This is a genomic window from Paenibacillus sp. FSL L8-0502 (genome assembly GCF_038593055.1).
GTDB classification, from domain to species: Bacteria; Bacillota; Bacilli; order Paenibacillales; family Paenibacillaceae; genus Paenibacillus; species Paenibacillus polymyxa_D.
Window position 1 is genome coordinate 2,768,358 of record NZ_CP151958.1, and the last position, 461,373, is coordinate 3,229,730.

The 461,373-nt window shown below is 44.6% G+C and carries 311 protein-coding genes, 20 pseudogenes and 3 riboswitches (2 of these 334 running past the window's edge); of the genes and pseudogenes, 145 read left to right on the plus strand and 186 right to left on the minus strand.

Translation table 11 applies throughout. The annotated features are described in order from the left end of the window. On the plus strand, positions 1-10,797 hold the 3' portion of the coding sequence (locus NSQ57_RS12105; RefSeq protein WP_342426091.1) for a non-ribosomal peptide synthase/polyketide synthase. It extends 10,224 nt beyond the left edge of the window; only the last 10,797 of its 21,021 coding nucleotides appear in the window; its start codon lies off the left edge, out of view; the stop codon is at positions 10,795-10,797. Between the two features lie 276 nt (positions 10,798-11,073). On the opposite strand, the gene NSQ57_RS12110 is transcribed toward NSQ57_RS12105, so the two are convergent. Beyond that, positions 11,074-12,459 carry an MFS transporter gene (locus NSQ57_RS12110; protein ID WP_029518470.1) on the minus strand — a complete coding sequence of 462 codons (1,386 nt, stop codon included), beginning with the start codon at positions 12,457-12,459 and terminating at the stop codon, positions 11,074-11,076. A gap of 110 nt (positions 12,460-12,569) precedes the next feature. On the opposite strand from NSQ57_RS12110, the gene NSQ57_RS12115 reads away from it, so the two are divergent. Further along, on the plus strand, positions 12,570-13,457 hold the full coding sequence (locus NSQ57_RS12115; RefSeq protein WP_039275192.1) for a LysR family transcriptional regulator: 888 nt from the start codon (positions 12,570-12,572) through the stop codon (positions 13,455-13,457). Positions 13,458-13,627: 170 nt separating this feature from the next. Here the strand turns inward: NSQ57_RS12115 and NSQ57_RS12120 are convergent, their stop codons facing one another. Further along, on the minus strand, positions 13,628-14,470 hold the full coding sequence (locus NSQ57_RS12120; RefSeq protein ID WP_342426092.1) for an AraC family transcriptional regulator: 843 nt from the start codon (positions 14,468-14,470) through the stop codon (positions 13,628-13,630). A 149-nt stretch (positions 14,471-14,619) separates the two neighbouring features. On the opposite strand from NSQ57_RS12120, the gene NSQ57_RS12125 reads away from it, so the two are divergent. Continuing rightward, a complete protein-coding gene (locus NSQ57_RS12125; RefSeq protein ID WP_029518467.1) occupies positions 14,620-16,680 on the plus strand; it encodes a beta-galactosidase in 2,061 nt (686 codons plus the stop codon). 198 nt (positions 16,681-16,878) lie between these two features. Then, positions 16,879-17,458, plus strand: a pseudogene (locus tag NSQ57_RS12130) (glycoside hydrolase family 2); the annotation flags it as partial. Positions 17,459-17,580: 122 nt separating this feature from the next. On the opposite strand, the gene NSQ57_RS12135 reads toward NSQ57_RS12130, so the two are convergent. Continuing rightward, on the minus strand, positions 17,581-17,922 hold the full coding sequence (locus NSQ57_RS12135; protein ID WP_029518466.1) for a helix-turn-helix domain-containing protein: 342 nt from the start codon (positions 17,920-17,922) through the stop codon (positions 17,581-17,583). Positions 17,923-18,028: 106 nt separating this feature from the next. Here NSQ57_RS12135 and NSQ57_RS12140 point away from each other — a divergent pair, with 106 nt between their 5' ends. From NSQ57_RS12140 to NSQ57_RS12150, 3 genes are all read left to right on the plus strand, one after another. Continuing rightward, positions 18,029-18,943, plus strand: coding sequence for an arginase family protein (locus NSQ57_RS12140; RefSeq protein ID WP_029518465.1), 915 nt, complete (start codon positions 18,029-18,031; stop codon positions 18,941-18,943). A gap of 913 nt (positions 18,944-19,856) precedes the next feature. Beyond that, entirely contained in the window at positions 19,857-22,250 is a 2,394-nt protein-coding gene (locus tag NSQ57_RS12145; protein ID WP_342426093.1) for a cellulase family glycosylhydrolase, read from the plus strand. A gap of 244 nt (positions 22,251-22,494) precedes the next feature. Beyond that, positions 22,495-22,599 (plus strand): DUF6254 family protein, encoded by a 105-nt coding sequence (locus tag NSQ57_RS12150; protein WP_023988604.1) that lies wholly within the window; start codon positions 22,495-22,497, stop codon positions 22,597-22,599. A gap of 459 nt (positions 22,600-23,058) precedes the next feature. On the opposite strand, the gene dapA is transcribed toward NSQ57_RS12150, so the two are convergent. After that, the gene (gene dapA / locus NSQ57_RS12155) at positions 23,059-23,940 is read right to left on the minus strand and encodes a 4-hydroxy-tetrahydrodipicolinate synthase (protein WP_069011338.1); all 882 of its coding nucleotides are present in this window, start codon (positions 23,938-23,940) and stop codon (positions 23,059-23,061) included. 111 nt (positions 23,941-24,051) lie between these two features. On the opposite strand from dapA, the gene NSQ57_RS12160 reads away from it, so the two are divergent. The 7 genes from NSQ57_RS12160 (at position 24,052) to NSQ57_RS12190 (ending at position 75,657) form a co-directional block, all read left to right on the plus strand. Further along, the gene (locus tag NSQ57_RS12160) at positions 24,052-24,924 is read left to right on the plus strand and encodes a LysR family transcriptional regulator (protein ID WP_029518462.1); all 873 of its coding nucleotides are present in this window, start codon (positions 24,052-24,054) and stop codon (positions 24,922-24,924) included. Positions 24,925-25,304: 380 nt separating this feature from the next. Further along, the gene (locus NSQ57_RS12165) at positions 25,305-26,327 is read left to right on the plus strand and encodes an NADH:flavin oxidoreductase/NADH oxidase (protein WP_342426094.1); all 1,023 of its coding nucleotides are present in this window, start codon (positions 25,305-25,307) and stop codon (positions 26,325-26,327) included. A 574-nt stretch (positions 26,328-26,901) separates the two neighbouring features. Beyond that, positions 26,902-27,312, plus strand: coding sequence for a MarR family transcriptional regulator (locus NSQ57_RS12170; protein ID WP_069011340.1), 411 nt, complete (start codon positions 26,902-26,904; stop codon positions 27,310-27,312). A 73-nt stretch (positions 27,313-27,385) separates the two neighbouring features. After that, on the plus strand, positions 27,386-29,149 hold the full coding sequence (locus tag NSQ57_RS12175; protein WP_342426095.1) for an ABC transporter ATP-binding protein: 1,764 nt from the start codon (positions 27,386-27,388) through the stop codon (positions 29,147-29,149). After that, complete coding sequence (locus tag NSQ57_RS12180) at positions 29,142-30,992, plus strand: ABC transporter ATP-binding protein (RefSeq protein ID WP_342426096.1); 1,851 nt, start codon at positions 29,142-29,144, stop codon at positions 30,990-30,992. The genes NSQ57_RS12175 and NSQ57_RS12180 overlap by 8 nt, the downstream gene beginning before the upstream one ends. Positions 30,993-31,113: 121 nt before the next feature. Beyond that, positions 31,114-31,422: a hypothetical protein gene (locus NSQ57_RS12185; protein ID WP_342426097.1), complete on the plus strand. Its 309-nt coding sequence runs from the start codon at positions 31,114-31,116 to the stop codon at positions 31,420-31,422. A gap of 2,025 nt (positions 31,423-33,447) precedes the next feature. Further along, entirely contained in the window at positions 33,448-75,657 is a 42,210-nt protein-coding gene (locus NSQ57_RS12190) for a non-ribosomal peptide synthase/polyketide synthase (RefSeq protein WP_342426098.1), read from the plus strand. A gap of 820 nt (positions 75,658-76,477) precedes the next feature. On the opposite strand, the gene NSQ57_RS12195 is transcribed toward NSQ57_RS12190, so the two are convergent. Continuing rightward, the gene (locus NSQ57_RS12195; RefSeq protein ID WP_340885403.1) at positions 76,478-77,140 is read right to left on the minus strand and encodes a YitT family protein; all 663 of its coding nucleotides are present in this window, start codon (positions 77,138-77,140) and stop codon (positions 76,478-76,480) included. A gap of 114 nt (positions 77,141-77,254) precedes the next feature. Here NSQ57_RS12195 and NSQ57_RS12200 point away from each other — a divergent pair, with 114 nt between their 5' ends. From NSQ57_RS12200 to NSQ57_RS12215, 4 genes are all read left to right on the plus strand, one after another. Beyond that, complete coding sequence (locus tag NSQ57_RS12200; protein WP_029515334.1) at positions 77,255-77,707, plus strand: MarR family transcriptional regulator; 453 nt, start codon at positions 77,255-77,257, stop codon at positions 77,705-77,707. Positions 77,708-77,733: 26 nt separating this feature from the next. Beyond that, complete coding sequence (locus NSQ57_RS12205; RefSeq protein WP_341070826.1) at positions 77,734-78,252, plus strand: GNAT family N-acetyltransferase; 519 nt, start codon at positions 77,734-77,736, stop codon at positions 78,250-78,252. 85 nt (positions 78,253-78,337) lie between these two features. Beyond that, positions 78,338-78,434, plus strand: a riboswitch (guanidine-I (ykkC/yxkD leader). Between the two features lie 95 nt (positions 78,435-78,529). Beyond that, entirely contained in the window at positions 78,530-78,871 is a 342-nt protein-coding gene (locus NSQ57_RS12210) for an SMR family transporter (RefSeq protein WP_069011472.1), read from the plus strand. Positions 78,872-78,874: 3 nt separating this feature from the next. Continuing rightward, entirely contained in the window at positions 78,875-79,189 is a 315-nt protein-coding gene (locus NSQ57_RS12215; RefSeq protein WP_023988641.1) for a multidrug efflux SMR transporter, read from the plus strand. Positions 79,190-79,335: 146 nt separating this feature from the next. Here the strand turns inward: NSQ57_RS12215 and NSQ57_RS12220 are convergent, their stop codons facing one another. Then, on the minus strand, positions 79,336-80,109 hold the full coding sequence (locus tag NSQ57_RS12220) for a helix-turn-helix domain-containing protein (protein ID WP_342426099.1): 774 nt from the start codon (positions 80,107-80,109) through the stop codon (positions 79,336-79,338). Between the two features lie 210 nt (positions 80,110-80,319). On the opposite strand from NSQ57_RS12220, the gene NSQ57_RS12225 reads away from it, so the two are divergent. Beyond that, positions 80,320-80,538, plus strand: a complete 219-nt coding sequence (locus tag NSQ57_RS12225) for a hypothetical protein (RefSeq protein ID WP_165150632.1) — start codon at positions 80,320-80,322, stop codon at positions 80,536-80,538. A gap of 324 nt (positions 80,539-80,862) precedes the next feature. Here the strand turns inward: NSQ57_RS12225 and NSQ57_RS12230 are convergent, their stop codons facing one another. Continuing rightward, positions 80,863-83,709, minus strand: coding sequence for an alpha-amylase family glycosyl hydrolase (locus tag NSQ57_RS12230; RefSeq protein WP_340955377.1), 2,847 nt, complete (start codon positions 83,707-83,709; stop codon positions 80,863-80,865). A gap of 537 nt (positions 83,710-84,246) precedes the next feature. Here NSQ57_RS12230 and NSQ57_RS12235 point away from each other — a divergent pair. From NSQ57_RS12235 to NSQ57_RS12290, 12 genes and pseudogenes are all read left to right on the plus strand, one after another. Then, a complete protein-coding gene (locus tag NSQ57_RS12235) occupies positions 84,247-86,340 on the plus strand; it encodes a starch-binding protein (protein ID WP_318628322.1) in 2,094 nt (697 codons plus the stop codon). Positions 86,341-86,561: 221 nt separating this feature from the next. Further along, positions 86,562-86,672, plus strand: a pseudogene (locus NSQ57_RS12240) (hypothetical protein); the annotation flags it as partial. Positions 86,673-86,993: 321 nt separating this feature from the next. Beyond that, positions 86,994-89,690: a sensor histidine kinase KdpD gene (locus NSQ57_RS12245; RefSeq protein WP_209950305.1), complete on the plus strand. Its 2,697-nt coding sequence runs from the start codon at positions 86,994-86,996 to the stop codon at positions 89,688-89,690. Beyond that, positions 89,683-90,390, plus strand: coding sequence for a response regulator transcription factor (locus NSQ57_RS12250; RefSeq protein ID WP_029515325.1), 708 nt, complete (start codon positions 89,683-89,685; stop codon positions 90,388-90,390). The genes NSQ57_RS12245 and NSQ57_RS12250 overlap by 8 nt, the downstream gene beginning before the upstream one ends. A 259-nt stretch (positions 90,391-90,649) precedes the next feature. Then, complete coding sequence (locus NSQ57_RS12255) at positions 90,650-91,000, plus strand: hypothetical protein (RefSeq protein ID WP_341039344.1); 351 nt, start codon at positions 90,650-90,652, stop codon at positions 90,998-91,000. 547 nt (positions 91,001-91,547) lie between these two features. Next, on the plus strand, positions 91,548-93,254 hold the full coding sequence (locus NSQ57_RS12260) for a histidine kinase (RefSeq protein WP_069011467.1): 1,707 nt from the start codon (positions 91,548-91,550) through the stop codon (positions 93,252-93,254). A gap of 2 nt (positions 93,255-93,256) precedes the next feature. Then, positions 93,257-94,663 (plus strand): response regulator, encoded by a 1,407-nt coding sequence (locus tag NSQ57_RS12265; protein ID WP_342426100.1) that lies wholly within the window; start codon positions 93,257-93,259, stop codon positions 94,661-94,663. Between the two features lie 47 nt (positions 94,664-94,710). Continuing rightward, positions 94,711-96,369: an extracellular solute-binding protein gene (locus NSQ57_RS12270; RefSeq protein WP_342426101.1), complete on the plus strand. Its 1,659-nt coding sequence runs from the start codon at positions 94,711-94,713 to the stop codon at positions 96,367-96,369. Positions 96,370-96,692: 323 nt separating this feature from the next. Next, positions 96,693-98,429: a sugar ABC transporter substrate-binding protein gene (locus NSQ57_RS12275; RefSeq protein ID WP_342426102.1), complete on the plus strand. Its 1,737-nt coding sequence runs from the start codon at positions 96,693-96,695 to the stop codon at positions 98,427-98,429. A gap of 62 nt (positions 98,430-98,491) precedes the next feature. Next, positions 98,492-99,406: an ABC transporter permease subunit gene (locus tag NSQ57_RS12280; protein WP_029515318.1), complete on the plus strand. Its 915-nt coding sequence runs from the start codon at positions 98,492-98,494 to the stop codon at positions 99,404-99,406. A gap of 13 nt (positions 99,407-99,419) precedes the next feature. After that, positions 99,420-100,313, plus strand: coding sequence for a carbohydrate ABC transporter permease (locus tag NSQ57_RS12285; RefSeq protein WP_039274896.1), 894 nt, complete (start codon positions 99,420-99,422; stop codon positions 100,311-100,313). Positions 100,314-100,377: 64 nt separating this feature from the next. Continuing rightward, a complete protein-coding gene (locus tag NSQ57_RS12290) occupies positions 100,378-102,015 on the plus strand; it encodes an alpha-glucosidase (RefSeq protein WP_165150637.1) in 1,638 nt (545 codons plus the stop codon). A gap of 7 nt (positions 102,016-102,022) precedes the next feature. Here the strand turns inward: NSQ57_RS12290 and NSQ57_RS12295 are convergent, their stop codons facing one another. The 6 genes from NSQ57_RS12295 to NSQ57_RS12320 all read right to left on the minus strand — a co-directional run bounded on the left by NSQ57_RS12295 (position 102,023) and on the right by NSQ57_RS12320 (position 108,006). After that, positions 102,023-103,114, minus strand: coding sequence for a GerAB/ArcD/ProY family transporter (locus tag NSQ57_RS12295; protein ID WP_165150639.1), 1,092 nt, complete (start codon positions 103,112-103,114; stop codon positions 102,023-102,025). A gap of 28 nt (positions 103,115-103,142) precedes the next feature. Further along, positions 103,143-104,345: a Ger(x)C family spore germination protein gene (locus NSQ57_RS12300; RefSeq protein WP_165150641.1), complete on the minus strand. Its 1,203-nt coding sequence runs from the start codon at positions 104,343-104,345 to the stop codon at positions 103,143-103,145. A gap of 9 nt (positions 104,346-104,354) precedes the next feature. Next, positions 104,355-105,971: a spore germination protein gene (locus tag NSQ57_RS12305; RefSeq protein ID WP_029515313.1), complete on the minus strand. Its 1,617-nt coding sequence runs from the start codon at positions 105,969-105,971 to the stop codon at positions 104,355-104,357. 183 nt (positions 105,972-106,154) lie between these two features. Continuing rightward, complete coding sequence (locus tag NSQ57_RS12310) at positions 106,155-106,844, minus strand: metal-dependent hydrolase (RefSeq protein ID WP_069011459.1); 690 nt, start codon at positions 106,842-106,844, stop codon at positions 106,155-106,157. Between the two features lie 105 nt (positions 106,845-106,949). Beyond that, the gene (locus NSQ57_RS12315; RefSeq protein ID WP_029515311.1) at positions 106,950-107,585 is read right to left on the minus strand and encodes an FMN-dependent NADH-azoreductase; all 636 of its coding nucleotides are present in this window, start codon (positions 107,583-107,585) and stop codon (positions 106,950-106,952) included. A 37-nt stretch (positions 107,586-107,622) separates the two neighbouring features. Then, positions 107,623-108,006: a tautomerase family protein gene (locus NSQ57_RS12320; RefSeq protein ID WP_029515310.1), complete on the minus strand. Its 384-nt coding sequence runs from the start codon at positions 108,004-108,006 to the stop codon at positions 107,623-107,625. Between the two features lie 124 nt (positions 108,007-108,130). Here NSQ57_RS12320 and NSQ57_RS12325 point away from each other — a divergent pair, with 124 nt between their 5' ends. Next, positions 108,131-110,662, plus strand: coding sequence for an NB-ARC domain-containing protein (locus NSQ57_RS12325; RefSeq protein WP_340932217.1), 2,532 nt, complete (start codon positions 108,131-108,133; stop codon positions 110,660-110,662). A gap of 476 nt (positions 110,663-111,138) precedes the next feature. Then, positions 111,139-111,788: pseudogene (locus tag NSQ57_RS12330) on the plus strand (NAD(P)H-dependent oxidoreductase). 1,219 nt (positions 111,789-113,007) lie between these two features. Here the strand turns inward: NSQ57_RS12330 and NSQ57_RS12335 are convergent. Continuing rightward, positions 113,008-113,859, minus strand: a complete 852-nt coding sequence (locus NSQ57_RS12335; RefSeq protein ID WP_318628310.1) for an aldo/keto reductase — start codon at positions 113,857-113,859, stop codon at positions 113,008-113,010. A 175-nt stretch (positions 113,860-114,034) separates the two neighbouring features. Between NSQ57_RS12335 and NSQ57_RS12340 the strand changes: the two genes are divergently transcribed. The 20 genes and pseudogenes from NSQ57_RS12340 (at position 114,035) to NSQ57_RS12435 (ending at position 134,369) form a co-directional block, all read left to right on the plus strand. Next, the gene (locus NSQ57_RS12340) at positions 114,035-114,529 is read left to right on the plus strand and encodes a MerR family transcriptional regulator (RefSeq protein ID WP_029515307.1); all 495 of its coding nucleotides are present in this window, start codon (positions 114,035-114,037) and stop codon (positions 114,527-114,529) included. A 623-nt stretch (positions 114,530-115,152) separates the two neighbouring features. Beyond that, on the plus strand, positions 115,153-116,034 hold the full coding sequence (locus tag NSQ57_RS12345) for a DNA-binding protein (protein ID WP_209950304.1): 882 nt from the start codon (positions 115,153-115,155) through the stop codon (positions 116,032-116,034). A gap of 914 nt (positions 116,035-116,948) precedes the next feature. Further along, complete coding sequence (locus NSQ57_RS12350) at positions 116,949-117,467, plus strand: sigma-70 family RNA polymerase sigma factor (protein WP_029515305.1); 519 nt, start codon at positions 116,949-116,951, stop codon at positions 117,465-117,467. A gap of 28 nt (positions 117,468-117,495) precedes the next feature. Further along, positions 117,496-118,602 carry a hypothetical protein gene (locus tag NSQ57_RS12355; RefSeq protein WP_341039353.1) on the plus strand — a complete coding sequence of 369 codons (1,107 nt, stop codon included), beginning with the start codon at positions 117,496-117,498 and terminating at the stop codon, positions 118,600-118,602. Next, positions 118,599-119,582, plus strand: a complete 984-nt coding sequence (locus tag NSQ57_RS12360; RefSeq protein WP_318628308.1) for an ABC transporter ATP-binding protein — start codon at positions 118,599-118,601, stop codon at positions 119,580-119,582. The genes NSQ57_RS12355 and NSQ57_RS12360 overlap by 4 nt, the downstream gene beginning before the upstream one ends. Further along, on the plus strand, positions 119,579-120,460 hold the full coding sequence (locus NSQ57_RS12365) for an ABC transporter permease subunit (protein ID WP_069011453.1): 882 nt from the start codon (positions 119,579-119,581) through the stop codon (positions 120,458-120,460). The genes NSQ57_RS12360 and NSQ57_RS12365 overlap by 4 nt, the downstream gene beginning before the upstream one ends. Before the next feature lie 951 nt (positions 120,461-121,411). Next, the gene (locus tag NSQ57_RS12370) at positions 121,412-122,998 is read left to right on the plus strand and encodes an MFS transporter (protein WP_342426103.1); all 1,587 of its coding nucleotides are present in this window, start codon (positions 121,412-121,414) and stop codon (positions 122,996-122,998) included. Further along, positions 122,980-123,420, plus strand: coding sequence for a hemerythrin domain-containing protein (locus tag NSQ57_RS12375; RefSeq protein WP_069011451.1), 441 nt, complete (start codon positions 122,980-122,982; stop codon positions 123,418-123,420). The genes NSQ57_RS12370 and NSQ57_RS12375 overlap by 19 nt, the downstream gene beginning before the upstream one ends. Next, entirely contained in the window at positions 123,410-123,736 is a 327-nt protein-coding gene (locus NSQ57_RS12380) for a hypothetical protein (protein ID WP_069011450.1), read from the plus strand. The genes NSQ57_RS12375 and NSQ57_RS12380 overlap by 11 nt, the downstream gene beginning before the upstream one ends. 52 nt (positions 123,737-123,788) lie before the next feature. Then, complete coding sequence (locus NSQ57_RS12385) at positions 123,789-124,070, plus strand: hypothetical protein (protein WP_029515295.1); 282 nt, start codon at positions 123,789-123,791, stop codon at positions 124,068-124,070. Next, entirely contained in the window at positions 124,063-127,749 is a 3,687-nt protein-coding gene (locus tag NSQ57_RS12390; RefSeq protein WP_342426104.1) for a nitrate reductase subunit alpha, read from the plus strand. The genes NSQ57_RS12385 and NSQ57_RS12390 overlap by 8 nt, the downstream gene beginning before the upstream one ends. Further along, entirely contained in the window at positions 127,739-129,253 is a 1,515-nt protein-coding gene (narH, locus tag NSQ57_RS12395) for a nitrate reductase subunit beta (protein WP_069011448.1), read from the plus strand. The genes NSQ57_RS12390 and narH overlap by 11 nt, the downstream gene beginning before the upstream one ends. Then, entirely contained in the window at positions 129,240-129,908 is a 669-nt protein-coding gene (gene narJ, locus NSQ57_RS12400) for a nitrate reductase molybdenum cofactor assembly chaperone (protein ID WP_340955397.1), read from the plus strand. The genes narH and narJ overlap by 14 nt, the downstream gene beginning before the upstream one ends. A gap of 2 nt (positions 129,909-129,910) precedes the next feature. Next, the gene (gene narI / locus NSQ57_RS12405; protein WP_069011446.1) at positions 129,911-130,609 is read left to right on the plus strand and encodes a respiratory nitrate reductase subunit gamma; all 699 of its coding nucleotides are present in this window, start codon (positions 129,911-129,913) and stop codon (positions 130,607-130,609) included. 75 nt (positions 130,610-130,684) lie between these two features. Beyond that, positions 130,685-130,813 (plus strand): annotated as a pseudogene (locus tag NSQ57_RS12410) (tyrosine recombinase XerS); the annotation flags it as partial. A 258-nt stretch (positions 130,814-131,071) separates the two neighbouring features. Continuing rightward, on the plus strand, positions 131,072-131,266 hold the full coding sequence (locus tag NSQ57_RS12415; RefSeq protein ID WP_341039356.1) for a terminase small subunit: 195 nt from the start codon (positions 131,072-131,074) through the stop codon (positions 131,264-131,266). Between the two features lie 93 nt (positions 131,267-131,359). Then, a complete protein-coding gene (locus NSQ57_RS12420; RefSeq protein WP_341040408.1) occupies positions 131,360-131,500 on the plus strand; it encodes a terminase small subunit in 141 nt (46 codons plus the stop codon). 541 nt (positions 131,501-132,041) lie between these two features. Beyond that, positions 132,042-133,496, plus strand: a complete 1,455-nt coding sequence (locus NSQ57_RS12425; RefSeq protein WP_209950298.1) for a sucrose-specific PTS transporter subunit IIBC — start codon at positions 132,042-132,044, stop codon at positions 133,494-133,496. Between the two features lie 42 nt (positions 133,497-133,538). Further along, entirely contained in the window at positions 133,539-134,135 is a 597-nt protein-coding gene (locus NSQ57_RS12430; RefSeq protein WP_340955401.1) for a hypothetical protein, read from the plus strand. A 9-nt stretch (positions 134,136-134,144) separates the two neighbouring features. Then, positions 134,145-134,369, plus strand: a complete 225-nt coding sequence (locus tag NSQ57_RS12435; protein ID WP_069011442.1) for a PTS glucose transporter subunit IIA — start codon at positions 134,145-134,147, stop codon at positions 134,367-134,369. A gap of 168 nt (positions 134,370-134,537) precedes the next feature. Here NSQ57_RS12435 and NSQ57_RS12440 read toward each other — a convergent pair whose 3' ends face one another. Then, positions 134,538-136,733 (minus strand): alpha-galactosidase, encoded by a 2,196-nt coding sequence (locus tag NSQ57_RS12440; RefSeq protein ID WP_342424877.1) that lies wholly within the window; start codon positions 136,731-136,733, stop codon positions 134,538-134,540. Positions 136,734-136,880: 147 nt separating this feature from the next. Here NSQ57_RS12440 and NSQ57_RS12445 point away from each other — a divergent pair, with 147 nt between their 5' ends. From NSQ57_RS12445 to NSQ57_RS12585, 29 genes and pseudogenes are all read left to right on the plus strand, one after another. After that, entirely contained in the window at positions 136,881-137,774 is an 894-nt protein-coding gene (locus NSQ57_RS12445; protein ID WP_340955403.1) for an AraC family transcriptional regulator, read from the plus strand. 322 nt (positions 137,775-138,096) lie between these two features. Continuing rightward, positions 138,097-139,065 carry a LacI family DNA-binding transcriptional regulator gene (locus NSQ57_RS12450; RefSeq protein ID WP_342424878.1) on the plus strand — a complete coding sequence of 323 codons (969 nt, stop codon included), beginning with the start codon at positions 138,097-138,099 and terminating at the stop codon, positions 139,063-139,065. Positions 139,066-139,373: 308 nt separating this feature from the next. After that, entirely contained in the window at positions 139,374-140,327 is a 954-nt protein-coding gene (locus NSQ57_RS12455) for an ABC transporter permease subunit (protein ID WP_342424879.1), read from the plus strand. 12 nt (positions 140,328-140,339) lie between these two features. Next, positions 140,340-141,236: a carbohydrate ABC transporter permease gene (locus NSQ57_RS12460; protein ID WP_029515275.1), complete on the plus strand. Its 897-nt coding sequence runs from the start codon at positions 140,340-140,342 to the stop codon at positions 141,234-141,236. A gap of 124 nt (positions 141,237-141,360) precedes the next feature. Continuing rightward, positions 141,361-142,986 (plus strand): ABC transporter substrate-binding protein, encoded by a 1,626-nt coding sequence (locus NSQ57_RS12465; RefSeq protein WP_342424880.1) that lies wholly within the window; start codon positions 141,361-141,363, stop codon positions 142,984-142,986. A 25-nt stretch (positions 142,987-143,011) separates the two neighbouring features. Further along, on the plus strand, positions 143,012-145,480 hold the full coding sequence (locus tag NSQ57_RS12470) for a PfkB family carbohydrate kinase (protein ID WP_342424881.1): 2,469 nt from the start codon (positions 143,012-143,014) through the stop codon (positions 145,478-145,480). Beyond that, positions 145,477-147,750, plus strand: coding sequence for a GH32 C-terminal domain-containing protein (locus tag NSQ57_RS12475; protein WP_241113510.1), 2,274 nt, complete (start codon positions 145,477-145,479; stop codon positions 147,748-147,750). Before NSQ57_RS12470 ends, NSQ57_RS12475 begins: the two co-directional genes overlap by 4 nt. Positions 147,751-147,939: 189 nt before the next feature. Further along, the gene (locus NSQ57_RS12480) at positions 147,940-151,941 is read left to right on the plus strand and encodes a GH32 C-terminal domain-containing protein (protein ID WP_342424882.1); all 4,002 of its coding nucleotides are present in this window, start codon (positions 147,940-147,942) and stop codon (positions 151,939-151,941) included. Between the two features lie 318 nt (positions 151,942-152,259). Beyond that, on the plus strand, positions 152,260-153,891 hold the full coding sequence (locus NSQ57_RS12485) for a tyrosine-type recombinase/integrase (protein WP_342424883.1): 1,632 nt from the start codon (positions 152,260-152,262) through the stop codon (positions 153,889-153,891). After that, positions 153,888-155,237 carry a hypothetical protein gene (locus NSQ57_RS12490; RefSeq protein WP_342424884.1) on the plus strand — a complete coding sequence of 450 codons (1,350 nt, stop codon included), beginning with the start codon at positions 153,888-153,890 and terminating at the stop codon, positions 155,235-155,237. Before NSQ57_RS12485 ends, NSQ57_RS12490 begins: the two co-directional genes overlap by 4 nt. A 21-nt stretch (positions 155,238-155,258) precedes the next feature. Continuing rightward, positions 155,259-155,936: a hypothetical protein gene (locus NSQ57_RS12495; RefSeq protein ID WP_342424885.1), complete on the plus strand. Its 678-nt coding sequence runs from the start codon at positions 155,259-155,261 to the stop codon at positions 155,934-155,936. A gap of 25 nt (positions 155,937-155,961) precedes the next feature. Beyond that, a complete protein-coding gene (locus NSQ57_RS12500) occupies positions 155,962-157,635 on the plus strand; it encodes a hypothetical protein (protein ID WP_342424886.1) in 1,674 nt (557 codons plus the stop codon). A gap of 39 nt (positions 157,636-157,674) precedes the next feature. After that, positions 157,675-158,247, plus strand: coding sequence for a hydrolase (locus NSQ57_RS12505; protein WP_025723565.1), 573 nt, complete (start codon positions 157,675-157,677; stop codon positions 158,245-158,247). Between the two features lie 105 nt (positions 158,248-158,352). Further along, a pseudogene (locus NSQ57_RS12510) lies at positions 158,353-159,789 on the plus strand (MFS transporter). A 491-nt stretch (positions 159,790-160,280) separates the two neighbouring features. Further along, a pseudogene (locus tag NSQ57_RS12515) lies at positions 160,281-161,189 on the plus strand (aminotransferase class III-fold pyridoxal phosphate-dependent enzyme); the annotation flags it as partial. Next, entirely contained in the window at positions 161,182-169,821 is an 8,640-nt protein-coding gene (locus NSQ57_RS12520; RefSeq protein ID WP_342424887.1) for an amino acid adenylation domain-containing protein, read from the plus strand. The pseudogene NSQ57_RS12515 and the gene NSQ57_RS12520, both read left to right, overlap by 8 nt. A gap of 42 nt (positions 169,822-169,863) precedes the next feature. Then, the gene (locus tag NSQ57_RS12525; protein WP_342424888.1) at positions 169,864-187,182 is read left to right on the plus strand and encodes a non-ribosomal peptide synthase/polyketide synthase; all 17,319 of its coding nucleotides are present in this window, start codon (positions 169,864-169,866) and stop codon (positions 187,180-187,182) included. A gap of 29 nt (positions 187,183-187,211) precedes the next feature. Continuing rightward, positions 187,212-197,321 (plus strand): amino acid adenylation domain-containing protein, encoded by a 10,110-nt coding sequence (locus tag NSQ57_RS12530; RefSeq protein WP_342424889.1) that lies wholly within the window; start codon positions 187,212-187,214, stop codon positions 197,319-197,321. 23 nt (positions 197,322-197,344) lie between these two features. Next, on the plus strand, positions 197,345-198,067 hold the full coding sequence (locus NSQ57_RS12535; RefSeq protein WP_025721395.1) for a thioesterase domain-containing protein: 723 nt from the start codon (positions 197,345-197,347) through the stop codon (positions 198,065-198,067). Between the two features lie 304 nt (positions 198,068-198,371). Then, a complete protein-coding gene (locus NSQ57_RS12540) occupies positions 198,372-199,124 on the plus strand; it encodes a carbohydrate-binding protein (RefSeq protein ID WP_029515254.1) in 753 nt (250 codons plus the stop codon). A 118-nt stretch (positions 199,125-199,242) separates the two neighbouring features. After that, a pseudogene (locus tag NSQ57_RS12545) lies at positions 199,243-200,006 on the plus strand (IS5 family transposase). 127 nt (positions 200,007-200,133) lie between these two features. Further along, a pseudogene (locus NSQ57_RS12550) lies at positions 200,134-200,520 on the plus strand (SDR family NAD(P)-dependent oxidoreductase); the annotation flags it as partial. 288 nt (positions 200,521-200,808) lie between these two features. Further along, positions 200,809-202,277 (plus strand): annotated as a pseudogene (locus tag NSQ57_RS12555) (IS5 family transposase). A 222-nt stretch (positions 202,278-202,499) separates the two neighbouring features. Beyond that, the gene (locus NSQ57_RS12560) at positions 202,500-202,706 is read left to right on the plus strand and encodes a hypothetical protein (protein WP_080771912.1); all 207 of its coding nucleotides are present in this window, start codon (positions 202,500-202,502) and stop codon (positions 202,704-202,706) included. Positions 202,707-202,720: 14 nt separating this feature from the next. Next, the gene (locus NSQ57_RS12565; protein WP_301336225.1) at positions 202,721-202,843 is read left to right on the plus strand and encodes a hypothetical protein; all 123 of its coding nucleotides are present in this window, start codon (positions 202,721-202,723) and stop codon (positions 202,841-202,843) included. A 269-nt stretch (positions 202,844-203,112) separates the two neighbouring features. Next, a complete protein-coding gene (locus tag NSQ57_RS12570; protein WP_342424890.1) occupies positions 203,113-203,337 on the plus strand; it encodes an alpha/beta fold hydrolase in 225 nt (74 codons plus the stop codon). A 275-nt stretch (positions 203,338-203,612) separates the two neighbouring features. After that, positions 203,613-204,727: pseudogene (locus NSQ57_RS12575) on the plus strand (YbfB/YjiJ family MFS transporter). A 73-nt stretch (positions 204,728-204,800) separates the two neighbouring features. Beyond that, positions 204,801-205,589: a glutamate racemase gene (gene murI / locus NSQ57_RS12580; RefSeq protein ID WP_340932240.1), complete on the plus strand. Its 789-nt coding sequence runs from the start codon at positions 204,801-204,803 to the stop codon at positions 205,587-205,589. A gap of 269 nt (positions 205,590-205,858) precedes the next feature. After that, a pseudogene (locus tag NSQ57_RS12585) lies at positions 205,859-205,939 on the plus strand (tautomerase family protein); the annotation flags it as partial. 38 nt (positions 205,940-205,977) lie between these two features. Here NSQ57_RS12585 and NSQ57_RS12590 read toward each other — a convergent pair. Further along, positions 205,978-206,529, minus strand: a complete 552-nt coding sequence (locus NSQ57_RS12590; RefSeq protein ID WP_058830782.1) for a GNAT family acetyltransferase — start codon at positions 206,527-206,529, stop codon at positions 205,978-205,980. Positions 206,530-206,952: 423 nt separating this feature from the next. On the opposite strand from NSQ57_RS12590, the gene NSQ57_RS12595 reads away from it, so the two are divergent. The 3 genes from NSQ57_RS12595 (at position 206,953) to NSQ57_RS12605 (ending at position 209,978) form a co-directional block, all read left to right on the plus strand. After that, complete coding sequence (locus NSQ57_RS12595) at positions 206,953-207,735, plus strand: MBL fold metallo-hydrolase (RefSeq protein WP_342424891.1); 783 nt, start codon at positions 206,953-206,955, stop codon at positions 207,733-207,735. Between the two features lie 666 nt (positions 207,736-208,401). Beyond that, on the plus strand, positions 208,402-209,148 hold the full coding sequence (locus NSQ57_RS12600; RefSeq protein ID WP_342424892.1) for a DeoR/GlpR family DNA-binding transcription regulator: 747 nt from the start codon (positions 208,402-208,404) through the stop codon (positions 209,146-209,148). Between the two features lie 26 nt (positions 209,149-209,174). Next, positions 209,175-209,978 carry a Cof-type HAD-IIB family hydrolase gene (locus NSQ57_RS12605; protein WP_318628277.1) on the plus strand — a complete coding sequence of 268 codons (804 nt, stop codon included), beginning with the start codon at positions 209,175-209,177 and terminating at the stop codon, positions 209,976-209,978. A gap of 1,109 nt (positions 209,979-211,087) precedes the next feature. Here NSQ57_RS12605 and NSQ57_RS12610 read toward each other — a convergent pair. Both NSQ57_RS12610 and NSQ57_RS12615 read right to left on the minus strand, forming a co-directional pair. Continuing rightward, a pseudogene (locus NSQ57_RS12610) lies at positions 211,088-212,306 on the minus strand (MFS transporter). 201 nt (positions 212,307-212,507) lie between these two features. After that, on the minus strand, positions 212,508-213,305 hold the full coding sequence (locus NSQ57_RS12615) for a dihydrodipicolinate synthase family protein (protein WP_342424893.1): 798 nt from the start codon (positions 213,303-213,305) through the stop codon (positions 212,508-212,510). Between the two features lie 658 nt (positions 213,306-213,963). Here NSQ57_RS12615 and xerS (NSQ57_RS12620) point away from each other — a divergent pair. Further along, a complete protein-coding gene (gene xerS, locus NSQ57_RS12620; protein ID WP_340955434.1) occupies positions 213,964-215,034 on the plus strand; it encodes a tyrosine recombinase XerS in 1,071 nt (356 codons plus the stop codon). Between the two features lie 783 nt (positions 215,035-215,817). Here xerS (NSQ57_RS12620) and NSQ57_RS12625 read toward each other — a convergent pair. The 11 genes and pseudogenes from NSQ57_RS12625 to NSQ57_RS12675 form a co-directional block, all read right to left on the minus strand. Beyond that, positions 215,818-215,955: pseudogene (locus NSQ57_RS12625) on the minus strand (LLM class flavin-dependent oxidoreductase); the annotation flags it as partial. 488 nt (positions 215,956-216,443) lie between these two features. Then, positions 216,444-217,061 carry a hypothetical protein gene (locus tag NSQ57_RS12630; protein ID WP_342424894.1) on the minus strand — a complete coding sequence of 206 codons (618 nt, stop codon included), beginning with the start codon at positions 217,059-217,061 and terminating at the stop codon, positions 216,444-216,446. Further along, on the minus strand, positions 217,013-217,984 hold the full coding sequence (locus tag NSQ57_RS12635; protein ID WP_340955438.1) for a 3-oxoacyl-[acyl-carrier-protein] synthase III C-terminal domain-containing protein: 972 nt from the start codon (positions 217,982-217,984) through the stop codon (positions 217,013-217,015). The genes NSQ57_RS12630 and NSQ57_RS12635 overlap by 49 nt, the downstream gene beginning before the upstream one ends. Then, on the minus strand, positions 217,977-218,927 hold the full coding sequence (locus tag NSQ57_RS12640) for a methyltransferase domain-containing protein (protein WP_340955440.1): 951 nt from the start codon (positions 218,925-218,927) through the stop codon (positions 217,977-217,979). The genes NSQ57_RS12635 and NSQ57_RS12640 overlap by 8 nt, the downstream gene beginning before the upstream one ends. Before the next feature lie 35 nt (positions 218,928-218,962). Next, positions 218,963-219,775: an ABC-2 family transporter protein gene (locus NSQ57_RS12645; protein ID WP_231109362.1), complete on the minus strand. Its 813-nt coding sequence runs from the start codon at positions 219,773-219,775 to the stop codon at positions 218,963-218,965. A gap of 3 nt (positions 219,776-219,778) precedes the next feature. Continuing rightward, positions 219,779-220,588: an ABC-2 family transporter protein gene (locus tag NSQ57_RS12650; protein WP_340955442.1), complete on the minus strand. Its 810-nt coding sequence runs from the start codon at positions 220,586-220,588 to the stop codon at positions 219,779-219,781. Continuing rightward, positions 220,585-221,574 carry an ATP-binding cassette domain-containing protein gene (locus tag NSQ57_RS12655; protein ID WP_340955444.1) on the minus strand — a complete coding sequence of 330 codons (990 nt, stop codon included), beginning with the start codon at positions 221,572-221,574 and terminating at the stop codon, positions 220,585-220,587. The genes NSQ57_RS12650 and NSQ57_RS12655 overlap by 4 nt, the downstream gene beginning before the upstream one ends. A gap of 50 nt (positions 221,575-221,624) precedes the next feature. Beyond that, positions 221,625-222,794 (minus strand): radical SAM protein, encoded by a 1,170-nt coding sequence (locus NSQ57_RS12660; RefSeq protein ID WP_341039377.1) that lies wholly within the window; start codon positions 222,792-222,794, stop codon positions 221,625-221,627. Then, positions 222,766-223,875 carry a hypothetical protein gene (locus NSQ57_RS12665; RefSeq protein ID WP_340955447.1) on the minus strand — a complete coding sequence of 370 codons (1,110 nt, stop codon included), beginning with the start codon at positions 223,873-223,875 and terminating at the stop codon, positions 222,766-222,768. Before NSQ57_RS12665 ends, NSQ57_RS12660 begins: the two co-directional genes overlap by 29 nt. Next, complete coding sequence (locus NSQ57_RS12670; RefSeq protein WP_340955449.1) at positions 223,868-225,184, minus strand: hypothetical protein; 1,317 nt, start codon at positions 225,182-225,184, stop codon at positions 223,868-223,870. Before NSQ57_RS12670 ends, NSQ57_RS12665 begins: the two co-directional genes overlap by 8 nt. A 1-nt stretch (position 225,185) precedes the next feature. Then, positions 225,186-225,434 (minus strand): phosphopantetheine-binding protein, encoded by a 249-nt coding sequence (locus tag NSQ57_RS12675; protein ID WP_061828348.1) that lies wholly within the window; start codon positions 225,432-225,434, stop codon positions 225,186-225,188. A gap of 114 nt (positions 225,435-225,548) precedes the next feature. Between NSQ57_RS12675 and NSQ57_RS12680 the strand changes: the two genes are divergently transcribed. Beyond that, positions 225,549-226,394: a PIG-L family deacetylase gene (locus NSQ57_RS12680; protein ID WP_341039378.1), complete on the plus strand. Its 846-nt coding sequence runs from the start codon at positions 225,549-225,551 to the stop codon at positions 226,392-226,394. Here the strand turns inward: NSQ57_RS12680 and NSQ57_RS12685 are convergent. From NSQ57_RS12685 to NSQ57_RS12710, 6 genes and pseudogenes are all read right to left on the minus strand, one after another. Next, on the minus strand, positions 226,369-226,635 hold the full coding sequence (locus tag NSQ57_RS12685) for a phosphopantetheine-binding protein (protein WP_322172237.1): 267 nt from the start codon (positions 226,633-226,635) through the stop codon (positions 226,369-226,371). The two genes, NSQ57_RS12680 and NSQ57_RS12685, sit on opposite strands and share 26 nt — an antisense overlap. Before the next feature lie 2 nt (positions 226,636-226,637). Beyond that, positions 226,638-227,681, minus strand: a complete 1,044-nt coding sequence (locus NSQ57_RS12690) for a hypothetical protein (RefSeq protein ID WP_342424895.1) — start codon at positions 227,679-227,681, stop codon at positions 226,638-226,640. A 312-nt stretch (positions 227,682-227,993) separates the two neighbouring features. Beyond that, positions 227,994-228,263 carry a GH32 C-terminal domain-containing protein gene (locus tag NSQ57_RS12695; RefSeq protein ID WP_340955456.1) on the minus strand — a complete coding sequence of 90 codons (270 nt, stop codon included), beginning with the start codon at positions 228,261-228,263 and terminating at the stop codon, positions 227,994-227,996. Between the two features lie 52 nt (positions 228,264-228,315). Next, positions 228,316-229,383, minus strand: a complete 1,068-nt coding sequence (locus NSQ57_RS12700) for a glycoside hydrolase family 32 protein (RefSeq protein ID WP_342424896.1) — start codon at positions 229,381-229,383, stop codon at positions 228,316-228,318. Positions 229,384-230,325: 942 nt separating this feature from the next. Further along, positions 230,326-231,540: pseudogene (locus tag NSQ57_RS12705) on the minus strand (IS3 family transposase). A gap of 136 nt (positions 231,541-231,676) precedes the next feature. Then, positions 231,677-232,141 (minus strand): IS110 family transposase, encoded by a 465-nt coding sequence (locus NSQ57_RS12710; RefSeq protein ID WP_340955459.1) that lies wholly within the window; start codon positions 232,139-232,141, stop codon positions 231,677-231,679. Between the two features lie 487 nt (positions 232,142-232,628). Between NSQ57_RS12710 and NSQ57_RS12715 the strand changes: the two genes are divergently transcribed. Next, a complete protein-coding gene (locus tag NSQ57_RS12715) occupies positions 232,629-232,766 on the plus strand; it encodes a hypothetical protein (protein WP_250261288.1) in 138 nt (45 codons plus the stop codon). Between the two features lie 42 nt (positions 232,767-232,808). Then, complete coding sequence (locus NSQ57_RS12720) at positions 232,809-233,807, plus strand: methyltransferase domain-containing protein (RefSeq protein ID WP_254349570.1); 999 nt, start codon at positions 232,809-232,811, stop codon at positions 233,805-233,807. Between the two features lie 763 nt (positions 233,808-234,570). Here the strand turns inward: NSQ57_RS12720 and NSQ57_RS12725 are convergent. The 3 genes from NSQ57_RS12725 to NSQ57_RS12735 form a co-directional block, all read right to left on the minus strand. Beyond that, positions 234,571-234,699 (minus strand): DUF4188 domain-containing protein, encoded by a 129-nt coding sequence (locus tag NSQ57_RS12725; protein ID WP_342426128.1) that lies wholly within the window; start codon positions 234,697-234,699, stop codon positions 234,571-234,573. A gap of 8 nt (positions 234,700-234,707) precedes the next feature. Further along, the gene (locus NSQ57_RS12730) at positions 234,708-235,025 is read right to left on the minus strand and encodes a hypothetical protein (RefSeq protein WP_342424897.1); all 318 of its coding nucleotides are present in this window, start codon (positions 235,023-235,025) and stop codon (positions 234,708-234,710) included. Between the two features lie 755 nt (positions 235,026-235,780). Continuing rightward, positions 235,781-235,981, minus strand: a complete 201-nt coding sequence (locus tag NSQ57_RS12735; RefSeq protein ID WP_340955467.1) for a CAP domain-containing protein — start codon at positions 235,979-235,981, stop codon at positions 235,781-235,783. A gap of 887 nt (positions 235,982-236,868) precedes the next feature. On the opposite strand from NSQ57_RS12735, the gene NSQ57_RS12740 reads away from it, so the two are divergent. Next, the gene (locus NSQ57_RS12740; protein ID WP_342424898.1) at positions 236,869-239,031 is read left to right on the plus strand and encodes an amidase; all 2,163 of its coding nucleotides are present in this window, start codon (positions 236,869-236,871) and stop codon (positions 239,029-239,031) included. A 412-nt stretch (positions 239,032-239,443) separates the two neighbouring features. Here the strand turns inward: NSQ57_RS12740 and ppsA are convergent, their stop codons facing one another. From ppsA to NSQ57_RS12760, 4 genes are all read right to left on the minus strand, one after another. Beyond that, positions 239,444-242,062: a phosphoenolpyruvate synthase gene (ppsA, locus tag NSQ57_RS12745; protein WP_341039384.1), complete on the minus strand. Its 2,619-nt coding sequence runs from the start codon at positions 242,060-242,062 to the stop codon at positions 239,444-239,446. A 416-nt stretch (positions 242,063-242,478) separates the two neighbouring features. Beyond that, positions 242,479-242,850: a hypothetical protein gene (locus NSQ57_RS12750; protein WP_029515195.1), complete on the minus strand. Its 372-nt coding sequence runs from the start codon at positions 242,848-242,850 to the stop codon at positions 242,479-242,481. A gap of 63 nt (positions 242,851-242,913) precedes the next feature. Then, positions 242,914-243,123 carry a hypothetical protein gene (locus NSQ57_RS12755; protein WP_029515189.1) on the minus strand — a complete coding sequence of 70 codons (210 nt, stop codon included), beginning with the start codon at positions 243,121-243,123 and terminating at the stop codon, positions 242,914-242,916. A 50-nt stretch (positions 243,124-243,173) separates the two neighbouring features. Continuing rightward, on the minus strand, positions 243,174-243,827 hold the full coding sequence (locus NSQ57_RS12760; RefSeq protein ID WP_029515188.1) for a GntR family transcriptional regulator: 654 nt from the start codon (positions 243,825-243,827) through the stop codon (positions 243,174-243,176). Between the two features lie 159 nt (positions 243,828-243,986). Here NSQ57_RS12760 and uxuA point away from each other — a divergent pair, with 159 nt between their 5' ends. Next, complete coding sequence (uxuA, locus tag NSQ57_RS12765; RefSeq protein WP_209947500.1) at positions 243,987-245,063, plus strand: mannonate dehydratase; 1,077 nt, start codon at positions 243,987-243,989, stop codon at positions 245,061-245,063. Then, the gene (locus NSQ57_RS12770; RefSeq protein ID WP_342424899.1) at positions 245,064-246,671 is read left to right on the plus strand and encodes a mannitol dehydrogenase family protein; all 1,608 of its coding nucleotides are present in this window, start codon (positions 245,064-245,066) and stop codon (positions 246,669-246,671) included. A gap of 7 nt (positions 246,672-246,678) precedes the next feature. Here NSQ57_RS12770 and NSQ57_RS12775 read toward each other — a convergent pair whose 3' ends face one another. The 11 genes from NSQ57_RS12775 to NSQ57_RS12825 form a co-directional block, all read right to left on the minus strand. Further along, a complete protein-coding gene (locus NSQ57_RS12775; RefSeq protein ID WP_029515184.1) occupies positions 246,679-247,530 on the minus strand; it encodes an NADP-dependent oxidoreductase in 852 nt (283 codons plus the stop codon). Positions 247,531-247,657: 127 nt separating this feature from the next. Continuing rightward, entirely contained in the window at positions 247,658-247,954 is a 297-nt protein-coding gene (locus tag NSQ57_RS12780) for a hypothetical protein (protein WP_312887657.1), read from the minus strand. A 55-nt stretch (positions 247,955-248,009) separates the two neighbouring features. Beyond that, on the minus strand, positions 248,010-248,762 hold the full coding sequence (locus NSQ57_RS12785; RefSeq protein ID WP_342424900.1) for an SDR family NAD(P)-dependent oxidoreductase: 753 nt from the start codon (positions 248,760-248,762) through the stop codon (positions 248,010-248,012). Between the two features lie 309 nt (positions 248,763-249,071). Next, positions 249,072-249,644 carry a TetR/AcrR family transcriptional regulator gene (locus NSQ57_RS12790; protein WP_029515180.1) on the minus strand — a complete coding sequence of 191 codons (573 nt, stop codon included), beginning with the start codon at positions 249,642-249,644 and terminating at the stop codon, positions 249,072-249,074. A 101-nt stretch (positions 249,645-249,745) separates the two neighbouring features. After that, a complete protein-coding gene (locus NSQ57_RS12795) occupies positions 249,746-250,783 on the minus strand; it encodes an aldo/keto reductase (RefSeq protein ID WP_342424901.1) in 1,038 nt (345 codons plus the stop codon). A 306-nt stretch (positions 250,784-251,089) separates the two neighbouring features. Then, positions 251,090-252,196 (minus strand): Gfo/Idh/MocA family oxidoreductase, encoded by a 1,107-nt coding sequence (locus tag NSQ57_RS12800; RefSeq protein ID WP_342424903.1) that lies wholly within the window; start codon positions 252,194-252,196, stop codon positions 251,090-251,092. Between the two features lie 75 nt (positions 252,197-252,271). Then, positions 252,272-253,000, minus strand: a complete 729-nt coding sequence (locus NSQ57_RS12805) for a ThuA domain-containing protein (RefSeq protein ID WP_029515175.1) — start codon at positions 252,998-253,000, stop codon at positions 252,272-252,274. 36 nt (positions 253,001-253,036) lie between these two features. Further along, positions 253,037-254,209, minus strand: a complete 1,173-nt coding sequence (locus NSQ57_RS12810; RefSeq protein WP_039273095.1) for a Gfo/Idh/MocA family oxidoreductase — start codon at positions 254,207-254,209, stop codon at positions 253,037-253,039. 52 nt (positions 254,210-254,261) lie between these two features. Then, complete coding sequence (locus NSQ57_RS12815) at positions 254,262-255,317, minus strand: LacI family DNA-binding transcriptional regulator (RefSeq protein WP_176715732.1); 1,056 nt, start codon at positions 255,315-255,317, stop codon at positions 254,262-254,264. 172 nt (positions 255,318-255,489) lie between these two features. Further along, positions 255,490-256,347, minus strand: coding sequence for a GRP family sugar transporter (locus NSQ57_RS12820; protein ID WP_069011836.1), 858 nt, complete (start codon positions 256,345-256,347; stop codon positions 255,490-255,492). 136 nt (positions 256,348-256,483) lie between these two features. Beyond that, positions 256,484-257,323 (minus strand): AraC family transcriptional regulator, encoded by an 840-nt coding sequence (locus NSQ57_RS12825; RefSeq protein ID WP_342424904.1) that lies wholly within the window; start codon positions 257,321-257,323, stop codon positions 256,484-256,486. Positions 257,324-257,566: 243 nt separating this feature from the next. Between NSQ57_RS12825 and NSQ57_RS12830 the strand changes: the two genes are divergently transcribed. Further along, complete coding sequence (locus tag NSQ57_RS12830) at positions 257,567-259,801, plus strand: alpha-galactosidase (protein WP_342424905.1); 2,235 nt, start codon at positions 257,567-257,569, stop codon at positions 259,799-259,801. 144 nt (positions 259,802-259,945) lie between these two features. On the opposite strand, the gene NSQ57_RS12835 is transcribed toward NSQ57_RS12830, so the two are convergent. Then, positions 259,946-260,932, minus strand: coding sequence for a Gfo/Idh/MocA family oxidoreductase (locus tag NSQ57_RS12835; RefSeq protein ID WP_340955493.1), 987 nt, complete (start codon positions 260,930-260,932; stop codon positions 259,946-259,948). Between the two features lies 1 nt (position 260,933). Further along, positions 260,934-261,953, minus strand: coding sequence for a Gfo/Idh/MocA family oxidoreductase (locus tag NSQ57_RS12840; protein ID WP_341039387.1), 1,020 nt, complete (start codon positions 261,951-261,953; stop codon positions 260,934-260,936). A 181-nt stretch (positions 261,954-262,134) separates the two neighbouring features. On the opposite strand from NSQ57_RS12840, the gene NSQ57_RS12845 reads away from it, so the two are divergent. Further along, positions 262,135-263,001 carry a MurR/RpiR family transcriptional regulator gene (locus NSQ57_RS12845; RefSeq protein ID WP_029515164.1) on the plus strand — a complete coding sequence of 289 codons (867 nt, stop codon included), beginning with the start codon at positions 262,135-262,137 and terminating at the stop codon, positions 262,999-263,001. 110 nt (positions 263,002-263,111) lie between these two features. Here NSQ57_RS12845 and NSQ57_RS12850 read toward each other — a convergent pair whose 3' ends face one another. Continuing rightward, positions 263,112-263,417 carry a helix-turn-helix domain-containing protein gene (locus tag NSQ57_RS12850; RefSeq protein WP_165146488.1) on the minus strand — a complete coding sequence of 102 codons (306 nt, stop codon included), beginning with the start codon at positions 263,415-263,417 and terminating at the stop codon, positions 263,112-263,114. A 111-nt stretch (positions 263,418-263,528) separates the two neighbouring features. On the opposite strand from NSQ57_RS12850, the gene NSQ57_RS12855 reads away from it, so the two are divergent. Further along, positions 263,529-264,692, plus strand: coding sequence for an MFS transporter (locus NSQ57_RS12855; RefSeq protein ID WP_341039388.1), 1,164 nt, complete (start codon positions 263,529-263,531; stop codon positions 264,690-264,692). 124 nt (positions 264,693-264,816) lie between these two features. Here the strand turns inward: NSQ57_RS12855 and NSQ57_RS12860 are convergent, their stop codons facing one another. After that, positions 264,817-265,944: an FAD-binding oxidoreductase gene (locus NSQ57_RS12860; protein ID WP_342424906.1), complete on the minus strand. Its 1,128-nt coding sequence runs from the start codon at positions 265,942-265,944 to the stop codon at positions 264,817-264,819. 150 nt (positions 265,945-266,094) lie between these two features. On the opposite strand from NSQ57_RS12860, the gene NSQ57_RS12865 reads away from it, so the two are divergent. The 5 genes from NSQ57_RS12865 to NSQ57_RS12885 are packed head-to-tail and all read left to right on the plus strand — an operon-like array spanning position 266,095 to position 270,371. Beyond that, positions 266,095-266,802 (plus strand): lantibiotic protection ABC transporter ATP-binding protein, encoded by a 708-nt coding sequence (locus tag NSQ57_RS12865; RefSeq protein WP_069011825.1) that lies wholly within the window; start codon positions 266,095-266,097, stop codon positions 266,800-266,802. 1 nt (position 266,803) lies between these two features. Further along, positions 266,804-267,535 (plus strand): lantibiotic immunity ABC transporter MutE/EpiE family permease subunit, encoded by a 732-nt coding sequence (locus NSQ57_RS12870; RefSeq protein ID WP_341039390.1) that lies wholly within the window; start codon positions 266,804-266,806, stop codon positions 267,533-267,535. Position 267,536: 1 nt separating this feature from the next. Further along, positions 267,537-268,295: a lantibiotic immunity ABC transporter MutG family permease subunit gene (locus NSQ57_RS12875; RefSeq protein ID WP_165146500.1), complete on the plus strand. Its 759-nt coding sequence runs from the start codon at positions 267,537-267,539 to the stop codon at positions 268,293-268,295. 37 nt (positions 268,296-268,332) lie between these two features. Beyond that, positions 268,333-268,992: a response regulator transcription factor gene (locus NSQ57_RS12880; RefSeq protein ID WP_029515155.1), complete on the plus strand. Its 660-nt coding sequence runs from the start codon at positions 268,333-268,335 to the stop codon at positions 268,990-268,992. Continuing rightward, positions 268,983-270,371, plus strand: coding sequence for a HAMP domain-containing sensor histidine kinase (locus NSQ57_RS12885; protein WP_341039391.1), 1,389 nt, complete (start codon positions 268,983-268,985; stop codon positions 270,369-270,371). Before NSQ57_RS12880 ends, NSQ57_RS12885 begins: the two co-directional genes overlap by 10 nt. A 299-nt stretch (positions 270,372-270,670) precedes the next feature. On the opposite strand, the gene NSQ57_RS12890 is transcribed toward NSQ57_RS12885, so the two are convergent. Beyond that, the gene (locus NSQ57_RS12890) at positions 270,671-272,722 is read right to left on the minus strand and encodes a fibronectin type III domain-containing protein (protein WP_341039392.1); all 2,052 of its coding nucleotides are present in this window, start codon (positions 272,720-272,722) and stop codon (positions 270,671-270,673) included. A 378-nt stretch (positions 272,723-273,100) separates the two neighbouring features. On the opposite strand from NSQ57_RS12890, the gene NSQ57_RS12895 reads away from it, so the two are divergent. Next, a complete protein-coding gene (locus NSQ57_RS12895; protein WP_029515152.1) occupies positions 273,101-273,430 on the plus strand; it encodes a DUF3817 domain-containing protein in 330 nt (109 codons plus the stop codon). Between the two features lie 206 nt (positions 273,431-273,636). Here the strand turns inward: NSQ57_RS12895 and NSQ57_RS12900 are convergent, their stop codons facing one another. Both NSQ57_RS12900 and NSQ57_RS12905 read right to left on the minus strand, forming a co-directional pair. Continuing rightward, the gene (locus NSQ57_RS12900) at positions 273,637-273,888 is read right to left on the minus strand and encodes a YolD-like family protein (RefSeq protein WP_340955501.1); all 252 of its coding nucleotides are present in this window, start codon (positions 273,886-273,888) and stop codon (positions 273,637-273,639) included. A 200-nt stretch (positions 273,889-274,088) separates the two neighbouring features. Then, positions 274,089-274,658, minus strand: a complete 570-nt coding sequence (locus NSQ57_RS12905) for a TetR/AcrR family transcriptional regulator (protein ID WP_029515149.1) — start codon at positions 274,656-274,658, stop codon at positions 274,089-274,091. A gap of 137 nt (positions 274,659-274,795) precedes the next feature. Between NSQ57_RS12905 and NSQ57_RS12910 the strand changes: the two genes are divergently transcribed. From NSQ57_RS12910 to NSQ57_RS12940, 7 genes are all read left to right on the plus strand, one after another. Continuing rightward, positions 274,796-276,259, plus strand: a complete 1,464-nt coding sequence (locus tag NSQ57_RS12910; protein WP_069011926.1) for a DHA2 family efflux MFS transporter permease subunit — start codon at positions 274,796-274,798, stop codon at positions 276,257-276,259. Positions 276,260-276,466: 207 nt separating this feature from the next. Next, a complete protein-coding gene (gene nikA / locus NSQ57_RS12915) occupies positions 276,467-278,002 on the plus strand; it encodes a nickel ABC transporter substrate-binding protein (protein ID WP_081317590.1) in 1,536 nt (511 codons plus the stop codon). 1 nt (position 278,003) lies between these two features. Continuing rightward, on the plus strand, positions 278,004-278,948 hold the full coding sequence (gene nikB, locus NSQ57_RS12920) for a nickel ABC transporter permease (RefSeq protein WP_340955502.1): 945 nt from the start codon (positions 278,004-278,006) through the stop codon (positions 278,946-278,948). Further along, a complete protein-coding gene (gene nikC / locus NSQ57_RS12925) occupies positions 278,945-279,799 on the plus strand; it encodes a nickel transporter permease (RefSeq protein ID WP_340955504.1) in 855 nt (284 codons plus the stop codon). The genes nikB and nikC overlap by 4 nt, the downstream gene beginning before the upstream one ends. A gap of 8 nt (positions 279,800-279,807) precedes the next feature. Then, positions 279,808-280,644 carry an ABC transporter ATP-binding protein gene (locus NSQ57_RS12930; RefSeq protein ID WP_069011813.1) on the plus strand — a complete coding sequence of 279 codons (837 nt, stop codon included), beginning with the start codon at positions 279,808-279,810 and terminating at the stop codon, positions 280,642-280,644. Continuing rightward, complete coding sequence (locus tag NSQ57_RS12935) at positions 280,637-281,479, plus strand: dipeptide/oligopeptide/nickel ABC transporter ATP-binding protein (RefSeq protein WP_069011811.1); 843 nt, start codon at positions 280,637-280,639, stop codon at positions 281,477-281,479. The genes NSQ57_RS12930 and NSQ57_RS12935 overlap by 8 nt, the downstream gene beginning before the upstream one ends. Beyond that, positions 281,446-282,756, plus strand: a complete 1,311-nt coding sequence (locus tag NSQ57_RS12940; protein ID WP_165146524.1) for an MATE family efflux transporter — start codon at positions 281,446-281,448, stop codon at positions 282,754-282,756. Before NSQ57_RS12935 ends, NSQ57_RS12940 begins: the two co-directional genes overlap by 34 nt. Positions 282,757-282,877: 121 nt before the next feature. On the opposite strand, the gene katA is transcribed toward NSQ57_RS12940, so the two are convergent. From katA to NSQ57_RS12965, 5 genes are all read right to left on the minus strand, one after another. After that, a complete protein-coding gene (gene katA, locus NSQ57_RS12945) occupies positions 282,878-284,335 on the minus strand; it encodes a catalase KatA (RefSeq protein ID WP_029515135.1) in 1,458 nt (485 codons plus the stop codon). A 290-nt stretch (positions 284,336-284,625) separates the two neighbouring features. Continuing rightward, positions 284,626-285,228: an adenylyl-sulfate kinase gene (cysC, locus tag NSQ57_RS12950; RefSeq protein ID WP_029515137.1), complete on the minus strand. Its 603-nt coding sequence runs from the start codon at positions 285,226-285,228 to the stop codon at positions 284,626-284,628. A 59-nt stretch (positions 285,229-285,287) separates the two neighbouring features. Further along, positions 285,288-286,187 carry a TIGR02452 family protein gene (locus NSQ57_RS12955; protein ID WP_342424907.1) on the minus strand — a complete coding sequence of 300 codons (900 nt, stop codon included), beginning with the start codon at positions 286,185-286,187 and terminating at the stop codon, positions 285,288-285,290. Beyond that, positions 286,184-286,675 (minus strand): NADAR family protein, encoded by a 492-nt coding sequence (locus NSQ57_RS12960; RefSeq protein ID WP_029515139.1) that lies wholly within the window; start codon positions 286,673-286,675, stop codon positions 286,184-286,186. The genes NSQ57_RS12955 and NSQ57_RS12960 overlap by 4 nt, the downstream gene beginning before the upstream one ends. 28 nt (positions 286,676-286,703) lie before the next feature. Further along, positions 286,704-287,609 (minus strand): NUDIX domain-containing protein, encoded by a 906-nt coding sequence (locus tag NSQ57_RS12965; protein ID WP_340932297.1) that lies wholly within the window; start codon positions 287,607-287,609, stop codon positions 286,704-286,706. A 292-nt stretch (positions 287,610-287,901) separates the two neighbouring features. Here NSQ57_RS12965 and NSQ57_RS12970 point away from each other — a divergent pair, with 292 nt between their 5' ends. Continuing rightward, on the plus strand, positions 287,902-288,204 hold the full coding sequence (locus NSQ57_RS12970) for a hypothetical protein (RefSeq protein WP_069011801.1): 303 nt from the start codon (positions 287,902-287,904) through the stop codon (positions 288,202-288,204). 110 nt (positions 288,205-288,314) lie between these two features. On the opposite strand, the gene NSQ57_RS12975 is transcribed toward NSQ57_RS12970, so the two are convergent. From NSQ57_RS12975 to NSQ57_RS12985, 3 genes are read right to left on the minus strand one after another with little or no spacing between them, the layout of a single operon-like run. Then, positions 288,315-289,196 carry a hypothetical protein gene (locus NSQ57_RS12975; protein WP_029517521.1) on the minus strand — a complete coding sequence of 294 codons (882 nt, stop codon included), beginning with the start codon at positions 289,194-289,196 and terminating at the stop codon, positions 288,315-288,317. Next, positions 289,193-297,772 (minus strand): amino acid adenylation domain-containing protein, encoded by an 8,580-nt coding sequence (locus tag NSQ57_RS12980; protein WP_342426129.1) that lies wholly within the window; start codon positions 297,770-297,772, stop codon positions 289,193-289,195. The genes NSQ57_RS12975 and NSQ57_RS12980 overlap by 4 nt, the downstream gene beginning before the upstream one ends. A 7-nt stretch (positions 297,773-297,779) precedes the next feature. Then, positions 297,780-301,208, minus strand: a complete 3,429-nt coding sequence (locus tag NSQ57_RS12985) for an amino acid adenylation domain-containing protein (protein WP_342424908.1) — start codon at positions 301,206-301,208, stop codon at positions 297,780-297,782. Between the two features lie 307 nt (positions 301,209-301,515). Between NSQ57_RS12985 and glsA the strand changes: the two genes are divergently transcribed. Beyond that, a complete protein-coding gene (gene glsA / locus NSQ57_RS12990; protein WP_029517518.1) occupies positions 301,516-302,454 on the plus strand; it encodes a glutaminase A in 939 nt (312 codons plus the stop codon). Positions 302,455-302,532: 78 nt separating this feature from the next. Here glsA and NSQ57_RS12995 read toward each other — a convergent pair whose 3' ends face one another. Both NSQ57_RS12995 and NSQ57_RS13000 read right to left on the minus strand, forming a co-directional pair. Further along, positions 302,533-303,399, minus strand: coding sequence for a VOC family protein (locus NSQ57_RS12995; RefSeq protein WP_318627327.1), 867 nt, complete (start codon positions 303,397-303,399; stop codon positions 302,533-302,535). Between the two features lie 49 nt (positions 303,400-303,448). After that, positions 303,449-303,862: a DoxX family protein gene (locus NSQ57_RS13000; RefSeq protein ID WP_342424909.1), complete on the minus strand. Its 414-nt coding sequence runs from the start codon at positions 303,860-303,862 to the stop codon at positions 303,449-303,451. Positions 303,863-304,131: 269 nt separating this feature from the next. On the opposite strand from NSQ57_RS13000, the gene NSQ57_RS13005 reads away from it, so the two are divergent. After that, positions 304,132-304,671, plus strand: coding sequence for a cupin domain-containing protein (locus tag NSQ57_RS13005; RefSeq protein WP_029517515.1), 540 nt, complete (start codon positions 304,132-304,134; stop codon positions 304,669-304,671). A gap of 125 nt (positions 304,672-304,796) precedes the next feature. Here NSQ57_RS13005 and NSQ57_RS13010 read toward each other — a convergent pair whose 3' ends face one another. From NSQ57_RS13010 to NSQ57_RS13050, 9 genes are all read right to left on the minus strand, one after another. Further along, positions 304,797-305,801 carry a copper amine oxidase N-terminal domain-containing protein gene (locus NSQ57_RS13010; protein ID WP_342424910.1) on the minus strand — a complete coding sequence of 335 codons (1,005 nt, stop codon included), beginning with the start codon at positions 305,799-305,801 and terminating at the stop codon, positions 304,797-304,799. Between the two features lie 41 nt (positions 305,802-305,842). Further along, on the minus strand, positions 305,843-306,964 hold the full coding sequence (locus NSQ57_RS13015; protein ID WP_029517513.1) for a phosphodiester glycosidase family protein: 1,122 nt from the start codon (positions 306,962-306,964) through the stop codon (positions 305,843-305,845). 220 nt (positions 306,965-307,184) lie between these two features. Continuing rightward, a complete protein-coding gene (locus tag NSQ57_RS13020) occupies positions 307,185-308,651 on the minus strand; it encodes a potassium/proton antiporter (protein WP_342424911.1) in 1,467 nt (488 codons plus the stop codon). 199 nt (positions 308,652-308,850) lie between these two features. Continuing rightward, positions 308,851-310,239 (minus strand): class II fumarate hydratase, encoded by a 1,389-nt coding sequence (gene fumC, locus NSQ57_RS13025; RefSeq protein WP_318627324.1) that lies wholly within the window; start codon positions 310,237-310,239, stop codon positions 308,851-308,853. A gap of 164 nt (positions 310,240-310,403) precedes the next feature. Then, positions 310,404-311,948 carry a 2-isopropylmalate synthase gene (locus NSQ57_RS13030; RefSeq protein ID WP_029517510.1) on the minus strand — a complete coding sequence of 515 codons (1,545 nt, stop codon included), beginning with the start codon at positions 311,946-311,948 and terminating at the stop codon, positions 310,404-310,406. Positions 311,949-312,044: 96 nt separating this feature from the next. Further along, positions 312,045-312,746 carry a FadR/GntR family transcriptional regulator gene (locus tag NSQ57_RS13035; RefSeq protein WP_029517509.1) on the minus strand — a complete coding sequence of 234 codons (702 nt, stop codon included), beginning with the start codon at positions 312,744-312,746 and terminating at the stop codon, positions 312,045-312,047. Positions 312,747-312,901: 155 nt separating this feature from the next. Continuing rightward, on the minus strand, positions 312,902-313,921 hold the full coding sequence (locus tag NSQ57_RS13040; protein WP_341039401.1) for an aldose 1-epimerase: 1,020 nt from the start codon (positions 313,919-313,921) through the stop codon (positions 312,902-312,904). 138 nt (positions 313,922-314,059) lie between these two features. Then, positions 314,060-314,863, minus strand: a complete 804-nt coding sequence (locus tag NSQ57_RS13045) for an MBL fold metallo-hydrolase (RefSeq protein ID WP_341039402.1) — start codon at positions 314,861-314,863, stop codon at positions 314,060-314,062. Positions 314,864-314,989: 126 nt separating this feature from the next. Beyond that, on the minus strand, positions 314,990-315,286 hold the full coding sequence (locus tag NSQ57_RS13050; protein ID WP_023988878.1) for a hypothetical protein: 297 nt from the start codon (positions 315,284-315,286) through the stop codon (positions 314,990-314,992). Between the two features lie 162 nt (positions 315,287-315,448). Between NSQ57_RS13050 and NSQ57_RS13055 the strand changes: the two genes are divergently transcribed. Then, a complete protein-coding gene (locus NSQ57_RS13055; protein ID WP_341039403.1) occupies positions 315,449-316,681 on the plus strand; it encodes an aminopeptidase in 1,233 nt (410 codons plus the stop codon). 72 nt (positions 316,682-316,753) lie between these two features. Here NSQ57_RS13055 and NSQ57_RS13060 read toward each other — a convergent pair whose 3' ends face one another. The 11 genes from NSQ57_RS13060 to NSQ57_RS13110 all read right to left on the minus strand — a co-directional run bounded on the left by NSQ57_RS13060 (position 316,754) and on the right by NSQ57_RS13110 (position 327,119). Beyond that, positions 316,754-317,245, minus strand: a complete 492-nt coding sequence (locus NSQ57_RS13060; RefSeq protein WP_341039404.1) for a hypothetical protein — start codon at positions 317,243-317,245, stop codon at positions 316,754-316,756. A gap of 154 nt (positions 317,246-317,399) precedes the next feature. After that, complete coding sequence (locus NSQ57_RS13065) at positions 317,400-318,518, minus strand: glycerol dehydrogenase (protein ID WP_341039405.1); 1,119 nt, start codon at positions 318,516-318,518, stop codon at positions 317,400-317,402. 36 nt (positions 318,519-318,554) lie between these two features. Next, on the minus strand, positions 318,555-319,562 hold the full coding sequence (gene bioB, locus NSQ57_RS13070; RefSeq protein ID WP_029517504.1) for a biotin synthase BioB: 1,008 nt from the start codon (positions 319,560-319,562) through the stop codon (positions 318,555-318,557). Between the two features lie 205 nt (positions 319,563-319,767). Further along, the gene (locus NSQ57_RS13075; RefSeq protein WP_193373352.1) at positions 319,768-321,069 is read right to left on the minus strand and encodes a hemolysin family protein; all 1,302 of its coding nucleotides are present in this window, start codon (positions 321,067-321,069) and stop codon (positions 319,768-319,770) included. 388 nt (positions 321,070-321,457) lie between these two features. Next, a complete protein-coding gene (gerQ, locus tag NSQ57_RS13080; RefSeq protein WP_103049198.1) occupies positions 321,458-321,913 on the minus strand; it encodes a spore coat protein GerQ in 456 nt (151 codons plus the stop codon). A 52-nt stretch (positions 321,914-321,965) separates the two neighbouring features. Next, the gene (locus tag NSQ57_RS13085; protein WP_029517501.1) at positions 321,966-322,388 is read right to left on the minus strand and encodes a cell wall hydrolase; all 423 of its coding nucleotides are present in this window, start codon (positions 322,386-322,388) and stop codon (positions 321,966-321,968) included. A 121-nt stretch (positions 322,389-322,509) separates the two neighbouring features. Then, positions 322,510-323,259: a glucose 1-dehydrogenase gene (locus tag NSQ57_RS13090; protein ID WP_340932305.1), complete on the minus strand. Its 750-nt coding sequence runs from the start codon at positions 323,257-323,259 to the stop codon at positions 322,510-322,512. Positions 323,260-323,394: 135 nt separating this feature from the next. Beyond that, positions 323,395-323,790, minus strand: a complete 396-nt coding sequence (locus NSQ57_RS13095; protein WP_013371386.1) for a DUF2500 domain-containing protein — start codon at positions 323,788-323,790, stop codon at positions 323,395-323,397. A 188-nt stretch (positions 323,791-323,978) separates the two neighbouring features. Further along, a complete protein-coding gene (locus tag NSQ57_RS13100; RefSeq protein ID WP_029517499.1) occupies positions 323,979-324,161 on the minus strand; it encodes a hypothetical protein in 183 nt (60 codons plus the stop codon). A gap of 153 nt (positions 324,162-324,314) precedes the next feature. Beyond that, positions 324,315-325,565 (minus strand): YCF48-related protein, encoded by a 1,251-nt coding sequence (locus NSQ57_RS13105; RefSeq protein WP_340932307.1) that lies wholly within the window; start codon positions 325,563-325,565, stop codon positions 324,315-324,317. A gap of 162 nt (positions 325,566-325,727) precedes the next feature. Continuing rightward, on the minus strand, positions 325,728-327,119 hold the full coding sequence (locus NSQ57_RS13110; RefSeq protein ID WP_069011782.1) for an amino acid permease: 1,392 nt from the start codon (positions 327,117-327,119) through the stop codon (positions 325,728-325,730). Positions 327,120-327,351: 232 nt separating this feature from the next. On the opposite strand from NSQ57_RS13110, the gene NSQ57_RS13115 reads away from it, so the two are divergent. After that, positions 327,352-328,281, plus strand: coding sequence for an L-lactate dehydrogenase (locus tag NSQ57_RS13115; RefSeq protein ID WP_341070894.1), 930 nt, complete (start codon positions 327,352-327,354; stop codon positions 328,279-328,281). A gap of 119 nt (positions 328,282-328,400) precedes the next feature. Here the strand turns inward: NSQ57_RS13115 and NSQ57_RS13120 are convergent, their stop codons facing one another. Next, positions 328,401-329,504 carry a DUF3900 domain-containing protein gene (locus NSQ57_RS13120; protein WP_069011777.1) on the minus strand — a complete coding sequence of 368 codons (1,104 nt, stop codon included), beginning with the start codon at positions 329,502-329,504 and terminating at the stop codon, positions 328,401-328,403. A 389-nt stretch (positions 329,505-329,893) separates the two neighbouring features. On the opposite strand from NSQ57_RS13120, the gene NSQ57_RS13125 reads away from it, so the two are divergent. Continuing rightward, on the plus strand, positions 329,894-331,111 hold the full coding sequence (locus NSQ57_RS13125; protein ID WP_342424912.1) for an MFS transporter: 1,218 nt from the start codon (positions 329,894-329,896) through the stop codon (positions 331,109-331,111). An 83-nt stretch (positions 331,112-331,194) separates the two neighbouring features. Here the strand turns inward: NSQ57_RS13125 and NSQ57_RS13130 are convergent. After that, positions 331,195-331,413: pseudogene (locus NSQ57_RS13130) on the minus strand (ABC transporter ATP-binding protein); the annotation flags it as partial. 613 nt (positions 331,414-332,026) lie between these two features. Between NSQ57_RS13130 and NSQ57_RS13135 the strand changes: the two are divergent. Continuing rightward, positions 332,027-333,988: a DNA mismatch repair protein MutS gene (locus tag NSQ57_RS13135; RefSeq protein WP_209947454.1), complete on the plus strand. Its 1,962-nt coding sequence runs from the start codon at positions 332,027-332,029 to the stop codon at positions 333,986-333,988. Between the two features lie 999 nt (positions 333,989-334,987). Here the strand turns inward: NSQ57_RS13135 and NSQ57_RS13140 are convergent. Together NSQ57_RS13140 and NSQ57_RS13145 are read right to left on the minus strand one after the other, a co-directional pair. Then, positions 334,988-335,944 carry a tyrosine-type recombinase/integrase gene (locus NSQ57_RS13140; protein ID WP_029517491.1) on the minus strand — a complete coding sequence of 319 codons (957 nt, stop codon included), beginning with the start codon at positions 335,942-335,944 and terminating at the stop codon, positions 334,988-334,990. A gap of 300 nt (positions 335,945-336,244) precedes the next feature. Beyond that, a pseudogene (locus NSQ57_RS13145) lies at positions 336,245-336,376 on the minus strand (type I methionyl aminopeptidase); the annotation flags it as partial. A 289-nt stretch (positions 336,377-336,665) separates the two neighbouring features. Here NSQ57_RS13145 and NSQ57_RS13150 point away from each other — a divergent pair. Further along, positions 336,666-336,833 (plus strand): hypothetical protein, encoded by a 168-nt coding sequence (locus NSQ57_RS13150; protein WP_007432475.1) that lies wholly within the window; start codon positions 336,666-336,668, stop codon positions 336,831-336,833. Between the two features lie 116 nt (positions 336,834-336,949). Here NSQ57_RS13150 and NSQ57_RS13155 read toward each other — a convergent pair whose 3' ends face one another. The 11 genes from NSQ57_RS13155 to NSQ57_RS13205 form a co-directional block, all read right to left on the minus strand. Beyond that, the gene (locus NSQ57_RS13155) at positions 336,950-337,996 is read right to left on the minus strand and encodes an iron ABC transporter permease (protein WP_069011774.1); all 1,047 of its coding nucleotides are present in this window, start codon (positions 337,994-337,996) and stop codon (positions 336,950-336,952) included. A gap of 1 nt (position 337,997) precedes the next feature. After that, positions 337,998-339,062: an iron ABC transporter permease gene (locus NSQ57_RS13160; RefSeq protein ID WP_069011772.1), complete on the minus strand. Its 1,065-nt coding sequence runs from the start codon at positions 339,060-339,062 to the stop codon at positions 337,998-338,000. A 224-nt stretch (positions 339,063-339,286) separates the two neighbouring features. Beyond that, positions 339,287-340,267 carry an ABC transporter substrate-binding protein gene (locus NSQ57_RS13165; protein ID WP_069011770.1) on the minus strand — a complete coding sequence of 327 codons (981 nt, stop codon included), beginning with the start codon at positions 340,265-340,267 and terminating at the stop codon, positions 339,287-339,289. A gap of 37 nt (positions 340,268-340,304) precedes the next feature. Next, positions 340,305-342,020 carry an ABC transporter ATP-binding protein gene (locus tag NSQ57_RS13170; RefSeq protein ID WP_069011768.1) on the minus strand — a complete coding sequence of 572 codons (1,716 nt, stop codon included), beginning with the start codon at positions 342,018-342,020 and terminating at the stop codon, positions 340,305-340,307. A gap of 37 nt (positions 342,021-342,057) precedes the next feature. Continuing rightward, entirely contained in the window at positions 342,058-343,065 is a 1,008-nt protein-coding gene (locus NSQ57_RS13175) for an ABC transporter substrate-binding protein (protein ID WP_342424913.1), read from the minus strand. Positions 343,066-343,285: 220 nt separating this feature from the next. Further along, positions 343,286-344,206: a ribose ABC transporter substrate-binding protein RbsB gene (gene rbsB / locus NSQ57_RS13180; RefSeq protein WP_025720638.1), complete on the minus strand. Its 921-nt coding sequence runs from the start codon at positions 344,204-344,206 to the stop codon at positions 343,286-343,288. A gap of 34 nt (positions 344,207-344,240) precedes the next feature. Then, positions 344,241-345,209 (minus strand): ribose ABC transporter permease, encoded by a 969-nt coding sequence (gene rbsC, locus NSQ57_RS13185; protein WP_318627311.1) that lies wholly within the window; start codon positions 345,207-345,209, stop codon positions 344,241-344,243. Position 345,210: 1 nt separating this feature from the next. Next, positions 345,211-346,692, minus strand: a complete 1,482-nt coding sequence (locus NSQ57_RS13190; RefSeq protein ID WP_340885597.1) for a sugar ABC transporter ATP-binding protein — start codon at positions 346,690-346,692, stop codon at positions 345,211-345,213. A 30-nt stretch (positions 346,693-346,722) separates the two neighbouring features. Then, complete coding sequence (gene rbsD / locus NSQ57_RS13195) at positions 346,723-347,157, minus strand: D-ribose pyranase (protein WP_340955546.1); 435 nt, start codon at positions 347,155-347,157, stop codon at positions 346,723-346,725. A 1-nt stretch (position 347,158) separates the two neighbouring features. Further along, complete coding sequence (gene rbsK / locus NSQ57_RS13200) at positions 347,159-348,037, minus strand: ribokinase (protein WP_342424915.1); 879 nt, start codon at positions 348,035-348,037, stop codon at positions 347,159-347,161. Continuing rightward, on the minus strand, positions 348,030-349,058 hold the full coding sequence (locus NSQ57_RS13205; protein ID WP_342424916.1) for a LacI family DNA-binding transcriptional regulator: 1,029 nt from the start codon (positions 349,056-349,058) through the stop codon (positions 348,030-348,032). Before NSQ57_RS13205 ends, rbsK begins: the two co-directional genes overlap by 8 nt. 212 nt (positions 349,059-349,270) lie before the next feature. Here NSQ57_RS13205 and NSQ57_RS13210 point away from each other — a divergent pair, with 212 nt between their 5' ends. Continuing rightward, complete coding sequence (locus NSQ57_RS13210) at positions 349,271-349,999, plus strand: DsbA family oxidoreductase (RefSeq protein ID WP_029517481.1); 729 nt, start codon at positions 349,271-349,273, stop codon at positions 349,997-349,999. A gap of 94 nt (positions 350,000-350,093) precedes the next feature. Here the strand turns inward: NSQ57_RS13210 and NSQ57_RS13215 are convergent, their stop codons facing one another. Both NSQ57_RS13215 and NSQ57_RS13220 read right to left on the minus strand, forming a co-directional pair. After that, positions 350,094-350,882, minus strand: a complete 789-nt coding sequence (locus NSQ57_RS13215; RefSeq protein ID WP_029517480.1) for an SDR family oxidoreductase — start codon at positions 350,880-350,882, stop codon at positions 350,094-350,096. A gap of 203 nt (positions 350,883-351,085) precedes the next feature. Next, positions 351,086-352,087, minus strand: coding sequence for a copper amine oxidase N-terminal domain-containing protein (locus tag NSQ57_RS13220; RefSeq protein WP_029517479.1), 1,002 nt, complete (start codon positions 352,085-352,087; stop codon positions 351,086-351,088). A gap of 251 nt (positions 352,088-352,338) precedes the next feature. Between NSQ57_RS13220 and NSQ57_RS13225 the strand changes: the two genes are divergently transcribed. Beyond that, the gene (locus tag NSQ57_RS13225) at positions 352,339-353,256 is read left to right on the plus strand and encodes an AEC family transporter (RefSeq protein ID WP_342424917.1); all 918 of its coding nucleotides are present in this window, start codon (positions 352,339-352,341) and stop codon (positions 353,254-353,256) included. Positions 353,257-353,595: 339 nt separating this feature from the next. Here NSQ57_RS13225 and NSQ57_RS13230 read toward each other — a convergent pair whose 3' ends face one another. The 3 genes and pseudogenes from NSQ57_RS13230 to NSQ57_RS13240 form a co-directional block, all read right to left on the minus strand. Next, a complete protein-coding gene (locus tag NSQ57_RS13230) occupies positions 353,596-356,667 on the minus strand; it encodes a X2-like carbohydrate binding domain-containing protein (RefSeq protein ID WP_340885609.1) in 3,072 nt (1,023 codons plus the stop codon). 448 nt (positions 356,668-357,115) lie between these two features. Further along, positions 357,116-358,277, minus strand: a pseudogene (locus NSQ57_RS13235) (amidohydrolase). A 169-nt stretch (positions 358,278-358,446) separates the two neighbouring features. Further along, positions 358,447-358,956, minus strand: a complete 510-nt coding sequence (locus NSQ57_RS13240; RefSeq protein ID WP_029517475.1) for a GNAT family N-acetyltransferase — start codon at positions 358,954-358,956, stop codon at positions 358,447-358,449. Positions 358,957-359,072: 116 nt separating this feature from the next. Between NSQ57_RS13240 and xerS (NSQ57_RS13245) the strand changes: the two genes are divergently transcribed. Beyond that, positions 359,073-360,173: a tyrosine recombinase XerS gene (gene xerS / locus NSQ57_RS13245; protein ID WP_029517474.1), complete on the plus strand. Its 1,101-nt coding sequence runs from the start codon at positions 359,073-359,075 to the stop codon at positions 360,171-360,173. Between the two features lie 4 nt (positions 360,174-360,177). Here xerS (NSQ57_RS13245) and mobB read toward each other — a convergent pair whose 3' ends face one another. From mobB to NSQ57_RS13260, 3 genes are all read right to left on the minus strand, one after another. Then, positions 360,178-360,726 carry a molybdopterin-guanine dinucleotide biosynthesis protein B gene (gene mobB / locus NSQ57_RS13250; RefSeq protein ID WP_029517473.1) on the minus strand — a complete coding sequence of 183 codons (549 nt, stop codon included), beginning with the start codon at positions 360,724-360,726 and terminating at the stop codon, positions 360,178-360,180. Then, complete coding sequence (gene glp, locus NSQ57_RS13255; protein WP_029517472.1) at positions 360,723-362,000, minus strand: gephyrin-like molybdotransferase Glp; 1,278 nt, start codon at positions 361,998-362,000, stop codon at positions 360,723-360,725. Before glp ends, mobB begins: the two co-directional genes overlap by 4 nt. Positions 362,001-362,195: 195 nt before the next feature. Next, positions 362,196-362,435 carry a helix-turn-helix transcriptional regulator gene (locus tag NSQ57_RS13260; protein WP_029517471.1) on the minus strand — a complete coding sequence of 80 codons (240 nt, stop codon included), beginning with the start codon at positions 362,433-362,435 and terminating at the stop codon, positions 362,196-362,198. Positions 362,436-362,523: 88 nt separating this feature from the next. Between NSQ57_RS13260 and NSQ57_RS13265 the strand changes: the two genes are divergently transcribed. Then, complete coding sequence (locus NSQ57_RS13265; protein ID WP_016820733.1) at positions 362,524-362,739, plus strand: helix-turn-helix transcriptional regulator; 216 nt, start codon at positions 362,524-362,526, stop codon at positions 362,737-362,739. Between the two features lie 269 nt (positions 362,740-363,008). Here NSQ57_RS13265 and NSQ57_RS13270 read toward each other — a convergent pair whose 3' ends face one another. From NSQ57_RS13270 to NSQ57_RS13285, 4 genes are read right to left on the minus strand one after another with little or no spacing between them, the layout of a single operon-like run. Beyond that, entirely contained in the window at positions 363,009-363,743 is a 735-nt protein-coding gene (locus tag NSQ57_RS13270) for a hypothetical protein (RefSeq protein WP_069011746.1), read from the minus strand. 5 nt (positions 363,744-363,748) lie between these two features. Further along, positions 363,749-363,880 (minus strand): hypothetical protein, encoded by a 132-nt coding sequence (locus NSQ57_RS13275; RefSeq protein ID WP_256026089.1) that lies wholly within the window; start codon positions 363,878-363,880, stop codon positions 363,749-363,751. Then, complete coding sequence (locus NSQ57_RS13280) at positions 363,853-364,401, minus strand: accessory gene regulator B family protein (RefSeq protein WP_069011745.1); 549 nt, start codon at positions 364,399-364,401, stop codon at positions 363,853-363,855. Before NSQ57_RS13280 ends, NSQ57_RS13275 begins: the two co-directional genes overlap by 28 nt. Further along, on the minus strand, positions 364,352-365,065 hold the full coding sequence (locus tag NSQ57_RS13285) for a hypothetical protein (RefSeq protein ID WP_029517468.1): 714 nt from the start codon (positions 365,063-365,065) through the stop codon (positions 364,352-364,354). Before NSQ57_RS13285 ends, NSQ57_RS13280 begins: the two co-directional genes overlap by 50 nt. A 266-nt stretch (positions 365,066-365,331) precedes the next feature. Between NSQ57_RS13285 and NSQ57_RS13290 the strand changes: the two genes are divergently transcribed. Continuing rightward, positions 365,332-365,559 (plus strand): helix-turn-helix transcriptional regulator, encoded by a 228-nt coding sequence (locus NSQ57_RS13290; protein WP_029517467.1) that lies wholly within the window; start codon positions 365,332-365,334, stop codon positions 365,557-365,559. A 139-nt stretch (positions 365,560-365,698) separates the two neighbouring features. Here NSQ57_RS13290 and NSQ57_RS13295 read toward each other — a convergent pair whose 3' ends face one another. From NSQ57_RS13295 to NSQ57_RS13315, 5 genes are all read right to left on the minus strand, one after another. Continuing rightward, on the minus strand, positions 365,699-366,454 hold the full coding sequence (locus NSQ57_RS13295; RefSeq protein WP_029517466.1) for a DUF4247 domain-containing protein: 756 nt from the start codon (positions 366,452-366,454) through the stop codon (positions 365,699-365,701). 13 nt (positions 366,455-366,467) lie between these two features. Then, entirely contained in the window at positions 366,468-366,974 is a 507-nt protein-coding gene (locus NSQ57_RS13300) for a DUF4178 domain-containing protein (RefSeq protein WP_029517465.1), read from the minus strand. Positions 366,975-366,998: 24 nt separating this feature from the next. Beyond that, positions 366,999-367,406 (minus strand): DUF350 domain-containing protein, encoded by a 408-nt coding sequence (locus tag NSQ57_RS13305; protein WP_013310484.1) that lies wholly within the window; start codon positions 367,404-367,406, stop codon positions 366,999-367,001. 131 nt (positions 367,407-367,537) lie between these two features. Beyond that, positions 367,538-368,206 (minus strand): PspA/IM30 family protein, encoded by a 669-nt coding sequence (locus tag NSQ57_RS13310; RefSeq protein ID WP_010348252.1) that lies wholly within the window; start codon positions 368,204-368,206, stop codon positions 367,538-367,540. Between the two features lie 88 nt (positions 368,207-368,294). Further along, positions 368,295-369,317 (minus strand): NADH:flavin oxidoreductase/NADH oxidase, encoded by a 1,023-nt coding sequence (locus NSQ57_RS13315; protein WP_029517464.1) that lies wholly within the window; start codon positions 369,315-369,317, stop codon positions 368,295-368,297. 305 nt (positions 369,318-369,622) lie between these two features. Here NSQ57_RS13315 and NSQ57_RS13320 point away from each other — a divergent pair, with 305 nt between their 5' ends. Next, positions 369,623-370,429: a polysaccharide deacetylase family protein gene (locus NSQ57_RS13320; RefSeq protein WP_069011741.1), complete on the plus strand. Its 807-nt coding sequence runs from the start codon at positions 369,623-369,625 to the stop codon at positions 370,427-370,429. A gap of 193 nt (positions 370,430-370,622) precedes the next feature. Here the strand turns inward: NSQ57_RS13320 and NSQ57_RS13325 are convergent, their stop codons facing one another. The 3 genes from NSQ57_RS13325 to NSQ57_RS13335 form a co-directional block, all read right to left on the minus strand. Then, positions 370,623-371,291, minus strand: a complete 669-nt coding sequence (locus NSQ57_RS13325; RefSeq protein WP_029517462.1) for a 3D domain-containing protein — start codon at positions 371,289-371,291, stop codon at positions 370,623-370,625. A 6-nt stretch (positions 371,292-371,297) separates the two neighbouring features. Then, positions 371,298-371,466: riboswitch (cyclic di-AMP (ydaO/yuaA leader) on the minus strand. Positions 371,467-371,696: 230 nt separating this feature from the next. After that, a complete protein-coding gene (locus tag NSQ57_RS13330; protein ID WP_029517461.1) occupies positions 371,697-372,419 on the minus strand; it encodes an amino acid ABC transporter ATP-binding protein in 723 nt (240 codons plus the stop codon). Next, complete coding sequence (locus tag NSQ57_RS13335) at positions 372,406-373,869, minus strand: ABC transporter substrate-binding protein/permease (protein WP_029517460.1); 1,464 nt, start codon at positions 373,867-373,869, stop codon at positions 372,406-372,408. The genes NSQ57_RS13330 and NSQ57_RS13335 overlap by 14 nt, the downstream gene beginning before the upstream one ends. Before the next feature lie 148 nt (positions 373,870-374,017). On the opposite strand from NSQ57_RS13335, the gene NSQ57_RS13340 reads away from it, so the two are divergent. Continuing rightward, positions 374,018-375,196, plus strand: a complete 1,179-nt coding sequence (locus tag NSQ57_RS13340) for a M20 family metallopeptidase (protein WP_342424918.1) — start codon at positions 374,018-374,020, stop codon at positions 375,194-375,196. A 42-nt stretch (positions 375,197-375,238) separates the two neighbouring features. Further along, positions 375,239-376,309 carry a hypothetical protein gene (locus tag NSQ57_RS13345; RefSeq protein WP_029517458.1) on the plus strand — a complete coding sequence of 357 codons (1,071 nt, stop codon included), beginning with the start codon at positions 375,239-375,241 and terminating at the stop codon, positions 376,307-376,309. A gap of 87 nt (positions 376,310-376,396) precedes the next feature. Here NSQ57_RS13345 and glgA read toward each other — a convergent pair whose 3' ends face one another. Then, positions 376,397-377,839 carry a glycogen synthase GlgA gene (glgA, locus tag NSQ57_RS13350; protein WP_029517457.1) on the minus strand — a complete coding sequence of 481 codons (1,443 nt, stop codon included), beginning with the start codon at positions 377,837-377,839 and terminating at the stop codon, positions 376,397-376,399. Between the two features lie 21 nt (positions 377,840-377,860). After that, positions 377,861-379,783: a 1,4-alpha-glucan branching protein GlgB gene (glgB, locus tag NSQ57_RS13355; RefSeq protein ID WP_029517456.1), complete on the minus strand. Its 1,923-nt coding sequence runs from the start codon at positions 379,781-379,783 to the stop codon at positions 377,861-377,863. Positions 379,784-380,018: 235 nt separating this feature from the next. Here glgB and NSQ57_RS13360 point away from each other — a divergent pair, with 235 nt between their 5' ends. After that, a complete protein-coding gene (locus NSQ57_RS13360; RefSeq protein WP_029517455.1) occupies positions 380,019-381,245 on the plus strand; it encodes a glucose-1-phosphate adenylyltransferase in 1,227 nt (408 codons plus the stop codon). A gap of 86 nt (positions 381,246-381,331) precedes the next feature. On the opposite strand, the gene NSQ57_RS13365 is transcribed toward NSQ57_RS13360, so the two are convergent. The 5 genes from NSQ57_RS13365 to NSQ57_RS13385 all read right to left on the minus strand — a co-directional run bounded on the left by NSQ57_RS13365 (position 381,332) and on the right by NSQ57_RS13385 (position 386,749). Then, the gene (locus NSQ57_RS13365; protein ID WP_029517454.1) at positions 381,332-382,756 is read right to left on the minus strand and encodes a HAMP domain-containing sensor histidine kinase; all 1,425 of its coding nucleotides are present in this window, start codon (positions 382,754-382,756) and stop codon (positions 381,332-381,334) included. Next, positions 382,753-383,451, minus strand: a complete 699-nt coding sequence (locus NSQ57_RS13370) for a response regulator transcription factor (protein WP_007432526.1) — start codon at positions 383,449-383,451, stop codon at positions 382,753-382,755. Before NSQ57_RS13370 ends, NSQ57_RS13365 begins: the two co-directional genes overlap by 4 nt. A 1-nt stretch (position 383,452) precedes the next feature. Next, positions 383,453-384,787 (minus strand): hypothetical protein, encoded by a 1,335-nt coding sequence (locus NSQ57_RS13375; protein WP_322252736.1) that lies wholly within the window; start codon positions 384,785-384,787, stop codon positions 383,453-383,455. Then, complete coding sequence (locus NSQ57_RS13380; protein WP_342424919.1) at positions 384,784-385,509, minus strand: ATP-binding cassette domain-containing protein; 726 nt, start codon at positions 385,507-385,509, stop codon at positions 384,784-384,786. The genes NSQ57_RS13375 and NSQ57_RS13380 overlap by 4 nt, the downstream gene beginning before the upstream one ends. A gap of 82 nt (positions 385,510-385,591) precedes the next feature. Further along, complete coding sequence (locus NSQ57_RS13385) at positions 385,592-386,749, minus strand: MFS transporter (protein ID WP_069011733.1); 1,158 nt, start codon at positions 386,747-386,749, stop codon at positions 385,592-385,594. 440 nt (positions 386,750-387,189) lie between these two features. Between NSQ57_RS13385 and NSQ57_RS13390 the strand changes: the two genes are divergently transcribed. Both NSQ57_RS13390 and NSQ57_RS13395 read left to right on the plus strand, forming a co-directional pair. Next, positions 387,190-388,107 carry a hypothetical protein gene (locus NSQ57_RS13390; protein ID WP_023988964.1) on the plus strand — a complete coding sequence of 306 codons (918 nt, stop codon included), beginning with the start codon at positions 387,190-387,192 and terminating at the stop codon, positions 388,105-388,107. A gap of 66 nt (positions 388,108-388,173) precedes the next feature. Then, positions 388,174-388,938, plus strand: coding sequence for an HAD family hydrolase (locus tag NSQ57_RS13395; protein ID WP_069011731.1), 765 nt, complete (start codon positions 388,174-388,176; stop codon positions 388,936-388,938). A gap of 30 nt (positions 388,939-388,968) precedes the next feature. Here NSQ57_RS13395 and NSQ57_RS13400 read toward each other — a convergent pair whose 3' ends face one another. The 8 genes from NSQ57_RS13400 to pdhA all read right to left on the minus strand — a co-directional run bounded on the left by NSQ57_RS13400 (position 388,969) and on the right by pdhA (position 400,320). Next, the gene (locus NSQ57_RS13400; RefSeq protein WP_342424920.1) at positions 388,969-391,293 is read right to left on the minus strand and encodes a DNA topoisomerase 3; all 2,325 of its coding nucleotides are present in this window, start codon (positions 391,291-391,293) and stop codon (positions 388,969-388,971) included. 526 nt (positions 391,294-391,819) lie between these two features. Then, the gene (locus NSQ57_RS13405) at positions 391,820-393,307 is read right to left on the minus strand and encodes a glutamate synthase subunit beta (RefSeq protein ID WP_342424921.1); all 1,488 of its coding nucleotides are present in this window, start codon (positions 393,305-393,307) and stop codon (positions 391,820-391,822) included. A gap of 238 nt (positions 393,308-393,545) precedes the next feature. Continuing rightward, a complete protein-coding gene (locus tag NSQ57_RS13410; RefSeq protein ID WP_069011722.1) occupies positions 393,546-394,034 on the minus strand; it encodes a dihydrofolate reductase in 489 nt (162 codons plus the stop codon). 17 nt (positions 394,035-394,051) lie between these two features. Then, positions 394,052-394,846 carry a thymidylate synthase gene (thyA, locus tag NSQ57_RS13415; protein WP_069011721.1) on the minus strand — a complete coding sequence of 265 codons (795 nt, stop codon included), beginning with the start codon at positions 394,844-394,846 and terminating at the stop codon, positions 394,052-394,054. A 252-nt stretch (positions 394,847-395,098) separates the two neighbouring features. Beyond that, positions 395,099-396,520: a dihydrolipoyl dehydrogenase gene (lpdA, locus tag NSQ57_RS13420; protein ID WP_039271311.1), complete on the minus strand. Its 1,422-nt coding sequence runs from the start codon at positions 396,518-396,520 to the stop codon at positions 395,099-395,101. A 3-nt stretch (positions 396,521-396,523) separates the two neighbouring features. Beyond that, positions 396,524-398,137: a 2-oxo acid dehydrogenase subunit E2 gene (locus tag NSQ57_RS13425; protein WP_342424922.1), complete on the minus strand. Its 1,614-nt coding sequence runs from the start codon at positions 398,135-398,137 to the stop codon at positions 396,524-396,526. Between the two features lie 34 nt (positions 398,138-398,171). After that, positions 398,172-399,152: an alpha-ketoacid dehydrogenase subunit beta gene (locus NSQ57_RS13430; RefSeq protein ID WP_039271308.1), complete on the minus strand. Its 981-nt coding sequence runs from the start codon at positions 399,150-399,152 to the stop codon at positions 398,172-398,174. Between the two features lie 100 nt (positions 399,153-399,252). Beyond that, a complete protein-coding gene (pdhA, locus tag NSQ57_RS13435; RefSeq protein ID WP_029517443.1) occupies positions 399,253-400,320 on the minus strand; it encodes a pyruvate dehydrogenase (acetyl-transferring) E1 component subunit alpha in 1,068 nt (355 codons plus the stop codon). 255 nt (positions 400,321-400,575) lie between these two features. Here pdhA and NSQ57_RS13440 point away from each other — a divergent pair, with 255 nt between their 5' ends. Then, entirely contained in the window at positions 400,576-401,310 is a 735-nt protein-coding gene (locus tag NSQ57_RS13440) for an alpha/beta hydrolase-fold protein (RefSeq protein WP_069011718.1), read from the plus strand. Positions 401,311-401,454: 144 nt separating this feature from the next. Here the strand turns inward: NSQ57_RS13440 and NSQ57_RS13445 are convergent, their stop codons facing one another. Then, positions 401,455-401,919, minus strand: coding sequence for a low molecular weight protein-tyrosine-phosphatase (locus tag NSQ57_RS13445; protein ID WP_029517442.1), 465 nt, complete (start codon positions 401,917-401,919; stop codon positions 401,455-401,457). Between the two features lie 148 nt (positions 401,920-402,067). Here NSQ57_RS13445 and NSQ57_RS13450 point away from each other — a divergent pair, with 148 nt between their 5' ends. Then, positions 402,068-402,709, plus strand: a complete 642-nt coding sequence (locus NSQ57_RS13450; RefSeq protein ID WP_342424923.1) for a thiamine diphosphokinase — start codon at positions 402,068-402,070, stop codon at positions 402,707-402,709. A gap of 279 nt (positions 402,710-402,988) precedes the next feature. Further along, a complete protein-coding gene (locus NSQ57_RS13455; protein ID WP_039271305.1) occupies positions 402,989-403,486 on the plus strand; it encodes a C40 family peptidase in 498 nt (165 codons plus the stop codon). A 66-nt stretch (positions 403,487-403,552) separates the two neighbouring features. On the opposite strand, the gene NSQ57_RS13460 is transcribed toward NSQ57_RS13455, so the two are convergent. The 26 genes from NSQ57_RS13460 to metH all read right to left on the minus strand — a co-directional run bounded on the left by NSQ57_RS13460 (position 403,553) and on the right by metH (position 431,192). Continuing rightward, a complete protein-coding gene (locus NSQ57_RS13460; protein ID WP_342424924.1) occupies positions 403,553-404,245 on the minus strand; it encodes a response regulator transcription factor in 693 nt (230 codons plus the stop codon). A gap of 142 nt (positions 404,246-404,387) precedes the next feature. After that, positions 404,388-405,449: a ThiF family adenylyltransferase gene (locus tag NSQ57_RS13465; protein ID WP_165146617.1), complete on the minus strand. Its 1,062-nt coding sequence runs from the start codon at positions 405,447-405,449 to the stop codon at positions 404,388-404,390. Further along, complete coding sequence (locus NSQ57_RS13470) at positions 405,446-406,213, minus strand: thiazole synthase (RefSeq protein ID WP_342424925.1); 768 nt, start codon at positions 406,211-406,213, stop codon at positions 405,446-405,448. Before NSQ57_RS13470 ends, NSQ57_RS13465 begins: the two co-directional genes overlap by 4 nt. A gap of 2 nt (positions 406,214-406,215) precedes the next feature. After that, complete coding sequence (gene thiS, locus NSQ57_RS13475; RefSeq protein WP_029517436.1) at positions 406,216-406,419, minus strand: sulfur carrier protein ThiS; 204 nt, start codon at positions 406,417-406,419, stop codon at positions 406,216-406,218. Next, positions 406,416-407,564, minus strand: a complete 1,149-nt coding sequence (gene thiO / locus NSQ57_RS13480; RefSeq protein WP_342424926.1) for a glycine oxidase ThiO — start codon at positions 407,562-407,564, stop codon at positions 406,416-406,418. The genes thiS and thiO overlap by 4 nt, the downstream gene beginning before the upstream one ends. Positions 407,565-407,628: 64 nt before the next feature. Next, on the minus strand, positions 407,629-408,222 hold the full coding sequence (locus NSQ57_RS13485; RefSeq protein WP_029517434.1) for a thiamine phosphate synthase: 594 nt from the start codon (positions 408,220-408,222) through the stop codon (positions 407,629-407,631). A 265-nt stretch (positions 408,223-408,487) separates the two neighbouring features. Then, positions 408,488-408,596, minus strand: a riboswitch (TPP riboswitch). Between the two features lie 94 nt (positions 408,597-408,690). Next, positions 408,691-410,244 (minus strand): ABC-F family ATP-binding cassette domain-containing protein, encoded by a 1,554-nt coding sequence (locus NSQ57_RS13490; RefSeq protein WP_029517433.1) that lies wholly within the window; start codon positions 410,242-410,244, stop codon positions 408,691-408,693. Positions 410,245-410,428: 184 nt separating this feature from the next. Next, on the minus strand, positions 410,429-411,418 hold the full coding sequence (locus NSQ57_RS13495) for a hypothetical protein (RefSeq protein ID WP_342424927.1): 990 nt from the start codon (positions 411,416-411,418) through the stop codon (positions 410,429-410,431). Next, complete coding sequence (locus NSQ57_RS13500; protein WP_342424928.1) at positions 411,405-411,959, minus strand: hypothetical protein; 555 nt, start codon at positions 411,957-411,959, stop codon at positions 411,405-411,407. Before NSQ57_RS13500 ends, NSQ57_RS13495 begins: the two co-directional genes overlap by 14 nt. Position 411,960: 1 nt before the next feature. Continuing rightward, positions 411,961-412,356, minus strand: coding sequence for a hypothetical protein (locus tag NSQ57_RS13505; RefSeq protein WP_029517431.1), 396 nt, complete (start codon positions 412,354-412,356; stop codon positions 411,961-411,963). 40 nt (positions 412,357-412,396) lie between these two features. After that, positions 412,397-412,876: a hypothetical protein gene (locus tag NSQ57_RS13510; RefSeq protein WP_023988985.1), complete on the minus strand. Its 480-nt coding sequence runs from the start codon at positions 412,874-412,876 to the stop codon at positions 412,397-412,399. Positions 412,877-412,927: 51 nt separating this feature from the next. Further along, positions 412,928-415,012: a hypothetical protein gene (locus NSQ57_RS13515; protein ID WP_342424929.1), complete on the minus strand. Its 2,085-nt coding sequence runs from the start codon at positions 415,010-415,012 to the stop codon at positions 412,928-412,930. Then, positions 415,002-416,837, minus strand: coding sequence for an ATPase, T2SS/T4P/T4SS family (locus NSQ57_RS13520; RefSeq protein WP_342424930.1), 1,836 nt, complete (start codon positions 416,835-416,837; stop codon positions 415,002-415,004). Before NSQ57_RS13520 ends, NSQ57_RS13515 begins: the two co-directional genes overlap by 11 nt. Then, complete coding sequence (locus tag NSQ57_RS13525; protein WP_342424931.1) at positions 416,838-417,695, minus strand: hypothetical protein; 858 nt, start codon at positions 417,693-417,695, stop codon at positions 416,838-416,840. Further along, on the minus strand, positions 417,692-418,405 hold the full coding sequence (locus NSQ57_RS13530) for a hypothetical protein (RefSeq protein WP_029517426.1): 714 nt from the start codon (positions 418,403-418,405) through the stop codon (positions 417,692-417,694). The genes NSQ57_RS13525 and NSQ57_RS13530 overlap by 4 nt, the downstream gene beginning before the upstream one ends. Positions 418,406-418,427: 22 nt before the next feature. Further along, positions 418,428-419,414 carry an SAF domain-containing protein gene (locus NSQ57_RS13535; protein ID WP_342424932.1) on the minus strand — a complete coding sequence of 329 codons (987 nt, stop codon included), beginning with the start codon at positions 419,412-419,414 and terminating at the stop codon, positions 418,428-418,430. Between the two features lie 40 nt (positions 419,415-419,454). After that, on the minus strand, positions 419,455-420,948 hold the full coding sequence (locus tag NSQ57_RS13540; protein WP_342426130.1) for a serine/threonine-protein kinase: 1,494 nt from the start codon (positions 420,946-420,948) through the stop codon (positions 419,455-419,457). 179 nt (positions 420,949-421,127) lie between these two features. Continuing rightward, positions 421,128-422,186, minus strand: a complete 1,059-nt coding sequence (locus NSQ57_RS13545; protein WP_039271278.1) for an SAM-dependent methyltransferase — start codon at positions 422,184-422,186, stop codon at positions 421,128-421,130. Positions 422,187-422,208: 22 nt separating this feature from the next. After that, positions 422,209-422,982, minus strand: a complete 774-nt coding sequence (locus tag NSQ57_RS13550) for an ATP-binding cassette domain-containing protein (RefSeq protein ID WP_342424933.1) — start codon at positions 422,980-422,982, stop codon at positions 422,209-422,211. After that, complete coding sequence (locus NSQ57_RS13555) at positions 422,979-423,293, minus strand: thioredoxin family protein (RefSeq protein WP_029517421.1); 315 nt, start codon at positions 423,291-423,293, stop codon at positions 422,979-422,981. Before NSQ57_RS13555 ends, NSQ57_RS13550 begins: the two co-directional genes overlap by 4 nt. Beyond that, complete coding sequence (locus tag NSQ57_RS13560; protein ID WP_250239101.1) at positions 423,290-423,628, minus strand: cyclic-phosphate processing receiver domain-containing protein; 339 nt, start codon at positions 423,626-423,628, stop codon at positions 423,290-423,292. The genes NSQ57_RS13555 and NSQ57_RS13560 overlap by 4 nt, the downstream gene beginning before the upstream one ends. Before the next feature lie 71 nt (positions 423,629-423,699). Then, positions 423,700-424,548, minus strand: coding sequence for a deoxyribonuclease IV (locus tag NSQ57_RS13565; RefSeq protein ID WP_185156338.1), 849 nt, complete (start codon positions 424,546-424,548; stop codon positions 423,700-423,702). Beyond that, complete coding sequence (locus NSQ57_RS13570; protein WP_025724124.1) at positions 424,538-425,356, minus strand: DNA-formamidopyrimidine glycosylase family protein; 819 nt, start codon at positions 425,354-425,356, stop codon at positions 424,538-424,540. Before NSQ57_RS13570 ends, NSQ57_RS13565 begins: the two co-directional genes overlap by 11 nt. Before the next feature lie 73 nt (positions 425,357-425,429). Continuing rightward, complete coding sequence (locus NSQ57_RS13575; RefSeq protein ID WP_080658623.1) at positions 425,430-426,278, minus strand: TIGR01457 family HAD-type hydrolase; 849 nt, start codon at positions 426,276-426,278, stop codon at positions 425,430-425,432. 464 nt (positions 426,279-426,742) lie between these two features. After that, the gene (gene rnz, locus NSQ57_RS13580) at positions 426,743-427,672 is read right to left on the minus strand and encodes a ribonuclease Z (RefSeq protein ID WP_029517417.1); all 930 of its coding nucleotides are present in this window, start codon (positions 427,670-427,672) and stop codon (positions 426,743-426,745) included. Positions 427,673-427,751: 79 nt separating this feature from the next. Next, positions 427,752-431,192 carry a methionine synthase gene (gene metH, locus NSQ57_RS13585; RefSeq protein WP_342424934.1) on the minus strand — a complete coding sequence of 1,147 codons (3,441 nt, stop codon included), beginning with the start codon at positions 431,190-431,192 and terminating at the stop codon, positions 427,752-427,754. Between the two features lie 281 nt (positions 431,193-431,473). Between metH and NSQ57_RS13590 the strand changes: the two genes are divergently transcribed. Beyond that, positions 431,474-432,016, plus strand: coding sequence for a cupin domain-containing protein (locus NSQ57_RS13590; protein ID WP_341070920.1), 543 nt, complete (start codon positions 431,474-431,476; stop codon positions 432,014-432,016). A 99-nt stretch (positions 432,017-432,115) separates the two neighbouring features. On the opposite strand, the gene NSQ57_RS13595 is transcribed toward NSQ57_RS13590, so the two are convergent. From NSQ57_RS13595 to NSQ57_RS13610, 4 genes are all read right to left on the minus strand, one after another. Then, positions 432,116-432,910, minus strand: a complete 795-nt coding sequence (locus tag NSQ57_RS13595) for an HAD family hydrolase (protein WP_029517414.1) — start codon at positions 432,908-432,910, stop codon at positions 432,116-432,118. 155 nt (positions 432,911-433,065) lie between these two features. Continuing rightward, positions 433,066-433,575: a hypothetical protein gene (locus tag NSQ57_RS13600; protein ID WP_025724118.1), complete on the minus strand. Its 510-nt coding sequence runs from the start codon at positions 433,573-433,575 to the stop codon at positions 433,066-433,068. Positions 433,576-433,695: 120 nt separating this feature from the next. Next, a complete protein-coding gene (locus NSQ57_RS13605; protein ID WP_029517413.1) occupies positions 433,696-433,902 on the minus strand; it encodes a DUF896 domain-containing protein in 207 nt (68 codons plus the stop codon). Positions 433,903-434,010: 108 nt separating this feature from the next. After that, positions 434,011-434,379 (minus strand): LysM peptidoglycan-binding domain-containing protein, encoded by a 369-nt coding sequence (locus NSQ57_RS13610; RefSeq protein WP_039271343.1) that lies wholly within the window; start codon positions 434,377-434,379, stop codon positions 434,011-434,013. A gap of 186 nt (positions 434,380-434,565) precedes the next feature. On the opposite strand from NSQ57_RS13610, the gene lexA reads away from it, so the two are divergent. The 5 genes from lexA (at position 434,566) to NSQ57_RS13635 (ending at position 437,128) form a co-directional block, all read left to right on the plus strand. Then, the gene (lexA, locus tag NSQ57_RS13615) at positions 434,566-435,192 is read left to right on the plus strand and encodes a transcriptional repressor LexA (protein ID WP_013310545.1); all 627 of its coding nucleotides are present in this window, start codon (positions 434,566-434,568) and stop codon (positions 435,190-435,192) included. Between the two features lie 283 nt (positions 435,193-435,475). Beyond that, complete coding sequence (locus NSQ57_RS13620) at positions 435,476-435,778, plus strand: hypothetical protein (protein ID WP_029517411.1); 303 nt, start codon at positions 435,476-435,478, stop codon at positions 435,776-435,778. Positions 435,779-436,013: 235 nt separating this feature from the next. Further along, on the plus strand, positions 436,014-436,178 hold the full coding sequence (locus tag NSQ57_RS13625; protein WP_013310546.1) for a hypothetical protein: 165 nt from the start codon (positions 436,014-436,016) through the stop codon (positions 436,176-436,178). Positions 436,179-436,218: 40 nt separating this feature from the next. Continuing rightward, positions 436,219-436,359: a hypothetical protein gene (locus NSQ57_RS13630; protein ID WP_165146693.1), complete on the plus strand. Its 141-nt coding sequence runs from the start codon at positions 436,219-436,221 to the stop codon at positions 436,357-436,359. Between the two features lie 229 nt (positions 436,360-436,588). Continuing rightward, positions 436,589-437,128: a GNAT family N-acetyltransferase gene (locus tag NSQ57_RS13635; RefSeq protein WP_342424935.1), complete on the plus strand. Its 540-nt coding sequence runs from the start codon at positions 436,589-436,591 to the stop codon at positions 437,126-437,128. A 219-nt stretch (positions 437,129-437,347) separates the two neighbouring features. On the opposite strand, the pseudogene tet reads toward NSQ57_RS13635, so the two are convergent. Further along, a pseudogene (tet, locus tag NSQ57_RS13640) lies at positions 437,348-438,725 on the minus strand (Tet(L)/Tet(K)/Tet(45) family tetracycline efflux MFS transporter). A 605-nt stretch (positions 438,726-439,330) separates the two neighbouring features. On the opposite strand from tet, the gene NSQ57_RS13645 reads away from it, so the two are divergent. Further along, positions 439,331-439,651, plus strand: coding sequence for a hypothetical protein (locus NSQ57_RS13645; RefSeq protein ID WP_029517409.1), 321 nt, complete (start codon positions 439,331-439,333; stop codon positions 439,649-439,651). A 985-nt stretch (positions 439,652-440,636) separates the two neighbouring features. On the opposite strand, the gene NSQ57_RS13650 is transcribed toward NSQ57_RS13645, so the two are convergent. The 5 genes and pseudogenes from NSQ57_RS13650 to NSQ57_RS13670 all read right to left on the minus strand — a co-directional run. Beyond that, positions 440,637-440,744 carry a sporulation protein YjcZ gene (locus NSQ57_RS13650; protein ID WP_080658622.1) on the minus strand — a complete coding sequence of 36 codons (108 nt, stop codon included), beginning with the start codon at positions 440,742-440,744 and terminating at the stop codon, positions 440,637-440,639. 677 nt (positions 440,745-441,421) lie between these two features. Then, complete coding sequence (locus NSQ57_RS13655) at positions 441,422-441,811, minus strand: hypothetical protein (RefSeq protein ID WP_039271255.1); 390 nt, start codon at positions 441,809-441,811, stop codon at positions 441,422-441,424. 20 nt (positions 441,812-441,831) lie between these two features. Next, complete coding sequence (locus tag NSQ57_RS13660; protein WP_342424936.1) at positions 441,832-442,968, minus strand: hypothetical protein; 1,137 nt, start codon at positions 442,966-442,968, stop codon at positions 441,832-441,834. Positions 442,969-443,220: 252 nt separating this feature from the next. Continuing rightward, the gene (locus NSQ57_RS13665) at positions 443,221-444,024 is read right to left on the minus strand and encodes a discoidin domain-containing protein (RefSeq protein ID WP_039271252.1); all 804 of its coding nucleotides are present in this window, start codon (positions 444,022-444,024) and stop codon (positions 443,221-443,223) included. Positions 444,025-444,194: 170 nt separating this feature from the next. Then, positions 444,195-444,329 (minus strand): annotated as a pseudogene (locus NSQ57_RS13670) (sporulation protein); the annotation flags it as partial. 36 nt (positions 444,330-444,365) lie between these two features. Between NSQ57_RS13670 and NSQ57_RS13675 the strand changes: the two are divergent. Continuing rightward, positions 444,366-444,671 (plus strand): hypothetical protein, encoded by a 306-nt coding sequence (locus NSQ57_RS13675; protein WP_342424937.1) that lies wholly within the window; start codon positions 444,366-444,368, stop codon positions 444,669-444,671. 817 nt (positions 444,672-445,488) lie between these two features. Here the strand turns inward: NSQ57_RS13675 and NSQ57_RS13680 are convergent. The 4 genes and pseudogenes from NSQ57_RS13680 to NSQ57_RS13695 form a co-directional block, all read right to left on the minus strand. Further along, positions 445,489-445,812 carry a hypothetical protein gene (locus NSQ57_RS13680; protein ID WP_342424938.1) on the minus strand — a complete coding sequence of 108 codons (324 nt, stop codon included), beginning with the start codon at positions 445,810-445,812 and terminating at the stop codon, positions 445,489-445,491. Between the two features lie 232 nt (positions 445,813-446,044). Further along, positions 446,045-446,239, minus strand: coding sequence for a copper amine oxidase N-terminal domain-containing protein (locus NSQ57_RS13685; protein WP_238437740.1), 195 nt, complete (start codon positions 446,237-446,239; stop codon positions 446,045-446,047). 98 nt (positions 446,240-446,337) lie between these two features. Next, positions 446,338-446,997: pseudogene (locus tag NSQ57_RS13690) on the minus strand (glycoside hydrolase family 25 protein); the annotation flags it as partial. Next, on the minus strand, positions 446,975-447,367 hold the full coding sequence (locus tag NSQ57_RS13695; protein WP_238794834.1) for a phage holin family protein: 393 nt from the start codon (positions 447,365-447,367) through the stop codon (positions 446,975-446,977). The pseudogene NSQ57_RS13690 and the gene NSQ57_RS13695, both read right to left, overlap by 23 nt. Positions 447,368-447,990: 623 nt before the next feature. Here NSQ57_RS13695 and abc-f point away from each other — a divergent pair. From abc-f to NSQ57_RS13720, 5 genes are all read left to right on the plus strand, one after another. Beyond that, on the plus strand, positions 447,991-449,478 hold the full coding sequence (gene abc-f, locus NSQ57_RS13700; protein ID WP_318627228.1) for an ABC-F type ribosomal protection protein: 1,488 nt from the start codon (positions 447,991-447,993) through the stop codon (positions 449,476-449,478). A 386-nt stretch (positions 449,479-449,864) separates the two neighbouring features. Continuing rightward, positions 449,865-450,101, plus strand: a complete 237-nt coding sequence (locus NSQ57_RS13705) for a hypothetical protein (RefSeq protein ID WP_342424939.1) — start codon at positions 449,865-449,867, stop codon at positions 450,099-450,101. A gap of 310 nt (positions 450,102-450,411) precedes the next feature. Next, positions 450,412-452,028: a spore germination protein gene (locus NSQ57_RS13710; RefSeq protein ID WP_342424940.1), complete on the plus strand. Its 1,617-nt coding sequence runs from the start codon at positions 450,412-450,414 to the stop codon at positions 452,026-452,028. Between the two features lie 12 nt (positions 452,029-452,040). Beyond that, entirely contained in the window at positions 452,041-453,267 is a 1,227-nt protein-coding gene (locus tag NSQ57_RS13715; protein WP_318627226.1) for a Ger(x)C family spore germination protein, read from the plus strand. A gap of 29 nt (positions 453,268-453,296) precedes the next feature. After that, the gene (locus NSQ57_RS13720; RefSeq protein WP_029517853.1) at positions 453,297-454,394 is read left to right on the plus strand and encodes an endospore germination permease; all 1,098 of its coding nucleotides are present in this window, start codon (positions 453,297-453,299) and stop codon (positions 454,392-454,394) included. Between the two features lie 896 nt (positions 454,395-455,290). Here NSQ57_RS13720 and NSQ57_RS13725 read toward each other — a convergent pair. Next, positions 455,291-456,034: a collagen-like protein gene (locus NSQ57_RS13725; RefSeq protein ID WP_340955641.1), complete on the minus strand. Its 744-nt coding sequence runs from the start codon at positions 456,032-456,034 to the stop codon at positions 455,291-455,293. A 239-nt stretch (positions 456,035-456,273) separates the two neighbouring features. Here NSQ57_RS13725 and NSQ57_RS13730 point away from each other — a divergent pair, with 239 nt between their 5' ends. Together NSQ57_RS13730 and NSQ57_RS13735 are read left to right on the plus strand one after the other, a co-directional pair. After that, complete coding sequence (locus tag NSQ57_RS13730) at positions 456,274-456,708, plus strand: hypothetical protein (RefSeq protein ID WP_029517855.1); 435 nt, start codon at positions 456,274-456,276, stop codon at positions 456,706-456,708. 113 nt (positions 456,709-456,821) lie between these two features. Then, a complete protein-coding gene (locus NSQ57_RS13735; RefSeq protein WP_069010594.1) occupies positions 456,822-457,043 on the plus strand; it encodes a DUF6199 family natural product biosynthesis protein in 222 nt (73 codons plus the stop codon). Between the two features lie 368 nt (positions 457,044-457,411). Here the strand turns inward: NSQ57_RS13735 and NSQ57_RS13740 are convergent. The 4 genes from NSQ57_RS13740 to NSQ57_RS13755 all read right to left on the minus strand — a co-directional run. Then, a protein-coding gene (locus NSQ57_RS13740; protein ID WP_342424941.1) for an IS3 family transposase occupies positions 457,412-458,490 on the minus strand; the annotation gives its coding sequence in 2 pieces (ribosomal slippage) (positions 457,412-458,289 and positions 458,289-458,490; 1,080 coding nt in all). A gap of 415 nt (positions 458,491-458,905) precedes the next feature. After that, positions 458,906-459,304 (minus strand): YmaF family protein, encoded by a 399-nt coding sequence (locus tag NSQ57_RS13745; protein WP_318627220.1) that lies wholly within the window; start codon positions 459,302-459,304, stop codon positions 458,906-458,908. A 1,287-nt stretch (positions 459,305-460,591) separates the two neighbouring features. Beyond that, entirely contained in the window at positions 460,592-461,005 is a 414-nt protein-coding gene (locus NSQ57_RS13750) for a nuclear transport factor 2 family protein (protein ID WP_069010597.1), read from the minus strand. Positions 461,006-461,310: 305 nt separating this feature from the next. After that, positions 461,311-461,373 carry the 3' portion of a hypothetical protein gene (locus NSQ57_RS13755; RefSeq protein WP_340932382.1) on the minus strand. It continues 198 nt past the right edge of the window, so only the last 63 of its 261 coding nucleotides appear in the window; its start codon lies beyond the right edge, outside the window; its stop codon occupies positions 461,311-461,313.

A 461,373-nucleotide genomic window follows, 5' to 3' on the forward strand; every position in this document is an offset into this window, starting at 1 on the left:
GAGAACTATCCGGTGGATGAACAAATTGAGCAATTAGGTGAAAGGGAGGAAGCTGATTTTAAAATAACCGGAGCAGGAGCGGTTGAACAGACGAATTACGATTTTAACATCGTGGTGTTGCCGGGAGAGACGCTACGAGTTCATTTTGGTTACAATGCCCAAGTATATGACTGTGAAAGAGTAGAACAGATTCAGGGGCATTTACTGCAATTGCTGGAACAAATCAAGATAAATCCCGCTAGCCGAATTTGTGAACTGGATATATTAACCGCGCAGGAACGCGAGCAAATGCTGGGTGCTTGGTGTGACACGACAGTAGCATATCCACGTGAGCAGACGATTCACGGGTTATTTGAGGAGCAGGTCTTGCAGACACCGGAGCAGGTAGCGGTATATTTTGAAGGAACGCAAGTGACCTACCGTGAATTAAATGAGCGAGCGAACCGTCTGGCGCGTACTTTGCGCAGTAACGGTGTCCTGGCAGACGGCCTGGTCGGCCTGATGACAGAGCGATCGATTGACATAATTGTCGGCATCTTAGGTATTTTGAAGGCAGGGGGCGCCTACATTCCGATCGATCCGACTTATCCAGAGAACCGCATCCGTTATATGCTGGACGATTCAGGTACGGAACTGCTGTTAACGCAGCAGCATTTGGTTGAAAAAGTGGAATTTAGGGGCAAGGTGCTGCTGTTGGATGCAGAAATGGACAAAGGCAGTGCGGATGCAAGTATGGCTAAGGCAAGAGGAAAAGCTATATCCGCATATCACAGGGATGGTTCAAATTTGGAAGTTACATCCGGTCCTCATAACCTAGCATATGTAATCTATACGTCTGGAACGACAGGCCAGCCTAAGGGAGTAATGCTTGAACATCGTGGACTCTGCAATCTGCATCCGTATTTCAAGAAGACATTGCGGATCAGCAGTTCCGACCGTGTTGTATCGTTCGCCAGCTTTTCCTTTGATGCGGCATGCTGGGAAATGCTTCAGGCACTCTTCAACGGGGCCACTTTATGTATTCCGACATCAGAAACCATTCTCAGCTATGACAAGTTTGAGCAGTATATGGTGGATCATCACATTACAATTGCAACGCTGCCCCCAACTTATGCTATATACTTGAGCCCAGAGCGAATGCCGAAATTACGCATCCTGTTCACGGCCGGATCGGCGACTAGCACTGAACTGGTCAGCAAATGGAGAGACGGTGTGACCTATATTAACGCCTATGGTCCAACGGAAAATTCCATAGCAACGTCTGTCTGGCCTGTACCTGGAGGTCCCGAAGCAGGGGTGTCCATCTCAATCGGACGTCCTGTACCGAATCACCGCGTGTACATGGTCGATGCACATGGACAGCTTTCACCGTCTGGGGTCCCCGGTGAACTGTGCGTATCTGGCCCAGGACTGGCACGCGGTTACTTGAACCGTCCGGAATTAACGACAGACCATTTTGTGACCAATCCGTTTGCAGATGGGGAAGCGGGCTATGAACGCATGTATCGGACAGGCGACCTGGCGAGATGGATGCCGGACGGCAACATTGAGTACCTGGGACGGATCGACCAGCAGGTCAAAATTCGTGGTTACCGGATTGAGCTGGGCGAAGTTGAGGCGGCTATGCTGAAGGCAGATCGCATGCAAGAGGTCATCGTACTGGCACATGCAAATAGCCAAAACCAACACGAACTCGTTGCTTATTATGTAGCGGAACGGGAAGTGACGGGGAGCGAGCTTCGCAAGATGTTAAATGAAGAACTCCCGAATTATATGGTCCCTTCACATTTCATTCAATTGCAGAACGTACCTCTTACACCAAACGGTAAAATTGATCGTAAGGCGCTGCCGATGCCAGAAGGTCGTTTGACTGACCATGTTGCACCGCGAACATGGATGGAAATAAAATTGGCAGACATCTGGCAGGATGTACTGGGACTACCACAAGTAGGCATCGACGAAAATTTCTTTGAAATTGGCGGTCATTCGCTGCGGGCAACGACACTGACTTCTAGAGTTCGCAAAGATTTAAACAAACCGATGGATCTGCAAAACATATTTGAGGCACCGACGATCGAGCAATTGGCGGCCTTGCTTGAAGAACAGGTTCAAATCACATATGCATCCATACCGGTGGCGGAAGAACGTGACACTTACCCGCTTTCTTTCGCACAGACACGGATGTATGTGCTTCACCAGCTGGATCCGGATGGAATAAGCTATAACACCACATCAGCACTGAGAATAATCGGTCCGATAGATATGAAGCAGGTGGAAGAGGCATTCCATCAATTAATTTCACGTCACGTGGCCCTCCGGACAAGCTTTGAACTGGTAAATGGTGTGCCGATGCAGCGGGTTCACGAAACGATTCACTTTGAGTTGGAATATGCCACAATATCAGAACTGCGGACAGAATCCAATGAACTTATGCTTGAGAATTTAGCAGAAGAACATGCCCGTTCCTTTGTTCGTCCATTTGACTTGAAGATCGCTCCGTTACTACGTGTAAAGCTGGTCAAATTGGGATTGGACGAAGAAGGACAGGAGCCGCAGCACTTATTGATGCTTGATATGCACCATATCGTTTCAGACGGGGTATCCATTGAAATATTGGCTGGTGATTTTGCCCGCTTATATAGCGGTGAAGTATTATCTCCGCTGCGTATTCAATATACAGACTATGCTGTGTGGCAGCATAGCAAAACTCAGCAGGAGCGAATAAAGAGTCAGGGAGAGTACTGGCTGAATAGATTTAGTGGCGATTTGCCTCAACTGGATTTGCCAACTGATTTTGAGCGTCCGGCAATACGATGTACGGAAGGTGACGCTGTTGAATTTGAAATGGGACAGGAATTGACTCAGTGTTTAAAAGAACTGGCGGTGCATACGGATTCTACGCTGTACATGGTACTTATGGCTGCATACACAGCATTGCTGCATTATTACACAGGGCAGGAAGACATCATTGTGGGTACTCCGATTGCAGGTAGACCACATGCTGACCTGGAGCCTATACTCGGTATGTTTGTCGGCACGCTCGCATTACGTAATCATCCTCACGCTGAACAAACGTTTTATAACTGTATTGAGGACGCCAAGACGTGTGCACTGCAAGCATATGCGCATCAGGATTATCCGTTTGAGGAGCTGGTGGAAAAGCTCGACCTGAAACGAGATATGAGCCGTAATCCGTTGTTCGACACGATGTTTGTATTGCAGAATGTGGAGAAAAAGGAAGTGAAGTTGGACAAGTTGTTCTTCCGCTCTTTTGGGATAGAGCAGGTTTCTGCGAAATTCGACCTGACGCTTGAAGTCAGTGAGGAGGAAGCATCTATCCAGCTCCAATTTCTGTATGCTACATCTTTGTTTAAACGGGAAACGGTAGAAAGCATGGCAAGGCATTTTGTACAGTTGGTCAAAACCGTTGTAGCCGATCCGAATACAAAACTGGGCGAAATGACGCTGATTTCGGAAGAAGACAAAGGGATTCTAAAAAAACATAGGGACACCCTAAAGACTTCTCGCTACTGGAGTACTCTGCTCGAAGGTTATGAAGAAGCACCTCAATTGCCATATGCCAATCTGATGGGGCGCAGTCCATATCAGACAGAGCATCTGGAGATTAATTTGGATGTTGAACGAACGGTGGCACTGCAGCGAATTGCACTGAATGAGCAGGTGACGACAAATACGCTGCTGCAGACAGCCTGGGGAATTTTATTACAAAAGTATAACGGTACAGATGATGTGGCGTTCGCTTGCTCCATATCAAGTCCTTTGACAGATATGTTGGAACCGAGGCATTCAATTGGACTGGGTAACCACACCTTGCCCGTTCGCATTCGAACTGAAGCAGGGGCGAACTTTAGCGGGTTGATGAGAAAAGTGCAGCAACAAACCGATGAATCTGCGGTATATGGACATTTGCCAATGTCCGAAATAGTTACAACGAAAGTGAAACAGCTGGCACTTTTTAGTCACAGAATGGTTTTTGAAACTACTTTGGAAGAGGCCAATACTGAGCAAGAAAGCTACGATTTAAGCATCATAGTACTTCAGGGAGATACGCTACGAATTGATTTTTCCTACAATGCCCAGGTATTTGATCATCAGAGTGTGTCGCAGATTCAAGGGCATTTACTGCAGGTGCTGGATCAAATTATAGCGAATCCGGATAGTTTAATTGAGACAATGGATCTGTTGACTAAGCAGGAGCGGGAGCACATCATCCAGGTGTGGGGAAATACCACGGCAGAGTACCAGCGTGAACAAACAATTCACGGACTGTTCGAGGAACAGGTTTTGCAGACTTCGGATCAGACAGCGGTATATTTTGAAGGTCAACAATTGACCTACCATGAATTGAACGAGCGCGCAAACCGTCTGGCCCGTACTTTACGCAGCTATGGTGTGAAAGCCGATAGTCTGGTTAGTCTGATGACAGAGCGTTCCGTAGATATGATTGTGGGCATATTGGGAATTTTGAAGGCGGGGGGAGCATATATCCCGATAGATCCAACCTATCCCGAGGAACGCATCCGCTACATGCTGGACGACTCAGGTACGGAACTGTTGTTAACGCAACAGCACCTGACGGAAAAGGCACAGTTTGGAGGCAAGGTGTTGGTGCTTGACGCTGAACAGGACGGAGTTGCTTCCGATAAAAGAAAAGCGGATATACGCGGGGAAATGCTGTCCGTATATCATCAGAACGGTTCGAATCTGGAGGCTGTATCGGGTCCAAACGATCTAGCATATGTCATCTATACGTCCGGGACGACGGGTCAGCCTAAGGGAGTAATGCTTGAGCATCATGGTCTTAGCAATCTTAAAACCTACTTCGAGCAAAAGTTGAGTATTGGCTTGTCCGATCGGGTGGTCATGTTTGCCAGTTATTCGTTTGATACATCATGCTCGGAAATAATCCAGTCCTTACTATGTGGAGCGACATTGTATATACCTTCCTCCGAGACTATTTTGAATTATGAACGTTTCGAGCAGTACATGGCCGCCTGCAGAATTACAATTGCAACGCTGCCGCCAAACTACGCTGTATACCTGAACCCGGATTGCATGCCTGATTTGCGTGTTCTGCTTACAGCAGGATCAGCCTCTACCGCAGAACTGGTGTCCAAATGGAAGGATCGGGTGGATTATTACAATGCGTATGGTCCTACCGAGAATTCCGTCGCAACGTCTCTTTGGCCAGTATCGGAAGAAAATTCCCAGTTAGGTGGAATCATATCCATCGGTCGGCCAGTATCTAATCACCGCGTGTATATGGTAGACACACACGGAAATCTTTCACCTGCAGGAGTCCCTGGTGAGCTGTGTGTATCCGGCCCGGGGCTGGCACGCGGCTATCTGCACCGTCCAGAGCTGACAAAAGAAAAATTCGTAGCCAATCTGTTTGCAGCAGAGGAAGTTGGCTATGAGCGAATGTACCGTACAGGTGACTTGGCACGATGGTTGCCAGATGGGAACATTGAATATTTGGGTAGGATTGACCATCAGGTCAAAATCCGCGGGTATCGGATTGAACTCGGTGAGATTGAAGCGCAAATTATCAAGGTGGACGGTGTTAAAGAATCTATTGTCATGGCTCGTGCAGATCAGCAGGGAGACTATCATTTGGCCGCTTACTACGTAGCTGAAAAAGAAATCAGCGGCAGTATGATGTTGAATTTGCTGAATGAGAAATTGCCGAACTATATGGTACCGTCGTATTTTATACAACTGCAGAACATGCCGCTGACACCGAACGGAAAAATTGATCGCAAGGCACTATCGGCATTCGAGGAACACGCTGATTTGACTGCAGAATATGCAGCGCCGCGCACAGCCATGGAGGTGAAGTTAGCACAAATCTGGAGAGAGATACTCGACATTCCGTCCGTTGGAATTCATCATAATTTCTTTGCCATTGGCGGACATTCACTTCGTGCGACTGCATTGGCCGCAAAAATTCACAAAGAACTGAATATTGAGTTACCATTGCGTTATGTATTTGACTTTCCAACAATTGAGCAAATGGCGCAGGCTGTTCATGAATTGTCTCCAAATCCATTCGCAGCGATTCCAGTTGCCGAATTGAGAGACAGTTATCCGGCATCTATAACTCAAAATAGACTATACGTTTTGAGCAGCATGAATAACTACAATATGTCTGCCATGCTTTTGATGGAAGGAGAACTGAATTTTTTAAGATTAGAAAGAGCGCTTAAGCAATTAATTCAGCGTCATGATACATTGCGAACCTCTTTTGAATTCGTAGATGATAAATTGGTACAACGGATTCACGACCATGTCGATTTCAATTTGGAGGTTATGCAGGGACATGGTGAGAACGAAGCAAGAGCAATGATGAGACAATTTATCAGACCTTTTGATCTTGGGAAGGCACCGTTACTTCGAGCTGCTCTGTTGCAAGAATCTCCACAGCGCCATTGGTTTATGTTTGACATGCATCATGTGATTTCAGATGGTGTATCCATGAGTTTATTGCTGAACGAGCTGCCCGCACTGTATGAAGAAAAAACGTTGCCGGCCTTGCGAATTCAATACAAGGATTATGCGGTATGGCAGCAAGGAGACATTGGTAGCTCATGGATGGAAAAACAAGAAGAATACTGGCTCAAGCAAATGAGCGGCGACATTCCAATTTTGGGTATCCCAGTCGACTTTGAAAGACCTGCAACACGTAGCACTTCGGGCAGCACCGTTTCCTTTGCAATTTCACCTCAGAACGTGGACAGTTTGAAACAAATCAGTTTGCAGGCGGGAGCTACCTTATTTATGGTATTACTTGCGGCCTACAAGACCCTATTGTTCAAGTACAGCGGTCAGGAGGATATCGTTGTTGGAACACCTATTGCAGGTAGACAGCATCACGATTTGCAGCCTGTCGTCGGCATGTTTGTCAACACGCTTGCATTGCGGAGCTTTCCTGAAGGGGACAAGTCATTTTACGAATATGTTCAGGAAGTAAAGGACCAGGTGCTTGATGCCTTTGAGCATCAGGATTATCCGTTTGAATTGCTGGTGGAGAAGCTAAATGTACAAAGGGACCTGAGCCGAAATCCGTTATTCGACACTCTTTTTGAGCTAGATAACATGGACTCTGGTACGACGGAATTCCAAGACTTGCAGGTTACTCTGTGCCCAGGCGAACAGAATATGGCAAAATTCGATTTGACACTTACGGCCATGGAAAGCTCTGAAGGTTTGGTTTTCAGCTTCACATATGCCGACAGCCTGTACAAGAGAAGCACGATTAAACGAATGGCCGATCACTTCATCCAGTTGATTAAAGCTGTTGTAGATGAACCACAGACAAAGCTATCTGAAATTGAGATCATTACGCCACAGGAAATCGAAATGATATTGGATGTTTGGGGAAATACCGCGGTGAATTACCCATGTGAAAAAACCATTCATCAATTATTCGAAGAACAGGTAGAGAAGACTCCAGATCAAGTAGCTGTAGTTTTTGGTGGTAGCCAGATCACATATAACGAATTAAATGTGCGTGCAAACCAGTTGGCTCGCGTGCTAAGAGCAGAAGGAGTTCAGGCGGATCAATTGGTCGGAATGATTATGGAGCGCTCTATCGAAATGATTGTAGGGATTTTTGGTATTTTAAAAGCTGGTGGGGGATATGTACCTATCGACCCTGAGTTTCCGCAGGAACGTATGCTCTATATGTTACAAGACAGCCATATTAAGCTTATGGTTGCCATGCCAGAAATGGCCGCGAAGGTACCGTCGGATGTGCTGGTCATTTCACCTGATAGTCACAGGCTATCCGCAGAAGACTGTTCCAACTTGGCTGAAGTTTGTGACCCTGGCCATTTGGCTTATGTGATGTATACCTCAGGTACGACGGGCAAACCCAAAGGAGTGATGATTCAACACTCTAATGTCGTTAATATGACAACCGCATTTAGAGAACAAGTATATAAGAAATACAAATCGCCAATGCGGATGGCATGGCTATCGCCGTATGTATTTGATGCATCAGTGAAACAAATTTTCCCATGCCTGCTTCTCGGGCATGCGCTTCACGTGGTGCCGAGAGAGATTAGCACCAATGGTCATCGTTTGGCTGACTATTTCAGATCCCAACGGATTGATTTTACTGATGGTACACCGGCACACATGCATATGTTGACGGAAATGCAAGACTCCGTTGCAGACCTGAATGTACAGCATTTTATTTTTGGAGCAGAGGCGCTGCCCGGTCATCTCGTTAAAACATTTTTGAGCACCCGACCCGGATATCGTCCGCAAATAACTAATGTTTATGGTCCTACCGAATGCTGTGTAGACACAACTGCATACGACATTAACGGGGAAACGATGACAGCTTGGACACATACGGTGCCGATTGGCAAGCCAATGGCTAACCAGCACGTATATATTATGGATATGAATCGAAAGTTGGTTCCGATAGGAATTGCAGGCGAGATCTACATCGGTGGTGATGGAGTAGGGCGAGGTTATATGGGAAATCGTGAGCTGACTGATGAGAAATTTATAGCAGACCCCTTCAAACCAGGAAAACGTATGTACCGCACAGGAGATTTGGCGCGATGGATGGCAGACGGAAATATTGAATATTTAGGCAGGACGGATCATCAGGTAAAAATTCGGGGTTACCGAATTGAACTTGGAGAAGTGGAAGCGCAAATAATGAACCTGCCTGCGATCCGTAAAGCGGTGGTTATTGCTCGTGAGAATGAATCAGGACAAAAAGATTTATGTGCTTATTTTGTGGCTGATAGCGATCTGACCATTCAGGAACTTAAAACAGCGTTGGTTCCAAATCTTCCGATGTACATGCTGCCAAGCTATTTTGTTCAATTGGAGAAGATGCCGTTGACGACTAACGGAAAAATTGATCGTAAATCGCTTCCTGCGCCGGACGGAGACATTCAAACAGGTGTTGAATATGCAGCCCCGCGAAACGGCATGGAACAGCATATGGTAGATATTTGGAAGCGAAATCTGGGTGTCAGTATTGTTGGCATTGATGATAACTATTTTGATTTAGGCGGACACTCCCTGAAAGCCATTCAATTGGTTTCACAGGCTCAGGCTGTTGGCATTGAAATAGGGATTAATCAGGTGTTTCAATATCAGACTATTCGCCAAATATCAGAGTATTTGCGAGCAGACACTTCGATGTCGGGTATGTTAACACGTGATATTGCCGAGGCAATCGACATCATCGAAGAGGCTTATGACGTACATGCTCATTTCCAATCAACAGCTGTTGAAGGGCGAGATCAATTAACTTTGCACATAGATCCTTTCGATTCTATACAAGCAGAGGCCCTGAAGAAAGTCATTTTGGCACGCCTTCATCCTAACCTTCATCCACATCATTTGCTTCCTTTTGAAGCAGCTGCTCAAGTACCTGACTGTGAAAAGCTATACACAGATACGATGGTAGACGATGAAGCTGTGAAGCGGCATGCTGAGGAGTGGCTGGAACATCTGCTGCGGATGAATGACCAATGGAACAGCACGATGCTGGCAGGAGAGCCTTTACAACGCTATGCGCTTGCTCCCGCTCAGCATTATCATTTGGAGCATCCGCAATCCTCAGGAGGTGTCATTCCTTTTGATAGTTACCTGCTGGATGTAGAACGGTTATCTGCAATCATGCAACGCCTGATAGAGCGGCATGAACTCTTTAGAAGTGTGTTGGTCCAAACGGATGTCGGATGGGAATGGGAAATGTTGTCCATGAAGGAGCGCATGGACATTCCAATGATAGATTTATCGAACTACGGTGCAGAGATGCAAAATCGTATACTCTCACATATACTGCCTGCATTCTTTATGAACCCTTATGAAACAACCGGAAACTTGTTATATCGTATTGCGCTTGTTCGCCTCAATTTACGGGATCATTTGCTGTTGCTCCCTTGCTCACATCTCATCTATGATGGCATGAGCGGTGAGGTCGTTAAGAGTGAGTTGTACCGTGCATATGATGACATGAGCAATGTAAAAGGGCAACTAGCAGGAAGCTACCGTGATTATGTGAGTCAGGTTCGCAAAGGACCTCAGGGCATGGGCGATCAAGAGATTGTCGACAAATTTCGCTTGTCCGCATTTGCTGCTGCTTCGGATGCTGTAGTTCTCGCAATTGATGAGCGCAACCATACAACGGGTACAGATGTGACAGTAGAACTTGCAAATTGGAATGACTCCAACGCGGTCGGACACATGTGGGACTTGGCTATATGCCTGGCTAACCGCTTTTTCCGCAGATATTTGCAAGTGGACGAGATGCCTATTCTTCTCACTAATTATGGCCGGGCATACGAGGACAAGCAGTATTTTGATATTATAGGTGAATTTATAGACCAAATCCCTGTACTGCTTACAGATGCGGATGAACATGGGCATGAGATCAGAAATAGTATGCAGTTGGCCGTATCGCATAATTTGAATTTTCTAAATCTCATATACAATGATGAAATGGCATCGTTGTATCCGCAGTCTAACCAGTATCTGAAGCATAGCCTGAATAAGCTACCTATTGTGTTCAATTACCTTGGAGAAGCGTCGGATAAATATCAGCTGTTTAAAAATATCGAGCCAGAAGAGAGGGACATCTATCGGGATTCAATCATTTTCTTTACTGTTCAGCATGTGGAGAACGTATTGCAAATCTCGTTAGAACTTCCTTTTGAAGAAAATCCAGAAACCGTTAAAGCGATGCTGGAAACAGAGCTAGCGAACTTACTAGTAACAGACAGAGATGGGATAATGTCCACCTAATCTTCACATTACATTAATAACAGGCTCCGAGTTCAAAATAGGGAAACTGCCCCAAAGCTTTCAAATGGCTTTGGGGTAATCTGAACAAAACACAAAAGTCGCAAGTCTCCATTAACCTCGGAGATTTACGGCTTTTGTGTTTTGTATGTAGCGAAGTTTTATGTAGCAATGTCGCTGAATTAAAACTTGTTGTAGTAGATCTTTACGCCAGATAAATGACATTTGGTTCATGATGACCCGTGCCACGCATTGGTTTGAGATATGAACTTGGTGAACCTATGACTCATGCAATTGCGCTGACTTCTGGTGCCGCCGACTTATGAATACCAAAGACAATGCAATTACCGTGAGGATAATCCCAAGCATTTGAAATCCCTTGAAGCTAAATGTACCTCCCATTACGATACCTATCAATAATGAAGAGATAATGGTTCCCAGATATCTTGATGTGCTAAATAATCCGGATGCTACACCGATTATTTCTTTTGGAGAACTTTGAAACAGGGCTGCTTGCATACCTACATTGTTCAAACCGTTGCTAATACCGAATGCAGCTAAAGCCAAACACACGCTGATAACCGGTGAATTTGGATTCAATGTCACGAGCCACACTGACCCCAATGTCATCAGAATTGCGGACACCAGCAATGCCGGTCTGGGTCCTGATTTATCGATCCATTGTCCTGCAATGGGAGAAGTAATTAGCGAGCACAAGCCTAAGCTTAGCATGAGAATGCCTGTTTGGAACTCGCTGACATGACGTACCATTTGCAAGTAGGACGGAAGCCCGAAAAAGAGCGAGTAATATAGTACGTTAACGAGCATGAATTCGACATTAATCCAAATCATCGCAGGGTAACTGGCGAATGTGCGTAAAGGAATAAAGGGTGATGTCGCTTTTAACTCATGTCGTACGAATGCCCCCAGCGCAACGAAGCCTATCAGCCCGACAATGACATTTCCTAATGAGATATGCCCAGATGATTTTGCCGAGAGTAACCCAACTAGCAGGGCAACCAGACCCAATGTGAAGAGCAGAATCCCTGTTGCATCAATCAAATCAAACCATTTACGAAAAGACATGTTGCGTGCTACGGATGTTGGCAGTTCGTCCTTAGGAATATTCCTCCAAGCCAATACAAAGCTGGCCACCACAAACGGAATATTGATGAAAAAGATAGCAGGCCAATTCCACCAATGAATCAAGACCCCGCCAATAAAGGGGCCAATTGCTGCTGCTCCAGATAGGAATATGGACAAAACAGACAACGCAGTTGCTTGTTTCTCTGTAATATGAATTCGAACAATAGCCATTCCAACTCCAACCATCATGCTTGTTCCGATGGATTGCACAATGCGGAACATGATGAGCCACCCGAAATTTAGTGATAATGGAGCTAATAATGATGCAATGAAGGCTACAACAAGCCCGGTAAGGAATATCTTCCTACGACCAAATAAATCGCTGGCCTTACCCATGACAGGTTGAGCGATGCTACTTGCAATGTAGAAAGAGAAAATAATCCAGGAAACACCTGTAAAGTCAAGATGGAACACATTTTGTAGACTTGGAATAGCAACTGAAACCATCGAAGAATTTAATGGGTTCAATAGTATCCCTAGACCAACTGAAATCATTAACCACCAGCTGCGAACGCTCATTTCTGGTCCCCCCATAGCGAATTAATGTCATCGTACTTGAAATCGATTATTTATTCCAACGCATTTGATGTTATAATCTCATTGACTTGAGGGAATGAATGGAGGGCATAATGGAACTTCTTCAACTGCAATATTTTCTGACGGTAGCTCGTTTGGAACATGTGACCGAAGCTGCACGAAGTCTGCACGTTACTCAATCGTCGCTGAGCAAAACGATTCAGCGTCTGGAGGAAGATCTGGGGGTTCCTCTATTCGATCGAACAGGGAGGAAACTGCGATTGAATGAGTTCGGAAGCAGATTCCTTCACCGTGCAGAGAGGGCTTTATTTGAATTGGAGCAGGGGAAGCAGGAGCTTAGCGATTTATCTAGCCCGGAATATGGCACTCTCGAATTGGCGGTGACCACCGCAAGCACATTACCCAATATCCTGCGAGAGTTTCGGAAAAAGCGACCTTATATTCATTTTCATGTGCAAATGCTGACCACACAGGAAATGGTAACGCTTCTTCATAGAGGCGAGGTCGATTTTTGCTTGTCCTCACCTCCAATAGAGGGGGATAACATCGAATGCCAGATCGTGTTTATCGACCCAATCCTTGTAGCTGTTCCAAAGGGGCATCGGCTGGCAGATCGAAGCAGTGTAACATTGACAGATCTAAGGGATGAATGGTTTGTTGGTGTGAAGAGAGGCTACGGTACTCGCGATTTAGTGGACTCAGTATGCAAATCGGAAGGATTTGTACCTAAATATGTGTATGAGGGGGATGAACCTGCAAGGCTCAGTACGCTTGTGGAAGCTGAAATTGGCATAGCCTTCATACCAAGCACGGCAAGGAATTCACGGGAACATCTTAGATATCTCCAAGTAGAAAATCACGAATTGGTACGGGAGATCGCTTTATTATGGCACAGAAGTCGGTATATTTCGCGGGCTGCTCTGGAATTCCGTGAGGTAGTTGTAGAATATTTCGGAGCGATATCCAAACAGACAATTTAATCCCATAATATAAGCGAAATAAAAACATTAACAGAAGCGGTAGCGTAGGACATGTTAACCAAACGTCCTAAGCGGCCGCTTATTCTTTTATTCAACTGTAAAATTTGTAATTTCAATTTGTATGCTACCATACACACACGCCCAGCTATTGAAGAAGTTTTGGGATTGTACTAACCCATCCTTCTTAGCTGACGAAACTGCTCCGGTGTGATACCTGTTTGCTCCCGAAACCTCTTGATAAAATAGCTGCTTTGATGAAAACCAGATTCCAGTGCAATCTGCTTTACAGTGAGTGCCGTGGATACAAGGAGCTGTTTAGCCAGCGTTATTCGGCATTGAAGCAAATATTGAGCTGGGGTGCTGCCCATGATCTGATGGAAGAGCCGGCTAAAATGAAAGGAGCTATAACCTGACGTCGCAGCCATTGTCTTCAAATCGAGCAAGTTCTGACAATGCATACGAATATATTCCGCCGTATGACGAATCCTCTCGTGGACGGTACCGCCGGGAGAGGTGCCGAAAATTTGGTTGGAATGGTGGACGATCTCCAGAAGAATTTCATAAAGCAGGGAAGAGATCCGTACATCATAGTCGTGACGGTAAGCTTGAGCAAGTTGCAACATTTCTTCCATCAGCGGTTTTAAACGTTCTTGCCGGTGGAGTGAAAACAGATACGGTTCGTGCATACTTCGACCTTGTAATAGCGAATCTACATCCTGCCCGTCAAAATGAATCCATCGGACATCCCAGGGATCCTCGGGTTTAGTTCGATATTGCTGTGTCGTATGCTTGCCGAAAAGAAAGCCCATGCCAGGAGTAAGCTCGATTTCCTTCCCATCATGCACAATAGCGCCTTTGCCTGCAAAAATGATATGTAAATTGTATTCTATCAGTAATCCTGCATTCCTTCGCTCCCCATGATTGGGGAAATTCTTGTAATGCCCTAACGATTCGGGAAACAGTATACCTTTATTTAGAATGGGTGAAGGAAGATAACAATCTATTTTAATCATGTATCCATCTCCTTGAGTAAGTTAGCAAAAAAGTAATTCATTTAGCAAAATCGAGTTATTCTAATCCTTTTATTCCTATATTACAATAGATACAATTATAAGAGAATCACATTTTTGTACTATCACTTCTACTGAAGGAGAATTGGAGCATGCCGAAATCCTTATCTTTAGATCGCTTTCATTTGGGAGCTTGTTATTATCCTGAACACTGGGACGAATCGTTGTGGTCGGACGATCTCATAAGAATGAAGGAACTGGGCTTCAGCGTCATTCGGATTGGGGAATTTGCTTGGTCGATCTTCGAGCCGGAGGAAGGAAAGTTCGACTTCACGCTGTTTGACCGTTTCTTGGAGCAGGCAGACGCGATCGGGATTCAAGTGATCATGGGCACACCAACAGCTACGCCTCCGGCATGGCTTACTTATAAGTATCCAGAGGTGCTGAATGTGTCTATGGAGGGGGTCACGTTCCAACATGGTCAGCGTCGGCATTATAACTACAGTAGTCCCATTTATTTGGAGCTTTGCGCACGTATTACAAGAGAGATGGCACAACATTACAAAGATCATCCGGCCATCATGGGTTGGCAAATTGATAATGAGCTGAACTGCGAGATAAATGTTTTTTATGCCGAGGCAGATCATCAGGCCTTCCGATGCTGGCTAGAGGAAAAATACGGTACGTTGGAGCAACTCAATAAGACCTGGGGTACTGTATTCTGGAATCAAACTTATGACAGCTGGAAGCAGGTTCATCTAACTCGTCCAACCGTATCCGGGTCAACGAACCCTCATCAGTCTTTGGACGAGAAACGGTTTATATCCGATAACACCATTTCGTTTGCCAAACTACAAGTGGACATCCTTCGGTCAGTGGCGCCTAATCAGTGGGTGACAACCAACGGTGTATTCGGGCATTTGGATAGTCATAGGATGACGGATCAATTACTTGATTTTTTCTCGTACGATTCTTACCCTCAATTCAGTACCATTTATCCGGACCAAGGGGAGATGCCATTGCTGGATCGCAAGTGGGGGCTTTCTTTAAGTAACGTCAGAGGGATGTCACCAAATTTCTGCGTGATGGAGCAGCAATCCGGTCCGGGAGGATGGGTGAACAGGATGGAGATGCCATCCCCGCGTCCGGGGCAGATGCGATTGTGGACCTACCAAAGCATTGCTCACGGGGCAGACATGATTTTGTATTTCCGCTGGAGAACGGCAACGTTTGGTACAGAAATGTACTGGCATGGAATTAATGATTATCACAATCAGCCGAATCGTCGGGTCGCAGAAGCAGGCCGCGTCGGAAAGGAGCTGCAAAAGGTTGGAGGACGGATTCTTGGCAAACGCTACGTGGCAGAAGTTGCTCTACTTCGCGATTATGATAACGAGTGGGATGGCGAGTTGGATAAATGGTATGGTCCCTTGACAAAGCAAAGTGAGCTCGGCTGGTACAAGGCACTGCAGTATGGACATATACCTTCGGATATGGTTACAATCCGTCCGGGTATGGAATCAGAGCAGCTGCGGGAACTGGGAAATTACAAGGTGTTGGTATACACGCATCCGGCGATCCTAAGAGACAGTACAGCAGCTATGTTGCAGAAGTATGTAGAGGATGGGGGCATCCTGATCTTCGGTTGCCGCACCGGTTATAAGAACGAGTTTGGTCACTGCCGTATGCAGCTACTCCCAGGGCCTGCAGCCGAAATGAGTGGCGTTCATGTAGAGGACTTTACGATGGTAAATGGGACGGCATCACCTGTATCGGTGCGGTTTAAGGAACAAGCCCTTGATTTTTGGGCTCCAGACTTCAACGACATTTTGAATGTTCATGCTGATACGGTAGAAGTACTTGCAGAGTACGCATCAAGCTACTATGAAGGAAAACCGGCCTTGACCGTCAATCGTGTTGGCGAGGGACTGGTCTACTATTGGGGCGCAGCTTTTGACTTACCGATAGCGGCTGAGCTTCTAAGACAGCTGCCGGTGGCATCTCCGCTTGCGGGGTGGTGCCAAGCTCCTTCGACGGTAGAAGTTGCTATTCGTGCGGATGTACAAGAAGAGCTGGTATTTCTATTGAATTACAGCGGAGAAACGGCTCAGGTTAAACTGAGTGTGGAGACGGAAGATCTCCTTTCCGGTAGCAAGCTTACTGGTACCGTACCATTGGAACCGTATGGAGTATGGGTATTAAAGAAAGTTTAAAATAAAAAGAGCATCAGCCGCTGATCTTAATCCGAAGATCAGTGGCTTTTTATTGTATTAAGCAAGGGAATAACATGTTGTTTTTGTGTACAAGGTTCGGCTCAATAATCGCTGTCTTTCCTATGGGTTCTTGAACCAGAGAAATCGAACATGATCGGTATTTAATACAAAATTAATAATTTAATACAATATTATTGACGCTTTTTATATTGGTGTGATGTGAAAGGCATGCTCGTCTGGTCGGAAATGGCGTCGACCTTTGAGTTCAATGATCAGGCGGTTAGCCGCTTTACGAAGGAATGGCTGGAAATCGTACCGCAGCAGTACAATCATCCAAGTATCATAACTGGGCCCGTTCAATGAATCGTGTGGCATATCGACCATTGAACATGATGTAAGGCAGCAGTAGTTCACGCAAACCATTTATCATCTGACGAAGACTATTGATCCGTATCGTCCGGTGGTTACCAATGACGGATGGGAGCATAGGGTCTCGGATATTTTTAACTCTTCATGATTATGTGGAAACGGGCGAAGAGTTTTTGGGGCGATATCAGGAAAAGGAAAGCATCGTAAACAACAGCATTTCCTTTATTCAGTCGAAGCTTCTATCGAACGTTTCCGTGCAATCACCGGAGCAATTAAAGCGACCCCCTATCTCTCGGGCTATTGCTATACACAGGTGACCGATGTACAGCAGGAAGTCAACGGGTTGTTGACGGAAGACCGAAAACCGAAGGTTCCGCTTGAAGTGATTCGGGAGATAAATCTGGCTTGAAGCGATAATTAAGATAATAGTATTTGCAGAACGGCTGTATGCTGTCTCTTCCGTTGGAGAATAAGGAATGCGGCATCTTCAGCATACTTTTCGCATATAGGCTTTTTAGTAGAAAACTGGATTTAACTATTTTGATTTTTTGTTCCCCACTCACATAACCCTTCCAAAACAGGTAATAGCGTTTCTGCTTTATCTGTGAGACTGTACTCGACTTTAGGAGGAATTTGAGGATATTCTTTTCGATTTACCAGACCATCCGCTTCCAATTCTTTTAGTTGTGAACTCAATGTTTTATAAGTAATAGCCCCTATCTGTCTTTTCAGATCATTAAAGCGAACGGTCCGGTTTTCGGCTAGGAGATAAATAATAACCATTTTCCATTTACCACCAATCAATGAAACTGTATAACCAAAAGGTGTATCTTGAATATTTTTAACTTTACCTTTAAATTCAGCCATACTCATGGTTACAATATCCTTTCGGGTAGTACCTATCAAAATAGTGCGTACTACGTTTTTATTTGTGTTCAGTTTATACTAACCTTACTTTTGAAGTAAAGGAGAGAATAACATGACTAAAAAAACAATACGCCTGTTAATGCCACAATGGCAAGGGGGAAACAATCCTAATTACTCTTTTGGAGCCGAACTGCTTGCTTGGCTAGCTCCGGATAATGATCAACCCCTTATTCATGTTCCAGTTCAAGCTTATGATGGAACTCCACTTGAAAACGAAAACGGTATGAATGGGAGAACACAGCTACTTGAACAATTAGAGGCTGCTCAGCATATCATTGATGCTCATAAGCCAGATCGCATTGTAATGTTTGGTGGTGACTGCTTAGTGGAACAAGCTCCATTTGCCTATTTAAACGAACGATATGGTGGGGAATTAGGTTTAATTTGGATCGATGCTCACAGTGATTTAGTTAGATATGTAGGCTATGATAACGGACATACATTACCGCTCGGAAATCTGTTGGGAGAAGGAGATGAGGAATTCGCAAAGCATGTGAAAATCCCTCTAAAACCAGAAAATGTTTTTATCGCAGGATTAGCAACTCCTACAGAGCAAGAAATAGAAGTGATTTCAGAAGCGTTTCAAAGACTAGGTATAGCACCAACAGAACCAGATACAGAAGTGATTCAAAGACTAGGGATTAGAACTGCAGAAGCCCAAGAGTTAACAAACAGTACTGAATCTATAAAAGAGTGGATTAAAGAAAGTGGCATTAAGCATCTGGCTATTCACCTTGATTTAGATGTGCTTGACCCAAAAACATTTCGTTCTTTAATATTCGCCAACCCTGAAGCACCTTATAATTATTCTCCTGCGGGAACAATGCAAATGCCCCAACTACTTAATCTGATTAGAGAACTATCTGAAGAAACAGATGTAGTTGGCTTAGGTATAACGGAGCATATGCCGTGGGATTCTATTAATTTAAAAAATCTGCTTGGAGAGATACCTATATTAAATAACTAAGTTCATACACGGATTATAAGAGAACAATGATCTGCTTACAGTTTGTCTGGTTCTACTCCGCTTGTACTTTTCGGAAGCTGCACATTAGGCGAATATCCCCTATAATGGATCTTAAAACTAATTACAGAAGCGTCTTATTATGTAAAAGTACGTTGAAATCGGTTACCCAATATATGAAGAAATGCCTGTTTATCCAGGATTGCCAGAAGTGAGGTTAGAGCCTAGAGAGCGTTTGGACAAAGGGGATGACTGGAATGGAGTGTGTTAAGTATAGGCTATTTTGTTCACTATGGCTTGGTTAACATCATCAGCACTGCAAGGAGAGACAACAATATATACGCATAAGAAGTCGCCATTTTGGCGGCTTTTTTGTTTTGGATAAAATTTATAGTAAGCCTTCAAAGGTGCCTATAATCTTTATAATGATGGTTTGACACTGAATTAGTGGGAAATGTGGGAAGGCGGTTCACTTGCTTCATTTGCTGAATAATTGATCATTAGCTCATAGTCTCTTTAAAAAACGTTTCTTTTAGGGAGTTACAATAACAGCTATTAAATAATTTGCATGATTCAGGCGCATTGTTATGAGTTTTTCAAATAGATTTTAAAACTTTTTATTAATCAAGGAATAGTGCTGGAGGACAAAAATATATATGCTTTAGGTCGCTTTGATGAATTTTATCTCTGGAGGACGATATAGAAAATCAATCGAAGCGAAATAAGTGATGTAACTCTAAATGAAAGCGGTTAAAGGAGGAGCCTTTATTAAGCCTTTGGGATGAAGATTTGAATAGAAAACTATGAAGGGAGGGTCGACCTAGAAAAGACAATTTAGGTAAATTAGTGAACTTCAAGATGAATAATACAGGACTAATCAAGCAGTTGTTTATTTATATGAATTGGAGGTTTTGAGATGAAAAAAACCATAACATGTTTGATTTTGTTTGGTCTGCTTATTAGTCTGTTGCCGATCAAAAATGTGAGCGCTTCCGAAAACCTTGTTCTGACCAAATCGGCAACTGCAAGCTCCGTCGAAGATTCGACTAAGGCGGCTGATTTTGCGATTGACGGGAATTCACTAACTAGATGGTCTTCACAATATTCAGATCCACAGTGGATAAGTGTAGATCTCGGCAATACTACCGAAATCAATGGGGTTACGCTTAACTGGGAAGCCGCTTATGCGAAGTCCTTCCAAGTTCAAACATCAACGGATAATGATCATTGGACTACCGTCTATTCCACTACGACTGGAGAGGGAGGAATCGAGAAGATATCTTTCGAAGCAACAAACGCAAGGTATGTAAGAATGAACGGCATCGAAAGGGCTACTAGCTACGGATATTCTCTCTGGGAATTCGAAGTGCATTCAGCCGACGAACCGGAGGATAACACACCTCCAACAGCGCCCTCCGGTCTGACTAGTTCCTCTATATCTGATACGACGGTAAGCTTAGAGTGGACGGAATCTACAGACAATGTAGGGGTTGCCGAATACGACATCTACAACGGATCAAACCTCATAGGCTCCAGTGCGTCTACGTCCTTTATCGTTACCGGCTTAACAGCTAACATGGCGTACAGCTTTTATGTGAAAGCCAGAGATGCTGCTGGGAACGCGTCGGCTGCAAGCAATGTGATTGATGTGAACACTAGCGCATCCGACACAAGTATTGTTTCAGGTGAAATTTATAAACTAACAGCACAACATAGCGGAAAAAACCTAGAGGTAGCAGGAAACTCCACTGCCGATGGAGCCAAGGTGCAGCAGTGGACGGACAGCGGCAGACCCCAGCAGAAATGGAAAGTGATCGACGTTGGCGATGGATACTATAAACTGATTGTGCAATCCAGCGGTAAAGCATTAACAGTAGCTGGAGGTTCTCTCGAAGATGGTGCTAATGTGCAGCAATGGACAGACAACGACTTATCTAATCAAAAGTGGAAGATTATTAGCGTCGGCGGCGGATATTATAAGTTGCTCGTTAAATCTAGCGGTAAAGCGCTGGATGTAATCGGGGGTTATACTAATGATGGGGCAAATGTACAGCAATGGGTGGATAACGGAAATGATCAGCAGAAATGGAAGTTTACGCTTGTCGAATCAACCGCTGATACTACAGCACCAACGGCACCAGCGAACCTGAAAAGCTTTTCCAAAACAAACACTTCTGTAAGTCTTGTATGGGATGCTTCAACAGACGATGTAGGTGTTACCAGCTACGATGTGTATAATGGAACAATCTTGGTCGATTCAACCGACACGACAAGTTATACGGTGACAGGACTTACCGCCGATACAACGTATAGCTTCACCGTAAAAGCCAGGGATGCAACAGGGAATGTTTCAACAGCAAGCAATATCATAAATGTGACGACAAATGCTACCTCTGAGAATACAGGCTTTTATATTAACGGAACAACGCTGTACGATGCCAACGGAAATCCGTTCGTAATGAGAGGAATCAATCACGCTTATACATGGTATAAGGGTCAAGAGTCAGCAGCGATCCCTGCCATTGCGAGAACGGGAGCGAACACCATCAGAATCGTACTGTCGGATGGTCAGCAATGGACAAAAGACAATCTGTCTGAGCTACAGAATTTAATCACTTTATCAGAGCAAAACAAATTGGTTGTTGTCCTTGAAGTACATGATGGTACAGGGTCTGATAGCGCTACTGTATTGAATAATATTGCGAATTACTGGATTGAAATGAAAGGTGCACTCATTGGAAAAGAAAGCACCGTTATCCTCAATATTGCGAACGAATGGTATGGAACATGGGATGGCGGAGGCTGGGCGCAAGGCTACAAGTCTGTTATACCCAAGCTTAGAAATGCTGGCATCAAAAACACAATCATGGTTGACGGTGCAGGATGGGGACAGTATCCGCAATCTATTTTTGACTACGGAACAGAAGTCTTTAATGCAGATCCGCTTAAAAATACGATGTTTTCTATTCATTTGTACGAATATGCCGGTGGAAATGCTGCTACAGTAAAAAGCAACATGGATAATGTACTGAATAAAAATCTGGCTCTCGTGATTGGCGAATTCGGCATCAAGCATACGAGCGGTGATGTTGATGAGGCTACCATTATGAGTTACGCTGAGCAAAAGGGAGTAGGTTATCTAGCATGGTCTTGGAAAGGAAACAGCGCGGGTCTCGATTATTTGGATATGGCTACTGACTGGGAAGGAACAAGTTTTACGGAACAAGGTCGTATTATTATTGAAGGTCCCAATGGTATTAGGGCGACATCGAAATTAAGCACAGTTTATAGCGGTTCAGCCGACAAATAGCCTTCTTCCGCTCCTTCCAATCTTGCGGGCGCAGTTATATGTACTAAATCCTCTTATCGCAAGGTAAAGGCCGATTCCACATGCAGCTACATTTCTCGCTTCGAAGAAGGCTAGTTGGCTTATCCAGATTACACCCTGAGTTATTCCAAAAACCAACGAATTTAGTTTTATGAATGAACAGAGCTGAGAAATGACAACTTAAGAAAGTAGTATACATCACAATTTCCAAAGGAGGATATCTGCTATGGCTCACCAGAAGAAAAGGAAAGAAGCAGCCTGGAAGTCACGAAAGCAAGAACAGCATCCCCATGGTAAAGTCAAATCGCTCAAGGAGTTGTCCAGCGAATAGGATTGAGGAGTATACTGCGTAAAAGAGAAGAGCTGTCGATGAAATTCATCGGCAGCTTCTTTTTGCAATAATTTCGCTTACACAAAGAATTCCCTTAATGCTGCAACTCGATTTACTAGCAACCATCCAGCTATTGCTTGTAAGCTTTTCAGATTGAGGGACTTGCAAAAAATGTATCTTGATGACAGACAGTTAGGGTTGGGTGGGGATCAAGCAACGCAATGATCTTTCGGACATTTTAAGCTCGATAGAAGACATGTCTTCATACATCAAATTGCTATGTGCTACATTCATCTTCACCAATTTTAGACCAGTAACTTATAGTGTTCTAGTATAGAAGGTATCTTCTTAAATTCGTTTTTCAGAAGGGTGCCTGTTCCGGCTAAAAATTGAAGCATCTCCTGACTAGGAGATGCTTCTTCTACGTTATGATTGGGTAGTCTGAGATAAGCTGATTTATCAGGATACGATTGAATTCAGGAGACCTTGCTTCACCTGATCCGACAGTGGCATAAGTGGCAGGCGCAATTGCTCGGCAGCAATAATCTCTTGCTGGGTAAGCCACCACTTGATCGCGGCCGGGGCTGGCTCTGCAAATACATGCTGGATCAGCGGTTCCAGTAGCTTAAAACTGTCTCGCGACCCGTTCATGTCGCCAGCTGCAAAACGTTGGTACGTATCCACATACTTCTGGATATTGAGATGAGCGGATGCAAGCATACCGCCGGCAGCTCCCTGACATAGCATGGCATGGAAATAGGCATCCTCTCCGCAGAGGACAGGCTTGGTCTCGTACTGGGTCAATTTTAAGAGCAGATCAAGACCGCCCGTGCTGTCCTTGAGCCCAATTACGCCATCCAGGTCCAGCACCTTGCGTATGGTATCTATTGTCATGCGACTGCCCGTGCGAACCGGAATCTCATATACAAGCACAGGCAGGCCTACACGAGATACGACACGGAAATGCTCCAAGATCCCTTCCTGCGTCGGTCGGTTGTAATACGGAGTGACCACCATGGCTGCATCCGCTCCTAATTCAGCCGCCATTTCCGTCCGATGCACCGTTGAATAGGTATCGTTCGTTCCAGTGCCAATGACGATCGGAATGGTTTTGTTCATGCTCTTCAGAACATCCTGCGTCACCTGTACCATTTGCTTCACTTCATCCCAGGATACGGTTGGCGACTCTCCTGTCGTACCGTTAACAACCAGACCCTGAATGTCATGGCCTGCAAGATAGGTAACATACTTCCGGTACGAATCGATATCCAACTTATAGTCACGCGTAAAAGGTGTAATCAGCGGTATGAAAATCCCATGAATATGTTGTTCGTTCATCATCATCAGTTATCCCTTCCCGTTGAATTAAATCTAATGTAACATAGGAGACAGCATCGGAGTTATCTATAATAAGCGATGATTCTAATCAAAATTTTCGATGGGGTGGCCAAAATGGATTTCATTTATCTTCAGACATTTCGGGAAGTTGCTATTCGTGAAAGCTTTACGAGAGCAGCAGAAGTGCTCGGTTACGCACAATCCAGCGTCACGACCCAGATTCAGAAGCTGGAGAAAACGTATCAAGTCAAATTGTTCGAACGCTACAGCAACAACAAGATTCGTCTTACCTCTGCCGGGGAAGAACTGTTCAAGCTTGCTGGACAAATGCTGGAGCTTTTCGAGCAATCGAAAGAAAAATTGGCCAAGCAGGGCGGGGGCTCTATGACGATCGGTACTATGGATTCCATCGCTTCGTATTTTCTGCCGCCGTTTATGCAGGCGACTCGCAAAGAATACCCTGATCTGAACATACGATTGCATACGGATCGCGAAGAGATGATTTTGCACCAGGTCAGGGAAGGGGAGGCCGATGTTGGACTGATCCTCGCGGACGATTCAAGCAATCCGGCCTTGCAGTGGATTACGATTCGAGAAGAACCGCTTGTGCTGATTGTCCATCCGAACCATCCGCTTATCGCTAAAGAGCGAATCGGCCTGGATGATCTGGTGGATGCGGAGTGGATTATGCCCGAGCATACGTGCAACTACAGACAACTGCTGGAGAGAGTGCTTCGAGCAAATGGAATCACCTATCGCGTAAGCCTAGAGCTGGGTAATCCGGAAGCGATCAAACGGAGCATCAAGACTGGAGAGGGTATATCCATTCTACCTCTAATGGCTGCGCTGGAGGAGATTGAACGGGAAGAGCTGAAGGTGTTACCCTTTGAGCATGCCGAGTTCAAGCTGGAAATTCAGCTTGTTCTTCATCCCAAGAAGTGGGTGTCCAACGCATTGAGCTTTTTTATGGAGAGCATGAGAATGTAGATTTTCCTCCACATCAAAAATTAATATACAGTATGAGCGCTTCCTAGTGGAAACCAGAAGCGCTCACAGTTTATTCAAATCATCCACGTATTTTTTTGAAAAATAAGCAATCAAAATGTGCATTAATTAATTTGAAAAGCGGGATCACTATGAAGAATAGCGTATGGCTCCGATGACTACGTGGTCAGGCAATGCCGCTTTTACGATATAGACGAAGAAGTAGCTTACTATAACAAACGAGTAAATGACGTAATCTTACTTTGAAGAGTCTGAAATCATGCTTAGAGTTGACAAATGAAACAAACATGTTAGTATATATGCGTGTGCATGCATTTTGTTGTTGTATTTCCTAATATAACTCAGAGAGGAGTCTTTCTCACATGAAAGATTTATTTAGTCCCTATACAATTAAAGGTTTGGAATTGAAAAATCGCGTAGTTATGCCTCCAATGTGCCAATACTCGGTTGACAAAAAGGACGGGGTTGCCACAGATTGGCATTATATGCACTACGTTAGCCGTGCAGTAGGCGGAGCTGGTTTTATCATAATTGAAATGACAGATGTAGAGCCGGATGGTCGTATCTCCGATTTTGATCTTGGTTTATGGTCAGATGAGCAGATTCCTGCTCTCAAACGGATTGTAGATGCTTGTCATAGCTACGGTGCCAAAGTGGGAATCCAGATCGCGCATGCCGGACGCAAGGCGGAAGATGCTGAAGTTCCTGTAGCACCATCTGCTATTGCATTTGATGAAAATTCAAAACAACCTCGCGCGCTTACAACAGAAGAGGTTAAAGGCCTGGTTGAGAAATTTCGTGCTGCTGTAGCTCGCGCTGTCAAGGCTGGATTCGACAGCATTGAAATTCATGGTGCACATGGCTATTTGATTCATCAATTTCATTCGCCGCTTACGAACAAACGGGAAGATGAATATGGTAAAGAACTTACCCTTTTTGGTCGGGAAATCATCCAGGCAGCGAAGGGTGAAATGCCAGAAGATATGCCGCTCTTGATGCGTATTTCTGCCAAAGAATACGTAGAAGGTGGATATGGTATTAAGGAAAGCATTGCTTTTGCCAAGGAATATCAAAAGGCAGGAGTAGATATGTTTGATATTTCATCTGGTGGTGAGGGACCTATAGCTGCATGGGGCAGACCAGGAACTCACGCAGCGTATCAAGTCCCCTTAGCAAAAGAGATCAAAGAAGCTTTGGATATTCCGGTGATGGCCGTTGGAAGACTAGAAGATCCAATATTGGCGAATGCAGTTATCGGAAATGAAGAGGCCGATCTGGTTGCTGTGGGTAGAGGGATGTTGAGAAATCCTTATTGGTCACTGGAAGCCGCATCAAAATTGAAAAAAGAAACTGCAATCCCTACACAGTATACTACAGGGTTCTAAGACTGAGCTCTTGCTAATCATAATTGGCCTGTCAAAGTTAAAATGGTGGTGAACCGCTAGCTATATTTGACCAGGAAAAGATTTTAAGACCGAATGCAACGATAAAAGACTTTGAAATGGAAATGGTCGATTAAGCGAAAAAAGTACGTCCTTTAGACCTTTTGTAAAGTACTCTATCAAGGTACTCTACAGAAGGTCTAATTCAATGAACTATGCGACCACAGAGAGCATGTCAGAGGAAGATACATAAGATGAGATTCGGTTTTAGCTCTTAGGTGTTGTGATATGTGGCACTATAAGATGGTTATTCATACCATGGACGTTACAATGCAATGTAGCTTCCAATGTTAGAAGTGAAGGTTGGTAAAAGCCTTGCAAACCACTCCTCGAGTTTTTGGCATTTCCATTGAACTTTTTGTGTGGAAAATTTGGTGAAAATACAAGCTGGTTACGGAGGATTTTTTGTATTCCATATTTTCTCTAATTGACTTTGTAACCCAACATTATTATTATCTTATACTATAAGATTAATTATCTCATACTATAAGGTATTAGCGAGAAGGTGTTGTGACCATTGGATTATAAAGCATTAGCGACAGAACTATTCGAGTATATCGTCAAATCGCGGAAACCAGCATTAGAGGAACGAGGGCACTTCTCACGTGGCGAAATGGGGATTCTCATTTGTCTGAATTTCAATAAGGACGGGGTTACCTCTGGCCACTTGAGCGAATACTTGTCCGTCAGTACGGGACGAGTAGCAACGGCACTGAAGAGCCTTGAGAAGAAAGGACTAGTTGTACGGCGTACTGATGTCAATGACAAACGTAAGGTGATTGTATTCATTACGGATTCAGGTAAGCAATTTATGATTGATAGGCATAAGGAAGGAATCACATGGACCGAGAATGTTCTTCGAAAGTTAGACGAACAGGATGCCAAAGAACTGATCCGGCTCATTAAGCTTATTGTCTCTAGAAGCTGAATTTCTATGCAGACGCAGGAGCACCATACTTCACCAGACATCAAAGACTATCAGATAAAAGGAGAGCAACAGAATGCTAAAGATATTCAAATATCTCAAAAAAAATGAATGGATGCTCGTGCTTTGCAGCCTAGCTTTCATCGTTGTGCAGGTATGGCTTGATCTGAAGCTACCTGATTATATGGCGGAAATTACGACCAAGCTGCAAACGGAAGGAACGTCTGTGTCCGAACTGCTGATCCCGGGCAGTTACATGTTGTTTTGTGCCGTCGGCAGTATGATTGCATCTATTATTGTGGGCTATTTCGCGGCAAAGGTGGCTGCTGGGCTGGCTATGCGTCTGCGTGCGATGGTCTTTGATAAGACCTTATCCTTTTCGATGGAAGAGATGAACAGCTTTTCGACGGCAAGCCTCATTACCCGCTCCACGAACGATGTTACGCAGATTCAAACGGTGGTTGCGTTGGGGCTACAGGTGATCATCAAGGCACCGATTCTGGCCGTATGGGCCATTGTGAAGATTGCGGATAAAAACTGGCAGTGGACCGCCTCCACAGGAGCGGCCGTAGCTGCTCTGATTCTAATGCTAAGTGTCATTGTTGTTTTCGCTCTTCCGAGTTTCCAGAGAATCCAGCGTCTCACCGATAATCTGAACAGGGTAACACGTGAGCATCTGATCGGACTTCGGGTAGTACGCGCTTATAATGCAGATCAGTATCAGCAGGAGAAGTTCGAGCAGGCTAACGTTGAGTTGACGAATACAAACCTGTTTGCGAACCGATTAATGACGATGATTGGCCCAGGTATGACCTTTATTATGTCAGGTCTGAGTGTCTCTATCTATTGTATCGGCGCTTACCTGATTAACGGTGCGGCCGTACCAGACCGCATCATGTTGTTCTCCAATATGGTCGTATTCTCCTCTTATGCAATGCAGGTGGTCATGGCCTTTATGATGGTAAGTATGATTTTCTTCCTGATGCCTCGAGCTTCGATTTCTGCCAAACGGATCATGGAGGTTTTGAATACCGAATCCAGTATCGTTAACGGGCATGAGACGACTGGAGAAGAAAGCGTTATGGGGCAAGTGGAATTCCGTAATGTCAGCTTCAAATATCCGGACGCGGAGGAAGCCGTGCTTCGCAACATTAGCTTTACGGCGAAACGAGGCGAGACGGTTGCCTTTATTGGCGCTACAGGCAGCGGAAAAACCAGCGTGATCAATCTGATTCCCCGTTTCTATGATGTGACCGAGGGAGAGGTACTCGTGGATGGTGTGAATGTCAGGAACTATAATCAGCAGGCACTCCATAACAAAATCGGGTATGTCCCCCAGAGAGCTGTACTGTTCAACGGTACGGTGGTATCCAACGTTTCGTATGGCGATAACGGAAGAGCAGGAGCTTCGGAGAAACTCGTCAAAGAAGCCGTTGGTATTGCTCAGGGAACGGAGTTTGTCGAAAAAATGGATGGTCAATATCAGGGTAGAATTTCGCAAGGTGGAGCGAACGTGTCCGGTGGTCAAAAGCAGCGGCTGTCCATTGCGCGTGCCATCTACCGTCAGCCGGAAATTTATATTTTCGATGATTCCTTCTCAGCATTAGACTACAGAACAGACCGGATTCTGCGCTCCGCTCTCAAAAAGGAAACCGGCCACGCTACGACACTTATCGTTGGTCAGCGCATAGGTACTATCAAAGACGCTGATCGGATTATCGTGCTGGACCAAGGAGAGATTGTAGGGAGCGGCACGCATGAAGAGCTGATGACGAACTGCAGCACCTATCAGGAGATCGCATATTCGCAGCTTTCGAAGGAGGAACTCATACATGGATAAGAATGAACACACCGTCGACAGCCAGCAAATGAAAATGAATCAGCGAGGTCCCATGGGTAAAGGACCCGCGGGGGGCAGTGGTGCTGGTGAAAAAGCGAATAATTTTAAAAAGACCATCAGCCAGCTTGTATCCTACAGCAAGGCCTATGTGCCTATGATTATACTCGCTATGGTACTGGCCCTGGTTGGCTCCACCCTTAACGTGATTGGCCCGGATAAGCTCAGTGATATTGCCAACCTGATTCAGGAAGGAATCGTAACCGGGGTTGATGTAAGTGCTGTTCAGAAGATTGTTCTTGTACTGGCGCTTTTATATGGATTTGGTCTTATCTTTAACTATTTTCAGGGCTTTATTACAGCAACCGTCTCACAGCGTCTTACAAAGAAGATGCGGACAGAGCTATCTCGAAAAATTGATCATATGCCTTTGAAGTATTTTGACACTACGAGTTACGGTAATGTGCTTAGCCGCGTAACCAACGATGTCGATACCATTGGACAAACGTTAAACAACAGTCTCGGCACGCTTGTCAGTGCGCTGGCTACTTTCGTGGGCGCCTTGATTATGATGCTTTATACGAACTGGATCATGACCGTTACCGGAATTGTAGCTACGCTGATCGGCTTTAGCCTGATGAGCGTGATTATGAAGCATTCACAGAAATACTTTGTAGCACAGCAAGCGGAGCTTGGCCAGATCAACGGTCATATCGAAGAAACCTATGCTGGTCATAACGTAGTCAAGGTCTATAACGGGGAACAAGCAGCCAAGGAAGTGTTTCATGGCATTAACAGCCGCTTATATACAAATGCATGGAAGTCCCAGTTCATGTCTGGTCTGATGATGCCAGTCATGATGTTCATTGGAAATTTTGGTTATGTCGCGGTCTGTGTTGTGGGAGCTTTGCTGGTCAACCAACAGACTATAACCATCGGAACTATTGTCGCCTTCATGGTGTATATTCGTCTATTTACACAGCCCTTGTCACAGTTGGCGCAGGCAGCAACCAATTTGCAATCGGCTGTTGCTGCCAGTGAACGTGTATTCGAATTTTTGGGTGAAGAAGAATTGGCGGATGAAAGTGACAAGACTATGAAGCTGGATAACGCCAAAGGGGATGTTGAATTCAAACATGTTCGTTTCGGTTATAATGCAGACCGTATGATTATCAAAGACTTCTCTATGAAAGCTGAAGCTGGTCAGAAAGTCGCCATTGTCGGTCCGACAGGCGCTGGTAAGACCACGCTCGTGAATTTACTCATGCGGTTTTATGAGCTGAACGATGGAGAAATCTACATTGACGGAACCCCGATCAGCCAATTAACGCGTGAGAATATTCATGAATTATTCTGTATGGTGCTTCAGGATACCTGGCTGTTCGAAGGAACGATTCGTGACAATATCGTCTTTTCCAAAGATCATGTTACTGATGAGCAGGTAGAAGCTGCATGTAGAGCGGTGGGACTGCACAGTTTCATTAAAACACTGCCGCAGGGATATGATACAGTTCTGGATGACAAAGCCAATCTCTCTGCGGGTCAAAAGCAATTAATTACCATTGCAAGGGCGATGATTGAAGATTCACCTATGCTCATTCTGGATGAGGCCACAAGCTCGGTCGATACGCGTACGGAATTGCTGATTCAACAAGCGATGGACCAGCTGACTGTGGGGAAAACCTCCTTTGTGATTGCTCACCGACTTTCGACGATCAAAAATGCGGATCTGATTCTGGTAATGAGAGACGGTGACATTATCGAAATGGGTAACCATGAGGAATTGCTAGCTAAAGGCGGCTTCTATGCCGATCTATACAACAGTCAGTTTGAACATGCATCCTAAAAAGTAACTGCTTGAAAGTATAATAAATATCCATGTAGTTCCAATTTAATTAACATCATCATGTGGACATTATAAGGTATGAGAGCCAGAATTTCTTAATCATAATTGTGGAGGCAGATCAATGAACCAGCGTTTTCGAATCACCCGTTCCATGCAGGAAAATCCTGTGGAGCAATCCATTTCCCTGGAGGAGTGCAAAGATTACTTTGCATCCCAGCCAGACTTTTCGTATTCACGGGAGCTTATCATACAAGGTACTGAGAGCACCATGTCGATCGAGGGAGATTTTTTCATGTGGAAGTTTGCTGACGTAGAAATACCTTTTCGTCATTACATGGGGGATGTGTACGTGGCTATTTCCAATGAGGCTGTCGTGCCTAAGATGATTGAAATTGCAACAGATTTACAAGCAGATGTAGTGGATGGGTGAAGAACGATTCTTATTGCAGCAAAGTAGGCGTAGAAGCCAAGCTCTGATTATCCGGTTCAGTTCTCGCACCAGTTTGAATCGGTTAATGTGGACAGCCGCGGGAATCCCTTGTCATCTAAAAGACGTGATATACGATTGCTTGTCTGGATATCTGGTGAGTGGTTGCAAAGGATTTGTTCCATGTCTGATCACAGGGCAGAAGCTCAATCGGTTGTGATGAGCTCGGCAACAAAAACGATTCGATTCGTACACAGTATACATCACACAACAAATGTTTCTGGTACGTTCGCTGTGGCAGTATTCACTTCATTCTTAAGGGTCAAGTCGCCAAAACATAAAAATAGCAAGTCTCTTGCAACATGGAGGCTTGCTATTTTTATGTTTTCGGTTCATTGAATTTTGCGAAAAAAATAGTTCCATAGTTATGATTTTTCTAAAAATTTATACTTTTAAAGGAAGATCAAAACGTTTCTATTAAATAAAAAGCAAAGTTTCTAGCTAAAATTAGAGAAAAATTTAATCTGAACTGAAATTTCAGAAGAAAATTAAAGAAAATTTTGCATGTGAATTAGTTCAAAAGAGCTATGAAAAGTCACTATCTATTTAAAAAATGAAGAGTTATTAATTTTGAATCACTTCAGCTTGATGTGAATAAATTCCATTATATAGGTGATTAAAGAATATTGCTGAAAAAGTTGAAATTTGTCGGATGATGTCAGAATTGATTTGTTACATTTGTGTTAATGATGTGTAACGTAAAATTTGTTTTGATACAAGGGTTTTGGACTTTTTTGCAAGTCTACGTCATTTTGATTTTATCAATTTATAAAATCAAAAATTTTGTCTTAAATCACGTTAACGGGTCATGATCGGTATTCAATTTAATAAAAAAGTGAAATTCTTGTATTTGAAGATATAAAAATAATAGAATAATATGGGTTATTTATGGATTTCATGCAATCTATCAATTTGGAACTTTTGTCCCATGCTAATCGGTTTTAAAGTTTGTATATTTAAAATAGCTAGAAAGTATTGGGAGGAAAAAAGGGATATAAGGATTTATTGTGAAATTTTGGGCAATAAGAGGATTTGAGAAATTTATATGGCGACTCCGATCATGTCTTAGTTTTTAAAAATCGTGATCTATCTGACTGAGAAGATCCAGTTATTTTCGCCCGATATGAGGACTTTGCTTAATGGCTTGCAGAACATAGAAGTTGTTCAACAGAAGCTCCATGGACATCAAGCAGGACAACATGCCCTCACTGCTTCCCGAAATGGCTTCATAAGTACATAAGCTGTTCTCTTTTTTAGACAATGTATGGGGGCACTGATTGTAATTGAAACAGCATGGCAGTTGTATAGGCCAAACTGTAAGATTCCCTGTCCATAGCATCATATCCAGTAAATCCGTCCCACATCTCCCGTATTGCAAAAGACAACTTCATTATTTTTAAGGTATGTGAAACGTATCCTTAGCAGCATGGGAACCCCGTTGGCCCGTCCGATGACCATCATTTTTCATCCATGTACAAAATCAGGAAGTCATAAGCGCAGTCGTGAATCACGCTCCTAACCACGCTGCAGCAGCTCATGTATCTCACAGCATCGATACCCTCCAGCCAAGATTCGACAGCACACATCATGATACACTACGTTGTTAATATTGTGGCAACCATTCTACAACCCACCACCAAGATGTACTCTCAGCATAATTCAAAAATATTCTCATTCCATGCACATTTTCATACATCCAGAGTCAGAGTTATTTGCTATGTCCGCACAACTAAAAAAGCTTGCACTGCGAAAGTGTGAGCGATGAAAAAGAAGATGCGCTTGTTTCGATTCAAATTCAGCTCTTTGAAGGCACCCATATCTCAATGGTATATCAGGAGTGATCGCTTTTGCCGACTACCATTGGCAATTTAATGCCGGAGAAAAGACACGCATGACTAGTTCCTTGACAAGGGCGGTCATTTATGAGGAGTTACTTTACCCCTATCTATTTCGCGAGGAGAGATACGTATGACTCAGCACAATGTTCAACTGTTTGCATTAAGCCAACCACAGCAACGTATTTGGTACACGGAGCTTGTGTATCCCAATCGCAACACGTCCACGATTATTACCACTGTTAAAATCAAGGGAACGGTTCGAATAGATGCATTGCAGCAGGCAATGAACCGGGTGATTGCACAAAACGATTCTTTTCGTATCAAAATCACGGCTCGGGATGGCATCCCCTATCAATATGTGGAACCGTTTGCTGCTCAAAGCATAGAAACGCTTCAGGTTACCCCGGAGGAAGCTGAGCTATGGGTCAGCCATCACAACGCACAGCCGTTCCCCTTACTGGATTCGCAGCTGTATCGGTTTACTATTTTGCAGCTGGGGGCAGAAGACACCTGGTTTAGTTTCAAGATGCATCATATTATTTCGGATGGCGTTACCATGGAGCAGGCCATTAATGAAATTACGGGGAATTATATGAATATTGTGCATGGTACAGGTTCAGATGCGCCGGCCCCAGCGAACTCATATCTCGATTTTATTCAGACGGAGCAAAGCTATGAGCAATCGGACCGCTATCAAAAGGATAAGATGTACTGGACGGAGAAATTTGCCAATTTGCCGGAGGTTACAGGTTTAAAATCGTACAATCCGCTCACAGTAAGCACGGCTGCACGCCGGGAGACCTATACACTGGAGCACGAATTATATCGTGGTGTCACGGCTTTTTGCGAGGCGCATAACATCAGTATTTTTACATTTTTCCTGGCTGCTCTGTATATTTATTTACATAAAACGACAGGTGAACAAGATTTAACGGTTGGTACATTGTATGCTAACCGTACGTTGAAGAAGGAAAAAAATACAATGGGCATGTTCGTCAGCACTGTGGCTACACGTTTGCAAGTTGAGCCGGAATCCGAGCTGCTTACTTTCCTACAGGGTGTTGGCAAGGAGCAGTCGTCCATTTTGCGGCATCAGCGTTATCCGTATAACAAAATCATACAGGATTTGCGTGAACAACAAAGCGGCACGGATATTGGCCGCCTGTTTGGCGTCACCATTCAGTACCGTACGCTGAGCTTCTCTCGTTTTGATGAAGCTGTTCAGCAGGTGCATACCGATTTCTGCGGAGATACAGTGAGTGACTTTGATATTGCCATGATTGATATGCTGGATGAGGATAAACTTGTATTGCAACTAGATTATCGGACCGAGCTGTTCAGCGAGCAGGAAATCGCTCGAATTATTCGTCAATTCTTGAGTGTGGTAGAGCATATGGTGAAAGGGCCACAGCAGCGGATTCAGGAGTTGTCACTGATGAGTGACAAAGAGCGGGCACAAATTATGAATGTATTTAATGCGACCACAGTTCCCTTTCCAGACGATGTGGGGATTCATGAGTTATTCGAGAAACAGGCAGAATGCACACCAGATCAGACAGCGGTTATGTTTGGAAGTCAGAGTCTGACTTATCGGGAACTGAATGAACGGTCGAACTCATTGGCACGAATGCTTCAAGCACAGGGAGTAGGACCTGACAAGCTGGTCGGCCTGATGATGCAGCGCTCCGTGGAAATGATCGTAGGCCTGCTGGCTGTTCTAAAAGCAGGCGGTGCTTATGTGCCGATCGATCCTGAATTTCCGTCATCTCGTATTCAATACATGCTGGAAGACAGCAAGGCTGCAGTGCTTCTGACCAGTCGTGATCTGTTGGAAGAACATCATTGCAATGCCAATGCAATATTTCTTGAGGATGCAGCATTGTATCAGGGAGAAAGCAACAACCTGGAGACGATTGCTCGCCCAGAGCATTTGGCTTACGTCATCTATACCTCTGGATCGACCGGAAATCCAAAAGGAGTTATGCTCCAGCATCGTTCGGTACTGAACTTTATTACCGGGATGCATGAAATCATTGACTTTGAAGCTGGCAAAACCATTTTGTCACTCACGACCATTTCATTCGATATTTTCGTCTTGGAAACCATCTTGCCACTGTTGGCTGGAATGACGGTTGTGCTTGGCGACCATCAGCATCAGGTGGACCCTCAGGCGCTGGGTGAGTTGATTGCTCATCATTCTATAGACATGTTGCAAATGACACCATCCCGGCTACAGATGCTGCTGGATCATGAAGCTGGTTCCCACGCGCTGCGAGGCGTGAAGGAAATCATGGTGGGAGGTGAAGCCCTTCCGTCCAAGCTGCTCGCAGCACTGCAAGAAATAAATGGTCCCCGTATTTATAACATGTACGGACCTACAGAAACGACGGTTTGGTCGACCGTACAGGAACTGACTCATGCTCAAGAAATTAATATAGGACGTCCGATCGCGAATACCCAAATCTATATCATGAATGCGAGCGGGGAATTGCAGCCAGTCGGTATGCCGGGCGAGTTATGTATTGCGGGGGAAGGATTGGCCCGTGGGTATTGGAATCTCGAAGATCTGACGGCAGAGAAATTTGTGGAAAATCCGTTTGCCGGAGGCAAAGAGGGCTATGAACGGATGTACCGTACAGGCGATTTGGCGAGATGGACACTGGATGGCAATATTGAATATTTGGGACGAATGGATCACCAGGTTAAAATCCGTGGCTACCGGATCGAACTGGGCGAGATCGAATCGCAGCTATTGCAGGTGGAGTCGGTACGAGAAGCGGCTGTCGTGGCCCGTGCGGACGAAACAACGGGTCAAAAACAAATGGTGGCGTACTATGTGGCCAGTCAAGAAATGGAAGCCAGTGAACTGAGAAGTGAGCTGGGGCGGGAGCTACCAAGCTATATGGTGCCGTCGTATTTCATTCAGTTAGAGCAGATGCCGTTGACACCGAACGGTAAAATCGACCGCAAGTCCCTGCCAGCACCGGAAGGCAGTCAGCAAAGCGGAGCGGAATATGAAGCGCCCCATACCGCGCCGGAACGGGCACTCGTGGCGATCTGGCAGTCTGCCTTGGGCGTGCCAACTGTAGGTATTTTGGACAATTTCTTTGATCTGGGCGGCGATTCCATCAAGGCGATTCAAATCGTATCCCGTGCGTTCCAGGCAGGCTACAAGCTGGATATGAAGGATCTGCTTCGCTGTCCAACCATCGCAGCATTGGCACCGTTTATGGTAAGTCGTATGGCAGATCAGGGAGAAGTGAGCGGGGAAACGGCATTGCTTCCGATCCATCATTGGTTCTTTGAACAGGAGCATGTAGACGCGCATCACTTTAATCAGGCGGTTATGCTGCACCGGGAGCAGGGCTTTGACGAAGCTGCTTTGCATCAGGCGCTAATCCAGTTGACCGAGCATCACGATGCACTACGGATGGTATTCAGGAAGACCGAGCAAGGCTACCAAGCGTGGAACCGCGGAATACAGGAAGGCGAGCTGTATCTTCTGGACGTGCTAGACTTTAGGGCTTTGACGGATGAAGCCATTCTGAGCGCGACGATTGAGGCGAAAGCAACTGAAATTCAAAACAAAATGAATCTATCCGAAGGACCGCTGGTAAAGCTGGGTCTGTTCCGTTGCAACGATGGAGACCATTTGCTGGTGGCGATCCACCATTTGGTGGTCGACAGCGTATCATGGCGTATTTTGCTGGAGGATCTGGCATCCGGCTATGAGCAGGCTTTACGGGGCGAGTCTGTCCGCTTGCCGAATAAGACGGATTCTTTCCGCCTGTGGGCAGATCAGCTGTCAGCTTATGCGAACAGCGCCGCGTTGGAGAAGGAACGTGCGTATTGGGGGCAGGTGGAGGAAGCAGGGAAGAGTCTGGCATCCTTGCCTATGGATTACACTCATAAATCTCAGGCCAAGCCACAGCTTCGCGATGATCGGACGCTGACCGTAGCGTGGACGGTAGAAGAAACAGAACAATTCTTGAAACAAGCTCATCGGGCCTACAATACGGAAGCAAACGATCTGCTGCTGACAGCTCTGGGCACTGCAATTCAGGAGTGGGCGGGCATCCGTCAGGTGCTTGTAAATCTGGAGGGTCATGGACGGGAAGCCATTTTGCCGGATATGGATATTACGCGCACAGTCGGTTGGTTTACCAGTCAATTCCCGGTTGTACTCAATATGGGCGAGGATCGGAATGTAGGACGGCGTGTCAAGAACGTCAAAGAAGGGCTGCGCCGTTTGCCGCATAAAGGGATTGGATACGGGATTTTGAGATATCTTGCTAGCGGTGAAGGAGAAGCAGCTTTTGTTGCCGAGCCAGAAATCAGCTTTAACTATCTCGGACAATTCGATCAGGATTTAAAGAATAATGCCTTCCGCATGTCTCCTTATTCCATCGGAGCTTCCATGAGTGACACGTTGACCAAGCGGTATGCTCTGGATATCAACGGCATGATCACGGACGGTGCACTGGAACTGACGATCAGCTACAGCAACAAAATGTTTATGAAAAAATCAATCAAAAAGCTGGCTGATCTGTTGCAGGAGGGCTTACGTGAGATATTGGCTCACTGTGTGGGTAAAGAGTTGCCGGAGCTGACACCAAGCGACTTGTCCTTCCAAGGACTGACGGCTGGAGAGCTGGATCATATTGTAGAGCAGACGGCTAATGCGGGAGAACTGGAAAACATTTATTCGCTCACACCCATGCAAAAAGGCATTCTGTTCCACGGCTTAATGGAGCCGCAATCTGGGGCGTACTTTGAGCAGGCGACATTTGATCTGCAAGGCAGCTTTCAAGTGGAGGCTTTTGCCGAAAGCCTAAATCAGCTGGTGGATCGCCATCAAATATTCAGAACGAATTTTTATAGCGGATGGAATGAGCAGCCTTTACAGGTGGTGTACCGTCACAAGCACGCCGGGTTCCGTTTTGAAGATGTACGTTCGATGGAACAAGGTGAGCAGGACGCATATATTGCTGATTTTGCTGAGCGCGACAAAGCCGAAGGCTTTCATTTCAGCTCAGGCGAGCTGATGCGGGTGTCTATTTTACGTACAGGCGAGGAGTCGTATCGTTTTGTGTGGAGCTTCCATCATATTTTGATGGACGGTTGGTGCTTGTTCCTTGTTGTAGGGGAAGCATTTAATAAGTACTTTGCCATACTCGAAGACCGCAAGCCGGAGCTCGCCCCGGTAACACCATACAGCGAATACATTGAATGGCTGGATCGGCAGGACAACGTGGAGGCTGAACGGTTCTGGAGTGATTATTTTGCTGGCTTTGAGCAGCAGACCGTATTACCGCAGGTAAAACAGCTGGACGGTCACGCCAAGGGATATGAAGGGGATAAGCTTTCGTTTACACTGGGCCACGAAGTGACGGAACGGATGAACAAGCTGGTTAAGCAGAAGCAAGTAACGGTCAATACCCTTCTGCAAGCAGCGTGGGGCGTTGTGCTGCAACGGTATAACAACAGTCGGGATGTTGTATTTGGCAGTGTCGTATCCGGCAGATCAGCGGATATTCCGGGCATCGATAAAATGATTGGTTTGTTCATTAATACGATTCCTGTACGAGTTCACAGTGAGAAAGATATGACGTTTGCTGCGTTAATGAAGCAGATACAGGAGCAGGCACTGGCTTCCCGTGCCTATGAAACCTATCCGCTGTATGAAATTCAGGCCCTGACTGAGCAGAAACAGGACCTGGTGAACCATATTATGGTGTTTGAAAACTATCCGGTGGAACAGCGTATGGAGCACATGGGGAGCCGTGACACGAACGGTTTTACGATTGTTAATGCTTCAATGTCAGAGCAAACGAACTATGATTTTAACATTACGGTTGTGCCAGGCGATGAAATAGACATTCATTTGGAATTCAACGCGCTGGTGTTTGAACGTGCAGCTGTCGAGCAAATCCGCGAGCATTTGCTGCATATGATTGAAGAAGCGATTAACAGACCAGATGCGCTGGTAGATGAGTTAGAGCTGGTGACTGCTGCGGAAAAAGCAAAAATCATCGATGGTTTTGGATCCGTGGGCGTATCTGCATGGAGTGACGAAAAAGAATCTGAATTGTTGTTCCATGCCTATGTGGAAGAACAAGCGCAGCTTGTGCCGGATCATGTGGCAGTGATATACGAGGAGCGGCAGCTTACGTACCGCGAGCTGAACGAGCGTGGGAATCAACTTGCTCGTAGATTGCGGAATGAAGGCATTGGGCGTGAATCCATTGTTGGTATTTTGAGCGAGCGATCGGTGGACATGATGGTCGGCGTACTGGCGGTGTGGAAGGCCGGCGGTGCATACGTGCCGTTAGATGCAGATTATCCGTCCGAACGGATCCGCTTTATGCTCGAGGACAGCGGTGCGACAGTGCTGCTAACGCAAACAGGTTTGCAGGAGCGCGCGCAGGCATGGCTGGAGGAAAGCCGACAGGCCTTGGTCGGAGGGCAATCTGAGGGAGAGTTGGAGACAGCGGCTGGCGCTGAAACGATGGAAAGAGACAGCCTGAATGAAGAATTAAGCTTGAAACCAAATTCGGAGTCTGACAGCGAATCAGCATCCGAATCCGCAGTGGACTTGCGTCTGCATGCCGTGCTAGCGCTGGACGATGAGTCGCTGTACACCGGAGATGCCACGGATGTGGAACCTATCAACGAGCCGCAGGATCTGGCATATGTGATCTACACGTCCGGTACAACGGGACGTCCGAAGGGTGTCATGATCGAGCATCACAGTTTGGTAAACACAGCCGCGGCATACCGCCGGGATTACCGTCTAAATCAGTTCCCGGTACGCCTGTTACAACTGGCAAGTTTCTCCTTCGACGTATTCGTCGGCGATATCGCGCGGGCACTTTATAACGGTGGCACGATGGTTATCTGTCCAAAAGACGACCGGATTGATCCGAGCCGTCTGTACGGCTGGATTCACGATTACCAAATTACGGTGTTCGAATCCACACCGGCTTTAATCGTACCGTTTATGCAGCATGTGCATGAACAGGGCCTTGACATGAGCAGTCTGGAACTGCTGATCACCAGCTCGGATAGCTGCAGCGTGACGGATTATCGGGTGCTGCAAGAACGGTTTGGCGCAGATATTCGCATTATGAACAGCTATGGCGTCACGGAAGCGGCGATTGACTCCAGCTTCTACGACGAAGAACTGTCAAAGCTGCCAAGTAGCGGCAGTGTGCCGATTGGTCAGGCATGGCTGAACGCACGCTTCTACATCGTGGACAGCCAGCTGAATCCGGTGCCGATCGGTGTGCTGGGTGAGCTGTGCATTGGCGGTGCTGGCGTGGCACGAGGCTACCTGAACCGTGCAGACCTGACGGCCGAGAAGTTCGTAGCGAATCCGTATGTAGCCGGTGAACGATTGTACCGCACAGGTGACCTGGCGCGGTGGATGCCAGACGGCAATGTGGACTTTATCGGCCGGATGGACTATCAGGTCAAAATCCGGGGCTACCGGATTGAGCTGGGCGAGATTGAAACGGCAATCCAGCGGGTGCCGGGTGTGCGTCAAGCGGTAGTCATCGACCGGACGGATGAGCGTGGACACAAGTACTTGTGCGGATACATCACAGGAGAAACCGAGCTGCGGATCGAGGAAGTACAGGCCGAGCTAGAAGCAGGACTGCCAGCACATATGGTACCTGCACGTTTGATGCGTCTGGAGACCTTGCCACTGACCCACAATGGAAAAATCGACCGTAAGGCCTTGCCGGAGCCCGAAGGAAGCATCCATACCGGCGCAGCCTATGTGGCTCCACGTACTGCGGTAGAACAGGTATTAGCTTCAGTGTGGGCGGGAGTGCTTGGTGTCGAAACGGTAGGCACGCAGGATAACTTCTTTGAACTGGGTGGCGATTCGATCAAAGCACTGCAAGTATCGTCCCGCTTGCTGCAAGCAGGCTATCGACTGGAGATGAAAGACCTGTTCAGCAATCCGACAGTAGCGGCACTCAGTCCGTTGCTTCGTACAGATGGCAAGATGGCCAGTCAGGAAGAGGTCGTAGGCCAGGTGGAACTGACACCTATTCAGCGGTGGTTTTTCGAGCAGCAGCCTGCTGATCTGCACCACAGCAATCAGGCGATGATGCTGTACCGAGCTGGGCGCTTTGACGTCGACGCGCTACGCCGTACAATGGACCGTATTGTCCAGCATCATGACGCATTGCGCACGGTATTCCGTGAGAGGGAGCAGGGCTATGCCGCTTGGAACCGCAGTGTAGAGGAAGGCGAGCTATACACACTGGACATCGTAGATTTTAGAGGAATGGAGAACGAATCTGCCGCTGTCGAAGCCAAGGCGAGTGAAGTTCAAGCAGGCATTCATTTGAGCGAGGGTCCGCTTGTGAAGCTCGGTCTGTTCCATTGCGCTGAGGGCGACCATTTATTAATGGTCATTCATCATTTGGTTGTGGACGGCGTATCGTGGCGTATTTTGCTGGAGGACTTGGCATCCGGTTATGAGCAGGCTGTTGCAGGTAAAACAGGCACAGCTATTCGACTGCCGCATAAAACAGATTCGTTCCAGGTATGGGCCAAACAACTGTCAGCCTATGCGAATCGGGCGACGATGGAGCGTGAGCTAGCCTACTGGCAGCATATCGAACAAGCAGAAGCGAGTCTGGCGAAGCCTTTGCCAAAGGATTTTGCGAATGACAATGCATTGCTTGGAGACAGTGAGGTTGTGACGGTCCGCTGGACGAAGCAGGAAACCGAGCAGTTGCTCAAACAAGCTCATCGCGCATACAACACGGAAATGAATGACCTGCTGCTGGCTGCGCTCGGAAAAGCCGTATATGACTGGTCTGGTTCTGAACGGGTGCTGGTCAACCTGGAGGGCCATGGACGGGAAGCTATTGTACCGGATGTGGATATTACGCGGACAGTCGGTTGGTTTACGAGCCAGTTCCCGGTTGTACTGGATGGAAGTCTGGGACAAGGGAGGAATACGGCTCGTCTGGTCAAACGGGTCAAGGAAGGGCTGCGTCATATTCCGCAGAAAGGCATCGGCTATGGTATTTTACGATACCTGTCGGATACGAATGTTCTGGAGAAAGCAGGCGTGCAGTTAAAGGCTCAGCCTGAGATCAGTTTTAACTATTTGGGCCAATTCGATCAGGATTATAAAGGCAATGATCTGGAGCCTTCCTCCTATTCCATCGGTGTGCCTGTCAGCACGAATGCGGCTATGGATTTTGCACTGGATATCAATGGAGTCATCGAGGATGGAGAACTGATTTTCACGATTCGCTACGGTACAACGCAATTCCGCCAAGAAACGATTGCACGACTTGGAGAGCTGCTGGCATCCGGCTTGCGTGAGGTGATTCATCATTGTGTCGCTCAAGAAAGAACGGTGCTGACCCCAAGTGATGTCCTGTTAAACCATGTAACACTGGATGAGCTGGAGCAATTGGTGAAGGATACGCAAGATATGGGTGAGCTGGAAAATGTGTATGCTTTGACGCCGATGCAAAAGGGCATGCTCTTCTTCAGTCTGATGGATGAAAATTCGGCAGCTTATTTTGAACAGGCCACCTTTGAGTTGAACGGTCGTTTTGATGTGGTTGCTTTTGGTAAAAGCTTTGATCTGCTCGTGCAGCGTCATGAGGCATTGCGGACGAACTTTATCAGTTCATGGAAGGATGAGCCTGTACAGGTCGTCTTCCGCAACCGTAGCGGACAAATATATTATGAAGACTTGCGCGGACTAGAAAAAGAGGAACGAGAAGCTCGTGTTGAAGCTTTTGCCATCGAGGACAAAGCGAAAGGATTCAATCTCGCAGAGGATGCACTCATTCGTGTCTCCATTTTGCAAACGGGGGATGAAACGTATCACTTTGTTTGGAGCTTCCATCACATTTTGATGGATGGCTGGTGTTTGTCCTTTATGACACAGGAGGTATTTGGTAGCTATCTGGCACTGCGCGCGGGTCATGAGCCAGCACTAGAGCCTGTCACGCCGTTCAGTCGATTTATTGAATGGCTGGAACGTCAAGACCGTGAGGCAGCCTTGCAATACTGGCGTGGGTATCTGGCGGACTATGAGCAGCAAATTACGCTTCCCCAGCAAAAAACACAGCCGAAATCGATGCACACCGGGGAATATGTCGCTGAAGATCTGGATTGCGAATTCCAGCCAGAGTTGGTTGCGCAGATCGAACGGATGGCAAAACAAAATCAGGTGACGATCAATACGCTAATTCAAACCGTATGGGGCGTTCTGTTGCAAAAATATAACAACAGTACGGATGTCGTGTTCGGCAGCGTTGTGTCCGGTCGCCCGGGAGATATTCCAGGCGTGGAGCACATGATCGGGCTATTTATCAATACAATTCCAGTGCGTGTGCAGTCTGAACAAGGTGAAACCTTTGTCGAGCTGATGAAACGAACACAGCGGCAGGCGCTGGCTTCCAATGCCTACGATGCGTTCCCGCTGTATGAAATTCAAGCACTGACCGAACAGAAGCAGGATTTAATCAATCATATTATGATTTTTGAAAATTATCCGGTGGAGCAGCAGGTAGAGCAGTTGGGCAGTGATGGACAGGATAAATTTACGATTTCAAACGTGGTGTCTACAGAGGAAACCAACTACGATCTGAACGTCGTCGTGATGCCGGGTGAAGGCATCAAGATTCGTTTTATGTATAACACGCTCAGCTTTGATCAAGCAGGCATCGAGCGTTTGTATGGACATTTTGCACGTTTGCTGGAGCAAATTTCGCTCAACCCGCATGTTCGGGTGGAAGAGCTGGAACTACTCACAGCAGCAGAAAAACAACAGATTACAGCGGCCTTTAATGATACCGCTTGTGCATTTCCGTCCCATCAGACGATCCATCAGCTGTTCGAGGAGCAGGTGGAGTGTACGCCGGATCAGGTAGCATTGGTGTTTGGACATCAGCGTCTGACGTATCGGGAGCTGAATGAACGTGCCAATTCATTGGCACGAATGCTTCGAGCACAGGGAGTAGGAACAGACAAGCTGGTCGGTCTGATGGTGCAGCGTTCCGTGGAAATGATCGTAGGTCTGCTGGCTGTGCTAAAAGCAGGCGGTGCTTATGTGCCGATTGATCCCGAATTTCCATCCTCTCGTATTGCATACATGCTGGAAGACAGCGAGGCTGCAGTGCTTCTAACCCGTCGTGATCTGGCAGAAGAGCACCATTGCCATGCCAATACCCTGTTTCTTGAGGATGCCGCATTGTATCAGGGAGAGAGCAGCAACCTGGAGACGATTGCCCGCCCAGAGCATTTGGCTTATGTCATCTATACGTCGGGTTCGACTGGAAATCCGAAAGGAGTTATGCTCCAGCATCGCTCGGTCCTCAACTTTATTACTGGGATGCGCGAAGTCATTGATTTTGAAGCGAGCCAAACCATGTTGTCACTGACGACCATTTCATTCGATATTTTCGTATTGGAAACCATTCTCCCCCTGTTGGGTGGAATGACGGTTGTGCTTGGCGACAGCCAGCATCAGGTGAATCCTCAGGCACTTGGTGAGTTGATTACTCAACATTCGATTGAGATGTTGCAAATGACCCCATCTCGGCTGCAGATGCTGTTGGGTCATGAAGCAGGTTCCCGCGCGCTGCAAAGCGTGAAGGCAATTATGGTTGGGGGCGAAGCACTTCCATCCAAGCTGCTCGCAGCATTGCAAGAAATAAACGGTCCCCGTATTTATAACATGTACGGACCTACAGAAACGACGGTGTGGTCGGCCGTGCAGGAACTGACCCATGCTCAAGAGATTAATATCGGACGTCCTATCGCGAATACCCAAATCTATATCATGAATGCGAGTGGAGAATTGCAGCCCGTCGGTGTGCCGGGCGAGTTATGTATTGCCGGGGAAGGATTGGCCCGTGGGTATTGGAAACGTGAAGAACTGACGGCCGAGAAATTTGTGATTAATCCGTTTGCTGGGGGTAAGGCAGGCCATGAGCGGATGTACCATACAGGCGATTTGGCGAGATGGACGCCGGACGGCAACATTGAATATTTGGGGCGGATGGACCATCAGGTGAAAATTCGGGGCTACCGAATCGAACTGGGCGAGATCGAATCGCAGCTGTTGCAGGTGGAGTCGGTACAAGAAGCGGTCATCATGGCTCGTGGGGACGAAACGGGTCAAACACAGCTCGTGGCGTACTATGTGGCGAGTCAAGAACTGGGAGCCGGTGAGCTGAGACATGAGCTGGGACAAGAACTGCCAAGCTATATGATGCCGTCGTATTTCATCTGGTTGGAGCAGATGCCGCTGACACCGAACGGTAAAATCGACCGCAAGTCCCTGCCAGCACCGGAAGGCAATCTGCACAGCGGTGCGGATTATGTAGCGCCACGCACTGCACCGGAACGAGCGCTTGTAGCGGTCTGGCAGTCCGTCCTGGGTGTGCCAACCGTCGGTATGTTGGACAATTTCTTTGATCTGGGTGGCGATTCGATCAAGGCGATTCAAATCGTATCGCGTGCATTCCAGGCCGGCTACAAGCTGGACATGAAGGATTTGTTCCGCTATCCCATCGTCGCAACCCTGGCATCGCATATGCATGAGGCCAGTCGTATGGCAGATCAGGGAGAAGTAAGCGGAGAAACGGCGTTGCTTCCGATCCAGCACGAGTTCTTTGCGCAGGAGCAAGTAGACGTGCATCACTTTAATCAGGCGGTTATGCTGCACCGGGAGCAGGGGTTTGACGAGTCGGCTCTGCGTCAGGCGCTTGGCAAGCTGACAAAGCATCATGATGCTTTGCGAATGGTGTTCAGCAAGACCGCGCAAGGCTATAAAGCATGGAACCGTGGAATACAGGAAGGCGAGCTGTATCAGCTGGACGTGCTGGACTTTAGGGATATAACGGATGAAGCCATGCTCAGCGTGGCAATGGAGGCGAAAGCTACCGAAATTCAAAGGAGTATCCAACTGCATGAAGGGCCGCTGTTTAAAGCAGGTTTGTTCCACTGTGTAGATGGCGATCATTTGCTGATGGTGATTCACCATTTGGTGGTGGACGGGGTATCCTGGCGTATTTTGTTTGAGGATTTGGCTACTGCCTATGAACAGGCCGTTCATCAGAAAGTGCTTCAGCTGCCGGACAAAACGGATTCCTTCCGTTCCTGGTCACAAAAACTTTCCAAGTATGCGAATAGCACAGCCATGGACAGTGAACACGCCTACTGGGAGCAATGGAACGCAGTCGCTTTGTCTGACCAAGTACGATTGCCTGAGGATCAAGCGCAGGCTGACTCATTTACTTTGGCTGACACCGATACAGTGGTCTTCCAGCTTACGGAAGAAGAGACAGAGAGACTATTGAAGCAAGCGCACCGCGCGTACAACACGGAAGTGAACGATCTGTTGCTGACGGCTTTGGGCATGATGCTGTACACATGGACCGGCCATGAACGCAGTCTGATTCATTTAGAGGGACACGGACGTGAGAACATTTTGCCGGATACGGACATTTCTCGTACCATAGGCTGGTTTACGAGTCCATATCCGATATGGCTGGACATCGGTCGTGATCAGGCTTTGTCGGAACGCATCAAACAGGTCAAAGAGAGTCTGCGTGATATTCCGAATCAAGGAATGGGCTACGGAATCTGGAGATATTTGAGTGAATCTGGCCAAGCCATGGGTCAGCAAGCAGATGCACTGAATCTCGCTCAACATCAAGCTTTTGCCGAGCCGCAAGTGAGCTTCAAATACCTCGGACAGCTGGATCAAGACTTGCAAAACAGCGATATTCGTATGTCTCCTTACTCGATGGGATCGGTCGTTAGTGACCGGACGAAGATGAAATTTGCGCTCGATGTGAGCGGAATCGTAACGAACGGCATCCTGGAACTGGACATTCGGTATAACGGCAAAGCCTTCCGTAAAGATACGGTCCAAATGTTAGCCAACCTGTTGAAATCCAATCTGCTTGAAGTTATCGAGCATTGTGTTACACGAGATCGGATCGAATTAACTCCAAGTGATGTACTGTTCAAAGGTCTGACCCTGGAGCAATTAGATACGATTAAGGAGCAGACCAAGACGGTTGGGGAATTGGAAAATGTGTACCCGCTAACGCCAATGCAAAAGGGTATGCTGTTCCACAGTTTGATGAATGCAGAAACAGGCGTGTATTTTGAGCAGGCGACCTTTGATCTTGAGGGCTACTTTGCACCGTCTATATTCGAGGAAAGCTTGAAGCTGCTGGTTAGTCGATATGCTATATTACGGACGAATTTCTATAGTGGCTGGCATGGTCAACCCTTGCAAATCGTCTATCGCCATAAAAGTCCGAGCTTCTTTTATGAGGACGTTAGAGGGCGTGAACAGGCTGTAGCTGAATTTGTGGCCCAGGACAAAGCTCGAGGCTTTGATTTAAGCAAGGATGCGCTTATGCGAGTATCCGTCTTCCGCACGGGTGAAAGCTCATACCGTTTTGTATGGAGCTTCCATCATATTGTGATGGACGGCTGGTGCCTGTCGCTGATGACAGACGAAGTGTTTGGTGCCTATGCTGCCTTGCTGGAGAACAAGCAGCCAGAGCTCGCACCTGTCAAGCCGTATAGTGACTATATCGAATGGTTGCAAGATCAGGATGCACAGGAAGCGACCCGTTATTGGAGTGACTATTTGGCGGGTTTTGAGCAGCAAACCTTGTTGCCTGGTGAGAATGCGCAAGCTTCTGTAGCCGCACGGGATGAAGAACCAGACGGAAGTGGTGGAAGTTCAAATTCTGGCTATGTTTCGGAAAAGCTGCCATTTATGTTGGGTAAAGAACGGAGTGCCGCATTAAACCAAATGGCCAAGCAACAACATGTCACGATTAACACCTTGCTGCAAAGTGTGTGGGGCGTTATTTTACAGCAATACAATAATAATCAGGATGTTGTGTTTGGTGGTGTGGTATCCGGTCGTCCGGCAGACATTCCAGGTGTGGAGAACATGATTGGATTGTTTATCAATACCATACCGGTTCGGATTCAAAGTGAACGGAATGCTACATTTGCTGAAGTATTGCAGCGCACACAGGAACAGGCTTTGGCCTCCAGTGTCTATGATACGTTTCCGCTCTACGATATTCAGGCACGGACTGAACAAAAACAAGACCTGATTCATCACATCATGGTCTTTGAAAACTACCCGATTGGGCAGCAGATGAAGCAGATGGGCGGTTCCGGCGAGACAAAGGCACAAACAGGCTTCTCGATTGCCAATGTGGCACTTGCCGAGCAAACCAACTACGATTTTAACCTGATTGTCGTGCCTGACGAGGATATCTCTATCCTGCTTGAATACAATGCTCTGGTGTATAACCGGTCTGCAATGGAGCGTATCCAGGGCCATATCGACCATGTCATCAGGCAAATTGTGGACAATCCGAATATCCGTGTGAATGAGCTGGAATTGGTAACACCAGAAGAACAGGCACAGATCGTTCAGGTTTGGGGGGATACGGCGGTAGCCTATCCACAGGATCAGACGCTAAGTGCACTGTTCGAGCAGCAGGCCACGAACACGCCGGATCAGGTGGCAGTGCTGTGTGGAGCGGAATCGTTGACCTACGCTGAGTTGAATGAGCGAGCGAACCGTTTGGCTCGGACGCTGCGTGCGGAAGGTGTTGAACCGGATCAACCAGTCGGTATTCTGGTCCGCCGTTCGCTGGAGATGATCGTAGGCATCTACGCGATCCTCAAGGCAGGCGGAGCCTATGTGCCAATCGATCCGGAATATCCGGCCGACCGCATCCGCTTTATGCTGGAGGACTCGGGCGCGAAGCTGGTGCTGACGCAAGCGCATCTGGCGGAGCAAGCATCGCTGAGTTTCAACGGCCAGGTGCTGGTACTGGACCGCGAGAACATCTATCACGAAGATGGCTCGAATCTGGAGCCTCTGGCGGGGCCGCATCATGTAGCCTATGTCATCTATACCTCCGGCTCCACAGGAAAACCGAAGGGCGTGATGGTGGAGCATCATTCCGTGCTGAACCGGATTTTGTGGATGCATGATCGTTACGGCTTGAGTGCGGAGGATACGATCCTGCAAAAGACCGCCTTCACGTTCGACGTGTCGGTGTGGGAGCTGTTCTGGTGGTCAATGGTCGGCTCGAAGGTAAGCCTGTTGTCCGTGGGCGGGGAAAAGAACCCGGAAGAGATCGTGGACACGATTGCCCGCGATGGCGTAACCACGATGCACTTTGTACCCGCTATGCTGCATGCGTTTCTGGAGTACGTGGAGCAGCAGCCTCGGGAAGTGATGCAAGCGAAGCTGGGCACGCTGCGCCATGTCTTTGCCAGTGGTGAAGCCTTGCCGCCACAGCATGTGGCCCGGTTCCAGCGGCTTGTGTCGAGCCTGGCTGGAGCGAAGCTGATCAACCTGTATGGACCAACCGAAGCGACGGTGGACGTATCGTACTTCGATTGCGAGCCGGATGGGGAATATGCGGTTATCCCGATCGGGAAACCGATTCAAAACATTCGTCTGTACATCGTGAAGGAAGGCACGGAGCAATTGCAGCCGATTGGGGTTGCAGGTGAGCTGTGTATCGGCGGTGTCGGCGTAGCCCGAGGTTATCTGAACCGTCCGGAGCTGACGGCCGAGAAATTTGTGAAAGACCCGTTTGCCGGCGGGGAAGCCGGGTATGAACGGATGTACCGCACAGGCGATTTGGCGAGATGGATGCCGGACGGCAACATCGAATATCTGGGCCGGATCGACCATCAAGTCAAAATCCGGGGCTACCGGATTGAGCTGGGCGAGGTCGAATCGCAGCTGCTCCAAGTGGAATCGGTACGCGAAGCCGTCGTCATGGCTCGTGCGGATGAAACGGGACAAAAACAAATGGTGGCCTACTATGTTGCGGGGCAAGAGCTAGGAGCCAGTGAGCTGAGAAGTGAGCTGGGCCGGGAGCTGCCAAGCTACATGGTGCCATCGTACTTTGTACAGCTGGAGCAAATGCCGCTGAGTCCCAACGGCAAAATCGACCGCAAGGCCTTGCCGGCACCGGAAGGCAGCCTGCAAACTGGAGCCGATTATGCAGAGCCGCGTACCACACCAGAACGCGCTTTGGTAGCGGTCTGGCAGTCGGTACTGGGACTACAGACGGTCGGTATTTTGGACAATTTCTTTGATCTAGGCGGCGATTCGATCAAGGCCATTCAAATCGCATCTCGTGCGTTCCAGGCCGGCTATAAGCTGGACATGAAGGATTTGTTCCAGTATCCAACGGTTGCAACACTGGCACCGCATATGCATGAGGTCAGCCGTATGGCAGATCAAGGAGAAGTGAGCGGGGAAACCGCGTTGCTTCCGATCCAGCATTGGTTCTTTGCGCAGGAGCGCGAGCGTCCGCAGCATTTTAATCAAGCGGTCATGCTCTATCGTGCCGAGGGCTTTGATGAGACGGCGATTCGCCAAGTCATGGATCACATCGTGAAGCATCATGATGCGCTGCGTACGGTATTCCGTCAGACTTCATCCGGTTACGAGGCTTGGACACGCGGTGTAGATGAAGGCGCGTTGTATACGCTGGAAACCGCAGACTACCGTGAACAAGTAGTCTATGCGGAAGCGCTGGAAGCGAAGGTAAATGAAATTCAAAGCAGCATTCACCTGTCCGAAGGACCGCTGGTGAAGCTGGGAGTGTTCCACACAGCCGAGGGCGATCATTTGCTCATAGCTATTCACCACTTGGTGGTGGACGGAGTGTCGTGGCGGATTCTGTTCGAAGATTTCTCGACAGGCTACGAGCAGGCGAGCAAGGGTGAGCCTGTACGATTGCCCTATAAAACGGATTCTTTCCAAGCATGGGCACGGGAGTTGTCGTCTTACGCCAACCGTCCTGAGGCTGCCTCGGATGAAGTTTATTGGAAGCAGGTGGAACAGGCCAAAGCGGAAGCCGCACCGCTGCCGAAGGATTTTGCCTACAAGGACTCCTTGAATGCAGACAGCGAAGTGCTGACGGTAGAGTGGACCGAAGCTGAAACCCAGCAGCTGTTGAAGCAGGCTTATCGCGCTTATAACACCGAGGTCAATGATTTGCTGCTGACCGCGCTGGGACTCGCAGTGCACAACTGGACAGGTGCAGGACAGGTGCTGGTAAATCTGGAGGGCCATGGCCGGGAAGCAATCCTGCCAGAGCTGGATATGACACGTACCGTAGGCTGGTTTACGAGCTTGTATCCAGTGCTGCTGGAGACCGACAAGGAAATGACACTGGCTCAGCGGATTAAAGAAACGAAGGAAGGCCTGCGCCGGATTCCGCATAAAGGGCTAACCTATGGCACTTGGCGCTACCTGTCCCCTGCGTCCGGATCAGGTGAAGCGCATGCGATTGCAGCAGAACCGGAAATCAGCTTTAACTATTTGGGTCAGGTCGATCAGGATCTACAAAACAGTGGAATCACATTGTCATCCTATAGTGCAGGGGAGACAGAGAATGCACATTCACCGCTGCAATATACGCTGGATTTAAACGCGATGATCTCGGAAGGCACGCTGCGCTTGACGATTGCTTACAGCCGCAAGCAGTATCGCAAAGAAACGCTGGAACGTGTGGCAGGACTGCTGCAATCCGCTTTGCAAGAGGTGATTACGCATTGCGTCGCTCAAAAGCAGCCTCAGCTGACTCCAAGTGATGTGTCCTTTAAAGGTTTGACGACTGGAGAGCTGGAACAGATCGCGGAACAGGCAACACGTATCGGTGAGCTGGAAAATGTATACGCACTGACGCCGATGCAAAAGGGGATGCTCTTTTATAATCTGATGGATTCGCAATCAGGAGCTTATTTTGAACAGGCCTCCTTTGATCTGCGAGGACATTTTAATATCGCTGCATTTGCGGCCAGTTTGGATGTTTTAATGCAGCGGCATACGGTACTGCGCACGAACTTCTACAGCGGCTGGCAGGATGAACCGCTTCAGGTTGTGTACCGCAATAAGCGCAGTGAACTGTATGTGGAAGATTTGCGGGATATGAAGGACGAGCAGCAAAACGAATACATGCTCGAATTTACGCGTAAAGACAAGCAAAGAGGCTTTGACCTAGCACAAGACGCCTTGATGCGTGTCACTGTGTTGCGCACAGGTGAGGAGACGTACCGTTTTGTATGGAGTTTCCATCATATCGTGATGGATGGCTGGTGCTTGTCGCTGGTGACAAACGAAGTGTTTGCGAGCTATTTTGCGATCCTGGCCCATAAACAACCGGAACTGGCCCCTGTAACGCCGTACAGTCAATATATCGAATGGCTGGAGCAGCAGGATCGTCAGGCCGCATCAAGCTACTGGAGCAAGGTTCTGGAAGGATATGAGGAGCAGTCTCGTTTGCCACAGGCTAAAATTCAGGGCAAAACGGGGTATCAGTCGGAGCGTTTAGATTTTGATTTGGGCGCGGATCTCACAGCTGGTATTCAGCGCATAGCCAAGCGTTATCAGGTGACGATCAATACGTTGATGCAGACCGTTTGGGGCCTTTTGCTGCAAAAATATAATGGTACCGATGATGTCGTGTTTGGCAGCGTGGTATCTGGACGTCCGGCAGACATTCCGAATGTGGAGCACATCATTGGTCTGTTTATCAATACCATTCCGGTGCGTATCCGTAGTCAAGTGGGTAGTCTATTCTCCGATGTGATGAAGCAAACCCAAGAGCAATCGATTGCTTCCCATGCCTATGATACGTATCCGTTGTATGAAATTCAGGGACTGTCGGAGCTTAAGCAGGATTTGATCAACCATATTCTTATTTTTGAGAACTATCCGGTCGAGGAACAAATCGAGCAATTAGGTAGCGGTGAGGCGTCCAGCTTCACGATCACCGGAGCCGAGTCCGTCGAGCAGACCAACTATGACTTTAACCTGGTGGTGCTGCCGGGGAACACCATTCACATGAGCTTTGGCTATAATGCTCTGGCCTTTGAACGGGAAAGTGTAGAACAAATTCGAGGTCATCTGGTGCAATTGCTGGAGCAGGTGACTGCGAATCCGAACATCCGTGTACATGAGCTGGATATGTTAAACGAGCAGGAGCGCGAGCAAATCGTTAAGGTTTGGGGGAATACAGCAGCAACCTATGCAAGCGAGCAAACGATCCATGGCTTGTTCGAGACGCAAACGGCGCAGACACCGGAGCAGACAGCCTTGTTCTTTGAAGGAGAAGCGCTGACTTATCGCGAGTTGAATGAACGCGCCAATCGCCTGGCTCGTACCTTGCGCAGTCAAGGCGTGACGAAAGATCGTTTGGTGGGTCTGATGACCGAGCGGTCGGTGGATATGATCGTGGGCATCTTCGGGATTTTAAAAGCCGGAGGCGCATATGTCCCCATCGATCCAACCTACCCGGAAGAGCGTATCCGCTATATGCTGGACGACTCGGGTGCGAAGCTACTGTTGACACAAAGTCATCTGGTGGACAAAGCAGTTATCGATGGCCAAGTGCTGGTGCTGGATGGAACGCAAACGGTGTATCACGAGGATGGTTCCAACCTGGAGCCGTGGTCCGGTCCAAATGATTTGGCGTATGTGATTTATACATCGGGTACAACAGGGCAGCCGAAGGGCGTTATGCTGGAGCATCACGGGCTGTGCAATCTGAAAACGTATTTTGATCAGACGCTTCGAATCCGCACGTCGGATCATGCGTTGCTGTTCGCTAGCTATTCGTTTGATGCGGCTTGCTGGGAAATCTTCCAAGCGCTGTTCTGCGGAGCCACGTTATATGTGCCAACGACAGAGACGATTTTGAACTACGAGCGGTTTGAGCAATATATGGCGAATCACCGGATTACGGTGGCCGCTTTGCCGCCGACCTATGCGGTGTATCTGGAGCCAGAGCGGATGCCACACCTGCGTATTCTGTTCACTGCGGGTTCAGCATCTTCCACCGAACTGGTATACAAGTGGAAGGATCAAGTGGCTTACTACAACGGCTACGGTCCAACTGAAAACTCAGTTGCAACGTCCATCTGGCCGGTGTCCGAGGATGAGAGAGCTGGACAACTCATTTCCATTGGACGTCCTGTGCCGAATCATCGGGTATACATGGTGGATGGGCATGGACATTTGGCTCCGGTCGGCGTAGCGGGTGAGCTGTGCGTGTCTGGTCCAGGTCTGGCCCGTGGTTATCTGGATCGTCCAGAGCTGACGGGGGAGAAATTTGTAGCGAACCCGTTTGCGGTTGGTGAAGCAGGCTATGAACGAATGTACCGTACGGGGGACTTGGCGAGATGGATGCCAGACGGCAACATCGAATATTTGGGCCGGATTGACCATCAGGTGAAAATCCGGGGCTACCGGATCGAGCTGGGTGAGGTCGAGGCACAAATCTTGAAAGTGGAAGACGTGCAAGAGGTCATCGTACTGGCCCAAGCGGACGAACAGGGGCAAAACCAACTGGTGGCGTACTATGTCGCTGAAAGAGACGTAAGCGCTGGGGAGCTGCGTAGCTTACTGGGTGAGGATCTGCCTAACTATATGGTGCCTTCGTATTTCATCCAGCTGGAGCAGATGCCACTGACACCGAACGGTAAAATCGACCGCAAGGCACTGCCAGCACCGGAGGGCAGCTTGCAAAGCGGAGCGGATTATGTAGAGCCGCGCACAGCACTGGAGCAGACGTTAGTGTCCATTTGGCAGTCTGTATTAGGAGCAAAGAGAGTCGGCATTTTGGATAATTTCTTTGATCTGGGCGGCGATTCGATCAAAGCGATCCAGGTATCGTCCCGCTTGCTGCAAGCGGGCTACAAGCTGGAGATGAAGGATTTGTTCCAATATCCGTCCATTTCACTGCTGAGCAGTCATGTACACAAAGTTAGCCGCACAGCCGATCAGCGGGTGGTCTCGGGAGCAGTTAAATTGACCCCAATACAGCAATGGTTCTTTGGACAATCCTCAGCAGAGCCACATTATTTCAACCAATCGGTGATGCTGTATAGAGCACAAGGATTCGATGAAGCCGCATTGCATCAAACGGTGACCCAGGTGACGGAGCATCATGATGCGCTGCGTATGGTCTTCCGTCAGACCGAACAGGGCTATGAAGCGTGGAATCGCGGTGTGAACGAAGGCGAGCTGTACAGTCTGGACGTTGTTGATTTGACAGGCGTCGAGGACACGGCAGAGGTGGCGATGGCGATTGAAACGAAAGCCAATGCCATCCAAAGCTCTATTCGTCTAGATGAAGGACCGCTGGTGAAGCTGGGACTTTTCCGCTGCATGGATGGAGATCATTTACTGATTGCGATCCACCATTTGGTCGTAGACGGGATTTCATGGCGGATTGTGTTTGAGGATTTTGCCACGGGGTATGAGCAGGCCGTGCGGGGAGAAGCGATTCGCTTGCCATATAAAACGGACTCTTTCTCTGCTTGGGCAGAGCAGTTGTCTCAATATGCGAACAGTCCGGCGATCGACAACGAACGCGAATATTGGCAGCATCTTGCCCAAATGGAAGTTGCATCGTTGCCTAAGGATCAAGAGAGAGCGGAGGGACAACATTCTCTAATCAGAGACACTGCGACGGTGAGCGTAGCTTGGAGCGAACAGGAAACCCGGCTACTGCTTCAGGAATCGCATCGTGCGTACAACACCGAGGTCAATGATCTGCTGTTAACTGCACTCGGCACCGCGTTATATAACTGGAGCGGTCAGGAGCGCGTACTGGTCAATCTGGAGGGCCATGGCCGGGAAGCCATTGTTCCAGATATCGACATCACACGTACCGTGGGCTGGTTTACGAGCCAATATCCGGTGCTGCTTGATGTGGATGGGAAGGCAGAAGTAGGGCAGCGAATCAAGCGGGTGAAGGAAGACCTGCGCCATGTACCGCATAAGGGCATTGGCTACGGCATTTTGAAATATATGTCTCAGCATGATGTCCATCCTTCCTTGACCTTGCAGCCTGAAATTAGCTTTAACTATTTGGGACAGTTTGATCAGGACTTGGAAAATGGGGATATCAGGCTGTCTTCGCATCCAGGTGGAGAGCCGATGAGTGACCATACTGTACTGGAGCATCCTTTGAATGTGAACGGCATGATTACAGCGGGCGCGCTGACACTGGAGATTCGCTATGACAGTAAGGTATATCATCAGCAAAATGTAGAAAACTTTGCGCAGTTGCTGCAGGAAAGCTTGCAGGAAGTGATCGCGCATTGTGCCTCCCAAGAGCGGAGCGAACTAACCCCAAGCGATGTCTTGTTCAAAGGCTTGTCGTTGGAACAACTGGAGCAATTGACGGAGCAAACGGCTTCTGTGGGCGAACTGGAAAATGTGTATGCTCTTTCGCCAATGCAGAAGGGGATGCTGTTCCATAGCTTGATGGAGCCAGACTCAGCTGCATACTTCCAGCAAGCATCGTTTGATCAAAAAGGCAGCTTTGATGTTGCTATTTTCCGTAAGAGCCTGGATCTGCTGACACAGCGTCATGAAGCACTGCGGACGAATTTCCATCGGTTTGAGACAGGGCACAGTCAGGAGCCATTGCAGATCGTGTTCCGTCACAAAGATAGCGACCTTTCCTTCCAGGATATACGCGAAATGCCGAAAGCGGAGCAACAGGCCTATATCCAGGCGTTTAAGCAGGAAGACCAAGCTAGAGGTTTTAATCTGGGTACGGATGCGCTCATGCGCGTACAGGTATTGCAAACCGATGAAGAAACGTATCACTTGGTCTGGAGCTTCCATCACATTGTCATGGATGGCTGGTGCTTATCGCTTGTTACAGGCGAAGTGTTTGGTACGTACTTTGCGCTGCTGGAGCAGAAGCAGCCGGAGCTTGCTCCTGTTACATCATATGGTCAATATATTGAATGGCTGGAGCGTCAGGATGAACGTGCGGCAAAAGAGTATTGGAGCAGCTATTTGGCGGGCTTTGAACAGCAGACGTTGTTACCTGGATCGGATACCGCATCAAAAGACCACGTGGCGGACAGCAGGGATCATACTGTATCCACTACAGCAAGTGAAACCAGCGAATATATTTCTGGAAAAATAACGGTAGATCTGGATTCAACACGGAGCGAAGCCATGTATCGGATTGCAAAGCAGCAGCAGGTCACGATTAATACACTGATGCAGAGCGTGTGGGGCCTTATTTTGCAGAAATATAACAACAATGAGGATGTTGTATTCGGCAGTGTCGTATCTGGACGTCCGACGGATATTGCGGGTGTAGAGCATATGATCGGTCTGTTCATTAATACGATCCCGGTTCGGATTCAAAGTAAACGGAATGCCACGTTTGTGGACATCATGCGGAAAACGCAGGAGCAAGCGTTGGCTTCGGGGGTATATGACAGCTTCCCGCTATATGAAATTCAGGCGCTGACCGAGCAGAAGCAAAATCTGATTAACCACATTATGGTATTTGAGAACTATCCGGTTGAGGAGCAAGTCGAGCAGTTGGGTGAAGTTCGTCCATCCGCTTTTGAAATTACGAATGTAGAGGTTGTTGAGCAAACGAATTATGATCTGGACTTGATTGTGATGCCAGATGAGCTTTTCCGCATCATGTTCAGATATAACGCCAATGTATACGATCGGTCTACGATCGAGCGGATGCGGGGACATGTACTGCATGTCATCGAGCAAATTATCGATAATCCACATATCCGTGTGAATGAGCTGGAATTGGTGACACCAGAAGAACAGGCACAGATCATTCAGGTGTGGGGAGATACGGCGGCAGATTATCCGCAAGATCAGACGTTAAGTTCACTGTTCGAGCAGCAGGTAGCGAGCACACCGGAGCAAGTGGCAGTGCTGTGTGGAGCGGAATCGTTGACCTACGCGGAGCTGAATGAGCGCGCGAACCGTTTGGCTCGGACGTTGCGTGCGGAAGGTGTTGAACCGGATCAGCCGGTAGGCATACTGGTTCAGCGCTCGCTAGAGATGATCGTAGGCATCTACGCGATCCTCAAGGCAGGCGGAGCCTACGTGCCAATTGATCCAGAATATCCGGCTGATCGTATCCGCTTTATGCTGGAGGACTCGGGCGCGAAGCTGGTGCTGACGCAATCGCATCTGGCGGAGCAAGCATCGCTGAGTTTCGACGGCCAGGTGCTGGTGCTGGATCGTCAGGAGCAGGCTGGCCAAGACATTTACCACGAAGACGGCTCGAATCTGGAGCCACTGGCCGGACCGCACCATGTCGCCTATGTCATTTATACCTCTGGCTCCACGGGAAAACCGAAGGGCGTGATGGTGGAGCACCATTCTGTGCTGAATCGGATTTTGTGGATGCATGATCGGTACGGCTTGAGTGCGGAAGATACGATCCTGCAAAAGACCGCCTTTACGTTCGACGTGTCGGTGTGGGAGCTGTTCTGGTGGTCGCTGGTCGGCTCGAAGGTGAGCTTGCTGTCGGTAGGCGGGGAAAAGAACCCGGAAGACATCGTGGACACGATTGCCCGCGATGGAGTGAGCACGATGCACTTTGTACCTGCCATGCTGCATGCGTTCCTGGAGTATGTGGAGCAGCAGCCACGGGAAGTAATGCAAGCGAAACTGGCAACGCTGCGCCATGTCTTTGCCAGTGGTGAAGCCTTGCCGCCACAGCATGTGGCTCGCTTCCAACGGCTCGTGTCGAGCCTGACCGGAGCGAAGCTGATCAACCTGTACGGTCCAACCGAAGCGACGGTGGACGTATCGTACTTTGATTGCGAGCCGACGGAAGAATATGCAGTCATTCCGATCGGAAAACCGATTCAAAACATTCGCCTGTACATCGTGAAGGAAGGCACGGAGCAATTGCAGCCGATTGGGGTTGCAGGGGAGTTGTGCATCGGTGGTGTCGGTGTGGCACGTGGGTATCTGAACCGTCCGGAGCTGACGGCCGAGAAATTCGTAGCCGACCCGTTTGCCGGCGGGGAAGCAGGCTATGAACGGATGTACCGCACTGGCGATTTGGCAAGATGGATGCCGGACGGAAACATTGAATATCTGGGCCGGATCGACCATCAGGTGAAGATCCGCGGTTACCGGATTGAGCTGGGCGAGGTCGAAACGCAGCTGCTCCAAGTAGCGTCCGTGCGAGAAGCGGTTGTCATGGCGCGTGCAGACGAAACGGGACAAAAACACATGGTGGCGTACTATGTCGCGGGGCAAGAGCTAGGAGCCAGCGAGCTGAGAAGTGAGCTGGGCCGAGAGCTGCCAAGCTATATGGTGCCGTCCTACTTTGTACAACTGGAGCAAATGCCGCTGAGTCCCAATGGCAAAATTGACCGTAAGGCCCTGCCAGCACCGGAAGGCAGCCTGCAAAGCGGAGCCGATTATGTCGCACCGCGGACGTGGGTGGAAGTGAAGCTGGCGCAAATTTGGCAGGATGTGCTGGGCCTGGCGCAGGTCGGCGTGAAGGAAAACTTCTTTGAGATTGGTGGACACTCGCTGCGGGCGACGACACTGGCCTCGAAGATTCACAAGGAGTTGAACAAGCCGCTTCCCCTTCGCAGCATTTTTGAAGCACCCACGATTGAACAACTGGCAGCCGTTCTGGAAGGTCTGGATCAAGTGGTGTACGCATCCATTCCGGTAACAGAAGAACGTAGCTTCTACCCGTTATCTTCAGCACAAAAACGACTGTATGTACTGCATCAGTTTGATCCAAGTGATGTGAACTACAACATGCCGTCGGTGCTGCAAGTGAGCGGTCCGCTGGATGTGAAACGAGTAGAGGACGTGTTCCGTCAACTGATTGCCCGCCATGCGACCTTGCGTACCCGCTTTGAGCTGGTAGACAATGAGCCGATGCAATGGATTGAAGACAGCGTGCCATTCGAGGTGGAATATACGAAGGTACAGGTAGAGAGTACGACTACGGCTACGGATCAGGGCACAGCTACAGGATTGGATACAACTACAGCTACGTACACGAGGATTAGCGAGGAAGCACAAGAACGGGTACGGCAGTTTATCCGTCCGTTTGATCTAAAAGCTGCACCGCTGCTGCGGGTAGGCTTGGTGGATCTGGGTGTCCAAGGAGTAGAGCAAGAATCCCAGCATTTACTCATGCTCGACATGCACCATATCGTTTCGGATGGCGTGTCGATGGAGGTACTGACCGATGAGTTTGTTCGCTTGTATGGCGGTGAAGAACTGTCGCCATTGCGGATTCAGTACAAAGACTATGCCGTATGGCAGCAAAGCGAAACCCATCAGGAGTGGATGCAGCGTCAGGAAGCATACTGGCTGGGCACCTTCCGGGGCGGAGTGCCTGTACTGGATCTGTCAACCGACTTTGCCCGTCCGGCGGTGCAGAGTACGGCAGGGGATACGATCGAGTTCGTACTGGAGCGTGAAGTGAGCGAACGCCTAAAAGAACTGGCTTCGCAAACAGGTTCAACCCTGTATATGGTGCTACTGGCGGCGTACACTACGCTCTTGCACAAATACACGGGCCAAGAGGACATTGTCGTCGGCACGCCGATTGCAGGACGACCGCATGCGGAGCTCAGTAATCTGGTGGGTGTCTTCATTAACACGCTGGCGATTCGCAATTATCCGTCCAGCGACAAAACGTTCCTGGATTATCTGCAAGAGGTGAAGGAGCATGCGCTCAGTGCTTATGAGCATCAGGACTATCCTTTTGAAGAACTGGTTGAACAGCTGAATTTGACGAGAGATACGAGCCGAAATGCGCTGTTTGACACGATGTTTGAGTTGAAAACCTTGGAGCAGCAGGCGTTGCAGTTGGAAGGTCTGACCTTGAGCTCCTATCCACTGGAAAATCATACGGCCAAGTTTGATCTGACTTTAGATGCAGTGGAGCAGCCAGAAGGCATTCTGTGCAGTCTGGAATACAGCACGGCGTTGTACAAGCCTGAGACCATTGCGCGATTGGCACAGCATTTTGCGGAAATCGTTCGAGCTATTGCATATCATCCACAACAGCCCCTGGCAACTTTGAATATGGTAACCGTTGAGGAAAAGGAGCAACTCATCTACGGTTTTGGAGAAGTGGGAGTAATGGATGGTGCTGCAGTTGAAGTAGGAGCCCTGTTCCATACCTATGTGGAAGAACAGGCACAGCTTGTACCAGATCATGTGGCGGTGGTATACGAGGAGGAGCAGCTCACTTACCGGAAACTGAACGAGCGCGCGAACCAATTGGCGCGGAGATTGCGGAATGAAGGCGTTGGACGCGAGTCGATTGTCGGCATTTTGAGTGAACGCTCGGTAGACATGCTGGTCGGCGTACTGGCGGTGTGGAAAGCTGGAGGCGCATATGTGCCGCTGGATGCAGACTATCCGTCCGAACGCATTCGTTTCATGCTGGAGGACAGTGGTGCGACGGTATTGTTGACCCAAATCGGCTTACAGGAGCAAGCACAGATATGGCTTGGGGAAAGCCGACAGGCCTTGGCCGGAGGGCAGACTGAGGGTGAGTTGGAAACAGCGGCTGGTGCTGAAACGATGGAAAGAGACAGCCTAAATGAAAACTTAGGCTTGAAATCAGATTCGAAGTCTGACAGCGAAGCAGCATCCGAACCGGCAACAGTGCTGCGTCTGCATACCGTACTGGCATTGGACGATGAGTCACTGTACACCGGAGATACGACAGACGTCGATCACATCAACGAACCGCACGATTTGGCGTATGTGATCTATACATCCGGGACAACCGGACGGCCGAAGGGCGTCATGATCGAGCATCGCAGCCTGGTGAATACGGCTGCGGCGTATCGCCGGGATTATCGCCTGAACCAATTCCCAGTCCGACTGCTGCAACTGGCGAGCTTCTCCTTCGACGTGTTCGTCGGGGACATTGCACGGACGCTCTATAACGGCGGCACGATGGTCATTTGTCCGAAAGACGACCGGATTGATTTTAGCCGTTTGTATGGCTGGATTCGCGATGTCCAGATAACCGTGTTCGAATCGACTCCAGCCCTGATCGTACCGTTTATGCAGCATGTGCATGAACAGGGGCTGGACATGAACAGTCTGGAACTACTAATCACCAGTTCGGACAGCTGCAGTGTGACGGACTACCGGGTGCTGCAAGAACGGTTTGGTGCGGATATCCGCATTATGAACAGCTACGGCGTCACCGAAGCGGCGATTGACTCCAGCTTCTACGACGAAGAGCTGTCGAAGCTGCCAAGCAGCGGCCATGTGCCGATTGGTCAGGCGTGGCTGAACGCACGTTTCTACATTGTGGACAGCCAGCTGAATCCGGTGCCGATCGGCGTACTGGGTGAGCTGTGCATTGGCGGAGCCGGGGTGGCACGAGGCTACCTGAATCGTGCAGACCTGACAGCCGAGAAATTCGTAGCGAATCCGTATGTACCAGGTGAACGGTTGTACCGTACAGGCGATTTGGCGCGATGGATGCCGGACGGCAATGTAGACTTTATCGGCCGGATGGATGATCAAGTCAAAATCCGGGGCTTCCGGATTGAACTGGGCGAGGTGGAAGCGCAGCTGCTGACCGTGGACGGCATTCAGAAAGCCATCGTCACCGCCTGGGAAAACGAAGACGGAGACAAGGATCTGTGTGCGTATGTCGTAGCCTCGGAGGCGCTGAATTTGCCGGATCTGCGCAGCACACTCCAGCCCAAACTGCCGGGCTATATGATCCCGACCTATGTCGTACAACTGGATCGTTTCCCGCTGACACCGAACGGAAAAATTGACCGCAAAGCGTTGCCTGCGCCAGAAGCGCGCCTCGAAGGAGGCACGGCGTACGTGGCACCGCGCACACCGCTGGAAGAGCAGTTGGTACGTATTTGGCAAAGTGTTCTGAATCATCCGCAGATCGGTATTAAGGACCATTTCTTTGAAGTCGGAGGACATTCTTTGCGCGCGACAACACTGATGGCGAAAATCCATCAGGAGCTGAATTACAAGCTGGCGCTGCGAGATATTTTCCAATATCCGACGATTGAGCAACTGGTGCAGGTGATGGGTGAAGATCAGACCCAGCAAACGTATGTATCTATTCCTCTGGCGGAGGAGCGTGAATATTATCCTGTTTCCTCGGCGCAAAAACGGATGTACGTGCTGAGTCACCTGGAAGGTGGAGAGGTTAGCTACAACATGCCAGGAGCGTTGATTATCGAAGGTTCCTTGGATAAAATGCGACTGGAACAAGCCTTCCGCCAGCTGATTGCCCGTCATGAAGCCCTGCGAACCCGATTCGAGATGGTGGATGGTGAGGTGATTCAACGGATTGAATCGGGCGTCGCATTCAGCGTGGAGCATGTGCAGGCAAGCGAAGAAGAGACCCAGCAGTATGCCCAAGACTTTGTACGCGCATTTGATCTCGCACAAGCACCGTTGCTGCGGGTTCAGCTGGTGGAAACCGGACCGGAGCGTCACGTCATGCTCTATGACATGCACCATATTATTTCGGATGGCGTCACGGAAGGAATTATCGTGCAGGAGTTCTCTCAATTGTATGAAGGCAAGAAACTGCCGCCACTGAGCATCCAGTACAAGGACTATGCGGTTTGGCAGCATGCAGATATGCAAAGTGAGCGGCTTCGTGAGCAGGAAAGCTACTGGCTGAACACGATGGCTGGTGACATTCCGGTGCTGGATATGCCTACGGATTTTGCAAGACCAGTCGTACAGCGTCTGGAAGGAGCGCGATTGGAATTTGCGATCAGCCTGGAGGACAGCGAACAGTTGAAACAGCTGTCCGCGCAAACCGGCTCCACCTTGTACATGGTATTGCTGGCCGCGTATAGCACGCTTTTGCATAAATATTCGGGACAGGAAGACATTATCGTCGGCACGCCGATTGCCGGAAGACCGCATGCGGAGCTGGAGGGCTTGGTAGGCGTATTCCTCAACACGCTGGCGATCCGCAATTATCCGGCTGGTGACAAAACGTTCCTAGATTACTTGCAAGAGGTCAAAGAGCATGCGCTCAGTGCTTACGAACATCAGGAATATCCTTTTGAAGAGCTGGTTGAAAAGCTGAATTTAACGCGGGATACGAGCCGGAATGCGCTGTTTGACACGATGTTTGAGTTGAAAACATTTGAGCAGCAGGAGTTCGAGCTGGAAGGTCTGACCTTTAAAACGTATCCGACAGACAATCATACGGCCAAATTTGATCTGACCTTGGATGCCGTGGAGCAGCCGGAAGGCATTCTGTGCAGTCTGGAATACAGCACGGCGCTGTACAAGCCTGAGACCATCGCGCGATTGGCACAGCATTTTACCGAACTTGTACGTGCGATTACTCTTCATCCGCAGCAGCCACTGGCAGCTTTGGATATGGTAACTGTCGAGGAGAAGGCACAAATCATCTACGGTTTTGGAGATGTGGGAGTATCGGATGTTACTGCTGAAGCAGGAGGCTTATTCCATACTTATGTGGAAGAACAGACCCAGCTTATACCAGATCATGTGGCGGTGGTGTACGAGGAACAACAACTGACGTACCGCACACTGAACGAGCGTGCGAACCAATTAGCCCGTAGACTGCGAAATGAAGGCATTGGACGCGAGTCGATTGTTGGCATTTTGAGTGAACGTTCGGTCGACATGCTGGTTGGCGTACTGGCGGTGTGGAAGGCAGGAGGCGCCTATGTGCCGCTGGATGCAGATTATCCGTCCGAACGTATTCGTTTCATGCTGGAGGACAGTGGTGCGACGGTACTGTTGACCCAAATCGGCTTGCAGGAGCGTGCACAGGCATGGCTCGAGGAAAGCCAACCTACATCCGAACCCGCAACAGGGCTGCGTCTGCACACCGTACTGGCACTGGACGATGAGTCGCTGTACACCGGAGATACCACAGACGTCAATCACATCAACGAACCGCAGGATCTGGCGTATGTGATCTACACCTCAGGGACAACGGGACGTCCGAAGGGCGTCATGATCGAGCATCGCAGCTTGGTGAATACCGCCGCGGCGTATCGTCGGGATTATCGCCTGAACCAGTTCCCGGTACGTTTGCTGCAGCTGGCGAGCTTCTCCTTCGACGTGTTCGTCGGTGATATCGCGCGGACGCTTTATAACGGCGGCACGATGGTTATCTGTCCGAAAGACGACCGCATTGATCCGAGCCGTCTGTATGGCTGGATTCACGACTATCAGATTACGGTGTTCGAATCCACACCAGCCTTGATCGTACCGTTTATGCAGCATGTATATGAGCAGGGACTGGACATGAGCAGTTTGGAATTGCTGATTACCAGCTCGGATAGCTGCAGCGTGACGGATTATCGGGTGTTGCAAGAACGATTTGGCGCAGATATTCGCATTATGAACAGCTATGGTGTTACGGAAGCGGCGATCGACTCCAGCTTCTACGACGAAGAACTGTCGAAGCTGCCAAGCAGCGGTAATGTGCCGATTGGACAGGCATGGCTGAACGCACGCTTCTACATCGTGGACAGCCAGCTGAATCCGGTGCCGATCGGCGTACTGGGTGAGCTGTGCATTGGCGGAGCTGGGGTAGCACGAGGCTACCTGAACCGTGCGGACCTGACGGCCGAGAAATTCGTAGCCAATCCGTTCGTGCCAGGTGAACGATTATACCGCACAGGTGACTTGGCGCGATGGATGCCGGACGGCAATGTGGACTTTATCGGCCGGATGGACTATCAAGTGAAAATCCGGGGCTATCGGATCGAGCTGGGCGAGATCGAAACGGCGATCCAGCGGGTGCCGGGTGTACGTCAAGCGGTAGTCATCGACCGGACGGATGAGCGTGGACACAAGTACTTGTGCGGATACATCACAGGAGAAGCTGAGCTGCGGATCGAGGAGGTACAGGCCGAACTGGAAGCCGGACTGCCAGCGCACATGGTGCCTGCACGTTTGATGCGACTGGAGACGATCCCGCTGACCAGCAACGGTAAAATCGACCGTAAGGCCTTGCCGGAACCGGAAGGAAGCATCCATACGGGTGCAGCCTATGTGGCACCGCGTACCACGGTGGAGCAAGTACTGGCTGCGGTATGGGCCGGGGTGCTCGGCGTGGAAGCGGTAGGTGCGCAGGATAACTTCTTTGAGCTGGGTGGCGATTCGATTAAGGCCTTGCAAGTATCCTCCCGATTGCTGCAAGCAGGTTATCGACTGGAGATGAAAGACCTGTTCAGTCATCCAACCGTGTCTGCCTTGGCACTGAAAGTTCAATCGGTGACCCGATTGGCGGATCAAAGCGAAGTGGTGGGCGCTGTGAAGCTGACACCTGTTCAACACTGGTTCTTTGAGCAAAACCTGACGGATGCTCATCATCATAACCAGTCCATCATGCTGCATAGCAAGGATGGTTTTGATGAACCGGCCCTGCGCACGGCGATGGATCAAATCGTTAGCCATCACGACACACTGCGGATCGTTTTCCGTCCTACGGAGCACGGATATGAAGCCTGGAATCGCGCAATTGGGGAGGGCGAGCTGTATACGCTGGAACGTATAGACCTCAGCCATGAGACTGAGGTGTCAGCGGCGATCGAGGCTAAAGTGAATGAAATTCAGGCGGGTATTCAGTTAAGCGAAGGACCGCTGGTGAAACTGGGGCTGTTCCATTGCCCAGATGGTGATCATTTGCTGATGGCGATTCATCACTTGGTGGTGGATACCGTATCTTGGCGCATTTTGTTCGAGGATATTACAACCGCCTACGAGCAGGCATTGAACGGACAAACGGCTCGCCTTCCGCACAAAACGGATTCGTTCCGCACCTGGGCGGATGGGCAGTCTCAATATGCGAATAGTCCGGCTATGGCAGCAGAACTTGGATTCTGGAAGGAAATGGAACATGGCGTATATCAGCCGCTTCCAAAAGACGAGCCCCCTTCTCATTCCTTGAATAGGGACAGCGAGAACATGACAGTTACGTGGACAGCTCAGGAAACGGAGCAGTTGTTAAAACAGGCGCATCGTGCCTACAACACGGAGATGAATGATTTGCTGCTTACCGCATTGGGACTGACGATTCATCGCTGGGCGGGCCTGGAACGAGTGCTCGTGAGCCTGGAAGGCCATGGGCGGGAATCCATTCTGCCAGAACTGGATATTACGCGCACCGTGGGCTGGTTTACGACCCAATTCCCGGTGGTGCTGGATATGAGCGTGGGGCAAGACCTTTCACAGCGCATCAAACAGGTGAAAGAAGGACTCCGCCGCATTCCGCAAAAGGGCATTGGCTACGGGATGTTGAGATACCTGTCCGCAGCATGTGAGCCAGAGCGTTTTGTGACCGAACCTGAAATCAGCTTTAACTATTTGGGACAATTTGATCAAGATATGCAAAGTCAGTCCTTTGGCGTATCTCCTTACTCTAGCGGTGCAGAGCTTAGCGCCCATGCAGCCAGAACGCACACGCTGGATATGAACGGACTGATTTCGGAAGGTAAGCTGCAATTGACAATCAGCTACAGCAAGCAGGAATATCGTCGTGAAACGATGGAGCAGTTAGCTGAACAGTTCAGAACCAGCTTGCAGGAAATCATTACGCATTGCACAGGCCGCAAACAGCAAGAACTGACGCCAAGCGATGTCATGCTTAAACATGTAACGATGGCCGAGCTGGATCAATTGGTAGAACGGACTCGTGACATCGGGGAACTGGAAAATGTCTATGCGTTGACGCCGATGCAAAAAGGCATGTTGTTCCATAGTCTGATGGATGCAGCATCCGGGGCTTATTTTGAACAAACGACCTTTGATTTGCACGGACGTTTCCAAGCGGATATTTTCCAGGATAGCTTGAATCATTTGGCGCAGCGGCATGAGATCTTTAGAGCTAATTTCATCAGCGGTTGGCAGGATGAGCCTGTGCAGGTGATTTTCCGCCGCAAGGAGGTTGGTTTCAGATGTGAAGATTTGCGTCATCTGAATGAGCAGGAACGTGACGCGTATGTGCAGGAATTTATTCGCAAGGACAAGGCAGCCGGATTCGATTTGTCCCGGGATGCGTTGATGCGCGTGGCGATTTTACGAACAGGTGATGAGGATTATTATTTTGTGTGGAGCTCTCATCACATCTTGATGGATGGCTGGTGTGTGGCGTTAGTCACGGATGAGGTGTTTGAGGCTTATTTTGCAGCCGTGGAGCATAGACAGCCGAAGCTTGCCCCCGTGACTCCATACAGTCAGTATATTGAGTGGCTTGAAGCACAGGATGAAGAAGCAGCAGCTTCCTACTGGAAGGATTATTTGCTCGGCTATGATCAGCAAACTTCGATTCCGACCGGAAAAGTAGGCGTGAAAGCGGACGATGCCCAATTTGAGCATATCCTGTGTGATCTGGGCAAGGATTTGACTGGACGTATGGAAATGGTGGCCAAGCAGCACCACGTGACCCCGAATACATTGCTGCAAACAGCTTGGGGCTTGCTGCTCCAAAAGTACAACGGTAGTGATGACGCTGTTTTTGGTGGTGTAGTGTCGGGTCGTCCAGCGGATATTTCGGGGATCGAAAACATGGTGGGCTTGTTCATTAACACCATTCCAATACGTATCCGCAGTGGGGCTGAGGACACCTTTGCCGACCTGATCAGAACGAATCAGAAACAGGCGCTGACTTCTCAAGATTATGAAACGTATCCGCTGTATGAAATTCAAGCCTTGACCGAGCAAAAGCAAGACCTGATCAACCACATTATCGTGTTTGAAAACTATCCGGTGGAGGAGCAGGTCGAGCAACTTGGCGAAGGGGCAGCGTCGGACTTTGAAATTCGCAATGCCGGCATGATTGAACAAACCAACTATGATTTCAATCTGGTTGTCATGCCGCAGGAAGCGATGAAAATCCGATTTGAATACAATGCGAAGTTATATGATCGTGAAGCCGTGAAGCGGACTCAGGGCCATCTGATACAGCTATTGGAGCAGGTGGTAGCGAAGCCGGACACTCGGGTGCAGGAGCTGGATATGGTAAGTACGCAGGAGCGCGAGCAAATTCTCCGCGTATGGGGCAATACAGCCGCCGAGTATCCGAGCGAGCAAACGATCCATGGCCTGTTCGAGACACAAACGGCACACACACCGGAACAGCCAGCATTGTTCTTTGAAGGAGAACAGCTGACCTATCGCGAGCTGAATGAACGTGCGAATCGTCTGGCGCGCACCTTGCGTAGTCAAGGTGTGACGAAGGATCGTTTGGTGGGACTGATGACCGAGCGTTCGGTAGACTTGATCGTGGGGATCTTAGGCATTTTGAAAGCTGGGGGCGCATATGTCCCCATCGATCCGACGTATCCGGAGGAGCGTATCCGCTACATGCTGGACGACTCGGGAGTAGAGCTGTTGTTAACGCAAAGCCATCTGGTGGACAAAGTAGCTTTTGATGGTCAGGTACTGGTGCTGAATGGAGCACAAAGTGTGTATCACGAGGATGGTTCCAACCTGGAGCCGTTGTCCGGTCCGAACGATCTAACGTATGTCATTTATACGTCAGGTACGACGGGGCAGCCGAAGGGTGTCATGGTAGAGCATCGTAATGTCGTACGTTTGGTGAAAAATACAAACTACGCGCAGTTGGATGCTGACACGCGCATTTTGCAGACAGGGGCTATTGTTTTCGACGCATCCACCTTCGAAATTTGGGGCGCTCTATTAAACGGTGGACAGCTGGTGCTAGTGAGTCAGGATATCATTTTGGACGTGCTCAAGCTTAAGGAAGCAGTGCGCAGTCACGGTATTACCACGATGTTTCTGACCACACCGCTCTTTAACCAGTTGTCTCAGCAGGATTTGGCGCTGTTCGAGGGGATACGGGAACTGCTGGTCGGCGGTGATGTGATGTCCGTACCACATATGAACCGGGTGCTGGAGGCCCATCCGTCCCTTCGAATCAGTAACATCTATGGCCCGACTGAAAATACGACTTTTTCCACAGTGCATGCGATCACCGGTGTGCAATCGGAATCGGTGCCAATTGGTAGACCGATCCATAATTCAACAGCGTACGTCGTGGACCGTTCGATGCGGCTTCAACCCGTCGGGGTATGGGGTGAACTGCTGGTAGGCGGTGACGGGGTGGCACGTGGATACCGCAACCGTCCGGACCTGACATCCGAAAAGTTCATTGATAGCCCGTTCCGCAGCGGAGAACGCTGCTATCGCACAGGTGACACGGTACGCTTAAATGTGGACGGTACGCTTGAATATAAGGGGCGGATCGATGCGCAGGTGAAAATTCGGGGCTACCGGATCGAACTGGGCGAGGTAGAAACGCAGCTGTTGAAGCTGGAGGCAGTGCGAGAAGCTGTGGTCATCGCACGGGAAGATGAGCAAGGGCAGAAGCAGCTCTGCGCTTATGTGGTCGCCGATGAGGAAGTTGTCGCAAGTGAGCTACGCAGCGATTTGAGCCAGAAGCTGCCGGGTTACATGATCCCTTCCTATCTGGTACAGCTGGAACAAATGCCGCTGACACCGAACGGTAAAATCGACCGCAAGGCTCTACCAGCACCAGAAGACAGCCTGCAAAGCGTAGCCGACTATGTCGCACCGCGGACGTGGGTGGAAGTGAAGTTGGCGCAAATCTGGCAGGATGTGCTGGGCCTGGCGCAGGTCGGCGTGAAGGAAAACTTCTTCGAGATTGGTGGACATTCACTGCGGGCGACGACGCTCGCCTCGAGGATTCACAAGGAGCTGAACAAGCCGCTTCCATTGCGCAGTATTTTTGAAGCACCAACGATTGAGCAATTGGCAGTCGTACTGGAATATCTGGATCAAGTAACATATGCGTCCATTCCAGTAACGGAAGAACGCAACTTCTACCCGTTATCGTCGGCGCAAAAACGACTGTATGTGCTGCATCAGTTCGACCCGTATGATGTGAACTACAACATGCCGTCGGTGCTGCAAGTGAGCGGACCCCTGGATGTGAAGCGGGTAGAAAACGCGTTCCATCAATTAATCGCCCGTCATGCGACCTTGCGTACCCGCTTTGCACTAGTGGACAGTGAGCCAATGCAATGGATTGAGGACACTGTGCCGTTTGAATTGGAATATACAAAGGTACAGGCAGAAGCTGCGACTATGGGTACAGACCAGGACACAACCACGGATGCGGACACGATGGTCAGCCAGGAAGTACAAGAACGGGTGCGGCAGTTTGTACGACCGTTCGATCTGCAAGCTGCTCCGCTGCTGCGAGTAGGCTTGGTAGATTTGGGCGTACAAGGAACCGAGCAGGAACCGCAGCATTTACTCATGCTCGATATGCACCACATCGTTTCGGATGGCGTGTCCATGGGTGTACTGACCGATGAATTTGTCCGCTTGTACGACGGTGAAGAGCTATTACCATTGCGGATACAATACAAGGATTATGCGGTATGGCAGCAAAGCGAAGCCCATCAAGAGTGGATGCAACGTCAGGAAGCGTACTGGCTGGGCACCTTCCAGGGTGAGCTGCCAGTGCTGGATGTACCTACGGACTTTGCCCGTCCGGCGGTGCGAAGTACGGCAGGCGATACGGTGGTGTTCGGATTGGAACGTGAAGTCAGCGAACGGCTGAAAGAACTGGCGGCGTACACAGGCTCCACGCTGTATATGGTGCTGCTGGCAGCGTACACTGCACTCCTACACCAATACAGCGGGCAAGAAGATATCGTAGTCGGCACACCAATTGCCGGACGACCGCATGCCGATCTGGAGCCGATGATTGGGATGTTCGTCGGAACGCTGGCATTGCGGAACTATCCGACGTCAGAGCAAAGCTTCCGAAGCTATGTGGAGGATGTGAAGACGCGTGCCCTGCAAGCTTACGAGCACCAGGACTATCCGTTTGAGGAGCTAGTGGAAAAGCTGAACGTGAAGCGGGATATGAGCCGCCATCCGCTGTTCGATACGATGTTTACGCTGCAAACGACTGAGGAAGGCGAACTGCAACTGGCAAACCTGAGCTTCCGTCCATACGGCCTGGAACAAACGCCAGTCAAGTTTGATTTGATGATGGAAGCTAGAGAGGAAGAGGCAGGCATCCAGTTTGGATTGCAGTATGCAACTGCGTTGTACGAGCGCGAAACGGTAGAACGGATGACGCGTCACTTTGTTCGCTTGGTCGAAGCCGTGGCGGCGAATCCGGATGCGAAGCTGGGAGAGCTGGAGTTGATTACGGCGGAAGAAACCGAGCAGATTCTGAAGGTGTTCAATGATCCGAATGCACATAGCGTGCGTTGTGCTGAACACAGACAGGTGCAAGGCCATTCGCTCAGCGAACGCTTTGAAGAGCAAGCTGAGCGCAACCCTGAGCGGATAGCCGTTGTGTCTGGGGCCACCGCGCTGACCTACACTGAGCTAAATGAGCGTGCGAACCAATTGGCTCGTGTGTTACGAGCGGAAGGGGTCGAAGCAGATCAACCGGTGGGCGTATTGCTGGAACGTTCTGCGGATATTCTGGTGAGCATTCTGGGGGTACTGAAGGCCGGAGGCGCGTATGTGCCGATGGATACGATGTATCCACAGGAGCGCATCGACTACATGCTCCAAAACAGTGGGGCCAAGGTCGTGATTACAAGTAGAGTTGCCAACCTGTCGCTCAGCTTGCCATCCACAGTTCGAGCTGTAGTCTTGGATGACGAGGACGCTCAAGCTCAACTGGGAGCACAGGATGCGAGCAACCTGATCCCTATCGCCGGCCCGCATAACCTGGCCTATATGATTTATACGTCAGGCACCACCGGTCAGCCGAAAGGGGTCATGATTGAGCAGAGCAGTGTTAGCAATCTGGTAGATGCTTTATGGAAACGAGTATACAGTCGTTACGAACAGCCGCTTCATGTCGCATGGCTGTCAGCATTTGTATTTGACGCTTCGGTGAAGCAAATCTTTGCCAGCTTGCTGTTAGGCCACACCCTGCATGTGGTGTCCCGTGACGTCAGTCTGAGCGGAGAGCATTTGATCGCCTACTACCGCACACACCGGATTGATTTGTCGGACGGCACACCTGCGCATCTGCATATTTTGAATGAAAGTGTCAGTGTGACGGAAGCACCGGAAGTGAAGCATTACCTGATCGGTGGCGAAGCATTATCCGTGCAGCTGGTACATGTGTTCCTACACAAATGGACCGGGTATCGTCCGGTGATTACGAACGTGTACGGTCCGACCGAAACGACGGTAGATGCGACCGCTTATACGATTGAAGATATGGAGTCCCTGAACGCACTGCTGGAAAAAGGGGAGCATACGGTATCTATCGGAACGCCGATCGCGAACCAGTCGGTGTACATCCTGAACAGCCAGCAACAACTGGTACCGATCGGTATCGCAGGTGAACTCTATATCGGGGGTGCAGGTGTCGGACGAGGATACCTGAATCTGCCAGAGCTGACGGCAGAGAAGTTTGTCCTGAATCCGTTCGCTGTTGCGGCAGCAACCGATCAAGCGGACAGCACTTACGCACACCGAATGTACCGAACGGGCGACCTGGCCCGGTGGTTGCCAGACGGCAGCATTGAGTATTTGGGCCGGATTGACCACCAAGTGAAAATCCGGGGGTACCGGATCGAGCTGGGTGAGGTGGAAGCGCAGCTGCTGACCGTGGACGGCATTCAGAAAGCCATCGTCACAGCATGGGAAAACGAAGATGGACACAAGGATCTGTGTGCCTATATCATAGCTTCAGCGTCCCTGAGTTTGCCGGAGCTACGGAATGCGCTGCAGCCGAAGCTGCCCGATTACATGATCCCGACGTATGTGGTACAACTGGATCGTTTCCCGCTGACACCGAACGGGAAAATCGACCGCAAGGCGCTGCCGGCGCCGGAAGCACGCCTCGAAGGAGGCCTGGAGTACGTTGCACCGCGGACGCCGCTGGAAGCCAAGCTAGCCCAAATCTGGCAGGATGTTTTGAAGCTGTCCAGCGTAGGAGTCACCGACTCATTCTTTGACGTGGGTGGGCACTCCCTGCGGGCAACGACGCTGGTGGCCAAAATCCATCAGGAACTGGACAGCCGGATTACGCTGCGTGAGGTGTTCCAACACTTTACGATTGAGCAGCAAGCCCAGCTCATAGCTACGCACGGCACAGACACCTATACGGTGATCCCTGCGGCGGCGCAACAGGCATACTACCCGGTTTCCTCGGCTCAAAAACGACTGTACATTTTGAGCCATCTGGAAGGTGGGGATCTCAGCTACAATATGCCGGGTGTATTAACCGTGGAGGGACCGCTTCAGGCCGATCGGCTGGAGGATGCGTTCCGTCAGTTAATAGCCCGCCATGAAACGTTGCGGACTTCCTTTGAAATGGTGGAAGGCGAGGTCGTTCAGCGGGTGTATGATCAAGTGGAGTTTGCAGTAGAGCACTTGCAGGTTAGGGAGTCTGAAGCCGAAGCCTATATCGAGTCCTTTGTACGCAGCTTTGATCTTCGCCAGGCACCACTGCTGCGTGTCCGTCTTATTCAAACCGGACCAGAGCGTCACCTCCTGATGTACGACATGCATCATATTATTTCAGACGGTGTATCGTCGAACAATATCGTGCAGGAGCTGGTACAACTGTACGAAGGGCAGGAATTGGAGCCGCTGCAAATTCAGTACAAGGACTACGCCGTGTGGCAGCAGCAGGAGATGCAGCGTGAGTCATACCAACGCCGGGAACACTTCTGGCTGGAGCATTTAGCCGGAGAATTGCCGGTACTGGATTTGCCAATTGCTTATCCTAGACCTGCTGTTCGCAGCTTCGAGGGTGCGATGTATGAATTTACAGTGGACGCGAATGTATCCGAGCAACTGCACCGAATTGCGACACAAACCGGAAGTACACTGTACATGGTGCTGTTGAGCGCCTACACCGTTCTGCTGTCCAAATACAGCGGTCAGGACGATTTGATCATCGGTACGCCGGTAGCAGGCCGCTTGTTGCCTGAACTGGAGCCACTGATCGGAATGTTCGTCAACACGCTAGCCATCCGGCATCAGCCGAGGGGCAACCAAACGTTCCACAGCTACTTGCAGGAAGCCAGAGATCGTACGCTGCAAGCCTTCGAGCATCAGGATTATCCACTGGAAGAGTTGGTGGAAAAGCTGGATGTAACACGGGATGCAAGCCGTAACCCGTTATTCGACACCATGTTTGTACTGGAAAACACAGAGTCGCCGGAAGCGCAGCTTGAAACGTTGTCCTTCAGCCCGTATGTTCGGGAGCATCGTATTTCCAAATTCGATTTGACTTTGTCTATGAGTGATGAAGATGGGGAGATGAAGGGTTCGTTTGAATATTGCACGAAGCTATTTGGGGCTGACGCTATTGAGAGATTAACCAGAGATTTGATAGCGATCCTGTCCCAGATTGGAATCGATCCAGATTTGCTGTTAAGCGATATTCAGGTGAACTCGGACGAGCAGCCGGAAGGCTTCTCACCGGATTCCATCGACTTTGTTTTCTAAAATGCAATGATTTCACTTTGCGTGTGCAGAGGGTGGCGGCTTGTCCGACTGCCCTTGCCTGCAAAGTATTCTTTTTCCGACACAATGATCATCTACTAACATTAAAAAAATAGCAAAAACAATTCCATTTGAAAATTTAAGTATTATAAAACAATTCGTCGAGTTTAGGTTGATTATGCACATTATATATTAGGGGAAGAGTATAAGATGGATTAGCTCCATTTTATGCTCCGAATTGTTTAGATTATTTAAAAGGTACCACTTTGAATAAGCTCAATGAACTCTAACAAAAGAAGACCCGCGTTTCAATAACGCGGGTCTTCTTTTGTTAGAAATTGCTGGTTTGATTCATATGCAGTTTAAAGACCAATTTGATTAAACCATCATTTTAATTACGATAATTCCAATCAATGCAAGAATTAAGCCGAATATCTCTTGACGACTCATTTTTTCTTTTAGATAGAATTGAGACACGTTCTAAAAGTGTCCCTTCATTTTTTTGATTTTTTGTTTTGCTCATTAAAAGTTACATCTGTTGAAGAAGGAACTTGTCTAATCTTAATTACAAAGGCTATAAAACAAGATGGCCAGTATGCCCCATTGCCAGTCTTGATACTGTCCTACTTGCAGATCTCGCTTGTATCTAACGACGCTAAGAGAGGATAATGATGCAGAATCCGACTAGCTGCACTAAAACGGCGTCTCTTCCCAAAACAAAGCAGCTAGGCAGGATAACAAGCACAGGTGTTAGTCCCGAAAAAATGCTATGACTGAAGCTCGACCAAGAGAAACTTAAGATCGAAACAAAGAGATATGAGCATCAAGCTTCAGTCTCAACTTGGATATTACATCTTTTATCTTTCTCATGATTTGGTGATGTAGCAGAGTGTGTTAATATGCGGTCAAGTATTTTTTTAGTAAATGGCATAAAGTAATTGAGTATTAGCCCCCCTAAACAAACGGTTAACAAGGTTCCAATGCCAATGGGTCCGTTTAAAAGGACTGCTATGATCAAGAATATAAGGTAGATGAATGTTCTCGAAAAAAATAGATTTGTTTTAGTTAATTCCTTTATGATTAATGTTAATCGATCAACTGGAATGGGTGCAAAATTTGTCTGTAAATATGTTGCAGTTCCTAATCCTACAACAACTAAACCAATTCCAAAACAAACAACTTTGCTGTACCATAGTTCAGGTGTTATCAAATTGTGCAGTAAAAAAAGCCACATATCAATACCAATACCCGTTATAAATGCTGTTAACAACCCCAAAACTTCTGGTGTTTGTCTTTTTAAAAGCGAATTACAACCTATCAATATTATAGCTATTATGATTTCCCAACTTCCCACAGTAAGCCCCACATTTATAGACAGTCCTACTAAAAGTGCATCAAAAGGTGAAGCCCCAAGGTCTGATTGTATAGTGAACGAAATTCCAAGGGATAATATAAAAATTCCTAATACGAAAAAAATATATTTCAATTTACTCGACCTCTTTAATATATTTTTTTGTTGCAAATGCAATAAAAATAAGGTAAATTCAATATATATCATTTTTATTGCATTTGCAACAAAACAGGGGTAAAGGAGTCCATTATGAAGGAAGTACTTCGTGAAATTGGAATGATCGCAAGAGCATTAGATTCTATAAGCAATATCGAATTTAAAGAATATGACCTTACAAAAGGACAATATTTATACCTTGTACGAATATGTGAAAACCCAGGAATCATTCAAGAAAAGTTAGCCGAGATGATAAAAGTAGATCGAACAACCGCATCTCGTGCTATAAAAAAACTTGTTATTAACGGATTTATTGAAAAGGAAGAGGATCAGCATAACAAAAAAATTAATAAACTCTTTCCAACAGAAAAAGGGAATAAAGTCTATCCTTTTATAAAAAGAGAACATGATTATTCGGATAATGTTGCATTAGCGGGATTTTCGGAAAGTGAAGTAAACACCATTTTTAATCTTCTTCAAAGAGTAAGAAAAAATATAGGTGATGAATGGGAATTTGTAAAAAAGGGGAACAAGAGAAATTACTGATTTATATGAAAGGGCGATAATTTAAAGTGACTGTAAAAATAATAAAGTGCAGCCGTGAAGATCTACAAATACTCCAAGAAATAAGTATTGAAACATTCAACGATACTTTTAAGGATCAGAATTCACCTGAAAATATGAATGCCTATCTGGAAAAAGCATTTAATTTTAAACAGTTGGAGGAGGAATTGTCCAACGACTCTTCAGAATTCTTTTTCATCTATTTCAATGAAGAACTTGCTGGATATTTAAAGGTAAATATGAACAATGCCCAATCCGAAAAAATGGGTAATGAGTCGCTCGAAATTGAGAGGGTTTATATAAAAAACAGTTCTCAAAAACATGGGCTTGGTAAATATCTGCTAAATAAAGCTATGGAAATTGCAATGGAACATAATAAAAAGAAAATCTGGCTTGGTGTATGGGAAAAAAATGAAAACGCCATTGCTTTTTATAAGAAAATGGGGTTTGTTCAAACTGGCGCACACTCTTTTTATATGGGTGATGAAGAACAAATTGATTTCATAATGACCAAAACAATGATATAAGTTTAGGGAGATATACGAATTTTTATTGATTTTATATTGTGTTTTATTCACTAATATGTATAATGTTAACTATAAAATTGAATTCAAAAATGTTTTCTAGGGTTCCGCGATAATATCGGCTGGTCCGAGAGAAAACTCACAGTCGTCGTACTGTGCCACGGAGGGATAAAAGCCTGGGAGAAAAACTGCTGTATGCAGTATTCTCTCAGGCTTTTTTTTATTGCTGCTATAAATTCATACTACATTTGCAGCATTATCTAAAAGGAGGAAGCACAGAATGAACAAGACATGGTTATCTGTTGTAGTTGCGGCATTATTCGAAGTTGGATGGGTCATCGGCCTGAAACATGCCAGCGGCTGGTTAGAGTGGGGGGGCACTTTAGTTGCCATTTTAGTAAGTTTCATACTCATGATTATGACTTCCCGTACGCTTCCGGTAGGTACGGTGTATGCAGTATTTGTCGGATTGGGAACGGCCGGCACTGTATTAGCAGAAATTTTGTTGTTTGGTGCTGAGGTAAAGGGATCTAAATTGTTGCTAATCGGGGTGCTTCTGCTCGGAGTTGTAGGACTCAAAATACAGAGTAAAGAGAAGAAACAAGGAAAAGAGGTGCACTGACGTATGAACTGGGTATTTCTTATTTTGGCAGGCGTATTTGAGATGATGGGAGTTCTCATGATTAATAAGCTCCATAAAGACCGGAATTTCCTGTCTGCTTTTTACTTGCTTGCAGGCTTTGGATTGAGCTTTTTGTTTCTATCCCTGGCCATGGAAACACTACCAATGGGAACGGCCTACGCTGTCTGGACCGGTATTGGAGCTTCTGGCGGAGCCATATTGGGCATGATCTTCTACAGTGAACCGCGTAATACCGCGAGGATTCTGTTCATCGCGATGGTACTCGGTTCAGCAGTTGGCCTAAAGCTGGTAAGCTGAATAATGATGGAATTAGAAAAACTGCTGCTCATCTTAGAACAGCAGCGAACTATCTGAATGCTTATGGTAGCTAGAAAAGACCAGCGTGCAGACAAAGTATCGATAAGAAATTTTGTCTGCATGTTTTTTTGCATACTCTTAGCCTTCTATCTCTGATCTTCAGGATCGCCGCGTTGTGTTTTCAGTTTTAGAAAATGAAGAGTCATTTGAAGCTTCAGGCGAATATCACCATCGCTTAGATCAACCTCGAAAAGCTCACGTATCCTGTTGATTCGATAGAACAAAGTATTTCTATGAATAAAAAGTGTTTTAGCAGCAAGATTTGGAGTGTCCACATATTGAAGATAGGCTTCAAGGGTGGGCAGTAAACTTGTTTTGTGGCCATTGTCATAAGCAATTAACTTTTGGATAACTGGATGGCAGAAGTCAGCGAGATCGTTCTGTTCCGATATGATCTTTCCAATATGCTCGCAGAGATAGTCCTCATACATATACACTGGCTTGTTTGAATTAAGTTGGAAATCAATCTCGACGGCGGTTAGGCATTGCTTATAATATTTTCGCAAAAAAGTTAAATGACTAAAGCAGTTACTCAGCGAAGCAGTTAGACCGTTTACTTGGAGAAATTCTAGAAATCGTTTGTCTTCAGCAATGATTTTACAGGATGAATCAACGAGGGAAATGAGAAATACAATGCGTCCCTGATATACGATCCAGCGGCTATCCGGTAGCAATTGGATCATATGCTGTGCAACTAACTGAACTTTCCCGTACACCAAAGCTGTTATCCAACAGTCGTTGGTCTCGGGATCGCGTGAATAATAAGGAATAAGAGCCATACGGGTGAGTTCGTACAGATTGGATTTCTTCATGCTCTCAATGAGTGGTTGGAGCGAGAAGGTGCTTATAGCGCCCTTCATAGAACGAAGCCGGAAACCCTGGCTTTTGCATTAAGTGATTCCCCGACCGGTCTTGCCAGCTGGATCGTAGAAAAATTTCGAGGTTAGAGTGACTGTGACGGAGATATGAAGAGGTCTTTTTCACTTGATCATATCCTCACCAACATATCGATTTACTGGTTTACCAATTCGCTTGCTTCTTCCATACGAATATATACTGAAGGTACTCAAATGCCACTGCATTTCACCGAAGGTCAGCGCGTTACTGTTCCAACAGGGGTTTCCTTATTTCCCAAGGAGCTGCCCACGCCTCCCCGAAGCTGGGTAGAACGCGTCTATAATATTACGTACTGGGAGAAAGCGAATAAAGGCGGTCATTTCGCCGCTATGGAAAATCCTAAATTGTTTGCCGACCATCTAAATCATTTTTTTCATACATTAAGCGTCTGATAGCCTCTATCCTTCGGGGAGCAATGCAGGGGGGATAAACAACAACGGAATGGACAAGAGAGCAGGGTACGTGCTCACGCTTTATCAGTTCTAGGGGCGGGATAACCGCTAATACTTGATGGTTGTTGGTCATTAAATATACGGAAGAATTTACGCACATAGAAGCTGTCGTTGGGGCATCTTGGTTCACTCCCATCCGTTAAAAATTTAGTTCAGAGCAATATCCTGACTCTCTCTCTTAGATATACTTTTTAATTGGAAGCAACCTTAGCACAGTGCAATACCGAACTGAGGTTGCTTCAGTTATCTAAGACATACTACCGTTTACTTCAGATAGGTTCCCGTTTCTCCAATTCCACCTCTACCATTCAATACATATACCCTTGCATTTCCTTTGCCGGAGCATGTCAGGGTAATCTTGCCATCAGTAACGGTTTTGGAATCACCGGTCACCGCATCCACATAGGTTCCGTTCGGAATTCCGGTAAACGTGGCGTTTCCTGAAATCGTGACCAATGCAAAGCTGTCAATGCCTTTGGCACTGTCGGTATATCTTCTCTTAAACGCCAGATTGCCCGACACATTCTCTGTGGAATACTGGCCTTTTTGCAAGGCGGGAACAGCTCTTCTGATTAAATTAAGCTGTCTGATATGTTTCGCCAGAGGATGGTTGAGCGATTCCGCAAGCGTGCCAGTAGCATTTGTGTATTTGCCGTAATCTTGTACCGTAACATTGCCTTCCACGTGATCGCCGAAATATGCTCGTCCCGTTTTGCTTAGCGGTGCGTTTGGACCTGTATCAATAGTTGCCCCTTTTTGAAACTCGATTTCGGAGCCGTAGAAGATAGCGGGTATTCCGCGGAAGGTGAACATCAGATCGAGATTCTCAGCCCAAGTGTCCTGTGTGCCCGCGAATCTTTGATTTTCCGGAGCCTGGTCAGGAGCATAGTCATGCGAGTCGACATAGGTTACATTCCACGTAGCATCATTATAGTATTGGTCGCCACTTCTCATATTGAATGCTTCATGCGCGGTCTTGAATGCCCAATGCATTGGAAAATCAATCACATCCATGCCCGATTTCATCGAATAGTCAGGCGTATGATAGGTATTTCCGTTTAAGAGAGCATTGTTCGAGGTTGGCTGTCCTGCTGTAGTAGAGTTGTCCGTCCACTCTTGTTCAACTGACGCTTTATTGGAGGCGTAGTCATTCTTTCCATCGCCCGGATACGATTTCGAGCTTTTCCAAGTATAGAATGGCGTCGAGATCGCCGGAATTCCACTGTTCCAAACATCTCTGTAACGTGTGGCTACTTCTCCAAAAATATAGAAATCCGAGCCGCCTCTTGTTTTCCAGGCAGGAATATAGTATTTATTGAAAATATACCGGCTCACATGCTTCACCGTATCGACACGGAAAGCGTCAACACCCATGTCAATATAGTGATTGTAGGTATCAATTAAATATTTGTTAACTGCAGGGTTTTCCGTGTTCAAATCCACGCAATCTCCCGCTATCTGACCAGTCTGAACCGTATAGGATTCCCAGGAAAGACTTTTCTCTGTATGGTAAATGTTATTGTTCGTTCCCTCGTTCTTCATTAAGGCGAGCCTTGCCTGATACTGCTGATCGGGTGTCATAGTATCATAGTTTGGTGGCAGCTTATCCGTAGTTTTCACCAAGTTGTTAGCAGTATCCGGTTTAGCCGGATCTTTCTTGAACATGGGGTACAGATTCTCTTCACCGAAATTACCCGTATGATTGACGACGATGTCCTGAATAACCTTCAGCCCTTTGGCATGGGCTGCATTGATCAAATCCTGATAAGAAGCTCCCGCCGATTCATACCGTGGGTCTACTTTGGCAAAATTTAAAGCATGGTAACCATGGTAATCATAACCGCTGGCATTTTGCACAACAGGTGTAATCCAGATGGCGCTGAATCCGAGGGCTTTGATATAATCGAGCTTTTGAATCAGCCCCTTAAAGTCTCCTCTCCAAGCCGGGTCCGAATCTGGATTGCGCGCCTTTCCATCATCCCATGCGTGCACGTTGTTGCTCGGATCACCGTCATAGAACCGAGAAGTAATCACGAAATAGATGGTGTCTTCCCGAAAATCCTTCTTATTTCCAATATTATAAACAAAGCTCTGCTTGGTTTGATTACCAGCGCCGTCTATAACGAGAAATTTTAATGTCGTAGTCTTGGAGATAAGAATAGACGGTCCAGTCAATCCGGTCAGTGCGTTGCCGAGAATATAGACTTTTGAGCTTGTGGTTGGTTCTGTACCATCCTCCGTATAGTATGCCTTGGTCGTTGCCGCCTTGTTATCTTTCAGGTTAAAGGATACAGTCACCGAGGAATCAGAATGCCCGGCAGGCAAATTCGCTGTGATTGTCGGAGCTTGCAGATCTGCATTCAGGTCAATTACATAATCAAAAGAGGATGCATTTCCAGTTTGACCGATTGAGTTGATACCGAAGGCCTTAATGGTCAAAGAGGAAGCAACTTGGATTGGAGAGGTATACAAGGTCGAGGATGTCGTAGGTGTCGAACCATCTATCGTATAGTAAATCTTATCATCACTGCTGGTGCTGGAAAGCGTCACCGTTTGGGACGAATCATATGTTTTGGGTACAGGAGAGGCGGAAATCGCCGGAATTTTAGGCATTTCCGGGCTGACATCATACCATGTGTTATCTGTGTAATACCAGCCCTCTTTCACACTGCGGGACAAGTCGGCCGTTTGTTTGCCGCTACTGTCATTGAAAATGAGGCTTGAGCCTGTGGCATCGGCAATGGTGTAGCTGTACCAGTCATTTCCATCCGACTTCATCAGGATTCCCGGCCACGCCCCGCTTATCGGAACGCTTGCCGGATTCAGGTTCCAGTAATGGATTCGAATCGCTGAATTCCAGCTTGAAGGTTTCTTAAAGTGAACCGTTAACCCAGTTTGAGTTGATTTAGTTGTTGTGGTAGGTGTATACGTTGCGGTAACGGTAGACGTGATCGAAGCGGTTGTCGATGGAAGAGCAGTCGCTGTGGAATTCGTGTAGGTGGCTGTATAATCGTTGTTACTCGAAGCTACGCCGGGTAAGCCGAAGAAGTTGAAGCAAAGCGATAAAATAATCAACCAAGAAATAAAACTCCCAGTTTTTTTTCTTAGCAAGTTAACAACCTCCTGATAATATTTAGTGGAATGGATTTTGCAACCGGTTGCATTAAAAGTAAAAAAAAGAAAGGCATTTATTTGGATAAAATAGATTCATTGATCGCCTCCTCCATGGTATGTAGGGAAATAAATCATTGTACGCGCTTACAAAAGAAAATATGAAAAAAACATCCACAGGGCACTATGCCAATGATTTTTCCTTTTATGATTATATCAACCATACTTTTACTAGTCAATGCAATTGCAGGGACATTATTCAAATCTAAGAAAACCAGTTCGTAATTGAAGTCAACGTCCAAAAAGTCTTGAAGGCACAGTGAATAATAATGAGGGGGAAAAAAGGCCGTTGGAAATTTATCTTTAATATAAGCATTGACAAATTGTAAAATAAATGAAATCATGTCGTTGAGCTCAATTATGTGCAAACGATTGCCCTTTTTGGAAGCGTATACATGTTGTTTTGCCCTCTTTTATTTACTCCTAATCTCTCAAGAGAGGTTGGTTGTAAAATAAAATTTAAAAGGAGAGTTTAGTATGAGGAGGAAGACAAGCCCCATCTTGAGGCGTACCTGGAGTATCGTTCTCTTTGTCGTATTGTTGTTGCAAACGAATGGCTTTACTCCCGAAGCACAGGCGAATGCCGATGTTCGGCAGTTAGGAGGTTCGGATGCGAAGCTATCGGCTGTCGCAAACTACGAACTCCCGGAAAGAACGAAGGATGGTCTTATTTTTCATGCGTGGAACTGGTCTTTTGACAACATCACCAGAAACCTTCCGGAACTGGCTCAGGCGGGATTTAAAGCGGTGCAAACTTCGCCAATCCAAGCCAGCAAGGAAGGGTTGACAGAAGGCAGCAAGTGGTGGATTTTGTACCAGCCCATCAACTTTAAAATCGGCAACTCTCAATTGGGAAGCAGGGATGATTTCAGACAGCTTTGCCAGGAAGCGGATAAATACGGCATAAGTATCATTGTTGATGTTGTCGCCAATCATACGGGGAATGCGGGCGGTGGAAATCAGCAGTATCAGCCGGCGCATAATGTTGATTCGGCAATCAAGAATAACAGCTATTTCTGGCATGAGGCCAGAGGTGTGGAAAACTGGAATGACCGTTGGCAAGTCACACAGTGGGGAATTGGTCTGCCCGACCTCAACACGTCTAATCAGGAATTGCAAGATATCATTATCGGCTTCCTGAATGACGCCATTTCCTTGGGCGCCGACGGCTTCAGATTCGACGCCGCCAAGCATATTGAGTTGCCCAACGATCCGGGGGGCTCCAACTTCTGGCCCCGGGTACTGGGTTCGTTAAACAATAAAGATAGACTGTTTAATTACGGAGAAGTGCTTCAAGGTGGAGCTGACAACTTTGCCGGCTATGCCAATTACCTCAGCTTGGCCGCCTCCAGCTATGGGGACAGTGTCAGAAGCGCCGTTGGTTATCACGGTGGCATCAATGTTGATGCGGCCAAATCTTTTAACGCTAATAATGTAAGCCCCTCCAAATTAGTTACCTGGGTCGAATCGCATGACACTTATGCCAACGACAACAGCGAATCGACGGGGTTGAACGATTGGCAAATCAAAATGGGCTGGGCAATCATCGCCTCCCGGGCGGAGACGACCTCTCTGTTCTTCAACAGACCGACAGGAGGTGGGAAATTTGCGAATCGGCTCGGCGATGCGGGGAATACGCTCTGGAAGGACCCGGACGTCGTTGCCATTAACAAGTTCCACAATGCCATGGTAGGTCAAGACGAATACATTAGGACGCAAGGGAATCAAATTATGCAGGTTGAACGCGGAACCAAAGGCATGACGATTGTGAATCTTGGAGGCAATGCTCAAATCAACTCCCCTACCAGACTGGAGGACGGCGTTTACCAGAACAAGGCCAATGGTGGTGGATCGTTTACGGTGTCGAACGGCAGAATTACCGGCCATCTGGACGGAGGCAGGATCGCCGTACTGTATAGCGCAGCGCAACAAACTCCGTCAGTATCCGTCGATCCTGGGGAAGGAGCCTTTTTCACAGATTCTGTTAACGTGAGAATGAACTATTCCAATGCAGACTCGGCAACCTACACTTTGAACGGGGGGCCGGTGACTCCGTTCAGTTCGGGAGATATGGTCAGCATTGGCGCTGGAACTCCAATCGGATCGACGTTTGTTCTGAAAATAGTCGCCGCGAATTTGTCTGGTCAAACAGAGAAGATGTTCAGGTATACGAAGGAGGAACCGAGCTCGGGCATGACCGTTCATTTCTACAAGCCTTCCGGCTGGGGAGTACCGAACATCTACTACTACGATGATTCCATGACTCCGCTCAGGGAAGGCTCTGCTTGGCCGGGCGTGGCCATGCAGGATGAAGGCAATGGCTGGTTCGTGTATAGGGCCCCGGACTGGACGCAGGCGAAGGTCATATTCAACTCAAGTGGAAATCAGATACCCGGATCGCAAATGCCTGGATATGCCGTAAGTGGCGAGAGATGGATCAAGGAAGGACGGATTACTCCGCAAAATCCCAATGGGACAAAACCGACGGTTCCGATCGATAAACCGGAAGGAACATTCCAAGGGGATAGTCAGGAGATGCTCAATTACACCGATGTCGACAGTGGTACTTAGAGACTGAACGGCGGTTTTTTACTACCGACCACAAACTAACGATAGGCACGGGTGATCTGCCCGGTGCCCGCTATACGCTGGAAGTGACAGCAAGCAACGCTATAGGGAAAACGAACAATAGCTATACTTTCCCCAAAGCACAAAGCACAGGCGAAGAGATGTTGACTTCCAAGAAAGAAAATACAGCTTGGTCGGGAGGTCCAGGGGAGCCGCTTGTATGAATGGCTTTTGGGAAACCTATCTCATTGCATGAATTCTTTTACCCGCTAATGCAAGGTTACGGCTCGGTCGTTTTGCAATGCAATATTGAGCTTGGCGGTTCAGATCAGCATTTGTCGAGGGACAAGAACATAGTCCTATTGAAAGTCGCTATTTTGGCGGCTTTTTTTGTTGTATAGGCTTTTCAAAAAAACTGAAACTTATTTAAGTTCGCACTTAGCCAGCTTGAGAAAGTTTTTTATATTATTTTGCTGCTATCCTTCCACTGAGAAAGCTAGTATAGAATCAGGATTTTGAGGCTTCTTTAAGGATGTTATTACATAAGAACGGATCTTAATACAATCTTAATGCTGTAGGCGAATTCGTAATACGGTACTGATTTTGCCCATGATATACTAAGGATTGAGAGATATATAATAGAGGGTGGGCACAGGATGGCAGCAAAACAGAACGATGCCGAGTCCATATTTGATCAAATTACTGACTTGCCGGTAAGGAAAAGAAGAGGAAGATTGAAGGTTTATGTTGGATATGCACCAGGTGTTGGGAAGACCTGTGCGATGCTTAGCGACGCCCACGAAGAGCAAAAAGAGGGTATAGATATCGTAGTTGGATATATTGAACATTATGCCCGGCCATACACTGCGGCGCTGTTGGAAGGACTTGAACTTCTTCCTTACATCAAAATTTCAAATAAAGAATCCTCAACTAAGGAATTTGATCTGGACCAAGCGCTCCAGAGAAGCCCTGACCTTATATTATTGGACGATTTGGCCCATACCAACGCGGCAGGATGCCGACATAAAAAAAGATATCAAGATGTGGAGGAGCTTCTTCGCGAAGGAATTCATGTATATACGACGATGAATGTTCAACAGCTCGAAAGCCTAACGGATATTGTTTACTCCATTACTGGCATTTCCGTTGACGAACGCATACCGGACAGTGTATTTGACAGTGCTGATCAGGTGGAATTAGTCGATATTGAACCGGATGATTTAATAGGACGTTTGAATAGGGGAAAGATTTATCCTGAGGAGGAGAATACACAGGCTCATTTATTTACCAAGGAGAAGCTGACGGCTCTACGTGAAATTGCTTTGCGTAATACAGCAAGTCAGTTAAACCGAATTGCGGAGCAAATCAGTGAGCAGGCGATAACAAATGAATCTGATACGAAAGAACATATTCTGGTCTGCCTGTCTTCGGCTGCTTCCAATAAGAAAGTGATCCGAACAGCAGCAAGAATGGCGGCAGCTTTTCATGGTCATTTCACCGCGTTGTTTGTGGAAACACCAGAAGCGAGAGAATTGACATCAAAAAATAAAGCGGAGTTAAGGGAAAACCTTAGGCTGGCTGAGCAAATGGGTGCACAAATCGCAACGATGTATGGAGACGATATTCCAGGACAGATTTCCGAATATGTCAAAACAAGCCATGTATCGAAAATTGTCCTAGGACGCTCCCCTTACAAGAGAAGAGGGCTTGCAAAATCCAATGTAATGGATAAACTAACGGCCTTGCTTCCTAATATTGAAATCTATATTATCCCCTATACTCAGTCCTCCTTATATAAAAGATTGCCTTTTTACGAAAAATACCCAATGCTGTCGTTGGCAGATACTATCAAGACCATTGTTATCTTGACTGTGTGCACAATTATTGGCTTGTGGTTTAAGTATTTGGAATTCCGAGAAGCTAACATTATCACCGTGTACATTCTAGGGGTTTTGTTAAATGCAATTGTGACCAAGGGCAGAATGTATAGCGCCATTTCTTCGGTTATGAGTGTACTTGTGTTTAATTATTTCTTTACCGAGCCTTATTATTCTTTACAGGCTTATGATTCAGGCTATCCGGTCACCTTTCTGGTCATGCTGGCTGCTTCTTTCATGACGAGTACACTAACTATGCGAGTTAGAGAGCAGGCTCGGCAGTCCGCGCAAAAAGCTTACCGTACCGAGGTGCTTCTGGAAACAAGCCGGAAATTGCAACAGGCCAAAGACTCTCCGGCTATTATTAATGAAATGGCGCATCAAATGGTGAAGTTGTTGGACAGAATGGTCATTTTCTATTCAGTTGACCAAGGGGAACTGTCGGCGCCGCAGTTTTTTCCAAAGAAAGAATCTGCAGTTGATCCAGGGGTCTACACAGGAGGCAACGAACGTGCAGTTGCAGAGTGGGTGTATAAAAACAACAAGCGTGCAGGAGCTACGACGGATACTTTTTTTGGCGCTAAGTGTCTATATCATGCGGTGCGTGGAGGAGATCAGGTTCTTGCGGTGGCAGCTATTGTAATGGATGAGGAAGAACCTTTAGAAGTTTTTGAAAATAGCCTAATGCTTGCCATGCTGGGAGAATGCGCGCTGGCGCTGGAGAAAGAAAAACTGAACGAAAGACAACAAGAGATCTCCATGCAAATCCAGCAGGAGCAACTCCGTGCCAGTCTGCTTCGGTCCATTTCTCATGATTTACGCACTCCTCTTACCAGCATCTCAGGCAATGCGGGGATTCTTCTTGGAAACTCAGAGGTACTAAACGAGGAACAAAAAAAAGGTCTATATACGGATATATATGACGATTCCATGTGGCTGATCAATTTAGTAGAAAATTTGCTGTCCATTAGTCGAATCGAAGGTGGTACTCTAAATCTTAATTTTCAGGCAGAATTAATGGAGGAAGTCATTTCGGAGGCTCTGCTTCATGTGAATCGCAACAGTGTGAAGCATGTCATTCAGACGGAATTGGATGATGAATTGATGATGGCTCGAATGGACTCCCGACTTATTGTTCAGGTATTGATCAATATGATTGATAATGCAATCAAGTATACCCAAGATGGCTCTCACATCACGATTTCCGCAAGACACGAAAGACATATAGTCGTTGTAGAAATCTCAGATGATGGCCCCGGTATTTCTTCAGAAGAAGTCAAGGTCAGACTGTTTGAGATGTTTTATACGGCAGACAACATTCATGGGGACGGACGCCGTGGATTAGGGCTGGGGCTTTCTCTGTGCAAATCAATTGTGAATGCTCATGGAGGTACTATTGGTGTTAAGGACAATGTCCCTAAAGGGACGATTTTTTATTTTACCCTGCAAGCTGAGGAAGTGAATGTTCATGAATAAACCTTTTATCCTTGTTGTGGAGGACGATAAACCCATCCGCAAGCTGATTACGACAACCCTGGAGACACAGGGTTATAAATACCATACGGCTGAAACAGGGGAAGCATCGATTTTAGAAGCAGTATCCAAGCAGCCGGACCTAATGATTCTGGATTTGGGGCTGCCGGATATGGACGGTGTAGATATCATAAAAAAGCTTCGTGCATGGTCGAATATGCCTATTATCGTGGTCAGCGCACGCAGCGAAGATCGGGATAAAATAGATGCGCTGGATGCTGGAGCGGACGATTATCTAACAAAGCCCTTCAGTGTAGAAGAACTGCTGGCCAGACTTCGAGTCAGTTTACGAAGAATTCGAAATGACAGTGATAAGCTCCTGAAGGATGCTTCCAGCTTTATTAATGGAAATTTGAGAATTGATTATGCAGCAGGATGCGTATGGATTGGTGAAGAAGAAATTCACCTGACCCCAAGCGAATATAAACTGCTTTGCCTGCTGGCAAAACATGTAGGCAAAGTACTGACCCATAATTTTATTCTGCATGAAATCTGGGGCAGCCACAGCTATGACATTCCTGCCCTGCGTGTGTTTATGGCAACGCTGAGAAAAAAAATAGAAAAAACATCATCACAAACTAAGTTTATTCAAACACATATCGGAGTTGGTTATCGTATGCTTCAGGTTGGAGATGATGGCTAGGTAATCATATTATAATGATGTAATTAGAGATCATGCTCTTTTGGAGCATGGTCTCTTTATTTTTCATCTGTCATCTAAATCTTAAGGTGATCTTTATACCTATATGAAAACCCTAATCCTAAACTAATGGTGAAAATGTTACGCTGAATTCGGAAGTAGAGAGGATAAGGAGGTTTGGCATGTGAGATGGGCACTCCCATGTTCGTCTGTTTCATCGGCTAAGCTGTCAACTGAGTGGAAAGGGAAAGAGGTATGGGGAATGAATGAAATTTTAACAATTGCGGGTCTGATCTCAATTGTGCTGGCGGTGCTGTATTTCGTTAAAAAAATATATGATTTTATCGATTTGCAGAAGTTGACACGGAAGGATATCTATGAGAACTATGATATCTATGAGAACTATGATATCTATAAAGCAGCTCAGAAGTTTGCTCTCGGTACACCCGTCGATGAGATCAGAGAAATCCTGACAAACAGCTATGAGTTAGACGATAACCAGGTTGAAGAGACAATGCTTTTGGCTCTTCCTCATCGGCACGATACCGATGGTGGTTATCTTGCCTTTATCAAGGCTGTAAATCGGGTGCTGGAACAAGAGGTTTACAGTTAAACGTTAGTAAGAAGGAAAAATATGAATCGTTAGGCCGAGTTACTGGTGTTTGCTCCCAATTTGGCCAGAGAACAATTTCTACAAGTGCTGAGTGAAGGAGAGAAATTATTTGTTGCTTTGGCATCCAATCCTGATCAACAACAACATTTGTAAGAATTAGGAGTAGAAAATGTTATTGAAAGCTTAGAAGGCTTATTCCACTTGTTGAAGACGGAGTGAGTCTTTTTTACATGCTAAAAATTCAACTACAATAAGCAATTAAAAACGGCAAGTCGATGTATGCAAAGAGGAAGAGAGAATAAGTTCTATGAATTCCATGAAAGCGTTTGACATATTTGAATATCAATCTATAATTATGAACAGAATTGGACCTCACCGAGATGGAGGTATCCTGATTTTTTCAATCTGAATCGGATTAAGATGTCGCCAATTTTCAAATAGGTCGCTGCCTATGAGGAAGACGATAATTGATAGAGCTGTTATTCATAAACAGCAAGCTCATAACCTGGGGCTTGCTCTTTCATTTACCTAAGGAGAATGGGTCGGAATGACACTTAAAAAAAGAATCTTTTTATTGTTTTTTCTCAGCGCATTTATTCCCTTTATCAGTATATTTGCAATTTCTTACTATACCATTGATTCCATTTTTGCGAATAAAATCAATGATGGAATTAGGAGCAATCTACAGCAGGTAACTTCATCACTGGAAAATTCAATTACCAACCTGAATCATGTTACTCAGCAATTATCCTATAGTGGTACATTAGGCAAAAAACTGGATGAAGTCTTGAAGCCTTCCTCCAATATATTTGAATTGATTGAGGCTAGAGATGAATTAAAGAATGAGTTAAATGTCGTAACGTTTACTAATCCGAATATAGGTCTGACCTTATACTATTTCCAGAAAGAAGGCACTACACAGTTCGCTAACTTTCCCATCAAAGATCGTTTTTCTCCCGAGTCTTTGCCTGTGCTTTCCAAATCATATGGCATTGCGTACTATGGTCCCCATATGAGTATGAACCGATTTGATGATCAGCTTGTTTTATCTGCTATGCGAAAGGTACAGCTGCCTCAAAGGGACGATGTATATATTTACATCGAATCCGGCTTTCGTCTTACACAGGATATACTGGGTTACAATCAATACAAAGGAGCTTTATCGCATTTAATCCTGAATGGTGAGGGCAACATTGTTTACAGTGAAATTCCAGAAGCGATGAAGGTCGGAGAGAATTTTTCCAGCATATCGAAAGGTACTGCAAAAGATGGAATATCCCGTGATTACCATTGGTTTAAGGAGGACTCCACTCAGAACTGGAGCGTCATATCGGTAATTTCGCAGGCTAAGTATCAACAGGAGAAAAACCAGTGGTTGCTTCAAATATTACTGGTCGCTTTATTCTTTCTCGGCTTTACCGTATTTCTGGCTTGGCTTCTGTGGAAGATGGTTTACAAACCATTAGGTCTGTTCCATTCGGAAATTAACGGAATGTCTCAGAATCCACAAAAGGCAGGCAGCCAGACCCGCACTCAGATTCCCGAGTTTGATTTTCTATTGGGGGAATTCTCAAATATGCAGCATCAAATCGGCGACCTGTTCAAGGAAGTGCAGCAGAAAGAGAAGATTCGTGCAGATTTGGAAGTGGAAAAATTGTTATATCAGATCAATCCTCACTTTCTGATGAATACGCTGGATACTGTGCACTGGCTGGCCGTCATGAACGGACAAGGGGAGATTGACAAGTTGGTGCAATCCTTAAACAAGCTGTTGTATTACAATTTGGGTAAATTAGGGCAAGTATCCACGATGGAAGAGGAAATTGATGCGCTAAGACAGTACCTAATCCTGCAGCAAATTCGATATGACTTTGAATTTGACGTACGTATTTCAGCGGATGATCAAGTGCTTCAAATACCTGTGCCTCGTTTTATTTTGCAACCGTTGGTTGAAAATTCACTTTATCATGGACTGAGTGACGAAGGTTTTATTCAAATTGAAGTTACACTTGCCAAAACGCTGAATATTTTAATACAGGATAATGGAGCAGGCATGACCGAGGAAGCGATTCAAAGACTTCTGAATAATCGTATAACTGAACATAAAAAAGTAGGGATGGGCATTGGACTCAATTATGTCCACCGCATGTTGAGGGCACAGTACGGAGATCAAGCACAACTGGTGATCGAAAGTGAATTGGGTACAGGGACAAGTATACTGCTCATACTTCCTATCAAAGGAGAAGATGTCTGAGGATGATTAAGGTATTGATAGTGGATGACGATAAATTAGTACGAAAAGGAATAAGCTCTGCGATGCCGTGGAACGAGTTCAATATGGAGGTTGTAGGAGAAGCAAGTAACGGGTTGAAAGCACTGGATTTTCTGAAAGCCCAACCGGTCGATCTGATGTTGACCGATCTCGCGATGCCGGTGATGTCAGGTATTGAACTGATGCGAGCTGCAAGGCAGCTCTATCCAGAACTACATATTGTCGTATTAACACTGCATCAAGATTTCGATTATATCCAGGAAGCGCTCAGACTTGGAGCCATCGACTATATAGCCAAAGTTCAGCTCGAGAAGGAGCAATTCGAACACGTGCTGCATCGAATACATGCTCGGATTGACGAGCTGGCGAATACAAGACGAAAGCTGCCTCTGCTAAGTGAGACCAATGTCCATTATCGCCATGTGTATGCACTTGTTTCACTGGATCGCAAGTCAGGACAGAGCTGGCCGATTGAACTGACATCCAATGTAGACGAGATCCGATGGGAGGTTGAACGGAACTGTTGGATGTGGACGGCACCCATGGACGTAGAGGATCAGCTGTTCCATAAACTGAAGGAATCCCTGGATCAAGTTCCCCAAGGCGCCTTGCTGGTTATATCCGATGTACAAGACCGAACATGGTCGCAAATCCAAAACTGGATTATGAATTATACAGAAACGTCCTTATTCTATGCATACAACCCTTATGATCCTGTCATTGCCGTTTCGGTGGATGTGGAGGACTCTTTTCCAATAGAACCGAAGGATGAAGACATGGATCGTATTAAGCAAAGTTGGTTCCTATCACCATGGACCCACAACGATAGTTACTACAACCAACTGATTGAACAGCTCAAATCACTAAGACTGCATAAAGGCCAGCTGATGGGATTGCTATACTCTATAGTTATGGAATGGAATCATCTTTTTGCCCAGACTACGCTGGGTAGAATCTCAATGATCCATTCTTTTCAATCCTGGTACGAGGTAGAAGAGTGGATCAAGCAGACCTCTGAGGGCATTCGTAAGTCAGATGAACAGACTTCGTATTCACAGGAAATTGTAGACGCCGTGAAAAAAGCGATTATGATCATGCACAATGATTTGGACCAAGCTTTTACAGCTTCAGGTCTGTCCCAGCAACTGAACATCAGCCGAAGCTATTTCAGTCAATGCTTCAAGGATCTGATGGGGAAAACCTTTAATGAGTACTCCCGATTTATACGAATAGAGAAGTCTAAAGAGTATTTATTGAATACAAACAACACGATTTTCTGGATTGCGGAGCGAGTGGGTTATACGGATGAAAAATATTTCAGCCGAATTTTTCGCGAATTGACAGGTCTGCTACCAAGCGAATATCGACACCTCGGCAGAGGGGATAAATAGCGTACTCTCCCAGATGACCAATAAACCGGGCGAAAGAGGGGAAAGCGATGATTAAGAAGATGGCTGCATGTGTTCTTGTCGTCAGCTTAATTGCAGTGACCGTATATTTCAGCAAACCATACTTCCGGGAATCGCCAATGGGACCAACGAAAACAATCTCGGACACTGCCGCTGCCGATCCATTTGGGAAATATGAACATCCCGTTTCCATCCGACTGGGATATGCGGTAGACCCAACAGGCGCGGATCTCTCTGGAGGAGAAACACTTGAGAAGAATATATGGAAAACGGTGATTAAACAAAACCTTAACATTGATGTCCAGGTATTATGGCAGGTATCGAAGGAAAATCTGAGTCAGAAAATCGACCTGGCTATCGCCAGCAATGATCTGCCGGATGCCATGATTGTAAATCAGCTGCAGCTGAACGAGATGATCAAGGCTGGTGAAATTGAAGATCTAACCGAGGCATACAATAGCAGCGCATCACCGGAAATAAAAAAAATTATTGATAGCACAAACGGATTGGCTATGGAACAAGTGACCTTCGCTGGCAAGATAATGGCTGTTCCTTCTGTGACAGCGGAAGACTTCAGCATGCTCTGGATTCGACAGGATTGGCTGGACCGTCTTGGACTGAAACCGCCGAAAACGGTAGATGATCTGGAAGCTATCGCCAAGGCCTTTGTGGAGAATGACCCAGATGGAAACAGTAAGCGGGATACGATTGGCCTTGCTTCAAGCACTGGACTGTATAACGATTTCAACAACAGTGCTTTTTCTTTTGATCTAACGCCAATCTTCGCAGCATATGGATCTTTTCCGGGATATTGGCTGAGCAAAGATGGAAAACCTGTATACGGTTCGGTTCTACCGGAAACGAAGGACGCCTTGGTCAAACTGCGTGAAATGTACGCCAAAGGCCTTCTCGATCCAGAACTGGGTCTCCGCAAAGAAGCGGAAGAAACAGTTATTAACGGTCAGGCGGGGATGTTCTTTCAAGGTTTCTATGCTGGGTACTGGCCCCTTCCGAGCGCTTGGCAGAACGAGCCGGAGGCGAACTGGCAAGCATACGCACTCCCACTGGATGCAAACGGTGCATACCATGTAAAGGTGGATAATCCGTCAAGTTCATTCTTGGTGGTACGAAAAGGATATGCTCATCCCGAAGCGATCATAAAAATTAACAATCTGTACCTTCGTGATGAGTTCAAGTACGGTACGCGTTTTATGCTGGGCCGCAATTTCTTAGCTCCGGCAGATGAAGCACGATTTGAATCAAAGGCTGCGCAGGATATTCTGATGGGAACCAAAACACCCGCCGATTTCAAGGACAAGTCTGAATACAAATTGCTGGAAAATTTGGTTTCGACAATAAAACAAACCAAATTGAAGCCTTATGATCAATATGGTATTTCCTATTGGAATGAACACAGCAACAGCTTTATGCGGGGTTATTCGCTTCTAGTAGGCGGAAGAAATTTTTTCGATCCAAACATCCATAAAGTTCGAAGCCTTACCTATATACGAACTCCAACGATGGAGAAGACTTGGGGTGAACTATCAAAACTGGAACATGATACATTTTTAAAAATTATTTTAGGCGCTGAACCGACCGATTCATTTGATCAATTTGTCGAGGAATGGAAGAAACAAGGGGGCGATCAAGTGACTGTGGAGGTGACTGCACTCCATAACCATCGCTGAAGACCATCATGAATGTGATACGATAAATTCTATAAGCACGTTTATAATTCCATTAATCAAGCCGACGATTCCTGTTTCAGGAGCTGCCGGTTTTTTTTGTTCTTCACTTTGATTAGTAAGTAAGGATAGACAAATGTATGTCGGTAGGTAGGATAAATGCTTACAAGCCAACATTGGCTTTTTGATCCCAAATGAAACCGCATACATTCCTCTATCCAAACAGACGTTCAATCCCTATCTCGATTTGTCTTCTCCGAGCTTTATAATGAAAGCGCAAACAACAATGATAGAGAAATATTCAGAACGAAGGGGAATCGAATGTGATGAGAACTAAATGGTTCATAAAAAGCAAATTGTTGACGAGACGTCTGGCTGCGCTGTCGATGTCTGCCCTGGTGATTTCAACCCTTGCAGCCTGTGGGGGCTCCTCCAACCCTCCCACTGCGGAGGAAGCGGGCAAGTATGAGGCAACACCGGGAGACCCATTCAGTGCCTATAAAGACGAAATAACCGTAACGATGGGTCGTGTAACTACAGCCAACCCGAAACTGCCGGCTGGAGATACGTATGAGAACAACGCGTATACTCGGCTAGTTAAAGAAACGTTTAACGCTAAGATTAAAGACCAATTTGAAGCCAACGGAGAAGATTACAGCCGTCAGGTTTCTCTCGCCATCGCCTCTGGGGAACTGCCTGACATGATGCGTGTTGATTCCAAGGATGAACTCAAAGAACTGGTTGATAATGATCTGATTGAAGATATGACGGAAATTTACAAACAATATGCCACAGATAACATCAAGAACATTTACGACTCTTATGAGGACCGTGCATTAGACAGTGCAACGATAGATGGACGTTTAATGGGACTTCCGGCTACTTCCCTAGATTCCGCGCCAACCATGGTCTGGGTTCGTCAGGATTGGCTGGATCTACTGGGAATCCAACTTGACGCAGACGGAGACGGGGCCATCAAGCTGGATGATGTGGAGAAAACGGCTGAGGAATTCCTGAAAAGAGATCCTGGCCAATCCGGGAAACCGGTAGGTATTCCCTTTGTGAACACCCTGAATACAAGTGACTATAATGCTTCTGCCTATACCATGCTGGGAGTTGCCTCCACCAAGGGTGCATTCCCTCAATACTGGATGAAGGGGAAGGACGGCAGCATTATTTATGGCTCGACAACAAAGGAAACCAAGCAGATGTTAGGCGTCATGGCAGATTGGTTCAAGAGAGGCCTCATCGACCCGCAATTTGGAACACGCACATTTGATGATATTACGGCACTGTACACCAACGGCCAAAGCGGTATTGCTTTTGGACCATGGCATATTCCTGACTGGGGTCTGAGTAGCGTGAAGCAGATGGATAAGAATGCGAAATTCACGGCTTACACTTTGGAGGATGCAGACGGAAAGGTAAACGTGGCACACGCCAATCCAGCTAATCAGTTTATCGTTGTGAGAAAAGGATATGAACACCCGGAACTCGCCGTTAAAATAGTAAACCTTTTCTACGATAAATTGGCAAATGATAAAAATGTGGAAACATCTATGCCAGAAGCCGCCAAGTATCAAGAGAACGGCGTAGACGGTTCTACCAGACCTTTTAATATTGAAGTCAACTCGGCTACCTCGCTGCTGGATGATTACTCTGACATTGTTCGCGGAATTAAAGGGGAGATTAGTTTGGAACAGGTCCGGACAACAGAATCAAAGAACAATATTAAAAGTATTCAAACCTACTTGAGCGATATGGATACGGATAACGTAACATCCTGGGCGAAATATCACTCGCGTATCAACGGAGTGGGACTCATCGACAAACTGACACGGGAAAACAAATTCGTTTGGATGACACCCGCCTTCTCTGGCACTACACCAAGCATGAAACAGACATGGGCTAATCTGACCAAGATGGAGCAGGAATCTTTCATCAAAATCGTGACTGGTGCAGAATCTCTGGATTACTTCGATACTTTCGTTAGCAATTGGAAGAAACAAGGTGGTGACCAGGTAATTCAGGAAATTGAAGACGAAGCTGCATCCGAAAAATAAACAATCATGAACTGCTAGAAGGGCTGCGATAAGCAGCCTTTCTTCAGGAAAGGGGTCCATCCATGAAACAGGGAAATGATAGAGCAAAAGGTCGGTTGGGCACGGGTGCCATGTATCATTTGATGATGCTTCCGGGGATTTTATTTTTACTGGTATTCAGCTATGTTCCGATGGTCGGTGTCATTACGGCGTTTCAGGATTATATACCAGCCAAGGGGATGTTTGGCTCCAAATTTGTAGGGCTGAAGCATTTTATTTATATGTTTAAGCTGCCGGACATCGCACAGGTTTTTAGTAATACGTTGGTGATTGCCATTGCCAAGATTCTATTGGGAACAATGATGGCTATCATTTTTTCCATCTTGTTAAATGAGATCCGCATCAAATTCGTTAAAAAATCCGTACAGACAATTGTTTATTTGCCACACTTTTTATCCTGGGTAGTTCTAGCATCCGTGGTTGTTAACATGTTCAGTTTGGATGGAATAGTGAATCAAATTTTGGCTTTTTTCGGTCTGGAGAATATTAATTTTCTCGGCAGCAACACCTGGTTCCAGCCGCTGATTATTGGGACAGACGTGTGGAAGGAGTTCGGTTACAGTTCCATCGTCTATTTGGCTGCAATTACTTCGATTGATCCGGGTCTGTATGAAGCGGCAGGAATGGATGGAGCCAGCTGGTGGAGAAAAGTATGGCATATTACATTGCCAGGTATGCTGCCTATTATCCTGCTCATGGGAGTGATGAGTCTGACCAATATTTTGAGTGCCGGCTTCGATCAAATTTATAATCTGTATAATCCGGTTGTCTATGAATCGGGGGATATTCTGGATACTTATGTATATCGGATTGGACTCGTTGGGCGACAGTATAGCTTCGGTACGGCTGTTGGTCTGTTTAAGTCAGTGATCGGTATTGTTTTGCTATTATCCGCCAACCATTTGGCCAAGAAATACACCGACCGAAAAATATTCTAAGGAGGCAAAGCCTATGCCGTATTCTGTAAGCCTAAAAGATCGAATTGGCCGGTTTGTCATCAATACCATCGTCATATTGCTGGCATTGATCTGCCTTCTTCCTTTATGGAATATCGTTGCGATTTCATTCAGCAGCAGCGAGGCCGTGTCAGCTAATGCTGTAGGTCTCGTACCGGTCAATTTTACAACAGCAGCGTATACGAAAATTATTGATGATGCTCAGTTCTGGCGTTCCTTTGGCATATCTGTTCTACGTGTTGTGCTTACACTTATTCTCAACATGATTCTTATTATTTTAATGGCATACCCGCTCTCCAAGTCGAAAAGGGAATTTAGAGGCAGAAACATTTATATGAATGTCATGATTTTTGCCATGCTGTTCAGCGGCGGGATGATCCCGAGTTATCTACTGATCAAAAACCTCGATATGCTTAATACAATTTGGTCGCTTGTTCTGCCGGGTGCGGTCCCTATATTCAGTGTCATCCTTGTCATGAACTTCTTCTCTGCTGTACCTAAGGCGCTAGAAGAAGCAGCATTCATCGATGGGGCGAATCCGCTCCAGGTCCTGTTTAAAGTGTATGTTCCCGTGTCCATCCCTGCGCTGGCGACGGTAGCACTATTCAGTATCGTGGGAACGTGGAATGATTTCTTCAGCGGTTTGATCTATATGACCCAAGTTAGCAATTATCCGCTAATGACTTATATTCAGTCCCTTAATGTGAACATTGCGGAACTTCTTCAATCCGGCACCAACTCAGCACAACTCAGCAACTTGACTGAAATTTCAAACAAAAATTTAAATGCGGCCAAAATCGTAGTCGCTGTCATCCCGCTGCTGCTGATTTATCCGCTGCTTCAAAAATATTTTGTGACTGGAATTGTTGTAGGATCGGTAAAAGAGTAATTATATGCTGTGACTTGCTTAAGATAAAAATACTATTTGTGTATTGGAAGGGTTGTAATGAACAATGGAAAATAAAAATTGGTGGAAAGAAATCGTTGTATACCAGATATATCCACGGAGTTTTCAAGATAGTAATGGTGATGGAATCGGCGATTTGAAAGGAATTGTTTCCCGTCTAGACTATTTGCAGCAACTCGGTGTCGGTGCAATTTGGCTATCACCAGTTTGTAAATCCCCTCAGGATGATTTTGGTTATGATATTTTGGACTATCGGGATATTGATCCGATGTTCGGGTCTTTGGATGATATGGGGATGTTAATTCATGAGGCTGGGAAACGTGACATTCGAATCATAATGGATTTGGTGTTAAACCATACTTCCGATGAGCATCCATGGTTTCAAGAAGCAAAAAAAAGTAAAGAAAATCCGTACCATGACTACTATGTCTGGAGAGATGGCGTTGAAGGAATGCCACCAAACGATTTGGGTTCCATCTTTGGTGGTTCAGCATGGGAATGGGTACCCGAGATAGGACAATATTATTTACATCTTTTTTCTGTAAAACAGCCGGATCTCAACTGGGAAAACCCAAAAGTCCGACAAGAGATTTACGAAATGATCAATTGGTGGATAAGCAAGGGTGTAGGCGGTTTTCGACTTGACGTAATTGACTTAATCGGAAAAGAGCCAGATTTGAAAATTACCAGCAACGGGCCGAATCTGCATAAGTATATCAGGGAACTCAGCAAGGAGACGTTTCAAAAAGCTGGAGACCTGCTGACGGTTGGAGAAACATGGGGCGCTACGCCAGAGATCGCCAAATTGTATAGCAACCCGGACGGCAGTGAGTTCTCAATGGTATTTCAATTTGAACATATTAGTTTGGACGAACAAGCGGGGAAAGGGAAGTGGGATCTTAAGCCTCTAGATTTTCTAGAATTAAAAAAAGTGTTGTCTAAATGGCAGACAGAGCTGAAGGGGGATGCCTGGAACAGTTTGTTTTGGAATAATCACGACTTACCCCGAATCGTTTCTCGTTGGGGAGATGACGGAGAATACAGGATAGAATCGGCTAAAATGTTGGCAACCCTTCTTCATGGCATGCGAGGCACACCATACATTTATCAGGGGGAAGAATTAGGAATGACGAATGTTCAATATCCAATTGAAGACTATCGGGATATTGAGTTACTAAATTTCTACAAAGATAGAATTGAGAAAGGATACCCTGAAGATAAAGTTATGGAGTCAGTCTTTGCAAAGGGGCGTGATAACGCTCGAACACCAATGCAGTGGGACGCTTCCGACAACGCTGGTTTTACATTAGGGAACCCTTGGATTAAAATAAACCCGAATTATAAGGATATCCATGCACAAGAAAGTTTAAATAACCCTGAATCCATATTCCATTATTATCGGAAACTAATCCGATTAAGGAAAGATCATGAAGTGATCATATATGGGGATTATGAGCTGATGTATCCCGAGAATAAAGATTTGTTCGCTTACACTCGAACGCTGAAAGGAGCCAAACTACTTGTAGTATGTAATTTTCAAAAATACACAACCCATCTCCCACTTCAGAAAGAGCTGGCAGAGACTAAGCAGTTGCTAATATCCAATTATCCAAATAACATGTCTGAAATAGAAATGCGTCCTTATGAAGCGAGGATGTACCTTATCGATACACTCCATAAATGAAAAGGTCTCAGCTTTTTAGATTTCTTTTTTTGATGACAATAACCACAAATAGTAACAAAGGGAGGAGAATTTGAAAAATAGGAAACCAGGAATTAAGAACAAATTTCCGACCGATTACCATGTGATGAGTATAGTTAGGCGACAAAAAAGAAAGCCCATAAATAAGTGCAGCAAGGGGAAGAATCCATTTTTTAAATCCGACTCCAGTTATTTTTTCAAGTCCTATCACTGCACCGTTAAAAAATAAAGACATTTTGATGATCAAGCCAAGAAAAAGAAGCAAGGTGAAAAGGGCATCCATTCGTTCGAACAGATCTGCTAATTCAATCAACTGAACGGTTTCCAAAAGTGGAAGTGTGCTATTAGCGGCGATCTTAGGTCCGAGAACAAAAATATCCAATTGATTAATAAATGTTAGAGCAAGTGCGGTCACTATATAGGCAAAGAAAACGGGTTTTGTGAGATTCCGGCCTTTATGTACGAGCGGATAAAATACAAGAAATAACACAGTTTGTCCGAATGGAAAGGAGATAAGCTCAGGAATAGCGGCTTTAAATATGGGTTTCCATCCTTCCTCTAAAACTGGAAGGGAATTTTCCAAGTGAAAGAGACCAGTTGCCGGAATTAATATACTAATTATGGCGTATCCAAGTACAAAAAAAGGGAAAAGGAACAAGCAAAATAAGAAAAATGCTTTGTAGCCGTAACGAACCGTGTTGGATACAACCACGATTGTGATCAAGATGATGATCCACAAAGGGGTTTGGCGGAGCAATGTCATTACTGTCACCTCGCCTAAATCGCGTATGTTCCGAGAAGCTTCATATGTAAAATACAGCACAAAAAGTAAATTGATGAGTGTGCCCACATATTTCCCAGTGTAACGGCGAAACAACATGAACAAATCTAATTCAGGATCTTGATGGTGAATAACAAGATGGAGCTTTAGCAGAAGTAGTCCTGCTAAAGCTCCTATCAACATGACTAACCAAGCATCTTGATTTGCTTCAGCCCCCATTAAAAACAAAGTTGTACTTCCAACTTCAAATAAAGACATACAAATGATCAACTCGGATAGTCGGATTGTATTTTGACGCATGGCTTCAATTCACCTCTCCCTGTTTATCTTATTTCAACAGTTCGTTAAAAGATTTTTCGAATAATCCTGGACGTGCAAGCTTCATTTTTACATCTATTTTTATATCCATGTTTGCTAACTCTCCAGGCCACGTCTCTTTTATTTTTTTCCAGTCTTTTGGATACTTGTGATGGATTTTATTTCCAATACCGATAAGGTCGATATTCTTTTGCTGTAAGGCTTTCCAGCCTTCCTGAATTTGCAATTTGATCGTTTCTGCTGCTTGCATCTGCAATTGATGTGTACTTTGCATATTTTTCATTTCTCTTTGGGAAGAGGCTGACAGAAGATCACCGGTAGCTTTAACGTCAACGTTTAGGTAATAATGATTTAAATTCTTGATTGGCGTAACCTTAATCTTGGCTTTCCGGATGAGGAAAGCGGACGTAACATTCCCATCTACATAGTTTACAGTAGTGTTTTTAATCTGGTTGTTTAACCATGAAACCCCCATACTTTCCTTTTCATTTAGAAAGCCGACTCTCTTGTCTTTCTGAAAAATGCTTAAACCCGATAACTTGAGTTTATTTTTGGCGGAGGTTTCCTTGAAAACATCAACAGAGTCTAGTTTCTCCGGCTCTGAACCCTCAAGAGATATTTCTGGAACTCCGGCTGCGCCACTATCGGAGCTAATTTTCGAAATAAATTCATACATGGATATTGCGGGGTAGATTGATCCTAATTTGCTATCTCTTTCTATAATCTTTTCTAAAGCTTGACCAGGAATTTTCTCTGGTGGTACAAGCTTTTTTAAAAAATCACGAGCCTCTCCGTTGGCAATGAATACTTTTACAGTTTCTCGTGAATCAAGGTTGCGGAGGTAAATATCAATAATCTCTTCAATGCCTTGTTCTGCTGCTTTTTTTCCAATAACGAGTATATTATTTTGGGCAAAATATAGTTTACGCGGGTATTCCAGGCTACTCTTCGTAACGGTTTCTCTCAATGTTTTTCCATGTGTAGAAAAGGTATGTACAGCGCTTTGCGATGCCCCGGTGGAAGAACCACCTGATCCAGTCGTCATAGCTGATGGAATTATGATTTGATAGGTATTGATCCAGTCGCCCTTATGGCCATCAATTCCAGTTGCTGTTGTGATGGCTAATTCGTTCAATTCTGTACGATCTACGCACCCTGTAAGTAATAACCCTGCAATAAACAGAACATAACTAACTCTTAATTGCCGCACCATTGATCTCTCCTATTTTTGGGTATCAGACTTGTCATTATTTTTGATTTCATCCGAACTAGCAGGGTATTGGTGAGCTGCCTGTCTTGTCTGGTTATGGCCTGATTTTTCGCTAGGTCTGGTTTTCATAGCCCACCACGGAGCTCTGATGATAAGGTCCTTCATATTAGATTTAAAGGTGGGGCTGTAGGGCACAAAATAATCAACTCCGAATGATTTGAGAGATACAAGATGAACAAGAAGGGGGATAATTCCTATCAGAATACCGAATAAGCCCAGAGCCCCCGCCAGTAGCATAAGTGCAAAACGCAACAACCTGACTGCTGAAGCCATACCAAAATACGGGATGACAAAGTTCGATATAGCAGTGAAGGCAACAACGATAACCATTGCACCTGAGACCAGTCCGGCTTGCACCGCTGCCTGCCCGATAACCAGAGCTCCTACAATGGAAACGGCTGGTCCGATGACCCGTGGCATTCGCACACCTGCTTCACGAATCACTTCAAACATCAATTCCATCATTAATGCTTCAATTAATGCAGGAAAAGGAGTTCCTTCCCGTTGAGCCATCAGCGTAATTAACAGCGTGGTGGGGATCATTTCCTGTTGGAAAGTCGTCAAGGCTATAAATAGAGAGGGAAGCAACAATGAGACTAGAAAAGATACCACACGAAGAGCCCTTAAAAAAGTTGAAATGTCATATCTCTGGTAGTAGTCTTCGGCCGTTTGAAAGAAATTGAAGAAAGTTACAGGTGCAATCAGAGCGAATGGCGTCCCATCAACCAGAACAGCTACTTGTCCGTCTAAAAGGCTACCTGCGACAGTATCCGGACGCTCTGAGTTTAGCATGGTGGGAAAGAGACTAAGTGGTTCATCCTGTATGAATTCTTCGATATAGCCACTTTCAAGTATGCTGTCTGTATCAATGGATTGAAGCCGTTTTGTAATTTCCCGTATTACTTCTGGATTAGCGACATTTTCAATGTAAGCTAATATGACTTTAGTTTGTGTATATCGTCCAATAACGTGACTTTCAAATTTAAGGTCAGGTGTCCGCAATTTTCTTCTGATCAGTGTAATGTTAGTTGAGACATCCTCTGTAAATCCTTCTTTAGGACCCCGTACTACGGTCTGAGTACTGGGTTCCTGAATAGCCCGTCTTACTCCGCCTGCGATGGAAACTGCCAAAGCATAGTTGTTTCCGTTGATGACAATGACAGCATTCCCGGAGAGAATGGCTTGATATACCTCATTTTGCGAATGTATCATTTGAATATTTCCTGCTGGAATTGTCTTCTTTAATAGAGAGACCGTGCTATTTTCACCAAGCTTAGAGGAAGATTCAGAGAGTTTTTCTGTAATTAAACCTTCCATTAAATCGGAAAGTAAGTTTTGATCAATTAATCCCTCGATATAACATACTGCGAGATGACCGGCATGGGCAGGATTTTCGGAAAAATTACGAATGATAAAATCAGGACCTTGTCCGAGTTTCGATTTGAGTAAAGACAGAGTTTGGGGCAATGACGGATTAATGGGGTCAGTTGTTTGCTGATTGGACTTTTCACTATCTTGTCTACGCCTTCTTTCAGGTCTCAGAACGTTTCTAAACCAACCTAACAACACAAGTTAACCCCCTTGCTTTATTGATAAAGCATATTTTATCCTCTAAGACCTAAAATATACTTCTTAAGAGCAGTTGATTCCAAAGTTAACCATTAAAATCTAAAAAATCAAAAGCGAGCGCCGTCCAACAGAGGAGAGCGCCCGCTTTTGATTTTTTGGAAATAACTAAATTCAACTAGCAGGTCAGGGAATCAACTCGAGCCCTTCTCCCGGTTCCAACACTTTCCCTACCCCTTCCTTTAGAAGCGAGGCGAAGTAGTGAGGGTCTTGTTTGATATGAGGGAACGTATTGAAATGGATCGGCACAACTTGTTTCGCTTGAAGCCATTCAGTTGCCAGCGCAGCATCTTCTGGACCCATAGTATGGTTGTCTCCGATCGGCAGAAATGCCAAATCGATATTGCTGAGTTCTCCAATCACCTTCATATCGTAGAACAAACCTGTGTCTCCTGCGTGGTAAATCGTTCTGCCCTCTGCTGTGAACAGAATCCCTGTAGGCATTCCCGTATAGATGATTGTTTTAGTCTCCAGATTAACGAGGCTTGAGCTATGAAAAGCCTGGGTTAATTTCACTTTTCCAAATTCGAATTGATAAGCTCCCCCAATGCTCATGGCGTGGGTTCGTACACCTTGCCAACTGAGAACATCCGCTAGCTCTGCCGATGCGATTACCAGCGCGTCATTTCGTTTTGCAATTTCCACAGTATCTCCAACATGATCCCCGTGGCCATGGGTCAGAAGGATTACATCAGCCTGCACGTCGGCTGCTTCCAGATCGGTGTTGGAGTTGCCTGTAATAAAAGGATCAATAAGAATAATTGTGCCATGGGTTTCGATTTTTACAACGGAATGTCCATGATAAGATACTTTCATTTTTCTTCCCCCTTGGTCAAATCGGCGGTGCCGGGTTTATTAATGTGATGTAACAAACCATTGCCACGATATTGACTAATCTCCAATCGCTATCGAAACATACTCTTAGAAATTCTTCGCAGCATTGCGCGCTTTTTCAATTGCTTCGGCTTTGATTTGGGGAGCGCGGTCTCCCGCCGTGGACAGACCTTCCACAAATAGGCTATCAAAGTCTGTTACGCCGACAAAATTCAAAACCGTCTTCAAATGACGGCTTCCATTCTCGCGTTCCGCCACAGGACCTTCCGAATAGATGCCGCCGCTAGCTTGAATGTGGAATGCTTTTTTGTTATGCAGCAGTCCAACGGGGCCATTCTCCGTGTATTTGAATGTTTTGGCTCTGACGCAAAAGGAATCAATGTATGCCTTCAATACCGGAGGGTAAGAAAAGTTCCACATGGGTGTAACGAACACGTACTTGTCCGCAGTGACAAACTCTTCGAGCAAATGATTCAGTTGGGTTATTTTTTCTTGATGCGCGGCAGTCAATTGATCAAACGATGCTCCCGTTTGAAGCTTGCCCCATGCCTCCAATACATCTGCATCGATATGCGGAATGTCTCGTTGATACAGATCTACGTGCACAATCTTATCTTCTGGGTGACTTTCTTGATAGGCTTGTACAAATTGCTCGCCAACGGAAAGGCTGTAAGATGCTTCAGGATTACCAGGATGCGCAGTGATATAAAGAATAGTCGACATAATTATATTTTCTCTCCTTCTTATATAAAATTACGATTTAAACAATAAAAGGGGCGATGCCGTTGCCATAAGACCAGTTGTCTTTCGTGACTTCAATTAAATTGATAAAAACATCCTCGGTTCTAATGTTGCACTGCTCATGCAGTTGTTCAGCTAATGCCGCATAGAACTCTTTTTTTACTTCAGACGATCTGCCGACATTCAAAATGATTTGAACGATGAGAAATCCATCGCTTCTTTCAATGTCCAGACAGTTTGGATCAAAGTTGAAGTTCTCTCGGTTGTGTTCCTCGATAATCAAAAAACGATCATTTTCAGGCACTTGCAGCTTGTCCACGATCGTTTGCGAGACGGCCTCTTTAATACGGGCTTTAGCTTCGCTCGAACGTCCTTCCAACGTGACGATACGCGTTAAAGGCATGTAGATTACCTCCTCTTTTTGTTGATATGCTTTATTCTATCTGTTAAAATCCAGAACACGAATGTACATGAGTTCGTGTTAGTTCGTGTCAGAGATGCTCAAACTATTGAAGCCAGGTGATAAGATGGAAGACGAAAAATCTTTGAAAGATTGGCCCCATGATTGGATTAAAAAAATTCGTTCCAGGCCCGCTAGACATAACCTTTCCAAACGAACACGGCAAGTTGACTTGGCAAGGCAAGTTGGCGTCGATCCACGAACCGTTCAACAGTGGGAGAACGGAGATCGTCTTCCCAGCGTTGGCAGCCTCAAACGTTTGATTCAAGTCTTTTTGGAGGAAGGACTCTTCCTGGAGGGAGCCCAGCGGAAAGAGGCTGAGGAGCTTTGGCTTGCAGTAAAACGCTTTTCGGAAGTGCGCTCTGCAACAAAACGGGAGTTTCCGGATTTTGATGTCACTTGGTTTGAAACCGTTGCTTCGTTCGAAGGTTCCGCGCAGGAAGGTCGGGTTGCCACGCAAGCCGTTTCACTTGCAAGGCAAAGTCAGTTACCGAAGCCTCCTTCTCTCTTTATAGGAAGAAACCAATCCATGGCTGACCTGAAAGAACAGCTGAAGTTCCATTCCCTTGTGTCAATCGTAGGACCCGGAGGGATAGGGAAAACATCACTTGCTGTTCGAGTCGCTTCAACGCTTGCTGAAACGTATCCGGACGGTATTTGGATGTTCGAATTCGGCGCCGTAAAGGATCATCATTTTTTGGGCCAGTATCTGTTATCCACTATGGGACTGCAAAATCAAGGGAATCGAACTGATCTCCAAACCATATTAGATGTAATCTCCGAGAAAAGAATGATGTTTATTTTCGACAACTGCGAACACATCATTGATGCATGCGCGGCTTTAGCTGAATCACTCCTGATGGCTGCGCCAACACTAAGCATCATGGTCACGAGCCGAGAAGCCTTGAACATTTCGGGGGAATACGTCTATCGGATTCCCCCGTTATCCTTTCCAGGTGAGGAGTATTCGCTGGAGGTGCTTTCCGAAGAAGAAATCAAGGAATTTGAAGCCGTGCAACTGTTTATGGAACGTGCGCTTTTGGTTGCTCCTAAGCTTCAACCCACGCTGGCAAACTTGCAGCTTGTAGGTGCCATATGCAAAAAATTAGAAGGGATTCCGTTAGCCATTGAGCTTGCGGCTTCCAGAATGAGTATGTTGACATTAGAACAGATGGAAGAACGTCTGGCGAGTCTGCTGACATTATTGACTGCTGGAAAACGAAATGCTGTGCCTCGGCAAAAAACGCTGAAATCTACAATCGATTGGAGCTACGATCTACTAACCGGCAAGGAGCAACTGCTTCTGAGAAGGCTCAGTGTATTTTCGGGAGGGTTTACGTTGGAGGCAGTGGAGCGGATCTGTAGCTGCGAACCCGCATTGCCCACCCGTGATGATAAACTTGCTCGGGAAGATATGCTTGATCTGTTATCCGGACTGGTCAACAAGTCACTCGTCTCAATCGAAACCAGTGATGACTACCGCTATATCCGTTATTTCATGCTGGAAGCCATTAAGGAATATGCTGGCGAGAAGATGCGGGAAGAAACTGACGGCCGTAACAGACATGTTCTTCTTGAACGTCATGCTCAATATTACAGCCAAATTTTGAATCGTGCCGAGGCCAAGTTCAGGACTCGCGAGCGTGATGCCTGCCTTGATGAAGTGAGACGAGAATATGCAAACCTGCGCTCAGCCATGCAATGGTGTTATCAGAATGATGCACATACCAACTCAATTGGATTTCATATGGTTTCAAACCTTTACTGGTTCTGGCTTCATGAAGGCAGATTAAAGGAGGGGATTTTTTGGCTTAATCGTTTTCTGGAAAGTACCGTTCATAAAGAACTGCCTGGTGGAGATTTTGCCAAAGCATTGCATGGGCGGGGCGTCATTCAATTGGTTCAAGGAAACGTTGAAGAAGCCATGGTTTCAGCTGCACGCAGCGCTGAGCTCGCCCGTGATCTGAACCATTCTGCACAATTAGCCTCTTCTCTTCGTCTCATGGCATTTATTTATATCAACCAGCTACTTTTGAAAGATGTCGAGCCTCTCGTTAAGGAGAGCGTTGATATTGCCAGGAAAACGAAGGACATGTGGAATTTGGCGGCTTCGTTGCATGCTTACGGAAAGCTAAAGCTGGAACAAAAGGAGTATCATGAAGCATCCATGCTTCTAAAAGAGAGCGTGTACTTCTTCGAATCGGTTCAGGATAAATGGGAAGTATCCGGTCCGTACGAAAGCCTCGGTTATGCTGCCTTGAAACTTGGGCAGACCGATCAATCCATTGAATGCTTCAAAAAAAGCATTGCGATCAGCCAAATTTACAAAGGGACATGGATTCTCTCTCGCGGAATAGAAGGGTTGGCTATAGCTTTATGGGCAAAGAAGGCTTATCCAGAAGCGGTCATCCTTCTGAGTGCTGCTGAGAAATGTCGCGAAAGCTTCGGAGCTGCTGCCGTTCCGAATTTTCCCGTGGAGCATAATGCAGTGCTTCTTGATCTTCAACATGTTTTAATTGAACAGGAAATACGCGATATTTGGAACAAAGGAAAGAGTCTAACGAAAGACCAGATTCTCGCATATTCTTTAGAAACTTAGGTGTGATAGCCTCCCTGAAAATCTGATCGTCCAAACGATGGACAGCCTCATTGACAACACGAACAAGGTGATAGTACAAAGAAACCGTTCCTTTCGTAAATGGTGGGTCGCACTTCCATTTACCAAGACGGTTTCTTTTTGTTTTACATCTTTGAGAAAAGCGGTCTTCCTGTGGGGTATGCAGTTTATGAACGACCAATAAAAGTCAAAAAATTGGTGTCTGCATTTCAAGATCCCTCTTGACACTCATTTTTTTCTGTAACTATAATGATTACATTAAAAAGGGAGTTAGTAATGATAATATTCAGCGGATTTTCAATAGGACTCGAAAAAGTTCCACTGCTGAATGTTTACCAGACAGTGGAAGTCATGGAGTAGGGGAAGCTCTTTCATATCCACGAACAGCATAGCTAGAATTGCTATTAATAGCATTGTATCCTCAATTATTTTAATCATAACATAGGAGTGGATTTATCATGGCAACTGTATTGTACGTAACCGCGCATCCTTTAAAAGACGGTACATACAGCTTATCAGTCGGCAAACAGTTTATCGAAACCTATCAGGAGGCCAATCCAGGAGATGAGGTCATTCATTTGGACCTGTATCGCATGGATCTTCCGCAAATCGACGCCGATCTTCTAAGACGCTGGGGGCAGCCACCAAGTGGTCTTTCTTTCGATGAACTGAGCGAGGGATCGAAGGTCAAAGCGGTGCGAATGCGCGAGATTGCGGACCAATTCATGACTGCGGATAAAATCGTCATTGTCAATCCGGTATGGAATTATTCTTTCCCGTCGGTTCTGAAAGCGTACATTGACGCGGTTATAGTTCCGGGAAAAACTATTAAGCGAGCCGATAATGGGCTGCGGGGTTTGTCCGGTTTGATTGGGACGCAGCAGGACAAAAAAGTGATGCACATTCAGGCTTCCGGCACGGTCTCTCCCATGGGAAGTTCAAAGATGTAGAGCACAGCCATAGTTATGTAAAAGCTATCATGAATTTACTGGGCATTGACGATGTGCAGGCTATCTTTGTTGAAGGTATCAGTGAGCAGCCGGACCAAGCGCAGAGCATAAAGGAATCAGCAATCCGGCAAGCCATATTGGCAGCCAAAGCGTTTTGATGTGACAGCCTAAAGAAAAAGCGGAAAAATTCCAGGATTTTTTTCTGGTTTTTCTTTCTCTTTTTTGACCATGATGGGGGAATGTATTGTTGTTACACCTGATGTACGTTACCCAAATAAGTTGCATTATTACAATCCTTGATACTTAAGGCAATTCCTTTGTTTTGGCGGCCACAATGCGGTCATCATTATGGAGCCGCTATGAGCCATAAGTGGAAATATAACGGTTAAACCCCAGGGACCTTATCCATCTGGAAGAAGCCCTGAGGTTTTTTGTTATTGAGCAGGGAGGTCTTGCCTGTAGTAATACGAAGCGGTCTCAAAATCTTTTTGGTGATAATAAGCTTCAGCTATAAGGATATACAATTCACTCATTTTTTTGTGCGCTTGCTTTTGTTATTGAGTTGGGCTTTTAAATCAGCTTCTTCCTCTGTGATTTCTATACTCTTTATTATGTTTAGAAACTCATTTAACAAATTGCTTTCAAGATATTGTTCCGCCCTTACCAATTGAGCAGGAATGGAGGGAGGAAGAGAAACGGTTTCCGGGGCCTCTTAAAAGTAATAGAGCAATTTAATCGCTCCGCAAGCTTGCTAATGATCTCAAAAGAGGGCATCGCATTTCCTTTCTCAATTTGACTAATCAATATCAGATGATGAATTGACCCGCAGCTGGTTAGCAGCAGGGATAAGCAAGGATTATGACCGGACTCGACCGTAAAATTCGCGAGGAAGGGGCGGAAGATCTAAGTACTGATACTGTAATGAGGGTGACTGTGAAGGCGCCTGTCTCCTTCCAACAATTTGCACAGAGACACGCAGAAATCTGGATGCGGGAATTAGACAGTACTATGACATTTTAGCCAAACTCAAACAGCGTGCACCAAGCTTGGAAAATTCCCTTGGAATCCTCGGCACTTCGCGTAGATATTTGTGTGTCCCAGCTTCCAACTGACAAAACCGAAAATATCTAGTCACGAACACAAGTTGAGAATTGCGCTAACAGAGACACTCGTTGAATAAATCAGTCTAAATCTTCTATAGAATTATTGCTCTAATAGGGGGGATTATGATTAAGCGAAAGGTGGCATCTTATAAAGCTGAAAAGCAAATCCAAGGGTCAATTCAAGTAAAGAAAGGACAGGGTTCACTTCAAACCGCCCTGCCCTTTCTTTATAGATGAGGATAAACGAGTGATAAGTTTATGGTTCGATCAAGGTTTACAGATCGATTCTCCAGTTGCCCATCATCTTGGCGACTTCCGGGTCGCGATACGATAAGAAAAGACTTTCCCGCGTATCGAGGGCCGAGATTTGTTCGGTATCATCCGCGCTCAACTCAAAATCGAAAATGTCAAAGTTTTCGACGATCCGCTCTTTTCTCACCGATTTTGGAATTACAACGACTTCACGCTGAACAAGCCAGCGCAATACGACCTGAGCGACGGACTTGTTGTATTTTTCTGCGATCGAGAGCAACACTTCGTTTTTGAACATGTTGTTAAGTCCCTCAGCGAATGGGGCCCACGACTGGTGTTGAACTCCGTGCTCTTTCATAAAAGCTGCGCTCTCTGTTTGCTGGTAGAACGGGTGCGTTTCGATCTGGTTGACGGCGGGTACGATTTCGTTATGAACGATGAGGTCCATCAGGCGGTCGGGTAGGAAGTTGCTGACACCGATCGCCCTAATCTTGCCTTCGCGGTACAGGTCTTCCATCGCACGCCATGCACCGTAGTAATCGCCAAATGGCTGGTGAATAAGGTACAGATCGAGATAGTCGAGTTGAAGCTTCTTCAAGGATTTGGCAAATGCGTGCTTGGTACTCTCGTAGCCGGCATCCTGAACCCAGAGCTTGGTCGTGATGAACAGCTGCTCACGCGGTACGCCGCTGCGGTTAATCGCACGACCGACCGCTTCCTCATTCAAATAACCGGAGGCGGTGTCGATCAGGCGGTAACCAGCCATCAGCGCTTCATATACAGCGTTCTCGCATTCTTCAGCATCTGGAACTTGGTAGACACCAAAGCCGATGATCGGCATTTTCACACCATTGTTTAATGTTACGGTTTGCATTGTATTTCCTCCCATTGTCCAAATGTAAAACGCAAACGGCCGCAAAACTCGGAAATCGGGCACCTCAGTGGGCTTCCGCTTACGGTCGACTTGCATTACAATAAGCCTAACGCCTTCGTGTTACACGAAGTCAAGCCATCTTCAAAAATTTTTATTTTTCCAAGGAGGATTCCACATGCATACAGTCAAAGAAGCTGCCCAGATAACGGGACTCACCGAGCACGCTGTACGCTTTTACACGGATAAAGGCCTGGTACCAAGCGTACAGCGCAATCAAAACAACATTCGGATGTTCGACGAAGAATCGATCAACTGGTTGCATGGCGTCAAATGTCTCAAGCAATCCGGGATGCCGATTGAAGTCATTAAAATGTACGTCGATTTCTGTCTCGAAGGGGATTCGACCATTCCGCAACGCTACACACTCATGATGGAGCATAAGGAAGCGGCGCTCATTAAGCTCGAAGAAGCCAAACAGCACGTTGCCCATTTGGAACAAAAAACGGCTCTATATCAGGCCATTCTGGAGCACCGCTCTCCAGACACGACCAATCCTGGCAACTGGGATAAAATTCAGCATATGCATAGTGACGTTTTTTACTCGCCCTCTGTTCGGAAGGCTAGAGATCTACGTGAGACACAACCACTCGAAGAAAATCCTCTGTTTTAAATTCCTGGTTGGCTTAGGATGAACAAGATTCAGAACAGTCTAGATTGGACTAACGAGAGACGATAACTTAATCATAACGAGAAGGCAGCAGGCCAAATGGACCCATTGCCTTTGTTCAAATCCTCTGTTTTTACACTAAATAACAGCACTGAACGCATCGTAAAAGATCATAAAATGGTAGCGTTGTTTCAAACATGAGTCGAACCGTCTGGGTAACTTAGTTCTCGGACTGATCTTCCCAATGTATGTATTTACCTTTTTGCGGGATCAGTCGATCAGCTAACGCACTTTCGGGAAAGCTTTCTATGCATCGTATGTACACATGATTAAAAGGAGGGCAGCACCCCACGCCAGCGGTAGAATTGACTACTACAGAGATTAGAATGTAAAGAAACGTAAGTCTGAAATAACAAGGGGCAGACTGAAAGATTTAATGGAACTGCGTCCAAGACTTAAACAGGCACAGTATGCAAAAATACTTGGGCTAAGCCGATTCAGTGTCTCACATCATATGAGAAAATTCAGAGAAGATTCAACTTGTGAATAGCTCACTTAACTACGTAATTGACCATTGCCCAATTATAATATACTATTGGTTAAAAATGTAATCAGGAGGCAGCTATATGTTTAACTCGGCAGTTTTAGAATCAATAAGTGACATAAACCTTTTGTATGAAATGCTGCAAGCAGAGTTTTCACTAGATGGTTGGGATGCTATGGTACATATTGCGGATAAACTCCACCACTCAATCAACGCATTCTATGAGGAAGACCAACTTAGACAAGCAAAAGGGCAGCCGAGGATTGATACTAAAAGACTTAAACGAAGTGTTGCTTTTTATTTTGGATATTCTATGGTGGCGAAAGGTATCGCATTGCAAAAGATGGGCGATTACTCAGCAGCAAGGGATTGTATTGAAAAGTACTCTGAATTGGGATGGATATCTGGATTGGACGATGAGGGGAAGGAGGATGTAACACATTTCAGGATGATTGCAAATGCCAATACATATGTTTTGAATTTGCTGGAAGGTAATATGGAGACGCTTCCTGAATATGTGCAATTTATACACAATGCCGAGGAAGAAGAGTTGTTGCCGGGGATTATTACGATACTGGAGTCAGCTTTAAAACATAACTGTAACGTTGATTGGGCATTAAAAGAATTTGAACCTAATTTGGACGCTCTGGATGGAGAGTACGAAACGGAAGCCAATATTCGTTATTATATAGATCATTTATATCTTATGTCTCTTTACCACTTTACTAATGGTAATATTTACAATGCATTAAATATATCCCTCAAGGGATTGCGAATGTCTGATAAACTTAAGGATGATACTGGATATAAAAAAATCAATGCATTATTTGTTTCATTTAGTGTTCATGCAACTAAAGAACAGCTGAATGAATATAATGTATTGAACAAAACTATCCTAGAAAGGGTGTTAAAAGATGAAAAAGGCATTAGGTATGATGGCAGTAGTATTGTTTCTGTTAGGTAACGTAATCATCCCTACTGGTGCAGCAACGATCCAACCTAACAATCACGGCATGAATAGCTTCCAACAACTTAACAATCATGGCATGAATAGCTAGGTTCGTATATTTGAAACCCCTTCTACAAAGAAGGGGTTTTAATTTGGCAGAATAGTTCCAAAGAATCATAACAATCTTCTAGAAATCTACTGATTTTTCTGAAGGATTTCCCCTCAATTCACAGAACACTATCATTGAGGAGAGACGTGGCGAGGCAGAGGGTGCTTCGTGCCCTCATAAAGCCATTTCAGCAGCACAAAGACTTAATGTCTCGGCCGTCAATTCAAATATATCAGTTACATTGGGCGCTTTACATTGCAATAAAAACGATGGAGGGCGCTCAACGTGATAACACTGACTAGTAATCGTTACTGATAATATTCCCTCCATTCCTATTCCAGTCATAGGTTCAATATCAATTAACCCCATGCATACTAAATAATGAAAAGTTAAGTGTCGTTCAGTATTTAGTTCTAGCGGACCTGACAAAAGGCATTGTCAAACAGTTTCCTGGGAAATTTTAAGCGATCGTTATAGACGCTCCAAAGCAGATTAGCTTTTTATAATCACCCGAAAAGGTGGCTATGGAAAGCTTTTTTACCGGTTTAATGAATCATTAATACAATGATGGATGTAGTCGGTACGACGTACATACACAAATTTCGTTAGAGCGACTAGCATAGGTTTTGCTGAAATACAATAGTTCTTTGTACAATAAAGTTGTTTTCTAATGTCTAACAATTTCTTAATCCTGATGTCATCGGACTGTCCAATTAAGTGCAGCCTAAAAAAATTCGAAGAAAATCTCCCGAGCATGATACAAAAAAGGAAGAAGGTTCGTCTTCCTAATAGCTGCAGCTTAAAAGGAGGCAATTACAAAATGAGTATTCCGGAATCCTCACCATTCCGCAACATATTTTATGAGCATTATCCAACCGTACGCAGAAAACTGGCTGCGCTTGTGCGAGATGAAGCAGCAGCCGACGATCTGGCGCAAGAAGTATTTCTGCGGCTGTACAGAAATCCGCCGGACAACCCGGCAACCCTGGGGGCATGGCTACACCGGGTACTGACAAGAATCGGATACGATTATTTAGAGAAGAGAGCAAGAGAGAGAAAGCTGCAGAATAAGCAGGAGATAATGTATGAAGGGGAAGTCGCTTCTGAATCCGGCGAAGAGGCGCTGATGCGTCGATTGGATCAGGAAGAGGTTCAGGCTTGGCTGGACAGACTGCCCGAACGAGACCGCCAAGCGCTGCTTCTGCGCTACTCCGGCTACAGCTATGCGGAGATCGCGGAAGAGCTTAATGTCAGGTCGCCGCTAATAGGCAGTCTGCTCCAAAGAGCGACACGCAAGCTGCAGGCCACATCCAGCAAGGCTATAGCAAGGCAGGACTAATCAAATATTCGGAAAGGATTGAAATGATATGACAACTAAATTGCAGCATTCAGAAGCTGACAAAAGTACACATGAAGCCTGGGAGAGGTTGCTACAGAAGCTGGCCATGGAGCCGGTAAACGCCAAGTGGGAGACCAGGGACGCAAATGACAAAGAGGACGTTCTGAGGCTTGCCGATGCCCTTAGGCCGCCAGCGGACTCAGTTGCAATTCAGGATTCGGAATCCAGTTTGAAAGTTGATGCTCCGGCTCCGGTTGCTTCTTTCCGCCGGCGAGCAGGCAAGGGCCGAAAGTGGGCCGCAGCGGTGGCGACAGCCGTTATCTTTGGCGTCGTACTTACAACCCCTGTGGGAAATAACGCGCTGGCGGCATTTTTAAATCAATTCCGGGTGCAGGATATCGCTACAGTTGACGAAAGCACGCTCGAAGGTATGTTTAATCAGCTGGTTCCGGGAAAATCGGCCGACATAGAAAACACCTTTGGCCAGTTTACATCGGAAAGCGGAAACGTACAGGGGGATTTTACGCGTGAACAAGCCGTCTCTAAGCTCGGATATCAGCTTCTTCCAGTAAATGTGGCCGGAACGAAGGAAAGTGTGTACGTTACTCCTTCGCAAAAAATTACAATGATGCTGAATGTGGATGAGCTCAATAAAGCTATGCAGCGTGTAGGGGCAACGAAGCTGCTGCCGGAGTCGATGGACGGTAAAGAAATAGCGTTTAGTACACATGAAAGCGTAAATTACGATTTGGGTACCGATCAGGACCACTGGGCAACTCTGACACAGATGCAGGCTCCAGAAATTACGGTAGATCCGTCCGTTGATACAGAAAAAGCGGTGGATGCCGTTCTTCAGCTTCCGATTCTGCCTTCCGATCTGAAAGAGAAGGTAAAGCGCAGCCGCATTCTGGCAGGTTCCATTCCTATGCCATATGTGGTTAATAAAAGTGCTGAAACTTCTGAGATTACCGTTGGAGGAACCAAGGTTCTGGTTACAAACATGAAGTACAGCTCAATGACGAATCGTACCGCTATCTGGATCAAAGACGGACAGTTCTTTTCCTTTGAAGGTGGGAGCGCCTATGAGTCAGAGTTTGATTTCATGAACAAGCTTAAGGAGCTGGTTGAGGCATGAGTAAGCCGACAATCGACGCTAAAGGATTAACCAAGGAATACAGCAACGGGCGCGGCTGCCGCAACGTGACCATCACCGTAGGGAAAGGGGAAGCCTTTGGCTTCCTCGGCCCCAATGGAGCCGGGAAAAGCACATTTGTGAAAATGCTGGTCGGGCTCATCCATCCGACGGCCGGAGGAGCAACCCTGATGGGTGCACCCATCGGAACGCTCGAAGCGAAACGGCAAATCGGGTATCTTCCCGAGCTGTACCGGTATCAGGAATGGCTTACAGGTGATGAGGTCGTCCGGTTGCATGGGCGATTATGCGGTTTGGACAAGCAGGTGATCGACAAGAGAGTTCCTGAGCTATTGCACATGGTAGGTGTGGGTCAGCGGGGGAAGGACCGTGTTAAGCATTATTCCAAAGGCATGCAGCAGCGGCTTGGACTGGCTTGCGCGCTGGTGAATGATCCGGCCGTGATTTTTCTTGACGAGCCTTCTTCCGCCATGGACCCGGTTGGACGAATGCATGTACGTAATATACTTGAGGAACTGAAGCAGCAGGGGAAAACGATTTTCTTAAACTCCCATCTGCTTGAGGATGTGGAAGTATTATGCGACAGAATGGCACTCTTGAATAACGGACAGGTTCTCCGCCATGGGCGGGTAGCCGAAATGCTCCAGAAGCGAGTCTGCTGGCGTTTTAAAGTCGGCGGATTTTCGCCTTTTTTGCTGTCCTGGCTTATGGATACGACAGAGCTCAGCTTTCGAGTAATAACAGATGGAAAAGCCGAAGGCGGATTTACAGGAGAGAGGGGCATAGATGATACCGTCTGGCTTGAAGCGGAACTGGAGAGCGAAGAACAGGCAGGCTGGATCAATACGTTGCTGATCGGACAGGGGATGACGTTATATGAAGTCACCAAAGTTCGAGAACGGCTTGAAGAGTGGTTCATGAAGGCTGTTGCAGGGCTGAATCATAGGGGGGAACTGGAATGAGGATTATTTGGACCATGACCTGGAAGGAGCTACTGCGCAAACGGGTCCTCCTGCTGACACTTTTATTAACTGTTGTATTCCTGCTGGGATTTTGGTTTATTGCCGGCGCCATCGCAGGAGATTCTACCTCTAGGGTGATCACAGGCGGTACGAATAATGAAACTATGATCCAGGAATTTACGCTCGGGATGTTCATTTTGATGCTCGGTTTTTTCTTCGCAAGTTTTGTACTCGCCTTTTTAGCGATTTTCAGCTCATTTTCCACGATTGCGGGTGAGGCGGAGCAGGGGGTCATGCAGGCGATGCTGCCACGGCCGATTCCGAGGTGGAAATGGTATACGGGCCGCTGGCTGGGCTATGTTTCGCTTGGTGTAATCTATGCCTTGGTATTGTACAGCCTGATTTTGTGGATCACCGATGTGCATGCTTCGATCCCGCGTGATCCGGTAGTGCTGGTGCAGTCTTTTTTGCTATTTGCTTCAGTCGTTCCCTTGCTTGTAACCGTGTCCATGTTCGGATCCGGCTATTTGTCATCGGTTGCGAATGGTGTCGTCATGACGATGCTTTATGGGGCTGGTTGGCTCGGTGGCATGGTTGGAAAAATCATCGGCTCTGTGGGTCTGGAGTCAGGTCCCATGCAGACCCTGAACAATATAACGGGTGTCCTGTCCCTGATCATGCCTGCCGATGGACTGCAGCGTAAAATGCAGGCAGTGTTGTTCAGCTTTGAGAATATTAATGGACTCATCCCGGTAAGCACAAGTGGACCGTTTGGTATCGGCGAGATTCCTTCAACAGCCTTTTTGATATACGCAGCATTTTACACGGCTGTGCTCTTTGGACTCGGGCTGCGCCGCTTTGTCCGCAAGGATTTATAGGTTCTACTTTGAAGTTTCAGACTTCAGCAGCCATTCAAAAAAATTGTTTTAAAAGACCTTCTGAGAATAAAAAAGGTGGTCTAAAAAGACCGCCAAATTGCTTGCTTTATTCCAATAAATGAATCTATGAGTCTGTTTATCTATTTCGATCGTTCATTAGTTTCAGCCTCGTCTTTACGCCATAATCACGCTTAAAGCGATCAAAAAGGGCGCTAAGGTCTCCAAGTCTAAAGAAGGTGATAACGACATTATTGCAACCATATCTACACAGCGATAATAATATTTTAATTGGGGCAGAACAAGATGGACTGCTGCTAGTTACTATTCTGACAATATGCATCTTAATTACAGTTTGATGTTACCCGTTAGAGAGCATCGGGTACAAGCTCAAACTTTAATCATTTGATGTTGACCTCTATGGATAATATTTCTATTTTCAAAAGACGTTTTAGGATAACCTAGAGCGTTTTTTTATTTTGAAAATCACCTGGGTATATGCCCATTTCTGCAAACGATGCTTATCTTTCCAGCGTAACAATCAATAGAAACCTACTATTTTGATTAACCATGTCAAGTTGGAGTTTTTCATCCTGTACAATAGAAAAAGACAGTGGTTTAGAATTTCTATTTGGCCAAAAGTATTCAAATATGACAGGCGAAGAACTGGTCATGGACGTGGAAAAACTATTAATCGCTTGAGCTTCATAAAATACAAATGCAATTGCTCTACATAAAAAGTTGACCTGATTTTTGCCCGCCAGCTACAGCATCTTCCGAAAATATTTTTCCACATCGTAGCCGATCATGGCAAGCATCCTTCCATCACAGGTTGCAAGTGAGCCGTCATTTGTTATCTCCCCAAATCAAATGTTTGAAAGGCCAGAAGTTTGTCAAAAATGGATATTATATCCTATAGTTGCAATTCGAATAATCTCCAAAGGGGAGCTATACATGGTAAAAAAAATTCAGTTGCCATTGCAAACCCTTAGTCTGGTTGTCTCCTTTATGGCCTGGGTCTTGATCTCTTCCCTGATTTCTTACATAAGTCAGGATATTCCGCTGACGCCTGGGCAAAGAGCGTGGTCTACCGCGATCCCGGTAATCTTGGGCTCTTTGCTGCGAATTCCGGCGGGGATTCTGACCAACCGCTTCGGGGCAAGGCTGATGAATACAGTCAGTTTCTTGATTTTGCTTGTTCCTGTCTACTATTTGAGCCAGGCCAATACTTTTCTGGATTTGGCGGTTGGGGGCTTCTTTCTTGGGATAGGCGGGGCTACGTTCTCGATCGGTGTGACTTCACTGCCTCAATATTATCCCAAAGAAAAGCAGGGCACCATCAATGGGATATACGGGATCGGGAACCTGGGTACGGCCATCTCTACCTTTGGCGCACCGTGGGTGGCTGATGCGATCGGCTGGTCAAGAGCCCTTCAGCTTTTTTTGATTTTGCTTGCCCTTTTCGCTCTGCTGAATCTGTTTTTAGGGGATAAGCGCGAAGAGCGTGTACGAAGCTCCTGGAAGAATCAACTCAAGCAGGTTTATCGCAACGAAAAGCTGTGGTTTTTCAGCATATTTTACTTCATTACCTTCGGCTCCTTCGTAGCTTTTACAATCTATCTCCCCAGTTTTCTGGTCAGCTATTTTGAATTAAGCAAGGTGGATGCCGGACTCAGGACGGCGGGTTTTATCGCCTTGGCTACCTTTCTCCGTCCAGTAGGCGGGATACTGTCCGACAAGTCCAATCCTTTTGTAGTTCTTATGTTCGTGTTTGCCGGCCTAACCTTGTCAGGAGTTTTACTCTCTTTCGGATTGACCATGCCTCTTTTTACGTTGGGTTGTTTGATGGTAGCCGTGTGCGCCGGTATCGGGAACGGCGCGGTGTTCAAACTGGTCCCGCTTTACTTTTCCAAACAGGGGGGCATCGCCAGCGGGATCGTCTCTGCAGCGGGCGGTCTGGGCGTTTTTTTTCCTCCACTGCTGCTTACCCTGCTGTTTGGGTGGACGGGCCACTACGCAATCGGCTTTATGGCCTTGTCCGAAGCCTCGCTGGCCAGCCTGATACTTGTTCTGTGGGTATTTTTCAGCAACAAGCTGGAGTTTGCGTCGGATATTATCAAGTCCACAGCCGATGCCGTGATGGTCACTGATGCCAAGGGCGTGATCCATACCGTAAACGCTGCCTTCACCGAGGTCACCGGATATCCCAAAGAAGCGGTGATCGGAAAAACTCCCAATATACTCAGCTCCGGCTTCCATGATCGCTCTTTCTATAATGCCTTTTGGGACACTTTACTGACCACCGGAAAATGGCAGGGAAAGATCGTCAACCGCAAGGCAAATGGGGAGGTTTTTCGGGAGTGGCTCTCCGTAACGGCGATCACGAACGAGCAAAATGCCACCCATTATGTGGCTATATTCAGCGACCTTTCGCATTCTGACTCCGTAATCGGGGAAGGTGAAGGCGACAGGCTGGAAAATCAATTCTCAAAAAAAGCAACAGGAAAGGAGGCGGGGGCTTCATGTCAGGACCCGCATTGAGACATGTGGACAGTCATTCGATGATTCATGAGGCGGCCTTAGGCGAAGCAAGAGAGCTTACCGAGCTGTTGAATCGAAGTATAAAAAAAGGTGAATTGGACAAAGCGGAGGAAATTGCCTACATCACGGTGGAGCATTGGGAGGGGCGTACGCTTCAGCACGCGGCCAGCGAAGAGGAAGGATTATATGTAGAAGCTGTGGGCATCAAGCCGGAGTTGAAGAACGTCATTATTTCTCTGACTCGCGATCATCAAATAATGCGAGAAATTGTCGCTGAGATTAAGGAACTGCTGGTGCAGGGCAAGGTGGGAGGCGAGCTTCTTGCCCGTTTTCAGGCTTTGATTGTCGTTGATGAACTGCATAACCGGGATGAAATGAACATGCTGGAAAAAGAAGTGGAGGGGCTGCTTCATGATAAATGAGACCTATACACTGGCGGCGATGCTTCCCGACAAACCGCTTCAATCCGTGGAGCCGAGGCTGTATCGGCTACTGGTACAAGAGCTCGAGAGGCTCCACCTTCATCCTTATGATGTGAAGGCGGGTGGCCGGGCTGATGCTCAAGGTATCACCGTCTACCTCCGATTTGGAGAGGAATTGGGACAGGTCACCAGCAGGAAATTTTTATGGGCATTGGTGGAAGGTGGCGACGAGGAGGTCTTGGCCTTTTTTAAACAGTCGGCGGAAAAGATTAAGAAATCGATGATTGCCGATTATTTTAAAATGATGAAATTCTGACAAGGGTCGGCAGATGAGTGTAGAAAAGTAGCTACGAAAGAAGGCGAACCAGATGAATCAGGTGGAAACGGAACAGTTTGTCCGGGATGATCGGAATGATTTGCTTGCCTTGCTTGAGATGAGATTCGGCGGAGTGCCGCAGCCTGTGCAAGAACAAATCTGCCGGCTGCAGGATCTGAACGAGCTTCAGCGCCTGATTATCGCGGCTTGCAACGCAGCGGATTGGGAAGTGTTTATGGAAGAGCTTCAGTTGGGACAAGACAGCTTTAAACTGACGGGGGAAAGGTTTAACCCGGTAAACCAGCAGGGAAAGGAGCATCTGTGCAATGGCTGAACATAAAAACAAGCTGCTTGAAGCGTTGAAATACTTAAAACGCGGAGAGGCCATTAACGAGGGATGGACCGAGGAGAGCCCCAGATCCCGGGATTGGGAGAGCCTATACCGCGGCCGCTGGCAGCATGACAAGGTCGTCCGGTCGACACATGGTGTCAACTGTACCGGTTCCTGCAGTTGGAATGTTTACGTCAAGGACGGCATTATCACCTGGGAAACACAAAAAACGGACTATCCGACCACGGGGGTCGACAGCCCCGAGTATGAACCTCGGGGCTGTCCGCGCGGGGCTAGCTTTTCCTGGTATACCTATAGCCCGATCCGGGTGAAGTATCCCTATATCCGCGGCGATTTGTACGACATGTGGCGTGAGGAGTTGGCAGTTGTGGAGGACCCGGTCAGGGCCTGGAAAAACATCGTCAGTGATCCCAAAAAGCGTGACAGATATGTCAAGGCCAGAGGGAAAGGCGGCTTCGTCCGGGCGGATTGGGATGATGCCTGTCAGATGATCGCCAGTTCTATTATCCATACCATTCAACAATACGGTCCGGATCGTGTCGTCGGCTTTAGCCCGATCCCGGCCATGTCCATGGTGAGTTATTCGGCAGGGACACGCTTCCTATCGCTGATTGGCGGGACCATCCTCAGTTTTTATGATTGGTATGCAGACCTTCCCCCTGCCTCGCCGCAGGTTTGGGGAGAACAAACAGATGTGCCGGAAAGCGGCGACTGGTATAACTCCAAGTATTTTATTATCTGGGGGACCAACATTCCGCAAACCCGGTCTCCTGATGCGCATTTCATGGTGGAAGCCCGTTATAACGGCACCAAGGTGGTCGGAGTCAGCCCCGATTATGCCGAATATGAAAAGTTTGCGGACATTTGGCTGCCGGCTAAAGCCGGAACCGATGCCGCGCTTGCCATGGCTATGACCCACGTCATTCTTAAAGAATTCTACGTGGATCAGCAAGTCCCTTATTTTACGGATTACGTTAAAAAATTTACAGACCTGCCTTTCCTCGTGATACTAGAGAAACATGGCGATGCGCTTCGCTCGGGCCGCTTTCTCCGGGCCTCCGACTTGGGCGATGCCCAGGAGTTGGCTGAATGGAAAACGGTAGTCTGGGACGCCGCATCTGGAGCGCCGATGGTTCCGAGCGGCAGTCAGGGCTTCCGTTGGGATCAGGACAACAGGTGGAACCTGGATCTCGAAAATCCCGACGGGACAGTAGTGGATCCTCTGCTGTCATTTATTGATGCGGCGGATGAAGTGGCTCTCGTTGACTTTCCTTATTTCGTGGAATCGGAGGGAGGGACAGTTCGGCGTGGAGTTCCTGTAAAGCATTTGCCGAGTGTGGAAGGCAGGACGCTCAAAGTCGTGACGGTTTATGACCTTATGATGGCTCATGTGGGTGTACCCAGACAGCAACTGCAAGGCGATTATCCGGTCGATTATAACGATCCGAAGCCTTACACTCCGGCTTGGCAGGAGGCGATTACTGGCGTCAAGAAATCTCATTGCATTCAGGTAGCGAGGGAGTTTGCCGAAAATGCGGCCAAGACAGGTGGAAAATCGATGATCGCCATGGGCGGAGGAACGAATCATTGGTATCACAGCGACCAAATCTACCGTTCCATTCTGAATTTGGTTCTGCTCACGGGCTCCCAGGGAGTAAATGGCGGCGGATGGGCCCATTACGTAGGTCAGGAAAAGGTGAGGCCAGTGGAGGGGTGGCAGCAGATCGCATTTGCAGGAGATTGGATCAAGCCTCCCCGCTTACAAAACGGAACCTCCTTCTTCTACTTCGCGACGGAGCAGTTCCGCTATGAGGCCAAGGTCAATGAGGAGCAGAAACCATCCTGGGGCGGGCGGTTTAACCATATGCATCCTGCGGATGTCAATGCTCTGGCCGTAAGGCTCGGGTGGCTGCCTTCATTCCCGCAATTCAACCAGAACTCCATCGATGTGGCCAGACAGGTTCGAGAAAAAGGGTTTTCGGACGATCAGGAGGCCGTACAGGAAATTGCGAGAATGGTTAAAGAGGGAGAGCTAGATTTTGCGGTGGAGCACCCCAATGATCCGAACAATTTCCCGCGTGTCTTTTTCAACTGGCGGTCCAATCTGCTTGGCGATAGCGGTAAAGGGCATGAATACTTTGCCAAGCATTTGATCGGGACGGACAATCAGGTGTTGACGGACCCGAGCCATTCGTGGCGGCCGGAGACGGTGAAGACGGATGATGTTCCGCCGGAAGGCAAAACCGATTTGTTCATCAGCATGGATTTTAGAATGACGAGTTCAGGGCTGTTTTCGGATATCGTGCTGCCAGCAGCGACCTGGTACGAAAAATACGATTTAAGCACGACCGATATGCATCCGTTTGTCCATCCGTTTAATCCAGCTATTGAACCACCTTGGCAAAGCAAAAGCGATTGGGACGCTTTTCGGGAAATCGCCAAAACGTTCTCCCAATTGGCAGAGAAACATTTGCCAGCCTGCGAGGATGTTCTCATGACTCCGCTCGGACATGACAGTCCAGATGAAATCGCCCAAGTTCACGGAAAAATCCGCGATTGGCGCAAGGGAGAGACGGAGGCAGTGCCCGGCAAAACGATGCCCCATTTTTTATTGGTGAAGCGTGACTATCCGAACGTGTATGGAAAAATGATTACCATCGGACCGAACATTAAAAAGGGCTATGGAACAAAGGGGATTAAAATTCCCGGCGACAAGGTGTACGGCCAGCTCATGGAGCGGCTGGGGGCATCGAAACATGAGGGGATTGGCAAAGGACAGCCGGATCTATTCCGGGATAAACAGGTAATCGAAGCGATTCTGCTGATGTCTGGCGCCACGAACGGAGAACGGGCCGTGGAAGGCTGGCGTTCGTTAGAGACCAAAACCGGCAAAAAGCTGGAGGACATCTCAAAACCTCGGGAAGAAGAGGCTTTCACACTTCTGGATATTACTGCTCAGCCCCGGCATACGATCTCAACTCCGGTCTGGAGTGGCTTGGAGAAGGACAATCGGAGATACTCGCCCTTTACCTTAAATACGGAGTACAGCATTCCATGGCGCACTTTAACAGGCAGACAAAGCTTTTATCTGGACCATGAGATGATTTTGGATTTCGGTGAAGGGCTGCCGCTTTATTTGCCGCCGCTGGAGCACGTTCCTTTTTTTAAGGGTGAGAAAGAAGTGCCAGCGAATGGAAAAACGATGACGATCCGTTATTTGACCCCGCACCAAAAATGGGGAATTCATACGATGTTCATCGACACCAATCAAATGTCGACGCTGTTCCGCGGATGGCAGGTCGTCTGGCTGAACGAAAAAGACGGGGCTTCGATCGGGATCAAGGATAACGATTGGATTGAGGTATATAACCGGAATGGAGTCATCGCAGCAAGAGCGGTGCTGACTTACCGGATTCCAGAGGGGATCGCTTATATGTATCATGCCCAGGATCGCACGCTTGGCGTGCCGGGTACCTCTATCACCAAGCAGCGCGGCGGTACCCATAACAGTGTGACTCGAATTACGATGAAGCCGACACATATGATCGGAGGCTATGCCCAACTGAGCTACGGGTTTAATTACTACGGGCCGACAGGAAGTCAGAGAGATACGATGACAATCATCCGACCGTTGAAGGAGGTTGACTGGCTTGAGGATTAAAGCGCAAGTCGCCATGGTCATGAACTTGGACAAATGCATCGGCTGCCATACCTGTTCGGTGACCTGCAAGAACACGTGGACCAATCGGCCCGGAACGGAATACATGTGGTACAACAATGTGGAAACCCGGCCGGGTCCCGGTTACCCTCGGGCATGGGAAGACCTGAGGAAATTTAAAGGCGGGTGGGTTCTGCGCAACGGAAAGCTGGCACTCCGGGCGGGGGGGCCAATCACCAAGCTGGCGAATATTTTTTACAATCCGAATATGGCCAGCCTGGACAACTTCTATGAGCCGTGGACCTATGATTACGATAACTTGATTCATAGCCCCAAGCGGAAGCATCTTCCGGTCGCCCGGCCTGTATCACTGATTACCGGCGAATATATGGACAAGCCGGAATGGGGCCCGAACTGGGATGACGACCTGGCTGGCGGAAGCGAGATCGTACCGCTGGACCCAAATGTCAAGCAGCTTCAGGAACAGATCGCCATGGAGTATGAGAAGACGTTCATGATGTACCTGCCCCGCATTTGCGAGCACTGTCTGAACCCTTCCTGCGTGGCTTCCTGTCCATCCGGAGCTTTGTACAAGCGGGAGGAGGACGGTATTGTACTTGTGGATCAAGACGCCTGCCGGGGGTGGAGATTTTGTACCAACGGCTGCCCCTACCACAAGGTATACTACAACTGGAATACGCACAAGGCGGAAAAATGCAATTTCTGCTACCCGCGGACAGAAGCGGGCATGGCCACGATTTGCTCGGAAACCTGTGTGGGCCGGATTCGCTATATCGGTGTCGTCTTCTATGACGCAGATCGAGCCAAGGCGGCAGCTTCCGTGGAGAATCCGCAGGATTTGTATGAATCCCAGCTTTCGGTGTTCCTTGACCCCTTCGAGCCGGAAGTGATCAAGGAGGCGAGAAGAAGCGGGATCAACGATTCCTGGATCGATGCGGCACAACGCTCGCCGATCTACAAGCTTGCCATGAAGTGGAAGGTTGCTCTGCCACTTCATCCGGAATACCGCACGCTCCCTATGGTGTGGTATGTTCCACCGCTTAGCCCGATTATGAACCATATTGAAGAAGACGAGCTTCAGACCGATCACTATATTCCCGCCGTCGATCAAATGCGGATTCCAATGGAGTATCTGGCATCTCTGCTTACGGCAGGGGATACCTCCGTCATCCGTAGAGTGTTGCTTAAAATGACCGCCATGCGTGTACATAGGCGGCAGCAAGCTGTTGGCGGCATGGATGATCTCAGACACAGCCAGCTTTTGGGAGAGGCGGGAATTACAGTGGAGGAAATTGAAGAGATGACCCGATTGTTCGCTGTTGCCAAATATAACGAAAGGTTTGTGATCCCAACCGCTCGGAGGGAAATGGATGGCGCGAAAGAGCTTCATTACAAGCAGGGGGCCTGCAGCATTGAATCCATTACCCCGTCAAGCGCGGTCACGTCACATCTTTTCGCAAGGGAGGACATGGATGATGGAACATAAGCCCGTTTTGCTGGCGGCCTGCGCCAGATTGCTAGGATATCCCGGTGAGGATTTTCAGGAAATGAAGGAGGAACTGCTTGCAGCTGTCCAAGAGGAAATGAAAGATAATGAGCTGGCGAGCAGGTTTGGCCAGGCGGCCGAGGCTATCTTCTCGGTTCCTCCCAAGGAGCTTCAGGAAATTTATGTTTGGACGTTCGATTGGAAGGAAAAGACCGGACTCTATCTGACCGCTCATGAATTGGGTGACAGTCGGGAACGTGGGGCAGCTCTGATTTTGCTTCAGCATATTGTCCGGGATGCGGGCTTTATGATGCCGAGCGGGGAGCTGTGCGACTTCATTCCGCTGTTGTACGAGCTACTGGCCGTAAGGTCCGACAATGTTCATGTACGCGCGCTTGAACTCCGGCTGGCCGCAGCCACAGAGCGGATTCGGAAGCATCTGTCTGAAGACAGTCCCTATTCCAGGTTGTTGAACTTTCTGATGACCGATGTTTTCGAGGTCCCTACGGAAGAAGAAATTCGCATGCTGGAGAGCAAGCGGGAGAGCGCCGATCTGGATGAACTGCCTTATCCTATCCTGTTTGGCATGGACGGTACGGCTCGTAGCGATTCGGGCTTACCTGTCTACAAAACGTGCGATGGAATGGAGGTATAATGATGACTGGTATCTTTTGGTGGGTCGTGTTTCCCTATCTCACCTTGACGGTGATGATCTTTGGCTTGCTCTATCGGTTTGCTTTTCGTCAGGTCAGCTGGACGGCGCCTTCCACGGAGATTTTTGAAAAAAGATGGCTCAGAATCGGTTCGACTGTGTTCCATTACGGGATCATTTTCGCGTTTGTTGGCCATATCATGGGTGTGTTGATCCCGCGCAGTGTTTATCATTTCTTCGGCATATCCGATGAGACCTATCATATATTTGCGATCGCGGGGGGCGGCTTTGCCGGTCTGATGGTCGTCATCGGTCTGGTTCTTCTGCTTATGCGCAAAATCCTTAACCGTCGGGTAAGGGCCCATGCGGGTTTTGGTGATTATTTTGCAGTGATTTTAGTCCTGATCATCGCAGCCATCGGAACCTATATGACCATCGTGTATAATACGACTGTGGTGGCCTATGAATACCGTACGACCATCGGGCCTTGGTTTCGCAGCCTGTTCACCTTTAATCCGCAATACGGGTTGATGCACATGGTTCCCTTCGTGTTTCAGCTTCACATCATCCTGGCGTTTCTTCTGTTCGCTTCCATTCCGTTTACCCATCTGGTCCATATGTTTTCTTTTCCCGCACGTTATCCGGCAAGATCTCCGCAGCAGTACCGTTCCAGAAACAGTTACCGGAAACGGGAGAGAACCTGATTTTTATTTTGATATGGACGAAAATTTCTGATGACAATAATAGCTGTTCATGAAGAGCATCTCTGCTTAACCAATGAGAAACTGATTGAAAAATATGCTTCAGCTTTTGGAAAACCAGCTTTATCCGTGCATTCTCTGAGACATTCATTTGCAACCCGTTATCACCTAGAGAACAATAATGTGCCCAGATTGAAAAACAACCTTTATTGTTGGTGGGCGATCAAATTAAGATTGAAGCTCTTGGAGGACAGAACATAGGATGTAGAAAGTCGCCCTTAATGGCGGCTTTTTTCTATAGTAATGGATTCAGAATGATGGTTTGCGTCCAAGGAGAATTCTTTTATGGAATACATAGATAAAAATGTATAATAATATATAATTCACCACTTGCAAGAGGTGATTTCAGTTTCATCATTGATCAAACGACCAAAGTGATGAACTTATAGGTGGGGAGGTTTATCAGTGCTTCTGAACTATTGCCATGACTATATTATGTTTTTTGATTGGTTAGTTTCAGAAAACTTTACTAAGGAATCTATGATTGATGAGGTAGGATTCAATGCTCAGCGCGTACTGATGGAGTACATGAAGATAGCTTTTGCAGACATTACAGATTACGTGGAGTTTGGTCAAAAGGAAGAAACGTTCTTGGATTAGAAGGAGAACCGGTTCTTGATTCAGAGACTGGAGAAACGAAGGAGTACAGATATAATTATGTCTCTTTAAGAACAGTGATGAAATTGATGGACTCTGGTTTCAGAAGTCGAGCAGGGTAAGGATGAAGTAAGTGTAGAGCTACACGATAAAACTAAGGCGTTGGACGTACTGAGTAAATATATGGATTTGTTACCAGATAAACATAAACGGATGGTTGAAGACGAAAAAACTTAAGATGCAGCGTGAGAAACTTGAGCTTGAAAGGGCAAAGGTCACGGGAGAAAGATGATCTAATTGACGATTGGCAGGCAAGCACTCTTATGGATTTAATCCTCGTGTTTCAGTCTGTTCAGGTCAGGGTGTAGGGAAAACCGGGCTGGAAGCAGCAACGACCCTTTATTTTCTGCGGTGGATTTTTGTGTTAATGAAGGGGCAATTTTTTACCCTGCCATCGCATTAACTTACCATTGAGGATGACATGGATAGTGTTTTATTATCAAATAAGCAGCCCCCTTACAAAATTTAATATAAAACAAACATTTTGAATTGAGCAATTTTTTTCCTATGGCAAGGGTTGTATGTCTATCCAATCCTACGGGTGGTCAAAAGGGGCTTATTGAAGGGAGCGAGAAGTGGTGAAGTAGGGCAATAACCTTCTTCGGAGAAAGTAATAGGAGGGCAGTTGTTTTCGAACAAAAATTACCGGCCAATGTCGGTAACGAGCATTTTTTTAATTAAATTGGAACCGGTTTCATAATATTAGGAGGAGAGAAATATGGATTACAAGCAAGTTGCAGCTGACATCCTGGATGCCTTGGGAGGTAAGGAAAACATAACGGCAGCTGCTCATTGTGCGACGCGATTGCGGCTCGTTCTTGAAGATGAATCTTTGCTTGATCAAAAAGCGCTTGATCAAATGGACGTTGTTAAAGGGACTTTTTCTATAGCAGGGCAATATCAAATTATCCTTGGAGCCGGGATTGTAAATAACGTGTATGGCGAGTTCGCCAAACTTACGGGTCTCGGAGAAATGTCCACCGGCGATGTAAAGACGGCAGGAGCAGCTAAAATGAATCCGCTTCAACGACTTGTGAAAGCACTTTCCGACATTTTTGTTCCGATCATTCCGGCGATTGTTGCCGGGGGTCTATTAATGGGGATCAACAATGTTCTGACTGCCAGCAATCTGTTTGGTCCCAGGTCTCTGGTCGAAATGTACCCTGGTATTGCCGATTGGGCAAGCATTATTAATTTATTCGCCAACGCTCCTTTTGTTTTCCTTCCCATCCTGATCGGCTTCTCGGCCACTCGCAAGTTTGGTGGAAATCCTTATTTGGGTGCGGCGCTGGCCATGATTATGGTTCATCCCGATCTGCTTAATGGTTACAGCTACGGCCAGGCACTTGTAGATGGGACAGTACCCACCTGGCAACTGTTCGGTTTCTCAATCGAAAAGGTTGGCTATCAGGGAACGGTTCTGCCAGTACTGGCCGTATCCTATATTTTATCGGTAATCGAGAAAAATTTGCGAAAGGTAATTCCATCTTATCTTGATAATCTGTTGACTCCCTTGCTGTCTGTCCTCGTTACCGGCCTCTTGACCTTTGCTGTTGTTGGACCGGTCCTTCGCGCCGCGGGCAACGGACTGACAGATGGTCTCTTCTGGCTCTATGATACGACGGGTTTCATTGGAGGAGGTATTTTCGGTTTTTTCTATTCTTCGATTGCCATAACGGGAATGCATCACAGTTTCCTCGCTGTGGATACCCAACTATTGTCGGACGTTGCTAAGACGGGCGGATCCTTCTTGCTTCCGATTGCCTCGATGGCGAATATCGCTCAGGGCGCGGCTACGCTGGCCGTCTTTCTCATCACACGCAACAGCAAGACGAAGAGTATCGCCTCAGCTGCCGGCATATCCGCGCTGCTCGGTATTACCGAACCTGCAATGTTCGGAATCAACCTGAAGCTTCGCTACCCGTTCATTGCTGCGATGATCGGTTCCGGCCTGGCTTCCGCCTATATTGCTTACGCACATGTGCTGTCCATTTCAATGGGACCGGCGGCGCTACCCGGTATTATCGCAATCCGTCCACAGTCCATCGCTGATTTCTGTATCGGCATGGGCATCAGCTTTCTGGTTACGTTTCTCATCACCCTGCTCTGGGGCAAGCGGAAAAATGCGTCAGCCTCAGGGGAGACTTCAAGCGAAGCAGCGGATCGACCGTAAGTTTAAGCATGCTTGGAACTATTTTGCAGTAAGGAGGTTGCTGTGGAGTGGATAAAAGAAGAGAGATACAGAAGATTAGAAGATACCAATACGGAGGAAATCTCCGGTCTGGCCGCCAGAGTGGCAAGGTGCCCCTGGCGCCAGGGGTATCATATCCAGCCTGAGACAGGGTTGCTGAACGACCCGAATGGATTTGCTTTTTTTCATGAAGAGTATCATTTGTTCTATCAATGTTTTCCTCTCGGTACTGTGCATGGTCTCAAATATTGGTATCATACCAGCTCTCGGGATCTCGTTCACTGGACGAACCGGGGAGTGGCGTTAAAACCGGACCGGGATTTTGACAGTCATGGAGTATACTCGGGCAGTGCAATCGAACACAATGGGCGATTGTACCTCAGGTACACCGGCAATACACATGATAAGAGTTGGGAGCGAGTGCCTTATCAGTGTATGGCTCAAATGGAGAGAGATGGACGTATACACAAGTTCTCCTCCCCGGTTATAAGCGGACCTCCGTCCGGGTATACCGATCATTGTCGCGACCCCAAAGTATGGAAACAGAAAGATTGCTTTTATGCCGTTTGGAGCGCAACGTTCCAATCTTACCGGCTGAGCCATGCTCTATCGCTCCATTGATCTTTACAAATGGGAAGAGGGTTTACTCTACGAGTTCAGACCGGTGACAAAATCAAGAAAGGACAGCTACTGGAATTTGATATTTCCGAAATCGAGCAGGCGGGCTTTCCGGTGATCACACCAGTGTTGGTCCCGGACGACCAGGAAATGGTGAAACCGGTGGAGACGATGGAAGGCGCTGGGGTGGTAGACGGTGTCCCCACTGCTTCGTGTTCACTTAAAATGATGGTGTAGCTTGGATTTATCGGAGAACCGGCAAGCTGTTACAGCACATTTGCCAGTTGATTTTTGCTTCTCAAAATAATATAACCACGGCGAAGGGGCATAGCGAGCAGGGCCTGAAATCTCATGATTTCAGGCCCTGCTTTCTGTTGGACTTCTAATTTTTTTGCTTTGATACATTCATTGCTCGTCGATCTTACTAAACCGCCAGAACAGGCTGATAAAATCCCCTTTTATTCTTGGAAGTGTCAAACCGGCGTACATCAGCTCGTCACCTCCGTATATCTTTCCAGTTTCGTGATGGCGGTACAGGTAACGCGAATTCAATCCTTTGCATTTCAGAATAGGCACCCTTTCACCCGGCTGGCTCAGCACTCGGAAGAAAGCAAGTACAGCTTCGCTCTGGTCATCAGAAACAAAGCCCCAGGCCACCTCGTTGCCCTCGAACGGACTTAAAATGCGATAAAATTCTCCGAATTGGATAAGGGGGCGAATTGCTTTATATAGCGCAACTTGGGACTTGATCGCTATCTTTTCCTGCGGCGACATCTTGGTAAGATCGAGTTCGTAGCCAAGGTTTCCCGACATCGCGACATGTCCTCGGGTGTCAAGAGGAGTAACCCGGTTGACTTGATGATTCGGTACACCCGAAACATGAGCGCCCATAGACACAGCCGGATAGACCATACTGTTGCCGTACTGGATTTTTAGCCGACTGATCGCATCGGTATTGTCGCTTGTCCACGTTTGCGGCATGTAATAGAGCATGCCGGGATCATAGCGCCCTCCTCCGCTGGAACAGCTCTCGAACAGTACATCCGGAAAGACGGAAGTGAGCTCGTCCAATACCCTGTACAGACCGAGGATATACCGGTGTCCCGTTTCGCGCTGGCGCTCCGCCGGAAGCAGGGCAGAGCCGATCTCCGTCAAATGGCGGTTCATGTCCCATTTGACATAAGTAATCGGTGCGGAAGACAGAACATCGGACAGCGCTCCAACAATATAGTCGCATACATCCCGCCGCGACAGATCGAGAACAAGCTGATTTCGCCCCACCGTGTGGGGACGATCTGTCACATGAAGACACCAGTCGGGATGGCGCCGGTAGAGTTCGCTGTCCGGTGAGACCATCTCCGGTTCGAACCACAGACCGAACTGCATGCCCATTCCGGTTATCCGCCGGGCCAGATTGTCCAGCCCCTCCGGAAGCTTGCGACGGTCAACGGTCCAGTCGCCCAGGGAACTCAAATCATTGTCCCGCTTGCCGAACCAACCGTCGTCCAGGACAAAGAGCTCCATACCAAGTTCTTTCCCTTCGCGGGCGATCGCTTCGATCTTGTCGGCGTTAAAGTCAAAGTAGGTGGCCTCCCAGTTATTAATTAGAATCGGCCGTTCGGCGTCACGAAATTTGCCGCGACTGAGCCGCGTGCGGTAGAGCCTATTAAAGACGCGGGACATCCCGCCCAAGCCTTGTGCAGAGTATACCATGACGGTCTCGGGCGTTTGAAAGCTTTCTCCGGGAGCCAACTGCCAGGAGAAGCCAAACGGATTGATGCCGATCGACAACCGAGTCGTCCGGTACTGCTGAACCTCGGCCTGGGCTATGAAGTTTCCGCTGTAAACGAGATTGAGCGCGTATACCTCGCCATTGTCTTCATCAGCGCCAGGACGAAGCAGGGCCAGAAACGGATTCTGCTGGGGACTGCTGGCACCTCGCCGGCTTTCCGCATTCTGGATGCCGGGCATAAGGGGTCTCCGCGCAATATTTCGCTCATTGGTATGCGTACCGTAGAAGGTCAACATGTCATACTCGTCATCTCTGAAATCGATACTGGCGCTGAGCGCGCGAAGAAGGACCAGATTGTCGGAGCCGGTATGGTCGAAACGAACCGACCGAGCGATGGCGTCGTATTTGTTAAAGACAGTATAAATTAAGGTAGCACGCAGACCGGTCAGTGCATCTTCAAGCACAAGCTCCAGCGTATCCGCTTCGTCCTCCCTCTCGATGTAAGTGGCAGGAAGACCTGGAAGCTTTGGCTTGCCGGCGAATATCCGATGAGTCTGGTAACGGAAATCACAGATTTCAGATCCATTAGACTGGCCGACCTGATAGGCGGGTATGCCAAAATCGCCGTTCCCGTAACCCGGATACTCCTGCGGAAGGTTGTCCAAGGAGAACCTTCGGTCAGCAGGGTCAGGATTCGGCGAAAAGCCCCGATCGATAAAATCAAAAGGTACAGAATCCTGGTAGATGGCGATTCGTCGTCCCCAGTATAAATGCCCAAGGTAGCCGTCGCGAACAATCTGAATGCAGTAGCTGGAACCGGGGGTTTGCAGGTGAAATACCATGCGTTTCTCATCGTAATGAATGCCCATAAGTGAAATCGTGCTCCTTTTAGTGTTATAATTTAGTAAGCGTATGAAATAACTGATTATAGAAAATTCGTCTTCATCATTAGCGTAAAGGTGCAGAAGAACCGAAACAAGAGTAACTTTATAAATTGAGGAGGGTGAAATATTGCTGTGAATCATGGGGAGGGAAACGGGAAAGAGAAGCAGTCCTCGATATCTTTTCACTTTATAACACCTATGCCCTATATCTTGTTAAAAGGTGCTGGATATGAGCTGATTACTTCGCATGATTATATCTGGGATGGACGGAACCGTACCGGAGACCATTGTGTGCTTCAATATACATTGAATGGTCGCGGTGAGATTGAAACGGGGGGGAGGAGACATTCCCTCGAGCCGGGGGATGCTTTTCTGGCTGATGTTCCGGGCGACCATATCTACCGTCTCCCCTCTGATTCTCCCAGATGGGAAGTGCTTTACTTCGAACTGTCACACTTGGCGCTGCATCTCCTCAAGGAATGGCTGGACATAAACGGCTACATTTTCAAGATTGAGCCGGGGACCGATTTGGAGCATCTCCTGTGGGCCACTTATCGGGAAGCTATTGAGAACAGCTACCGCGATATGTATCAGTGCTCACGGGCTGCTTATTCACTGGCCATGTCACTGGCGAGTCATCTTGTCACTCTTGCCAGCAGCGTCCCATTGCCTCCGATTGTAGAACGCTGTAAGACCTTCATTGACAGTAATCTGCATCGAAGCATTGGCCTTCAGGACATGGCGGAGGTCTCCGGATGTTCTAAATTTCATCTCACCCGTGAGTTTGAGCACAAGCTTGGCCTCTCTCCCGGCCGCTATTTAACTCGTATGAGGTTGGAAAGAGCGGCTGCGCTTCTGCTGGAGCCCGCAAATCTGACATTGGAGCAGGTGGCGGAACAGTCCGGTTTCTCGAATGCGAATTATTTCGGCAAAGTGTTCCGAAAGTATACAGGAATGGCCCCAGGCGAATTCCGCATGGAGGGCGATTTGTATCAAATTCGGCGGTTGATCCGGAGCGATCAATGAAAATAGGGTCTTGAAGATAGTAACAGGCTGCCGAAAATTTCGGCAGCCTTGTTTTAAAGCGGCTTAAAAGAAAAAAGAAGGGTCACGCAAACACTACGTTAATGATTAGGGGGTCGATTGACTCAATAGTATCGATGACAAAAAGATCCCCGTCCCGCCGGAATGGAGTTGGTACTCCTCAGCGGTTCGATTGAATCAGGTGGCACGAAACTCAAATGCGGGGTAGCAATGAAGAAAGTTAGAAAAAAAGCGCTTCAAAGATTATTGAAACGTTTCCAACTTCGTGCTATTATAATTCCCATAAGAGATATGGGGGGGTTAAATGCCAAGTATTAGAGATGTAGCTAAGATAGCTGGTGTTGCTGTGGGAACGGTGTCCCGCGTTATTAATAACTCGGGCTCTGTAAAACCAGATACACGAAGGAAAGTGGAGAAAGCTATACAAGAACTGAATTATTTTCCTAATGAAGTCGCTCGAAATTTTAAAATGAGGAAATCCAAGATGGTAGCCTTGCTGCTTCCAAGTATCTGGCATCCTTTTTTTTCTGAACTGGCTTATTACATTGAGGATGAGTTAGATCGGGAAGGCTTTAAGCTCATGTTATGTAATAGCGGCGGCAAGCCAGAAAAGGAACTGTATTACCTGGATATGCTACGTCAAAACAAAGTGGCTGGTATTGTCGGCATTACTTACAATGATATAGAAAATAGCGTAAGCAATGACATTCCAATTCTAAGTATTGACAGACATTTCAACAAAAAAATCACTTGTGTGACCTCAGATAATTATGAGGGAGGCCGTCTAGCTTTGAGGGAACTTGTTAAGGCAGGGGTCCAAAAACCGGCCTTTATAGGAAGTGTAACTTCAATTTTTAGTGAAACCATGAATCGAAGAAAAGGTTTCATTGATGAGGCGAAAAAATTGGGTGTAGACCATGTTGTATACGAGAAACCAGATCCTATTGTGGACGACGAAGCCTATTTTGGCGAATTTCTATCTAAGCATCGGGATGTGGATGGCATTTTCGCTATTACCGATATGTTTGCCGCCAAATATATAGAAAGAGCAGGTAGGCAGGGTATTCGAGTTCCAGAAGATGTAAAGGTCATCGGTTATGACGGCATTCAGGATCATCGTTATTTTCATCCGATATTGTCTACAATTAGGCAGCCAGTGGAGGAGATGGCACGTCTGACAATCAGACTACTGTATCAAAAGATCGATGGTATAACTTTAGATCAGCAAGTGTATCGTCTCCCCGTTATCTTCAGGCAAGGCGAAACGACATGAGTTTTATTGTATAAATATTAGCTCATTCAGTTGGATCTCAGTCTGGATCTGCAAACTCGCCTTTTTTTTATAATAAATTGGAAACGTTTCATTTGACAATCAGACTACTCTGTTAAAAGATCCAAGGAATAAGTTTGGATCAGCAAATGTATCGTCTCCTGCTATCTTAGGCAAGGTTGTTTTTGACTTTGGAAAAACTTTAGCTCATTCGGTGGATTTATGGTATGGATCACCGGCTGACGTTTTTCTTTTAATAAATTGGAAACGTTTCAAAAATGAAAATATTCTTTTACAAGAAAGGGAGTGTAATGGTGAATTCAAGAACTAGTGAGTTGGATCATTCTACGATCAAGCCAAATCGCAAAATATGGAACCAGATCAAACGTGACTATGAACTATATCTGTTTTTGCTGCCAATCATTATTATTTATCTCGTATTTAAGTACTATCCAATGTATGGAATACAAATTGCTTTTAAGGATTTTTCACCAAGTCGGGGGATTTGGGGAAGCGAGTGGGTAGGCTTTAAGCACTTTATTGATTTTTTCGATTCCTATAACTTCTGGACGATCATGACCAATACGCTTACACTCAGTGCTCTATCGCTTGTGTTTAGCTTCCCAGCTCCGATTATTATAGCAATTATGCTCAATCAGATGCTGGCCAAGAGATACAAGAAAATTGTACAGACTGTAATTTATGCACCACACTTTATTTCTACCGTAGTGCTCGTCGGTATGCTTAATGTTTTTCTGTCTCCAAACAGCGGAATTGTGAATCACATCATCACCTGGTTTGGAGGGGACCCCATTATGTTTTTGGCCGACGAAGGTTGGTTCCGTCCTTTGTATATTTTATCAGGGGTTTGGCAAGAGACAGGTTTTGCTACCATCATTTACCTTGCTGCGCTGGCAGGGGTCAATCCAGAATTGCATGAAGCCGCGATCATGGATGGAGCAAGCAAATGGAAGCGCGTAATGCATGTGGATATTCCAAGCATTTTGCCGACGATCGTCATCTTATTGATTCTCGCACTCGGTAACATTATGGGTATCGGTTTTGAAAAGGCTTTCCTTATGCAGAACGATTTGAATTATGCCACCTCCAATATTATTCCGACCTATGTTTATGAAATCGGGATTCAAAAAGCACAATACAGCTTTTCTACAGCAGTTGGCCTGTTTAATTCAGTTGTAAATATTATCCTGATAGTCACCGTCAACCGGATCGCAAAAAAATTGACAGAAACCAGCCTGTGGTAGGGGGAGTTCATTTTGAATCAATTATTAAAGAGAAAAAGCAAGGGAGACATGTGGTTTGACATCGTCAACTACGTCATGCTGACCATAGTTATGTTGCTTGTATTATTCCCGCTGTATTTTGTATTGATTGCTTCACTCAGTGACCCCAATCTCATCTACTCAGGTGAAGTATGGTTCTTTCCAAAGGGTTTTACGCTGGATGGATACGGGCGAATATTCAGCGATTCATCTATATGGATTGGATATGCCAATTCGATCTTATATGCGAGTCTAGGAACATTAATCGGAGTTGCCGTGACCGTATGTGCAGCTTACCCGTTAGCTCGTAAAGGACTGGCAGGAAAGTCGGTAATAATGTGGTTTTTACTGATTTCCATGTTTTTTAGTGGGGGGTTGATCCCGACCTATTTGCTGATTAAAGATCTTCACATGCTGAATACGATCTGGGCACTTGTTATTCCTGGAGCGGGAGGTGTGTTCAATGTCATTATCGTAAGGACTTTTTTTCAGTCGACCATCCCGGATGAAATGTGGGAGGCCGCTTCCATTGATGGTTGTTCCAATACCAGATTTTTTTGGAGCATCGTATTACCTTTGTCTAAGTCCGTTATAGCCGTAATGGTACTGTATCATGTTGTCGGGTTCTGGAATGGTTTCTTTGACGCTTTGATTTACTTGAACGATGAAAGCAAGTATCCATTACAACTGGTCCTTCGCAACATTCTTGTCCAGAATCAGGCCAACTCGAGCATGATGATAGACGTGGAATCCTATGCAGCGAAGATGCGCGTTACAGAGCTTATCAAATATGGTGTCATCATGGTATCCAGCCTACCGTTGCTGATTTTGTATCCTTTCCTGCAAAAATACTTTGTTAAAGGCGTGATGATCGGCTCGATCAAAGGCTAACATTGTCATGGTGCCTGAAAGGGGGAATGTGCAACAGAATACCTAAATTCAGCATTCAGACAAGTAAATAACAAGGACAAGGGAAGTTCTCAGCTTGTGGACTGACATAAGGAGGTTATGTACGATGAAATTATTCAAAAGGGCTGGAATTCTAATGCTGGCTGGAGTGTTTGCTCTTAGCGGATGTTCGGGAGGCGGAGGCGAGTCAAAAAATCAGACGGTGAATCCAGATCAGGATGCAAATTTTAATAAAACCGGTCTTCCGATTGTTAAAGAAGCGGTGACATTAAAGATGGTATCCCCAAAAGCTGCTTTAGCGCCAGATTACTCGAAAATGGAAATATTTAAGCGGCTGGAAAAACAAACAAACGTAAAAATTGATTGGGAAAATATTCCAGACACTGACTTTGCAGAGAAGAAAAGTTTGTTGTTGGCCAGCGGAGATTTGCCAGATGCCTTTTACGGAGCCGGATTCACAGATTACGATCTAATCAATTACGGTAAAGACGGAACCATTATTCCGCTGGAGAATTTAATTGATAAATATGCGCCTAATTTGAAGACGCTTCTCGATCGACGGCCTGATATTAAACTAGCCATCACAGCGCCAGACGGTCACATCTATGGGCTGCCGTCGTGGGAAGAGAATAAGCTCGATACCAACCCCTTCTTTCACGTCATCAATAAAAATTGGCTCGATAAACTGGGCTTAAAATTACCTCAAACGCTGGACGAATACACGCAGGCTTTGATTGCCTTTAAAACGAAGGATCCGAACGGCAATGGCAAGGCTGATGAAATCCCATTAAGCTTTATGCACATGCAGTGGTGTAGTGACATTGCTGGCATATTCGGAGCTTTCGGTCTTCCGGATAATTTGGAACATCGGATCGTCCGCGAAGGTAAAGTGATCTTTACCGCTACGCAACCTCAATATAAGGAAGCATTAAAATATATTCATGATAACTGGTATAAGCAGGGGCTGATTGACCCTGAATCGTTCACCCAGGATGCCGCTCAGTATTTAGCAAAAGGCAAAACACCAGATGAAACGCTCGGCTCCTACGTTTGGTGGGAAGTCGAAGAAGTTGTCGGACCGGAGCGTAGTAAGGATTATGCTCTGCTGCCCCCGCTTAAAGGCCCAAATGGAGATCAAATGATTGGTCGCAACAACGGCGGCGGTCCGGGACGAGGTAGCTTCGTGATTACAAAGGAGAACCGTTATCCGGCAATGACGATGCGTTGGATCGATCAACAGTATGACCCTTACATGGCGGCTCAAATTCACTGGGGTCCGTTGGATGTCGTATTCAAGAAGGACGAAAAAGGAAAATTGGTGAACCTGCCGCTTCCCAAGGGAGTCTCCGCAGGTGAATTCCGTCAAAAAGTGGCTCCAGGCACAGGAAATCCGGGCGTCATTACTTTCGATGACTTCGGAAAAGTTGTTGATATGGAACCCCGAGCTCAGAAGCGTGCTGAGTATTTGGAGAAATATTACACTCCATATATGAAAAAGGAAAACTATGCGAGCATCTTCTTTGAACCGGATGAACTAGATAAAATCAATCGGATTGAGCCAGAACTTATTAAATATGTAAATACCCAAAGAGGCAAGTTCATCGTCGATGGCGAGGTAGATGAAAAGTGGGACAGCTATGTGAAGACACTCGAGAAGATGGGGCTGAACGAATTAATGGAGATCTATCAAAAAGGGTTGGATCGATATAATGCAAATTTAAAAAATAAATAATCAAACGATAGGTGGGGAGAAAACTGTGCTTGATGTAATAACCATTGGGGAAGTATTGATAGACTTTACGCCATCAGGTCGTACCACGGGAGGCAACGAGCAGTTTGAATGCAATCCTGGAGGGGCTCCGGCTAACGTAGCAGCTGCTCTATCCCGTTTAGGAGCTAGAGCGACATTGATTAGCAAAGTTGGGGATGATCAATTCGGTTCCTTGCTGCACGATACCTTGATGAACGGCGGCATCGACGTGTCTGCGCTTACGTTTACAGATGAAGCCAATACAACGCTGGCATTTGTTCATCTGGATGACAACGGAGACCGATCGTTCAGCTTCTACCGGAAACCAGGAGCGGATACATACTTGCGCACGCAGGATGTCCCGTTCGATAGGATTGAAAACTGCCATGCACTGCACTTTGGTTCTTTGTCGATGACCCATGAGCCGGCCCGTACGGCAACAAGAGCGGCAGTTGTGAAGGCTAAAGAGGCAGGAGTCCTGCTTTCATTCGATCCGAATATCCGGTTTGCTTTATGGGAGAGTAAAGAGGAAGCGAAACAGAATATCCTTTGGGGCATGAAGTATGCAGATATCCTGAAAATATCGGAAGATGAGCTCCACTTTATAATGGGTACAACTGATGTGGAAAAAGGCTCGCTAGAGCTGCAACAGCAATTCGGCATCGCCGGGATCTTCGTAACTTTAGCGGAAAAAGGCTGCTATTACCGATTAGCTGATCATGACGGATATGTGCCGGGTTTTCAAGTAGAGGCCACTGATACGACAGGAGCCGGCGACGCTTTTCTGGGCTGCTTGTTATATAAGATACTGAAAGCCGGTGTTTATTTGAATCAGCTGACCAAACAGCAAATCATCGGTATGCTAACTTTTGCTAATGCCGGCGGTGCATTAGTAACCACACGGAAAGGGGCTCTTCAATCTATGCCGACGACAGATGAAATTACCCAGATAATCGAGACAAATAAACAGCACGATGATGATAGATTTAGGCCGGGTTTTCATTTTTCACCTCACTCCCATTGGTTGAATGATCCCAACGGATTAGTCTATTACGAGGGAGTCTATCATCTGTTTTATCAGCACCATCCTTATAGTAACCAATGGGGACCAATGCACTGGGGTCATGCTGTAAGCCAAGACCTGGTTCATTGGGAGCATATGCCTATCGCTCTGTTCCCGGATGAGCATGGCGCTATTTTCTCCGGTTGCTGTGTGGTTGACTGGAATAATAGCAGCGGACTGTTCGATGGTTCCCATGGATTGATCGCACTCTTCACTCATGCAGACAGCTGTCCGGAGACCGAACAACCTCGCCAGCGGCAAAGCCTGGCTTACAGCAGCGATAAAGGCCGAACTTGGCACAAATATGAGGAGAACCCAATACTCGACGAGCATGATCTGGTCGACTTCCGGGACCCCAAGGTGTTCTGGCATTCGCCAAGTGCATCCTGGATTATGGCTCTTGTCGCGGGAGACCACGTTCGGTTTTATCGTTCCGACAATTTGCGTGAATGGTCGTTGTCAGGCGAATTCGGAAAGAGTGAAGGCTCGCATGACGGAGTTTGGGAATGCCCTGATCTCTTTGAATTGCCGGTTGATGACAGCGGACATTCCAAATGGGTACTTATCATAAGCATCGGAGATAATCCCAACTGTCCAGAAGGCTCACGCACGCAATACTTTATCGGAGAGTTCGACGGAAATACGTTCATCAATGACCATCCGGCCGATCATATCCTGTGGCTGGATTATGGCCGGGACAATTATGCGGGGGTCACCTGGTCGGATATAGCTGAGCAGGACGGACGGCGTGTGATCATCGGATGGATGAGCAACTGGAAATATGCTAACCAAACGCCTACCGGGGCCTGGAGAGGCACAATGACTCTGCCTCGCGTCTTGTCATTGACCAGTCGAGACGAGGGCGTAGTTCTGACCCAAATGCCTGTTCGGGAAATAGAGCAGCTGCGGAAAGGAACGCTCTGCTGGAATGAGGTTAAGGTTACGCCAGAGGTGCCGTTTACGCAAAAAACGAATGATGTTCTGCTTGAAATTGAAGCGGATATCGACATTCGTTCCGAAGACGAGGTTCATATTAAAATGAAGTCCTCTGGGCAAAGTGAGACTATTATCGGTTATGACCCTGTGCGCCAATGGCTATTCATCGACCGCTCGAAATCGGGCCTGAGTGATTTCCACCCGTCGTTTGCGTGCAAGCACGGTGCTAGAATGGTTTCGGAGAATGGGAAGATCAAGCTGCATATCTGGCTGGATCGCAACGCGGTTGAAGTGTACGCGAATGAGGGCTTGGTTGCACTGACGGATCAAATATTCCCTGATGCTCCGATGGATCGTATTGAGATAAGTGCGAAATCAGGGGAAGTTGTAGTGAACTCGTTTTATATGCATGCTCTTAACTCCATTCATATTCCTAATAGTCCAACGGAGCAGATATCCAGGAGGGTTGAAGTATGAGCCATGCAACCGATAATCGGGGATTGATTATGTATTGGGCCTTCAATGAAGGAACCGGTACAAGCGCTCTGGAGAGCGTATCCCAAGTCCAGGATAATATCCAGTACGTGTTTAACCAAGCGGAGTTTACTCAACCTTGCCCTCCACGGTGGAGACAGGGGGTAATTGGAAATGGGCTTCTGTTCGATGGTTATTCGACTTACATTGCGCATTCGTTCGATGAGGGAAATCAGAACACCGAGCCAGAGTATCGATCAGCGTTAAGCATAGGAGTATGGGTAGCCCCACGCTCCTATGAATGGGGGGATGATGGCAAATTGTCCGCCATCGTGAACCGCTACAACCTGGATCGCAAGCAGGGTTATCTGCTCGGCATGTTCCGTCACGGTTCCTGGTCCTTCCAAGTCGGGCTGGAAGGAGGAGACTGGAAGGAACTTTGGTCGCCGGACGGCCATGAACTGCCCAAGAATGAATGGTCATACGTGAATGCTGTGTTCGATGGGAACCAAGGGGAAATCAAGCTGTATTTAAACGGCAGTGAAATCGCTTCAGCTGCCGTGCCTCGTGGTTCCCGCCTGGCTGAGGCGGCGGACACGGATCTTCTTATCGGCAAGAATAACCATAGCAGCCTGCTGGCGGAAGTGTTCAGCCTGCACATGTTTAGCGGTATCATTGATGAACTCAAGATTTATAATCGGGCGCTGAGCGCGGAAGAAGTGGCCGCTTCTTATCGGCATGTGCTGGATACCTTTCATGAAGGTATCCGGCCACAATTAAACTATGACGAGATCAAGCTGGACCGAACGCCACTGCTACTTGATCGGCACAGACCGCAATATCATGTTAGCCCGCCGGCCCATTGGATGAACGAACCTCATGCACCGATCTATTTTGACGGGCAATATCATTTGTTCTATCAGCATAACCCGCAGGGGCCGTTCTTTCATCAGATCCATTGGGGACATTGGGTAAGTCAGGATTTGGTGCATTGGCGTGATCTACCCGTGGCCCTGGCGCCCGAAAAGGATCAGCTCGCACCGGACGGGATCTGGTCGGGAAGCGCAACCTATGATGCTGACGGACTTCCTGTCTTGTTCTTTACGGCAGGTAATGACAGCGCTTCTCCGAATCAGAGCGTAGCGCTTGCCCGAAGCACTTATACCCTTGACGGAAACCCGGATCTGGTTCAGTGGGTCAAACATCCAGAGCCGTTGATCGTGCAGAAGAAGGGAATGGGCGCATTTGGGGATTTCCGAGATCCATTCGTATGGAAGGACGATGACGGCTGGTATGCTCTGGTCGGGTCCGGAATTGAAGGTGGAGCAGCACTGGCATTTGCGTCACAGGATATGCTGAATTGGACGTATAAAGGGCCGTTTTTTAAAGCGGATATTCAGAAGTTTCCTTACCTTGGACCCATCTGGGAGCTCCCTGTGCTTCTTCCCCTTGGCAGTGACAAGCAGGGAGTGAACAAACATCTGCTGCTTGTCAGCCCTGTGGGGAAGGGAGCGGATGTCGAGGTGTTCTATTGGATCGGACAACTTGACAAGCAAAATCTTTCGTTCATCCCCGATCAAGAAGAGCCTCAATTGATTGATGTCGGGGATTTCCATTTTACCGGACCGAGCGGAATGGTTGATCCGAAGACCGGCAGAAATATCGTCTTTACGATAGCCCAAGGCGACCGGACCTCCGAGATGGAATATAAGTCGGGTTGGGCTCATAACGGAGGCTTGCCGTTAAGCGTGTATTTGAGGGATGACGGACGTCTGGGAATAGAGCCGATTCAGGAGCTTCAATCGCTGCGTGGCCCTAAGCGGCTATCGCTTCGGGACCAGTCATTGGCTGAAACTAATGTGCAGCTTAGGAATGTTCATGGTGACATGCTTGAGATTCAATTGGAATTGGAGCCCGGCAGCGCCAAAAAATTCGGAATCAAGGTCCGTTGTACGCCGGACGGAGAGGAAGAAACTCTGCTGTATTATGATTGGAATCAAGCGTTGCTCATGGTCGACCGCTCGAAAACGACCCTGCATCCTGGAGAAAAGTGCGGAGGGATTCAAGGCGGTAAGTTGGAGCTGCTTGGGGAGAATCTGAAGCTTCACATTTATTTGGACCGCTCCATGGTCGAAGCTTATGCAAGCGGATTGAAAAGCCTGACAACCCGGGTATATCCGAGCCGTATGGATGCTTTGGGACTCGAGATTTGGGGAGATGGAGAACCGTTTGTTAAATCCTTGGATATATGGGATATGCAGTCCGTTTGGTAAGACGGTTGTTTAGGCGCTCCTTACGAATGGGGTATGCACAAATGATCAAGAAACTTTGCATTCCTCCGTTTGGAAACGTTTCATTCATATTCTCCCTTCTTCATGACTATTCATCTTTGTACAAGGAGAGCATTTCGAAATGAGGTATCGATGTTCGCAAGTATAACAAGTTTCGAAGGAGGCTCGAGAATGAGGAAAGTCAAAAGAGGAAAATGTTGGATATCGGGAATGGTTATATGGGCTATGGTGCTCCAGCTTGTTGTTCCGGGAATCTCTGTCGCGTCCGAAAATAGAACTGTTGCTGGAGAAACGCTCATTCCTAAGAATGATGTGAAATCATCGGTTACGGATGCGATTTATCAAATCAAGAATATTCCTAAGAATGACATGGGATTGTCAGTTACAGATTCAGTCTATCAAATCCGGAATCCTGGATTTGAAACAGGAGATTTGACGGGATGGACCGTTATCAAAGGCGATGCGTTCGGTCCGAATAGCGTAACCGACGAAACGACTTGGTGGGCAGAAAAAATACCGTATAACCAGGAAGGAGCTTATCATTTAAACGGCTGGAAGTATGACGAATCTGCGACAGGTGTACTTCGTTCCAGCACTTTCGAGCTGGGCGGAAGCGGCTGGATCAGCTTCAAGCTTGGCGGTGCAAAGAACCCAGACAAGGTATTTATAAATATTGTGGAAGTCGATACGGGACAAGTTATTGCCCGATACGGAAATAGCGCATTCGCCGACGTTGGCTTCCCGGATCCTGCGCAGGGCATGCGGCTTGCCAATATGGTGCAATACAAGGCGGATCTTTCCACACAATTGGGCAAGAAACTGTATGTGGAAGTCGTCGATAATGCAACCTCGGATTGGGGAGTCATTTTTGCGGACGCATTCTCCATGTACCATGAGTCGGAGCCAGCTGAAGGAATTGTTGCGACGGATATCAAGCCGGATTTCAAGCGCTATGAAATCGATAATCCAAGCTTTGAAACCGGAAATCTCGATGGCTGGACGGTTGAGGAAGATGCTTTTGAAGTGACTGATGAAGCTCATGCGAGCAAAGAAGGGAACTTTTATGCCAAATCCTCCCTGCAAGGAAAGGGCTCCATCACTTCTAATACTTTCACGCTTCAGGGAACCGGAACAATTAATTTTACTGTTTTGGATATCCTCAAACCGGAAAATGCATATGTTGCACTTTTCGATGCGAACAGCAACACATTGCTTATGAAAACCGGGAATGTCAGCGCGAACGAGAAAATCTCATGGAAAGTGCAAGAACACTACAACAAGAAGCTCTATGTAAAGGTTGTCGATCATTCCAATGAAGCCAGCATTGCCGTTGATAGTTTCCAAGCAAGTGGTAGGGGGACTATTTTCTACTTAAACCTTGATGAAGGCGCAGGAAAGAAAGCGTTGGAGAAAGTACACAATCTTAGGCACGATGTGAACTATGTATTTAACAACGCCAGGTATATGGCATCGAAGGATCCGAGATGGACTCCGCGTGGAATAAAAGGCGGCGCCTTATTGTTCGATGGATCCTCGAATTATATTGAGGTCAATGCAAACGTTACTGTGCCTGTAAGCGACGCGTTAACCATCGAAGCTTGGGTTGCACCGCGTAGCTATGAGTGGGGAGACGGAAACAAGCTGTCTGCGATCGTAAACCAATCCGACCAGGATAAAGCGGAAGGCTTTTCTCTTGGTATGTATCGGCACGGTACATGGTCGATGCAAGTAGGCATCGGCGGTCAGTGGATTCAGGTATGGGTAAAGGATCACCCGTTGGAAAAATACAAGTGGAATTATGTGGCCGCTACTTTCAGTAAAGAAGATGGAAAAATTAAGTTATATCTAAACGGTGAGGAAGTGGCTTCCCAAGCAACCCCCGTCAACGTTCCGATCACACCATCTACCGAAAGCCTGATCATCGGGAAAAATAATAAACCTGTAGAGTTAGCAGGGGTGTTCTCCTTCAATATGTTCAGCGGACTCCTAGATGAAGTGAAGCTGCATAATAAAGCCCTTACGAACCAGGAGATACTTGCTGGATATGAGAGCGTGAAGGCGCTTCATGGAGGTTCAATTCCGAAAATTCCGAATGCGGACATTGATGAGGATCCAAGTGTGTTTGACGGAGATCAGCACCGACCCCAGTACCACGCGATGCCTCCGCAAAACTGGATGAATGAAGCACATGCACCGATTTACTATAACGGCAAATACCATTTATTTTATCAACATAACCCGCAAGGTCCATTCTGGCATCAAATCCACTGGGGGCATTGGGTGAGTGACGATATGGTGAACTGGGAAAATGTAAGACCTGCTCTTGCGCCCGAAGCGGGCACCCTAGATCCGGACGGCACGTGGTCAGGCAGTGCAGCGTATGATCGAAACGGCAATCCTGTTCTGTTCTATACCGCTGGCAACGACTCCTTGTCGCCGAACCAAAGAACAGGGTTGGCAACTCCGGCGGATTTGTCCGATCCCTATTTGGAAAAATGGGAGAAATATCCTAAACCGGTAACGGAGCAGAACGGAAAAGGCATCCACAACGAGTTCCGCGATCCGTTTGTATGGTACGACAAAGAGGTGGACAAGTGGTATCAGTTAGTGACATCTGGTCTTCCAGACTTCAGCAGCGGCACAGCTTTGGTGTATGTATCCGATGATATGTACAATTGGAAATATAAGGGGCCGTTATACGTTAGTGACAGAAGCCGTTATCCGGAGTTGGGTACGGTATGGGAGCTACCAGTGTTATTGCCGTTAGGCACGGATAGTACGGGCAAGCAAAAATATATTTTCATGATTAATCCCCATGAAAAGCCGGAGCATGTTCCTCCAGCGAACGATGTGCAAAGAGATGTTGAGGTCTTTTACTGGATCGGGACCTGGGACCGGGATAACTTTAAATTTATTCCTGATCAGGAGGCACCCTCCAAAATGGATGTAGGTGACGGCTATTTAACCGCAGAGAGCGGTCTGGTCACACCCGACGGAAGAACGGTCGTATTCTCTATGGTGCAAAATGTAAGAACACCGCAAGCCGAATATCAATCTGGATGGGCTCATAATTTATCTTTGCCGGTTTCCCTAAGCCTCGATAAGTATGATAAATTGCATATCGAACCGATTAAAGAACTGCAGAGCCTTCGAGGGGAAAAATGGGTTGATTTTTCGGACAAAAATTTGGAAAGCGCCAATCAATTGATTAAGAATGTCAAAGGCGACATGCTAGAGATTGTGATGGAGATTGATCCGCGTGAAGCCCAGAAATTTGGTCTCAAGGTGCGACGCTCGGAAAAAGGCCAAGAAGAGACGCTCATTTACTACGACAAGAAGAACGGGACGTTTAATGTGGATCGAACCAAGAGCAGCATTGATCCGGATGTGCGTGTAGACGGCATTCAAGGAGGATATGTAGATCTTGAAGGAGAGAACTTGAAACTCCATATCTTTCTTGATCGCTCGGTCATTGAAGCCTTTGCAAATTACAAGAAGAAGCTGACAACTCGTGTCTATGTAGGCAGATACGACTCCTTAGGCTTACAGATCTGGGCCGATGGCGATATCAATATCAAATCCATGCAAGTATGGGATATGAATGCCTTAACGGGTAAACCGGCTGCTCCGGTCTATGCACCCGATAAGTGGGATAATTCTGTGTATAAGGATATTACAGAGCTGCCTAACCATGATTTTGCTACGGGCGACTTAACAGGATGGATGACGGAAGGAGACGCCTTCCAGAATGTCCATGTGACCAATACCCAGTTCTTCTGGGACAACATTTTCTTCAACCCGTCGCATAAAATTCCGGGCAGCTACCATTTGTGGGGCTTCAACGAGCAAGCCGGCGGCGACAGCTTAACAGGAGCGCTAAGATCTCAAAATTTCGTCCTTGGTGGGAACGGTAAGATCAACTTCCTTATCAGCGGAGGCCGGGATATAGATCGTCTGTATGTTGCGCTGGTTCGGGCGTCGGACGACAAAGAGTTATTTAAAGAGACAGCGACCAATTATGAGGAATATCAACGTAAGATTTGGGATGCGACGGATTATATCGGGGAGGAGCTTTATATAAAGGTGGTTGACCACTCCAAAGGCGGGTTTGGACATATTAACGTCGATGATTTTAATGTACCTGTTCAGGTAAAGAAGAAAACTAACAACTGACTCTTGTTAATACAGAATACCCGTGAGTCCTGTAGTCACTCCAAGCAAATCGAATAGTCAAATAGCTTATCATTCGAAATGGCATCGGTATTGTATCTGATTCTGGAATTGAGCTTTTGATAAATGGGAAGTAAATAATGTAAATCTCGAAACCCCTTATCTTATCTATGGATAGGGGGTGAATTATTGTTGTCAGAATGCAACGTATTGTGTAGAATTAAAGAAAATTATGGAAACATAATTGAGGTGGGGGTGGTCCCTCTATACTCAACTTATACAGAGGAATGAATAAAAATGCTTGGGAGAGGGGGGGAGTGTGTGTATAAAGAGCTTCTGAGCATAGCACAGCTAATGGGGGAAACAATGCGATTGGTTGGGTATGCCCGATACTACAAATCCCTTAACATTGATGGTTTACATTACATACATCAAGTAGAAGGTACCCAAGTGATCGCTATTGTTAAACCAAATCATAGTACTCATCATGAAGCTACAACATTTTTAATGAATCTATTATTAACGGAAAAGCTAAAAATGAATACGGTTACAGGGCATGCCCAGAATCTGAAAAAGTTCTTGGATTACATGATGTTCTGGAGGCTAGAGGAAGATTTTGAACATATCCATAATATCGAAGTAAAAGCAGGTGGACCGTATCCTATTGAAGTAATATTACTGGGATTTGCGGATTACCTTCGATGTATTCCAAAAGGTTACAAGCCATTTGAAGATTTAAAGGTGGCGACTCACGGGATTCATTGGTCTATGTTAAAGAATATCCCCCTTAACAAACATGCAATGGCAGAAGGGAAGCTATCAACCGTAATTCGAAGCAGTCATAACGATTTAAAGAAAACCAACTGGTGTGAGTACCCGTCTGGTGCACTTGCTCCGATCATCTATACTGCATGTGCATATCTGAAGTTCTTGCGTGATAGAACAACAAGATTTAAATACCTGCCATTAGAGCAGGTTCCGAGAAAAGAAATAAGAGATAATCATTCATTAATAGCGGGTACTGCGGGTAGTAGGGTGCGGATAGTGTTTGATGTGGAAAATATTGCTCGAGATTCCGGTACTGCAGGACCTGGAGGAGGGAAGAGCAGGCAAGCCTCTCCCATTAACCACGACAAGGTCTTTAGTGAGACCGAAGCAGACATGTTCTTTGAATTGATCGATCCGTATGAAAATGCTTTGGATCTTCTTCTCTTTGCGATATTGCGTTACTTTGGATTACGCCCTAGTGAAGCAGCTGAGATTCGAATTGAGCCGTCAACAATTCCTTCCAACTTAAACGTGTATCATACAGCAAGAGAGGAATTAACCGAGTCTCTTTCCGGGAACTTGCAGTTTGTAAAAGAACGCGGGTTGCGGGGGAATTGGGTCATTGATACGGGATGGAAAACGAAGGCTTCCTGCAGGGACGTGGCGTTGATAACTCACAAAACAATTGATCCATTTAGCAGGAAAAATATCCGATTTCCAACACAAGAGGAGTTCACTGATCTTCTGTATTGGGCACTTCTTCAGCGGCGGGAACTTTTGTCTTATTACACAAGTGAAGATCATGGCTATCTATTTGTATCAGAGTCAAACAATTCAAAAGGGAAGCCATTAAGTAAGAAAGGCGTTTACAGTAAGTATAATAATTTGGCTGATGACTTATTTCAACGAACTGGGGGAAGCGTAGACCTACGTTCCTACTATCCACACACCTTCCGACACTTATTCGCGACATCACTTCTCCTAAGATATCGCAGACCAATCGAAGAGATCAGCAAGTGGTTGGGGCATTCTTCTGTCGTGATTACGCGCGATACATATATTCATTGGATACCTGAGTCAAATAATGACACAGAAAAAGGTAAAGTAGATCATTTAGGGAGGGTATTTATGCGACAGGCGGAGATCTCAGAGGGAATCCACGCGCATGAGGAGGACTCGGAATGACACTAGAATGGACTCCATTATCGGAATTTGGCAAATTTTTAAAAAACACGCTGCGTTTGAATCATGTGAATCAAGTATTTTCTTCTATAAAAAATCCCGTCCTTCAATTATTTACTACATTTCCGGCCCCGGATAACTGGTTAGCTGTACCGCCTGAAGAGAGACCAACCTTTCGACATCGCGACAGTCGAGACCTATGGTATGTCATTTTCTGGGCTTGGCATACAGGTTTTTGCAAGGGAAATGATGTAGTAGCACAATATCGTCGAAACGACTTGGTTTGTTACCTGTCAACCAGAGGTCGTGTTAATCTGTCGGATTTCCCCGTCAAAATGGGCCTCCTCAAAAATTCAGAAGCAGAAAACATCCGCAAAAAAGACTCAAACCGTATAGGTTTGTTCAACAAACTATTTATACACCTTCTAGGTGTTATGAAACCGCTGGGCGATTTCACGGAAGAAGATATAGCGTTAGCGGATGTAATGCGTCCGAACGACAAACGTTATAACGCCAAGTGTTTAAAGGACATTCTTTTTGAGCTTGGATATTCGGATGAACCAGGAAGACGTAGGCAAAGAATACTGTTTGACGATTGCTGTGAGCATCCAAAGTGGGGGGATATCGCACGTGAGTTTCGCGAGCATTTAAAACGAAGTAATTCGCTAGACTATTATATTCGTAAAGCGGGCAGTGCTTTGCATAAATTTTTCAAATGGCTTGACCAGCACGGGGAGTCGGATGCTTCATCTCTCGAGTATGAAGATTTTCTCGATTTGTTTGATTACATTTCAAAGAATAACGATGGAGAGGAGTTTTCAGCTAAGTATACCGGGAACAATCTTCTACACATAAAGTTATTCTTTGATTGGGGGAAAGGTTCTCATACATTTTTTCCAACATACGTTGACTGGCCCAGTGATTTATATTCTGGAATTCATCGTGAGGCCCAAGAAGAAACATATTCCGGTGATGGCCTCGCTTTTGATGACCCAAACTTCCCGATGCTCATGAAGGAAGCAATTGAAAATTATCATCCCGAAGATGATGTTGAAGTTTTATGTCGCGCTTTTTGGTTAATTATTGCCTCATCACCGGTGCGTAAAACGTATCTGCTCAATCTTCAGGCTGAAGAATGTATGCTGCCATTGCCTAATGCTCCATCAGCGGTAGGATTATACAGCCCATATTCAGGTATTGAGAAAGCTAAACATCGTAACGGCCAATTTCCTATAATTGATTCTGCAGGTCTTAGAGCGGTCGAATTTTTACAGAAAAGATCGAGCGATAAAGCCTTCCGACCGATACGGAACGAAAGAGCGGATGCATCGTATGTGCATCTTTTTTAATTGGAGAAATATCCCTGGATTTTGAATGAAAGACAAATATATAGGTTTTTTGACAAGATAGCAGAATTTATTGGACATGGAGATAAAAAAGGGAAGGCTCATGGTTACAGACACTATCTCATAACTCACATTGCAATCGAAACCGGGAACAGTGAGTTAGCACGACTTGCTGCAGGTCATGAAAATCAAACCATGCTGAATCGATACTTACGAAGTAATCTCTCCCGTCAAGCATTGTTATTTGCTACTATTAAGAAATATCAGGATGGTGAGATTGCGGGACGGTTTATTTGGCGAATCTTCGAAGCACTTGCCAGCGAACAAACTGAGCCTGACGAATTGATAAAAGCTTTGGGATCTGAAGAGCTATCTTTAGATGAATTCTTTGCAAAATTCGGGCTTCCAGCTCCTACAGGTGTAGGAAGATGTTTAATACAGGGGGCTTGCCTTTTTGAGGCAAAGTGTTTTTCCTGTCATCATTTCGCCATACGAAAAAGTGAAGCAGCACAGGCATTTCATACTTTGGCCAGATTAACCAAGGACATGTGGAACATGATGCGAGGCAGTCGGGATTTTACAACCAAAAACGCCAAGGCGGCCGGATTAGCTACGCAAATAGCGTTGCTTGGGGACATGATTCGGCATTTCGGCTATAGTGACGAACAGATTCAAATAGAGGTTATCAGTCGACTAGTCTGAGCTTAGATTGGAAAGAGGTGAAATCGTGTCGCAAATATTAGCTTGGCAATCCCTGAGATTTGGGCCCATTACTGTAAGGCGAAAGGGACAATTCGAGAGTAGAGAGCATCTGACAAGATCGGAGTATGAACAATACAGATCGGCAGAGACTTGGGGACGGGTTGAACCTATTTTATCAAGCTCCTTAACGGATTTGGTACAACCCACAATATTTTTCAAGTTACCCGGCACCCAAAGAGATTACGTATTACTGCTTGCCTTTTTACAACGGATCAGTTTGCCTTTAGAGATCGTATTTCCAACCAAGACCGAATTCAATAAATTTCCTTTTCCCGAGTTACCGAATTTTGAGTACTTTGATGCGCTTTACGATAAATACTATCCGGTATTGTATCCGATGGATAGCGAAAAACAACTACAAAAGGCAAAGAAAAGGATTCCTTTGCTTCGAACTGTAGTTTGCTTATGGTTCGCAGGTTACGCCCTTAAGGAAGGGTTAGAGGGTAATCATATTATTACTTCCTCTGTATTAGCAAAAGCAAGTAAGATCGCTAAATATCATAGAAGTAGTTTAACCCTCCTAGGTAAGATGTTAGCTAAAGAAACAGATTCCTTGATTGAAAATAAACCGGTCATACCTTGCGATGAAGCGGAAAGAAGTGTCTGGATAGCCGCGGGAATATATCCAACCCAAACGCCGTTTGAGGAGAGTCTCTATACCTTTGCATTTTCTTACTTGAGGCAACGTGTGAATGATTCAATAACTGATGATTATTACGACGATGAAGGAAATTTACTTTTCAGATACGGTAAAAAAACTATCAGCATAAATTATTGGAAAGCGATAGTCAAGTACATCCGGTATTTTGCAATCAAATGTCGATCAAAAGGTCTTACTGACATAAGCGAGAATTCAATATCAGAAGTATACACAGAGATTTTTGGCCAGATGAAGGGACAAGAAGATAAGACGTTTTTCCGAGTGGCGCTTCGACATTGGCTTAGGTGGCTTATAAGAACTACAAATGCTTCATACAACATAGAACGGATTATGCCAAGACCTAGACGTGTTATGTCAAAAGATCATGGACGAGTATTTAGTATGTCCAAAGCTTATATTCTTGTGCAGACCTTAATGAACGATCAAACTCCTTTAATTAACGAGAACATTCTGATGGACTTTCGTCATAGGCGGGCTTGCCTGTTGATGTTATCAACTGCAGCAAGGCCTCATGAAATAGTTAATTTGCTTCAGAATGCTTTATTTATAGATTCGCAGGATAATTCCTGGATTCGTTTTCACAAAACCAAGACCATTCGCAATCAACCCGATCGAAACGGCTATGAATGGGTTCATCACGCTCTAGTGAAGAGCGATGCTGCAAGATGGTTTAACGAATTGATTCATTTTGCCCCATCAGAACCTATATTTTTTCCAAGAGAGTGGGGTGGGGATGGCCTTACGGAACTTCGTTTACTGGCTTCAAAACATAATGATGGCCCTATACGAACTAGCGGACTGTATAATTTTTTAACTCGCATTCAATCGAAGTTATGGCCTGAACTTAGGAAGCCATATTTCACACCCCATAATCTAAGAGCGCTCCATCTTACTTATCGGCGTATCTTAGGAGACAATGATGCGCTACTAGAGAGGCAGGCCGGACATAGTCAAATGACCAAATGTTTAATATTTTAAACTTCAGGTCAAATCCAAAGGGTGAGGAGAACATATAGAATGGAAAAATTATTGGATCCGCAAAAAACAGCGTTAGTTGTCATTGATTTGCAAAAATGGCTTGGTAATCAATACGCCCCTTATTCCGCCGAGCAGGTAGTATCTAACGCTGCCGCCTTGGCAGATGCTTTCCGTGAGCAAGGCTCAATGGTTGCCCTGGTCCGGGTATCTAGCAAAGATCTGAAGGATATCCCGAGACCGAAGTTGGATTCGCCTGCACCACCACTGAATCTGCCTGAAGGATGGGATCAAATCGTCCCGGAAATGCGGGTCGCCGAAACAGACCACATCATTACTAAAAAGCAATGGGGAGCTTTTTACGGAACGGAGCTCGACCTGCAGTTGCGTCGCCGGGGAATCGACACCATCGTCTTATGCGGCATCGCTACCGGGCTTGGCGTGGATACGACCGCGCGGGAAGCGTTTATGAATGGGTATCAGCTGATTTTGGCGATCGATGCCATGACCGGGTTTTCTCAAGCCGAGCACGATCACGTGAAAAATTTTATTTTTCCACGCATCGGGCGTGTTCGGACAACACAGGAAATCATTTCTGCCTTTGCTGAAGTTTGAACCCAAAGGAGATGTGCCCTTGGATTTATCAGGTTCCAGGGGTCGTTTTTTTATTTCAGGAGGTTGGTCTCTATGACCCAAAAGAGAAGTCCCAAGTCCGATAGGATGTACCCCTGGTATGTCTTATCTGTAACCAGTCTCGGAGCGTTCCTGGTTCTGGTCAATATCGGAACGCTTAATGTCGCATTGCCGGAATTAAGCCAGCAATTTCATGCGAATGCGGCAGCTTCCAGCTGGATTTTACTTTCCTATATGCTGGTAAACACTATCCTGATTTTAATCTTCGGACAAATTTCGGATATTTTCGGAAGAAGCCGAATGTATTTAATAGGAATGGCCATCTTTACCGTATCCAGTTTACTACTCGGTTATGCTTTTAATGTAGAGGTACTAATCCTTCTTCGGATCGTACAGGCTGCCGGAGGAGCGCTCGTAGTGACGAACACAACACCGCTGATTACCGATGCGTTTCCCCAATCGCAGCTGGGCACCGGTCTCGGTCTGAATTTATTGTCCGCTTCCGTCGCGCAGGTGCTTGGCCCGGTCGTCGGCGGCGTGGTCACGACCGCCTGAGGCTGGAGGTGGGTGTTCTGGTCTAATGTTCCCTTCGGGATCATTGCTCTCATCTGGGGGCTCTGGATTCTAAGGGTGAAGCCCCTAGCGCAGCTCCATAAAAAAGTGGACGGATATGGAGGCATCATGATCTTTGTCGCTTTAGCGGGTCTAATCATTGCTTTATCCAAGGGGGGAGAACTGGGCTGGGGAGACAAGCAGGTGATCGGAGGTTTTGCGATATTCGCCATATTTACTACTATATTTTTATGGCATGAGCATCGTTCAGCATCACCTCTACTAGATTTAAGCCTTTTTGAAAGCTGGACGTTCAGTATGGGGAACATCGCTACATTCTTTAATTCTTTTGCCCGTACGGCGGTTGCTCTGCTCTTCGCTCTCTATTACCAATTTGCCTTCCACCAAAACGCGCTTAATGCCGGTCTAAGGATCCTTCCAATTACGATAGGGATGTTGGTCATTTCTCCGATTGCTGGCATGTTGACTAAGAAGGCGGCCATTCGAGTTCTGGCCTCACTTGGAATTCTTATTTCTATAGCAGGACTACTACTACTCCTATTCGTGGTCGGTGGAAATTTCTCTTACGGGGTCACCGCTTGCGGCATGTTGTTAATCGGGGTCGGGACCGGTTTATTCCTTACCCCCAATACGACGGAGGTCATGTCAAGCGTTCCGGAGCAAAGCCGCGGGGTGGCGAATGGACTGCGGTCCATGCTATATAACTTGGGTCAAGTGCTGAGTACGGCTCTTTCTTTAACCATCGTCGGCGCAGCGCTGCCAGCCCACCTGAAGAACGTGCTGTATTCCGGAAAGAACAATGTGATTTCTGCCGTTGATTTTGCTTTCGTCATTCACGGTTACCGCTGGGTCATCATCGCACTAATAGGGACTTCTCTACTCGCTCTTGCTGCCTCGTGGTTCCGTCCGCAACAGAAAAAAGCTTACGAAAGCTCTTCAGCGGCCTCTTGACTTTGACGCATTGATGCCGCGTCAATCCGTCCGATCCTCATCGATCGGTCCTGCGGCTGCCGCCATAACCCCAGCGCGTCCGGTAAGCCCAAACTTCTGGAGCTAGCGATATATATCCGGCGGGTAGTGGAGCGTTGACGATAATATTGCTTACCAACCTGTAACTAAAGAAGTTTTTATTAGAAGGATACCTTTTTACTTCTACAAACCCGATACACGCTCAAAAAATGTAGGTGGCTTCCTTGCTATAATACGTTGCTCTCATTTTAAGATTTCCAGCCTAATAAAAATTTCAAGTAAAGTAGAACTTATGACCTATTGGAATTATTTTCATATTACTGTATTATCATTGAGTGTAAACATGATCGATCAGGACTTTTTAAAAGAACACATAAAGGATAAATACGGATACGAAAGACTCATCACTTATTTCTCAAGACATGAAGTAATTGGGGAAGAAATTTTTCCGTATCTTGGTACTGCCATTCACTAAACGGACTGGTTTATTTGCGTTTATGGGAGGATTTCACGGAATGTCGCTGGGGAGTCTGGCTGTTACCAGCAACATTCAGAAAAGATCTTCCTCCGGCATAGCATTATCCGATGTTACCTTTTTCCCATACTCCGAGAGTCCAATTGACTCATTCGATACTATTGAATACATGGAAGCCGTTCTAAACGACGGTCACTCGGGAATCGAAAAACCGGCGGCTATTATATTTGAAACCATTCAGGCGGAAGGCGGCGTAAATATAGCTTCACCCGAATGGATGCTCAGGCTGAGGGAACTTAGCGACAGACACGGTATTCTACTGATTTGCGATGACATTCAGGTTGGCTGCGGACGCACCGGACCGTTCTTTTCATTTGAACGTGCCGGGATGATCCCTGATATTGTACTGCTTTCCAAGTCAATCAGCGGGTATGGCCTTCCCATGTCTATTCTGCTGATGAAACCGGAACTTGATGTCTGGAAGCCTGGTGAGCATAACGGTACGTTCCGGGGAAACCAGCTTGCTTTCATTGGAGCTACAGCTGCGTTGGAATATTGGGAAATGAATAATTTGGAACAGTCTGTGAAATATAAGGAAGCATTTGTAAGAGAATATTTAACCAAGCAGATTTTGTCATTACATAAGGGCCTGACCATTCGGGGTGCAGGTTTGATTTGGGGTATTGATTTTTCCAATGTGGAGGATGAGCGAATCACGCAAAAAGTAGTAGAGGAATGTTACCAAAACGGTTTAATCATCGAAAGCGCAGGAAGAAAAGACAGTGTTATAAAACTTATGCCTCCGTTAACCATCGAGCTTGAACTTTTGCAGCAGGGTTGTTCAATTATCAGACAAGCTATTCAAGAGAATATAAATAAAGTATTGGAGGTCGAAAGTTATGGATAAAATCGCCATTATAGGAATAGGATGCCGTTTGCCAGGAGGAATAAGGGGGCCTGAGGAGTTCTGGGAAGCATTGACTGCGGGAAAAGATATGACTTCCGATTTACCCGAAGGCCGCTGGGATTTAGAAAAGTTTTATGATCCTGACAAATCAAAGCCAGGCAAGCATTACACCTGTCATGGTGGATTTTTAGATAAAATAGATGAGTTTGACCCTTTGTTTTTTGGTATTTCTCCAAGGGAAGCGGCCTTTCTTGATCCACAGCAAAGACTGATGCTGGAGACATCATGGGAAGCAATGGAAGATGGAGGCTTGGATCCGGCCAAGCTAGCAGGAACCAATACCGGTGTCTTTGTAGCGGGCTTCACCCTTGACTATCAAGCAATACAATTTAAAAACGAATCGGTTGAAAGTTTAGATACACATTCGGCAACGGGTATGATGATGACAATGTTGTCCAACAGGATTTCATATATATATGATTTCAGAGGTCCAAGTTTGTCTGTAGATACAGCGTGTTCGGGCTCTTTGGTTGCAACACACCTTGCATGCGGGAGTTTATTGAATAATGAATGTAATCTCGCAATAGCAGGCGGAGTAAGTGTTATAGCTACACCTGAGTATACCATAGCGGAAAGTAAGGGTGGTTTTTTATCTCCCGATGGACGGTGCAAAACTTTCGATTCCAGTGCAAACGGTTATGCAAGAGGAGAAGGAGCCGGCGTTGTGGTTTTAAAACGCCTGTCAGATGCTATCGAAGACGGAGATAGGATTTATGCCGTAATAAGTGGATCGGGTGTAAACCAGGACGGCCACACAGACGGGATTACTGTTCCAAACGGGCAGGCTCAGGAAAACTTAATGAAGGAGGTATACAAAAAGGCAGGAATATCACCTTCAGATATAACATATATTGAAGCTCACGGCACCGGCACTCCGGTTGGAGACCCTATTGAGGCTAATGCAATAGCACGAGTGGTTTCAACAGACAGGCCAAAAGATAAAAAGTGTATTGTTGGATCTGTTAAGACAAACATTGCCCACCTTGAGGCCGCTGCAGGAGTTGCCGCACTGATAAAAGCTTCACTAATCATAAAGCATAAGCAAATACCTCCACATCTGCACTTTAAGAATCCAAACCCTAAAATTCCCTTTGACGATTTATGTATACGAATTCCTCAGACCCTGGAGCCTTTGCCGCAACCCGCATTGGTTGGCATAAATTCATTCGGTTTTGGAGGAACAAATGCCCATATCCTCTTGGAGGAAGCTACAGATCTCCAAAAACAGGGTACTCCTGAAGTTAATGTAAATACCGGATGGCCATATATGATTCCCATATCTGCGCGCTCAGAAAAGGCGCTAAAAAACTATGCGCAAAAGTATGTTGATTTTATTAATGGAAGTGGAGAAAGTATTTCTTTATATGATATTGGAAGCATGATGAGCAAAAAGCGCACCCATCATGACTATAGACTAGCAGTTTCGGCATCTTCAAAGGAAGAACTTGCAGGAAACCTGGAAGCGTATATTAAAGGACAAGCACGCCAGGGGATGTCTGCGGGAAATGTTGAGGCAGGAAAGTACAATAAAGCTGTTTTTGTATATACAGGTATGGGGCCCATATGGTGGGCTATGGGCAGACAGCTCCTTGAAAAAGAGCCTGTGTTTAGAAATATGATAGAAAAATGCGATAAACTTACACGTCAGTATGCTGGATGGTCTCTACTGGAGGAACTTCTCGCCGATGAGGAGAATTCACGTCTGGACCAGCCCCAGTTTGCTCAACCTGCCAATTTTGCTGTTCAGGTGGGTTTGACTGAAGTATGGAAATCCTTGGGTATTATACCCCATGCGGTGGTAGGACACAGTGTTGGAGAAGTGGCTTCTACATATGTTGCAGGAATTTACAGCCTTGAAGATGCCATGTTGGTAAGTATTCACAGAAGCCGTGCACAGCAAAAAGCAGTAAACAAGGGCACAATGCTGGCGGTAGGTTTACCAGAAAAAGAAGTTGTGGTCCTGCTGGATGAGAACATAAAAGGTGTTTCAATGGCAGCAATCAATAGCCCAAATTCGGTAACTTTGTCAGGTGATCCTGATGCCCTTGAGCAGATCCAAAAACAGTTGCAGGATAAGGGGGTTTTTGCGCGGCTTTTAAAGGTCAATGTAGCGTATCACAGTTACCAAATGGAACCATATGAGCAGGAGCTATTGGAGGCATTAAAAGGAATAAAGTCCCAGCCTGCCGGGATACCGATATATTCCACGGTTACAGGGAAAATGCTGACGGGTACAGAGTGTGATGGACATTACTGGTATAAAAATGTAAGAGAGCCGGTACGTTTTGAAGCAGCAATGTATGAAATGATTTCGTTGAATTATAACTTATTTATTGAGGTGGGCCCTCACCCTGTTTTAGCAGCTTCTATTTCTAATTGTCTGTCAGCTAAAAACGTTGAAGGTAAGAAGTTGTTCTCTATAAAAAGAAATGAAAACGAACAGGTTTCAATACTGGAGAACTTAGGGAATCTATATGCACTGGGATACCCTATAGATTGGAACAAGATTTACCGGTACCAAGGTGAGTTTGTAAGTCTCCCTCTTTATCCATGGCAATGGGATAAATACTGGATGGAAACGCAGGAATCAAGTGAATTTAGGCAGGGAAAAAATAAGCACAAGTTTTTAGGACGCCGTTTGAAAACTTCCAGCCCTATATGGGAGATTGAACTTAATACTACCTATATGACGTATCTTTCTGATCATAAAATACAAGGTATAGAAGTTTTCCCCGGAGCAGGGTATGTAGAGCTGGGAATGGCTTGTGCCAGAAGCTATTTTGGAGAGGGTTTTTATACAGTTGAAGATATAAAGTTTGAAAATGCTTTATTTTTAAATCAAGGAGTATCACCTGTGGTGCAGGTGGTTTTGGATCCAAAAACCGCAAAATTCGAGATTTCAAGCAGGATACCGGGACAAGATAAGACTTGGACATGCAATGCATCCGGCACAATAAGAAAACGGCAAAACATAAAGATCACTGCTAAAGATGAGTTGATTCAAATACTTGGCAATTGTACCAAAGAATACGGAAAAGAAGTATGTTATAAAACCTTCTATCAAATGGGTTTCCATTATGGTCCTTATTTCCAAGGTATAGACAAGATATGGAAAGGTGATAACGAAGCTCTTGGCAGGATCGAGATCCCTAAAATACTGGAGATTGATAGCTCTATCTACGGTCTTCACCCGGCGGTATTGGACGCCTGTTTCCAGGTTACCATTGCGGCAGTTGCACCACTTAATGAAGATGAAAATAACGAAGGCCAATCATTCCTACCTGTAGGAATAGACAGGGTGCAGCTTTATGGAAGGCCGGAGCCTGTCATGCTTTGTCATACGCAGATGGTAGATAGGAAAGATAATAATTTGAACGCCAACATCCGTCTATATAGTGAGGACGGAAATCTAATCGCCGAAATACTGGGCATAAGAACTAAGGAACTTGGAAATAGTGGAGGGTCTGATGCTGGAAGAGTTAAGGATTATCTTTATGAGATAAACTGGGAGCTTCTAAAAAGTGAAGAAGTTGATACCCGCACAGCTGCTGCTAACTCTGGAGCATGGCTTATTTTTGTGGATCATAAAGCAGCAGGAAAAGAACTGGCAAATCTCCTTGAAAATAGGGGAGAAGAATGCTTTATGGTATATCCTGGTGAGAATTTTGGTTGGCAGTATGAAGAGCGTGAGATATATATAAACCCTCGAAGCATTGAGGATCTTAGAGCGTTGTTTGATGAATTCTCAAAAATTAAAACGAAGCTAACAGGTATTGTATATATGTGGAGCCTCAATATCCTTGAGATCCAGGAAGTTAGCAATACAGCTATAGAAAAAGCTTGTTTTGAAAACCTGTTTGTATTAAAACACCTGGTACAAGCAACCACAAATCTGGGATTAAATTTTAAGCTGTGGGTTATTACAAGAGGAGCCCAAATGATCAACAGGGCTACTCCAAATTCTGCATTCTTACAGTCGTTGGTATGGGGCCTTGGCACCGTCATAGGTTACCATGAGTTGCCTTCAAATTGGGGAGGCCTTGTAGACCTTGACATAGAGGCCAATGCGGGTGAAATGGAAATGCTGTTAAAAGAAGTCTTAGGTAATGGAGAGAACCAAATTGCTTTCCGTAATGGGAATAGACTTGCAGCAAGAATCGATAAACTGCGGATTGATATGCAGCATCAAGTACCCGTACATCTTCGCCCCGATGGAAGTTATGTTATTACAGGTGCTTTTGGTGGCATAGGTATGATTACAGCCCAGTGGATGGTTGCCAAGGGAGCAAGACATCTGGTACTGCTTGGACGCGGAGAATTTCCAAAACGTTCTGAATGGAACAATGTAGAGCCAGGCAGCAGCCTTGCAGAGAGGATTGAGTTTGTTCGTAAGCTGGAGTCCCAGGGGGCAACAGTATATATTGGATCAGTGGATGTAACTGATGAGGAAAAGCTTGCTGGATTTTTTAAAGATTTTGATAAGGAAGAAAGGCCTCCTATTCGAGGTGTTGTACATTCTGCTGGTATTACGGATGATCAATTTCTTGAGGTTAGTAAAGATGAGACTTTTTATAGGGTCCTTTCGCCTAAGGTAAATGGTGCATGGAACCTTCACCGTATGACAGAGGGACGGCCTATTGACTTCTTTATTTTATTTTCTTCAGTTGCTTCTGTATTTGGTTCACCAGGCCAGGGAGCATATGCAACTGGGAATGCCTTTTTGGACTCACTTGCACATTACCGTTTATCGAGAGGACTTCCTGCACTGAGTATCAATTGGGGACCATGGTCAGAGGTTGGAATGGCTGCAAGGTTTATGGAACGTGATCCGGAGTATTATATACAAAAATCCATAGAATCTGTAACGGTAGAAAAGGGAATTAGGGCTATGGAGCACCTTGTTGGAGAAGCTGTTGCACAGTCTGTGGTTCTACCTATACTCTCGTGGCAAACGTTTGGGGAAAAATGGTTCTCGCCCATGAGTTCTCCACATGTGCTTAAAACTCTTTTGCAAGATGAGTCAGGACAACAAGAGAATATAAATAAATCAAAGGTGGATGTTGATATCCTGGAGGATATTATTTCATCTCCAATACAGAGCAGGCAGAATATCGTTGAAATGCATATTAAAACAATAGTAGCGAAGGTTTTGCGTTATAATCCTGAGGATCTAAGTACCAAACAACCACTAACTGTTTTTGGGATGGATTCATTAATGGCCACCGAAATAAAAAACAGGATGGAGGTTGCCTTTAAAACACCTGTTTCCATAGTAGAACTTCTTAAGGGTTCCAGCATATACGATCTTTCCGAGCAAATGATATCAAAGCTATACGAATCGGGAAAGATTTCAGAACAGGGTTCCCTAAATATGGGTAAGGCTGAGCTTGAAAGAATACCTAAAGTTTCTGAAAAAGAGTACTATGAAACCTCATCTGCACAAAAGATGATGTATATCATTAATAATCTTGAGGGTAACAACATTGGGTATAACATACCTGTGGGAATTTTATTTGAAGGTGGGATTGAAAGGGTTGCCCTTGGGGAAGCATTAAAAACATTGATACAAAGGCATGAAGCATTTAGGACATCCTTTGAGATGATTGATGGGGAGCTTGTGCAAAGGATACAAGATGAAGTTGATTTTACTATAGAATATTTTGAGTCTGAGGAAGACGGAGTAGAGAAAATAATCGATGAATTTGTAAGACCGTTCGATTTAAGCAAAGCACCCTTAATAAGAGTAGGTCTTATAGAAATCCATGCTAGCAGGCAAATACTTTTGCTTGATGTACATCATATAGTCTCGGATGGAACTTCAATAATCAGGACTTTTGATGAAATAGTTTCTATATTAAGTGGTGAAAGCCTTCCGGCAATGGAGGTGCAATATAAGGATTTTGCCCAGTGGCAGAATGGCTTGTTTAGCACTGAGGTTTACAAAAAGCAGGAAGAATACTGGCTTAATAGGTTCAAGGGTGAAATTCCTATCCTTGATATGCCTACAGATTATCCTAGGCCTGTCCTTCAAAGCTTTGAAGGAAATAGGTTGCTATTTGATTTAGACAGTCATTTGATGGATAAATTAAATGTACTTTCCTCCCAAACAGGAGCCACCGTGTATATGATACTTCTTGCGGCATTAAATACACTAATGTATAAATACTCAGGACAGGAAGACATAATTATTGGTACTCCTATAGCGGCAAGAACTCATTTTGATACTGAAAGAATACTGGGGATGTTTATAAATACCCTGGCATTAAGGAATTTCCCAGAGGGAAATAAGGCCTTTACTGAGTTCTTGGAAGAAGTAAAAGAAAGCTCCTTAGAAGCATATGAAAATCAGGAATACAGGTTTGATCAGTTTGTGACAAAACTTAACGTAAAGAGAGATTCAAGCAGAAATCCTTTATTTACTGTTATGTTTAATATTGTTCCTTCTGATGAGCATATTATGGAACATCGTGGTGAATTAAAGTATTCCAAATATCCGGTTGAAAGTAAAACATCAAAATTTGACCTAACATTCCAGTTGATACCAGATGGTCATAATATAATATTATGGATGGAATATGCTACACGTCTGTTTAAGAAGGAGACGGTAGAAAGGCTTGTTCAGCATTACTTTAATATCCTTGAAGAGATAACCTCAAACCCTGAAAAAAAACTATCAGAAATCAATATGTTATCCCAAGAAGAAAAGGAGCGAATAATATACGGCTTTAACGATACGAAGGTTGAATTTGAACATCACCTGACGGTACACCACCTGTTTGAGCAGCAGACGAAAGTACGTCCAGACAATATAGCAGTAGCGTATGAAGGCCGTAGATTTACATATGGCCAGATTAACCAAAGGGCAAACAGGATAGCAAGGTACATGCTAAAGGCTGGCACTGGTAGAGAAGAAGCCGTAGTTGTCATGCTGGAGAGGGGACCCTTATTTGTAGAATCGGTACTTGGTATATGGAAAGCAGGGGGGGCTTACATACCTGTAAATCCAAAATACCCTACACAAAGGGTGCTTGATATATTTAAGGAATCTAAAGCTGCCTATGTGTTGACCTTATCAGATTATGTGACCCAGCAGCTTAGTGAGAACTATAAAGGCCGAATTATATACCTTGACCAGTGTGAAAAAGAGATTGAGGCTGAAAGTGGCGAAAACCTAGATCTAGATATAGACAAAAATAGTTTGGCCTATGTTATATATACATCTGGTTCAACTGGTGTACCAAAGGGAGCTATGATAGAGCATCTTGGCATGATAAACCACATCCATGCGGAAATAAAGGAACTTTGTATAACTAACAACAGCATAATATCCCAGAACTCGCCTCAATACTTTGATGTATCTGTATGGCAGTTCTTTGCAGCCCTAACCATAGGAGCTCAAATTATCATCTATCCAGATGAAATAGTAAAGGATGTTGCAAGGTTTACGAATCGGATCATAGAAGATGGCATAACGGTCCTTGAGGTGGTACCTTCATACCTTGCTTTAATGCTTGAGTATGTGGAAAGTACAGGGAATAAACCGGAAAAACTTCATTACTTGCTGATAACGGGAGAAACCGTAAAATCCGGCATAGTAAGGAAATGGTTTGACCTATGTCCAAATACTAAAGTAGTTAATGCCTACGGACCTGCAGAGGCAGCGGACGATATTACTCTATATACTATGGAAGCTGCTCATGAAGGAGAGAACATTCCTGTAGGCAAGCCTATACAAAATATGAATCTATATATAACAGATAAAAACATGAACCTGTGCCCTATCGGAGTAAAAGGAGAGATCTGCGTCTCTGGAACAGGTGTAGGAAGGGGTTATTTAAATGACCCTGAAAAAACAGCCCATGTATTCCTTGAAGATCCTTTCAGAGAAGAAAAGGGGATAAGGCTGTACAAAACAGGAGACCTGGGAAGATGGCTGCCTGACGGGAATATCGAATTCCTGGGCAGAATAGACCATCAGGTTAAGATCCGCGGATACCGAATAGAGCTTGGAGAAATAGAAGCTCAGCTTCTAAAACATTCTTCAATAAAAGAAGTTGTGGCAGCAACAAGGGAAGACCCCCAAGGGAACAAGTACATCTGTGCATATATAGTTGGAGAAAGTGAATTGACAATACCGGAATTAAGGGAGTATCTCTCCAAAGATCTGCCAGACTACATGATCCCTTCATATTTTGTACAGTTGGAAAAACTGCCTTTATCAGCGAATGGCAAGGTAGATAGAAATGCCCTGCCTGCCCCTGATGGAAATATTAATACAGGGGTAGACTATGCTGCACCATTCGGTGAAATTGAGGAGAAGCTTGTACTGATATGGAGCCAAATCCTTGGAGTCCAGAAGATTGGAGTAAATGATAACTTCTTTGAATTAGGAGGAGACTCATTAAAGGCAACCAATCTTGTATCAAGGGTTCATAAAGAATTTGACATAGAATTTGCATTAAAAGAAGTGTTTATGGGTCCTACAATTTCGGCAATAGCAAAAAGTATTAAAAATAGACTTAACGATACAGTGGAAATCGAAGAAATTTTAAGCATGATTGAAAATCTATAAATAGGAATTAAAAGAGATGAAATAGAGAAGAGGGACGAAGTTATGGATAATTTGATGAAAAGAATAGAATCTCTTTCTCCAGAAAAAAGAAAGCTATTTGAGACGATGCTAAAAGAAAAAGGAAAAGATGTTTCAAAATATACGCCAAATGCCTTTTCTGGAATACCTTCTGCCAGAGAGCAGGAATTTTACCCTATGTCATCTGCCCAGAAAAGGCTGTATATACTAAACGAGCTTGAAGGAGCAGGTACTGCATATAACATGCCAGGCGTCGTACTGCTGGAAGGAAACATTGATGCAGTACGCTTCGAACAGGCATTCAAGGAGCTAGTAAAAAGACATGAGGCTCTGCGCACATCATTTCATATGGTTGAGGGTGAACCAGTACAAAAGGTTCATGATTACGTGGATTTCAGTATTACGTACCTGGAACTGGATGAAGAAAAAGCAGCAGAAATAGTCAAAGAATTCATAACGCCCTTTGATCTTAGCCAAGTTCCATTACTGAGAGTAGGACTTGTAAAAACGAACGAAGACAGGCGTGTTATGATGTTTGACATGCACCACATAGTATCAGATGGTATATCAGTCAATATACTTATGAGTGAGTTTTTGGATTTGTACCAAGGGAAGACCCTTTTGCCACTACGGATACAGTACAAGGATTTTTCTGTATGGCAGAAGGAGATGTTTGCCGGAGACTCAATAAAGAAGCAGGAAGAATACTGGCTCCAGACATTTAAGGGTGATATACCGGTACTGGATATGCCTACTGACTATCCAAGACCGGCGGTACAAAGTTTTGAAGGAGATGCTGTAAGCTTTGAAATAAACCCTGAACTTTCAGTCAAACTAAATAAGCTTGCAACAGATAATGGAGCTACCTTATACATGGTACTGATGGCTGCATATAACGTACTCCTGTCCAGATACACTGGACAGGAAGACATCATAGTTGGAAGTCCTGTAGCCGGAAGGCCCCATGCTGACCTGCAGGGTATCATTGGTATGTTTATAAATACCTTGGCCATAAGGAACTATCCTGAGGGAGAAAAGACCTTCGTCCAATTCTTGCAGGAAGTAAGGGAAAATGCGTTTTTGGCTTTTGAAAATCAGAACTACCAGTTTGAAGAACTTGTAGAAAAACTTAATCTCATGAGGGACATGAGCAGGAATCCTCTTTTTGACACTATGTTTGCACTGCGCACTTCAAACAAGACAGAATTTGCAGCATCGGGTATAAACTTCAAACAATACAACAACTGGCTGGAAGGCAGAAAGGCAAAATTTGACCTTATGCTTGAAGTGGTAGAGGGTCAAGAAGGTATAACATTTAACCTTGAATATTGTACCAGGCTGTTTAAGAAGGAGACAATAAAAAGGTTTGGAACCCATTACATTTCCGTTCTTGAAGAGATAACGGCATGCCCTGAAAAAAGGTTGTGGGAAATTGATGTACTGTTACAGGAAGAAAAACAGCAAATCCTATATACCTTTAACGCTACAGAGGCACAGTATCCTAAAAACAAGACTATCCATCAGCTTTTTGAAGAGCAGGCAGAGAAGAACCCTGATCATGTAGCTGTGGTATTTGAGGGTAAAAAGCTTACATATAGTGAACTCAATAAAAAATCAAATGGGTTGGCCCATGTATTAAGGGCTAAAGGAGTCAAACCGGACAGTATCGTAGGTATTCTGGCAGAACGCTCACTTGAGATGATAGTAGCAATCCTAGGGGTATTAAAAGCAGGAGGGGCATATCTTCCCATAGATCCAGATTATCCTGAGGAAAGAATAAGTCATATGCTGGAAGACAGCCGGGCAGTGATCCTGTTGACCCAATCACATTTTATAGACAAATATACATCAATAGGTACAGTAATAAATTTAGAAGATGAGCAGGAATATTCAGATGAACAATATAACTTATCGGAGGTAAATAAACCTTCCGATCTAGCTTACTTAATATATACCTCAGGCTCTACAGGTAAACCCAAAGGGGCAATGATAGAGCATAGAAACATAGTAAGGCTGTTATTTAACAGTAAAATGCAGTTTGATTTTAACGAAAATGATGTATGGACTATGTTTCATTCTATGAGTTTCGATTTTTCCGTATGGGAGATGTACGGGGCGTTGTTATATGGGGGCAGATTGGTGGTAGTTCCTAAAATGACAGCACGCAGCAATGTAGAGTATCTGAGACTTCTAAGGAATGAGAAGGTGACCGTATTAAATCAGACACCTTCAGCCTTCTATAATATAGCCAATGAAGAAGTATCATATGAAGAAAAAGAACTTAAGATAAGATATGTCATATTCGGAGGGGAAGCATTAAAGCCTGCATTGTTGAAGGAATGGAGAAAGAAGTACCCGCAGACTAGACTCATCAATATGTATGGAATAACCGAGACAACAGTGCATGTCACATATAAAGAGATAGAAGAGGAAGAAATTAGATCTAATGTGAGCAGCATAGGAAGGCCTATACCAACCCTTACAACATATGTAATGGATAAGAACATGAAAGTTGTTCCCATTGGAGTAGCCGGAGAGCTTTGTGTAGGAGGAGACGGAGTTTGCAGAGGATATCTTGGAAGACCGGAGCTTACAAAGGAAAAGTTCGTTCAAAATCCGTACAAGCCGGAAGAGAGGTTATATAGATCTGGAGACCTGGTCCGGTTATTATCTGATGGAGAAATGGAATACCTGGGTAGAATAGACCACCAGGTAAAGATAAGAGGCTTTAGGATAGAGCTTGGTGAAATAGAAGCACAACTGCTAAAGCATCCTTCAATTGAGGAATCTTTGGTGATTGCAAAGGAAGACCATCAGGGCAGTAAATACCTGTGTGCATATATAGCGGGAGAAAATGAGCTGACAATATCAGAACTAAGGGAGCATCTCTTAAAAGAACTGCCCGAATACATGGTACCATCATACTTTGTGCAGCTTGAAAAAATGCCATTGACAGCTAATGGCAAGATAGACAGGAAGGCATTGCCTGAACCCGAAGGTAATATAAATACGGGAATAGAGTATGAAGCGCCTATAGGCGAATTTGAAGAGAAGCTTGCACTGATTTGGCAAGACATCCTTGGAATTAAGAAGATAGGAAGAAATGACAACTTCTTTATGTTAGGTGGACACTCTTTAAAGGCTACAAGCCTTGTAGCGAGAATTCACAAAGAGTTCAATATAGACATGCCTCTTAAGGAAATATTTAAGGCTCCAATTATAGCGGAAATAGCAAGGTATATGAAGGAAGCAAAGGAGAGTATATATCAATCCATCCAAACTGCTAAAGAGATGGAATACTACCCTATGTCATCAGCCCAAAGAAGGCTGTATATATTAAATCAGTTTGAAGGAGCAGGGACAGCATACAATATGCCAGGCAGCTTGCTGGTTGAAGGCAGTATTGATCTGGAGCTTTTTCAGAAGACCTTCCAACAGCTTATAAATAGGCATGAGACCCTTCGAACATCTTTCCATTTCATAGAGGGTGAACCCGTCCAGAAGATCAATGATCCTGTGGGTTTTAGTGTAGTGTATCTAGAATCTGACGAAGAAAAAGTGGGGGAAATCGTAAAAGAATTTATAAAGCCGTTTGATCTTGGAATTGCTCCGCTGCTAAGAGTAGGCCTTGTGAAAACGGGAAAAGACAAGCATGTCATGATGTTTGACATGCACCATATCATATCTGACGGTACGTCCATGGATATACTGGTACATGAGTTCATGGATATGTATGGAGGAAATAACCCTTCTTCCCTCCGTATACAGTACAAGGACTATTCTGTTTGGCAGAAGGAACTATTTGCTGGGGACAAAATAAAGAAGCAGGAGGAATACTGGCTCCAGGAATTTAATGGAGAAATTCCTGTGCTGAATATGCCAGTAGATTACCAAAGGCCTGCGGTTCAAAGCTTTGACGGAGGTTTTATCCGTTTTGAAGCAGGCAGTGAGCTTACGGGAAAACTTATTAAGCTTGCAAGGGATAATGGGGCTACTCTTTACATGACATTGCTTGCTTCATACAACATACTGCTGTCTAAGTATACGGGGCAGGAAGATATTATAGTGGGAAGCCCTATAGCTGGAAGACCTCATACAGATTTACAAGACATAATAGGTATGTTTGTAAATACTTTAGCCATGAGGAACTATCCCCAGGGAGAAAAGACCTTTGCTGAGTTTCTAAAGGAAGTAAGGGAAAACTCTATAAGGGCTTATGAAAATCAGGACTACCAGTTTGAAGAACTGGTGGAAAAGCTTAATGTAAAGAGGGATATGAGCAGGAATCCTCTTTTTGATACTATGTTTGTATTGCAAAATACCGGCTCATCAGAATTGAAGATAGATAGGCTTAAGTTTATACCCTATACAAATGAATTTAGAATATCCAAATTTGACTTGACATTAAATGCTCGGGAAACCCAGGAAGGTATTGCATTTGATTTGGAATATGCCACAAGGCTGTTCAAGAAAGAGACTGTAGAAAGGTTTGCAGCCCATTACCTTAATGTTCTGGAAGAGATAACGGTTTATCCTGGAAAAAGGTTGTCAGAAATTGATATGCTTTCACAGGAAGAAAAGCAGAAAATACTATATGACTTTAACGATACAAAGGTCCGGTATCCTAAGGATAAGACTATACATCAACTGTTTGAAGAGCAGGTAGAAAAGACACCCAATAATATTGCTGTAGTGTTTGAAGATAAACAGCTGACTTATAAGGAAGTAAACGAAAAGGCAAACCAACTGGCCAGAAAATTAAGAGAAAAGGGAATAAAACCTGATAGTGTAGTGGGAATTATGGTAGAACGTTCCCCGGAAATGATCATAGGGATCATGGCTGTCCTAAAAGCTGGGGGGGCTTATTTACCCATAGCTCCTGAATACCCTGAAGACAGGATCCAGTTTATGCTTGATGACAGTGGCAGCCGAATTATTCTGATACAGGATAAATTTATAAATGCTAAAGGTAGTTACAGAAATGCTGAATTTATTAGCATAGAAAATCAGGAACTATTTACTGGGGATGTATCAAATCCAAAGTTAATTAGTAAACCTGAAAACTTGGCTTATGTAATATATACATCCGGTTCTACCGGCAAACCCAAAGGGGTAATGATAGAGAACTACTCCGTAATCAACCGGATCAACTGGATGCAGAAGCAATACCCGATAGCTGAAGGTGATGTGATCCTGCAGAAAACTCCCTATACCTTTGACGTATCGGTATGGGAATTATTGTGGTGGAGCTTTACTGGGGCCAAAGTCTGCCTGCTGATACCGGGAGGAGAAAAAAATCCGGAAGAAATCGTGAAGGCAATCGAAAAAAATAAAGTTACCACAATGCACTTTGTACCATCCATGTTGAGTGTATTTTTAGAGTATGTAGAGGAAAAGGGGATAATAGAGGAAATAGCAAGCTTAAAGCAGGTATTTGCCAGTGGAGAAGCACTGAACCTGAAGCAAGTAGAAAAGTTCAACAAGCTGCTGTACAAAGAAAAAGGAACAAGCCTGCATAACCTGTACGGACCAACAGAAGCAACAGTAGATGTATCCTACTTTGGCTGCTCTACGGAAGAAGAATTGGAGCTTGTACCTATAGGAAAGCCCATAGATAACATTAAGTTGTATGTTGTCAGTAAGGAAAAGGGCCTGCAGCCGATAGGAGTAGCGGGAGAACTATGCATAGCAGGGGATGGACTGGCAAGAGGGTACTTGAACAGACCGGAACTTACAGAAGAAAAATTCGCAGCAAACCCATTCGCACCGGGTGAAAGGATGTACAGGACAGGTGACCTGGCAAGGTGGCTGCCTGACGGCAACCTAGAATATCTGGGCAGGATCGACCATCAGGTAAAGATAAGAGGCTACAGGATAGAACTGGGTGAAATAGAGAACCGGTTATTAAAGCATGAAGCAATAAAAGAAGCGGTGGTATTGGACAAAGAAGGAGCTGAAGGAAATAAGTATCTTTGTGGATACGTCGTACCGGATCAAGAAATAACCGTACAGGGGATGAGGGAACACTTGTCAAAAGAGCTCCCGGACTACATGATCCCTTCCTACTTTGTGCGGATGGAAAAGCTGCCATTGACCCCTAATGGAAAAATAGACAGGAAAGCATTGCCTGTGCTCGATAGCAATGTTAATACCGGCGTAGAATACGTAGTACCTTCGGGAGAAATAGAGGAGAAACTTGCGCTGTTGTGGCGGGATATCCTTGGAATAGAGAAGGTAGGAAGAAATGATAACTTTTTTATGCTTGGGGGACACTCGTTAAAGGCAACAAGCCTTGTAGCAAGAATTCACAAAGAGTTCAATATAGACATACCTCTTAAGGAAATATTCAAGACACCAACCATCTTAGAAATTGCCAGATATATTAAAGACTCAAAGGAGAGCCTATATCAGTCAATCCAACCGGCAGGAGAAATGGAATACTACCCTATGTCATCTGCACAAAGAAGGCTGTATATACTAAACCAGCTTGAAGGGGCAGGGACAGCATACAACATGCCTGGTATTATGCTGCTGGAAGGAAGCATTGATACAGCGCGTTTCCAGGAAGTCTTCAGGCAGTTGGTAAAAAGGCATGAGACTCTTAGAACATCGTTCCACATGATCGATGGTAACCCGGTCCAGAAGGTTCATGACCATGTGGAATTCAGCGTGATGTACTTTGAAACTAACGAAGAAAAAGCCGCAGAGTATGCTGGGGAATTTGCCAGACCTTTTGATCTTGGCAAGGCTCCTCTGCTAAGGGTAGAGCTTGTAAAAACGGGAGAAGACAGGCATCTTATGATGTTTGATATGCATCACATTATATCCGATGGTGTCTCCATGGACATACTGATTCGTGAGTTTATGGATCTTTATGAAGGAAACAACCCTCCAGCACTTCGGATACAGTACAAGGACTACGCTGTATGGCAGAATAAACTGTTTGATGAGGGCGGAATTAGCAGCCAGGAGGAATACTGGCTCCAAGCATTCCAGGGAGAAATACCTGTACTGAATATGCCGCTAGACTATCCAAGGCCTGTAATACAAAGCTTTGAAGGGGATTTTTTTAGCTTTGAAGCAGGCAGTGAGCTTACGAATAAATTAAACAAGCTTGCAAGGGATAATGGGGCTACGCTTTACATGACACTGCTCGCGGCATACAACATATTGCTGTCTAAGCACACCGGACAGGAAGACATAATCGTTGGAAGCCCTATAGCCGGAAGGCCACATTCAGACCTGCAGGATATCCTTGGTATGTTTGTAAATACCTTGGCTATGAGAAATTACCCCAAGGGAGATAGTACCTTTGTAGAATTCTTGAATGAAGTAAGAGAAAACGCTCTAAGGGCTTATGACAATCAGGATTACCAATTTGAAGAACTGGTTGAGAAGCTTAACTTGAAGAGGGACATGAGCAGAAACCCACTGTTTGATACTATGTTTACCATGCAAAATGCCTCTAAGGTAGAATTTGCAGTACCTGGTATAAGCTTCAGACCTTTTAATAACGGGCTAGAGTATAGAATATCAAAATTTGACCTATCCATTGATGCAATAGAGCGTGAAGATGGTATGGCTTTTAGCTTTGAATATTGTACTCGGCTTTTCAAAAAAGAGACTTTAAAAAGGTTGGCGGCTCATTACCTTAACGTGTTGGAAGAGATAACCGCAAATCCGTTTAAAAGGTTGTCGGAAATAAATATGTTGTCCCAGGAGGAAAAACAGCAAATAATCTATGGCTTCAATGATACAAAAGTAGAATATCCTAAGGATAAGACCATACAAGAGCTATTTGAAGAACAAGTGGAAAAGACGCCTGATAACATAGCAGTAGTATTTGAAGATAAATACTTGACTTACGGAGAACTTAATGAAAAGGCCAATCAACTGGCTTGGATCTTAAGGGACAAGGGATTAAAACCTGACAGTGTAGTAGCTATAATGGTAGACCGGTCCATAGAAATGATAATAGGTGTAATTGCTGTATTTAAAGCAGGAGGCGCGTATTTACCCATAGACACCGAATATCCTGAAGAACGAATCAGATATATGATCGATGACAGCTTGGCTGGAATTATTCTTACGCAAGAACATCATAAAGAAAAAATTAAATTTGATCTTGATATTATAAGCTTTGATGACTGTGTGAATTACAACGGGAGAACAGAAAATCTTCCTGTCATTAATAAATCTTGTAATTTAGCATATGTCATTTATACATCAGGAACCACAGGAAAGCCAAAGGGGATCATGATAGAGCATAGAAGTCTTGTCAACATATCTTACGCATGGAAAAAGGAATATAGGCTTGCGGATATGGATGTAAAGCTGTTGCAAATCGCAAGTTTTTCTTTTGATGTATTTGTGGGAGATGTTTCGAGAACGCTGCTCAACGGAGGCCAAATGGTTATTTGTTCATCCGAGGAGAGATACGATCCTGCACGATTATATTCACTTATTAAAACCCATAAAATAACCATCTTTGAATCCACACCGGCACTGATTATTCCTCTTATGGATTATATCCATGATAATGCTTTGATTATTGATAGCCTCAAGTTGCTTATACTTGGATCAGATACTCTCTCTGTGGAAGATTATGAAAGATTACAATCCTGGTATGGAGAGAAACTGCGGGTTGTTAATAGCTATGGGGTTACTGAGTCCACCATAGATTCCAGTTATTACGAAAAGAGACTGGGAAGCTATTTGGAATCCGGGAGTGTACCTATCGGAAAGCCAATGCAAAATATAAAATACTACGTTGTTGACAAACACTTGAGACCTCAGCCTACAGGGGTTTTGGGTGAGTTGTGCATAGGGGGAGAAGGGCTTGCAAGGGGATATCTAAACCGGCCCGAACTGACAGCTGAAAAATTTGTACCTAACCCGTTTATACCAGGGGAAAGGATGTATCGTACAGGGGATCTGGCCAGATGGCTGTCTGATGGGAATATGGAATTTTTAGGAAGAGTAGATCATCAGGTAAAGATAAGGGGATTTAGAATAGAGCTGGGGGAAATAGAAGCACAACTGCTAAAGCACGTTTCAATAAAGGAAGCAGTGGTTATTGCAAGGGAAGATCAGAAGGGAAACAAGTATCTGTGTGCCTATGTGGCAGGGGAAAATGAATTAACAATAGCAGAACTAAGGGGACATCTCTTAAAGGACCTTCCAGACTATATGATACCATCCTATTTTATGCAGTTAAAAAAGCTGCCGCTGACTCCCAATGGCAAAATAGATAGGAAGGCATTGCCCGAACCTGACGGCAATATCGATGCTGGAATAGAGTATGTCGCACCCTTGGGTGAAGTGGAGGAGAAACTTGCGGGGTTGTGGCAGGATATCCTTAGTATAGAGAAAGTGGGAAGAAACGACAATTTCTTTGAGCTGGGGGGACATTCCTTAAGGGCAGCAAATCTTATTGCCAGGATTCACAAAGAGTTCAATGTAAACATACCGCTTAAAGAAATATTTAAGAGCCCAAATATGTCTGAAGTTGCCGAGTGCATCAAGATTGCAAAGGAGAGTGTATTTCATTCTATTGGGCCGGCTGGGGAGATGGAGTACTATCCAATTTCATCCGCCCAGAAAAGGCTGTATATTCTAAACCAGCTTGACGCAGTTGGGATGGCATACAACATGCCTGGTATTATGCTAATTGAAGGCAAACTCGATAAACTGCGCTTTGAACAGGCTTTTAGGGAGCTTGTTGACAGACATGAGTCTTTCCGTACCTCATTCCATATGATAGATGGTAAACCGGTACAAAAGGTCCATAGCAATGTGGATTTTAGTGTTATGTATATGGAAACCGATGAGGAAAGAGCTGCGAAAATAGCCAGTGAATTTATTAGGACCTTTGACCTTGATGAGGCTCCTTTACTTAGGGTTGGGCTTATAAAAGTTGGAGAAGACAGATATATTATGATGTTTGATAAGCACCATATTATATCTGACGGGGTGTCTGACGACATACTGGTAAGAGAATTTATGAGCCTGTATGAAGGTAAGGAACTTCCGGAACTTAAGATTCAGTACAAGGATTTTTCCGTATGGCAGAACAGGCTGTTTGCTGATGGGACAATTAGTAAGCAGGAAGAATACTGGCTCCAAGTATTCAAAGGAGAAATTCCTTTGCTTAATATGCCGCTAGACTACCCTAGGCCAGCTATACAGAGTTTTGAGGGAGATGTGATCAGTTTCAAAGCAGGCAAGGAGCTTGCTGTTAAACTGAACAAACTTGCAGTGAATAATGGTGCCACGCTCTACATGGTACTTTTAGCTTCATACAATGTCCTTTTATCCAAGTACACCGGACAGGAAGATATTATAGTTGGAAGTCCCGTTGCAGGAAGGCCGCATACTGATCTTCAGGACGTTATTGGTATGTTTGTAAACACGCTAGCCATGAGGAATCACCCTCAAGGTGGAAAGACTTTTGTGGACTTCCTTAATGAAGTAAGAGAAAACTCCTTAAGGGCTTACGAAAACCAAGATTACCAATTTGAAGAACTGGTAGATAAGCTTAACCTGGAAAGGGATCTGGGCAGAAATCCACTTTTCGATACTATGTTAGTACTGCAAAATATCGAGGCATCAGAAGTGAAGATGGATGGGCTAAGGTTTATGCCCTATGACAGTGAAGTAAGAATATCCAAGTTTGACTTGACTTTAAACGCTGAGGAAACAGAGGACGGTATTGCATTTGAATTGGAGTATGCTACCAGGTTGTTTAAGAAAGAGTCAGTTATAAGGCTTATTGCCCATTACCTTAATGTATTGGAAGAGGCAGCAGCCTTTCCTGAAAAAAGGCTATTAGAAATTGATATGCTGTCACAAGACGAAAAACATCAAATATTATATGAATTTAATAATACAAAAGCAGGATACCCTCGGGAAAAGACCATCCATCAGATTTTTGAAGAGCAGGTAGAAAAGACACCCAATAATATTGCTGTAGTGTTTGAAGATAAACAGCTGACTTATAAGGAAGTAAACGAAAAGGCAAACCAACTGGCCAGAAAATTAAGAGAAAAGGGAATAAAACCTGATAGTGTAGTGGGAATTATGGTAGAACGTTCCCCGGAAATGATCATAGGGATCATGGCTGTCCTAAAAGCTGGGGGGGCTTATTTACCCATAGCTCCTGAATACCCTGAAGACAGGATCCAGTTTATGCTTGATGACAGTGGCAGCCAAATTATTCTGATACAGGATAAATTTATAAATGCTAAAGGTAGTTACAGAAATGCTGAATTTATTAGCATAGAAAATCAGGAACTATTTACTGGGGATGTATCAAATCCAAAGTTAATTAGTAAACCTGAAAACTTGGCTTATGTAATATATACATCCGGTTCTACCGGCAAACCCAAAGGGGTAATGATAGAGAACTACTCCGTAATCAACCGGATCAACTGGATGCAGAAGCAATACCCGATAGCTGAAGGTGATGTGATCCTGCAAAAAACTCCCTATACCTTTGACGTATCGGTATGGGAATTATTGTGGTGGAGCTTTACTGGGGCCAAAGTCTGCCTGCTGATACCGGGAGGAGAAAAAAATCCGGAAGAAATCGTGAAGGCAATCGAAAAAAATAAAGTTACCACAATGCACTTTGTACCATCCATGTTGAGTGTATTTTTAGAGTATGTAGAGGAAAAGGGGATAATAGAGGAAATAGCAAGCTTAAAGCAGGTATTTGCCAGTGGAGAAGCACTGAACCTGAAGCAAGTAGAAAAGTTCAACAAGCTGCTGTACAAAGAAAAAGGAACAAGCCTGCATAACCTGTACGGACCAACAGAAGCAACAGTAGATGTATCCTACTTTGGCTGCTCTACGGAAGAAGAATTGGAGCTTGTACCTATAGGAAAGCCCATAGATAACATTAAGTTATATGTTGTGAGTAAGGAAAAGGGCCTGCAGCCGATAGGAGTAGCGGGAGAACTATGTATAGCAGGGGATGGACTGGCAAGAGGGTACTTGAACAGACCGGAACTTACAGAAGAAAAATTCGCAGCAAACCCATTCGCACCGGGTGAAAGGATGTACAGGACAGGTGACCTGGCAAGGTGGCTGCCTGACGGCAACCTAGAATACCTGGGCAGGATCGACCATCAGGTAAAGATAAGAGGCTACAGGATAGAACTGGGTGAAATAGAGAACCGGTTATTAAAGCATGAAACAATAAAAGAAGCAGTGGTATTGGACAAAGAAGGAGCTGACGGAAATAAGTATCTTTGTGCGTACGTCGTACCGGATCAAGAAATAACCGTACAGGGGATGAGGGAACACTTGTCAAAAGAGCTCCCGGACTACATGATCCCTTCTTACTTTATGCAGATGGAAAAGCTGCCATTGACCCCTAATGGAAAAATAGACAGGAAAGCATTGCCCGAGCCTGACGGAAGTATGAGTACGGGAACAGAATATGTAGCGCCGCGGAATGAAGTGGAAGAGAAACTGGTTGAAATATGGCAGGAAGTGCTTGGAGCAAAACAGGTAGGAATAAGGGACAACTTCTTTAAAATAGGCGGAGATTCTATACGTGCAATATCATTAGTCAGCACAATATGCAAAAAGTTGGATATAAACATCCAAATCAGGGATATATACATGAATCCTGATATTGAGAGATTGTCTGCATTCTTAAAAGTAAAAGATACGGAAGCTTTTAACAGTAAGATGGGTAAAGCAAGGGAAGAACTGGAGTTATTTAAACAGCGAATATTGATGAATGAAACTCTCTCAGAAAAGTTACCTTCGGACATGGAAGATATATATCCGATGAGTCACATAGAGCTGGGTATGATTTATCATTCCAAAAAAGACTATGAAAATGCAGTTTATCATGACCAATTTGCATTTCATCTGAATGACAAAGACTTTGATTTCCCAGCATTTAAAGAAGCGATGCTTCTAATGACGTCAAAACATGATATTTTAAGGACGGTTTTTAATTTAGAGGATTTTGAAACTCCTGTGCAAATTGTTTACAAGGGCAGTAGTCTTGATATTGAGCAGATAGATATCATGAATTTTAGCAGGACAGGGCAGGTTGAGTATATAAACAAATATTTGGAAAATGACAGAGCGAATCCGTTTGATATATCAAAGCCCCTTTGGAGGATAAGAATATTCAAACTTGACGCAAACCATATTTGTCTGGTTCTGATATTCCACCATGCTATCCTGGATGGCTGGAGTGTTGCTTCATTGATTACGGAAGTTTCAAACCTATACTCTAAGCTTAAGCAAGAAAAAGATTATATACCAACACGGCTTAAATGCAGCTATAAAGATTATATAGCAGACCAAATGACAATTAAGGACAACCAGGAAGTAATTAATTATTGGAGAGAGGAATTAAGTGAATATAAAAGGTTGAATATGCCTGCAAATATTCATGGAAAAACAAAAAAATCTTATAAAGTAGACCATGTAACACGCCATTTAAGTCAGGAATTTTTAGGTGATTTAAGAAGTACTGCCAGAAGATATGATGTAAGCTTAAAGACACTTTGCTTTGCTGCATACACTTATATGCTCAATATGCTTTCATACGAGGATGACTTTGTCGTAGGTTTGGTAGAAAATAACAGACCTGTATGCGAAGATGGAGATAAGATGCTGGGGTGCTTCTTAAATACGGTTCCCGTCAAAATGTGTTTTGATAAAATCGATATATGGGAGGAATTGATAAAAGTTGCAGAAAAGAAATTAATAAACTTAAAGCTTTATGGAAGACTGCCTTTATTTGAGATCATAAATATCCTGGGCGGAAAAGAAAACAAAGAGGAAAATCCTTTATTTGATACCATATTCAATTATGTGGATTTTCATATATATAACGAGATAATAAACAAAGAAATCGGTGATGTTAAAGATAGAATTTCAGTTGATGAATATGAAGCAACCAATACAAGTCTTGACTTTACAGTAAGTAATACATTCGATGATCTTAATATAAGCTTGATCTACTCGGACAAAGTATTGGAAAGAAAACAGGCAGAAGAGTGTATAGACTATTTTATTAATATTTTAAATATGTTTATCCATAACCCCAAAGGGTCAGTTGACAAGCTTATTATATTAAGTCATGAAGAAAGAAAGCAGTTGCTGATAGACTTTAATGATACTAAGAAAGACTATCCGCAGGACAAAACCATACATGAGCTGTTTGCTGAGCAGGTGGAAAGGACACCTGACAACATAGCTGTGGTATATGAAGACAAGCACTTGACTTACAGGGAATTGAACGGAAAGGCAAATCATTTGGCCAGAGTATTGAGGAACAAAGGGGTAAAGCCTGACCGTATTGTAGGAATTATGGCCGAACGTTCATTTGAGATGATTGTGGGGATATTTGCCATATTGAAAGCTGGAGGGGCGTATCTGCCGATAGATCCTAATTATCCTGATACAAGGATAAAGTATTTGTTGGACGATAGTGGTTCCCAGATCCTTTTGACCTCCAGGACCTTTATGGAAAATAAGCAGATTGATGCGGATATTATATATCTGGAGGAAGAATATTTAAATGAAGAGAACTCAAAGCTTGAAAATGTAAACAAACCCTCGGACCTTGCGTACGTCATTTATACATCAGGTTCGACAGGGAAGCCCAAAGGTGGAATGATTGAGCATACTAGCGTTGTAAACATAATTACAGCCCTCCAGGCCATGTATCCGCTTAAAGCGGAAGACGCTTTTCTATTTAAAACAACTTATACCTTTGACGTATCCGTAGCTGAGATATTTGGCTGGTTCCTCAACGGAGGAAAGCTTGTAATATCACGCCAAGGTGTGGAAAAGGAAGCTATGGAGTTAGTAGAGGTAATAAACAAGCATAAGATAACCCATGTAAACTTTGTACCATCAATGCTGAATATAATGGTACAAACTTTAAAAGATAATGGTATAAAACTGCCATCAACTCTCAGGTATATTTTTGCTGCTGGAGAAGCGCTGCCCAAAAAGCTTGTCCATGAGCTTTTCGATGTCTCAGAGAACACATCTCTGGAAAATATCTATGGGCCTACAGAGTCCACGATATATGCAGCGGGTTACAGTATAACAAAGAAAATAGCAGAAGAACTTATAACAGTACCTATAGGGAAAGCTTTACAGAATGTATACCTTTATATACTGGACAAGCACAACCAATTAACTCCTGTAGGAGTGGCCGGTGAACTTGTGATAGGTGGAAGCGGTCTTGCAAGGGGCTATTTGAATAGACCTGAACTGACAGCAGAAAAATTTGTACCTAACCCGTTTATTCCCGGCGAAAAAGTGTACCGCACAGGGGACTTAGTAAGGCGGCTTCCTGATGGGAACATCGAATTCATGGGCAGGATCGACCACCAGGTAAAGATAAGAGGCTTTAGAATAGAGCTTGGAGAAATTGAAGCACATCTGGTGAAGCACACTGCTATTAAGGAAGCAGTGGTTATTGCAAAGGAAGAGCAGCAAGGGAAGAAGTACCTGTGTGCATATATTGTAGGGGAAAATGAATTGACCATTTCCGAGCTAAGGGAGCATCTCTTAAACGAACTACCTGACTACATGGTACCAGCATATTTCATGCAGCTGGAACAGCTGCCATTTAATGCCAACGGTAAAATTGATCGGAAAGCATTGCCTGAACCACAGGGGAATATTAATACCGGAGTAGAGCATGTAGTTCCTAGAAACGAAAGAGAAGAAATACTGGCCAAAGTATGGGAAGACGTACTAAAAACTGAAAACATCGGGGTAAAAGATAATTTCTTCAGCCTTGGAGGAGACTCAATAAAAGCCATACAGGTAATGTCGCGTCTTAACGTCCATGGGCTAAAGCTCGAAATGCGGGACTTATTCAAACATCCTGTAATTGAGGAACTCGTCGAATATATACAATCTACAAGCCGAAGAATTCATCAAGGCCCGGTAGAAGGCATAGTACCGATAACACCTATACAAAGATGGTTGTATAAACAAGACAGCAAGGATATCCATCATTTTAATCAGGAAATAATGATATATGGGCGTAACGGATTTGAAGAAGCTATTATTCGAAAAGTATTGTCAAAGCTTGTAGAGCACCACGATATTTTTAGAATAGTGGTAAAAATAGAGGATCAAAATATACTCCAATACAACAAAAACCTTGAAGGTGAACATTTTTCATTGGAAATTGTAGACCTTAGGGACAGCTATAATTACCGGGAAAAAATAGAGCTGGAAGCGTCGAGGATTCAGAGGAGCATGGACTTGTATAACGGTCCTTTAGTTAAGGTTGGTCTGTTTAAGACTAAAGAAGGGGACCACCTGCTAATAGCTATTCACCACCTTGTAGTTGATGGGGTATCGTGGAGAATCATACTGGAAGATTTGGACATAGGATACAGACAGGCGCTAAACAATGATGAAATAAAATTCAGCAACAAGACCGACTCTTTCAAAGATTGGGCACAGAGGCTTGATGAGTATGCCAATAGCCCTGAACTATTAAAAGAAATAAATTACTGGACCAATTTGGAAAAAACTGAAACAATACCGCTTCCAAAAGACCGAGAGATTGAAGAAAGAAGGTATATGAATAACAATAGCGTCAAGATCGAGCTGAGTATTGAAGAGACTGAGAAGATGCTAAAGCGGGTAAACCATGCTTATAACACAGAAGTAAACGACATATTGCTTACCGCCTTGGGATTAGCAGTGAGGGAATGGACCGGAAATGATAAGGTTCTGATCAGTCTGGAGGGGCACGGCAGGGAGGAAATCATTAAAGACATTGACATAAGCAGGACCGTGGGATGGTTCACCACCCAGTATCCCGTGGTGTTAGATGTCAGCGGACAACTCGATATTTCCCGCATGATCAAATCGGTAAAAGAAAACATCAGGCAGATACCTAACAAAGGGATAGGTTACGGCATACTAAAATATCTTACCTTGCCGGAAAACAAAGCCGATTTAAATTTTAATCTAAACCCTGAAATAAGCTTCAATTACCTCGGTCAATTCAACCAGGATAATGTAGACAATTTATTTGGAGTGTCTGATATTCCTGCCGGAGAGTCTACAGGACCAAACTATAAAAGTGAGTATTGTATTGATATTAACGGCGGAACTGTAGAAGGCGGGAAGCTGGAATTAAACTTTAGCTACAACCAGGGCGAGTATGAGAAGAGTACTATTGAAGGGGTAGCGGTGAGTTTTAAAAAGCATTTAGTAAACATAATAACCCATTGTGCAGAAATGGACTATTCAGAAGCTACACTCAGTGATTTTACAGTAGACGATCTGAATATGGATGAGTTTGAAGACGTATTGAATAACTTCGAATAAAAAGAGTTTGTATTTAAGGAGGAGTACTTATGAGTGATTTGAAGAAACAAAACATAAAAGATATGTACCGGCTCACTCCTATGCAGCAAGGGATATTGTACCACTATATGATGGATAAAAATTCAGACGCCTACTTTGAGCAGATATCACTTTCTATAAAAGGCATCCTGGACATTGATTGTGTTGAAAAGAGCGTTAATATCATTATTGAAAAGTATGACGCTTTGAGAACAATTTTTTTGTATGAAAATGTAGCCAAGCCCTTACAAGTAGTCATGAAGGAAAGAAAGCTGTCTGTCAGCTATGAGGATATTACCTCCCTTGCCGAAGAACTAAGGGATAGGTATATAGAAGAATACAGGGTTAAAGACAGAAAAAAGGGCTTTGACTTATCAAGGGATATTTTAACAAGATTAAGTGTAATTAAAACAGGCTACCAATCTTATAACATGGTATGGAGCTTTCATCACATCATTATTGATGGGTGGAGTCTCGCAAATATATTTAGAGAATTTATGGAAAACTATGAAGCCCTGATGAATAGCCGGGAGCCGGAGTCAGGAAAGGTATATCCTTACAGCCGCTATATCAAATGGTTGGAAGGCAGAAATCAGAACGAGGCCGCAGATTACTGGGAAACCTATCTTAAAGGTTACGAGCATCAGACAGTCCTTCCCCAAAACGGCAGGTCTGCAAGTGATGATTTCAGGATTGAAGAAACGGAGTTTAAAATATCTGAACAAATAACTAGCGATCTTGAGAAGTTTGCAGCCAAAAACAATACAACCATGAGTACCATTATAAAGACCATATGGGGGATATTATTACAGCGGTATAACAATACCGATGATGTGGTGTTTGGTGAGGTGGTATCGGGAAGGCCTCATGAAATACAGGGAATTGAGAGCATGGTGGGTTTATTTATAAATACCGTTGCAGTAAGGGTGAGTTGTGATGAGGATAAAACTTTTACCGAACTGATCAAAGAGATGCAGCAATCGGTGCTTGAATCTGACCGGTACAGTTTCTATCCTCTGGCGGATGTGCAGTCAAAAACATGCTTGAAAGATGCCTTGATACATCATGTTATGGCTTTTGAAAATTACCCTATGGATGAAGCGGTTAATGCTTCATCCAGTAATGGCATTTTAAATGTAGTTGGAATGGAAATATTCGAGCAGACGAATTATGATTTTGGGATACTCGTTGATGGCGGTAAGGAATTATCTATTAAATTCAGTTACAACTCACTGGTATATGATGGTAATTTCATAGAAAAAATCAAGGGACATTTTCAGTCGGTAATAGAAATTGTAACCGATAGTCCCGATATGCATATTAGGAATATTGATATACTCACCGAAGTGGAAAAGAAAGAAATAGTACACTGCTTCAATAATACAACGGAGGAATACCACAGGGAAAAGACCATTCACCAACTATTTGAGGAACAAGCGGTGAAGACACCTGACAATGCGGCAGTGGTGTTTGAGGGTAAGCAGCTAACCTATAGGGAACTCAATGAGAAGTCAAATCAGCTTGCAAGAGTGTTGAGGGATAAGGGAGTTAAACCAGACAGCATAGTGGGTATTATGGTAGAACGCTCACTGGAGATGGTCATAGGTATATTTGGCATACTTAAAGCCGGAGGGGCATATATGCCTATAGATCCTGACTACCCTAAGGCAAGAATCGAATATTTACTCGAGGACAGCGAGATAGGGGGGCTGATTTCCCAAAAGCAATTCCTGGAGAAAGTGGAGTTTTACGGGAAGTATATAGACATAGAAGATGAAAGCCTTTATGCCGGAAACCCTATGAACCTGGAAGTGGTATGTTCACCGCAAAATTTGGCATATATCATTTATACATCTGGGTCTACAGGAAAACCTAAAGGGGTTATGGTAGAACATAAAGGGGTAGCAAATCTGGAGGCGTTTTTCAAGACCCGCTTAAATGTAAGTGAAAGCGATAGGATTATTCAATTTGCATCAATTTCATTCGACGCTGCAGTTTGGGAAATATTTATGGGACTATTGGCAGGAGCAACACTATATATATCTTCAAGCGATATTATCAATGACTATCGAAGATTTGAAGAATACCTAAATGAAAATGAGATAACTATTGCTACTTTACCACCTCCGTATCTGGCAAATCTGGACCCGGAAAAAGTAACTTCCTTAAAGAAGGTAATTGCAGCAGGTTCGGCTTCCACTCCCGAACTTTTAAAGAAATGGAGCAACAGGATTTCATATATAAATGCTTATGGACCTACTGAGACAACCGTATGTGCAACGGTATGGAAAGCAGATGATTGTGAGACGGCCGATAAGTCGGTACCTATTGGTAAACCTATTACCAATACCCGGGTGTTTATAGTTGATGAAAACAATAATCTTAAGCCCATAGGTGTTGAGGGTGAACTCTGTGTTTCCGGGGCAGGATTGGCGAGAGGATACTTGAAAAAACCGGAACTTACCAGGGAAAAGTTTGTACCGAACCCATTTATGCCTGGAGAACTGATGTATAAAACAGGAGATCTTGCAAAGTGGCTTCCTGACGGGAATATTGCATTTGCCGGCAGAAAAGACCACCAGGTTAAAATAAGAGGGTATAGAATCGAGCTTGAGGAAATAGAAGCAGCCCTTTTGAAGCATGCTGATATAAATGAGGCGGTGGTCATTGACCGGGAGGATTCAAGTGTAGGCAGGTATCTTTGCGCTTATATAGTGTCTGACCGAGAAGTGACAGTGACCGAAATAAGGGAGCTTATATCTAAAGAGCTGCCCGATTATATGATTCCATCCTATTTTATGAGGATAGCAAAAGTACCGTTAACCATAAATGGAAAATTGGACAGAAAGGCGCTGCCGCTGCCTGATGGAAGAATAAATACAGGAACAGAGTATGCAGCGCCTTCAGGTGAAGTGGAGGAAAGGCTTGCGCTGCTGTGGCAGGACATCCTTGGAATAGAGAAGGTAGGAAGAAATGATAACTTCTTTATGCTCGGAGGACACTCGTTAAAGGCAACAAGCCTTGTAGCAAGAATTCACAAAGAGTTCAATGTAGACATACCTCTTAAGGAAATATTCAAGACACCAACCATCTTAGAAATTGCCAGCTACATTGAAGACTCAAAGGAGAGCCTATATCAGTCCATTCAAGGTGCTGGGGATATGGAATATTATCCCATGTCATCCGCCCAGAAAAGACTATATATATTAAACCAGCTTGAAGGAGCTGGAATCGCCTACAATATACCTGGCATAATATTGCTGGAAGGTACTGTTGATAAAGCACGTTTTGAGCAGGCTTTTCATAGTCTGATAGAAAGGCATGAGAGCTTTCGAACCTCCTTCCATATGATCGAGGAAGAGCTGTCTCAGAAAGTCCATGACAAGGCGGACCTAAGTATCATGTACCTGGAAACCAGTGAAGAGAAGGTTCCCGAAATAGTGGAGAAATTCATAAGGCCCTTTGACCTTGGAAAGGCTCCACTATTAAGAGTTGGACTTGTAAAGATTGGAGAAGCCAGACATATTATGGTGTTTGACATGCATCATATCATATCGGATGGAGTGTCCAACGACATACTGGTAAGAGAGTTTATAAGCTTATATGAAGGGAAAATACTTCCTCCACTGCGTATACAGTACAAGGACTACTCAGTTTGGCAGAGGGAATTGTTTGCAGGAGCTGCCATAAGTAAGCAGGAGGAATTCTGGCTCCAGACCTTTCAGGGAGAGATCCCTGTGCTGGATTTATCCACCGACTACCCAAGACCCGCAGTACAAAGCTTTGAAGGAGACTACATCAGCTTTGAAGCTGATAGCGAGCTTGCGGTTAGACTTAACAAGCTTGGATCAGACAATGGAGCTACATTATATATGACGCTTCTTGCTGCATACAATGTGCTGTTATCTAGATACACTGGACAGGAAGATATTATTGTGGGAAGTCCTATAGCTGGAAGGCCTCATGCTGACCTTCAAGACATCATAGGTATGTTTGTAAACACTCTGGCCATGAGAAATCACCCGCAAGGAGAAAAGACTTTTATTGAATTCTTGAAAGAAGTTAAAGAAAATGCTTTGAAAGCATACGACAATCAGGACTATCAGTTTGAAGAATTAGTGGATAAGCTGGACATAAGGAGGGATATGAGCAGGAATCCCCTCTTTGATACCATGTTTGCCATATACAATGTTGGAAAAGCAGAGCTCATAACGTCTGATCTAAGCTTCAAGCCGTACAACAAAGGGATAGAAGGCAGAATATCAAAATTTGACATCACCTTAAATGCATTTGAGACTGAGGATGGTATAGCCTTTGAACTCGAATACTGTACAAGACTGTTTAAGAAAGAAACTGTTGAAAGACTTGGGGCTCATTACATCAATTTGCTGGAAGAAATTGCAGCATACCCCGAAAAAAGGCTTTATGAAATCGAAATGTTATCACAGGAAGAAAAACAGCAAGTATTATACAGCTTTAACGATACTGCTCTCGAATATCCCCTGGATAAAACCATACACCAAATGTTTGAGGAGCAAGTGAAAAAGACTCCTGATCATATTGCAGTGGTTTTTGAAGGTAAACAATTAACCTACCGAGAACTGAATCAAAAGGCAAACCAATTGGCCAGGGCATTAAGAGAAAAGGGAGTAAAGCCTGATGATATTGTAGGCATAATGGTGGACCGCTCGCCTGAAATGGTTATAGGTATAATGTCAGTAATCAAGGCTGGGGGGGCGTACCTTCCTGTAGATCCTAATTATCCATTGGAAAGAAAAAGGTATATGATGGAGGACAGCAAGGCCAAAATTTTACTCACCCAAAATCATCTTATGGATCGTGATGATTTCGATGGTGAGATTATTGATTTATCTGATTATGATTATAATTTTATAAACGATGTGAATATAAAATGTATAAATAAGCCTGGTGATACAGCGTACATCATCTATACCTCTGGCTCAACGGGAAACCCTAAAGGTGTTTGCATTGATAATAAGAGTGTATTAAACCTGGTAGAGGGTCTGTTCCAGAGAATATATAGCAAATATGAATCACCGTTGAATGTTTGCCTCATTGCCCCTTATGTTTTTGATGCTTCGGTGCAGCAGATTTTCGCAGCACTGCTAATGGGGCATGCATTGTACATTGTACCGGAGGAAGCAAGGAAAGACGGTAAAAAGCTGCTGGACTTCTATAGTGAAAATAGGATTGATATTTCGGATGGAACGCCCATACACGTAAATATGATGTTAAATTCTCCTCCTATAGATAATAACCTAAAAGTGAGACATTTTATTATAGGCGGAGATGTTCTTCCATTTGATGCAGTAAAAGACTTCCTAAGCAGATTTGAGGATGTGCAACCTTGCATCACAAATGTTTATGGTCCTACCGAATGCTGTGTGGATTCTACGGAATATTTGATTACTGCGGTGGGGCTTAGTAGATTGGATAATATCCCCATAGGCCGTCCTTTGCCAAACACCAGAGCATTCATACTTGGTAAGAAATTAGAAGTAAATCCTATAGGTATCGCTGGGGAATTATATATATCTGGGGATGGTCTTGCCAAAGGCTATTTAAACAAGACGGGGCTTACTGCAGAAAGATTTGTATCTAACCCGTTTATAAAGGGAGAAAGAATGTATCGTACTGGGGACTTGGCAAGATGGCTGCCTGACGGGAATATAGAATTTTTAGGCAGGATGGACCACCAGGTAAAGATAAGGGGATTTAGAATAGAACTTGGAGAAATAGAGGGTCAGCTATTAAGACATGCTTCAATAAAAGAAGCTGTGGTTATTGTAAAGGAAGACCAACAGAAGAACAAGGATCTGTGTGCATATTTCGTTGGGGAAAATGAACTGACAATAACTGAACTAAGGGAATGCCTTTCAAAAGAATTGCCCGAGTATATGATCCCGGCATACTTCATGCAGCTGGATGAAATGCCTTTGACAGCCAATGGTAAGATAGACCGGAAGAACATGCCCCACCCTGCTGCTCATTTAAATACTGGAGTAGAGTATGAAGCACCTTCAGGTGAAGTGGAAGAGAAGCTTGTACAATTGTGGCAGGATATCCTGGGGGTTGAGAAAATAGGGAGAAATGATAATTTCTTTGTGCTTGGGGGGCACTCATTAAAAGCAATAAACTTTGCAGCCAAAATTCACAAAGAGTTCAATGTAAATATATCTCTTAAGGAGATATTCAAGCTGCCGACAATTGCAGAAATTACCAAGTACATCCAGGAAGCCCAAGAGAGTATTTATCAATCTATCCAGCCCACTGGAGAAATGGAATACTATCCTATGTCGTCTTCCCAAAGAAGGCTGTATATATTAAATCAGCTTGAAGGAGCAAGGGTGGCATACAATATGCCAGAGTTTATGTTGTTAGAAGGCAGTATTGATATAGAACGTTTTGAGAAAGCCTTAGATCAGCTGGTAAAAAGGCATGAGGCTTTCCGGACCTCCTTCCATATGGTAGATGGTGAACCGGTGCAGAAGGTCCATGATGAGGTGGAATTTAGTATCATGTACATGGAAACCGGCGAAGAAAAAGCCTCAGAAGCAGCAAATGAATTCATAAGGCCATTTGACCTTGGCAAGGCTCCTTTACTAAGAGCAGGGCTCGTAAAAATTAGAGAAGACAGGCATGTCATGATGCTTGATAAACACCATATCATATCTGACGGGGTGTCGGATGAAATACTGGTAAGAGAATTCATAAGCTTGTATGAAGGAATGAATCTTCCAGCACTTCAGATTCAGTACAAGGACTATTCCGTATGGCAGAATAAATTGTTTGCTGACGGCACAATCAGTAAACAAGAAGAATACTGGCTCCAGGCATTTAGGGGAGAAATACCAGTACTTGATATGCCGGTAGACTACCCAAGGCCGGCTATACAGAGTTTTGAAGGCGATATGGTCAGTTTTGAAACAGGCCGGGAACTTGCACATAAACTGAACAAGCTTGCCGTGGATCATGGAGCAACACTGTATATGGTGCTTCTAGCTTCATACAATGTGCTTCTTTTCAAATACACCGGACAGGAAGATGTCGTAATTGGAAGCCCTATAGCAGGAAGGCCACATACAGATTTGCAGGACATCATAGGCATGTTTGTCAATACCCTAGCTATGAGGAATTACCCTCAAGGTAAAAAGAATTTCAGCGAGTTTTTGATGGTAGTAAAAGAAAACGCTCTAAGGGCTTATGAAAACCAGGATTACCCATTTGAGGAACTTGTGGAGAAGCTTAGCATTAAGCGGGATTTGAGCAGAAATCCGCTGTTTGATACTATGTTTGTCTTGCAAAATAAAGAGGCATCAGAATTTAAGATGAATGGGCTAAGGTTCATGCCCTATGATAATGAGTTCAGGGCGTCCAAATTTGATTTGACCCTAAACGCCCAAGAGACCCAGAATAATATTGTATTTGGGTTAAAGTATGCTACTCGTCTGTTTAAGAAAGAGACAATAGAAAAACTTGGGGTCCATTTCATCAATGTACTGGAAGAGATCACAGCTTACCCCGAAAAGATGCTGTCCGAAATAAATATACTATCTCAGGATGAAAAACAGCAAATACTAAATAGTTTTAATGATACAAAGGCAGAATACCCTAGGGATAAGACTCTACATGAGCTGTTCCAAGACCAAGTGGAAAGGACACCTGATAATGTAGCTGTAGTGTTTGAGGACAAGCAATTAACCTACAGGCAGCTCAATGAAAAGGCAAATCAGCTTGCCAGAGCACTAAGAAGTAATGGTGTAAAGCAAAACAGCATAGTTGGAATAATGGTAGAAAGATCCGTAGATATGCAGGTTGGAATACTGGGAATTTTAAAAGCAGGAGGTGTCTATTTACCAATTTCAACCAAACTTCCTGAACTAAGAATAAAAAAATTACTGGAAGATAGTAATGCAACTATGCTGTTGACGCAATCACATTTAGCGGATAAAGCAGAGTTTTACGGTAATATATTACTGCTTGATTCCCCTGAAATATACATTGGAAGTGCTGAAAACCTTGATAAAATAAATAAACCAGAGGACTTAGCTTATATCATTTATACATCGGGATCTACTGGAGTTCCGAAGGGTTCAATGATAGAGCATCGAAGTGTAGTTAACTTGGTTTATGGACTAAGAAAGCTTGTCTATGAAAATTATGATAATTATTTAAATGTTGCCCTTGTGTCCCCTTACTTTTTTGACGCATCTGTAAAACAAATATTTGCGGCTTCTCTCCTTGGCCATACGCTGTTTATAGTTCCTGAGGATACAAGGCTAGATGGTGAGGGCCTTCTAAAGTACTATAACAGGAATTCAATTGCTGTTTCAGACGGAACACCAGCACATATAAAGCTTTTAACAAATACTGCCAGGCCTGGCGAAAGTCTTTCAGTTATGCAGTTTATTATCGGAGGGGAAGAACTTTCATGTAAAGGTATACAAGGTTTCTATGATCGGTTTAAAGATAATAACCCTACTATAACAAACGTTTATGGTCCAACAGAATGCTGCGTAGATTCAACTTATTACCATTTAAGCCGTGAGAAGGTGAGAAATCTAACAAGTATACCTATAGGTATGCCATTGCAGAATTATAAGATATATATACTTAATGAAGACATGAATATCTTACCGGTTAATACAACTGGTGAAATATATATATCTGGAGATGGGCTGGCAAAAGGCTATTTGAACAAACTTGAATTGACTACGGAAAAATTTGTAGCTAATCCTTTCAGCTCTGGAGAAAGAATGTATCGTACCGGTGATCTTGGAAGGTGGCTTCCTGACGGAAACATCGAATTTATAGGCAGAGTAGACCATCAGGTAAAGATTAGGGGCTTTAGGATAGAGCTTGGGGAAATAGAAGTGCAGCTATTAAAGCATCCTTCAATAAAAGAAGCTGCGGTAATTGCAAAGACAGACCAGGAGGGCAACAAGTATTTGTGTGCTTATATAGCAGGGGAAAGTGAATCTACAATATCAGATTTAAGGGCGCTTCTCTTAAAAGAACTTCCCGATTACATGATACCACAATACTTTGTTCAGCTGGAAAAGCTGCCTTTGACAGCCAATGGCAAAATAGATCGGAATAATTTACCCCAAAATGACGGTACTTTAGCTACATCAGTAGAGTATGTAGAGCCTTGCGGTGAAGTTGAGGAGAAGCTTGCACTGCTGTGGCATGATGCCCTTGGAGTACAAAAAATTGGTGTGAATGATAACTTCTTTGAACTGGGAGGATACTCACTGAAGGCAATATCCCTTATAAGCAGAATTTATGAACAGTTAAATGTTGAGGTACCACTAAAAGACTTTTATATGGCCCCAACCATAAAGGAAATTGCCCGTTTTATACACAATACGTACGCCAATGATTATATTACACCAAGTCCGGCAATTCATTTTAATTCAGCAATGGAGAGTCTTATGTTTGCATTCCCTCCAGGAGGAGGAAATGGAATAGCTTATGGTAGTTTATCAAAACAAATGAATGCTTATTCCATATATTCCTTTGACTTTATAGAAAATGAGAGCAGGATGGAGGAGTATGTGAAGGCAATTACTTCTGTCAAACCCGAGGGCCCATATATTCTATTTGGTTACTCGGCAGGAGGTAATCTGGCATTTGAAGTTGCTAAAGTATTAATTGAAACTGGACATCATGTATCCGATATAATCTTTCTGGATTCGGCTAAATCATTTGTCCTTATTGAGGAAGAAAGCGAAGATGCTAAGAAACTTGCTGAGCAACAGGATAAAGAATTTATAGAAGAAAATGAGAAACTTATAAAAGGCATGTTTGGAGATAACCAGGCAGTTATTGAAAAGGCCATTGAAAGAATGAGAAATTATCATAAATACACTAGAAGTGTTATAAACTCGGGACAGATAAACTCCAATATCCATCTTATTATATCACAGCAGCAAGACAATGAAGGTGAAGCTGATTTATGTGAAGGATGGAGAGAGGCAACAACGGGAGAGTTCAAAGTATATAACGGATTTGGCAGTCATTTTGATATGTTAAGTACAGGATATATAGATAAAAATGCGGCTATTATTAAAGAAATATTGGAAGAGATCAACCAATAGTTCAGATATAAGGGGTAGATATAATGGATAAGATTAAATTGTTTTGTCTGCCGTATGCAGGAGGTTCTGCAGCAGTATATAAATATTGGGAACAATACTTGCATGATAGGATTGAGCTTTTCCCGATTGAGCTTGCGGGAAGAGGCAGCAGGATTGGTGAACCGTTTTACGGAAGTGTTGAGGAAGCGCTTGAAGATATACACCGTATTATCATAAGCAACCTTGAAGAACAACCTTATGCGTTGTTTGGCCACAGTATGGGCAGTGTACTTGTATATGAACTTGCCTATAGAATAAAGGAGCTCGGACATCCATATCCTGTCCATATGTTTATTTCCGGCAGATATCCTCCGGGTTTTGTAAGTAAGAAGAAGGTACTCTATGATTTGCCGGATAAGGAGTTTGTGGATGAGGTATTTAAGCTGGGAGGCACGCCCAAAGAGGTTCTGAAAAGCAATGAATTAATGGAGTTGTTTTTACCGATACTCAGAGCGGATTTTAGAATTACTGACACATACAGGCACATTGAAAAAAACGCTAAGCTTGACTGCGATATAAGTGTATTGTGGGGAAAAAGAGAAAAGGGAGCCACTATTTTTGACGTTGCAAAATGGCATGATTATACGTCCAAAAGTTGTAAAATTCATATGTTTGACGGGGATCATTTTTTTATACACGATTACAAAAAGGATGTAGCAGCAATAATAAATAGTAGTCTCATCGACTTTGCAGACAATGGTATGTGAAGACTGAAGTTTATTTAAAATTTAATATGAAATCAAGAGGCTAAGTTTTTAGGTTGACTTTAATGACCTGTAGACTTAGCCTCTTTCCAGTCTAATCAAAAATTTCAAGAAAGTAGAACCTACGTCCTATTGGAATTATTTCCATGTTTCTGTATTACCAGAATTGTAATCATTTGTTTAAGCGCTTTAATTATGGAATGAACTTGAAGTATTTGTGAAAACAAAGGGGGGAAATAGTGCTGATAAATGTTGAAAATGAGCAACACAGGAAAATATCAGAAGAAAAATACAAGGAGGTTTGAAAATGACTAGCAAAAAGTTTTCTTTTAAAGCCACATCACTTTTGGTAGTTTTAGCAGTATTCTTATCCACCTTTTGCGCAGTCTTGCCGGTGAGCGCAGCCGCTAGGGGAGCATGGGCACCAAATACTGCCTATGCAGTAAATGATACAGTAACATATAGTGGAAGTACTTATACCTGTCGTCAGGCACATACTTCCCTCGTAGGTTGGGAACCACCTATTGTTCCTGCTTTATGGGAGAAAGGCGGCAGCGGAACTACGCCACCTACAACACCGCCAACAACGCCACCAACAGGTCCTTCAGTAACAAAGCCTTCCGAAGTTCCAAGCCACATATGGACATACACAATGAATGCGGGCGATAAATTCGGTAAAGGCGGAGATTTTGCTTTATTGCTGAGTGCTGTGATCAAAAAGGAAAGCAGCTTTGGAGCAGGCTTACCAGGCAGTCCATCAGCCGGCGACGGATTAATGCAGGTAGAACCAAACACACGTAATGCTTATTTATCTCAATTCAGTTCAAAATTTGTCCCTGCTTATAATCACGGCAGTGAACAAGATCAGGTATACTTGGGCGCCCTGATTTTAAATGAAAAGATTATTAAATTCGGCAATATATATAACGGCTTATTACACTATAACGGAGGAGATTACTGGTATCCGGGAGCTACAGATTCTTATGGCCGTCCTATTCTGGCCAATCAATATGCAGATGCAGTTTACTCTACTTATAAGGGCTATGGCGGTAAGAACTAAGGTGGATTTTAAAAAAAGATAAGCAAAATCGGGCTGAAAAATGCGTTTTTTCAGCCCGATTTTTTTAGGGCCTGTACGCAAACTGTACAACTCGTAGAAATCTAGTAAAATAAGGCACATGAGACGAAGATACGAGTTAACGGATGAAGAATGGAATATAGTTGACCCCCTGTTGCCCCCAGCCCGAAAAAAACAGGGAGGACGTCCGCCCAAGGATCGGCGCCAGATGCTCAATGCCGTGCTTTGGGTTGCTCGAACGGGCGCGCCATGGCGGGATTTACCGAGTTACTATGGCCCTTGGTTTTCAGCCTACAGCTTTTTCTGGCGGCTACAAAAAGCGAATATTTGGGGTGAAATACTGAAGCATGTCGCCATCGAGCCGGATTGGGAGCAGGTCATGGTCGATGCCACCATCGTCCGCGTCCATCAACATGGAGCGGGCGCAAAAGGGGGCAGGACCGGCAAGCAATCGGACGTTCGCGCGGAGGATTAACTACCAAAATTCATGCGATGGTGGATGCGCTCGGCTATCCGCTGCGTTTCGAATTGACGCCAGGACAAGACCACGATTCTGTCACCGGCTATCGCCTTCTTCATGAACTGGACTTCTGCCCGGGCGAAGTGTTGGCTGATCGCGCCTACGATACCAATGCCATTCTGGAGCTTTTGCAAAGCCGAGCGATCACTCCGGTTATCCCAAGCAAACGCAATCGGCGGGTAAAGCGCCCGTTAGATTCTGAAACGTATAAAGAGCGACACTTAATTGAATGCTTTTTCAACAAAGTAAAAAACTATCGACGCTTGGCCACTCGCTATGAAAAAACAGCGAACATGTTCATGGCTTTTTTGACGCTGCTTTCAATTCGTTTATGGCTCAAATAGGTTTGCGTACAGGCCCTAGAGAATTGTACAATTAAATTTTTGAATAAGAACAAAGAGAAGGTTCTAAAACAGGCATTCTCTCTAAAAAATATGTACAATATACTATTTGTGAAAAGTTATGTAGATACTCGAGCATTTGAAGTCCAAAGAAGAAGCGGTTATTATCAACACGACTTCGTCACTTGGATTCGTGCCACTGGCGGGTGCTGCTGTTTATAGTGCGACGAAAGCAGCGCTCCATTCCTATACGCTATCCCAACGGTACATGCTTAAAGACACATCGGTGAAAATCCTGGAAATTGCGCCGCCAGGGGTTCAAACGTATTTCAATAACGATCCGAGCTCTATGCTACTAGCATCATTCATTGATGAAACGATGAAGGTACTTGGTACGGATGCGGACGAGGTTCTAGTGGAAGAAGCGAAAGTATTTCGAAACAACCCGGGCCCGAACGAAGGTATTTTTGTGAACCAGTTAAACAATATGATGTTTGAGCCGCCAAAGGGTCATTAATCCGTTTAATACTTAGCGTATATTTTCGTTAATTATCTCAACTCGCTTTTAGAAAATCCTTGATTATCAAGGGCGTGTACATCGAAGACATGTAAACAACGTATTCGCCTTGACAATGAGCCTCGCGGCATCGGAGTCTAAACACGTGCGCCGATGCCCATAGGACACGGTTTACCTAGGGCTTGCTGAACGAATCAAAACTCCAACAGGCACAAGGGTTTAGGGCCTCTTATGTCGAAGGAAAACGGGGCAGCCCCGTGAAAAACCGTGCACTTGGAGGCGTCAGGATTGTATCAGCGAACCGAGAACCAGATGAACCTGCCCGTCGACTTTTTTCTGCCGTTCGGCGGAAAGCTCGCAGAAGATAACCGCTGGGTGCTGCTGGCCCAGATGATTCCGTGGTGGATGCTCGAAGAGAAGTATGCGAAAAACTTCAAGAAAAGCCTCAAGGGCCAAAAAGCCGTTTCGATCCGTATCGCGCTCGGCGCACTCATCATCCAGGAGCGGCTTGGCACCGATGATCGGGAGACACTTCGTCAGATTCTGGAGAACCCGTATCTGCAGTACTTCCTCGGTCTGCCGGAATATCGGTACCGCCGTCCGTTTCATCATTCTCTCATGACGCATTTCCGCAAGCGATTGGGTGGCGAAATTCTGGATGAAGTGAATGAATGGATCGCTCTGGAAGAAGCGCGCAAGTGTCGGATGATTCATCGGACGACGATGAACCTGGCAGCGGAACTGACGCAGCGTCCGGTAAGCCTTCAGAAACGCAGCCACAGCAGATGGAACTGACGAACGAGGGCGAACTGCTGCTGGACGCTACCTGCGCGCCGGCGGATATCGCCTACCCGACGGATTTGTCGTTACTGAATCAGGCCAGAGAAAAGCTGGAGAAGATCATCGACATCCTGCACGAACCGGAACGTGGAAAGACCCGCAAGCCCAGAACATACCGAGAGCGTGCCCGCAAAGCCTATCTGGCGGTTGCCAAGCAGCGGCGCGTGAAGCCGCGCGCGATGCGAAAAGCGATCGGCAAGCAGCTCAGGTTCGTTTCCCGTGATCTGCGCATGATCGCCGAACTCGCCGATATGACGAGCGGCCTGCCGCGGCGTTTGTACAAGGAACTGCTAGCCATTCAAGAGCTTTATCGTCAGCAGCAAACGATGTATGACAAGCGGACACACAGCATATCGGATCGGATTGTCAGTATCGCACAGCCACATGTCAGACCGATCGTGCGCGGCAAAGCCAGGGCAAACGTCGAGTTCGGAGAGAAGCTGGCGATTAGCGTGGTGAACGGCTACGCTTTCCGCGAGCATCTGTCGTGGGATAGCTACAACGAAGGGCAGACATTGCAGGACGCCGTAGAGCGTTACCGCGCCAGATTTGGTTATTATCCCAAAGCGGTGCTGGCCGACCAGATCTATCGAACCCGCGACAACTTGCGCTTCTGCAAAGAGGGAATTCGCTTAAGCGGACCGCAGTTGGGTCGTCCGTCAGCCGATCAGCAGGAGAAAAAGAAAATCGCCAAGACGGATGCAGCCGCACGCAATGCGGTGGAAGGCAAGTTCGGCGAAGGCAAGCGCAGTTATGGGTTTGGCCGTATTCGAGCACACCTTCAGACGACGAGCGAGACCGTGATCGGGCTGCAACTGCTGGTGATGAACCTCGAAAAGAGACTTCGGGTTCTCTTTTTGTCTATTTTGCAATGGCTGTGGTTGAGACTCGCGGTCCGCTTGCTCGTTCCACTGTAAAATGTGACCCGTTCAGCAAGCCCTACCTAGCAAGGTTATCCGATGCCTCTCATTGTAAAGGCACCACTACGCTGAATACGTTGTTTACAGAGTTAAGATATCCCGTAAACAAAGTAACATTATCGGTGAAATTCGTTACTTTGTTTACTATTAATAGCATGGTTTAAGCTAGTCAAGATAAAGTTAAAATGTTGGCGGATCGCCAATAGGACTAATGACAAATTGAAGGTGAAATTGCATATCGACAGCGGACACGATGCCGGGGCGATGTGGTTTGCGTACTCGACCGTCTATTCTTCACCGGACGGAAGCGGCTGGTATTCGCTCGTTATCATTGAAAAAAATGGTTTTTTTCCAATGCGCCACACGGAGCAAAAGCCAGTGCAACGATCTACAGTGTCATTGAAACAGCGAAGAAAAACGGGCTAAATCCTTTCAAGTATTTGACGGACCTGCTCGAACAGCTTCCGCAGCTTGCGAATCCGAAAGATCCGGTTGAGCTAGACGAATTGTTGCCATGGTCGCCTTCGCTCCCACTGACGTGCCGCCTATTTCAATCAAACTAAGACTAACAGGCCCTCATCTTGGGAACAAGGTGGGGGCTATTTTGCGCTTACACAACTGCTGGTGATGAACCTGAAAAGAGACTTCGGGGTCTCTTTTTGCCTCTTTTGCAATGGTTTTTGTCAAGGCTCGCCGTTCATTTGCTCGTAACATCGTAAAACATGATCCGCTAAGAAAGCCCTAATTATCAAGATTCAATGTGATGTCTGAAAAGAAAATTGAATTTACCTAAGAATGGATATAAAAAAAGAATTACCAAAATAATGTAAAAATGTACCCGGAGTTTCAACAGTATCTCCGTGAATATCAGCCGCCCTTGCTAGCAGTCTGGGGTGAAAATGATGTTTCCTTTATTCCGGCTGGTGCTGAGGCTTTTAAGAAAGATTTACCTAAAGCCGAGATTCATTTATTAGATACTGGGCACTTTGCATTGGAAACACATGCATATGAAATTGGAGAACTAATGTTGGATTTTTTAGGAAACAATAGAATTTGACGATTCAAAAGTTGGTAAATCACGGATGGTGTCTACCGTCATTTCTTTGTTATATTAATTGATTTTTTTAATGTTAACCAGGATTTATGTTCATATTAATTGATGTATTGAGAGGTAAATTGAATTTAGAAGGGTGACAGGTCAGTCTCATGGAGAATTCAGGAGCTAAAAATGCGAAATTGTTTAATTCCACAAAGACCATGATCGGTGGTTTAGTTATGCTCATTATTGCAATGGGAATCGGACGTTTTTCATATACTTCCATACTTCCATTGATGCAATCACAAGCTCATCTATCCGCTACGGAATCCGGATATTTGGCAGGGAGTAATAACTTGGGTTACCTTATCGCTGCTTTTGGTGCAGGTTTCATAACCTGGGGATCCCGAAGAGCCTATCATCTTCGGATGCAATTGGTACTCTGCATCATTTTAACGGGACTTATGGGAATCACTTCATCATTTTATGGTGGATGATTTTGCGCTTTCTTGCTGGAATTAGCGGCGGCCTTATTTTCGTTCTATCATCAAGTTTAGTGTTGGATACGTTGTTTTCAGATAAGCGTGAAAAATGGGTAGGTATATTTTACGGAGGAGTTGGCGTTGGTATTGTTTTAGTTGGTTTACTTACGCCTTTTCTTAGCATTTTCACTTGGAGGGGGCCTTGGATCGGCCTTTTGATCATTAGTATCATCCTTATCGTACCCGTTTGGTCATTTATCCACGATAAAGAGCCGAAACTTATAACTCAAAATGCTGAATCCCTGAGTTCATCAGCGGAAACTCCATCTATCTTCGGCTGGCTTCTTGTTGCTTATGGACTTGAGGGGTTAGGTTATGTAGTAAGCGCGACGTTTCTTGTAGCAATGGTTAAGCAAATGCCTCATATGTCAAGTTTTGCTGACTTTAGCTGGATTATCGTTGGGATAGCGGCGGTACCATCAACAGTGATCTGGTCCTGGTGGGCGAGTAAAGTCGGTTACATCAAACCATTGATTATTGCGCTTATCCTGCAGGCTGTTGGGGTCATACTGCCGGTATGGCTTCCCAATATATTCGGCGTGACGTTAGGATCTGTCCTTTTTGGAGGCACTTTTATGGGCATTTCCATGCTTGCTCTCGCCGCGGCTCGTATGTCTAGACCATCCAGTGGTAGTAGAGCAATTGCTTTGATGACAGGATTTTATGGCATAGGTCAAATACTCGGTCCAATCGGAGCCGGAATCGTGTTGGAAATGGCGCATAGCTACAACCTATCACTACTTCTTGCCGCTTTGGTGCTTGTTGTTGCTGCTATAATATCGCTATCCGGTGCAGTCATTTCAAGTCAAAAAGGAGCGGTAGGAAATTTAAACCATGCTCACATTCATCCTGGTCAAGAGCTTAGTTAGATCCTGGGCAGTTTGCTTTGGAATCAGATACAAATGGAATTGGTGAATTGATTCCTTATTGGAGGAATAAAAAATGCAAATAGGTTTTTTTGATTCTGGTATTGGAGGCATTACTGTATTGCATGATACATTAAAAGTTTTACCTAATGAAGATTATATGTATTACGCAGATACATTAAATGTTCCATATGGGCACAAAACGAAAGATGAAGTTAAAAAGTATGTTTTAAACGCTATAGAATTTATTAGCCAGCAAAAAGTAAAAGCGATAGTGATTGCTTGTAATACTGCCACAAGCACAGCAATCGAAGAAATAAGGAGAAAATACAGTATTCCAATCATTGGTATGGAGCCTGCCGTAAAACCAGCTGTTAAATCAAAAAAAAATATAGATAAACGAGTTTTAGTAACTGCTACTGCTTTGACTCTAAGGGAAGAAAGACTTCAAAATCTTATTACTAAATTAGATAACGAACATACTGTTGATTTATTACCTCTTCCGAGGTTAGTCCAGTTTGCAGAAAGTTTTGAGTTTAACGAGCAAATAGTGCTGCCTTATCTTCAAGAACAATTATCTATATATGATTTAAGTAAGTATGAAACTATTGTTTTAGGATGTACTCACTTTTCTTACTTTAAAGATATATTTAGAAAATTATTTTCATCGGATGTTAATATAATTGACGGAAATAATGGTACTGCAAAAAATCTAAAAAAAGTACTGGAAGAAATGAATTCTTTAGATGAAGGCAATGGCAATATTTCATTCTATTGTTCAGGGGTCAAAGTCGAGGATAAGGCTAAATTAAAAGAGTTTAATAAACTGTTCAAAAGATTGGAGGCTATTAACAAATATAATTAAAAAGTCTGCCAGCCTTTCGGAGTAAACTTCTCTGAGCAATCAGAAGATTCGGAAGAAGCAGTTTACCGGATCACAGATTATCTGAATAAATACCGCATCAAACTTAGAACTGCTCAAAATCCATCTCATATGAAGTTTTCAGAATCATTTGAAGAGCAGCTACTGGTACTGTTGGAGGAGCGTGTACCCTTAGTCCGAAAATTTTCTTTTATTAGAATGGTTGATAATAAATAGGGGAAAATAATTTTTATTAAAGGAAGGAAGTTAAAATGCCATTACTTCGTTTTGATCTTATTAAAGGACGAGATAAAGCAAGCCTGAAAAAACTTTTGGATGTTGCCCACCAAGTATAGGCTTATGGATGGTCCAAAATTACAATTACATGCAATCACTCTGATGTGAAACAACCCAATTCATAGTAAGTATTATTGTTGAAATCAAAGCTTTTAATCACGTCAAGACCAAGCTTTTTGGTATGGGCAGCGTAAGATCTATGATTGATGTGGTTTATAAAAGTTATCAATATCGGATATTTTTTACTCATTTGCATTCTGGAAAAATCAAAAACCTTTCGGAGTACTACCGTCCCCCTGTAATCCATATCAATGCAAATTGGCCCATACTGATAAGTGTTTTCAGTAGAAAGCGTAATCCCCTTATATTCTGTATCTTTCAAATCGCCAATCATAAATTGAAAAAGAGGCCACTTAGCCCAATACTTCCATGAGGCAGCCATCACATAAGCAATAATCTTCTGGCCATGACACGCAATTGTAATTCCATTTTCTTTTTCAATTAATTCCTTAAATTGTTCTTCTGTAAATAAGGTTGTTACGAAGCCATCGGGTTTGTCTTTTTCACTAATGGTTGTAATGTGATATTTTTTTTGTAATTCCACTATAGCAGATATATCATCAACAGTAGCGTTTCTATAAATCATTGTTTTCCTCCTATATGAAATGAGCTTAAAAAAACTTTACTTCAGCATTCGGCATATTGCAACCATTTTAAGTTGTAGGTTTTTGCGAGAGGAAGGCTACACTATGATCAGGAGAGCGTTAACAGGGGGAGAGCGACTGGAATTTCTATTATCCTACCTGTCTTACAAGGGAACATTGGAAAAGTTTTTTAACAATTTTCCCAGGAGGGAGAGGATTTTCAGATCGACCCACTGCAGATTAGTGTAGCCCCTGACGAATAAGCAAATGGAGTTAGTTATTAGATCGCGGCGGGTAAAAGAAAATAAAGATTTAGACTGAAAAATAAAGTATTAGACTGACGATGCTTCATTAAGCTAACGGGCAAAATTTCAATGCTAAGTGTATAATTTAGAAGACGTAAAGAATCTAATTTGGAGGCTTCTATGATTAGAGATCTTTGGTTTACAGTGCAACGGATTGATGATAATACATACGCAATTAGTGAATACGGACGTTGGGAGAAAGTACATTCATTTTTATTATTGGGAAATCAAAAAGGGGTATTAATTGATACAGGGCTTGGGATTGATAGTATCAAAAGAATAATAGAGCAGTTGACATCTTTACCTCTAAAAGTTATTACGACACATGTCCACACTGACCACATAGGTAACCATGGCGAATTTGAACGGATCTTTGTCCATAAAGAAGATGAAGACTGGCTAATTAACGGGATTCAAGGCTTAACAATAGAGCAAATCAGGAAGAATATTAGAAGAGATATAACCTTGCCTACTCCAGAAAGGTTTAATCCGGATACATACCAACCCTTTAAAGGAAAGCCGACAGGTTTGTTAAAGGATGGTGATATATTCGATCTAGGGGACAGAAGATTAATTATATATCACACTCCAGGACATTTTCCTGGCCATATTTCAGTTTTCGATGAAACAAAAGGGTATTTATTTACTGACGATCTGCTCTATGATGAAGCGCCAATATATGCCTTTTATCCTTCAACGAACCCTGTTGATTTAGTGAATTCATTAGAAAAGATTGCAAGAATACCCAACGTCAAAATGGTATACGGTTCTCACAATACATCAGGACTTAATCCAATAATTTTAGTTGAAGTAAAAATTGCAGTTAAATTTCTGAGGGAACATGATCTCGTCAAATTTGGAACTGGGATTCATAAATTTAACGGATTTAGTGTTCAGTTCTAATAATCTTGTCAAACTAACGGGAAACGTTAGCTCAATAAAAATTAGCGACAGTCTAGGACTTTATTTCGTGTTATTAGGTCAATCAGAGATTTCTGGTTGGCCTTTTTTCTTAGGCACCATATGATGGCGGTAGCCGAGAGAACGTTGACTTTATTGGGGCGGGCCCGTCGTGAAAACAGTTCTCTCACTGCCCTCAATGACCATGTTTGAGCTGGTTGAGACAGGGATCTCGTATCACAAGCGAAGCTATGGGGGAACCATCGTGGGAGTGGCCGCAACTTTAATATTAGGGAGTGTGTTATGGAGCCGGTTGTAGGATTAGATGTGGATTAGTTTCCTATTTTAATACGCAAGGAGTGCAAGCATTTTATAATCAATCCACTTCAAACTAAACGTGCGAGAAACACGCAACTACGAAAAGTAAAAACCGACACTGCAGATGTCAAAAGATTGAATTTATCAATAAATAGGCAAAATGAATAAAGTCCCTGGACTCTTAATGCGATGTGCATGCGGATCGGGGACTTATCATGTGAAATACTCAATATAAGCGGTTTGCTTAATTTTTAAAAAAAACACTTAAAAACACTTAACAAAAAGCGTTAAATTGCTTATGATGAATATAGGGAAAGGGGGAGGGATTATATTCACCAAGAGGAACGACTTTTGAAAATTTTGGAGTATCTCCAAAGCCGTAACCAATTATCAAATTCGGAAATTTGCGATTTATTGAACATCTCGAGAGATACGGCAAGAAGGGATATTATTAAGCTTGTTCATGAAGGGGGGGTTATCAGAACCCATGGAGGTATTGCCTTACCCTTATTAAAAGAAGAAATAAGAGTCTACAAGGAACGTGTAACCTCAGCAACAAAGCAAAAGATGCTTATTGCAAAAGCAGCTTCTGAGCATATCGCTGACGGAGATGTATGCTTCATGGATGTATCGACTACCATTCAACTGCTCTGTGGGCAATTGGACAAGAATCTGACGGTTTACACACACTCGTTGGATAATGCAGAAGCTTTATCAGCAAAAAGTGAAATTAACATAAATTTGCTCGGGGGCAAATTTAATCATGAAAACCGTTTTTTTTATGACTACGACACGGCTATGCAGTTGAACGATGTTTTTTTTGACAAAGCTTTTTTAGGAGCTGCCGCCATTATGGAAGACGGAGTGTATTTTGCGAACCGTGATGATGCTTTAGTTAAAAAGCTGGTATCGAGGCGTGCCAGAGAAGTATTTTTACTTGCCGATTTCAAAAAATTTAATTTAACAAGCCCGTTTAAAGGTCTGAATTTTTCCGAAATTGATATTCTAATTACAAATCAGGATGCCCCGAAGCATTCATTGCTGATGTTGCAGGATAGCGGAGTAGAAGTTATCAAGGTGCTTGAGGAAGAAAAGTGATAAAAAATCGCAAGGGAGCATGGGCCATGATACAAGCAATCTTTAGCGATATTGACGGGACGTTGTTAAATTCAAAACATCAAATTACATTCGACACCAAAAATACAATCCAAAAGGTTGTGGGAGGAAATATCCCTTTTGTACTCGTTTCAGCGAGAATGCCAAGCAGCATTTTTCCTCTTCAGCAAGAGCTCAATATTAACGCTCCCGTCATTTGTTATAGCGGTGGTCTAATATTGGGCTGTAATAGGGAAATCCTCCATAGCATCTGTTTATCGAAAAAGAGCATTAAACAAATATACGATATTGTATCGGATCATTATCCTTCTATTAGTTTTAACTTATATGGCTATGACCAGTGGATCGTTGATAACACTCAAAATCCTTGGGTAATTCAGGAAGCGGGAATTATTAATGGCTCTCCCATACAGAGGGTGCTTTCCTCATATATAGAAGAAGATCACGATACTCACAAAATTTTATGCATGGGACCTCCCGAAGACGTTGAGCGGCTTGTACAACAAATCAAAAATGAAGTTACTGGTATCAGTGTCTATAAATCCAAGGGAACCTATCTGGAAATTATGGATGAGATGGTGTCCAAATCGTATGCCATTCAGGAACTCGAGGGGATATTTAATATTACTTATCGTGAATCGATGGCCATTGGAGACAACTATAATGACATGGATATGATTTTGTACGCAGGCCTAGGAATTGCAATGGGGAATGCGCCAGAGGAAGTTAAGAAAATTGCCGACTGGGTCACATTGAGTAATGATGAAGACGGTTTGAAAATAGGCTTGGAGAAATACATTTTGTCCGTTTGAAATGATCCAGTGACATTGTATATCCAAACACCAAAAAACTGTAGGCATTAGAAATAGAACAGAGGGGGACACATAACCCTGAGGATACTGAGTTTGTATCTTCTCGGTCTGCGAGTGACGAGAACGGTAGAAAAGAAAAGCAGAGTGAGACGACAAAAAGAGATCAACGTGTTTCGACCGTTGATCTCTTTTTGTTGTGCTCACTCAGCACGACAGATTACAAAAGAGATGAGGAAAGTTAGGTTGGGAGTTTGATCGTCTGGATTTGTAGTGAAGAGCTTATTTACCTGTAATGCAGAAGAGCAGAGGATTAGCGATGCACGTTCTTATTATGCGCATCAAAAATCAAGTTTAATGAATATATAAGTATACTAAATATCACATTCACATAGGAAATCATACGAAAAGGTCCCTAAATATCCATTTTTCATCAGTAAGATCAGAAAATAATTTGGCAAAGTTCATTTACTTCTAAATGGAGTTGAGTTGCATTTTGTATTAGGTGTGTTTTTAAATAATGTTCTCCAGCTAATTGACAATTTATCATTTGTCGGGTGACAAGAACATTGTTACATTCCCGATAGGATTTCATCGACGGCGACAGAGGCCCTTTTATTAAACTAAAGGGCAGGATAGTCAATTTTTTCACAAATACTTTACATTTGAAAGAAATTTGCGAAATTCGTAGATAAGAGGTTATGAGAAAGTAATGTAAAATAGATATTAATTGTAATTTGCAAGAAATATGTCGTACCGTTCGGCACAATAGCATGCAGCGCTTCCATGAGCTTGAGTGAGGAAACTAAATCATTTCCAGGGAGCTTAATGATTAAGTGGATCAATTCGAAAGATCCCAGGAAATAAAGAAATGATCTCGCCAAATTTGGAACTGGGATTCATAAATTCAACGGATTAGCATTCAGTTCTAATAATCTTGTCCAACTCACGGGAAACGTTAGTTCAATAAAATAGCGACAGTCGGTAAGAAGTTCTCTTGTTTTCAACTATCCATTCCCCTTTATATTAATACCAATTACAAAAAAGTCCCAAAAACAAATGTTTTTGAGACTGGGTTAAAAACCAAGGTTTCTTGTTTACTAACTGGTATCCTATGCTACATATTCATTTTTTCCTGCGCCTATACCCGTGATAAAGATAATAACAGAAGTTAAAACTAACATCAGTAAGGAAGTATTCCAATTATGTGTCACATCATGCAACCATCCAAATAAGACAGGGCCGATAGCAGACAAAAGATAACCTAATGATTGAGCCATACCGGATAATTCTGCTGCCTCATTCGTATCTTGAGTACGTAAACTAAAAAACATCATAGCTAAACTAAAGGCAAATCCCACTCCAATTCCAACCATAATTATCCATATTGGAATAAGGATCGTGCTTCCGTGTAAGATACCGAATACCCCTCCAATAAGCAAGATGACTGAAACCAGTACTAATGGATGCTGCTTCTTTAAACGTCCAGCTAAAATAGAGACAATAAACGTAGTAGGAAGCATAGCAAATTGCATTAAAGACAACATCCAGCCAGCTTCATGAGTGTTCAGCCCTTTTTGTTCAAGAATTTCAGGAAGCCACGTTATCATGGTATAAAAGATTAAGGATTGAAAACCCATAAATAACGTGACATTCCATGCTAGTTTAGAATGCCATAAGTTTATAGATTTAACTTTCTTTTTAGTTTGTACAAATCTAATAGATTTATGTTGATTTTGTATTAGTGGTAACCAAAAGAAAAGTGTAAGAAGAGATAAGATTCCCCAGCATCCGAGACCTCCTGACCATCCTAACCCTGATAATGAGGAGATGGAAATACTTATACCGGATCCAATAGCTCCACATAAATTCATAGAGACTATATAAATCCCTGTTATCATTCCTACATTTTGTGCAAAGTTATGTTTAATAAGACTGGGGAGTAATACATTACCAATGGCAATACATGAACCAATTAAGATTGTTCCTATAAATAAGGTTATTACACCACCAAAAGAACGTATTCCAAATCCAATGGTTAATAAGATTAAAGAAATAAATAGGATAAACTCCGTACTAAAACGTTGAGCTAACTTAGGGGCAAAAGGGGATAAGAATGCAAAAGTAAAAAGGTACTGTAGTTATTGTCCCTGCTAGTATATTAGATATGCCTAAACTGTCACGTATAGAATTTATTAGTGGACCCACTGATGTTAGTGGGGCTCTGAGATTGGCTCCCATTAGGATGATACCTATAATAAGTAATCCTATTCTAGGCTTTAGATCCGGTTTCGGTTGTCCTAGTTGATTGGTTTTTTGTGAAATACCCATGATCGCTATAGATCCTCCGTATTTAATACTAAAGCTTTTCTAAATTAGGTAATCAATTCATTTATTGTTTGGATTGCCACACTTCCATATTGTTCCACAATAGTAACCGTAAAGCAGAGAACATAATAAAATGTTGTTTTCTACTTGACGGTTACTTTTAAACATTTTAATTAAATTAAGCGAATTTTTGGACTTCTCCCGTTAGTTAATAGGAGAACGACAAGCCCCTACTTTTATACCTAAAGAATTATAGTGATTTTTTATGTTTATGATGGCTTGACCACTTGTAACTTTATTAATTAATTGTTTTATCTTCCAAAGGTCTACTGGTTTATTCATTAATAAGTCATTAAAAATTTGTTTGATTTCTTGTGGGTAAACATTTCCTACCATACTAGAAAGTCCATTACATCCATTAATTATCTTTTCTGTAAGATTTACATCTCCACCAGCGAACATGATGAAATCATCTGGTAAGTCAGTATTATGGTGACGTTTGGCATCACTCTCTTCTTTAAGTCCTACAAGGTTAGAGTACTTCTGGTTAATAACAGTCTTTAATGATTCAGCACTTAGCTCAAATCCTGTTCGGAAAGGATTATTATAAAGGACAACGTTTTTGGTGGTATGTTGTAGCAGCTCATTGATATAAGAAATAGCTTGTTGTTGTGTCGGCTGAATGTAAGGTGGAAACTGAATTAGAATAGAATCAAAAACAGATTCCTCAAGCTTTTTAACCAGTTTTATTGCATTTCTTGTTGTTGTAGCTGATACGCCAAACATCAGTTCAACATTTTCAAATTTTTGTTGATTAAAATAATCAATAATATGGATACGCTCTTCAATGCTCATTGAATTTTGTTCGCCTGTCGTAGCAGACACAAGTAGTGAATCTATCCCGTTATCTGTTAAATGTTTAACAATAGGATTGAATCCTTCTAAATATAAGCTCTCATCATCACGAAAGGGAGTTGGAATAGCAACATTAAAATTTTTCATCAGTTATATCCTCCAGTGTATATACATTACAAGAACTAATTTGTACATAACGTCAAATACTAAATCCTTTCAGATAATTTTTAAAAGGTATATTTGAATGACTAAATTGTTCTATGTTCATGTTGTTTAAAGTTTGGTTACATTCTTCAGGTCAAAAGTATTAACTAATCTTTTCTAGTTATTCTTTATTTGTGTATCTGGTTTGACTATGTGACGAGGTGTATTACCCACCGGTTTCTCTAAAAACCAAGTGCCCATTGAAGTAAGAACCGGTACATTTTGAAACGTGTAAATAATAGCATCCTCTGTTTGCTAAGTGTTGCAATGCTCATGAGCAGAGCAAGGAGGAGCTAAGAATAGGTCGCCTTTTTTCAATTCAATCTTTTCTCCATCCACGATACTATAACCCTCGCCCTGAAATACTAGATTGAGAGCTACATTAGTATGACGATGAGCTTTATTATGCTGATGCTCACAGAAACGATTGTTTCATAAGCATCATTAAGCAAGGACAAATGAAAAAGATAAATTTATTCGAGGTTACAAGAAGATTGCTGAAGGGGCAATACTGAGTTAAAGTTAATATAATTACGTAAAATAATAATTTGACGAATAAATAATAATAAGATATGATGGAACCATGGAGGTTCGTACATAAATGGATAAACTGATGAAAAGTCACTACATGCAACGAATTGATGAAAAATTGTCCGATTTACCTTGGTATGTTACAGAGTTTATAGATAGCAAAAAACGCAAGTTATCTCCAACAACACTTCTTAATTATTGCCATGATTACATTATTTTTTTCGATTGGCTTATTGCCGAGAATCTAACTTCATCAAGTCGGAAAGAAATAAACTTAGAAACATTGGAGTTATTAACAATACGTGAAGTGGAGAATTTCTTGTCATTCCTGGATTATCAACTTGGAAACAAGAAACTTACGATAAATCGCAAATTATCCTCGCTAAAATCGTTGTTTGATTATCTTCAGAATAAGGCTGAAACAAGTGACTTGAAGCCATATATTCAACGAAATGTAATGGCCAAAATGGATTTGAATGCTATCAAAGAAAGCCAAGAAACCATTGCAAACCGTATTGAAGGAAAAATCCTAAGAAAAGATGATTTCGAATTATTTAGGAAATTTGTAGCTTATGATTTTGGTGAAAAATATAAAGACAACAAGCGTATTTTTACGTTTCATCAGTTTAATCGTGAGCGTGATACGGCGATCGTTTCGCTGATATTAGGTTCAGGGCTTAGATTGTCTGAGGTTGCAGGGATTAATATGGATGACTTAGATATGAATAAAGCTTTAGTTCGAGTGATACGTAAAGGTGATAAAGAACAATACGTTTACTTTAGCAAGCAGGCTTTAATGGATCTAGAAAGTTACCTGGAGATCAGAGAAGCAAGATATTTACCAGATAAACAAGAAAATTATTTATTCATTGCAGCTCCTGTAGGCCGTAAAGGAAAAAGCCGGCGTCTGACACAACGATCAATTGAAAAGCTGATTGAAAAATATGCAACTGCCTTTGGGAAGCCCTCTCTAACAGTACATTCGCTTAGGCATTCATTTGCAACGCGATATCATCTTGAAAATAACGATGTCCCAAGATTAAAGAATCAATTAGGGCATTCATCCATTCAAACAACAATGGTATACACACACTTAACAGATGAAGAGATGCGTAATGCTGTGAATAATATGGACCGATAAACCCGCGTTGCTACGCGGTTCTCCTTATACATATTCACAAAACCCGTATTTTGACTAAATATCTAGCGACGCATTCACTCATAACGAGCATTGCGATTTTCAAGATTATTTGATAAATTATACATCTCTAATTTATTTCATGATAAATAAAACTTTATAAAAGCCCCACTTCATTGATTCAACATTTTCATCATTAATTATATAAGGTAAATCTAGATCAAATGCTTTTAGATACAATACGCTCATCTCCCTCTATTCTTCCCATGGACGTGGTTGTTGATGAATTGCCTTTTTTCCATAGACTCATAGCATTCGCTTTCTCCCAATCAAGGGCTTCCTGCCTGTTACGCATTTTTGTAAATATTTTACAAAAAAAAGGTCACCCGCTGGGAGTCCTCTTAGATGATGCTTGCCGTCAACGTCGTTTTCAATCCAAATCCGCAGTAAAGGACCTCGAAATTTTTCAGTTTCTGAGGTCCTTTTTTACTAACTCTCAATATTCAAAATCTGACTTTAAAATTCACCGAACCCCTTGATCGGTAAAAAGCACTTTCAACTCCCTGTAACTTCATCCCACAATAAAAGTCGTCCTATCCTCCTAAAATAACACTTGTTACAACCCCAGTATTTTGCCGTTCAGCATTTCTCGACACTGAATTGAAATAAAAGCCGCTAATCCAGTGACGATGATAAAACCCCATTTAATTTTTAGACTGATTTAACGAATTTGATCAGTCATTACTTTTAAGAGTAGTTACAGCTCCTAATTGCTTAACGTGTAGCCAGGTTCTCTTGACCAGTAAACACTATATCTGCCGTCTTTGCCGCTAATCTCTTTCCAGAGTCAGAAGAACCGGCCTGAAATACGACCGAATGACCTTGTTTAGAGCCGGCAATGTTAAGTGGTCCTGCTGACGAATAAGTATTATGTTCATGTCGGCAGATTACCTTTACTCTTGAAGTGATTGGCCAAAATGACTAATCTTCGACCGTCAGGTATAACAATATGAAACTCAGCAGGTAGTTCCACTATCAATATTTCGCTTTCTTAATTCCTAACCGCTCGTTTTTAGCTTTTATCGAGTCGTTTAATCCATAAGAAATGTGAAAACTGTCCTGCATTATGTTGCCTATTGAGGTTCTCACTAAATCACTTTTCGTTTAGATACACATCTAATCGGCAATCGGACTATGTTCTTGTCCATTCCGGCAATCGGTAAAAGTTCTTGTCCTTGGCTCGGGACACGAACTTTTACCGATAAAATAAAAAAGCCGCTAAAATAGCGACTTCAATGACACAATGTTCTTGTCCCTCGACAAGAAGCAATATCCCGAGGTCACGATGGAGCGCATGGAAAAAACCAATCCTTCTCCTAAATGGCCTTGGTAAGATGGTGGGTACGAGGAAATTATGTTCGTCGTAACTTCAGTTGGCTTGCACCGAAGACTCCAGCATCGAACGTGACGACTTCCATCTCCAGATCGCTTGTAAACTCTGATTGGTGCAGTCCAAGCTTTAGGATCGGTTCAACTGCGCTTTTTGCTCCTGCTTTAACGTTGGTGCTTGGAAGCTTACGGCAGCTTTCAACTCGATAATCACCGGCCATAGTCGATACACCGATCAGTGCGGTCATACTCAAGCAACTCCCTTGTTTGTCCATATGATCCGGAATGAATGAGTCGGCAATGACGCAAAGAGCATGATTTTTTGTAACGCTATTGAACATCCAGTCTAATAATGTTAATGCATTAGATAGAGAAAGGCTACCCGACTGCCCGACGGAAATGGGCATAACCTCATTTAGCCCTAATTCTTGTCTCAGTTTAGCACAGCCATTAACACCAGTTTCAAAGTCCGTCTGATGACAGTAACAGAGCAAGTCAATTCCTGCGGTCCAATTCCTATTCGTTTCAATTAGATCGGTTATCCGTCCCCATGGCTTTTCTAATCCCAAAGTTGCCTCAGCATGATGAAATGTCAAATACATAGCTCGTTCACCTTCTTGGAATACCGATGAATCGCACAACCGTAATAGCCTCCAAAGCCAACGGAAATCGTCATATACAAGTCCCCTTCTTTCAAGAAACCTGAACGGATAGCGTGATCGATATTATTTAGGATATCGGTGTTATGAATATGTCCGTCCTTGGAGAGGGTTAGATTGTAGAAGCGTTCCAGGGACACCCTCAGCACTTGAGCCAGCATACTCCATACGTGTAGCCCCAGATTGGTGCAAAAGATCACGGCGATCTGAGCAATGTGAATACCGGACTCGCTTAATGCTGCTCTTACTGCCTGTCTGACCCCTAAATAAAACGTTGAGTAATATAATTGAATACGATCTGGAGACAGATCGTATACGAGACCGTCGACTCTCATAACCGAAGCAAGTGTCTGCTGTCCTTGACGCTGCCCCTTCATATATAAAGCAGCACTCGCGCCGTCACCGAACACCATGAACGGATCGCTCCGTTCATAAGAATTCATAGCTCTGTCGGCAGTGATGAACAAGATTCCTGCACCTTGCTGACGCGGGGCCATGAAGTAGTTCGACGCCAGGCTCAACGATAAGTGCATCGTGGAACAAGAATATTCCTCCAAAGGGATAAATGGGACTGTCTCAAGGGCGAATTCATCTGCTAGGCGATCAAAAAGATTCCGTTCACCGTTTTCATTATTCGTTACACTAGCAAACATGACAGCCGCGATCTGTACATTCATTTGCAGAGCCCGGCGCAGAATTGGCCTACACACGGTAGCAATCATCTGTTCCAATTCAAGTTCCTCTTCTATGGGCACCAGCTCAAAGCCTTTGTTCAAGTATTCCGAATCGCTCATTCGAAATTCAACGCCGTCAGCCTTCACCTGCTGAATCGCTTTCGTGACATGGATACGGGACTTCGGGAGATAGACGGAATAATCGACGATCGTCACGTGGTTCTCATACATTGTGATGAGCCCGCTTTCGGAAATGCATGATCTTGTACTGGCGTTCCCCGCTTTTCATTTCATCGTACAAGGACGTGCCTGGCACACCAATTGTTTTCCAAATCGCAGTATCCATCTGATCTTCAGTTCCAAAAGCGGCTATGCGATTCTTTAGAACTTGATCACTTGAAAGCAAAACTTCCCCCGTGATATCGCGTGATATAAGCAGCTCGAAGCCCAGTTCAAGCAAATACCGTTCACCATCGTCAAACTTCCAGGTTGGCAAATCGTCCGCATAAACGAAAGTCCCGCCCGGTTTCAGCACCCGGAAGACCTCGTCATAAAAAGACTTAATCGATGGATATAGATCAGACGCTTCCATGTTGAGGACAAAATCACAGCATGACGAACCGATAGGAAGCCTCTCAGCATCCCCAACACAAAAATAGGCATTTGGGAAACGATTGGTCAATTGGCAAAATGCAATATTGGCTTCGGTCAGATCTAAGCCAACAACGCTTCTCACACCGTAACTTCGACAGAGCTCTCTTACGCCTCCCCCCCTGCCACAGGCTACCTCCAAAATGTTCTTATCCTCGAGATATAAACCATCCAAGCACTCCTGCAGAAGCCGGATGGAGTTTCGATTGACACTTGCTGGGGCCTGGTTGAACTCGGAGGCGAACCCCCAATTGATAAATGTCGAGAAACGGGAAAAGCCACTCTCGTCCAAGGACCGATTATAGTTAGTGAACATCTTCATGATATCCTTTTTGAGGACTGCAGTTTCCCCGCTTTCCTGCCCTTGCAGATCAGCCAGCATAAACGGAACACCACCATCACCGAAGAAGTAACTGACCGCGCACTCCCCGCACACCAACATCTGATCCGATGTGTTTAGCTTTGACTTGCAAATAGGACATACTAAGGCAATGCCGGTTGCCGGCCAACGAAGCATATGCATGTCATTCCTCCCTCCCTCAATTAAGTTGTCAGCCTTTAGCCACTTGCACTGTTATAATTACGTATTGCCCGACTCCAAACGAAGCGAACGATTACAAGGAGCACAATTGGTACGATAGCGCCCCATACCGCCAAAGCAGGTGTCAGCTGATTCATCACCATCATAGGCGCAAAATTCGTAATGACGAGAAAAGGCAATAAATACACGCCGATTCGTTGGATGAAACGTGAATAGATCGGCATTGGCATATTATTGGCGTCCCAAATGGAATAGAAAATTCCCGCCAGCCCTCCCGTATTAACAAGCCAGAAGGATAACAAGGCTGGGATGAACATGAGACAGTAAGTAATGATCAACGCTGTCCCCAAGTAAAACAAAAATGAGAATAAACTCCATGCCGTTACCGGGATATTTAATGCATTCCAACTGATCACAACCATCGTTCCACCCGCGATGAAATTCGGAATTGGCATCCCAAGATCGATGTATCGAAGCGAAACCAAAAACTGTAGTGAAATTGGCTTAACCATGAGTAGATCCAACGTCCCGCTGCGTATATACTCGGATACCCTGACGAAATTAGGGAAAAAGAGCCCGGAATAAAGACCGGTCATAATCGTGTATGTGCCGACAAACATCAAGATACCATCAGGCGTGATCGATCCGATATGCAAGTCCGTCTCATAGACTACTACGACGTAAAGTAGCTTGGCAAACAAGTATGCGATTTCCACAGCAATCCCGAGTATGAAGTTCGTCCTGTATTCCATTTGAGCAATAAAGCAGTTCTTAATGAACAAAAAGTAAATCATTAGGTAGTTGCGAAGCGTTCCCAGCCATCCTCTCACCGGTCAGCCCCCCAATCCGAGATACTTCTTCATTCCGGCGCGCCATACGATCCGTGAAAAGGCAAGCAGCGCGATCATCCAGAAGAACTGCATCCCGATTCCTTGTACTGCCTCGTCCATTGACAATCTGCCATTAATAACATTCGCAGGAAAATGGATCGTATACTTGAATGGCAAGTAGTCTAAAATCTTATTTATGGTCTTACCAAACACCTCAATCGGAAAAACACCACCACTTAAAATGATGACAAATAAGCCGGTCATTTCAAAAAAATAGGAGATTTCAGACAATATAAATGCAACAGCCGCGAGCGTATAAGAGATAAGAAAGTTTAACAACAAAGACATGACCATTGCCACCATAAAGAGTAGAATATGTGCCAAGGGAATCCGTATACCATAAGTTCCGGTCAAGTAAACGAGTGTAAACAGCAAGATACATAGCATGGCTGAAAAAAAGAAAATCTTTTGCCCCAGCATAGTAAATAGCTTCAGAGCGAAAAAACTGACCGGTTGAACCAAATATTTATTCAACCCACCATCCTTGATCTCGGTGGCCACGTTTTGACCTATATCCGTTGTCACAATTTTCGTCACGATGGCTGCCGTTATCGTGTATAAAATCATTTGGCCGTAGGTATATCCGAAAAATTCCGACGATTCCGATCTTCCATAGACCGCTGACCAAATATAATATTGGATCAGAATCGGAAAGAATGCACTGATCAAGGAAAAGAGAAAGTCAAATCGATATTCGAGTGAAGACTGAACGCCTAACTGGAACACGCGTCCGTATTTGGGAAAGGCACTCATCCGGATACCCGATCATCCCGCTGATACAAGGATACAACGACTTCCTCGATAGGAATATCTTCGATCGTAATATCTTCAATCGGGTAGTGTTCAAGCAAATCCCTGGAAGCCATGCTAATGCGCTCCTTACTTATCTCCAGCGTGGCATGAAATCCGTCCGATTGACGCACCTTCCCGTACAACTGCAGCTGTCCAGTCGCTACGTGTTGCTTAAATTTTAACTGTATGATTTTCGTGTCGTTCAAAACATCGTCGATTCGCTTCAGATCCCCGTCGAAGACGAGCCTGCCATCATTAATAATGATCGTCCGCTTGCACAGATCCTCGATGTCCTTCATGTAATGACTTGTCAAAATAATCGTTGTCCTATGCTGTTCATTGTAATACTTCAAAAACTCCCGCACCTTTTTCTGTGTAACAATATCGAGCCCGATCGTCGGCTCATCCAGGAAAAGCAGGTTCGGTTTATGAATAAGCGCTGCAAGGAGCTCCATCTTCATACGCTCACCTAGCGATAAACGCCTTACCTGAACATTCATAATGTGCTTGACGTCCAACAGTTCGATGAGTTCGTTCAGTGTTTGTTTGTAATGCCGATCGTCAACCTGATAGATATATTTGTTTAGCAAAATGGATTCCGCCGCAGGCAAGTCAACCCATAGTTGGCTCTTCTGCCCCATTACAATAGCGAACTGCTTCTTGAATTCCTTATTTCGCTCATAAGGCTTGAAGCCCAGTACAGTAAGTTCGCCGCTAGTTGGATGTAAGATGCCAGAGAGCATCTTTAGCGTCGTCGTTTTGCCTGCCCCATTAGGCCCAAGGAAAGCAACCATTTCCCCCTCTTCGATCGAAAAGGAGATATTTTTCACCGCTTCCTTCGTCAAACTTTTCCGATAAAAGAGGTTTTTAATGGAATGAAGCATTCCGACCTCTTTGGTGTAATAGGTGAAGTTTTTAGCTAACTGCACCACATGGATCGCTGTCAATTGCGCTCCTCCTTAACAATTAAATCGAACTAGAAGGTGGACGATAACGTTTACCGGCCATAATGATAAAGTAACCCGCATCGGGAACAGACCGGCATCAGTCCGCAAGCTAATACCTCTCGGTGTTTGGCAAAATTTTCTCCCTTCCAAACCTCCTTCACATCCACATCACTAATGTTGCCGACCGCCATCTCAGGAAAGAACTTGCACGGAGTGACGTTTCCGCTCGGCAATACGTCCATTCGGGTGGAGATCGCCAAGCATTCCTTCCGATTCATCCCGGTTCTCTGCACGCCAGTGACAAAATCCTCTATCTCGTCTTGCTCCAATGCGGGCATAAATCGAACCCGGCTTCCCCATGTTTGCTCGGAGATGCGGAGAACCTCCTCCTTGAGTGCCCCCACCTTCTCGCCGGAGATATGATAAGTGAATGAATTCCAACTGCAGCTACCCTGACGGATTGGATCAAGCCAGTCAAACTCTTTGATGAAGAAATTGTCCATTTCCTGAGCAGACTCAGGTGCGATATACCACGGATATACAAAGTAGACCGAATCCACGCCCATCTCCTCGAAAAACTTCATAAAATCAAACATTTTGGGAATCATGAGATCATTCATCGTCAAGCTGACGGATACTCTGCCCTTGAAAATGCCCTGCCGTTGCAACTCCAGCAGACGCTCTATGGCACTAACCACCTTTTTGTAAGTCCCTCTGCCCCTAATCGCGTCGTTCTCAGCCTCGAATCCCTCCAGACTGGCTAGTACAACAAGTCCCTCACCGATCTTAAGCAGTGAATCTAACTTTTCCTCCAGAAGAATCGCGTTTGTACAAATCGTCGTCGTCCGCTGATCGCGTTCCAGCAGATTCGCAATCTGATCGAACTTGCTATGGTACAGCGGTTCTCCGCCCCAAAGATAGACTTTCGACTTCTTCTCATGGGTAAAGGCAAGGAGCTTATCGACCAACGCGACATCGATTTCTTTACCTTGCTCTTCCTTGGACATGTCCCAGTGAAAGCCGTCCGAGTTCCACTCGTAGCAATGCTTGCAACGCAAGTTGCACCCGTTGTTCAGCTTGATCCCGATATCTTCCGGGATCTCCATCGCATAGCGACTATCGGTCGCTCGAAGCCGACTGACCCGGGACATATTCATAATTGTACGCTTCAGATCGTTAAACACACGCTCATCAAACTTTCGACTCGTTTTGGGTTGCATAATTTACACCTCCATAAGTTTTGCAACGCTCGCGGGCATGTAGTAGGTTACAATGAGCACGTTCCAATATCTCGATGTTGAATCCCTGCGTCTTCCAATCCGTAAAGGACACGCCAAATCCTTGCTTAATCCAATATTCAGCATTGGCGGTTTCGTGTCTTCCAAAGGGCTCAAGAAAAACCATAGGCGTCGCAGCGGCGAACGATTCCATCAAGGAATAGCCCCCCGGCTTACTGACAATGGCTGTGCAACGGCGAATTCGTTCAAATAGCAGGGGAACAGTTCCGCTGTCTAAGTAAATGGGAGTCTCTCCATGTTGGATCTGAGCAAATGGAGGAAAACCGAACTCCCCTCGTCTATTCCTCAGCCACGGACTCCACGAGGGGTCGTTCCGATAATAGCAAATGCGTGGATCAGGCTGGATATCCTCGTCAAAATAAGCCAGAACATCCAGCTCCATACCGCCTTCAAGCAGGTCTCTAACAGCCTGCGGGTAGGTCCCAATCCCCCAGCCGCCACCATGGACCACCATTCTCTCTTCTCGCTGGCGAAACGGGATCGGTGCTTCGTCCGTCATCGGAAGTTGTAATTCAAAACGTTTCTTGGTCGGTTCGTAAAACCAAATGTGGTTGTACCGCTCGCTTCGAGATCCATAGACCAAATAAGATGGCGAAAGCGTAGCATCGAGATGAAGCATGTCGACCTCGAGCCGAGTTCCAACAAACCGTTCATATTGTTCCAAAATCGGGATCCAGAACCCAGTCAACGCAATGAACGACGTCCGGCGCTCACGGGACCATTCTTCCAGCAGCAGCTGTACCTTGGTGGGATCCAGGCAATCTGAAATATCGCGAGCCAACTCCACACTCTTCCGAGCGATAGCGAAATTATCATGAAAGGCTTTACGATAAGCCGGCACTTTGTTCTTTAAGCCGTCGACATACACATTTTCGAGCACACAGACTTCGTTTGAAATGCCGGAACGCTCCAGGTAAATGCCTAGCTGTACGGCGGGCATGTACACACCTAGTGAGTTACCGGATCCAAGTATAGTGACACAAGGCTTCAAATGACTATCCATACCACTTGCCTCCCTGGACTTCAAAACGTTCCTTTAGCTTGTCGATTAAACTTTTCTGCTCCTGCACATCTCGCGCGATTACAAACAGATAAAGCCTGCCCTTGATGAAACTGCCTTCGCTTAATGTCTGTGGGTAATCTGATTCCCCATAGCCAGCAAACATGCACGCCGGGGAAAGCGGAATGATGCCCTCACCGGTATGATTAGGGTATAAAACGCCGTCATCATCCAGCTGTCGCAGCCACTGCCCGTAATCAAACCGATGGCGACTGCCTACCGTTCGAAACGTAAATGTCCCGTGCTTCCCATTTTCCAGCCGTTCGCCCAGTCGATGACTGACCAGTCCCATCGATTGACGGGCGTTGATTTCTACAATCGGCACGATTGTCCCGTCCTTTAGTATCATGGAGTCAACACAAACATGGCCGAAGTACCTGTCCTTGTATAGTGAGGAAGCAAGCTTCTCAATGACATCGAAATAACCGTTCCGTATTAGCGAATGACTGTTCTCCTCCTGCATCGCTTGTGACCCCACATAAGCAAACTGTCGATTGATGATTTGCTGCAAGCCGACGATCTGGTACGACCCGCTCTCATCAATTGAAAATTGGCAGGAAAAATCATATTTCACGTCAAGGAACGGCTCGACAAGAAACGCCGTTGAGGAACCGGCTTGCTCTTGTTTGCGCAAATAGCTTACTACACGTTCCAAGGATGATAGGTTTTTAAACAGCATATTGCCTTTTCCAGCTACGCCAAAGGGGTCTTTTAACAGGACCCCATTCGACAACCCCATAAGCTCTAGCCCTACTGCAGCCAATTCATCCGCGCTGAACACTGGCTGGCTATAGGAGCTGCCCAGAAGTCTCTTAGCAAGATCGGCGGAATACAACTTAGAATTTACCCGTTTAACGTCTTGAAGGGTGGGCAGCTTGTTGGAATAGTTGTACCTGTCGAGAAGCTCGTGAACGTAAGGTACGACTGAAAAGGGAGTCATTTCACTAAACTGCTTCAGCCGCTCGTCGGTCTCTGAAACTTCGTACAAAGCGCGAAATAGATTTGGTACATGGCTTGGGACATTCGCACTAAGCTGTGTAAAATGAAAGCCGATGTGCGCCAAATAATCCATGTGCGCCTCATCCATCTCAAAGCGGGTCAACAGTGTGTCCTCCGGGCCACATAAGGAAGCCAGCAATTCATCCATAGCCATTACGACCCGCGACCGTGAAGGATCAGGAATAAAAGGCAACCTGCTACTCCCTTCTTCACGCCAATAGGTTTCCGAATCAAAGGTGCTGGCAAGCAACATACTACCCGACCTCTTGATTCATGCCTTTTAGGAATGCCATGAAGGCACCGATTGAGCGCAGACAAGCCAAGTCCAGGTCCTCGTAAACGATCTCCACCCCAAAAGCATCTTCAACTCCGAGAATAAACGTTATCATCTGTAGGGAATCTAACTCGACGTCGTTAATCAGATCGCTCTCCATTGTGAGAGTTTCACGAAGCGAGTCATCCTCGAGCACAGTTGCAATGATATTTTTTAATGTTTCAAACATAAACGTCATCCTTTCAACTTGTAGTTTCGATTTTTTATTTAATTCCAAAAAAAATAAATGAAAGGTATAATAGTAATATATTACTTATCACTGTTAAAGGGAGGGTTTGAAGCCTTGAATCACCACTGTCTGTTTGTCTCCGCCCATCTGGACGATGCTATTATTTCTTGCGGCGATTATATCGATTTGCTTGTTCGTGCTGGCTATCATGTGACCATAGCAACTGTTTTCACTGGTACTGGCACAGATCTATCCCTACTTGCTCGCATCCTGCACAAAAAGTTCGGACTAAGCTCCGACGTGATGAAGGTACGGCGAGAAGAGGACATTAGTGCATGTGATCTTCTCGATGTGGACACGATTCATCTGAACATGCAGGAATGTATCTATCGTAAAGATCGCAGCGGTGCCCCCTCATATGAAAAGCTGGACGATCTGTTCCGTAGTGACTACGAGACCGAGCTGGACGTGATTTCTGAGGCAACAAAAGTGCTTTTGACACGACTCTGTCTTACAGACTACGATCATATTTATATTCCGCTTGCAATCGGAAGACATGTGGATCACGGTATCGTGCGGGTTGCGGCCGAACAGGCTGTACGAAGTATTAGTGATCTGGAAGTCTCTGCCCGTTTGATTTACTACGAAGATCTACCGTATTTAAACTATGGTCAAGATATAAAATGGGAAATTGACCTAGCTCGGAATCTACATCCAGTCTACATTTCACTTCCCAAGTGCAGTTTGAAACAGAAGACTGCGGCCATCCTGGAATACCGCTCCCAGATCCGTCTATTATGGCACTCCCGATGGGAGATGCTTAGACAAGTGATTCAACATGCGCATTCGTGCCGTTCGCCAGAGCATCAGCCTGATCCAAACTCATATTGCTTCAGACTGCATGTTGTGAGTGTGCATGATCAAGTGCCGCTTGCTATAAGCGTTCCTGGTAACTTTTAATAAGATCAGCCAAGTCGCCAAGGGTTAGATGACTGCCTGCCATGTTACCTACCAGTTCGTCCGGGAGCTCTAGACCGAATTCGGTTTCGAGCTCCACGACGAATGTAATCATCTGCATAGAATTCATTTGGATCCATATCTCTTCAAGTAACGCATTAGCGTTTATACGTTGTTTATCGTAGTCCGGAATCTTTTGATGAATAAGGTTTTGGATGCGTTCCAAACAGGTTTGTTTTCTCAACGTTAGACCTCCTCCTCTACGCCCATTGGAGTTATGTTTGACACAAGGCTCAAGTTGTAGATCATAAGTTCGATAGTCTCGCGCTCACAGGCTTGAATACGCCTAATTAACACTTCCACTTTTTTGAGGTTATCTTCGTTTTTCGTCAGTGAATATTTGATAATCAAATTTCGCGCTAATAGAGCATCGTCGGCAATCGTCTGATAGCGAACCTTGAGCTGTTTACTTTCCCCTAGAACACCAGTTTGATTCATGAAGTCAATTCGTTCCAACATCAAGATCTTGTGATCATAGATCATTTGAAACGGGCGATTATCTTCCTCAATTTGTCCACTGCGTATGCGGGTTATATCCAAAATCAGCTCGTCATAAACACGAATTCCCCATACACATGGATTTGTTATATAACCCAACTCTCTGTATTTGTCGGCGGGATTTTCTCCATTTAAATAGTCCTTAAGGTGCTCAATAACATAGTTTAGATTAAAGTCATAAGCTGCTCGCTCGTTGAATTGTAACAGAGAGAGACCACCCTTCCACGCATACAACCAATCTCCATCATCATCGATTCCCTCGTAGGCACGTCTCATTTGCTCAAATGTTATTTCGTTAAATGAGTATTTCCCCCCCATGAATGTAAAATCGGCGATATGAAATATATCCCTCTCCTCGTCATAACCAAAAATAAATGAGTCATGTGAGAAGAAAGATTCAATATCCAAAAACTGCGCTTGATCAAGAAGCAAATAAATATAATTATTCATGTCTATACAATCCATCAGAAAAGTGCATATATCCTTGTTGAAATTTCGGACCAACTGACGACTTAAATGTTGGCGAAGCAGCCAAGGACAAAATTCAAAGGTAGGAGTACGGTAGAAGTCCACGTAGGAACTTCCCTCATTTAAGGTGAGCTGCAGCGGAATGAAATGTGTCATAATCCACGGCTTTGCTTGCGGGTAATTGGCTAGGACGGCAAACGTATTTGCCTGCCACTGCCACGAGGTGATTGCCGGATACTGCATCGGTAATATCTTGGATCGCAATTAGACACCCCCTTGGGAGAGAATTTGATTTAGTGTCAATTAGCTAAGAACTACAGACTGACAGCACAGATAGAGTCAAACTTCCTGGACCACCGCAACGCTGTAGTCCTTATTCGTTTTCAGGAGTGATTCTTCGTTAATTAGTTTGGGGCACCAAGTTCAGATCCGGGTGCCCAAAACCGGACTGTAACCATTTCTTCGAATCAAGCCATTGCTAAAGTCAAAACCGTCTCATTTTCCCAGATGCTTACCAGATCATTGATTTGAAGCGACCTTTAGTTCTTTCCGCCAAGGGCATAGAGTTCTAGTCCTCTACTTTCCAAGTCCGGGAAAATCATGTCTGAAACGATTTGTTTTTCCTTTATTGCCGAAGACCTCGACACTAGACCAATCAACGTAAATGCTCAAGGTTATCCGTTCATGCTCTGGCTTCATGGGGGCTTGGTGCTTTGCAGCAAAATCAGGATGGAAATCAATTGCGCTTGACTTCGTCCTATCGACAAACAGCTCCTCATTCAAGACATCATATCCGATGGTTGTCTCCTGAGTAGAAGAGGAACGCACCTTGAACCCGAATTCCACGGCAGTACCGATCTCAAATTCCGCAATAATTTCGGCCTTTGCAGTAGAAATATCAGATAAGACGGTTGCTACCTGGCTTAATCGTTAAGTCTTGCAGAGACATAATCGGTCTTCTGAGTTGACTTAACTCTCTTATAGGTACTTGGATTAAGCGAATTCCTTCCGGATATGTCTTAAGCTGAATCTCTCGGGGGATTGACATGTGGCCACGCCATTCCTTTGAAGGAAGGTTAGAGGCATAACGCCAGTTGTTCATCCAGCCGACCCAGATCTTTCGTCCGTCTTCTTTCGGAATACCATCCCATGTCACGGCCGCGTAAAAGTCAGACCCGTAATCTATCCATTTGATCGTATCGAATGATTCCAACGTTTCATCCCTTGTAAATACCTTACCGTCAAAGTTGCCTATAAAATACATCATGCCAGAACCGCCTGCTGGTGGTTCTGAATCGTTTGGATTCACACCATTTCTATCCCCGACACTTAGCATCAGAACCCACTTAGTGATATTGGGATCCTCATCCACTTGGATTTTAAATACCTCAGGACATTCAAATATCCCTCGATGGATACCCGGAATATCGGAACCGAAATCGCTTGCAAAAGAACATTCCTTCAGATTCGAAGACGTGTAAAAGTCGACGCGGTCTCTTACGGCAAGAACCATAACCCACATTGACGATTCTTCATACCAAAACACCTTCGGATCACGAAAGTCTAGCGTTTTCGTTGGGAACAAAACAGGGTTACCTTCATATTTTATCCAAGTTCGACCTTTATCCCTGCTGTAAGCGATGCTCTGCACCTGTGGTTTGCCGGGCTTAGCCACGTTGCCCTCATTCGTATAAATTGCAACTAATCCTGATCCTTCTTCGCTGAAGAAACCGCTTGTGTTGTTCTTATCAACCACTGTACTTCCCGAAAAGATCGCTCCGCCTTCCCCCGGCGGGATGGCTGGTGGAAGTTCCCCCCAATGCACCAAATCCTCACTTACCGCATGCCCCCAATGCATGCTGCCGAAGTCAGGCTGTGTATCATGTGGGGTATGTTGAATGAAATTGGGGCCTATATGTCTACCAGTAATACAGATTTCCTGATCCTTTTCTGCTGCTAATATCATCTGATAAGTGCATTTTGTTAATGTTGCTCACGCTCCTTTGGGTTTAAATAAGATCCATATTAGAATTGATTCAACTCGTTCGGGACATATTACGTCCACCTTTCTATAGAAGCAACCAAGAAAAACTACAAGAGCACTCAAAACAACATGCCCATATTTAACAAAATAAACCACATGTGTACAAATGTCAAACTTTTTTTCACATTCGCATTATTTTTTAAATTAAAATAAACTTTTTAGTTTACATATGCACATTTTAATAGTGTTTCATCTGAAAACGGCTGTTTTTATTTGAGTTCTCCTTATCGCATTTAATTACTCAGTAAATAAAATGTAAACCATTGAATACCCAAATGATGTTATGATTTTCAATAAACTATCCAATTTATCAAATAAAATTTAGACATTTGGATTTTTTGACTAATTCTCTGAATAATTTTTCGTTTTTGAAATGAATAAATAGGAAAAGCAGTTCCTTTTAGCTTTCTAAAGCTTTATTATCTCTTTGACATTCTCCTGGAGAACACAGGTTGTATCTCTAGATCGCTTACCACCACGTGCGAGGTCTACTAAACAATATGATCCATCATGGTGGACACTTCGCTGATTTTGGAGTTCATCGCGTCTACGGTAAGGTGATATCGTCGAAGAGGTGGCTCACTACAGTCTTAATACAAAAGGCACCAAAAACCAAATTACGGTTTCAGGTGCCTTTTGGCTTTATGCGTTTGTGCTTTGTAATGCTTTTATAGCCAGTCCCAACCCTCCGCAATGATTTAGAGGTCATTTTTTTCATTGTTAAAACTCATGATTTTTTTATCTATCAAATCCATCCATATGTATTTAGTCAAGTTACATTTACTATATATAGAATTAACATATCTTTATTGGTGATGAACTGTGACCCCATTTGTGGATCCTTTTGAAAAGGGTCCCTATTCATCAATCATCAGGAGTCATCTTTTTTAATGTCCATTGGAACCGTTCGGTATTGTAATAGGTGATGTATTCGTTGACACGAACTCGCAGCTCTTGTAGGGATAAGCAATCCTTGAACTCTAATTCATCCTTCATATGCCCGAAGAACGTCTCCATCGAAGCATTATTCCAACAGTTTCCTTTTCGTGACATCGATTGTTTAAACCCAGCTTTAGCGATAATGGAACGAACTTCAGGATGTGTGTAATGGAATCCCTGATCAGAGTGAAAGATAGCCTTCGGATGTACTTCCAAACGATTAAACAGCCGCTTCAGTGTTCGTTGAACAAGAGACAATTCAAATGAAGAGGACAGGTAGTGAGCTAAAATTTCTTTTGTTGCACCATCCTTTACACAGGACAAATAAGCCCGTTGGCCATTTCCATAATGCATATAAGTAATGTCGGTGAGCAATACCATTTTAGGCTCTCCCCGGTCAAACCGACGCTTCAGGAGGTTCGGGCAGGTGCGGTGCTCTTGCGTCGCTTTAGCCATTTTACGGTAGGGATTCGCTTGACGAATCACAGCAACGAGTCTGAATTTCCGCATCAAACGGCGAATTTTCTTATGATTCATAACGATTCCATGAAGCCGTTCTAACCTCATTTTGATGACCAGCGCGCCAGCCATCCCTCTAAGTGCATCAAAGTGCGCCTTCAGAAGTAAAAAGTCTCGTTCATCGGCAGCCTCTCGAAGCTGGCGGTGTTCTTCCGCCGCACACCAGCGATAATACCCGCTTGTACTTACCTCAGCAAGCTTACAAACTTTGTGCCTTTCGAGCGCTTCTAGCTTTTTTTAAGAGTTCATTCTCGGCTTCCAAAAGCTTGATACGAGCCTCGGCAAGACGGAGCTTTTCCTCAGCCGATAGCTCACGACTAACCGGTCTTTCTGAGCTTCCCTTCCCCTACGCTCTTCCAGCAGCCCAGCTTCACCTGAAGAAGCATATGTTTTCCACCAACGCTCCAGACATCTTTTTGGCGTCTCCTGTCCGATCAGTTCCAAGTAAAATCCTGTCTGTACGAAGATTTCCATGGGTGTATGCCCCGCTTGATTGGCCTGTACAGCCACAATCTTAAAGGCAGGGGAATACGTGATATTCTCTGATACGCGAAGAACGGATGGATTCGACTCCAGTACCTTGATCTCTTTCTCCGTAAAAACCCGTCCGATTTTCTTCATAATCTACATCCCCACAAACTTTTATAATCTGATTAAAACGCAAAAGACCCGTAAGAGGGTACTTTTTTCAAAGTGTCCATCTTACGGGTCACAGTTCATGACTTAGGAGTGGACTTTTTTTTATTTTTCAATAATTCTAGCTGTTTAGCTTCGCCTGCACGTACATAGCGGTCACAAACTCATGCTGCCTGGTCAAGTGCTGAAGCTCACTGTAGGACTCTTCCCACTCGCGATGCGCTTTAACATCCCCACGGTAATACATCTCGGCAATATGCCAAGCATCTGCTGCATCGGTTTTCACTTTTCGAAGTTGTGTGCCTTTGGATCGTTTCGCTTGCAAAGGATTGATGATGTAGTGAATCCATCCGCTACGTTTCAGATATCCTGCCAAACCTCGATGGTAATGTTCGGTTGCCTCGAAGACAACGACAGGCTCCACACCACTTGCCTCTTTCAGTTTGCTAGGCACTTCCCCTAGCCGCTCGAAACCTTCTTCACCATGCTGGAGGGTCTCCATCCTTCCATATGGTTCGTTACGCTTTTTGAAGACCTGAATAACACTACATCCTTTCGCCACATCAATTCCAACAACGGGTTGCATAAAAACCTCCCTAATTCGATTTACCGGCATTCCCACCTGGTTTCCAAACCCATAGCTTAGCTTGTGATACGAGGTCATAGCCCTCAACCAGCTCAAACATGGTCGTTGGATGGATTTTGTACAGGTTCTTTGTCCCTTAAGCCGCCCTCGTTCTCCGGGCTACCACCATCGTAAAACACCCATTAAAATAGGCAAACCAGAAAATTTCTTTCTGGCTGTCCTAATAATACGAAAAGCCGATATAATAGTGACTTTAAACGGTGCAATGTTCTTGTCCCTCGACACGTTGGCAGAGATTATTCATCACTATTGTAAAATAACTGGAAACATATGCATAAAAGTTGTATATTTAATTCATATTCTTGAAATTAATTCTAAATTTTAAAGGGGGGATTGATCGTGGTAAAGTGTTCATCCTAGCGCCAGGTAAGTAAGGATAAAATATCGCGCATCAGAAAAAGCAACAAATGGGGAGTAAAGATTATGAATGCAGAAAATTATTACGAATTTTGGTCCACTTTTCTTTATGAATAGGCTGGATGAAGGGCTTATGCTATGGGGCGGTGCTCGTCCCGATCCTTCTTCTGGTAAATGTCCGTTTGATTTGGAGAAAGGCGATAAATAATTATAGCAGCGCAAGCGGCTAAAACGATGAGGAGATGTAGATATGAAAACGACTTGGCCTTTGTCCGGTATTACCCTGGTATGCACTGAATGCAAGAGTGATCTTTATGAGGCGGACAACTGTTTGATCTGCGAGACCTGCGGCCTCGAATACGCCTGGGAAGAGGGCCTCGCAAGTATGTTAATTGACCGTCCTGTAGCGGAGAAGCTTGCCGAAGGCGCGGCGCAAAAGGAAGCGATCATCGGCATGTTTGACTCTATTAACCGGTCGCTTGAGGAGAAAAGACTGTCCAGATTTTCCACCTTTATTAACTGGGGTTATGCATCCGATAACGAACTACCGGGCGGCCCTCAAGGTATTAACCACAGCAGTATCCAGCTGCTTCGCGAAATTATTGGCGGCCTGGATGTTTCAGGCAAGGATATCCTGGAAATCGGTTGTGGACGGGGAGGCAACGTGAGCGAGCTATGCAAAAACTATGGGACCGGCAGCGTGGTCGGCATTGATCTGACACCGTCCAATATTCAATTTTGCCAAAGGAATAACCGATATGAGCAGGCTTACTATTGTATTGGCGACGCGGAGCAGCTGCCTGTTAAAACGGAAAGCTGCGACATTGTGCTGAACATCGAGTCCTCGCATTTGTACCCTCATATTGAGCTGTTCTTTACGGAGACCTACCGTGTATTAAAGCCAGGTGGGACATTTTTGTATGCGGATATTATGAGCGCTTCCGACGTGCCGCGCTATGAAGAGCAGTGGCAAAGACTAGGCTTTCACACCTCGTTGATCCGGGATATTACAGGCAATGTATTACAATCGGGAGACGATGCTCTGGATACCCGCCTGCATGCGCTTGAAGGCTCCTTAGAAGGGGAAGATCGAGTATGGGAATGGCTGGAGGCACCCGGCACGCAAAATCATACCGATATGGTCGCAGGTAGAAGAGTATTCAAAATTGTCCATTTGGTGAAGATGCCTCCGGCACCGAAGGAGAGCCTAGCCATGGTTGAAGGAGGAGCAGCGGTGAGTAATGCTTGACCATTAACAGACGTTAACTGGGCGTGTCCGCAGTGCAAGCAAACGCTTGTGAAGAGGGAGTTCTCATTCGACTGTACGTCATGCGGCGAAAGCTACCTCATGACCGCTGGCTCGATTCCATGTCTGCTTGTGGAAAGTGACGCGTTAGAAACGATGGAGCATAAGGTGCAGAAGGAGGCGGTTAAAGAGCTGGCAAGCGACAACACAAGGAAGACTCGATTTATTTTCAAGATTACAGTTCCAGACTCGTTCGCCCTGTTTTATTTATAGACCGGATAAGAAACTGACTTAAGAAGAGCTATCTTGCAAAATGAAATTACAATTGTCGCTAATCCCAACGGCAGCTGACATGGCAAATTCGGTAGCGTTATCCGACAGTGGAATTCCTTTATTTATGTTGATACTTAGCATTGTATTAATATCATAGCCCTCATTTTTGTATAATCCGACGGTCGATCCGCAGCCGGCTACAATTTTTAAACAGCGGTTCTCCAATATCGGAGAACCGCTGTTTTGTCTAGACAATATTTACGGGGCCTACTTCTCCGCAGATAGGGCGCATGTCTTTTATTGCACGGTGTGCTTTTGGCCAAAACCTCTTCAGCGCTTGATAGACTTCCTTTTTGTCCTTGATAACATATGCATGAACTGCTCCTACTTCAGATGATGGTGGGCGGACATCAACGTGCTGCTGTTGTACTGGTTCACCTCGCCAGCCAATCCCGAGAAACCCCAGATCTTTTCTTTGTTCATGTATAGTTCTCTAATCGGTCCCATTGCTTTGGAAAACAGGTAACCACTTATTTATCGCCCACAGACGATTTACTCGCATGCCAATAATAAATACGATAGACTCCCCATCGATCTCGGCCTTATATCTTACCTTCTGAATTCCTCACTTCACTTCTCCTTTTCACCCAACATGGTTCTCTGTTCAATAAACTTGATGTTGCTGGCAATGTGATAGACTTCGTTCTTCGTCAGGCCTTCTTTGTTGAGGTGACCCGCAGGATCGAAAGCCTGTACGTTGGTCCACATGAAATCCAATGTCTGATGTCTGTGCTCTTCGATCCTCATCTGCCCGATGTTTATATGACCAGCGCACCCGATGCCTGATATGTTGGCACCCACTGTGACCTGAGTTTTGTAGGAAATATCCTTCTCGATTCTTTTTCCTCCCTTGGCCATGCCATACCAAGGGACTTTCAGCCATTCCATGACAATATAAAATGTATACCTTGGCTCCTGTTCGCAGTTGATTGTCCTCTATTACATTTGCAATGACAGCATACATACGTCTGACCTCGAGATCAGAGAATTTATTTGTATTATTTCTCCGCTGTATATATCACCCATCCTTAATCCATTCTTCTATGAAAAACAAACTGGATGCCGTGTGTCCCAATCCTCCAAATTACCGTGTCGCGAAAAACCCGCTTTTATATACAGCCTTTGTGTCGCAACATTCTGCTCGTTTACAGCGAGCATTACTTCCTTGATCTCTGGTTCCAGCTGCTGAAGCAACGGGGTGAGTGCGTTCATAGCAGCCAGCGCATAGCCTTTGCCCTGATGTTACAGCGTAATAGATAAAGCTCCTATTAAGATAGCACGGGAGTATCTCTTTCCTTTAGCGTATTCGGAATTTTTATGTAAAATAAAGAATCCAACCGGCGTCTCCTCTTTTACAATAACAATGGGATACTTATCGGGGTTCGAAATGGCCTCCTCAATGACTTCTGCAGGCAGCGCAGTAAATCCGAATTGTTCTCCGGTCAGTGAAAATTAGCCAATGCCTCATTATATTGTTTATGATGTATAGTGAGACGTATCAGATTTTCCATAGGGATCCATCTCGACTTTCACTTTGATAGGTCCATCCGGTAAATAGCTGTTTCAGTCCCAAGGCAGTGGTATGAATGAACCCTTCTAAAACTTCCATGGATAAAATACTTAAATCACCTAAAGGTTCATTTTCAGGATTGTTTAAAAAGCTCCTCCCGATGGGCCGACAATCCTTCGAAGTGGGTGGTATTGTAATAAGCCGCGTGAGCCTGAGACGCCTGCGTCAATCTCGCATCCAGCTCCAACGGGCCTACGCCTACCTTCGCCCGGGTCTCGTTCAGATAAGCCAATCCGTCGAGTTGATCCTGCGTAAACCCTCCTTGCGAGGCCATCGTAGCCGAGGCCGCCGATGCGCGTTCTGCCGGATAAACCGGTACGATGACCGTAAGGGCCAGAACCGCGGCGCGCAGACAGGCTGCCCACCTGCGCCTCGATCTCCGGCCAATCCCCCAATTCAGCCTGTCGTTCTTGCTGCGTTTGCTTCCTTTCATTGTTTTTCTCCCCTCATGTTCCCCTTTTTACGAATCTTGCTAACCGACTTTCGACTGTAAAGCTATCGCCATTTTCCCTGAATTTCCTGCCTCGGCAAAAAAAGCTTCGGACGCGTTAGTGGGGCTATATACTGCTTGTTGAGGTTTTAACTACATTATTTAGATATTCACCTAATCGGCAATCGGATGATGTTCTTGTCCATTGCGGCAATCGGTACAAGTTCTTGTCCTTGGCTCGGGACAAGAACTTGTACCGATAACATAAAAAAGCCGCTAAAATAGCGACTTCAATGGGAATATGTTCTTGTCCCTCGACATCTCTGTTGTTTTATAAGGGTTTATTGGTTGGTGAATTTATGTCATTACAGGCGTATTTTGCTTTAACTCTTTGCTTTTATGTTCATCTCAAGTTTCTTCGTCTTTATGCTACTATTACAACACATTTAAGTTAGAATTAAGCCTCTATTGCCTCCTCCCGCGAAAAAACGGCACCAAAACGGTGTCGTTTTCATTTCAAAACTTGAATCAGCGATGATGCAACAATCTGAATCATGGATTACTAGATTTCACATTTAAAGTAGCGAATTCCCTTGTGTTTCTCATTACAAAAATTGACATTTCATATGAAAATAAGTAATATAATTAGAAACATTTATACTGTAAGGTGCCCTTCTCATCCCCCTCTTTTTAAATTCCTGATACTACCTAATTTTAAGGAGTGAAATGCTATGTGCGCACGAACGCTAAAAGCGAATAAAAGGAATGTAGTCAGCAACTATTGCAAATGGATTGCAGTTGGTATGATTTTAACTTTCACGGGATGCCCGCTTGCATCCGCCGCTCCTTCACCCTCATCCTCTAGTAAAACTAGTGACCCCGCCTCCTCTCTAGTCACATTTCAATTGCAAGAGGCTACAATTGCTCAAATGCAGGAAGCAATGAAGTCAGGAGCACTATCAAGTGTCGAGCTCACCGCCCTGTACCTTAACCGGGTATATGCCTATGATTCTAGTGGCATTCGACTGAATTCCATCCCTGTTCTGAACCCCGACGTACTAAAAGAAGCTGCTCAGGCTGATCAACTAAGGGCACAAGGTATTAAGACCGGGCCTCTGCAAGGCATCCCCTACACGGTTAAAGACAGTTACAAGGTTAAGGGACTCACTGTCGCTTCTGGATCTCCGGCTTTCAAAAACCTGATGGCAAAAGAGGATGCCTTTACAGTAGAGAAGATACGTAAATCCGGTGGGGTGCTCATTGGTAAAACCAACATGCCGCCAATGGCAGCAGGGGGAATGCAAAGAGGTGTTTATGGCCGTGCTGAAAGTCCGTACAATCCAAATTATTTGGCTGCAGCCTGGTACTCCGGCTCCTCTAACGGATCTGGTGTATCAACAGCCGCCAACTTCGCTGCCTTCGGCATGGGGGAAGAAACGGTATCCTCTGGAAGATCACCAGCATCGAACAATGGTTTAATTGCCTACACGCCATCGCGAGGCCTAATCTCCATTCGGGGGAATTGGCCGCTCTTCCCTATACGGGATGTCGTTGTCCCACATACGAGGACTGTCGAGGACATGCTCCGCTTGCTTGACGTGATCGTTGTAGAAGATAAGATTACCAAGGGTGATTTCTGGCGAGAACAGAAAGCCGTTCGGCTCCCTTCTGTCAACAGTGTCCGTCCCAAGTCCTATTTAGAGCTACGAGACATTCAAGCTTTGCAAGGCAAACGCATTGGCGTTCCGAAAATCTATATCGGTAAGGACCATGAAACCTCAACTCCGATCAAATTCAGACCTTCGATACAGGCATTATGGGAAAAAGCTGTAAAGGATTTAACTGCTCTTGGAGCTGAGGTTGTGGAAGTTGACTTCCCCTTGCAGGCCAACAGCGAGAAGGACCGGGCAACAGCGAAAACACCTGAAGAACGTGGTTTAATGCCGGCAAAGTGGGCTGAAAAGGAATTCGGGCTGCTTAATCCCTATGCAGCTGAGGAATTCCTTAAAAGTGTGGACGATCCGAATTTCCCGTCATGGGCTAATATAGACCCTGCAACCGTCTTCCCGAATCCACCCGATTCGGTAGATGCCAAACGTGGCAGAGACCTTGGCCACTATGACATATTTATTGAAACCATAAAGAAAGGCGTCACCCCTTACGAACAAATTCCTCAGTTTCAAGAAGGACTACGGGGGCTTGAAAATGTACGAAAGATTGATTTTGAAAATTGGATGAAGCAAAACAACCTTGATTTTATTGTATTCCCGGCAAATTCGAATATCGGTAAAGCTGACTCCGATGTGAATGAAACATCCTATGAGGAGGCTTGGGAGAATGGCAACTATTTCTCCAATACGAATTTTATTCTACGCGAGTACGGGATCCCAAGTGTGTCTGTGAGTATGGGCGCTATGAAGGATACCGGAATGCCCGTTAATCTGACAATGGCAGGTGCCGCATACAGCGATAACGACCTGCTTCGTTACGCTTATTCCTATGAGCAGGCTACCAAAAACCGTCCTATTGCAGCACGCACGCCAGCGCTTGAGGATGAAACCTTTTCCTATAACCCGCAAACTTCTCTCCCACCCTCTAAACGCAAGGAAACAGGAACCCCTGAACTTAAGTTGAATGCTTCAATCACGGATGATGTTCTCGCTTTGGAAGGTTCAGTCACAGATCAAAGCGATATCGCACAGCTTAAAGTTTATGTCAATGGCATTCGTGTCGTTATTACAGAAGATAAAATCAATTGGTCAGCAACGCTTCCAACTACTAAATATAAACAGGATGGTGCCTCCCAGGCCGATACGCTGCATATTCTCGTGCTGGCTAAAGATATTTACGGAAATACCTCTGCTCAAGTCAAGTCTGTCACTTTACCCCAATAACGTAGGACATCATAGAAATCACTTTTGGATTTTGTTGAATAAAAACAATTCGGTGTGTCTTCCTCTGCATGCACGCATAAATTAGATCATCATAAATAATCACACAGCAGTACAAGAGATTTAGATCGGATCAGCTATGTATAAATCATTGTGTTGATCGCAGCAAGGGAAACCATTGATAACTCCTAAAGGTTCCTGATTATTGTTACACATTAAATAATGTGTTTTTTCGATCATCAAATAAATAAGTTCTTAAATTATTCCCCCCCAAAATTAAAATCAGTTGATATTTTTGGGGAGTACTTTGTGTCATGGATAAAAAGGACGACAGGATAATCGCCCTTTTATCCATGACAGGTTGCATTTAATACCGTCCATTATGACAGAGGCTATTACTTAGCGTATTCAGCCATTACAATATTTCGATATACCCTTCGGTTCCATGCACGCGAATTCGTTGCCCATCTTTTATCAGTTTGGTCGCATTCTCCACTCCGACAACGGCTGGCAAGCCATATTCACGTGCGATAACGGCTCCATGGGTCATCAGTCCACCCACCTCCGTAACCAAGCCTTTTATGGATAAAAACAATGGAGTCCAGCTAGGATCGGTAAAGGCGGTGACTAGTATATCGCCATCTTCCAGATCAGCCCCTTCTATATTCAGGATCACACGTGCCCGCCCCTCTACAATACCCGAAGAAACAGCGAGGCCTACAATAGCTTCGGCAGGGATATTTTCTCGTTTGTACTGACCCGTAATGATTTCCCCATCAGACGTGATAACACGTGGCGGAGTTAGTTTTTCATATAATCTGTACTCATCTTTTCGTTTGTCGATGACCTGGTAATCCAGTTTATTTGTGCGTATGGTTTCCTGCAATTCTTCAAAAGCGAGATAGTAAATATCTTCTTTTTCATGAAGAACGTTGGCTTGTACGAGTCGTTCCGCTTCCTTTAGTAAAGCCTGTTTATAAATAAAGTAGCGACTAACAATGTCGTATTTCGGATATTCACGATAACCGATGAAGTTCCGGATCAGGTCGATCATTTGTTTTGTCTCTTCGGCTTTTTGTTCACCACCCGGTAATTGTTTCAATCGGGCTAATAAGTCCTGTTCTTTGTTCAAAGCTTCCTGTCGCCCTTGCTCAAACTTTCGTTTACTGGCGCCAGGATCAAGGTTTTTGATGTTACTGAGGATCATAGGTACCAGTGTACTTGGTTTTTCACTCCAGCGTGTTCTTGTAATATCGATCTCCCCGGCACATCGCATTCCATATTTGTCGAGATAAACAGCAATAGCATCACGCACCTGCTGCCCACCTTCGAATTGAACCAGTTCATCCAAAAAGTTATCATCCTTTACCTGTTGTAAATACTCAATTATTTCCGGATAAGGACGAATCACATCTGCAACATCCAGTAGCTCCATACCCATTTCCGAAGTGACGTTGTTAGGTACAGATAGGGAAAGTGTGTCTGCTACGTTTTTTTCACCTAACCATTCATTCATTTTTTCATTGATCCATGCTGAAGCATGCATGGCGGCCATAATCACATTCAAATTTTTCAGTTCTGACGCTCGCTGCCTCCGTTGCTGCATATCTTCCAGGATACAATCAAATACATCCAATCCTGATTTCGTTTGGATATTATGTTTTAATGCTGATAACGATGTCTCACTACTCTTAATCAAAACAGCAACAATTTCCGGGTCGTTTCCTGCTTCTTCCAAAATATCCGCAGACGACATACCCTTATGGCTTTTAACGGGCCCCGGTTCGCTTGTGTCATATGGGTCCGATTTTATAAAATCTCCCCGCTCTATGATGGTAATAAGCGCGTCTTTTATGAGCGGATCGGAGTGCCCTAGAACATCCAATAAATTTTGCCTGCCAGCCGGTGAAGCCAGGCCCATCGTGATATCCACAAACAGCCTTCCGCCACCAGTTCTAAACATGGGCGTGGCACCTGTTAATATCCAAACAGATATCCCCAGTGGTTTAATAGGATCAGTCATCATTTGCTGATGGCCGACAGATACATACACGTGATTCTCCTGGTCATTTGCTTCAGGAATGGGATATAAAGTGGTGATCGGCCGGCTCTGGACAATATAAAATGTATCATCAGCCAAACACCATTCGATGTCTTGGGGGCAGCCGAAGTGTTCTTCGATCTGTCTTCCAATTCGTGCCAGTTGTAAAATTTGTTGTTCCGTAAGGGTTTGAGTCCTTTGCTGATCGAGATCAATTTGTTGAGTCTCTGTTCCGCCTTCTCTTCGTCCATAGATAGCCAATTTTTTGGTTGCTATCCTCTTATCGACGATTTCCCCTTCCTGTACTTGATAACAATCGGCAGAGACTAAGCCAGAGACCAGTGCTTCTCCAAGTCCGAAACTGGCATCGATAGAGAGCAGCTTTCGGTTGCAAGTGATGGGATCAGCGGTAAATAAAATCCCTGAAGCCTGTGGGAACACCATTCTTTGAACGATAACAGATAAATAAACTTGGCTGTGATCAAATCCATTCTGCATTCGGTAAATTACCGCGCGTTCCGTAAATAAAGAAGCCCAACATTTGCGGATATGCTCCAAGATGGATTCTTTGCCGATAATATTTAAATAAGTGTCTTGTTGACCAGCAAAAGAAGCATGCGGCAAATCCTCAGCGGTCGCACTAGAACGCACGGCATAAGCATATTCATCGCCAAACTGGGAGAGATAGTGAGCAACTGCTTTCACAACATCGGAAGGAATGGCTACTTCCATAATGGCCTGTCGAATCTTCTTGCTGATTTCATAAATTTGTTCTCGATCTTCTACTTTAAGCGTAGTTAGCCGATCCAACAAAGCATGAATCATTTCGTTTTGTTCGATCGCTTTTTGATATCCCACTGTTGTAACACAAAACCCTTCTGGCACTTGTATTCCTTCCATTTTGGTTAATGCCCCTAAGTGTAGCCCTTTTCCACCAACAAGCAAAAGCTGAGTGTTATCCATTTCTTGAAAATCGAGAACCAGTGAATTCATTCAACATCTCTCCTAACCATTAAATTGAGAAAAAAACATTTGACAAGAGTTTAGCGGCATGGTAAGATTTAATTGTAAGATGTGTTAGTTATGTCTACTACATCTTTATAAAAGATAATCTGATTATATCATCGTGTCTGTTTTATATGCAATATAAAAGAACCTGATAAAACTATCCAGGTTCTTTTTTGATTTCCGCTATCACTTCTTAAAATAAAAAAAGCCGCGATTTCGCAGCAATGAATGGGATGAAATTCTTATTACCCGACAGGTGCTGCATGACATAGAATATTATCTCATTCCAAGTCGATCTACCTTACAACACCTGCTTTGCTCGATCAAACAAATTCCGATAGAAAACCTGTCCACGAGTAGACTTCTTCGAATTGTTGGATACGCTTCAAAATACGTTTGTTCTAGCTTTGCAAAAGCCGGTACAGCAGCGCCTCTCCCTTATTCTCAAACGTTCGCTGTGTTTCCAGAAATTCAGGCACCTCTATCAGCCGAGAGGGTCTGTACCCGGGGCCACCACAGCCGCAGGAGTGGTAAGTGTATCCTTGTTGATATAGTAGCTCTACCTTTTTCCACTGTTTGATATCCGTTTGCTTCGGGGCCTGAAAATCATGACCCATGTCATGCATGGATGCCTGGCATTGCGGACAGACATGGACAATCCGTTCATATTCATCCTTCGGCATTTCAAACCGTGATGTCTGCTTATATACTTTCCTGCAGGTAAAGCAGGCAAAGATATCTTTATATGGGCCGCATATTGCATATCTACACATACGGTTACCCCCTTTATAATCTAGAATTGGTCTGGCATTTTTCACTTAAATCATAGAAATATTTCAGTATTTTTTCAATTGACATGTATACAAGTCTGAAAACTCCTGTGAGAATTCCTCCAGTTTGGCCACCGCCTGACGGTAAATAACAATACTCACGAGCAAAAACGGAATGACAAAGGCCAGCTCGTTTCCGCCCATAAATTTTGCTGCAGTCTCGCATTTCTTACTCGCTCTTTCACCGATATATCCAACTCGTAGAACAGCCTCCATGACTCCCCCACTTCCTCAATATTCATACAAGTTAATTTAAGCTAGCCGCCTTATTTCTTGATATAATCAGCGAACTTCCGAAGAAAATCGAGCGAATGGATATCCTCTCTAAGATGATGATGAACCAGATCATCCATTTTGGTTGTTTCCTTATTCAGCATGTATTCAAGCATAGCTTGGTGCTCATGCCAGATGCCCATCAGCTTCCCTGTTTCCAGCATATGCAGCTTGCGATATCTGATATAGTGAACATTTGACTGCTGAATGAGCTGCCAAAGAAACTCCCGCCCCACCAATTGGAACATGGTTTGGTGGAACTGATCATCCAAACTGAGAAATTGATCCGTCGCATGATCTTCTTCGATCACAGCTCTCTGTCTGTCCAGAATATCGCTCAGCTCCTGCACATCGCTTAATGTAATTTGCGAAGAAAGCTCCTTCATAATCTCCTTTTCCAATGCGCTTCTTAAGTAAATAATTTGCTCAACGGACTCCAGATCAATATAGGACACAATGTTCCCCTTCTTGGGATAAATATCAATGTAGGACTCGAGCGCAAGCCACTTTAATACATCGCGTAGCGGAGTTCTGGACAGCTGGAAGCGTTCTGACAAAGTCGTCTCACTCAGTAGAGTACCCGGCTTTAAAGTCAGTGACAAAATATCATTTTTCAAAAGCTGCTTGATTTCTTCTTTCGTCAACATTTCATTCCTACCTTCACTTTATAAATCTAGAACTATTATAAAGCATTTTGAGGTGATAAATCCCTTTATAATTATCATTGACAAGAACAAACCCTATAATTTATGATCAACTCAATCTTGTATACAAGACAGACGAAATATAATCAGGGAGGTATCGTTATGAATATGACCTGGAGATGGTATGGAGAAGGCAACGACAATATTACGCTGGACCATATCCGGCAAATTCCTGGAGTTATGGGCATTGTCTGGTCTTTACATGATAAGGTAGCTGGTGAAGTATGGGAAATGGAGCGAATTCAGGAGGTAGCTGATCAGATTACGAGCAAGGGCTTTAGTTCGGCGGTCGTAGAAAGTGTAAATGTCCACGATGATATCAAAATCGGCCTACCATCCCGCGATCAATATATTGACATTTATATCGACACCATTCGAAAATTAGCCAAAGTGGGAGTTAAGGTGATTTGCTATAACTTTATGCCTGTCTTTGACTGGACCAGAACAGAGCTGTACAAGGAACTGCCTGACGGGTCCAATGCCCTCTTTTATGAAAAGGCTGCCATTACTGATGATCCCCGCCAAATGGTGGATCGGATTCTCAAGGGAGCTGGGAAGTTCACCATGCCTGGCTGGGAACCGGAACGGTTGGCGAGACTGGATGAACTTTTTGCTGCTTATGCGGATGTCACAGAAGACAAGTTGTTTGACAACCTAAAGTATTTTCTTGAGCGCATCATCCCGGTCTGCGAGGAGTCTGACATCAAGATGGCCATTCATCCTGATGATCCAGCATGGCCCATCTTCGGATTGCCGAGAATTGTCCGGAGTCGTGAGACCATCCGGCGCATCCTAGACGCAGTGAGCAGTCCATATAATGGTCTAACCTTCTGCACAGGCTCACTGGGAAGTAATCCTGAGAATGATTTACCAGCCATGATTCGGGAGTTTCATGATCGTATTCATTTTGCGCATATTCGTAATGTCAAGGTGTTTGAGAATGGAGACTTTATTGAAGTGTCACATCGCGGGAAGGACGGAAGCGTCGATGTACCGGAAATAGTTAGAGCTTATCACGAGAACGGCTATCAGGGATATGTACGTCCAGATCACGGCAGACATCTATGGGGGGAAGAAAAGAATTGTCGGCCAGGCTATGGTTTGTATGACCGTGCACTGGGAGTTATGTACTTGCTTGGTGTCTGGGATAGTCTCTCTCAAGGCAAAGGAGTGAAATAAATGCTCCAACTTGACCGGAAAGGCCTTTTAGATAAGGCGGCCTGGGAAGCAGCAGGTATTGAATTGCCGAAATATGATCTGGAGCTTGTAGCCCATAACACCCGACTTCGACCGCAATGGGTGCATTTCGGAGCAGGCAATATTTTTCGAGGGTTGATAGCCAATGCGCAGCAACAACTACTGAATAACTTGAAAGCGGATACAGGTATTATTGCAGCCGAAGCCTTTGATTTTGAAATGATCGACAAAGCCTATAAGCCTTACGACAATTTAACCTTACTGGTGTTGATGAGTGCAGACGGAAGATTTCACAAGAGCGTGGTCGCAAGCATCGTTGAGGAAATCGCGGCAGAGCAGAATCGTCCAGGCGACTACCTCCGTCTGATTGAAACATTTGAGAATCCGTCCCTCCAGATGGCCAGCTTTACCGTCACGGAAAAAGGATACGCTCTGACCGGGCCCGATGGCAAGTATCTGGCTGTTGTGGAGAGGGATTTGACGAATGGTCCCGAACAGCCAGTGCATGTGATGAGCATAGCTACTTCGCTTGCCTATCGGCGTTATCTGAAGGGGCAGCATCCAATGACTTTTGTGAGCATGGATAATTGCTCCCATAACGGCGATCTGTTAAAGGATAGTATGATTGCCATCGCCAAGGAGTGGACTCTCAGAGGCCTGGTAAAGGAAGGATTTGCAGACTATCTGCAGAATGAAGAGAAAATAACCTTCCCCCTGACCATGATCGACAAAATTACCCCCCGCCCTTCCTTGCAAGTACAGTCTGCTCTTCAGGAACTGGGGTTAGCCGATATGGAGTTAATCGTTACCTCCAGGCATACGTATACGGCTCCCTTTGTCAATGCTGAGGTTAGCGAGTATTTGGTCATTGAAGACAAGTTTACGAACGGGAGACCTGCACTGGAGGAAGCTGGTATCATCTTCACAAATCGGGATACGGTGGACAAAGTGGAGAAGATGAAAGTCACTACCTGTCTCAATCCGCTGCATACAGCGCTGGCGCTAGCTGGGTGTCTGCTTGGGTATGAGCTTATTGCAGATGAAATGAAGGATCACACATTACGTCGTCTGGTGGAAACTATCGGCTACAAGGAAGGGTTGCCTGTTGTAGTTGATCCCGGTATTATTCAACCGAAACCATTTATTGACGAGGTATTGCAGGAACGCTTCGCCAATCCCTATATTCCGGATACGCCACAGCGGATTGCAACAGATACCTCTCAAAAGATGAACATCCGTTTTGGTGAAACCATAAAGTCTTATGTTGGCACAGTAGGACTTGATCCTGCGAACTTGACTGCTATTCCCTTGACCATTGCGATCTGGTGTCGCTATTTGCTGGGAGTGGATGATCAAGGAGAACCCTTCACACTCAGTCCGGACCCGTTACTGGATACGTTGCAGGGATATTTGAAGAATACGAAGCTGGGCGATCAGACCTCCAAGGTTCGCTGCCTCCTCGAAGATGACAAACTGTTCGGTGTCCGATTATATGAAATTGGTCTGGGCGACAAGATTGAAGCCATGTTTCATGAAATGCTGGCAGGTCCCGGAGCAGTCCGAAGCACGATAGAAAAGTATGTGAACTAGAAATTACTTAGAAGGTCACAATCACTTTGCCCTGGGAGTGGCCCGTCGACACATTAATCAGCGCCTTGTTAATGTCACCAAACGTATAAGTTGAATCTATAGAGGGCTTTATATTTTCTTTTTCAACAAGTTTAGTGATTTCTTGTAATTGACTTCCATTGGCTTGCACAAATAAAAAACGATATTCATTTTGATTCTTGCGCGCTAAAGAATCTAAGCGAGCACCCACCAGACCAAATAATGCTTTTTTCCACAGGGGAAAACGATTGTCAACCGCAAAGCGATAATTAGGTCCGGCTTTCAATGATACCAATTTCCCTTGTGGTTTTAAAATACCCAGTTCAGCTTTGATCTCTTTGGTACCCAAGGTGTCGATCACATAATCGATATCGGACAGTATGTTAGCATAATTCTCTGTCTTATAATTGATGAACTGATCAGCCCCGATCGACAGTATACGTAACCTGCCTCTTTCACTTCCACTTGTAATAACAAATAACCCCAGTGATTTGGCAATGGGGATTGCCATAGCGCCAAATCCTCCGGTTCCTCCAGGAATGAATAGCTTTTTATTCGGCTGGACATGGAGTACATCGTGCAATGCTTGATAAGCAGTCAAGGCAGTAAGGGGTACAGCAGCAGCTTCAATAACGCCAGACAGTTCATTCCCTAAAGTTAATGGCAACTTATAGTCAGCAATCATCCGAACACTACCATTCAAATTTAGGATATCCAGTGGATTTACACCTGCTGCCTTTACTTTGACAAGCACCTCATGGTTGTTGATCTGTGGCATGTCAACATCATTTAACTCCACTTGGATTTTTTTTGAATATTTCTGTATTTGTGCTGCTCTCATATTCATCCTCTTCCTTTGCTAATTTGGAGATAGCATAACCATGAAACTATTGGCTAAAAACATGGCGTACAATTTACGGTTGTACGCCATGTTCCACTCTTTTGCTATTGTAGTCCCTCTTGCGATTCTAATTCTCGTATCGTCGGATAGTCCGTGTAACCTTTACTCCCCAGACCAAAGTAACCTTTTTCCATCCTTCAATATGTTTATCCGTATAAATCCCAGGTGTCCATAAGTACCCTTGACCATCATCAGAAGGTTGTGTACCCTCTGTAATAATGAGTCCCATTGATGCACGCTGAGCATAATAAAGAGATGTTAGCTCTCCCGGTGTGCCATCTTCTTGCGATCTGCTACGTGTCATTGGTGCCATTGCTAAACGATGTGGCAGCTCCATTTTTCCAATCTTCGTTTTACTCCACAACTTTTCATTGGATACTCTCCTCTTTCAATAAACTCAACAGATCTATAAATTGAATTTAAAATTCTGAAATGATCGGATATATTTGACCTCTGAGATTGAAATTATAGTTCTGGTCTACAATCCCTACCCCTTCGTTGCTGTCATAAAGATCCACCATGAAGCTCGCCATTTGTTTGGCAGTGTGGTACTTAGGCATGTTTGCTTTATAATCAAAATCTTCTGCATCTAATGATTTCTTCACAAATTCCGTTTCTGTTATAGCTGGTGCCAAAACCTTTGCCTTTAGTTTTGCACCTTTTATTTCTAGTTCTTTTGCAAGTCCTTCTGTGAAGGCACTAACGTAATACTTAGATGCAGAATAAGTAACACTCCCAACAGCAATGGCATATCCAAGTCCAGATGAAACGTTAATTAACTGAGTTCCTTCTACATCAGCATAATCTCGTACATATAGTGTAGAAAGGATGGTCAAAGCTTCGATATTAACACGTAACATGGTTTCAACTTTATCTAAATTCTGTTCTGCTACAAAAGAAGATTCACCGAGTCCCGCATTGTTTATCCAGGTCTCAATTTGGTATTCCTTTAAATCGTTATATAGTGTGTAGGCTTGATCTGTAACAGACAGGTCACTTGTATGAACAATAACATTTACATTAGGGTCAATATTGTGAATTGCTGATTTGAGTTCTTCTAATTTATCAAATCTTCTAGCTACCAAAATTAGGTTTTTGCCACGTGCCGCAAATGCCAATGACGTTTCATATCCAATCCCCGAGCTTGCTCCTGTAATAACTGTATACTTCATAATATTCTCTCCTTCATAACATGCATATTAGTGTAAATAAGTTTTAAAGATGATTTTAGAACGTTCATTCTTATTAGGGTGAAAAACAGTTAGATCTAACTTGCTATTAGCATATTGATTTTAGAACGAACAGTAAAGAATTTTTTCATGACTAAAATTTTAATTTTGGAGCGGTATTCCTTGACTTGTTTGAGGCCTAAGATACAAGTTCTTTCTTTCGTTAGAGGGACAAGAAAAAACTTGTATCACGGAAACAAACAGTCCTCCATTGAGGTGACTCCTTTTGCCTGTCATGCTGTAATTCCACTTTTAATCTAAAGCGGTCAGTGTCATATCAATAATATTCTTTAATTTTTGCTGATCCGTTGTTGTCTTAACCAACGTACGTAGCCCTAACCACGCATTCATTAAATAATGAGAAATAACTACAGGATCCAAGTCAGCCTTGAATTCACCCGATTGTTGACCCTTCAGAACAAGGTTAGTCAAGAGTTCCTCAGTTCGCGAATAACTTTCATCAACTAAGGATGCAACTTCAGGATCCAACACGCCGAGTTCCACACCTGAATTCACGAGAAAACACCCTAGAGGTTCTCCTTCATTTCTTACTGTCGCCTCAAACAACTCCCGAATTGATTCTTTGATCGGTTTTTGTTTTTCAATCAGAAACCTCATTTTGCTGGTCTGCTTCGTTTCATATCGTTCGAGAGCTTTCATAAATAAGGCATGCTTATCCCCAAAGGTATCATAGATACTTCTTCGGTGAATCCCCATAAACTCAACCAAATCTTGCATTGAAGTTTTCTCATATCCTTGTGCCCAAAACAGGTGTATCGCTTTATCTAATACTTCATTAACTTCAAATTCTTTTGATCTTGCCATCGTCATCACCTCGAATAATCATTATACAATTTAGTGAAGGATCGGCAAACTAGATTTAAAATATGTGAATACATTACAGCTATGAGGTCTGTCTTATATATTTAACCCAGGATTCTTCGTTTGTCTGCTTGTAACCAGTCAGGCGTCCATCCTTTTTCCAGGGCATCCAGGGTTACTCCTGGCGGAACGATAGCATCTATCGCATCCAGGATATCAGTGCTTAATCGAATGTCACTGCCTTTTAACGTTTCACGTAGTTGCTCAATTGTTCTTGCCCCCACTATAGCAGAAGTAACTGACAAATGAGCTTGTGTAAATGCCATAGCAAGATGAGGCAAAGTTAATCCTGCTTCATTTGCAAGGGTTTGGAGCTTAGCAACGGCTTCAAACTTGGTTCGGTTCTCTTCTCGATTTGGGTCTACAACAGTTGAAAGTTTCCCTAGAGAACTCGCTGCTCTTGAATCTGGGGCAACCGCTTCTCCTGAGCGGTATTTTCCCGTTAGTAGACCACCCGAAAGTGGGCTCCAAACCATTACGCCCATTCCATATTTTGCAGTTGCAGCAAGCAAATCGAATTCGATACTCCGATTCACAATGGAATATGGGGCTTGCTCGGATACAAAGCGTGCGGTATTTTTGCGTTCGCTAGTCCATTGTGCTTCGATCACTTGCCATGCCTGAAAATTGGATGTACCAATATAGCGAATCTTCCCTTCACGAACCAGGTCCGTAAGTGCGTCAAGACTCTCTTCAATATCGGTATGGATATCTGGCTGATGTAGTTGGTACAAATCGATATAGTCCGTTTGTAACCTTCTCAAGCTTCCCTCTACTGCACGCTTAATCCAATATTTAGAGTTACCGGATTGATTAAGCCCACTGTCCATGGGCATTCCGCCTTTCGTGGCCAGTATAACATCCTGTCTGCGTCCTTTTAGGATCTGACCCAGAATTTCTTCGGATTGACCACTTGAATAGACATCCGCTGTATCGATCAGATTAATGCCTCCAGCCAAAGCCTCATCTAACATGACTGCAGCTTCTTTCTCCGTATTGTTGCCCCAAAAACCAAAAGTACCTGTACCTAATACAAAACTGCTTATTTTAAGGCCTGTATTTCCTAATACACGATATTCCATGTTCAATCCATCCCTTCTCCATCTATTATATTAAGAATGATCATTCTAATATGCATAGAAGAGCACCACGGCAAGATCTCACACTCACAACCACTCCCCATAACTTTTGGCTTCTTATCCGTGTACTCCTCCCACGCCAACAATATAACATATCTAGAACGACCGGTAAAGAATGATTTTATACCCGCAATTAAAATCCTTCCTGAAAATGAACTAAGAAGACTCCAAGCCCCGGTCAAAACGGAGCTGGAGTCTTCTTTTTAATAGAAATGAACATTCAAAGCGGGATGTAAAATTTACATTAGTTTACACATCTAACGTATACAAGGGCAGGTTTTCCGGTAAAGCCGCCGGGCGCTGACATGTGCTCTGCATTGTATAAAAGGTCTGCTGATCGGAAGAATCATGGAACGCCCACATCGCTTCCAGCACATGGTAGGCCAGTTCTCCACTAGCGCGGTGAGGCCGTCCGCTGCGGATAGCGTAGGCCATATCGGCAACACCGATGCCCCGTGTATTCTCCTGGTATCCTGGCAGCAGCGGTACCTCTGTCCATTCTTGCTCGCCTAGCAGCCTATAGCGAACTGGCCCTCCGAACGTGTTCGGGTCAGGCACCTGCAGCGTGCCATGAGTACCGTAAACCTCAATCGGTGGCAGAGTGCTTCCACCAAAGATGTCAAAGCTGGTAATCAGCGTACCGACAGCTCCCTGCTTAAAGCGCAGCAACCCGGCCACATGGGTCGGAATATCGACTGGGATAGTCTGGCCTTTCTTTTTCTCGCTCGTAATCGTTCGCTGGTCCATCGCCTTGCCTGTCATGCCCGAAATGGCAGCAATCGGACCCAGCATTTGCACCAGAGCCGTCAAATAATAAGGGCCCATATCAAACATTGGACCGCCGCCGACTGCATAATAAAATTCAGGATCAGGATGCCAATGTTCATGTCCACGGCTCATCATGAAAGCCGTAGCGGCTACCGGACTCCCAATGACTCCGTCTTCAATCAGCTTCAATGATGTCTGTATACCGGAACCGAAGAAGGTCTCTGGTGCGCAGCCGACAAGCAGTCCCTTTTGATGAGCAAGATCCAAGACAGCCTGACCCTGCTCACGGGTGACGGCAAGTGGCTTCTCCACATAGACATGCTTGCCTGCCTCAAGAGCTCTGAGACATACGTCGGCGTGAACGCCCGGAATGGTCAAATTAATGATGAGTTCGATCTCCGGATCAGCCAAAATCTCATCTACCGAATATACATCCGGAACGTTGAACGCTACCGCCTGCTCCTCTGCCCGACCTTGGTCCAGATCCGCTACAGCGTACAGCTCCAGAATGTCGAAACGATGGCAATTTTCCATGTAAATTCCGCTAATTTTACCACACCCGATAATGCCTACTTTCATTTTGTTCATGCCTAGACTCCCTTCTTCTTCAGAAAAAATGGATAATGGCATTCTTTTGTTACATCGGATACCATCCTGTTCACCCTAGCGTTGCTGGTTGTCTGTCATGCCTGTATAAGCCTCTGCGAGAGAGCTGCCCCGGGTGGCCACCGCCTGTTTGCCTGCTGCTGCCCACAGAAACCCGCTGCGCATCATCTCGGTCACTTGAGGCATATCTATGATATCTGCGTGATGCCCCAGCGAATTGTAGAAGACGCGGCCGTTCCCCCAGCGCTTCGTCCATACAACGGGCATATCCACTGGCCCATTGGCTGAATGGGGGCCTGGTACGATCGGAAAGCGTGTGGTTGCCAGCACTTCAACTGCTGGGTCTACGTGGAGGTAATACTGCTCGCTTTTGACCTGAAAATCCTCAATATGGTCTAGAAGTGGGCTGGAGCCGCGCTTCATGTTCACCATGTACTCTACGCCGTCATTGCCGGGATGCGCAACCCATTGCCCGCCTGTCATAAACTGCCAATCCACATTGTTCCGGAAGGCATCACACATGCCACCATGGCAGCCTGTGAGACCTACGCCGCTTTGAACCGCAGCGGAGACATTATCGACCAGTTCCTGCTCAATCTGTCCCATGGTCCACATTGGAACGATCAGGTCCAGGTCAAGCAGTTTCTCTGCATCCTGGTAGGCTTCAAGGGTATTAGACACCTCCACCTCGAACTGCTCTTCCTTCAAAATGCGTTCAAAAATGGCCGCCACCTGCTCCGGCTCATGTCCGTTCCATCCGCCCCATACAATCAGTGCCTTGCGCATCTGTAATCCACTCACCTTTCGGAATGTATTGTTATACTACATTTCTTCAATGGATACCCAACGGCGTTCCTCTATGGATCGTTCTACCGCTTCAAGCACAGCCTGACAAGCAACACCGTCACGGAAGTTCGGCGACGGTTGCCTTCCTTCAGAGATGGCACTCAACATCTCAAGCATCTCATGGGTGAAGGTATGCTCGAATCCAATCGTATGTCCTGCAGGCCACCAAGCTTCAGAATACTTGTGTGCCGGATCGGTGGCGAGTACGCGGCGAAAGCCCTGAACGTCTTCCTCATCCTGTGTGAAATACACTTCCAGTTCGTTCATTCGTTCAAAGTCAAACCGCACACTGCCTAGGCTACCGTTGATCTCGAATGAATTGGTGCTCCGATGTCCGGCAGCAAAACGTGTGGCCTCGAAGCTGCCCAGCGCACCTCCGGCGAAGCGTGCCAGGAACAGCGTGGCATCATCGACTGTCACTTCTCCCATTGGAGCATTTGCTTCAGTGTTTCTTTTGGAGCTCAACCCGCTCATCTCCAAAGCTAACGGGCGCTGCTGGATGAATGTCTCGCTCATGCCGATCACTTCATGGAACTCGCCAACCAAGAAGCGAGCGAGATCAATCAGATGGGCGCCAAGATCACCATGAGAGCCAGAACCGGCCACGTCTTTTTGCAGCCGCCATACCAGCGGGAAGGACGGGTCCATGATCCAGTCTTGAAGGAAGAAGGCACGAAAATGATAAATTTTGCCTAGGCGACCGCTCTCGACTAGCTGCTTTGCCAGCTGGACAGCCGGTGAAAAGCGATAGTTGAAGCCTACCATATGTCTGACCCCTGCTTGCTCTGCTACCTGCAGCATGTCACGTGAATCCGCCAGCGAGAGCGCAAGCGGCTTCTCACAGAACAGATGCTTGCCATGGAGGGCAGCCTCCACGACAATTTCTTTATGGGCATTACTCGGGGCGTTAATATCAATGAGATCAATATCGTTACGTTTCACTAGATCACGCCAATCCGTAACACTTTCGGTCCAGCCGTACTGGCGGGCAGCTGCCTGAACCCCCTGCTCGTTGCGTCCACAGATAACGGACATCTCTGGCTGCAGCGGGGCATCTGGGAAGAACATGGGTAGACTTCGGTAAGCGTTGCTGTGAGCCTTGCCCATAAATTTGTAGCCAACCATTCCGATACGAAGACGATTAGACATGTCGTGATCCTCCTTATGGGTCTGAGTTTCAACGAATTTTTGACGAATGGTGTTATTGACGAATGGATGACGCCCTGATAATCAGTTCTGTGGATAGGAGTTCTCTTATTGAGTCGCACCCGGTTAGTTCCAGAGCCGGAATGAGATGCTGAGAATCGGGTATAAGCTTCGAGGCTGCAAGCTCCCCCATCTCATAAAAAGGTACGCGGACACTGCTTAGCGGCGGAACAGCCATCTCAGCCGCATCCGAATCGTCATAGCCTACAAACGCCGGAAACCGGTCAGCTGCCAGTCCGCGCTCACGGAGACCCTGCATTACCCCAAGAGCCATCCGGTCGTTCGCCGCAAATACAGCATCAATATCATTCAATTGGTCTGCGATTGTAGCTGAGGCTTCGAGTCCGCTCCGACGGCTATAGTTACCTTCCAGAAGCAGTTCGTGGTCATATTCAATCCCAGCGTCCTGAAGCGCGGTACGATAACCCTTCATTCGCTCAGTACTATTGGAATAGATATCCGGGCCGTTGAGAAAGGCAATCCGCTTGTATCCCTGCTCGATGAGGTGACTTACAGCCGCCCGGCTGCCTTCTACATGGTCTGCATCCACTTCACAGAACGATTGCCCTTCAAAATGGTGATTCATGACGCAGAACGGACGTCCTTCTTCCTGAAGCCTCTTTAGAGCTTCCACCTCATCGTGGTCATCCCTGGCTCCAAGGATGATACAGGTATCGATCCTTTGCTGACGGAAAAGACTACTGTAATCAATCCGTTCCCCCGGCTTCCGGAACAATAGAAGCAGATCAAGTCCGCTGTCTCTAGCCTTGTTTCCGATACCGCTCAGCATCTCAGAGAAAAAATAGGCTGAGAACAAGTGCGCCTTCGGGACATAAGGCATAACCACACCAAGATGGCCACTCTTCCTTCGGGCAAAGTTACGGGCCAGCGCACTGGGAACATATCCAAGCTGATTGGCTGCGTCCAGAACCCTTCTTCGCGTATCCTCTTTGATAGGACCTACCGCATTCAAGACCCGGGATACTGTCGCTTCAGACACGCCGGAAAGTTCGGCTACTTCCTTGCGCGAAACAATATTACCCACCTCCAAATCATTTTATGTACGCGCGTACATTTTCTCATGCAGTCCTACCTCTGTCAATCCCAAAAAGCGTACCCCATAGATGGATAAGCTCTTTTCGTTACTAAAAGAACGTGGTCTCGTGGTTCCTACTGGCAAACAGTCAAAACACCTGATCATATACAAGATACAAAATGATTCTTTAAGGCTTGAGCATGCTGATCATTCCTACTCCTATCATCAGTACTGTAATTCCCGCAAGTATACCTATCCATTCCTGAGGACTCTTCTTTTCCTTAAATATTAAAATGCTGCCAACACAGGCAATAGCAATGCTCGCTTGAGAGATCGGAAAACTAGCCGCCATGCCGATCAGCCCATTGGAAATAAATAGTGCTAGATTCGCAATGCTCCAAACCAATCCTGTCGACAAATTGCGAACCACCAGAGAGAATCGTAGCCGCTTTTTGCCCTTCAGATTCATGGCCATGGCTGAGCATAGCATACCGAGCGATTGCGGCAGAATGACGGATAGCCCGGATATATGAAAAAACTGATTAATCACGACATAACTGCTTAACGCTAATCCCGAGCAAACCAACATTATGATAATGGGTACCGGCAAAGGCTTGGGCAATCCAGCAGACTTGCCCTGATAGCTGGTTAACAGAACTCCTGCCAATATACACAGAAGAGAACCAACGCCTATCGCATATTGGTACCCTGTTATCCATTCACCCAAAATAAGTGCGGCAAATAGCGTCGTCCCTATCAACTGCAGACCACAAATCACAGGAATGGCGATCGATACGCTTACTTTTTGAAAAGCTTGAAACTGGAGCAATTGTCCAGCGGCCCAAAAAATACCAGATATAAAACTTACCACAAAATGAATCGGTGTTAATGAGGTAGGATGAATGGTATACAAGCACAGGGAAAACAGCACAGCACCAATAACGGTACCTGTCAGCTGTTCTCGGGGACTGGCTTTTGTAATATGCGCCAGTATCGGCATAACTCCCCAGCCAAGGGCTGGAATAAAAGCAATAATGAAATCCACGCGCGAAATTCTCCTCCCGTAAAAAGTACTCTTCCTACAATCGTTAAAATGCCATGCAGGAAAAAATCCACAGTTTTACGATAGCAAAAAAAACCGCTTCTAAATACAAATATTTTTATAGATTTATATAGCAAAATCAAAGAAATTTTTTTCTATACGCGCTGGGTGATATGCTCATTACATTTTTAAAAGCTCGCGAAAAGGTCAACTGATCGGTATAGCCGACCGAATTAGATATAACCTGGATCGAATAGTCTGTATGCTGCAGCAATTCGCACGCTTTTTTAATCCTGAGGACTATCAGATATTGTTTAGGCGTTTCACCAGTTTCTAGTTTGAAAACGGAGGTCAGATAATTCGGATGTAGACCAAGGTACTCCGCTACTTCACTAATCTGGATGCCACTGATGTAGTTTTTCTCAATAAAGTTTATCGCTTGCACCGAATAAGGAAGCTGTTCCTTTATCGACATCGTTTCCCCCAAATTGTGTACAAGTTTGGCAAGAATATGGAATAAATACCCCTGTATAGCCAGCGATGAAGAAAGCGTGTTATCTCCGATCCGCAACATCTCAATAATCGTGGAATGAAAGAACGTAATATCTTCGATATCAATTATATAAGGGTTCTGGTGTGGAAGTGATATGTTCTGCAGGTAGATGTCGGATTTAATGCCCATAAAGCCGACCCAACTGTACTCCCAAGGCTCGGCTTCATCCGCCTGGTAATAAGCTACCCTATTGGCCGGAATTAAAAAAGCCTGTCCTTCTCCTATATCGTAATTTTTGTTGTCAATCACCAGCCTACCTCGTCCTTTTAGCACAAAATGAACCAGATTAAAATCGCGGGCGATGGGTCCAAAATCCTGTTTGGATAAGCAGAGCTCTGTGCCACAGTTAAACAAAATCAAATCTGATATATTTTTATGCTCTGAACTGGTATACGTATCAACATATTGAATCATATTCTGGCCCATTGGCATCCTCCTCACTTTCCCAAATAAAGAACCTATGCTTGTTAATTTAACAGTATAGCATAAGTTAAGGATGACAAATGTCCAGAAAAAATTTGGCTCTAAACTATATTTTTTTGTAAGGTTCTTTGTTTTTCCCATATCCAACTTAAAAAAAGTCATGTATTTACTATCACTATCTTTGTTATGCTGATTCAATAATAACGCTTTCAAGTGGTTCGACATATTTTGAAAGGGGCTATGTACATGGCTAGTCTACAAGTTAACCAAAAGGAACGGACATTTCACTTAACGAACAAATACTGTAGTTATCTTTTCCGTGTCATGGAGAACGGGCAATTGGAGCATTTATATTACGGCAAAAAAATAGAGTACCTTGGTCAATATGACCGCTTTATCGAGCGAAGCTATCGTCCCGTGTCTGTCGGTGAGTTTGATAGTGACTTGGTGACATCGTTGGAAAGTATTAAGCAGGAATTTCCTTCTGCGGGAAGTGGAGACTTTCGAGAGCCAGCAATTGAGATCATACAGGAGGACGGATCTCATATAATGGAGTTCACTTATGACCATTACGAGGTAATCACTGGAAAACCTAAAATTCCTCATCTTCCAGCTACGTTTTGTAAGGAAGCACATGAAGCAGAGACACTCCTCATCACGCTGACCGATTCTCTTACAGGAACGGTGGCCGTGCTTGCTTACACCATCTTCAGCGAACTGCCCGTGATCACGAGATCCGTATCCATAACGAATTCCGGGAATAATCCCCTGAGAGTCAACCGTCTAATGAGCCTGAGTCTTGATCTTCCTGAAGCCGAATATGAAATTATTCATTTATCAGGGGCTTGGGGCAGGGAACGTCATGTGGAGCGTACACCATTGAGACCTGGGCTACAGTCGATTGGGAGCACTCGAGGAATTAGTAGTCATGTTCACAATCCATTTCTGGCGCTTGCCAAACCCGGATCACAGGAACACCAAGGAGAAGTATATGCGGTTAATCTCGTTTACAGCGGGAACTTTCTTGCCCAGGCGGAAGTGGACAGCTATTCAACTACCCGATTGATGATCGGCATTCATCCTGACAAATTCTGCTGGACCCTGAAGCCAGGAGAATGTTTTTATTCGCCTGAAGCAGTTCTGGTCTATTCTGAGAGCGGTTTAAATGGCATGAGCCAAGCATACCATAGCCTGTACAATAAACACTTAATTCGCAGCAGTTGGACCGAGCGGGAACGACCTGTATTGATCAATAACTGGGAGGGGACCTATTTTGATTTTACTGAGCAGAAAATAGTTGATATGGCAAAAAAAGCAGGTGAACTGGGGATTGAACTCTTTGTCTTGGATGACGGATGGTTCGGTCGAAGAAACAATGATACCTCTTCCCTCGGTGACTGGTTTGAAAATCCTGAAAAGCTACCGAACGGGATCTCGAATTTGGCAAAGAAGATCAATCAGCTCGGGATGAAATTCGGTCTTTGGTTCGAGCCGGAAATGGTTAACTCCGACTCTCATATTATCAGGGAGCATCCAGACTGGGTTGTGGGAACACCCGGCCGTCAACGCAAGCATGGACGTCATCAATATGTTCTTGATTATTCCCAACCGCCTGTCGTGGATTACCTGTTTAAGTTAATGGATGACGTGCTCTCTTCTGCTCGGATCGAATACGTAAAATGGGATATGAATCGCTGTATTTCAGAAGCCTATTCGTTATCTCTGGGCAAGGAAAGACAGGGCGAATTTTTTCACCGCTATGTCCTGGGTGTATATGCTTTATATGAGAAGCTGATTACCGAACACCCTGAGATTTTGTTTGAGTCCTGTGCTTCCGGTGGGGGACGGTTTGATCCAGGGATGCTTTATTACGCTCCGCAAGCATGGACAAGCGACGATAGCGAGGCTATAGAACGTCTGAAGATTCAGTATGGCACTTCCATGGCCTATCCGCTTAGCAGTATGGGTGCTCATGTGTCAAGCATCCCGAACCACCAGGTAGGCAGAACGGCACCGCTGCAAACTAGATCCAATGTCGCCTACTTTGGTATATTCGGTTATGAACTTGACCCATTGGCGTTGTCCGAAGAAGAGTGCAATGTAATTAAAAAACAAATACAAGTATATAAACGTCACCGACGATTAATTACACAGGGAACCTTTTACCGTCTGCTAAGTCCCTTTGAAAAAAATGAAACAGCATGGATGACCATTGATGCAGAACGTGAGCATGCTCTCGTCGGCTGGTACCAGGTTCTCTCACGCCCCAATGCAGCTTATTCACGGCTAAAGCTCATCGGACTGGACGAAATGGCAGTATATTTCGTGGAAGAATTGGACCGACGTTTTACAGGCAGCGAGTTAATGAACATCGGACTTATACTCACCCCGCCTTATAAGGCTGACCAGGATTTTAATATTGCGGAGAAATATGATTTTTCATCTGAATTATTCACTCTAACTAAAGAGACTTCCTCGTGATTGGATTATGACTTGAAGTAATGATATCAAAGACATGACTGAAGAGAGAAATCAAGGATTAAACGAAGAAGTGGTTATCCGTTATGCAGTGTCCGCTGTGTGGGAATTACGGATCAGAAGCAACTCAGTAATTGAGCTGCTTCTTTATTTATCAGGACCAAATACAAGATTGGCGGATTGCTTGGCTTTCTCAATGACATTCATGACCCTCTCGCTGTGTTCAAGCATTTCTGAGACTTTTTCCAAATCTTTTTCCTCGATGATACGGTCAAACTCAACGAATTCATCATACATTCGATGGGGATGATCTTTCTGATCTACCCGGATTGGCGTTTCCTTATTCGCAGTGTAATCAAAGCAGTCGCATATATTTGCTGAACTTGCCATGTGTATATAGCCCTTATTGCCTTGAACGTTCACTGCATTGGGAGCCGTACTGTCTTTTGAACCTATGCAGACACACTTGAAGTCACCGTAATCAAGCAGCAGCATACCTGAAGTATCAATTCCACGCTCCATGTTCGCCCAATACTGCACTTTCTTCGGGCTCCCGAAGAATCCAACAACCAAATGAATATTATATAAATTAATATCCATCAAGGCTCCACCAGACATTTCCGGATTAAACGCAGGCTGGATTATTCCCGCTTTGAAAGCTTCATACCGAGATGAGTATTGAGAATAGTTGCATTCCACTATTTTGATCTCACCAAGCTTAGGTAGATACTCCTTCATTGACAAATAATTTTTCAAATATTGATTCGTTATGGCTTCCACCAATACCAGTTTTCTTTGCTGAGCAATTTCTTTTAGCTCTAGAAATTCTTGCAAATTGGAAGTAAACGGCTTCTCACAGATGACATGTTTACCACTCAATAATGCCTCTTTCGCATATGAATAATGAAGATGATTAGGCAACCCGATATAAACTGTATCCACATCACGACTCATCAGCATCTCGCTGTAATCCGAATAAATCTGAGATATTCCATATTTACTTTGTAAATCCAGTAATTTCTCCTTGTGGCTAGGTCTAGAACAAATTCCCTTTAGTAAAATGGTCGGGATTTCCTGAATAAAGCTTAATAGATCCCCTACGATCATCCCTGCTCCGACAATTCCTAACTTCATTTTAGCTGCACTCCTCTATACCTTTTTCAAGTATTTCCATACACATTATCGTTTCTTCGTCTTTAATCACTTTTTGTTTACCAATTACGATCGACTGATAAATATCGTCATACACTCGGGCATAGTCTCCCTTTTCAGAAACGATTTTATCTTCATGATACTCGCCCTTATCATCAAGGTATGTTAAGATGCCGTAATGCTCGGGCAGGTCGATGCCGAAATCGGAGTGTCCCTTAGGCAGATAGTATAATTTCAGATGCTCCTCCTGACGATCCTTTGTCTGCTTTATAAAAACGCCTTTTTTGCCGTATACAACAAAACTCGGCCGCTCTTTTAAACGAAAAAAGCTGGATTTAATGGATACCTTGAGTGAGGGATAATAAAAATCTAGATCAAAATAATCATTCATTCTTCCAGAACCGAGCAATTGGCGCACGTCGTAATGGATCGTGTCAGGCTTCCCAAAATAGGAAAGAACCTGGTCAATGGTATGAGCGCCATGTCCATAGAGGTAGCTGTTATATCTGGAAAAATGAGAGGTGGAGTTGGGGGTCTCAGGGCGGTAATAATCGAAATGCATTTCCACCTCCAACAAATCACCGAGTTTCCCTGATTCAATAACCTTCTTGGTAGTGAGAAAATCCGAATCGTAACGTCTGTTTTGATAGCATTGAATAATCAGATTTTTCTCTTTGGCATATTGGAAGATGGACACAGCTTCTTCTTTCGTTAACATAAAGGGTTTTTCAACAAGTACATTTTTCCCGTGGTCGAGTGCCATTTTCGCATAAGTGTAGTGGGATTCTACAGGTGTACAGATAACAATCAACTGAATTTCCTTATCGTTCATTAGAGATTCAAGATTATCAGTATACTGCACGCCAGGGATTTTCTCCCACTCCCCTTTATCTGGATTACGGGCGTAGATCGTCTTTACGTTCAAATGATCTCTGGTCAATGAAAAAGGAAGATGATACCGATTGGTGCTTTTGCCATTCCCAATATAACCGATGTTAAGCATATTAATTCCCCCTAGGCTCTTTTTCATTTATTATAGAAGAAGAACGTTGATCGTAAAGGATTTGCCGCTAAAATGGTACAATCAACCGAATATTTTTAAAAATGTTTATTTATTTTCAAACAAAATGTTTATTTTAGATCCTTTATCAAACGTCATTTCAATTGAACCGGAGTTGAACTTGTTGAAAATACTGATGCAATTATCCGAAATGCAAAACTTTACACCAAATGAAAAAAGCATTGCATCCTATATTTTGCTTCATAAGGAAAGTATCCTGCACTTAAATATTCAGGAGCTTGCAAAGGCAACATATACTTCGCATTCCGCGATTAATCGATTAACACATAAACTTGGGCTATCTGGCTTCAAGGAGTTCATAATCAAACTTGCTCGGGAGTTTCAGCAGAATACCCAGAACATTTCCAATGTAGACCCCAACTATCCATTTGGTTTTGATGAATCCCCACTTCAAGTGGCGAAAGAAATTGCAGAATTAATGAAGGAAACGATAGAAAAAAACTTTACATTCATGGATGATGATTTATTGTCGCAAACAGCCCTATTGCTGGATCAAGCGAAAAGGATCTTTATATATGCGTTAGGAGATTCACAAATCCGTGCGAAAAGTTTCCAAAATAAATTAGTGAAAATTAACAAGTATGTGGTTATAGCTACGGAGCTGTCTGAGTGGGCGTACCATACGGCTAATCTTACGCCACAGGATTGCGCTGTTTTTTTAACTTACCACGGAAAATCACCGATCTTTTTAAAAGCAGCAAAGCACTTTACACATGAAAATATTCCTTTTATCACAATTACAGCAACCAGTCAAAATGAATTGGCCAAACTCAGTAATATCTGTATCCAGGTGCCTAATGACGAAGTAAAACATGCCAAGATTGGTACATTTTCGTCGCAAATTGCCTTTGACTATGTATTAAATGTGATCTACTCCTGTATCTATAAAATTGACTACTTAAAAAACATGCAATTCGCAACACAATCGTTGAAGAATTCGCATCTCAATGACATGATGAATGACGTGTAGAGGGATTAGCTTCTCTCTAACTGCAAAATAAGCGGCAATTTATAATTATATATGGTTGTTCTTCGACAAATAAGGTCTAGCTAGTTTTATGCTAACTAGACCTTTTTCTTTTATTGCTTCAAGCCCATCAGTACGGCCGACAGCAAGCTAGGAAAGCGTTCATTCAAATCAAAGTAACGGATAGAGATAAAGCGTTGGGTTCCCTCTATTCTCGTATGAATAACCCCTGATTCCCGAAGAACCTTAAAATGATGAGACAAGGTTGACTTTGGAGCTGAAATATCTATCGAGCTGCAGGATTGCTCCCCTTTTTCGTCTAAAATCTGGATGATATTAAGCCGAATGGGGTCACTTAGAGCATATAAAACTGTAGGTAGAGTAATTTCAATTACGTTGGGATGATACAGCGTTCTCAAGATCCGTTCACCTGCCTAACAAAGAATTGTAGTTGCATTATAGCATATTGGAATGCTATATTTCTATTATTCGAAAATATTCGAACTATAGAACAAATGGAGGGTTTCGTTTTGAATAAAATTATCACCTTGTTTTTCTTGATCATGTTTTTCATTGGTACAGATACGTTCATTGTGTCGCCTCTTCTACCTATTCTTCGTGAAAGCTTCGGCATTTCTATCGAACAATCAGGCTGGATTGTTTCAGCCTATGCTTTAGGGTATGCTCTGTTTGCCTTAATTGCAGGACCGTTGTCAGATGCATGGAATCGAAAAAAAGTACTACTGTTCGGCTTACTTGGTTTTGGTATCTTCACTCTACTTTGTGGCTTTGCCGTTGATTTTTGGACCATGTTTGCTTTTCGCTTATTGGCTGGCATTAGTGCCGCTTTTGCCTCACCTCAAGTTTGGGCAGCCATTCCTCAGTTAGTTCAACCACATAAAGTGTTAAAAGCCATGGGAGTTGTCACCGCAGGATTAGCTTTTTCCCAAATGCTAGGCGTTCCCATTGGCAGCTATCTCGCTACCACCGGGTGGCAAACACCCTTTATTATGATTGGTTGCTGCACCTTCCTGATCGTTATTTGGACTGCTGTTCTCTTGCCCGCCTTGCCTCCTTCTATACAGAAGCAAAAGGCTCCCTCGATTAGGAACAGATACCGTTCATTGCTGCAGGGGTCAACACCTAAGGTCGCTTTTCTGGCCTACTTCCTGTTCCAACTCGGAAATTTTGCTGCCTTCTCTTTTATTGGCACATGGCTGTCCGACAAATTCAGCCTCAATGTTGCAAATATTGGTACGGTGATGTTATTCCTTGGTTTAGGAAATACGATTAGTAGCTTATTTGGGAGCAGCTTAGTTAACAAAGTGGGGCCTAAGCACTCTTTGATCTATGGCGTAATTTTCATCGGTCTGCTTTATTTGCTTCTGCCCTATTTACCTAGTGTGACCTATGTCGAAATTACATATTTTCTGATCTTCCTTATCCTTGGAATGATTTTTCCGCTTATGATGAGTATGCTTCAAACCTTATCTGCCACAGCACGCGGAACAGTTTCATCACTTGCCAATTCTTCTATGTATTTTGGAACAATGGTTGGCTCTTTCACAGCAGGAATGCTATACGCTCACAGCGGTGGTTTTATTTCCGTTAGTCTGTTTTCTGTGATTTGTTTCGGTGTGTCACTTATCTTGTTCCTACGTAGCGGGGTTTTACTAGGTCTAAGACTAAAATAGAAACGAGTAACCTTAAAAATTGACATAAGCTCTATCTTTGGGCCAGGAAAAGAACTTATATTATTAGAAAAGCCGCCAGTATGGCGGCTTCTTATGCATATCTACTGTTGTCTAGCTTCAAGGATCACTCTTCATCAATAGCATTTCGAATATCATAATCATCGATGTTGATATCCAAGGCCATTCCAAGTACCAACTTTGCCAACTGATTTCCAATAAAGGGACCCATGGTCAACCCGGATGCTCCAAGCCCATTTGCCGCTATAAGGCCATTCCAGCCAGGAACAGCTCCGATCACCGGTAGAAAACCGGGTGTAAAAGGACGGAAACCAACTCTTACCTCCTGAAAAGTACTGTTTGCTAAATCAGGGGCCAATTCCAAACCTTTGTTCAGAATTTCCTGCATCCCACCTGCTGTTACTCTCGTATCGTAACCCTCGATTTCATTTTCGTGAGTCGCCCCTATTACGATCTTTTGCTTGTCAAAAGCAAGCAGATATTGATCAGAAGGCGGCATGATTACAGGCCAGGTGCCTGTGTCTTGCCTATTAGAAACCTGCAAATGCATAATTTGTGCTTTTTGATAACTAACCTTAAAATGAATGCCCAAAGGCAGCATCAGTTGATTGGCCCATGCACCTGCACAAACAATGACTTCGTCAGATGAGAAGCTGTTTGCACCGACCGTTACTCCTGTTACATGGTCGGAATCGTATTGAAGCACAGCATCCCCATGGATAAGGGTTGCCCCATTTCTTTGTGCTGATCGGATCAACGCATCACGCAGCGCACGACCATCTATACGAGCGGCACCACTAATATGAACAGAATGGTAACCTTCTACTAACAAAGGAAATTGTTCATGGGTTTCCTTTTCATTTAGTTGCGTAATCTCACCGATTTCTGGCGCATCTGCTTGTCGTAAGTGTGCTCGCTCCTGCATTTTTTTAATTTTCTCCAAATCATCATGAATACTGAGAGCTCCAACTTGAGCATAGCCAGTTTCTGTTTCCCCCTCGCTTTTAAGTTCTTCAATCAATCCGGGGTAAAAACGTGCGCCCGCTTTGGCTAGCTGGTACCAAGCCTGATTGCGTCGCTGTGATAACCAGGGACAAATAATGCCAGCAGCTGCATCAGTCGCCTGTCCTTTATCTTTGCGGTCTACAAGAATGACATCAGCGCCCAATTTTGCTAACTGGTATGCTGTCGATGCCCCCAGAATTCCTGCTCCGATTACGATAACCCTCTTCATGAATACATCCCTTTCCTAAATCACTGTATCCATTATAGCGAATACCGCATGAATGCATAAAGTTTGAAACATTAATATTTCTATCCTTATAAAGTTCTTAGAATTGATCTGTAAAGTAGTTGTCAGAACGAATGAAAAGGATGAACTGATATGGATAACATTATTTTACAGACTAAAAATCTCTGCAAAACCTTTAGACGGCAACAGGCGGTGAACAACGTCACACTGTCTATTCAGGAGAATTCCGTCTATGGGCTACTTGGCCCAAATGGGGCTGGAAAATCAACCACCTTGAAAATGTTAACTGGTATGCTACGTCCGACAGGCGGTGAAATTTTATTCCAAGGAAAACCCTGGTCACGAAAATATCTCGCTCAGATCGGCGCACTGATCGAATCTCCTCCACTCTATGAGAATTTGACTGCTAGAGAGAATTTAAAGGTTCGTACAACCTTGCTCGGACTACCTGATTCACGAATTGATGAAGTACTGAACATTGTTGATTTGACTCATACCGGGAAAAAACGCTCTGGCCAGTTCTCGATGGGCATGAAACAGCGGCTGGGCATTGCTATTGCGCTCCTCAACCATCCCAAACTACTAATTTTAGATGAGCCAACCAACGGACTTGACCCCATTGGCATTCAGGAGCAACGCGAGCTGATTCGCTCCTTCCCGAAGCAAGGAATTACCGTAATTCTTTCCAGTCATATTTTATCCGAAGTCGAACAAATCGTTGACCATGTCGGTATTATCGCTGGTGGCATATTAGCTTACCAAGAGGCGGTTACACCAGGACAAGACTTGGAATCGTTGTTCATGCAGATTGCACAGGAATACCGAAAAGGGGATGAGTAGGATGCAGCAATATATAGCCGCCGAGCATCTAAAATTAAAGCGTACCTTCACGAAAAAGCTGGTCTGGCTGGCCCCCATCGTTACTCTTCTTCTGTGTACCGTGCTCATGGGGGGACATATGCTCCAAAGCGCCAGCTACAATTGGTGGTATTTCATGCTGCTGCCAGGTGCGCTCACCTTAATATGCTCAGGAGTGATCCAAAAGGATGGCAAGAAGCTGAAATACCGTGCTGTCCTTGGCATGTCTGTAGATTTGGCTCAGGTATGGTACGGTAAAATCGGGGTTTGCGTAAGACTCTTAATGGTTTCCTCTATTATTTTATTTATAGGGATAACTCTTGGCGGATTCGTATTCTCAACTTCCGTGACACTAGCAGAAAGCGTCGCTGCAACTCTGATCCTCTTCACCACCTTTTTGTGGCAAGTTCCACTTTGCCTGTTCCTGACGGATCGAATAGGCATGTTTGCCACCCTAATCATCAACATGCTGGGCAACGTAGCCTGCACCGTCTTGTTCGCTACGTCTTCTGTATGGTGGGCGGTACCCTATGCTATACCAGCGCGATTGATGTGCGCCGTCATCCAAGTGCTGCCTAATGGGCTTGCCGTTCCTTCAGGAGATCCACTTTTGGATGGAGGCATAATTGTTCCCGGCCTGTTGATCACAGTATGTCTATTCATGATTCTGTCAGTGCTGACGGCCATGTCTTTCCGTAAACGGGAGGCTAAGTAAGATGATATCTTTCTTCCGCAACCTGAAATCTGACGTGCTTAAACTTCGAAGGCAGCCCTTATTGCTCGTGCAGCTGCTTGTGCCGATCTTGGGGATAGCAATTTTTCTAGCCTACTATTCCTTTACTCCGTATTCACCGATTTCGAAGATAGACGGCTATTTGCAGGTCCTGGCTGTGGTTCTTCCTATCATGATTGGTATTGTATGCTCCATTGCTGTTGAGCAGGAGTCAGTCGCTGGAAATTTCCAACACCTCTTGACCTCGCCGGTGAAGCTGTTACCTTTTTTGAGCAAGCTTAGCCTACTCCTGTGCTTGGGATTTGGCAGTGTGCTGCTTGCCTCAGGCGGCTTTGGGGCTGGCTATATATATCTTATGAAAGAGTCCCCGTATGGCTTGAAGTTTTATGTGTTGGCTGCCTGCATTCTGTTTGTGTCCAGTGTGTTCCTTTATATTCTGCATTTTTTCATTAGTTTGCGGTTCGGTAAGGGAGCTTCCATCGGCCTGGGTATTATGGAGAGTCTATTGTCCGCTTTGCTTCTTACAGGGCTGGGTGATCATAATTGGATATTCGTTCCCTCTGCTTGGGCGGCCCGGTTCATCACGATCTGGGTGCAATACGGCGTAAGCTCAGCTGATTCTATCCCTGAAGCTATACAGCTCGATTTGGGAATCAGATATTGCGTAGTAGGGACCTTAGTCATCATGGTATTATTAGGGTTATGGATTTGTCGTTGGGAAGGACAAAGTTCGTTGGAGTAAAGATTAGAGTAAAGAAAGCAAGGGATGTGAATAAAGCATGGCAAACTTGTTGGCCGTTGATGACGAACCCGCCGTTTTGGCACTCCTTCAAAATATTTTGCAGAAAGATGGCCATGTTGTCACGGTGGTCTCCGCCTCCCCACAGGTTCTCACCATGCAGCTCGGAGCATTTGATCTTATACTGCTTGACGTGATGATGCCTACCATGGACGGATTCACACTCTGCCGGGAAATTCGCAGCAAGGTAGACTGTCCGATACTGTTTCTTACCGCAAAATCCATGGAGAACGATGTGATGTTGGGGCTTGGGGATGGAGCCGACGATTATATTGTCAAACCGTTCGGCACTGGAGAGCTGCGCGCACGAATCAACGCCCATCTCAGACGGGAGAATCGTGAACGGCGTAATGTATTCTGCATCGGGGAAGTTCATTTCAATCTGTCTGGCAAGGAAATCACCGTTCAGAATGTTGTAGTCCCGTTTACCAAAAGTGAATATGAGATATGTAAGTTTCTAGCTTTGAACTGGGGGCAGGTATTCTCTAAGGAGCAGATTTACGAAGCGGTCTTCGGCTTGGATGGGGACAGCGATTCCGCCACCATTGTAGAGCATGTCAAAAATATCCGGGCCAAGCTTGGCAAAGTAGAGGTTTCTCCAGTGGAGACGGTTTGGGGGATCGGCTACCGATGGAAGTAACCAAAGTACAACAAGCACGCAAGACTACCAAATTACGAACCATTTTCCTGGGTTATTTAGTTATGTTTTGTATTGGGACGATTGCGCTCGCTCTGTTCCTGGTCCTCATCTTCTATGCCCTGATATCTTATGGGGCCATTCTTCCCGCGAACTATGCGGAGAAGCAGGTACGGGAGGACAAGTCAATCATTGAAGCGGGCAAGACCCTGCAACCGAATTCTCAGATAAAACTGTATAAGTACGCGTTGTTCACTTCGGAAGGCCGCCTCATTGAAGGAAATCTTTCTGAAAACCAGGCCCAAGCCGCTTGGAGTGTTACGCAGCAGAGCAATACTGCGTATCAATTTCCCTATAACTATGTAAAAGTTCCACATCATGATGAAATTACTGTGATGCGCTATTCTGTCTCGGCACAGTTTGAACTTCCTATCCTGCGTCAATATCTGCCGAACGCAGAATTGTCCTTTTTGGCCGTGTTCTGTATCGCCTTCCTGGGGGGAGGTGCTTTACTGGCTTCCTCCTTCGGACGAAAGCTGGCACGTAAGATGAGCGGATTGCAGCAGGCTACCAAACAAATTCAAGCACAGGATTTGGACTTCTCAATCAAGTTCAGTGGCGTGATGGAGATCGATCAGGTACTACATTCCATGGATAAAATGAAAGAAACTTTAAAGACATCGCTTCAGAAACAGTGGAATCTCGAAAAATCCCGTCGCGAGCAAATATCCGCTCTAGCACACGATGTCAAAACACCACTCACTATCGTTCGTGGAAACGTAGAGCTGCTGTCCGAGACCGATCAGTCCGAAGAGCAAAAGGACTATACGGATTATATAGCGGAAAGCACCAGGCAGATGGAGCAGTATATTAAAACTCTCATTGACATTTCAAAAGCGGAAACACTAGTCACCCTGCGGGCGGAAACGATGGATGCTGACTTCTATTTATCGAAAGTGAAAGATCAGATAATGGCCTTGGCTGCTGTCAAAAAAATATCTGTAGCATTCGCTGCATATAACCTCCCTAAGACGCTGTATGCAGACCCAGTGCTACTTGAGCGTGCCATTATGAATGTTGCTTCTAATGCGGTAGATCAGGCGCCTGAATACAGCGAGATCCAGCTGATCGTAGAATCTGTTGAAAACTGTATTCGGTTCAGCATCGTAGACGAAGGCCCGGGCTTCTCTCCAGCAGGTCTCAAACAGGCCGCCGAGCAGTTTTATATGGGTGATTCATCCAGAAGATTGAGTGGACATTACGGTATGGGCCTGTATATAACAAAATCCATTGTCAACCTACATGACGGACAACTGATCATCACCAACTCCACCCAGACAAGCGGCGGACAGGTAAGCATTGAAATACCAATCAGTGCATGAATCATACAAGCGAGAATCAATCCTATCGTATACCTTAATCATTCCAGGTGCGACCAAGCCTAATCAGATCGAAACTAATCTTCAAACGCTGAGTATTCAACTAACTGTAGAAGATCTTAAGCAGCTTGATATCCTTTTTAGTCAAAATAACTTGTTTACAGAGTAGCTGATTGTCAATTTATAACTCTATTAGCTGGCGCTTATAAAGCGCCCCTTTTCGCATTTTACGTACACTTATTGGATAGTAGACAAAAAAGAGTTCTAAAGTTTTCACTTTAGAACTCTTTTAACAGATGCATTTATTTGGTAATCGTAATTTGTTTGGATGCAGTATTATAGTTCACCTGATACCCCGAAAGCTCGCTAATCACTCGTAATGGAACCAGCGTGTAGCCGTTAACAATAACCGGAGCTGTGATGTTCGTCGAATAACTTCGAGAGTTGTTTAACTCATATACGGCAAGGGTCGAATTCTTGACTTGAAGCACTACCTGTTTGCCGTCTGTAGGTCGATTCAGAATTATCTTTTTGGTCGATTTTTCATAATTCACCTCGTAACCTATCCGTTCACTGATAAAGCGCAGCGGGACCATCGTCGCCCCATTAATGATCCGAGGAGCCTGAGCCATCGTCGTAGCACGACCATCGACATAAGCTGATTTAGCTCCTGGTGTCAGGGTGAACGAAGATGAATAGGAGGAAACCGCATTGTTAGGATATGAAGACGTTGTACCAGAAGTGGTTGTCGTAGTAGAACTCGTCCCGGATGATGAACTACCGGTACCAATCGCTCTATTGCGAATAGCTTCTAGCCGATCCAGCAGATCGCTTTTACGGGTTCCGCTCGGCAGATCACTGATTGCATCTCTGGCAGAACGCCAGTCGGACGCATTTAGACTGTTTTCCGCAATTCGCATCAAATCTCTCGCTTTCTCATAGTTCGATGAACTAGAGGAAGAAGAGTAGTAACCATCCGAATTCGTGCGTTCTGATATCTTTACACCACTAGATTCCCTTCCATTACTATTTACGGTTACGACCTTAATCTCATACCAGCGTCCTTCTCGTAAATCCGTAATTTTATAGGACTCAGAGCTTGTAGTCCCCTTATAATCACCGTCCGCATATATCTTCACCTTGTCGGCTCGACTCGGCATATCATAGGTGATTTTGATCCAGGTGTCGCTTTTGCTATCTACTTCAAGATTGGACACTTCTGACGAATTGGAGGACGTACTGTCCGTTGTGGCAGTCAGTCTCACACCGGAGGACAATGTACCTGTGCTTCGCTTAGATCTTATCGTGAATGTATAGGTCTGGCTTGCCGAAAGATTGTTGAAAGTATAGGATGTTCCAGTTGAATCGGTTACCAGTTGCCCGTCCTTATACAGACTGACCGTACTAATTCCGCTAGGCCTTGTCCAGGAAACAGTAACACTATAGTTATTAACTGATGTCACTGAAGCACCTGTCACATCGGGCACGATATCGGTAGAGACCGTAGAAGTTGTAACTGGAATACTAACTCCTTGAGATATATTTCCGGATTTGTCTATCGTTTTGACCGTTACGGTATAGGCTGTGGCAGCATTCAAGACATTAAACGTGTAAGACGTGCCTGTGGTTCTTTGAATTTCTGTACCATTTAAATAGACAATCGCTTGGCTTAAGTCAGCATCCTTAGGCAATATGTAATTGATGGTAAATCCATTATATCCTACATTCGTCGCTGTCAGTCCGCTTACTTCTCCTGGTGGTGTCTTATCCACAGGACCATCAACGGAAGCCGTTTTAGCCTGTATTGTTGTACCGAGAGATTCATTTCCACTCTTATTCACCGTTTTCACGCGAAAGGTATATGTCGTGTTCGGCTGTAAACCGCTCAACATATAAGAGTTACTTCGAATGTTATCTACATACACATCGTTAGTAACACCAACCACTTTTACGTGGTCAAAATTGATGTCCGACGGATTGTTCCAGGACAAATTTACTTTTGTTGTTTCTGTAGGAACCGCTGTCAGATTGCTTACCTCTGCCGGCGCGATATTCGCAGTCACCATTTGGCTCGACATTACTTTTAGCATTTGGTTAAGATAGGTGTTCTGACCATAACCTTTGGTTAACGTAGTCACTTTCGGACCTGAAGTAACAGGCACTTGACTACCTTGAGCGGTTGCTAATTTGGTATGTAACTGTGTTGTATTTAGGCCTGTCAGATTTGAGTAATGCCTCTCAGTCGGCAACGCGCTAGCCACTGCATCGGGTGTCAAAATGCCATATCCCGTATTCAAAATCAGTGTAGCCGTTGCGAACGGAGCCATCCATTGACGCAAACGTTTTTTATTCATATTCTATGCTCTCCTTGATACCAGTATGGAAATTTTATTTGTCAAAAACTAATAAGTTAAGCTTACAAGCCCTTCTGCTGCAATCCAGCTTTTAAAATATGTACCATAATGTACACACGTTCATTTAACTGTTATCGGAATTTGCATACAAAATGTTTAGGCTTCACACCGTATTTTTACTGATAGGGGGTCGCGCATACAATAGGGATACACATTTTGACAAGTTAAATGAAATTACAATTATCGTTTCCAGGAGCGCTAAGCTGTGTGACGTTGGCATCTGCCGTAAATATTCGATATATCGTAACTTTCTACCGTTTAATAACAATGCATTATAGGATATATTAAATTTTAAGTAATAAGAGAAAGAGGTGTATTATGTTCAAAAATGCCTTTAAGATGTTTGGTGTCATTGGTAATATTGAAGCAATTTCATATCTACTGCTTGTGTGTATCGCTATGCCACTTAAATACGCAGCTGGAATACCGCAAATGGTAAGCTGGGTGGGTATGATCCATGGGGTACTGTTCGTGGCTTATGTTGTAGCGACTGTGGTCATGCTGATTATGCGGAAAATAACGCTACTGCAAAGTCTTGCTGCCTTGATTGCCTCACTGTTGCCGTTTGGCCCCTTCATTTTTGATCGTAAGGTGCTTAAGAAAGCCGAAGCACGTGCGAGTCATACCAGCCCGATAAAAGCTACATAAGCATGTACAAGGGCAAGTGCCAATACAACAACGCGGCTTTCTCTTCCCACTCATGCAGCAGTATACAAAAACAACCGATGGCTCTAAACCACTCGGTTGTTTTTGTATACGCGAATTTTAAATTGTTACTTTCCCTCGCAGTAAGGGAGACTCTAACTTTGTCATTCTTTTTGTCCCTTTCTGCTATATTTATGTAATCACAACAACTAATCTCTCGGGTAATTTACACTCATAATATCCATAAAAGGAACTTTATCCGTTTCTCCATTACTCTCTACATGAACCTTCCCTGTTCTTGGGTCCATTTTAACAATCTGTCCGCGGGTTGCTTCTGCGCGTCCCCATACGGTCAATACAACCTCGGATTGCTCTCGTTGTGCTTCTACAAGCTGATTCCCGATTTCCTCCAGTACAAATTCATCCCGAGTAGGCCGTTTGGGTACCTTCGCTTTTGCCACTTGCTATCACCCTTCCTTCACGCAAAATCAAAATCAAATTCATTCTATTTTACCATACTTTTCATCATTTGGTGCTGGTAATGTGAGTAAAATTACGTCTCAGAACCACAAAAAAGCCGAGTTCTCAAAAACGAGAACATCGGCTCTCTAAAGTTACTTGTTGGAGCTCATAGGAGAGATTGAAAATTGAAGAGACAGGATTATTTGACCAACTGTGGAATGTAATCCACGATATTATAAATAGGAGCACTGCTCTGTTGCGTAACGGCCAAAATCAATGCACCTTCGAGCATCGAAATGATAAGTACCGCCAGACTGCGTGCCTTTTCCTCGTCCCAGCCCGATTCCTGAAGACGCTCCATATAGATGTGCTGCCAATCTGTAAACGTATTCACACAAGCATGACGTAGCGATTCACTAATACAGGAAGTTTCCGCAGCAGCCCAGAAGCCAATCGGCATGAAGTCGTTAAAGCCGGTACGGTCTGCCTCCTCAGCTGTATTACGAATAAAATCCTGAATGGCTAGCACTGGATTATCATTCCCGTCCAGTGTCTGTTTTAATTTTTGCTTTATAAACTCATTCCCTCTTCTTATGCACTCCAAAGCCAATTCTTCTTTACCACGCGGAAAATAATAATAAAGTGACCCTTTCGGTGATCCACTCTCCGCAAGAATCTGATTCAGTCCGGTCGCGTGATACCCCTGATGAAAAAAGAGCTTCGATGCGGTTTGTACGATATTCTCGTATGATTCGGGTTTAGCAGCCATATACAGCATCCTTCATTATTTAATATTTACAACTTATACTTTGACAAAAAAATAACAACATGTTTATTATATATAGACCGATTGTTATAATTCAACACTATTAATTTATTTGGAGGAACAAAAACAACATGAGTACAATGAGTCAAACAAGTTCACCCTCTGAACCCAAAACGTTCAAGGTGCTACCTATTATGATTGCGCTGCTCCTTAGCGGCTTTATTGGGATGTTCAGTGAAACGGCACTTAACATTGCACTGAATGATTTGATGCAGATTTTGCATATTACAACTGCAACAGCCCAATGGCTGACAACCGCTTATCTGCTTACACTCGGTATTTTAGTACCTGTATCGGGATTGCTGATTCAAACCTTTACGACAAGACAGCTGTTTGTTACATCGTTGCTGTTCTCAATAGCTGGTTGTCTCGTTGCTGCGCTTGCACCTACTTTTTCAGTGCTATTGATCGCACGTATTCTTCAGGCCATTGGCACGGCGTTGTTATTGCCATTGATGTTTAACACCATCTTGATCATTTTCCCGGCTGAAAAGAGAGGCGCGGCTATGGGGATCATCGGATTGGTCATTATGTTCGCACCGGCAGTGGGCCCTACCATTGCAGGACTGGTACTGCAAAATCTGTCTTGGCACTGGATCTTCTGGATCTCCCTTCCGTTCTTGGTTCTCTCACTGATTTGCGGTATTTTATTTATGCAAAACGTTTCAAAAACGACCAAGCCCAAAATTGATTTTTTATCTATCCTGTTATCTTCCATTGGCTTCGGCGGTGTCGTGTTTGGTTTCAGTAAATCCGGAGAAGGTGGCGAAGGTTGGGCTAGCCTGATGGTTCTGCTTCCTGTGATTGTCGGTCTGATATCGTTGATACTGTTCTCTGTACGTCAATTGAAAATGAAGCAGCCTATGTTGAATTTGCGTGTATTTAAATACCCTATGTTTGTTATTGGCGTTATTATGGTGTTCCTATGTATGATGACGATCCTTTCTACGATGCTGATTCTTCCACTCTTTTTGCAAAAGGGGCTGGCTCTGTCTGCTCTAACAGCAGGTTTAGTACTTCTGCCCGGTGGGATTATCAACGGCCTCTTGTCTCCTATTATGGGTTCATTGTTCGATAAATTCGGTCCCAAGTGGCTTGTCATTCCAGGACTTGTGATTGTAGCTGCTGTTTTGTTTTTCCTGTCCGGCATTACAACAACATCAACTCTTGTACTCATTATTGTGCTTCATAGCTGCTTGATGATCGGCATTTCCATGATTATGATGCCAGCTCAGACAAACGGCCTAAATCAGCTCCCTATGGATCTATACCCAGACGGAACAGCCATTATGAGTACGCTCCAACAAGTTGCTGGTGCAATCGGTACAGCCGTAGCGGTAAGCATTCTCTCCAAAGGTATGGAAGGCTATTTGAGCCAATCCAGTATGCCTGAATCCGTAAATGAAATGGCCAATGCCATGACAATCGGATCACAAAATTCATTTTTCTTTGCGATGATCATCAGTGTGATCGGGTTGATCCTTGCCTTTTTCATCCGTAGAGTTCATGTTGAACATGGCACTGCCAAAGCTCCCATGCACTAATTCATAATTTTCATGTGATTCCAAATTAATAATATGTGAATAAACTTAAAGACTGCTAACCATATCACTATTGGTTAGCAGTCTTTTTGATATGAATTTACATACACATTCGTCAATTACATATTTACAAAGCACCTTCATTTGGTTACGATATGATTCATGAGTTAAAGCGTAAAAATTACGATTACTATTAAGGAGGACTTCCTGTTGTTTAAACGTTCGTATTTTAAACTATTTATACCTGCGGTAATGGCGGTAATGATGGCAGCCTGCGCTTCTTCTCCGTCAGCTTCACCCTCTCCATCTGCTGCACCACAAGATAAAAGTGTCACCTTATTGTTCAACGTGCAGAGCCCTACTATAGACCCCCATTCAGATGTAAATTACACAGCTGTTCGTGCTGGAGTAAGTGAAACACTGATCAAAGTGAACAAGGATCTTAAGCTGGAAGCTTGGCTTGCAGACAAATGGAACAGCAAGGACGGACAGCACTGGACCTTCAACATCCGATCAGGTGTGAACTTCCACAGCGGTAAAACCGTCAATGCTGCTGCTGTCAAAGCCTCTTTGGAAAGAGCGTTAAAGCTCAATCCATCGGTCAAAAATGCGCTACATATCCGTGATATTCATGCGGATGGACAGATTTTGACCATTACGACAGACAAGCCTTTCCCAGAATTTGTGTCTGAGCTGGTTCATCCGAATACGGCTATTATAGACACCACAGCTACAGGTGACCTCCCATCTGGGACGGGACCGTTCAAGGTTGCCAGCTTCCGTGCTGGAAGTGAACTGAATTTAGATCGCAATGAACAATATTGGAACGGTGAAGTAAAGTTGAAGCATGCCAAATTCATGTTTAACGAAGACGCCAATGCACGTCAGCTTGCTTTTCAAGCCAAAACTGCTGATATTGTGTATCGCCCGCCAATTGAAAGCCTGGAGCTATTGAAAGCTGATTCTACTGTTAAGGTTGACTCGCTTCCTAGTTTGCGAACGCATCAACTTATTTACAATATGAACAATAACGATCTGAAAAAGACGGCTGTGCGTAAGGCATTCGATAACCTGATCAACCGTGATGAGATTGCCAGCGGTATTATGTCCGGCCAGGGAACCCCTGCTCAAGGGCCGTTCTTGCCCGACTTTCCATTTTCGCCGGAATATATTACGAAAAAATTTGATTTAAATGCTGCACGAGAAGGCTTCAAGCAAGCTGGATATACAGTGCAGAACGGAAAAGTTGCAACCCCTGACGGCAAGCCGCTTCAACTTACATTACTAACTTACCAGTCGAGAGCGGAACTTCCACTCATTTCCCAGCTGATTCAGGCTAATGCTAAAGAACTTGGCATTACGATTGATATCCGTCAGGTTGATAATATTGACGAATATCTTACCGCTCATCAGGATTGGGATTTAGCGACTTATAGTAGCATTACAGCCCCGCGCGGCGATGCAAGCTATTTTCTAAATGCGGCTTACATGCCTGAAGGAGCACTAAATTATGGGCGTGTGCATGTACCGGAACTCGCGAGTATGATTTCACAGCTGAACACAACCGTGAATGAGGAACAACGCAACAAGCTGGCGCTGAAAGCTGTCACACTGATTGACCAAGAAAATCTGCAATCCTTTCTGGTCCATCCAAACAACGTAGTGGCCTATCGCGATTACGTACATAACTGGGTAACTAGCCAAAGTGAATATTACTTGCTAACCCAGGACCTGGATGTGAACTAGCATGTTCAAATCCATGGCCAAAAAGTTTCTTGAACTAGTTTTGTTCTTTCTTATTCTTTCCTTTGTGAGCTTCTGTCTGCTTAAGCTTGTTCCGGGCGATCCCGTCCGGAGCATTCTCCGAGTCGATGATGTAGCTGTGTCCAATCAGCAAATTACGGATATGCGCAGCCAACTAGGGCTGGACCAACCATTACCTGTGCAATATGGTAAGTGGCTGGTTCAGTTGCTTCAGTTTGATTTTGGACAATCTTATTTAACCCATCGTCCGGTATTCACAGAGTTTATGGAAAAACTGCCTTATACGCTGCTGCTGACCGGAGGCTCTCTGTTCATTTTGCTGCTAATAGCTCTACCCTTGGGAACGATGGCTGCGCTCTACCGTAACCGCTGGATTAACAGCGCCAGTCGTGTGTTTGCCTTAATCGGCTCCTCGATTCCCAGCTTCTGGCTGGGGCTTTTGTTTATCGAATGGTTTGCAGTTAAATTGCGCATTTTGCCGTCTATGGGTGAAGGAACCGCTTTTCATTTGGTACTCCCTTCTCTTACCTTGGGATTGGCAATGGCGGCCGTTTATGTACGAATGATTCGCGCAAGTCTGATTGAAAGCTCGGGGCAAGACTTTATCAAAGCGGCGCAAGCGCGTGGAATCAGCCCCATCCGCATTTTTTTCAGACACATGCTTCGTCACAGTCTAGTTCCACTCATTACGGTATTCAGTGAGAGTATAGGCAGTCTACTGGGAGGCACAGTCGTAATTGAAGTGCTATTCGCCTATCCGGGGCTGGGAAAATGGATTGTGGATGCCATTGCTGCAAGGGATTACCCCATAATTCAGGGCTATACCGTATTTATGGCTGTATTCATTGTATGTATCAATATTTTGGTAGAGCTGTCCTACCGTTGGGTCAATCCTGAAATCGCTTTGAAGGAGAAACGTTTATCATGATAAAATCCGTACATGCGGAAAACGGGCAGCTCACTAGAACGCGATTGTCCAAAACATGGATCGTGTCGCTCTCCATCCTGCTCATTCTTTCAGCAATTACAGTCGTTCCGTTTCTTGTACCGCAAGATCCGTATCGTATCCAGATGGGGAATCGACTACAATCGATCAGCGCTACGCACTGGCTGGGAACGGATCATTTGGGCAGAGATGTACTATCGAGAGTCATAGCTGGACTTCGGACGACTGTCGGAACCAGTTTGTTGATTTTGGCAGTTTCGCTGGTTGTCGGGGTCCCTCTTGGTCTGCTTTCAGGATTTATTGGAGGCTGGATGGATCGTGTATTCAAGCGGGTGGTCGATGCCTTCATGACATTACCAGATTATATTTTTGCCATTGTGCTAAGCGGTTTGCTCGGACCAGGCTTAGTAAATCTTATTTTCGCGGTAACTGCGGTAAAATGGGTTGGTTATGCACGCCTGGTGCGTAGTACCGTGCTGGCAGAAAAGCAAAAGGATTACATTTCGTTATCCATACTGGCGGGTACCTCCTCCCTGCGGATTGTCATGCGACATATTCTCCCCCATGCATTAGGGAATGTTCTTGTGCTGGCTACGCTGGATGTCGGCAAAATTATTTTAATGATTGCCTCCCTATCTTTTTTGGGCTTAGGTCCACAGCCACCAATTCCGGAATGGGGTACTATGTTGAATGAAGGACGAGCGTATTTTCAAATGGCTCCCCACCTGATGCTGGTTCCTGGGATAGCTGTCGTGCTAACCGTGCTACTGGCAAACGTATTTGGAGATAAACTACGCGACCGTTATGATGTTAAAACCCGGACAGAGGAGTGAATTGGCACATGCTGACTATTGAAGGCTTAACGATTCGGACCAATGTAAAAACGATTGTAGAGCAACTGGAGCTTGCCGTTCGTCCGGGGGAATGGTGTGCTCTTGCCGGCGAAAGTGGTAGCGGCAAAAGCATGACGGCGTTCGCTATCGGCGGCCTTCTCCCCTCTTCTGTTACAGCGGAAGGTATCATTGCGTGGAAGGACAATAATTTACTAGATCTACCCGCTAAACAAAGGCGCTCTTTGCTTGGCAGTGAAATATCCTACATTTTTCAAGACTACCACGGGGCTTTCACCCCCTTTCTGCGTGTAGGCAGCCAACTGGACGAGCTGATGCGCGCCCATGGCAAGCAAGATCGCAAGGCGCGCAAGCAGCGCTGTATCGAGGTGCTGGAGCGCGTACAGCTTCCCGCCGAGCGTGTGTACCGCAGCTATCCGTTCCAACTCAGCGGCGGTCAATTGCAACGGGTAGCTATTGCGGCTGCACTACTACTGGAGCCGAAGTTACTTATTGCCGACGAGCCCACAACGGCGCTGGATACGCTCACAGCTCATCGGGTGCTGCAGCTCATTGACCAAATCCGGACGGAAACGGGTATTTCCGTCTTGTGGATCACTCACGATCTGCGTCATGTACGCAAGTATGCAGATCGAATCGCAGTGATGCGCGAAGGTTCACTGGTTGAAATAGGTGAAACGCAAGCGGTGCTGAACCATCCGGACCACCCGTATACTCGTCGTCTATTGGCAGCTATTCCGCCGCTGTCTCCGGGCGCTCCAGCACGTTTACCTTACAACAGCACTGAAGAACAGGACGCAATGGAAAGGAGCGCTGCACATGAATAATCAAGCCGCCTGCGCTCAGCGGCAAGACACGTCTAATCCTGTCGTGACCGTCTCCGGTTTGACGAAGGCTTACACTGGAGGCAAAACGGTGCTGCAAAATGTTGCTCTGTCGATCTCCCCTCGAGAATGTCTGGGCATTGTCGGGGAAAGCGGCAGTGGGAAAAGCACACTCGCTCGCTGTATATTGACATTGGACCCATTTGATCAAGGTGAGCTTAGACTAGATGGGCAGTCTATCCGGGGATTAAAGCGGAGCGAGTTAAAACGGATTCGCAGCAGGCTGGGTGCAGTTTTTCAACATCCATCTGCGGCTTTGAACCCCAGACTAACCATCCTGCAATCCCTGCTGGAGCCACTGGACCAGCTTAAGTACTATGTTCCTTCTTTTATGACGGGTATGTCCTCAGAACGTCGGGATATAGCAGAACATTTGCTTGATATGGTAAAGCTTCCAGCCAGCTATCTGGACAAGTTTCCACATCAGCTTAGCGGTGGGGAAAAGCAGCGTGTAACCATCGCACGTGCCATCAGCACAGAGCCGGATTTTATCGTATTGGACGAGCCAACAGCAAGTCTGGATGTGACCACACAAGCCACCGTTTTAAATCTGCTCAAGGATTTGCAGGATGAGCTAGGATTGGCTTATCTGTTTATCTCACATGATCTGGCGGCTGTGCACTTTATGAGTGATCGAATCATGGTCATGAAAGAAGGCAGTGTGCTTGAGCATTTTCCCAAGGAAGCATTATTTCATTCGGATCGCCATCCCTACACACAATCATTACTGGAGGTTTTTTCAACATGTTGCCTTCCCACCGAGCCTATCTTGCTTTAGCTATCCCTTTAATTATTTCGACGATTACAACCCCGCTACTCGGTGCGGTGGATACAGCTGTAATCGGTCATTTGAGCGATTCCGCGTATTTAGGCGGTGTAGCGGTGGGCACTCTTATTTTCAATACTTTATATTGGCTGTTTGGCTTCCTGCGAGTCAGCACATCAGCTTTCACGGCCCAAGCCGCGGGGGCACAAAATAACGACCAGGGCATAGCTGCTCTCATGCGCCCACTGGCCATTGCTTTACTCATTGGTGCGGTATTCATTGTGTTACAAAAGCCCATTCTGTTAGCTTCTCTGCAGCTAATCCATCCAGCTCAGGATGTGGCAGCGCAGGCAGCAATTTATTTTAACATTCGTATCTGGGGAGCCCCTCTTACATTGGTGAACTATGTGCTGCTCGGCTGGCTGATGGGATTATCCCGTGTGAAGGCTACATTATTTTTGCAAATTACAATGAACGTAATCAATATGGTATTAGCTATTGTATTTACACAGATGATGCATTGGAATGTCACTGGTGTAGCAAGCGCTACTCTGATTGCGGAGGCTCTTGCATGTATATTGGGTCTCGTTCTGGTGTTCCGCTCATCGATTTGGAGAGAATGGAAGCAAAGCGGACAGATGAATTGGCGAGGATGGTTTGGAGCTTCAGAGTTGAAAAGTGTCATGGCAACAAACCTTGATCTTATGATCCGTACAGCCTGTCTGCTGACGATGTTTAATCTGTTTACGGCGCGCAGTGCGAGCTTTGGAACCGATCAATTGGCGGCAAACGCTATTTTGTTGCAGATCCATTACATTATGGCTTACTTTTTTGATGGGTTCGCCAACGCCAGTAGCATCATGACAGGTCAGGCTCGGGGTGCCGGGGATCGTAAAATGCTGCAAAGGGTTATTCACTTGTCCTGGTTCTGGACACTGGTGACCAGCGTAGTGACAGGAGGATTGTATTTCGCACTGAAAGAGCCGCTTATCTCACTATTTACGGACAATGCTACAGTGATTAGCCTTACAGGCCCTTATAATGGGTGGCTTGTGGTCTTTCCGCTGGCAGCCGGGCTGGGACTGGTATTCTACGGTGTGTTTACGGGGATGACGGTAACGTATCCGATCCGTAATTCGATGCTGATTTCATTGCTCTGCTTTTTGATCGCTCTCTTCTGGTGCGTTCCCCATTATGGGAATCACGGACTTTGGCTATCCTTTATCGTATTTGCACTAGGACGGTCACTGTTTCTTGTAATCTATTTACCTCGCTTGCAGAGGATATAGCAGCACCTGATTTACATCGCTCTCAAAAACAAAGGATGTCCCATCCACCATGTACGTGGTGTTGGGACATCCTTTTATTATTTATTCATACGGCTTTCAGGTTAGGAGTTTGCAGATACCTCTACTCGCCTTGAGGAACGGTCAAGCCTAAACCTTCGGCTACACGGCGTCCGTATTCAGGATCAGCTTTGTAGAAATGTCCGATCTGACGCAGTTTGATTTCATCACTTTCTACGGGCTTCATCGCATTTACGATGTTTCGGACCAGGCGTGCACGCTCTTCTTCACTGAGCAAGCGGTATAGGTCGCCCGGTTGTGTGTAGTGATCATGATGATCGTAGGCTACACTTTGAGCTTCGCCAGACACTTCAAAAGGAGCCATTTTGTGCGCAGGTGATTCTTTGGGTCCACCGAGACTATTAGGCTCGTAATAGACAGATCCTCCGCCATTGCTGTCACTGCGCAATGCACCATCGCGTTGGTAGTTGTGAACTTCCGCATGCGGACGGTTGATCGGCAACGAATTATGATTTGCACCTACACGGTAGCGATGTGCATCGCCGTAGGCAAACAGGCGTCCTTGCAACATTTTATCCGGGGATGCCTCAATACCAGGAACAAATGAACCCGGGGAGAATGTCGCCTGCTCTACCTCAGCAAAATAGTTCTCAGGATTGCGATCCAGCACCATGCGTCCAACCTCGATCAGCGGGTAATCCTTTTGAGACCATACTTTTGTCACATCAAATGGATCAAAGCGATACGTATCTGCATCTTCTACCGGCATAATCTGCACATGAAGTTTCCATGCAGGAAAATCACCTTTTTTGATGGCATTAAACAAATCTTCTGTATGATAATCCGGATTTTCACCAGCAATTTTCGCAGCCAAATCCACATCAAGATTTTGCACACCTTGCTCTGTTTTAAAATGATATTTCACCCATACTGCCTGTCCTTCGGCATTTACCCACTTGAACGTGTGACTACCGAAACCATGCATATGTCTAAGAGTAGCTGGAATACCGCGGTCAGACATTAGAATACTTACCTGATGCAGCGATTCAGGAGATAAGGACCAGAAATCCCAGACCGCATTCGGGTTTTTCAGATGGGTTTGGGGATGGCGTTTTTGCGTATGAATAAAGTCAGGAAATTTAATGGCATCCCGAATAAAAAACACAGGTGTATTATTGCCCACGAGATCATAGTTGCCTTCTTCTGTATAAAACTTCACCGCAAAACCACGCGGGTCGCGTACAGTATCGGACGAGCCCAGCTCACCCGCCACTGTAGAAAAGCGAATAAACATCGGTGTACGCTTGCCCACCTCAGACAAGAAGCTTGCTTTTGTATATGCAGACAAATCATTAGTAACTTCAAAATATCCGTGTGCTCCTGCACCTTTTGCATGAACGACACGTTCCGGCACACGCTCCCGGTTAAAATGTGCCAATTTCTCCAGCAGATGCACATCCTGAATTAGTGCGGGACCCCGCGAGCCTGCTGTGATCGAATTTTGATTATCTCCAACAGGAGCGCCCCAGCTTGTAGTCAGGTTCGTTGGTTGGTTACTCATGATTGAAATCACCTCTTGAATGAATTGGTTGACTATGTGTCTTTCACTATAAATTGTGCGCAAACAAAAATCAATACTTTTTTATAATTATTATAATTTAGGATTTAGAATTAGTTTAAAATCATAAATAAAAAAGCAAGCCCTATAAGGCTTGCCGTATATGCACTACTGTATTTATTTACTAATAAGTATGCTTCCATTTTCACGTTCTGTAATGATTCCTTTGATCACTTCTCGAAGTTTTGCCATTGAGGCTTTCAGACAATATTCATATAGAATTCATCATAAAATCATAAAAGTAGCTGCTTGCTATCGAGAAAATCCAAGATATCCTGAACCGACGGGATTACCTCCCGCCCTTCAGTGGATACGATTAGATCCGGTTCCAACGGTGCTTCATAAGGAGCATCAATCCCCGTAAAATGATGAATTTTTCCGGCGCGCGCTTTCTTGTACATTCCTTTTGGATCGCGTCGCTCACATTCCTCCAGGCTGCACTGTATATATATCTCATAGCAACCTTCTTGCTTTAAAATCTCCTTTACCATTTCACGATCTTCACGATAAGGGGAAATGGTGGCGCAAATGGTTAGGACACCCGCATGTGCCATTAGCTTTGCAACTTCAGCAATACGACGAATATTTTCTTTACGGTCAGCGGGTAGGAAACCTAGATTCCGATTTAAACCATGCCGAACATTATCCCCATCCAAAATAAACGTGTGTATGCCTCGTGCATATAACGCTTTTTCAAGTGTGGAGGATACCGTTGATTTTCCCGAACCAGACAGCCCTGTAAACCAAAGCACCGGACTTTTATGGCCATTCAAAAGCTGACGCGCTTGCTTATCAATATCGGACACATGCCAGGTTATATTCGAAGATGGTTCCATTCAGCACCTTCCTTTTTCATGGGATATTATAGTAAACGATTTAATGCACTGCCTTTACTTCAAGAAAGAACATTTTTAAAGCTGTTTAAAGTATGTTGGTCTGCTTTGTGATCCAACACTGCAAAAACAATCCGGTCAAACAGCAAACCATATCCTTCATCTACAATCACTTGCTTGAACCAGAGGGCAACCTCTTCCGGCTTATTGCGGAATACCCCGCAACCATAGGCTCCCAGCACAAGATGTTCTACGCCGTTTTGCTTAGCTATTCCAAGAATGTAACGGATTCGCTCCAGCATCACTTCACCAATCCGATTCACCTGCTCTGGCTCCCGTTCTCGCACCACTCCAGCATTTACAGCAGGTGCGGTCAGGAAATCGACTTGATACGGCTTCTCCAACAATGTTCCCTGATCATCCCGAAATACCGGAACTTCAGGCGAATAAATCATATAATCTGAATAAAAACAGCTCCGCAGCTTCCGATTATGTCCATACATCTCTTCCATTTGTGAAATGCAAGGATACAACGCTGACGAACGAGCCAAGCTTTCCTCTTGAGCCTGGCTGCCTCCGAGAAATCCACCTCCCGGGTTTTTGGCTGATGCAAAATTCAAACACGCCACGTGGGTCAGCTTCTCCTCTACCTGGAGTCTGTATGCCGCCTGTAACGTGCTTTCTCCCGTAACCTCCAATTTTGCAATGATCCTCTGTTCGTCTATGCGAGAAGAAGGCTCCAATATACTTTTTAATCTTTGCTCTGCCTCTTGTTTTACAGTTACCAGCTGAGAAGGTGTATATAACTTCGAGCCTGTGACCGCATTCCCTATGTCATTTGTCATATTTACTTGAGCCTGTTTGTTATTCGTATAATACCCATGTTCCAAAATGGATAGTGTTTCCTGCGCCATATGCGACCGGGCATCTCGGTTGCTCCGGGAATTCATTGTATTTTTCATGATGACGATTCCTCCTTTTGCAATACATCCTCACGTAAATTCGTCAATATTTCTCCTAGCCAGTTCGTGCCACGCCATAGCTTGCGGTTCCGTATACGAGCATCGTTCTCAGCTAAGCCTACACCCCAAATGGTGTCGGTTGGACTAGCCTCAACCAGAGTGGTTCCTTTCGTTTTAAGCAGGTGCTTGAGCAAATTCGGATTTTGTGTAAACTTGGCGTAATTACCGTCATACACAAATTGCCGGCAATTGGCCTCCCACAAGGATTGGTCAAATCCGCGCACACTGCGGCCGCGGGCTTTTTGTTCCCTTGGAGTAGGGGCTTGCATAATTTTCAAGGCCGCCTCTTCATCCCCAAAAAGCTGTGCTTTTTTCAACATCATATATTGCTCGGCACAGTTAAACTCCATTCCATCCACGACAAAATCAGAAGGATACCATTGCGAAAATGGCGAATGACTGCGATAAAAAAACGTAAACTTTTCCATGATGATTCCTCATTTCATATTCCTTATGTTACATAAAACGCGACCGAGGCTTAAATCGGTATAACTTGGATGGACGGTGTCCGGCCGCTTTTCTATACTCATTGGTTTCTTCCACGAGATCAGCTATTTTGCGACGAAAAGCTGCGGCCAACAGCTCCTTACCTAGAATAATTTCATACACCTGCTGAAGCTCACTTAGTGTAAATAGAGCCGGCATCAGGTGAAATGCGATATCTGTGTATTCTATTTTGCTGCGCAGACGCTCTATACCGTACGCAATAATTTTGGCATGATCAAAAGCAATTCCCTGTGACTCCAGCACTTCTCGCTTGATTTCAATGGTTCTTCCCTTAAGAATTTCAGTTATTTTTACTTTGGCTGACAGATGGATGTCCCCATGCTTCAATGTGATGTCAATGTCTTGTTCCCATGTGTAACCTTCCGGCTGATTCGTCCGCGTCTCCTGAGCTACGCTGTAATCCAGCTCAAACCATTGGGCATCAGCGGCATCATCCCCCGCCTGTACCTCCAAGGAATCGTGGTCAACTAAAGCCATGTAAGCGCAACTGATCACCCGCATACGTGGATCACGTCCCACATCTCCCCAAGTATATAGCTGCTCCATATAAATCTGATCCACATTCGTTTCCGTTTTAAGCTCGCGTCGTGCAGCTTCTTCCAGACTTTCATCTATGCCTACAAAACCACCTGGCAACGCCCATTGTCCTATATAGGGATGCTCCCCTCTTTGGATCAAAAGAAGCTGTAGGGTCTTCTCCGGCAGCTTACGGTAATTTTGTTGGAGCTGATCCATTACCGTAAATAGCAGCATATCTACCGTTACGGATGGGCGCTCATATTCACTCGCATCATAAGCGGCCAAAAATTCCTCTTCCGTCAAGCCACTGTAATTATGTTTCAATCCATCTGTCACTTGCGTCACCTACCTGTTCATATATGGGTATTTCATCGCTTTTGAGTCAAAAGTGGCGAATGCTCTATGTAACTTTTAATTTGAATCAATTGATAAAAACAAAATGTTAATATCAATACAATAATATATAAAAACTGCTTCGTCAATAGGGTGTATAGACCTATTTTTAATCGTTTGATAGTACTATTAGACTGTTTACTGAATTTCACTTGTTGCTTATTGTCATATCATGTATGATGTTTTGGTCAATATAGGAAACACAACATACTAATCACGTAGGGAGAAGATCCAATTGTCTAACCAGTTTAATCCGCAAAACAATCAACAAGGAGCACCATCCAGACCAGCCCCTGTGTACCCGCCTCCAGTCTCATTCAAGGAATGGATGATCAGTTTACTTCTGATGGCTATACCGGTAGTTGGACTTATTATGCTGTTTGTGTGGGCATTTAGCGGCTCGACTAATCCGAGCAAAGCTAATTACGCTAAAGCAGGCCTTCTTTGGGCCGCTATTGTAATCGTGATCTATATCATTATGGCTGTTGCTCTGTTGCCTGCACTCATAAGTTCATTGAATTCAAGCAGCTACTATTGATTCCAAGTACATAGCAAAACAACCTTCCGATAAATCAATCTGATACATCAGAAGGTCTTTAAACTAAACTGCCGACCCCGTCGGCAGTTTTTATTTGATCTCTTTTCCCTTTAATTGTACCAAAGATCATCTGTTTTAAGTTCCTGTAGACTGCTCAAAAACGATTTTGAGTTATCAACATAAAGTTCAGTATCAATATAGTACAGCTTTTTATCATGTAAGCATTGATCAATATACTCTGCATTTAAAATACTTTTATCTTCTACATTGGCGGCAAAAGCTTGCAGTTTGGGAAGCGCGGTTTTCTGATATTCAAGCCATGAATGATGGAATCCAGCTGGCTCCTCCAGACAATAAATGTCATGATACAGCGCTTCAGCAATCCCTTTCTTCCTGAGATAGTCGGGTAAGAAAGGCATACTTTTGAAGTACCGGCCGGTCATGGCGAACACGCGATAGCTCCAATAAGGAGCACCGTGATTAGATTGGCAAAAAAGATTCAGGAAGAATACAGAGTAGTGCATTTTAATTGTAATAACTTGATGTTTCTTCACTTCCGAAACAATACGATCCGCCATCCGGTTATCAATGATCTCATCAAAATCAGCCAAAATGATCACATCATCATCCTCAACCTTATCCTGCAAGATAGAGGTACTCTTGTTTCTTTGGCAAGCCTCATTATGAAACGCACTGTTATGGCTGAGCAGACGCCAGTACCAGCGGTCAAAGTTGTCCGCACCGCAGCTATCCACATCAAAGTACAATGAGTGCTTCTCAGGTTCACGAAACAGTTGATCCGCATGAAATGGATGATAAATGACCTTGGGACCAACATAATCTGGATTAAAGTTCCGAGGCTTATCTAAATAGCTGAACGTCTTGTTAGCTTCGATCACGTGCAACTCATCAATCCAACCGGAATTTTCTTTTATTTTAATATCTGCAATGCGATTTTCATTGAAAAATGGACAAAATTCATATATTTTCATAATCTGAAGCTCCCCTCCGCTATCATGGTATATGGGCGAACACTGATGCTTTGGCACAGATGTCTGGATATGAGGCGTATTAGCTCAGCGATCGTCTGATCCTTATAATGCAGTGAACTATAATAGCAGGTTAAACTTAATCTGTCGCATCTAAGATCTGCCGTCATATTTAACTTGTAAGCAGAGGGATTGTCCGCCGCGTTCGTATTTCCGTAAGATATGGGTAAAGGCTCAAACAAATCATCAGCTATCCCGTTCATTTCCTCTGATTGGTAATGGAAAAGCATGTGTGTTCCGTCCCTTAGTGGTTCCTTATCTAGATAAATTCCCTGTATCATATGTCGTAAAATAAAATAATCCAAGCCTTCAGATGGAATATGCCGCAACGTATGTGTGATATGTCTCAGTGCCGTTTCCCAATTCCCCAATAGTTCTCCTTCTGGGATCTGAATTCGAAGGGGGTATGCACCGGCAAAAAAACCGATAGTACGATCAATCATAATACCCGGCAAAAAAGACTCACGTTGATAAGACATCACATGCAGCAGCAAATCCGATTGCTTTTTCAATTGGAAACAAGCTTGTGACAACGCCGTCAGTAAGATGCTCAGTGGAGTAGTATGATGCTTCATAGCCAATGCCTTTAGAAGAAGAATATGCTCCTCTCCTTCAAGTAAATCATACGTTATAGTTCTCATGTGTCGGTGAAGAGGCTGTATCTCCGATTCCCTGTCAACCTGTAAAGATTGGCCGCCTTCCACAACCTTACTCCAGAAAGTGGATGCTTTAGGAAAAGGGTCCTTTGCCGCATATTGCGACAACGCTATGCACCAATCCCGATAACTGCTTTCCTTCTCCTCCGCATGTAACGCCAAATCACTCCTTTTTCCCGGCAAGAGAAGATGTCTCAACTCTTCTAAAAAAATGTTTATGGAAATCCCGTCAAAAATTAAATGATGGAACAGAAGTAATATCACCTGTTGTCTCTTTTCGCAATAATGGTCAAACAACACAACTTTCCATAAAGGTCCTTCCTTGATATCGAATTCATGCTGCACTTTCGAGCAGTATTCCGAAATGTAGGCGTCATGTGATCCCGAGATCATGTGCAAATCTACGTAAGAAACTACCTCTCCTGCACTTATTTTCTGCTCAAACTGATACCATTCATCATCCAGTTGAGCAAACGACAGCCGCAACGCCGCATGTTTGTTCAATAGTGGTTCAATCGACGCGTTCAGCAATTCTGTAGGAATGTAATTCTTGAGCCGAGCCAAGTAAGGTACATTAAACATGTTATAATTCACGAGATCTCTTTGGAAAAAACGTTTTTGTACAGCAGACAGCGGAAATCCGTCATTCGGGTATTCTTTTCTTATAGACTGATATGGGATATCCATGTTCGGACAAAGGTCAGTTGCTGTATCCGTCATTGCATTGATCAATGAGAGGGCCAAACGTTCGATCGTCTGTTCGCGAAATATTTGGTTGACCGTAACCGGATATCCGCTTTTTTGCAGCAGGCTGGCTATTCGCAGTGCATGGAGCGAATGGCCTCCCAACGTGTGAAAATCTTCATTCTTGCCAATGTAATCAAGCTTCAGGACCATGCTCCAAACTTCTTCTATGGTTTGCTCCAGTTCAGTCTTCGGTCCAGCATTTGCTTCCTTATCGCTGCTATGGATTTCAGGTAAAGGAAGATTTTTACGATCGATTTTCCCGTTAGCCGTTAATGGGAACGATTTCAGCCAAACGTAACGAAACGGTAACATATAAGAAGGAAGACCTTCAGCCATAAAAGTATGAAGCTGCTCCACTCGTTGCTCCTCTTCCGCTGTATAGTAAGCGATCATCCGCAAATCGCCATAAACCTCCCGGATAAAGACCAGACATTCTTTCACTACAGGATAGCTGCTAAGACGGAACTCGACTTCTCCGAGTTCGATTCGATAGCCGCGAAGTTTCACCTGATCGTCAGCCCGTCCGATATACTCGATATTCCCGTCTGGCAGCCATCTCGCCCGATCTCCCGTACGGTATAGAATTGAATTCGTACCTCTTTCACCATCTTTGGCAGAGCGATATGGATTCGGTGCAAACGCATGCTGTGTCAATTGGTTTTGCCGCCAATACCCCCTTGCAACCCCGTCTCCTCCCACGCATAATTCCCCGATTGCTCCGACAGGCTGAACACGGCCCCGTTTGTCCAGAATATAACAAGTTGAATTACTAATGGGCTTGCCAATAGGGATATTCTGCTCAAAAGGCTTGTCGATCCGGTAGCTCGTCGAAAAGGTGGTGTTCTCCGTAGGACCGTATACATTGAGAATCGAAAGTTCCGGATTGGCAAGACGGATACGATTGATATGCTTAACCGACAAAACTTCCCCACCTATGAGCAACCATTGGAGTCTAGCAAATATCTTTTCATTTTCTTCAATCCAGTGATTACACAGTGCAGAACTTAGCCATAGTGTATTAATTCTCCACTCCTTCATCAGCTGCTCCAGCACATGTATATTTAGAAGATCATCTTTTGAAACTACAAACAGCTGTCCTCCATTCAGCAGCGTCCCCCAAATTTCAAACGTAGAAGCGTCAAAAACAGGCGAACCTGTATAAAGCAATCTGATATCAGAAGAAAACGGAAAATAACAGGTGTTTTTGACCAAGCGAATGACATTGCGATGTTCCACCATAACGCCTTTCGGTTTTCCTGTCGATCCGGATGTATACATTAGATAAGCAAGATCATTTGGAGCAATCATGTTCTCCTTCTCTTCTTGTTCCACAACTCCATTTTGGTCAAAATACTTTGTATCCATCAGTATTAAACGGATTCCCTTACAGGCTTCCGAGATACGTTCCGCTCCTTCCTGTGAAGTGATAATGGTGTCCAGTCCAGCGTCCTTGATTAATTCGCGGGTTCTTGCTGCCGGATAATCGGGGTCAATGGGAACATAGGCATATCCCGCTTTCATGATCGCCAGGATGGAGACAATGAATTCAAGAGAGCGCGGCAAGTAAACTCCAATAAACTTTCCATGATTGTTATCATCAGCATCATCCGTTAACATCTTGGCAACGTGCTGGGACATGAGGTTTAGGGTGTGGTAGGACATAACCTGATTGTGCGCAATTACTGCAGGCTGTGAAGACCGCAGCTCCGCTTGCTCTTGGAATAGATCAATAATTGAACGCTCTCTGGGATATGCTGTATACGTATTGTTCCAGTCGTAGACGATTCGTTCATATTCATCCTTGTTCATGAAGCAAACGTCTCTGACGTTGTAATTCGGGTATTCCAGCACATATTCCAGCGTATTTAGCAGATGCTCTGCCAGTCGACAAACCGTTTCTTGGTTCAATCGATCTGCATCATACATAAACTTGATGGTGATCTGTTCCCCGTCATTGGCAACGGTGATCGTCATTGGATAATTCGTTTTCTCTCGTTCCTCCATAGCTGACATCTTCAATTCATTTTCTAGTTGCCGATAGTCGTTCAAATAATTTTCGAATGCTACGATGCTGTAAAACATGATATGTCCTTGAATACCAGTCCAGCTCTTCAGTTCATTCAGACTCACATAGCTGTAGTCATTTAGTTTCTGAATGGTTTGGTGCAGCTTTTGTACATATTCAGTGATGGTTTGCTCGACATTCCAGTGCATGACCAAAGGCAGCGTATTAATCAGCATACCTGTGATCTGATCCGCTTTTGCAAGATCCGATCCCCTTCCGGAAACGACCATACCAAATATGGTTGTTTCCGCATCTTGATAGACTTGTAGCACTTTACCCCATGCAAACTGCACCAACGTATTTAGCGAAACTTGCGCTTGCTGAACAAAATCAGCGATCCGCTTGGTTCGTCTCGGATCAATACAAAGAGTCTCGATCTGCTGGTTCTCAATCGGTTGATGTGCCTCGGGAAGTATGCCCTTCTCTATCGGTAGTTGGGTTGGCTCCGTTACGTCGGCTAAATATGCCTTCCAGAATAACTCGGCCTCTGTGCGATCCTTATTGTTTAACCAACGAATATAAGTTTCATAAGAACGGGTCAAGCTGCGCTGTGGCATCCGGTTTTGCAGGCTACAAGCATAGAGCTCATGAACTCGATTTATTAGTAGCGGCAGGCTCCAACCGTCCAGCAAAATATGGTGGTAGCTCCAGATCATCGTCCATTCGTTTGAAGCAGTCTGAATCAGTGTTATGCGGAATGCAGGCTGACTCAGATCAAAACGGCGATTACGATCCATTGTCATCCAGCGTTCGATACACTCTTGTTGCTGCTCTGGTTGCTCTACTTCAAAATCCAAAAATGTCCAATCCCATTCTGCATTTCGGATAATACATTGTATGGGCTTGTCCAACGCCTCCCAAATGTAGCAAGTCCGCAAGCTATCATTTTCAGAAATAATGCTGTTCCAGACTTCCCGGTAACGGTCAACCTCTAGCCTACCATGATATTTCCAACTAACCTGCACAAAGTATTGATCGGAACTAGGATGATCTAAATAATGGAACAGCAGTCCTTCTTGTAAGGGACTTAGGTACATCATTTTATCCAAACCATATTGCCAATGATATGTCTTTACGATCTCGTCAAGCGAATGTTGTTCCAGTGACACGGATGGAAAATCACTAGGTGTGAACTCTTGGTGTTCAGTCCGGCTACAATGTTCGATAATAGCAAGCACACGTGTTATAAAAGTATCTAACAACTGAGTAATGGTGGTTTCTTCATAGTGACGTTTGCTATATTTCATAAACAAATGCAGCTTGCTATGAACAATGGAACAGTTGAGTTCCAATAGGCTTGTTCCATGATTAAGCGGCGAGCTATAATCCTGTGCTGCGTCACTTGTAAACCCTAACCACTGGTTTAATTCGCTCGCATTCCCCTGATCAAACTGGCCCAAGTAATTGAAAAGAGCCTGAGGTTCAGAAGCTGATAACTCGGAACGGACTTCTGTATTCGGATGGCAGTATCTCAAAGCGCCATATGACATGCCGCGGTGAGGAATACAACGCAACTGCTCTTTGACAGATTTAATCGTCGCTCCCAAGGGGGAACTGTCCGTAATCTGAATGCATACCGGAAACATGGAGGTAAACCAACCGATGGTTCTTGTCAGATCTATATCGGATACAAAGTGCTCACGTCCATGGCCTTCTAAGCGAAACGAAATCGTCTTCTGCCCAGACCAAGCGGAGAGCGCCAGGGACCAGGCTGTAAGTAGCAGGTCGTTAATCTCGGTATGATAAGCCTGAGAGCAATGGTGCAAAAGCAGTTCCGTATCGTCAGGAGTAAGCATTGTAACTAATTCCGAAGACTCACTGCTCTTTTTACGATCCGGGTAATGGTCTACTGGCAGTACAAATGCTGTAGTTTGATGCTGTACTTTTTTCCAATATTCAATATGACGTAAAGTATCTTTATGTCTAGAATAACTCATCAATGCAGAATGCCACTTCTTGTATGGATTTAAAACGGGAGGCAACGCTGTACCCTGATACAATTGATACAATTCCTGAACCAATATTCTCCAAGACACTCCATCAATGACCAGATGATGTATAGTCATAAACAGACGGGCTTTACCGTCAGGGTGGCCTTGAATTACTCCTGCATACATCATGGCGCCCGTCTCATAATTCAATTGTCTGTTCCACGTATCACATATGCTTGAAATTTCGGATTCGGGATAATCGACTTGTTGAAGGGTGTAGCTAGCCAGTTGAATGGAAGCATCCTTTCGGTAGCGCTGCGAATACGCATGTTCCTTGACTACGATCTCCATCGACAGCTCTGGATGTAATCGAATCAATTGATTAATGGCGGTTTCCAGCTTCACAGGATCACAATCACGGAGTACAAACAGCTGGGATTGGTTGAATATATGCGGCTCTACAAACTGTTGCTCGAAAAACCAGTGCTGGATCGGTGTCAAACCAAATTCGCCTGTCAAGTCAATGCTGAGATCTTCCTTTTGATCATTGTCTGTCCAAGTAACCACAGCAGCTAATTTCTGAATGGTTGGATACTCCGCAACTTGTCTTGGAGTAAGCATGATACCATGATCCCTGGCCATAGATACGACCTGAATGGCAAGAATTGAGTCTCCCCCAACCGCGTAAAAATGGTCGTTAACCCCGATATCTCCTCTTTTTAAAATCTGCCGCCAAATCCAAAGCAAGCGCTTTTCGAAACCGTCCTCGTCTGCTTCCACAATTTCATCAGCTTGATTAAATAAGGTACCCCTCGGATCAGGGAGAGCTCCACGGTCGACTTTACCGTTTGTATTTACTGGAACTGACTCCAGATAACAAAAATATGAAGGAACCATATAAGCTGGTAATACAGAGTTTAAGTGCTGTGTCAGATCGGCCTCTTTCAGCTCTTCTACAGCAGTATAATAGGCCACCAGTTTATGGTAGGCCCCGTCCTTCCAGGCTTGAACGACACATTGACCGATGTCAGGATGTTGGCGGAGCTGATGTTCTATTTCACCTAGCTCGATACGATACCCTCTGATTTTAATTTGTTCATCACTACGGCCGATAAAAACCAATTCACCATCCGGCGTCCATTTCACAATGTCCCCGGTTTTATATAGCCGCTCACTGTGTGGCGGATATTCACTGCTAATTACAACCTCTTTGTGAACGAACTGTTCCTGAGTCAGTTCTTCACGATTCAAATATCCTCTGGCAAGCCCTATGCCGCCCACCCATAATTCACCGGGAACGCCGACAGGCACAGGACTGCCGAATGGATTCAAAACGAATAAACGTTTGTTATAGACGGGTTTGCCGATTGTAATTTCTTTTCCCGGTCTGCAGACGGAAGTAGAACAAATAATCGTCACTTCGGTCGGCCCGTAAGCGTTCACGAATCGTCTTCCTCTTCCCCAATAGTCCACAATATCAGGCGTACAGGGTTCTCCAGCAGATACAATTGTCCGCAACCTTGGCAGTTCTCTATGTTTCATCGTTCGCAGCACAGATGGCGTTAGCATCGCAACGTGGATATTTTTCTCTTCAAGAATATCTGAAATGTCTGCATAAGGAGGCAGTTCCTCGTCTGACAGAACAACCACTGTTCCGCCTACTGATAGCGTGCCGATCCATTCATAGACTGAAGCGTCGAAACTAATGGAGGCGAATTGCATGACTCTTGAATCTGAGGTGATTCCAAACTTTTCAACAAGATAAGGGATCAACGTAACCAGACCCGCGTGTTCAATAAGGGTTCCCTTCGGTTTTCCAGTAGAACCGGATGTGTAGATGACATAAGCGAGATCATTCTGTGTAACCTTGATCTTCAAGTTTTCGTAGGGATAGTAGTCCTGCTGCACCAAGCATTCATCCACACAAATCAGCGAATATGCTCCCCTACCCATTTGAGAAATATATGGATTTAGCCTACTTACTAATTGGCTGTGCGTTATAATCATTTGGGCCTGTGCATCTTCTAAAATAAATCGCAGCCGTTCCCCAGGATATTGGGGATCGATCGGAAGATAAGCAGCGCCCGCTTTCATAACTCCAAACATCGACGGGATCACATCTGCGCTTCTATCCAAGACGATGGCAATCAGCGTGCCGGTCGGCAGAACGCCATGCCCCTGTATCGAATACGACTCTAAAATCATGCGGCTGATTTGATTTGCCCGGTGATTTAACTCATAGTAGGTCAGCTTCTGCTCTCCAAACTCTAAAGCGATTGCATCGGGTGTTCGGCTAGCCTGCTCCTCGATCAATTGAACCACAGTTTTATCCAAAGGATAGGCTTGTTCCGTATCATTCCATTGTTGCATCTGTCTGCGTTCTCTTGTGGTCAGCATGGGGTGAAATAGTACCGTCTTCTCCGGAAGAAGGAGTGCATTTGCCAGCAGTGTTTTGAAATGGCCTGCGAATCTAGCGATCTGCATTTTTCCGAAACGGCTGCCATCATACTGTATTGCGCACTCCAATATATCCGGGTCATACCGGTAGCAGAGCGCGATTTCTGGCTGATCTATACCGTAAAGGGGAGGGGACTTTTCCGCATTTAAACTTGGAGAAGGAAAGTCACCATAAATCTCTGCGATACACACATTGAAGAAATCCTTCCCTGCCCCTGATGGAGGATCAACTTTAGTTTGCTGCGAAAAATCCTCTCTCAATTCGTCGCTACTATGTTGTTTGTTCCATTCCATTTGTATCCTTTGTATCAAAGAGAGAAGATGATCTTCCTTCTGTATATGAATGAGTAATGGATAATCCAGACGACATTCTTTCCCTTCCTTGTCTGATACCACGGAATATAAAACAGGCAGAGCGTATTGATTGGAGTAATGGGATAGCAGTACGGACCATATGGCTGTTATAAAAGAAGGCATACCCAACTGATGATGCTGTACAAAACCCATAATCGTTTTGACCTGTCTTGTCCCCAAACGAATCTTGTAAAGTGCTTGATCATCGCCTTCGGGCAATCCGGCATTTCCTTTTTGCTGAGAAAATAAAGGCAAGTAACGTCGCGGCCTATCAGAACTACTCTGATTAGATGTATTAGCTGATTCCATCACGTTATTAAACCTCCCCTATCCGGGATGCCATACCGGCAGCTTGATAAAATGCAGCCCTGACTTCCTCAACCTCTATCTCGTAACTGCATCGTATAGAAAAAATAAGGCCGTCCGTGTAGGAAGAAGCAATGCAATTGAACAGTGAATAGATCGGCAGCGGATTGGGTTGCTTTATGATAGTTTCATCATAATAATTGCTGTATTTTGAGTCTGCCTTAGCGCTGTTTCCTAAATAGTTAAACATGAATAAGTCTAGTTGCTCGTACTGCTTCCCAAACTGTGCAAGTGTCCTGGCACGTTCCCACTTGTCTTTGTAATCAGGACTTGTAAGAAGATGCATAAAATTAATCGTATGGTGTTTTAATAATTCCAGTCTGCTTCTGACAGACTGCATCATTTCATCCGGATTTTGTTTCAGTTCGATCAGCATAGGTACAAAATCAATAAATTCACCGGCCGTGTTATAATAAGCCGCCTCCTCGTACCTTCTTCCATCATATAAAAATAACAATGGTAGCTTATCCATACCTAAATAAGTTTGCAAGCCCCTTGTATAGACAGAAAGCGCAAACTCCAAAGAAGGATTTTCAGCAGGGATGCTTACGTTAAACAGGTAGGCTTCTGTGCACGTTCGAAGATTTGGTGCCTGGAAGACATTTTGCTTGCTTTTTTGGAACGCTTCCAGATTAAAGGCTGATATCAATTCTTGTTCCGTAATTCCTTTCGGTCCACTTTGGATTAGATTGACATACTCCACATAGGGCTTCACTTCATCCGTAGGAAGGGGTCGATTTTGAAGCAGACTCCTGTAGTAAGCAACCAACTGTCTTTCAGCTACTTCCGAGGTCACCCGATCGCATATCGCATGATGATAAATAGTTATGACATAATGTTCACGAAGGTTTCGTTTCAGCACAAACATGTGGAACAAAGTATGTTCTTCGGCGAAACGGGTGTTCGTAACATAATCATTTATCATGTCCGTAATGGGACCACATGGGTTGTAATCCGACACATCAATGATGTTGAGTTTTGGTAAACCATCGCTAGAAGGTACGTATTCCCTCCAATAAGTCCATTCATCTCTTTGGACCGGGACACTTCTCAGTAATCCTTGACTTTGTACAAAATGAGCGAAAGCCTGATCCAAAAAATCGTAATTCACGCACTCATCCAGCCTAAATATACCTAAACTTGGAGGTGTATCAAACGAAATTTGCATTTGCTGAATTCCACTTAGCGGATATTCTTGTGCCACTGCTCCTGTTTTAATCCACTGATCTTTTTTCAAATAATCGTTTTCCAGAAGCTTGCGTAAACCTTCCACCTGATCCAGATCCATGCTTTTTAAGCCCAGACGTTGGAAAAATACCTCTTCATCCATGGTCCAGTATAGATCAGCCATTTTAGTTTTTTGATGCAGTGGTACAATGTAGTGTGGCAGTAGCTCTTGAGTTATTTTCCCGTCCATGATCCGCATGATATGGTTAACGTCAGCCACCGTGTCGCAGTAAAGCACCTGAATATCTCTAACTTCGTGAATAAAATCCCTTACTTGGTATTTCACCAGCTCGTAAACACCATCTGTTTCTTGGTGAAGCCAAGATATCAACTCTTGAGTTGTTTTTATGATGTCCTGTTGCTTTTCGGACCCTACAATATTATTCTGAGTTGAATGAAGATAATCAGCGAGTGCCCGAATCGTTTTATAGTGGTAAATGTCTGTTAAAGTGGCGTGATATCCTGCACGCTCCATTCTCGACATTAATGTAAGCGCATGAATAGAATGCCCACCGAGGTCGAAGAAGCTATCTAAAACACTGAACTGCTGCACACCCAATACATCCTGCCAGATGTCCATCAGCTTCGTTTCCAGTCCTGGCTTAGGAGACACATATTCTGCTCCACCATGCATATTCTCTTCAAGGGCCAACAGTGCCTTGCGGTCCAGCTTACCATTCAGTGTCAATGGCATTTGTTCTAGTTGTATATAAAAAGATGGAATCATGTAATTCGGCAGCTTTATAGAGAGAGCCGTTTTAATTTCATCTGCTGTCAGTTTTTTGGTCGCCGTAAAGTATGCTTCCAGTTGCTTTTGACCGGCCTCCTTTTCACGGGCAATAACTGCCGCTTGTTGTATATCATCTACTTTTAATAAATGCGACTCTATTTCCCCAGGCTCAATTCGATAACCCCGTATTTTCACTTGATCGTCGATCCGGCTGATATATTCGATGTTTCCGTCCGCTTGCTCTTGCACCAAATCTCCGGTTCGATACAACCTGCCTCCAGGTACCCATGAAGACTGAATAAACCTCTCTTCTGTCAGCTCTGGACGATTCAAATAACCTTTAACTAATCCATCGCCAGCGATGTACAGTTCACCTGCAACTCCCTGTGGCAGAGGATGCTGCTCTTGATCCAAGATGTAAACCTTCGTGTTGCTGATGGGTTTGCCGATCGGTACGGTATTTGCATTTTCGTCCAAATGATCGATATGATAATAAGTAGAAAATACCGTGCTCTCCGTCGGTCCATAGACATGAATTAAGCGGCCCGGACCTAGACGGGCAAACGCTCTACGCACATGGCTGACTGAAACCTTCTCACCACCGAATAGCAAGGTTTCAATTGTTGCAAAGCAATCGGGATCCACATCCACCAATGCATTAAAAAGTGCTGTCGTGACGAAGCATTTCGTGATCTTTTGTGTCCGTAGGACGCTTGATAGCTCACGTGCATTCATGGTTTGATCTTGTGAGTTCAAAACGAGAGTGCCTCCGTTAAGCAAAGCTCCATAAATACCAAATGTAGAACCATCGAACGAAAAACTGGCCACTTGTAATATCCTATCTTTTGTCGAGAATTGGATGTAATTCGGCTTTTTAACAACACGTGTAATATTGTAGTGCATCGTCAGGGTGCCCTTAGGTACGCCTGTAGAGCCAGACGTATACATAATGCAAGCAAGGGTGTCGGAACCTTGCTTAGATGAGAGATTCCCTGTTTCTTTCCCATAGTTCCGCTCGTCCATCAAATCCAGTACAACACTGGCGAGTTCTGTTTGCTGGTGGATTGGAAGCCGGGTCAGCAGGAGATTTGCACCAGAATCCGTCAGCATATAGCGTATACGTTCCCTCGGGTATTCAGGATCAATCGGAACATAGGCTCCCCCAGCTTTTAAAATCCCGAAAATTCCGATGATCATTTCCAATGAGCATTCGACCATAATTCCGACAGCCTCGTCTTGTTCTAAACCTTTAGCCCGCAAAACATGTGCTAGTTGATTAGCCTGTTTGTTCAGATCAGCATACGTCAAGTGCTTGTCCCCAAATACAACTGCTATGTGATCCGGTGTGCGCTCAACCTGCTCTTCGAACAGTTGATGAATCGTTTTCTCACGCGGGTAATCCGCTAACATACCGTGTACCATGCTTCACTTCATCTCCTTCTCCTATTAACTTTTTTAAAGATGGGAAACTTTCTTATGAACCAATGCTAAAAAAGGTATATGTGCCACTTAGAAGTGATTTCTGGATAGGCAGTTGGATGAAGAGAATGAAGACTACAGGGGATAAACTATAATCCCGATATTACATTAGGTTGGGTATTTAACTGGAGAAAAAGAAATGACATCAGAGCTTGTTTTTTGACTGAAAATTTCTTTAAAATAAGTATATAGCTACTTTTTGCTCTACAATAAAATACCACAGATTGGTTACTCGACTGGAGGAAAAGAAATGACATCGGAGTGGCAGAGATTACAGACCAAACTGCCGGAATGGGTAGAACAAAGCCGTCATGAGTATATTCATGGCAAGGTAGCAGCATATATTCCCGAACTGTCCAAAGCCCCGGCCAACGCGCTTGGTGTTGTTGTAATGAACGGTGCAGGTGAAACCGTGGTAGCCGGGGATACGGAAATCCAATTTACGATGCAAAGTATTTCAAAGGTATTTACGCTCATTCTGGCCTTGATGGATAATGGAGAGGACGTTGTCTTCTCTAAGGTGGGGATGGAGCCTACCGGAGACCGTTTTAATTCCATGCTAAAATTAGAACTGGTTGAGCCGGGGATTCCGTTTAACCCACTGATTAACGCGGGGGCAATCGCGATCTCCTCTCTGATTCGCGGGAACAGTCCAGAAGAGAAATTTGCCCGTGTTCTCCAATTTTTCCGCCTCCTCACCCACAATGACACATTGGAATATGATCAGGATGTCTACGATTCAGAATCAGCTACAGGCCATTTAAACCGTTCCCTTGCTTATTTTCTAATGGAAAAAGGTATTTTAAGAGGTCATGTGGAGGATGTGCTTGAAGTTTATTTCAGACATTGTGCTGTCAAATTGAACTGTACAGATTTAGCACGCATGGGACTTGTACTAGCCTACAACGGCCGTGATCCGGTGACAGGTATACCGCTGATTCCCCGCCGCTATGTACAGATCGCCAAAACATTTATGACGACATGCGGCATGTATGACGCTTCAGGGGAATTCGCCATTCAAGTCGGACTACCTGCCAAAAGCGGCGTATCAGGCAGTATTATGACGATGGTACCTGGACGCTATGGCATTGGACTGGTTGGACCTTCTCTGAACCGTATGGGAAACAGTACAGCTGGTGTACACTTGCTGGAGACGATGTCTCGGGATTTGGATTGGAGCTTGTTCTAGGTATACGAAAAAAGGGTATTCCCAGCCTTTACGGCTTATAGGAATACCCTTTTCTGTTTCTGTTGAGTTCCTTCTATGTTACGAGATTTGACCGTTAACCAGTTTAATTTGAATGCGGAACGGATCAGCTACATACTTGGCGCCATCGCGTTCTTGCACTCCATAGCCTGCTGCCTCTAAACGAGCCACAATGGCATTCAATTCATTCTGATCTGGTACGATCAATTCAAAATAATCCAGTCCGGCAGCGTGCTCAGGAGCTGGTGGGGCTCCTTCACCTGCCCATATATTCAAGCCCATATGGTGGTGGTAACCACCTGCGGAAACGAACAAGGCTGAAGAGCCATACCGGCACGTAATGTCAAAGCCAAGCACATCGCAATAAAATTGCTGTGCTTTGAGCAAATTAGACACATGGAAGTGGACGTGCCCGATTACCGTTCCCTGAGGTAGTCCCTGCCAAGGTAAATTCTCGGAAATCGCAACCAAATCTTCTGCATCCACGGGATCTGTTCCCATCATGTAGAATCCATTTGCATCCTTTTTCCACTGATCATGGGGACGATCTGCATAGATTTCAATTCCGTTATTATCGGGGTCATGGATATATAGGGCTTCACTTACATCATGGTCTCCCTGTCCGATTTCAATCTCATGAGCCAGCAGATTACGTAAAGACAGGCCCAGAGCTACACGGTTCGGTAGAAGAATAGCAAAGTGGTATAATCCGGCTGCGGACTGGCGCGGCAGAATAACTGCATTTTCAATATAGTTAAGGATCAGTAGCGCATGCTTCCCATCGACAGTCAATTCAGCGGTATCCGCCGTTTGACGCAACAGCTGAAAACCAACGACCTCTGTATAAAATTGAATAGAACGTTCCAAGTTGCTTACTTTTAATGAAACCTGCCCGATTTTGGTGTTGTCATGAATATGCGCTGTCATGAGATTTCCCTCTTTCTACATGGATTGGAGAACCAAAGCTATTCAAAAATTATTGTTCGGTTGACTCACGACGGCCGATCAACGAATCCAGAGACAAGCGAGTCGTTGGTACAAATACCAGATGAAGTGCTACAAGAATAAAAGCAATATCCAGCTCATAGCCAGCTCCTTGACCATTCCCCATCAACCCGCCGGACAATTTTGCTGTAAAAATAGCACCGATCAAAACAATCACAAATAGCCCAGATACATAGCGGGTAAGTAGTCCAAGAATCAATGCAATTCCGCCGACCAACTCAATCACCGCAACAACATAACCTAAAAATCCTGGAACGCCAATGCTGGAAAACCAGCCTGCTACATTACCCAACCCCATTTGGAATTTAGCAATTCCATGTGCCAAAAACAAAATTCCCAGCGCCACCCGCATAATTGTAGAAATGTTTCTGCTTGCTGAACTCATATTTATCTCTCCATTCTGTTTGTTTATTACACTCATACAAGTGCATATGAATAATTAATTTATATTACTAATAATTTGGTTAAAAAAATAATACTGTCTGAATCTATGCCGCAACACATGAATGTGAATCAAACTCGAATTATTAGTAATAGAAATAATTATTTTGTAATGTGAATTTATCATAAGAAACAGTGGTCTGTCAACAAAATATTTGGTATGATAAATATTACATTAGTATATATTATATTTCCTTATAGGAGGAACGCTCTATGAGTATAGGATGCAACATACGCGCTGCTCGTAAACGTAAAAATTTATCCATTCAGCAAATATGCGAACGAACCGGACTATCGCAAGGGTTTATGAGTCAAGTAGAAAATAATAAAACCTCCCCTTCCATCGCTACATTGGACAGCATCGCTAATGCGCTAAACGTACCTCTCGCTTTTCTGCTTCTTAAAGATGAGGAACGGATGCAAGTGATTCGCAAGGACGAGCGCCGTAAAACCTTATATGGTAAAAACAAGCTCCAGGTCGATCATTTGGGGGGGCAGGGTAACGTCAAAATGATGCTCGTTGAAATGCCGCCCGGCTCATCTACAGAAGAAGAGCATGCTCATGCAGGGGATGAGATTCATTTTATCTTGGAGGGCACGGTATACGTGGAGCAAGGCGAGGATACAGCTACCCTGGAAGCAGGAGATTCCTTTAGCTGGAGAGCAGCCATCCCCCACTATGTCAAAAATGTGGGAGAAAACAACGCCCGAATTCTGATCTCCGTGTTTCTCGAAGCAGATAATGATGCTTAATAGATATTTACGCAAGCACGAAGCAACAAAAGTACAAATCCTATCGAAAAAAGCGCGTACCGGAAGTATCTTTACTTCAACGATCCGCGCTTCTTATATTTTCATTTGCTATTGCTGCTTTTAACTTATTCCATCACCTGCTGGGCATCTGTACGCGATTCCCACGGCAGCTTGAAGGTTTTCATAATTTGTTTGGTATTAGCCGGGAGTCCAGTTATCGGATCACCAGTAGTACCCAGCAGTTCTTCTTTTTTATCCGTAGTAATACGCCCATAGAAAGTGGTACTGCTGTCTCCCCATCCTGTAGTGAACTCGTAGATCAGCGGCTTATTTATTTTCGGATAAGTTCCCCACTGATTTTTGGCTTTATTCTCCAAAAAACGCCCCAGCGGGTCGTATTCCATTGTAAATTCTTTATCAAAGGGAGCTCCCACATACCCTTGATAGGTGACAATCGGAAAACCGTCCTTCACTTCAATCAGACTCAGCACATCCCCGTTCACTGTAAAATACCGTAATGCTTCACCTTGGGGGAACATGTAGACACTGGACAGAAGCTCAGTGTTAGGACGGTGTGGTTCTATATAAGGATGGACAGAACTTCTGTTTATGCGGATTAACGCTTCGCGTGCTGCCACGAGATCTCCCTCATATATTTGTTCTTTTAGTTTACCGTGAATCGGCGGCTGAATCTGAATCTGTGTATTTGTCTTCTCCAACGTATAACCTAAATCAAGCGAAACATCTCTCAGAGGTATATATACTTCTTTACTTACAACTTCAAAGGTAAGTTGCTGCTGGTTCTTACGTGATTGCTCCTTAAGAACCAAGGGTTCTGCCCACTTTTGTAGCGTAATCTGCTTCTTTTTGACATCCCAGTGGTAGGTTGCACCTACAGCTTCGGCTAAAGATTTAAGCGGAACCATGAGCTTCCCGTCGATCAATAGAGGTTTAGCCTTGCTGTCAATAGGTTGTCCGTTTATAACAATATCTATGAACTGCGTTGATTGAGACGCTATGGCACCCTGTTTAGTAGCTTCGGCAGCCGCCTGATGCATTGTGGTCAAGAGTAAGGATAGCATTAACAAGGCGACAAACAATCGCTGAAATCCTGCTCGTTTTAGCTTCATCATCAGTCTCCGTTCACTGAATGAACTTGTTCATTCCTGACCTATCTCTTTTTGGCTGCGTCAATGTCTCCAGGATTCAAACCTTCCCATATGTTCGGGATACTAACGGTCTCTGGATGCTCAAATACGAGAAACGCAGTCGGCAAATACCGCTCTCCGTATTCAGAAGAAGGCTTGTTTACAATGGCATTATCCTTGACTAGCACCGTTGAAGAACCTCCATCCAGATTAGCACCGATAACTGCTCCATGTTTAAGCAAAATATTTTGCATATCATACAAGTTGGCACCAATGCTGTACCCAGGCTGACGACCGTCGATGGTCACGAATATAATGGCACCGTCAGCTCTTTGCCCCATTGCGGTACGGGGGGCAATTCCCCACCCCTCGCTTGCATTGCGAATCAGACCTTTCCCATTCACGATTAGACGTGGTTGAAAAGTAACCGCTTCTTGCACATTCATTTTGGACAACTCGGACAACGAATAGTGACCGGCTATCATTTTCCCCTGTTTATCAATACCTACGATTTGAACAGAGGCATTTCTCCCCATATCATTGTAGTATATCTTACCCTGGGAAATGACAACGCCAATCGGTTTAAAACCATTCCCATTCCAGTTGGGGTCAGCAAAGCCACCGCCATTTACGCCAGCAACAGCCCCCAAACGCTCGACCATGCTAGATACATGTTCTCCCCGGCCGACTTTAGCTGGAATCCCGAGCCTAATTTTAGTGGGGTCATGCACCGTCATAACATAGCCATGATAGTTACGACCCGACACTTCTTCCACTTCAACCAACGGCGTTTGCTGTACTTTGGTGGGTATCAGATCAGGCAAGTTGATTGTATGTCTATCCTTCTCCTCACCCATCTCTTCGAACCGGGCTGAATATTCAGCCACTCGTTTCTTCGCTTCTGCTTCGCCGATAAAATATTTCGCCCAGTGACGATGCTGAGTCGTAATCAGCGTGTCCGCAGCCAGATAGCGCATGTCCTTGCCAGAAGGGGTTAAAAACAACCATGCACCACCCCCAATTCCCGCTAACAGGAATACAATAAAAAGTCGCAGCATAAAGCGACCAAATTTTCCTTTTCGTTTCTTTTTCTTATTTTTCTGCCTGCGAGCTGCTGCACGCTGTGGCAAGACTTCCGGTTTCATTTATCATCTCTCCTGTTTGGTGACTTCTATCGTATTTCATCACTATTGCCCATCAAATGATCCGTAACGATAGGCTGCGACATCTAACGACAATATCATAAACTAATTTTGTAGAATGATAGTGTCAATTTTTTAACAGATTCATCCACTCTGAAAAAGAATACATTAAAAAGCCCTTCACATAAATGTGAAGGACTGAAATGTAGGGGTGATATCCTATTTACGGAGCAGCCTCCGGTTCGAGCAGCATGAACAGCTCTTTCATCTGCTGTCGCTTGAGTTTGGGACTAAGCACGTACAAAGTATCGCCCGGTTCAATCACCGTCGTGCCTCTCGGGGCAATAATTTGCTCGTTCCGAATGATGGCTGTGAATAAAATATCTTCAGGCAACTGTATATCCTGAATCGCTTTGCCCGCTATCGACATCCCATTTTGTACCTGAATGTGGTTGATTTCCGAAGTAGTTTTTCCCAGAGAAACTAATTCCAGCAGTGATGGAGACGACGTCTCGTTAGGGTCCATCAAGCCAAGCTTCACCGCTAGCCACGAAATAGTGGTACCTTGAATAATTGCAGAAGTGAGCACGACGAAAAATACAACATTAAAAAACAAAGGTCCTACATCCATCTCATCCAGTAAAGGATAGGTTGCGAGTACAATAGGTACCGCCCCACGCAGTCCTGCCCAGGATAACAGTGTTTTCTCGCGCACAGAGTACCTGGAAAAAAGCAAGCTTAGGAACACGCCTATTGGACGAGCCACGAGCATGAGGATGAAGGAGAGCGCCAAGCTTTGCCATGCAATGCCCAGCAATTGATCGGGAAAGACCAATAACCCGAGCAGGACAAACATCATAATCTGCACCATCCAGGCAAAGCCATTGTTAAAATGAATAATAGATCGCTTGTAGGTCAAGTCGGAATTTCCCAATACAATCGCCATGACATACACCGCCAGCAATCCGCTTGCCTCTAGTAACGATGCCGCCGCATACGTCAAGACCGCAAATGCCAATGCCATCACAGGATACAAACCGGATGAATCAAAATTCATTTTATTAATGGCATATACACCTAAGCGTCCGAGTACAAAACCAACGGCTAAACCAAAGCCCATTTCCCATAAAAATAACAAGATATGTATCCAAATGGATTGCTCAGGGTGATGTATCAGCTCAATCAATGTTACTGTGAGAAAAACAGCCATCGGGTCATTACTGCCGGATTCCGCTTCGAGCGTTGAGGTAATTCGTTTTTTGATGTTTTTACCTCCTAGAACGGAAAACACGGCTGCCGCATCGGTCGATCCGACAATAGCGCCAAACAGCATGGATTCCATCCAGCTTACGCCTAAAATAAACTTGGCGCATACGCCAATGACTACGGTCGTAATGATGACCCCTAACGTTGATAATGACAGTGCAGGTCGAATAACTGGCTTAACATCTGCAAACTTTGTCTGCATCCCGCCTTCAAACAAGATTACAATGAGCGCGAGAATGCCAACTAGCTGTGTGATAAAGGCATTATCAAAATAAATAAACTGACTGAGCACCATACCTACGGCAATAAACAATACGAGCGCAGGCATACCGAAACGGCTGGAAAATTTGGTAGTCAGCACACCGACCAGCAGCAAGCCGGACAGCAAAAACACAATAAAATTAATAACGGTTGTCTGTTCCATACGGCTTCTCCTATCTTGAAAATAGATGTTCAATTTTTGGCCTTTTATCTATATACCCTCAAATCACACAGAATACTAATTCTAAACAAAAAATTATATAATAAAATAAAAAATCCAGCTCATGGTTTGTGCTAAATCGCACTCCATGAGCTGGTTTGTATATTTTTTATAAAGCTTAAGCAGAGACAATCGTCGTGCTTTAGGCTTTAGGATGAATCATATGCGCAGGTACAACATATTGATCGAACTGTTCTTCAGTCAACAGTCCGCTGCGGAGTGCCGCTTCTTTTAGGGACAGCCCTTCTGCATGTGCAAGTTTGGCGATTTTAGCGGCATTTTCATATCCGATATGTGGATTCAATGCCGTCACCAGCATCAGTGAATTATTCAAATTGTGCTCAATCTTCGTGAGATCAGGCTCGATGCCAACGGCACAGTTGTCATTAAAAGCAATGATGGAATCGGCCAGCAGATGAACAGACTGCAAAAAATTGTATATAATGACTGGCTTAAACACGTTCAGTTCAAAATTACCCTGACTTGCTGCAAAGCCGATAGCTGCATCATTCCCCATGACTTGTGTAACGACCATCGTCAGTGCTTCACTCTGGGTCGGATTCACCTTGCCGGGCATGATGGAGCTACCTGGCTCGTTAGCAGGAATCGTGATTTCGCCCAAGCCGCTACGCGGACCACTTGCCAGCCAACGAACATCATTGGCGATTTTCATCAAATCGGCAGCGAGCGCTTTGACTGCTCCATGTACGGCCACCACTTCATCGTGGCTAGTCAGTGCATGAAATTTATTGGGTGCGGAAGTGAACGTTTTGCCAGTGAAACTGGAAATTTCCGCTGAGGTTCGGGAGCCAAACTCTGGATGAGCATTAATTCCAGTCCCCACCGCTGTACCGCCAATCGCCAGCTCCTTCATGTATTGCACCGTGTCGATGATCATTCGCTTGCTTTTGTCCAGCATGGCATACCAACCACTTATTTCCTGACCCAGCGTAAGCGGTGTCGCATCTTGTAAATGGGTTCGCCCAATTTTTATAATATCCTTGAATTGCTCTGACTTCTGTTGAAAAGTCTCTTTGAGCTTATCGATAGCAGGCAACAAACGGTCCTCCACTGCAATGACACCCGCTACATGAAGCGCCGTGGGAAACGTATCATTCGAGCTTTGCGACATGTTAACATCGTCATTGGGATGCAGCTTCGCATCCTTTCCCTGCTCTTGTAACCATTGGCTCCCCAGATGAGCAATCACTTCATTCACATTCATATTGGACTGCGTTCCGCTCCCTGTCTGCCATACAACCAACGGGAAATGGTCATCAACCCGCCCTGCGAGAATCTCGTCCGCTGCATAAATAATCGCGTCCTGCTTCTCCTGTGATAGCTTACCCAGCTTATAGTTACTGATCGCCGCGCTCTTTTTAAGCACCGCGAACGCCTGTATGACCTCTAATGGCATTTTCTCCGAGCCAATCGGGAAATTTTCCTTGCTGCGCTGTGTTTGCGCTCCCCACAGACGGTCTGCCGGTACTTTGATTTCGCCCAACGTATCCTTTTCAATGCGGTAGTTCAACTCATTTCCTCCTCTTGGCCTATGTAATTCAGACAAAATATGGTGATCTCTCTTGCCTATTATACATTAAATTTCAAATGTTATCATTTATTTTGCAAGCGCTTTTTTACGATGAGGCCAGAGGAGGAAGAAGGAAAATTCGTCTACAAGCCTGACCACTAGGATCAACTAATGGTGATATTGCTTTTGGCATGTACTTCTTTTCTGCCCAGTAGCTTGTTTAGCGCATCGATGTAAGCTTTGGCGCTAGCTTCCAAAATATCAGTACTTGTGCCTCTTCCCAGAGCTGTGTACTCTCCTTGCCTCAAAATGGCGTGCACTTCCCCCAATGCGTCTTTGCCATAAGTTACAGATTGGATCGAATAATCCTCCAACTCCACCTCTTCACCACTGGCCTTGTCTATAGCATGGAAAATCGCATCTACAGAACCGTTACCCATTGCCACTTCATCAATTGCTGTCCCATCTTGTTTACCCAATCGAATGGATGCGACTGGAACCGACTGATTACCATAAGACACCTGAATGGAATCCAGTGTGTACATTTGAGGCGAGGCATTGCGGCTTTCGTCCATCAGGACGAGCAAGTCTTCATCCAACACCTGTTTTTTCTTATCCGTCAATGCTTTGAATTTGCGGAACGTCTCTTGCAGCTGTTCCTCCGTCAAAGCATCAAACCCCATGTCCGCCAGTTTTTCTTTAAATGCATGTCGACCCGAGTGCTTGCCCAACACAAGTTTACTCGTCTTCAGACCAATACGCTCAGGGGACACGATCTCATATGTTGTACGCTCTTTAAGCATCCCGTCTTGGTGTATACCAGACTCGTGAGCAAACGCATTGGCTCCAACAATGGCCTTGTTTCCCGGCACCGACATCCCCGTTCGTTTGCTCACCAGGCGACTGGTAGCATACAGTTCCTCTAAAACCAGACTCGTTTGTGCACCATAAAGCTCGGTTCTGGTGTCAAGGGCCAGTGCAACTTCTTCGATAGGTGTATTTCCGGCTCGCTCACCGATGCCATTGATGGTACCTTCAAATTGGTCTACACCATTACGGATGGCCGCCAGCGTGTTAGCTGTTGCCATACCAAGATCGTCATGACAATGTGTGCTAAGTTGTATTTTTTCGATACCGGGCACTTGTTGTTTTACAATTCTAAACATTTCACCGAACTGATCCGGGGAGGCATATCCCACCGTATCCGGTAAATTGACGATTGTCGCTCCAGCACGAATCGCCATATCTACGACCTCACAAATAAAGTCCAGTTCGGTACGACTGGCGTCCTCTGCTGAAAATTCTACCTTGCTGAAATACTTGCGTCCATAACGAATGGCAGCAGCAGCGGTCTCTAATACTTTCGTTTTATCCATTCGAAGCTTATGGTGGCGGTGAATAGGTGAGGTAGCCAGAAACAAATGAAGACAGGCATCCTCTGCTCCTCGTAGCGCCTCTCTGACCGCATCAATATCCTGTTCTTTCGAGCGCGCAAAACCAACCAGTGTCGCTTGGGTAACCTGTTTGGCAATCTCCTGCATGCTGGTGATCTCACCAGGCGAGGTTGCTGGAAAGCCGGTCTCAATCCGATCTACGCCTAATTTTTGCAGCTGAAGGGCAATTTCCACCTTTTCCGTGCTAGTTAAGCTAACTCCTGGTGATTGTTCTCCATCTCTTAACGTTGTGTCCAACACCCATATTTTGCGCATACAGATACCACCTTTGGTTTGATTTTAGGAGATGCTCAAGTAGAAGGTTTAAATATTTTATTCATCCGATCATCTGATGTTTAAGAGTAAAAAAAATTATGAACTTCCCATATGCTTTTGCAGCTCCAGCTTGGTGCCGTCCAAATGTTGAATACTATACAGCTCGGCAGCCTTGCCATCCTGATCCCGGATTGCTTCATATATTTTTTCATGCTGCACAGTAAAATGATTTTGCATCGCCGGATCGGTAATGAGATTGTTCAACGCCTTGCGAATGGCCTCTACAAAGCTGCCATATACATCTGTAAGCACCTTATTGCGTGTAGCTCCGGCAACAGCCAAGTGAAAAGTGATATCCGCATCCAAATACCCGTTCATATCTCCAGCGGCCAGGGTTGCAGCACGACGATCCAGCGCCTCACGCATCAAGCGTAGATCCTCGTCTTTACGACGTAACGCAGCCAATCTGGCAATCTCTAGTTCCAACACACTCCGCACTTCATAAACCTCAATAATTTCAGCACGGCTTAGACGGTAATCCAATGGCTCTTGAGAAGTTGTCGGTTGGCAAACAAAAGTTCCGTGTCCTTGCTTTTTCTCTAATAGACCGGCATGCACCAGAACGCTAACCGCTTCACGTACTGTAGATCGCCCGACTCCGAATAGCTTCATGAGCTCAGGTTCGGTTGGAATCTTAGTGCCCACATCCCATTCACCAGTGGCAATTTTTCGTTGCAGCTGTTCAGCTACTTCATCGGCGATTTGCTTGCGTTTGACGGCTTGAAAAGGAAAATTCATCTGATCATCTCCTGTTTCGTATCATACTATGACTGCTTGGCATTCTGCAACCTTTTTCGTCCTCCTTCCCCATTGGCCCTTACCTGTGCTTTACAACCCCAAATAAAGCCTGCACCGTTGGACACGATACAGGCCTATAAGGATAAATTTAAATGCTAGGATTTCGATTTATTAGGTGTAATACAATACAAACGGCTGGTTGCTTCAAAAATATGGCCTGGAGCCAGTGCTATCAATCCGATCTCCTCCGCTGGTAGGTCTGGACGATTCGGTGCATTGATCATGTTCATTTGCGGCTCAGGACAGATGAATTCCTTGTTCGCTTTGTTATTCCAGATCATCCAATGCTTATAAGCTGTACCTACATCGTATACGAGGGTAGCACCTGTCTTACTGTGTGTCAGTTCCATGTAGTTGCGTCCATTTTGCGGAGCTGCCGTGTAATGATTATCCATAGAGGCAAAATAAGGACTAACTCCCGTCGTCTTCAGCAGTTCCTCTTCCGGAGATAAAGGCTGGAACTGACCTGTGGCCAACAACCGTTCCGTCAGCTCACGACGCTCACCGATTGTGACCTTAATCTTGTAGTCCTCAGGCGAGCTATCGGGTACGAACGGAACGCGAATCGCTGTGTGAAAGGCAAATAAATTGGGGATCGGTTGATCGCCCTCGTTATGGATCACATAACGCTGATGCAGGCCAAATTCGTCCAGACTGTACGTTAGTTTCATGGTAAAGGTGAAGGGTAAATAGCGGAACATGGGATGTCCTTCCCTTACATGCTGATTCATTACCACATAGCTGCCCTGCTCCCCGGAACCGTAGTCCTCGACCTCCCACCGAACAGTGTGTAAAAAGCCGTGCAGATGGTTGTGGGTCGCCTCTTCATTTATCGGCAGCTCATATGTAACACCATTCCACAGGAATTTTCCATCCTCATACCGATTCGGAGGAAACAGGAAAGGAATTCCGTAAACGGACGGGCTTTGCTTAAAAGCCTCTATGCTCTCAGCATCTGGCTCACGCAAAAAGGAATATCCCGATTCATTGTCACGAAAAGAAATCAGATTTGCGCCGTTTCCCGGCAGGGCAACTGCTTCATATCGTCCAAATTTAAGACGAATCGCCGGTATTCCATAATAAAGATCACCAATTGCAGCATGTTGTTGTGTCATCAAAAAATCCTCCTTTGATGAAATGACGATGTTTAATGAAAGCGTTTAGCTTTTGGCTTGACTATACCATGCTGAGCAGAAAAATTCCACGTCCACACAAAAAACGATGCCCCGCAAGGCATCGTCCTTCACACATCACTACACATAACGTCCCTGTTTGGGTACAGCCATGTGCTCAAAATCTCCCGCCAGTCGCTCCAGCTGATCTGTCAGCTCAGCACCATGCATGTAATGGCCATGTCCTGTGACTGCAATCTCAGGCTTTAACTTGGCCAGCATTTCCACCGAACGCTGCGCAGCTTGCCAATCTGTTGTAAAATACGCAGGAGGCCCATGTATTTCTTTTTCCTGTAAAATAACGGCCAGTGCCGATTCCTGTTTCACCGTAATAAAAGCGTCACCGGCCACCATTAACCTTCTTCGCTCATGAAAAAGCGATACATGACCAGGTGTATGTCCTGGCGTATGCAGCCACTTCCAACCAGGGGCACCGGGGACATTGCCATCTGGGGGCAGTGATGTGATGCGATCATCGAGATCTATAGCATCATTAGGGTATAAGAAGGAAATGCCCGACATTAAACCTCCCCCTACACTAGGGTCAGGTTTTTGATAATCCTTCATTCCCGTCAAATAAGGTAATTCCAAAGGATGTGCATAAACAGGTGTACCCCAATGCTGTACCAACTCAATAACCGAACCTACATGATCAAAATGACCATGTGTAAGCACAATAGCGATCGGAGGGCCAGTGAACCGTTCCTCTGCCCGGCGTATAATCGAGTCCGTAAATCCTGTCATCCCCGTATCCACCAGCACCCAGGAACGGCTTCCTGGCTCCCCAATAAAACACATATTTACAAATAGCGTCCGTAAGCTCAGGAGATCGGGAGCAGCCTCTTCATTTGCCGTCATTCCTTCGGTGAACAGATGATTTGCCAAAGCTTCACCCTCCTATTCACATGGAATTTACTGTTAATATCGACCTTTAGGCTTCCCCCATGTCAGCAGATTATGCGGACACTGCTAAATATAATCCGCTTGTCACGAAAATAGACCATGTTTACATTACTCGGGTAATTTGCTCCATGCCGTATCTAGCAAATAGTCGAATAAATCATCGTTCTCTTCAATCCAGCTATCCATTTGCAGCATCTCTTCCTCCACCCGTGGCTCTCCCGCAAAATGGAGACTGTAATCCCATTCCTTTCCCCTTTTACTGTGGAATGTGATTTCATATACAGAACTCTGCCCGTCTACTCCAAATACCACTTGGCCCAAATAAGCACCATTCTCATCTCTTGTCATTTGTGCCTGTTGAATATGTACTTCTTTCACTTCCTGAGGTGAATTTTGCTCTGTCATTCATCTATCCGCCCTTTCATTTTCACTAAATAGTACCAAAACTAATTTGTGAACCTTTTCGTTACATTGTACAATATATAAGCTATGTGTGGAATTTGCAAAAAAACTGTGCAAGTTACCCAAGCCTTATTTAAGGCTTTTCGTGAAATGGAGGAAAGTTACATGTCAGATTTTCAACAAAAATTGCAAAAATATGCCGAGTTAGCCGTTCGGGTCGGCGCCAATGTCCATCCTGGGCAGACACTCATCGTTCATGCACCAATTTTGTCCGCCGAACTCGTGAGACTTATCGTCAAATCAGCGTATACTGCCGGAGCCAAGCTGGTTACAGTAAAATGGAGTGATGAGACCATTACTCGATTACAGTATGAACTAGCTCCTGATGAAACTTTTAATATTGCTCCCAAATGGTACGCAGCCGAAATGACTGAAGAGGTCGAAAATGGCGCAGCTGTCCTCCATGTCATTGCAGAAAATCCGGATTTGCTTCAGGGGATTCCGTCCAGCCGAATTACTGCTGCTCAGCGCGTGCGGTCACATGAATTACGTCAATACCGCGAATATCAAATGGCTGACAAATTCAGTTGGTCTCTGATTGCTTATCCTTCTGCAGAATGGGCTGCCAAAGTATTCCCTGATCTGCCAGCTTCCGAGCAAATGGATAAACTGTGGGATGCCATTTTCAGCACCGTGCGTGTGGATCTGGATAACCCCGTGGAGGCATGGAAAGAGCATTTAGAAACCCTTTCCAGTAAATCTGATATTTTAAATGCCAAACGCTATAAAAAGCTGCATTATCTGGCTCCAGGCACAGATCTCACCATCGAATTGGCAAAAGATCATCTGTGGGTAGCGGCTGAAAGCGTCAACCAACAGGGACATACTTTTGTAGCCAATATGCCTACTGAGGAAGTGTTTACAGCTCCGCTTAAAACGGGAGTGAACGGTAAGGTCAGCAGCACCAAGCCACTTAGCTACAGCGGAAATATCATCGACAACTTTTCACTGACTTTTGAAAATGGACGTATTGTCGATGTACAGGCAGAAACCGGTTTGGAAACTCTTCAGCATCTCGTAGAAATGGATGAAGGTTCACACTACCTGGGTGAGGTTGCTCTTGTACCTCACAAGTCACCTATCTCTGATAAAAATATTTTATTCTATAATACGTTGTTTGATGAAAATGCCTCTAACCACTTGGCCATCGGTAATGCTTATGCATTTAACCTTAAAGGCGGCAAGGATATGACTCAAGAGCAGTTGGCTGCCAACGGCCTGAATTCCAGTCTGACTCACGTCGACTTTATGATCGGTTCAGGTGAAATGGACATCAACGGCGTTACTGAGGACGGTACTGAGGAACCTATCTTCCGTAAAGGAAATTGGGCGATCTAACACAGCAAAAGGCTCTCACCGCTTCATGCGTGAGAGCCTTCTTGCTTCAACCTTAGGCTAAGTTGATCTATTTTACAACGTGTTAATCCAAGAATTCGCTGCAATTCCAAGAACAATTTGTATCACGCTGATGATGAAAAAGACAATAAAGCAATTTACAACTCTTCGATTGGTGGTTTGATGCATGGATAAAGATGATTTCACGTAAAACATGCTGCCCAATATTCCTATACACACACCGAAAATCCCCGAAAATAGCAATCCTATAACCAAGCTGACCACGACAAAAGCCCAACTCCAGCCCGGAACTTTACTCACAGGAACATAAGGTTGATTGGACCCAAGATATACACCGTCCACAGCTAAATCCGCTTTGTTGCCAATGACAACAACATTTACAGCTTTTTCTTTCAATTTAATAGGAAAATCAATCAAGTTCAAAAATGCATTCTGGCTTTTAACCTTCTGCTCGCTTCCATTCACAATAATTCTCCCGCCAGTTAAGCTACGCTTGTACTCAATAGTATATTGAATACCTTGATCTTCTACGTTCCATTTTGCCATCGCTAAACTCCTCTCAAATTTTAGGGGAGCCCTAAATATACTCCCGGCATTTCCTGATTATGTACCATAAAAATCATAACATAAGTTGCAAGTTAAATAATGGAAAAAAGGCCGCTGATCAGCGGCCTTTGAATCTACTTTATTTCGTATGGAGTTAGTTTCTATGTCCAATTTTGGCCTTATAGGCAAGTGAATACTGGTCAGCCGCTAAAATTGCATCAAGCACATCATCCGCTGTGACAGCAAATGGTAGATTGTGAGCAGTTTCGCCTTCTTTGGTAGCAGCCTGAGCTACCCGGTACAAATCCTCCCGGGAAGTTTCCTGTAGCCTAATGTCTTCCAGCGTGACAGGCAGATCGAGTTTTAGATAAAAGTCAATATACCGCTCCACCTCGGACAAAGGTCTTTTTTCCAAGGCAAGCTGGACTAAGGTGCCAAAAGCTACCTTCTGACCATGTGTTAGGTGATGAATATCTCCTTCCAGAACGGTAAAACCATTGTGAATCGCATGTGCGCCTGCCAAACCGCCGCTTTCAAAGCCCAAACCGCTTAGCAACGTATTCGCCTCCACTACCGCTTCAAGCGCAGGTGTAACGACTTTGCGTTTCACGGATTCGTATGCCTGCAGTCCGTAATCGAAAAGAACTTCCTCACACTTGGACGCAATGGCTTCTGCCGCCAAGGTTGGCAAACCACCAGCCATTGTCGTTGCGCGAGCTTCAATGACCGCACGGGCTTCAATCCAAGTCGCCATGGCATCTGCAATGCCTGAGGAGAGGAATAAGGGCGGTGCTTGAGATATGACTTTTGTGTCCACCAGGATCAGGCTCGGATTTTTACTGAAAAAGGAATACGTATCAAATGCACCTTCGTCGGTGTACAAAACGGATAGTGCACTAGTAGGAGCATCTGTAGAAGCAGTCGTTGGAATAATCACAACTGAGGAACCGAGAAGTTCATTTACAGCTTTAGCGGTATCCAGCGTTTTACCGCCACCTACACCAATGACAATGTCGACCTGGGCGCTTCGTCCCTGATCCACAATACGGTTGACTTCATTTTTGGAGGCTTCCCCTTGAAATTCAATTTTAACTGCTGTAATATCAGCCAGTTCCAGACTTTTTACCACGCGGTCGGCTGCAATCTCCCAAACCAGCTTGTCCGCAATAACCAAGGCAGTATGGCCTAATGGCTTAACATACTCACCTGTTTTATCAATCACATTTTTCCCTTGCACATATTTACCTGGACTAATAAATACTTTTTCGCTCATCGTTGAACTCTCCCTTCCAAGTTTGTACAATTTCTATTATACGGTTGAAAGGGCACACATCTCAATTTCAAAACCAAGATCTTCAATCATTTGATGATCAAATGTGACCTCTTGGCCTTCTGTCGTTAAATAATCTCCTACAAAAATTGAATTCGCTGCATACAGGCAAAGCGGTTGTAACGAGCGTAAATTCAACTCTCGTCCACCTGCAACGCGTATTTCTTTGGATGGACAGATGAAGCGGAACAGTGCCAGCACCTTCAAAGCTTGGATAGGTGATATTCGCTTTGCTCCCTCCAATGGGGTTCCGGGGACTGGATTCAAGAAGTTAACCGGAATAGAGTCAGCATCCAACTCCCGTAAGGCATAAGCCATTTGAACGATTTCCTCATTCGTTTCCCCCATCCCGATAATAACGCCAGAGCATGGAGACATTCCGTGAGATTGTGCCATTTTCACAGTTTCGACGCGTTGATCGTATGTATGTGTGGTTGTAATCGAGGGATAGTTGGCCTTACTTGTATTTAAATTATGATTGTATCGATGTACCCCAGCCTCTGCCAACCGCCGTGCCTGATCTCCCTTGAGAATCCCTAAGCAAGCGCAAATTTTGAGTGGCATTGTATGAGTAATTTCTTGTACAGCCTCAATCACCTGATCCAGCTCCCGATCTGTTGGGCCCTTGCCCGAAGCTACGATGCAATACGTCCCTGCTCTCCGTGCAACTGCTTCCCTAGCTCCAGCCAACAGTGATTCCTTGTCCAACATACTATACTTGTTCACAGGCGCCGTGGATACGATAGATTGTGAGCAATAACCGCAATCCTCTGGGCACAGGCCACTTTTGGCGTTCATGATCATGTTGAGCTTTACTTTTTTTTCGTAAAAATGGTGTCGTACTCGAAATGCAGCTTGCATAATCGGTAATAACTCCTCATCATCGGCTTCCAGTACCGCTATGCCTTCTTCCAGCGATACACGGCTGCCGTGTATTGCTTTTTCAGCCAACGAGCCCCAATCTATAACCTCGTTTAGTAAATTCATACCTTCTTGCCTCCCAAAATTTAATGATCATGTAAATGGATAAGATTTTCAACGAAGAGGAAGTTCCTTTTTTATTGTCAACCCAAATAATTATAATTAGGTTGACAATCACACGAACATCATATCAATTCATGTCCATTCTGTAAAGGAGACAAAATAAAAAGCGACCCCACATCGTTCAAGGTCGCTCTCTAGGTTTATTCCGTTATGAGACTCCTGCTTCTTCCACGACGATAGGCTGTTTTATCAGCCGAATACGTGAAATCCGCTTGTTTTCAACTTCTTCTACCGTGAACATACATCCCTCAAACATTACAGTCTGACCAGGCTGTGGGGGAATAACCTCGACATGTGAGTATAGCCAGCCCCCTACCGTATCATAATCCTCATGATCAAGATCCAGCCCAAAGCGGTCGTTCACTTCATCAATTAATAACATGCCGTCAATGGAAAATTCCTCGTCATTAATCTGCTCACAACTCGGACGTTCCTGATCGAACTCATCCTGAATTTCACCAACGATTTCTTCCATAATATCTTCCAGCGTTACCATACCCGATGTACCGCCATATTCATCAATCAAAATTGCGATTTGCGTCTTGCTGCGCTGCATGCGTTTGAGCAGATCACTAATTTGTGTAGATTCCGGGACAGCAAGAATCGGTCGAATCATCGTACGGGTATCCAGTGTGTTCGCCCGTAGAAGGTCCTTAATATGGATAAAGCCGATAATATGGTCCTTATCTTCGGCGCAGATTGGATAACGTGTTCTCATGCTTTCCGTCGCAATCGCGAGATTTTCTTCTGTGGACTCATTACTGTATAAGCAGATCATCTCAGTTCGCGGAATCATGATTTCCCTGGCGGTCGTGTCGGTAAAATCAAATATATTATCAACAAGCGCCAATTCCGTATTATCAATTAGTCCGCTCTTATTGCTTTCTTTCATCAGAATACGTATTTCATCCCCTGTATGCGCGGAATCATCATTTTCGGATACCGGCTCCAGACGGAATAAACGCAGCAGGCTGTTCGCCATTCCATTCAACGCCCATATGAATGGATACATCAACTTGTAAAACCAAGTCATCAGCATGGCTGAGTACAGCGTAATGGTCTCAGATTTACGAATAGCTATCGTTTTGGGCGCCAATTCACCCAACACAATATGCAGAATCGTAATAACAATAAATGCAATAACCACGGCAGTACCGTGAACATATACCGCTCCTAATCCAGCGGCTGTAAATACAGGTTCGATCAAATGTGCGATGGCCGGCTCTCCGATCCATCCTAGTCCCAACGATGCTAGTGTAATACCCAACTGGCAGGCAGACAAATAAGCGTCCAAGTTGTGTAACATATTAGCGGCGTACACGGCCTTTTTATTGCCCGCTTCCACCAATGTTTCAATACGGCTGCCTCTGACCTTCACCATGGCAAATTCCGCAGATACAAAAAAACCATTCAATAGTACTAATGCAAAAACAATAAATAAGTTAAACATACTCGGTAAAGGGTCACTCAATATGCTCCCCATCAGCCGTCATTACGGCAGACAGGCGCACCTCCTTCGGATAGTTTCATCATAGACAGAACGATAACACATCATAAGCAGCGTCAACTTCCCAACACATTCACTCCTTTCGGCTTCCAAAGCCATATTCCGCATAAATGATTAGATCATTCATCAGCTTATATTTAATTATATAACTATACTCTATACAGTCAAACCACAAGCAATGTCAGAAAAAACAGCTCCCCTATCATTTAGGTCATAAAACTCTCGTTTTCGCCGCTTACCACAAAGAAAGCTACTATATTTGAGAAAGATTATAAACAAAATACATCCCCTGCCGTCTGGCAGAGGATGTAGACTCATATATATGAAGGCATCAGCGAACCGGGGATGCACCCGGGTTCCCGATGACGCCGGGATATTGGTATAACAATGGCTCATCAAAAGTAGCATAGTCCAGATTCACCATCAGCAAAATCGTCCGCTTGCCCGTAGCCGGATCACTGATAATAATGTGGTCACGACCCGCTGCTTCCAGAATACCTTTGAATATTTTCGCATTCCATTCCCGATTATTTTCATACGTCATATAAAAGGTACCTGTTTTACCCAAGTTCAAGCGCAAAATGTTTTCAATATATGATTGCTCAAACTGTGGAGTCTGGCTCTGTACCACCATACCAGCCGGTGTCATCGCACTACCGCTGTTAACCTGAGGGGGGAAGGTGCTGATGGGCTGCATAGTTCCCACCGGATTCATCCCTCTGGGCCATTCGGGATACCCGCCACCAGCAGGATAAGAAACAGGACGGTAAGCTTGCTGTGAAATCATGTAAATTCCTCCTAAAATGGTTTTAAATTATTCAAACTCATGTTGAAGCGTTCTAATAGACGGCAGGACAATCCTGTACAGACGGGCTAAAAAAGCAATGGGCTTTAAAACGTCCGGTATTGGTCTGGTTATACCAGGTGTTCGGACAGTCTCCTGCCGGTCTGAAAAACCATAATGCATTGGACGCCGGGCGTATTTTTTCCCCATTAATGACACGACGGGCAAGACGAATGTCACGGTCACGGGCTCTTTGATAAAAGTACCCCTTTTGGGTAGCTTCAAATCCGCCTGGACTTTGAAACACCATATCGTTCATAAGGCGAATCCCCTGAAAATCCAGACAATTGCCCAAAATCCTATTTACTCCGACATTGCCAACCATGAGCATCCCCTGCTCTCCTTCTCCTTCGGCCTCTGCCCGCATCAATCGGGCGAGTGTCCTTACATCCTCTGAGTTGGTCTTGATTACAGCCAACGCGTCCCCTCCTCGCTTCTCCATCACATACCCTATCATATGGTACAAATGCCCAATGGGTGACAGTCCAGAAAAACAAAAAAAATAGCCCCAAAATTGGGACTACTCATTTAGGCTTTTACTACGGCTCGTAAATCATTTTACGCGTCATGCCACCATCTATTACCAGATTCGTACCAGTTACAAAATCATTGCCGGGTTGTGTCAAATACAGACAGGCCCGTGCGATGTCCTTAGGGATTCCTACTCGCCCAGACGGATGCTGTTGATGGTCTTCTGTACGCAATTGCTCATAATCCCCGGTTTCAATCCACCCTGGACTGATGCAATTGACCTGAATCCCGTCCTTTCCTAGTGATATGGCCATCGCGTGCGTAAGAGCCACAATGGCTCCTTTGGATGCCGCGTAGGCTTCTGTATTCGGCTCTGACATGAAAGCTCGTGTAGAGGTCATATTGACCACAGAGCCACCTTCTGCGTTTCGTTTCATCACCTTAGCTGCTTCCCTAGTGGCAATAAAACAGCTGCGTACGTTAGTATTCAAAATGTCATCCCATTCTGCTAGCGTTAACTCATATGGAGATTTCCATTTGGATACGCCTGCGTTGTTAATTAGCGTATGAATCGTGCCGTATTCTTCTACCGTGGCACGGATTAGCGCCACAATATCTTCTTCCTTCCGTACATCACAAGGAATAAAAATGGCCTGATAGCCCTCGTTCCGGGCTACTGCAGCGGCTGCGGCACCCTCTTCCTCATTGTAGTCCGCAAATACAACATGGGCACCCTGAGCAGCGTAGGCAAAAGCGACCTCTTTCCCAATGCCATGCGCCGCTCCTGTTACAATAACAACTTGTCCCTCAAATGACACGAATCATTCCTCCTCTGAACTACTCTGTTCTAGTATATATGTACCAAAATGTGCTGAACAAGAAACATCTACAGCCCCCTACCCTGGTTTCTTACAGAAGGCTGTAAATGAATCCAAAAATAATTAGACTGAATTCTACATTTTAACCTGTTCCAAGCTATAGCGATTAAGACGCTGAAACCCGATATACCTTGTACCCTGAAAAGTAAGCCGTCCCTCATCCCCTTCAGCGCATTGACCATATTCTTCCCCAGATACCTTAAACTCCATCCGGTCGCCACTTTCCACTTCGAAGGTTACGTAATAGAAAGTATAGGTGCGAGTCCCTTGTTCCTCCTGCCGCCTCTGTTGGAGATGTGTCCTTCTGGCCGTAATTCGGGAACCGACCGTCAGTACAGGCTGCCTTTTATTCCGACTCCATTCCATGACTTCCCTGCCTGCAGACAACACGACAATACCCAACACGACAACGAAAAATACGGGCAGTACCGTGCCCAGCCAATCGAACATCCATAATGATTCAAAACCCATGCACCGCACTCCTCTCCGCCAGGCATTCCACAGGGAAACGACCGGGCATCCTGACCTCACCTAAGCTTTCCATAACAGTATATGTATGTTCCTGCCCAAATTTGATAGCAACCCTCAAGAACGCCAAGAGCCCCCACGGAATAATCCGGGAGGCTCAAGATATGGCGATATCAGAATGATTCATTGATTTACACATGTACAAGCTGGAGATAACGTTGTGTTTCATCCAGAGCTTCATGATCTTCGTCTTCAGCGTAACGCTCTGCACACTGCTTGCAGTCCTCTTCAGTCGTGCAACCATAGGCATCCTGGCAAGTATAACAAAATTGTAGGTAGTATTGGGTTAACATATGATCCTGATTCGCTCTCATGATTATCACTCCTATCGTTGTTTACAGGTTTAGTATAACAGCGGCTTATTCGTTAGTTTGTGATTTTTTTCACATATAGTCGTATAAAATTTAAATTTTTTAAAAATAAAACGCCCTGAGAAAAATACCCCAGGGCAATCACCTTTATAGCGATTATAAAATTCTCCAGTTCGCACCGCCGTCCGTCGTTTTCAGCAGCAGTGACTTCTTGTCATCAAGGCGTTCCAGAAGCAGCCAACCCACCGAAGAAGAGGCGAAACGGAGCTTGACCGATCGTGGGTAGTCTTTTAGCTTCAAGGGTAGCACTTTGTTGCCTGTGAGACTTGTCCACGTCTTCCCCCCATCCAATGTACGGGTCAATCCGGTTTCGGTTATGATCCACCCTTCCTTTTCGTTTAGAAACGTACGGTCAGGGATAATAGAATTAATGTTGCTACTCAGACCCAAAGATACATCGCTCCATTGGGCCCCTGTATCATTTGTAAACAGTCCATTATATTTTGTGCCGTTAACCCCAGAGCAAAGAACTGGAATCCAATACGAGGTACTGCTCCCTTTCAGAGACTGCTGGGCTTCTGCTTTGGCCTGAGGGCAGCCCTGAATTCTGTTAGCTACCGGCGTCCAGGTTTTCCCTTGATTCAAAGTCTTGTACAACTTAACACTGTTATCTAGATTGATCGCTACAAATCCCTGCTTGTTGGAAGAAAAGCTCATCCCGGCCAGACTGCCCCGATCGGGTAAACCTGAGCCTGATTTGTTGGATGTCATACCAGAACTTTGCGCAACTTTATTCCACGTGGCTCCACCGTCAGTGGTGTGATACAACAGTTTTTGTTGATCCTGCTCATTCAGTTTTACATATGCCATGATCCAGCCAGTAGTTGGATTTACATATTGGATCGAGCTCACATGATCCCCGCTTGGAAGCGCTGAAACATCCCAGCTCTGTCCTCCATCTGCTGTTCTCAGAATGACGGTTGCTGTTTTGTCCAAATTTTGGCGGACAACCCAACCGTGACGCGAATCAGTGAAACTGATGTCCTTTCCATATTCAAGTTTGTCTTGAAATTGGACGTTTTCGGAGGGGGAAATATTATTCCATGTCTTTCCGCCATCATGAGTATCATAAAGTCGGAGCTCATTATGGGTAACTCCCCAAACTAACCCTTTATTATTATCAATCAAATGAAAATCCGCTATTCGCGTCTGAACTACATATTTGGCGTTGGGATCGCCCACCTTTGGAGTCACTGGTGGATTAATAGTAATCGTCTGACCCTGATCATCAGGTTCCTCAATCGGAGGTTTTGTTAACGTTTCTGGGGCTTCAGCAGAACAGGCAGTCAGCAGAATACCTATCAGCAGTAGTACTCCCCCCAAGAGCGCACGCCAGCGCAGTTTCATATAAAAATCCTCCCTCGATGGCATGCTGTAATCACGTGCCAAAAGCTTATCTGAAACAGAATTATACCATAAACGCCTCTATGTGACACATTTCGCGTAATGACAAAAAAAACCGGCCCCTTCACAAAAGTGCAGGATGCCGGCTTTTTATACTAAAATTTATTAGGATTTACGGTTCAACAAACTTTTGTGGTATCCATAGAAGAAATAGATCAGCAATCCAAGCAGGAGCCACACAATGAATCCAATCCAGGTGCTAATATGAAGCTGAAGCATCAGACCGATGCAAACCAACGCACTTAAAAGCGGGAGCAACGGAACCCACGGCACAGTAAAGCCTCTTTTCAAATCAGGGCGTTTCTTGCGCAGAACGATAACCCCTACCGATACCACAGCAAAAGCGAACAGGGTTCCAATACTCGTCAAATTGGTCAGTGCATGTAACGGGAACAATCCACTAGCCAATGCGATAATACTACCTACCAGCCAAGTGCTTCGAATCGGTGTTTGAGTTTTGGCATTTATTTTAGATAAAAATACGGGTAAAAGACCATCACGTGACATGGAGAAAATCAACCGCGTTTGACCAAACAACAGCACCAGTAAAACGGTGGTCATCCCCGCAATCGCACCGACTGAAATCAATCCGGCTACGAAATCCTGATGAATAAAGCGGAGAGCAAACGCAACAGGATCACTTACCCCCAACTGCGTATAAGGTACCATTCCCGTTAGCACAACTGAAACGGCAATGTACAATACCGTGCAGATCGCAAGAGAAGAGATAATGCCGATGGGCATATTCCGCTGCGGATTGCGCACCTCTTCGGCTGCAGTTGAGATGGCATCGAAACCCAGATAAGCAAAAAATACGATTGCCGCAGCACTCAAAACACCAGAAAATCCATAAGGCAAAAATGGTGTCCAATTGTCAGGCTTAACATAAAAGATACCGATTGCAATAAATAGCAATACAACTCCGACTTTAACACAAACCATTATTAAATTGAATCGAACCGTCTCCTTGGCTCCGAGACTCAGTAACAGTGTGATGAGCATAATGATGCACACGGCTGGTAGATCAATAATGGTTCCCTTGGTCGAATCGAAGGCTGCGGTTAAAGCCAGCGGTAAATGTATATCAAATCCAGCCAGCAAGCCTTGAAAGTATGCAGACCATCCACTACTCACAGAGGCGGCCGCAACTCCATATTCCAGAATCAGGTCCCAACCCAGTACCCAGGCCAAAATTTCTCCAAATACAATATAACTATACGCATAAGCGCTCCCAGCTGCGGGAACTGTAGATGATAGCTCCGCATAACATAAGGCTGCTAGTACGCAGGCAATACCTGCAATAACAAAGGAGAGCATCAATCCAGGACCTGCATTTTCTGCTGCTGCCTTGCCAGTAATAACAAAAATCCCGGTACCGATAATACATCCTACACCTAGCATGGTGAGATCAAAGGCACCCATTGTTCTCTTTAAGTGACCTGTAGATCCGCTTTCCTCATGCGGGAGCAGTCCTGTTTTTTTTCGAAATAAGTCCATATGCCGAATCCTCTTTCCATAATTTCATGCGTCAATATCGGTGCTGCAACGCTTTAGTGCGTGTTCTTATCATTCGATTAATTATTAGCGAGCTCGCCTTTGAAGTCAAGGAAAAATGTCATATTTCTTTGCGGTGGGTTAGTATATAGGGTACACTAAGTTGGAAAGATAAATTTTTAAGTAATATCCCAAAATGAAAAGGTATACAACCCGAGAAGGAGATGAGGATTTTATGAGCTTAAAACCTTACAAACGAAGTAGAGTGGCTATTGTCGGCATGGGAGCGGTTGGCACAACAACCGGCTACACCCTGCTGCTGCGCCAACGCATGCAAGAACTTGTCTTTATTGATGTCAACGTCAAAAAGGCGAAGGGTGAAATGCTCGATATGAATCATGGGCTTCCTTTTCTCGGCGGTGTCAAAGTATGGGCGGGTGATTATGAAGACTGCCGTAATGCAGATATCATCATTGTTGCAGCGGGAGCTTCACAAAAGCCGGGAGAAACACGTATTGATCTTCTCAAGCGTAATGCCGAAATTTTTGAAAGTATTATTGATAATATCGTCAAGGTCAATACACACGGCATTTTGCTGATCGCAACCAATCCAGTGGACATTCTCTCCTACATCTCTTGGAAACGCAGTGGTTGGCCTTCAAGTAGAGTCATTGGATCAGGAACGTTGCTGGACAGCGCACGCTTCCGCTATTTGATCGGGAAGCAAAAGGGCATCGATCCACGAAGCATCCACGCTCATATTATTGGAGAACACGGTGACTCCGAGTTACCTGTATGGAGCACAGCCAACGTTGCTGGAACTCCGCTTGAACTGGGTGAAGAAACGAAAAATGAAATTTTTGAAAATACCAAGAATGCTGCCTATGAAATTATAGATGCTAAAGGCGCAACTTCTTATGCTATCGGGCTGGCTCTCGACCGAATTGTAGCCGCCATTCTCGGAGACGAGGGGTCGGTACTTAATGTGTCCACCTTGCTGGAAAATTATAACGGAGTATCTGACGTATATTTAGGCGTTCCAAGTATCGTAGATCACAATGGAGTACGTGAAATTTTGGATCTTCCGCTCAATGACGAGGAACGTGCAAAGTTGCTTCAATCTGCGGACAAGCTGAAAGATCAAATTAGCAAAGTTCATGTGTAGATCGGGAACATAAAAGCTAAACAAAACTGGCCTCCACAGCGGTAATATCCGTTGAGAGGCCAGTTTTTTAGTCGTTATAAATGTAAAAGTTCAGTTTGTCGTCCTGCTATGCATTCGAATTACCAAGGTGGCGTATCGCCATCCACATACTCATTTTCATGCTGGCGTTTCTCTTTTAGCCGCTCAGCCACCGTTTCAAACGATTCAGGTTGAAGCAGCTCAATCGGTGAAAATCCCTTTTCAAACGTAAATGCGTCACCTTCAATAATAAGTGCATATCGATCATGAAGTTTCGTGATATGCAGCTTGGCGCCAAAGTCGGACAGTAGCCCACGCACGGCCGTATCATCTAGTTTGAAACGCACTTCAATCTCTGGTTTCAGCTCGACAATATGCTGTGCAGCCTCTACGACTTGAAGGGGTTCCCATTTCCCTTGCAGATCCCGCTTTTCGCTCGCCGCCCACAATTCCAGATCGCGCTCTTCCTGCTGTCTTTCCTCATTAGATGCATCCGGCCATTTGGTTTCTACGTAATTCTGAACGAAGCCCATGACATGCTCATTGACGATTTCCGGCATGGATTGCTCATAGGTCACGAATTTCAAAAAATCTTCAAAATACCGGGCATGCGAAGACTGGTGAATTTTAAGCTCCCACTCATCGTTCATCCCCTCCTCAAGCATGTAAGGATACATGATGGATTTCATATTACGGGCAGAAATAGCCATTTCGACCTCACTCACCAGACTGCTTTCAGTAATTCTGGCAATTTTAGGCTCGAAATCACATTTAAGCACAAAAATAAACGGATCATCCGAGTGTGTATTCAAGGTTGCCTGTACAATGATCAGCGCTCCGCCGCGTACTGCGCTCGTATCCAGATACATCCGCACCAGATCGTCACAAGCATTTTTAAAATCTTCCTTATCCTCTGCTGCCCGCAGTCGGGCGAACATATTAAAATTCGGATTACTGCTCAATTCATGCTCCGGTTCGACGATAAAGCGGCCGATTTTGGTCGGTGCCTGCTCTGTGCTGGGATTTTTTTCAACCTTCCGCTTGCTAATACGAGTAAATTCCCCGTCCAGAAATTTTTTAACATCGCTTTCGTCATAATCGTAGTCGTCCATCGTAGCGTAATGCTTATAGGACTTACCACCCTGTCCTTCTTTTCCATCTACCTGAATTACAAAAAAAGATAAAAAATCCACTTGAAAGTTCATTTACGTTCCATTCGCTCCTTTTCAGGCATGTACGCGTAATTATATCACTATGATTTTAAAAGGTACATCGGATTCAGCCGCCTATTATTAAGATAAATATTTTTAGTTAACATAATATTTATTATGTAAATTAATTTTTCGATTAGATATCATTCCTAATTCACAAGTTTAAAGTGAGTACTTTTACTACTATTCTATTTCACGTTCTTAACGATCATTGACCTCTTTATTTTCTATGCTCTACTTTCTTCATGATTCAAAAAACATTTGACTAAATAGTAGTTAATTTATTATATTATCTATTATTACATAGACAAAAATATTTTTTGTTTATTTAAAATGACATCTCAAGGATCTTGTACCCTGGAAAAGGAAAGGAGAGTTTGTAGTTGTTTAATAATCCATATATAAGGACCATAATCGCCTCCAATGCGCTGCTAAATTTGGGCATTTGGGTGCGCAACTTTGCCATACTGTTGTATGTAACAGATTTGACTCATAATGATCCCGTATACGTGTCGCTCATTTCAGTTGCTGAATTCATGCCTATTTTTCTGTTCGCTATCATTGGAGGAACATTCGCGGACCGTTGGCGGCCCAAACGGACCATGATTAGTTGCGATTTGCTGTCCGCTGCCTCTATTTTTATTGTCTTGTTGGCATTATGGTACGGGTCATGGCAGGTGCTTTTGCTGTCCACTTTCTTTTCGGCCATTCTATCTCAATTTTCTCAGCCGTCTGCGATGAAGATATTTAAGCAGCATGTAGCACCAGAACAGCTTCAGGGAGTGATGGCCCTTTTTCAATCTCTCATGGCATTATTTATGGTTATCGGCCCCGTTATCGGTACATTTATTTATCAACACTTTGGAATTTTCATTTCAATGTCTATAACCGGAATATTGTTTCTCATCTCGGCGCTTGTCCTGACTCGTATTCCACAAGATGAACAAGCACTTGAGATAGATGATCAACCCCCTCATTTCATTCAAGAGCTTAAAGAAGGAATACGTTATGTATGGAATAACCGCACACTTCGCACGCTTGGGGGAACATTCACCGTAATTGGGCTAGCGGTCGGACTTATTCAACCATTAATGGTTTTTATCGCCATCGAGAACCTTGGACAAAACAAGGAATTCCTGCAATGGCCATTAATGGCGAACGGAGCGGCTATGCTGGTGGGAGGCGGTCTGATTATGGGGGTTGCCAAAAAAGTACAGCCGCAATTACTGCTGGTGGTCGGACTTTTGGTCAGCACACTGACAACCTTTGGAGTCGGATGGTCGCACAATATTGTGCTGACCATGGCACTACAAGTTTTCAGCGGCCTATTTTATCCTTGCATTCATATCGGTATCGACACAATGATGATGAAAAACGCCGAAGCTGCTTTTATCGGCCGCGTCGGTGGTGCCCTCTCTCCCCTGTTCTCCGGGATGATGGTCGTCGGTATGAGTATTGGCGGAACACTCAAACACGAATCCTCCCTGAACACCGTATATACCGTGAGCGCCGGCTTGTTTTTGGTCGGAGCGACGCTGTTGTTACCATTGCTTCGTGACAGGCGGCCTGTACAAGCTGTCATAGCCGATGATTCTGAATAGCAGCACAAGAAACCGCCCCTGGAGAGGTGATATGCCATCCTCCGGGGCGGTTTCTTAATGTTTGTATCATAATTTCAGACGGATTATGACTCTCTTCCTTCATGCTGTCTTTTCCACAATCGTGCATCCAGGCCGTTATCATCCAACAGCTCATCATGTTGTCCCTGCCCTACGGCCATTCCTTTGTCCAATACTACAATACGGTCCGCGTTTCGTATCGTTTTGAGGCGATGAGCAATAGCAATGACCGTTCCACCTTGGACAAGGCGGTTAATAGCCTGTTGAATATCCTTCTCATTATCATTTAATAGATAACAAAACTTTATTAGATATCGAGTTTACATAATATATGTTATGTTAATATAATGATCACCATTGTAGCGTATTAAAGAAGTAGGACTTGACTTCAACGCCTGTCCAATCGTATAGTATGGTTATATCTTCAATTAAGGGAGAGATTTTGATGTCGGTGAACGTTCTTAACTAAGCAATTGCATATTCAGGGAGTATCATCAGGCGCTTGTACCCTTCGGGGACAGGTTTGTTTGTTGCTGTGTTGTTACCCTGATATTAGTTAAGAACATGCGGATATCATAGATCGCCTTCGGGATTATCTTCATCTAGGCCCTATTCCGTGCTGTGTTCAGCGCGGTTTTTTTGTTTTCAGATTTTGTAACTTCCCTTTAAACGTCTTCCTTTCACGATCCCAATAGCTTAGCAAAGAACTATTGCGTGAATGAATTGGAAAAACGTAACTCGGAACTACAAAAGTTGAATAACAGGCTTATTTGAAGATAAATTCCCTCTTTCCTTAAGGGCGGAGAATGAACGTTTTGTTCATTCTCCGCCCTTTTTTATTTTAACAGCAAGGTTTTCTAAATCCTTACACCACACAACCAAAGGAGAGATTTATTCATGAACGAAACTACAATGCTGCGTTTGGAATATGATCAAATTAAAACAAGAGTTTCTGAATGTGCTTTTTCTTACCTGGGTAAGCGTCACGCTGCTACTATGCGGCCAATTACTGATATCCGTACCATTAAGATTCGTCTTGACGAAACGAACGAAGCGTTACAGATCATTCGCCACGGAGCAAGCGTTCCTGTTCCTTCGTTGGAAGGTATGGAGCACATTCTTCAACTGCTCGGAACCGGGTATATGTTCAGCGAGCGTGATTTTTCTCATATGGCTCAATTCATTCGAAGCTGTATTCAACTGATAAAATATATGCATTCCAAGGCGGACGCTGCTCCAACCGTCAGCGCTTATGCATCTTCCATGTATAGCATGGAGCCACTTTTATCCGAAATCGAAAGATGTATTCATTCGGGACGTGTGACGGATATGGCCAGTAAAGAACTAGCTAAAATTCGCAAAAAAATTGCGGTTACTGAAGAACGTATCAAGAGAAAACTTGACTCTCTCACCAGCCGTCACCGATCCATTATGCAAGAAAATATGATTAGTCAGCGCAATGGCCGTTACGTGCTTCCAATCAAAAAAGAATTCCGTAAACAAGTGAAAGGTAATGTACTGGATGAATCAGGAAGTGGTCAAACGGTTTACGTTGAACCTGCCGAGATTACGAATCTGCAATTCGATCAGAGCGCGAACATGGCAGAAGAATCAAAAGAAGAAATGAAAGTGCTGGGAGACCTGACGGCAATGGCTGAGTCATACAACCGGGAACTAAGCATCAATACAGAGACAGTAGGTGTATTGGATTTTTTATTGGCAAAAGCCAAATACGCCATGACTCTGGATGCTATCCCTGTCGAACTTAACCTTAACGGGATTATAGACATCCAAGGTGCACGTCACCCGTTGATGTCCCATACCATGGTGCCGCTTGATTTCTCAATTGGCGAAGGATATTCCTCACTCATCATCACCGGACCGAACACAGGCGGAAAAACGATGGCCCTCAAAAGCGTCGGTCTTTTAACACTAATGGTGCAATCGGGGCTACTGGTACCTGTTTTGCATGGCAGCCGAATGGCTGTATTCGAGGAAATTGTGGTAGACATCGGGGATGGACAAAGCATTGAACATGCTTTGAGCACCTTTTCTGCACACATCCGCAACATGATTAGCATATTAGAGACAACAGGCAACTCTACTCTGATCCTGATTGATGAAATGGCATCCGGTACCGATCCGGGAGAAGGAGTAGGTCTCTCTATCGCGTTGCTAGAAGAATTCCATCGTCGTCGGGCGACAGTAGTGGCTACAACGCACTTTAGCGAAATTAAGCATTTTGCTGAAAATACACCGGGATTTCAGAATGCTCGTATGGAGTTTGATACCGAAACGCTACAGCCTTTGTACCGACTTCGCATTGGAGAGGCCGGAGAAAGCTACGCATATGCAATTGCCCTGAAGCTGGGCATGTGGACACGTATTATCGAGCGTTCCGAGGCCATTTCTGCGGGCAGAGCATCTCAAAATACACAGGAATCGTTTGTTATTCCCCCTTGTGTTGATGATGAAATGTCTGATGATGCAAATAAGTCTCTTCCTAAAAAAGCGGCTTTTGACGATACAGCCACAAAACGGAGGAAACAAGAACTTCCTCTCAAAACCAAGCCATTTGCCCTTGGTGATAGTGTTTATGTAGGCTACCTGGATCGAACTGGAATTGTATACAAAACCGAGGATGAACGGGGGAATGTCGGAATTTTGATCCAAGGACAAAAACTGAGCATTAACAAAAAGAGGCTCGTCCTTCACATCGCTGCTACTGAACTGTATCCTGACGACTATGATCTGGATATTGTTTTAGAAACCAAGGAAAACCGCAAAAAACGGAAACTGCTGAGACGCAAGCATGTCGAAGGAGTGATGATCGAATCTCCCCCAGAAAATGAAATGTAGACGCACGGGTATATTCTCAACTGAAAAATAAGCTATTTTTATATTGTCAGTGAAACTTGAATCTGCAAGCGGACACTTAACAAGAGCGATCCACTTGCAGATTCTACCACAACGGAAAACATAATATATATTATGTAAACTAGACGGTTTCCCTCTTATTTGTATTACTCAATCCGGCACTCATCGAATAATCACTTTTGTTATCATTCTAACGTTAGGATACAAAGGCATCTTATGCTTAGATTTGTAGGATTCCAAAAATTGATAGGGATGTTCTTCTTTCATGAGAACGTCCTCATTTAAATTAACTACCATAGTACCAGGTTCAAATTTATTTCTTTAAATAAATTTGTATTAGCTTTCGTCAAGGCAATATCATACTAACCTTTAATTCACCATTGCTTTCCAGCTTATTTTGAATTATTCTAATGCTAATCATAAGACGATCATTAAAATAAGGAGGCTAGTCTAATTTAATGCCAAACCGTTCTCGGAGAAATGGTCCAAAAAAGAAATACTAGGACATCTATGCGACTCCGCTTCTAATAATCATCGAAGATTTATCATGATTAAGCATTCAACATCCCCTATCAAAATTGAATCGTATGCGCAAAATGAATGGGTGGCAGCTAATCAGTATCAGGAAGTGTTCTCTTACGTGGATGTCATACATCTATGGAAACTATTGAATAAGCAAATCATAAATGTTTTAAACTCATGTACATCATTCGATTCTAAGAAAAGATTTCAAAAAGATGACCACTCCACCGAAACATTACAGTGGCTAGTTGACGATTATATTCAGCATTTGCGGCATCATTTGGAACAAATCAATCAAAAACAAGACTAACGCTATGAAAAAGAATACTACGTTCATGATTGTAATGACCTAATGACGTTGATGTGATTTTCAAGTCAGGATGTAATTCTGCCCAATGAGTTTACATAATTATTATTATGTAAACTCATTTTCATTTAATCTCAACTTTCACGCTGTACTTATAATCCTGATATTGGTATCTGAATATCCAGCTTATCCATTGCTTTTTCTTTTTCCCGATCAGTGACATGTGTGTATACTGTGGTTGTCTGAATGGATGAATGCCCTAGCAGCTCCTGTACGGTACGCAGATCTGCTCCCTTACGCAATAGCATTGTCGCAAATGTATGTCTCAGCTTATGGCTGGAATAAGCCTCCCGGCGTTCTATACTCTTATCTTGCTGGAATCTTTCGAACGTTTCTGTAGCGATCTGTTGAATGGTGCGCACTGCCAGACGGCGACCTTTTTGGGATACAAACATCGCATCCTCTTTACCTCTCCACGGCGTCAATCTTTCCTCCAACGCATGCTCCACAAAATCACACACGGCTTCCGGTACCGGGAGAGTACGCCACTTACGTCCTTTACCGAACACATCTAAGGTACGTCTTTCTCGACTGTAATCCGAGACATTCAATGAGTGAACCTCCCCCACCCGCAATCCCATGTAGACCATCAGCAGAAAAATTGCCATATTACGATTTGCATATTTCCCTTCCACCGCAAGCAAAAACGGATGAATATCCTTTTCATCCAGATAGACGGGCATACGATTCTTTTCAGTCTTTGCTTTTTTAATTCCCGCTGCCGGATTTGTGCTGCATAACTCAAATTCCTGTAGCGCTTTAAAAAAACTGTTCACCGCTGCATGCTTCCGGTTCCGCGTACTATCTCCGGCGCCTCCTTCCCGCGCTTTAGACAAATACGACATAACATGAATCTTCTTCACCTGATCGAGTGGTTTATCACGCAACGTGCGTAAAAACTGCTTCACATCCCCTATATAATTTTTTTGCGTATGTATCGTATATCCAGCATCCTTCATCCAAATCAAAAAAGCTTCCAGCTCCTCAGTATATATTTCATCAATTTCTTCTGTTGTATCGAGCTCCACATGTCGCAACTCTTTTTTCATCCCGCTCGCCTCCAATTCAGTTCATATTCCGAAATATACTGTAAAACGATCATTTTCGTCTTATTTTTATCGACAATTCAATCGACATCTTACGCAGGAGAGATTCCAAAAGTCGTTTTAAACCTAAACAGCGTATAATTTATATTATACGCTATTTTTTAAACGCTTTTCAAGGGTAAATAGAGCGTTTTCCCCCTTATTTAGCAGCCGAGCGAAAGCATTTAGCATTAAAAAAACGCATAAATGCGGTTCATATTCGTTATAATTTTGTTCGCCAGTAACCAGAAAGGCACTACTACTTTATAGCAGTGTCAGAATTTGAGGACCATCCTCTGTTATCGCAACTGTATGTTCATATTGAACACAAATCGAATGATCTATTATTCGAGCTGTCCAACCGTCATGTTCCACACAAGAACCCCAACTCCCCATGATAGCCTTTAAATCAGAAAACATGAGACAGTCAAATTATATACATTAAGTTAATTGCCCCTAATCCCTTGTTATCGCCAGCATCAGGAAGTATATCTAAGAACTCATGGGGTGAGTCGCTGTCGACACGGCATGGATGATGAGAAAAAGTAATTTGCAGTCTAGCTCCGTTTTCCCTTGATCATTCAGCACGATATACTTAAAGAAGTCGAAAGGCAACCTTATATTCGACCTATGCTCATTTCAAAAATGTAGGTTTATTCATGACAAAGGGAGTGTTCATTTATTTATGAGTACCGAAATGCTGGAACGTCGAAGTGAAATTCTAAAACGAAACATCCATCAATTGCTGGTTCAGGAAAATCAACACGGCGTGACACGTCAGGAAAATTACACGTTGCATAAAATGATCAGAGAGCTGCATCAAACCTCTCATGCCTTGAATACTTCCCGTTGAGATGAAAGGCTGCTAATCAAATGAAAAAATAACCTTCAGCCCCACTTCTCCTTAGTGGTGTTGAAGGTTATTTGTTGTGTGTAGCCTTTAATTGACAGGTAGTACTCTTTCGGATGTTACCCTTTGGAGCGACTCAGCAGATATAAGAAGTATGGCGCACCAAGAATGGCTACAATCAAACCTGTCGGAATTTCTTTCTGTAAAGGTAAAGATCGTGTGATCGTATCCGCTACAAGTACCAGGAGTGCTCCGACTAAAGCACAGGTTACCAGCAACATTTTATGCTTCGGGCCCACCAGCTTTCTCGCCAAATGTGGAGCCACCAAACCGACAAAGCCGATACCGCCACTAACCGAAACACTAGAACTGGCCAATCCAACCGCAGCAGCCAGAAGGAGAATACGTTCCTTTTCGATAGGTGTACCCAACCCCGATGCGGTCTGATCCCCCAGATTAAGCACATTCATCACATTTGCTTTGTAGTATACAAAAGGAAGTAATACAATCAGCCAAGGCAACAGAGCCATTACGAATTTCCAGTTTGAGCCCCAGATGCTTCCTGCTAACCAATTAGCTACAAACGTGTAGCTTTCAGGTGTCAGCTTAAGAGTCATAATGATCATCGCAGCACTGATACCCGCCGCTACACCAATCCCGCTCAGCAGTAGCCTTGTTGGGGAAATTCCTTCGCCTTTCTTGTAAGAAAGCGCGTAGATCAGAATAGCAGCTGCTCCTGATCCAATCAGCGCAAGAGCGGGAAGTAAAAACAATGAATTTGTAGTTTGCATTGATGGAAAAAGCAATACAAACAGCATGACCATCAGCCCGGCGCCCGCATTAATCCCCAGAATACCAGGGTCCGCTAGACCGTTACGCGAAACTCCCTGCATAATGCAGCCAGAAACAGCGAGGCCTGCACCGATTAGAAGGGAAATAACCATTCGTGGCAATCGGAATTCAAATAGGATTAATTCCTGCTGTGGAGTCCCTTGCCCAAATAAAGTTCTAAATAGCTCCATTGGCGAAAGCCGGATGGTTCCCGTATTTGCACTTATGGTGAACGCAGCAATGAGCAATATGAGCAGAATGACAACAACCATCCAATCATGGATTTTTTTACGATGACTAGCTTTGGCAATAGCCCCATTCGTAACGTTATTCATTTTACAGTGCCCTCCTTTCCATACGTGCCAGATAAAGGAAGAACGGAACCCCAATTAAGGCAATAAGTACACCCACTGGTGTCTCCTCAGGCGCATTAATCATACGGGCTGCCAGGTCGGCAAACACAATGAGTAAAGCTCCCATAATGGCCGAGCACGGAATAATCCAGCGATAATCGACGCCAACCAGCTTGCGGGTTATATGGGGAATAATCAATCCCACAAAACCTATAGAGCCAACCAATGACACTGCTGCACCCGCCAGAATCAGAACAAGAATCATCCCGACTACCTTTACCACCCCAGTTCGCTGACCAAGACTCAATGCAATTTCGTCTCCCAGACTAAGCAGCGTAATGGAGCGCGACAACATGAGAGCGCCGATAAAAGCTGCCACAACCCAAGGCAAAACTATACCGAGCTGAACCCACTTGGTTCCACTAAGCCCTCCGGCATACCAAAAAGCCAAATCCTGTCCAACATTAAAGTACAAACTGATCGCATCTCCTAAGGCAGACAGCAATGCCGTGACAGCTGCACCCGCCAATACAAGACGAACTGGCGTGAGACCTGATTTGGATATAGAACTTGTACCATATACCATCACAACAGCCAGAGCTGCACCAACGAAGGAATACAACATTAATTGTAAAAAAGAAGAACCCGGAAAAAGTGCAAAGCAAATCGCCATCGCCAAGCTGGCTCCCGAGTTCAGTCCAAGCAAGCCCGAGTCAGCAAGTGGATTTCGAGTCATTCCTTGCATAATTGCACCTGCAACGGCAAAGCAAACACCGATTAAAACCCCACCCAGAATTCGAGGTAGACGGATTTCCCAAATAATTTGATGGTTTTGCAACTCGGGTTTAAAATGAAAAACAGCGTTCCATACCTCTTCTAGCCTAATAGAGGCTGCACCAAAAGATAGGGATAGCGCGATACCGAACGCTAAAATTCCAAGCCCAACTGTCAGGATAAGCGTAGCCGCCCAAGGTCGCGAGTGGAATTGAGTCGGCGACTGGTTATGTTTACTTTGAGCGGGGCCATCTGATGATTCTGATAATTTCATAACTATTGTTCACCCTTACTGTTGAATAGTATGTAGCTATCACGAACTGTGTTGAAGATGATGTTGATAATGAGAATTATTATCACGCAATCTTTACTATTGTAAATTAATGTGGCAATAGCTTCAATAGCAAATTTCGAGGAGTGCCTAATGCTCTACCCTATTGTGAAAAAATAAAGCCCTTCGGCATAAATACCAAAGGGCTGCGAACAACACCGAAACGACTACTTCTGTGCGGCGTTCTCTTTATTCCGCTGGACGATCATATCTGCGATTTCCTCAGCTTGTCCTACAATGGCAATCGGGTCGAAGTACCAATATCGATCCTCCTGAAGCTCAAAAACCTTACCTTGCCGGACCGCATTTAGTGATTTCCATATGCTGTCTCCTTTGTAACCCCTCAAATCCTTGTTAACCGTCAGAAAGATATAAGAGCCTGCATATTGATTAATGACTTCTTTTGACACCGACTTCCATTGAGTCTCACCTAATAATTCTTTTTGGACAAGCGGCGGAGGTGTCAAATTGAGTCCTCTGTATACGGCCTGTCCTCCTCTGCCAAAATTATCACCATATACATAGTATTCTTTATCCGAAGCTTCCATTACGGTGAACGTATCCTCAGGCTGAATAATACCCTTTAGCTTGTCACGTGCAGCCTGCATCCGCTGATCGTATTGGGCAAGCCATGTTTTGGCTTCCTGTTCTTTTCCAAGTAGCTCACCAAAAGCTGTCAGTTCCTCATGCACATTCTTATACGTTCCATAAGGAATGACGATGGTCGGAGCAATTTTACTATATTTTTCATATTCAGAAGCATCTTTGGAACCAATTAGAATCAAGTCAGGCTCCAGAGTCAATACTGTTTCAATGGATACGCTGCCGCGATCTCCAATGCTTGCAATGCCCTGCACAATCTCCTTCGAAAACGGATTATCCAGATAATATTTAACACTTCCCACAGGTTTAATCCCTAGTGCTAGTAAATCATTCTGGTACATATCAACTACAATCCGCTGAGGGTGAACCGGAATCTTAATATCTCCATGAATCGTTTTGACTGTTTTCATTTCCTCTGACTTTTGTTCACTAGAAGTTTGATTCTGCTTTTCATCCGGTTGCTTCACGTTTCCACTACAGGCGGTAAGAACTAAAATGACTGACAGAAGCATCATCACAATCCACATTTTCTTTGTCAAGCCCAATCTTCCTCTCTCTATTTACGGTGTCATATCGGCCTATTTACGTTCCATATTGAGCTTGGTGCAGGCGACTATACGCTCCTTTTACTGCCAATAACTCTTCATGTCTGCCTTGCTCGGCAATTCCTTGATCTGCAACTACGATAATGCGGTCAGCATTTTTGATTGTTGCCAGACGATGGGCGATAACGAGTGTCGTGCGACCTTGGGAAAGCTCTGTCAGCGCCTGCTGAATCGCGGCTTCTGTCTCTGTATCCAACGCTGATGTCGCTTCATCTAAAATGAGAATAGGCGGATTTTTAAGGAACATCCGGGCAATAGACAAACGTTGCTTTTGACCACCGGAGAGCTTTACACCTCGCTCACCGATCATTGTACCCAGACCATCCGGATATGAGCGAACAAGGTCTTCAATCTGAGCTCGACGAGCAGCATCCCAGATTTCTTCTTCCGAAGCATCAAGCTTACCGTAAGCAATATTTTCACGAATCGTTCCATCAAAGAGGAATACATCCTGCTGTACGATACCAATCATGGATCGCAGCGAATCCAGCTTCATTTCACGGATATCCATCCCATCAATGGTAATGCTACCTTCCTCAACATCGTAGAAGCGAGGCAACAAACTGCAAAGTGTCGTTTTACCTGCTCCTGAAGGACCTACAAGTGCTACGGTTTCACCTGCATGGATAGATAGGTCTACTTTGCGTAATACCTTATCTTTGCTTTCGTAACCAAACGTTACACCTGCAAATTGAATATCTCCATTAAGATGGCTAACCGCCTTGGCCCCAGGCAGATCTTCTACATCCGATTCACTTTCCAGCAAATCCAGGTACCGTCGGAAGCCGGCAATCCCTTTCGGATACGTTTCGATGACAGAATTAATTTGTTTAATTGGCCCCAGGAATACATTAGACAGCATCACAAATGCGATAAATTCCCCGTAGGTCATCTGTCCTTCGATAACAAACCATGTTCCACACACAAGCACAAACAATGAAACCAGCTTCATTAGTATAAAACTAATCGAGGAATTCCAGGCCATAATCCGGTACGCGATCAGCTTCGTTTTACGAAAACGTCCATTATTCTCAGCAAAACGTTCCATTTCATGTGCTTCGTTGGAGAACGCTTGAACAACGCGAATCCCGCTGACATTATTTTCAATGCGAGCGTTATAATCCGCAATATCAGAAAACATACGATGGAAAGCAGCAGACATTTTACGGCTGAAATAAAGAGACAAGTAAATCATGAGGGGTACAATGATGAAAGTCAGTACAGCCAGCTTCCAGTTAATGCTGAGCATGATACCAAAGGCTCCCCCCAGTGTCATCAACGCGATGAACAAATCTTCGGGTCCGTGGTGGGCAATTTCCCCAATATCCATCAGGTCGTTGGTCATACGGGAAACGAGATGCCCTGTTTTGTTATTGTCAAAAAAGCGAAAAGATTGCTTTTGTACCCGATCAAATAGCTTTTTACGCATGTCCGATTCGATGTTAATACCCAGCTTGTGCCCCCAATAGGTAACTACGTAATTCAGCGCAGCACTTATGACATAAATACCGAGTAGAGCTAGACAGGCATATAAAATCCATTTCCAGTTCCCACTGGGTAGCAAATCATCGACCACCCGGTTGACTGCAAGCGGAAAAGCTAACTCCAGCAGTGCTGCCAGCAAGGCACAAGAGAAATCAATGATGAACAAAGTCCGGTAAGGACGGTAGTATTCAAAAAACCGTCTAAGCATAGTCATGACTTCTCCTTTCTAATTTCAATTGAACTGATCACTTCGGATCAACGGAAAACATTTCAACGGCCTCATCCAGAGATTGGTCAACGGCTAGCGGTGAGTACGTAAACCACGGATCTGCTTTGATGAAATACACTTTGTGGTTCTTGACAGCCGGAAGATTTCTCCACAGTGCACTTTGTTCAATTTGCTTAAGCATTCCGTCCTTGCTCGCTTCATCATAAACCAGCATAATAATTCGGTCTCCTGATAGTTCAGGCAGCTTTTCCATTGAAATAACATCATAAACATAATTAAATCTCGGGTCCTTCGCCAGCTTCTGGCGTATGTACTCAGGAGGATTCAATTCCAGTGAACGGTAAATAACATGTCCTACATTCCGCGCTCCGTATACCCTTAACACATTCTTATCGTAGGCCATATAAATCGTAACCGTTTCATCTTTTTTGAATTTTCCAGCCAGCTTCTTTCGACCTTCTTCAGCCTTTTTGTTGAAACTAGCGATCCACTGCTCGGCTTCCTTCTCCTTACCCAGCACGGCTGCGACATTCCGCAGTTGCTCAAATAAGTCGCCATCTCCAAACGAAACGACCACGGTTGGAGCAATTTTCTCCAGCTGCTCCTTCACTTCTGGCGTGGTATATTCTGTTGTGATGATCAGGTCCGGTTGTAACTCCAGCACCTTTTCTACATTTGTCGGGTTCCCAATATCCGCAACTCCGTCAATCTTACCTTTTAAATAGTCGCCTTCCAACAAGTGGGAAGCAGCACCTGCAGGCTTAACTCCCAAGGCCAGCATAGCATCCAAATATTGTGTCGTGACAACTCGCTGTGGATTTGCAGGGATACTGATCTTATTACCAGTAGCATCAGTATATTCGCGCATGACAACCGTTTTGGATTGTCCGGAAGGATCATTAGTGCTGGTCTTGTCATTTGTCTGGTTGTTGCTAGCTGCGTTTCCACATGCACTCAATACAACCATCAAAAGAACCACAAGACAAAACGTGGATTCCCATTTTAATCTGTACCTTTGTTGCACAATATACGTCCTCCTTAGATATATACAATTCATAATATGATAGTGATTCTCATTATCATATAATTGTTATTCTATCTTTTACCGTCTGTTCTTACAATACAAAAATAAAAAACTTCCATTTATGTGTATGTATCGTCATCGTAGAATAGCCAAAAAAAAGAACTGATGCGCATTACAGCATCAGTCCGAATAGCTTAATATGTTAGGTCAAGCGTCCTTTTTATTTCGATTGATCCACTAACTCCAGCTTAGCGGGAATGGATGTTTTCACGGTTTTACCTTGAAGTACATCCTTGGCTGCCTGCACCGCCAATTGACCAATAAGCTCGGGTTGCTGAGCTACGGTGGCTGTCAGTTTCCCTTCCTTAATTGATTTAAGCGCATCCTCGTTACCGTCAAAACCGATGACTGGAATGTTCTTACCTGAGCTTTGGATTGCTTCGATCGCACCCAACGCCATTTCATCATTGTGGGCAAATACTGCCTGAACGTCCGGGTTGCCTTGCAGCAGATTTTCCATCACGTTCAAACCTTTGGTCCGATCAAAATCGGCCGATTGTTTAGCTATGACTTTCAGATCCTTATCTGCTACTTCATGGAAGCCTTTCCCACGTTCACGGGTAGCGGATGCTCCTGGAACACCTTCCAGCTCGATCACCTTGGCACCTTTTCCAACTTGATCAATCACATATCGGGCAGCCATTCGTCCTCCCTCTACGTTGTCTGAAGCGACGAGTGCTTTTACATCACCTTTGTCAGCAGAACGATCCAGTGTAATAACCGGGATGTTCAATGCATTCGCTGATTGTACCACAGTGGAAATGGCCGAAGAATCTGTCGGATTAATGAGTAACGCGTTTACTCCCTGTTGAATCAGATCATCCACGTCATTACTTTGTTTCGCCGAATCATTTTGTGCATCCACAACAATGACCTGCATTCCTTGTTTTTTGGCCTCTGCCACAACTCCGTCTTTGAGAGAGACGAAGAATGGATTATTCAGTGTTGAGATCGACAAGCCGATTTTAATGTCCTTCAGGTTCGCGGCCGCTTTAGGTTTCGCCCATTCGGGCGGTTCCAAGGAACACCCTGTCATGAGCAGGAGCAGCAAGGCAGTCATGATTAATGTAAGCTTTTTCATATTTATGTGTCTCCTTCTACGCAGATTAGGTGTATTATGCGGATTTTTTACGGTCAATCAATACAGCAATAGCGATGACGATCCCTTTTACCACCATTTGATAAAATGAGTTAACCCCCAGCAAGTTCAAGCCATTGTTTAGCGTACCGATGATAAGCACACCAATTAATGTACCTACGATTCGTCCGCGTCCTCCCGAGAGGCTTGTTCCACCTAATACGACAGCCGCAATGGCGTCCAATTCATAAGAAGTACCTGCTGTAGGTTGCGCCGAGTTTAAACGGGAAGTCAAGATAGCTCCCGCCAACGCGGAAAGCATTCCAGCCAGAGAATAAATCCAGATTTTTACACGCGGTACTTTAATACCAGATATAATTGAAGCCTTCTCGTTACCACCAATGGCATACGTTTTGCGTCCGAATGGTGTTTTATGCAAAATGATCCATAGAACAGCAAAGGTAATGAGCATCGTAATCGCTGGAACCGGAATACCGAACTGATAGCCACGTCCGAACAATTGAAATACCAGACTGTCTCCGAGTCCTGTAATAGGGTTACCGTTGGTATAAACGAGTGTCAATCCTCTGAAAATAGTCATGGTTGCTAGTGTAGCGATAAACGGAGCCATTTTACCTTTCGTAATCATCAAGCCGTTGACCATCCCCATCACGCCACCCAATGCACAACCGATGATAATCGCCAAAATAGGATCGAACCCGGCCAGCATCATATTTGCGACAAACGCACTGGATAGTGCTAATATGGAGCCGACTGATAAATCAATTCCGCCTGTGAGAATTACGAAGGTCATACCGAACGCAATCAACGCATTAATGGATACCTGGCGCAATAAATTCAAAATATTAAGCGGTTCCAAAAAGCTGGGATTTAAGACCGATACAATGATTACCAAAATAATGAGCCCCAACAATGGGCCAAGCTTCTGTGTGATTTGTGACATTTGAAAGCCTTTGCTGCTTTTTGATTCATTCATAGTTGTCATATTACTGTCCTCCTGTAGCTAGCGTCATAATATTTTCTTGTGTGGCTTCTTCCCTGCTCAGCTCTCCGCTGATCTTTCCCTCGTGCACCACGACAATACGATCGCTCATGCCGAGTACCTCAGGGAGTTCCGAGGATACCATAATAATCGCGACTCCACGTTCAGTCAGCTCGTTCATTAACTGGTAGATTTCCCGCTTGGCTCCCACATCCACACCTCTCGTCGGTTCGTCAAGAATGAGTACATTCGGACCAATACCTACCCATTTGGCAATAACCACTTTTTGCTGGTTACCACCTGACAAACTGCGAACCGTTGTTTCGCCCGATTGGGTTTTGATTTGTAAGCGCTTAATTAAAGTGTTAACAAAATCCAACTCTTTTTTACCTGAAATAAATCCTTTTGAAGTAAAACTGAACAGATTCGGCAGTACCATATTTTCCCGGATAGAAAAATCCAGCACCAAACCCTCATCTTTTCGGTCTTCTGTAATGAAGCCAATCCCTAGTTTCACTGCATCATCCGGTTTACGAATAGACACCTTTTTTCCACGCACATGAATCTCACCACGATCCAAAGCATCCAGTCCAAATAACGCACGCATGATCTCGGTCCGTCCCGAGCCCATCAAGCCTGAAAAACCTACAATTTCCCCAGATCGTACAGTGAAATTCACATTTTCAAACAACCCTTTATGCGAAGCATTTTTGACCTCCAGCACCACTTCTCCCAAAGCAGGCGTTCTTACCGGGTAGCGTTCAGTCAGCTCTCTACCTACCATTTTCCGTACAACCTCATCAAAATTCGTATCGGGAATCGCCTGAGTATCCACCGTTTTCCCATCACGCATGATGGTAATCCGATCACAGATCGCGAATATTTCCTCCATCCGATGTGAAATATACACAATCGAAACACCAACTTTTTTCAAGGAAGTAATAACCTCGAATAGCTTCTGAATTTCCCGTTCGGTTAAGGCGGCTGTCGGCTCATCCATCACGATAACTTTAGCATCTGTCATGAGTGCTTTGGCAATTTCAATCATCTGCTGTTGACCCACTGAACACTCGCCTGCTTCACCGTTCAATGGAAGGTTTACCGAAAGCTTGCTGAATTGTTCATTTGCTAGCGCTTTCATTTTGGAGCTATCTAGTAAGCCCCACTTGGATGTCATTTCCTTGCCGATAAACAGATTTTCCAGCACAGTCATCTCCGGCCACACATTCAGTTCCTGATGAATAAAAGCAATTCCTTTTTGCTCCGCTTCTTTGGGGTCAGCAAAATAGGTTTCCTGGCCGTCAATGATGATCGTTCCCTCATCTCGCCGATGCAGTCCGATTAGAATATTCATCAGCGTTGATTTGCCTGCACCATTTTCACCCATGAGGGCATGTACTTCTCCTTCACGAAGATCAAAGTGAACACCACTCAGTACCTGATTGGTTCCAAAGGCTTTGTGAATTCCTTTCATTTGAATCTGCATGCTGTACCCTCCTTTTTATTCAATATTGATTTATCCAAAATGGACTCCTGCCTGCAAAATACAATTGGCATACGGTTTAGCTTCTCCTGTACGAATGATCGCCTTTGCATAACGGGTCAACTCTTTGAATTGTTCATGAGAGCAAAACTCAATGACGGCAACTTGCTTACTAATCTGTGGCTGTTCTAATTGCTCCCCTGCAAAGTTGTGCATAATATACTGTAATGCTTGTTCATTTTCTTGTTTGATTTCTTCGGCCAGCGTTACTTTTTCGATCACCATATCTGCTGCAATGACATCAACGACGTCCTGAAAGGATGGAACACCCAGTTTAAGGGCCAAATCAATTTTGGTAACGCCTTCAGGAACAGGTAAGCCAGCATCAGCCACGACAATATAGTCAGTGTGGCCGAGATCCGACAGTATTTTGGATATATGACTGTTTAGGATTCCATGTTTCTTCATATTATATTTGCTCCTCCACTTCACGACGGGTTGGCATTCCACCTTGGGCTCCAAATTTGGTAACGGATAATGACGCAGCACGATTAGCAAATTTCACACTGTCTGCCAGCGAATTTCCTTCAGCTAAAGCCACTGCAAAAGCAGCGTTAAACGTATCTCCTGCACCTGTCGTATCAATAGCTTCTACTTTATAAGTAGGAACCACGACTTCCTGTTCTCCGTCGAAGAACCGTACACCGTTGCTGCCCTCAGTCACAAACAGCTTGTTGGGATATTTGCGCAGCGCTTCTTGAAGACTTAAATCCTTAAACATAATGGCAGCTTCATGCTCATTAGGCGTAATGTAGGTCGCATTCGCAATTACGCTTTCCTCCACTTCACGAGCCGGGGCTGGATTCAGCAACAAGGGTATCTGGTATTTCGCACAAATCTCGCTTACGTAAACAACCGTTTCTGTTGGTATTTCCTGTTGAATTAGCACAATATCCGAACTTCGGATGACGTCAAGCGCTTCTTCCACATAGGCGGGTGTCACTTCATTATTCGCTGCTTTTACCACGACAATACTGTTATCGCCTTCAGCTAGTATAATATGCGCTGTACCGCTTTCCATATGTGTAACCGGTTTCACATAATCGGTATGAACATGATTTTCTTCAAAATTACGTAAAATCTGCTTCCCAAAATGATCATCCCCTACTCGTCCAATCATCGTAACGTCGGCTCCGAGTCGTGCTGCGGCTACTGCCTGATTGGCTCCTTTACCTCCAGGTACGGTTGTGAAGCTTTCACCCAATACCGTTTCACCAGCACCGGGACGTTTGGACGAAGTAACTACGAGATCCATAGAACTACTTCCGATAACAGAGATTTTAGCCATTATAATCCACCTTTCTCGTCGTTTCCCGTTCGATAAACTTGACGGGCAATTGTATGCTTGAATAGGTAAGTACTTTCGAATGAAGATTAGGTACACTTGATTTCGATGCTTGCGCCTGCTCAATCAACTGAATGAGCAGACCTGCTGCTTCCCAGCCCATTTCATAAGCAGGCTGTCGAATCGTTGACAAAGGCGGGAATAACAAACTACTTAGTGGTATATCATCAAACCCGATAATTTGAACATCATCCGGGATTTTCTTTCCTAATCTATGTGCCTCATGCATCACCGCTGTAGCCACGATATCATTACTTGCGATAACTCCGTCCGTATCGGGATACTTGCTAAACAGCTCTTTGGCCCACGACTCGGCCTCCTTGAACGAAAAGGACGTTGTCTCGACCACATGGTAAGCAATTCCGGATTGCTGAAGCTCTTCAACCGCCCCGCGAAAACGGTCTTGTGCTGGACGAATATGTGCAGGGCCCTGCATGACTGTAATTTGTTTGCTGCCGCGTGCAACCATTTCTTGAGCAGCCAAGCAACCGCCATGGGCTCCATCTGCATATACGGAGAGGCTGTCACTGGAAGTTCGATCGAGAAAAACGACCGGGATCTTCAATTTTGCGTAACAATCGGCATCGGGATCATTGGTAGAAGAAATAACACCAACGACATTATTTTGAACAAAAGTATCCATGTAATCCAATTCTTTTTGACGATCTTCATCACTATTACCGAAAATAATCCGGAAATCATTTTCCTGCATTCGATCCTCTACCCCACGAGCTAACAAGGGAAAGTAAGGGTTCGTAATATCCGGCAGCAAAAGACCGATTAATCTAGATTTCTTTTTATACAAAGAACGTGCAACTTCATTAGGCTTGTAATTTAACTGCTTCACAGCAGCCTCAACCTTTCGCCGTGTATCCTCATGCACATATCCAGTTTCATTGATAACTCTGGAAACGGTTGCTACGGAAACCCCTGCAAAGCTGGCGACTTCTTTAATTGTTGTCATAGTGTAGGTTCAACTCCAATGTGTAACCGGTTACACATATAAAATATCACAGCATTAATTTTTTGACAAGCATTAATTATTTGCACGTTAAATCCTTTAGCTTTATAATTCTTATTGTAACTAGTGAAGTTCCACCTTTATACACATTCTAAAGTGAGGAGCAATGCTCCCGGTTACACAATAAAATACGTATACATGGAGGCTTATCCCTGATGAATATCGAAGTTTGGTCTGATTATATGTGTCCGTTCTGTTATATTGGTAAACGCCGTTTGGAGCAAGTGTTACAGAAATTTCCACATCACGATGAGGTGCAATTGACATTTAAGAGTTTCGAATTGAACCCGGGTGCTGTGAGAGATAGTGGTAAAACGATCAATGAAGAACTAGCCGCTAAATATGGGGTCAGTCTGCAAGAGGCTCAGGCTATGAATGATCGAATGAACGAAAATGCACGCTCTGCGGGTCTTGAGTATAATATTCATGCCATGGTGCCGACAAACTCTCTTGATGCTCACCGCTTAACACTTTGGGCTCAAACACAAGGCAAAATGCTGGAGCTGAGCGAGCGCTTATTCCATGCTGTTTTCATCGAAGGCAAGCATACAGGGGATCATGAAGTGCTGGCAGCGCTGGCTACTGAAGTTGGTCTAGATCAAAAGGAAGCGGCTGCTATATTAGCCAGTGACCGTTTTACCGACGAAGTTAGAGCTGATGAAGCCGAAGGCGCTGAGTTGGGTGTTCAGGGTGTACCATTCTTTGTATTTGATCGAAAATTTGCCGTTTCTGGTGCCCAGCCGGAGGAAGTATTTCATGACGCACTTCAAAAAGCATGGGATGAACGCTCACCTTTCACTATGATAAGTGGCAGCTCGTCCAAACAGGATGCAGGTGGTGTATGTACGGATGAGGGTTGTGAACTTCCAGGCCGCGAGAGCTGAACAGTCCTTGAATGAACATTTCCAACTCCCTAAATAAATTTTAAAAAAGCGTGCCAGCCCCCTATTAAACCTGAGGCTGGCACGCTTCTTTATTTTATAACGATTTAATCATTCCGCCATCCACAAGGATGGTGCTCCCTGTCAAATAGGATGAAGCTGAAGACGCCAGAAAAGCAACAACTTTACCGAACTCTTCAGGCTCTCCATACCGCCCCAATGGAATGCCCTCTTCTGCTTGTTTTCGAACCTGATCCGTCGTTTGCTGGGTTTTCTCAGCTCGATGCTCGTCCAAGCTACGCACGCGATCGGTTGCAATTCTCCCCGGTGCTACAGTATGTACCAGAATATTATGAGGAGCCAATTCCAGAGACAATGTTTTCGCCAATCCAGCGACTCCAGTACGTAGCGTATTTGAAATGATTAGTCCCGGAATTGGCTGCTTAACTGAGGAAGAAGCAATATTTAATATCCTACCGCTTTGTTGTTTTTTCATATAGGGTAACACCTCACGGATCAACCGGATATGACTAAGTAAATTTTGTTCAAAGGCCTGCATCCACACTTCATCAGTAAAATCATCAAAGGTACCTGCAGGAGGCCCACCCGCATTGTTAACCAAAATATCAACGGTGCCAAACAAATCAGCTGTACGGCGGATGGCCTGGGAGATATCTTCTGGTTTTGTTACATCGCAAACTACATATTCAACGCGGCCACTCGCTGTTTCCAGTAATTCCGCCTGCGTCCGCTGAAGCTCTGCTTCGTTCCGTCCTGAAATGATGACATTCGCACCCTCGCGTGCCAACTCCCGTGCGCTTGCCTTGCCGAGTCCTTTACTGGAACCTGCAACAAAGGCTGCTTTTCCCGTTAATCCTAAATCCATCTATAACACTCCCTTTTGTCAGTGTTCTCTATTTAATTGTACACATGACCAGCACATAATGCGAATAGCTTGGTAGTATCATGAAGGCTATCTATCCTCTCACCATTAAAAAGAATACGGAATCATTCATTGCAAGGTAAAACAAAAAGGCCTGACATTTAGTCAGGGGCCCTTTTTGTTTACAAAATATTTGTTACAGCACGTTATGATGTTGATGCAGGTGTTGTTGGCTGCTCGTATACAACAACGGACTGGCTCTCAGGCTCCCATTTAACATTTGTCCCCAAGGCCTCTCCGATTACCCTTACAGGTACCATTGTCGTCCCATCCACTATGGATGCTGGCTGCTCGATAGAATACGGCTGACCGTTAATATATGCTTTCGGACTGTTAACAAATAATTTGACGGACACGCCGTTACGGGTGACAGTAACAGCCTTTTCTTTCGGATCCCAGGAAACCTTTGCATCCAAAGCTTCGGAAGCTGTTCTAAACGGAACAAGTGTGGTCCCATTGCGGTTAATCGGTTTGGCGTCGTATTCTTCACCATTCACGAACAGCTTCATACCCGACGGCCGTCCGGCCTTCTTCGAGAATTCACCCAGCTTTTTGTAGCTGTCCAGATCGGACACATTAGCCAGTACCGCCTCCTCCTGCATGTAAACGGCATCTGTCACATTTCCGTTTTCAGCCAGTAGCTCAGCTGCCTCAGTCAGTGCTTTACCAGAATTCCGGATCAATTCAAGTTCAGCAACCTGCTCCGAAGTCAAACGGTCCGGGTATTTCGTAAGCAGCAGATTCGCAATAACCGCTCCTGCCGGCTTATCCTTCGTATTTTCTACCGCGTGAAGCAGACCCTTGTAACCGTTGCGTCCCTTGTGACCATTATGGTCTTTGGACCCCCCGTATGTATCATCCGTTACTGCAACAGGTTCAGTTTTTCTGATTTCTGCGTGTTTGTCTTTTTTACTGTTTTCATCCTTTTTACCGGATGCTTTGTCCTTTTGTTTTTTGGACTGATCATTGTCTGAGTCATGGGGATTGATTAGCTCTTCCCCGCTCTTTTCATTCCCGTCTTTAACAGACGTCTTTGCTTCCTGTTTGTTCCCCTGATCATTTCCGCGTCCCTGCTTGGCTTCAGCGGTTCCCGCTGCCAATCCCAAGACCAGTATACACGCTAGTAAAGCTGTCCAAGTGTTTTTCATGATGCGATTCCTCCTTATAGTAAACACCGGGCTCAATCGTCCCTAGATGTATTAACGGTTTCTCTAAGCTGATTTTTTATCTTTTTTTATTTAATGTGTGAGACACCACTATAGCTGCAGTCCAGATTACCAAAACCACTATAAAATTTTATTATACGCCTAACCTATTTACACAGTATAATGAGAAAATGCCCATGCATTTATAAGAAACAGCCTTTACATTCGCATAATAGAAAGAAGATGAAACAGACATGTTCGGCACCATTCTTTTGGACGTTGTTTTACCTATTTTTGTACTTATCGGTTTTGGTTGTATCATGCAATATTATTTTCGACTGGATTTGTATACCTTAGCTAAAATCAATTTTTATTATATCACCCCCGCAGTTGTGTTTACGGGTCTATATCACTCGGAAATTTCTTTAATGCTCATGGGTGAGATTTCACTTTTTTATGCCTTGTACATAGCTATTCTGTACGTAATCAGTACTACCGTCGCCAGATCGCTGAAATACAGCCCTGGAATGCGTGGAGCTTTTACAAACAGTGTAATGCTAGATAATTCAGGAAATTATGGTCTACCAATCAATCAGTTGGTGTTCAAAGGTGATCCGCTAGCCATTTCCGTTCAGGCTCTGATTATGACCTTTCAAAGCTTTGTTACATTTACATACGGTACTTTTGTTGTACAGAACGGTAAGGCTAACACTCGAAAAATTTTAATTATTTTTTTGAAAATGCCTGTACCTTATGCACTTGCACTAGGTTTGCTCCTAAATCTGTTGCATAGTCCGTTGCCTAATTTACTGGCTGAACCTTTGAATTATATTAGTCAGTCGATGGTTGCCGTGGCTCTGCTTACTTTGGGAGCACAAATTGTGCAATATCCCTTTCGCTTGCGCCGTACAGCCGTGTACATCAGTATGGTACTACGCCTGATTGCTGGTCCAATAGTCGGTTTTATGCTTGTCTTGCTGCTGGGTCTTAAGGGGATTCCCGCTCAAGCCTTGCTCATTGCATCGGGTATGCCTACCGGAGTTAATACAAGTATTTTGGCGGAAGAATATAAAAATGAACCCGATTTTGCCGCACAAACAGTATTACTTTCAACGATTATGAATGTCATTACGATGACACTGTTAATTTCAGTATCCCGGCATCTTGTTTGAGGTGTATGATAATATAAAAAATGGATTAGAGACGCTTTTTGTCTAAGGACAGGAGCGTTTCTTTTTCGAGATAAAAGAACATGCGTTCCTGTCGGTGCTTCTTTTTTCTACTTAAGGTGGTGTGTTTGTTTTGTGGAGATCGTATGCGAGCAAGAGTTTTTTCTATTATGAATTTTTCATATAGTGAAATAATTATACTATATAATTTGATCTCTATTAGTTGCTGTTTTCAACTTGTCGTTGCTTTTTCCTAAAAAAAGAATGCGGACAATAAGATCGTCAAAAATAAAGCCAGCTCACTCATTAGAGTGGCTGACTTAGGATTATCCTTATTAAGGTTTAGGGCTCAATTCCCCATTGCTTGCTTCCAGACAGATAAGCGGTTATTTTAGCAGAATCTTGTAAACTGTTTGCTGTAGGATTAAATGAATAATCATCGGTCTGTGTGTAACTGCTCCAGTCCTCTTTGGATATCCGGGTTTGCAAATCCACACTTTGACCAGGCTCTAAAGAACCCGCAGCCGATTTAAACCCAATTTCTGCATAAGAGTCTGCCCCTGGCTTCGCATTGGATAATGTTTTGAAGCTAGCAATCACATTCCCTGTACCGACGCTCGACCAATCCGTGAAGAAATTTTGTGTTTTCTCCCCGTTAATGGTGTAATAATAACGCAATGTCACATCTGCTAGGGAAATGGATGAGGTTCCCGTATTGGTTATTTTAAATTTGGAACTGATTGTATTACTTGTGGTGGATACATTCCCATTGAAGGTTTGCACCTTCAGAACGCCCTCGCCTGTTCCCGGCTCACTTGGCGTATCCCCTTTCACCGTAATCGTAAACAACACATCATTGCCTGTACTAAAATGGAAGTTTAGTGCTGTCTCTCCTTTAGGAAGTTTAGATAAATACTTGTTGGTAAGAACGACTGTTTCCTCACTAAGCGTATAATCTTCACCTTTGTTCAACACCACACTCCCCTGCTTGATCGCTTCCAGCGTATTGCCGTTAAGTGTTAGCTTGACAGTAATATCTGTATTGTTGTTATTCACTCCATAGGTTGCAGTCGTTGGTGTAATACTTGCTTGCCCGGTAGATGGCTGATCACCACCCACACGATCTGCCACCAGAATGCCGCGGCCATTCGTTCCCAGATAAGCACGTCCATAAACCCGCGGGTCCCCAATAATTTTGGTCACTCGAGCATATTGATGTTTGTCATCATTAATGCGCGCCCAGTTTGCACCAGCATCGTCCGATCGGTAAAATCCACGTGTACCATCTATTTTACCAACGATAAATACCGCTGCATACGTGCGGTTCGGCGCTGCCTTACCAAAGCCTACAAAATCCGCTTCCTGCACATTAGAGAGCTTGGTGAACGTAGCGCCGGAATCGTTGGAATGCCATAAACCATATGGCCCCCCATCCTCGGAGCCTCCGGCGAACCACACATCTCCTTCTGCTCCTCGTACAGCATCAATATCAGCATTGCCTGCTGTCGGTAAGCCAGTTACCGCTGAAGGCGTAAAGGATACGCCACCATTGGTGCTCACATATATTTTCCCGGAGGCAAATGCGTAATATTTATTAGGGTTCACTCGGTCAGAGACGATCTTTGCATTCGCTGGAATCCCTGTGCTTGCTGTCCATGAGTTGCCACCAGTTTTGGAGTGAAACACACCTTTGTCTGATGTACTCCACAGCAAGCCATTACCATCAGCCGCTACGGCGATACTGCCTCCTCCTGCTGTACCTGAAGGCTCGCTATTTGCTTTATACCAGTTGGCTCCGCCATCATTGGAAAAACCGATGGATTTGGCATTTGGATCTTTTTTGTAATCTGCTTTACCTACCCGGGCCATAAAGGAAGGGTTCAGTTCGGCATAATCAATGCTTTCGCTGCTTGTAAAGGTCGGATTATCCAGCATTTTAGCTGGAGCCTTGAATAAATCGTCATGTCTGAATCCAGAGACATCACCTACTGCGCTCACCAAAGGCGCACCGGTTGGAGGGCTCACCAGGTCCAAAATCGCCGTTTCCTCTACCCCTTTAGCGGCTACTGAAATATCCAGCTTTCCGCCTTTATCCCAATTGGTTAGATTTTTAGAGCCATAAATCGTAGCTCCGGTGCCGTACAACATATGGTCTGAATTAAATGGATCTATCTCCAGATCACCGATCATCCACCCCAGCTTGGGCGATACTTCCGGTGGAGCCGGGTTGGCATTGAAAGTCAGCCAAGGCGCACCGCTTATATCCAGATTATATTTCAGCTTGCGAGACGGATAACCATCAAATTCCCAAATAGGACTCCAGGTTGCCCCACTGTCCGTGCTGCGGTAAATCGTTTCATCCGGCCACCAGGCATTCAACGTAGCAACCATAAGTGTACCTGGCTTCTGGGCATCCACCGTCAGTCCACCATATCCAAAATGATTGTCCGCGCTACTGCTACCTATGGGGCTAATGTTAGTCCACTGCCCGCTGGCTGTATTTAATTTCCACAGTTCACCCTTTGATCCATCATATGGACCTGCTCCATCGCTATAAGAAATATACAGATTGCCGTCCGGTGATAACACACCGTGATGTGGCAAATAGCCCGTAGGCTGTCCCGCTATAGCAGACCAGGTTGTCCCGCCATCTGTACTGCGATAGACACTTTGCTTTTTATCTGCTACACCTACATAGATCGTCTGCGTTGCTTTACTCGAAGAGCCTGTTTTTTTGTCAAAGGTGATCCAGGCTAAACCGACAATGTCGCTGGTATATTCATTGGAAGGGTCCTGTACATACGTCCCTGGATTTGGGAAACTGCTCACCTTGCTCCAAGTTGCTCCAAAATCAGAGCTTTTCCATAGTCCATTACCACTTCGAGCTCCAAAGAACAAAATATTATTCCTATTTGGATCAATCGTCAGACGTTCCCCCATCGAGCGCCCCGGCATATTGCCCCCCACCTTAAAAGGAAGCTTGGTCGTCTGCCACGTATTGCCCCTGTCGGTGGAACGCATAATTTGCCCGTTTTGTTTATCCCATGAATTAGTATACGTACCTGTAGCTATATATACACGGTTTGGATCAACAGGATCAGTCGCTAGTGCATCGACACCATTTTTGTTCCAATCCTCCCAGCCCACAGAATCCGTCAGCGGAATCCAGCTCTCATTGGCAGCATTCCACCGGTAAGCCCCTCCAATATCTGTACGTGCATAGATCAGGTCTTTTTCCGTTTCATTAAAAATAATGCCAGGTACAAAACCACCACCTCCACCCGTAACGACACTTTTCCAACTGTAATCGTCACTTGAAGCAGCATGAGTCGGCGCTATCATTCCTGTCCAGGAAGCACCCGCTACCACAAGCGCCAAACAAGCAATCTTCAACCTGTTTTTTGCCTTAGTCAATGAATTCAACCTCCTTCTTCATAATCATTTGAATATACGAATTCGTTCCTATCGTTATCGTTGCTTCTCACAATTCTGACAAATGTTCTCTTAGACTCACCCCCATTCATCCCAATAAATATAGTGCAACACCCAATTTGTTAGCGCTTACACTGTTGTCATGCTCAATAGATTCGTCATCTTTTTTTCATTTCCTTGTACGAAAAATCAAGATCATGCGATATTATCTCCTGCTCCGCAGCTTATAGTATGAGGTTTAGACTTCCTTCAGAGTTAACACCTTTTATTTATTTCTATTATGAATTTTTCACATAGTGAATTAATTACTTTATTTTCATTCTTTATGGGTGTCAAAATACTTGGATTTACAACAAAAAAACCGCGCTATGCGCGGTTCCAGCTTCCGTTACTTCCGTTAATACTGGCTTTAGTCATAAACAAATGCATATTATTGCAAGTATTCAAGCGCCAGAGCTAAAAAAATATGCCCTGAGACGAGCAATGCCCGCTCATCAAAATCAAAGTGAGGATGGTGATGAGCAAAATGCGTTCGTTCATCCTCATTACGGGCACCTACATGAATGAAGGCTCCCGGTCGTTGCTCCAAAATCCTCTGCTCCCATGACCGGCTTCAAATCCAAAAAAGCGTCTGCTCCATACAGTCTGCCGATGAGCTCGCGTACACGTTCCGTTTCGACTTCGGCATTCACCAAAGAAGGATAGCCATTCAAATAGTCCATTTCGTATCCGGCATGATAAGCCTCAGTCAACCCCTTGACGATACTGCGAATTTCATTCTCGACTTCCTTACGCACTTCCTTATTAAACGTACGTACAGTCCCTTCAATTTTGGCCTTATCTGCAATCACATTAAAGGCAGTTCCAGCTTGAAATACCCCAATCGTTAACACTGCTGATTCAATAGGGTCCACCCTGCGACTAACCACCTGCTGCAACCCGTTCACAATTTGACTGCCGATAACAATAGAGTCTACCGTCTGGTGCGGTCGTGCGCCATGCCCGCCTTTACCGTTGATCTGGATCGTAAACGCGTCGACAGCCGCCATCGCAGGCCCACTCTTTAATCCAATTTTACCAAAAGGAATTTCAGACGCGAGGTGAATACCGTATACCGCCTCTACCCCTTCCAGACAGCCATCCTCAATCATAAACTTGGCTCCGCCAGGCGGTTTTTCTTCTGCATGTTGAAAAATAAACACAAGCTTTCCCTTCAGCGCCTCACGGTTATGGCTCAACACGCGTGCCACTCCAAGTAATGCAGCCGTGTGACCATCATGCCCGCAGGCATGCATAACACCCGGAACGGTCGATTTATAAGGCACTTCCTTTTCATCCTGAATAGGAAGTGCATCAAAATCAGCACGAAATGCAATCGTTCTACCTGGCTGACCGCCTTCTAAAAACCCGAGCACACCGTTTCCACCCACATTCGTTCTTACCTCAATACCAAAAGAGCGCAATTGATCGGCGATAAAAGCAGATGTATTCGTTTCTTCAAAAGAAAGCTCGGGATGCTGATGTAGATGTCTTCTCCACGCAATCAGCTCTTGTTCACCATCTTTTAATTCCTGAACCCATTTTTCTAGCATAATACCCTCTTTTCCTATTGAATTTATATGCTTCTATCCTTATCTTACCATGAACAGCCTGTAGAATGTAGCTCTCTTATCATAGAAGACTTGAATTTACAACAAAAAAGAGCCGATAGGATACTCTCCCCAACTCTTTTTCATTACTAACTTATCTATTTAGAATTTTTCAGGTATTGAAAAACTGACTAATGTTTCCTCTTACGGGATGTGTCTGTTCCCTGTACTCACCTTTCGTATAGCTTCCAATCACCTTACGCCAAAAGGATTGTGCCGGCCTATTCGTACTCATCTGGGTCACCTTCCAACGTCCGTTAAAACGTCCAAACAGCTCATGAGCCGCCCAAGTCCCAACCCCATTATGCCGATAAGGACGAAGTACAAAGAACTCAGCCATGTAGTAGTCAGCTTCTCGATTGCTGGACATTCGGTCAACGAGTGCAAAGCCCACAGGAACATCCTGTCTCCAAATCAGAAAAGGCAACTTCTGTTCGCCGCTCGTCCAATATTGATACAAGTCTGGATAAGCCGGGAATGTCCCCTTCTCAGTGACATCAATTCGAAGATAGGCTGTAAAATCGTACAAATAAAATTGCATGAGCTGTACAATAATGTCCTTTTGCGACTCCGGTACACTCTTAATAGACAGCTTCAGTTCCGATTTGATATTATACCCCATACTTTCACCTCTCTTGGCGGTTCAATCCATTCTTTAACTTCGAATTACATCCCATCCAGTGCTGTTCAAAATATGCTAAAATACATATATATTATGACCGGACGAGGTGGAACCCAATGAATATACAAAAGATCATCGACCGGCGCAAACTAGATGAAAAAATGCCGGGATTACCATGGTACGTGCAGCAATTTATGGATTATAAGCTGCCCGACCTGTCCCCTTCCACACTACTAGAATATGTGCGGGATTACGAAGCTTTCTTTTCATGGCTTCGCTCGGAAGGCTTGTCTGCCGGAGAAACGAATGCCCAAGTTACACTTGAAGAGTTGGAGACACTTCACATGGACAGTATTACAGGCTTTCGATTATTTCTGTCTACTAAGCTCGAAGGCTCCAACTCCCGTATAACCATTTCACGTAAGCTGTCGTCTCTGCGTTCGCTTTTTCATTATTTAAGTCAGATCGCTGAAGATGAAAATTTTTATCCATTGCTCAAACGCAACATTATGGCCAAGGTCGAAATCAAGCGTATACATAAACCCAAGGATACGGCGGCCAAGCTTAAAGGTAAAATACTGGAAGAGGAAGAATTGCTTGAATTCATCGGTTATATTTATGAAGGCTATGGTCAGGATTTGGCCGATAATAAGCAGGCGCTATACTCCTATGAACTAAATAAGGAACGGGATGCCTGCATCGCCAGCCTCATTTTGAACTCAGGCCTGCGCGTATCTGAAATCGTCAATCTGAATCTGGATGATTTAGACATAAACAATAAATTATTATATGTGTATCGCAAAGGCAATAACGACGAAACCTTTAAAACGCCGGTGTATTTCCGCGAGCAATCCAAAGATGATCTCGTACTTTATTTGTCCCTGAGACATACCCGTTACCGCGCTCCAAAAAAAGAAAAGGCTCTCTTTGTCACACGTCCTAACGGGAGTACAGAAGGCAAACGGATGACCAAAAGAGCGATTCAGGCAATGATCATAAAGTACGCCAAGCGTTTCGGTAAGCCTTACCTTACCGTGCATAAGCTTCGTCATTCCTTTGCTACTGATTATTATTTACAAAATGATATTTACAAAACAAAGGAACAACTGGGGCACGCTTCGACAGAAACAACAGAAGTGTATGCCCACCTGACTGACAAAACCATGTCCCAGGCGATCGAACGGCGGGTAGAGACTCTAAGCGACTCAGCCGATTGATGTCTCACCCCTGCTTATTCCTCATTCCTTCTATCTGCTTTTGAATCTGTTCGAGTAGCCAGCGGCCTGCGGGTCCGTTGGCCTCAGCAGGAAATATTTGTATCATTTCATCTGAGTAGTGATGTTGAGCCCAATCCATTTGATGCTCCCAAACCGCTACCCCCTGTACATTTGTCAGCTTATCGGTAAGCTGAGCATCCGATTGTTCCTTAACCATGACCAGCTTCGGATAATCCTCCTGCTTGAAGCCTTCCAGCAACACACAATCATAGGCCTGAAAATGCCGTATCAGACTGGTGACAGGCTGACTATTCTCCTCTAAAATAGCTGTTCTTCCAGCCGAAACAATAGCTACGCCTTCAGCACCCGCCTGTCGGTGCTTATACGTATCAGTACCCTCATGATCCATTTCAAATTCATGTCCATCATGCTTGATCACTGCTACGCGTAGACCTGACTTCTGCACATAACGAATTAACCCTCCGAGAAAGGTCGTTTTCCCCGTATTTTTGAATCCGACGATTTGACATACAAATGGATGTTTCGTATTCACGTTACCTGTCCACCTTGTAATACCAGTACTCGCACCTCTTCACCTTTGCGTAATCCTTCTGTTGTAGGAGGAATCACGATCAGACAGTCGCTGTCCTTAATGGTCACCATGACACTAGATTCATCTGCTCGCGCAGGAATCGCGTATACTTGTCCACCACGTATCTCCAAAGAGCTGCGTACAAAGCGTGTATAGTTGTTTACCTTCGTATAATCTGCGCCTAACTTCGCCGTCCAGGTTTGTAAATATGGATGTGCCGAAGATAACATCATTTGGATCGTCGGCCGTACAAACAGCTCACAGCCTACAAAGCACGCACCGGGGTTGCCTGAAAGCGCAAATAACAGCTTGCCGTCAATCACTGCGGCTGTGGTCACACTTCCTGGACGCATCGTAACTTTGTTGAACAGCATATTCACATCTTCCTGTCGTACCAGGTCACCCATAATATCAAAATCCCCCACCGATACTCCTCCACTCGTGACCACGATATCATAGGCAGCTATGGCTTCACGTACAGAGGTACGGGCAAGACTCAAATCATCATGAATGGCTTGTAAAATGAACGGCTCTCCTCCTGCCTCTCTGATTTGAGAAGCCAGCATATATGTATTACTGTTTCGAATTTTTCCCGGTTGTAACGGCTCATCCACTGCGAGCAATTCTGACCCTGTGGAAAAGACAGCCACCCTTGGCTTCCTGTAAACAGGCACCCGATGTACACCAAAAGTAGCCAGTACTGAGACATGCCCCGCTCCCACGCAAGTTCCCTTACTGAGCAAAAGCTGACCTTCCTTAATCTCATGACCAATTTGTGTCACATTTTTGCCAACTTCCATACGCTTCTTTAAGCCAACATATGTCTGTCCATTTTCCTCACGCAGCTGTGTCGCCTCCAGCATAACCACCGTGTCCGCTCCTTCAGGTAGTTGTGCTCCTGTCATGATGCGGGCTGCCATTCCCGTCTCCACCCGCTTGTCCGATACAGTGCCACAAGGAATTTCATCAATCACGTGTAGCCAGATTTCCTGACCGGTCGAACAGACTTCAGTGTCCGAGGCAAGGATCGCATAGCCGTCCATACCAGAACGACGAAAGCGGGGATACGGATGTGGCGCAGTCAAATCCATCGCCAGATAGCGACCATGTGCTTGCTCAAGCCCTACGTCCTCCCTTTCACCCTGTTTAACATGACTAGCTATCCTGCTTTGTGCCTCTTCCACCTGAACTGCTTTACGCTGGAATTTTTCTGCGTTTAATGATGTATGATTCATATTCTCACTCCGTTCTTCTTAAATGCCCTCTTTCTGTTATAACGCTAAAACCGTTATCTGGCAAATCCAAACGGTATTTATTGAATTGCTCCAAGTCTTTATCCGCCAAAAAACAGCCTGGATATCATATCGCGGCTGTTTTTGGTAGATTTCAGTTTTTAATTTTGCGTATCATCCGGTCATTTCTCTATTTTATTAGTTTATATTAATTTTTCCGAAATAGATTGAATCTATTGAAACCTCATATAACGAGGACATTTGCTGTGCTCGAGCTATTGTTAAATCGGATGAATCTTCCTCTATATGTTTTAATTCATTCATTGACATACCAAGTATATTGCAAGCTATTAACTCACTATATCCTGAAGCGAGTCGTGCCATCTTTATTGTATAAAAGCTAGTGCAAGTTACATTTTCATTTTTATCTGCAACCATCCAATCAACTCCACAATATAATTGATAAAAAAGTAATTTACCTGTATACTCTGAACGAAACACTTTTCCCCTGTTAGGAGCAAGTAAGGTGCAAAAACTTACTCGGGGGAAATGCCTTTTGAAAGAGGAACTCAAATCTCATGGACGCACTCAATCATGGCTCGCCCGACGAACTGGATATTCGCGGCAACAAATATCCAACTGGATCGCGGGACGTGACAAAATGTCATTCGAGGCGGCAGTCCTCATTTCTAGGATATTGGAGTGTAAAGCTGAGGACTTATATGAGTGGGAACTTGCCTGACAAACAGGCATTTCCTTCGGGGCATTTGTACATGCCGGCATTTACAATATATATCCCGCTTTCACCCTCCTTTTCTTATATGTAGATTGTTTTCACCTTTATTTAAAAGATTGTTATTTTTTTCATAATCAATTTTATCACATGGAAAATGATTAAAAACGGGAAATATGTCGAATTAAATCGAACCCGTCCGGCTTATCCTAGTCTAACTGATTATTGACTTATTCATTTAAATCTGGTAACAAAAATGACCCCTGAATTTTCATGGGTCATTTCCACAGTTTTTTAAGCGCTTTAAGTTTATTATGAGACATCGAGCAAGTGAAGTCAGATCCTTCGAATCGTACCAGCCCTCCAAATGCGTTAGACTCAATTTCACAAACCAAGTCGAGATTTATCAGGGTATCTTTATAAGCTGGATATAGATACGGAAAAGCTTCCCTGCAAGCCTGTGCGGTTAGCCCGATTGTATAAGAACGATCTCCAGAGTTGAAACGCGGGACATAATAATTTTTTTTAGGTTCCCACATATCCACACTGTGCATATTCATTACCTTAAAAAAACCGCTCACTGCTGCCTTACCCACTACCTTAATTTCCGATCCGAAAATATAACGAATTTCTCTATCGGCATTCATTGCATCTGCATATATTTGTCTCCATCGAGATAAATTTGCTGAATTTATACTTTCTTTAATGTCTTGATTTTTAAAAACAACCTGCCCCCCTCCATAATCTCCCGTAATGATCTTGTCCACTTGTGTGATGTTAACCAAATTAGATCCGTCCAAATTGCAAAAAGTGGGTAAGCCTACGGAACATTCATGGAGGGTGGTGGGAACTGTAAATCTTCCATGAGAAGTATGAAAAAGCGGAATGTGATAATTGCTTTTAGGCTTCCACAATTCAATCGCAACTAGGTGATTCTCACAAAAAAAAGAGCAATCTCCAAGTGAATTGTCATCAAGCAATGGAGTGGCTAGGATTCGCTTTCCCTCTTCCATTAAATTCAGTTCTTTTCTGTTTTCTTCAGCTCAGCTGGTACAGGTTTAGCGCCAAAAATTGTTTTTTCTTTTTTCGTAGACTCGTTAGCGTATTTACCAAGGCTTATACTTAAAGCTCTCGCCAATTTCTTATCCATTTTCGCTCACCTCCTTTCCATAAAGGAAGAATACTGAATGCTTGTATAATTAAAGCTAAACATATTATGTGAGATTGTATAAAAAAATTTAATATGCAAACCAAAATACATATCGTTTTATAATATTTGTGATGTTTGGTCTTATTAATATAGATAAAATGATTGGGAGCATATAGTACAATCACTAATAATGAACAAGCGTTAATTATCAAAATCGTTGCTAAACTTAAAGAGACAAAAGGTATAGTTACACATATGGCCGTTGTAAAGAAGACACAAAGTGTAAGGTTGCTGAAGTGTACCCCTCCTGAAAATCTCCTTACAAACATGATCGTAGCCAGAGCTAGTAATGCCCCCCAAAAATGTCCTGTTATCCATCCTATAACTGCGACCATGAGCACTGCTGAAATTTCGGTAATTTTTATACCAATCGCATACTCCATCACTTCAACACTTGTGGGTCCATCAGGATCAGCTTTCTTTATTTCTGATGCGATGTGCCTCGATAGCGTTTCTAGCATCCTCGTAATCTCCTTTCTCTGATAAGAAGTACGATATTCCAAAAGTTAGTAATGAGATGGAAAGTAATCCTATCGTATTGGAGTTATAGAGCATATACAAAGTAACAAAAATAGTGACAAATGATATTAGGGACCCTATAATGAACATTTTATTTAGAGATGCTAGGTAATTTTCACCTTTCAAAAAATCATGTGGGGGTTGAATGATAAATGAGAATCCAAAGTTATATTTACCCATCACAAAAGAAATAAAGTACGCAGTAAGGATGGAAGACAACTGTATAACGTATATAGAAGAGCCAGCTGTATCACTTATAACACCTGGCTGTGCTACTCCGAAAAAGTTTGCAAATATATATACAAATAGCTGTAGGTTAATGTAAGCTGTAAGACCGGAACCAGCAGAAAAAGCCGCAAGATATGTTTTGATCCCTAAACCAAATCTTAAAAAGAGAACCATTAACAAATACTGAAGCGGAAAATCTAATTTAGGCATGCCTATTACTTCTCTCATGAGAAAGGAAAACAAAGTTATGCCAATTGCATAGAGAAGTATTTTTCTTCGATTTTCCCACACGGGGAGCATATAAATCTTCAAGACCAAAGTAACTGCCGCTAAAGCATCGAAAAAACCAAGTAAAATATATAAAAAAGCAGATAACACAGTTACACCATCCTCCTATTTCGCCTGATGTAATTGTATATTTTACTAATAGATGTGGCAATGAAATAATCTAGTAAATTGGATTTTTTTGTATAAATATGAGGTGGAATTTTCTTCCCCTAGCTTTCTTCTTCAAACTCGACACCCATTTATACTAACAAAAAAAGTCACCCCAAGTGAGCGACGTTGCTTTTGCTAATGTATTATGTTGGTTTTTTTTCGATATCAAGGTTATAATCTACTTAATTTGGGGTGGAGGGATTATAGTGGCTTTAAGTGACAATTTTAAAAAATTACGTATAAAATATCATTTGACTCAACAAGAACTTGCTGAGATCGCTGGGGTTACCAATAAAGCAATTTCAGCTTGGGAGAGCGGACTTTCTGAACCACGGATGGGTGCTATAGAAAAGATAGCTCGTCATTTCCATATCAAAAAAAGCAACATTATTGAAGACGATGGTATTGAACACATAAGCTCTGATCAAGTGTAGGTCAAAGTAGACGGCAATAAAATCGAAGCAAAGGAGCACCGTTCAATTCACTTTAGGTTATATCAAACTACAAAAAAGGAACTGTGCAACAGCTCCACAGTTCCGCAAACAACTTTAGAAGAAAATAAAATTTTACCCATTATCGTCGACTTCGTCGGCTGATTTTACCTGAACCGCTACGTGTTTTGGGCTTACTATAAGATTTACGCGGCGAATCAAATATGCTGGAACCGCCGCTGTCGCTCCGGTCACGTGAAATCGAGCCTCTGCTCGGTGAACTGCTGGACCCTCTGTCGAACAAACTTCCGCTTGACCCAACGCTAGAATCCGAGTTCTTCCCTCTACGGGTAACCGAACCTTTCCGCTCCACCGTAATCGGCGGAATCGCCTTTTTCTCCTGCACTGTAGGAGCACGATATTGGCCCTGAGAAGGTCGGTATACATCTCTGCTGGAGTAGCCCCGATAGGAGCCTGAACCACGTAAGGAATCAAACAGAGCATCCAGCACAGTTGCGGTTAAGTATCCTTTTAAAAAGCTTGAACTGTAATTTTGTTCTACATACTTTTTACTGTCAATTTCAATGAGTGTATCTTCCTTCTTAGCTGGATCTTGCTGCAAATGGTACCACTCATCGCTATATACCAGAAACATCCGCTCATTGCTCTGCGGTGACATTTGTTCCGGTGTACGCTGTTCTTTCAATTCCTCCGCTACTTCCGGGACTGTCTTGCCAGCTGCCCGGTATACATACGAGGTTGAATTTCCGCTGCCACTAACCGATTCCAGCGGATACGTATCCTTTACACTTGGCGCGCCGCAACCGCTTAACACGGATACGAACAAGCTCAGCGCCACAAAGACCTTTAATGCATACTGCCAGGTGCGTTTGCTCATGTGTAACCCTCTCCTAGCTTGCCCGAATAACCTTGACGTCTCCGGTAATCACTTCTTCTCCTTCATAAAGCATAAAGCGACCGTCCTGCCACTCTACCCGCAACAAATGGTAATTATCAGACTGGTACTGCCAAACATGCTGCTCTCCACCCTGTCGGAAAGGAGCACGGCCCATGACGGTAACTTGCCCAGAATATTGCTCCTCCAAATGATACGTTGTATCATCCAGCTCTAAAATGGTCGGCACTTCCTCAGGGTTGTCAAGTCTGCCGTCGATGGCCTGATATAGTCCGAATTGCAGTGTTTCCCGTTCCTCTATATGAAGATAACTGATTTGATTACCATCCTGAAGTGTCAAAACAACGGCATTCCGGGCACGATTATGTACACGACCTACCACTTCATAGGTGACAAGCGAAACTTCACAGATATCACCTGGATTTAAGTGAAGCATGCTTTTCTCTGCTTTTGGCGGCTCCGGCTTAGCAAATAGATTTGAAATTCGTTTCCAAACACCCATGGTTATATTCCTGCCTTTCTTAGCCTAGAAGCATGCTGTAATGATCAAGGCGCCAACCAGATGCAGCGCTCCTGAAAACAGGCCGAAACCAATTTTACCTTCCTGTGTACCTTTATCCAGATCAAACTGGGCCCAGTACCGCAACAGCAGACGTACAATAACTTCCAAAACAAGCAGGATGACAAAAGCGATCACAGAATACACAAGCGCTTCGAGCAAATTATTAGCTGTAGCGATAGAGCCTGACAAAATATAGCCTTGTGCAACCAGCTTCATAATCATTCGTACCGTTACGGCCATATTTCCAGCTTTCACTTCGGCAAAATCCTTATACTTCGTGAATAAAGAGTCGACATACATTAATGCGAAGATCAAAATAGCTCCCGCACCAGTCCATACAAGCATTGCTTTCATCGTTTCTAAAAAATGCATTTCATACCATCCTCCACATCTTCTTGACCTTCATATAATGTTTTACGCCTGCGGGCAGGGAAAAGCGAAGGAGAAAACGTTTCTCCTTCGCTTCCTGAGCAATCAAACTTGGCGGCACTGCTTAAATGTTCTTATTTATTTTCGTATTGCTTCAACAAAGCGGCAAGCTCATCGTCCACGGCGCTTTTCTTATCCAGCTCTTTGAACTCCTCATCCAACGATTTTTCCTTAGAAGACATTTCGTTGCTCGCTTCGGCACGTGCTTCTGCTTGCAGCATTTTTTCCTCCATACGCTTCAATCCGGCAGTTGCCGTATCAGAGCTAAAACCGTTCATAGCTTTGTTAATTTCAGTTTGCGCTTTAGCTGCGTTATAACGGGCAACCAGTGTCTCGCGCTTGTTTTTCATTTCTGTCAGCTGTCTGCGCATTTCATCCAGCTTGCCACGCAGGTTATCGGCCGCAGCTTTGTTCTGTTCGTAACCAGCTTTGAACTCGTTCATTTTTTGTTCAGCAGATTTCTTTTCTTCCAGCGCGCGACGGGCCAGATCTACATTTTGTGCTTTTGCAGCGGTATGTGCCTGTTCTTCGCGTTTCTTTACCAAAGCAGCCTGTTCTTCGTATTGCTGTTTGAATCTCTTTTCAATAGCAATTTGAGCGGCTACCGCTTTCTCTGCATCTTCCAGGTCCTCTTGCATATCACGAATGTATTGGTCCGTCATTTTAACTGGATCTTCTGCCTTGTCAATAATGGCGTTAATGTTGGACATCGTAAGATCTCTTAATCGTTTGAAAATAGACATGTGAAGTTCCTCCTAGAGTTGAATGCTTAAATTTTAAGCTCTGTACACATGTTTACGCAAGCTTTGCAAAGAGGGTTTCAAAAATTATCTAAAAGCCGCGCAAGTAAGGCTCTGGGATGTCGGCCTGTACTTTTAGCTCCCGCGATGCATGCAACGCCCAATAGGGATCACGCAGCATGGCGCGGCCTATTGCTACCAGATCAGCTTCTTTTTGCTGAACAACCCGACGGGCGTCTTCATAATCATCCAGTAATCCAACAGCAATTACAGGTACATTCAGCTTTTCACGGACGGTATGAGCTAAATCCACCTGATAGCCAGCACGCGCAGACGGCCCTCCGCCAGAACCAATTGGACCCTCGCCACCAGAAGAGATATGGAAAATGTCCACACCTGCATCACGATATCGTTCCCCTACACCTGTTATGTATTCCACATTATATCCATCTTCGACGTATTCTTTGGCAGATATCCGCATAAGCACAGGCATATCAGCAGGAAGAACCTCTTTAACAGCATGTATGACCTCAACACCGAACAGTGACAGATCCTGGCCATATTCATCTTCTCTCGTATTTGTTAAAGGCGAATGAAATTGATGGATCAGATAGCCGTGAGCGCCATGTATCTCAACCGTATCAAAACCGGCTTCCACCGCGCGGCGCGCGCCTTCTTTGTATGCCTGAACCAGTTCCCTGACTTCTGCTGTCTTTAAGGCGTGCGGCTTTTTAAGGCGTTCGCTAAAAGGAATCGAAGAAGGACCCACAGGTTGCTCAGCATCTTCGGCCTTGCGTCCAGCGTGGCCTAGTTGAATGCCAATTTTGGCACCATACTTGTGAACTTCCTCTACAATCTTACGATATGCAGGAATATGTTCGTCACTCCAAATACCTAAATCACGATCCGTAATACGTCCATCAGGATGAACCGCTGTCATTTCCACAATAATAAGACCAGCACCTCCTACTGCTCGGCTCACATAATGGACATGATGCCAATCCGTCGGATTTCCATCCTCGGCCTCCACACTGAATTGGCACATCGGGGGCATAACAATCCGATTTTTTAAAGAAAGCCCCTTTAATTGATAAGGAGTAAACAAGTCGGTCACTTTTATCCTTCCTTCCTTCAATTCCATGTCTGTATAATTATGAATTGCAACCCCATTATACACCAGCTGTCACGGGATACCGAATCCGTTGTAAGGCTAAAACTTGCGAAAATGCTCTTGTTTTCGGTCATGTTTAAGAGAATATGTACGTTTAGCTCCATCATCTTCATTGATAATCATTTCATCGCGAACTTCTTTCCAGACGTTTATGAGCCTAACTTGGTAACCAGCATATTTTTAATAGGACAGGTACATAATAGTCGAGAGCACCACTAGGTACCACTGCACGAAAAGGGGGGATACATATGCCGTACAGGGGAGTGTTGCCATGCTTGGCACTGTTACTAGCATTTTCAAGTTTACCCGTTCACGCGGATGCGCCTCCCAAGATCGGAACGCCCCATCCCAAGGAAGCAGCTGTTGCTTCTTCTGTACATCTGAGTACAGATCGAGCTACTCCTACATTAGCAATGTTGCGTAAAAAACATGCGGACATTTTTAAAATGTGCGGCCCACACACCCGCCAAATTGCCTTAACCTTTGATGATGTGCCCGATTCTAGGTATACGCCGCAGGTTTTGGACGTATTACACGCCAACGGCATCAAAGCCACCTTTTTCATCGTCGGTCACCGTGCGGAAAAGCATCCGGGGATTATACGTCGTATTATCCGTGAAGGCCATGCTATAGGAAATCATTCCTATACTCATCCGGATTTTAGGAAGGCTACACCAGAACGCTTTCGCAACCAGATTACAAAAACAGAACGTATTTTACAAGCCAGCGCAGGTTTTCGCCCCAAGTTGATTCGTCCACCCTACGGTGAAATTACAGAGCCTCAAATAAAGTGGGCACGTCGTCATGGCTACATGATTGTCAACTGGAATGTAGACTCTCTCGACTGGAAGGGACTAAGTAAAACACAAATTCAGCGAAATGTGATTCCAGCTACAGGGCCTGGCTCTATTATTTTAATGCACGCTGGTGGAGGTCAAAGTTCCAACTTGCAAGGCACTATCCAAGCTTTGCCGGGTCTAATTCACTCTCTAAAAGCTAAGGGCTACAAATTTGTGACAGTCCCCCGGCTACTCCACACATCGGAACGAAAATAACAGTATGTTTATAATTGAGGTCCAAGCTAAAGCAACGTAAAAAGGCTGTCTTACCAGCAGAAGTATTCTGCTCGTCAAGACAGCCTTTTTACGGATAGGACCTGATAAGAGTCCGACCTAGATATATACGGATATAGGCGTTATGTTTACATAATATATATTATGTTTAATTAAACTGTATATACGTACAATGCTATTTATCAATAACGTACAGCTTCACATTTTGAAATCCAAAGTCGTTCACAAATGATTTGTTGCCTGGAATAAAGATATCAATCCGCTTTCCTGTAATGGCGCTGCCCTGATCGCGAGCGACAGCTACAAAAGAATGATCCGGCAAACCTGGATGGGAGTAGCCTGTAACCAGTACTTTCGTGCCCATCGGAATGACGTTAGGATCTACCGCAATTGTACCTAGTTTAAGCGGATTGCCGTAGTAGTCCACTGCGCCCCATTTACCATTCTCATCGGCTGCGGCAGAATACGCTGAAGCCTTAACGTCAACTATTTTGCTATAGTTGAATGTTTTACCCCAAGCTTCAATCGTTGGCGCCTCATTCGCTGCTGCTTTCTCCGTAAGAAGCTGCGGCTTCGATTCCGAAGCTGCCTTTACACTTTTTTCGCCAGGCACCTTAATTTGCAGACCTGCATATATATTGCTGGAGGCAATGTTTGGGTTAGCCTTTGTTAGCTCGTCTACCGATACTCCATAACGTTGAGCAAGCAAAAAGAAGGTATCGCCCTCTTTGGCAGTGTGAAGCGAGGCAGCATCCGCTATTCCAGCTGTCTGTGCCAACCCTGCAATAGCTGCGGCAAGCACCGCAATTTTCATCGTTTTACCAATATGTTTTAAATGTTTCAAAGATATGTACCTCCTCTTTTATGCCTGCGAAGTTAGCTGTCGGATTCGGACTCAGGAGAAGCCCTATGCTTGTGCAATTCACCCCTAGGCATATTCCTCATCGTCTTATGACGTATCGGAATGGCTGCCGTTGTTACGTCCCCCGCACTTCCCATAGTTTGGGCCAGCATTTCAGCGCTTGTCTAACCGCATGCTGTCCCGGTAAGTTTTGGCTTACTGCATAATATCACAATTTTGTAACCTTATCCGCATGAAAATGTTGGGAACCCTGAACATCATACTACACTCGTTACAATTTTGTCATTAAGAAATCGATATTTGTTACGAAAGTATGGGGAAATGGTGACAAAATAAGAAAAGCCCTCCGTCAACGGAGAGCTCTTTTATGATTAGACCAGCACTTTCTTACAATACTTTGGCAAGAAAATCACGAGTGCGATCATGGCTTGGAGTGCCAAATACCTGGTCTGGTGCACCCTGCTCCACAATTTGACCGTTATCCATAAAGATAATTCGATCGCCTACCTCGCGGGCAAAGCCCATTTCATGCGTTACAATTACCATTGTCATACCGCCTTCGGCGAGCTTCTTCATTACATCCAGAACCTCTCCAACCATTTCAGGGTCCAATGCAGAAGTCGGCTCATCGAACAGCATTACGTGCGGCTGCATGGCCAAAGCACGCGCAATCGCAATACGTTGCTTCTGACCACCGGATAGCTGGTTCGGATAGGTATTCTTCTTATCCTCGAGCCCCACGGTACGCAGGAGTTCTAATGCAATTTTTTCCGCTTCCTTACCTGACTGTTTTCTAACCTGCGTCGGTGCAAGCGTCAGGTTCTGCAACACTGTTTTGTGTGGGAACAGATTAAAATGCTGGAACACCATCCCCATTTTTTCCCGGGTTACATTAATATTATGACCACGAGCTGTAATCGGCTCGCCCTCAAATAAAATCTCCCCATCCGTCGGCTGTTCTAACAGATTCATACAACGCAAAAACGTACTCTTCCCCGAACCGCTGGGACCGATGATAACGACAACTTCTCCTTTGGCGATATCTATATCAATGCCTTTTAAAATCTCATTCTTGCCGAACGATTTACGCAATTGTTTAACGGTGATCACTGGCTCTCAACTTCCTTTCCCATAAACCAAGCAGCTTAGACAAGCTGAATGTCATTACAAAATAAATAGCGGCTGTGATTATGAACGGACTTAATCCTTCGTAGGTAATATTCTTAATGACCTGGGCTTGATACATAATATCCACCATACCAATAGTCGAAATAATGGAGGATTCTTTAATAATTGTAATAAACTCATTACCTATAGCAGGCAAAATAGATTTAAACGCTTGTGGCAAAATGACGTGACGCATAGCTTTGCCTCGTCCCATACCCAATGAGCGTGCGGCCTCCATCTGTCCACGGTCTACTGCCTGGATACCTGCACGGAAAATTTCAGCCAGATATGCCGAGCTATTCAGAGACAATGTGATTATACCGGACTGGAGTGGAGTAAAATTGACACCCAGCGTCAAAGCAATCCCGTAGTGAATGATCATGAGCTGCACCAGCATAGGTGTGCCACGCAGGATCTCCACATATGTGGTACCTAACCACTCAATGATGCGTATACCACTCATCCGCAACAAGGATACGATCAGACCAATGATAAATCCAAACAGTACTCCGAGTGCAGACAGCAACAGAGTGTAACCAATACCCGTAGCGTAAAGACTGCGGTATTTCCAAAAAATATCTACGATGTTATTAGAAGAAACCTGTCGATCTGCCGAGAGTGCACTCGCTTCTGTAGAAAACTTTTCAATCGACCCGTCCGCTTTCAGGCGAGCCAACGTTTTATTTACAGAGGCAAGCAATTCTGCGTTCCCCTTACGTATACCTACAGCAGTTTCTGCTCCGGCATCCTCAGGTATCGCTTTGGCAAGTGTTACGGTCCCATCTAACGTGTACCCTTTAGCAACCGTATCTTCGATCACAACAGCGTTGATACGCTGGGTCCGCAGCTGGAGTACCAGATCGGATATTTTGTCCAGTGAGGTTACAGAGGCATTGGGGACTTTTTGAGCAATTTCTTCCTGAATACTCCCCTTTTGCGCGCCAATCTTCTCGCCTTTCAAAGCAGCCATCGTAGGATATTTGTCTTTATCCTCTGGGCGTACCATAATGACTTGCTTGGAGCGATAATATACATCTGAAAAATCAATGCTTTTTCTACGCTCATCCGTCGGTGTCATACCGGACAGTACCAAGTCTACGCGACCACTTTGCAGAGCAGGTAGCAAAGAGTCAAAACTCATGTCCTCAGGGACCATCTCCGCACCCAAATCTTTGGCGATTTCCTTCGCGATTTCCACATCGAATCCAACAATAGTATCCTTACCGTTAATAACTTTATGAAACTCATACGGCGGAAAGTCGGCACTCATGCCCACTACAAGTTTTTTCTGTGGCTTTGCTTCCGTTCCGTATGCATTGAGCATGGGAAGACCCGTCAACAGCAAGATAACCGCCGTCAAAACCAGGGCGGTAAAACGATATGCCTTTTTCAATCTTTTTTTCTCTCCTTAAATTCTTTATAATAAATAAGATTGTGTCATTATAAATGAATATGCATGATTATGCAATGAATGTTATAGTACAATTTCAGCATACCTAGCGCAGTACCTACATTACAGCTTATATAAAGGAGTTTTCAGCATGAATTTTAAACAGACCATTCAAAAGACAATTGAACAGCATGCCCCACGCTTTAAGGACATTTCGTTATATATTGGGGCAAATCCTGAACTTGGAAACGAGGAATTTCTGGCCGCTTCCCGTTTAAAAGAAGAACTCATTTTTCACGGTTTTGAGGTCCAGGCACCCGTATTGGGCATAGAAACAGCCTTTATTGCAACTTACAAAGCTGAAAAATCCGGGCCGGTTATCGCTTTTCTGGCAGAATATGACGCTCTGAAAGGTTTAGGACACGCCTGTGGGCACCATCTGATATGCATGATGAGTACCGGTGCTGCCGTTGGCCTCAAGTCGATCATCGACGAAACTGGTGGAGAAGTACGGGTATACGGCACACCTGCCGAAGAAACTCGTGGTGCTAAGGTCCCTATGGCCGCTGCCGGTTTGTTTGATGATTGCGACATAGCACTTATGACGCATCCTTATGATCGTTACGAAAAATCAGGCAAATCGCTGGCGATTGATGCTGTACAATTCGAATTTTTTGGTCAATCCGCTCACGCGGCTGCCAGCCCGCACGAAGGCATTAACGCGCTGGACGCTGTGATTCAAACGTTCAATGGCATCAATGCGTTCCGTCAACAAGTAAAAAGTACAGTGCGTATCCATGGGATCATTAATCAGGGTGGGCAAGCAGCCAATATTATTCCTGATTACGCCTCAGCCCAATTTTATGTAAGGGCCGCTACACGTCAAGAACTGAACCCGCTGACTCGCCGTGTTATTCAAATTGCTGAAGGAGCTGCTTTACAGGCCGGGTGTCGTTTGGAGACCTCCAATTATGAGACTTCTTATGATGAAATGGTCACGAACCGTGTACTTTCCGATGCGTTTACCGCAAATTTGGTACAGGCTGGCATTTCGCAAGAAGATATAACGGAAGGCGAAGATCATGGCTCTATGGATATCGGAAATGTATCGCTTCATTGCCCTGCTATCCATCCTTACATTCAAGTTATTGACGAGAAGCATGCCTTGCATACACCAGAATTCCGCGATTTGGCGATGCAGGACCGAGCCATGGAAGGAATGCTGCTGGCTGCGAGAACTTTGGCATGGACTGCTTGCGATGTAATCACGAATCCTGAACTGCTAGCCCAGATAAAAAAAGAATTCGCTCTGCTGAATAACGAATGCTAAATCTTAATTCCGTGTTATTTCAGAAAGGAGTAGCCAGCCATCATGGATAGTATGAGTAGCTTTTGGACGTTGTTTATTGTGATAGACCTCATCATTTTTTGGTTTATATTCCGTGCAATACGCAGGAACCGGGGAAACAGAAAAACACGGCGCCGGAATGCTTTTTTCCTCAGCTCCCCTTCTCCTTCTTCCCTTACGCAGGAGCGTCATCCAGAGATTACGGAGCTGATGCAGCTATTGGAGCAATCCATTCCCGTCTCCTATGCTCATAGCGTAAGGAATCGTGTAATGGAAGCCCACCCAGAGATTACGGAGCAAGAATATGATTGGCGTTGGCATGAGCTAAAACGATATTTTATGCTATGCGCGATTATGAATCGTGTGCCTATGTTCAGTAGTGATGTGGATGAATTATGGCACGAAATGTTGATGTTTACCCGCGAATATCAGCAATTCTCGGAAGCTTTTTTTGGTCGTATGCTTCACCATGCGCCCCATTCTGGCGGCTCTCAGCCGATGCCGGAGGAGCGTGCGTGGTTTGATTGGTTGTATGTGGAATGCTTTGGCTGGAACCGCTATAGCGCCAGTTTGTGGGGGACTTTTTTTAATCATCCATTACCGAACGACGAGCTTTCACACTATTACAAACTCACAACTTCGGCGCAGCCAGCAGGTAACCGTTGGAATACTCAGGAGAATATAGCCATTTCACAGCAAGCCCAACAAACGGTTCATAAGATTGTACAACATCTGCGCGAGCGGGTGAATAAAGCGGTGGATGATCCTGAGGGTAAGCAATTGCCTAAGGTCAACTATTTACAGGTCGACTATCTGTTATTAGCTGTTGTATGGTATTCATGGTATCAACCTGAACAATTTGCCATACACATGCACCCGGATGCTACAGGCAATGCCGGGTTAGCTAGCTCATCTGGTTGTAGCTCGGCAAGCGGCTGCTCGAACTGGGATACGCATCACTCGCATCATCATTCCTCCCATGACAGTTCTCATCATGGAGGCTCTTCTCACCATGATTCAGGCGATTCTGGTAGCCATTCTTCGTGTAGCAGCGGCTCTTCATGTGGAAGCAGCTGTGGTGGCGGGGGCGACTGATCATAGCAAAAAAGGGAATTCCTCAGCCAAACACTGGCTAAAGGGATTCCCTTTTTCATTAATATGAATATGGTGTTCCTACTCCGTTCAGTCCGTCTTTGTGAGCAAATGGTAAATATCCATATACGCTTCGGCTGAAACATCCCAACTATATTCTCCTGCGAAAGCCGTCTGTGTAAGCTTCGACCAATGCTCAGATTGGCGATAAAAATGAACAGCACGACGAATGGTGTTCAGCATATCATGTGCATTGTAGTTCGTGAAGCTAAATCCATTTCCTTCCCCTGTAGACTCATTGTAAGCCTGCACGGTATCGTTAAGGCCCCCAGTTTCTCGCACAATAGGGATACTTCCATAACGAAGCGCTAGCAGTTGGCTGATCCCGCAAGGCTCAAACCTTGATGGCATAAGATACATATCGCTTGCCGCATATATTTTTCGTGACAGAGGTTCGCTAAAAGCAAGCTGCGCCGACATTTTCAGTGGATAGCGTCCCGCTGCCTCACGGAACCAATGCTCAAAAGCCGGATCCCCTGTTCCCAAAACGACAAACTGGATATCATCATAATACAAGATTTCATCAAGCACTCTCGTTACCAGATCTAGCCCCTTCATATCTACAAGTCGGGTTACCATGGCAATCATAGGTACGTCCGGCCGTACCGGCAGACCCAGCTCCTTTTGCAGACCAATTTTGTTTTCCTTTTTCTTTGTCAGACTCGTTCGGTACTTCGTATAAATACGATTGTCCGTAGCAGGATTATAGCTTTTGGTGTCAATTCCGTTCACAATCCCTGTTAAGCGACCCTGATCTCCCAATTTACGAAGCAGTCCCTCAAGCCCATATCCGTAAAATTCCGTTTGAATCTCCTCTGCATAGGTCGGACTCACGGTCGTGACATGATCCGAGTACGTAAGCCCACCTTTCATAAAATTCAGTCTGCCATGATACTCCACACCCTCGGAGGTGAAATAGCTCCCATCCAGGTTGAGCAGCTCAGTTAAGACCTCATACGGAAAATCCCCCTGATACAGCAGATTATGTATGGTAAACACCGTGCGAATATCGCTGTAGAAGGGCAAATGTCGATAATCGGCATTCAGAAGCAGCGGAACCATTGCTGTATGCCAATCATGACAATGCAAAATATCCGGCCGAAAGTTCAGTTCAGGCAGCATTTCTAAAATCGCTCGGTTAAAAAAGGAAAAGCGTTCGCCATCATCCATATAACCGTAAATACCGTCACGACCGAAGTAATACTCATTGTCTATAAAATAAACCTTGATTCCGTCTAATGTCAGTTCCTCTATTCCACAATATTGATTACGCCAGCCTACGGCTACTTGCTTTACCGCTACCGGACGTAGAGACTTTTTATAAGTATCGGGAATCCCCGCATATTTAGGCAAAATGATTCGGACGTCGCACCCCGCCTGACGAAGTGCCTTCGGCAGTGCGCCAATGACATCAGCCAACCCGCCTGTTTTAATAAATGGATGTGCTTCTGCTGCCGCAAACAAAATGTTCATATATGCTTCCTCCTTATGTGGTTAATCTGCTTTTTTAGGCCTCCGAGGCGCTTTCTTGAGTATAACGATGCTCAGGGGTGGTATAGTCACCTCCAAGCTGTGAAGCTGACCGTGGCAAGGAATACGGGCGGTCCGTATCATTCCGGTATTTAGCTGGCCACTTCCCCCAAAGTCCTTATGATCACTGTTCAGCAGTTCGATATAACTCCCGGCCTTTTCCAGCCCAATTCGGTAGTTCTCTCTCGGTACGGGCTGAAAGTTAATAAGCACGACCAATGTATCTCCTGGCTTTTTACTTTTACGTAAATACGTAATTACGCTCTGCCCACGGTCCTCCGCCTCAATCCACTGATATCCATCCCACGAATGATCCAGTTCCCATAGTGCCTTTTCCTGAATATACAAATGATTCAGCGCTTTCGTAAAAGCGTGCAGCGAACGGTGACTGTCATAATCCAGCAGAAACCAGTCAAGCTGCTCCTCATCCTTCCATTCGATGAATTGGCCGAATTCCCCTCCCATAAATAATAGCTTTTTGCCCGGCGAGGTGAGTTGGTAACCGAGAAGCGCTCGAAGCCCGGCAAATTTTTGCTCATAGTTACCTGGCATTTTATCAAGCAGCGACTTCTTACCATGAACAACCTCATCGTGCGACAATGGCAGTGTAAAATTTTCGCTGTACGCATAAGCTATGGGGAATGTCAGCAAATTATGGCGCTCCGGTCTCTGATCGAAATTCGTTTCGATATAATCAAGCGTATCGTTCATCCAGCCCATATTCCATTTGTAATTAAAACCGAGTCCTCCATCGCTTACCGGGGAAGTTACCATAGGCCAGGCACTGGACTCCTCTGCCATCATCAGAGCATACGGATAATAGCGGAATACTGTTTCATTCAGTTGTTGAAGGAAGGCAATAGCCTCCTCATTTTCAATACCTCCCTTAGAGTTAAAACGATATTGACCGTCCTGCTTTTCAAAATCCAGCCGTAGCATACTCGTCACAGCATCTACGCGCAGGCCGTCAATATGGTACATATCCATCCAAAATAACGCATTAGATATCAGGAAAGAACGCACCTCCGGTTTGCTGTAATCAAACGTCAGCGTTCCCCAGCCGGGCTTTTCCGCAATCAGCGGATCCGCATATTCGAACAGGGGCGATCCGTCAAACAGCCTTAATCCATGAGCATCTTTTGCAAAATGGGCTGGGACCCAATCCATCAGCACTCCAATTCCCGCCTGATGGCAACGATCCACCAAATACATAAAATCATGCGGTTCTCCATAACGGCTTGTGAGTGCAAAATATCCAGTAAGTTGGTAGCCCCAGGAAAGATCATACGGATGTTCACTCAGCGGCATCAGTTCAATATGTGTATACCCCATATCAGTCACATAAGGCACAAGAAGCTCAGCTATTTCCCTGTATGTATAAAACGTACCATCTTCTTTTTGCTTCCAAGTGCCCAGATGAAGCTCATATATGTGTAGAGGCTTTCCATACGGTGCTCTACGTTTTCGGCGCCAAATCGCATCGTTCCAAGTATAACCATCTATAGAAGCTACCACAGAAGCCGTTGCCGGTCTCACTTCAGCACGTACCGCGTAAGGGTCTGCTTTCAGAAATCGTTCACCGTTTGCACCCGTAATGTCGTATTTGTAAAAAGTTCCTTGGGATATCCCCGGAAAAAAACGACTCCAAAAACCGGATTTGGGAACCCTATATAAGGAATCCTGTTCCCCATTCCAGTTGTTGCGATCTGTAGCAAGCCCGACATGGAGAGCATGAGGAGCCCAGACCGTAAAACGGACGCCCTGTTCTCCGTTCTCCACAGTAAGGTGGGAACCCAAAGATCGGTAGCTGTGATAAAGCGTTCCTTCATGAAACAAATAAATATCTTCCGATGAAATAGCCTGTTGCGGAAGAGTTTGGTCTGTCATCACGTCACCACCCTTATATGTTTGTAAGTAAAAATGTATGAATCGGTAATGCATTCGCTTTTGGCTCAAAGCTGACTTGAGTTATTACCCCATTCTAGCCACAATGAACAGAAAAATGACTAGGAAAAAAATAAACCTTAGTTTTTGGGGAATCTTATATACCTAATGGTTTCAAGAGTACCCCATACCGTTTATGTATGTACTACACTGACAACTAAACCGGGAGGGAAACGAAATGTTTAATAAAGAATGCATTGCCATGCTGCTGGCAGGCGGAGAGGGACGCCGTCTTGCTCCCCTTACTTCAACGATTGCAAAACCCGCCGTACCTTTTGGCGGTCATTACCGAATCATCGATTTTCCTCTCAGTAACTGCGTAAATTCAGACATTGATACTGTAGGTGTACTGACGCAATATGAGGCAGAATCCTTGCACGAACATATCGGGGATGGAACACCATGGGGTCTTACAAAAACAGATGACAAAGGAATTACCCTGCTTCCATCTTACAACACAGGTAACGCTGAATACTTAGGAACGGCAGATGCTATTCATAAGAATATTGAATATATTGACAGCCAAAATCCGGAGCATGTGCTTATTTTATCCGGTGATCATATCTACTATATGAATTATCGCGAAATGCTGAACCACCATAAGGAAAAAGGAGCTGCGGCTACCATTTCTGTCATGGAGGTACCTTGGGATGAAGCACACCGTTTTGGTGTTATGAGTGCGGATGAAGATCTACGTGTCACAGAATTTGCAGAGAAACCTGAGAAACCGGAAAGTAATTTGGCCTCTATGGGTATTTATCTTTTCAAATGGGATTACTTGAGAAACTACCTGTTAGAAGACGCACAGGATGCTCAATCCAGTCATGATTTTGGTAAAGATATCATACCTAAAATGTTAGCGGATCAAGAATCCTTGTACGTTTATGAATTCCAGGGCTATTGGAAGGACGTAGGTACCGTTAAAAGCCTGTGGGATTCACACATGGATTTGTTACACGAGAATTGTGCGATCGACCTTCAACGTAAGGATTGGCCGATGTATACACGTGAACGCCGCACAAGGTTGAGCGCACAAAAGGTACCTAACCGTCAAACGCAGCCATTGGGCAGCTTGTTGCATGATTCCTGTCAAGTAGAGGGCCGAATTGAACGCTCCGTTGTATTTAGTGGTGTCGAGGTAGGTAAAGGATCAGCCATCAAAGAAAGTATCGTTATGCCGGACACACGCATTGGACGTAACGTCCATATTGAACATGCGATTATCGGTGAAGGTGCTGTGATTCGCGATGGTGCTGTCATTAAAGGCAGTCCGGGCGAAATTATGGTCATCGGACCCAATGAAGTGGTATTTGGTAAAATGGCGGTACGGCCGCAAACTACACGTATGCTGAAAGAAGCTTACGAGCGCAATACACGCTTGCGTGCCGAAGGTTTTACTTCATAACGTTACCCCAAATCAAAAACAGCCAGCCCTCCCGATTTAAGAGGACTGGCTGTTTTTCTAATTGCACCTATAAGTAGGCTTTAAATCTATTCTTCAGTGAGTTGTGGTGGTTCCACGGATTGCTCTGCTTGCAGAGCAGGTAATGAAACCGTAATAGTGGTGCCAGCCCCCAGTTCACTTCTGATGAGCATCTGACCATGATGGCGCTCGACAAACTGTTGTGAGATTGCCAATCCCAGTCCAGTACCACCGTTTTGGTGGTCTACCTGGAAAAAGCGGTCTCTTACTCTGGCAAGATTTTCAGCACTAATTCCAATTCCTGTATCTTGTACGGATATCTCGATATTGCCATCAACCCGTTGAAGCGACAGAAAAATAATTGAGCTTTCATGCGAAAACTTGATAGCATTATCCACAATGTTCAAAAATACCTGTTTTAGACGGTTACCGTCTCCATGGACGAAATATGCCGCTTCTTCCGAATCAAGCTGAAGTTTTATTTGCTTCATTTCTGCTTTGGCCCATACGTTCAGCATAATTTCCTGCAAAAGCTCCCGAAGATCTACCGTTCCCATTACAAGCTTCATGGCATTTTGCTCCAGCTTGGAAAAATCGAGAATTTCCTCCACCAAGCCAATCAGCCGATCCGTCTCTTTAGAGATAATCTTCATCCCGATTTTCGTCTCTTCGGGGTCATAGCCGCCAGAATTTAACGTTTCACTCCAACCCTTAATAGATGTAAGCGGAGTACGCAATTCATGAGATATAGATGAAATAAAATCATCCTTGATTTGATTTGTTCTGACAATTTCCTGTGCCATATAGTTCAGAGTCGAAGCCAGTTCACCCAACTCATACCGATAATCGCCTTCAATGCGTGTATCAAACCTCCCCTGAGCCATCTGAGCAGATACATCGCGGATATTATTAATCGGTCTAACAATGGAATTCGCGAGCCCTGTACTGACCACAAATACAATAACCAGTACAGCTGCCATGATGCCAAGAGAAAACAGCGTAATCGTAAACAGCTTATCATTTACCAATTCCAGCGAGGTTGTATACCGAATAACGTACACCTGGTCTCCGACGATATTGTCCAGTTTTTGAGATACCGCCATCACCTGCTGCCCCGTGCTCGGTTGCTTTCCGATCCATTTGCCCGTATCCCCAGCTAATGCTTGTGTCACATCACTTGTTTGCACACTTAGATCTGCTGCAAAATTCGTTGAGTTATCAATTACATTTCCCTGTTCATCGAGCAACTGCAGTTCAGTAAAGGGCAGAGAAAATGTATTTAACAAATACGATTGCAAAGACTGTTCCGGCTCTTTAAATTTGGGTGCAAATTCACTTACCGATTCGATACGGCTTTCGATATGTTTGTAAATGGAATCGTAATAGTACGACCGGAGTGCAAACATAAAAATGACTTCTACTAACAGAAGCGCTAAGAACACTACGAAAAAATAGTGAAGCACAATCTGTCGGCGAATTCCCTTTTTGATCATTGAGACTGACCTTTCCATTTATATCCATGTCCCCAAACTGTTTGTAAAAAAGCCGGCTCGGATGGATTGTTTTCAATTTTCTGCCGAAGACGTCGGATATTCACATCTACAATTTTCGGATCGCCCATATACTCTTTGCCCCATACGTGATCAAGTAGAACATCTCGGCTGAGCGGCGTGTTCTCTTTTTCCAGAAAAAATTGAATCAGAGAAAACTCAGTCGGTGTCAGCTCAATCAGCTGCCCGTTCTTCTTAAATTGCTTAGCAATCAAATCCAGGGTGAACGGTCCAGACTGGAAGGACACTTTGGCTGCTGTTTCACGATGAACATTCACCCGACGCAATAACGATTGAATACGTGCAATCAGCTCCGTCGGGCTAAAAGGCTTGCTCACATGATCATCGGCCCCTACAGACAAGGCATATACCTTATCCTGCTCCTGTACCTTCGCTGTGAGAAAGATAATGCCGATGCGCTCATTCGTCTCCCGGATTCTCCGACAGACTTCAAAACCATCCATACCGGGTACCATTACGTCAAGCAGTGCAATATCAATATCCCGCACCGTGTTCAAAATATTCAGAGCCTCATGCCCTTCCGACGCCTCCAGCACCTCAAAACCGTTACGTTTCAAATTAATGACGATAAAGCTGCGAATGGATTCCTCGTCTTCCATGATTAAAACTTTACTCACTCTACTCTACCTGCCTTTCCCCCAGCTTGTTTTTAATGGTTTTACGCGGTTCCAGCTCACTGGATCGCTTAATGCCAATGACCTGCGCATTCGTTCGCCACAGTTGGCTATACCCTTCGTTGTTTCGCTCCCATTGTGACAACGAGAAAAATTTAATTTCCGCTATCGTTTTGTCTGTATCATCCAAAATAAAGCGCAAATAGCTGTCCTTCTTCGAAACTTTCGGATCAATCGTCACCTTGCCATGCAGCTCTTTCGGTAATCTGAAGTAGACCTGTTCATTAGAATCACGATACTGCTGCTGCTTAAAAATCGTTCCTTTCGCCCCGTCCCACTGATAGAACGACACAAAATATGGAACCTCATCCAGCGGCTTGTTACTCCAACCTTTAGGCTTCTCCAAATTACCAAATTCCAGAATACCGTCACCATCCACATCACCACTGGCGATGGTCGCATCCTTGAAGGTGACATCCATAAGATTAAGCTTCCTAAGCTTGCCGTGATCCATCACAATAACATTGGAAACGGTAGTGGTCTGAGCAATTTTGGTGTCTATAATAATCCCCTGCCTACCCTCGGCTACCTTGCCAGCAACGACATTATAGACATCTAAGACCTGACTGTCCAAATCCAACGATCCGATTTCCTTAAAGGTCCCCCCACTGAATTGGAATGTTTTAACTGTAAAGAATTCATTACGTCGCAGCGTGATAATCGTCAAATCATTCAATTTATCCCCGTTTAAGTCCATCTTGTTATGCTTAAAATCATCTACGACGAAGTCCGTATAACCTGTAGCATATATTTTCTCCAGAGTTCCTCCGGTATAGGAATACACGATGAGTCCCTTCTGGTCCCCGCCATCGCCACTATCTCCGCTGGAAAAACCCGCTACAATATCGAGTGTTCCATCATTCGTTAAATCCACGAGCTTAAATGACTCCAGCACAGTGCCTTCCCCATCAAACGTCAGCTTCTTTACCCACGTTCCCCCCTGATCTTCAAACAAGGCACCATGTATTTTTACGCTCTCATCAGGCGTTTCATAAAAGAGCACTGCTTCGTCTGTGCCATCATTGTTCAAATCACCCGTTCGAATTGGCGTCGGGTCATCTGGATCATTCGGCCTTAAAGGCTGTACCGCCCCTAGTTGCGTATTCACTGCACCATTCAGTTCCTGCTTCTCGTCAGACATCGTCGGTGTCTCCATCAGCGAAATGGGATCGCTAATAACATTACAGCCGCTTAAAAATCCAGCAAGGAGCAGCAAGGAACAGCAGCCAGTCACCATTCTCAACAGCATTATTTTCACTTCTCTTGCCGTCCCCTTCACAATTTGTTCTTTTCCGCTTGTGTCAATCGTCTCCCCTGAATATCAAACACCAATTCACCATCATTCAACCCCCATATACGGGAAGCAAAGCGTTCAGCCATTTCCAACGGCAGTACAGTCATGATCGTCACCCGCTCGTCAGAACACAGCTTGCGAAAAGTCTCCAATACATGCGCTGCCGAAGCTGGATCAAGTCCATTTACAGGCTCATCCGCTAAAATAACTTTAGCTCCGTGCACGAGAGCACGCGCAGTCGCTACCCGCTGCCGCTCGCCACCGCTGAGCTTATCGCATTTATCATGCGCCTTATCCAGCAGACCCAGATCCTCCAGTACGTCCATCGCTCCCATATAATCGTCGGAACGCACCATACCGGTCACCATTCTCCACATTGGAGTTTGACCGGATCTGCCAATGAGCACATTTTTAAGAGCGGTTCGATTCATATTTAGATGCGGGTTTTGCTCCAGGTATGCCCATTCCCGCTTTATTTTCATCTTGCCAGTCCAACCGGATTTCAGCACATCATTGCCACCTACAATTAAACTGCCTTCATCCCACGGCTCTTGTAAAGCAAGACAGCGAAGCAGCGTCGTTTTGCCACTTCCACTTGGCCCCACTATGGCAATGAATTCGCCCTGATGAATTTCAGCATCAATTCCTCGAAGTAGCTGGGTCTGTTCAGGCCCCACTTGCTTGGTCAGCTTCCGAATTTTAATCATCTAAGTGATTCCCCTTTGCGCACCATCAATACTGTTTATATTTTATAGTAAATGTGAAACAAATACCATGCAAACCGCAGTTTTAAACCGCCGTTACTCTTTTTCTGGAAAACAAACCTAACAATCCGAAAACAATGTAACTACCACCAAGGACAAGAAACATGCTGCCTTGAGTTCCAAAGTCCAGCAACCCTCCGCTAATATTAGGTCCGATCACACTTCCCAGATTAAAATGAAAGGATGCCAGTACATTCGCGGCTGCTAAAAATGATTTGGGCAACAGATCAGCGGCGTAGGCCAAACCGAGGGAGAAAAAGGAGCCTACTAAACCACCTGCTAGGGTCAGCAATATCAAAGTGAACATAAAATGATTGCCGCTCCATGGTAGCAACATAAAGGTCATTCCCCCTGCTATGCCTACGCTCATTAGCACCTTTTTACGTCCCCAACGGTCACTCAATATCCCTAGCGGCAGCTGCAGCACTAATCCTCCCAAACTGACGAACGGCAGCAAGGCGGCGATTTCATCGGTATGAAAGCCAATACGCAGGCCATAGACTGGAAAGTTACTGTTCAGGCTCGCTTCCATATAGCCATATAGAAATGCAGGCAAAAGAGCGTACCATGCCCAGCTGTAGCTGCGACGAAATCTTTGAGTGGGACGCGCCTCGGACTCCAGCTTCTCTGGTCTGGAGTCCGGCAGCTTAATTAACACCAACAGCAAAACAAGCAAGCACAATAAGGCCAACGCAGCAAATGGAACCAGCATTCCATAATCGAGTAGCCATAATCCCAATGGTCCTAATGCAAAACCCAGACCGTAAGACATACCATAAAAGGAAATGTTTCGCCCTCGCTTCTCTGCTGGAGTCACCAGCAATATCCATAGCTGCGCAGAGTAGTGCAATGCACTGTCACCAATACCTACTAGCAGACGCAGTATGAACCATACCCGAATATCAGGGATTAGCGGAAACAGCAGCAGCGTAATGAGCACTAGCACAAGCCCACCGGCCATCAGCTTTTTAAACCCTAACCAGCCCAATGTCCGTTCTGCCACCAACGTCATTGCAAATGAACCAATATACAGAGCAGCCGCATTCATTCCATTTAGTGAAGATGAAACTCCCATTTGTTCCAACGAGATTGACAGAATAGGTAATAATAAACCTTGGCATAATCCGGCAACAATAATAACAGCAATTAAAATAAAATAATGAACCCGTAACGACGACGACATCCTAGCTCCTCCTGATCGAACAAATAAAATAATTAAAATCAATGTTAAGAAATGATTTGCATTTGATTCCATAATCAATAATAATTCTTATCACTATGTATTCCATGCCGTCCTGCAAAACCGGCAAATCACATATACAAATTCAGGTGTAATTAGTGTATTAAAGAATAGAAGAAAAAAATCGCCATCTGAGATGACGACTTTACGGAAAGAGCTTGTCTGGTATGTATCCGACTCCTTCGGTTAAGGAGCCTCGTATGTTCAATCCGAACCCATTCACGTCACAACGCACTATTTCATATTATAGTGGACAATCCCTGGCAGAACAAGCCATAATAAATAAGTGAGCAATCATTAAAATGCTCATGTTTTGCTTATGGACGGGCTTAATTACGTTCACCGCTCTGGGCTAGAAGACAGAATAGGAGGCATTGGGTTCCATGAGTTATCAAATTAAAATAGACACTTCTCCAATTTATGAATTGCTCGGCAGCTTCATGGCCTATGTGACTAAAAAGTGGGTTCAAGATATGGACTTGGGCCATGAATGGATCGACAAGGTAGATGCACGACTACAACATGAAGTTCGTACTGAGCTGGCTACAGCTCAGGATTGCCCTTTTAGCGATTATGACGCACTCTATGCTTGGGCGTTACTTCGTCCGGAATCAGATGAAATATCTGATTATATCTCTTATTTGGACCACGGCCCGGATAAAGATATGTTTGAGTTGCTCGTTCCGCATATCCCTTTTTTAACCTTTGAAGAATCTTTACGCATTCGTAAGGTATACGCACCACTCCTCAAATTGTGGGATCGTGATTATTTTCGGGCCCTGGAAGGCGAACTGCGTGTGTTGGCAGAAGAAGACGCTGCGGAAAAGCGCATGCTGCTGAGTAAAATGGAACCGGAAGCACTGGTTGAATATGCGACAGCTGGACTAGTCGTGCCACACATGGAAGACCTGGATACAGTAGTCCTATTTCCAGTTGTCCATAATCGCCCGATTAATTCATACTGTTTTTATACCCGCACACTGCTGATCCAGTATCCAGTAGATATCCCCGAGGAGAGCGAGGAAGAACCGCCTACGCTTCTGCTACGGCTCACTCGTGCGGTTAATGATCCGCAGCGGCTACGAATTCTGCGTTATGTAGCTCAAGGTCCTAAGTCTCTCGAAGATATGCGCCATGATTTGAGCCGTTTGGAAGATACACTCATGTCTGATATGATGATTTTACGAGTGGCTGGTCTGCTTCGTATTCACATCGGACGTTATCATAAGGAAAAATTCAGCATCCGTCCCGATGGCGCGGCTGATTTACAAGTATTTTTGGAATCCTATATTGGATTGTAATTTGAATTGTACTTTTAGTTATAACCGAAGCAGCGTTAAAGCTTTGGCTTGGAAGGAGTATGCATCGTGTCGTATCCGAAGCAGCACATTTTATTTGATCTTGATGACACCTTAGTCCACTGCAACAAGTATTTTGACCTGATCCTCAACCACTTTTTTGATTTGCTTCAGGAATGGTTTGCAACTCATAACCTAACCAAAAATGCGATTCGTGAAAAACAAATCGAAATTGATGTGGCTGGAGTTCATCAAGTGGGCTTTGCCAGCGAGCATTTCCCACAATCTTTGATAGATACGTACCAATTTTTCTCGGAACAATTCGGACGCCGTCTCGATTCTCGGGAAGAGCAGGAGCTTCGCTCTCTTGGCCGAAGTGTGTACGAACAGGAAATCGAACCGTATCCAGGCATGGTCGAAACGCTGAACTCCCTCCAAAAAGCAGGGCATTCCCTCCATCTGTATACTGGCGGTGAGCAGATCATTCAAGAAAGAAAGATTGAACAAATGAAACTGGCTACCTACTTTGATGACCGCATCTACATTCGCCAGCATAAAAATGTCGAAGCCCTAGAAGAAATCATCCAGATGAATCGCTTGGACCGAAGCATCACCTGGATGATCGGGAATTCTCTGCGCACTGATGTTTCTCCAGCCCTTGCCGCAGGTATTCATGCTGTATATCTCAAGCAGCCTAAGGAATGGATTTACAATATGGTTGAACTGCAAAAAAACGTGAACTCCGTGATGTATACGATACAGAAGCTAACGGAAGTACCACGGGTTATCCACGAAAGCATACAATTGCACCAACAAAAAAGGACCCTCGGATAGGGTCCTTTTTGTATTGGTCTAAACCCTGTCTCAGGATTCCTCTCGAACGCTAAGTTGTCCTGTACCAGGTTCATTCAGAACAATTCGCGCTTTGACGGTCGATCCATCTTTACGCTTAAAAGACAACAATTGCGTCTGTCTCTTCGTCAACAAGGACTTGAGCATCGTTTCGGTAATCTGCTTTCCAGCATATTCCTTCCAGACGACAAAGCCACAACCCTGCTTGTAGTGGCTGCACCCATACCCTTTACGGCCTTCAATAATGCTTCCGCCGCAATTAGAGCGTGGGCAGCTACCTAAAGCTTGCCTTTGGCTTCCTGAAATGCCTGAGGATCCGTCGGAAGAGCTGCGTGCTGGTGGTGCTGCTTGCTCTAGCGTTGCGCTTCCAGCGCTGCCACCGCGTCCTGATGTAGCACGCCCCACCCCTTTGGCGGCGGTGCGTCCGCTCGCACGCGCACTACGTGCGCCTTCTTTTCCAACCGCACGCTTCCCCCTTGCTTCCTCACCAAAGGCATTTGCCGGAGCCGGCGGCTGCTGCCTCACCTTATCAATGATGGACAACGTAAATCTTTTAACGTTCTCCATAAACTTCTCTTGAGCCGCCTCACCCTTGGAAATTTGATGTAGGCGACGTTCCCATTGACCTGTCATCTCCGGGGAGGCTAATAGATCAACCCCAGCATGACGGATCAGGTCAATAGCCATCTTTCCTTTTTCCGTAATAAGAATCTTTTTACCCTTCATTTCAATATAGCCAACTTTTTTCAATCGTTCAATTGTGGCGGCCCGCGTCGCAGGTGTGCCTAAACCGGCATCCTTCATGACCTCACGCAATTCCTCATTCTCCATCTGTTTACCCGCGCTTTCCATCGCCTTAAGCAATGTACCCTCCGTGTAGCTTTTAGGGGGCTGAGTCGCCTTTTCTTTCATCTCGGCGCGAACACAATCCACGGGACGCCCCGCATCAATCTCAAACTTCTTGTCCGTCCACTCGTCCGTTTCCTCTTCATCTTCTTTTTTCGGTGATTTGCTCTTTTTACCTTTATCCTGATCAACCTTACTTAAAACTACTTTCCACCCCAAGGAAAGAAGCTCTTTAATATTTGTTTTAAACAGATGCTTGTCCACCTGTGTCATTACGGTATGCATTTTGTATTCAGCAGGCGGAAAAAAATGCGACAAAAACCTGCGAATAACCAGGTCATATACATTTTGCTCTTCTTTGCTTAGTGTTCCTGGCCTTTTTAATGTCGGCAAAATAGCATGGTGATCCTCAACACGAGATGGATTGCAGACCGATTTATTCTGTTTATGAACCAAATTGGGGTTGGCTTGTTGGACCAGATCAGCATAAGGACCTGTGCCCAGCATCCGTAGTGCCTTGTGCATGCCGTCTATATTTTGCTCTGTCACATAGTTAGAATTGGTACGCGGATAGGAAATGACCTTGTGGCGCTCATAAAGCGCTTGTGCCACATCCAGTGTTTTTTTGGCCGAATAACCGTACTTGGCATTCGCCTCGCGTTGAAGCAGCGTTAAATCGTACAATTTAAAAGGATACTCTTTTGTCTGCTTGGTGTCATATTTGGTGATTTTACCTATTTTTCCGCGAACAGCCGCAGCGATTTCCTCAGCTTCCTCTGGCTTCGTCAGCCTATCCCCCTGCCACGCACCTTTGTACTTGATCTGATCTTGCTTAAATTCTGCCCACACGTCATAGAAGGTTTGAGACTGAAATGCCTCAATTTCTTTTTCCCGGTCATGAATCAGTGCCAGCACGGGAGTCTGCACCCGTCCTACCGACAGCAGTGTGTTATGTCGTGTTGTGAACGCTCTGGAAGCGTTCATGCCGATCAGCCAGTCCGCTTCACTTCGTGCCCGCGCAGCTTGAGTCAGAAATTCAAACTCCGAAGCATCTCGCAATCGTTCAAAGCCTGTCGCAATACTTTCCGCTGTCAAGTCTGAAATCCACAGTCGCTTAACTGGCTGACGCAACTTTAATTGCTGTTGGATCAACGCAAAAATATATTGCCCTTCCCGTCCAGCATCACAAGCATTTACGATGGCATCGCAGCGTTTGGCCAGTTCACCAATCATTTTCAGCTGATCTTTTGTTTTCGGATTCGGTACAATTTTGAACTGCTCAGGGATAATAGGAAGATCCTTAATATTCCATCGCTTGTACTTAGCATCGTATGCATCCGGCTCAGCCAAACCCAGTAAATGCCCGATCGCCCAGGTTACAATGTATTTCTCCCCTTCCAAATAGGTACGGTTATTTTTAGCCCGCGGCTCCATAACAGCGGCAATCGTCCGTCCCATATCCGGTTTCTCAGCAATAATCAACGTCTTCATTCATACTCCATTCCTTCCTGACGGCCTTCTGTTTCTCCTCCATGAATCATACATATACATGGATATTAATGAAAACACAGGTATCCCGGCCTCATGCAAAAGGAGCCTTCTCCCGACGAAAGCTCCTTTGTAAATTCATTTAGTCAAACGCTTCAACAATATACGTGTATTATACCATAGATACCGTGGTTCTCTCAGGTCATGATTTTAAATAGTCAACGAAAGTTATGTATATGTTAATTTACATTACATATATATCAGATTTTATCAAATTTTCTTGTGGAATAATTCTTTTTTCTATAAAAAAGCTACACCAAACACTCTTTTTTATGTTATGATCAATTTAGATAAGAAATATATGGTGATACGATTAAATTTAAGTTATATTATATAACATATATTTCACAATGTTTCACAGCTCAATAATCATTTATTCATTTTTCGCTTCTGGCAGACTCAGCTTGAAATACAATAAAGCCCCATCCGAAGATGGAGCTTTGACTGATCCGTAACATAAAATTTATAATTACACCAAAACGGTAGCGCCCATGAGGTATTTATCAACTTCTCGTGCAGCTTCTCGACCTTCATTAATAGCCCACACAACAAGACTTTGTCCGCGACGCATATCACCTGCAGCAAAAACCTTATCCACATTAGTAACATATTTTCCATAACGTGCTTTAACGTTGGAACGACGATCCGTCTCCAAGCCAATTTGCTCTACAATCGTTTGCTCAGGACCATCAAATCCAATGGCAATAAGAGCAATTTGTGCAGGGAATACGCGCTCCGTACCTGGAATCGGTTGATAGATTTTGCGCCCTGTTTCATCAACAATCCGTTGAATTTGAATGGTGTGCAGCTCTTTCAGATTACCGCTTTCATCACCTACAAATTTGGTCGTCATGATGGAGAACTCACGTGGATCTTCTCCGAACAGCGCCTTAGCTTCTTCCTGTGCATAATCAAGAGAATACACGTTTGGAAATTGTGGCCAAGGATTGGCAATCGGGTCACGCTCCATAGGTGCTTTGGTATGTGTGCCAAATTGAGTGACACTCCGACAACCATGACGCAAAGAAGTAGCTACACAGTCCGAACCCGTATCACCGCCACCGATTACAATAACGTCCTTACCTTGGGAAGACAAATAGTTGCCATCTTCCAGATTGGAGTCCAAGTAACTTTTGATGGTACCATTCAGATAATCCATCGCATAATGAACACCCTTCAAATCGCTACCTTCAATGTTGAATTCTCTTGGCTTCGTAGAACCACCGCATAGAACAACAGCATCATATTCACCAATCAACTGATCGGTAGGGATATCTTTGCCGATTTCCGTATTGGTGATGAATTGAATACCTTCAGCCTCCAGCAAATCCACACGCCGCTGAACAACCTTTTTATCCAATTTCATGGACGGTATGCCATACATCAATAATCCACCCACACGATCTGCACGCTCATACACAGTCACGCTGTGCCCTGCTTTGTTAAGCTGAGCCGCTGCAGCCAAACCTGCCGGACCCGAACCGACAACAGCCACTCGTTTGCCTGTACGCTTTTCTGGCGGATTAGGGACAACCCAGCCTTCCTCAAAACCCTTTTCGATAATAGCTTCCTCAATGGTTTTAATTGTAACAGACTGTCCGATCAGTCCCACAGTACATGAACCCTCACATGGCGCAGGACAAACACGACCTGTGAATTCTGGGAAGTTATTCGTTTTGTGCAGCCGCTCTAGCGCTTCCTTCCACAAACCACGATATACGAGATTGTTCCATTCCGGAATGAGATTATGAACCGGGCAGCCTAAAGTTGCTCCCATGATATCCATCCCCGTATGACAATAAGGGGTTCCGCAGTCCATACAACGCGCCCCTTGGGTACGCAGCTCTTCCTCAGACATATGCTTATGGAATTCTTCCCAATCCTTTATACGCTCTGCCGGGTCCCGGTCTGTAGGAAGCTGTCGTGTGTATTCCATAAATCCAGTTGGTGTAGACATGTTACGTTCCCCCATCTCTTCGCTTATGAACCCCGATCATCCATTCAGAATTTAAGTCAAATTCGAATTTGTCTATTTGTATTATGAAAGGGTCTGTTCTCATTGAATTTGATTTATTGTATCACAATACAGCGTAAAAGTGATGAAAACTTATGCAACTTTCTGCATCAACAGCCAAAAGGATTTTTTATATGGTTTATTAATTTTTCAAATGAGTGGGGTCGGATATAGTCTATTCTTATTCGGTTCTCTCGTAAACAACAAAACGATACTCATAGGGATTTTTGTCATCCTTGATACCTGGGGTCTCACTAACTATATTCCAGCCGTTCCAATCCAGCTCAGGGAAGGTTGTATCGCCTTCAAAAACCTCCTCAATCCGAGTCACAATCAGCCGATCAGCATGTGGCCAAAACAGTGAATAAATCTCTGCTCCTCCGATGACCATTAACTCTTCCTGCTTTGCTAATTGGAGTCCTTCTTCCATTGAATGAATTACTTCCGCACCTTCCGTCTGATAGCGCAGATCTCGGGTCAAGACAACGTTACGCCGGTTTGGCAGGCTTTTTCCTCCAAAGGATTCCCACGTTTTGCGTCCCATGAGTACCGTTTTATTAATCGTCTGCTCTTTGAAAAAGGCCATGTCTCTAGGGAGGCGCCAGGGAAGTTTGTTATCTCGGCCGATCACACCATTTTGTGCCATAGCCCATATCATTGAAATGCCCATTTTCCCACCTCCTCTAATCAAATGGCGACAGGCGCCTTAATCCCTGGATGATATTCGTAATTTTCAAAAGCAAAATCGTCGTAGGTATAATCAAAAATCGAATCCGGCTTGCGCAGAATTTTCAACTGAGGCAACGGATAAGGATCACGTTCCAACTGTGTATGCACTTGTTGCATATGATTTGAATAAATATGCACATCGCCGCCTGACCAAATAAATTCGCCGGGCTCCAAACCGCACTGCTGTGCAACCATATGCGTTAGTAATGCATAACTTGCGATATTAAACGGCAACCCTAAAAAGGTATCCACAGAACGCATCGTTAGCATACAGGAAAGCTTCCCTCCAGCTACATAGAACTGAAATACAAAGTGACATGGCGGCAACTTCATCGATTCGATTTCAGCCACATTCCAAGCACTGACAATGTGTCGACGTGAATCCGGATTTTTTTTAATAGCTTCAATGACATTCGCAATTTGGTCAATATGTTGTCCGTCTGTTGTTTCCCACGAGCGCCATTGCGACCCATATACAGGCCCCAGATTCCCCTGCTCGTCTGCCCACTCATCCCAAATGGTAACTCCGTTCTCCTTGAGATAAGAAATGTTGGTATCTCCCCGCAAAAACCATAACAGCTCATGAATAACGGATTTCAAATGTACTCTTTTGGTGGTCACCAAGGGGAAGCCCTTGGCCAGGTCAAAACGGAGTTGCCTTCCGAAAACAGATAGTGTACCTGTTCCTGTACGATCCTCTTTTTTTACTCCATTCTCTAAAATATCCTCCAGCAGTTCCAAATAGTTACGCACGTTATTCCTCTCCTTTGAGCATGAATAAAAACCTGGCATCGCCAGATTCTAATCTTTAAAATTCTTTTCTGCACCCATATCTATAGTTAGTTTATCATGTACGGTACTTCGTTGACCATGTACTGTGTGAATTTTCATGGTAGTCCTGAAAATCCTAAAGTTTGAAAAAAAAGAGACAAAGAGCGCAGATATAGCGCTCCTTGCCTCTCTTTGTCATGTATGAAAACGAAAACGAGATAATGAAAAATGGTATTAGCGACGTGGTGCCAATGCGTGGATCGGATGACCCAGCACGACTTCCGCTGCTTCCATAACGATCTCGCCCAGTGTAGGGTGAGCATGAATAGTCAAGGAGATATCTTCGAGTGTAGCACCCATTTCAATCGCCAGACCCAGCTCAGCAATAAGGTTGGAAGCTTCCAGACCTACGATTTGCGTACCCAGTACCAAACCTGTGTCAGCGTCAGCAACGATTTTCACAAAACCTTCAGCAGCGTTCAGGGAAACCGCACGACCGTTTGCTCCATAAGAGAACTTGCCAACTTTGACATTGTAGCCTTTTTCTTTGGCTTGTGACTCTGTGTAGCCTACGCTGGAGCATTCTGGATCCGTGAAAACGACAGCCGGCATACACTTGTAATCTACTACAGACGGCTCGCCTGCAATTGCTTCAGCAGCTACTTTACCTTCGTAAGAAGCTTTGTGCGCCAGAGCAAGACCAGCTACGATATCGCCGATTGCAAAGATGTGAGGAATGCTAGTACGTCCTTGGTGATCAACTTTCACCATTCCGCGCTCATCCAGTTCTAGGCCGATCAGATCCAGACCCAGTTCACCGTCTGTGTTTGGACGACGTCCAACAGTTACAAGCAGATAATCAGCAGTTACTTCTTTGCTTTCGCCGTTAACGGAGAATTTCACTGTTACGTCTTTATCTGTTTGCTCTGCACTTTCCGCTTTAGCGCCAGTGAAGATTTCGATGCCCGTTTTCTTCATGCTTTTCGCAACGATCGAAGTCATATCTTTGTCGAAACCAGGAAGCACTGTATCCATACCTTCAATAATCGTTACTTTGGAACCGAATTTCGAGTACATTTGTCCGAGCTCTGCACCAATGTATCCACCACCGATTACGATCAGGCTTTTCGGAATTTCAGGCAGGTTCAATGCTTCTGTAGAAGACAGAATGCGTCCACCAAAAGGGAATGGTTTCAGTTCGATTGGACGGGAACCTGTTGCGATAATTGCATTTTTAAAACGGTAACGTGGTGATTCATGTTCGTTGAATACACGCGCTTCGTTTTCGTTGATGAACATGCACTCACCATTGAAAACTTCAACTTTGTTGCCTTTGAGCAAGCCACTTACGCCGCCTGTCATTTTCTTAACAACGCCGTTTTTGAATTCTTGTGTTTTAGCGAAGTCTACTTTTACATTTTCAGCCGAAATACCGAAAGACTCGCCATGTTTAGCCGCTTCGTATTGATGAGCTGCAGAGATCAAAGCTTTGGATGGAATACATCCACGGTTCAGACAGACACCGCCCAGCTCAGATTTGTCAACGATCAATACGCTTTGTCCTAATTGTGCGGCACGGATGGCAGCTACATAGCCGCCAGGACCCGCACCGATAACCAATGTGTCAATATCCAGAGAAGCGTCTCCTACTACCATTGATTACACCTCCATAACAAGCAACTCAGGGTTAGCGAGCAGCTGTTTGATATAGTTCATGAAGTTTTGAGCAGTTGCACCGTCAATAATACGGTGGTCAAAGCTCAGAGAAAGAGCCATTACTGGAGCGGCAACAATTTCACCGTTTTTCACGACTGCTTTTTCACTGATGCGTCCAGTACCCAAAATCGCAACTTCAGGGAAGTTAATGATTGGAGTAAAGAACATACCGCCTGCGGAACCGATGTTAGTGATGGAGATTGTGCTTCCTCTCATCTCATTTGCTGCCAATTTTCCATCACGACCGCGCACAGCCAGATCACGAATGGAATCAGCAATCATCCAGATACTCTTACGATCAGCATCTTTGATAACAGGAACGATCAAACCGTTGTCTGTATCTGTAGCGATACCGATGTTGTAGTATTTTTTGTAGACAATTTCGTTTGCTTCTTCGTCGATTGAGGCATTCAGAGCCGGGAATTGACGGGAAGCAGCAACCAAAGCTTTTACGATGAATGGCAGGTATGTTACTTTTGTGCCTTTCTTCTCAGCAATTGGTTTGATACGAGTACGGAAAGCAACCAGTTCAGTTACATCTACTTCATCCATAATCGTAACGTGCGGAGCCGTATAAGCCGATTTAACCATAGCATTGGAAATAGCCTTGCGGATACCTTTAAATGGTACGCGCTCTTCCTCAGCACGTGGATCTGCTGCTGGTGCGGATGCTGCTGCAGCTTTCGCTTCTTTCTTAGCAGGCTCTTGTGCTTTTGCAGCTTCTTTCGCTACTGGTGCAGCCGCTTGGCCTCCACCATTTTTGAAAGCTTCTACATCTTCTTTGGTGATTTTACCATTTTTGCCGGAGCCACTCACTTGAGCGATGTTTACACCTTGCTCACGAGCAAATTTGCGGACGCTAGGTGTAGCTAGTACATCTTTGTTAGAAGCAGCAGGAGTTGCAGCTGGTTTAGTGTTAGCTCCGCCTTGTGCAGCATCCTGTTCTTGTTTAGCAGCAGCTGGTGCTTCTTCTTGTTCAGGAAGTTCACCCTCTGCAGCGATTACAGCTACGACTTGACCTACGTTAAAGATGTCGCCGTCTTTGGCAAATACTTCTTGTACTGTACCATTAACCGGACAAGGAACTTCAACTACTGCCTTATCGTTTTGTACTTCCATGATGATATCTTCATCTGTTACTTTGTCGCCGGGCTTGATGTGCATCTTGATGATTTCACCTTCGTGAAGACCTTCACCCAGCTCTGGGAATTTATATTCAAATCTAGCTGTATCTGCAGCTCCGCTTTGTGCAGCAGCACTTGGCTCAGGGCTAGCAGCTGGTGCTTCTGGTGCATCTTCCTGTTCAGGAAGTTCACCTTCTGCATCAATTACAGCTACAACTTGACCTACGTTAAAGATGTCGCCGTCTTTGGCAAATACTTCTTGTACTGTACCATTAACCGGACAAGGAACTTCAACTACTGCCTTATCGTTTTGTACTTCCATGATGATATCTTCATCGGTTACTTTGTCGCCGGGCTTAATGTGCATCTTGATGATTTCGCCTTCGTGAAGACCTTCACCTAGCTCCGGGAATTTATATTCAAATTTAGCCACGTTTAAAACCTCCCAAATTTACGGTGTGCTTTAATTAAAATTCCAATACTTTATTAACCGCATCAATGATACGTGTTGGCGTTGGCAACCAAGTATCTTCAATTTGAGCAAAAGGATAAACGGTATCCGGACCTGCTACACGCAGAACGGGTGCTTCCAGATGCAGGATTGCTTTTTCGTTAATTTGTGCAATAACTTCAGCAGCTACACCGGAGCTCTTTTGAGCTTCTTGAACAACGATGGCACGATTGGTTTTTTGAATAGAAGCAACAACGGTATCAATGTCAATCGGGCTAATGGTACGCAAATCAATGATTTCTACTTTGATACCTTTTGTTTTTTCCAGCTCATCCGCAGCTTTAACCGAGGTGTGTACCATCATACCGTAAGTAATGATCGTCACATCGGAACCTTCGCGAACTACATTAGCTTTGCCCAGTTCAACTGTGTAATCATTCTCAGGAACTTCAGCGCGGAATGCATGATACAAGTTCAAATGCTCCATGAAAAACACAGGATCGTTGTCGCGAATAGACGCAATCATGAGACCTTTTGCATCATAAGGGTTGGATGGAACAACAACCTTGATACCAGGTGTTTGAGCCAGCAGGCCCTCCAAGGAATCTGTATGCAGCTCGGCTGCCTTAACACCGCCACCAAAAGGTGTACGGAATACGATTGGAGAATTGTAACGTCCACCGGAACGGTAACGCATACGGGATGCTTGAATTGCCATTTGATCAAGCGCTTCAAAGATAAAGCCTACGAACTGGATTTCAGCTACAGGGCGGAAGCCTTGAATACCCAAACCGACAGCAAGACCCCCGATTGCGGATTCCGCCAGCGGAGTATCGAATACACGTTCTTCGCCAAATTCTTTTTGCAGACCTTCTGTAGCGCGGAATACGCCACCTACATGACCTACGTCTTCACCGAAAAGCAGGACGTTAGGGTCGCGTTTCAACTCTACGCGCAGTGCGTCACGAATCGCTTCTTTCATGTTCATTTGTGCCATTTGCTTCATTTCCTCCTTAAACATTGACAGATCAATTTCAGTTCAGGTCAATCGAAAAGCAGACCGGATCGGGTTACGGCCCGGTCTCTTTCAAGTTCAATTATTTAAAATCAGCTTTTTGTTCTTCCAAGTGCTTAGGCGTTGTTTCGAACATGCTATCGATCAGGCCAGGAATTGTCATTTTCTCTGTTTTCTCGGCTTTTTTGATCTCTTCGTTCACTTTTGCCTTAGCTTCTTCTTTTACGCGAGCTGTATCTTCTTCAGTCCAAAGGCCTTTTTTCTCAAGGTATTTCGCAAAGCGGGCAATTGGATCTTTCGCATTCCATTCGCCTTCTTCTTCTTTAGAACGATATTTTGTTGCATCATCAGAAAGGGAATGCGGACGGAAACGGTACGTTACGGCTTCAATCAAAGTAGCACCTTCACCATTACGTCCACGCTCTGCAGCTTCTTGAACGGCTTTAATAACTGCAAGCACGTCCATGCCGTCAATTTTCACGCCTTTAATACCAGCAGCTACTGCTTTATGAGCGATCGAAAGAGCAGCCGTTTGTTTTGAGAATGGAGTCGTGATCGCGTAACCATTGTTTTGCACAAAGAAAATAACTGGCAACTTGTATACACCAGCATAGTTCAGGCCTTCGTAGAAATCACCTTCGGAAGAACCGCCGTCACCTGTATATGTAATGGCGACTTGTTTTTGTTTTTTCAGCTTGTAACCCATAGCAATACCCATAGCATGCAAAATTTGCGCGCCAATGATGATTTGCGGCATCAGTACATTAACACCGTCCGGCACTTGGCCGCCGTGTTGATGACCACGGGAATACAAGAAAGCTTGGTATAATGGCAGGCCATGCCAAACGATTTGCGGAATATCGCGGTAGCCTGGAGCAATAAAGTCTTCTTTTTGGAGCGCATATTCGCTACCAACCATGGTTGCTTCTTGTCCGGATACCGGAGCATAGAAACCGAGACGCCCTTGACGGCCTAAGTTAACGGCACGGTCATCCCAAGTACGTGTAAATACCATTCGATACATAATTTCTTTCAATTGATCATCTGTAAGTTTAGGCAACATATCTTTATTGATAATTTCACCATCCGGAGAAAGTACGGACAGCGCCTCAACTTCCTCTGTGTAAACTTCATAAGGAACCTTGCTCATTTTCTTCACCTCAACAAAAAAATTTGAATATCAAGTTCCGCTGTTATAGGATTATTATACACCTGTTATATCGCTCGCGTCAAAGATTTAGTTATTTTTTTTGAGTTTGTCACATTTTTGTGTGTGTAACAGGGTATGTTTTTTACTGTAACAGCTTAGTACATGATTGAAATTTTAAACATCTATTGCAATCAGGGTAATCTTAACTTATTGTGATCCCGAATGCAAAATAATACCCAAGAAAGGTGACGAAAAATGACGGATTCTCGGTATTTAAAACGAACCATCCTTAAAGACGAAGTAGACAGCCGCTTTCTTGGCGAGACCAGAACTCTCCGGATTTATTTGCCGCCCGGCTATAATGAAATATTGAGCTACCCGGTCGTGTACTGTCAGGACGGAGAAGAATTTTTCAATTTTGGCCGCATTGCAACTCATGCCAACCGCCTCATTCTAGATGAGGGCGTCGAACCCTTCATTATTGTAGGTGTGGAAGTGAATACAAAAATTCGAACGCAGGAGTATGCTCCCTTTGGCAATCGTTTTGAGGCGTATACCGCCTGTTTTGCAGAAGAGATTATTCCCTATGTAGAGCAAAAGTATCCTATAAGAAAAGATGCAGCGTCCCGTATTTTGGCGGGGGATTCACTGGGAGGCAGTGTGTCTCTGCATTTGGCTTTGATGTATCCTCAGTTGTTCAACCGCATTATCAGCCTCTCAGGTGCTTACTATGAAGCTTCGCAGGAAATCATCGCCCGTGAGAAAGATCTGTCTCATTTGCGGGTGTGGATGACGGTTGGCCTTCAGGAAGATGCATTTGAGAGTGATACTGGCATTTACAACTTTGTAGAGCTTAACCGTCAATGCGCAGATTTGCTGCGCGAACGGAACGTTGAAGTTTCTTACCGTGAAAAGGATGGCAAACATTTGTGGGGCTTTTGGCAAAACGAGTTGCCTGACGCGCTAATGTATTTTTTGGATCGCGCCTGAGTAAAAATTCTCCCAGGTAACTAAAGGGAATGGAGCATTTGACCTACTAGGTCATAAAGCTCCTTTTTCTTTTTCATGATTTGGTTACGCTTTCAAAAATGTATAACGAAAAACGGCAATGATTGCCGTCATCTGTCGTTCACATTATAGCTTTTCTTCTACGATCTTGTCCAGCAAGGCGTCGCAACCTGCGTCCATTAATCGATAGGTCTCTTCAAAATTCCCTGTAAAATATGGGTCGGGTACTTCTCTTAATTTTTCTTGAGGGAGCAAATCCATAAATTTTAGAATATCTGCCTCCGCTCCACCTGCAATCTTTCGCATGTTTCGTTCATTAGAGTCATCCATGCACACAATATAATCAAACGCGTCAAAATCACGGCCCGTTATTTGCCGCGCCTGTATGCCTTGTTCGCTGATTCCATGCAGCTTAAGTTGCTTTAGTGTTCCCTCATGCGGAGGATTTCCGATGTGCCAGTCGCCTGTCCCGGCCGAGTCCACCCCGATTTCTGCACCCAATCCCCGTTCCTGCGCTTTATGTCTCAGTATTGCCTCCCCCATCGGTGAGCGGCAAATATTGCCCAAACATACAAACAAAACGTTAATCATTTCGTTCTCCTTCCTATTACACGTTACACTTCCTTTTTTCTGTTTCATTGTAGCCATGTCCTCCAAAATTGTGCAAGCCATATTTAACGCGGTATACTTAAAAACGATGGTATATATAGGATCGTATCAGAAAGAAAGGATGTTGATTATGACAAAAAAACGAGCGATTGTATTTTCAGGTGGTCGTCTTAATGAAGAAGATTTACATCAAATACAGCCCGATGATTTTATTATAGGTGCAGATAAAGGTGCTCTTTTCCTGATCGAGCACGGTATTACACCACATATCTCTGTAGGAGATTTTGACTCGATCACACCAGTGGAAAAAGAAAAGGTAGAATCAGCAAGCCAACGTATGATTGCGTGCGATCCAGTACTTAAAGACTTAACAGATACTGAGCTTGCTTTAGAAATCGCTATGGACGAACAGGCAGATCAAGTACTGATGCTTGGTGTGACTGGCACCCGGATGGACCACACATTGGCTAATGTTCAAATATTGGTACGCGCAATGCAGCATCATATTAGCTGCGCTATTATGGACGCACATAATTATATTGAGCTCACCGGATCAACGCTTGAGATCCAACCTATGGGCTATACATATATCTCCCTGCTTCCTATGACCTCCGAAGTAACAGGCATACAACTGGAAGGATTTATGTATCCGTTACATAATGCCACCCTCAAAATGGGACAATCACGTGCTGTCAGTAATAAGCTAACGGCTTCAAAAGGTACGATTTCCATCAAAAGCGGTCTACTACTCGTTATTCAAAGCAAGGATTAATTATGACATTGTTGTAACCATTATATAAATTGTTTTTCACTCAAAACCCTTTATGAACAAGGGTTTTTCCGTTTATAGAAATCCATGAATCGATATATTTTTTACAAATTGTAATTTTTAATCGTTTTTTAATAATCGCTGTGTAAGTCTTGTCCCTCAAGCATTTGAGAGTTCTTTTCCAACTATTAGGGGGCTTCAAAACTGTTATACTCAACGCTGTCAGTTAGTTAGCAACTCAGCAAAATATTGCACAAATCAATTTTTGGAGGTACTTACAACATGAATATGCAGAAAATCATAAAAAAGGTAATTATAGCAGGGGTCGCAGCCACGATCGGCTTTGGTACTTTTGCAATTGAGGGAACAAATACGGCACAAGCCGCCACTACGACTTCGGTAGGCCAAAAAGTAATTAACTACGGTGAAAAATATATGGGAACTCCTTATAAGTTTGGAGCTTCCACAAGCACTACACGTAATTTTGACTGTTCTTCTTTCATGAAGCACATATTCAAGAAATACGGAGTAAATTTGCCGCGTACTTCTGTTCAACAGTCTAAAGTCGGACATGCCGTATCCAAGTCCAATCTGAAAAAAGGGGACTTAGTTTTCTTTTCAAGCGGTAGTCGTGCTACAGGACGCAACATTACCCACGTAGCAGTCTATATGGGCGGGGGTAAAATTTTGCACACTTACGGCGGACCTGGCGTGACCATCTCCAATTTGAACTCTGGCAACTGGAAAAGAACATACATTAAAGCACGCCGCGTACTGTAGTAAGAAACTCATTTTGAAATATGCGAGCCGGGACGAAAAGTTCCGGCTTTTTTTATATACCTAATACTATTCTGATACGGTTGGTGTTCTGAGTGAATAACCAATACCTCGTTCCGTACGGATCATTTTAAACTTATACCCCTTATCTACTTTAGCCCTCAAATGTCTGATATAGACATCTACAACGTTCGTATCAACGATATAATCATGTTTCCAAACATCCTTCAGAATTTTCTGCCTGCTACAAACTTGGTTAAGATGTATCGCCAGATGAAGTAAAAGATCAAATTCCTTCGGAGTTAATTCCAGCTTTTGTCCCCCTCTGCTCACCAATCTGCTTGCATTGTCTATATGTAAATCACCCGCCTCGATTGCCCTTTTCACATCACGTTCAATACCAAAAATCCGCAATAAATTAGCCACTCTAGCCTGAAAAACTCTAGGATAAAAGGGCAGAACGATCACATCATGTGCTCCTTGTTCAAAACAGGAAACAATATGGTCCTCCTCATCTGATGAAGTCATTGCTAATAGCGGGACATGAGGATGGTATTGCTGCAATATGCGAAGTAAACCTTGCGAAACTGTCTGTTCATCTTTTATATTGAGCAGCAGCAAATCCACAGGATTATGGGCTACATAAGAGCTTGCATCCGTCGTATTGCTAACATGAACCACCTGATAACCTTCCTGCTCCAATGGACGAACAATTACGGGAGACGCTTCATTTACATCCACAAGCAAAATTAACGGGCTCACCTTTTCACCCACCTGGTTTGGACATAGCATTACATATTGGATACGAACAAGTTTGTGTTATAAGCCATTAAAGCATATTAATATTATTGTAACAAAAAAGCAGAAAATCATTCTCCAAAGAATGGCTTTCTGCTTTTATGGTTTAACCCAAATAGCGATGATACAGACTTCTTGCTTTTGCCACGTCCTTTGTCCCATGGATCAGCGCTCTGCCATCTGCAAAAACAACCAAGCGATGCTCGCTTGTACTAAAGGAAACCAAAAACGGATTTCGCTCTACTTTTCCTTCTCCCAAAGAAGCAAATCTATCTGCCGTTTCTGCAAGATTCAGATGGATCGGGTTTGCTGGTCTAATTTGAACGGTATCCCTACCGCACAAAACATCTGTTTTCTGCCGATGAGAGGCCGACAAATAGGGATACGTCGGTTGACTGCCGCAAGAAGGACAGTTCTCCTTTTTAACGCTATCTACCGCTATCGCTACGTACTCATTTTTCCACAAATCAAACGAAAGTAACTTTCCTCTCAAATCTTCCGGATATCCGCCAAGAAGTTTGAAAGCTTCCGTAGTTTGGTTAGCCGTGACCATCTGTACAGCCTGCGGAATAATCCCGGCGGTATCACAGGTTTCCCCACCAAACGGTATAGTTCCCAGCAGACAGTGAAGACAAGGCGTTTGACCCGGTAAAATGGTGTAGGTTACACCATAGCTGCCTACACATCCCCCATAAATCCAAGGTATCCGATGCTTGAGTGCCATGTCGTTCATAAGAAGTCGGGTATCGAAATTATCGGTTGCATCCATCAAGAGATCTACCCCTTGGATCAACTCTTCCAGCTCTTCCACCCCAACATCCAGTACATGTGCATGTATAACCGTTTCCGAATTAATATCCTTTAATCTTCGCTGAGCAGCTACTACTTTGGGATATCTTTGCGCAGCATCACTTTCCTGAAAAAGCTGCTGGCGCTGCAAATTGCTCCATTCCACATAATCCCGGTCTACGAGGCTCACTGTACCTACACCCCCGCGAACGAGCGTTTCCGCAATACCTGTACCTAACGCTCCGGCACCTATGATTAGTACGTGGGAAGAAGCAAGCCGACGTTGTCCTGTCGGTCCAAAGGGCGCGAATCTTTCCTGTCTGGAATAACGGTCACTTGAATGTGTTCCTCCTGCACCGGATTTGTCAGTTACCTTCATGCCTGAACCATACCTTCTATCGGACTGCTTGCTGAAGCGTAACGTTTTACAGGAATCATCCCCGCCTCAAAACCATATCTTCCAGCACGAACAGCCAGTTTCATGGCCTCGGCCATTTTTACCGGGTCCTTCGCTCCTGATACGGCTGTATTCAACAAAACAGCATCTGCCCCTAACTGCATCGCCATTGCCGCGTCACCGGGTGAGCGAATACCCGCATCGACAATAACCGGAACCTCCGCCTGTTCAATAATTAGACCTAATGAAAACGGATTAAGCAAACCATGTCCTGTACCAATCGGTGAAGCTCCAGGCATAACGGCATGTACTCCAAGCTCTTGTAGCCTCTTTGCTAGAATCACATCGTCCGATATGTAGGGCAGCACGATAAAGCCTTCTTCTAACAGCTTTTCGCTAGCTTTCAACGTTTCAAATGGGTCCGGCAGCAGTGTCTTGCTATCCCCAATGACTTCCACCTTAATCATATCGCATAGGCCAGAGGCTTTTGCCAATTTGGCAATACGAATCGCCTCCTCTGCTGTTGTAGCCCCAGCTGTATTGGGAAGAAGTGTATACCGGGTCAAATCCATCATATCGAGAAAATGCTGCTTGTCCCGTTCCTCCAAGTTCAATCTCCGTACAGCAAACGTCAATATTTCCGTCTCAGCAGCCTCTACGGCTTGGGATTGGATATCCAGATCAGAGAATTTTCCTGTTCCCAACAACAACCTCGAGGTAAAAGATGCTTTTCCAATGGTTAACATAATCAACCGCCTCCCACAAAATGTACAATCTCTAGGCAATCTCCATCTTTCAGTACCGCTTCATCATGATCTTCACGGGTCAATATATGCCGATTCAGCTCCACCACTACGGTTTTCACCTTTACATCAAGCTCATGTAGCAATTGATTCACATGAGTGATTCGATTAGAAAAGGTCAGGCTCTGGCCGTTAATCGTCAGCTTCATAAGCTTTTCTCCTTGAGGAGCTCAGAAGAAAAACTACTTATCCCAAGTTCTGCTGCACAAGCCCCATTAAGCATAGCTGCCATCGCACGCCCGGTAGCATCACTCAGCAGGACACCGTTACGATAATGCCCGACTGCAGCATATACGCCCTCGACCCCAGGAACAATGCCTATAAAAGGATGACCTGATACAGCCTGCGGACGTAAGCCCGCCCAAGCGCGTATAAAAGAAGCTTCACGGACGCGCGGCAGCCAGGCAGAGGCACGTGCCAGCAACCCCTCCAAGCCTCCTACGGTCACCTCTTCGTCATATTGATGTGGAAGGCTCGTTGCCCCAATCCAAAGCTCGTTATTCTGTTTAGGCACGAGGTAAATATCATCAGCATAAATGGTATATTCTAACGGGTGATCCTTCAAGGAGACCGCTACCGCTTCGCCCTTGACCGGATAAAGTGGATATTCAAACCCAACCTGCGCTAGCAATTTCATGCTATCCAAGCCTCCGGCAATAATGACCTGATCGCAGGAAAAAAAACCACTATCTGTACGGACACCGCAAATTCGACCATCCTGTATGACCAGTTGCTCTGCCTGTGTACCAGACCATACCGTTGCTCCCAGCACCGCAGCAGCACCTGCATAAGCACGGCAAAGCTGGACAGGAGCCACTTGTGTCTCCTTTGAACGATATATTGCCCCGATCGCTTGTTCATCCAAACCTGGAATTCGTCGGGCCAATTCTTTCGCATCCCACCAGATAGGAGAATCACCCTCTCGCGTTTTAGCAGCTTTCCAGCGTTTTTGGCCTTCAGTCTCCGTACGGAAAGGGGTCACAAACCCTTCAGTACGGAATTCCACCGAAATACCTGACAAACGCTCTAGATCACAGACAAGCTCAGGGAATGCATCTCGACTTATGCGAGCAAATCGTGATAGCTCAGAGCCGGTGAACTCTTCACTTTCCGCTGCCAGCATTCCAACCGCTGCTCCTGAGGCTCCCTCACCCGGGATCAATCGTTCCAGCATAATCGTACTTCTTCCCTCCTTGGCCACATGATAAGCAATGGAACTGCCGATGACACCTCCACCTATGACCAAGCATTCAGCGTGTCCAATCACTCTTTCCTCTGTGTGTATCTTTAGCATTTGTTCCGTATCTCCTCTCCATAAACCCTTCTGCTTTCAGCTTGCCTCTACTCTCGTTTTCTCGCTACAGGCTGTGAACTACAAGGTCTGCCATTCGCCTATACTCCATTGCAGCTGCAACGGGCGACTCAGCCTCCCATATACCAGACATCACCGCAATTCCGCTTGCTCCGGCCCTATAAAGCTCCGGGATATGATGCGGTTGTATGCCGCCTAGCGCAATCACCGGAATGTTTGACAGTCTGCAAATATGTTCAAGCTGAGCTAAACCCCGCGGTACAATACCGGGCTTACAATGGGTCTCATATACGTGACCATAAAGTACATAGTCCGCTCCTGCCCGCTCAGCAATTTGCATCTCCTCCAAGGAATGTACAGACACTCCACAGCGTGTACCCTTTGGAAGTAGGCTTTTCACATCCACAACAGGTAATCCATTAGCTGGTAATTGAACGGCTCCGACCAAAGTAAGTAAAGCTACATCCACACGATCATTTACTACAATTTGTTGCAAAGGAACTTCCTGCTCCACCAGGCTGCGAGTCAAAGAAAGCAATGCAGAGGCACCATTCTGTTTTAAACGTGCGTGTACATAATGAACATACGGACAAATCACAGCAGCCACTTGGGCGGCTTGTGCAAAAGTGCCCTTTTCCATCGAAATTGCGTGTAATTCGATTTTGTCTTCACCTCACATTGGACTAAAGGATCTAAGCTTAGCCAGCCACGTCTACCAGTAGGAATGAAAGGGGATTATATGTGAATCGTCTACGGAAGCTCGAACTACTTAAAATGAACGAAACGCAAAAAAACCACTTCCCCAAGGAAGTGGTTTAACGAACGTCCAATAATCGAACGGACCATGATATCCGTATACGTGTATCGTCCCACGCACAAACAAAAATAAAGATGGTGTTGCCTTGTTTGTACGGCGCTCACTTCCCTACGCTGGCATAACCCAGATCAGGTGCAAAGGGTCCGAAATCCATTTATTCCGTCTCAGCCGCATGGGCGGCTCCCCTAGTGTGACTATTTTATTGTATAAGCTAAAGATAGCTTAGCATATTTTTCTAATTCTGCAAACCCCACTTCGTGTGAAATTTGCTGGAACTGGATTTAGCTGATTTTAGTTAACTTTACTTGACCACTCTTCCACATTCCACGTTTTGGTTACCCAATCCTCGTAAAAGTCCGGTTCGTGAGATACAAGCAATACGGTCCCTTTGTATTCCTTCAAAGCACGTTTCAGCTCATCCTTTGCTTTAACATCCAAGTGGTTGGTAGGCTCATCGAACAGTACCCAGTTGCTTTCACGCATTAACAGTTTGCAAAGACGGACTTTAGCCTGTTCTCCACCACTGAGCGCAGATAGCGGACGCGTGATATGCTCATTTTTCAAACCGCAACGCGCCAAATGCGCTCGTACTTCATGCTGGTTCAAATGCGGAAATTCATTCCACACATCGTCAATCGGTGTAATTTTCTCCGCCTTTACTTCCTGCTCAAAATAAGCGGGCTGCAAAAAATCACCTTGATAGGTTTTTCCACTGATTGGCGGAATTTTTCCCAATATGGTTTTGAGCAATGTCGATTTACCGACACCATTATAGCCGACAATTGCAATCTTTTCGCCACGTTCAATCGTCATGGACATTTTAGGCAAAAGGGCATGTGTATAACCAATCTCAAAATCAATACCCTCAAATACCGTCTTTCCGCTTGCACGTGCCTCTTTGAATTGAAAGGTTGGTTTTGCGGCTTCTTCAGGCTTATCAATACGTTCGATCCGATCAAGCTGCTTTTCACGGCTCTTTGCTCGGCCTGATGTAGAGGCACGCGCTTTATTACGCTGAATAAAATCTTCCTGTTTCTTAATAAAATCCTGTTGCTTCTCATAAGCATCAATATGCTGGGCTTTGTTTAGATCCGCCATTTCGAGAAACTTTTCATAATTAGCTGAATAACGGGTCATCTTGGCAAATTCAAGATGATAAATAACATTAACGACCTGGTTCATAAATTCAGTATCATGTGAAATAAGAATAAAAGCATAAGGATAATCCTTCAAATAGCGCGTAAGCCATTCAATATGCTCTACATCCAAATAGTTGGTAGGTTCATCCAGCAACAGGACGTTCGGCTTTTCCAACAGCAACTTAGCAAGAAGAACCTTTGTCCGTTGCCCGCCGCTAAGTGCGGATACATCCCGATCCAGTCCTATGGCCGACAGACCTAGTCCATTCGCCATCTCTTCAACCTTTACATCAATGAGGTAAAAATCCCCCATATCCAGTTGCTCCTGAATTTCACCCATCTGTTCCAGCAACACTTCCAACTCATCAGGAGAAGCATCCCCCATTTTGTCAGTAATCTGCATCATTTCCTTTTCCAATTCCAACAAAGGAAGAAAAGCATCCTTCAATACATCACGTACCGTTTTGCCCGGTGTCAGCTTGGTATGCTGATCCAGATAGCCGTAACGCACACGTGGAGTCCATTCCACTTTACCCTCATCCTTAAGCAATTTTCCAGTGAGAATGTTCATGAGTGTCGATTTACCAACACCGTTAGCTCCTACCAAACCTACACGTTCCCCCGCAAGCAATCGAAAGGAAACATTTTTAAATAATGCGCGGTCCCCAAAGTTGTGGGATACATTTTCTACAGTCAATAAACTCATAAGCTGTTTTTGGCTCCTTATTGTCATCGGCGTTGCCGACTGTTCTTATTTCATATGCATTTCGTTTCTCTCAAAGCTTTATTGTAGCACATTCTGCAACCATATCGGAATATTGAAAACAGTGAATTTTAAGGTTTTTTGGTATGGATCTGCCTAAAAAAAGAAAAACCACCCATGAGGGTGATTATTTTAAGCCATTATAACATTTGTACTCAAAGTAACCCGCAGCTGCTGCAGATTTTTCATCCGTGAAACGTTCACTCGCTTTAAAGGGAGCTGGACATGAATCTCTATAAAAATACTTTATTCCAGTATCTGGTTCTATGCCACCGATAATGTCTTGCTTTCTAACGACTCTCCCACCACCAAATCCATAGTTATTGTAATACCTGTCTCCGACCGGAATGCCTTGGATAAACGCGATCAGCCCCACATCATCTACCGTGTTGTACCACTCCTCTTGCGGAATGATCGGTAGAGTGAACGAATAAGTTATGCCGTTACGCGCTGCTTTTTCGTTATGGACATTAATAATTCGCGCCAAGTCCTCTTGAACGCTGCGAACAATGGTGGAACGACGTATTTGCTCAAAAGTTTCTGAATTATTCAGCAAAGATATAGCGGTCTGATCCTGAAGTTCCTTTTGAAAGCCTTCTACCCACCTGTGATTTCGAGTATCGTATGCGTGCACATAATTATCCAAGGTGAACCCCACACTGTTGCCTACTGAATCAACATAGGCATATGGCTTTTTTTCGCTCCATTTGTGGCCAATAGCAGCTTGTCCATGCTCGTCTGTATAGGCTTCTGAGGTGAACGCATAATAACCGTCATAATCCAGAATTACAATAGCCGGTATGTAATCCAATAATGCACGTTGTGCTACTATATCCCCATCAATGCCTACATTAAGAAAAAGGGTGTGCAGGAACGTGTTCAGCGCTGCTTCTTTATCTACTCGAAAAAACTTATCCGATCCGTATCCGGCCTCGCGTTCCTGACGTTCATTCTGTGAGAGCACAACCCCTGCATCCTGAACTGCGGTACGGAGAGCCGACGTATATTTCATTTCTAGCTGCTGTACTTCACGCTGATTCTGCACCCGTAAGTCACTAACTACACCAAAGGGCAAAAACAAAAGTATAAATATGACCGCAAAATCAGTAATCTTCATTCAGAACCATGCCCCCGTAAGAAGCTGTAACTGCCGGCTTGCCGCTATCTGCCCCACCAAGAAGCCATGATTTGTACAAGTCCGCAGGAGTCCGATTCGTATTATGTACCCGGACCGTAAAATAATCCCCGGCCATCAAGGTATATCGACGCGTCTGATCTGATTTTGGCTGCTGATTGTCAGGAAACAGTACAGGAAAAATTTGCGAATTATAGTACCCATCATATACAGCTTCATAATTGCCCAGAAAACTGTCTGGCTTCGCGGCATCTGCATAGTCCGGTACATACTTTTTGTGCATATGCTCCAAGTCAACTTCGTACGTATTGCCTATCAATTCCAGATCACGCATAAAATCGTTATACATCGTCGGTGTAATGTAACCCTTGGTTCTTACCATATCAACAAAACGTACAGTTGCATGATATGTATTTAACCCGGATATATCATCCTGCCGTTCAGCAGCTTGAGCTGCGGGTACGATGTACAAAAGCAATACAGCGAGCAGCGCCCCCAACAGCTTCGATATTGTTTGAACCACTTCAGTCTTCCCCCAATTTCTCAAAACGTACAGATGTTATGTCCCCATTCCCATTACGCTGGGGGTACATGGAATATAATGAGGAAGCATCCAGGGTCGATACATCAGGCTCAAACGGTTCAGAAAATACATCATACTCTGTCCCGTCGACTTGAATCGAAATCCCCTCCTGTAAGTTCATGCGAATTGCCTGTATGACCTGAGTTCCTTTAATCCGCTCCGGCAACCCCACCCCAGCAGTACGGGCTATTCGCCCTTCAGAATGCTCCTCTTGCTGTGATCTTAATTCCAGTGCACCATCCAGCTGGCTGGACAAGTCTGCTGCCGTTACACATGCGGTTATGAACAGAATAACTGACACACCAAGCCGCAGCATACTTGAAGCGTGATCAGACATACTCTCATCCCCTTTATGATTATTATCTCTGCTGTAGTGCTTAGGACTGGGTAAACAACAACCCACGTACCACGTTCGATTTGTCTTTGACGATTTCAGCTTTAAATTTACCACTCGGATTTACGTATTCATTCTCTTTCTCATTAAGTGTATTCGTGATTTTACCTGTCTTATCACTGCCACCATTCACGGCGCCATACTGTTCACTGTCTGGGCTAATGTTCAGAGCATTACCGTACCACTGGCCTGCCATATTTTTGCCGGTTTTAATCTGAATGCCGAATTGGTCCTTCCCCTGAAACTTCCGCAGCGCATTGGTCACCTGGGAACCGCTAATCGTTGTGCCGTCATATACCGTAAAAGAGGCTTGAGACAATTCGGTCTGAATATCAGCAAAATTGTTTTGTGCCGTTTTAGTCGCCTCCTGGGCTGAAATAAATAGTATAACTACAATCGTAATTAGAGCGATGGTCAAAAATATCCCAGCGGCTACCTTTAAAGCTGTTGATGCGTTATTCATTTATTTTTCTCCCCTAGCTTGTTATTTTGTATTAGTCATAGGTTAACTTTCTTACTGAATTTTTTGTATTTGTTCATAATAGTTATCCATTTGAACAAAGCTCATGCCGATCAACGGAATCACCAAATATAAAAAGATAAGACCATACATCGGGGCAAAACCAATCATCCTTCCCCAGATAGCCTTACTGTCTATTATTTTTTCATACTCCTGTTTTCTTTGTTCGAAATAGTAGGACATATGGGATTCCAAATCATCAAAGGCCTCTCGAATCGTAATTTTACCTAAAGACAAATGAAGCTTATCCACGAGACGTTGAAATTCCGGCAAAGGCGCTTCTTCTTTTAGCAAGTCGAGAGCTGCCTCTGGCCCATGTTCATAATGAAGCAAACATTTTTGCAGAGGTCTTTTGAATATAACTGAAAATCTGTTCAGCCACTCCAATATTTCCTCGACAGACATTCGTTCCATAACCCGTAAAATGGAAATAACTGTTTGAAATTGATACACCTCATGCCTCATATCCAACCGACGCATTTTTCGTTGCAAATATAATAAAAGCATAGGCATTTGATAGGCTGCGTACCCAACAATCAAACTAATCAGCACTTCCCACCACTTGATGTATTCATCATTCCAATTTTTTAGCTTTTGGAGGATACGCCAAGTATTTGTGGATAACTGTTCAGGAGTAGCAGTTCCATTAGCATTATGCTCTAAAGCAGCGTACGTCTGTTCGTATGTGCTGTTTGACCTCATGTTCAGCGAATGCATGATTTTGCGATCAATCTCACTCTGCTTCAAAGCTTCTTTTTGCTCCACCGGACTTAAACGTCCAAACATTTGACCCGATTGCACTGGTGCGTGAAGGATATGCGTTCTCTCAGCTTCATGTAAAAAAAATATCGTACTGATACTGAGCACCAATCCTATGATACAAAGAGCCATTCTGCGTATGTAGAGCCACTCCAGCCTAATCTCCGCACCACTTTCCTTTAATAGGCGGGTTATTTGAAAATAAGAAGACATATTCTGACGCGGAATTAAAGAATCCACCACATTACGAATGATAGAAAAACGATATAGCTTCTGCTCCCAAACCCTCCGTCCTCTACCCGCACGATATCCTGTCTCGTCGGTCTGTTGTAGCTTCTGTAATAGGAAATAAGATACGATTATCACAATATAAACGGATAATTTTGTGATATAACCCAATTTTCCCTGATAAAACTCATCCATGGAGGGAAAGCTGGATCTCGCCCATGTCTCGATTGGGATGGTAAAGAAAACAGGTGCTAGTGCGATCACGTTTAGACTTTTTAACAGATAGTCCAGTTTATTTCTTCGCAGCAACTCCAACTGGATTTCGCGTGCGAGACTGCCGAGCCCCTTCAAATAAATGGAGCCCCCCTCCTCAACCCGATCACCAAACTCCATTACCATATACGAGATACCGGCAAAAGCTTTTAAAAATCGATTAGGAGCCGATTCATAGTATCTTTCCAATGCTTCGTGCGGATCAACATCTGTTAGCGCCTCATGGATGAGTCGTGCGTGTCTCCCGGCCTCTGCCTCCGCCAAATCGGCCGCTTCGGATATAGCTTCCTCCACCATACCGTGCTGATGGTAATAGTGACGCACATTGGCGAATAATTCGATCATCTGTGCAAGTAGCCTTTTTTCCATCCGGCTAATGGCCATATCCAAAATAAGACTGTTGATTACCACTCCGCATAAAACGGCTAATATAGCAAACTCTATTCCTGGCTTCATCATGACCAGCACAACACCACTGCAAGCAAAAGCTCCCCAGATGAACAGTGTCATCTTCATCGTCTGTAGGCGAAGCTTGTACTCATCGTAGGCATGCTGACCAGCTAGTCGCTTACGTATACTCGTGATGTATCCGGACAAGAAAGGGACCTTCATACACAGCGTGTACAACTTATGCAGTAAGGCTTGTAGCTCACGTTGCAGTACCGCTTTTCCCTTGCGACCTTCCTTCACAGAATAAATTCGTCCTGTGCGAACTGCATGACTACTGCGCTTACGCAACCCCCATAAAGCTATATATAGAAGCGTAAAGCCCCCACCTGATATAAGTAAAATCCATAATAAAATTTCTTTAAGACTCATAGTCTTCCTCCCAATAGCGGGTCAAAAAACTGCGGAAATCTCTGGCATCATTTACATTCATCTGCTCACACATTTCTTGTACATTTTTGGCTGTTAAGGGCTCCATCGGTATATAGCTTCCGTTCTGATATTCCATAACGTGGCGATAACTGTAGCTCGTTGAAGCATTGGAGCCTGCATCCGTATGATCCGGGTTACGCGGCACACATTCTGTGATCCGTTCGATGTAGCGTCGCCCTTCCGCATCACGTTTGAGATGCACATCAAAGTTAATGACATGAACTACCTGTTCCTCAGCAATGCCTTCATGCTGAAATACTCCTGTTTTGAGCAATGAATTACGAAGTGAAAACACGAGATCACGAAATGTTTTGGCATGATGAGTAAAAATGGTGAACAGACTGGCAACCTGCGACATTTGAATCATCCAAGCAGCTACTTCATCACTTGCTACTTCGCCTAGAATATTGACGGTTCCATCTGTTTTTTTCTGTAAGTCAAGCCCTTGTTGTCCTGAAATATGATCCGTTTCTCGAAAGCTAAGAATATTACGGCGACTGTAGATGCTGCGTAGATGCAGTTCAAAAGCCATTTCCTGAACACGAAGCGTATACGAAGCATAAATGTGCTTGACCATCGCCATTAACAACGTCGTCTTACCTGAGCCCTGCGCGCCTGTGATAGCAGTAATCCGGCTGCCTTTCATTAAATAAGAAAGTAGCTGGATTGGAAAATCAGCATTTTGTCCCTTAATTAACTGTTCCAGCGATGCGCTTTGAATATCAAATTTACGGACAAAGAAAGCCCACGATTCTGAGAAAGGAGGTCGTACCACCACTACCCGTGACCCATCCTTCATTTCATTGACCTTATAACCATTCGCTTCGGAAAGCTGTCCCGGGTAATTGTATTTGTAAATATTTTGGCACACCCTTTTAAGTTCACGCTCAGATCCGAAGGAAAGGAACGAAAGATGGATCGTTTTACCTTTATAAAAAATCCATACGCTCTCATAACTATTGGCAGTAGGCATAGTTGTTTGTTCAAATACATATTCATCGGAAGGCCAGTCTGATGATGCAGGAATCCCACCTTCCGGCATACCACTGACGCCCCCACTTACACCGTCGATCCGCTGGTCACGAATATCATCAATGACGGAAAAGCCTTTGTAATGCTGATAAATCCGCTGGACAATAATATCCACCTTCTCCAAAAAGGAAAGGGGCCGGTACTCACAATCATAGATATAACGAATGTCCTCTGCGGTAACGAGATAACTTCCATCTTCTTCACCTTGCTGTGAATATCTCATTTCGGCCAAGTCATAAGTATCCAGTAAACGTGATAGTGCATCAGCGCCAAACTTCTGCTGGTATTGGTAAAATATAATTTCGAATTGATCCTGTATGCTAAACAACTCAGGTCTGGAGAATGGCATAACAGTATCGACGATTTTCTCGTTCAAGCCGTAACCGTGAATCAGAAGCTCAGCCATCAGATTTTTAACAAAACGTTTATCTCCACTGCTACCATTGGCACAGTCCTTTAATGCCCTGCGTAGTTCCGCCCTTTGATGGATACGCCGTCTATATTCCTCTTCATGCAATCCGGCATCCGCCATCTGGCTATGACTTAGTTCATGAAGTGCATTTTTGATATACTCTATTAATGTTTCGAATGTGGCATCTTCGTTCTTTTTTTCTACCCGAAGTGTTGAATGTCGCGAGTGAAAATTCCCTCGATATTTAACAATAATCAGTACGATGCACATCAATACTATACAGGTAAGAATCAATCCGTTGATCATTTGAGCGGACAGCATTTAAGCGCCCCTCTCTAAAGCCTTGAGCCGAAGATCGGACTCTGCCGCCTCCAAAATAGCTTTGCTGATATGACGTATACTCTGCGCCCATCCTACAGTCATAAAAAGCTTGCGGTGCTGCCCTTTTCCACTTCGTACCTCACGCTGCACATGGCCGATCACATCCCTGCGGTTCCATGCGTCCATAAATCCGGTGTTATAAGGGACTGTATACAGAGCACCTTTGTAGCCATATCTCCTGCGAATATTCGTTTCATTCACTTGGGAATGCACATCATATTTTCCAAGTACTATTAATAAGGGTAACGATGAGTAGGTAGATAACGGAGACACGGATTCAAAATAAGCGTCTAACTCTCGCATATTCTGAGTGAGTGAAAGAACAGCCAGTTTGGCTCGTGCACATGCTTCATGCTGTACAGCCCCCCATCCTGCTCCACTTCCTGCATCAATTAGCGTTAAATCATAATATTGGTTCGCTGTATCTATTACTGCCCGTACAAGCCCTGGAGACAGTAACGGCGGTGCAGCTCCAAAGCTGGAGGTTCCCTCAAGTACATCCAAAGTATGTTCGAGTACAGGTGTCGTATAATTACGAATATTTTCTTTAGACAGTGTCCCTCGCAGAACTAAACGTGCGGCAGCATCCCAGCCCCCTTCCTGAAGCTGTAGGGTTGGATCATCCATACCATACTCTTGTATAGGTAATCCTGATTCAATACCGGTATGTCTACGACCCAAATGAGTCAATAATAGTCTTCCTCTATATAGATTGCCTATGGTAATTGCTATTGCTGCCGCCAAAGAGCTACTTCCACTAGCCCCCTTAATGGGGCTCCAAAACAAAATGGTACTCATGCTCTACTCCTTTCCGCACGCTTTAGCGCACGACGAATCACCTTTAATTCCCAACTCATCCATTCCCCAATACAACGGCATAGTTCTTTCTTATACATTCTGGATAGCGGTTTTAGTATTAGCTGTTTTTTATGCTCATTTTCCAGTTTCAGAGCAAGCAACCCCTCATCCCATGGCAGTATATATGGCTCTTGCTGCCAAGATGCCGGGAAATGGTTCATGTATTCCCACAGATACGGCTCCTCCAGACCACAATCCACGGCCTGTAAAAATAGCTTGTGAAATACAAGATCTTTGGGAAATTCAGATTGACTGAATAAATGCTGAAGCCAATTCTGTCCGTTATGCATTAGCATGCGGCTATAATCACTGACCCAAACTCGCAGTTCTGCCCTTTTCCAAACAGAAATTGGACAAAAATCAAGTAACTCTACATCTAAAATAACAATGTCATAAACCTGCTCTGCCTTCTGATCAGCCGTCATACCTATATGCAGGTCTTCCCATGCTGTAAATCCAATTGCTACATCAAAACCACTAAACTGCGTAATGGGAAGTGGTTTGTCAAGCATCCCTATGCTATACCGATACCGTCCCCGCAGCGTAGCATCTACAAGCAGTACTCGTTGGCCGGAAGCTGCTAATATGCTGCTGATGTATAACAAGGTATCGCTTTTGTCACAAAGCCCGGCAAATATCCATGTTTTCATACTTCCGTTCCTTTTCTCTCATTTATTTGGCATACGGGTCAGAGCTTCCACCCTGCGTCAGAATCTTTGTTTGTTCTTGATGATCCTGCTCATTCTCATATTCATTTCTTGTAACATCAATCCCGCTTGTTGGGTTTTCTATAGTAGCACCCGCATGTTGAGCTGCAATTTCCTCACTCAGACTTCTTTCCACGGGTGTTGAAATTACACTGTTTGATGAACTAATTGCATTTTCAAGGGAATCCCGCAGCTGCTTAGACAGCTTTTGTTCAGCAATGTGTATCAAATTCGGATCACTATTCATTAACGCTAACACCTGCGCGTTAGGTGGATAGGTCGGGATTGCCTTAGGCTGAAATTGGGGATCAACATACGTCAGAGCATAAATGGATGCTTTATGCAGATAGGCATCAACAATCGCGCTCGAAAGCGATAATATTTCCTGCTCATTCAATGTGACCCAGACAACCGGACCTTCCAGTCGGGAAATCTTCTTTTTGGATAATAGAATGTAATCCTGACCTGTTGGAAATTGAATGCGGATATCTACTTCGTCCCCCGACTTTAGACTGTTGGGTAGTACCACTACCTTTAGCTCACGGTTGCGTAAATCTTTAGGTGTGGGTTCGTCAGCAGTAATCATAGACGATGTAAGCACAGATCCTTTTTTAAGCTCAATCTTGGCTGTGGTTCCGGAAACTTCACTTTTATTTGCCAGCAAATTTGATGGAGCCTGAGAACCGGGAACTTTAATTCCCTTCAAATCATTAGATGCAATCTGTTCACCTGGAGAAATGTCACGGACAACCGCCCAGCCTTTTTTCGCGGTTCGTTGCTCTTGTTCATACTCTTTCCATTTCAGTTCTGCCTCTACCTCAGCCTGTTTCCTGACCTCATTCATTTGATGGATATTAACCATAAGGTAGCCAGCAAAGATAATGCCAACAATCCCAGCGCCAATGCAACCGGCATACAGTTTTTGTTTACTGCTTTTTCTTAGCTTGGACACACAACTTCTCCCCTGCCTCTTTTTGATATATACTTTCTATTTAGCGCCGTCGCTTAAGGAATGCGAAGCGTCTTCTCCGGGTGTCTGGAATAACTCCGCGAAACAGCTCGTCCAGCACCTGATCCATCTCATCATCCCGTTCGAAGGGGTCTGAGTGGAACGGTAGAGCAAATACTTTATCGTGATCCAGCTCCTTACGAAGCCTGCGAACCGCCTCCGAAGTTGCCAATGGCAAGCAGTAATTCCATTTGTGCTGTGGGTGGCGCTGAAGAGATCGGGCTAGCCCTGCTATATCCTGAACCCTCCATTCGGCCCCTGAGCCAACGACGAGCGGATAATCGGCTCTCAAGAATTCTTCCAGACGTTCATTATCCTGCCCACTCCCCAGGTCCAGTACGATAAATCTGTAAGAACCACCCAACAAAGAAATGACATCCGCACGCGATGTTTGTCGCCAGTAATGTACTCCATCGACTTCAAAACGCCGACTTGAACTCATTTGTCCAACGGATGTGCCTTCTACGACTTCTTGAAGTCGGGCAAATGCTTTGGCTGTGCTGTGCAGCTCAACCAAAGCTACGGAGCGGGATCTTCGAGCCAGATAGTGGCTCACCATAATTGCTGTATGCGTAGCACCGGAGCCGGCAGAGACACCCAGTACAGCCACTACCCTTGTACCTGCATAATCCATTGAGGCATCATTAACGGATATTCCTTGTTGAGCAGGTTGAAAATCAGCACTGCGACGCAGTTCTCCAATGACCTCCCCGGCGGATTGAAATCGTTCCTCAGGATTCTCACGCAGCAGTTTTCGAATTACTGGAATCAAATGACGAGACAATTCCCCGCGTATATATCCTTCTACTCCCGCAGTCCACTCGCTATATTTGCCTCCTGTACAGAGATACAATAGCAGCGCTCCCAAACTGTATAAGTCTGAACGAGCATCCGTCTGACCTGCTCCATATTGCTCCGGGGCAGCGAAGCCCACTGTGCCCAGCTTTACCGTATCTTGATCCAGCTCAGCCTTGTAGCTCCTCGCTATTCCAAAATCAATCAGTATAAATTCCATTTCCGGTGTCAGCATAATATTCGTTGGTTTCAGATCCCGGTAAATGACTGGTGGTTGACGGGTATGCAAATAATCCAACACATCCAGTACCTGCAAAGCGAATGGGACGATTTGCTCCTGTGGAATATAGCCTTGGTAGCCCTTCATATATGCTTCCAGCGTAATTCCTTCGATGTAATCCATAACCAGGTATACCGCACCAGATGGGGGATGCTCAAAAAAATCAACAATTCTTGGTAAACGTGGATGGCTTAGTGAAATCAGCATCTCTGCCTCCGTGCGTACAAGCTTCATCACTTGTGGCTCGGCAACCGACTCCTTCACTGCCCATTGCTTGCCTGGCAGTTTTAAATCCTCTGCCATGAACACGCGGCTCATTCCTCCCGAACCCAATGTGCGCACAATACGGTAACGCTCACCAACAATTGATCCGAATTCCAACTGTGATGGTTGCTTCATTATTCTCCTACCTCCTTTCTTAAGCAAACAACGCAAAAAAGGGAAAGCTGCCGCAAAATCAAATTTCCATGTCGCCATGAAAACCGTTTCGCGGGATACTTTCCCTTGATTTAAACATCATTATTATTTTTAAGGAACAATTTGGATTTATTATATAGCACACCTGTATCTATTGTAAAGTGTTATTTTCCATACTTAATCATGTACAGGGTAATCTCATCTCGATTATGGAATAGCTGCTTAGCTCGCTGAATCTGCATGCCGGACTCCTCAAATGAAGCAATTACATCATGAATGAGCGCCAAGGGCTTTTTATGCATTAGCTTGACCGTAACGATAGCAGTACCACCACTTCGCAAACTATATAGTAAATCAGTAACAAGCCTTGCCATTTGCTTAGGACTCCAGCTCATATCACAAACCAGCAGATCGAACGAATTCTCTTTAAATTTGACTTCACTTGCATTTTTACGCAAAAAAGTCAGATTGGCGTACTTCATCAGTGATGGCTCCATCTTTGCCGGATCAACCGCAGTAACTTTCAGTCCCCGCTCCAGTAAGAAGGAAGTCCATCCACCCGGTGCTGCCCCAATATCCAGTCCCTGATGGAAAGCGCCAAAATCTATGCCGAACGTTACTTCTGCTTCCAATAGCTTGAATTTGGCACGGGAAATTTGTCCGTCTTCTTTCTGAAAACGAACCGCACCTCCGCTCCAATCCGATAGGTTGTCCTCAGGACGTGATACACCTGCATACCACGTATCTGTATCTGCAAAAACGGACACAATAACATCGGCGCCTTGTACTGTTTGCTCCATAGGTAGATCACTTAATTGTTCACTCAAAGCCTGCTTAAGTGCACCTGCGCTTTCAGTCCAGCTGCTATTAGATCCTTTGCGCACCTGTAAAGAAACACGTTGATCCATCAGTTCCTTGCGGTTACGGATGAATGCAACCAGACGCTCCTGCACCTGAACCAGATCCGTTCCTTCTTCCTGAAAATGAACAGGAAACAAGTGACGTAAAAACATCGGCGGCTGACCTGTAATTGTCCTCACTACCTCAATTTCTTCCGCAGGTAATGTAGCCAGAAAAATTTCACCAGGTAAAAGCATCGTACTTTTCACAGAGCCAAATATTCTTCTAAGCTCCTCTTGAGCATAGGGTGCAAAACCGTGATTGGCCGTACAAATAAATCTTGATGATGACAAAGTAGATTCACTTTGTTCATCTGTACTCATATATAGTTCCTCCAAAATAACATTACCCTCCAGCGCACACCCGAATCCAGGGACGTTCTCCATCCCAATCCAGCTCAACCGAAACTTCATATGTGTGCATAATCAATTCTTTCGTTAAAACTTCTTTTTTCGGTCCAGCTGCTGCAACCTTACCATCACGAATCAATGCAACATGTGTAAATAGGGGGACAATCTCCTCAATGTGATGAGTCACATAGACCACTGATAAGTCCCGCTTGCGGAGCCGATCAATCTCGACCAGCATTTTTTCCCGCTCAAATAGATCCAACCCAGCACAAGGCTCGTCCATAATTAGCAGACGGGGTTCCGCCATCAGTGAGCGGGCCAACATCACCTTTTTACGTTCTCCTTGAGATAACGTCCCCAGCGTATGATGAATCAAGTCACCTAAATTCATACCCTCCAGCAAAGATATGGCCTTTTCTTTTGCCTCTGTTGGAATTTCCTGATAAAAGCGCAAAAAAGCATACGCACCTGTAGCGACTACTTCCCAAACTGGATCTTTTAACGCCAGCTTTTCCAATAAGGTCTGACTGATATATCCGATCTGCTTGCGGACCTCCCGCACATCACATTGACCATACATTTGCCCAAGCACTTCAACCGTACCACGACTTGGAAACATATACCCTGTCATCATTTCCAGCAAAGTTGTTTTACCGGAACCATTGCGACCCAGAATAGCCCAATGTTGACCTTCTCGTATATCCAGGCTTACATCGTCCAATATCCGTCTTTCTTCCCGCTGCAACGTAATGCTCTTCATGGATATCATTCCATCACGCTCCTTATTTTGCTCAGCAAGTGTTCTACAGATTCCATTTTGTAGATGATTTCAGGATTATTGTTTTCACCATTATATATAAGAAGCGCGGGAACGCTGGATATCCGGTACTCCTGTACCAGTTCAGGAATATAGTTAATGTTGCTCTGCACCACTGCTCCTTCGGGGAGCAAATGCTCTGCTACCTCCAGCATCTTACGGGCAGCCGCGCATGTTCCGCACATGGGAGTGTACACAAACAAAGCCAGCTTGCATCCCTCCCATATGGCACGGCGCGCGTCTTTTTGTCCGATCTCTTTCATTGTTCAGACCCTTTTCTGATCTCTCGCATACGCTCCTCGGGTATGGGCCCATTATGCACGGTGACTCCCTCTGGCTTATTCGCATAGAGCAGCTCATACATGGCTCGCCGCCCCTCTGGACTGGAGGAATGCAAGTAAATTTCACGTGGATATAACCGTTTCCCTGCGATAGCAGCAGCCACATCTTTTCCCGTAGGCTGACCTGGTCCCAAATCATAATCTAGCGATAGTATCGAAATAGGGTATTCATGAAGCAGCAGCAGGCACTCATCCGCATCTCTTGCCAGCTTAAAGCCCGGAGGACAAGGCCTATAATCGTCCATAAACAAATACATCAACTTCTCCTCCTTTTCCCATATATGCAAGTTCGCAAGCCTTAAAGTTATTTATTATTAATCAGACCGATTTACTCCCAGCTTAGAATCATTTGAATATCCTCCTGATGTGTCCCATCAGGTCCCGTCTCACTCTCCAAAACGATAGGAATGCCTCTTACGGCCTCCTGATCTGTCATCCAGCGCATGCCCTCAGTACCAATGTAGCCTTGTCCCACACGGGCGTGTCTGTCTTTTTTAGAGCCATACGGGTATTTAGAATCGTTCAAATGAACTCCGCATAGAGCTGACCAATAGCCGAGACGGTTTCCTTTATCAATCAAAGCCTCGTCCATTCCACCGTTCCACAATCCTGCTGCATACGCATGACAAGTGTCCAAGCAAAAGCCGATACTGTCAGGATACCGGCACAACTGACGGATTTGCACCATTTCCTCAAGCGTGGTTCCCATAGGTCCATGATCCCCCGCCTGATTTTCAATCAATATTTTAGCATTTCCCTGCCAGCCTTCCAGCACATCATTAAAACAGTTAATGATGTTACGATAGCCCTCTAGAGGGTCTAACGAATGCATGTGACCAAAATGAACGACAATCCCTTTTGACCCACAGGCTTCAGCAATATCCAGATCATTGCGTAATGAAGCAATCGTCAGCTCATAAAGTTCCTGACCACGCTCAGACCCATGAGCCGGATTAACGGGATATGGCGAATGAGCAATGGATTGAAGCTGGTGCTCTACACAGTAAGCGTTGCAAGCAGCAGCATCAGTAGCACTCCATTCCTTCAGTCTCAGACTACGAGGATTTTTCGGGAAATATTGAAATGAACGCCCCTCCTGCTCTCGCGCACGCATAGCGGCTTTGAAAAAGCCACCACGCGTACTCACATGGGAGCCGATGAGCAATTTAGGCATCATGCTGCTGTACCGGGCAATAAAATGCTTTTTTCCCCGCCAGTTCAACCCTTACAATTTTTCCGCCACTTGGAGATTCTTCTCCTTCGCGGTCATATACTCGACACTGATGATCAAATCCACCTGTTAGCGTGTCTCCCTCCATTAGAGGCATTTCCATGTACCCGCCTTCCGCAGTAGCTTCACGTAGTACGGATTGAGTGGCATGGTATAGCTTTTCCACTTTTTCTGGCGACTGCACAATGTTTTGTACTTTGGAACCCGGTGTAAATCCGGCGATATAAGCAATTTCGTCCGAATAACAATTGCCAATACCTGAAAAAATCTGCTGATTCACCAGTGTTGTTTTTAAAATCCCCCGGCGTCCCTTCAGCCGTGCTGTAAACTTTTCCAACGTCATGCGGCGGTCTAACGGGTCAGGTCCCAGGTCTGACAAAGCCTCCTCTGTTTCTTTAGCCGTCAGCAAGTGCAGATAACCTAAGCGCAGTCCGATAAAATAAAGCTTTACTCCACTAAAATCTAATTCGATCTGAACTGTACGATCTGGACGCTGCTCCTCCGTTCCCAGAAATAACAGCCCTCCCAACATCAGATGAAGTACGAGCCTCCCGCCCGTGTTTAAATGAAAAATCAAATGCTTGCCTCGACGCTCTAAATATACAACGGTCGTTCCGAGCAATTGCTTCTCAAACGTTTCCACTTCAGTATTAATGGACTTTTCACGGCTAACCGTCACTCCAGTAATCGGAATGTCCAAAATTTGTTTGGATAATAAGATTCTGTAGTTTTCCATTTCAGGAAGTTCCGGCATTTCAACATCTTTCCTTTCGTAGCTACATAGCTTTTAATGCTCGCAAGTTTTCTAAAACATATACTTTTTTCTATTATTTCAGCTCTTCTTTCATCCAGTCCTGCAATTCAGCGAGATTTTCAAACATCAGGTCAGGTTTTACTCCAACGGTACGCACATGTTCGTCCATATTAGCGCGGGTCGTCACGCCCGACAGGATCAGAGCTGTTTTACAACCTGCTGCTGCACCTGCCGCAATATCTGTAAGCATATTATCGCCCACAACCAGAGCTTCATCCGCCCTAATGTTTAAGCGGTTCAGTGCATAATTCATCAATACGCTTGAAGGCTTACCGATGACAATAGGCTTTACCTGTGAAGCCGCTTCAATTGCTGCTCCAATCGTACCTGCTCCTGGCGTTAGCCCATCATGTGAAGGCAATTGGAGATCCGGGTTTGTCAAAATAAAAGTGGCTCCTTCCCGAATCCAACGCATGGCAGCGGCCAGCGCATCATATGTAAATTGACGATCTATCCCCTGCACCACATAATCAGGATGGTTTTCAACAAGCTGCAAACCGGCTCCTGTGAGTGCATCACGTAATCCTGTCTCACCAATACAATATACACGAGCTCCAGGACTTTGCTGTGCTACATATTGTGCAGCTGCTAACGCCGAAGTATATACTTCATGGCTGGCCGCTTTAATTCCCATACCAACCAAATGCTCAGCCACCGATTCGGGTGTGCGTGAAGCATTGTTTGTAACATAAGCATAAGGTATCTGGTCTGTACGCAATCGGGATATGAACAGATCCGCACCCTTGATCATCCGATTTCCATGATAAAGGGTTCCATCCAGATCAATTAGTAACGATTTTATCGCAATCCCCTCCCCCACTTCAAATCCATTCACATCATAGCATTGAAAATTATAATTCATCCTATGAACGATGTTCTCCTTCTTATTTAACCACCTTAATGATTCAGGTTATAAAATAATCGGCTGTCTCCATTCATCCCATCTATCTTAAGTCAAAAATGCTTATGAAGTCCATGAATTGCTGGTAAACCGTGCAAAATAGCGCAATTCCTCGCTAAAAGCCGTCGCTTTCACATGACATAAGTTCACATCTTCGTCGAAATCCATCGAAGGCGCTATTTCCTCAAAGGAAATCTTCTGTATTTCCTGATCATGCTCAAGAAATAAAATCCTTTAAATTCGATATATAGAAACGCGAATATGACATACCTCCATATGTGGTAGAACAAATTCATCCCCACCACCGTGTACGGGTTCTCATCTCTTGTCGCATCCTGCGCTTTCCCGGAAAATAATTTCGGTGAAAAACAAAGGCACCGGAGCAAGCCCCGGTACCCATGCACATATCTTTCTCCAATCGTTTATTAACCGATATCGGGTACCGGTAACAACACATGCTGCTCCGCAAGCAATGAATTGGGAAATATGCTTCGCGCTTCCTCCAGCAATGGCTGAAGCTGCTCCTGATCTTTATACCTAGAACTAAAATGTGTCATGATTAGCTGACCCGCACCTGCGGCTTTTGCAGCCTCCGCTGCCTGAAGCGCCGTACTATGATGATACTCGTACGCTGTATCTGCCAGTTCATGCAGAAAAGTGGCTTCATGAACGACGACAGTTGCATCTTGAGCCAGCACTACCGTATTCGGGCAAGGTCTCGTATCCCCCAAAATCGTGATGATACGCCCCTTTTTCGGCGAACCCAAAACATCCTGAGGGTGCAAAATAACTCCACCCTCTACCTCCACGCTTTCCCCACGCTTTAACTTACCGTACACCGGGCCGGGCTTGATTCCATATCGCTCCAACAGTTCTTGGTTAAGCTTACCGGGCTTATCCATCTCTACAACTCGGTAGCCATAGCTGTCGATCCGATGATCCAGCAAAGCTGACTCTACCCGGAATTGTCCGTCATCAAACAGAACCCCGCCCGTATGCTCCACAATATGTAGTTGGTAATTGATACGCGATTGGCTGATCCCTAAAGATAGCTCGATATATTGCTGGATTCCAGGCGGTCCATATACCGTCAGTGGTGTCGTTCCCCCCTGGTACGCTCTGCTCGACAGCAGCCCCGGCAGACCAAAAAGATGATCCCCATGCAAATGGGTGATAAATATTTTTTCAAGTCTGCTTAGTTTGAGCGGCGAACGCAATACCTCTTGTTGAGTGCCTTCACCGCAGTCGAACAGCCACATGCTTCTTCGTTCTTCCAGCAAACGAAGAGCGATGGACGTTACATTTCGCTGAATCGTAGGCACCCCTGCATTTGTACCGAGAAAATAAAATTCCATAACATTAACCTTCTTCCTGCTGACCAGCAAAAAACCTCCGAAGCTCGGAGGGTATTTGCTATCCCATCTGATAAAGGTGTTAAACCTTTTCGACGTTAAAATACTGCGCCTGAGGGTGGCTGAACACCATGGCTGATACAGAAGCCTCCGGTTCCATCATAAACCCTTCCGTCAGCTCAACGCCAATATCCTCAGGTTTTAACAACTGGAACAACGGCCCCTGTTCCTCCAGATCTGGACATGCAGGGTAGCCAAAGGATACCCGAATGCCTTGATATCTGGCACCGTGCCGCTGTTTCATTGTCATATCGGCAGGGTCCGGAAAACCCCAGCTATCCCTGATAATATGGTGAAGCCGTTCCGCTAACCCTTCTGCTACTTCGAGTGCTACCGCTTGAAGTGCATGCGAGCGCAGATAATCCCCTTTATCTTTCCACTGGGTAGATATCTGCTGAATCCCATGACCAGCTGTAACGACCATGAAACCCACATAGTCCATAACTCCGGATTCCACTGATTTCAAGAAATCAGCCAGACACAGATAAGGCTCTACCTGCTGGCGCGGAAATGTAAATGTGTGCAGTACCTTGCTCACATCCGACGGATCATAGATCAGAATTTGATTCCCTTGCGACTGCGCTGGAAAGAAACGATACATGGCATGTGCCTGGATGATTCCGTCTGTCACAGCTTCAAACATGATGCTGTCCACGGTTTCCTTCAACTGAATCGCTTTCGGATCTTCCGAAGCCAGCAGCTGCTCAACATTGCCTTTTAAACCAAGATGATGCCCCATTAGCATCTGCATATTCACGTAAGGCAAAATATAATTCAGTGGATAGTTACGCAGTACATGGCGATCCGTATCTGGTGGAATATAGACGGGCAGATCCTGAGCAATGTTAGAGCGCACAGCTCGAGTGAGTTTAGGGAGCGGCTTGGCTTCCACGACGATTGCCGCTTCAGCTTCTCGCTCAGCCTCCATCTCCTCGGCCATTTTTTTACGGGACTCAGGATTCATAAGCTTATTGGCAATATCTAGGCCATCCATAGCATCCTTTGCATAGGCAACCAGACCATCATACTCAGGACGGATACGATTTTTAGTGAACTTACGTGTTAAAGCAGCTCCACCCACCATTATTGGAATATCAATATTCGCATTTTTCAAATCCTGTGCGGTCAGCACCATTTGTTGTGCCGATTTAACAAGCAACCCGGATAAGCCAATCATGTCGGCCTTTTCTTCACGGTAAGCCTCAATAATGCGTTCTGGTGGTACTTTTATACCCAGATTCACAATATGGTAACCATTGTTGGATAGAATAATCTCCACCAGATTCTTACCAATGTCATGCACATCACCTTTGACTGTAGCCAACAAAATCTTACCTTTTACTGAGGATTCATTCTTCTCCATGAACGGCTCTAAATAAGCCACGGACGCCTTCATCACTTCAGCGCTTTGCAGCACCTCTGCTACAATCAATTCGTTATTGTTAAACAGTCGTCCTACTTCCTCCATCCCCTTCATCAGCGGGCCGTTAATAATCTCCAGCGAAGAATATTTCACAAGCGCTTGCTCCAGATCCGGAATGAGTCCCTCCTTACTTCCCTCCACTACGTAGGAAGCCAGTCTTTCTTCGAGCGAAAGGTTTGATATCTTTTCTTTTTTCTCCACTTTCTTGTTACGAAAAGCTGCTACAAAAGCGGATAAAGTATCGTCATTTGTTTTATAGATCAAGTCTTCCGCAAGTTTCCGCTCATGCTCTGGAATGGATGCATAACGCTCAAGCTTCTCAGTGTTTACAATCGCATAGTCCAGACCTGCTTTGGTACATTCATATAAGTAGACGGAATTGAGCACTTCACGACCCGCTTCCGGCAAACCAAAAGAAACGTTACTGATGCCCAAGATAGTATGCACTCCGGGAAGCGCCTCTTTAATAATGCGAATACCCTCAATCGTTTCCTTAGCTGAACCGATATATTGCTCATCACCTGTTCCTACTGGAAATACAAGCGTATCAAAAATTAGATCCTCCGCTGCCAAACCGTAACGGTTCACCAACAGATCATAAGAACGTTTAGCTACCTCAAGCTTATCCTCACGTGAAATAGCCTGTCCGCGTTCATCAATCGTACCAACAACAACAGCGGCGCCGTACTTATGAATAAGAGGAGCCATGTTCTCAAATTTCTCTTCACCATCCTCCAGATTAATGGAGTTAATAATCGCCTTACCTTGCGAATATTGAAGTGCTTTATCAATGACTTTAATATCCGTTGTATCTATCACCAAAGGTACTTTTACCTTGTTTACAACCAGTTTCAAAAACGCTTCCATATCCGTCATTTCATCGCGGTCCGGGTCCTGCACACAAATATCAATGACATGCGCTCCGCTTTTTACCTGAGCACGGGCAATTTCAGACGCCTCTTCATATTTGCCTTCCACAATCAAACGCTTGAATTTGCGGGAGCCAAGAACATTTGTTCGCTCACCAACCATATACGGACGATTGTCCTGTTCAATATATACAGGCTCAATGCCTGATACGGCAGGAGGATGATGACCTACCAGCGAACGCGGCTCAAACTGCGACATACTTTCACTCATAACTCGAATATGCTCAGGCGTGGTACCACAACATCCCCCAGCAATATTCAACCAGCCTTTTTCAGCGAAAGCAGCCATTTTACGTGCTAATGAATCAGGCGATTCATGGTATTGGCCATTTTCATCGGGCAAGCCCGCATTTGGATAACAGCTAATAGCTGCAGAGGACATTTCAGACAGAGAGCGAATATGATCACGCATAAACTCTGGACCCGTAGCACAATTCAACCCAATCGAAATTGGATGTAAGTGTTCCAGTGATATGGAAAAGGATTCGATATTTTGTCCAGCCAACGTCGTTCCCATAGGCTCAATCGTGCCTGAAATCATTAGCGGAAGCTCGATACCTGTCTGCTCAAAAGCCTGCCGAATTCCGATACTTCCAGCCTTGACGTTAAGCGTATCCTGTGAGGTCTCCAAAAGGAGTACATCCACGCCGCCTTCAATAAGTGCCAAGGCCTGCTCTTGATAGCTGTCAATCAGCTCAGCAAATGTAACACCGCCTGTGACAGACAAGGTTTTCGTGGTTGGGCCCATAGCTCCTACTACAAAACGAGGCTTGTCCGCAGTGCTGTATTTATCCACCGCGTTACGCGCCAGCTTGGCCGCCACCAGATTAATTTCACGGGCACGTTCTGGTATATCGTAATCCGCCAAAACGACGGATGTTGCTCCAAATGTATTCGTTTCAATTAGGTCTGCTCCGGCCTTCAAGTATGCTTCATGAATCCCTTGAATGACATCCGGTCTCGTTAAGACCAGCATTTCATTACAGCCCTCCAGCTCTTCCCCACCAAAATCATCGGGGGAAAGGTCTTCCTGTTGAATCATGGTGCCCATGGCCCCATCAAGAAGGAGTATTCTTCGTTGTAATGCATCCTGCAAGCTAACTTTATCCAAATTTCTTCACCCCCGCAAAACGTTAAATCCTAGTTTAGCAGAAACCGTATCATTTAGATAGATTGAAGTAAAAACATACGTTTTATACAGGTTGTTCTTTGTAAAAACGACTTCTCTTATCCATTTTTATAGTTTGTAGCATTATTAAACGTACTTAACCCTGCATCCTTTAGCTATGTTCATTTGCATTATAAAATGTTGAAAGCCTGTATTGTACAACGTTTCAAGACATGGTATTCTTTATATAACATTAATCCAAGTGGAAAAGAGGGGATAAATACATGGCCGAAATCTTAATACGTAATACGAATGAAAGAATTAGCGGTGAAGAACAAGTACGTGAATTTCTGGAGAGTCACGAGATATTGTATGAACATTGGGATGCTTCCAAATTGTCCGGGGAGCTGCAAGAGAACTTTACCTTAACAGATGATCAAAAGGCCGCTGTTCTCAAAACATTTGAACCCGAAATCAAGGATTTAGCCGCACGTCGCGGATATAAAATATGGGACGTTATCACTCTATCTGAAGCAACGCCGAATTTGGACGAGTTGCTGGCCAAGTTTGAGCAAATTCACACCCATACCGAGGATGAAATCCGTGCCATTATCGCTGGTAAAGGCATCTTTATTATTAAAGGACCTGAAGAGATCGACTATTTTAACGTAGAGCTTTCACCGGGGGACGTTATCTCCGTACCCGAAAATATACCTCACTTCTTCACTTTAATGGAGAATCAAAAGATCGTAGCAGTCCGCTTGTTCATTGAAGAAAATGGCTGGATTGCGGAACCGTTCGAAGATCCAACCTTCATTAAAGCATAATTACGAATTTATCCTTGTGTAAATAAAAAACTCCCTCTGCTCTGTGACAATCGAGCGAAGGGAGTTTTCTTAATACTCGTTTCTAAAGGTGTAGATTTCTTACTTTAACGACTGAATAATTCCATCCAATTCAGACAGATGCTTGATTTGAAACTTCGGCTTGATCTCTGTGGTATTGGTTTTGGCGTTTCGGTTCACCCACACCGAGTGAACACCTGCTGCCAACGCTCCTTGAATATCAGTCGTCAGCTTATCTCCTACCATTAAAGCATGTTCAGGCTCAATACCAAGAAGCCCCAACGCATGCTGGAATATAGACGGATCCGGCTTGCCTCGACCAAATGAACCTGAAATGACCACATGATCAAAGAAAGGAGCTAATTGAGGAACTCCATCCAGTTTCTCCTGTTGTAAATCAGGGGAACCGTTTGTCAATAATAACAGCTTGTATTGTCCCTTCAATTGTTCTAGAATTTCAAACGTTTCTTCATATACATGGGGACGTGCGCGTCTTTCCGAAGCAAATTGGGTAGCCAGCTTTTCCGCCAACTTCTCATTATCTATCCCTAGTTGCTGGAGTCCTCTGCGCCATGATTCCTTTCGATAAACAGGGGCCAACTGTTCCAATTGACGGAATTCAGGTTGCTCACCTGCTGTAAAATTCGCCCACAATCCTTCAAACGGATTAATGCCGATCATTTGAGTAAAACTAAAGGTTTCATAGGATTCATACAAAGCGCGTGCTTCTTTACGTACGGCTTCCTCCAGAGCTTTTGGATCAACACCTGCTTCACGGGAGCCTGTTTGACACGCTGCATCAAATGCCTCTTCTACACTACGTTCATCCCACAAAAGGGTATCATCAAGATCAAACATTACCGCCTGAATCGTCATCTGAATTATCCACTCTCTTTCCACAGTATATGTACGCCTATTTGCTTGATTAAGCATTTGAATCGTTATGTGTGCCCATATTAAGCAAGCGGCCGCAGCATGTTATATGAAATAACATCATACGGCCTTTGTTACAGAGCTACAGGCTAAATCAGTTATTTCTTGTCAACCTGTATCTGATTGGATAGCGCAAACTTCTCAAGTCGCTCTGCAATGGCATCCGTGTCATAGCGACCTAATGATTTTGTGAAAATAAAATTACCACCCTTACCTTTTCTTTCAACGGTTACGTAACCCTTTTCAATCTTGATGGCTTTCATGTCCCCTGCCGTCATTGGACGTTCTCTACCACCTTTCAGCATATAGAGAGTATCCTTTCCCACTTTCAGATAAGGACGACGGATAAAAAAGATAACAGCCAGCATCAAGTACAGGCCGAATACAAGCCAATCCATCCCTCGCATACCGGTCTTAGTCAAAAAGTAACTCATAAGCATGTACAATACAGAAAGACCAGCCAGCATAATTGGCACAGTAATATTACGGCCACGAAAAATATCCATTGCAGAACCTGCGCCGCTAATGGTTTGAATACCTTGCTTTTTGCGCGATTTATTTAAATGCGCTGTGTTTTTGCGTACTTTTCTTTCAAATGATCGGGCCATCTCTCAATTCCTTCCCAGATATATTACATTAAAACAATTGCCTCAAAGCTGATCTATATAGATACCATGAGAGGTACCTAAAACAAAAGGCAAATTGCAGGCTTGGGCGCTTTAACAACATTAATGCTTCAGCCCGTCATTTCCCTTCGATGTATCATCGTCCACAAATTCAATCGTTTCTAGCTGCTGCCGAAAATTACGACGAATGTTACCTAAATAAATTTCCCGAAGATTGGCACGTTCTGTGGTTTCCTCTTCTGTTAATCCCTCGGATTTTGCTTTGCGCGCTAATTCATTAATGCGCTGTACCAAGCTGTCTATATCCAAATTGTGTCCCCTCCATAAAAGCAAAGATATAATACACTTTGACATGTAGAAAAGAGCTTGTCAAGGCTCCCGTATTACGCTCCCTGACAAGCTCTAATAGTCTATAGATCATAAGTCAGGAAGCTTGAGTACCTGACCTGCCTGCACTCCCCGATCCTCTAAACCGTTAATCCGCACAATTCCTTCTATATATACTCGTGTATCCATTCGTTCCGGTTTATGATTCGCGGCAATCTGCCACAACGTATCCCCAGGTTGTACTGTCAGTTTAGTCACTTCTTCCTTGGAAGCTGAAGGAGCCGCGAAAACCGTAAGTACACCTGCTCCTGCAATCCAAGCAACAATCACTATAATAAGAAGCTTAAGTAAAAGAGTATGGGTAATAATCTGCATAAAACGCGCCCTACCCTCTTTTCGGGTCTCCTGTAAATTTTCTATATTCATTGGAAAAATACTTTGATAGGTGCTATATTTCATCATGGTTGTGTCCTCCAAACGTTTGTTCTTATGTTTTCACAATATAACACGAACGTTTGTTTTGTTCAATAGAAAAGAGAACAAAAGTTCGCAATTTTTTTAGGGATTATTTAGAACTTATGTTTGTACGAACGGAGGTTCTATGCTATAATTTTCCCAAACGTTACTAAATGGGGTTGATACGGTATGTCTAAGATTTCGAGCCGCCAGCAGGCCATTCTTGAATTTATCCGCAATGAAGTGCGTCTAAAGGGATACCCCCCTTCTGTACGCGAAATAGGCGAGGCTGTCGGATTGGCCTCCAGTTCTACGGTTCACGGTCATTTGGATCGTTTAGAGAAAAAAGGACTCATTCGCCGCGATCCTACAAAACCACGGGCTATTGAGTTACTCGGTCAAGACGAATCGGATAACAGCAACTTGATTAATTACTCCATTAGTCGTGTCCCCGTCGTCGGCAAAGTAACCGCTGGTCTTCCTATTACGGCGACAGAAAATATTGAAGATTACTTTCCTCTTCCCCAACACTTTGTTGGTGAGGATAAAATATTCATGTTATCTGTTGTAGGCGAAAGCATGATTGAGGCTGGGATTGCTAACGGAGACTATGTAATCGTACGTCAGCAGCAGACCGCTGATAATGGCGATATTGTTGTAGCTATGACAGATGAAGACGAAGCTACAGTTAAAACCTTCTACAAAGAAAAAGATCATATCCGGCTTCAACCTGAAAATCCAGCCTTTGAACCGCTTCGTCTGACACACGTCAGTATTTTGGGCAAAGTTGTAGGACTCTTCCGGGACTTCCACTGATTTCTCGTTCTTCCTTCCCCGTTATTCTATCCCCTAATACAAAACCGGCTGCCTAGGGCAAGCCGGTTTTGTATTGTTATTATGCTTACTATGTATCTCACAACTATTCTTTCCTTTTAGCAACCTATTCCTATTGTATCTACTATAAAATCAGCCTCATCGTCTCAAATAATCCCCCACTGATCTTGAACAGCTATACTGTTGTGGGCAAAACTAATAGATCTTTCTTTCTTTTAGCTAAATATGGTATATTAATTACTCATAGCCCTGTAGGAGGAATTAAATGAAAAAAATAATAATTTCAGCGTTTGTTATGATATTTATCGTCGTAAGCTGTGCAGTTCCAACAATGGATCATTTGTATGCAGAAGAGAAATCACACATAACAACCTACGATCGTATTCAGTACATACAAATACTCATCCATTTCAGGTATTTAGAAAAGCAACTTGAAGCTGTAATTTCCGAAAGAAATAATTACCCAGAGGCCAGCCAAGAATATAAACAGCTCTCAGAACAACTGAATCATATTCTTGCCCAAGAGGCGTACTACGAAAAAAAACTTAACACCCTTAATAGTAAATAATTTTCATACAAACTGCATATTATCTTTATTCTACACATTAGACTCATGCCGACCTGCCTGTAAAATCTCCTGCAACGTAAAGTTGAAAAGGCGAAGACAGGTTCGCATGAGTTTTTTTGTTAACCTTTAGGGATATAGGTACTAGCTTCTTTTTGCTTCTAATAGATTTATGCTGATACATTACTATCACAATTGACATATATATATAGCAGAACTAAGCAAAGGAGATATGCAGATGATCAGAAATAGAGTTAAAACGTATAAGCATCGCATCGGGAAAAACAGATATCTGGTCGTTAAAGTCTTTCAAGCCGCAGCTGCTAAAACAGGAAGCGGAAATGCACTAGCAACCAATGCCTTGAATATCAAAATTTCCAAGCGTAAGCATAAACGCCACTAAGATTCAACCGCACCTTCATTTCTTGAAGGGAGGTGATATTATGAGCAGAAGACATTGCAGACGTGATTTAAGAAGAAGAAGATTGAACATCCGTTCCAATCAAAGAGCCACTGCGCGTGCAAGAGGTAACGCACTGGCTGTTAATTTGTTTAGCGTAAACGATAGACAACGCAGACGTTAATAATTGTTTCCATGCAAAAAGCGGGAGGAATTCTTCCTGCTTTTTTGTGTTAAATAGCACACCTAACTACTGCTATGAATCATTTAAGCAAGCGGAGGGGGATCTAAAATATCACACATAGTTGAACAGTCGCTACTATTTTACTCTTTTATAAATCTAACAGACAGGAAAAAGTGGTTCTCTTTTAGAATAATGTGCATAGAGAAATTAAACCAGAAGGAGACAAGCCATGATAATTAAAATGTCACTTTCAAATATGGGGGATTTTAAAAAGTCAAATGAGAATAACGGCTTTATTGTGTCCGGAAGGATTATACCTAAATACGAGAACAACAATTGGACATATATAGAAGAAAGTTTTCCCGAACCATATTTTAAACAGTATGAGGATGATGACGTCGATATCAGTTATATTAATGAACAAGGAAAATCTATTTTTTTATATTATGATGAGAACGACTGTGTTGGGAAGATTAAACTTTGTACTAATTGGAATGGCTATGCTCTAATTGAGGATATTGCCGTCGCTAAAGACTGGAGACACAAGGGAATCGGAGCAGCCTTATTGAGTAAAGCAACCGAGTGGGCTAAGCAGAATAACCTTGCTGGTCTAATGCTTGAAACACAGGATGTGAATATTTTAGCTTGTCGATTCTATGCTAAAAATAACTTTGTAATCGGCGGAGTTGATACTATGCTATATTCTAATTTTTCCACAGCCCATGAGAAAAGGATTTTTTGGTATTATAAGTTTAAGCATTCAAATTAGCCTATCCTTCTGTAATAAGGCCGAATTTAAAAACAATACCATCTTGTACGCATACTTTGCATTGCTACTTTTCCCGTATCTAGTAAAATCAAACTGATCAGCACACAAAACTCTGCCGGCCAATGAAGGTTAGCATAGCTTTTGATTTATTTAGAGTATTCACTTACTTCAAACGTGAGGATGCGATCATTTTCAGCATGTAATCCTTTTTTGCTCTTATCAGGAATCTGAAACTGAACGTTTATATACAATAACAGTTAAAATCCCGCTAATTATAATGACCACTGAAAAAATCAATAACATATTGTTATATAAATAAGCAGATGGAAAATTAATGATTGGTATAAATTTTTGATGAATAAGACGTATTGACAATAAGCCTCCTACAACTGAAATCCCCGCTCCTTCTGATAAAAAGCTTATAAAATTAAGCAAGCTCATTCCTGCGCCAGCTTCTTCTTGTTTTAAACTACTTGAAACAATAGTGGATATTACTGTTTTAATAAAAGAAAGACCACCGAAAACAAAGACTAGAATAATAGACATCAGCCAAGGTGTCATTTCAATAAAGAAAGCAGCTACCAAAAAACTGACGGCAAGAAATGCAACGCCGACTGCTAGCACATGTAAGGAACCTTTCTTATCAACAAGTGCTCCTCCAAGAAAACCAAAGAAAATAACACTCATCGTTCCAGGAAAAATAATTCCACTGCCAATCATTGCGGTACTTAAGTGGTGAACGTCTTTCATCATATAAGGGACCATAGAAACAAATCCAGCTACGGTACCAAACATAAGCCCCCCACAAAGGATTCCTATCATAAATGCAGTATTTTCCCCCAATGAAGAATCAACAAAAGGATTGGTTACTTGTCTGATATGTTTTAAAAAGATCAAGAAAAATAGAACACTTATCACCAGAAAAGAAATTCTGTAAGAAGTTGTATACAACATAAACAATACAATACCTAGAGATATAAGCACGATTCCTGCAATGTCAAACGAGCCCTTTGAAATGACTTCCTTTTTCAATAATTTTATCAGGAAGGGAACAGTTACAAACGTTAAAACAGGAAGAAGCAGTAAATAAGACCAATGAATATAATGAGCAATCACCCCACCAATAGCCGGTCCTATCCCTTCACCCATTGCTACGATAGACCCGATGAGGCCATATTGCCTTTCCCCTGTTTTCTTTTGGGATATAGCGAGCAACTACGACCATCACAAGTGAAGGAAATGCAGCTGCACCAATCCCTTGTATAAATCGTCCCAAGATAAGTGTTGGAAAAAAAGTATGTCCCACAAATCCAATTAATGATCCTATGCAATTCACTATGATTCCAAACAGGAGCAACCTTTTAATACCTAACTGATCAGATAACTTTCCGTATATAGCTGTTCCTATAGAGAAACTTAGCATAAAGGCAGTATTCACCCAATTTGTAATGGCTGGTGTCTTATTGAATTCATCAGCAATATCAGGTAAAGAGATATTAAGAACCATTTCATTTAACACACTAAAAAACGAAAGAACACAAAGCCACATTAAAATTTGGTTATAGCTCAAAACGGACTGTGAATAAGGGGTTTTCACTTTTGACCCTCCAGAAATAAGATACATTCAAGACATGAGTGTATCCTTGCACCATATCATTGGAGGTTTAATACAGCGCCTATTTCCATACGAGAAAATGTAATGATCTTTTGGTCACCATCCCAGCCCCCTATGATTACAATATAGAGCGTATATCGCTCTTGTGGTCCCCTCTTCCAAAACCAGCAGACGCGCCTTTATGTCCATTACACTGCTACCTGTTCTTATCTCCAGTCCTTCATGTTGGACCTCGTCATTGCTCAGTAGAATAATTGTACAGTATTGGTAATAGCGTTTTGATATCGGGTAACAAAGCGTTCAGCTTCTTTATTACCTGTCGTTTTCCGTATACTGTACAGATCAGAACAATGAACGATAAAAGCGGATACAACTATTGTGCAACAATAGCGGAATTAGACGGTTGCCAAAGTGACACTGAACTTTTACAGATGTTTATGATGGTGTACGTGAAGCCAAGGAGAAGAATATGGGGGCGATATTCCTGTGCCAGTAGGATAAGACAAGAACCTAATTAAGCGTACAATCGCAGCACGTTAGATACATTTAAACTAATCAGGAAATTATCCAAGTAGGAGGGAATAACCATGGCATTTGAAGGTTATAGAGAAGACAAGCGAGGACAATGGTTTGACTGGCCATTCCCCTTGTCGGTATCAATACTGTATGTGGATGCGGATGTAGATGAAACAGAAACGAAATGGTACCTCATTATCGAACAAGAAAAACATTTGATCCGAATTAGGGATGAAAAGCAAATTGAACTGCTTCATCACTGCATGTATGGAATCTTGTTAAATGACGAGAATATCAACTGGATTATTGATAAAAATGGCGGTAGATTTACCTATCACGACAGTGTACAAGATTTCATCAAATTCCAGAAAGAATACCTGGATATATTTTAAAAACCGTGAACATTTAAAAGCTCTGCCGACCAATTAGGGTAACAGAGCTTTTCGATTTATTTAGAGTATTCACTTACTTAAATACACTTTTGGAATCAAGCCGACTTTAGAGCAGTGGAAAAGGCTACGATCCGGCGTGGATCAATCGTTGTCAAGCGGTTTGCCGACCGTTAATAGCAGTTTCATAGTCTTAATTTTCACACTCTTGGTACTAACTTCTCCATATGTATTAGTTGTGATTTCGTACTGGCAAGGTCATTATTGTGAGTTATTGGTGCTTTTTGGGCAATTAGTTAAAGCTAAAGCTCACGTATCGTCACAATACATGTATGGGCTTTGGCTATTTTTTAGAACCCCCACCGTTGTCGTGAAATTCACTATTCTGTACCGTTACGTCGGAAAATCCTTTTATATGGAGCCCCATATTTGTATTTTAATCTCTATGTTCTTTCTCAAAGAGTACCTTATCGTTCACATAGCTACTACCTTCCAACGGAATACCATAATTTGCAATTATATCATAACTAGGTGCTTTATCAGGCTCGGTTGCTGCTTCACCATCTACTGTTAAATTTTAAATAATTACATTCAATACCCGGTTTGAATTGTTCGAAGTTAAACCCTAGTTAGCATCAATTTGCAGCACTGTAGCCCCTTACCTACTGTGGTAAAAGTAACATTACTCTTTAGATATATTGGTTTTTTGATGCTGTAATTACATTTGTTTACTTCAACCTTCATCCTACCATCTCTTTGAGAATTTTATCTAACAGAAGCCTGATAAGCCAGCAGTGGTCTTGACTCGCTACTGAAAAGATAAAATGAAATACAATAAGCGCAAAACTATTATGGCAGGAATCCACCAAGTATTTGCCGAAAGAGAAGCGAATACGGTGGCTATTGCCAAATAGCTTATGCGCTCAATGGGCTCAACTATTGAATATCCATGAGTGAAGTGATATTTTCCAACAGTTCTTTTTACAAACTAAACCCAAAGTGATTTAGTGATGATAACTAAGAGAATAAAGAGCACTAAAATTGCCGCTGTAGAAGTCCATACACCGCCGCCACCTGTATTTTCATAGGCACCCATCTCTTTTAACCTCCTTTATTTGTCGTTACCTTAATATATGTTTAAATACGTTCTATGATAGGGCATGCAGGTAAATAAAAAAACACTAGCTTAGCTAGTGGTCAAGTCCCCATTTTATAGACACGGAAAAAAGCCCCTAGACTATAAGCTGCTTTCGATATTCTTTCGGAGGCAACTTATTTAACTTTCGTTGTGATCGACTTTGATTATAAAATCGAATATAGTAGCCAGTTATGTGAGTCCTTCATTACTTGTAATTAAAGGAGATGGGAAGATATCTTTCGAATACATCGCTTTAAATATCAATATATCGGTCTATATATCCTGTCCGTATCTGTATCAATCACGAAACCAACCTCTGTGTCATCTTCAAAACGTAATCGATCAAAATTATGAAGTCGACAAAATATATCAGGTAAATCTCTAATATTAAGACTCAGCATTTTTGCTTGTATATACTTTTGATATAGTTCTTCTTGTGTGCATAGGGGACCAGTAATCAAATTCTGAAAAAAGAAACCTTCAATTTTAATAATCATAATATCACCACTGGTGGTAACCATTCTTTATAAATTTAAAATACTTACATAACAATAGCTCAACTAAAGGCGCATGTTAAGTTAACCTTTGTGAACAAGTTAAATCTCCCTTGCTACCACATTTGTTTATGATAGCTTCTATTTTTCCGTTAATTTATTAAATATCTCTCTATCTTCGGAAGTAAAGTCGGAAATCCGTTTCTTTTTCACGTATGTGTTGGTACTTGAATCCAATTTGATGAAGCCATTTTCCCCAACCATATATACGATATTTTTTTTTATCTTATATGACACAATATTATCAACAGCTTTTTCCGTTGGAGCAGCAAGATGATTATAAAGTATTAAACAGTTGTCCCGCCCCCCTCTCAAAATTTGAAAAGTCCCGTCACCAAAATATTCTACGGTATCTTTGCCATCTGGGTATTTATAGTTCGTATTATCCGCAAAATTTACTAGAAAAATTATAGTAGTAGTTATAACTAGTAGAGAGACCAAGATCAAAATAAAGATATATCTAAACTTCATCTGCAATTCACACCTCACTTCTAGGCTTTTCTTGTATCAGTTACTGTTACATAAGACGTATACTCATTGAGTGTTCCCCATGATTCCATTATATTTGTTAGATTGGCCGCAGCCCAACCGAGTTTGTTGTTCCCAGTAAACATTCGTTTAAAATTAAACTCGAAATTATATTTATCATAATATATTGTAGTAATTTTCCATTGCCCGTCAACGTAATCCCCATTTATTTCATAATACATGTTGTGAAAAGCATTATATAAATCTCTATCACTTTCTAATTGCGCAGATCCATTATAAGAAAAACTTTTAACTTTTTTACCATTAGCTTTTTTGACTTCATCATTAACTATTGCGATGTGCTCTTTAGATTTTTTAACTTGCTGCGCCTCATATGACCACTCGTTAAAGTGTAAATTTCCTGGTTTGTAGTCAAGTGAATGTTGAAGTAAATGGGCTGTGATGTCCCCGTACTTCTTTCGAGCTATAGGAACAGCTACTAATGCAAATGCTTTACGATCAGGATAATGTATTACAGTGTCTGTCGAATCTTTTACCTTCTCTACGCCTCGTACCCAAGTCTTTTCTAGTTCTACCATCGGATTTTCAAACGGAAAAGTAATATTTCCTGCATACACTAACATATTCTTACTATATGCACCTTCCAGTACTTTTGGCGAGACATCAGACTGATCCTTTTCTCTTGTTTCCTTAGATTCTAACTGAGGACTGTATTGAATTTTTCTCAATTGATCTTCTTTTTGTTTTAGAACAAGTTCAAACTCAAGGATCTCTTTACTGGTATCAATCTGTTCTTGATACTTAACTACATAAGCATGTGTAAACGTAATATCTCGGATTGTGTTTTCATTTCTATCGATTTGGATATTACATTTGCGATAGTAATCCTCACTATCAGGTTTATATTCTGTATTTGCCCATGTATACAGCATGTTGGAATTATCCGCATTGTCTATAACTGAAGGAAGCGAATGAAGCGGAATTTTGCTTCGAATATGTAGCGAATGAGCCAAGTTTGTAGACTTAGCTGAAAGGTTTATGGAACTATTATTCTTATAAGTAAAGCCAGTGATTTCACCTTTTACAAACTCAATTGGCTCACCACCGGATTTGCGTTCTATTCTTAATGAAATACTCATTAAATAATCTCCTTTGTTAATTTAATCTGGTTTTGTAGGAAAAATTTATGAAAACTAATTTCCAAATATTAATATATACGAAAAATATTAAATAGTAAACATATTTTCAACGTGATAAAGGACATCAATTGAGTTTCGTAACCTCGGCAAATTATATGAAGAAGCTAAAACGAAATATAATTCAGCCTAACACGAACCTGTTAGAAACGTTAAAAGCTCTGCCGACCAATTAAGGTTAGCAGAGCTTTTTATTTATTTAGAGTATTCACTTACTTCAAACGTTAGGATACGATCATATAGCATGTAATCCTTACGGCTACTGAATGGGCCTTTATTGTTATCGTGCTTATTGATAGCATATGATGCTGATCCAGAACCAGCCTGCTTGCTTTCGTACCAGGCAATAAAGTCATTGACTTCTTTCATGCTTAGGTCGAATTCCTTTTCCAAACCAGTTGTCATGGTAACTACCAGAATTGCACGATCCCCGTTTGGAGTCGGTTCCTCTGTTCCTGGGTTAGGAGTGGAACTTGATACTTTAGACATCATCTCCAATTCGCTAAGAGCTAGATACTGACTTCCATTATTACCTGTAATATTAATTCTATAATCCTTGTATGAATTAGAATTAGAGAAAGCGAATTTTTTTGGAGTACTATCTACCCATCCACTGATATTTGACTGAGTGTCTAGCACGTTCCAAGTAACCCCATCATTTGAGCCTTCGAAAGTCCAGTCTTTAGGGGCACGATCAGTTGCCGTTGTCTGTGGATATATAACATATTGCTCAATAACTTCGGCTTTAGGAAAATCATATCTTAACCAAGCAGAAGTTGTACTTGATGTCCATGCACTAGCAATTGTCGCAAATTCCTTGTTAAACGCCTCATATGCATATGAATATTCATTACTTGCGCTTGCTACTCCAGATGGCAAAATGTTAGTTGTCATATGCGGAACCAGATTTTCTGAATACTCTGCTTCAGCCGCAAAAACATTCGATAAGGGTAAAGATAAAAGAACTAAAAATAAAATCGTTATACATGCTTTCTTCATTAAATGATCCTCCAATATGTTTGATAGAACTAAGAATAATTTAATTGAGGAAATGTGTCTAAACATAAACTTGCTTATCTATAAATATGTTCTATATTTTTGCATATTTATTTTTTATTGGGTATTAAAAAGGACTCATTCCAGCTTCTATACTGGTTGAGTCCTTGTTTTTATTTCACGATAAACCTCACTTTGATTCCATCAGCATACTTTTCTAACTGATGACTTACCCATGATCCTGCTCCCCGGTTATCACTAGGGGTTATGTATCTGATATCAGCACCTACGCCACCTTCTCCACACATTCTATCGTCACACTAAAAAAAGAGAAAATAACTTCAATGTCCAGCAGTAATGATAAGCTGCTCCTCATAACCACTCGATTCATTAATGGTGGCAATCCAGAGTATAGTCTGATTGATATTGCAACAGGTAAGCGCACCAAAATAAAGTTGCCCTTTTTATCCCGCCAATTTGTCTATATGTCCCCGGACGGCAAGGGTATCTATTATTTGGGTAGCGCCTCTGAGAAAAATGAGGAGGACGGACGAGGCGTATATTATTATGATTTCACATCGAAAATTCAAACCCCCATTTTCATACAAAAAGAGGGTTTTATCAATAACTTCATACTGCTGAACAAGTAATTATTCTGTTGAACTATGCCAAAAAGCCGGAAAGAAGTTTACGCTTTCTCTCCGGCTTTCTTTATCTGATTCCAATCACTAAACCTATTGCGTAACTTCTCCCACAGTCGCACCTTTGAGCACTCTTCTCTTACTAGCTTGGCTTAGTAGAGCTTTTAGTGTTTACTTTGAAATTGTATCCGATTAGTCTATTCCGTAGTAACAGTCGTTTGTTCGGGTGTTTTTGGCGCAGTAATAGGGGCAGGAGCAGGACTTTTTGCACAAATCCTTAAAAACCAAGATAAGGGCAAAGGAATTACGATTAACTTGATGCGTACAGGATATTCCATCACAAGCAACTCTTAATTCCCATCTTTAACAGCCCCCCATCGGAGTACAAGATAGGCATAATGAGTAAAGGGAGCTGATATTATCTATAATTCATTCACTTCAATATTTTTCATTGTACTTGCTATAATAATTCAAATTACAATACGAAAATTGGAGCCTCGGATAAGTAAACGCACAATGTTGAAAGTGAGAATTGCAATAACAACAACAGTCCTGCTTATCGGAGTCGTATTGTATATAATTGACCCTCAGTGGTGGATCGTGATTGCTTTTGCAATATTTTTCTGTATACTGCTTTTTGTGAATTTTTTGAAAAGACGTAGTAAATCACATTGATTTATGATTTGCATGCTCAGCGTTTAATAAGAGCCTTCCTTAAATGGAGGGCTTTTATATTACATATCAAATCTTATGGGTACATCCTATATGACCAAAAACAAAAAAAAGCCCCATCAGCCGAAGCCAGCAGGGCATTAGTTTTTTAGATTTACTCCGTAATGACTGGAGTTTGTACGGAATCTACTGATGCAGAAATAGGCTCGGGTGCAGATTGAACCTGAGCGTCTGGCATTACCTCAGCCGTAGCCTGTGCCAAGAAATCATTAAGCTTTGCAGCCAGATCCGATACAGCTTCCTTAGCTGCTACTTGTGCCGCTTCCTCATTTGGCTGTGCTTCAGTAGCGAGTACCGCTTTTGTTTTAGCCTTATACTCCAGATATGCCTTCTCAATTGCTGCTTGTAACTCCGTAGACGATACCACAATGCCCTGTTCCGTAAGCCGTAAGGATGCATACTGTAAAGCCTCTTGCATCTTATGAACCCCACCAGCATCTTTAAACGTAGTCTGGGCAAGTGCAAAGCCTCACCTGCTACTTTATGGATTACCTCACGTTGTACTGCCGTTGTACGCGCTTCTAGCCACACGTTAACCTTAGTCTTGAGTTTAATTCAGACCTCCTAAAACAAATGCTGTAAGCACACCCGCAGCGGCTGTGACAATGGTATTTACATAGGCTGTACAGTTTCGATAATTGTTTGCATGATTACTTTTCCCCTTTCGTTTTCAACGATGCGATTTTATTTTTTGAATCCCAGGACACTACAGCACCGTATGCCGCCGCAACGGGTCTGAGCTGCACGTATGCCACTCCTTCGACCAGTTGGATAAATTGCAGCTTGGCTCCATTTAAATAAGCGACCTTGAGACTGGTGTCCCAATGACACGATAAGCCTAACACAGTAGCAAGCACACGCAGCGGAACATACGTCCTGCCACTATAGAGCAGCGTCTTCCCTACACCTGTTTGCCATTTACGACGAACGTACCGGACGTGACTGTCTCCGGCTGCTCAGGGCGCTTTGTGAAACGTTCACGCAGCTCGTCCGCCGTACCATCATACTCATTCATATCCACGTTCCCTTTTATCCCTGCTACCTTGCCGCTGTCGCTGTATTGCCAAATATCCCAACGTTTCCACGTCACTGTGTCGCTTGGGACACGAGTATCACTGTACCGAGCTATCCATAATGGGTAACCACCCAAAGAGGCGTTAAAATTCGCTGCAAATGCATTACCTGTATAGACAATGGGCTTGCGTCCTGTAAGTCGCTCCAGTTCGAGAAGAAAAGCCAAAGCTACAGCGCTAATAAGCGTTTTGGACAGGTTACCGGGATTATTTTCATAATCCATTACAGGCGGCAAGTCTAGCGTTTTCCCACCACCTACCTGTTCCAATACTTCGGCAAAATGCCGCGCTTCCGCTTTAGCTGCCTCAACAGTGGTGGCATCTAAAAAGTGGTATGCACCCGGCAATACCCCGACTGCTCTGGCTCCTTTTGCATTCGTGGTGAATGTAGGATCAACGTAACGTTGCCCCTGGCTGGCGTTAATAAAAGCAAAAGATATACCATCTGCCTTGACCGCCTTCCAATCAATCTTTCCTTGATAACGGGATACGTCGATCCCTCTTGCATTACGGCTGTTTCGTCGTTGCATCCTCTTTCTCTCCTTCCTTACCACCTTTACTTTTCAAAACTTCTACGGCCTGTCGGATCACAGGCGGGATAGGAGCGCCGAGTCTGCCGCCATTCTCCAAAATGGACAGCAGTTCATTTGCCATATAAAAATAGGCGACCGCATCCCGGAAAAGGTGCGAATCGCCTAAGACTCCATTGATTAGATGAGATACAGCAACTATTGTAAAAATAAATACCTCTCGAGCGATACCGATAAGACCAATCTTGCTTTTTAAGCCGGGTCCGGTTCCCTTCTTACCTTCTGCGCCAGCGGCAAATAATCTGGTCACATAATCAATAATGACCAGCGCGAGCAACACCCCCAATACTATATACAATCCTTTAAGTATTTTTCTTTCCGGTGTGCTGGCTGTGAAGCAATGACAGCAGAAATGACTAACAGTCAATTCTTCAACTGGTCTTGTTAGATCCAGTTGTATATATCCATGTTGACTTTATTTTGCCATGGGTTTCATCACCTCCTCAAGACGCAAAATAAGCCCCTGAGTTATCAGAGACCTTCCATACTTAAATATTAAATTGGTTCTGCTGCTATAACGCTAGGTATTTTAAAAACCTATATGTTATCAACCTAATACGAACGAGCAGGATAGTTAAATAACAGTAATCAATCTAAGGAGCATGTCGAACTACGCGAGGCTTCAGCCTAACAGGGCTACGCAAGTTGTAGTTAAATTACTATTGTGATAAACTGGATGTAATTTGATGACGGGAGTTGAACGGATACATGTAGAACTTTCTTGCTTTGAGATCACGAAAAGAACGGACTCAGCGATCGGCTGTGGTCGTTTTATTCATCTCTGCAAGAAAGGTCTGCGTTTCGTTTGCGCTCCCTCTCCGGACAGTCATACGGCCCCTTGAAATGGGGCCGTATTTCCTCGTATGGATTAGAGCCGCAAGATAGCACCTTTCTTGCGGCTCTTTTTTATTTCCAAACGAAAGGATGACTGCCATGCCCGCCATTCAGGTAACCAATCTTACTTTTGCCTATCCAGGCAGCTATGACCCCATATTCGAAAATGTTCATTTTCAAATTGATACAGACTGGAAGTTGGGCTTTACGGGGCGAAACGGTCGGGGGAAAACGACGTTCTTAAACCTGTTGCAGGAGAAATACGAATACAGCGGTACGATCTCCACACCAGTCGCCTTTGATTATTTTCCGTTTCCCGTCGATCACCCGGAGTATTTGACCTTAGACGTCGTCGAAGAGATCGTGCCAAGCTATGAGAGCTGGAAGTTGATGCGCGAACTGAACCTGCTTAAGGTTTCAGAAGACGTGTTGTACAGGCCATTCGAATCGCTGTCCCAAGGAGAACAGACGAAGGTATTGCTGGCCGTGCTATTCATCCAAGACAATCGATTTCTGCTCATCGACGAACCGACCAATCATCTCGACTTGCACGCACGCAAGCTTGTCGCCGATTATCTGAATACGAAGCGCGGTTTTATTCTTGTTTCACACGACCGGGCTTTTCTCGACCGCTGCGTGGATCATATTCTATCGATCAACAAAACGAATATCGAAATCCAAAAAGGCAACTTCTCCAGTTGGTGGACGAACAAAACTCGCCAAGATACGTTCGAAATGGCACAAAACGAAAAACTGTACAAAGACATACAGCGTTTATCTGCTTCTGCTAAACGTACTAGCGGCTGGTCTTTCGAGACCGAAAAATCGAAAAACGGCACACGAAACTCCGGCTCCAAGCTTGACAAGGGATACGTCGGGCATAAGGCAGCGAAAATGATGAAACGCTCGAAATCCATCGAACAGCGGCAACACGCCGCTTTAGAGGAAAAATCGAAATTGCTCCGAAATATCGAACAGTCAGAAAGCCTTGCGATCTCTCAGCTCGTGTATCCCAAATCGGAACTGGCTATGCTGGATCACGTCACGATTTACTACGGGGAAAGAGCGGTTTGCAAGAACATTTGTCTGACGATCGAACCAGGAGATCGGATTGCAATTTCAGGTCCAAATGGTTCAGGTAAGTCTAGCTTGCTCCGCCTGCTGAACGATGAGACGCTACATTATACAGGTACGTTTCAGCGGGAGCCGCAGCTTCGCGTTTCCTATGTATCCCAGAATACTTCTCATCTGCGAGGAACGCTTTCCGATTATGCAGCAGAGCACAGAATTGACGAAAGCTTATTTAAGGCCGTGTTACGTAAGCTAGATTTCGCCCGCATCCAGTTTGAGAAGGATATATCGGCGTTTAGCGGCGGGCAGAAGAAGAAGGTTCTAATCGCGAGAAGCCTATGTGAGGAGGCTCATCTGCATATTTGGGACGAACCGCTCAACTTTATCGACGTGATTTCCCGGATGCAAATTGAGGAGCTGTTGCTTGAGTACACGCCGACCATTGTATTCGTGGAACATGATCGGGAATTTCATGACCGTGTCGCCACGAAAACGATTGAACTCGGTGGAGATTAGAATTTTACAAAGTGACTTGGAGTAAGACATGATTTAAACGGCAGAAAGCTTTACACAACAACTTTTATGAAAAGGGAAGCGATTGAACTTAAGGGACACGAGAGTTCAATAGAACATCGGCAGTCTAGGATTTTATTTTCTCGTCCATGGCTGCCGTTTGTTTCTATTGGGGGCATTCTAATAGTTATTTCACTAAGACGGAGAGCTATATTATTCTACAGCGGGTTTTGCTTCCATAATATCGTCTACCCTTATAAAAGAGTAAAAAACCTCTCCAAATTGATGTGACCCCTGTCAAGTGGACAGCTATCAAAAAGCAATATTTAAGTGCTCTGCCTCCCTCACGGTAGCCAACGAAAAATGATATCTGGCAAGAATGTCTTTAAATGGTGATTTCCAGAGGACTTTTTTGTGCTTTAAATAACTTCGCAAGTGCTCCTCTTATGAGCCAGATGCTTCATTTGATTTTAATTCATTATTTGCAACATGTATTAGAGCAGCAAACGATGGGAAAATCCACTTTTCCCGATGCCAGAGTATTTGCGCAGAAAATGATATATCCGGTAAATCCTATGGTAAAGCAACCAAATTTGTTCTCTGTGAAAATCATCAACAATCAATGAGGAACGAGATGCTAGCAGATGATCTGGAGATACCACCATTCGAAATGACTCATCTTTTAAAAACTCTGAATGAAGGTCTTTGGCTACAACGAATCCATCCAATACAAAAACGACATCCGCAAGCCCTTCTCTTAGACTGTGTCTATACCGGCCAACAATTTTTGCCGTATGCCACTAAAAAAGCTTCTACTATTGCAAACATAGTTGAAATAAATTGATATAAAAACATATTTTGGAAGGTGCGTACATATAAATCGTGGAATAGCAACATATTACAGTTAACCGCTATCTAGAAGGGAACTGTATTGCTATGGTTGACAAGTTAAAAAAATGGCTGTTTAAGCAGCCTTCACGATCCAAAAATGGCACGAGCTCTGAACCAGTTAATGATGAAAAGTCGACTGAGTTATCCAAGGAGCTGAGTGGCACGCTTAAGGACAACGTGACCTTGCTGAAGCAGGAAATAGGACATAGCACGGATTTCATTCTTCGTTGTTTGAACGATAAACAGGGCAATCCGGTTCTCGCTGTAGGTTTTCTTCAAGGCCTGATTGATCAGCAAATTTTAACGACACTGCTGGAGGAACTTACTGGAGGCATTCGAAATGGGGATCTCTCCGATCGTAATGTTGAAAGTTGGTTGATGGATCGTATTCCTATTGGGGGCATCACTTGCCTTAAAAATGAGAAAGCACTTATCCATGCCGTTCTTTATGGACAGGTGGTTCTCCTTGTCGAAGGCAGCACCAAGGCCTTTGCTGCTTCTATGAGCGGGGGGGCTAAAAGAGCGGTTGAGGAGCCAACATCGCAGACAGTAATTCGCGGTCCTAAAGAGGGGTTTACAGAGGATATATCCACCAATATCGCACTCCTCCGGAGAAGGATCAAATCAACTGAACTCCACTTTGATTCTCGAATTATCGGATCATACACGCAGACGAAGGTATCGGTGGCATATATTCGAGGCATTGCAGATCCAGAGGTGGTTAAGGAAATCTCCAGACGATTAGATTCCATTAACACGGACAGTATTCTCGAAAGTGGATATATCGAGGAATTTATTCAAGATGGGGTATGGACCCCCTTTCCAACCATATATAACACTGAGCGCCCGGATACTGTAGCAGGCAGCTTGCTTGAGGGGTTAGTAGCGATATTGGTTGATGGGACTCCATTTGTATTGATTGCTCCTGTAACCTTTTTTCGGTTCATCGCATCCAGTGAAGACTACTACCAACGTTATGATCTGGCATCTTTTCTTCGAATCGTTCGAATGGCATCCTTTTTCTTGGCATTGCTATTACCCTCATTCTTTATTGCAACAACAACGTTTCACCAGGAAATGCTGCCTACAACAATGCTCATCACTTTGGCTGCGCAGAGAGAGAATACACCATTGCCAGCCCTGCTTGAAGCAATGCTAATGGAGCTGACCTTTGAGGTTATTCGCGAAGCAGGAGTACGAATGCCGCGCGCCGTAGGGCCTGCAATCTCTATCGTTGGGGCATTGGTTCTTGGACAAGCTGCTGTACAGGCGGGATTGGTTTCTGCAGCTATGGTGATTGTGGTTTCATTCACAGCTATCTGCAACTTTGTACTACCTGCGATCAATATGGCGGGGGCTGTTCGTTTGCTCAGATTTGGACTCATGCTGTTAGCGGGTTTATTTGGATTATACGGCGTTTTGGCCGGCTTGGTTCCCATCCTCGTTCGATTAGTATCTGTGAATTCGTTCGGCGTTCCTTATATGATGCCGCTCGCACCTTTCTATACGAGCAATATGAAAGACCTGTTTGTGCGTGTACCTTGGTGGAAGATGAAGAAACGGCCGAAAATGATTGGGAATGTCAATCCAGTAAGACAGGCAACGGAACAGGAATCATTTGCAGAACAAGCGGGGGAACACAGCCGAGATCCCATGGCGTAAGGAGGAACCGATATGTCCCAATTAGGCAGATTTATTTTGGCCTTGGTCATATTATTCATTTTGGCGGGTTGCTGGAACCGAGTCGAACTGAATGAGCTGTGGGTAACTGCGGCTACAGGAGTAGATATGATGGACGACGGACAGTGGATGATGTCCTATCAGATTATTATTCCCTCCGCCCTTGCAAGTGGTACCGGAGGAGGAACGGGAGGGTCTTCTCAACCGGCATCCCATGTATTCTCAGTAAAGTCCAAAACCTATAATCAGGCGTTATCGTACAGCAATTTAAAAACATCAAGACAAATCTACATAGCACATAATCGTGTTGTATTTATCGGTAAGAGAGCGGCTGAGAAAGGAATGGACCGTTTAATTGATTTTTATCTTCGTAATACGGAAGCAAGGGAGATGGTAACTATGATTGTAACGGACGGCGTAGCATCCGATCTATTAAAGAAATTACTGCCGCCTGAAAAACTTCAAGGCGTCGCCATGGCTGAATTAGTCGACAAAGAGAGTGATATTTTATCGGTGTTTCCGAAAGTTAGGGTTTATGATTTCGTATTAAGCATGAACTCGGATTCCAAATCTATTGGAGTACCGGTCGCCGAGTTGACCGGAGAAGGGGACTATCAGGATGTGAAGGAAGCAGAGAGTCTGGATGTCTTCAAAAAAACCTCGGCCCCGCTCAAACTGGCATTGACTAAATTGGCGGTATTCCAAAAAGGAAAGCTCAAAGGGTTTCTCAACAAGGAAGAGAGTCTGGGTGTATCTTATCTGTCTCAAAAGATTAACAACAGCGAAATTTCGTTCCCATGCAGCAAACAGCCCGGTAGGGAAATGTACTCTTCCATACTAGTAAACTCTGCTAATGTAAAGCTTACACCCAGAAAAACCAGTTCTCATTACACTATGCAGGTTGGAGTGAAAATTAATGGGACTTTAAATGAAACTACATGCACTAAGGATATTTCCAAGACGAAGACCATACATGATCTGGAAGAAGAGATTGCAAAAGAAGTGACCAGTACGATAAATAAGGGCTGGGCTAAACTTCAGGAACTTGGTGTAGACGCAACTGGTTTTGCTGACCGGATTCACCGGAGGTTCCCAAGGGAGTGGGGAACGGTGAAAAAAGACTGGGATCAGGAATTCAAGAAGATAGAACTGGACATTCGAGTGGATGCACGGATTCAGCGTCCTGGCCTCCTACAGAAGCATATCGGAAGTCAAACCTAACCCATTTTGTATAAAGGGGCTTAAAAAGTATGAATAAAACCGTCACCAGGGTATCCGGGTTAGCTATCGCTTTTTCCTTGTTTCAGGTTGGCAGTACAACCTTATTCCTCTTGGGAGCTACAGCCAAGCAGGATGCATGGCTAGCCATGCTGATCGGCGCACTTGTAGGCTTCGTCTTGCTAATCATGTATTTATACATGCATAAACTTGATCCACATCGAGATTTGTACGAGCTCCTATGCCATTATTGGGGAAAATGGATAGGTAGTCTGGGTGGTCTTCTGTTCATCAGTTACTTTGCTTATGAAGCTTCCAGGAGTGTCAGGGACATTGGTGAGCTCGGCGCATTGACATTACTTAACAGAACTCCTACCGAAGTTATTACGTTTATAGCGTTAATTGTCTGTGCCGATGTAGTGTGGTTTGGACCGAGGGTCTGGTTCCTTCTATGTCATATCTTCCTTCTTCTATTGGTTTTTGGTTATGGCATTTTATTATTGCTTACTCCTTTTACAGGACTCATTCACTTTGAATTTTTATTTCCTGTATTGGAGAATGGTCTAACTCCCGTAGTGAAGGCTGCCATTCCCGAGATCGTGTCTTTTCCCTTCGGGCAGACGGTTCTTTTTCTTGTGCTGTTCAAGATTGTTACGGATAAACGTAAATTACAGCGGTCAATCGTCATTGTTTACTGGATCACTGCTGTGTTCCTTATTGTAATGAATGAACTAACAATCCTGGTTTTAGGTCCGGAATGGGCAGCATCAAGCACCTATCCCTTATTTGAGGTTACACAACTAATTCAGCTACCGAAGATCGTTGAGAGAGCTGATGTCCTGTTTTCGATGATTCTATTTATTGGAATCGGAATCAAAACGGCTGGTTTTATGTTTGGTGCCGTCATTGGGCTTCAAACGATAACCCCCTTTAGATATAAGCCTGCTTTACTGTTGCTAAGTATCATCATATACGCCCTTACGTTTCTCTCCTCTAGGTTAACCGAATTTTTGTGGTTCGGCCTTCATGTAGCCTTGGTTCGAGTTTGGCCTATCTTTCAGATTGCTCTGCCTGTCCTCCTTTTCCTGACCATGCTAATTCGGAAGAAAAAGAGAAGGACTTATAGTTAGCTATAGCCTTCTCAACACTGTCTAATTTCTTCTTTGTCTTAGCCACATTGGATTCTCTAATGACTAATGTTGAAGAACTTACTGATGTTTTCGACAATTTGTCAGCAATCTTTAGCTTCATGATTCGATTGCCTTTGCTGTTTTACTATGCTGTGCCTTTACGCTTACCACTATGGCATTTTCATAAAGAGAATTTCCATTTACCTTGAAGGTGTCTTGGTTTATCTCACCAATGGGCCATATCCCCTAGAGCCCCAAGGGGTTTCACTATTTAGTAAAGTACAGATATTGATCACGTTCCCACTGGTGAACTTGTGTGCGATACAGATACAAGTAGCTCCGGCAAATCTCCATTAGTGTGATTCAGGTCAATTATTTACGCCCGCTGATGCTTTTTTGACAGCCAGTTAAAAATGCCTCACTGATTGGAGTTACTTGGAACTGTTCGCCCTACCAATGTCCATCTTTGACGCTAACCGATGCCGGATGGACTACATTCGCAAACTACTATAAATACAGAATAACGTCTGACTTATCCAGATTTACTATTGATCTTCGTGCGAATAAATTTCTTTTTTAAATGCCACAACAAAAAGAAGGTAGGAAAAGTTTCCTAACCTTCTTAGCATTCATATTTCAATGTTTGAATAATATCATTGTTTTTTTTACAATGTTACTGCGGATTTACCATTTTAACTTTAAAGATAGGCTTTGGAGTAGTGATAGTGTTTAATGGATCTTATTACTGCCACTACGTTCTCTTGCCATGCTATACAATCCCTCCCCCATAAATTCGTCTGCTTACTATAAGTGAATTAGACAAACTGACGATATGAAATCGTACAGTCTTTTCTAAAGCGGCTACATATAATGTTCTATATATCATTAAAAATGGCTTAAACGGTCAACTTTAATATAGTAAGAGTAGTATTGGTAAAGTTATGAAGTTGGGCTGGGGTTGCATTTGCATTTACCAATTGAATAGTTGTAGGAACGACCCCTACAGTAATAATGACTTCTGCCGAAATTGGTCCGCCACCGTTACCCGTGAAGGGAACAGGAGTAACAGGGATTCCATTTACGGTAAGGTTAAAAGCAGCATCACCTTGGTTATGAATTGTAAAATCTATTAGATAGCTTCCCGTTTCGTTGATTGTTATCGTTGTAGATGGAGGAGTGAAAGTAAATGCACCACCAACATTAGCCAAAACTCCAGTAAAGGTAATTGGTGAGTTACCCGGAACTGTGTCCGTTCCCGTACCAGGATCTGCTCGGAAGACACTTAAGAAGTCTGATATCCCGCCGCCTGCTGGCCCTGCTGCCCCCGTTGCTCCTGCGGGTCCTACCGCTCCTGCCGGTCCCACTGGTCCTGCTGGCCCCACTGCTCCTGCTGGCCCTACTGCTCCTGCGGGTCCTGTTGGTCCGGGAATTCCTTGAAAACCTTGTAGCCCTTGCTGGCCTTGAGCACCTGGAACTCCCTGTGGACCCGGCAGTCCCTGCGCTCCCTGCGGTCCCTGAGGTCCTTGAGGTCCTCGGATCCCTTTAACAATAACTTTCGGTAAAACTTTGACTTTTTTAACTACACATCTTCTAAATTTTCTCCGATGCATTTTCTTTTGCCAATAATAATGTCTAAACATAATTAATGATCACCTCCAAAGTCTAGTCAAAGTAGCTTATTGTGCAATTAACCAAAAAGATTGGGCTGTTGACTTGATCTTGGGAAAATAGGCATAGGTCTGACCCTATCGTGTTAGATTATTACTGCTTATCCTTCTAAAGCTTAATAGCCCTACTATCAACCGATCCAGCCCCTGCACAGTATGTATCTTTCTATTTCCAGCTTGCAAATTCTTTACCCAAAAAAGGAGATGAGATAATGACTAGATTGTTAGATGCTCGAACATCTCAAAACGCAAGTTACGGTAATACGATCTCAATCTCCATGCCAGCCAATACTCCTGTTGCCATCGCAGAGCTTGGCTTAGACGTGACGGGCGCTGGGGAAAATATGCGTGTACAATTATCAGGGATTGCTGAGCTTTCATTTCCCACTACTCCACCTTTTGACTCCGTTATTGCTATTTCTATTGTTAGAGGCACTCTCGACTCTCCTGTTGCATACGCCCTTTACTCTGTTAGTGTCTCCGAAGCAAACCCAAACGCTGTACAGGTCGTTACCATTAATGCATCCGATTACAATGTCCCTCTACCACCATCAAATGAATTAGTGTATACCTTATATTTATTTTGCACAGCGGATGCCACCCGAATAGGAATAGAAAGTTTTAATGCGGTTGCCTATTCAGATTAACATTACACCATCATATGGAGGGCAAAGCCCTCTTTTTTTCCATCTATCCTTGAGGGACGACACTTTCCATCTGTCGTTCTTTTTTGGTATAGTTTACTTAAGGAGTTGATCAAATGGGATTCATGCTTATTTTTATCGCGATTATTTTTTTCTCACTTGGTATTTTAAGTAAACGAATTCCCACTTGGGGATGGCGTGCAAACGAAGCCTGGAAGATCAAAGGTGACTCAGAACCAAGCGACGCTTACATTGACGACATGAAATTTAGAGGCTCTGTATCTATACTCTTTGGGTCCTTCTTTTTAGTATGTGGACTTTTGGTTATCTTCCTATAAGTTCCACTACCTGTTACCAATCACCAAAATACCCATATGGAAACGGAATTTGCTGTTTGGCTGATGCTCCTAAAATATCATTTAGCATATTTTCAAAACAGAAATCTGTCTCTCATCCAAAGCTTCCAGTAATCGAATTTCCTTAATCTTCTGAGACCGACCTGCCGCTGTAGTAAGTAGTAAAGATCATTTTTCTCGCATAGTATTTATTCATCAAACTAGCCATCCTATAAGGAAGAACAATGTAAAACTCGACTCGTCACTCTCGAGAGTGAGTGGTTTAGAAGTGCCAGTATACCCGGGTGTAATGACTTGTTTTCTTTCTAAGGCTTCAAGGCATCCAACACATATGGATTGTCAACACTAAACTAGACAATTTTTTTGTGGTGTCTCTGCTTGAACTCAGCTGGACTCAAGTAATCCAGAGAACCGTGAATCCGAATATGGTTAAACCAGTGTACATAGTCATGTAATTCTGTGGTTAGCTCAGCAAGACTTTCAAAATGACGTTTCTTCACAAATTCCGTTTTGAAAATTTTAGAAGTAGCTTCCGCAACGGCATTGTCATAGGGACAGCCTTTCATGCTCAAAGAACGCTCAATCTGAAAAGCCTTTAGCGCATCGTCGATGAGCTTATTCTTGAATTCATTGCCTCGGTCGGTATGGAAGAGTTGAATGTCATTCAGGTTGCCCTTAATTGAAGCCAAAGCACGGCAAACCAGCTTGGCATCCTTGTGAGGGCCTGCACTGTAGCCAATAATCTCGCGGTTAAACAGGTCTACAAAGAAGCATACGTAGTTCCAATATGAACCCACTCGGACGTACGTCAGATCGCTTACGACGACAGACAACGTTTGCTCTTGTTCAAATTTCCGGTCCAGTACATTCGCTTGCTTGGCTTCATTGCATCTCGTGGGATGAGGCTTGTACTGAGCAACCGTATACGAGGAAACCAACCCGTATTCCTTCATGATTCGTCCAATACTCCGCCTGGATACTGTAAAGCCTTGCTGGTGTAACGCTTTTTTGATCTTACGCGTACCGTAGTTTTGACGGCTGCTTTGAAAAATGTCCATAATCAGAGAGGGAAGCTCACCCTCCGATGTCACTTCTACTTTGTTTTCTTCATAATAATAGGTGCTTCTCGGGAGTTTTAGGACGTCGCACATTGCTGATACCGAGTATTTATGTTTATTCTGGCGAATGACATTTACTTTCGTCCCATGATCAGCGCGGCTTGCTTTAATATGTCATTCTCCATGAGCAGTTGCTTGTTCTGTTTTCGAAGTTCGAGCAGTTCTAATTCCTCTGGAGTCCGGTTGTCTTTCTCTTTGAAGGATCCAGATGTGGAACTCTGTTTCACCCATTTATCCAACGATGAAGGATTCAAATCATATTCTTGAATGATATCCTTTCGTGCTTTGCCACTTTGATAGAGCTGAACCATCTACGCTTTAAATTCAGCGCTAAAGGTACGTCTTTCTTTTTTAGTCATGATCCGTTTGCTCCTTCTAGGTTGGTCTGTAGTCTACTATATTAGACCACAATTTTTCTGTCTAGAAGAGTGTAGCCGATCCATCCCATCCAAATTGCTTTCTAAGCGTCAGCACCTTGGAACAAGAAAAGACGAGCCAGTAGTAGCTCGTCATTGTTACTACTGATTTTAAATTGTTTGGCCAATTACACTGTATTCATAAAGTCGAATCTTCAGTAACCTGTGGCTGAGTCCTTTAAGCATTACAACCCCCAAGTATCATAAGCAGTATAAATAGTACGAGAATAACCCCGACACTGGTAAACATGCCGCCATAACCAACTCCATCAGTCCCACTATTTGTATGGGGATGAGTTTTTCAAATTGATTAATATCGGTAGTCTTTCTCATCTCCGGTATTTCCACTGTACCTATGGGCGTGAGGAATTCTACCGTTTACTGTTGTATACCCTTCAAAATGATGGTAATGCCCACCACCTGTCAAGTGAATGGCTGGTCCTGTAGTACCTCTAATTAGATGCGTATGTTGATCGTTAAATGATGTTTCTGCATAATAATTATGAACATGCGGAACACCACTTGGAGCTGGTTCTGTTACTCCAGCGTAATGGTGGTAGTGTCCTACATCAAGTGATGTATTCCCATTAAAAGGATGTACGTGAACATTAACTGGCCTACCGTCCCACGAATTAATAAAAAGCTTATGCGAATGGTTAGAGTCGGAATCACTGGAATGAACAACATAACCTGTTATTGGTATTTCCATCAGTAGCCACCTCTCTTTATCAACTGCCATATACTATGAAAGAGGTAGTGTAAATGTTCAAAAGGCTATTTGAGTTAGAGTTGGTTTCCACTATTCGGGTAGCAGGAGAACAGGCTGTCAGAGCGTGTGTATGCCCTCTCTCTGCTCTTTGCTGTACTCTTTCCAGTATTCCGTCCGGATAACGGAAAAAGTGCTTAGAACAACTCACATATTGCGTATAAGAGCAAAAGAAAAAGCACCTCAATGGGTGCTTAACATTCTACCACGATGGTCGATGACCACATAAGGAACCAGCAGGTCCGACCTCGTCAATGTTTTGTGTATTATTTGATAAAGAAACGAACTTCCCATCAATAATTCTTACATAAGTCATATCTCCATAGTCTGGTTGTGCTTTATCTGTCTGCGGAGACACATACGTAATAAAGACGTTACAAAGACGGTGTCCATTACTCATCCTCATATCAACGGCTTGATTCAGGTAATTTTTAACCTGATTTGGATTTATAATATGCTGTTGTGGCGGTCTACCTGCTGGGTAATACTGTATTCCCCCGTGGGTATAATACATTTTTGTCACACTCCTCAGTAAAGTTTTTACTTCCTGATAGCCTATGCATAGAAGTGTAACGTTGTGTAAGGCAAGATATTTTAGATGGGATTAATTCATTCTTTCACACAAGCTGTACGGGAACAAAACTGCTTAACTCCGTTCCACCTACCCCATAGACAACCTTTGCATTTTTTCGGCTGTTTTGGTGGGCCTTTCATGTATAGCAAAATTCCTTTCTTCTGCTTCTTCTTCAAACCAAAAATCCTTTCAAGGCAATAAAAAAGCCACCCAAATGAGTGACTTGTATCTGCCTATGTATTTAGAGCACCAAATGAACCGAGGCGCTTATTTAAAACCCGAAAAAAGAAACAGCGATAGGTTCTATTCCCGCAAGCGGGATGCAAAACGCTACGTTGTTGCATAAAAGCATTTGTACTTAGTAACTAGAGAAGAGAGATAAGACCATTTTACAAATTGCTAAAAATGGCCGTCAAAGAACAAAAACCGGACAATACCGGAAAATGGGTAATTAAACCATTATAAGCTGGCTTTTACTCACTTTCTCGATATTACTCGCTATTAAGTAAAAATAAAGTCTTAGACTGCCGCTGTTATCATTCTATTAACGTTCTTCGTTAGCGTAGCGCATACTTGACCAAATTCGATATGTTACCGGCCAATAACCTACGTTTTCGTATGATTACTCAGCATAGTGATGTGTAGGTGCACTAACATCAACAGTCTCTTAAATCAAAAGCTTCTTCTAGTGCGGCAGTATCTTCGAAGATTTGAAAAAACATTATCTTCTCCTGTTCTACTTCGCAAATAATTGCCCAATCACTCTCGAACACTTTCCCGGTTACATTGACCTTGATGCGGAAATTCCCCCATGCACACGCTGCTTCCTTATTACCGATGAGTTTGTGAAGGACAAAACTCTCTATTTGTTCTGCTTCTTCTAATAAGTTTAAATAATTTCTAACACCTTCTTTTCCATGAAATGTGCCGTATAAAGGAATTTTATTAGAAGGCTCTTTTTTAAGAATAATAAATTTCGCTTCATCATGAACCAATTCGATCACTTTATCAATCTGTTTGCTTCCTAATGCTTGAAAATAATTTGTTAGCACCTGTTGAGCACTTTGCATTTCTACTAATCTCCCTTCGAATAGGCGGAATAAACTTTGCACAATCCAATGATAACATATTTTATCTACCATCCTGCCCGTTGGCTTAACGCCGCCGCTGCCAGTCTAGAACTATATTTTCACGGTCTAACATTTTATTTCCATCAAACACTCGTCCCAGACAATTCTCTCACCCAGTTTATCCTCATCACCGGACTTCATAGTTTCCCAGCACGTATTACAAAAGGATGCGCCCATTGTTGTGTTCTCCCGGTTCGGATTAGGGTCATTGCAAAGCATACATTTTCCTGTTTTCGGACTCTTTTTCACAATACCTCTCCCATCGATGGAAAAATAGAAGACACGCTGCGGAATTGAACCGCGCAAGG

What these genes read in the sequence shown, in the direction of transcription:
- NSQ57_RS12295 (WP_165150639.1), bottom strand. Translation starts at nt 103,114, where the DNA reads ATGCGTCAAAATACAATCCGACTATCCGAGTTGATCATTTGTATGTCT.
- NSQ57_RS13465 (WP_165146617.1), bottom strand. Translation starts at nt 405,449, where the DNA reads ATGAAGGTAACTGACAAATCCGGTGCAGGAGGAACACATTCAAGTGAC.
- NSQ57_RS13720 (WP_029517853.1), top strand. Translation starts at nt 453,297, where the DNA reads ATGAATAAAACCGTCACCAGGGTATCCGGGTTAGCTATCGCTTTTTCC.
- NSQ57_RS13380 (WP_342424919.1), bottom strand. Translation starts at nt 385,509, where the DNA reads ATGATTAAAATTCGGAAGCTGACCAAGCAAGTGGGGCCTGAACAGACC.
- NSQ57_RS12710 (WP_340955459.1), bottom strand. Translation starts at nt 232,141, where the DNA reads ATGCAACCCGTTGTTGGAATTGATGTGGCGAAAGGATGTAGTGTTATT.
- NSQ57_RS13510 (WP_023988985.1), bottom strand. Translation starts at nt 412,876, where the DNA reads ATGAATAACGCATCAACAGCTTTAAAGGTAGCCGCTGGGATATTTTTG.
- nikC (WP_340955504.1), top strand. Translation starts at nt 278,945, where the DNA reads ATGATAAAATCCGTACATGCGGAAAACGGGCAGCTCACTAGAACGCGA.
- NSQ57_RS12160 (WP_029518462.1), top strand. Translation starts at nt 24,052, where the DNA reads ATGGATTTCATTTATCTTCAGACATTTCGGGAAGTTGCTATTCGTGAA.
- NSQ57_RS13105 (WP_340932307.1), bottom strand. Translation starts at nt 325,565, where the DNA reads ATGAAACTGCGCTGGCGTGCGCTCTTGGGGGGAGTACTACTGCTGATA.
- NSQ57_RS12980 (WP_342426129.1), bottom strand. Translation starts at nt 297,772, where the DNA reads ATGGAATCAGCTAATACATCTAATCAGAGTAGTTCTGATAGGCCGCGA.
- NSQ57_RS12200 (WP_029515334.1), top strand. Translation starts at nt 77,255, where the DNA reads ATGAAGGAAGTACTTCGTGAAATTGGAATGATCGCAAGAGCATTAGAT.
- NSQ57_RS13095 (WP_013371386.1), bottom strand. Translation starts at nt 323,790, where the DNA reads ATGGGTTTTGAATCATTATGGATGTTCGATTGGCTGGGCACGGTACTG.
- NSQ57_RS13750 (WP_069010597.1), bottom strand. Translation starts at nt 461,005, where the DNA reads ATGCAAAGTGCTCAACAGGTGCTAACAAATTATTTTCAAGCATTAGGA.
- NSQ57_RS13275 (WP_256026089.1), bottom strand. Translation starts at nt 363,880, where the DNA reads ATGGATAAGAAATTGGCGAGAGCTTTAAGTATAAGCCTTGGTAAATAC.
- murI (WP_340932240.1), top strand. Translation starts at nt 204,801, where the DNA reads ATGCAAATAGGTTTTTTTGATTCTGGTATTGGAGGCATTACTGTATTG.
- NSQ57_RS12455 (WP_342424879.1), top strand. Translation starts at nt 139,374, where the DNA reads ATGGTGAATTCAAGAACTAGTGAGTTGGATCATTCTACGATCAAGCCA.
- NSQ57_RS13590 (WP_341070920.1), top strand. Translation starts at nt 431,474, where the DNA reads ATGGCCGAAATCTTAATACGTAATACGAATGAAAGAATTAGCGGTGAA.
- NSQ57_RS12215 (WP_023988641.1), top strand. Translation starts at nt 78,875, where the DNA reads ATGAACTGGGTATTTCTTATTTTGGCAGGCGTATTTGAGATGATGGGA.
- NSQ57_RS12935 (WP_069011811.1), top strand. Translation starts at nt 280,637, where the DNA reads ATGAATAATCAAGCCGCCTGCGCTCAGCGGCAAGACACGTCTAATCCT.
- NSQ57_RS12840 (WP_341039387.1), bottom strand. Translation starts at nt 261,953, where the DNA reads ATGCTTAACATCGGTTATATTGGGAATGGCAAAAGCACCAATCGGTAT.
- NSQ57_RS13665 (WP_039271252.1), bottom strand. Translation starts at nt 444,024, where the DNA reads ATGAAGAAAGCATGTATAACGATTTTATTTTTAGTTCTTTTATCTTTA.
- NSQ57_RS13595 (WP_029517414.1), bottom strand. Translation starts at nt 432,910, where the DNA reads ATGACGATTCAGGCGGTAATGTTTGATCTTGATGATACCCTTTTGTGG.
- lexA (WP_013310545.1), top strand. Translation starts at nt 434,566, where the DNA reads ATGTCTAAGATTTCGAGCCGCCAGCAGGCCATTCTTGAATTTATCCGC.
- NSQ57_RS12435 (WP_069011442.1), top strand. Translation starts at nt 134,145, where the DNA reads ATGGGAAGAGGGTTTACTCTACGAGTTCAGACCGGTGACAAAATCAAG.
- NSQ57_RS13400 (WP_342424920.1), bottom strand. Translation starts at nt 391,293, where the DNA reads ATGAAGACGTTGATTATTGCTGAGAAACCGGATATGGGACGGACGATT.
- NSQ57_RS12225 (WP_165150632.1), top strand. Translation starts at nt 80,320, where the DNA reads ATGCCACTGCATTTCACCGAAGGTCAGCGCGTTACTGTTCCAACAGGG.
- NSQ57_RS13440 (WP_069011718.1), top strand. Translation starts at nt 400,576, where the DNA reads ATGACGGATTCTCGGTATTTAAAACGAACCATCCTTAAAGACGAAGTA.
- NSQ57_RS12450 (WP_342424878.1), top strand. Translation starts at nt 138,097, where the DNA reads ATGCCAAGTATTAGAGATGTAGCTAAGATAGCTGGTGTTGCTGTGGGA.
- NSQ57_RS12165 (WP_342426094.1), top strand. Translation starts at nt 25,305, where the DNA reads ATGAAAGATTTATTTAGTCCCTATACAATTAAAGGTTTGGAATTGAAA.
- rbsD (WP_340955546.1), bottom strand. Translation starts at nt 347,157, where the DNA reads ATGAAGAAACATGGAATCCTAAACAGTCATATATCCAAAATACTGTCG.
- NSQ57_RS12110 (WP_029518470.1), bottom strand. Translation starts at nt 12,459, where the DNA reads ATGAGCGTTCGCAGCTGGTGGTTAATGATTTCAGTTGGTCTAGGGATA.
- NSQ57_RS12380 (WP_069011450.1), top strand. Translation starts at nt 123,410, where the DNA reads ATGATAAATGAGACCTATACACTGGCGGCGATGCTTCCCGACAAACCG.
- NSQ57_RS12180 (WP_342426096.1), top strand. Translation starts at nt 29,142, where the DNA reads ATGGATAAGAATGAACACACCGTCGACAGCCAGCAAATGAAAATGAAT.
- NSQ57_RS12670 (WP_340955449.1), bottom strand. Translation starts at nt 225,184, where the DNA reads ATGTTGCTTGCCAGCACCTTTGATTCGGAAACCTATTGGCGTGAAGAA.
- NSQ57_RS12375 (WP_069011451.1), top strand. Translation starts at nt 122,980, where the DNA reads ATGTCAGGACCCGCATTGAGACATGTGGACAGTCATTCGATGATTCAT.
- NSQ57_RS13730 (WP_029517855.1), top strand. Translation starts at nt 456,274, where the DNA reads ATGACTAGATTGTTAGATGCTCGAACATCTCAAAACGCAAGTTACGGT.
- NSQ57_RS13065 (WP_341039405.1), bottom strand. Translation starts at nt 318,518, where the DNA reads ATGAGCGAAAAAGTATTTATTAGTCCAGGTAAATATGTGCAAGGGAAA.
- NSQ57_RS13530 (WP_029517426.1), bottom strand. Translation starts at nt 418,405, where the DNA reads ATGAAAACATGGATATTTGCCGGGCTTTGTGACAAAAGCGATACCTTG.
- NSQ57_RS13680 (WP_342424938.1), bottom strand. Translation starts at nt 445,812, where the DNA reads ATGCAAGAGGCTTTACAGTATGCATCCTTACGGCTTACGGAACAGGGC.
- NSQ57_RS12535 (WP_025721395.1), top strand. Translation starts at nt 197,345, where the DNA reads ATGGATAAGATTAAATTGTTTTGTCTGCCGTATGCAGGAGGTTCTGCA.
- NSQ57_RS13610 (WP_039271343.1), bottom strand. Translation starts at nt 434,379, where the DNA reads ATGAAATATAGCACCTATCAAAGTATTTTTCCAATGAATATAGAAAAT.
- NSQ57_RS12320 (WP_029515310.1), bottom strand. Translation starts at nt 108,006, where the DNA reads ATGCCTTTAACGCGTATCGTCACGTTGGAAGGACGTTCGAGCGAAGCT.
- NSQ57_RS13215 (WP_029517480.1), bottom strand. Translation starts at nt 350,882, where the DNA reads ATGGATTTAGGATTAACGGGAAAAGCAGCCTTTGTTGCAGGTTCCAGT.
- NSQ57_RS13645 (WP_029517409.1), top strand. Translation starts at nt 439,331, where the DNA reads ATGGCATTTGAAGGTTATAGAGAAGACAAGCGAGGACAATGGTTTGAC.
- NSQ57_RS13525 (WP_342424931.1), bottom strand. Translation starts at nt 417,695, where the DNA reads ATGAGTACCATTTTGTTTTGGAGCCCCATTAAGGGGGCTAGTGGAAGT.
- NSQ57_RS13445 (WP_029517442.1), bottom strand. Translation starts at nt 401,919, where the DNA reads ATGATTAACGTTTTGTTTGTATGTTTGGGCAATATTTGCCGCTCACCG.
- NSQ57_RS12715 (WP_250261288.1), top strand. Translation starts at nt 232,629, where the DNA reads ATGCAGAAAATTATTACGAATTTTGGTCCACTTTTCTTTATGAATAGG.
- NSQ57_RS12285 (WP_039274896.1), top strand. Translation starts at nt 99,420, where the DNA reads ATGCCGTATTCTGTAAGCCTAAAAGATCGAATTGGCCGGTTTGTCATC.
- NSQ57_RS12590 (WP_058830782.1), bottom strand. Translation starts at nt 206,529, where the DNA reads ATGATTTATAGAAACGCTACTGTTGATGATATATCTGCTATAGTGGAA.
- NSQ57_RS12905 (WP_029515149.1), bottom strand. Translation starts at nt 274,658, where the DNA reads ATGGCTGCTAAACCCGAATCATACGAGAATATCGTACAAACCGCATCG.
- NSQ57_RS12650 (WP_340955442.1), bottom strand. Translation starts at nt 220,588, where the DNA reads ATGAGTGCCTTTCCCAAATACGGACGCGTGTTCCAGTTAGGCGTTCAG.
- NSQ57_RS13240 (WP_029517475.1), bottom strand. Translation starts at nt 358,956, where the DNA reads ATGGGGTATAATATCAAATCGGAACTGAAGCTGTCTATTAAGAGTGTA.
- NSQ57_RS12885 (WP_341039391.1), top strand. Translation starts at nt 268,983, where the DNA reads ATGGAAGTAACCAAAGTACAACAAGCACGCAAGACTACCAAATTACGA.
- NSQ57_RS12310 (WP_069011459.1), bottom strand. Translation starts at nt 106,844, where the DNA reads ATGAAAGTATCTTATCATGGACATTCCGTTGTAAAAATCGAAACCCAT.
- NSQ57_RS12940 (WP_165146524.1), top strand. Translation starts at nt 281,446, where the DNA reads ATGTTGCCTTCCCACCGAGCCTATCTTGCTTTAGCTATCCCTTTAATT.
- NSQ57_RS13170 (WP_069011768.1), bottom strand. Translation starts at nt 342,020, where the DNA reads ATGCTTAGACGGTTTTTTGAATACTACCGTCCTTACCGGACTTTGTTC.
- NSQ57_RS13210 (WP_029517481.1), top strand. Translation starts at nt 349,271, where the DNA reads ATGAATATCGAAGTTTGGTCTGATTATATGTGTCCGTTCTGTTATATT.
- NSQ57_RS13550 (WP_342424933.1), bottom strand. Translation starts at nt 422,982, where the DNA reads ATGATATCCATGAAGAGCATTACGTTGCAGCGGGAAGAAAGACGGATA.
- NSQ57_RS12755 (WP_029515189.1), bottom strand. Translation starts at nt 243,123, where the DNA reads ATGGAGGCTGTTCTACGAGTTGGATATATCGGTGAAAGAGCGAGTAAG.
- NSQ57_RS12140 (WP_029518465.1), top strand. Translation starts at nt 18,029, where the DNA reads ATGACTAAAAAAACAATACGCCTGTTAATGCCACAATGGCAAGGGGGA.
- narJ (WP_340955397.1), top strand. Translation starts at nt 129,240, where the DNA reads ATGATGGAACATAAGCCCGTTTTGCTGGCGGCCTGCGCCAGATTGCTA.
- NSQ57_RS12890 (WP_341039392.1), bottom strand. Translation starts at nt 272,722, where the DNA reads ATGAATAAAAAACGTTTGCGTCAATGGATGGCTCCGTTCGCAACGGCT.
- NSQ57_RS12760 (WP_029515188.1), bottom strand. Translation starts at nt 243,827, where the DNA reads ATGTTGACGAAAGAAGAAATCAAGCAGCTTTTGAAAAATGATATTTTG.
- NSQ57_RS12135 (WP_029518466.1), bottom strand. Translation starts at nt 17,922, where the DNA reads ATGAGTATGGCTGAATTTAAAGGTAAAGTTAAAAATATTCAAGATACA.
- NSQ57_RS13570 (WP_025724124.1), bottom strand. Translation starts at nt 425,356, where the DNA reads ATGCCGGAACTTCCTGAAATGGAAAACTACAGAATCTTATTATCCAAA.
- NSQ57_RS13205 (WP_342424916.1), bottom strand. Translation starts at nt 349,058, where the DNA reads ATGACAACAATTAAAGAAGTCGCCAGCTTTGCAGGGGTTTCCGTAGCA.
- NSQ57_RS12125 (WP_029518467.1), top strand. Translation starts at nt 14,620, where the DNA reads ATGCCGAAATCCTTATCTTTAGATCGCTTTCATTTGGGAGCTTGTTAT.
- NSQ57_RS13715 (WP_318627226.1), top strand. Translation starts at nt 452,041, where the DNA reads ATGTCCCAATTAGGCAGATTTATTTTGGCCTTGGTCATATTATTCATT.
- NSQ57_RS12790 (WP_029515180.1), bottom strand. Translation starts at nt 249,644, where the DNA reads ATGGCAAGATCAAAAGAATTTGAAGTTAATGAAGTATTAGATAAAGCG.
- NSQ57_RS13000 (WP_342424909.1), bottom strand. Translation starts at nt 303,862, where the DNA reads ATGAGTTCAGCAAGCAGAAACATTTCTACAATTATGCGGGTGGCGCTG.
- xerS (WP_029517474.1), top strand. Translation starts at nt 359,073, where the DNA reads ATGAATATACAAAAGATCATCGACCGGCGCAAACTAGATGAAAAAATG.
- NSQ57_RS12960 (WP_029515139.1), bottom strand. Translation starts at nt 286,675, where the DNA reads ATGGAAAAGTTTACGTTTTTTTATCGCAGTCATTCGCCATTTTCGCAA.
- NSQ57_RS13135 (WP_209947454.1), top strand. Translation starts at nt 332,027, where the DNA reads ATGAACGAAACTACAATGCTGCGTTTGGAATATGATCAAATTAAAACA.
- dapA (WP_069011338.1), bottom strand. Translation starts at nt 23,940, where the DNA reads ATGATGAACGAACAACATATTCATGGGATTTTCATACCGCTGATTACA.
- NSQ57_RS13405 (WP_342424921.1), bottom strand. Translation starts at nt 393,307, where the DNA reads ATGTCTACACCAACTGGATTTATGGAATACACACGACAGCTTCCTACA.
- NSQ57_RS12730 (WP_342424897.1), bottom strand. Translation starts at nt 235,025, where the DNA reads ATGGAATGGCTGAAAGTCCCTTGGTATGGCATGGCCAAGGGAGGAAAA.
- NSQ57_RS13625 (WP_013310546.1), top strand. Translation starts at nt 436,014, where the DNA reads ATGATCAGAAATAGAGTTAAAACGTATAAGCATCGCATCGGGAAAAAC.
- NSQ57_RS13295 (WP_029517466.1), bottom strand. Translation starts at nt 366,454, where the DNA reads ATGAGCAAACGCACCTGGCAGTATGCATTAAAGGTCTTTGTGGCGCTG.
- uxuA (WP_209947500.1), top strand. Translation starts at nt 243,987, where the DNA reads ATGAATATGACCTGGAGATGGTATGGAGAAGGCAACGACAATATTACG.
- NSQ57_RS13005 (WP_029517515.1), top strand. Translation starts at nt 304,132, where the DNA reads ATGAGTATAGGATGCAACATACGCGCTGCTCGTAAACGTAAAAATTTA.
- glgA (WP_029517457.1), bottom strand. Translation starts at nt 377,839, where the DNA reads ATGAACATTTTGTTTGCGGCAGCAGAAGCACATCCATTTATTAAAACA.
- NSQ57_RS13515 (WP_342424929.1), bottom strand. Translation starts at nt 415,012, where the DNA reads ATGAGTCTTAAAGAAATTTTATTATGGATTTTACTTATATCAGGTGGG.
- NSQ57_RS12440 (WP_342424877.1), bottom strand. Translation starts at nt 136,733, where the DNA reads ATGGGCATTCATTACGATGAGAAACGCATGGTATTTCACCTGCAAACC.
- NSQ57_RS13075 (WP_193373352.1), bottom strand. Translation starts at nt 321,069, where the DNA reads ATGTTTAACTTATTTATTGTTTTTGCATTAGTACTATTGAATGGTTTT.
- NSQ57_RS13660 (WP_342424936.1), bottom strand. Translation starts at nt 442,968, where the DNA reads ATGAGTATTTCATTAAGAATAGAACGCAAATCCGGTGGTGAGCCAATT.
- NSQ57_RS13655 (WP_039271255.1), bottom strand. Translation starts at nt 441,811, where the DNA reads ATGAAGTTTAGATATATCTTTATTTTGATCTTGGTCTCTCTACTAGTT.
- NSQ57_RS13270 (WP_069011746.1), bottom strand. Translation starts at nt 363,743, where the DNA reads ATGGAAGAGGGAAAGCGAATCCTAGCCACTCCATTGCTTGATGACAAT.
- NSQ57_RS13030 (WP_029517510.1), bottom strand. Translation starts at nt 311,948, where the DNA reads ATGCGCAAAATATGGGTGTTGGACACAACGTTAAGAGATGGAGAACAA.
- NSQ57_RS12185 (WP_342426097.1), top strand. Translation starts at nt 31,114, where the DNA reads ATGAACCAGCGTTTTCGAATCACCCGTTCCATGCAGGAAAATCCTGTG.
- NSQ57_RS12120 (WP_342426092.1), bottom strand. Translation starts at nt 14,470, where the DNA reads ATGATTAAAATAGATTGTTATCTTCCTTCACCCATTCTAAATAAAGGT.
- NSQ57_RS12115 (WP_039275192.1), top strand. Translation starts at nt 12,570, where the DNA reads ATGGAACTTCTTCAACTGCAATATTTTCTGACGGTAGCTCGTTTGGAA.
- NSQ57_RS12875 (WP_165146500.1), top strand. Translation starts at nt 267,537, where the DNA reads ATGATATCTTTCTTCCGCAACCTGAAATCTGACGTGCTTAAACTTCGA.
- NSQ57_RS12955 (WP_342424907.1), bottom strand. Translation starts at nt 286,187, where the DNA reads ATGAAAAATACAATGAATTCCCGGAGCAACCGAGATGCCCGGTCGCAT.
- NSQ57_RS13630 (WP_165146693.1), top strand. Translation starts at nt 436,219, where the DNA reads ATGAGCAGAAGACATTGCAGACGTGATTTAAGAAGAAGAAGATTGAAC.
- glp (WP_029517472.1), bottom strand. Translation starts at nt 362,000, where the DNA reads ATGAATCATACATCATTAAACGCAGAAAAATTCCAGCGTAAAGCAGTT.
- cysC (WP_029515137.1), bottom strand. Translation starts at nt 285,228, where the DNA reads ATGGAACCATCTTCGAATATAACCTGGCATGTGTCCGATATTGATAAG.
- ppsA (WP_341039384.1), bottom strand. Translation starts at nt 242,062, where the DNA reads ATGAATTCACTGGTTCTCGATTTTCAAGAAATGGATAACACTCAGCTT.
- NSQ57_RS12675 (WP_061828348.1), bottom strand. Translation starts at nt 225,434, where the DNA reads ATGTTTGAAACATTAAAAAATATCATTGCAACTGTGCTCGAGGATGAC.
- NSQ57_RS12895 (WP_029515152.1), top strand. Translation starts at nt 273,101, where the DNA reads ATGTTCAAAAATGCCTTTAAGATGTTTGGTGTCATTGGTAATATTGAA.
- NSQ57_RS12255 (WP_341039344.1), top strand. Translation starts at nt 90,650, where the DNA reads ATGAATGAAATTTTAACAATTGCGGGTCTGATCTCAATTGTGCTGGCG.
- NSQ57_RS12340 (WP_029515307.1), top strand. Translation starts at nt 114,035, where the DNA reads ATGCATACAGTCAAAGAAGCTGCCCAGATAACGGGACTCACCGAGCAC.
- NSQ57_RS12245 (WP_209950305.1), top strand. Translation starts at nt 86,994, where the DNA reads ATGGCAGCAAAACAGAACGATGCCGAGTCCATATTTGATCAAATTACT.
- NSQ57_RS12800 (WP_342424903.1), bottom strand. Translation starts at nt 252,196, where the DNA reads ATGAACAAAATGAAAGTAGGCATTATCGGGTGTGGTAAAATTAGCGGA.
- NSQ57_RS13040 (WP_341039401.1), bottom strand. Translation starts at nt 313,921, where the DNA reads ATGACACAACAACATGCTGCAATTGGTGATCTTTATTATGGAATACCG.
- gerQ (WP_103049198.1), bottom strand. Translation starts at nt 321,913, where the DNA reads ATGATTTCACAGCAAGCTTACCGTCCTGTTTCTTATCCTGCTGGTGGC.
- NSQ57_RS12860 (WP_342424906.1), bottom strand. Translation starts at nt 265,944, where the DNA reads ATGAAGAGGGTTATCGTAATCGGAGCAGGAATTCTGGGGGCATCGACA.
- NSQ57_RS12325 (WP_340932217.1), top strand. Translation starts at nt 108,131, where the DNA reads ATGGAAGACGAAAAATCTTTGAAAGATTGGCCCCATGATTGGATTAAA.
- NSQ57_RS12865 (WP_069011825.1), top strand. Translation starts at nt 266,095, where the DNA reads ATGGATAACATTATTTTACAGACTAAAAATCTCTGCAAAACCTTTAGA.
- NSQ57_RS12985 (WP_342424908.1), bottom strand. Translation starts at nt 301,208, where the DNA reads ATGGTACACGGTATGTTAGCGGATTACCCGCGTGAGAAAACGATTCAT.
- NSQ57_RS12995 (WP_318627327.1), bottom strand. Translation starts at nt 303,399, where the DNA reads ATGACAGCGCATATTCATGACAACACCAAAATCGGGCAGGTTTCATTA.
- NSQ57_RS13155 (WP_069011774.1), bottom strand. Translation starts at nt 337,996, where the DNA reads ATGAATAACGTTACGAATGGGGCTATTGCCAAAGCTAGTCATCGTAAA.
- NSQ57_RS12640 (WP_340955440.1), bottom strand. Translation starts at nt 218,927, where the DNA reads ATGCATATGCTTCGTTGGCCGGCAACCGGCATTGCCTTAGTATGTCCT.
- NSQ57_RS12150 (WP_023988604.1), top strand. Translation starts at nt 22,495, where the DNA reads ATGGCTCACCAGAAGAAAAGGAAAGAAGCAGCCTGGAAGTCACGAAAG.
- nikB (WP_340955502.1), top strand. Translation starts at nt 278,004, where the DNA reads ATGTTCAAATCCATGGCCAAAAAGTTTCTTGAACTAGTTTTGTTCTTT.
- NSQ57_RS12335 (WP_318628310.1), bottom strand. Translation starts at nt 113,859, where the DNA reads ATGCAAACCGTAACATTAAACAATGGTGTGAAAATGCCGATCATCGGC.
- NSQ57_RS13575 (WP_080658623.1), bottom strand. Translation starts at nt 426,278, where the DNA reads ATGAATTATAATTTTCAATGCTATGATGTGAATGGATTTGAAGTGGGG.
- NSQ57_RS12425 (WP_209950298.1), top strand. Translation starts at nt 132,042, where the DNA reads ATGGATTACAAGCAAGTTGCAGCTGACATCCTGGATGCCTTGGGAGGT.
- NSQ57_RS13410 (WP_069011722.1), bottom strand. Translation starts at nt 394,034, where the DNA reads ATGGGCATTTCAATGATATGGGCTATGGCACAAAATGGTGTGATCGGC.
- NSQ57_RS12505 (WP_025723565.1), top strand. Translation starts at nt 157,675, where the DNA reads ATGGAAAAATTATTGGATCCGCAAAAAACAGCGTTAGTTGTCATTGAT.
- abc-f (WP_318627228.1), top strand. Translation starts at nt 447,991, where the DNA reads ATGCCCGCCATTCAGGTAACCAATCTTACTTTTGCCTATCCAGGCAGC.
- NSQ57_RS12275 (WP_342426102.1), top strand. Translation starts at nt 96,693, where the DNA reads ATGAGAACTAAATGGTTCATAAAAAGCAAATTGTTGACGAGACGTCTG.
- NSQ57_RS13310 (WP_010348252.1), bottom strand. Translation starts at nt 368,206, where the DNA reads ATGTCTATTTTCAAACGATTAAGAGATCTTACGATGTCCAACATTAAC.
- NSQ57_RS12190 (WP_342426098.1), top strand. Translation starts at nt 33,448, where the DNA reads ATGACTCAGCACAATGTTCAACTGTTTGCATTAAGCCAACCACAGCAA.
- NSQ57_RS12370 (WP_342426103.1), top strand. Translation starts at nt 121,412, where the DNA reads ATGGTAAAAAAAATTCAGTTGCCATTGCAAACCCTTAGTCTGGTTGTC.
- NSQ57_RS13110 (WP_069011782.1), bottom strand. Translation starts at nt 327,119, where the DNA reads ATGGACTTATTTCGAAAAAAAACAGGACTGCTCCCGCATGAGGAAAGC.
- NSQ57_RS13140 (WP_029517491.1), bottom strand. Translation starts at nt 335,944, where the DNA reads ATGAAAAAAGAGTTGCGACATGTGGAGCTCGATACAACAGAAGAAATT.
- NSQ57_RS13280 (WP_069011745.1), bottom strand. Translation starts at nt 364,401, where the DNA reads ATGCTAGAAACGCTATCGAGGCACATCGCATCAGAAATAAAGAAAGCT.
- NSQ57_RS13320 (WP_069011741.1), top strand. Translation starts at nt 369,623, where the DNA reads ATGCCGTACAGGGGAGTGTTGCCATGCTTGGCACTGTTACTAGCATTT.
- NSQ57_RS13565 (WP_185156338.1), bottom strand. Translation starts at nt 424,548, where the DNA reads ATGATGCCTAAATTGCTCATCGGCTCCCATGTGAGTACGCGTGGTGGC.
- NSQ57_RS12280 (WP_029515318.1), top strand. Translation starts at nt 98,492, where the DNA reads ATGAAACAGGGAAATGATAGAGCAAAAGGTCGGTTGGGCACGGGTGCC.
- NSQ57_RS12260 (WP_069011467.1), top strand. Translation starts at nt 91,548, where the DNA reads ATGACACTTAAAAAAAGAATCTTTTTATTGTTTTTTCTCAGCGCATTT.
- NSQ57_RS12870 (WP_341039390.1), top strand. Translation starts at nt 266,804, where the DNA reads ATGCAGCAATATATAGCCGCCGAGCATCTAAAATTAAAGCGTACCTTC.
- NSQ57_RS12595 (WP_342424891.1), top strand. Translation starts at nt 206,953, where the DNA reads ATGATTAGAGATCTTTGGTTTACAGTGCAACGGATTGATGATAATACA.
- NSQ57_RS12825 (WP_342424904.1), bottom strand. Translation starts at nt 257,323, where the DNA reads ATGGGCCAGAATATGATTCAATATGTTGATACGTATACCAGTTCAGAG.
- NSQ57_RS12520 (WP_342424887.1), top strand. Translation starts at nt 161,182, where the DNA reads ATGGATAAAATCGCCATTATAGGAATAGGATGCCGTTTGCCAGGAGGA.
- NSQ57_RS13725 (WP_340955641.1), bottom strand. Translation starts at nt 456,034, where the DNA reads ATGTTTAGACATTATTATTGGCAAAAGAAAATGCATCGGAGAAAATTT.
- NSQ57_RS12785 (WP_342424900.1), bottom strand. Translation starts at nt 248,762, where the DNA reads ATGAAGTATACAGTTATTACAGGAGCAAGCTCGGGGATTGGATATGAA.
- NSQ57_RS13015 (WP_029517513.1), bottom strand. Translation starts at nt 306,964, where the DNA reads ATGAAACCGGAAGTCTTGCCACAGCGTGCAGCAGCTCGCAGGCAGAAA.
- NSQ57_RS13345 (WP_029517458.1), top strand. Translation starts at nt 375,239, where the DNA reads ATGGATAGTATGAGTAGCTTTTGGACGTTGTTTATTGTGATAGACCTC.
- NSQ57_RS13675 (WP_342424937.1), top strand. Translation starts at nt 444,366, where the DNA reads ATGTCCAGCAGTAATGATAAGCTGCTCCTCATAACCACTCGATTCATT.
- NSQ57_RS13300 (WP_029517465.1), bottom strand. Translation starts at nt 366,974, where the DNA reads ATGGGTGTTTGGAAACGAATTTCAAATCTATTTGCTAAGCCGGAGCCG.
- NSQ57_RS12795 (WP_342424901.1), bottom strand. Translation starts at nt 250,783, where the DNA reads ATGGAATATCGTGTATTAGGAAATACAGGCCTTAAAATAAGCAGTTTT.
- NSQ57_RS13455 (WP_039271305.1), top strand. Translation starts at nt 402,989, where the DNA reads ATGAATATGCAGAAAATCATAAAAAAGGTAATTATAGCAGGGGTCGCA.
- NSQ57_RS13035 (WP_029517509.1), bottom strand. Translation starts at nt 312,746, where the DNA reads ATGAATTTTCCTTTTCAAGCCGTCAAACGCAAGCAAATCGCCGATGAA.
- NSQ57_RS13150 (WP_007432475.1), top strand. Translation starts at nt 336,666, where the DNA reads ATGAGTACCGAAATGCTGGAACGTCGAAGTGAAATTCTAAAACGAAAC.
- NSQ57_RS13055 (WP_341039403.1), top strand. Translation starts at nt 315,449, where the DNA reads ATGTCAGATTTTCAACAAAAATTGCAAAAATATGCCGAGTTAGCCGTT.
- NSQ57_RS12775 (WP_029515184.1), bottom strand. Translation starts at nt 247,530, where the DNA reads ATGAGAGCAGCACAAATACAGAAATATTCAAAAAAAATCCAAGTGGAG.
- NSQ57_RS12540 (WP_029515254.1), top strand. Translation starts at nt 198,372, where the DNA reads ATGACTAGCAAAAAGTTTTCTTTTAAAGCCACATCACTTTTGGTAGTT.
- NSQ57_RS13050 (WP_023988878.1), bottom strand. Translation starts at nt 315,286, where the DNA reads ATGACAGAGCAAAATTCACCTCAGGAAGTGAAAGAAGTACATATTCAA.
- NSQ57_RS13260 (WP_029517471.1), bottom strand. Translation starts at nt 362,435, where the DNA reads ATGGTTGCAGATAAAAATGAAAATGTAACTTGCACTAGCTTTTATACA.
- NSQ57_RS12145 (WP_342426093.1), top strand. Translation starts at nt 19,857, where the DNA reads ATGAAAAAAACCATAACATGTTTGATTTTGTTTGGTCTGCTTATTAGT.
- NSQ57_RS13190 (WP_340885597.1), bottom strand. Translation starts at nt 346,692, where the DNA reads ATGCAGATTCAAATGAAAGGAATTCACAAAGCCTTTGGAACCAATCAG.
- NSQ57_RS12220 (WP_342426099.1), bottom strand. Translation starts at nt 80,109, where the DNA reads ATGAAGGGCGCTATAAGCACCTTCTCGCTCCAACCACTCATTGAGAGC.
- NSQ57_RS13010 (WP_342424910.1), bottom strand. Translation starts at nt 305,801, where the DNA reads ATGAAGCTAAAACGAGCAGGATTTCAGCGATTGTTTGTCGCCTTGTTA.
- NSQ57_RS13430 (WP_039271308.1), bottom strand. Translation starts at nt 399,152, where the DNA reads ATGGCACAAATGAACATGAAAGAAGCGATTCGTGACGCACTGCGCGTA.
- NSQ57_RS12530 (WP_342424889.1), top strand. Translation starts at nt 187,212, where the DNA reads ATGAGTGATTTGAAGAAACAAAACATAAAAGATATGTACCGGCTCACT.
- rbsC (WP_318627311.1), bottom strand. Translation starts at nt 345,209, where the DNA reads ATGACAACTATGAATGAATCAAAAAGCAGCAAAGGCTTTCAAATGTCA.
- NSQ57_RS13735 (WP_069010594.1), top strand. Translation starts at nt 456,822, where the DNA reads ATGGGATTCATGCTTATTTTTATCGCGATTATTTTTTTCTCACTTGGT.
- NSQ57_RS12175 (WP_342426095.1), top strand. Translation starts at nt 27,386, where the DNA reads ATGCTAAAGATATTCAAATATCTCAAAAAAAATGAATGGATGCTCGTG.
- NSQ57_RS13710 (WP_342424940.1), top strand. Translation starts at nt 450,412, where the DNA reads ATGGTTGACAAGTTAAAAAAATGGCTGTTTAAGCAGCCTTCACGATCC.
- NSQ57_RS12300 (WP_165150641.1), bottom strand. Translation starts at nt 104,345, where the DNA reads ATGGTGCGGCAATTAAGAGTTAGTTATGTTCTGTTTATTGCAGGGTTA.
- NSQ57_RS12735 (WP_340955467.1), bottom strand. Translation starts at nt 235,981, where the DNA reads ATGGCCTCGCAAGGAGGGTTTACGCAGGATCAACTCGACGGATTGGCT.
- NSQ57_RS13650 (WP_080658622.1), bottom strand. Translation starts at nt 440,744, where the DNA reads ATGGGTGCCTATGAAAATACAGGTGGCGGCGGTGTATGGACTTCTACA.
- NSQ57_RS13120 (WP_069011777.1), bottom strand. Translation starts at nt 329,504, where the DNA reads ATGAACTTTCAAGTGGATTTTTTATCTTTTTTTGTAATTCAGGTAGAT.
- NSQ57_RS12315 (WP_029515311.1), bottom strand. Translation starts at nt 107,585, where the DNA reads ATGTCGACTATTCTTTATATCACTGCGCATCCTGGTAATCCTGAAGCA.
- NSQ57_RS12235 (WP_318628322.1), top strand. Translation starts at nt 84,247, where the DNA reads ATGAGGAGGAAGACAAGCCCCATCTTGAGGCGTACCTGGAGTATCGTT.
- NSQ57_RS12605 (WP_318628277.1), top strand. Translation starts at nt 209,175, where the DNA reads ATGATACAAGCAATCTTTAGCGATATTGACGGGACGTTGTTAAATTCA.
- NSQ57_RS12835 (WP_340955493.1), bottom strand. Translation starts at nt 260,932, where the DNA reads ATGAAGTTAGGAATTGTCGGAGCAGGGATGATCGTAGGGGATCTATTA.
- rnz (WP_029517417.1), bottom strand. Translation starts at nt 427,672, where the DNA reads ATGGAATTTTATTTTCTCGGTACAAATGCAGGGGTGCCTACGATTCAG.
- NSQ57_RS13360 (WP_029517455.1), top strand. Translation starts at nt 380,019, where the DNA reads ATGTTTAATAAAGAATGCATTGCCATGCTGCTGGCAGGCGGAGAGGGA.
- NSQ57_RS12830 (WP_342424905.1), top strand. Translation starts at nt 257,567, where the DNA reads ATGGCTAGTCTACAAGTTAACCAAAAGGAACGGACATTTCACTTAACG.
- NSQ57_RS13485 (WP_029517434.1), bottom strand. Translation starts at nt 408,222, where the DNA reads ATGGAAAAGGGCACTTTTGCACAAGCCGCCCAAGTGGCTGCTGTGATT.
- NSQ57_RS12975 (WP_029517521.1), bottom strand. Translation starts at nt 289,196, where the DNA reads ATGAAAATATATGAATTTTGTCCATTTTTCAATGAAAATCGCATTGCA.
- NSQ57_RS13060 (WP_341039404.1), bottom strand. Translation starts at nt 317,245, where the DNA reads ATGGCAAAATGGAACGTAGAAGATCAAGGTATTCAATATACTATTGAG.
- thiS (WP_029517436.1), bottom strand. Translation starts at nt 406,419, where the DNA reads ATGAAGCTGACGATTAACGGCCAGAGCCTGACCTTTTCTAATCGAATC.
- NSQ57_RS13620 (WP_029517411.1), top strand. Translation starts at nt 435,476, where the DNA reads ATGAAAAAAATAATAATTTCAGCGTTTGTTATGATATTTATCGTCGTA.
- NSQ57_RS13340 (WP_342424918.1), top strand. Translation starts at nt 374,018, where the DNA reads ATGAATTTTAAACAGACCATTCAAAAGACAATTGAACAGCATGCCCCA.
- NSQ57_RS13385 (WP_069011733.1), bottom strand. Translation starts at nt 386,749, where the DNA reads ATGTCGTCGTCGTTACGGGTTCATTATTTTATTTTAATTGCTGTTATT.
- NSQ57_RS12490 (WP_342424884.1), top strand. Translation starts at nt 153,888, where the DNA reads ATGACACTAGAATGGACTCCATTATCGGAATTTGGCAAATTTTTAAAA.
- NSQ57_RS12700 (WP_342424896.1), bottom strand. Translation starts at nt 229,383, where the DNA reads ATGATATTAGCAGCAGAAAAGGATCAGGAAATCTGTATTACTGGTAGA.
- rbsB (WP_025720638.1), bottom strand. Translation starts at nt 344,206, where the DNA reads ATGAAAAAGCTTACATTAATCATGACTGCCTTGCTGCTCCTGCTCATG.
- NSQ57_RS12365 (WP_069011453.1), top strand. Translation starts at nt 119,579, where the DNA reads ATGAGGATTATTTGGACCATGACCTGGAAGGAGCTACTGCGCAAACGG.
- NSQ57_RS12210 (WP_069011472.1), top strand. Translation starts at nt 78,530, where the DNA reads ATGAACAAGACATGGTTATCTGTTGTAGTTGCGGCATTATTCGAAGTT.
- NSQ57_RS13225 (WP_342424917.1), top strand. Translation starts at nt 352,339, where the DNA reads ATGTTCGGCACCATTCTTTTGGACGTTGTTTTACCTATTTTTGTACTT.
- NSQ57_RS12250 (WP_029515325.1), top strand. Translation starts at nt 89,683, where the DNA reads ATGAATAAACCTTTTATCCTTGTTGTGGAGGACGATAAACCCATCCGC.
- thiO (WP_342424926.1), bottom strand. Translation starts at nt 407,564, where the DNA reads ATGCTAAAGATACACACAGAGGAAAGAGTGATTGGACACGCTGAATGC.
- NSQ57_RS13600 (WP_025724118.1), bottom strand. Translation starts at nt 433,575, where the DNA reads ATGGCCCGATCATTTGAAAGAAAAGTACGCAAAAACACAGCGCATTTA.
- glsA (WP_029517518.1), top strand. Translation starts at nt 301,516, where the DNA reads ATGACATCGGAGTGGCAGAGATTACAGACCAAACTGCCGGAATGGGTA.
- NSQ57_RS12635 (WP_340955438.1), bottom strand. Translation starts at nt 217,984, where the DNA reads ATGTATGAGAACCACGTGACGATCGTCGATTATTCCGTCTATCTCCCG.
- NSQ57_RS12720 (WP_254349570.1), top strand. Translation starts at nt 232,809, where the DNA reads ATGAAAACGACTTGGCCTTTGTCCGGTATTACCCTGGTATGCACTGAA.
- bioB (WP_029517504.1), bottom strand. Translation starts at nt 319,562, where the DNA reads ATGAATTTACTAAACGAGGTTATAGATTGGGGCTCGTTGGCTGAAAAA.
- NSQ57_RS13305 (WP_013310484.1), bottom strand. Translation starts at nt 367,406, where the DNA reads ATGCATTTTTTAGAAACGATGAAAGCAATGCTTGTATGGACTGGTGCG.
- NSQ57_RS12910 (WP_069011926.1), top strand. Translation starts at nt 274,796, where the DNA reads ATGAGTCAAACAAGTTCACCCTCTGAACCCAAAACGTTCAAGGTGCTA.
- NSQ57_RS13560 (WP_250239101.1), bottom strand. Translation starts at nt 423,628, where the DNA reads ATGTATTTGTTTATGGACGATTATAGGCCTTGTCCTCCGGGCTTTAAG.
- NSQ57_RS12290 (WP_165150637.1), top strand. Translation starts at nt 100,378, where the DNA reads ATGGAAAATAAAAATTGGTGGAAAGAAATCGTTGTATACCAGATATAT.
- NSQ57_RS12270 (WP_342426101.1), top strand. Translation starts at nt 94,711, where the DNA reads ATGATTAAGAAGATGGCTGCATGTGTTCTTGTCGTCAGCTTAATTGCA.
- NSQ57_RS12360 (WP_318628308.1), top strand. Translation starts at nt 118,599, where the DNA reads ATGAGTAAGCCGACAATCGACGCTAAAGGATTAACCAAGGAATACAGC.
- NSQ57_RS12750 (WP_029515195.1), bottom strand. Translation starts at nt 242,850, where the DNA reads ATGTGTAGATATGCAATATGCGGCCCATATAAAGATATCTTTGCCTGC.
- NSQ57_RS13705 (WP_342424939.1), top strand. Translation starts at nt 449,865, where the DNA reads ATGGTGATTTCCAGAGGACTTTTTTGTGCTTTAAATAACTTCGCAAGT.
- NSQ57_RS12525 (WP_342424888.1), top strand. Translation starts at nt 169,864, where the DNA reads ATGGATAATTTGATGAAAAGAATAGAATCTCTTTCTCCAGAAAAAAGA.
- pdhA (WP_029517443.1), bottom strand. Translation starts at nt 400,320, where the DNA reads ATGAGCAAGGTTCCTTATGAAGTTTACACAGAGGAAGTTGAGGCGCTG.
- NSQ57_RS12930 (WP_069011813.1), top strand. Translation starts at nt 279,808, where the DNA reads ATGCTGACTATTGAAGGCTTAACGATTCGGACCAATGTAAAAACGATT.
- NSQ57_RS13020 (WP_342424911.1), bottom strand. Translation starts at nt 308,651, where the DNA reads ATGGAACAGACAACCGTTATTAATTTTATTGTGTTTTTGCTGTCCGGC.
- NSQ57_RS13160 (WP_069011772.1), bottom strand. Translation starts at nt 339,062, where the DNA reads ATGAAATTATCAGAATCATCAGATGGCCCCGCTCAAAGTAAACATAAC.
- narI (WP_069011446.1), top strand. Translation starts at nt 129,911, where the DNA reads ATGACTGGTATCTTTTGGTGGGTCGTGTTTCCCTATCTCACCTTGACG.
- NSQ57_RS13115 (WP_341070894.1), top strand. Translation starts at nt 327,352, where the DNA reads ATGAGCTTAAAACCTTACAAACGAAGTAGAGTGGCTATTGTCGGCATG.
- NSQ57_RS12345 (WP_209950304.1), top strand. Translation starts at nt 115,153, where the DNA reads ATGTTTAACTCGGCAGTTTTAGAATCAATAAGTGACATAAACCTTTTG.
- NSQ57_RS12880 (WP_029515155.1), top strand. Translation starts at nt 268,333, where the DNA reads ATGGCAAACTTGTTGGCCGTTGATGACGAACCCGCCGTTTTGGCACTC.
- NSQ57_RS13220 (WP_029517479.1), bottom strand. Translation starts at nt 352,087, where the DNA reads ATGAAAAACACTTGGACAGCTTTACTAGCGTGTATACTGGTCTTGGGA.
- NSQ57_RS12665 (WP_340955447.1), bottom strand. Translation starts at nt 223,875, where the DNA reads ATGGATAGTCATTTGAAGCCTTGTGTCACTATACTTGGATCCGGTAAC.
- NSQ57_RS12660 (WP_341039377.1), bottom strand. Translation starts at nt 222,794, where the DNA reads ATGCAACCCAAAACGAGTCGAAAGTTTGATGAGCGTGTGTTTAACGAT.
- katA (WP_029515135.1), bottom strand. Translation starts at nt 284,335, where the DNA reads ATGAGTAACCAACCAACGAACCTGACTACAAGCTGGGGCGCTCCTGTT.
- NSQ57_RS13365 (WP_029517454.1), bottom strand. Translation starts at nt 382,756, where the DNA reads ATGATCAAAAAGGGAATTCGCCGACAGATTGTGCTTCACTATTTTTTC.
- xerS (WP_340955434.1), top strand. Translation starts at nt 213,964, where the DNA reads ATGGATAAACTGATGAAAAGTCACTACATGCAACGAATTGATGAAAAA.
- rbsK (WP_342424915.1), bottom strand. Translation starts at nt 348,037, where the DNA reads ATGGCTAAAATCTCTGTTATCGGAAGTAGTTCTATGGATCTCGTAGTT.
- NSQ57_RS12480 (WP_342424882.1), top strand. Translation starts at nt 147,940, where the DNA reads ATGAGGAAAGTCAAAAGAGGAAAATGTTGGATATCGGGAATGGTTATA.
- NSQ57_RS12770 (WP_342424899.1), top strand. Translation starts at nt 245,064, where the DNA reads ATGCTCCAACTTGACCGGAAAGGCCTTTTAGATAAGGCGGCCTGGGAA.
- NSQ57_RS12355 (WP_341039353.1), top strand. Translation starts at nt 117,496, where the DNA reads ATGACAACTAAATTGCAGCATTCAGAAGCTGACAAAAGTACACATGAA.
- NSQ57_RS13100 (WP_029517499.1), bottom strand. Translation starts at nt 324,161, where the DNA reads ATGAGAGCGAATCAGGATCATATGTTAACCCAATACTACCTACAATTT.
- NSQ57_RS13495 (WP_342424927.1), bottom strand. Translation starts at nt 411,418, where the DNA reads ATGAAGATTACTGATTTTGCGGTCATATTTATACTTTTGTTTTTGCCC.
- NSQ57_RS13745 (WP_318627220.1), bottom strand. Translation starts at nt 459,304, where the DNA reads ATGGAAATACCAATAACAGGTTATGTTGTTCATTCCAGTGATTCCGAC.
- glgB (WP_029517456.1), bottom strand. Translation starts at nt 379,783, where the DNA reads ATGACAGACCAAACTCTTCCGCAACAGGCTATTTCATCGGAAGATATT.
- NSQ57_RS12385 (WP_029515295.1), top strand. Translation starts at nt 123,789, where the DNA reads ATGAATCAGGTGGAAACGGAACAGTTTGTCCGGGATGATCGGAATGAT.
- NSQ57_RS12740 (WP_342424898.1), top strand. Translation starts at nt 236,869, where the DNA reads ATGTGCGCACGAACGCTAAAAGCGAATAAAAGGAATGTAGTCAGCAAC.
- lpdA (WP_039271311.1), bottom strand. Translation starts at nt 396,520, where the DNA reads ATGGTAGTAGGAGACGCTTCTCTGGATATTGACACATTGGTTATCGGT.
- NSQ57_RS13490 (WP_029517433.1), bottom strand. Translation starts at nt 410,244, where the DNA reads ATGAGTTTATTGACTGTAGAAAATGTATCCCACAACTTTGGGGACCGC.
- NSQ57_RS13470 (WP_342424925.1), bottom strand. Translation starts at nt 406,213, where the DNA reads ATGTTAACCATTGGAAAAGCATCTTTTACCTCGAGGTTGTTGTTGGGA.
- NSQ57_RS12390 (WP_342426104.1), top strand. Translation starts at nt 124,063, where the DNA reads ATGGCTGAACATAAAAACAAGCTGCTTGAAGCGTTGAAATACTTAAAA.
- NSQ57_RS13545 (WP_039271278.1), bottom strand. Translation starts at nt 422,186, where the DNA reads ATGAGTACAGATGAACAAAGTGAATCTACTTTGTCATCATCAAGATTT.
- NSQ57_RS13450 (WP_342424923.1), top strand. Translation starts at nt 402,068, where the DNA reads ATGACAAAAAAACGAGCGATTGTATTTTCAGGTGGTCGTCTTAATGAA.
- NSQ57_RS13555 (WP_029517421.1), bottom strand. Translation starts at nt 423,293, where the DNA reads ATGAAAGAGATCGGACAAAAAGACGCGCGCCGTGCCATATGGGAGGGA.
- NSQ57_RS12805 (WP_029515175.1), bottom strand. Translation starts at nt 253,000, where the DNA reads ATGCGCAAGGCACTGATTGTATGGGGCGGATGGAACGGACATGAGCCG.
- NSQ57_RS12570 (WP_342424890.1), top strand. Translation starts at nt 203,113, where the DNA reads ATGTACCCGGAGTTTCAACAGTATCTCCGTGAATATCAGCCGCCCTTG.
- NSQ57_RS13635 (WP_342424935.1), top strand. Translation starts at nt 436,589, where the DNA reads ATGATAATTAAAATGTCACTTTCAAATATGGGGGATTTTAAAAAGTCA.
- NSQ57_RS12810 (WP_039273095.1), bottom strand. Translation starts at nt 254,209, where the DNA reads ATGTCTAATCGTCTTCGTATCGGAATGGTTGGCTACAAATTTATGGGC.
- NSQ57_RS12475 (WP_241113510.1), top strand. Translation starts at nt 145,477, where the DNA reads ATGAGCCATGCAACCGATAATCGGGGATTGATTATGTATTGGGCCTTC.
- NSQ57_RS12265 (WP_342426100.1), top strand. Translation starts at nt 93,257, where the DNA reads ATGATTAAGGTATTGATAGTGGATGACGATAAATTAGTACGAAAAGGA.
- NSQ57_RS12615 (WP_342424893.1), bottom strand. Translation starts at nt 213,305, where the DNA reads ATGAAAAATTTTAATGTTGCTATTCCAACTCCCTTTCGTGATGATGAG.
- NSQ57_RS13505 (WP_029517431.1), bottom strand. Translation starts at nt 412,356, where the DNA reads ATGTCTGATCACGCTTCAAGTATGCTGCGGCTTGGTGTGTCAGTTATT.
- NSQ57_RS12350 (WP_029515305.1), top strand. Translation starts at nt 116,949, where the DNA reads ATGAGTATTCCGGAATCCTCACCATTCCGCAACATATTTTATGAGCAT.
- NSQ57_RS13520 (WP_342424930.1), bottom strand. Translation starts at nt 416,837, where the DNA reads ATGCTGTCCGCTCAAATGATCAACGGATTGATTCTTACCTGTATAGTA.
- NSQ57_RS12465 (WP_342424880.1), top strand. Translation starts at nt 141,361, where the DNA reads ATGAAATTATTCAAAAGGGCTGGAATTCTAATGCTGGCTGGAGTGTTT.
- NSQ57_RS13390 (WP_023988964.1), top strand. Translation starts at nt 387,190, where the DNA reads ATGAGTTATCAAATTAAAATAGACACTTCTCCAATTTATGAATTGCTC.